Raw genomic sequence first — 461373 nt, 5'->3', positions numbered from 1 at the left:
GGTCCGTCGCAGCAGCGGGTGATCCGGGCGGCGCTGGCGGACGCCGGGCTGACGGCCGCCGATGTGGACGTGGTGGAGGCGCACGGTACGGGGACGCGTCTGGGCGATCCGATCGAGGCGCAGGCGCTGCTGGCCACCTACGGGCAGGACCGGCCCGCCGAACGGCCGGTGTGGATCGGCTCGTTGAAGTCCAACATCGGCCACTCCCAGGCCGCGGCGGGCGTCGGCGGGGTGATCAAGTCGGTGCTGGCGATGCGGCACGGCGTGATGCCCAGGACGCTGCACGTGGACGGCCCGACACCGGAGGTGGACTGGTCGGCGGGCGCCGGTCGGCTGCTGACCGAATCCCGCAGCTGGGACGAGACGGGCCGTCCGCGCCGGGCGGGCGTGTCCTCGTTCGGCATCAGCGGCACCAACGCCCACGTGATCCTCGAACAGGCCCCGGCCGAGGCGGTGCCGGACGCCCCGCGTCCCGCCACGGTGGTGTGGCCGCTGTCGGCCCGCACCCCGGCGGCGCTGCGCGCGCAGGCGGCGGCGCTGCACGGGCGGGTGGCGGCGGAGCCCGGCCTCGACCCGGCGGACGTGGGCTACTCGCTGGCGGTGGGGCGTGCCGCCTTCGGACACCGCGCGGTGCTGGTGGGCGACGACCGGAGCGACCTGCTCGACGGCCTGACCGCGCTGGCGCGGGGCAGCGCGGCGGCCGACGGCGAACCGGTCTCCGGCCGTTCGGTGCTGGTGTTCCCGGGCCAGGGGTCGCAGTGGGTGGGGATGGCCGTCGAGCTGCTGGCCGAGTCGGGGGTGTTCGCGGCGCGGATGGCGGAGTGCGAACGGGCACTGGCGCCTTACGTGGAGTGGTCGTTGGCCGAGGTGCTGGGCTCGGAGGAACTGCTCGCTCGGGTGGATGCGGTGCAGCCGGTGCTGTGGGCGGTGATGGTGTCGCTCGCGGAGGTCTGGCGCTCGTTCGGCGTCGCGGTCGACGCGGTGGTCGGCCACTCCCAGGGCGAAGTCGCGGCGGCGTGCGTGGCGGGTGGTCTGAGCCTGGACGATGGCGCGCGGGTGGTGGCGTTGCGTTCGCGGGCGGTGGGGGCGTTGGCGGGGCGCGGGGGGATGGCGTCGGTGCCGCTGCCGGTGGAGGTGGTGCGGGAGCGGATCGGGGAGCGGTTGTCGGTGGCGGCGGTGAACGGTCCGTCTTCGACGGTGGTGTCGGGTGATGCGGACGCGGTGGCCGGGTTGGTGGCGGAGTTGGTGGGGGAGGGCGTGCGGGCGCGGTTGATCGAGGTCGACTACGCGTCCCACTCCGCGCACGTGGAGGAGGTCCGGGAGCGGCTGCTCGCCGACCTGGAGGGCATCGTGCCGCTGTCGGGTGCGGTGCCGTTCTACTCCAGCGTGACCGGCGGCCTGCTGGACACGAAGGCGCTGGACGCCGCGTACTGGTACCGGAATCTGCGGCAGACCGTCGAGTTCGAGCGGGCGACCGGCGCGCTCCTCGCGGCCGGGCACCGCTTCTTCATCGAGTCCAGCCCGCACCCGGTGCTGGGCGTGGCGGTGGGGGAGTCGGTGGCGGCCGCGGGCGTGGACGCCGTGGTGCTGGGGACGCTGCGCCGGGGCGAGGGCGGCCCGGCCCAGGTGCTGCGTGCGGTCGGCCGCGGCTGGGAGCGCGGGCTCGGGGTGGACTGGTCGGTGGCGTTCCCCGGCGCGCGGCGGGTCGAGCTGCCGACGTACGCCTTCCAGCGCACCCGCTACTGGCTGACGGCCCCCGCCGCCGTCCCGGCCGCGCCCGCCGAGGACCGCTGGGACGACCCGGAGCTGGCGGACCCCGCCCGGCTCGCCGAGGTCCTCGGGGTCGGCCGGGCCGCCCTGGACGAGGTCCTGCCCGCGCTGGCGGCCTGGCGCTCCGTCCAGAACCGCGAGCGGAAGGCGGATTCCTGGCGCTACCAGGTCGCCTGGGCGCCCCTGTCGGTCGCGCCGAGGGACGGCCTCCCCGGCCGCTGGCTCGCCCTGCGTCCCGAGGGCGGCGAGGCGGCGGCCGTCCTGGACGCCCTCGCCGAGGCCGGGGCCGACCTCCTGCCGTGCGTCGTCGCCGATCCGGGCGCGACCCGCGAGCAGCTGGCCGCGCTGCTCACGGAGACCGCCGGGGAGCAGCCGATCGCCGGGGTGCTGTCCCTGCTGTCCTGGGAGGAGCGCCCCCACCCCGCGCACCCCGACCTGCCCGGTGGCCCGGCGCTGACCCTCGCGCTGGCCCAGGCGCTGGAGGACGCGGGCAGCGGGGCCCGGCTCTGGATCCTGACGAAGGGACTGGCGGTGCTGGGCGGCGCGGAGCGGCCCGGACCCGTCGGCCAGGCCGCCTCCGCCGCCCTGGGCCGGACCCTGGCGCTGGAGCACCCGCACCGCCGGGGCGGCCTGGTCGACCTGCCCGAGGTGCTGGACGCCCGGGCCGCCCGCCGGCTGTGCGCGGTCCTCACGGGGGCCGCGGCCGACGAGGAGCAGGTGGCGGTCCGCTCCACCGGGGTGCACGGGCGCCGCCTGCGGCCCGCGCCGCCGAAGGCCCGGACGTCCGCCCCGGACGTCCGGGCGCGCTGGCGGGGCACCGTCCTGGTCACCGGCGGCACCGGCGGCGTCGGCTCGCACACGGCGCGCTGGCTCGCGGGCCGGGGCGCGGAGCGGCTGCTGCTGGTCAGCCGGCGCGGTGCCGACGCCCCCGGGGCGGAGGCGCTGCGGGCGGAACTGGCGGAGCTGGGCACCGAGGCGGTCCTCGCGGCGTGCGACGTCGCCGACCCGGCGGCCCTGGCGGCGCTGCTCGCCGACGTCCCGGCGCGGCACCCGCTGTCCGCGGTCGTCCACGCGGCGGGCGTCCTGGACGACGGCGTGCTCGACGCGCTGGACCCCGGGCGGCTCGCCGGGGTGCTGCGCGCCAAGCTGACCGCCGCCCGGAACCTGCACGAGGCCACCGCGGGTCTCGACCTGTCGGCCTTCGTGGTGTTCTCCTCGCTGATGGGCGTGGTGGGCAACGCCGGGCAGGGCAACTACGCCGCCGCCAACGCGGCCGTCGACGCCCTCGTCGCCGAACGCCGGGCCGCCGGACTGCCCGGCACGTCCGTGGCCTGGGGCGCCTGGGCCGGTCCGGGCCTGCTGGCGGACGGCGTCGCCGACCGGCTGCGGGGCCTCGGCCTGCCGGTGATGGAGCCCGAGACGGCCGTCACCGCGATCGGCCGGGCCCTGGAGGCGGACGACGCGCTGGTCGTGGTCGCCGACGTCGACTGGAAGCGCTTCACCACGGGCATCGGCCTGCGGTCCGCCGCCCTGCTCGACGGGATGCCGGACCCGGCGGCGGCCGGGCCCGCCCCGGAGGGCGCCGCACCGCCGGCGGCCCCGGAGGGCGACGGCGGCGCCGACACCCTGCGGCAGCGGATCGCCGCGCTGCCGCGCCCCGAGGACCGGGTCAGGGCCCTCACCGAACTGGTCCGCGCCCACGCCGCGACGGTCCTGCGCCACCCCGGCGTCGACACGGTCCAGCCCGGGCGGGCGTTCTCCGCGCTCGGCTTCGACTCCCTGATGGCGGTGGAGCTGCGCAACCGGCTCGCCGCCGCCACCGGGCTGGCCCTGCCCGCCACCGTCCTCTTCGACCACCCCACCCCGTCGGCCCTGGCCGACCGGCTGCTCGCGGCCCTGGACCCGGGCGCCGCTCCGGATTCGGGCGCCGCTCCGGACCCGGCGGACGCCGCCGGCCCGGTCGGCCACGAGCCGATCGCGATCGTCGGCATGGGTTGCCGTTTCCCCGGCGGGGTCGCCCGGCCCGAGGACTTCTGGCAGCTGCTCTCCGCGGGCACCGACGCCGTCGGCGACTGGCCGTCGAACCGGGGCTGGGACACCGAGGGGCTGTACGACCCCGACCCCGACCGGGTCGGCACCACGTACAGCAGGCAGGGCGGCTTCCTGCACGACGCGGCCGAGTTCGACGCCGAGTTCTTCGGCATCTCGCCGCGCGAGGCGCTGGCCATGGACCCGCAGCAGCGGCTGCTGCTGGAGACCGCCTGGGAGGCGGTCGAGGGCGCCGGGCAGGACCCGACCGCGCTGAAGGACCGTCAGGTCGGCGTCTACATCGGGACCAACGGCCAGGACTACTCCGCGCTGCTGGAGGGCGCCGAAGGGGTGTCCGAGGGCCACCTGCTGACCGGGAACACGGCCAGCGTGCTGTCGGGGCGGCTGTCCTACGTCCTCGGCCTCCAGGGGCCCTCGCTCACCGTCGACACCGCGTGCTCCTCGTCGCTGGTGGCCCTGCACCTGGCCGTCCAGGCGCTGCGGCGCGGCGACTGCGAACAGGCCCTCGCGGGCGGGGTGACGGTGATGAGCACCCCGCGGCTCTTTGTGGAGTTCAGCCGTCAGCGCGGGCTCGCCGCCGACGGCCGGTGCAAGGCGTTCTCGGCGGACGCGGACGGCACCGGCTGGGGCGAGGGCGCCGGAGTGCTGCTGCTGGAGCGCCACAGTGACGCCCTGCGCCACGGCCACCCCGTGCTCGCGCTGGTCACCGGCACCGCCGTGAACCAGGACGGCGCCAGCAACGGGCTGACCGCCCCCAACGGCCCGTCCCAGCAGCAGGTCATCCGCGCCGCCCTGGCCGACGCCGCGCTGGACCCCGCCCAGATCGACGCGGTCGAGGCGCACGGCACCGGCACCAGGCTCGGCGACCCGATCGAGGCCCAGGCGCTCCAGGCCGTCCACGGACCGCAGCGCCCGGCCGACCGCCCGCTGTGGCTCGGCTCGGTGAAGTCGAACATCGGGCACACCCAGGCGGCGGCCGGAGTGGCCGGGGTGATGAAGATGGTGCTGGCCATCCGGCACGGCGAACTCCCCGGGACCCTGCACGCCGGGACGCCCAACCCGCACGTCGACTGGTCCGACGGCGGCGTCCGCCTGCTCACCGCGCACACCCCGTGGCCGGAGACCGGGGGCCCGCGCCGGGCGGGCGTGTCCTCGTTCGGCATCAGCGGCACCAACGCGCACGCGATCATCGAGCAGGCGCCCGCCCTCGCCGCCGTGCCCGCGCTGGACCGGACCGACACCCCGGCCGCCCCCGCCGGGGAGAGCGCCGCCGCCCCGGCCGCCGCCCCGATGGCCCTCGCGGCGGTCACCGCCACCCCCACCGCCCGCCGGACCGGCCCGCCCGTGCCGCTGCTGCTCTCGGCCCGGACCCCGGAGGCCCTGCGGGCCCAGGCTGACCGGCTGCGGGACCGGCTCGACGCCGACCCGGACGTCGAACTGGTGGACGTCGCCTACTCGCTCGCCGCGGGACGGGCCCCGCTCGAACACCGGGCCGCCGTCCTCGGCCGGGACCGGGCGTCCGTCCGGCGCTCGCTCACCGCGCTCGCCCGCGGCGCGACGGCGGGCCCGCTGCTCACCGGCGGCGGCGTGCGCCCCGGCCGGACCGCCTTCCTCTTCCCGGGGCAGGGCAGCCAGCGGGCCGGAGCCGGAGCCGAGCTCTACCGCGAGGACCCGGTGTTCGCCGACGCCCTCGACGAGGTGCTGACCGGCCTGGACCCGCACCTCGACCTCAACCTGCGCGACCTGCTGTTCGCCGAGCCCGGCACCCCCGGCGCGGAACTGCTCGACCGCACCCGGTACACCCAGCCCGCGCTGTTCGCCCTGGAGACGGCGCTGTTCCGGCTGGTGCGGCACTGGGGCGTGCGGCCCGACCTGCTGATGGGGCACTCCGTCGGCGAACTCGCCGCCGCCCACGCGGCGGGCGTGCTGGACCTGCCCGACGCCTGCGCGCTGGTCACCGCCCGGGGCCGGCTGATGGACGACCTGCCCGGCGGCGGGGCGATGGTGGCGGTGGAGGCCGGCGAGGAGGAGGTGCGCCGGGCCCTGGCGGACCAGGACCCGGGCGCGGTGGACGTCGCCGCCGTCAACGGGCCCGCCTCCGTGGTCCTCTCCGGCGACGAGGACGCGGTGCGGCGCCTGGCCGGGGCGTTCCGCGCCCGCGGCCGGCGCACCCGGCGGCTGAGCGTGAGCCACGCCTTCCACTCCGCCCGGATGGACGGCATGCTCGACGCCTTCCGGGAGGTGGCCGAGTCGCTGACCTACCGCGCGCCCGGCATCGAGATCGTCTCCAACCTGACCGGGTGCACGGCCACGGCCGCGGAACTCCGCTCCCCCGACCACTGGGTGCGCCACGCCCGGGGCACCGTGCGCTTCCTGGACGGGGCCCGCCGGCTGCGGGCCGAGGGCGCGACCACCTACCTCGAACTCGGACCGGGCGGCGTGCTGTCCGGCATGCTCCACGCCTGCCTCCCCGACCCCGAACCCGACACCACCGACACCACCGGCGGCCCCGGGGCGGTGCCGCTGCTGCGCGGTGACCGGGGCGAGTCGGACGCCGTCCGCACCGCGCTCGCCGCGCTGCACCTGCGCGGCGTGGCGGTGGACTGGTCGGCGGGCTGGAGCGGCGCCGACGTGCGGCGGGTCGACCTGCCCACCTACGCCTTCCAGCGCCGGCGCTTCTGGCCGGAGGCCGCGGCCGACCCGGCCCCCCCGCCTGGCGCGCCCGCCGAGGGGCCCCGCCGCCGCCGGACCGCACCGCTACCGGATCGGGTGGGAGCCGCTCGCCGTGCCCGCCGGGGCCCGGCTGGCCGGCCGCTGGCTGCTCGTCGTCCCGGACGGGCCCGGCGCCGAGGACACCGCGCTGGCCTGCGAGCAGGCCCTCGCCGGACACGGCGCCGACGTGGTCGTGATCCGGGTCGCCGCCGCCGTCGAGCGCGCCGAACTGGCCGCGCTGCTGCCCGAGTTCGGCACCCTGGCGGGCGTCCTGTCGCTGCTCGCGCTGGCCGGGGGCCCGCGGACGCCGGACGCCGGGCTGACCGGCACCCTGCTGCTGCTCCAGGCCCTGGGCGAGAGCGGCACCGACGCCCCCCTGTGGTGCGCCACCCGGGGCGCGGTCGCGGCCCACGGCACCGAGCGGGTCCGCCCCGAGCAGGCCCAGGTGTGGGGCCTGGGCCGGGTGGCGGCCCTGGAGCACCCGCAGCGCTGGGGCGGCCTGGTCGACCTGCCGGAGCTGCTGGACGGCCCCGCCGCGGACGGGCTGTGCGCGGTGCTGGCCGGACTGGACGGCGAGGACCAGGTGGCCGTCCGGGCGCCGCGCCCGCTGGGCCGCCGGCTCCTCCCCGCGCCCGAGCCCNCGACGCCCGCGCCCGCACCGTGGACGCCGCGCGGCACCGTCCTGGTCACCGGCGGTACCGGCGGTCTCGGCGCCCAGGTGGCGCGCTGGCTCGCCGAGCGCGGCGCGGACCACCTGGTCCTGCTCAGCCGCCGGGGCCCCGCGGCCCCGGGAGCCGGAGCGCTGGCCGACGCCCTGGCGGCGCTCGGCGCCCGGAGCACCCTGCTGGCCTGCGACGTCGCCGACCGCACCGCGCTGGAACGGGTCCTGGAGCGGCTGCACGAGCAGGGCGACACCGTCCGGGCCGTGGTGCACGCGGCGGGACTCACCTCGGACACCGCGCTGGCGCACTGCACACCGGAGGAACTGGCCCGGCGGACGGCGGCCAAGGCGCGCGGCGCGGCCCACCTCGACGCCCTGTTCGAAGGCCGCCCGCTGGACGCCTTCGTGCTGTTCTCCTCGATCTCGGCCACCTGGGGCAGCGGCGGCCAGGGCGCGTACGCGGCGGCCAACGCCTACCTGGACGGCCTCGCCGCGGCGCGGCGCGGCCGGGGCCGGCCGGCGACCTCGGTGGCCTGGGGCCCCTGGGCCGGTGCGGGCATGGCCGAGGGCGCCGTCGGCGACGGCCTGCGCCGCCACGGCCTGGTGCCGATGGACCCCGCGGTGGCGCTCGCCGCGCTCGGCCTGGCCCTGGCCCTGGACGAGGGCGAGACGGTCGTCGCCGAACTGGACTGGAGCCGCTTCGCGCCCACCTTCGGCTCGGTCCGGGACAGCGCGCTGCTGCGCGGCCTGCCCGCCGCCGAGGAGTCCCGGACGGCGGACGGCGGCCCCGCCGCCCCACCGGGCCCGGCGCGGGCGGCGGCCCGTCGTGGCCGGACCGGCTGCGCCGGCTCTCCGGGCCCGAGGGCCGCAAGCTGCTGACCGAGCTGGTCCGGAGCGAGGCGGCCGCCGTGCTGGGCCACGAGTCGGCCGTCGGCCTCGCGGCCGACCGCCCGTTCCGCGAGGCGGGCTTCGACTCGCTCACCGCCGTCGAGCTCCGCAACCGGCTGGTCGCGGCCACCGCCCTGCCGCTCGCGCTCACCTCCGTCTTCGACCACCCGACGGCGGACGCCCTCGCCGCGCACCTCTTCGCCGGGCTGGCCGGCCCGGCCCCGGACGACGACGGCGCGACCGCCACCGGCCCCGCGACCGCCGCCGACCGGGCGACCGCTTCCGGCCCCGCGGCGGCCGACGAACCGCTGGCGATCGTCTCGATGGCCTGCCGGTTCCCGGGCGGCGTCCGCTCGCCCGAGGACCTGTGGCGGCTGGTGGCCGACGGCGTGGACGCGGTCGCCGCGCTGCCCACCGACCGGGGCTGGCCGCTGGAGACCCTCTACGACCCGGACCCCCTGCACCCCGGCACCTTTTACACCACCGGCGGCGGGTTCCTGGACGGGGCGGCCGAGTTCGACGCCGAGTTCTTCGGCATCTCGCCGCGCGAGGCGCTGGCCATGGACCCGCAGCAGCGGCTGCTGCTGGAGACCAGCTGGGAGGCGCTGGAGCGGGCCGGACTCGACCCCGCGTCGGTCCGCGGCAGCGAGGGCGGCGTCTACGTCGGCGTCGCCGCCCAGGGCTACGGCACCGGCCCGCAGGACCCGTCCGACGAGGTCGAGGGCCACCTGCTCAGCGGCACGGTCACCAGCGTCGCCTCCGGCCGGATCGCCTACACCCTCGGTCTCGGCGGCCCCGCCGTGACGGTGGAGACGGCCTGCTCGTCCTCGCTGGTCGCCCTGCACCTGGCCGGCCAGGCGCTGCGGGCCGGCGACTGCTCGTTCGCCCTGGTCGGCGGCGCCGCGGTGATGGCCAGCCCGGACGTCTTCGTCGAGTTCAGCCGCCAGCAGGGGCTCTCGCCCGACGGCCGCTGCCGCTCCTTCGCCGAAGGGGCGAACGGCACCGGGTGGGGCGAAGGGGTGGGCGTCCTGCTGGTGGAGCGCCTCTCCGACGCCCGCCGCCTCGGGCACCCGGTGCTCGCCCTGGTCCGGGGCACCGCGGTGAACCAGGACGGTGCCAGCAACGGCCTCACCGCCCCGAGCGGCCCCGCCCAGCAGCGGGTGATCCGGGCCGCGCTGGCCACCGCCCGGCTCTCCGGCGCCGACGTCGACCTGGTCGAGGCGCACGGCACCGGCACCGTGCTCGGCGACCCGATCGAGGCACAGGCCCTGCTGGCCACCTACGGGCAGGACCGGCCCGCCGAACGGCCGCTCTGGCTGGGCTCGTTGAAGTCCAACATCGGCCACACCCAGGCCGCCGCCGGGGTCGCCGGGGTGATCAAGACGGTGCTGGCGCTGCGCCACGGCGTGCTCCCCGGCACCCTGCACGCGCAGCAGGCGTCCAGCCGGGTCGACTGGTCGGCCGGCGCCGTCCGGCTGCTCGCGCAGGCCCGCCCCTGGGACGCCCCGGACGGGGGACGGCCGCGCCGGGCCGGCGTCTCCGCGTTCGGCATGAGCGGCACCAACGCCCACGCCGTCCTGGAGGAGGCGCCCGCCGCCGACGTCCCGACGCCCGCCGCCGACGCCCCCCGCCCGCGGGCCGGACGGCGGACCGGCCGGGGACACCGGCACCACCGTCCCGTGGCTGCTCTCCGCGACGACCCCGCGGCCCTGCGCCGCCAGGCGCGCCGACTGGGCGAGCACCTGCGGGACGAGCCCGGCGCGGGCGCCGCCGCGACCGCCCGGGCGCTCGCCACCACCCGCCCGCCCTGCCCTTCCGGGCGGCCGCCACCGGCCGCGACCGCGCCGCGCTGCTCGACTGGCTGGACGCCCTCGCGGCCGGAGAGCCGCCCCGGCGCCGTGCAGGACCGGGCGCGCGGCGGCCGCACGGTCTTCGTCTTCCCCGGCCAGGGCTCGCAGTGGGCCGGCATGGCCGCCGCCGCGCTCGACGCCTCGGCGGCGTTCGCCGCCGCCGTCGCCGACTGCGAACGGGCGCTCGCCCCGCACACCGACTGGTCCCTGACCGAGGTGCTGCGCGGCGTGCCCGGAGCGCCGACGCTCGACCGGGTGGACGTCGTCCAGCCGGTGCTCTTCGCGGTGATGGTCGCGCTGGCCGCGCACTGGCGCGGCACCGGGGTCACCCCGGACGCGGTCGTCGGGCACAGCCAGGGCGAGATCGCCGCCGCCTGCGTCGCCGGAGCGCTGTCGCTGGACGACGCGGCCCGCGTGGTGGCGCTGCGCAGCCGGGCGCTGCTGAAGCTGGCGGGCCGCGGCGGCATGGTGTCGGTCGCCGCCTCCGCCGAGCGGGCGGCGGGCCTGCTGCCCGCCGGCGGGCGCGCCTGCGTGGCCGCGGTGAACGGCCCCGGCGCCGTGGTCGTCGCCGGGGAGCCCGCGGAGCTGGCCGCCCTGCTCGCGGCCTGCGAGCGGGAGGGCGTCCGGGCCAGGGCGATCCCGGTGGACTACGCGGCCCACTCGGCCCAGGTCGCCGAGGTCGAGGACGAACTGCGCGAAGCGCTCGGCGGGATCCGGCCCCGCGCCTCGGCCGTCCCGCTCTACTCGACGGTGACCGGCGAACCCGTCGCCGGGGAGTCGCTCGACGCCGCCTACTGGTACCGCAACCTGCGCGAGCCGGTCGACTTCGCCGGGGCGGTCCGCACCCTGCTGGACGCGGGCCACACCCTGCTGGTCGAGGTCAGCCCGCACCCGGTGCTGCTCGCCGGGATCGAGGAGGTGGCGGCGGAGGCCGGGCGGGAGGTGGCGGCGGTCGGCACGCTGCGGCGCGGCGACGGCGGCCGGGACCGGCTGCTGGCCTCGCTGACCGAGGCGTGGGCGGCCGGCGGCGGCCCGGTGGACTGGTCGCCCTGGACGGGAGACCCCGGGCCGGGCGGCCCGGCACCCGTCCCGCTGCCCACGTACCCCTTCCAGCGCGACCGGTACTGGCTGGCCACCCGGGCCGGACGGCCGCCGCCGCGGCGGTGCCGACCCCGGTGGCCCCGGAGCCCGCGGGCGACGAGGACGGGGGCGACGGGGAGGGGGGCACCCCCGCCGTCCGGCTGGCCGCCCGGCTGGCCCCGCTGGACCGGCGGGCCCGCCGCCAGGCGGTGCTCGACCTGGTCGTCCGGCACGCGGCCGCGGTCCTCGGCCACCCCGGGACCGGCCCGGTGCGCCCGGAGCGCTCCTTCGCCGACGTCGGTTTCGACTCGATGCTCGCGGTGCGGTTCCGCAACGCGCTGTGCGAGGCGACCGGCCTGGCCGTCCCGCCGACGGCGGTCTTCGACCACCCGACGCCCGAGGCGCTCGCCGCCCACCTGGACGCCGAGCTGTCCGCCGCGCCCGCACCGCCCTCGCCGCTGCTGGCCGAGCTGGACCGGCTGGCCGCGCTCCTCACGGCCGCCCCGCCCGCGGCGGCCGACGGCGACGGCGACGGGATCGGCGAACGGCTGGACGAGCTGCTGCGCGGCTGGCGCCGGCGCACCGGCGGGGCGGTGGGCGGCCGGGCGGCGGGCGGTCGGGCCGCACCGGCCGGGGCGGTGGACGACACCGCCGCGGTGACCGAAACGGCGACAGCGGACGAGCTGTTCGCCCTGATCGACAACGACTTCGGGAACGTCTGAGAGAGAGCTGGCACTGATGTCCGACGACAAGAAGCTGCTCGACTACCTCAGGCGCGCCACCGCCGATCTCGGCGACGCCCGGAGGCAGCTGCGCGAGGCCGAGCAGGCCCGCCAGGAACCGATCGCCGTCGTCTCGATGGCCTGCCGCTACCCCGGCGGTGCCGACACCCCCGAACGGCTGTGGGAGCTGGTCGCCCGGGGCACCGACGCGATCTCCGCCTGGCCGGTCAACCGGGGCTGGGACCTGGAGGGCCTCTACGACCCGGACCCCGAGCGGTCCGGCACCTCCTACACCCGGCACGGCGGCTTCCTGCACGACGCGGCCGAGTTCGACGCCGAGTTCTTCGGCATCTCGCCGCGCGAGGCGCTGTCGATGGACCCGCAGCAGCGGCTGGCCCTGGAGACCGCCTGGGAGGCGGTCGAGCGGGCCGCCATCGACCCCCGCACGCTGCGGCGCACCGGAACGGGCGTCTTCCTCGGCGCGATCGGCAACGGCTACGGCGCGGGCTCGCGCCACCTGCCCGAGGTCCAGGGCCTGCTGGACACCGGGACCGCGAGCAGCGTGGTCTCCGGCCGGATCGCCTACACCCTGGGCCTGGAGGGCCCCGCGGTGACCGTCGACACGGCCTGCTCGTCCTCGCTGGTCGCCCTGCACCTGGCGATCCGCGCCCTGCGGGCGGGCGACTGCACGCTGGCCCTGGCCGGCGGCGTGTCGGTGATGGCGACCCCCGACGCGTTCGTGGCGTTCAGCCGCCAGCGGGCGCTGTCGGCCGACGGCCGCTGCAAGGCGTTCTCGGCGGACGCGGACGGCACCGGCTGGTCCGAGGGCGCCGGCGTCCTGCTGCTGGAGCGGCTCTCGGACGCGCGGCGCCACGGGCACCCGGTGCTGGCCGTGGTGCGCGGCAGCGCGACCAACCAGGACGGCGCCTCGAACGGTCTGACGGCGCCGAACGGTCCGGCGCAGCAGCGGGTGATCCGGGCGGCGCTGGCGGACGCCGGGCTGACCGCCGCCGAGGTGGACGCGGTGGAGGCGCACGGCACCGGCACCACCCTCGGCGACCCGATCGAGGCGCAGGCGCTGCTGGCCACCTACGGCCAGGGGCGGCCCGCCGAACGGCCGCTCTGGCTGGGCTCGTTGAAGTCCAACATCGGCCACACCTCGGCGGCGGCCGGCGTGGGCGGCGTCATCAAGATGGTGCTGGCGATCGGGCACGGCGAACTGCCCGGGACGCTGCACGCGGACCGGCCGACCCCCATGGTGGACTGGTCCTCGGGCGCCGTCGAGATCCTCTCCGCGGCCCGCGACTGGCCCGCCGTCGACCGCCCGCGCCGGGCCGGTGTCTCCGCCTTCGGCGTCAGCGGCACCAACGCCCACCTGATCCTGGAACAGGCCCCGGCCGAGGACGCCGAACCGGTGGCCGACACCGCGCCCGCCGCCGCACCGCACCCGCTGCCCTGGGTGCTCTCGGCCCGCACCGACGAGGCGCTGCGCGCCCAGGCGGCCCGGCTGCTGGCCCACCTGGACGCCGCCCCCGGCCCGCTGCGGGCCGCCGACACCGGCCGCGCCCTCGCCCTCACCCGGACCGCCTTCGAGCGGCGGGCCGTCGTGGTGGGCACCGACCCGGACCGGCTGCTCGACGGCGTGCGGGCCCTGGCGGAGGGCCGCACGGTACCGGGCCTGGTGCGGGGCGACGGCGTGTCCTCCGGCCGTTCGGTGCTGGTGTTCCCGGGTCAGGGGTCGCAGTGGGTCGGGATGGCGGTGGAGCTGCTGGCCGAGTCGGAGGTGTTTGCGGGGCGGATGGCGGAGTGCGAACGGGCGCTGGCGCCGTACGTGGAGTGGTCGTTGGCCGAGGCGCTGGGTTCGGAGGCGCTGCTGGCGCGGGTGGATGTGGTGCAGCCGGTGTTGTGGGCGGTGATGGTGTCGCTCGCGGAGGTCTGGCGCTCGTTCGGCGTCGTTGCGGACGCAGTGGTGGGGCACTCTCAAGGTGAGATCGCGGCGGCGTGTGTGGCGGGTGGTCTGAGCCTGGACGACGGCGCGCGGGTGGTGGCGTTGCGCTCCCGCGCGGTGGGAGCCCTGGCCGGTCGGGGCGGCATGGCCTCGATACCCCTGCCGGTGGAGGCGGTCCGGGAGCGGATCAAACAGCGGCTGTCCGTCGCTGCGGTGAACGGCCCGTCCTCGACGGTGGTGTCGGGTGATGCGGACGCGGTGGCCGCGCTGGTGGCGGAGTTGGTGGGTGAGGGCGTGCGGGCCCGCCTGATCGAGGTGGACTACGCGTCCCACTCCGCGCACGTGGAGGAGGTCCGCGAACGCCTGCTCGCCGACCTGGACGGCATCGTGCCGGTCCCGAGCGCGGTGCCGTTCTTCTCGACGGTGACGGGCAGTTGGCTGGACACGAAGTCCCTGGACGCCGAGTACTGGTACCGCAATCTGCGGCAGACCGTCGAGTTCGGGGCGGCCACCGAAACGCTGCTCGGCGAGGGCTTCCGGTTCTTCGTCGAGTCCAGCCCGCACCCCGTGCTCACCTTCGGCGTCCAGCAGACCGCCGACGCGGCCGGCACCGCCGACTCCGCGCAGGGGCCCGCCGTGGTCGTGGGCACGCTGCGGCGCGGCGAGGGCGGCCCCGACCACCTCCTGGCCTCCCTGGCGGAGGCCCACGTGGGCGGCCTGCTGCCCGACTGGGAGCGGGTGTTCGCCGGAGCCGGGCACCGCCCGGGCGGCGTCGCCCTGCCCACCTACGCCTTCCAGCGCCGCCCGTACTGGCTGGAGGACACCGGCCCCGCCGCGGGCGGTCCGTCCGGGACGGCCGCGGACGGCGACGACTTCTGGGCGGCCCTGGGCGGGGGCGACCTGGACCGGTTCGCCACCGCCCTCGGGGTGGCCCCCGAGGACCCGCTGGAGGTGGTGCTCCCCGCGCTCGCCACCTGGCGCACCGCGCGCACCGAGCGTTCGGTGGTCGACTCCTGGCGCTACCGGGTGACCTGGCGGGCCCTGCCCGAGGCCGCCCCGGCCGCCCTGGACGGCAGCTGGCTGGTGCTGTCCCCGGACGGCCTGCCCGAGGACGCGGCGCGCCGGGCGGACGAGGTCGTCCACGCCGTGGAGCAGGCCGGGGCCTCGGTGGTCCGCGTCCGGGTCGACGAGGCGGCGGCCGACCGCGCCGTGCTGGCCGACCGGGTGCGCGCGGCCCTCGACGCGCTGCCCGGACCGGTGACGGGGGTGCTCTCGCTGCTGGGCCTCGACGAGCGCCCGCACCCCGCGCACCCCGCCCTCCCGCTGGGCACCGCGCTCAGCCTGGCCCTGGTGCAGGCGCTCGGCGACGCCGGGGTCGGCGCGCCCCTGTGGTGGGCGACCCGGGGCGCGGTCGCGGTCGGGGGCCCGGAGCGCGGCACCGGCGTCAGCGCCGCGCAGAGCCTGCTCTGGGGCCTGGGCCGGGTCGCCGCGCTGGAGTTCCCGCAGCGCTGGGGCGGCCTGGTCGACCTCCCGGAGGTCCTGGACCGGGACGCCGCCCGGCGGCTGTGCCGGGTGCTGGCCGGCCGGGCCGGGGACGAGGACCAGGTGGCCGTCCGGGCCGACGGCTGCCACGGCCGACGGCTGGTCCGGTCCGCCCTGGGCGATACCGCGCCGCGCCGGAGCTGGCGGCCCGGGGGCACCGTGCTGATCACCGGCGGCACCGGCGGGATCGGCGCGCAGATCGCGCGCTGGCTGGCCCGGCGGGGCGCCGGGCACCTGGTGCTGGTCGGCCGGCGCGGCGCGGAGGCGCCGGGGGCGCCGGAACTCGCCGAGGAACTGGCCGGGCTCGGCGCCCGGGTCACCCTGGCCGCGTGCGACGTCGCCGACCTGGAGGCCCTGCGCGCGCTGAAGGACGGCCTCGAACAGGACGGCCACCGGATCGGCACCGTCTTCCACGCCGCGGGCGCCGGGCTGCTGGTGCCGCTGCCCGACACCGACGCGGACGAGTTCGCCGACACCCTGCACGCCAAGGTCGGCGGGGCCCGGAACCTGGACCTGCTGTTCGACCGGGACGCGCTCGACGCGTTCGTGCTGTTCTCCTCGATCTCCGGGGTGTGGGGCAGCGCCGTCCACGGCGCCTACGCCGCCGCCAACGCCTACCTCGACGGCCTCGCCGAGGACCGCAGGAGCCGCGGCCTCGCCGCGACCTCCGTGGTGTGGGGCATCTGGAGCCCCGCGGACGGCGCCGGGGGGATGGCGGCCGAACTGGCCGAGGACACCCTGCGCGGCCACGGCGTGCTCTTCATGCCGCCCGCGGTCGCGATCACCGGGCTCCAGCAGGTCCTGGACCACGACGAGACGGTGGTCGTGGTCGCCGACATCGACTGGGACCGCTTCGCGACGGTCTTCACCGCGGCCCGCCCCAGCCCGCTGATCGGGGAACTCCCCGAGGTGCGCGCCGCGCTGGCCGCCGGACCGGAGACCGGCGGCGCCGGGGGCGGCACCCCCTCGGTGCTGCGCGAGCGGCTGGAGCCGCTCCCGGCCGCCGAGCGGACCCGGGTGCTGGTCGACCTGGTCCGGACCCACGCCGCCGCCGTCCTCGGCCACGACTCGCCGGACGCGATCGCCCCCGGCCGGGCCTTCCGCGAGCTGGGCTTCGACTCGCTGACCGCCGTGGACATGCGCAACCGGCTGAACGCCGCCACCGGCCTGCGGCTCCCGGTCACCGTCGTCTTCGACTACTCGTCCGCGACCGCGCTCGCCGGGCGCCTGGAGACCGGCCTGCTGGGCGCCGCCGGGGAGCCCGCCGCCGACCGGCGGCCCCCCGCCGCGCCGCCCGCCGCCGACGACGACCCCGTGGTGATCGTCGCGATGAGCTGCCGCTACCCCGGCGGCGTCCGCACCCCCGAGGACCTGTGGCGCCTGGTCGCGGACGGCCGCGACGCCGTCTCCGGGCTGCCCGCCGACCGGGGCTGGGACCTCGACGCGCTGTACGACGCCGACCCGGACCGGCCCGGCCGGAGCTACGCCGCCGCGGGCGGGTTCGTCCACGACGCGGACCGCTTCGACCCCGGGTTCTTCGGGATCTCCCCGCGCGAGGCGCTCGCCATGGACCCGCAGCAGCGGCTGCTGCTGGAGACCTCCTGGGAGGCGTTCGAACGGGCCGGCATCGACCCGTCCACCCTGCGCGGCACCCCGACCGGCGTCTTCGCCGGGGCCTCCTACCAGGGCTACGGCGGCACCCTGCGCGACGTCCCCGAGGAGTTGGAGGGACTGTTCATCGCGGGCATCTCCACCAGCGTCCTGTCCGGCCGGATCGCCTACACCCTGGGCCTGGAGGGGCCCGCCGTGACCGTGGACACGGCCTGCTCCTCGTCCCTGGTGGCGGTGCACCTCGCCGCGCAGTCGCTGCGCTCGGGCGAGTGCGCGCTGGCCCTGGCGGGCGGCGCGACCGTGATGGGCACCCCGCTGTCGTTCACCGGCTTCAGCCGTCAGCGCGGGCTCGCCGAGGACGGGCGCTGCAAGTCCTTCGCCGCCGCGGCGGACGGCTTCGGCATGGCCGAGGGCGTGGGCCTGCTCGTCCTGGAGCGCCTCTCGGACGCCCGCCGCAACGGCCACCCGGTGCTCGCGGTGCTGCGCGGCTCGGCGATCAACCAGGACGGCGCCAGCAACGGCCTCACCGCGCCCAGCGGCCTGGCCCAGCAGCGGGTGATCCGCGACGCGCTGGCGAACGCCCGGCTGACGGCCGCCGACGTGGACGCCGTCGAGGCGCACGGCACCGGCACCCGGCTGGGCGACCCGATCGAGGCCGACGCGCTGCTGGCCACCTACGGCCGGGGCCGGCCGGCCGACCGGCCGGTGTGGCTCGGGTCGCTGAAGTCGAACATCGGGCACACCCAGGCCGCCGCCGGGGTCGGCGGCATCATCAAGATGGTGCTGGCGATGGGGCACGGCGAACTGCCGCGCACCCTGCACGTCGACCGGCCGACCCCGAACGTGGACTGGACGGCGGGCGCCGTCGCCCTGCTGACCGAGGCCACCCCCTGGCCGGAGACCGGCCGCCCGCGCCGGGCCGGCGTGTCCTCGTTCGGCCTGAGCGGGACCAACGCCCACGTCGTCGTCGAACAGCCGCCCGCCGACCCCGCGCCCGCACCCGCACCCGCCGGTCCCGCGCCCGCGGCGTCCGTCGTGCCGTGGGTGCTGTCCGGGCGGACCGCCGAGGCGGTCGAGGACCAGGCCCGGCGGCTGCACGCGCACCTGGTGGAGCGGCCGGACCTGCGGGCCGCCGACGTCGGCTACGCGCTGGCCACCACCAGGACCGCCTTCGAGCACCGCGCGGCGGTCGTCGGCGGCGACCGGGAGGCCCTGCTCGGCGGCCTGGCCGCGCTGGCCGCGGGGGAGCACGCGCCCGGCCTGGTCCGGGGCACCGTCGCCCGGTCGGCCAGGACCGTCCTCGTCTTCCCCGGCCAGGGCTCCCAGTGGCCCGGCATGGCCCGCGAACTGCTCGACCGCGCCCCGGCGTTCGCCGACCGGATCGCGGCCTGCGAACGCGCCCTCGCCCCGCACCTGGACTGGTCGCTGCTCGCCGTCCTGCGCGAGGAGCCCGACGCGCCCCCGCTGGACCGGGTGGACGTGGTGCAGCCGGTGCTGTGGGCGGTGATGGTGTCGCTGGCCGAGCTGTGGCGCTCCCACGGGATCGTCCCCGACGCCGTGGTCGGCCACTCCCAGGGCGAGATCGCCGCCGCCTGCGTGGCGGGCGCGCTCTCCCTGGCCGACGCCGCCCGGATCGTCGCCCTGCGCAGCCGGGCCCTGCTGGCCCTGACCGGACGCGGCGGCATGCTGTTCGTGCCGCAGCCGGTCGAAGCCGTCCGCGAGGCCCTGGCCGCCCACGGCGGGGCGCTCGACGTCGCCGCCGTCAACGGGCCGACCTCGGTGACCGTCTCCGGCGACCCGGCGGCACTGGAACGGCTGCGCGAGCGGTACGCCGCGGCGGGCGTGCTGGCCTGGCCGGTCCCCGGCGTGGACTTCGCCGGGCACTCGCCCCAGGTGGAGGAACTGCGCGAGGAACTGCTCGCCCTGCTCCGCGACACCGCGCCGCGCACCTCCGCCGTCCCGTTCTACTCCACGGTCAGCGGCGGCCCCGTGGACACCCTGACCCTGGACGCCGCGTACTGGTACGAGAACCTGCGCCGCCCGGTGGAGTTCGGCCGGGCGCTCGACGCGCTCGTCGCCGACGGGCACCGCACCTTCGTCGAGTGCAGCACCCACCCCGCGCTGACCGTCTGGATCCAGGAGGCCGTCGAGGCGGCCGGGGACGGCGACGGGGCCGTCGTCGGCACCCTGCGCCGCACCGAGGGCGGCCCCGGCCGCTTCCTCACCGCGCTCGCCGAGGTCCAGGTCCGCGGCCTGCCGGTGGACTGGGACGCGGTGTTCGCCGGGACCGGCGCCCGGCCGGTGGACCTGCCCACCTACGCCTTCCAGCAGCAGCGCTACTGGCTGGACCCCGCCCCCGAGCGGCCCGCCGCCACCGCGACCGGCACCGGCCCGGCCGACTCCGGTTTCTGGACGGCGGTCGACCGCGGGGACCTGGACGCCCTCGCCACCACCCTGCGGGTCGAGGACGGGGAACTCCGGGCCTCGCTCGCCTCCCTGGTGCCCACCCTCGCCGCGTGGGCGCGCGACCGGGCCGACGACCGGACCGCCGACGGCTGGCGCTACCGGGTCACCTGGAAGCCGCTGCCCGCCCCCGAGCGGCCCCGGCTCACCGGCAGCTGGCTCCTCCTCGTCCCGGCCGGCGCCGCCGCCGACCCGGCCGTCGCGTTCGCCGCGGACGCCCTGCGCGGGCACGGCGCCACCCCCGTCCTGGTCGAGGCGGGCCACGACGCGACCGACCGGGCCCGGTTCGCCGCGCTGCTCCGCGCCGCGCACGAGCGCGCCGACGGGCCGCCCGCCGCGATCCTGTCGCTGCTCGCCCTGGACGAGGAACCGCACGGCGACGGATCGGCGCTGCCCCGCGGCCTCACCCTGACCGTCGCGCTGCTCCAGGCCCTGGGCGACCTCGGCACCGAGGCCCCGCTCTGGGGCGCCACCCGGGGCGCGGTGTCGGTCGGCCGCTCCGACCGGATCGGCAGCCCCCTCCAGGCCCTGGCCTGGGGCCTCGGCGGGGTCGCCGGGGTCGAGTACCCGCAGCGCTGGGCCGGCCTGGTCGACCTGCCGCACCGGCTCGACGACCGGGCCGCGACCCGGCTCGCCGAAGCCCTGGCCGCCCCCGGCGGCGAGGACCAGCTCGCGGTCCGCGCCACCGGCGTCTACGGCCGCCGGGTCGTCCACGCCGGGCTCGGCGACACCGCCCCCGTCCGGGACTGGACCCCCGAGGGCACCGTCCTGGTCACCGGCGGCACCGGCGGCCTCGGCGCCCAGATCGCCCGCTGGCTCGCCCGCACCGGCACCGCCCACCTGCTGCTCACCAGCCGGCGCGGCGCCCGGGCCCCCGGCGCCGACGCCCTGCTGGCCGAACTGCGCGCACTCGGCGCCGAGGCCACCGCGGCGGCCTGCGACGTCGCGGACCGCGACGCGCTGGCCGCCCTGCTCGCGGACATCCCGGCCGAGCGCCCGCTGCGCGCCGTCCTGCACACCGCGGGCGTCCTCGACGACAGCGTGATCGACGCGATCACCCCCGAACGCGCGGCCGGCGTCCTGCGCCCCAAGCTCGACGGCGCGCGCAACCTCGACGCGCTCACCCGCGACCTCGACCTGACCGCCTTCGTGCTGTTCTCTTCGCTGGCCGGCACGCTCGGCGGCACCGGCCAGGGCAGCTACGCCGCCGCCAACGCCTACCTCGACGCCCTGGCCCGGCAGCGCCGCGACCTCGGCCTGCCCGGCACCTCGGTGGCCTGGGGCCTGTGGGGCGGCGAGAGCCTCGCCTCCGGAGCGGTCGCCGAACGGCTGGTCCGCGACGGCCTGCCCGCCATGGACCCGGCCGCGGCCACCACCGCGCTGCACCGGGCCCTGGACCACGACGACACGGCCGTCCTGGTCGCCGACTTCGCCTGGGACCGCTTCACCCGGGCGTTCACCGCGCTGCGGCCCAGCGCCGCCCTCGGCGACCTGCCCGAGGTGCGGGAGGCGCTCGCCGCGGCCCGCGGCACGGCCGACGGCACCGAGCCGCCGGCCCGGCGCCTGGCCGCCCTGCCCCCGGCGGAACGCGACCGGGCCCTGCTGGACCTGGTCCGCCGCGAGGTCGCCGAGGTGCTCGGCCACCCCGGGCCCGAGGCGGTGGGACCGGACCGGGCGTTCAAGGACATCGGTTTCGACTCGCTGACCGCCGTCGAACTGCGCAACCGGCTCACCGCGGCCACCGGCCTGCGCCTGTCGGTGACCCTGGCCTTCGACTACCCCACCGCCGCCGCCCTGGCCGGGCACCTGCGCGCCGAACTGCCGGGGGCGGCCGCCGCCGAGGCGTCCGGCGCCCCCGGGCGGCCGACCGCGGCCGCCGCGGTGCCCGAGGACGAGGCGATCGCCGTGGTGGCCATGAGCTGCCGCTACCCCGGCGGCGTCAGCACCCCCGAGGAGCTGTGGGAGCTCGTCGCGGGCGGCCGGGACGCCATCACCGGCTTCCCCACCGGACGCGGCTGGGACCTGGACGGCCTCTACGACCCGGACCCGGACCGGGTCGGCAGCACCTACGCCCGGGAGGGCGGCTTCCTGCACGACGCCGACCGCTTCGACCCGGCCTTCTTCGGGATCTCCCCGCGCGAGGCGCTCACCATCGACCCCCAGCAGCGGCTGCTGCTCGAACTCTCCTGGGAGGCGTTCGAGCGGGCCGGCATCGACCCGCTCTCCCTCAAGGGCAGCGCGAGCGGCGTCTTCGTCGGGTGCAGCCACCACGACTACGGGTCGCGGGTCACCGAGCCCTCCGAGGAGTTCGAGGGCTACCTCGGCATCGGCAGCGCGGGCAGCGTGGCGTCCGGCCGGATCTCCTACAGCCTCGGCCTGGAGGGGCCCGCGGTGACCGTCGACACGGCGTGCTCCTCGTCGCTGGTCGCGGTCCACCTCGCGGCCCGCTCGCTGCGGGCCGGGGAGTGCTCGCTGGCGCTGGCCGGCGGCGTGACCGTGATGTCCACCCCGGGCGCGTTCGTGGAGTTCAGCCGACAGCGGGTGCTCGCCGAGGACGGCCGCTGCAAGCCGTTCGCCGCCGCCGCCGACGGCACCTCCTGGGCCGAGGGCGCCGGGCTGCTCGTCCTGGAGCGCCTCTCGGACGCCCGGCGCAACGGCCACCCGGTGCTCGCCCTGGTCCGCGGCTCCGCCGTCAACCAGGACGGCGCCAGCAACGGCCTCACCGCCCCCAACGGCCCCTCCCAGCAGCGGGTGATCCGGGCGGCCCTCGCCGACGCCGGACTCACCGCCGCCGAGGTCGACGCGGTGGAGGCGCACGGCACCGGCACCAAGCTGGGCGACCCGATCGAGGCCCAGGCCCTGCTGGCCACCTACGGGCGGGAGCGCGGCGGGCGCGAGCCGCTGTGGCTCGGCTCGCTGAAGTCGAACATCGGCCACAGCCAGGCCGCCGCCGGGGTCGCCGGCATCATCAAGATGATCCAGGCCATGCGGCACGGAACCCTCCCGCGCACCCTGCACGTCGACGCGCCGACCCCGCACGTGGACTGGTCGGCCGGCGCGGTCCGGCTGCTCACCGACGACACCCCGTGGCCGGAGACCGGCCACCCCCGGCGGGCCGCCGTGTCCTCGTTCGGGGTCAGCGGCACCAACGCCCACACCATCCTCGAACAGCCCGCCGAACCGGCCCCGGCGCCCGCCGCCGCCGACGTGCCTGCCGCCGCTGCGTCCGCGACCGACGCGCCCGCCCTGCCCTGGCTGCTCTCGGCCCGCAGCGCGGACGCGCTGCGCGCGCAGGCCGCCCGGCTGCTCGCGCACGTCGAACGGGACCGGGCCCCGCCGTCGCGGACCTGGGCCGCGCCCTGGCGCTGCACCGCAGCGCCTTCGAGCACCGGGCCGCGCTCACCGGCCCGGACCGGGAGTCCCTGCTCCGGGGGCTGGCCGCCCTCGCCGCCGACGAGCCGTCGGCGGACCTGGTGCGCGGCGTCACCGGCCCGGCCGCGCGGACCGCCTTCCTGTTCCCCGGCCAGGGCAGCCAGCGCACCGGCATGGGCGCCGGGCTGTACGCGCGCTTCCCGGTCTTCGCCGACGCCTACGACGCGGTCTGCGCGGAACTCGACCCGCTGCTCGACCGCCCGCTGCGGGAGGTGGTCGACGCCGCCCCCGGCGACCTTGGCCACGGCCTGCTGGAGCGCACCGAGTACGCCCAGCCCGCCCTGTTCGCCCTCGGCGTCGCGCTGTTCCGGCTGGTCGAGCACTGGGGCGTGCGCCCCGACCGGCTGCTCGGCCACTCGGTGGGCGAGCTGGCCGCCGCCCACGTCGCCGGGGTGTTCACCCTGCCCGACGCCGCGGCCCTGGTGGTCGCGCGCGGACGGCTGATGCAGGCCCTCCCGGCGGGCGGCGCGATGACCGCCCTCGGCGCCGGGGAGGAGGAGGTGCGGCCGCTGCTCGCCGGCCGCGAGGCCGAGGTCGCCCTCGCCGCGGTCAACGGCCCGGCCTCGACCGTGGTCTCCGGCGACGCGGCGGCGGTGGACGAGATCGCCGCCGTGCTCGCCGCGCGCGGCCGCAAGACCCGGAGGCTGCGGGTCTCGCACGCCTTCCACTCGCCGCTGATGGAACCGATGCTGGCCGCGTTCCGCGAGGTCGTGGCCCGGATCGTCCCGGGGGAGGCCGCCGTCCCGGTGATCTCCGACCTGACCGGCGAACCGGCCACCGCCGAGCAGCTCGGCTCGCCGGACTACTGGGTGGAGCACGTGCGCGGCACCGTCCGCTTCCAGGACGGCGTGCGCCGCCTGGAGCGCGACGGCGTCACCGCCTTCCTCGAACTCGGACCGGACGGCGCGCTCACCGCGATGGGCCAGGACTGCCTGACCGGCGCCACCGCCACCGCCACCGGCGGCCCGGTGCTGGTGCCGCTGCTGCGCAAGGACCGGCCGGAAGCCGCCGCGGCGACGGCCGCGCTGGCCCGGCTGCACGTCACCGGCGTCCCGGTGGACTGGGCCGCCGTGCACGGCGGCGCCCCGGCCGCCCCCGCCGCCGACCTGCCGACCTACGCCTTCCAGCGGTCCGGCTACTGGCTGCCGGCCGGTCCGGCCACGGCCGCGCTGCCCGCGGCCGGGCTGCGCGCGGTCGACCACCCGCTGCTCGGCGCCGGAACGGAACTCGCCGACTCCGACGGCTTCCTCTTCACCGGCAGGTTCTCGGTCCGCAGCCACCCCTGGCTGGCCGACCACGGCGTCTACGAGGGCGTGCTGTTCCCCGCCACCGCGTTCCTGGAACTCGCGGTCCGCGCGGGCGACCAGGTCGGCTGCGACCGGGTCGAGGAACTGACCCTGGAGGCACCGCTGCTGCTCCCGCCGGGCGGGGCCGTCGCGATCCAGCTCACCGTCGGCAGCCCGGACGCCGCCGGCACCCGCCTGCTGAGCGTCCACGCCCGGGCCGCCGACGACGGCCCCGACGCCCCCTGGACCCGGCACGCCAGCGGCCTGCTCGGCTCCGCCGGACCCGCCGAGCCGACCGACCCCGCCGACCCGACCGACCCGGCGGACGGCGCGGCCTGGCCGCCGCCCGGGGCCGTCCCGCTCGACACGGAGGGCCTGTACGACCGCTTCGCGGGCGGCGGCTTCGCCTACGGCCCCGCGTTCCAGGGCCTGCGCGCCGCCTGGCGGCTCGGCGACGAGGTGTACGCCCTCGCGAGCCTGCCGGAGGAGCAGCGGCCGGACGCCGCCGCGTTCGGCCTGCACCCGGCCCTGCTGGACGCCGCCCTGCACGCGCTGGTGTTCGACGTCCTGGAGGGGCCCGCGCAGGGCTGGCTGCCGTTCTCCTGGAGCGGGGTGCGCCTGCACGCCTCCGGGGCCGCCGAACTGCGGCTGCGGCTGACCCCCACCGGCCGCGACGCGGTCGCCGTGCGGGCGGCCGACACCACCGGGCGCCCGGTGCTCTCGGCCGGCTCCCTGGTCCTGCGGCCGGTCTCGCCGGACCGCTTCAAGGCCACCCGGGCCGGACACCACGAGGAACTGTTCCGGCCCGAGTGGCAGCCGCTGCCCGGGCGCGCCGCGACGGCCGCCGCCCCCGCCCGGAGTCCTGGGCCGTGCTCGGCGCCGCGCCGCTCCCCGGCCGCCCGGTCGCCGACCTCGCCGCGCTGTCCGCGCTGCTCGACACCGGCGCCCCGGCCCCCCGGCTGGTGCTGGCCGCCGGCCCGGCCGCCCCGGCCCCGCACGCGCCGACCGGTGCCCTCCGCGACGCGGTCCACGACGGCCTCGGCACGCTCCTCGCCCTGCTGCGCGGCTGGCTGGCCGAGGAGCGGCTGACCGGCGCCAAGCTGGTCCTGGTCACCGCGGGCGCCGTCCCGGTGAGCGGCGACGACGTCCCGGACCCGGCCCTCGCCGCCTTCTGGGGCCTGGTCCGCTCGGCGCAGACCGAGCACCCGGACCGCTTCGTCCTGCTGGACCTGGACGACCCGCGGACCCCGCCCGCCCTGCTCGCCGAAGCCCTCGCGTCCGGCGAACCCCAGCTCGCGATCCGGGCCGGAGCCGTCCACGCGGCCCGGCTGGCCCGGGTCCCGCTGGCCGCCACCGGGCGCACCCCCGGCTGGGGCGGCGACGGAACCGTCCTGATCACCGGCGGCACCGGCGCCATCGGCGCCCACGTCGCCCGCCACCTGGCCGCCGAGCACGGCGTCCGGCACCTGCTGCTGACCAGCCGCAGCGGCCCCGCCGCCGAGGGCGCGGCGGAACTCCTCGCCGAGCTCGCCGCCCTGGGCGCGCACGCCGAGATCGCCGCCTGCGACGCCGCCGACCGCGACGCGCTCGCGGCCCTGCTGGCCGCCCTGCCCCCCGCGCACCCGCTGACCGGGGTGGTGCACGCCGCGGGCGTCCTGGCCGACGGCGTCGTCGCCGCCATGACGCCCGAACAACTGGAGCGCGTCCTGCGCCCCAAGGTGGACGCGGCGCTCAACCTGCACGAACTCACCGCCGACCTGGAGCTGTCCGAGTTCGTCCTGTTCTCGTCCATCGCCGGGATCTTCGGCGGCATGGGCCAGGGCAACTACGCCGCCGCCAACGCCTTCCTGGACGCCCTGGCCCACCGGCGCCGCGCCGCCGGGCTGCCCGGCCGCTCGCTCGCCTGGGGCCTGTGGGCCAACAGCACCGGGATGACCGGCGGGCTCACCGAGGCCGACCTGCGCCGGATCGCCCGGGGCGGGATCGTCGCCTTCGACCCGGCCCGGGGGCTCGCGCTCTTCGACACCGCCGGCACCCTCGACGACCCGGTCCTGCTCCCGCTGCGGCTCGACACCGCCGCCGTCCGCGCCCAGGCCGGCCCCGGCGGCGTCCCCGCCCTGCTGCGCGGCCTGGTGCGCCCCGCCGCCCGGCGCGGCCCGGCCGGCCCCGCGGCCGGCACCGGCCCCGACGGGCCCGAGGCCCTGAAGCAGCGCCTCGGCACCCTCAACGAGACCCAGCGCGGCCGGGTCCTGCTCGACCTGGTCCGCTCGCACGCCGCCCTGGTGCTCGGCCACGGCGGCCCGGCCGCGGTCGAGCCCGGCCGCGGCCTGCTGGAGGTCGGCTTCGACTCGCTGACCGCGGTGGAACTGCGCAACCGGCTGCGGGCCGCCACCGGCCACCCGCTGCCGGCCACCCTGCTCTTCGACCACCCCACCCCCGCCGCGATCGCCGCGCACCTGGCCGCCGAACTGGCCGTCGACGCCGGGCCCGGCCCGCTCCCCGGCCCCGCCGGACCGGACCTCCTGGCGGGCGTCCCGGACGGCGTCCCCGACGACCCGGCGGACCGCGAACGGCTCGCCGACCGGCTCCGCGAGCTCCTGCGCCGCCTCGACCAGGCCGGACCCGCGGCCGACGGCGACGGCGCCACCGCCCCCACCGCCTCCATCGAGGACCGGATGGACGGCGCCAGCGACGACGAACTCTTCGACCTCATCGACAACGAACTCGGCCTGTGATGACAGCGACCCGACCCGCGAACCAGGACGGCGGCCCCCGATGGTGAACGACGACAGGCTCAGGGACTACCTCAAGCGCGTGACGGCGGACCTGCACCACACCCGCCGACGCCTGACCGAGGCCGAGGAGGCGGCCCGCGAACCGATCGCGGTCGTCGCGATGAGCTGCCGCTACCCCGGCGGCGTGCGCACCCCCGAGGACCTGTGGCGCCTGGTCACCGACGGCACCGACGCCATCACCGGCTTCCCCGCCGACCGGGGCTGGGACCTGGACCACCTGGACGACCCGGAACGGCTGCGCGAGGGCACCAGCCACACCGCCCTGGGCGGCTTCCTCGACGACGTCGGGCACTTCGACCCCGGGTTCTTCGGGATCTCCCCGCGCGAGGCGCTCGCCATGGACCCGCAGCAGCGGCTGCTGCTGGAGACCACCTGGGAGGCGTTCGAACGGGCCGGCATCGACCCCGCGACCCTGCGCGGCACCCCGACCGGCGTCTTCGCCGGCGTCATGTACCAGGACTACGCGGTACGGCTGCGCCGGGTCCCCGACGACGTGGCCGGCTACGTCGGCAGCGGCAGCTCCGACAGCGTCGCCTCCGGCCGGGTCGCCTACACCTTCGGCCTGGAGGGCCCGGCGGTCAGCGTCGACACCGCCTGCTCCTCCTCGCTGGTCGCCGTCCACCTCGCCGCCCAGGCCCTGCGGGGCGGCGACTGCACCCTGGCCCTGGCCGGGGGCGCGATGGTCATGTCGACACCCGTCCCGTTCGTCGAGATGAGCCGCCAGGGCGGCCTGGCCCGGGACGGCCGCTGCAAGTCCTTCTCCGCCGCCGCCGACGGCACCGGCTGGGGCGAGGGCGTCGGCATGCTGCTGCTGGAGCGCCTCTCGGACGCCCGCCGCAACGGGCACCCGGTGCTCGCCCTGATCCGCGGCACCGCCGTCAACCAGGACGGCGCCAGCAGCAGGCTCACCGCCCCCAACGGCCCCGCCCAGCAGCGCGTCATCCGGCACGCCCTGGCCAACGCCGGGCTCACCCCCGCCGACGTGGACGTGGTCGAGGCGCACGGCACCGGCACCCCGCTGGGCGACCCGATCGAGGCCCAGGCCCTGCTGGCCACCTACGGCCAGGGCCGCCCGGACGGGCAGCCGCTGCTGCTCGGCTCGCTGAAGTCGAACATCGGGCACACCCAGGCGGCGGCCGGCGTCGGCGGCGTCATCAAGACCGTCCTCGCCCTGCGGCACGGCACCGTCCCGCCCACCCTGCACGCGCAGGACCCGTCCCCGCAGATCGACTGGACCGCGGGCGCGGTGCGCCTGGTCACCGCGAACACCCCCTGGCCCGAGACCGGACGGCCGCGCCGGGCCGCGGTCTCCTCCTTCGGCGTCAGCGGCACCAACGGGCACGTCGTCCTGGAACAGGCCGACGAGCCCGCCCCGGAGCCCGTCCCGGAACCCGCCGCGCCCGCCGTCCTGCCCTGGGTGCTCTCCGGCCGCACCGCCCCGGCGCTGCGCGCCCAGGCCGCCCGGCTCCGCGACCACCTCGACGCCCACCCCGGGCCCGGCCCGGCCGAGGTCGGCCACGCCCTCGCCACCACCCGCGCCGCGCACGAGCACCGGGCCGTCCTGATCGGCAGCCGCCCCGAGGAGTTCCGGGCCGGGCTCGACGCCCTGGCGGCCGGCCTCGACGCCCCCGGCCTGGTCCTCGGCACCGCCGGAACCGGCGGCGAAGTCGCCCTGGTGTTCCCCGGGCAGGGCTCGCAGTGGGCCGGCATGGCCGTCGAACTCCTCGACTCCGCCCCCGCGTTCGCCGCCCGGATCGCGGACTGCGAACGCGCCCTGGCCCCCTTCGTCGACTGGTCGCTGGAGGCCGTCCTGCGCGGCGCCCCCGGCACCCCGCCGGCCGACCGGGTCGACGTGGTGCAGCCCGCACTGTGGGCCGTCATGGTCTCGCTGGCCGAACTGTGGCGCTCCCACGGCATCACCCCCGGCGCCGTGGTCGGCCACTCCCAGGGCGAGATCGCCGCCGCCTGCGTGGCGGGCGCGCTCTCCCTGGACGACGCCGCCCGGGTGGTCGCCCTGCGCAGCCGGGCGATCCGCGCGCTGTCCGGCCGCGGCGGCATGGCCTCGGTGGCCCTGCCCGCCGCGCAGGTCGCCGAACACCTCGCCGAACACCTCGCCCCCTGGGACGGCCGGCTCTCCGTCGCCGCCGTCAACGGGCCCCGGTCCACCGTGGTCTCCGGCGACACCGACGCGCTCGACGCGTTCCTCGACCGGGCGGCGGCCCTGGGCGTGCGCACCCGGCGCGTCCCCGTCGACTACGCCTCGCACAGCGCCCACGTCGAGGACATCCGGGCCGACCTGCTCGCCCGGCTCGACGGACTGGCCCCCCGCCCCTGCGCCGTCCCCTTCTACTCCACCCTCACCGGCGGCCCGCTGGCGGACACCACCGTCCTGGACGCCGACTACTGGTACCGCAACCTCCGCGGGACCGTCCGGTTCGAGGAGGCGACCCGCGCCCTGCTCGCCGACGGCTACCAGGTCCTCCTGGAGAGCAGCCCGCACCCCGTCCTCACCGTCGGCGTCCTGGAGACCGCCGAGGACGCGGGCGCCGACGCCACCGCCCTGGGCACCCTGCGCCGCGACGACGGCGGCCCGCGCCGGTTCACCGAGGCGCTGGCCGAACTCCACCTGCGCGGCGTCTCCCCGGACTGGAACGCCGTCTTCGCCGGCCGCCGCCCCGGCCGGGTGGACCTGCCCACCTACGCCTTCCAGCGCGACCCGTACTGGCTGGAGGACGGCGCCGCGCCCGCCGCCGACGTCGGCGCCGCCGGGCTGACCCCCGCGGACCACCCGCTGCTGGGCGCCGTCGTGGTCCTCGCCGACAGCGACGGCCTGATCCTCACCGGCCGCCTGTCGGCCCGCACCCACCCCTGGCTCGCCGACCACGCCGTCGGCGGCCGGGCCCTGCTCCCCGGCACCGCCTTCCTGGAACTCGCGCTCCAGGCCGGGGCCCGGACCGGCTGCCCCCGGGTCGAGGAACTCACCCTGCAGGCCCCCCTGGTGCTGCTCGAGCACGGCGGCACCGTGCTGCGCCTCACCGTGGGCGCCCCCGACGCCCGGGGCCACCGCCCGTTCAGCCTGCACTCCCGGCCGGACGCCCCCGCCGACGGCGACCTCGACGAGGAGTGGACCCGGCACGCCGAAGGCGTCCTGGCCGAGCACGGCGCGGACGGCGCGGACGGTGCGGGCGGTGCGGACGGCGCGGACGGTGCCGGGGCCGCCGAGTCGGTGCCCTGGCCGCCGCCCGGCGCCGAACCCCTCGCCCTCGACGGGCTGTACGACCGCTTCGCGGCGGGCGGGTTCGGCTACGGCCCCGCCTTCCAGGGCCTGCGCGCGGCCTGGCGGCGCGGCGACGAACTGTTCGCGGAGGCCGTCGTGCCCGCCGGGCCCGCACCCGAGGCGGCCCGCTTCGGCCTGCACCCGGCCCTGCTGGACGCCGCCCTGCACGCCACCGGCGTGCCCGGCGCCCCCGGCGCGGACGCCCACCCCGAGGGACGGCTGCCGTTCGCCTGGAACGGCGTGACCCTGCACGCCACCGGCGCCGGGACGATCCGGGTCCGGCTCACCCCGGCCGGACCCGACGCGCTGGCGCTCGCCGTCGCCGACCCGACCGGCGCCCCCGTGGCGACCGTGGACGCGCTGGTCCTGCGGCCCGCGGGCCCCGCCGTCCTCGGCGCCGACCCCGCCCCCCGCGGCCGCCACCACCGGGACCTCTACGCGACGGAGTGGGTCGTCGCACCCCCGCGCGGCAGCGCCCCGCCCGTCCACCGCACCGCGGACCTGGCCGCGCTGCTGGCCGCCGTCGACGCCGGAGCGCCGGTGCCCGGAACGGTCCTGCTGAGCTGCGCCGCGTCCGGGCCCGAGCCCGCGGCCGCCGCCGTCCGCACGGCCGTCCACCGGGCCCTCGCCGACGTCCGGACCTGGCTCGCCGACGACCGTTTCGCCGACTCGCGCCTGGTGTTCGCCACCCGGGGCGCGGTCGCCGCTCGGGACGGCGAGGACGTCCGCGACCCCGCGCACAGCGCGCTCTGGGGCCTGATCCGCTCGGCCGGCTCCGAACACCCCGGGCGCTTCGCCCTGCTCGACCTCGACGCCGCCGACGAGCACGGCACCTCCCCGGCCGTCGACGCGGCCGTCGGCGCGGCCCTCGCCTCGGGCGAACCGCAGTGCGCGGTCCGGGCCGGCGAGGTCCGCGTCCCCCGGCTGGTCCGGGCCCCCGGGCCGGACGGGGACCGGCCGGACGGCGCGGCCTTCGACCCGGACGGCACCGTCCTCGTCACCGGCGGCACCGGCCTGCTCGGCTCGCACGTCGCCCGCCGCCTGGTCACCGGGCACGGCGTCCGGCACCTGCTGCTGCTCTCCCGCAGCGGCCCGGCCGCCGCCGGGGCCGGGGAGCTGCGGGCCGAACTCGCCGCGCTGGGCGCCGAGACCACCGTCGTCGCCTGCGACGCCGCCGACCGGGACGCCCTGGCCGCCGTCCTCGCGGACCTGCCGCCCGCGCACCCGCTGACCGCCGTGGTCCACACCGCCGGCGCCCTCGACGACGGCGTGGTCACCGCGCTCACCCCCGAGCGGGTGGACGCCGTGCTGCGCCCCAAGGTCGACGCCGCCCTCCACCTGCACGAACTCACCCGGGGCCTCGACCTCACGCACTTCGTGCTCTTCTCCTCGGCCGCGGGCACCTTCGGCGGCCCCGGACAGGCCAACTACGCCGCCGCCAACGCCTTCCTCGACGCCCTGGCCGTCCGGCGCCGGGCGGCCGGGCTGGCCGGCCAGTCCCTGGCCTGGACCCTGTGGGAGCAGCCCAGCGCCCTCACCGGACACCTGGGCGCGGACGACGTACGGCGCCTCGCCCGGTCCGGGATGCCGCCGCTCCCCACCGAACGGGGACTCGAACTCTTCGACGCCGCCCTCACCGTGGACCGGGCCGCCCTGCTCCCGATCCGCCTCGACCTCCCGGCCCTGCGCGCGGCGGCGGCGGACGGCACCCTGCCGCCGCTGCTGCGCGGCCTGGTCCGCACACCGCCGCGCAAGGCCGCCGCGGCAGCGGCGGAGAGCGACGACAACGCCCTGCGCCTGCGCCTCGCGGCCCTCGACGGCCCCGGGCGGACCCGGCTGCTCGTCGAACTCGTCCGCACCCACGCGGCGGCCGTCCTCGGCCACGCCTCCCCGGACACCCTCGACCCCGGACGGGCCTTCCGCGAACTCGGCTTCGACTCGCTGGCCTCGGTGCAACTGCGCAACCGGCTGAACGCCGCCACCGGCCTGCGGCTCCCCGCCAGCCTGGTGTTCGACCACCCGACCCCGGCGGCGCTCGCCGCCTTCCTGGGCGCCGGACTCACGGACCGGGCCGCCGCCGCCACCCCCGCCGCCCCCGCCCGCCCGGCCGCCCGGGACGCCGACGACGACCTGATCGCGATCGTCTCCGCGGCCTGCCGCCTCCCCGGCGGCGTGCGCTCCCCCGAGGAGCTGTGGCGGATGCTGGACGAGGGCCGCGACGGCATCTCCGAGTTCCCCGACGACCGGGGCTGGAACCCGGACGCGCTCTACGACCCCGACCCCGACCGGGTCGGCACCTCCGTCACCCGGCACGGCGGCTTCCTGCACGACGCGGCCGACTTCGACGCCGAGTTCTTCGGCATCTCGCCGCGCGAGGCGCTCGCCATGGACCCGCAGCAGCGGCTGCTGCTGGAGACCACCTGGGAGCTCTTCGAGCGCGCCGCCATCGACCCGGCCGCCCTGCGCGGCGCCCCGGTCGGCACGTACGTCGGCCTGATGCAGCAGGACTACGCGGCCCGGCTGCTGCCCTACATCCCCGAGGACGTCGAGGGGTTCCTCGGCACCGGCAACTCGGGAAGCATCGTCTCCGGACGCCTGGCCTACTTCTTCGGGCTGGAAGGCCCCGCCGTCACCGTGGACACGGCCTGCTCGTCCTCGCTGGTGGCCCTGCACCTCGCGGTCCGGGCGCTGCGCTCCGGCGAGTGCTCGCTCGCGCTGGCCGGCGGCGTCAACGTGATGTGCAGCCCCGAACTGTTCGTCGAGTTCAGCCGGCAGGGCGGACTCGCCCCCGACGGCCGCTGCAAGTCCTTCGCCGCCGCCGCCGACGGCACCGCCTTCGGCGAGGGCACCGGCATGCTGCTGCTGGAACGGCTGTCGGACGCCCGGCGCCACGGGCACCCGGTGCTGGCGGTGGTGCGCGGTTCGGCGGTCAACCAGGACGGCGCCTCGAACGGTCTGACGGCGCCGAACGGTCCGTCGCAGCAGCGGGTGATCCGGGCGGCGCTGGCGGACGCGGGGCTGACGGCCGCCGATGTGGACGTGGTGGAGGCGCACGGTACGGGGACGCGTCTGGGGGACCCGATCGAGGCGCAGGCGCTGCTGGCCACCTACGGGCAGGACCGGCCTGCCGAACGGCCGGTGTGGATCGGCTCGTTGAAGTCCAACATCGGCCACACCTCCGCCGCCGCCGGGGTGGCGGCCGTCATCAAGTCGGTGCTCGCCCTGCGGCACGGCGTGATGCCCAGGACCCTGCACGTGGACGGTCCGACGCCGGAGGTGGACTGGTCGGCGGGCGCCGGACGCCTGCTGACGGAGGCCCGGCAGTGGGACGACACGGGCCGTCCGCGCCGGGCCGGGGTGTCCTCCTTCGGCGTCAGCGGCACCAACGCCCACGTGATCCTCGAACAGGCCCCCGCCGAGGCGGTGCCGGACGCCATCGACGCGCCGGTGCCCGCCGCCGTCCCCCTGCTCCTGTCGGCGCGCACCCCCGAGGCGTTGCACGCCCAGGCCGCCGCGCTGGCGGCCCGGCTCGGGGACGGTACGGGCGTCCGCGCCGCGGACGTGGCCTACTCCCTGGCCACCGGCCGCAGCGCGCTGGCCCACCGTGCGGTGCTGGTGGGCACGGAGGACGACCTCGCCGAGCACCTGACCGCGCTGGCGCGGGGCGCCACGGTGTCCGGGGGCGGGCTGGTGTCCGGCCGTTCGGTGCTGGTGTTCCCGGGTCAGGGGTCGCAGTGGGTGGGGATGGCGGCGGAGTTGCTGGCCGAGTCGGAGGTCTTTGCGGGGCGGATGGCGGAGTGTGAGCGGGCGTTGGCGCCTTATGTGGAGTGGTCGTTGGCGGAGGCGTTGGGTTCGGAGGCGCTGCTGGCGCGGGTGGATGTGGTGCAGCCGGTGCTGTGGGCGGTGATGGTGTCGCTCGCGGAGGTGTGGCGCTCGTTCGGGGTGGTGCCGGATGCGGTGGTGGGTCATTCGCAGGGGGAGATCGCGGCGGCCGTCGTGGCGGGGGGTTTGAGTCTGGACGACGGCGCGCGGGTGGTGGCGTTGCGCTCCCGTGCGGTGGGGGCGTTGGCGGGGCGCGGGGGGATGGCGTCGGTGCCGCTGCCGGTGGAGGTGGTGCGGGAGCGGATCAAACAGCGGCTGTCCGTCGCTGCGGTGAACGGTCCGTCCTCGACGGTGGTGTCGGGTGATGCGGATGCGGTGGCCGCACTGGTGGCGGAGTTGGTGGGGGAGGGGGTGCGGGCGCGTCTGATCGAGGTGGACTACGCGTCGCACTCCGCGCATGTGGAGGAGGTGCGTGAGCGGCTGCTTGCGGATCTGGAGGGGATCGTGCCGGTCTCGGGTGGGGTGCCGTTCTTCTCGACGGTGACGGGCGGTTGGCTGGACACGAAGTTCCTGGACGCCGAGTACTGGTACCGGAATCTGCGGCAGACGGTGGAGTTCGGGGCGGCCACGGCGGCGCTGCTGGGGGAGGGGTTCCGGTTCTTTGTGGAGTCCAGTCCGCATGCGGTGCTGGGTGTGGCGGTGGGGGAGTCGGTGGAGGCGGCGGGGGTGGACGCCGTGGTGCTGGGGACGCTACGCCGGGGTGAGGGCGGCCGGGTGCAGGTGTTGCGTGCGGTGGGCCGGGGTTGGGAGCGCGGGTTGGGGGTGGATTGGTCGGGGGCGTTCCCCGGTGCGCGGCGGGTCGAGCTGCCGACGTACGCCTTCCAGCGCACCCGCTACTGGCTCGACGTGCCGACCACCAGCCAGGACGTCGCCTCGGCGGGTCTCGCCACCACCGGGCACCCGTTGCTCGGTGCGGCGATGCAGGTTGCGGACTCCGGTGAGCTGCTGCTCAGCGGCCGGATCTCGCTGCGCACCCACCCCTGGCTCGCCGACCACGCCGTGTCGGGCGTCGTGCTCCTCCCGGGCACGGCCTTCCTCGAACTCGCGCTGCGCGCCGGGGCCGAGGCCGACTGCCCGGTGGTCGAGGAACTGACCCTCGGATCGGCGCTCGTGCTCCCGGCCGAGGACGCCGCCCACCTGCAACTCCGGGTCGCCGGGCCGGACGGTGACGGACGGCGGCGGCTCAGCGTGTTCGCCCGGACGACGGGGGACGCCGACGCGCCCTGGACCGAGCACGCCACCGGCACCCTGGCACCCCGGCCCGCCGGGGACCCGGCCGGAACCGGGGCCGCCCTGCTGAGCTGGCCGCCCTCCGGCGCCGAACCGGTGGACACCGGTGACCTCTACGAGCGGTTCGCCGCGGCCGGCTACCACTACGGCCCAGCCTTCCGCGGCATCCGGGCCGCGTGGCTCCGCGGCGGCGAGGTGTTCGCCGAGGTCGTGCTGCCCGAGCGGCAGCACGCCGACGCCGCCGGATGCGTGCTGCACCCCGCGCTGCTGGACGCGGCCCTGCAGACCGCCGCGCTGCTGCCCGAGCAGGACGGCGGGGCCCGGCTGCCGTTCAGCTGGAACGGGGTGACCGGCGGGATCACCGGGGCCACCACGCTGCGGGTGCGGCTCGCCGCCGACGCGCCGGACACCGTGAGCCTGCACGCCCACGACCTGTCCGGACGGCAGGTGATCGGCGTGCAGGGCCTGTCGCTGCGGCCGCCGGCCGCGGGCGGGCCGCTCGCCGCGGCCGCCCACGCCGACCTGCTGCACCGCCTCGACTGGACCCCGGCCGCCGACCCGGCCGACGCCGCCGTGCCGACCTGGGCCGCCCTCGGCGGTGCCGTCCCCGGCGCGGCGTCCTGGCCGGACCTGGACGCGCTGGGCGCGGCCCTCGACGCGGGCGCCGCCCTCCCCGAGGTGGTCGTGGCGGCCGTCGCCACCGCCGACCTGCCCGACCCCGCCGACCGGGTCCGCGCCACCGCGCACCGGGGCCTCGCGCTCGTCCAGCGGTGGCTGGCCGACGAGCGGTTCGCCGCGGCCAGGCTGGCCCTGCTCACCAGGGACGCGGTCCGCACCGGGCCGGTCGACCGTCCCGTCGATCCCGCCCAGGCCGCGCTGTGGGGCCTGGTGCGCAGCGCGGAGGCCGAGCACCCCGGGCGCTTCGTCCTGGTCGATGCGGCCGGGGGCGGCGAACCGGCGGACGCCCTGCCCGGGGCGCTCGCCGCCGGGGAACCCGAACTGGCGCTGCGCAGCGGCCCGCCGCTGCTGCCGCGACTGGTCCGCGGCAGCCGGCCGGACGGCACGCTGGCCCTGCCGGACGGCGCCGCCTGGCGGCTCGCCGGTGACGGCCGGGGCTCCCCGGAGGACGTCGTGGCGGAGCCCGCTCCGGCGGCCCTCGCCCCGCTGGGCCGGGGCGAGGTGCGGATCGCGGTGCGCGCCGCCGGGCTGAACTTCCACGACGTCATCGCCGCGCTCGGCCTGGACCCCGACCCCGCACAGCAGGGCCTGGGCAGCGAGGGCGCCGGAACCGTGGTCGAGGTGGGCCCGGACGTGGCCGACCTGGCGCCCGGGGACCGGGTGATGGGGATCTTCGGGGGCGCGTTCGGCCCGACCGCGGTCGCCGACCGCCGCACCGTCGCCCGGATACCGGCGGGCTGGTCCTTCGCCCGCGCGGCCTCCGTGCCGGTGGTGTTCCTCACCGCCTACTACGGCCTGTTCGACCTCGGCGGCCTGCGGCGCGGCGAGTCGGTCCTGGTCCACGCCGCGGCCGGCGGCGTCGGCACGGCGGCGGTGCAGCTCGCCCGGCACGCCGGGGCCGAGGTGTTCGCGACGGCCTCCCCCGCCAAGTGGGACGTCCTGCGGGCCGCCGGGCTGGACGACGGGCACATCGCCTCGTCCCGCAGCACCGACTTCGCCGAGGCGTTCCTGACGGCCACCGGCGGGCAGGGCGTCGACGTCGTGCTCGACAGCCTGGCGCGGGAGTTCGTCGACGCCGGTCTGCGGCTGCTGCCGAACGGCGGCCGGTTCGTGGAGATGGGCAAGACCGACGTCCGCGACCCCGAGGAGGTCGCCCGGCGGCACCCCGGGGTGCGCTACCGGGCGTTCGACCTGATGGAGGCCGGTCCGCAGCGGATCGGCGAGATGCTCGCCGAGATCCTCGACCTGTTCGCGCGCGGGGTGCTGCGCCCGCTGCCCGTCACCGGCTGGGACGTCCGGCAGGCCCCGGCCGCGCTGCGCTCGCTCAGCCGGGCCCGGGGCGTCGGCAAGAACGTCCTGCTGCTGCCCGCGGCGCCGGACCCCGAGGGGACCGTCCTGGTCACCGGGGCCACCGGCACGCTGGGACGGCTGCTGGCCCGGCACCTGGTCGTCGCGCACGGCACCCGGCACCTGCTGCTGGCGGGCCGCCGGGGCGCGGCCGCCGACGGCATGCCGGAGCTGGTGGGGGAGTTGAGCGCACTCGGCGCCTCGGTGACCGTCGCGGCCTGCGACGTCGCCGACCGGGACGCGCTCGCCGCGCTGCTCGGGTCGGTGCCCGCCGGGCACCCGCTGACCGCGGTCGTGCACGCGGCCGGCGTCCTGGACGACGCCACGGTCGCCGGGCTGACCCCGGAGCGGCTCGACCGCGTCCTGCGGCCCAAGGCGGACGCGGCGCTGGCCCTGCACGACCTCACCCGGGACCTCGACCTCACCCACTTCGTGCTCTTCTCCTCGGGCGCCGCCCAGTTCGGCGCGGCCGGGCAGGCGAACTACGCCGCCGCCAACGCCGTCCTGGACGCCCTCGCCGCCGAACGCCGGGCCGAGGGCCTGCCCGGCCTGTCCATCGGCTGGGGCCTGTGGGAGGAGCGCAGCGCGATGACCGCGGCGGTCGCCCCGGGCCGGGGCGCCGGGGCGGGCGCGCTGACCTCGGCGGAGGGCCTCGCCCTGTTCGACGCGGCCCTGGACTCCCCGTACGCCTACCGGCTCGCGGCCCGGATCGCCCCGGCCGTGCTGCGGGCGGACGACCGGCTGCCCGCCGTGCTCCGCGGCCTGGTCCGCCCCGCCCGGACCGGTGCCGCCCCGGCAGCGGCGCCGCCCCGCTCGATGGCGCGGCAGCTCGCCGAGCTGCCCGAGGCCGAGCTGCACCGGACCCTGCTGGACCTGGTGCGCGGCAGCGCCGCGGCGGTCCTCGGGCACAGTTCGCCGCACCTGGTCCGCCCGGCCCGCCCGTTCAAGGAGGTCGGCTTCGACTCCCTCACCGGTGTCGAACTGCGCAACCGGCTGGCGTCCTCGACCGGGCTGCGGCTGCCCGCCGCGCTGGTCTTCGACCACCCGACCCCGGAGGCACTGGCCCGCCACCTCGCCGAGCGGGTCGGCGCCGCCCGCCCGAGCGCCGACAGCGCGGTCCGGGCCGGGCTCGACGCCCTGGAGGCCCTGCTCGACGCCCTGCCGCCGGACGGCGTCAGCGACGAGCTCGCCGCCCGGATCCGGGACGTGCTGTCCCGCCCGCTGCCCGACGGGGCACCGGCCGCCGTCCGGCCCGCGGGCGACCCGGACGACCTGGCCCCCGACCTGATCGAGGCGGCCAGCGACGACGAGATGTTCGCGTACATCGACCGGCAGTTGGGGTCCGCATGACCGGCGCACCGGCCCGCGCCTCCCGCGCCCTCCGCGCCCTCCGTGTCCTCCGGGACGAGACCCGAGCAGCCCGAGACGAAAGCAGCGGTGTCCAGTGAGCGACCAGAGGATGCGCGACTACCTCAACCGGGTGACCATCGACCTGCGCGACACCCGGCAGCGGCTCCGGGAGGCCGAGGCCCGCACCCGCGAGCCGATCGCGGTCGTGGCGATGAGCTGCCGCTTCCCCGGCGGGGTCCGCACCCCGGAGGAGCTGTGGGAACTGCTCGTCGAGGGCCGCGACACCACCGCGCCCGTCCCCGGCGACCGGGGCTGGGAGCGCGCCTGGCCGTCCGGCGGCACCGTCCCCGGGCGGGGGGCGTTCCTGGACGGCGCGGCCGACTTCGACCCGGAGTTCTTCGGCATCTCGCCGCGCGAGGCGGTCGCGATGGACCCGCAGCAGCGGATGCTGCTGATGACGTCCTGGGAGGCGATCGAGCAGGCCGGCATCGACCCGCTCACCCTGCGCGGCAGCCGCACCGGGGTGTACGCCGCCGCCATCGACCAGGGGTACGCGACGCTCGGCTCCGGCGCGGCCGAAGCCGTCCAGGGGTTCCTGATGACCGGGAACTCGATGAGCGTGATGTCCGGGCGGGTCTCCTACGCGCTCGGGCTGGAGGGCCCCGCCGTCACCGTGGACACCGCCTGCTCGTCCTCGCTGGTGGCCCTGCACCTCGCGGCGCGGGCGCTGCGGGCCGGCGAGTGCTCGCTCGCCCTGGCCGGCGGGGTCAGCGTGATGGCGCTGCCCGCGGTGTTCGTCGAGTTCAGCCGCCAGGGCGCGATGTCCCCCGACGGCCGCTGCAAGCCGTTCGCGGCCGCGGCCGACGGCACCGGCTGGGGCGAGGGCGTGGGCATGCTGCTGCTGGAGCGGCTCTCGGACGCGCGGCGCCACGGGCACCCGGTGCTGGCCGTGCTGCGCGGCTCGGCGATCAACCAGGACGGCGCGAGCAACGGTCTGACCGCGCCGAACGGCCCGTCCCAGCAGCGGGTGATCCGGGCGGCGCTGGCGGACGCCGGGCTGACCGCCGCCGAGGTGGACGCGGTGGAGGCGCACGGCACCGGCACCACCCTCGGCGACCCGATCGAGGCCGACGCCCTGCTGGCCACCTACGGCCAGGACCGGCCCGCCGAACGGCCGCTCTGGCTGGGCTCGTTGAAGTCCAACATCGGGCACACCCAGGCCGCCGCCGGGGTCGCCGGGGTGATCAAGACGGTCCTCGCGCTGCGCCACGGCGTCCTGCCGCGCACCCTGCACGTGGACGCGCCCACCCCGCACGCCGACTGGTCCTCGGGCGCCGTCGAACTCCTCACCGAGACCCGCGACTGGCCCGCCGTCGACCGCCCGCGCCGGGCCGGGGTGTCCTCGTTCGGCATGAGCGGCACCAACGCGCACGTCGTCCTCGAACAGGCCCCCGAGGAGCCGCAGCCGGAGCCGGACCAGCAGCCGCAGCCGCAGCCGGCGGCGGCCGCCGCGCCGGGCGCGGCGCCCGGGCCCGTGCTGCCCTGGGTGCTCTCCGGCCGCACCGCGGCCGCGCTCGGCGACCAGGCGGCCCGGCTGCGCGCCCGGCTCGCCGCGGACGCCGCCGCCCGGCCGGTCGACACCGGGTTCGCGCTGGCGACCACCCGGTCCGCCTTCGAGCACCGGGCCGTGGTGATCGGCGACGGGCGGCAGGCCCTGCTGGACGGCCTCGCCGCCCTGTCCGGACCCGGCGCGGAACCCCCCGCCGACCTCGTCACGGGCACCGGCCGGGTCGTCGAGGGCCGGACCGCCCTGGTGTTCCCCGGCCAGGGCTCCCAGTGGGACGGCATGGCCCGGGACCTGCTCGCCGCCGCCCCCGCCTTCCGGGAACGCCTCGCCGCCTGCGACGCCGCGCTCTCCGCCCACGTCGACTGGCGCCTGCCCGAGGTCCTGGCGGGCGCGCCCGGCGCACCCCCGCTGGACCGGGTGGACGTGGTCCAGCCGGTGCTGTGGGCCGTGATGGTGTCGCTGGCCGCGCACTGGGAGTCCTGGGGCGTCCGGCCCGACGCCGTGGTCGGGCACAGCCAGGGCGAGATCGCCGCCGCCGTGGTGGCGGGCGCGCTGAGCCTGGAGGACGGGGCGAAGGTCGTCGCGCTGCGCAGCCGGGCCATCCGGGCGCTGGCCGGACTCGGCGGCATGGTCGCGGTGTCCCTGCCCGAGGACCGGGTCCGCGCCGAACTCGCCCCCTGGGCCGAGCGGTTGTCGGTGGCCGCCGTCAACGGGCCCGCCGCCGTGGTGGTCTCCGGGGAGACCGGGGCCCTGGCCGAACTGCTCGCCCACTGCGCGGCCCGGGGCGTCCGGGCCCGGTCCGTCCCCGTGGACTACGCCTCGCACTCGGCCCAGGTCGAACGGATCAGGTCCGAGGTGCTGGCCGTGCTGGCCGACGTGCGACCGCTCCCGGCCCGCGTCCCGCTGTTCTCCACCGTCACCGGGGACCGGCTCGACACCACGGTGATGGACGCCGACTACTGGTACCGCAACCTGCGCGGCACCGTCCGCTTCGACGCGGCCGTCCGGGCCCTGGTCGAGCAGGGCCACGAGGTCTTCGTCGAGGTGTCGCCGCACCCGGTGCTGACCATGGCCCTCCAGGACACCGTCGAGGCCACCGGCGCCGCCGAGCCGCCGGTCGTCGTCGGCACCCTGCGCCGCGACGACGGCGGACCGCGCCGGGCGCTGCGCTCGGCCGCCGAACTGTGGGTGGCGGGCGCGGCCGTCGACTGGTCCGCCGCGTACGCCGACACCGGCGCCCGCCCGACCGCCCTGCCCGGGTACCCCTTCCAGCTGCGCCGCTACTGGCTGGAGCCGGAGGCGGCGCCCGCCACCGCCCCGGCCGCCGACCCGCACGACACCGCTTTCTGGCAGCTGCTCGACCGCGACGCCCCGGCCGAGATCGCCGCCCGCCTCGCCGTCGACGAGGAGGCCCTCGCCCCCGTCCTGCCGGCCCTGCGCGGCTGGCACCGGCAGCGGCGCGACGAGGGCGTCGTCGACTCCTGGCGCTACCGCGTCGGCTGGCAGCCGCTGCCCGACCCGCCGGCCGCCACCGCCGCCGGGACCTGGCTGGTCGTGCTGCCCGCCGGACACGGCGAGGACGCCCGGGTGCGCGGTTCGCTGCTCGCCCTCGCCGAAGCGGGCGCCACCGTCGTCACGGCCGAGCTCACGGCCGCCGCCGTCCACCGCGCGGACCTCGCGGACACGCTCGCCACCGCCCTCGGCGACCGCGTCCCGACGGGCGTGCTGTCGCTGCTGGCCGCCGCCGACCGGCCCCACCCCGACCACCCGGCCCTGCCCACCGGGACGGCCCTCACCGTCGCCCTGGTGCAGGCCCTGGGCGACCTCGCCCTCACCGCACCCCTGTGGTGCGCCACCGGCGGGGCCGTGTCCACCGGCCCGGACGACCCGGTCACCCACCCCCGCCAGGCCCTGGTCTGGGGCACCGGGCTGGTCGCCGCGCTCGAACTCCCCGCCCGCTGGGGCGGACTCGTCGACCTGCCGCCGGACCTCGACGCCCGGGCCCGGACCCGGCTCGCCGCCGCGCTGACCGCCCCCGGCCCGGGCCGGGAGGACCAGCTCGCCCTGCGCCCCACCGGCCTGCTGGCCCGCCGCCTCCGGCGCGCGCCCCGCGACGGCGGCCGCGCGAAGCCCTGGAAGCCGCGCGGCACCGTCCTGCTGACCGGCGGCACCGGAGCCGTCGGCCCGCACCTCGCCCGCTGGCTGGCCCGCAGCGGCGCCACCCACCTCGTGCTGCCCGGCCGGCGCGGCCCCAGGCGCCCGGCGCGGCCGAACTCGCCGCGGAACTCGCCGCCCTCGGCGCACGGCTGACGCTGCCGGTCTGCGACCTGGCGGACCGCCGGGCCGTCGCGGACCTGCTCACCGGCCTGGAGGCGGCGGGCGACCCGGTCACCGCGGTCGTCCACGCGGCCGCCTTCGTCGCGCTCGCCCCGCTCGACGGCACGCCGATGTCCGCGTTCGAGCAGATCGTCGCCGCGAAGGCCGCCGGGGCCGAACACCTCGACGCCCTACTCGACCGCGAACTCGACGCCTTCGTGCTGTTCTCCTCGATCGCCGGGGTCTGGGGCAGCGGCGACCACGGCGCCTACGCCGCCGCCAACGCCTACCTCGACGCCCTGGCCGGGCACCGCCGGGCCCGCGGCCTCACCGCCACCAGCATCGACTGGGGCATCTGGCAGGCCGAGAACCCCCACCGGGACCGCGTCGCCGGAGCCGACGCCGACCTGTTCAAACTGGAGGAGCACGGGCTGCCCCGGATCGACCCCGACCTCGCGCTGCACGCCCTGCGCCAGGCGCTCGAGGACGACGAGACCGTCCTGGCCGTCGCCGACGTCGACTGGGAGCGGTTCGCCGCCGTCTTCACCTCCACCCGCCCCAGCCCACTGCTGACCGGCGTCCCCGAAGCCCGCCGCGCCCTGGAGGCCCCGACCGGCGCACCGGAGGCACCCGCCGCCGCACAGCTGCGCGAACGGCTCGCCGCCCTCGGCGAACCGGAACAGCACCGCCTGCTGCTCGACCTGGTCCGCACCCACGCGGCGGCCGTCCTCGGCCACGCCGGGCCGGACGCGATCCGGCCCGGCACGGCCTTCCAGGAGATCGGCTTCGCCTCGCTCACCGCGGTCGAACTCCGCAACCGGCTCAACGCCGCCACCGGGCTGCGGCTGCCGTCCACCCTGATCTTCGACCACCCCTCGTCCACCGCGCTCGCCCGGGAGATCCGCGCCGAACTGCTCGGCCGACCGGCCGCCGCCGGACCGGATGCCGCCGCGCACCCGGCCGACACCGCGCCCGCCCGCCCGGCCGCCCGGGACGCGGACGACGACCTGATCGCGATCGTCTCCATGGCCTGCCGCTTCCCCGGCGGCATCGGCACCCCCGAGGAGCTGTGGCGCCTGCTCGCCGACGGCGGCGACGCCGTCTCGGACTTCCCCACCGACCGCGGCTGGGACCTCGAAGCCCTCTACGACCCCGACCCCGACCGCCCCGGCACCTCGACCACCCGGCGGGGCGGCTTCCTGCACGACGCGGCCGAGTTCGACGCCGAGTTCTTCGGCATCTCGCCGCGCGAGGCGCTTGCCATGGACCCGCAGCAGCGGCTGCTGCTGGAGACCAGCTGGGAGGCGATCGAGCGCGCCGCCATCGACCCGGTCGCCCTGCGCGGCAGCCGCACCGGCGTGTTCACCGGCGTCAACTACGCCGACTACGCGGCCGTCGTCGCCCGCTCCGAGGAAGGGGAGGGCCACCTGCTCACCGGCAGCGCCCCGAGCGTGGTCTCCGGCCGGGTCGCCTACACCCTGGGCCTGGAGGGCCCCGCGGTGACCGTCGACACCGCCTGCTCCTCCTCCCTCGTCGCCCTGCACCTCGCGGGCCGGGCGCTGCGCGGCGGCGACTGCTCGCTCGCCCTGGTCGGCGGCGTCGCCGTGATGGCCACCCCCGGCGCCCTGATCAGCTTCTCCCGGCAGCGCGGACTCGCCGAGGACGGCCGCTGCAAGGCCTTCTCGGACGACGCGGACGGCATGGGCATGGGCGAGGGCGCCGGCGTCCTGCTGCTGGAGCGGCTCTCGGACGCCCGCCGCAACGGGCACCCGGTGCTGGCCGTGGTGCGCGGCTCCGCCGTCAACCAGGACGGCGCCAGCAACGGGCTCTCCGCCCCCAACGGCCCGTCCCAGCAGCGGGTGATCCGGGCGGCGCTGGCGGACGCCGGGCTGACCGCCGCCGACGTGGACGTGGTCGAGGCGCACGGCACCGGCACCACCCTCGGCGACCCGATCGAGGCGCAGGCCCTGCTGGCCACCTACGGCCAGGACCGGCCCGCCGAACGGCCGCTCTGGCTGGGCTCGTTGAAGTCCAACCTCGGCCACGCCCAGGCGGCATCGGGCGTCGCGGGAGTCATCAAGACGGTGCTGTCCATGCGGCACGGCCAGGTACCCCGCACCCTGCACGTCGGTACGCCCTCCGCCCACGTCGACTGGACGCGCGGAGCGCTGGCCCTCGCGACCGAGCAGCAGCCCTGGCCGCCGCACGGCCGCCCGCGTCGGGCCGGCGTCTCCTCCTTCGGCCTGAGCGGCACCAACGTCCACACCATCCTCGAACACGCCCCGGAGCAGGACGAGGGCCCGTCGACCGGGCGCACCCCCCTGCCGGAGGTGCCCTGGCTGCTGTCGGCGAAGAACCCGCGAGCCCTGCGCGCCCAGGCCGACCGGCTGCGCCGCCACCTCGACGGCACCCCCGACGCCGACCCGCGCGACATCGGCTCCGCCCTGCACGCGCGCACCGCCTTCGAGTACCGGAAGGCCCTGGTCGGCGACCGGGACCAACTCCACTCCCAGCTGGGCCGGATGGCCGAGGACGACGCGGGAGCGTGGGCCGGTGGCCGCCCGGTCGCCGGTCGCGTGGCGCTGGTGTTCCCGGGTCAGGGGTCGCAGTGGGTGGGGATGGCGGTGGAGTTGCTGGCCGAGTCGGGGGTGTTTGCGGGGCGGATGGCGGAGTGTGAGCGGGCGTTGGCGCCGTACACCGATTGGTCGTTGGTGGAGGCGTTGGGTTCGGAGGTGTTGTTGGCGCGGGTGGATGTGGTGCAGCCGGTGTTGTGGGCGGTGATGGTGTCGTTGGCGGAGGTGTGGGGTTCGTTCGGGGTGGTGCCGGATGCGGTGGTGGGTCATTCGCAGGGTGAGATCGCGGCGGCCGTCGTGGCGGGGGGTCTGAGTCTGGAGGACGGTGCGCGGGTGGTGGCGTTGCGCTCCCGTGCGGTGGGGGCGTTGGCGGGTCGGGGTGGGATGGCGTCGGTGCCGCTGCCGGTGGAGGTGGTGCGGGGGCGGATCGGGGAGCGGTTGTCGGTCGCGGCGGTGAACGGTCCGTCCTCGACGGTGGTGTCGGGTGATGCGGATGCGGTGGCCGCACTGGTGGCGGAGTTGGTGGGGGAGGGGGTGCGGGCCCGCCTGATCGAGGTGGATTACGCGTCGCACTCCGCGCATGTGGAGGAGGTCCGGGAGCGGCTGCTTGCGGATCTGGAGGGGATCGTGCCGGTCCCGGGTGGGGTGCCGTTCTTCTCGACGGTGACGGGGAGTTGGCTGGAGACGAAGTTCCTGGACGCCGAGTACTGGTACCGGAATCTGCGGCAGACCGTGGAGTTCGGGGCGGCCACTGCGGCGCTGTTGGGGGAGGGTTTCCGGTTCTTCGTGGAGTCCAGTCCGCATGCGGTGCTGGGTGTGGCGGTGGGGGAGTCGGTGGAGGCGGCGGGGGTGGACGCCGTGGTGCTGGGGACGCTACGTCGGGGTGAGGGCGGCCGGGCGCAGGTGTTGCGTGCGGTGGGTCGTGGTTGGGAGCGCGGGTTGGGGGTGGACTGGTCGGGGGCGTTCCCCGGTGCGCGGCGGGTCGAACTGCCGACGTACGCCTTCCAGCACACCCGCTACTGGCCCGAGCCGGCGCCCGCCACGGCGGCCGACGTGGGCGCGGCCGGACTCGACCCGGCCGACCACCCCGTCCTCGGCGCGGCCGTCGAACTGGCCGACACGGGCGAACTGCTGCTCAGCGGCCGGATCTCGCTGCGCACCCACCCCTGGCTGGCCGACCACGCCGTGGCCGGTGCGGTGCTGCTGCCCGGTGCGGCCTTCGCGGAACTCGCCGTCCGGGCCGCCGACGAGGCCGGATGCCACGCGGTCGAGGAACTGACGCTCCAGCAGCCGCTGTTGGTGCCCGCCGATACCGCCGTCCGCCTCCAGCTGCGGGTCGGTGCCGCGGACGCGCGCGGCGGCCGCTCGCTGGACCTGTTCTCCTGCCGGGAGGACGCGGCGACCCCGCACTGGACCGCGCACGCGACCGGTCGGCTCGGCGCCGACCCCGCGCCCCGCGAAACCCCGTCCGACCCCGGCTCCTGGCCCCCGCCCGGCGCCGTCCCGATCCCCGTCGACGACCTGTACGAGCGGTTCGACGCCTCCGGTTACGGCTACGGGCCCGCCTTCCGCGGGCTCACCACCGCCTGGCGCCGGGGCGAGGAGATCTTCACCGAGGTGCGCCTGCCCGAGGACCGGAACCGCTCCGCCGCCGCCTTCGGCGTGCACCCCGCGCTCCTGGACGCCGCCCTCCAGGGGCTGTTCCTGAACGCTCCGCCGGAGAACGGCCCCGGCCCGGACCGGGCGTCCGCCGGACTGCCGTTCTCCTGGAGCGGGATCAGGCTGCACGCCTCCGGAGCCACCGCGCTCAGGGTCAGGCTCGGCTTCCGGCCGGACGGATCGGTGTCGATCGACGCGGCCGACCCGCACGGGCTCCCGGTCGTGACGGTCGAGGCGCTCGCCGTCCGCCCGATCGACCTCGACGCCCTCCGCTCCGGCGGCGGCCCGGAATCCCTCTACCGGCTGCGCTGGTCGCCGGTGCCCGCCGCGTCGTCCGCCGCCCCGCTCGGGGCCTGCGCCGTGCTCGGCGGCCGGGAGCCCTTCCCGGACCCGGCCGCGGACGGCCACCCGGACCTGGCCGCGCTCGGCGCCGCGCTGGACGCGGGAGCACCGGCACCCGCCGCGGTGCTGGCCTGGTGCGACCACGCCCCGGCCCGCCCGTCGTCCCCGCCCGACGCCGCCGCCGTGCACACCGCGCTGGACGACGCCCTGCGGCTCGTCCAGGACTGGCTGGCCGACCCGCGCTGGGACGACGGCACCCGGCTCGTGCTCGTCACCCGGGGCGCGGTCGCCACGGAGGCCGGCGAGCAGGTCACCGACCTCACCGGCGCGGCGGTCCGCGGTCTCGTCCGCTCCGCCCAGTCCGAGCACCCGGACCGCTTCCTGCTGATCGACACCGACGACCCGGCCGCCGTGACCGGGCTGCTGCCGCAGGCCCTGGCCGGAACCGAACCCCAACTGGCGATCCGCGCCGGGCGGCTCCTCGCCGCCCGCCTCACCCGGGCGGCCGTCGACACCGAGCCGCACCCGGACACCGGCACCGCCACCGACGCCGACACGCCGTCCGGCACCGGCACGCCGTCCGGCATCGGCGCGGCCGGGGGAACCGTCCTGGTCACCGGGGCCGGCGGCGCGCTCGGCGGCCTGGTGGCCCGGCACCTGGTGACCGCGCACGGCGTGCGCGACCTGCTGCTCGTCGGCAGGCGCGGCGCGGACGCCCCGGGCCTGGCCGACCTCGCCGCCGAACTGCGCGGACACGGCGCCCGGGTGGACCTGGCGGCCTGCGACGTCGCCGACCGGGACGCGCTCGCCGCCCTGCTCGCCGCCATCCCCGCCGACCGCCCGCTGAGCGCGGTCGTCCACGCGGCGGGCGTCCTGGACGACGGGACGGTCGAGTCGCTGACCCCCGAGCGGATGCGCCGCGTCCTGCGGCCCAAGGTCGACGCGGCCCTCAACCTGCACGACCTCACCCGGGAGTTGCCGCTGTCGGCCTTCGTCCTGTTCTCCTCCGCGTCCGCCACCGTCGGCAACGCCGGGCAGGGCAACTACGCGGCCGCCAACGCCTTCCTCGACGCGCTCGCCCAGCACCGGCGCGCCCTGGGCCTGCCCGCCCAGTCGCTCGCCTGGGGCCTGTGGGCGCGCCGCAGCACCATGACCGGCACGCTCAGCGCCACCGACCTGCGGCGGATGTCCCGGGGCGGCACCGCGGCGATCGACAGCGAAGAGGGCCTGGCCCTGTTCGACGCGGCGCTCACCCTGGACGAGCCGCTGCTCGTCCCGGTCAAGATCGACCTCGGCCGGCTCCGGACGGCGGCCCGGACCGGGCCCGTCCCGGCCCTGCTCTCCGCGCTGGTCCCCGGGGCCGCCCGCCGCCCCGCCTCCGGGGCGGACGCCGCCGAGGCGGACTCGCTGCGCCGCCGACTGGCCGCCCTCACCCCGGAGGACCGCCTCGCCGCCCTGCTCGACCTGGTGCGCGGCCGGGTCGCCGACGTCCTCGGCCACGGCGGCGCCGGGGCCGTCGACCCGGACCAGGCGTTCAAGGACCTGGGCTTCGACTCGCTCACCTCGGTCGAGCTCCGCAACCGGCTCAGCGCCGCCACCGGCCGCCGGCTGCCCGCGACCCTGGTCTTCGACCACCCCACCCCGGCCGCCGTCGCCGCCCACCTCGCCGGGCGGCTGGCCCCCGACGGGCCCACCGGCCCGGCCACCGGGAGGGCGGGCCGGGCGGACCGCGCGGACCACGAGATCGGCCCGCTGCTCGCCGCGATCCCGCCCGCCGCCCTCCGCCGGGCGGGCCTGCTCGACGCGCTCCTGGCCCTCGCCGACCGGCCGGACGCACCGGACGCGGACGCCCCGGCTCCCGCCGCCGACATCCACGACATGGCCGTCGACGACCTCGTCCGGATGGCCCTGGGCGGCGAACGTGACTGACCGCCCGCCGCAGACCGACCGACCGCCGCAGAAGGAGAAGCCCGCCCCCATGACCACCGACCCGGACCAGGTGGTCGCCGCCCTGCGCGCCTCGCTGCTGGACAACCAGCGCCTGCGGCAGGAGAACCGGCGGCTGCGCGACGACTCCGCCGAGCCCATCGCCGTCGTGGCGATGAGCTGCCGCTACCCCGGTGGCGTGCGCACCCCCGAGGACCTGTGGGAACTGCTGGTCGAGGAGCGCGACGCGGTCTCGCCGTTCCCCGCCGACCGCGGCTGGGACGTCGAGGGCGGCTTCGACGCCGACCCCGACGCCCCCGGCACCTTCTACGTCCGCGAGGGCGGCTTCCTGCACGACGCGACCGGCTTCGACGCCGGGTTCTTCGGCATCTCGCCGCGCGAGGCGCTCGCCATGGACCCGCAGCAGCGGCTGCTGCTGGAAGCCTCCTGGGAGGCGGTGGAACGTGCGGGCATCGACCCGACCACCCTGCGCGGCAGCCGCACCGGCGTCTACACCGGAGTGATCTACAGCGAGTACGGCTCCCGCCTCGGCCGGGTGCCCGACGAGGTGGAGGGCTTCCTCGGCACCGGCACCATCCCCAGCGTCGCCTCCGGCCGGATCGCCTACACCCTCGGCCTGGAGGGCCCGGCGGTCACCCTGGACACCGCCTGCTCGTCCTCGCTGGTCGCCGTCCACCTCGCCTGCCAGGGGCTGCGCTCCGGCGACACGACGCTCGCGCTGGCCGGCGGGGTGACCGTGATGTCCACCCCCGGCCTGTACGTCGGGTTCAGCCGCCAGCGCGGCCTGGCCCCCGACGGGCGCAGCAAGTCCTTCTCGTCCGCCGCGGACGGCGCCGGGTTCGGCGAGGGCCTGGGCCTGCTGCTGCTGGAGCGGCTCTCGGACGCCCGCCGCAACGGGCACCCCGTGCTGGCCGTGGTCCGCGGCTCGGCCGTCAACCAGGACGGCGCCAGCAACGGGCTGACCGCCCCCAACGGGCCCGCGCAGCAGCGCGTCATCAACGGGGCGCTCGCCCACGCCGGACTCGCCCCGTCCGAGGTGGACATGGTGGAGGCGCACGGCACCGGCACCGTGCTCGGCGACCCGATCGAGGCGCAGGCGCTGCTGGCCACCTACGGGCAGGACCGGCCCGCCGAACGGCCGCTGCGGCTGGGCTCGTTGAAGTCCAACCTGTCCCACACCCAGGCCGCCGCGGGCGTCGGCGGGGTGATCAAGTCGGTGCTCGCGCTGCGGCACGGCCTGATGCCGCGCACCCTGCACGTCGACCGCCCCTCGTCCCGCGTCGACTGGACCGAGGGGGCCGTCTCGCTGCTCACCGAGGCCGCCCCCTGGCCGGAGACCGGCCGTCCGCGCCGGGCCGGGGTGTCCTCCTTCGGCGCCAGCGGCACCAACGCCCACGTGATCCTCGAACAGGCCCCCGCCGCCCCGGCCGACGCCCCGGCCGCCACCGACGCGCCGGTGCCCGCCGCCGTCCCCTGGATCCTGTCGGCGCGCACCCCGGAGGCGCTGCGCGCCCAGGCGGCGGCGCTGCACGGGCGGGTGACGGCGGAACCGGACCTGAGCGTGCTGGACGTGGGCCATTCGCTGCTGGCGGGCCGCGCACGGTTCGCGGAGCGCGCGGTGGTGGTGGGCGCGGACCGGGACGAGCTGCTGGCCGGACTCGCGGCCCTGTCCCGGGGCAAGGGCTCGGCGAACGTGCCGGTCGGCGCCGGGCCCCGCCCGGGCCGTTCGGTGCTGGTGTTCCCGGGTCAGGGGTCGCAGTGGGTGGGGATGGCGGTGGAGTTGCTGGCCGAGTCGGGGGTGTTTGCGGGGCGGATGGCGGAGTGTGAGCGGGCGTTGGCGCCTTATGTGGAGTGGTCGTTGGTGGAGGCGTTGGGTTCGGAGGTGTTGCTGGCGCGGGTGGATGTGGTGCAGCCGGTGTTGTGGGCGGTGATGGTGTCGCTTGCGGAGGTGTGGGGTTCGTTCGGGGTGGTGCCGGATGCGGTGGTGGGTCATTCGCAGGGCGAGATCGCGGCCGCCGTCGTGGCGGGGGGTCTGAGTCTGGAGGACGGGGCGCGGGTGGTGGCGTTGCGCTCCCGTGCGGTGGGGGCGTTGGCGGGGCGCGGGGGTATGGCCTCGGTGCCGCTGCCGGTGGAGACGGTACGGAAGCGGATCGGGGAGCGGCTCTCCGTCGCGGCGGTCAACGGCCCGTCCTCGACGGCGGTGTCCGGCGACGCGGACGCCGTCGCCGCGCTGGTGGAAGAACTCCTGGCGGAAGGAGTGTGGGCGACCTCCATCGAGGTGGACTACGCCTCGCACTCCGCGCACGTGGAGGAGGTCCGGGAGCGGCTGCTCGCCGACCTGGAGGGCATCGTGCCGCTGTCCGGCGCGGTGCCGTTCTACTCCAGCGTGACCGGTGGCCTGCTGGACACGAAGGCGCTGGACGCCGAGTACTGGTACCGGAACCTGCGGCAGACCGTCGAGTTCGAGCGGGCGACGCGCGCGCTCCTCGCGGCCGGGCACCGCGTCTTCATCGAGTCCAGCCCCCAGCCGGCCCTGATGTACGGGATCGAGGACACGGCCGCCGACGCGGACGCCCCGGAGACGGTCGTCCTCGACACCCTGCGGCGCGGCGCCGGCGGGCTCCGGCGGCTCCAACTCGCCCTCGCCGGGGCCCACGTCCGGGGCCTGCGCGTCGACTGGGAGCGGCTGTTCGCCGGCACCGGCGCCCGGCCGGTGGACCTGCCCACCTACGCCTTCCAGCGCCGCCGCTACTGGCTCGACGCCGGGCCGGCCGACCGGGACGGGGCGGCCGTCGGCCAGTCCGCCGCGGACCACCCGCTGCTCGGCGCCGCGATCGAGCTGCCCGACGACGCGGGCACCCTCTTCACCGGCCGGATCTCCCCGGCCACCCACCCCTGGCTCGTCGACCACGCCGTGGCCGGAGCCGTGCTGCTGCCCGGCGCGGCCCTGGTCGAGCTGGCCGCGCACGCGGGCCGCCGGCACGGCTGCGCCCTCGTCGAGGAACTCACCCTCGCCGCCCCGCTGTTGCTGCCCGATGAGCACGCCGTGCACCTGCGCGTCCGGGTGGGCGCCGCGGACGCCGCGGGCCACCGCCCGGTGGAGTTCCACTCCCGGCCCGAGGCCGCCCCCGGCACCGCCGACCGGCCCTGGACCCGGCACGCCACCGGCACGGTCGGCCCCCTGGACTCCGCGGCCGACCACGACGGCACGGCCGCACCGGTCGGCGCGTGGCCCCCGCCCGGCTCCGTCCCCCTCGACGTGGACGAGCTGTACGGGCTGCTCGAAGCCCGGGGCGTCGCCTACGGCCCGGCGTTCCGCGGCCTGCGCGCCGCCTGGCGCACCGCGGACGCGATCCACGCCGAAGTGGCCCGGCCCGACGCCCTCCCCGGCACCGGGGCGGACGGCTTCGGCCTGCACCCCGCCCTCCTGGACGCGGCCCTCCAGACGACCGGCCTGCGCGACGGCGCCGCGCAGGCCGGGCCCGCCGACGGCGTCCCGCTGCCGTTCTGCTGGCAGCGCGTCGCGATCGAGGGCTCGGACGCGCCGGTCCTGCGCGTCCGGCTGGCCCCGGACGGACCCGACGCCGTCACCGCCCGGATCACCGACACCGAGGGGCGCACCGTGGCGACGGTCGGCTCGCTCACCCTGCGCACGGCGTCCGCCGCCGCGCTGGGGGCGTCCGCCGGCTCCGTCTTCCACCTCGGCTGGACGCCGGTCACCGCCGGGCCCGGTCCGCGCCCGGTCACCCGCTGGGGCCTGCTCGGCCCGCGCGACGAGCGGCTGCTGCCGACCGGCTTCCCCGCCGAACCCCGGCCCACGGCCCCCGACGCGCTGCTGCTGACCTGCCCCCCGTCCGCCGACGGCGCCGACCCGGACCCCGCGGCGGTGCACGCGGTCACGGCCGGGGTGCTGGAGCGCGTCCAGGCCCACCTGGCCGACGACAGCGCCGCCCGGACGCCCCTGGTGGTGCTCACCCGGGGCGCGACCGGCCCGCTCGGCGCGCGGCCGCAGGCGGTGGACCCCGGCGCGGCGGCCGTCTGGGGCCTGCTCAGGGCCGCCCAGCTCGAACACCCCGACCGCTTCGTGCTGCTGGACACCGAAGGACCGGAGCAGGACGGTCTCGGCGACGCGCTCGCCGACGCGCTCGCCGACGCGCTCGCCGACCTCCTCGCCACGGGCGAACCGCAGGCCGCGCTGCGCGACGGCGTCCTGTACGCCCCCCGACTGGTCCGGCCAGCGGCCCCCGCCCGGCCCGTCCCGGCCCCCGGGGCCGCCCCCGGGTCCGCCGCCGTCCCCGCGTCCCGGCCGGCCGGCGCGTTCGGGCCGTCCGGGGGGACGGTCCTGCTGAGCGGCGGTGGCGCCCTCGCGGCCGTCCTGGCGCGTCACCTGGTCGCCGCGCACGGGGTGCGCCACCTCCTGGTGCTGAGCCGCCGCGGCGCCGACGCCCCCGGCCTGCCGGAGCTGACGGCGGAGCTGGCCGGGGCCGGAGCCGAGCTGACCGCCCTCGGCTGCGACGTGTCCGACCGCCGGGCCCTGGAAGCCGCCCTGGCCACGATCCCCGGACACCGCCCGCTGTGCGCCGTGGTGCACACCGCCGGAGTGCTCGACGACGGCCTGCTGGACGGCCTGACGCCGCAGCGGACGGCCGCCGTCCTGCGGCCCAAGTACGACGCCGCCCACCACCTCGACCGGCTGACGCGCGGGGCGGACCTCGCCGCGTTCGTCGTCTTCTCCTCCGCCGCGGGCGTGCTGGGCAGCCCCGGCCAGGCGTCCTACGCGGCCGCCAACGCCGCGCTCGACGCCCTCGTCGCGGAACGCCGACGGCTCGGACTGCCCGGCCTGTCCCTGGCCTGGGGGCCCTGGGAGCGGGCGAGCGGGATGACGGCCGAGCTCGACGACTCCGACCGGCGGCGGATCGACCGGCGCGGCGCCCGCGGCCTCTCCGACGGGGAGGCGATGGCCCTGCTGGACACGGTGTGCGCCCCGGACGCCGCCCCGCCGGGGGACGGGAGCCCCGTCGTGCTGGCCCACCTCGACCTCACCGGGCGCGGCGACGGCCCGGTGCACCCGGCGCTGCGCGCCCTGGTCCGGCGGAGCCCGGCCGGAGCGGCCGGGGCGAAGGCGGCGGCGACCGCCGCCGCGGCACTGCGGCACCGGCTCGCCGCCGCCGACGCGCGGGAACGCGAGTCGGTCCTGCGCGAGCTCGTGCTCGCCGAGGCCGCCGAGGTCCTCGGCCACACCGACTCCGGGGCGCTGTCCGCGACGGAGCCCTTCCTCTCGGTCGGGTTCGACTCGCTGACCGCGGTCGAGCTCCGCAACCGGCTGGCCGCCGTCACCGGCGTGCGGCTGCGGCCCTCCGCCGTCTTCGACAGCGGCACCCCCGCCGCGCTCGCGGCGCGCCTCGCCGCCGAGGCCGGGCCGGAGGACGACGCCCCCCGGCCCGGAACGGCGCCCGGGACGGCAGCCGGGGCCGACCCGGCTCCGGTCGACACCGACCCGGCGAGCGTGCTGTTCCGCCGGGCCTGCGCGCTCGGCCGGATCGACGAGGGCATCGCCCTGCTCAAGAACGCCGCCGCGCTGCGCCCGGCCTTCCAGCACGGCGGCGACCTGGCCGCCGTCGGCGCCGGCCCGCGCCTGCTGCGGCTGAACGAGCGCGCCGACGCCCCCGTTCTGGTCTGCTTCGGCTCGATCGTCGCCCTCGGCGGCGCCCACCAGTACGCCCGCTTCGCGGCCCGCTTCCGGGACCACTACGCGGTCGTCGCGCTGGACGCCCCCGGGTTCGCCCCCGAGGAGGAACTGCCCGCCGACATGGCGGCCCTGCTGGACTTCCAGGTGACGACCCTGCTGCGGGAACTGCCCGGCCGGACGCTCGTCCTGGCCGGCTCCTCCTCCGGCGGCACGCTCGCCCAGGCGGTGGCCGCCGAGCTGGAGCGGCGCGGTGCGGGCCCGGCGGCCGTGGTGCTGCTGGACACCTACCTCTCCGACAACCAGGGCATCACCCAGTTCAACGACGTCCTGCTGGGCGGCATGTTCGCCCGCGAGGACCGGGCGGCCCCGATGGACGGGACCCGGCTGACCGCGATGGGCGGCTACTTCCGGCTGCTGGACGACTGGAAGCCCCCGGCGGTCCGCGCCCCGCTGCTGCTGGTCCGCGCCTCCACCCCGCTCGGCCGCCCGTCCGCCGAAGCCGGCGACTGGCGCTCGTCCTGGGCCGGGGCCGACACCGTCGTCGACGTTCCCGGAGACCACTTCTCGATCATGGAGCAGCACGTCGGGACCACCGGCGACGCCGTCGCCGACTGGCTCGGCGCGGTCCTCCGCACCCCCGGCACCCTGCGCACCCCCGACGGCTCGTGAGAACGAAGGAGAACCCGTTGACCACCGCCCCGCACGACGACTCCCACCCGTCCCCCCAGCAGCGGCACGTCCTCACCGTGCTGGGCGCCGGGGTGATGGGCGTGGGAATCACCGTCCTCGCCCTCGGGCACGGCCTGCCGGTCCACCTGGTCGACGTCGACCGGGAGCGGCTCGACCGGGCCGCGGAGCTGATCGAGGGCGAACTCCGGCTGGCCGAGCTGATGGGCGCGCTGCCCGCCGGGACGGCCCCCGGCACCCTGGCCACCGGCACCTCGCTCAAGGCCGCCGCCGGAGCCACCGCCGTCGTCGAGGCGGTCACCGAGAACGCCGGGGTCAAGGCCGCCGTCCTGGCCGAGGTCTCCGGGCTGGTCCGGCCCGGGACCCTGCTGATCACCAACACCTCCTCCATCCCCGTCGACGAACTCGCCGGGGCCCTGGAGCGGCCGGAGGAACTGGTCGGCACCCACTTCATGAACCCGCCCTACCTGATCGGCACCGCGGAAGTGGTCCGCGGCGCCAGGACCGGGGAGCCCGCGATGGCCGCCGTGGCGGACCTGCTGACGGCCCTGCGGCGGCGGGCGGTGGTCGTCCGGGACGCGCCCGGCTTCGTCACCAGCCGCATCCTGCACCCGATGATCAACGACGCGGCCCGGGTGGTGGAGGAGGGCACGGCGAGCGTCGAGGACGTCGACACCCTGATGCAGGGCTGCCTGGGACACCCCACCGGCCCGCTGCGCACCGCGGACCTGATCGGCATCGACAACCTCGTCGACTCCCTCACCGTGCTGCACGAGCGCACCGGCGACGACGGCTGCCGCCCCGCCGGACTGCTGCTCCGGCTGGTCCGCGAGGGCCGGCTGGGCCGCAAGTCCGGGCGCGGCTTCTACGACTACACCTGACCGCCCCTGACCATCCCTGATCATCCATGACCGCTGCTGACCGTCCGGACGAGGAGACCGTCATGAGCACGCCCGACACGCCCGACACCCACACCCTGGAGAAGGAGCTGCTGGAGTTCCTGGAAGGACGCACCGGCACCGCCTGGGACGCCGACACCGACCTGTTCGAGGCCGGCGGGCTGTCGTCCCTCTTCGCCATGCAGTTGGTGGTGCACCTGGAGAAGAGCTACGCCGTCGCCGTCCGCGGCGCGGACCTGCGGCTGGACAACTTCCGCACCGTGCGGCGGATGGCCGCGCTGGTGACCCGGCTCCGGGAGCCCGCCGGAGGTCCGCGTGGGTGACGACCTGGGCGGCGCGATGACCGCCGTCACCCTGCGGGTCGGCGACCTGGCGGAGGAGTGGGACCGGACCGGCCTCATCCCGTCGGACCTGCTGCGCGGACTGGGCGCCGAGGGGCGGCTGTGCGCCGAAGTGCCGGAGCAGTACGGCGGTTGGGGGCTCAGCAGCACGCACAGCGGCGCGTACACCGCCCACGTGGGGAGCCTGTGCAGCTCGCTGCGCAGCGTGATGACCTCCCAGGGCATGGCGGCGTGGACCATCCAGCGCCTGGGCACCGCCGAGCAGGCGGCCCTCCACCTGCCCCGGCTGACCGGCGGCGCGCTGGCGGCGGTCGGCTTCAGCGAGCCCGGCGCCGGCAGCGACCTCGCCGCGATGACCACGACCGTCCGCCGGGTCGGCGACCAGGTCGTCGTCGACGGGCACAAGAAGTGGGTGACCGCCGCCCACTACGCCGACCTGCTGGTCGTCGTCGGCCGCCACGAGGACGGGGCGGTGGCCGTCGTGGTGCCCGCCGACGCGCCCGGCGTCCGGATCGAGCGGATCGCCGACCCGCTCGGCTGCCGCGCGGCCGGCCACGCCGACGTGCACCTCGACGGGGTGCGGCTGCCGGCCGACAGCGTCCTGGGCGGCCACGGGCTCCCGACCGCCCTGCTGGTGACGACCGCGCTGGCCTACGGGCGGATGTCCGTCGCCTGGGGGTGCGTGGGCATCCTGCGGGCCTGCCTGGCGGCGGCCACCGCGCACGCCGCCGGACGGGAGCAGTTCGGCCGGCCGCTCGCCGAGCACCAGCTCGTCGCCGGGCACCTCGCCGACCTCTACACGGCCGAGCAGGTGGCCGTGCGGGTCTGCGAGCACGCCAGCCGCTGCTGGGACGAGGGGTCGCCGGACCAGGTGGTGGCGACCGTGCTGGCCAAGCACGTCGGCGCGACCCAGGCCGCCCGGGGCGCGGCGACGGCCGTCCAGGTGCTGGCCTCGGCCGGCTCCCGGGACGGGAACGCGGTCGCCCGGGCGTACCGGGACGCCAAGCTGATGGAGATCATCGAGGGCAGCAACGAGCTGTGCCGGCTGATGCTGGCGCAGCACGCCCTCTCCTTGCCGGGGGCACCGTGAGCGGGCCCGCGGCCGACGGGACGAGGAGGGACGACATGGCCGGGAGCGTCACCGTCAAGTGCCTGGTCTGGGACCTGGACGGCACCCTCTGGCAGGGCACCCTGCTGGAGGACGGCGAGGTGCACCTGCCGGAGGAGGTGCGCAAGGTGGTGATCGAGCTCGACTCCCGCGGCATCCTGCAGTCCGTCGCCAGCCGCAACGACCACGAGCACGCCTGGGCCCGGCTGGAGGCGTTCGGCCTGGCCGAGTACTTCGTGCTGCCGGAGATCGGGTGGGGCGCCAAGTCCGAGTCGGTGCGCCGGATCGCCGACCGGCTGAACTTCGCGCTCGGCACCGTGGCCTTCGTCGACGACCGGCCCGCCGAACGCGCCGAGGTCGCCTTCCACCTGCCCGAGGTCCGCTGCTACCCGGCCGAGCAGGTCCTCGACCTGCCCGGGCTCGCCGAGTTCACCCCGGGGACCAGCACCGTCGACTCCCGGCGGCGGCGCAGCATGTACCAGGCGGGCTTCCGCCGCGACGCCGAGCGGGCGGCCGCCCCCGGCACCGACGAGGAGTTCCTGCGCTCCCTGGACCTGCGGATGCGGATCGCCCGGGCCACCGGCGAGGAACTGTCCCGGGTCGAGGAACTCACCCTGCGCACCAGCCAGATGAACGCGACCGGGGTCCACTACCCGGACGCGGTGCTGCGCGGCCTGATCGCCGACCCCCGGCACGAGGTCCTGGTGGTCACCCTCACCGACCGGTTCGGCCCGCACGGCGCGGTCGGCGTCCTGCTGCTGGAGCGGCACCCGGGCCTGTGGCACCTCAAGCTGCTCGCCACCTCCTGCCGGGTCGTCGCCTACGGCGCGGGCGCGACCCTGCTGAACTGGCTGGCCGACGCCGCCGCCCGCTCCGGGGCCCACCTGGTCGCGGACTTCCGGGCGACCGAACGCAACCGGATGATGGAGATCGCCTACCGGTTCGCGGGCTTCGAGGGCCTGGACGAGGCCCCGTGCCCGTGCGCCGCGGTCCTCGCACCGGCGCCGGGGGAGCCCGGGCTCCAGCGCCTGCACCTGGCCCCCGGCCCGCGGGTGGTGTCCACCGTCGTCAGCGTGGACGCCCCCGACCTGGACGCTCCAGAGCCGGACGGGCCATCGGCGGCGCCGTGAGCGCCGAAGGGCCCGGCGCCCCCGGAACCCCGGCGCCCCCGGAACCCCGGGGGCGCCGGGCCCTTCGGCCCGCCGTCCTCAGCGCTTGCGGACCAGGGTGATCCCGTCGGCCATCACCAGCAGCGACAGCTCCACCCGGGGGTCGCGGTGCAGCACCCGGTTCAGCTCCCGGACCCCGGCGGTCTCCGGGTCCGCGGCGGCCGGATCGGCGACCCGGCCGAAGAAGAGGGTGTTGTCGACCACGAGCAGACCGCCGGGGCGCAGCAGGGCCAGCGAAGTCTCGTAGTAGCGCAGGTAGTTGGCCTTGTCCGCGTCGATGAACACCAGGTCGAAGCCCTCCGGCCCGCGCTCCGCCAGCAGCGCGTCCAGCGTCGCGGCCGCGTCGCCGATCCGCAGGTCGATGCGCGCGTCGACCCCGTCCCGCTTCCAGAAGTCGGCGCCGATGGCCGGCCACCGCTCCTCGATGTCGCAGGACACCAGCACCCCGTCGGCCGGGAGCGCGCGGGCCATGCACAGGGTGCTGTAGCCGGTGAAGGTGCCGACCTCCAGCACCGTCCGCGCCCCCGTCAACCCGACCAGCAGGGCCAGCAGTTGGCCCTCCTCCGCCATCACCTGCATGGCGGTCCCGCCGGGCAGGCCCGCGGTGGTCTCCCGCAGCTCCCTGAGCAGGTCGTCGTCGCGGAGCGAGACCTCCCGGACGTAGGCGAGCAGGTCGGGGGTGACGGTCGTCTGGTCGGCCATGGCGAGGAGTCCTCTCGGAGCGGAGCACGAGGGCGGGCAACGGGCGGGGCGGGACGGGGCGGGACGGGGGAGTGCGGGGCGGAACGGGGGAGCGGCGCCGGCCGCCGGGGCGGTCACCCGGCGCGCATGAACGGGTGGTCGTGCCGCCGCCCGGCGTCCGCCTGCGCCCGCTCGTGGGCGTAGGCCCGCAGCAGCGCGTCCAGCTGGTAGCGGCCCCCGACCGGCGCGCCCAGCAGGTTCGCCTCCAGCAGGGCGTCCAGCGCCTCCTCGGCCTGCTCCTCGGAGCAGCCGCACATCACCGCGACCCGGCTCCCGGAGACCGAGGACGCCCCGACGGCCCCCAGCGCGGTGAACACCTCGGCCGGGTCGACCCCGGTCGGAGCGCCCCGCCGCAGCCCGGCGTGGTCCGCGTCGAGGCAGGGCCGGACGTCCAGGTCGCCCGCGCGCAGTTCGTCCAGCAGCCGCGGGGCCTCGGTGAGCCGCCGGGCGAAGTGCCCGATGCTCCAGCGCGGGCGTTCCAGCAGCCGGATGCCCGCGATCCGGATCGCCAGCGGCAGGCCCGCGCAGGCCGACAGCACCGCGCGGGCCGCCTGCGGTTCGGCGCCGATCCTGGCCGGGCCGACGATGCTGCCCAGCAGTTCCATCGACCCGGCCTCGTCCAGCGGGCCGAGTTGGAGGGTGCGCGCCCCCTCCAGCTCGGTCAGCCGCCGCCGACTGGTCACCAGCAGCCTGCTGCCCCCGCTGCCCGGTATCAGCGGCCGCACCTGCGCGGTGCTGGAGGCGTTGTCGAGCACCACCAGCACCTCGCGGCCCGCGGTGAGCGAGCGGTAGAGGCTCTCCCGCTCCGAGGTCTCCTCGGGTATCTCGTGCCGGGGCACCCCGAGGTCCGCCAGGAACCGCGGCAGGACCGCCCGGGCGGCCAGCGGCTGCGCCGCCCCGCCGAGGTCCGCGTAGAGCTGGCCGTCCACCGAGGAACCGCGCACGGCGTGCGCCGCGTGCAGGGCCAGCGCGCTCTTGCCGACCCCGCCCCGGCCGGTCACCACCGCCGTCGCCACCATGCCCGCGGGCATCGCGCCGGTGGTGAGGAAGTGCCGCAGCCGGGTCAGCGCGCCGGAGCGGGCCGACAGCGGCAGCGGCACCGAGGGCAGCTGCGCCGGAACCGGTCGGGACCTCTCCCGGGCGGCGGCCGCCGCCGGCCCGGGAGCCGCCTCGGCGGCCGGTGCGGGCTGCTCCAGCGGGCCGGGCGTGCGGGGCCGGTCGTGGGCCGAGAGGATCTGCCGGTGGACCTCGCGCAGGTCGGCGCTGGGTTCGGCGCCGAGCTGCTCGACGAGCAGGACCCGGGTGCGGCGGTAGAGGTCCAGGGCCTCCGACTGCCGTCCCGAGCGGAACAGCGCCAGCATCAACTTGCCCACCAGGGCCTCCCGCAGGGGGTGCTTGCGCACCAGCCGCACCAGCTGCGGCACCACCTCGGCGTGCCGCAGCAGCGCCAGCTCCGCGTCGAACCGCAGCTCCATCGTCTGCAGGCGCAGCTCCTGGAGGTAGCGGCCCTCCACGTCGCGCAGCGTCTGCGAGGGGATGTCCGCCAGCGGCTCCTCGCGCCACAGGGCGAGCGCCCCGGCCAGCTCGGCGGAGGAGCCCTCCAGGTCTCCGCGCTCGGCCAGCTCCGCCGCGCGCCGGCGGTGGGCGGTGAACTGCCCGAGATCGCTCTCGTGCTCGGCGAGTTCGAGGAGGTACCCGGGCGCCCGGGTGAGGATCCGGGCGGAGGCGATCTCGCCCAGCGACTGCCGCAGGCGCATCACGTAGGTGCGGACGGTCGCGGCGGCACTCGGCGGCGGCGCGCCGTCCCAGACGTACTCGGCGATCCGGTCGACCGAGATGACCCGGTTGGCGTTGAGGAGGAGCGCTGCCATGACCACGCGCTGCCTCGGCGCCGACACGTGCACCTCGCACGCGTTCAACCGGATGGAAAGCGGGCCCAGCAACAGGAAGTTCAAGGGGAGTCCTCTTCATCGCACGGCCGGTGGGCAGGGCTGCCTCCAGCCTGTTCGGGAACCCGTGTACGCGTCAACGCGGTCCTGTCGGGTCTAGGGGTATTCCTAGAGCGCGGGTCCTGCGTCCGCGCCGGATCTGCGCCGCGCGGAACCGCCGCGGCGGTGCGGACCGGTGCCGCCGGGTCGGAGCCAAGTAAATCCCACGGCTTTGCTCCGCACCGCAACGTTCTCCCCAATCACCGGAGAGATGGCCGGAATTGGCCACGGGCATGGGCGGATCGGTGCGCTCCGAGAGGTACTTGCTGTGATTCCGAACGGTATGGCAGTCTGTCATATGCGCTAACCGTGAGTCGCAGATCACCGTCGATCCGAGCTCCCCTTATCAGCGCGCATCAGACGGCCCGCCGGTGCGGCGGCTGTTCCATCCGATCGCCACACCCCGCCCGCCGGCACCGCGCGGATTTCGAGAAGAGAATGAAAGGCCGACATGACCTCCCTCTCTCCGGACAGCGACCTGTGGTGCCGTCGCTTCCACCCCTCACCGGCGGCCACCCGCCGACTGGTCTGCTTCCCGCACGCCGGCGGCTCGGCGAGTTTCTACTTCCCGGTGTCCGCCGCGCTGCACGGCCCGGTCGACCTGCTGGCCGTGCAGTACCCGGGCCGGCAGGACCGCCGGGGGGAGGCCGGCGTCCATGACCTGCACCGGGTGGCGGACGAGGTGGCCGAGGCGCTGCGCCCCCGGGACGACCTGCCGCTGACCCTCTTCGGGCACAGCATGGGCGCGCTCGTCGCCTTCGAGGTGGCCCGGCGGATCGAGCGCGCGGGCGGCCGGGTCGACCACCTCTTCGTCTCCGGCCGCAAGGGGCCGTCCGCGGCCCGGCCCGACCCGGCCCACCCGGTCGACGACGAGGGCATCGTGGCCGAGCTCAGGGAGATGAACGGCACCGAGTCCCGGCTCCTGGAGGACGAGGAACTGCTGGAGATGGTGCTGCCCGCGCTGCGCGCCGACTACCGGGCGGTGGGGGCCTACCGGCCCGACCGCGACGCCGCCGTCGGCTGCCCGGTCACCGCCCTGGTGGGCGACCGGGACCGCTGGGCGCCCGTCCCCGAGGTCGAGCGCTGGCGCGACCGTACGACGGCCGCGTTCGACCTCAGGGTCTTCCCCGGCGGTCACTTCTACCTCAGCAGCCGGGCGGACGAGGTGGCCGCCGTGCTGCGCGGGCACCTCACCGGCGCGCTGCGCGCCTGAGGGCACGGACCACGGGGCGGACGGACGACAGTGAAGGGGACCGAGCAGTGACACCGTCAGCGACCTCCACCCGGACCGAGCCCGCGCGCCCGCCGCACCCCGAGCCCGCCGGCGGCCCGGGCCTCCGGCGGCTGGCCGCCGTGGACGTGCGCATCCTGGAGGGCGTCGCGGTCGGCACCCCGACCGTCCGGCTGGCGGCGTCGCTCCATCTGAGCCGGCAGGGCGTCGAATACCGCATCGGGCTGATGATGCGCCGTTTCCAGGCGGCGAACCGGACCGCGCTGATCTCCCGGGCGCACTCCCTCGGAGTGCTCAGCGTCGGGGCGTGGCCACCCCGCGTTCTCCCGGAATTCCTCGAACCCTAGCGGCGGGCCGGGGAAATCCCCTCCCGAAGCAGGAAAAGCACTCCGCCGCCGCGGCGCCGGGAATTCTCCCAGACCTCGATATCGTCTCGATATCGCGCCGCGGGACGAGTTCCCGGCCGTCCGGTCGGACCGGTCATTCCGCGCCATTGTGCGGGCGTATTCACTCGTGCCGCACCACGTCCAAGCCGCACCACTGTTCCCTCCTTTCACGCCAATTCACAGGAGCTGTCATGAGTCTGGGGTATCTGTTCGGCGGCGGAGTCGGGACCGAGCCGCACGGTCTGGAGCTCTACCGCACCTACGAGGTCGTCCAGGCCTGGTACGAACAGGTCTCCGAATGGACCGGGCTGACGGTCGGACAGATCCTGGAGGAGGACCTGCCGACCGCCCAGGAGGAGCGGCAGAGCGTCGGCACCGTCCGCGAAGCCGCCCTCGCGATCGGCGTGCACGACGTGCTCGCCTCGTTCAACCTGCGCCCCGCGGCCATCGGCGGCCTCAGCCTCGGCGCGATGACCGCCAGCTGCCTGGCCGGGGCGCTGGGGCGGCGGGAGCTGTTCGAGATGCTGGCGGCCTCCCGCGACACCCCGGAACCGCCCGCCGAGGAGCCGCGGCAGGGCATAGCCATCGCCTTCGGCCCGCTCGCCGACGGCGCCCCCGCCCACCCCGGCGAGGGCGTCCCCGGCGTGTACCTGGCGGGCGACTTCGGCCCCACGGTCGACGGCACCCAGCGCATCATGATGCTGGCCGGCCACGCCGAGGCGCTCGGCGCGCTCGCCGCGGAGGTCCCGCCGGGAACGGTCGTCCCGCTGCCCGGCCGCACCATCGCCGTCCACACCCCGCTGCGGCGGCCCTACCGCGACTTCATGGCCCCGCGGATCGACGCCATCCCCTTCGAGGACCCCGGCCTCCCCCTGCTGTCCTGCCTGGAGCCCAAGGTCCTGCGCACCGCCGCCGACGTCAGGGACCTCTTCCAGCGCAACTCCACGGACCCGATCAGCCTGGTCGACGTCTACACCGGGATGAAGGAGCAGGGCGTGCGGCTCGGGCTGGTGATGGGCCCCTCGATCCCCGAGGGCATCCTCGCCTTCCCCTTCCCGGTGGTGCACGTCGAGCGGCCCGAGCACGTCGAGCAGGCCCTGACCACCGCGTACGAACTCGGCATCGACCTCTCCGGCACCCCGGCCCTGTCGTGACCGCGGCCGTCGGCACCGACCCGGACGCCCAGATCGCGCGCTGGCTGGACACCGACCTCGACGCGTGGACCCGCACCGTGGTCCGGCGGCACTTCGACCCGGTCTCCGGGAGCCCCTACTGGCTGGAGCAGGCCCCCCGGCTGGACTTCGACCCGCGCGACGTCACCCGCTACGACCAGCTCACGGCCTTCGGCCCGTTCCCGCTCGACCGGCTGCGCACCGCGGACCCCGCGGACCTCGTCCCGCTGTCGGTGCCCCGGCCGCTCGCCGGCCGGGTCTGGGACACCGGGGGCACCACCGGCACCCCCTGCCGGGCGTTCTACACCCCCGCCATGCTGCGGCACCGGGCGCTCTGGCGCCGCTGGTCCTTCGTCCGGGAGGGCTTCGCGCCGGGCCGCACCTGGCTGCAGGCCACCCCCACCGGGCCGCACCTGATCGGGAACGGCGTGCACGAGGTCTCCGAGCTGCACGCCGGCCAGGTGTACGCCGTGGACATGGACCCCCGGTGGGTGAAGCGGCTGATCCGGGCCGGACGGCTGGCCGAGGTCGGCGACTACACCACCCACCTGCTGGAGCAGATCGCCGACGTCCTCGGGCAGGGCCGGGTCCACTACCTCAACACCACCCCGGCCCTCTTCCAGGCCCTCGGCCGCCAGCGGCCCGACCTGGTCGCCGCCCTCGACGGCGTGCGCCTGAGCGGCACCCAGATCAGCGCCGACATGTACCGGAGCTTCACCGCCGCGCTGGAGGGCGGGATCTGCGGGCTGACCTACGGCAACACCTTCGGCAACGCGGCCTGCCTGGACGTCGAGCGGGACGGCGAACTGATCAGCTACGTGCCGAACTACCCGCAGGTCACCATGGGGGTGGTCGACCGGGGCGACCCCGCGGTCCAGGTCGCCCCCGGCGCGGTCGGCCGGGTGCGGCTCACCGTCCTGCACGAGGACCTCTTCCTCCCCAACATCCTGGAACGCGACCAGGCCCTGCGGCACCCGACCGACCACTGGCCCACCGACGGCGTCGCCAACGTCCGCCCGCTCCAGATCGCCAGCTCGTCCCCCGAGGGCCTCTACTGAACCCGCCGTCCGGGCCCGCCCGGCGGCGGTGGCGGCAGCGGGTCGCCGCCGCCGTCCGGGCGCGCTCCGGGGGTCAGTTCGGGCTGAACGGGGTGAGCAGGGCGCGGCTGACCATGCCGACCGAGCCGGAGAGGGCGTCGGCGACCACCGTCCGGGCGGGCGGGACGCGGCGCAGCTCCCACAGGGCGAGGACCGAGGCCCAGGCGGCGTCGCGGGCGCGGTCGATGCTCCAGACCGAGAGCACGTGCAGCAGCGGGCCGCCCGCCGGGACGGGCAGCAGGGACGCGCGGACCTGTGACTCGACCAGGGCGAGCAGGGCGTTGATGCGCAGGTAGTCGGCGTGCAGCCGGTCCGGGGTGCGGCCGGTGAGGCGGCAGGTGTCCAGGACGGCGAGCGGGAGGTCGTTCTCGATGTGGGCGTTCATGCCGGCCAGCGCGAACTGGAGCGGGTGGACGCCCGGGGCGGCGCGCAGTTCGAACAGCGGGCGCCAGCAGGCGGCGGGGCGGCGGCCGGCGCGGTCGTCGTCGACGGCGGTCAGGTAGCGGGCGGCGAACACCGAGTCGAGTTCGGCCATGGTGGCGGGGTCGTCGAAGTACGCGGCGGCGAGGTGGTCGCGGACCAGGCGGGTCACCGTCAGGTACATCGCGTTGAACACGGCGACGCCGTCACCGGGCGGGAGTTCGGCGGCCAGCTGCGTCATCCGGTCGACCACCTGGTCCACCGTCAGCACCGGTGCGGTCATGCGCATCCTCCAGGACGGGCGGTCCGACAAGCGGATGGTGGGCTGATACTCCGTCACCTTCGCAGGCCGGGCCGCCGCTGCCAAGGCGCACACGTGGTGCGGGCGGGTGGAAAACGGAGGCGGGGACCGCGGCGGACGGCCGGGGGAAAACCGGGTGCGCGGGGCGGGGCCGGTGGGGCAGCATGGGCGGCGACGGCGCTGCCGGGCGCATTTCGCGCTCCCGCCGTTCCCTGTCCCCGGAGGCTCGCGTGGTGAAGCGATATTAGCGGCGGTGCACACCGCCCTCCGGCCCGCCCCTCCCCGTGGGCGGCCGAGCCTCCCGGTCCTGCTCGGACGATCCCGCCGACGTGCTGACGCGCCGACGCGCCCCCGTACGGGTGCGCGGTCCGCCGCCGCGCGCCGGTGCGGGCGTCGACACCCGCCGCGAGCCGTGGGCGGCCGCCCCCCCAGCCGGCCGGCAGCCCTGTCCGTCCCCACCCCGAGCCCCCCACCCCGTTCGCGCCGCGCGGCCGCGCCCCGCCACTGTGCACCGTCGCCGTGCCCCGCTGCCGTGTGCCGCCGCCGTGCGCCGACGCATTCCGAGCATCCCGAGAGGACGGCCATGACCGCCACCGCATTCGACCGCAGCACCGCACGGGTCCGTGAACTGATCGAGGACGAGGGGGAGTTGCGGGAGGGCCCGGAGCTGGGCCGGCTGCTCGGGCTGCTGGCGGAGCGCCGCGGCGCCGACCTGTCGGGCCTGCCGCCGCGACGCCAGGCCGAACTGCTCGGCGCCCGGGCCGCGCAGGTGCTGCCCGGCGGCGACCGGCTCGCCGAACTGCTCGCCGAAGGACGGCCGCTGACCGTCAAGTTCGGCATCGACCCGACCGGCGCCGAGGTGCACCTCGGGCACGCCGTGCCGATGCTGCTGGCCAGCCGGCTGCAACGGATGGGCCACCGGGTGGTGTTCCTGGTCGGCGACATCACCGCCCGGATCGGCGACCCGTCCGGCCGCAGCGCCGAACGCCCGCCGCTCACCGAGGCGGACGTGCGGCGCAACGTCGCCACCTACCGGCAGCAGGTCGGACCGTTCTTCGACTTCGCCCGGGCGGACTTCCGGTTCAACAGCGAGTGGCTGGAGCCGATGACGCTGCCGCGCTTCCTGGCGGTGCTGGCGGAGCTGCCCGCCTCCGCCGCGCTCCAGCGCGAGGACTTCCGCACCCGGCTCGCCGAGGGCAGCGGGCTGACGCTCGCCGAACTGGTCTACTCCGTGGTCATGGCGATGGACTCGGTCGAGCTGGCCGCCGACGTCGAACTCGGCGGCCTCGACCAGCTGCTCAACCTGCAGATGTGCCGCCGGGTGATGGGCGCGGTCGGGCAGCGGCCCGAAGTGGTACTGGCCACCGGCCTGATCGAGGGCACCGACGGCACCGGCGCCAAGATGAGCAAGTCGAAGAACAACTACGTCGGGCTGGGCTTCCCCGCCGAGGAGATGTTCGGCCGGCTGATGTCCTGCGCGGACCGGCTGCTGCCCGCCTACCTCCGGGCGCTCACCGAACTCCTCGACCAGGAGATCGAGTTGCTGCTCGCCCAGGTCGACGACGGCCGCCGGCACCCGATGGCGGTCAAGACGCTGCTGGCCGCCGCCGTCACCGCCACCGTGCACGGGGAGGACGCCGCCCTCGCCGCGCGGGACGCCTTCCGGGCGCGGTACTCGGTGCGCCGCTACTCCCAGGCGGGGCCGCTGCCCGCCGTCGACCCGGCGGTGCACGGCGCGGCGACGATCGGCGAACTGCTGGTGCGGGTCAGCGGTGAGCTGCCCAGCCTCAACCAGGTCCGCCGGGTGGCCGAGGCGGGCGGCCTCAGGCTCGTCGTCGAACACACCGACGGCGCCCGGCGGACCGTCCCGCTCAGCCGGGGCGAGGCGGACGAGCGGCTGCTCGTCGTGCTCGGCGCGCACGAGCTGGCGCGGCCGGGGGCGAACCGGCGGGTGTTCCTGCGGTGCGGGCGGAAGGTGCTGGAGCTGACCTGACCTGACCCGATCCGGTCTGACCCGGCCTGACCCGGCCCGGGCCTGGTGCGGGCCGGGCCGGGGTCGGGTCAGGCCTCCCGGCGGGCGGGGAAGGCGTCCTCGCCGAAGGAGGCGGCCAGTGCCCGGGAGATCAGGTCGGGCAGGTCGCCGCGCCCGTCGTCCTCGGCCCAGCAGGTCAGCGCCGTGTGCATCGCGGCCAGGCAGGCACTGGTCGCCGCCCGGGCACGGAAGACGGCGTCGGGGTCGGGGGCGGGTGCGGGGGCGGTGCGGGGACCGGCGTCGGCGTCCGTGTCGGCGTCGGCGTCCGCGCGGGCCAGGGCGGCGAGGACGGCCTCCTGCAGGGCGTACTGGCTGTCCAGGTGCCGGGCCCGCAGGGCGGGCGTGGTGACCATCAGGCGCAGGCAGTCGAGCAGGAAGCCCCGGTCCACGGCCGGTCCGTCCCCGTCCGCGTCCCCGTTCTCGTTCCCGTCCGCGCCGTCCGCGCCGTCCGCGCCGTCCGGGTCGTCCGGGGCGCCGTCCCGGTGCTCGCGGGTCAGCGCGGCGGCCGCCTCCACCAGCGCGCCGCCGACCCGGCGGACCAGGGGCTGGGCGGCGGACGAGGCGGCGACGCGTTCGGCGATGAGCCGGGCGGGCCGGTCGACCAGGGCGAGGTCCTCCTTGGTGGGGAAGTGCCGGTAGACCGTCATCGGCGAGACTCCGGCGGCCTCGGCGACGTCGGCCACCGTCACCGCGTCGTAGCCGCGTTCGGTGAACAGCCGCACCGCGTGGGTCTGGAGCAGCTGCCGGGTGCGGGCGCGCTGGCGCTCCCGCAGGGTTGGGGTCCGTCCATTCATGTGGTAGACACTATCAAGTTGGTAGTGACTATCACATCGGGGGTGGGGAACATGGCGGAGCGGACGGGCCGGACGGTTCTGGTGACGGGCGCCTCGCGGGGCATCGGGCGGGCCGTCGCGACCAGGATCGCGGCCGAGGGGGCCACGGTCCTCGTGCACTTCGGCACGGACGGGCGCGGCGCGGAGCGGACCGTCGAGGAGGTGCGGCGGGCGGGCGGGACCGGCTTCGCGGTCCGGGCCGAGCTGGGCGTGGACGGCGACGTCGAGACGCTGCTGGCCGGGGTCGGGGCCGTGCTGGCCGGGCGGCCGCTCGACGTCCTGGTCAACAACGCGGCGGCGGCCCCGGCCGGTCCGCTCGGCGTGACGACCCGGGCGGAGTTCGACCGGCTGTTCGCGGTGAACGTGCGGGCGCCGTACTTCCTCATCGAGGGCGCGCTGCCGCTGCTGCGCGACGGCGGCCGGATCGTCACCGTCTCGTCGGTGGCGACCCGGATGGCCAACCCGGCGCAGACCTCCTTCGCGATGACCAAGGGCGCGGTCGAGACCATGACCAGGACGCTCGCCGCCCAGCTCGGCGCCCGGGGCATCACCGTGAACGCGGTGGCCCCCGGCGCGACCAGGACGGCGGACAACGGCGCGGCCTTCGAACTGCCGGGCCTGGTCGAGCGGATCGCCGCCCTGACCGCGCTCGACCGGCTGGGCACCGCCGAGGACGTGGCGGAGGTGGTCGCCTTCCTGGCCTCCGACGCCGCCCGCTGGATCACCGGCCAGGTCCTCGACGCCAGCGGCGGCCTGTTCCTCGGCCCGCGAGTCGCCTGACGCCGCGAAACGGGGTGGCTGCCGGCGCGCGGGCGCGGCTGCGGGCGGGGTGAGGGGCAGCGGGGGTGCGGAGGATCCGTGAAAGGGGCGTGCGGGAACGTCGGACTAGCACCATCGACCGGAAGGGGACGGAGGTTTGCGCGGACTGCCGCTCGTCCGGGTGAATCCGGCGCCCGGGGCTACTGCGACGGCGCTTGGTGCGACAAGCCTATGAGTCGGGCGCGGGGCGGTGCGAACCGCTCCGCCGGGCCTCGCGCGAGCCCCGACCAGCACAACTCTCCTGGGGGAAAAGAACTCTGACGGGCCGTCAGATGCATCGTGCACCGGCTATGCTGCTTCGCGCCCCGGGCCCCGCCGCACCGCCCGGCCCCGCCCGCCACCCCGTCCCCCCGAGCGTATGAGGATGCTGATGCTTCGAGCCGGATCGTCACCAGACGGATGGTCTTCAGGAGGGCGGTTGCCCGCGGCCGTCCTCGTCGGTCTGCTGCCCGCGGTGGTGATCGGCGCGGCCGTCGGCCTCGCCGCCGCCGCGGACCCGGGCGCGGCGACCTCGGGGATCATCTGGTGCGGCCTGGTGGGCGCCGCGGCCGTGGCGGCGGCGGGCTTCGAGGCGGTGCGCCGGGGCCGCGCACTGGAGCGGGCCCGCGAGGAGGCCGCCCGGCAGGACGCCGAGCAGCGCCACCGCTTGGCCCGGCAGCAGGCCGGCATGCTCGAACTCGCCCGGAACGACCTCCCGCAGGCCGTCGCCCGGATGCAGGGCGGCGAGTTCATCACCGACGTGCTCCGCTCCTACGAGCAGCAGCGGCCCGGCGACGCGGGCGACGAGTTCCACGGCTTCCGCCACGCCGTGCTGCGCGCCGTCCTGGACGCCGTCGACAACGAGGAGGCGATGCGCGAGTCCGCGCAGCGCGCCTTCGTCAACGTCGCCCGCCGGGTCCAGGCCATCGTCCACCGCCAGGCCATCGACCTGCGCAAGATGGAGGACCGGCACGGCGACGACCCCGCCGTCTTCGACGACCTGCTGATCATCGACCACGGCAACGCCCTGATCGGCCGCCTCGCCGACTCCATCGCCGTGCTCGGCGGCGCCCGCCCCGGCCGGCAGTGGAACAACCCCGTCCCGCTGTACAGCGTGCTGCGCGGCGGCATGTCCCGGATCCTCGACTTCCGCCGGGTCGAACTCCACCCGGTCTCCGAGGTCGCCGTCGTCGGCCCCGCCGTCGAACCGCTGATCCACGCGCTCGCCGAGCTCCTCGACAACGCCACCCGCTACTCGCCCCCGCAGACCAGCGTCCACCTCACCGCCGTCGAGGTGCAGACCGGCATCGCCATCGAGATCGAGGACGGCGGGCTCAGCCTCGGCGAGGAGGGCCGGGCCCGGGCCGAGCGGATGCTCGCCGAGGCCGAGTCCGGCATCGACCTCAACGGCCTCGGCGAGACCCCCCGGCTCGGCCTCGCCGTGGTCGGCCGGCTCGCCCGCGCCTACGGCTTCCAGGTCTCGCTGCGCCCGTCCGCGTACGGCGGCGTGCGCGCCGTGCTGATCGTCCCCGACGTGTACATCACCACCGCGCCCGCGCCCAGCCGCGCCCACGGCATCGGCCGGATCGCCACCACCACCCCGCTGGCCTTCCCCTCGCACCCCGGGCAGCCCGACAGCGAGGCGTACCCGAGCGACGCCGGCGGCGGCTTCGCGGACACCCCGCCGCGCCCCCACCCCGCCGCCGCGACCCACACCCCCGCCGGGGGCTTCGCGGCCGCCGCGGCCTTCCCGCGAGCCGTGCCCAACCCCGCCCCCGCCGGGCCCGGCTTCGCATCCGCCGGACCCGACTTCGCCCCTGCACCCGCCGCCGGGCCCGGGCTCGCCGCCGTCCCGTACCAGGACGACGTGCACCTGGTCCTGGAGCGCACCGCGAACGGCCTGCCCCAGCGCCGCCGGCACGCCGCCCCGTCCCGCTTCGGCGCGGCCGCCCCCCGCACCCCGCAGCCGGCTCCGGAGCCGGCCCCGGCCCCGGTGGCGCAGGTCGCGCCGGTGCCGCAGACACCTGCCCCCGGGCCGGTCCAACCCGGCCTGTGGCTGGCCGCCTTCACCAACGGCGTCAACGGCACCGCGCCGGCCGCCGGACCGGGCGGCCCCGGCCACGACAGTGACGAAGCAGCAGGGAAAGGCGACAAGTGATTCAGCAACGGACCAACATGGACTGGATGCTCAGGGACCTGGCCGAGACGGTCCCGTGCATCCGGCACGTCATCGTCCTGTCGGCCGACGGCCTGCGGCTGGCCCAGCACGGCACCGACCCCGACACCGCGGACCGGCTGGCCGCCGCCTGCGCCGGGCTGCAGAGCCTGGCCAACGCGGTCGGCCACGAGTTCCCGAACGGCGACGGGCGGATGCGGCTGGTGGTGATCGAGGTCGGCGGCGGGTTCTTCTACCTGATGGCGGCCGGTTCCCGCGCCTACCTGGCCGTCCTCGCCGACGAGGGCGTGGACGCCGGACTGGTCGGCCAGCGGATGCGCGACCTGGTCGCCCGGATCGGCGAGCACCTGACCACCCCCGTCCGCGGCAGCGAGCAGATCGCGTGACCCGCACCGCCGCCGACCGGACCGACCGGATCGACCGGATCGACCGGACCGACCGGACCGACCGTCGGGCTGCGGCGACCGGCCGGGCCCGGGCGGCAGCGAGCACGGGAACGACCGGCGCGGCCGGAACCACCGGAACGACCGGGAAGCCCCCGACGGCAGCGGCCGCCGGAACGACCGGAACACCGCCGACGCGCCGACCGGCCGCCGGCCACACCGAGGTGCGGGGATGAGCAACCAGGACTGGGCGGACGCCAACCCGGAGCGGCTGTACGTGATCAGCGGGGGGCGCGACCGCAAGTCCGCCACCGCCGGGTTCGACCTGGTCACGCTGGTCGTCGCCCGGACCCGGCCCGAACCCACCATGCAGCCCGAGCACGCCGCGATCCTGCGGATCTGCGGCTCCCCGCTGTCGGTCGCCGAGATCTCTGCCTACCTGCGGCTGCCGAACAGCCTGGTGACCGTCCTGCTGGCGGACCTGCTCGCCGAACGCCGGATCGAGGTCCGCGCCCCCGTCCCGCCGGCCGCCCTTCCCGACCTTTCCCTGCTGGAGGCAGTGATCCATGGACTTCAACGGCTCTGAGCCGCGCGGGCCGCGCGAGGCCGAGCTGCTCCCGGCGACCGTGGCCACCGCCGTCAAGGTCGTCATCGTCGGCGGCTTCGGGGTCGGCAAGACCACCCTGGTCGGCGCGGTCAGCGAGATCCGCCCGCTGACCACCGAGGAGACCATGACCGAGGCCGGCGTCGGCATCGACGACCTGGCCGGGGTGGAACGCAAGAGCTCCACCACGGTCGCGATGGACTTCGGCCGGATCACCATCAGCGACGAACTGGTGCTGTACGTCTTCGGCACGCCCGGCCAGGAGCGCTTCTGGTTCCTGTGGAACGGCCTGTTCGAGGGCGCGCTCGGCGCGGTCGTGCTGGTCGACACCCGCCGCCTGGAGGTCTCCTTCGACGTGCTGGGCCGGCTGGAGGACCGCGGCGTGCCGTTCGTGGTCGCGCTGAACGGCTTCCCCGAGTCGCCCCGCTACCCCGTCGAGGAGCTGCGCGCCGCGCTCGACCTGCCGCACCACGTGCCGATCGTCCACTGCGACGCCCGCTCCCGGGAGTCCAGCCGGGACGTGCTGATGGCCCTGATGCGCTACCTGTACGACCTCGCCGCCCAGCCCACCCACCCCGCCCGGACGGCCGCGCCCGCCCAGCCCGTTGGCTGACGACACGTCAATTCATCATTTTCGCAACGGAGTTGTCCCGTGACGTACGAAGAGCACCCGTACCAGGGCGGGCCCGTCCCGCCACCCGGCTGTCCCGCCCACCGGGCCGGCGGCGGGCCGCGCGGCGGCGAGCTGATGCGGCTGTTCGGCCCCGAGGCCGAGGCCGACCCGGCCGGCTTCTACGAGAAGCTGCGCGCCGAGCACGGCGAGGTGGCCCCCGTGCTGCTGCACGGCGACCTGCCCGCCTGGCTGGTGCTCGGCTACTCGGCGAACCTGACCGCGATGCGCACCCCGTCCAGGTTCTCCCGCGACTCCCGCCGCTGGACCGAGTTCCGGGAGGGCCGGGTCGCCCCCGACTCGCCGGTGCTGCCGGTGATCGCCTGGCAGCCGACCTGCTCCTTCGTCGACGGCGAGGAGCACCGCCGGCTGCGCACCGCCGTCACCGACGGCCTGAACCGCTTCGACCGGCGCGGCATGCGGCGCTTCGTCACCCGGTTCTCCGACCAGCTGATCGCCGAGTTCGGCGACAGCGGCCGGGCCGACCTGGTCTCCCAGTTCGCCGAGCACCTGCCGATGCTGGTGATGACCCAGCTCCTCGGCATGCCCGAGGAGTACGGCCCGCGACTGGTCGAGGCCGCCCGCGACCTGGTCAAGGGCACCGAGACGGCCGTCGCCAGCAACGAGTACGTGGTCGAGTCGCTGCGCCGCACCGTGGAGCGCAAGCGCAGCGAACCCGGGCAGGACCTGATCACCTGGTTGATCGAGCACCCCTCCGGGCTGAGCGAGGAGGAGGTGCTGGAGCACCTGCGCTCGGTGCTGCTCGCCGCCAACGAGACCACCATCAACCTGATCTCCGAGACGCTGAAGATGGTCCTCACCGACAGCCGTTTCCGCGCCCACCTGTCCGGCGGCCAGATGACGCTGCCGGACGCGCTCGACCAGGTCCTGTGGGACTCCCCGCCGTTCATGCTGGTGCCGGGCCGCTGGGCGACCGGCGACACCGAACTGGGCGGACGCGCGATCAAGGCCGGCGACATGCTGCTGCTCGGCGTCGCGGCGGGCAACGCCGACCCGGCGGTCCGGCCCGACCTGGATACCCCGCTGTTCGGCAACCGCTCGCACCTGGCGTTCGGCAGCGGCCCGCACGAGTGCCCCGGCCAGGAGATCGGCCGGGCGATCGCCGAGTCCGGCATCGACATCCTGCTGACCCGGCTCCCGGACCTGCAACTCTCGGTCGGCGAGGACGAGTTGGTGTGGCGCGGGAACTGGATGTCACGGCACCTGACCGGCCTGCCGGCCCGGTTCACCCCGCGCTCCGAACTCCACCCGCAGCAGTTGGCCGCGGCAGCGGCGGCGGCAGCAGCGGGCGGGGCGACGCCGTCCGTTCCCGCCACGCCGTCCGTGCCCGGCCCGCGGTCCGCGACGTCCGCCCCGGTGCGGACGGCCCCGGCGCCGGTCGCCCCACCGCACCCGCTGCCGGTCGCGCCCCGTCGGTGCCCGCGCAGCGGCGCGGGTGGTGGAGCACGCTGCTGGCCCGGCTGCGCGGCTGACGGCGGCACGGGCTCGCGCCCGCTTGCACCGCCGTTGCGGGCGGGCGGTGCGGGCGGCGCTCGGCCGGGTGGCACGGGTGTCGGCCCTGCGGGAACCCGGTCGGCCGCTGCTCGGCGAGGGCGCTGCCGTGCACCGTCAAGTCCCTTGCCGGGTAAGAGCGTTCGGCGGCAGAGCGGCAGAGCGGTACGGCTGCGCTGCTGACGGCGGCACCGGCTCGCACCCGTTTGCACCGGCGGTGCGGGCGGGCGGCGCTCGGTCGGTCCTCGGGGACGGTCGCCGGGGCGGCCGGGTGGTGCGGGTGCCGGTCCTTCGGGAACCCGGTCGGCCGCTGCCGTGCACCGCTAAGTCCCTTGCCGGGTCGGCGCGTTCGGCGGCATAACGGCGGCACGGCGGCGGGCGGGGCGGGTCCGGGCCTGGATCGAGCGACCCCGGCCCCGGCGTCCCCGCCGGAGGGCTACGCCCCGCGAGCCGCCGCGACCCGGGCGGCCGCCTCGGCGAAGGCCCGGACGAACGGGTGCGGGCCCTCGTGCTCCGGGGACAGCTCGGGCTGGAACAGCGTCGCCAACCAGAAGGGGTGGGACGGCAGTTCGGCGATCCGGACCTCGCCGTCCACGTCGTGCCCGGTGAACCGCATGCCGTGCGCCCGCAGGACGTCCAGGTACCCGGGGGCCAGGGTGTAGCCGCAGTTGTAGCGAGCGGTGGCCCGCTCCGCGCCCAGCAGTCGGTGCGCGGCCGACCCCGGCACCAGCCGGATGCCGCCCTCCTGCCGGTACAGCGAGCAGGACAGCGGCACGATCACCAACTCCTCGGCCTCCGGCTGCTGTTCGGCGTGCGCCGCGTCGGCGATCCCGCACGCGTGCCGGGCGAACTCCAGCACCGCGTGCTGGAACCCGCCGCACGTCCCCAGGAACGGCAGCCCCCGCTCCCGGGCGGTCCCGGCCGCCGCCACCGCCCCGGCCTCGCTGCGGTACGGGCTGCCCGGCACCAGCCACACCCCGTCGAACTCCGCCAGCTCCCGCGCGTCCACCTCCGCCGTCCCCACCCAGTACGGCTCGACGACCGGCCCGCCCGCGTCCGGCAGCGCGGCCAGCATCCGCGGCCCCTGCCGGTGCGCCGGGACGTGCGGGGAGCGGTCGCCGACCAGGGCGACGCGGGCGACGCGGGCGACGCGGGTGGTACGGGCGAGGTGGGCGGTGCGGGTGGCGTTCTCTCCGGTCTCCATGGTCGGCCATCCTGACCGCGCCCGGCGGCGGCGGTCCAACGCGCGTTCCTGCTGGCCCATCAGCGCGGCTGATCGGCCGGTCCGGGGATGCGCGCACACTGGTGGACGTGGACCTGCACCTGCTCAAGACGCTCGTCACGGTGGCCCGGCTCGGCTCGTTCTCGGCCGCCGCCCTGGAACTCGGCTACACCCAGTCCGCGGTCTCGCAGCAGATCGCCGCGCTGGAGGCCGAGTTGGGCGCCCCGCTGCTGCACCGCCGCCCGGTCGCCCCGACCGCCGCGGGGGAGCGGATGGTCGAGCACGCCCGGCTGCTGCTGGAGCGGATGGACGCCGCCCGGGCCGACGTGCGGCGGCTCTCACTGCCCGAACGCCCCGAACTCCTGCTCGCCGTCTCCCCGTTGGGGATGGGCCGGTCGGTGGCCCGGGCCCTCGCCCGGGTGCGCGAGACCGAGCCGCGGGTGCGGATCAGGGTCCGGGTGCTGCCCCGGCGGGCGGTGGCCGCCGAGGTCGCCGCGGGCGGCTGTGCGGTCGGCGTCACCGACGGCTACACCGCCCCCGGCGGGCCGCTGGCGCTGGGCGACCTCGGTGCGGTCCGGCAGGCCGGGCTGGGGGAGCGGCCCTGCGCGGTGCTCGCCCCGGCCGGACACCCGCTGCGCCGCCGCACCGCCGTCGACCTCGGCGAACTCTCCGACGCCCACTGGCTGGACGCGCCCGCCGTCGCCGCCCCGCTCGCCGACCTGCGGGCGGTGACCGGCGGGGCCTTCCCGGCCGCCGCGGAGTACGAGGGCCTCGACCCGGCCGCCCTGCTCACCCTCGGCGCGGCCGGTCACGGCCTGGCGGTGCTGCCCGGCCCGCTGGCCGAGAGCGCCGGTGCGACCGCCCTGCCGCTCCGCGCGCCCCGGCTGGCGCACCGCCGCGAGGTGCTCTTCACCCCGGCCCTGGACGGCCCGGCCCGGGCCTTCCTGGACGCGCTGCCGCGCGGGGCGTGACGGCCCGGGCCCTAGCCCTCCTGCGGGGCCATGTCGTAGGTCACCCACATGGTGCGGGTGGCGACCTGGTCGTACCTGGCGCGGGCCCGGTGGTTGTCGTCGGCGGTGATCCAGCGCACCACGCTCCAGCCGCGTTCGGCCGCGAGCTCGCGCAGCCGGGCGAGCAGGGCGTCCGCGGTGCCGGTGCCGCGGGCGTCCGGGGCGACGAAGAGGTCGTCGAGGTAGCAGCCGGTGCTCGCGGCCAGCGGGCGGGCGAACGGGCGGTAGTGGGCGAGGCCGGTCAGGCGGCCGTGCGGGTCCTCGGCGACCAGGGCGTCCACCTCGTGCGCCGGGTCCTGGATCCAGGACCAGGTCAGGGCGGCGGCCTCCTCGCTCTGGTCGACCCGGTAGAACTCGGCGTAGCCCCGGTACAGCGCCCGCCACTGGTCGAAGTCCTCGGGGCGGGCCGGGCGCACGGTGGGGCGGGGCAGGGCGGGGGCGGCGGACGTCATGGCGGCTCCTGGGGGCGCGGCGGGGCACGGGGCCGGGCGGCGCGGGCGTTCCCCCGCCGGACGTGCCCCCTGCGGACTGGAAGCGATCATGCTGGACGGGCCGCCGGGCCGTCGAAGCGGGGTCACCGCCGCCGTGCTGCGCCGCCGTGCCGTACTGCCGCCCTGCACCGCCGCGTTGCACCACCGACGAGTGCTCGGGGGCGGCGGCGCGGGCCCGGGCGTGCGGAAGCCCCCGACCGGGGCCGCCGGGCGGGGCCGGTGGCGGTGGTCGGGGGCCCGGTGCGTTTCGGTGGCCGGGCCGGACGGCCCTCCCCCACAGGGGGCCGTCGGCCGGTCAGCCGGGTCGCGCGGTGCCTGGTGGCTCGTCAGCAGGCGCCGAGGTCGTCCCAGACGCCCCACTGGCCGGTGGTGCCGGGCTGCTCGCCCTGGGTCCACCACTTGGAACGCCAGTTGTGGCCGCCGTAGGAGACGGTGGTGCCGCCGCTGTAGGCCGCGGTCGAGTTCCAGGCGGCGGCGGTGCAGGTGCCGGTGCCGCCGGTCCCGCCGGTGGTGCCACCCGTGGTGCCGCCGGTCGTGCCGCCGGTGGTCCCACCCGTGGTCCCGCCGGTCGTGCCACCGGTGGTCCCGCCCGTGGTGCCGCCGGTGGTCCCGCCGGTCGTACCACCGGTGCCGCCGATGTTGACGTCGATGCAGGAGTAGAACGCGTTCGCGGTGTCCGAGACGTTCCACACCGCGAGGACCTTCTGGCGGCCGGTGAAGCTGCCGAAGTTCACGGTCTGGCTCAGGTCGGCCGGCGGCTGGGCGTTGTTGCCCGGGAACGTGGCGATCAGCTTGTTGCCGATGTAGTACTGCCAGTTCGAGGTGGAGTGCCGGGCGGTGAAGTGCCAGGTGAAGGTCTGGGTGGAGGACACGTTGGTGACCTTCCAGCCCAGGTTGTCGTTGTCCAGCTCGGCGTACTCGGCGTGGCCGCCGGAGCAGCTGGTCAGGCCCTTCGGGCCCTCGACGCTCTGCGGCTCGTACTTGATCTGGCCGCAGCTGACCACGTTGTTCGCACACTGGTCCTGGCGGCTCGCCGGGTTGGTGATCCAGCCGTGGGCACTGGCGGTGCCCGCGGTCATGGTCATGCCGAGCAGCGGGGCGACCAGCGCGCCGACGACGGCGGTCACCTTTCTCTTGGTCTGCATGTGGGGTGCCTTCCTGATGTGGGGGTTCAGGTCCGCCCTGGGCCGCCGGGTGCGTCGGAACCCGTCGTGGCGCGGTGGGGCGGACACGAGCGGAACTCCTCCGTACGACCGGTTGGGACAGGTCGGGAGACGGCCATAGGTCTAGACCGGATACTGAGGGAGACGATAGCGACGTACAGGACGCGGTCAAGTGGTTGAGCGAAATGTCCGCCTCCGATGAGCGCAGTTCACCGAATATCTGACCGAACGTCACCGGACCTGCGCCGAAATGCGCGTGGGCGCGTCCGCACCCGCGCACCCGACACCAGGTGGACACGGTGACCAGCATGCGGACCGTCCCTGACCCCGACCGGCCGGAACGTGGTAGCTTCCGGCGCATGTCGCAGCGCGTATTCCTCACCACCCGGGGTCACATCGACCTCCTCCGGGTGTGTTCCGCTGCCTGTCGCCGCGCCTGAGCGCCCGCACCCCCCCGGCCCCGCCCGTAGGCCCGCGCACCCCCGCGTCCGCACGCCCGTACGTCCGCCTGCGGCGCCGCCGGTACGTCCCCGCCACCGCGCCCGCCACCGCACCGCCCGTACCCCGTCCGCGCTCCGGACCGGTGCGGCCGGGCGCGGGGCGGACGCGCCGCACCGCCCGCTGCCCCGGCCACCCCCGGAGAAGAGGACCCCCGTGCCTGCCAGCACCCCCGTGTTCCACTGGTTCCTGCCCACCGGCGGCGACGGCCGCGACCCCGGCGGCGTCACCGCCGTGCAGGGCCGCACCGGCGCCGCGACCCGCCGGCCCGCCGACGTCGGCTACCTGGCGCAGGTGGCCCGGGCCGCCGAGCAGGCCGGGTTCACCGCCCTGCTCGCGCCGGTCGGCCTCGGCTGCGTCGACCCGTGGATCCTGGCCACCGCGCTCACCCAGCACACCAGCCGGATCGGCTTCCTGGTCGCCTTCCGGGCCGGCTTCGCCAGCCCCACCCTGCTCGCCCAACAGGCCGACTCCTTCCGCCGGTTGGCCGGCGGCCGGCTCCGGCTGAACGTGGTCACCGGCGGCGACCCCGCCGAACAGCGCGCCTACGGCGACCACCTGGCCCACGACGAGCGCTACGCCCGCACCGACGAGGTGATGGCCGCGCTGCGCGACCTGCTGGACGGCAAGCGCGTCGACCACCGCGGCGAGCACCTGCACCTCGCCGACGCCGGGCTGGTCGACCCCGCGGTCGAGCACCCCGTCCCGCTGTACTTCGGCGGCGCCTCGCCCGCCGCCGAACAGGTCGCCGCCCGCCGCGCCGACGTCCAACTGCTGTGGGGCGAACCGCCGTCCGCGATCGGCGAGCGGATCACCCGGCTGCGCGCGATCGCCGCCGGGCAGGGCCGCGCGCTGCGCTACGGGCTGCGGCTGCACGTGATCAGCCGCGACACCGCCGAGCAGGCCTGGGCCGAGGCCGACCGGATCCTGTCCGGCATCGACCCGGCGGCCGTCCGGGCCAGCCAGGCCCGGTTCGCCGCCATGGACTCCACCGGCCAGGCCCGGATGACCGCCCTGCACGGCGGCGGCACCGCCACCGCCCGGGACCTGCTGGTCGCCCCCAACCTGTGGGCCGGGATCGGCCTGGTCCGGGAGGGTGCCGGCACCGCCCTGGTCGGCTCGCACGACGAGGTCGCCGCCCGGCTCGCCGAGTACCGGGCCCTGGGCGTCGGGGAGTTCATCCTCTCCGGCTACCCGCACCTGGAGGAGGCGTACCGGATCGGCGAGGAGGTCGTCCCCCGGGTGCGCGCGCTCGTCGCCGAGCAGGACGCCGAGCAGGACGCCGAGCGGAACGCCGAGCAGGACGCCGAGCGGGGTGCGGCGTGAGCGCGGCGGCGGCGGTCGTTCCCGGCGGCGCCCCGCGCACCCGCTTCGCCGAGGCGCTGCGCTGGACGGCCCTGCGCCTCCTCGCGCTCGCCGTGCTGCTGGCCGGCTGGCAGCTGGTCGTCCGGCTCCAGGTCTGGCCGCGGGCGCTGGTGCCCTCGCCGGGCGAGGTGTGGCACCAGCTCGTGCTGGCCTCCACCGTGCACGACGGCGTCCGCGGATACAGCGGCCACCTGCTCGGCGAGCACCTCGCCGCCAGCCTGCGCCGGATCGCCCAGGGCACCGGCTGGGCCGTCCTGTTCGGCACCGCGCTCGGCCTGGCGATCGGCACCCTGCGGCCCGTCGCCGTGGTGCTGGAGCCCGCCGTCACCTTCCTGCGCACCCTGCCGCCGCTGGCCTACCTGAGCCTGCTGGTCATCTGGTTCGGCATCGACGAGTCGCCCAAGGTCTGGCTGCTGCTGATCGCCGCGCTGCCGCCGGTCGCCGCCGCCACCGCCGCCGCCGTCCGCGGGGTGCCCCGCGACCTGCTGGAGGCCGCCCGGGCGCTCGGCGCGGGCCGCTGGTCGCTGCTCGGCGGCGTGGTGCTGCCCGCCGCGCTGCCGGAGATCCTCACCGGCGTGCGGATCGCCGTCGGCGTCGCCTACACCTCGGTGGTGGCCGCCGAGACCATCAACGGCGTGCCCGGCATCGGCGGCATGATCCGCGACGCCCAGCGCTACAACCAGACCGCCGTCGTGCTCGCCGGGATCATCACCATCGGCCTGTCCGGCATCGTCCTGGACGGCCTGCTCAAGGCCGTCGAACGGATCGCCGTGCCCTGGCGCGGACGATCCTGACGCACCGTCAATCCACCTCTGCACCAAGGGAGTCCACCGTGAACCGTCGCATCGCCCTGCGCGCCGCCGCCACCGCTGCCGCCGCCGTCCTGCTGACCGCCACCGCCGCCTGCTCCAGTTCCGGATCGGGCGGATCCGGCGGCAAGGGCAGAACCACCGTCCGGATCGCCTACCAGGAGATACCCAACGCCGACCTGGTGGTGAAGGACAAGCGGCTGCTGGAGCAGGCGCTGCCCGACGCCGACGTCAAGTGGGTGAAGTTCGACTCCGGCGGCGACGTCAACACCGCCGTGCTGGCCGGCTCGGTCGACCTCGGCCTGGCCGGCTCCAGTCCCGTCACCAAGGGCCTGTCCGCGCCGCTGAACATCCCGTACAAGGTGCTCTGGGTGCACGACCTGATCGGCGAGAACGAGGCCCTGGTCGCCCGCGGCGGCATCACCTCGGTCGAGCAGCTGGTCGGGAAGAAGGTCGCCACCCCGTTCGGCTCCACCTCGCACTACTCGCTGCTCGCCGCCCTCCAGGCGGCCGGTGTCGACCCGGCGAAGGTCAACGTCATCGACCTCCAGCCGCAGGACGCGCTGGCCGCCTGGAAGCGCGGCGACATCGACGCCGCCTACACCTGGACGCCCACCCTCACCGAGCTGGAGAAGGACGGCAAGGTGCTGGTGACCAGCCGCCAGCTCGCCGAGCAGGGCAAGCGCACCGCCGACCTCGGCGTGGTCACCGACGCCTTCGCCCAGGCCCACCCCGAGATCGTCACCGCCTGGCTGAAGGCCGAGGACCAGGCCGTCAAGCTCGCCAAGAACGACCCGGAGCAGGCCGCCGCCTCGATCGCCAAGGAGCTCAACCTCAGCCCCGCCGACGCGCTCGCCCAGCTCAAGCAGCTCGTCCTGCTCACCGCCGCCGAACAGGCCGGGCCCGACTACCTGGGCAAGCCCGGCGCGCCCGGCAGGCTCGCCGACAACCTGCACGACGCCGCGGTGTTCCTGAAGGGCCAGCAGAAGATCGACGCGGTGCCCGACGCCGCGGTGTTCGCCAAGGCGCTGGCCGTCGAGGAGCTGGCCCGTGCCGCCGGCTGAGGCCGCGCCGCCGACCGGAGACGCATCGCCGGCCGGGGGCGCACGGCCGGCCGGGGGCGCTCGGCCGGCCGGGGGCGCCGAACGGCCTTCCGTCGCCGAACGGCCTTCCGCCGATGAACGGCCTTCCGCCGCCGTCGAGTTGGTGGACGTCACGGTCCGCTACCAGGCGCGCGGGCGGCGCGCCGGGCGGGCGGTGACCGCCGTCTCGGACGTCTCGCTGACCATCGGGGAGGGCGAGTTCACCGTCCTGGTCGGCCCGTCCGGCTGCGGCAAGACCACCCTGCTGCGGGTGGTCGCCGGGTTCGAGACCGCCGCCGGGGGACGGGCGCTGGTGCACGGCGCGCCGCCCCGGCCCGGGCACGGCACCGGGCTGGTGTTCCAGCAGCCGCGGCTGTTCCCGTGGCGCACCGTCGGCGGCAACCTGGCCTTCGCGCTCGCCCGGCACGGCCTGCCGCGCGCCGAACGGGCCGCCCGCACCGCCGAGTTGCTCGACCTGGTCGGCCTGTCCGGCTACGCCGGGCGGCGCACCTGGGAGCTGTCCGGCGGCCAGCAGCAGCGGGTCGCCATCGCCCGGGCGCTGGCCGGGCGGCCCCGGCTGCTGCTGCTCGACGAGCCGTTCGCCGCCCTGGACGCGCTCACCCGCGAACGCCTCCAGGAGGAACTGCGCACCCTCACCGCCCGGTCCGGCACCGCCGTCCTGTTCGTCACCCACTCCGTGGACGAGGCGGTGCTGCTCGGCTCCCGCGTCCTGGTGATGGCCGCCGACCCCGGCCGGGTGGTCGCCGACCTGCCCGTCGACCTGCCCCGCGACGCCGCGACCGACCCGGCCGCGCTGCGCGGCACCCCCGAGTTCGCCCGGCTGCGCGGCGAGCTCTCCCGCACCCTGCGGGAGGCCGCCACGCCGCACTGACGGACCGTCGTGCCATGCTTCACCCGCGATGGCCGCCGCGCCCGCCCGCACGCTTGCCGGGCGGGCGCGACGGGAAGGACACGGCCGGGGCCTGCGGGGGCGGGCCGGGAACGGGGGAGCGCTCATGGTCCGTACGCTGGTCCGCAAACTGCTGCGGGACGCCCTGCTGGCCCTGGCCGCCTGGTGGCTGTGGCTGCCGCTGCTGGCCTTCCTGGTCTGGTGCGTCAAGCACCTCGTCTTCGGCGGGTTCGGCCAGCAGGACCAGAGCTACCGGCTGCTGATCGAGCGCCAGTTCTTCCCGCGCGGCGGCCTGCTGGACGCCGCGCCGCTGTTCTGGATCTGCGTGGCGATCGGCTTCGCCGGCAGCATCGTCGCGGTCTGGTACGTCGCGGACGAGTCCGGCGCGGGCCCCCGGGACTGGCGCGCCCGCCTGGTCACGGCCGGCGTGGTGCTCGCCGTGGCCGGTTCGCTGCTGCGGGCCGGCACCGGCCTGTGGGACGACGACAAGGACGCGGGCCGCTTCTACGCCCGTGCCACCGTGCTCGACGTTCCGGCGGGCGGCGCCGCCACCCCGCGCTCGGTGCTGCCGGTCACCGAGCACAGCCGCCCGGGCGACGGCACCCGCTGCGACCTGGTCGGCACCTCGGACGTCCCGGCCTGCGTCAAGACCGCCCCGATGCCGGACTTCGACTTCGAGGCCCGCACCGCCTCCTACGCGGCCGCCACCAAGGCGCTCACCGACAGCGCGGGCCTCACCTCCGGCATTCACCTGCTCGGCCACAGCCTGCACTACCTGCCCACCGCCGGGGCCGGCGGCGCCGGGGTGTGGACGGCGGTGCTCGACGGCTCCGGCGAGCAGCCGATGGAGGGCGTCGCGGTCTGGGACGGCGGCACCAACTCGGTGGCCACCTGCGGCTTCCGCGGCGAGCACGCCTTCGACCGGGCGTTCGGCGGCACCGGCGCGGTCAGCCTGCGCAACCTGCTCGCCGAGCGCCACCCCGACCTGGTCTACAGCGACCAGGACGTCTGGGGCTACTGCGACGGCCCCGACCCCCGCACCGCGCAGCCCGTCGTCGTCATCTCGGTGGCCCGGCAGACCGGTTGGAAGCAGCGCACCGTCCTCGCCCCGGCCGGCGTCCTGGTGCTCAAGGGCTCCGCCGACGGCCGCCCCGACATCGACTACCGGCCCGCCGCCGCCCCCGGCGACCTGCCCGGCGCGGTCTACCCGGCCTCGGTGGTCCGCTCCCAGATCCACGAGGTGCAGTGGCTCGGCGGCCGCGGCGCCAAGGACGACCGGAACTTCGGCTACGACCACACCTCGGCCGCCGCCAACGCCGCCAACCCCGGCGAGTTCCTGCTCCGCTCCAAGGCCGACGGGCACCTGTACTACGTGACGCCGCTGGTGCCCCGGGAGAGTTCCTCCCAGCTGGTCGTCGCCTTCGCCGTCCTCCAGGCCGACCGGGTCGGCGACGGCCTCAACGACCTGCACGTGTACGTCCGCGCCGACGACGCGCCCTCCGTCAACCTGGACGTGCTGGCCAGCCGGATGGTCTCCTACATGGCCCAGCAGACCTCGATCAGCATCAGCGTCGGCGAGAACGGCGCCCTCCAGGAGATCGTCCCGTTCGGGCACGACATGTGGCGCGGCTTCGTCGACTTCAACGGCCAGACCCAGGACTACATCGACCTCTCCGGGGACGCCACCGTCACCCCCAACCTGGTCTCCCTGCACGGCCGGATCACCCCGCCGGGCGGCCAGCCGCAGCCCGAACCCACCACGACGCCCACCCCGCAGCCCACCGACCCGGCGGCTCCGGCCACGGACTGCGGCGGCGACCCGGCGCGGCTCTCCGACCGCCAACTCGCGGACTGCATCGCCGAGTTGTCCCGCACCCTGCAAGGCCGCCTGCCGTCCTGACCGGCCTGACCGCCCCGGCCGCCCTCGCCGCCCCGGTTGTCCCGAGCGGCCGGTCAGGGCGGCCCCGCCGGGCCCCGGACCAGCCGGACCAGTTCCACCGGCGGCAGGACGGTCGGCATGTCGTCCGTCACCCAGGCGTACTCCAGCGCGCTCAGGCCGTCCTCGTCGGCCCACAGCAGGAACTCGCCGGTGTACCCGCCCGCGGCGTCGCGCACCTCGCCGCCCACCGGGAGCAGCCACGAGCGGGACCCGGTGGGGCGGTGGCCGGGCCGGGCCAGGTCGACGCTGAGCGAACCGGGGAACCACGCCCCGAGCACCTCGACCTCGTCCAGCCCGGCCCGCAGCCCGGCCGCGCCCGGGAAGTCCGCCGAGAGCAGGTGCTCCAGCACCGCGCGCTCGGCGGCGTCCAGCGGGCGCGGGCCGATCCTGCCACCCGCCCCCGGCCCTCAGGCGTCCCCGTCGTCGGCGGCGGCCCGCTCGGCGGCCGGGCGGCGGCGGGCGGCCGGGTCGAGGTGCGGGGAGCGCCAGGCGCCGTCCGGCCGGTAGAGGTCGGTGCCGGGCGGGACGATCCCGTCGATCCGGTCCAGGACGGCGTCGTCCAGGGTGAGCGCGGCGCCCTTCAGCAGGCCGGTCAGCTGGTCGACCGTCCGGGGCCCGAGGATCACCGAGGTGACGGCCGGGTGGGCGAGCGGGAAGGCGACGGCGAGTTCGGGCAGCGTGCAGCCGATCCCGTCGGCCAGCTCGACGAACCGCTCGACCGCCTCCAGCTTGCGGACGTTCTCCGGCAGCGCCGGGTCGAAGCGGTGCGGGGTCAGCGCGGCCCGTCCGCTGCTCAGGTCGACCGCGCCGCCCCGGCGGTAACGGCCGGTCAGGAAGCCCGAGGCGAGCGGCGCCCAGGTCAGCACGCCCATGCCGTGGCGGCGGGCCACCGGCAGCACCGAGGACTCCACGCCCCGGGCCAGCAGCGAGTACGGCGGCTGCTCGGTGCGGAACCGGGGCAGCGCCCGGCGCTCCGCGACCCCGTGCGCCTCGACGATCTCCTCGGCCGGGAAGGTCGAGCAGCCGAACGCCTGGATCTTGCCCGCCCGGACGAGGTCGCCCAGCACCGACAGGGTCTCCTCGACGTCGGTGCGGTGGTCGGGCCGGTGCACCTGGTAGAGGTCGATCCGGTCGGTGCGCAGCCGCCGCAGGCTGTCCTCCACCGCCCGCAGGATCCAGCGCCGCGAGTTGCCGCCCCGGTTGGGCCCCTCGCCCATCGGGAAGTGCACCTTGGTGGCCAGCACCACGTCGTCCCGCCGCCCCTGCAGGGCCTCGCCGACGATCTCCTCGGACTCGCCCGCCGAGTACATGTCGGCGGTGTCGACGAAGTTGATCCCGGCGTCCAGCGCGGTGTGCACGAGCCGCACGCCCTCGCGGTGGTCCGGGTTGCCGACCGCACCGAGCATCATCGTGCCCAGGCAGTACGCGCTCACCTCGATGCCGGTGCCGCCGAGAATCCGGTAACGCATGATCAGGCTCCTTTTGTCGGCCCGCCGCGGGGTGCGCCGTCGGACACCCTAGGAGTTGGAGTCCGCTCTATATCAACCCCTTTCGGGCCGGCCCCCGCTCCCGTGCTGATCCGACGTGCGCATCGAACGGGCCCGCCGGACGTCCCGCCGCCGGGGGCGGTGTTCAGCGTGCGGTGCCCGGGTGGGCGGTGGGAGGCGAAGAGGTCGAGGCCGAGGGCGCCGGAGAGGTGGTGGGTGACGCGCTGGCCGCGGACGCTGTTGCCCGCGTCGTCCAGTCGGGGGGAGAACACCGCGATGGAGCCCTTGCCCGGGGCGACGGTGACGATGCCGCCGGAGACGCCGCTCTTGCCGGGCATCCCGACCTCGTAGAGCCAGTCGCCGCTGCGCTCGTACAGGCCGGCGGCGACCAGGGCGGCGAGGGTGTCGCGGCAGACCCCGGCGCCGACCACCCGCTCGCCGGTGACCGGGTTGACGCCGCCGTTGGCCAGGGTCGCGCCCATCACCGCGAGGTCGCGGACGCAGACCGCCAACGAGCACTGGCGGGTGTAGAGGTCGGTGGTGGCGACCGGGTCGCGGGCGAGGGCGCCGTAGCTGTCCAGCAGTCGGGCGATCGACTCGTTGCGCTGGTTGGTGGCCGTCACCTACGACGCCAGCCAGGCCCCGTCCTTCCGCACCACCATCTCGCAGAGCGCGCAGATCTGGAACTCCTCGGTGAGCAACGTCCAGCTGCGCTCCGGCACCAACGCCGACTTCCGCTACTACGAGGGCAACGACTCCCGCGGCTCCTACGCCTCCACCGACGGCCACGGCCGCGGCTACATCTTCCTCGACTACGCGCAGAACCGGCAGTACAGCTCGCTGCGCGTCATCGCCCACGAGACCGGGCTGCCCGACCACTACTCCGGCCCGTGCAGCGAGCTGATGTCCGGCGGCGGCCCCGGCACCTCCTGCACCAACCCGTACCCGAACACCACCGAGCGCAGCCGGGTCAACAGCCTCTGGCTGTACGGCCTCGTCGCCGCCGGCTGACCCGCCCCGCCCAGGGCGCCTCCTCACGCTTCGGACGGGCGGCCGTCCTCGCACCGCAGGACCCCAGCCACCTCAGCAGGCAGGGGTCCTGCGGTGTCCGGGCCCGTGACCCCCGCCACTCGAAGCAACCCCTGGGACTGGTCCTCGACGACGTCCTGCTCCCACCCGCCGCCCCGAACGTTGTCCCGAGCGAGGTCGACACGGAGACCAGGACCTCCCCGGAACGGTCGCTCAACGTGCGGCCGGCCCCGACCGGGAGGGGCACCGCGGCCGAGGCGCGGACGGCGGTTGCGATGGCCGGGCAGGGCGGCATCGGGGTTGTTGCACCGGAACCTGTCGATCGACGCCCGGAGGAGCCGGACGGAGATCGTGAAGCGGTCCGAGGCCGGGACAGTCATCTGCCCGGTGACCCGTTCGGCGGAGGACGGGAACGCGGTGGTGGAGGGCCCGTGCATCGTCAAACCGCGCGAACCGGGTATGGGCCTCGGGGCACCGAAGGCCAACACCACGAACAACTGTCGGCCGCAGTCGACCTGGCAGCGCAGACCGGCACTGGTTGCCTGGTGCAGCCGTACCTCCCGAACGGGGGCGACCTCCGGGCGCACGTGGTGGCCGGAGAAGTGATCACCGGCCAGCACCGGATCCCGGCGGAGGGTAACCACCTGGTCGGCGCCAGCCAGGTCACATCCGGCCGGGCCGTCACGGAGGACACCCTCGTCGCCGCGGCCGACCGGAGGCGGGATGGTCAGGTCAAAGCGTCTCACCCTGTCGCCTCATTGGATCCACTGCTCCCGGGCTTTTGAGCGGGAGACGCGAAGGAATTTCGTCGGAATGCTAAATAGAAGCGCTGTTCGGCCCCATTACTTCTTCGCCGACTGTATATCGGTAGAGCCATTCCATAAATGTGAAGTCGTAGTCGTAGAACTCGCAGTCCGCCCCCACGAAAACCGAGATCCCCGTGGTGCTGCCCCCTGTGTCAGTGCGGAAGAAGACATGCTCTCCGCGATCGCTGGCAGCGATCGGGATCAGCCCTCCTGCTTTTCCGAAGGAGATTCGGGCGGCCTCGGTCGGATCGCTGAAGACATCAAGCCAGTCCACCTCCTGGTAGGACCGTACAGTCTCCTCCATCCACCTCCCCAGGTCCCAGGTCGGATCGCCGGGGCGGAAGAGGGTCAGGTGGTCGTTGATGTCGATCGGCGCGAAGACCGCAATGACCTCCTTGAAGTCGGGCGGGAGTTCTATACCGTACATGGCTTCGATCGGCATCCAGTCGGGGATCGGCCGAGGGTCGCCGGCTTGCCCCCTCAAGATCCTGAAAAGCTCTTCCCTGTAGTTCATGGCTACCTCTGTCAGGTCTTGGGGCACTTCGTGCCGGGCGGGCCACCTGTTGTGGATCCGGTTGTTATACCACCCTCTCCGGTCTGAGTGATGACACAGTGTTTTGACACGCCGGTCTCGATCACCGAGTAATCATAGATCAACTGTGTGGGGACTCCTGAGAACCTGTCCCCATATACGGCAACCACTGAGTACGGGATGTGTTGGTTTTCTTTCATTGCTTTGCGTAGATCGAGTTCCACCCCGGTTCTCAAGTAGGGGGTATTAGTCTTCTCGTACTCCGCCACCAGATTGCGCAAGTCATTCCCGGATCCTGATGCGACAGCAGGGGCCAGGTGGCCATTGGCTGCCGTGTATCCTCGCGCTTCGATCTCGCCCATCCCCGGGGGTAGGGTCGAGCTATTTGTATTGCTGCCGGGGAGTGCGCGGCCGGGGTTGTAATCACTGCCATCGAGCATTCCGTATACCCCGGTGGCCCTGCATTCGTACATCCCGACCGAAGTGTCGAAGTATCTTTCGCGCGGCAGGTAGATCGTGTGTCCTGTGGGGCTCATCCCCGGGCCGTCGTCGCATTTGTCGTCATCGCGTGTGCGCCACCAGTTCTTTCCTCCGATGTGCGGGAGAGGAATGGGGATTGGATCGGCGAGGGGGGTTACAGGAGAAGAAGGTCTGAAAAATATTCCTGGGGGTGTTGAAGGAGTTCCGGGAGAGGAAGACGAATTTGATTGGAACAAAAGATCGGTGATGCCGACTGCGAGGGTGCCGAACAGCAGGCTCGCGCCCCCTGCCGCCAGCGATGCCACGAAGGACGAGCCACTCGTGAGGGCCGTAGCGATCGGCGTGCCGATGGACGTCAGCGTATCGAACAGCCAGTCGATGGGGCCGCCGTGGGCGGTGGGGCGGTCGGCGTCGTTGGTCGGACGGATGTCCGGTGCCGGCTTGCGGATGGTGACGGGGGTGCGGGGCGCGGGGTGGGGCTTGGTCTTGGTGCCGCCACCGCCGCCGCTACCGCCGCCGCCACCGCCACCGCCGCCACCAGAGTAGCCATTTCCGCAAGCGGCCGGACGGTAGCTCGCACTGACATTGCAGTTCAGGCCTCCGCCCGAGGACTCATAGGTTGGTTCATCAGCGAAACCGCCGAAGTCCCCTGAATCGAACGGGCACTTTATCACGCCACGCGAGCAGAAGATTTCTACGAGCTTTTCTCTGTTGAAACTCTTGCAGATGTCCAGTGGCAGCTTCCTCTGCTTCACCGCTTTTACCATCCGTGCGGCATTGGCCGCGTTGCTGCAGTCGATGTGGCCGCTGGGATCGGTACGGTCGAGGGGGTCGCCGCTGGCGTAGGTGTAGCGGTTGCCCTGGATGGAGGGTTCGGGGTTGAGGGTCCAGGAGTCGCGGGAGGTGAAGGTGCCGGTGCCGGGCTGGTACCAGCGGGCGGCCATGTCGACGTCGCCGGTGGTGGGGTCGGTCCAGGCGCTCTGGTAGCCGAGGGTGCCGGTGGCGCCGGTCTTGGCGGTGGGTTTGCCGAAGGGGTCGTAGGCGGTGCTGCCGGTGAGGGTGTTGGTGGTGGGGTCGAGGGTGGCGACGACGTCGCTGTGGGCGTCGGTGATCTCCAGGCGGGCGCCGGTGGTGCCGGCGGTGGCGAGGAGGGTTCCGCCGGGGGTGCGGGTGTAGCGGGAGGTGCCGTCGGAGACCTGGTTGTTGGAACCGCCGTCGTAGGTGAAGGCGGTGGCACCGGACTGGGTGACGCGGTCGAGGGAGTCGTAGGCGTAGCTGACGGGGCCTCGGGTGGTCATCCGGTCGAAGCCGTCGAACTGGACGGTGGAGGGTTGGGCGCCGCGGGCGGTCTGGCTGCTGAGGGTGCCGCGGGCGGAGTAGGCGTAGCTGTTGGCGCCGTCGTCGAGGAGTTCGTTGCGCTCGTCGTAGGTGGCGGTGGTCCCGCCGGCGCTGGTGCGGTTGCCGGCCGCGTCCCAGGTGTAGGCGGTGGTGGTGCTTCCGCTGGTCCAGGAGGTGAGGCGGCCGGCGAGGTCGTAGGCGTAGGCGTTCTGGGCGGCGCCGGCGGTGCCGGTGGTGGTCTTGCCGGTGGTGCGGTCGTTGGAGTCGAAGGTGTAGGTAATGGAGGAGACGGCGGTGCCGGTGGGGTTCTTGAGGGTGTCGGTGGCGAGGCGTCCGGCCTGGTCGTAGCCGTAGGTGCGGACAGCTCCGCCGGTGTCGTAGCGGGTGGTCTTGAGGCGGCCGGCGCCGTCGTAGTCGTAGCCGACGGTGGTTCCGGTCAACGGGTCGGCGGCGCTGAGGAGTTGGTCGGCGGTGTTGTAGGTGTAGGTGCTGGTGCCGGCGGCGTCGGTGCGGCCGGTCATGTTGCCGTCGGCGTCGTAGCTGTAGGCGGAGGTGCCGCCGGGGCCGGTGGTGGTGAGCAGGGCGCCGCGGTCGTCGTAGGCGTAGGTGTTGGTGCCGGTGGGGGCGCCGACGCTGGTGAGGTGGCCTTCGAGGTCGTAGCCGAGGACGCGGTCGGGGGTGGCCACCTCCGCGCCGGTGGCGGTCTCCTTGGTGATCCGCCCGAGCGGGTCGTGGGTGCGCTGGCGCAGGACGCCGCCGGGTTCGGTGAGGGTGGTGGCGCGGGCGGCCGCGTCGTAGCTGGTGGTGAAGGTGCCGTCGGCGGCGCCGGGGGCGGCCGCGGTGGCGGGTTCGACGGTGGACTCGGGCAGGCCCAGCCGGTTGTAGGTGTAGTAGGTGGCGATGTTCTTGCCGTTGGTGAAGCGGGTGCGGTGGCCTGCGGCGTCGTAGCCGAAGGTGGTGGTGATGCCGGACTGCGCGGTGACGGGCTCCACCACGCGGATCAGGTTCCCGGCCGGGTCGTAGGCGCGGGTGGTGGTGTGGGTGGCGGTGTCGGCCGGGTTGGTGATCCGGTCGGTGCTGCCGGTGACCGCGCCTTCCAGGTCGTAACTGGCGTAGCTGGTGCCGACGACGGCGCCGGTGGTGTCGAGCCGGCTGCTGGAGGCGGTGTTGCCGAGGGCGTCGTAGCTGCTGGTGGTGGCGGTGCCGTCGGGGTGGGTGGTCCGGCTCGGGCGGCCGAGGGCGTCGTACTCGGTGCGGGTGGTCAGCCCGGCCGGGTCGGTGACGCTGACCGGCTCGCCGGCCGCGTTGTGGACGGCCTTGGTGGTTCCGCCCTTGGGCAGGGTGGAGGTGGTCTGGTTGCCCGCGTCGTCGTAGCCGAAGGTGCTGGTGAGGGCGGTGAGGACGGGTCGGCGTTCGACCTGGGTGGCGGTGATCCGGCGGCCGAGGTCGTCGTAGGTGGCCTCGGTGCGGCTGCCCAGCGGACTGACGGCGGCGAGTTGTTCGCCGTTCAGGTCGTAGGAGTACGTCCAGGTCGGGGTGGTGCCGGCGACGGCGGGCTGCTTCTGCTCGACGAGGTTGCCGAGCTGGTCGTAGCGGCTGGTGCTGGTCAGGTTCAGGCCGCCGGGGTCGACGGTGCTGGAGGTGACCCGGTCGAGGGCGTCGTAGCCGGTCACCACGGTGGGGGTGAAGCTGCTGCCGGTGCGCGGGTCGGTGTAGGCGGAGCCGGTGGTGGCGGTGCGGCGGCCGTCCAGGTCGTAGGTGTGGGTGGTGACGGCGCCCAGCGGGTCGCGGGTGGAGGTGACCTCGCCGAAGGTGTCGTAGCCGGTGGTGGTCAGCGCGCGGACGGCCGTGGGCGTGCTGGTGCGGGTGGCCGGGTCGTAGGTCTCGGCGGTCACCAGCGGTCCGGCGGTGACGGTGGGCCGGCCGAGCGCGTCGTAGGTCTGGGTGCTGGTGTAGGCGGCCGGGTCGGCGCCGGTGGCGCGGCCGTTGGGGGTGGTCGTGCCGGTCGGCAGGCCGAGCTGGTTGTAGGTGTGGCTGGTGGTGGCGTCGGTGCCGTTGCCCTTGAGCGTCTCGGTGAGCAGCAGGCCGGCGGGGCTGTAGGTGTTCTCGGCGCGCTGGCTGAGGCTGCCGCCGGTGGCGGTGGTGCTCAGGACGCGGTCGGCCGCGTCGTAGGTGTAGCTGAGGGTGCGGTTGAGGCCGCCGGGGTCGAGGGTGGTGGAGGTGGTGCGGCCCGCCGCGTCGTAGGCGGTGACCGTGGTGGTCCTGCCGCCGCCGCGGGTCTGCTGGATCAACTGGCCCGCGGCGTCGTAGGTGTTCTGCTGGAGGACGATCGTGCGCTGGGTGCCGTCGGTGTTGCGGTAGCCGTCCTGGTCGACCTCGGAGACGGTGTTGTCGTCGTTGTAGTAGGTGTGGGTGGTGCGGCCCATCGCGTCGGTGACGGTGGCGAGCCGCCCTGCGGGGTCGTAGGCGCGGGACTCCAGCGTCTGGAACCGGGAGGGGACGGGATCGGTCGGGCTGCCGGTGTAGTTGCTGATGTTGGTGCGCAGCAGGCGGTTGAGGGCGTCGTAGCTGTAGGTCCACTTGGTACCGATCGGATCGGTCCGGGTGGTGGTGTTGCCGTAGGCGTCGTAGAGGTAGCTGGTGGCGTGGCCGGCCGGGTCGGTGTCCTTGCTGAGGAGGTTGTTGGCGTTGTAGGCCCAGGTGGTGGTGCGGGGGGTGTCACCACCGGTGGTGTCGGAGACGGTCTGGGTGACGGGGTTGCCGTCGGTGTCGTAGTCGGTGGCGGTCCTGCGGGTGTGGACGGTGCCGGTGACGGCGTCGGTGCTGGCGGGGTCGGTCCGGGTGAGCTGGTTGCCGAGCCCGTCCCAGGTGTACGACGTGGTGGTGGAGGCGGCTGCGGGGCCGCAGTCGGTGCAGGTGGTGGTGTCGGCGGTGCGGCGACCGAGCTTGTCGTAGGTGAAGGTGGTGACGGCCCCGGTGGGCGCGGTGGTGCGGGTGAGGTTGCCCGCCTTGTCGTAGGCGTAGGTGGTGGTGGCGCCCGCGGTGTCGGTGGTGCTCGCGGGCAGGGCGGCGGGCTGGGTGCCGGTGGAGCCGACGGCTGCCTCGCTGCCGGTGGTGTAGGCAATGGTTCCGGTGCGGCCGCCCGGGAAGTCGGGGGTGGCGGGGGTGGTCGTGGTGGTGGGGTCGCCGAACGCGTTGTACGCGTACGTGGTGGCGTAGGTGAGGTCGCTCGCGTCGGCGGACCGGGCGTCGCTGCTGCGCAGAGGACGGTCGTTGACCGGGGAGAACGGGTTGGCCTCGTCCGAGAAGTAGCTGGCGTAGGAGGTGTGGCAGTGGGCGGCGTCGGTGCAGGTGGTGGTGGAGACGGCGTTGCCGCGCTCGTCGTGGCCGGTGGTGGTGGTGTGGCCGTTCGGGTCGGTGACGCCGTAGAGGAAGCCGTGGGTGTCGTAGGTGTAGCGGGTGGAACCGCCGGTGGTGTCGACGGTGTTGGTGAGCTGGCCGGTGCGGGTGTCCCAACGCCAGCTGAGCGTGCGTGAGAGCGGGTCGGTGACGGCCGCGTAGGTGATCTTGGTCGGCTTGGTGGCGTTGCCCATGGCCTGGTAGTGGGCGGTGACGGCGTCGGCGCTCAGCACGGAGGGGTAGTGGGCGACTTCGGCGATGGTGCCGTTGAAACGCCCGTCGGGGCTGGTGGGGTGGTTGGGCCAGCCGCCGTCGGCGGTGCCGGCGCCGACGTAGGCGTAGGCGGTGCCGTTGTAGTAGACGGTGCGCTTGGTGGTGGAGTTGGCGGCCTGGGCGCCGTCGAGGTAGAGGGTCTGGCCGTTGTCGTCGCCGGCGATGACGGCGTGGTGCCAGGCGTTGTTGTTGACGGTCTTGGCGGAGACGAGGGTGGTGGCGGCGTCGCCGGTCCACAGGCCGCCGTAGAGCTTGCCGTCGGTGCCGACGTACAGGGCGGGGTTCCAGGCGTTCGTACCCTCGGAGTGCGCGGCGCCGATCGGGAAGGACTGGTAGCCGTACAGGACGCCGGCGCTGCCGGTCTTGAACCACAGCTCGATGCTGTTGGCGCCTCGAACGGGGGCGGCAGAGCTGGGCAGTTGGAGCGAGGAGGTGGTGCCGTTGAAGGTGACGGCGGTGCCGTCCGAGCTGCCGGAGGGGCCGGCCGCGCCGTTGGTGGTGGCGGTGTAGGTGCCGTGCTCCTGGTTGGGCAGGGCGGTGCCTAGGGTGTCCTGCGCGACTGTCGTGCCGGTGCGGTCGTTCAGGCGCCAGTAGGCGGCGGGGGTGGCGTTGACGATGGCGGCCCGGTAGTTCGAGGACTGTGAACCGGCCTGGCCGGCCGGAGCGGTGGCGGCGCTGTAGTGGCTGCTGACGTTGAAGGCGATCAGCGCGTAGTCGTAGTAGGCGAAGTCGGCGATCTGGCCGTTGAAGTGGCCGAGGGAGTCGCTGGGCGCGGCGGGCCAGGAACCGCCGTCGTTCCCGGCGCCGAGGTAGGCGTACTGGTCGCCGTTGTACTTGGTGGCGCCGGTGACGGGGCTGCCGCTGGCGACGCCGTCGACGTACAACTGCTGGGTGGTGGTGGATCCGGAGCCCGAGACGGTCAGCACGGCGTAGTGCCAGGTGTTGTCGTTGACGGCGGTGGCGCTCACCGCGTTGGGGGCGTTGCCGATCCACAGGCCGCCGTGCAGTTTGCCGTCGGTCCCGACGTACAGGGTGGGGTTCCACAGCGGGTTGGGGTCGTTGCCGCCGAGCGGGAAGGACTGGGTGCCGTAGATGACGCCGGCGGAGGCGGTCTTGAACCAGACCTCGACGCTGGCGCTGCCGCCGGTGCGGGGTACGGCGTTGGCGGGCAGTTGCACGTAGGAGGTGGTGCCGTTGAAGGTGGCGGCGTTGGTGTTGCCGGTGCCGTACGGGCCGCCCGTGTTCAGCGCCACGTTGGAGTAGGTGCCCTGGTTCTGGGCCAGGGCCTGGGAGGTGAGGAGTTCGGTGGCCTGGTTGCCGGTGGTGTCGTTCAGGCGCCAGTAGCCGGAGGGGTGGGCGTCGACGACGGCGGCGTCGTAGGCGGCGGCGCCCTTGGGGGCCTGGGCGTAGAGGGTGGCGGGGTTGATGCCGTAGTCGAAGGCGGCGACGTCGGCGATCTGGCCGGTGAAGTGGCCCACCGGGTCGGTCGGGGCTGCGGGCCAGCCGTCCGTCGCGCTTCCGGCGCCGAGGTAGACGTGGGCGGCTTGGCCGTTGGGCGCGATCTGCCCCGCGAGGGTGCCGGCGCTCTGCCCGTCGAGGTAGAGGGTCTGGCTGGTGGGGCTGGTGGCGGAGAGCACGGCCTGGTGCCACTGGCCGTCGGTGACGGTGGCGGTGGTGGCGAGCGTCTTGGTGATGTCGTTGATCCAGTACTCGCCGTGCAGCTTGCCGTCGGTGCCGACGTACAGCGCCGGGTTCCACGCGTTCGCGCCGGAGGTGTGGGCGGCGCCGAGGGGGAAGGACTGGTAGCTGAGCAGGACGCCGGGCTTGGTGGTCTTGAACCACAGTGCGAGGGCGCCGGTGCCTGTGGTGGGCACGTAGGAGGGCGGCAGTTCGGCCCAGGAGGTGGTGCCGTCGAAGGTCGCCGAGCTGCTGCCGGCGATCGGGCCGGCGGCACCGAGCGCGACGTTGGAGTAGGTGCCGTTGTTCGGGGTGGCGCGGGGCGGGGCGACCATGTTGACGGCTTGGCTGGCCGCGCCTTCGGACAGGCGCCAGTACCCGGAGGGGCGGGAGGAGAGGACCGCGCTGCGGTACTCCTGTTCGGACCCGGACACGGTGGGTGCGCTCAGCTTCCACACCCCGCCGTTCGGGTCGGTGTACTGGGTGGCGCGGTCGTTGACGTTGTCGTAGGTGACGGCGAGCTTGGTCTTGCCGGAGGGCAGGGCGATGTTGGTGAGTTCGGCGGACGCCTGCTTGGCGGCGGCCCGCTGGGCGGCGACGGCGGGGGCGCCGAGGGTGTGGTTGTAGAAGGCGACGTCGCTGATCGAGCCGTTGAAGTAGGAGGGGTGGCCGGTGTTGTCGCTGCCGTTGTACAGCGGTTCGTCGGGCCAGCCGCCGCCGGTGAAGCCCGCGCCGACGGTGGCGACGCGCTGGCCGGGCGCGACGACCTGGCCGCTGCGGGTGCCCTGGGCGGCGCCGTCGAGGTAGAGGGTCTGGCTGTCTCCGGCGGCGGTCAGCAGGGCGTAGTGCCACTGGCCGTCGTTGACCGGAGCCGCGGAGGCGATCGGGTTGACCCCTCCGTTCCAGAGCTCGCCGTAGAGCTTGCCGGAGGTGCCGACGTACAGCGCGGGCGTGTAGTTGCCTGCGGTGGAGGCGGCGGGGAAGGCGTTCGCCTGGTAGCCGAACAGCACGCCCTGGCCGGTGGTCTTGAACCACAGGCCGATGGTGGCGTAGGCGGAGGAGTCGAGGAGGCTGGTGGGCAGGGTGACGACGCCGGAGGTGCCGTTGAAGGTCGCGGCGGTCGCGCCGCCGCCAGCACCGGGGCCGGCGGTACCGAGGGTGACGCCCTGCGCGGAGTAGGTGGCGTTGTCGGTGCCCTGGTTGGCGGTCACCTCGCTCTTGGCGGTGGTGCCGGAGGCTTCGTCCAGGCGCCAGTAGGAGACGGGTGCGGCGTCCAGGACGGCCGAGCGCAGGTGGGAGCCGGGCGTGTAGGTGTAGGTGGTGCAGGGTCGGGCGGTGTTGGTGCCGGCCGGCGGGGTGCAGACCTGGTTCAGCCGGTCGGGGTTCGCGCTGTCGTAGGTGTAGGTCCAGGTCAGCGCGGTGCTCTGGTCGGTGCCGCTGACCGGATCGGTGGCCACGGCGGCAATGTGCTTGCCGTCGCCCGTCCAGGTGAAGTGCAGGGCACGGCCGGAGGCCTGGTCGGTGGCGGTGTCGAGCTTGCCGCCGGTGTAGTGCAGCAGTTGGGTGTGCTGCTGGCGGTCGGTGATCTGCGACAGGAGGTAGCCGGCCCCTGCGGGCTGGGCGAAGGTGTAGACGGTGCCGGTCTTGTCGGCGAGGGTGAAGCCGCCGCCGGGGTTCGCGGCCAGCGTCTCGAACTCGCCGGCGGGCGAGGTGTAGACGGGCATGCCGGTGGTGGTGCGGGTGGCCGTCGACCAGGGCGTGGTGCCGCCGGAGTGGTAGAGGTACTGCATGCCGGTGGTCTTGTCGACGGCCAGCAGGTCGGTACCGGCGTCGCCGGCCTGGCCGTTGACGGGGGCGAGGTCGCGCAGGTTCTGCCAGCCGGTGCCGAACTGGACCGCGGCGCCGAAGGTGGAGCCGCCGAGGGTGGCGTTGCCGGTGCCGGGGTAGAGCAGCAGGTTGCCGGAGCTGTCGATGCCGGCGACGTCGCCGCGGCCGTCGTGGTTGAAGTCGCCCCCGGTCAGCTCCCGCAGGCCGACCAGGGACATCGCCCCGGTCAGGCGGACTGCGGAGCCGATGGTCCTGTTCGTGGCGATGGGGTAGGCGTAGAGCAGTCCGGTGGAGGCCTCGAACGCGACGAGGTCCTTCTTGCCGTCGGCGGCCAGCGGCGGGGTGACGGTGAGTCCGGTCATGCCGTTCCAGCCACTGCCGGCGAGGGTGACCGGCGCGTCGGGGCTGTTGCCCGCGCGGCCGGGGTACAGCTTGAGGGCGCCGCTCTTGTCGACCGCCAGGACGTCCCCGACGCCGTCACCGGTCACGTCGCCCCCGGCGATCTGCGACAGGTCGCCCCAACCGTCGCCCAGCAGGCGGCGCTTGGCTTGGGAGAAGTCCGGGCCCGGGTAGAGCCAGAGCTTGCCGGTGTCGGAGTCGACGGCCATCGCGTCGTCGATGCCGTCGCCGCTCTGGTCACCTGCCCCCGCGAGCTGGGTGAGCTGGAAGTCGTTGCGCCCGAACCGCTCGGTGCGGCCGTTTCCGGTGGTCAGCACCACGCCGCCGTCGCCGTCGCCGTCGGGGACGATGCCAAGGTCGTAGGAGGAGGACCAGCCCGCACCGAACAGCGAACCGGTGCGCGGGTCCAGCGAGTTGTAGGTGCGGGCCACCGCCAGGGCCGGGCCGATCGCGGTCACGGAGGCGTCGGTGGCGCTGGTGGTGTAGTTGCCGGCCTGCGGATCGAAGCTGCGGGTGGTGCCGTTGCCGACCTCACCGCCGATACGGGAGGTGATCAGCGGCTGCTGCACCGAGGTGCTGAAGCCGATGGGCTGGGATTCGGGGCTCTCGCTCTGGTGGTCGCTGGCCTTCACCGTCCACAGGTAGGACGAGTTCCAGGCCAGCAGTCCGCTGGGCACCTTCCACGAGTTGGAGGGCTGCCAGCCGGATTCGGCGAGCAGTTGCGGGTCGCCGAGCGAAGAAGTGCGGTAGAGCTTGAAGTCGTAGTCGACGCCGGTGCCCGGGGCGTTGTCGGGGTCGTGACCGGCGGCGTACAGCTGCGGTGCCAGGGTGCCGACGGCAGTCCCGCTGAGTGGTTCGACCTTGTCGATCTGCGGTGGGACGTTGCTGCTGGTGATCCACCGGCAGGTGGAGGGCGGCACTCCGTAGGAGTCCTTCAGCGAGGTGGTGCCGCCGACGTAGCCGTCCCAGCACAGGATGTACGAGCTGTTGGCGGGCAGCGAGGGTATGACACCGGTGACGGTGACGGACTCGCCGGTGCGCACCAGGCCGGGGACGCCGACCAGCGGCGCGTTGACGTTCTGTTCGACCCAGTTGCCGTCGAAGAGCCGGGCCTTGAGCTGCATGCTGGTGGAGTTCCACCAATTGGCGGCGAGGTTGGTCAGGGTGACCTGCTGCGAGCCGGCGGTGGTGGCGGTCGGCGGGACGTAGTTCGCGTCGGCGTTGTAGGACGCTGCCCAGTCGGCGTAGACGATGGACAGGTAGGGCGGGTAGGCGGTGTTGACGCTGGCGAACTTCTTCCAGCTGTTGGTGTCGGTGTTGCTGGTGGTGACGGCCAGGCCGTAGTTCGCGCCGCCGTGCGCCCAGCTCTCAACCAGTTGCACGCCCGCGTCCGCGTGGCTGCCGCCCAGGCTCACCCAGTCCCAGGCCGCGCCGCCGCAGCTGTCGCCGTGCGACCAGGAACGGGAGCCGAGCTGCTGGCCGATCGACAGTCCCGGATAGGTGTTGATGGTGTTCGGGTCCCAGGCTGTGGTGATCTGGCTGACGTTCACCGGGTGCGGGGAGCACTCGTAGGAGTGCGTGTTGTTGAGGTTGAGGGTGGCGGCCTCGATGTAGTTCCAGCCGATGTTGGAGACGGCGGGGAAGTACAGGTAGGTGTTGAACCGGTCGGTGCCGCCGTCGTAGGTGCCCATGCGCAGCACGGAGTCGGCGGAGTTGTTGGCCTTGGCGGTGTTCTGGACGAACGTCGACTTGCCGGCGTTGATGCCGCTGGTAGCGGTCGGGTCGACCTTGACGGGGTAGACACGCTCGGGGGCGTTGAGCCAGGCGGTGTCGAGGGTCATCCGCAGGGTCTGGGTGCCGCCCTCGGTGAGGATCGAGTACGTCACGCCGCCGGTGCGGGCGCCGTCGCCGGAGGCGGGGTCGATCCGGGAGTCCTCCATGAAGCCGGTGGGGATGGTGAGGCGGACATCGCCCTTCTCGTCGCGGAAGTCGACCTGGCCGCCGGTGCCGACGGAGGCGCTCAGACCGGTGAGGGTGAGGGGGAAGTCCCAGACGGTCGGGGCGGTGGCGTCGCGCAGGAGCAGGGACTCCTTGATTCCCTGGGCCATGCCGTTGTAGACGACGTCCGCACCGGGCCGGGCCCCGGGGTAGGTGAGCTGTTCGCCGGTGACCTTGCCGGTGCTGGCGCTGGCGTCCTTGAGCCGGTAGGAGACCCGGTGGGCGGCGTCCAGTTGCCAGTTCAGCAGCGTCTGGTCGGCACTGCCGGCCGCGAAGGTCACGTCCTGGTCGTTGGCGGCCTCCTTCCAGCGGCCGTCGCGGTTTTGGGCGAGGGTGGTGTCGATGTCGGCCCAGCTGCCGTCGGCGGCCTTGTAGTGCACGGGACTCGAGTAGACCCGGACGGTCTTGGTGCCGTCCGGGTTGGTGAACACCGAGGTGCTCTCGGTGCGCTTGGCCGTGTCCTCCACGCCCTCGGTACCTGCCGGGCCGGGGAGCGTCGAGCCCGGCTTGCCGCCCTCGTCCCGGGCGTCCTTGCCACCGCGGCCGGCGGAGCGGTCCTTGGACTTGGGACCATCGGGCTGCGCGGCCTCCCTGCCGGCCGCGACGGGCTTCTGCCCGGGCGAGGCCTGCGGGTCCGCCGCCGCGGGGCCGCCCGCCGGGGCCAGCTCGCCAGCGCCGGGCACGTGCTTGCCCGGGTCGCCCACCGCGGTGTTCCGCGAGGTCTGTGTGGAGCCCTTGCCGTCCGCCGACCCGACTGCCTGCTGGGGCGTGTGCACCCGCTGACGGTTCTGCGGGGACGGGGCGTGGTCAGCAGCGAACGCGAGCGCGTTCTCGGTGCCCAGCGTCAGCACCATGACCAGACCGAGCAGCAGTGACAGCCGCTGGAGGGCCGTTCTCACCGACCGCCGACCGACTCGGCCCCGGGGCGAGGCGCCGGGGACGGACCGCAGCAGGACAGCACGAAGCCACGGAAGGCGCACGGAAATCCCCACCTGACAAGCCACTCGTCCGTCGCCCGAATGGCGACGGTGACCTACTTGATAGCGGACGATCCCTCGGAGCGCACCAGTGCGAGTTATCCGCTATGCCCGAATATCGCCCCGGCCATCCGAAAGATCCGGCCGGATCTATTCTTTTTTTGTAAATACTTTGCTTTTCCCGAATCCAGGCAAGGCGCCCGCATTGCTTGCAAGGGGTCTCAATCTGGACAAAAGGCGCATGTAACTTGAAACCTCTTAGGATGCCGAGTGTTCGTGCCCTGTGCGGAAGGTGCAGGTATGGCGCCAGGATGTGCAGGAGGTCCGCAAGCGGGGGCTTGTGTTCCTCTGCGATTTGCGTCGATCCATTCCCCTGAGGGCGAGATGTCCGTGTCGTCCGTGCTCGATCCGTACGGGCCGGAAAGCTTCCGACGGTTGACACCGGACACGCCTTCCAAACCCGGGGGAAGTGCCGGATGATTGGCCCGGAATTCCGAGAAGCGAATCGGACGGCCGGATGTCCACTTCCGGTCGCGTGAATCCGCAGGCGGCCGGACCCCACGACCGGGGCCCCACCCCGGTCCTCCCGGCGCCGTGCCCCGACACACAGGAACCGGTGGTCCCGTGAAGATCCCTCACCGCCTTCGTCCTTCTCGCGGCCGCGTGCTGGTGGCCGTGGGCGCCGTCGTGCTGCTCGGGGCCGCCTCGGCGGTCTGGTTGTGGCCGCGGGGCGGTGACGACGCGCCGGCGAAGGTCGTGGCGAACGACTACTCGGGCCGCCCGTCGGTGTGCCTGGCGGCCGACGACTCCGCAGCCTCCGCAGGGACCGTCCAGCACACCTGGACGGTCCTCCAGCAGGCCGGCCGGGACAGCGGGGTCAACGTCCAACAGCTCGTGGTGCCCGCCGGGGACGCGGCCGCCGCCGCCCCCTACCTGTCCGGTCTGGTGGCCCAGCGCTGCACCCTGGTCGTCACTGCCGGAGCCTCCTTCGACGGCGCGCTGCCCGTCGTCGCCGGGGGCGCGCCGCAGGTCCGCTTCATCGCCGTCGACCCGCCGACCGGGACCGATCTCAAGGGGGCCGCCGCGCTGACCCTCGACCAGCTTTCGGACGGTCTCGGCCGGAGCGTCCGCGACCTCGCCGCCAGGCGTTGACCCCGGCCTTCCGCCGGAGTTCCTCCCGCCCGTTCCGCGCGTCCGGAGCTGACACGCCCGGCCTGTCATGGTGCCGCCCGGGCGGTGGGGGATCATGGCGCGACGTGTGTTCGGGCCGGTGAGAGAGATGGGACGCGGGATGAAGGTCGGGTTCGGGTGGAAGCTGCACGGGGACGGGCGGGCGCCGCGGCCCGGGGCGGTGGTGCGGCCGGACGAGCGGCTGTCGTGGGGGCGGACGGTCGGGCTCGGGGCGCAGCACGTGGTGGCGATGTTCGGGGCGACGTTCGTGGCGCCGGTGCTGATGGGGTTGGACCCGAACCTCGCGGTGATGGTGTCGGGCGTGGCGACGGTGTTCTTCCTGCTGGTGACGCGGGGGCGGATTCCGTCGTACCTGGGCTCCAGCCTGTCGTTCGTGGGCGTGGCGGCGGTGATCAGGACGCAGGGCGGGGACGCCGCGACGCTGACGGGTGCGCTGCTGGTGGTGGGTGCGGTGCTGGCGGCGTGCGGGGCGGTGGTGCAGGGGTTCGGGGCGAAGGTGATCCACGCGGTGCTGCCGCCGGTGGTGACGGGTGCGGTGGTGATGCTGATCGGCTTCAACCTGGCGCCGGTGACGGCGGGGACGTACTGGCCGCAGGACCAGTGGACGGCGCTGCTGGTGATGGCGTTCACGGCGCTGGCGCTGGTGGTGCTGCGGGGGTTCTGGTCGCGGATCGCGATCTTCCTGGGGCTGGTGTTCGGGTACGCGGTGTCGTGGCTGTTCGACCGGGTCTTCGGGAAGATCGACTCGCCGGTGGGCGGCGGGGCGGCGGGCGAGCACTGGCGGCTGGACCTGTCGGGGGTGGGGAAGGCGGACTGGATCGGCCTGCCCTCGCTGCACGCGCCGAGCTTCTCGGCGTCCGCGATCCTGGTGGCGCTGCCGGTGGTGGTGGCGCTGATCGCGGAGAACGCCGGGCACGTGAAGGCGGTCTCCGAGATGACGGGTGACCCGCTGGACGACCGGATGGGCACCGCGATCATGGCGGACGGCGCGGCGACGGTGCTCTCCACCGCGGTGGGCGGTCCGGCGACGACCACGTACGCGGAGAACATCGGCGTGATGGCGGCGACCCGGGTGTACTCGACGGCGGCGTACTGGTGCGCGGCGGGCTTCGCCGTCCTGTTCGGCCTGTGCCCGAAGTTCGGCGCGGTGGTCGCGGCGATCCCGGGCGGGGTGCTGGGCGGGATCACGGTGGTGCTGTACGGCATGATCGGCCTGCTGGGCGCGCAGATCTGGATCCACAACCGGGTGGACCTGACCAACCCGCTGCACCTGGTGCCGGTCGCGGCGGGCGTGATCATCGGCATCGGCAACGTGACGCTGAAGTTCACCGACGACTTCGAGCTGGGCGGCATCGCGCTGGGCACCCTGATCGTCGTGTTCGGCTACCACGGCCTGCGCGCGCTGGCCCCCGCCCACCTCAAGCACCCGCAGCCCGCCGCGGACGGCCCGCTGCTGGACGAGGGCACCAGCGCTTACGACGACGACCGCCGGAAGGGCTAGGTCGTTTCTTTCAGATCACCGGACGCTCCCGCGGCGGACCGACCACCAAGATCCACCTCGCCACCGACGGGCGCTGCCGCCCGCTCGCCTTCCACCTCACACCCGGCCAGGCTGGTGAGGCGCCCGCGTTCGAGGCCGTCATGGCCCGCAATTTGGGTGCCCCGGCCCGTTGGCGGCCCGCGCACGACGCCGGAGACGGTCCTGGCGGACAAGGCGTACTCCTCGCGCGCCGTCCGGCACCACCTGCGGCGGCGCGGCATCCGCGCGGTGATCCCGCAGCCCGCCGACCAGATCGCCGAGCGTAGGAACCGAGGCTCGCGGGGAGGTCGCCCACCGGGCTTCGACCGGAACGCCTACAAACGGCGCAACACCGTCGAACGCTGCATCAACAAGCTCAAGCAGTGGCGCGGCCTGGCCACCCGCTACGACAAGACCGCCACCATCTACCTCGCCGGACTCCACCTCGCCGCCATTTTCATCTGGTCGGCAAGATGATCCGAAGGAGCGTCGTGGAAGGATCGGTCGGAGATCCTCAGCCCTTGGGATTTCTGGTCCAGGGCATCTCCGTCGACCCGGATGCCATGAATCCGGTTGCGCCCCACTCGGCGTCCCAATTCCTGCCCGCCCAGTCACGGTGGGGCGACCAGAGCGGCCGGGGCTTCTCGGGGCCCCACACCGCAGGGTCGGCACGTACCAGGAGTTCGTCCTCCGCGGCGTATCCGCCCGTCAGGACGGTCACCAGGAAGTCCGCGAAACCTCCGTCGAAATGATCGAGCCGATCCTCGAAGAACACCGTCACCGGCCACTTGTCGGGGTCCGGTCCGATCGTCCGCCAGCAGCACTGGTGGTGGTTGCTGTTCCATCCCCAGGGCAGCAGGCCACCCGGGTCCGGGAAGATCGGAGTGGCGCCCGGTTGCTCCCAGTAACATTCCTCGCCTTCGACCTGGTCACGAAAGCTGATGTCGGTGTCGTAGCGCCACCAGGCCAGACCACTCGGCTCCACGCCGCGCGATTCCGATGTCGGGGTGTACACGCCCCACTCGCCATTCAGCACCACCCCGCCGTACAGGTCGATGAACGCCCGGTAATCCGAGGGGAGTTGGACACCCATTTCAACGGGCGCCAGCTCCCACGGGACCCGGGCCGGGACGTAGAGCGGCTCCCCCATGATCGCCCGAAGTCGATTCCACGCCTCAGTCATCTCCGTGCCTTCCTGCCGACCCATCGGACACACCGATGCGCACCCTAGGAGAAGACTCGGACAGGCATCTCATGAAGGCGACAGTCCCTGCCACCCGATGATCCAAAAGAGAGGCCCTGATACTCCAGCAGCGCTTCTGCTGGTCAAGGGCCTGGGAGCGGGGAGTGTAGTGGTGCGGAACCGGGTGTGGGCCGGTCCTGTGCAGACCGTCCCACCAACGGGTGGCCGTAGCGCATGTAGTGGCAGTGGCGTGCGTGTGCCTGGTGACGGCGTCGCCATCGTGACCATTTCACGGCATGGCCGCTGTCCGCAGGACGGTGGCCGGGTCCAGCTGCCGGCAGACGGCGAACTTCGCGCTCTGGAAACACTCCTCGATCTTCCAGCGACAGCCCGCGAAACGGACCAGATCCGCGACGGTGGCGTCCACGGGCGCGCAGGCCAGGTAGTAGGCGATCTCATCGGGCCCGGTGGTGCTGCGGCGGGCCGGCATCCAGCGCTGGCGGACGGGTTCGTCGCCGTCGAACTCCCGGACGGCGGGCAGTGGGGCGGCGGCCCAGTCGTAGCACCGCTCGCCCTCGGCCCCTCTGCCGGCGGACAGGCGCTGCCAGGCACCCGGCGGGGCCTGCTTGATGAGGTGGTCGATGCGCGGGCCGTGGACCTGCTGGGATTTGGGCACCGCCACGACGTAGGACGGGTCGGCTTCTTCGAGGAAACGTCTGAAGCGGGAGTCCTGTTCGTAGGCGGAATCGGCCGTGACCCAGGCGATCGGCGGTGGGGATGCGAGCGCCCGCGTGATCACGTTCCGGGCCGGTTCGCCTTTCGTGGCGAAGTCCCGCTCGTCGGGGATCCGGGCTGATCGGCAGCGATCCCGGTCCTCGGTCCAGGACTTGGGCAGGTAGAGCTCCCGGTCGACCAGAGCGTGGCCGCGACCGGCGGCGTAGGCGGCTAACACGCCGATCTGGCAGTTCTCGGTGCGGCCGGCCGTACCGGAATATTGGCGCTGGGACCGCAGTCACTGAAGGCCGTCCGGCCGCGCCGTCAACTCCGGAACCCCGGCGCCAGGACGGGGACGGAGCGACGTCACGTTCCTCGGAATCTCGCGGTCATCGTGTACCCGCGAGACTGGCGCACCGTCATGATCACCTGTAGCCGAACACCAAGATCCTCGGCAGAGTCAAGCTCAGGCAGTCTTGAGCTTGTAGTCGTAATAGCCTGTCGGGCCGGTCAGAACTGCCTGGAAGTAGAGCGGTTCACCGTCCGTGTCGAGAGGGACGTCGTGGCCGGCGGTACGGGTGAAGCCGAGGGACAGCCCGGGTACGTAGGCGTAGTCGGGCTCCCGGAGGACGGTAAGGCCCATCGCCTCCAGCTGGTTCAGGAGGTGGAGGGCGGGGGTGCGGAAGACGTCGACGCCGCGGAACCGGACCGTGATCCGCTCCGGGCCGGGTCGGGGGATCCACACCTCCGCGCTGGTGAGGCTCCTGCCGTCCTCGAGGTGGAAGACGATCTCGAACTGCGGGTGCAGGGCGAGCACCTTCATGTACCGGAACCGGTCCGCCGAACCCTCGTCCTGCACCTTGACGGTTCCCAGCCCGGCCGCCGCTTCCTTGAGCGCGGCGGCCGGCATGCCCAGGGGGAAACCGCTGATCCCGCGGGGCGGGTCGAGGCCGATGTCCATGCCGGTCATTGTAGGAGGCAGGTGCGGATCTTCCAGCCGTTGGCGCTGAGGCACTTCTGGAACTCCGCGTTGTGCGGCAGGGAGTCGGCCATCTCCTTGATCGCGGCGTCGTACTTCGTGCCGTGAACACGGCGGATCTCGTCGATGTCCATCTTCATCGCCTCGTCGAACTTGCCCTGCCGGATCAGGCTGCTCTGCGCGGCGCGCCAGGCGTCGGGGCCGGGCCCGCTACCGGTGCTGATGAAGTTGCGGTGATCGTCGTACTCCATCCGGATCGAGGGGCCGTAGCCGGGATCGAGGTCGCCGCCGTTCATGCCGGACGGCTGCTTCTTGGCCAGGCCGAGCGGGTCGATCCAGTACAGCGCCACAGGTCGGCCTCGGCGGACCAGACGACCTGGCCGTCCGTGGTGACCAATTCGACCGGTGCGCCGACCAGGTCGGCCACGATCGCGAGGAACCGCTCGTCGGTGGACCCGCCCTCCGCAGCCCGCTGCGTTCGCTCCGGGCTGCGGGCGCCCCGCTACCGGGGGCCCAGTCCCAGGTGAGGGTGCGCGTCGTGCCGTCGGCGAACCTGGTGCACTCCTCGGCCAACTGCGTGCCGTCCCAGGAGAACCGGGTCTCCCCCGAGGTGCCCGCGCCCTGCGGTGCCAGCTGCTGCTTGACGGTGCGGCGGCCGATCGGGTCGTACTGGTAGGCCCATGACGTGCCGTCCGGGGTGTCGACCCGGACCAGTTGGTCCTCCGCGTTCCACATGCGTCCCGGGCGGAGGTTGCCGGCCCACAGGGTGCGGCCTCTTCTATCGGCGGCGGCGGACCTGGACCTCGGTGGCGTCCAGGCGCAGGACCACGTCCTCGGCCTGCGCGTAGGCGAACACGTCTGCCGGAGTCCGCAGCCGCACGCCCGGGCAGTGCGGCACGGCGAAGCCCCGGTCGGTGAACACCGGTCGGTGCTTGGCGCCCCCACGGCAGCCGCTCGTCCTGCCGCACCACCGCCCCGGGCCGCGGCGCCCGCCCGTTGCCGTGCAGCTTCCACCCCGGGCCCGCGTCCCATCTTTCTCACCGGCCCGAACACACGTCGCGCCATGATCCCCCACCGCCCGGGCGGCACTGCTGCGGGCCACCCGTGTCACCGCCCGTCCACCCGCGCGGACCGCCGCGACGGACGGTCGTGACGGATCACGGCCGTCTCCGGGTGTCGATCCCGTCCGGAACGGGCAGATGCCCGGTGACCGAGAGAGGTGATGGAGATGGCCACCACAGTGACCAAGCAGTCCACCCGACCCCGCCCGCGCCCCCCGCTCGACCTGCGCACGCCCTCCGGCCGCCCGCTCCCGTACTGAGTCGTCCGCAACGGTCGCGGTGCCCGCCCGGGTGCCGCGACCGTCGGCTGTCCGCCGGTCCTCCGCTGCCTGGGCGGTGACGCCCGCCGGAGGCCCTCGCCGTCCGGGCTGTCTAGGGGCCGGGGCGGGTCAGGGGCGGGTGAGGGCGGCGGCGAGGAGGGTGATGTCGTCGCGGTTCCAGTCGGTGCCGTGCTGCTCGACGGCGCGGTGCAGGGAGCGGAGGGCGGCGTCGGGCTCGGCGGGGGCGCGGGTGAGGAGGGCGGTGACGGCGTCGCGGCCGAGCATGGTGCCGTCCGGGTCGCGGGCCTCGGTGAGGCCGTCGGTGGCGAGCAGCAGCAGGTCGCCGGGGGCGAAGGGGGCGGTGCGGGTGTGCCAGGCGCGTTCGGGGTCGGGGAGGAAGGAGCCGACCACCGGGCCGGTGGGTTCCAGGGCGTGCACGGTGTGGTCGGCGCGGCGCAGCAGGACGATCTCGTGGCCGGCGTTGAGCCAGGTCAGCCGGTGCGCGGCCGGGTCGAGGACGGCGACGGCCAGGGTGGTGAAGCGCTCGTCCTCGTGGGTGAGGACGGACCAGGCGGCCTCGGCGGCGGCGGTCGGCGGGCGGCCCAGCCGCAGGGCCGCGACGGCGGCGCTCTTGACCTGGGCGGCGAGCAGCCCGGCGTGGATGCCGTGGCCGGAGACGTCGCCCTGGAGGAGTGCGGTGCGGCCGTCGGGCAGCGGCAGGACCTCGACGAAGTCCCCCGCGACGACGCCCTCGGCGGCCAGCCCGGCGGTGCGGGCGGTGACGCCGGGGTTCGGCCGGTCCTGGACGGCGAGGATGCGCTGCAGGCCGTAGCTGGTGGCGGCGTCGGTGCGCAGCGCCTCGTCGGCCCTGGTGGCCCGGCGGGTGGAGTCCTTCAGCAGCAGCAGCGCGTGCTCGGCCTCGCCCCAGACGCCGCCGAGCCACCTGGCGTGCTGCGGCACGGTGGCGGCGGCGGTGGGATCGGCGGTGGTGCGGGCCAGGTGGCCCTCCAGCGCGGCGAGCGGGGTGACGATCCGGCGCCAGACCGTCCAGGTGACGGCGCCGAGCAGGCCGAGCAGGGCCAGCAGGCAGGCGCCGTGCAGCAGGAACAGGGTGTTCTGCGCGGCGAGGGCCTTCTCCTGCTGGGCGGCCTGCTTGAGGTCGAGGTCGGCGGAGAGGGCGTCGGCGGCGATGAGGACGGGGTGCATGCTGCTCGCCGGATCGGCCAGCCAGGTGTCGAGGGCGGCGGACAGCGCCGTCGCGTCGGCGCGCAGGCTGACTGCCTCGGCGTCGGCGGCGATCTCCTGCGCCAGGGTCCGCACCTGGTCGGCGCGGGCGGTGTTCACCACGTTCGCGGGCGTCTCGGCGGGGTCGGGGGCGTAGGCGCTCTCCTCGGCGGTGTGGACGACGGAGAACATCCGGCCCACGCTGTGCTCCGCCCTGGACACGTGGCCGTTCTCGCGGGCCGCGTCCTCCTGGAACCGCACCGCGATCAGCACGTCCACCACCGCCAGTGCCAGCGCGACCACCAGGGTGAGCACCAGGGCGCCGCGCGGGGTCCGCAACGAGGCCGGCCGAGGACGTGCCATGTGCACCGCGGTGATCCGATCCGTGGACGACGACCCCCTGACCCGGCCCCGCCCGCGGGGCGGCGCCGGCACCGCTGCCGCCGCTCCCCGGGCTGCCGTTCCCTCCAGTGTGCCTGCTCGCCCGTGCTGCGCTGGTCCGCCGACGGTACGTGAGGCCGGTGCGGGCCCGGCGCCGGGCTCAGGTTGAGGGGGTGGCGGGGGCGGGGGCGGTCAGTTCGGCGCGGAGGACGTGCTTGGTGACCTTTCCGGAGGGGGTGCGGGGCAGGGCGGGGCGGAGGACGAGTTCGCGGGGGATCTTGTAGCGGGCGATCCGGGGCTCCAGCCAGCTGCGCAGGGCGGCGGTGTCGAGCGCGGAGCCCTCGCGGGGGACCACGACGGCGACCACCGTCTCGCCCCACTGCGGGTGCGGGCGGCCGACCACGGCGACGTCCAGGACGTCCGGGTGGCCGCGCAGGGCGCCCTCGACCTCCTGGGAGGCGACGTTCTCGCCGCCGGTGACGATCACGTCCTTGATCCGGTCGACCACGGTGACGAAGCCGTCCGCGTCGATCCGGCCGAGGTCGCCGCTGCGGTACCAGTCGCCCGCGAACACCTCGGCGGTGGCCGCCGGGTCGTCCAGGTATCCGACCATCCGGGTGTCCGAGCGCAGCCAGATCTCGCCGCTCTCCCCGGCCCGCGCGTCGGTGCCGTCGGGCCGGACCACCCGCAGGTCCACGCCGGGCATGCCGCCGCGTCCGATCGCGCCCGCCTTGGTCAGCTGCTCGGCCGGCGACAGCGAGGCCCCGACCGGGCCGGTCTCGCTCATGCCGTACACCTGGTGGAAGTCCGCGGAGCCGTACGCGGCCATCAGCCGGCGCGCGGTGCCGGCGTCGAGCGGCCCGGCCCCGTAGATCCAGGCGCGGACCGAGGACAGGTCGTACGAGGCGAAGTCCGGGACGGCCTGCACGGGCGCGATGAGCGCGATCGGGGCGGCGAACAGGGCGGTGACGCGTTCGCACTGGATCGTCTCCAGCATGCCGCGCGGCTCGTACTCGCGCTGGAGCACCACGGTGGCGCCGAGCAGCAGGGTGCCCAGCGCCCAGTTGTTGAGCGGGGAGGCGTGCCAGATCGGCATGCAGACCAGGAAGCGCTCGTCGCGGTGCAGCGGGATGGCGGCGGCGGTGTAGGTGGCGGTCAGCGCGATGCCGCGGTGGGTGTGCACGCAGCCCCTGGGGGTGCCGGAGGTGCCCGAGGTGTAGAGGATCTGGGCGGTGTCGGTGTCCGGTCCCGCCTCGCCCGTCCAGGGTTCGGCGGCGGCCAGCAGGGACTCGAAGGAGTCGGCGGGGCGCCGGTCGGCGGCGGCGTCCGGGTGGCTGACCAGCCAGCGGACGCCCGGGTCGGCCGCGGTGGCGCGGGCGCCGATCGCGGCGTCGACGACGGCCAGCCGCGCCCCGCAGTGGGCGAGCTGGCGGGCCACCTCGGCGGTCTGCAGCTTGTGGTTGACCGGCACCAGCACCGCGCCCGCGTACCAGGCCCCGAACGCGGCGAACAGGAAGGCCGGGGTGTTGTGCGTCATCACCGCCACCCGGTCGCCGGGACGCACCCCGGCCGACCGCAGCACGCTCGCCGCGCGCCGGGCGGCCGCGCCGAACTCGCGGTACGTCCAACGCTGTTCGCGGTAGACGACGGCCTCCTTGTCGCCGGCCGAGCGGACCGCGCCGTCCAACAGGGTGCTGAGGTGCATCACGTTCTCCTGACGTGCCGGACCCGCGGGGGCCCTCGGCGGAGAGGTCCGCGGGGTCCTTGGCGGGAAGCTGTGAATGATGCTTCACTTCTTCCATGGCCTACCGCAAGACCCCCGCCGAAATCCACCGGCTCACCACCGCGAAGGAGCGCCTGGTGGCCTGCGCCACCGAGGTCGTCGCGGAAGTGGGCTGGTCACAGGCGTCCGTGACGGCCGTCGCCGACGCCGCCGGGATCGCCGCCGGCTCGGTGTACCAGCACTTCCCGTCCAAGGCGGCGCTCGCCGTCGAGGTGTTCCGGCGCGCGGCCGGACGCGAGGTGGAGGTGCTCGGCGAAGTGCTGCACGGCCCCGGCGACCCGGTCGAACGGCTCGCCCGCGGCGTCGAGGTGTTCGCCCGCCGCGCCCTGGAGAACCGCGGCCTCGCCCACGCCCTGCTGGCCGCCCCCGCCGAACCCGCCGTCGGCGCCGAACGGCTCGCCTTCCGCCGCCGCTACCGCGCCCTGTTCGCCGAGGTGGTGCGCGAGGGCGTCGCGGTCGGCGCCCTGCCCGCGCAGAACGGCGAGATCACCGCCGCCGCGCTCACCGGCGCGATCGGCGAGGTCCTGGTCGACCCGCTCGGCGGCCCCGAGGACGGCACCGCCGAGGCCCTGCTCGCCGACCTCACCGCGATGGCCCTGCGCTGCGCGGGCGCCGCCCCACCCGCCTGAGCCCGGCCCGTTCGGCCCCCGTCCGTCCGTCCGTCCGCCCGTCCGTCCGAGCGCCCGCCCCCACCCTCTGGAGCCTCCCGTGCCCGTCAGCCGCCCCACCGCCGCCACCCACCGGGTCACCAACCAGGCGCCGCCGTTGACCGGCCACGACGTCGCCGAGGACGCCGTCCTGCTGGAGGGCCTCGACCGCGAGGGCGCCGGCTGGCACCGCGAGGAACTGCACCGCCTCGGCCGGCTGGCCGGCAGCGAGCAGGCCCAGCACTGGGCCGACCAGGCCAACCGGCACGAACCCGAACTGCGCACCCACGACCGCTACGGCAACCGGATCGACGAGGTCGAGTTCCACCCCGCCTACCACCACCTGATGGACCTCTCGGTCGGCGCCGGACTGGCCGGTGCCGCCTGGGCCGACCCTCGGCCCGGCGCCCACGTCGCCCGCGCCGCCGGCTTCATGGTCGCCACCACCCTGGAACCCGGACACCTCTGCCCGGTCTCCATGACGTACGCCGTCGTCCCCGCGCTGCGCCACGCCCCCGACCTCGCCGCCGCGTACGAGCCCCTGCTCACCAGCCGCGCCTACGACCCCGGACTGCGCGCCCCGGTGGGCAAGCGCGGCCTGCTGGCCGGCATGGGGATGACCGAGAAGCAGGGCGGCAGCGACGTCCGCGCCAACACCACCACCGCGGCCGAACAGCCCGACGGCAGCTGGCGGTTGCGCGGCCACAAGTGGTTCACCAGCGCGCCGATGAACGACCTGTTCCTGGTCCTCGCCCAGGCGCCCGGCGGCCTGTCCTGCTTCCTCGTGCCGCGGGTGCTCCCCGACGGCAGCCGCAACGCCTTCCGGATCCAGCGCCTCAAGGACAAGCTCGGCAACCGCGCCAACGCCAGCAGCGAACCCGAGTTCGACGACACGGTGGCCTGGCTGGTCGGCCCCGAGGGCAAGGGCGTGCGCACCATCATCGAGATGGTCACCATGACCCGGCTGGACTGCGTCCTCGGCTCCGCCGCCGGCACCCGCGCCGCCCTCGCCCAGGCCGCCCACCACGCCCGCCACCGCACCGCCTTCGGCGCGCTGCTGATCGACCAGCCGCTGATGCGCAACGTGCTCGCCGACCTCGCGCTCGAGTCCGAGGCCGCCACCACCCTCGCCCTGCGGCTGGCCGGCGCCGCCGACCGCGCCCGGCACGGCGACACCGGCGAACGCGCCTTCCTGCGGATCGCCACCGCCGTCGCCAAGTACTGGGTCTGCAAGCGCCAACCCGCCGCCGTCGCCGAGGCGTTGGAGTGCCTCGGCGGCAACGGCTACGACGAGGCCTCCGGCCTGCCCCGGCTCTACCGCGAGGCCCCGCTCAACAGCATCTGGGAGGGCTCCGGCAACGTCACCGCCCTCGACCTCCAGCGCGCCCTGGCCCGCGAACCCGGGGCGCTGGACGCCTTCGCCGCCGAGATCGACCTCGCCGCGGGCGCCGACGCCCGGCTCGACGCCGCCTGGCGCGACCTGCGCGCGGAGCTGCGCCCCACCGCGGACGCCCAGCTGCGCGCCCGCCGGGTGATCGAACGCGCCGCGCTCGTCCTGCAGGGCGCGCTGCTGGTCCGGCACGCCCCCGCCGCCGTCGCCGACGCGTTCTGCGCCTCCCGGCTGGCCGCCGACCGAGGCCTGGCCTTCGGGACGCTGGCACCGGCCACCGACTTCACCGCGCTGCTCGACCGCCTGCCGGGGGCGTGAACCGGGGCGGTGGCGAGGCCGGTGGCGAGGTGGCGGCGCCCACCGGGTTGCTCGTGGGGCCCGCCGCCGTCCGGGAAGATCCTCGGCGGCTCGGCGGCTCAGGAATCCGGCTGGGTGACGGTCAGGCCCCAGTGCAGGCCGGGGTCCGAGGTGGTCACGCCGACCTCGAAGGAGCCGGCCTGCGCGGCGCGCACCGTGGTCGAGCCGGTGCCGGTGGCGCCGGGCGGGCAGGTGACGGTGAACTCGACCGGGTCGTCGGAGGCCGTGCTGAAGACGACCTTGGCCTTGGCCGGCAGGTCGCCGCGGCAGGCGAGCGTGACGGTGACCGGCTGCCCGGAGGGGCTCGCGCCGCCGCTGGCCGCACCGCCGTTGCCGATCCAGTCGCCGATCCAGAGCAGCCCGTCCGGGCCGGGGTGGGGCAGGATCTCGCCGGTGCCGGAGGTGCCGGAGGTGCCGGGGGAGGGGGTGGCGGGAGTGGTGCCCAGGGCGTCCGCGGGGTCGGACCCGTCGCCGTGGCGGGCGATCGCGGTGCCGGCCGCGACGGCGACGACCGCCGCGGCCGCGGCGGTCCAGGCGACGGCCCGGCGTTTCATGGGATCCCCCTCCGGCGCGGCCGGACCTCCCGGCCCGGCGTGCACGAACGTTCTCGTCGGGGGAGAGGCTACCGTCCGGCCGTGACGTGCGGGCACGGGGCCCGGCGAGGAGGGGGACGTCCTCCTCGCCGGACCCCGTACCGGTCCAGGGCGGGGCAGGGCGGGTCGGGGCGGGGCAGGTCGGGTCGGGTCAGCCGAGGGTGCGGCAGACCGTCCCGTTCAGGCGGAACACCGTGGGCGACGGGTTGGCGCCGTTGTTGTTGCCGACGAACCCGAAGTCGGCCGAGTTGCCGCCGTTCGGCGCCAGGTGGCCGTTGTACTCGCCGTTGGTGACCCGGACGTGCTGCCCGGTGGAGGTGACGTTCGCGTTCCACCACGAGCCGACGGACTGCCCGGTGGAGGGCCAGTCGAAGTCCAGCGTCCAGCCGTCGAGGTTCGCCGGGCCGGGGTTGCTCACCACCACGCTGGCGACGAAGCCGTTGCCCCAGCCCGCCGTGACCTGGTACGAGACGGTGCAGGTGCTGTCGCCGGGGGTGCCGGTGGTGAAGGTCAGCGGGGCGGACGGGCGGGAGAGGTGCCCGGCCCGGTCGCGGGCCAGCACGTTGACGGTGTGCCGGGAGCCGGGCGGCAGGTTGTAGAGGGTGGCCGAGGTGCCGGTGGACGAGCCGAGCAGCTGCACGGTGGTGCCGAGCTGCTCGTACACCTCGTAGCGGTCCACCGCGCCGGTCGCGGCGGGCCAGCTCAGCGCGACGGTGCCGGCGCCGACCGAGGTGGTGCGCGGCGTGCCGGGGGCGCCGACGGTCGCGGAGGACGGGCCGGTGCCGGGCTTCGGGTGCACGGTCAGCACGGTGATCGAGTACGGGGCCAGGGTCACCGAGGAGGAGGTGGCGGTGCCGGTCGCGTCGACCAGCCCGTCGTCGCCGGGCGCCCAGCGCCGGACGGCGGGGGCCGAGGCGTCGGCGGTGAAGCCCTGGTAGCGCAGGTCCACGGTGTGCGCCGTGCCGGAACTCTTGTTCAGCAGCAGCACGCTGAGGTCGCCGTCGGCGCGCAGCACCGCGTGCGAGGAGACCTCGGAGCCGGACGCGGCGGAGGCCAGCATGGTGTCGCCCGGGTCGCTGAGCGCGCCCAGCGACTCGATGCCGTAGTACGGCGCGAACGGGGTGTTCACGGCGGGTTCGCAGACGTTCCCGTTGCAGCCGCCGCTGGACAGCAGGCCCATGTCGCCGTAGTCGGTCTCGCCGCCCACGGTGGTGATCGGGCCGACGCCGTTGTGGGTGTCCCACCAGTCGACGCTGAAGACGCCGTTCTCCAGCGCGGTGCTCATCGCCTCGGCCGCGAACAGGCCGTTCGGGCGGCTGGTCAGCGCGCCGTTGCCGGACTCGGAGTTGACCTCGGTCATCGCGATGCCGATGTTCGGCGAGTCGGCGCCCGCGTACCGGTCCAGCAGGTTGCGCACCTCGCGCAGCTCGCCCGGCAGTTGGCGCACGGCGGCCAGCGCCTGGTCGCCGCCGCCCGCGTTCGGGTACCAGTGGACGCTGACGAAGTCGACGTCGTGCGCGACGGCGGCCAGCACGGTGTGGTTCCAGTCGCCGCTGTCGCCGGACGCCACGATGCCGTCCGGCCAGTTGCCCGGCATGGTCAGCACCGCGCCGATCCTGACGGTCGGGTCGACCGCCTTCATCGCCGCCGCGTACGCCTTGACCTCCCGGGCGTACTGGTCGGGCGACTTGTCGGCGTGGGCGTCGTTCTCCCAGCCGTTGCCGTAGACGCCGTTGCCGTAGATCTCGTTGCCGATCTCCCAGTACTTCGCCCCGTATCCCTTGGTGACGTTGGCGTACCGCACCCAGTCGGCGGCCTCCTGGGCGGTGCCGGAGCCGTAGTTGGCGATCAGGATCGGCTGCGCGCCGGACGCCTTCACCGTCCCCATGAAGGCGTCGAAGCCGGTGCCCGGGGCGACGTAGCCGCCCGGCGCGGTGTTGTCGACCCAGTGGTAGATGTCCGAGTACGAGCCGCCGGGGTAGCGCAGCGCGCCGACCCCGGCCTGCCGGTACAGCGACACCACCCGGGGGTCGTTCATGTGCGCGTCCCAGATGGCGGTGTTGACGCCGAGCGCGGCGGCGCCGACGGCGCCCAGGCCCGCGCTCGCGTTGACCGTCACCGCCGTGTCGCCGGCGGGGGCCGGGTCGGCGGCCGAGGCGACGGGGGCGGACAGCGGCAGGGCGGCGGCCGCCAGTGCGAGGGCGGCCGAGGCCGTCGCGGCGAGCGGGCGCCGCCGACGAGGTCCGGCTGATCTGCTGCGGAACAGCATGGGGTGGTTCCTCCCGGAGGGGGTGCGGGGGTGCGGGTGGAGTATGGGAGCGCTCCCATGGTGGAAAGGGGCCCCGGAGGTGTCAATCCTCCCGTCCGGCCCCGCCCCGATCCGCCCAGCTCCGGGCGCCCCGGCCCGCTGAAACGTTCGCGTCCGCCGCCCTCGCCGGGGCGGTTACGATGCTGGCGTACACGAACCACCCTCCCTCCCTGGAGGCGCGAGAACGGAACACGGCGACATGGCAGCCGGAGTGGTCATCCTGGTCGGCGCCGTCCTGCTGGCCGTCCTGCTGCTCTCGGCCGCCCTCGCCGTCCTCGCCTCCGGCTCCCACCTCAAGCGCGCGGGCAAGGGCTGCGCGGCCGGCTGCGGTCTCCTCCTCTTTCCGCTCGCCGTCCTCGCCCTGCCTCCGTTCCTCCCGCCCCTGCTGAGCTGGGCGCTCTCCGGCTGAGCGCGCGGAGGGCGCCTCGGGGAGATGTACACCTGTTGCATTCGTTGCATGAGCGAGCCGGTGATCGAGTCCATGGCCGAGGTCCGTAGTCACCTCGCCGATGTCATCGACCGGGCGCGCCGGGAGGAGACTCCGACGATCATCACCCGGCGCGGCAGGCAGGAGGCCGTGGTGATCGACATCGAGGAGTACCAGCGCCTTCGCCGGATAGCGGATGCCGCCGAGGAGGAGTGGCTGAACGGGCTGGCCGACGAGTCGGAGGCGGAGGGTCTGCAGGGTTCGGTCTCGCTGGAGGAGATGGCGGCTCTCCTCCGGAACCGGGAGGGCTGACCGCCGGTGGGCCGTGTCACGCGCTTCACGCCGCGCGCACAGCGGGACCTGCTGAAGATCGAGCGCTCCGACACCCTGCGCATCCTGCGCCGACTCGCCGAGCTGCAGCGGGCGATGGATGCCGGTGACACGACGGCGTTCGACGTCAAAGCGCTCCGGGGGCATGACGCCCGATGGCGCCTCGGGGTCGGCGACCACCGGGTGGTCTGCGCCGTCGAGAACGGCCAACTGATCGTCTGGGTCCTGGGTGTGGGCCACCGCAGCGAGGTCTACCGCCAGCTCCCCTGACGGGCGCTGCGGAACGCCGACGGCGAACGCCCCTGCCGGCCGCCCTCCTGCGGCTGGGCGGCCCTCGCTGTCACCCGGAATTCGCCGGGACGGCCAGTGGCCAGGACGCGAGGTCGCGGTAGCGCAGCGGTTCGGGGCCGCGGACGGGGGTGCTGCCGACCAGGTGGAGGCGGGGGGTCCACCAGGGGTGGCCGGTGAAGCCGGTCAGGGTGGTGGCGCCGGAGGGGACGCCGGTGGGGTCGTCGCGGCGGGCCCGGGCCAGGGTGAGGTGGGGGTGCAGCGGGCGGTCCCGGTAGTCGAGGCCGTGGGCCCGGACCAGGGCGCGGACTTCGGCGGCGAGCCGGTGCAGGCCGTCCAGGTCGCCGCTGACGCCGCTCCACAGCAGCCGTCCGTCGAAATGGCCGCCGCCGTGCAGGCCCAGCCGCAGGGCGGGCTGCCCGGCGGCCAGCGCGGCCAGCGCCGCGCGCAGCAACGGGAGTGCGGTGGAGGGGAGTTCGCCGAGGAAGGCCAGCGTGATGTGCCAGTCCTCGATCCGGTTCCAGCGCAGCCGGGGGTGCGCGGCGTACGCGGGCCGCAGGGCGCGGGCGAGTTCGTCCTTGGCGGCGTCGGGCGGCGCCAGCGCGACGAAGACGCGCAGGGTCGGGGGTGCGGGGGGTCCGTCCAGCGGCAGGTGCTCGTCCACCAGGGATTTCTAGCACCCGCCGGTGCGGACGTGCGGGCTTGTGGATGCGCGGGCGGGCGTGCGGACGTTCGGGCGGTCAGGCGCGGACGGCGGTGATGGTCTGGTCGCCGCCGTGCCCGGCGCGGACCAGGACGAGGGTCTTGTTCCCCGCGGTGTAGGTGGCCCGCATGCCGTCGGCCCGCTGGCCGAACGTCCAGGTGAACTGCGCGGACGCGTCGCCGCCGACCTGCTCCGGGACCTGGGACGCCTCCGCGGTGTGGTCGCCGTCCTCGAAGGTGACGTGCAGCGCCTGTCCGGCCAGGGACCAGGAGCCCGAGTCGGTGTGGACGGAGGTGCTGCCGGAGCCGTCGTCGGCCGGGTACTCGCCCTTCCAGGTGCCGTCCTCGGTGACGGTGATCGTCCACTCCGGGTAGTTGGCGTCGGGGGCGGAGACCTTCCAGGTGCCCGCCGCGAACTTGCCCAGGGCGACCGCGTTCAGCCCCGGGGCGCCCTTGCCGCTGCAGGCGGCGAGGGCGACGGTGAGGGCGGAGGCGCCGAGCAGGCGCAGCGCGGTGCGGCGGGGGAGGACGGACGTCGCTGTCCGCCAGGTGTCGAGTGGTCCCACGGATGAGGCTCCCGGTCTGTGCTGGGCTGTCGCTGCGGAGGGTGCTGCGGAGGGTGGTGCGGGCCGGCCGGCCCCGTTCCGGGCGGCGCTGTGGTGGGAAAAGGATGGTGCCCCGGCGGGTGCGGGCGGAACCCGGACGAATCCGGGGTCCGCGGCACCCGCCGCTGCGGCAGGATGGGCGGGTGCCACCGCCACCACCTCCCGCGCTCCCGCAGCCCCCGGACGACCGGACCGGGCGCGAGGCGTCGCACGCGCCGCACGGGCTGCGCGGGTGGCACGGGCTGCGCGGGTGGCGGCCCTGGCGGCCGTGGCCCGGTTCCGGGGGGCTGTCGACGACGGCCGCGGGCGCCGAACTCGCCGTGGTGATCGCGTTCGTGCTGATGCGGGCCGGCACGCTGCTGGAGATCCTGCCGGCCGCCCCGCACGGGATGTCCCGGGCCACCGACCCGGCGCTGGACGCGGCGCTGATGGCCGTCGCGCTCGCCCAGTCGCTGGCCATGTGCGCGGTCGCGGTGCGGCGGCGGCAGTACCCGGCGGGCGGATGGGCCCGGGCGGACGTGGCGGTGGCGATGGGCGTGCTGCTGTGCGAGCCCTGGTACCTGCGCCCCGAGGACTGGGTCGGCACCTGGACGGCGTGGGGCGGCGCGCTCAGCGTCAACGCGGTGTTCGGCGCGGCGATCGGCTTCCCGGCCCGTCGGCAGACCGTCGTCGCGACGGCCGCGATCGCCGCGGCGTACGCGCTGCCCAGCGTCGTCCTGTCGGACGCGCACGCCTCCACCGCGGCCAGCAACCTGATCGGCTACCTGGTGTTCGCGGTGGCCGCCCGCTCCTCCGCGACGTTCATCCGCCGCCTGGGCCGGGACGCCGACGAGGCCCGTCGGCAGGCCGCGGTCTCGGCGGCGGAGGCCGAGCGGGACCGGCACCGGCTGCTGCTGCACGACCAGATCACCATCATGCGGCTGCTGTCCGAACCCGGCCTGGAACCCGGCCTGGTGGAGGTGCTGCGCCGACAGGCCGCCGCCGGGGCGGCCCGGGTGCGGCACTTCCTGGAGCAGCCGGATGGCGGCGGTCCGGACGGTCCGGACGGCCCGGACGAGGGTCCGGGAATGCTGGCGGCCCTGGTGCGGCAGGCCGGGGAGGGCTTCACCGACCTGCCGATCGACTACGCCGTCGACCTGGCCGCCGACGTGCCCGTCCCGCGCGCCGCCGCCCGGCCGCTGCGGGAGGCGCTGGCGACGGTGCTGCACAACGTCCGGGCGCACGCCGCCGCCGGGCAGGTGGTGGTGCACGCCGACGCCCCGCCCGGGCTCGGCCACTGGGAGGTCAGCGTCCGCGACGACGGGCGCGGCTTCGACCAGGCTCGCCGCCCGCTCGGCTTCGGGCTGCGGGTGCAGGTGAGCCGGGCGCTGGCCGAGGTCGGCGTCGAGTCCGAGATCCGCTCCGCGCCCGGCGCGGGGACGGTGGTGCTGCTGCGCGGAAGACTGGAGGAGCGGTGAGGGAACGTCGGGGACGCAACTCCGGTGCGGAGCACGGGAGCAGGGTGGCCGTCGTGGACGACGACACGGTCATCCGGGAGGGGCTGGCGCACCTGCTCCCCGAGGTCCGGGTGGTGCTGGCGGTCAGCAGCGTCGAGGAACTGCTCGCCGCCCGGCCGGAGACGGACGCGGTCCTGCTGGACCTGGTGCTGACCGGCACCGGCCGGACGGGGGTGCGGCAGGGCGCCGCCGCCGTCGAGGCCGTCGCGCGGGCCGGGCACCGGACGCTGATCTACACCAACGAGCGCCGCCGCGAGGTGCTGGTCGGCTGCATGGCCGCCGGGGCCCGCGGGGTGGTGCACAAGGCGGAGCCGCTGGCGGCGCTGTCCGCGGCGGTCGCCGAGGTGGCGGCCGACCGGGTGGTGATCACCCAGGCCCTGGTCGGCCTGGCCGAACTGGTCGAACGCCGCGGCGGCCTGCCCAGCCTGACGCCCCGCCAGCGCGAGATCCTCTCCGCCCGGGCCCGCGGCGAGGCGTTCCGCAGCATCGCCGAGCGGCTGTTCATCGGGAAGAAGACCGCCGAGGAGCACATGGCGGTGGTCACCGCGAAGTTCGCGGACTTCCTGCGCGACCACTCCCCGGCCGACCTGGAACGCGAACTGGGCCTCGGCCCGGGCGACCTGCTGGACCACCGGCCGGTCCGCTGAGGTGCCGGCGACGGCGGCGCGAGGCACGTATTCATGGGGCCCGGGGAACGGCGGGTCGATGCTGCTGCGTGGGGTGACAGGAACCGGAAGCAGCTGCGCGCAACGGCAGTGCACCGCCAGCAGCCACGGCCTCGCCGTTCCCCGAGCCCCTGGAAAGCCGACCTCCGGGTCAGGTGACGGGGAGTCGGTCGACGCGGGCGAAGGCGTAGCCGCGGGCGGTGAGGCCCTCGATGACGGCGGGGAGGGCGGCGACGGTCTGGGAGCGGTCGCCGCCGCCGTCGTGGAGGAGGATGACCGCGCCGGGGCGGGCCTGGTCGAGGACGGCCCGGGTGATGGCCTCGGGGCCGGGCATCGACCAGTCGCAGGGCTCGACGTCCCACAGGACGACGGTGGCGCCGGACTCGTCGATCCAGCGCAGGACTTCGGGGGTGCGGCCGCCGTAGGGCGGGCGGAACATCCGGGGGCCGGGGTCGTCGCCGACGGCCTTGGCGATGGCCTCGTCGGTGCGGCCGAGCTGGTCGAGCAGCTCGGTGCGGGACAGGTCGGGCAGGTACGGGTGGGACCAGGTGTGGTTGGCGATCTGGTGGCCGGCGGCGGCCATCCGGTCGAGTTCGGCGCGGTGGGCGAGGGCGTGCAGGCCGACGCAGAAGAAGGTGGCGGGCACCGCGTAGCGGTCGAGGACGTCCAGGACGCGGTGGGTGTGGGGCGGGTTGGGGCCGTCGTCGAAGGTGAGCGCGACCACCGGGCGGTCGCCGGTGTTGCCCCACAGGCAGCGGCCGGAGCTGACCATCCGGGCCAGTGCGGTGGCGCTGGAGTCGATGTGGGCGATCATTTCGGCCGAGCGCCCGCCCATCGTCCCGGTGTCGGTGCCGAGCCGGACGACCGCGGCCGGGTCGCGGAGCGCCGCGCGGGCCAGTTCCGCGGCCGGGACGGAGCCGAACGCGGGGCGGGCGGGCAGCGTCCAGGGGTCGGCCCGGTACACGGCCAGTCCGGCGGCCGTCAGGCCGCCGTCCAGCATGCCGTTGGTGGAGTCGATGACGGTGGCGAGTTCCTCGCCCGCGGCCGCGGACTCCCGTTGCAGGGCGAGCAGGTGCGCGGTGACCGCGCCGACCTGTCCGGCCGCGAAGCGGGTCGCGGGGGAGCGGGGGCGGCCCGCCGCGTCCAGGACGGCGACCTCGAAGCCGGAATCCGTCCAGGCAACTCCCGAGAAACGCATCGCGTGGGTCCTCCGCGGCCGGTCGCGGCCCGGCCGCCGCGAGAACGGTCAGGAAGCCTTCCGAGCGGTCGATGATCCGTCAACCTTTGTGACGGAAAACCGAATTGATGTCGTATCAGCAAATTCGGTGACGCGTCAGTGTTCGAGGTCGGCGCGCATCAGGGCGAACTGCTTGGCGGCGTCCGCCGGGGCGGTGGCGGGGAACAGCGCGACGGCCGCGGTGGAGGAGTCGACCCAGCCGCACAGCGCGTCGGAGCCGAGCGGGAAGCACTCCAGGTTGCCGCCGAGCGGACCGGCCGGGTACGGGACGGAGGTGCCCGGGCTGCCGGTCGAACCCTCGCCGAGCGCGTAGTCGATCAGGCCGCGCCACAGGTGCTCGCGGCGCTTGCTCGGGTCCTCCGGCACGTCGTCGACCCCGGCGAACAGCACCGGACGGCCCGAACCGCCGCTCGCCCGCACGTAGTTGGCCTCCACCACGGTCATCCCGTCGCGCATGTCGCCCGGGTCCACCGGCACGTCGCTCAGCTGCGCCTCCCCCGTGCCCCGGGTCAGCCCGCCGGCCGTGCGCGCCTCGGTCAGGGTGCGCTTGCCGCCCGTGGCGGACGGCGTGGTGGCGGACGGCGGGGCGGGGGAGGACGTCGGGGCGGGGGAGGACGTCGGGGCGGCGGGCGAGGACTTCGGCGCGGCCGGGGCGGAGGAGGCCGCCGGGGCGGCCGCGTCGCCGTCCTCGGTCCCCTCCGGGTCGCAGGCGGTGAGGGCGAGGGTCGCGGCCAGCGCGGCGGCGGCGAACAGGGCGCGAGCGGCGAGCGGCTGACGTCCGGTCATGGCGGTGGTTCTCCCGAGTGCGTGGTGGGGCGGTGCGGGCGGGCTGCTGGACCCGTGCGGCGGTACGGGCCAGGACGCTACGGTCCGCGGCGGCGGGCCGGAGGCGAAGACGCCGATTCCGGACCGCATCGGGACCGGACGGTGACACGGCGACGATTCGGCCACGGGCACGGTCGGGGGGAGAGGCAGAGGGAAGGAAAGCAGGAGACGGCGGGCGGAAAACCGGTTGGCCGGGCGGCGCGGTGCGGCGATGATCGGGCGGTCGTGCGGCCCGGCGGACAGCCGGGGGCCGTACGGACCGGAACCCCGAACCCGCTCAGGAGGAGACTGCGTGCACCCCGACCTCGTCAAGGCCGGTGAACTGATCGACGCCGGCGACCCGCAGGGCGCCGCCCGGGAGCTGCGGGCCCGCGCCGACGACCTGACGGCCGGCGACCTCGCCCCGGCGGTCGGGCGGCTGGCCGAGCTGGTGGGGATCGACGAGCTGGCCGGCGCGGCCGCCGCACTGGCCGCCGACCCGTCCGCCCCCGGCGCGCTGTACGCGTACGGGTACGCCTGCATCGAGCACGGCCTGTCCGGGCTCGCCGTCCCCGCGCTGCGCCAGGCGCTGGCCGGGGCGCTGCGCGGCGACGGGGTGCCGGAGGCCAAGCGGCGGCTGTTCGGCCGGGCCCGCCCGGCCGCGGCGGCCGTCGACCCCCGGCAGGTGCTGCTGGAGCTGGCCGTCGCGCTGGAGGACGGCGAGCGGCACGACGAGGCGGTCGAGCTGCTCCGGGAGCACGAGGACGTCACCGGCGACTGGCCCGACCGCTACCTGCTGGTGCACAACGCGCTGATGGCCGGGCGCCTCGACCTCGCCCGGGAGGTCTTCGCGCGGCTCTCCGCGCCCGACGACACCTGGCGGCCCGCCGCCGACCGGATCCGCCGCACCCTGGCCCGGGCCGACGCCGTCCCGCCCGCCGGTCCGGCCGACCTGCGCGGCTGGCACCACGTGCTCACCGGCGGCCTGCTGGCCACCCTCTCGCCGTTCGGCTACGACGCCGGGATGACCGGCCGCTGGGCGTACCTCCAGGGCGGCTGGGGCGACTGCCGGCTCGGCCTGGAGCGGCTGCGCGCCGTCCTGGCGGCCACCGGCCGCCGCCCGCCGCCGTCGCGCTGCTGCCCGACCGGGGCAGCCGGGCGCTCGGCCTGGCCGCCGCCGAACTGCTCGGCCTGCCCGCGGCCCCGTACCGGCCCGGCACGCCCGACGCGCTGGTGGTCGCGTACGACCTGAACGAGGTGGACGGGGAGCTGCTCTCCGCGCTGCACGAGCGGGCCCCGGGCGAGGTGCTGTACGAGCACGCCACCTGCTGGACGGACACCCCCGGGGTGTCGGCGGACGTCTGCGGCCTGCTGGTGCAGCGGATCGTCGCGCCCTGGGAGCCCCGGATGGCCGTGGACGAGGACGGCGAGGTCACCCACGCCCCCGCGGACGGGCGCCCGGCCGAGGAGCTGGCTCGGGAGATCCTCGCCGCCTCCGCCGAGCCGGACGACGGTGACGGGGCGACGCCGCCCGACTCCGAGGAGGAGCTGGCCCGGTTCGCGGCCCGGGCCGCCGCCACCTGGGCGACCGGCACCCGGGACCGGATCCGCTCGTCCGGGCCGGTCCGCAGCTCGCGCTTCGCCTGATCCCGATCCCCGCTGATCCCGATCCCCGCCCGGGGCCGGGCACGCCGCCGCCCGCCCGGCCGGAAGGGGCCGGGCGGGCGGGCGGTGCGCGGTACGGACTACCTGGTGGTGCGGGACCTGCCCCAGGCCGGGGCGACGATGCCGATCAGCGCGATGGCGAAGGCCAACTGGAGGATGTGCCTGATCCAGTCGATGCCTCCGGTGTGCCGGACGCCGATCCAGCCGGAGACCAGGTTCCCCAGCAGGGCGCCGGCCGCGCCGAGCAGCATGGTCAGCCACCACGGGATGGACTGTGGTCCGCGCAGGATCAGCTTGGCGAGTAGGCCCAGCACGAAGCCGATCAGCAGAATCCAGATGATTTGGAACATCGAAACCCAGCCTTTCCGGTCGGCTCCGACCGGTCGACGGCGGTGCATCGTCCGCGGACCGGCCGAGACGGCGGTCCGTACCAGCCATGATCGCTCGCTTCGGGGCTCCGGGCATCTCGGCGATCCGCCGACCAGCAGGTTTGCAAAGTCTCGGCAAAGGGTAGGCAGCCGCCCCGAACCGGGACCCCCGGCGATTGCGCCGCAATGCGGTGTGGTGGGATAAACGACCTGAGCGAGCATCAAGTCCTACGGGGGGACACGGGATGGCAGCGGGCTTCGGCTACGAACCGGACGAGCTGGCGAAGATCCAGCGGGAATTCCGGTCGATCCAGCAGCGCATGGGGGAAATGTCCGAGCAGACCGGCCGGATCAAGGCGGTGATGACCAAGGCCGTCGCCACCGACCTCGCGGCGGGCGCCCTCGGCAACGTCATCGGCTTCGGCGTGGTGGTCGCCCAGGTGCGCGAGCGGGTCGACGCGATCCAGCAGCAGATGGCGGCCCTGGAGCGCACCAGGAACCAGCTCGCCAAGGACCTCGCCACCGACGTCGACCGGCTCGGCACCGTCGCCCGGCAGTACGCGGAGGCCGAGCGGCGCGCCCGCGAGGGCGTCGGCAAGCCCGGCCGGGGCGCCCACCCCGGGCAGCCGGCCGACCCGAAGAAGCCCGGCGGCGGCAAGCCCGCCCCGGCGCCCACCGGCCCGGGGAAGCACGCCCCGATGCCGTCCGGCCCGAAGCAGCCCACCGGCGGCGGCCACGGCGGCCACGGCGGTCACGGCGGTACCGGCGGCGACCCGAACCCGGCCGTGTCGCACGAGGGCGCGATCAAGGTCGCCGAGGTCACCTTCGACGGCAAGGGCAAGTACAAGAGCGGCGAGGCCGCCTGCCGGGAGTACATCGCCCAGGCCCTGGACGCGATGGGCGTCACCGACCCCGCGGCCCGCGCGGCCTGGACGAAGGGCATGCTGACCATCGTCGACCGCGAGTCCTCGTACAACTCGCCCGACTGGCAGGTCAACCGGGACCAGGCCCACGACGTCAACGTCAAGGGGCCGATCCAGTCGGACGGCGCCGAACGGGACTGCTCGCGCGGCGGTTGGCAGACCATCCCGGGGACGTTCGCGAAGTACCACGTCAAGGGCACCTCGACCGACATCTACGACCCGGTGGCCAACTGCGCCGCGTCCATGCAGTACGTCATGGCGAGGTACGGCGTCTCGGCGGACGGGCACGACCTGGCGGCCAAGGTGCAGCAGGCGGACCCGAGCCGCCCCCGGCACTGGTACTGATCCGCCACCGCTCCGGCATCCCGGCCCGGCCGAGGGTGCCCAGGCCCGGCCGAGGGCCCGGCCGAGGACGGCGCCCGAGCGGCGCCGTCCGCTGTCCACGTCTCGGAACTACCAAGGGAAACACGTGCGTTCGCTTCGTCTTGCCGCCGCCACGGTGGTCTGCCTCTCCGCCGTCGCCCTCCTGTCGGCGTGCGACCCGGAGGACACCGGCTCCGGCGACTCCGCCGCGGCCACTTCCGCGGCCGCTTCCGCCACCGCCTCCGCGCCCGCCGCCGGAGCGGAGTCACCCGCCGCCGCCAAGACCTCGGCCGCCAAGACCTCGGCCGCCGCCACCGGCGGGGCCGCGGCCGGGAAGGCCGGGCGGCTGCCCGCCGGGGTGTGGATCGACCCCAAGGCGGTGCCGCTGAACTCCGCGCTGCACTGGAAGGCGCCCGGCTCCGCCGCCAAGGCGCTCGGCGAGAGCGGCAAGCTCCGGATCGAGGAGCTGTGCCGCATCCCGCGCGACGACTCCTTCGCCACCGTGCCGATGGTGGAGACCGCCTCGCTGGGCGGCTCGGCCGGCGACTGGGCGGCGGACGAGACCATCGCGAGCTTCGGCTCGGCCAAGGACAGCAGCGGCCGGGCGCAGAGCGCGTTCGCCCTGCTGGGCAGCGTCACCGAGGGGCTGAAGGGGTGCGGTGGCACCGTGCCGGGCGCGAGCGTGAAGGTCACCGCCGAGGACAGCACGTTCGTCGCGGCCACCCTCACCGTCCCGCAGGCGGGCGGCGGCACCGTCGAGGTGCGCGAGTACCTGTCCGTGCAGGGCGGCTCGGTCGCCGAACTCACCCTGCACGCCGAGCTCCCCAAGGGCGGCCACCCGAAGACCGCCTGGGCCGGGTCCGCCGACGCCGGGGTGCTGGACGCCCTGGGCAAGACGGTCTGCACCGCCCTCGGCGACTGCTGACCCGATCCGTCCCGTTCCACCCCGCTCCCCACCTCCTGCTGCACCGGGCCGGTCCGCGCACCCGCGGACCGGCCCGCGGCCGTTCCCCCGCGGCCGTTCCCGGGCGCGTTCCCCGTCCGCCGGGCCGGAGTTGGGGAGTTCTTGACCCGCGGACTCTCGACAGGTAGCTCTCACTCAGAGCTAAAATCGGAGGTGTGGACAGGCAGACGGAACAGGACCGGCACCAGGGGCCGGACGTGGAGGAGTTCGCCGCCCTGCTGGTCGGCGTCCAACGGCTGACCCGCCGCCACCTGCGCGCCGGGCTGGACCGGCCGCGGCTGCGCGGGGCCCAGGCCGAACTGCTGCGCCTGGTCGCGGACGCGCCGGGGATGCGGGTCTCGGAGGCGGCCGAAGGGCTGTCGCTGGCCGGGAACTCGGTCTCCACCCTGGTCAACCAGCTGGTCGGGCAGGGGCTGCTGCGCCGCGAGCGCGATCCCGCGGACCGGCGGGCGGCGCTGCTGTACGCCACCGAGGAGGCCGTCGAGCGGATGGCCGCCTGGCGGCAGCGGCGCACCGAACTGCTCGGCGAGGTGCTGGCGGAGCTGGACGGGCCGGACCGGGCGGCGCTGGCGGCGGCGGTGCCCGCACTGCGGGCGGTCGCGGCCGGGCTGCGGGCCCGGGGGAGCGGCGAGGGGAAGGAGCAGGCGTGAGCGAGCAGGAACGACCGGCCGTCCGCTGTCGGGAGCTGGCATACAGCTTCCACCGCGGCCGGGGCAAGGGCCCGGTGGTCCGGGCGGTGGACGGGGTCGACCTGGAGGTGCGCCCCGGCGAGGTGTTCGGGCTGCTGGGGCCGAACGGCGCGGGCAAGACCACCACCATCCGGGCGATCACCACCCTGCTGCCGACGGCGCGCGGCATGGTCGAGGTGTTCGGCCACGACTGCGCCACCGAGCGCACCGGGGTGCGGCGGCTGCTCGGCTACGTCCCGCAGGCGCTGTCCGCGGACGCCGGGCTGACCGGGCGGGAGAACGTCGCGCTGTTCGCGCGGGTCTTCGACGTGTCCCGCGCCGAGCGCGCCGAACGGGTCGCCCAGGCCCTGGCCGCCGTCGACCTGACCGAGGCCGCCGACCGGATGGCCGGCACCTTCTCGGGCGGCATGGTGCGCCGACTGGAACTGGCCCAGGCACTGGTCAGCGCGCCCCGGCTGCTGGTGCTGGACGAGCCCACCATCGGCCTGGACCCGATCGCCCGGGCGGGCGTGTGGGAACGGGTGGACGCGGTGCGCCGGGCCACCGGCATGACGGTGCTGGTCACCACCCACTACATGGACGAGGCGGACCGGCACTGCGACCGGATCGCCCTGATGGACCGCGGCCGGATCAGGGCGCTCGGCACCCCCGAGGAGCTCAAGGACCGGGTCCGCGCCGAGGCCCCGGGCCGGGACGCGCCCACCCTGGACGACGTGTTCCGGCACTTCTCCGGCCGCGCACTGGCCGACGACGCCAAGGAAGGGGAGTTCTCGGATGTCCGCCGCACCCGCCGCACTGCCAGCCGAGTCGGCTGAACGCCCGGGCCCCGGGCCCGAGTTGGGGCTGCTGCTGATCCCGCCGAAGGCCCGCACGGGCTGGCGGGTGGTCCCGGCCCGGGTGGTCGCGATGTGCGCCGTCGAGCTGCAGAAGCTGCGCCACGACCGCACCGAGCTGTACACCCGGGCGGTCCAGCCCGCGCTGTGGCTGCTGATCTTCGGCGAGACCTTCACCCGGCTGAAGGCGATCCCGACCGGTGGCACCCCGTACCTGGACTACCTGGCGCCCGGCATCATCGCGCAGTCCGCGATGTTCATCGCGATCTTCTACGGCATCATGATCATCTGGGAGCGGGACTCCGGGGTGCTCACCAAGCTCCTGGTCACCCCGACCCCGCGGGCCGCGCTGGTCACCGGGAAGGCGTTCGCCGCGGGGGTGAAGGCGGTGATCCAGGCCGCCGTGGTGGTGGTGCTGGCCGCCGTGCTGGGCGTCGGGATGACCGCCAACCCGCTGAAGCTGCTGGGCGTGGCGGCGGCGGTGGTGCTCGGCTCGGCGTTCTTCTCCTGCCTGTCGATGACCATCGCGGGCATCGTGCTGACCCGGGACCGGCTGATGGGCATCGGGCAGGCCATCACCATGCCGCTGTTCTTCGGCTCCAACGCGCTCTACCCCGTCGACCTGATGCCGGGCTGGCTCCAGGCCGTCAGCCGGGCCAACCCGCTCAGCTACCAGGTCGACGCGCTGCGCGGCCTGCTCATCGGCACCCCGTCCCACCTGGCCCTGGACTTCGGCGTGCTCGCCCTGTCCACCGCCGTCGGCATCACCGCGGCCTCCGCCCTGCTGGGCCGGCTGGCCCGCTGAGCCGCCGGGGGCGGGGACGGCGGTGGGGCGGGGACGGGGTCGGTGGCGGGGCGTCCCCGCGGACGTCCGGTGCGGGATCACAGGTCGTCCGGTGCGGGATCACAGGTCGCCCGGAGTGGGGCGGAACTCCGGATCGGCCGCCCCGGCCGTTCCAGCGGCCCCGGCCGCTCCGGACGCCGCGAACAGCGCCTCCAGCGCCAGGTCCACCCGGGCCCGCTCGGCCTCCCCGCCGGGCGGCACCAGCCGCAGGGTCTGCCGCACCCAGGCCGCCACCCGGGCCGCCGGGGCCTGGAGGAAGGCGTCGCCCTCCGGCGAGCAGAGCATCAGCGTCACCGTCCGCCGCCCGTCCACCACCGCCGGCCAGACCCGCACGTCCCCCAGCCCGGTCGGCCGCAGCAGCCCCTGCACCAGCAGGTCCCGGGCGAAGAACCAGCCGATCGGCAGCGTCGAGTCGACGTGGAAGGCGACGTGCACCGCGTACGGGTCGTCGGGGGAGTAGGCCAGCCGCGCCGGGACCGGGAAGGCCTCCTCCGGCGACAGCAGCAGATCCATCACCAGGTCCAGGCGCAGCTCGGCGGGGCTCTCCATCACGGGTGTCTTCTCCACTCGGTCCGGCCCGGCGGGTCCGGGCTGGTCTGAGCAGGAGACTAGGGCCGCCCGGCGCACCCGCGGGCCCACGGGACACCAACGCTGTCCGAACGAACAGCGCCGCCCCGCCCCCGGCTGTGGGCCGCGACAAAACGATCCCTCCAACGGCCCGACGCACCGTCAACACCCGGGCCGGGCCTCACCCGTGGAACGCCCGTGCGGCCGCCGCCCGTCCCGAGCACCCCGCGGCGCGCCCGTCCCGCCCCGCGCCCCCGAGCCGCCCGGACGCGCCGCGCGGGCCGCACTAGGCTCGCCCCCATGGGCACCCGACTCCCCGCGGCGCCGGTCGACTCCGCCGCGCGCCTGGCCGGCCACCTGCTGGACCGGCTCGCCGGGCTCACCGAGGAGACGGTCCGCCGGATCCGCGACACCATGGCCGTCTACCGCAGCGCCGGACCGCTGCCCGCCGGGGACCTCGCCGAATCCGTCCGCAGCAACATCGAGTTCACCCTGCGCCGGCTCGCCCACGAGGACGGCCTCTGCCTGGAGGCCCCCCGCCGCACCGGACGGCTGCGCGCCGAACAGGGCGTCCCGCTCGCCACCGTGCAGTCCGCGTTCCGGATCGGCTTCGCCCACCTGTGGGAGACCATGGCCGCCGAGTCCCTGCGCCACGGCCTGGCCACCGAGGCGGAGTTGGTGCAGATGGCCACCGACGTCTGGCGGTTCAACGAGGAGTCGACCACCGCCATGATGAACTCCTTCAGCGAGACCGCCGCCCTGCTGATGGTCCGCCGCGACCAGGAGCGCTCCGCCCTGGTCGACGTGGTGCTGCGCGGCGGCATGGGCAACCCCGGCTCCGTCCTGGAGGCCGCCGACATGCTCACCCTCCCGTACGACGGCACCTTCGCCGTCGTCGTCGCGCACGCCCCCGGCCTCGCCCGGCAGGCCCTGCCGGACATCGAACCCACCCTGCGCGAGCACGACATGGGCTCCGCCTGGCGGCTCACCCCCGACGCCCACATCGGCATCGTCTCGATGCGGGCCGCCGCCGCGATCGACCTGCTGGTCGACACCCTGCGCAGCCAGACCGTCCGCCGGGCCGGCGTCAGCCCCTGCTACACCCGCCTCGACCAGACCCCGCAGGCCCTGCACCTCGCCCAGGTCGCCCTGGCCAGCTCCGCCCGCCCCGACGAGACGGTCACCCTGTTCGACGCCAACCCGCTACCGATGCTGGTGGCCTCCGCCCCCTCCACCGCCTCCCGGATCGGCAACCAGGTGCTCGGCCCCGTCATGGAACTCCCCGACGGCCAGCGCGAACAGCTGCTCACCACGCTGTCCACCTGGTTCGCCGTCGACGGCTCCGCCGACAAGGCCGCCAAACTGCTGTACTGCCACCCCAACACCATCCGCTACCGGCTGCGCCGGATCGAGCAGCTCTCCGGCCGCTCCTTCGAACGGCGCCTGGACTCCGCCGAGTTGTACATCGCCCTGCAGGCGGTACTGCACCTGCCCGGGGTGGTCCGCGACCCGCTGGAGTGACACCGGCCCGGCCCCGCCCGGGGTCGGTTCGGGTGCGGTCGGAGCCGGGTGGCAGGATTCCGTCCATGAGCACGAGCATCGAGCACTCGACGGGGGACTGGGCAGAGGTGCTCGCCCTCTTCGGCGCGGGCGACGACCTGACGGACTTCCAGCGCGCCTGCCTGGACGAGGCCCGGAGCAAGGCCCGGGACCACCACCCCGGGCGCGACGTCCCGCTGCCCGTCCCCGACGCGCTGGAGCACCTGGTCGCCGGGCGCGCCGACTCCACCGTCCCGTACGCGGGCAACTCCTACCAGCGGGCCCTGCACCTGCTGGTCTCCTCCTGCGGGTCGGACGTCCTCACGCTGGCGACCCACTCCAGCCCGGAGAGCGTCTACCGGGCGCTGGACGGACAGCTGGCCGCCGCCGGCGTCCCGGCCGAACTGCTGCCCTGCGCCTACCTGTACGGCGACCCGCCGAAGGAGTTCCCGGTCCTGCCGCACTCCACCGACTCCTACCCCGCGCTCGGCCACCTGCCGATCTCCCGGACCAAGCCCGCCGCGGACGCCTACCGCGCCGTGCTCGACCGGGTCGACCCGGGCCTGCGCCCCGAACTGGAGCGGCTGACCGAGCTGCTGGAGATCGAGCACTCCAGCTGGGGCCGCCAGCGGGACGAGGAGTGGTACCCCCGGCTCACCGTCTTCTTCTACCTCGGCTGAGGCGACGGCTCCGGCCTGCCTGCCTGCCCGCCCGCCCGCCGGCCGGGCCTCGGCCTCAACCGGCCCCGGCGGGCCGCCGGTCCGGGTGGGCCTTCTGCCAGGCCGCCATCGAGGCGTTCCAGTCGGCGGCGGTCAGCGCGATCAGTGAGGCCGGGAACAGGCCGTCCTCCTCCTTGGCGATGTGCTCGTGCAGCTCCCGGAACGCCGTCAGCAGCGCCGCCCGGTCGGTCGGCGAGGCGAGGTCGGTGGCGGCGAGCAGCTCCGCCAGCCCGCGGTGCTCGGCCTCCAGGGCGTCGATGTAGGCGCCGAACTCCGGGTCCCCGCGCATCACCCGGAACAGCCCGTCCTCCTCGCCCCGCCAGTGCGCGGCCAACTCGGCCACCAGCGGCGGCAGTAGCGCACCCGCCGCGGCGAGGTCGCCCGCCGCCAGCAGCCGGGCGATCTCGCCGGTCAGGTCGGTGGCCGCCTCGTGCTCCCGGATGAAGTCCTTGATCAGCGGGATCTCGCGGCACCCGCAGTAGTGGCACATCCGGCCAGTCTCTCCGCCCCCTCCCGCCCCGCCCCGGCGGCACGCCGAAGCGCCCGCTTGCCCTCGACCGGGTCGAGACTCCTACCGTCGGCCGCCATGGGAACCACCACCGCCACCCCCGTCGAGACCCCCGCCCCCCTGCCCCGGACGTACCTGTGGTGGCTGGCCGGCACCCGCGTCTCCACCGCCGGGGACGCCGCCCTCGCCACCGCCCTCGGCTGGACCGCCGCGGGCCACGGCGGGCCGACCGCCGGGCTGGTGCTGACCGCCGTCACGGTGCCGCGCACCCTCCTGCTGCTGCTCGGCGGCACCGTCGCCGACCGGTACGGCGCCCGGCGCACCGCGCTGCTCGCGGACGCCGCGATGCTCACCGTCGTGCTCGCCCTGGCCGCCGTCGACCGGACGGTCGGCAGCACCCCGTGGACGCTGCTCGGCTTCGCCCTGCTGATCGGCACCGTCGACGCCTTCCAACTCCCCGCGACCGGCGCCCTGCCCCGGCTCCTGGTCACCCCCGCCCAACTGCCCCGTGCCCTGGCCCTGCGCCAGGCCGGGGGCCAGAGCGCCGTCCTGCTCGGCGCCCCGCTGGGCGCACTGCTGGTCGCCACGGTCGGCCCGGCGGGCACCGCACTGGCCGACGCGGCGACCTTCGCCGCCGTGCTGGCCGTGACGCTCCGGATCCGCCCGGCCGGGGTCTCCGGGCCCGGCCGTCCCGCCGGGGGCTCCGGGCGCAGCGGGCTGTTCGCCGAGATGGCCGACGGGGTGCGGGTGGCCCGGCGGGACCGGGTGCTGCGTTCCGCCCTGCTGCTGGCCGGGGTCGCGGCGGCCGGGGTGCTGCCGGTGGTCGCGCTGCTCGGTCCGCTGCTGGCGCGCGAACGCGGGTGGTCGGCGGGTGCGGCCGGGCTGTCGGCCGCCGGGCAGGCGCTCGGCATGCTGGTCGCCGCCCTGGTCGCCGCTCGTCGCGGCACGCTGCGCCGTCCCGCCCGCGGTGCCGGGCTCGGCCTGCTCGCCGCAGCCCTCGGTACGGCCGCCCTCGCCGCCGCGCCCACCCCGGCCCTCGCGGCCGTGGCGGCCGTCCTGGTGGGGGCCGGTTCCAGCGTCTTCGCCGTCCACCTGGGCCCGGTCGTCCTGGCCGGTGCCCCGGCGTCCCACCCGGCCCGGGTCCAGGCGCTGTTGACGCTGGTGCAGAGCGCGGCCCTGGCCCTGGCGAACCCGGCCTGGGGCGCCCTCGCCGCCGCGTCCGGCACCCCGGCGGCCCTGCTGGCCTGCGCGCTGCTGACGGCGGGGGCGGGCGGGACGGCGGTGCTGGCCGGGTTCGCCCGGGCCGCCTGAGGGGGCGACAGCTTCCTTTCCCCGCCTGGTGGTTGCGGAAAGTTTTTTCTTCGAGTGGGGCGGATTCATGGCGCAATGTCCGTCCACGGGTGACGTTCAGGAGTCTTTACAGGCCGGTCATGCCTCAGTAACCTCCTGGAAGCTCTTGCAGGTTCTTGCGCAAGATCACCCCACCCACCCCCTGCCGCGAGGCAGTTCCCCACCGCCCGCGGCCCCGTACCGAGGGACACTCCCCTTGACCAGACGAGCACGGCACGGACGGCGCCCCATCGCCGTCGTGCTGACAGCGGCGGCGGCACTCACCGCCGGTCTGCTGTCCACCGCCCAACTCGGCGCCACCGCCAGCGCGGCGACCGACACCACGGCGAGCGGCAGCAACACGGCCACCGTCTTCTACTACACCAAGACCCGCAACTGGTCGGCCTATGACCTGCACTGGGCCCCGGACGGCGGCAGCTGGACCACCGTGCCCGGGGTCGCGATGGAGGCGGCCTGCACCGACTGGGTCAAGAAGACCGTCGACCTGGGCACCGCGACCGGTCTCCAGGCGACGTTCAACAACGGCTCCGGCACCTGGGACAACAACGGCGGCAAGAACTACGCCCTCGGCACCGGCACCGTGGTGGTCAAGGACGGCGTGATCGCCCACAGCGACCCGTGCGGCACCGACAACGGCGGTACCACCAGCCCGAGTTCGAGCCCGAGCCCGTCCGCGAACGGCGCGAGCACGACCGTCTACTACTACACCAAGACCCGCAACTGGTCGGCCTACGACCTGCACTACGCCCCCAACGGTGGCACCTGGACCACCGTGCCCGGGGTCGCGATGGAGGCGGCCTGCACCGACTGGGTCAAGAAGACCGTCGACCTGGGCACCGCGACCGGACTCGCCGCCACCTTCAACAACGGCTCCGGCACCTGGGACAACAACGGCGGCAAGAACTACGCCCTCGGCACGGGCGTGGTGACGGTCAAGGACGGCGTCATCGGCAGCACCGCGCCGTGCACCACCACCACGCCGAGTCCGAGTCCGAGCGCGTCGGCCAGCCCCAGCCCCAGCCCCAGCGCCAGCGCCAGTGCCTCCGCCAGTCCGTCGCCGTCCGCGAGCAGCAGCACCCCGGCCGGGAAGAGCGCCACCGTGTTCTACTCGACCGCGGTGGTCGGCTGGAGCATCGTCAACCTGCACTACGCCCCGGCGGGCGGGTCGTGGACGGCGGTGCCCGGCATCGGCATGGAGTCCGCCTGCCCCGGCTGGTACAAGCGCACCGTCGACCTGGGTTCCGCGGCCACCATGGCGGCGACGTTCAACAACGGCAACGGCACCTGGGACAACAACAACGGCGCCAACTACGTCGTCCCGGCGGGCGTCAGCACCGTGCAGAACGGCAAGGTCACCGGGGGCGCCGCCGACCCGTGCGCGGCCGTCGTCCCCGACACCACCGCGCCCAGCGCGCCGACCGCGGTGAACGCCTCCGCCACCGACACGTCCGTTGTGCTGACCTGGGAGCCGTCCACCGACGACACCGGGGTGACGGGTTACCAGGTCACCCGCAGCGGCGGCACCAAGGGCACCTCGGTGATCAACGTCGGCTCGACCGTGTACTCGGACAGCGGCCTGGAGGCGCGCACCGTCTACACCTACACCGTGAAGGCGCTGGACGCGGCCGGGAACGTCTCCGCCGCCTCCGCCGCCGCGGTCGCCACCACCGGTGACGCCCCGCCGGCCGCCAAGCCCGGCGAGATGATCGGCACCGACCCGCGCAAGGACCCGATCTACTTCGTCCTCACCGCCCGGTTCTACGACGGCGACACCTCCAACGACCGGGGCGGCAACCAGGACGTGAAGTCCGGCAACGCGGCCAACAACGACCCGATGTTCCGCGGCGACTTCAAGGGCCTGGTGCAGAAGCTCGACTACATCAAGGGCCTGGGCTTCTCGGCGGTCTGGATCACCCCGGTGGTCCTCAACCGCTCCGACTACGACTACCACGGCTACCACGGCTACGACTTCTACAAGGTCGACCCGCGGCTGGAGTCGGCCGGCGCCTCCTACCAGGACCTGATCAACGCCGCCCACGCCAAGGGCATCAAGATCTACCAGGACGTGGTCTACAACCACAGCTCCCGCTGGGGCGCCAAGGGCCTGTACGTGCCCACCGTGTACGGCGTCCGGGACTCCCAGTGGTCCTGGTACTACGACGAGAAGCAGCCCGGCTTCGAGTACGACGGCCTGACCGTCGAGCCGAAGAGCGGCAAGTCGTACTACAACGGCGACCTGTGGTCGACCACCCAGCCCGCCGGCCAGACCTGCGTCGGCTGGGGCAACCCGACCCAGTACAAGAGCCCCGAGGGCTACACCATCTACAACTGCCAGTGGCCCAGCCCGACGTCGGGCATGTTCCCGTCGAAGTACTACCACCAGTGCTGGATCGGGAACTGGGAGGGCGAGGACTCCCGCTCCTGCTGGCTGGCCGACGACCTGGCCGACTTCAACACCGAGAACGCCGAGGTGCAGAACTACCTGATCGGCGCGTACGACAAGTACATCGACATGGGCGTGGACGGCTTCCGGGTCGACACCGCCGTGCACGTCCCGCGCGTCACCTGGAACCGGCGCTTCCTGCCCGCCATCCAGCAGCGCGTCACCCAGGACTGGGGGCCGGCCAAGGCGCAGAACTTCTTCGTCTTCGGCGAGGTCGCCGCGTTCGTCAACGACAAGTGGAACCGCGGCTCGGTCAACCACTCCGCGCAGTTCTACACCTGGAAGGAGCGCAAGGACTACACCGCCGACGACGTGCAGGCCGCCCTCGACCAGTACAACTACGAGGAGCAGCTGGGCACCGGCAACCAGCCGACGTCCACCAACGCCTTCCTGGACGGCAACACCTACCACGCGCCCGACCACTCGAAGTTCTCCGGCATGAACATCATCGACATGCGGATGCACATGAACTTCGGTGACGCGCACAACGCCTTCGGCAACGGCAAGGACTCCGACGACTCCACCAACGACGCCACCTACAACGTGGTGTACGTGGACAGCCACGACTACGGGCCCAACAAGTCCAGCGTCCGCTACACCGGCGGCACCGACGCCTGGGCCGAGAACATGGCCCTGATGTGGACCTTCCGCGGCATCCCCACCCTGTACTACGGCTCCGAGATCGAGTTCCAGGCCGGGAAGCAGATCGACTGCGGCCCGTCCTGCCCGCTCGCCACCACCGGCCGCGCCTACTACGGCGACAAGATCGCCGGGAACGTGACGGCCAGTGACTTCTCGGTGGTCTCCTCGGCGGACGGCGCCGTCGCCACCACGCTCCAGCAGCCGCTGGTCAAGCAGGTGCAGCGGCTCAACCAGATCCGCCGGGCGATCCCCGCCCTGCAGATGGGCCAGTACTCCACCGAGGGCGTCAGCGGCGGCATGTCCTTCAAGCGCCGCTACACCGACGCCACCAGCGGCGTCGACTCCTTCGCCCTGGTCACCGTCACGGACGCCGCCACCTTCACCGGCGTTCCCAACGGCACCTACAAGGACGCCGTCTCCGGCGACGTCCGCACCGTCACCAACGGCACCCTGTCCGTCGCCGCCCCCGGCAAGGGCAACCTGCGGGTCTACGTCCTCGACCTGGGCGGCAAGAACGCCGCCCCGGGCAAGATCGGCACCGACGGCCCGTACCTGAAGTAACGCACCGTCAGCACGCGTCGACAGCGGTCGGCGGCCCCGGGCCGTCGGCCGCTGTTAGCGTGTGCGGCATGGACGAGACCCGGCACCTGACCGACGACGAGGGCAACGCCGTACGCCTGCCGCCCGCCGTGCGGCGGGTGGTCTCCCTGGTGCCCTCCCTCACCGAGGCCGTCGCCGTCACCGCCCCCGGCCTGCTGGTCGGCGCCACCGACTGGTGCACCCACCCCGCCGGGCTCGACGTCCTCCGGATCGGCGGCACCAAGAACCCTGCGGTGCAGGCGATCCGCGCCCTGCGACCCGACCTGGTCATCGCCAACGAGGAGGAGAACCGGGCCCCCGACCTGGCCGCGCTGCGCGCCGCGGGCGTCCCCGTCTGGACCACCCGGATCCGCGACCTCGACCAGGCCCTCCACTCCCTGCACCGCCTGCTCACCGAGGCCCTGCAACTCCCGTGCCCCGCCTGGCTGTCGGCCGCCCGCCGGGCCTGGGACTTCCCGCCGCCGACCCCCGCCGTCCGCGCGATCGCCCCGATCTGGCGCCGCCCCTGGATGGTCCTCGGCCAGGACACCTTCGCCGCCGACCTCCTGCGCCGCCTCGGAGTCACCCTCCTCCCGGCCGACCACCCCGACCGCTACCCCCGTCTCACCCTCCCCGAACTCCACGCCCTGGACGCCGAGTTGCTCCTCCTCCCGGACGAGCCCTACCGCTTCACCGCCACCGACGGCCCCGAAGCCTTCCCCACCCTCCCGCCCGCCCTCCTCTCCGGCCGCCACCTCACCTGGTACGGCCCGTCCCTGGCCGAGGCCCCGACCGTCCTCGGGGCGGGGTTGCCCACGCGATGAGACGGGCGGGGCCCGACACCGGACGTGGTGCCGGGCCCGATTGCGGCCGTGCGGAGGGGGTTTCGCCGCAGACCGCCACGAGGCGGCGGATCCGTTCGGCCGCCTGTGCGATGCCGGTCTGTGCCGCCGGTGGCGCCAAGTCGCCCCGGTGCCGGGCCTGTCGGCACGCGGCTTTCGCGGTGCTTACCGCCGTCAGTCCGCGCAGTGCGGGTTGATCGCCCAGAAGTAGAGGGTGCCCGTGCCGGGGTCCAGCAGGAAGTGCGGCTCGCTGGAGGAGGATTCGTCGTCCAGGGCCTCGGTGCGCAGCCAGCTGCCGACGGGGTGGTCGAGCAGGGCGGTCAGTTCGGCGGGCGGAAGGTGGGAGGCGTCGGCGGGCGTCCAGGTGCCGCTGCCGTGCAGGCGGGCCGCCTCGCCGTCGGCCAGGCGGGCGATGCCGTCCAGGGCGTGGTCGGTGGGGCCGGGCACGCGGGAGTCGGTGGCGCCGAGCGCGCGGTACGTCCAGTGGACGCTGTCGGCGCGGCCCGGCAGGGTGACGCACTTGGCCAACGAGGCGGTGTCGGTGCGGACTTCGACGGGCTGCTGCTTCGGCGGGTCCGCCGTGCAGGCCGTCGCGGCGAGGGCCAGGGCGAGGACGAGGACCGGGGCGAGGGCCGATCCGGCCAGGAGGGGTGCTCGGCCTGCGGTGCGCATGGGTCTCCTCGGGTGCCCGGCCCGGCGGGTGCGCCGGTGCTTCCCGTTGGGACGGCCGCGCGGTGCGGAGCGGTTCCGGGGCGGTCCGCCGGGGCCCACCGGCACGACGCGGACCGGCTGCTGCCGCTCGGCAAGCGGCTGATCGACCTCACCCCGGCCGCGATCGGCCCGTACGTCGTCCCCGCCGTCCTCCCCCGCCGTCGAGCACGGAGCCGTCCGGGCCGACACCTCGCCGCCCGCCCGCCGTCGATCACCGTCCGGGTCGCCGCCGATCACCGTCCCGGCGGCCGGGTGAACACGCAGTCGCCGCACAGGCCGCCGGAGGGCACCCGGTAGTACAGGCAGCACGACGCCCGGCGGAACGCCAACGGCCCGCCGGGCGCGGTCGCCGTGCCCGTGCCCGCCAGCGCCGGACGGGCCAGCAACTCCCTCGCCAGCGCCGCCGCCGCGCCCCGCAGTTGCGGGACCGACCCCAGCTGCCGGGCCGCCCCCACCAGCGCGGACGCCGCGTTGCCCGCCAGCAGCCCCGGCGCGAGCGGGACGACGGTGCGCACCGCCGCCGCCAGCGGCGCCAACTGCCCGTCCAGCACGGTTGCTTCCAGCACCTCGGCGGTGGCCGCCGGACCGGCCCCCGACGGCACCCACAGGTCGAACGGCCCCTGCGGCGGCAGCGCGAACCACGCCCCGCCCAGCTCCGGCACCCGCCCGGTCAGCACCGCCGTCCCCAGCGCCACCGACCACAGCCGCGCCGCCAGCCCCAGGTGCGCCGTCGACGCCGCCACCCGCGGCTCGTCCGTCCCCAGCACCCGCGCCACCTCGGCGACCCGCGCCGCCAACGGCCCCTCCGCCGCGTACAGTTCGCTCAGCGGACGGAAGCCCGGCGGCGGGGTCGGACCGGAGCGCACCGCGAAGTACGGGCCGAGCGCGGCCGGCGGATCGGCGGCCGTCATGAGCGGGCCGGGGCTTGCGAAGCGCGGGTGAGGGACACACCGCGGAGTGTAATCTGGCAGCCCGCCCGACCCGGGCGGCAGCCGGAGGGGAAGGGGCGGGCGATGGACCCGATTTCGCTGGCACTGCTGGCGGCACTGGCCGGAGGCGCGGGCGGGGAGGCCGGCAAGCAGTGCTGGAACGGACTGACCGCACTCGTCCGGCGTCCCTTCCGACACGCGGCGGCCGACACCGTCAGCAGCGGCGAAGCCGAACTGGTGGCGCTGGAACAGGACCCGCAGAACGCCGAACTCGCCGGACGCCTGAACACCGTGCTGGCCGTCCGGGCCGTGCTGGAACCGGAGTTCGGCCCCGAACTGGAGCAGTGGCACGGCCGCGCCCGGGCCGCGCTCGGCGGCGACACCATCCACAACGAGATCAGCGGCGGCACCTTCAACAGCGTGCTGACCATCCAGGGCAAGATCACCGGCGGCACGCACACCCACTACCACGGCACGCCGCCCCAGGGATGACCCGGCAGGCGACCCGCAACGAGATCAGCGGCGGCCACTTCCACGGGCCCGTCCACCAGGCCGACACCATCACCTTCGCCACCCCCCGCGCCCGGCGCCCCGCCCTCGCCGGGCTCCACGCGCCTGCCCGGTAACTCCCTGGCGTCCGTCCGTCCCGCCGCCTAGGGTCGCGTTCCGGAACGGTCGGCTCGGAGCAGGAGGAGCACGGATGCGGTACCGCAAGCTCGGGCGCAGCGGCGTCGAGGTGTCGGAGGTCGGCTACGGGGCGTGGGGGATCGGGGCGTCCAGCTGGGTGGGCGCGCGGGAGGAGGACTCGCTGGCGGCGCTGCACCGGGCCATCGACCTCGGGGTGAACTTCGTCGACACGGCCCGGGGCTACGGGGAGAGCGAGCGGCTGGTCGGCCGGGTGGTGCGGGAGCGGGCCGCCAACGGCGAGCGGGTGCTGGTGGCGACCAAGGTGCCGCCGCTGAACGGGCAGTGGCCGGCCCGGCGCGGGGTCGACCCGGCCGAGACCTTCCCCGGCGCGCACATCCGGGAGAGCCTGGAGGCCTCGCTGGCCGCCAGCGGGCTGGAGCGCTTCGACCTGGTGCAGTTCCACGTGTGGAGCGACGAGTGGCTGGGGCGCGGCGACTGGCTGGAGACCGTCCGGGAGCTCAAGCGGGAGGGCCTGATCGGCCTGTTCGGCGTCTCGGTCAACGACCACGAGCCGCACAGCGCCGTCGAGTTGGTGCGCAGCGGCGAGGTGGACGCGGTCCAGGTGATCTTCAACGTGTTCGACCAGTCGCCGCTGGACGAGCTGTTCCCGGCCTGCGAGGAGCACGGCGTCGGGGTGATCGTCCGGGTCGCGCTGGACGAGGGCGGCCTGACCGGCCGGATCACCGCCGACAGCACCTTCCCGGAGGGCGACTTCCGGCGCCGGTACTTCCGCGACGACCGGCCCGCCCAGGTGGCCCGCCGGGTCGCCGCGCTCACCGCCGACCTGGGCATCCCCGACGACGAACTCGCCGAGACCGCCCTGCGGTTCGTGCTCAGCGCGCCCGCCGTGTCGACCGTCATCCCGGGCATGCGCTCGGTGCGCAACGTGGAGCGCAACGCGGCGGTGGGCGACGGGGTGCCGCTGACCGGCGCGCAGCTGGAGGTGCTGGCCGGACACCGCTGGGAGCGCAACTTCTACGCCTGACCCCTCCGGTGCCGGGTGTCGGCGGGTGCGGTTGTCGGGGGCGGGTGGCAGGGTGGGACGCATGTGCGGCCGTTTCGTCTCCACCACCCCCTCCGCCGAGCTGGCCTCCCTGCTCGGCGCGACCAGCTGGGACCCGACCGAGGCCCTGGCGCCGAGCTGGAACGTCGCCCCGACCGACCCGGTCTCCGCGGTCCTGGAGCGGGTGGACGCCGACACCGGCGAGGTGGTGCGCCAGCTGCGGGTGCTGCGCTGGGGGCTGGTGCCGTCCTGGGCGAAGGACCGGTCGGCCGCGGCCCGGCTGATCAACGCCCGCTCGGAGACCGCCGACCAGAAGCCCTCCTTCCGCCGGGCCTTCGCGAAGCGCCGCTGCGTGATCCCCGCCGACGGCTACTACGAGTGGCGCCCGGTGCCCGCCGCCGACGGCCGCAAGGCGTACAAGCAGCCGTACTTCCTCTCCACCGGCGAACTGATGCTGATGGCCGGGCTGTACGAGTTCTGGCGGGACGCGAGCGTGCCGGAGGACGACCCGGCGGCCTGGCTGGCCACCACCACCATCCTCACCACCGACGCCACCGACCGGGCCGGACGGGTGCACGACCGGATGCCGATGCTCGTCCCCCGCGCGGAGCTGGACGACTGGCTCGACCCGGCCAACACCGACCGGGCCGACCTGCACGACCTGCTGCACCGCCCCGCCGACGGCGACCTGCTGGTCCGGGCCGTGCCGACGGCCGTCAACCGGGCCACCGCCGACGGCCCGGAACTGCTCACCGAGGCCCCCGACCCGCTCGGCCTGTCCGACTGACGGCCGAACGGTCCTGTCCGGCTGACGGCCGAACCGTCCTGTCCGGCCCGTCCGCTCGGTCCGGCTGAGCGGCCGTCAGGAATCCCCGCCGGTGCTGCCGGAATTCCCGGAGACCGGCCGCCGGTTCCGGTTCCGGTACGCCCAGCGGACCACCCGGCCCGCACCGAGGGTGACCCGGGCGACGCCCCGCACCCAGCCGGGGCCGCCGCGCTCGGCCCACACCACGCAGCCGCACCCGCCGAGCACCAGCAGCAGGACGACGACCAGCACCGCACCGACCATGGGGACCACCTCTCGCGCACGACGGCCGTACCGCCCGATCATCGCAGGTCGCCCGCCCGAAGCGGCCTGACCGGCCCGAGTGGCCCGAGCGGCGCGACCCGCCCGACCCGCCCGAGTGGCCCGAGCGGCGCGGGACTTGACACCTGACCCGCTCGCACGTTCCGATGGGGTACGTATGATCGACTCCTCCAGTGACCGTGTGATCGACTCCTCCAGCGACCCCGCGTCCGACGCCCTCCAGGGCCTGTCCGTCGGCGACGCGCTCGGCGCCCAGTTCTTCGTCCCCGCCACCGCCCGCGCCCACCTCGACGCCCGCACCGAACCGCCCGGCCCGTGGCCGTGGACCGACGACACCGAGATGGCCTGCTCGGTGCACGCCGCGCAGCGCGAGCGCGGCGCGATCGACACCTTCGACCTCACCCACGCCTTCGCCCGCCGGCACGACTTCGACCGCGGCTACGGCCCCGCCGCCAACCGGATGCTGCGGCTGATCCGGGAGGGCGGCGACGCCCGCCGCCTCGCCGCCGAACTCTTCGACGGCCAGGGCTCGTTCGGCAACGGCGCCGCGATGCGGGTGGCCCCGCTCGGCGCCGGGTACGCCGCCGACCCGGCCGCCGCCGTCCGCCCGGCCGCCGACACCGCCGTCACCACCCACACCCACCCGCAGGCCGTGGACGGGGCGATCGCGGTCGCCGTCGCCGCCGCCCTCGCCGTCCGGGCCCGCACCGAACCCACCACGCCCGCACGGTACTTGCGGGCCGTGGCCGCCCTGACCCCGCACGGCGCGGTCCGCCGGGGCGTGACCGAGGCGGCCGGGCTCACCGACCGCTCGGACCCGAACGCGGCGGCCGCCGTGCTCGGCAACGGCAGCCGCACCAGCGCCGCCGACACCGTCCCGTACGCGCTGTGGTGCGCCGCCCACTGGCTTACCGACTACCCGGCCGCCGTGTGGGCCGCGATCGGCGCGGGCGGCGACGTCGACACGGTCGCCGCGATCACCGGCGGCGTGGTCGCCGCCCGCACCGGCACCGCGGGCATCCCCGCCCACTGGCTGGCCGCCCGCGAACCGCTGCCCGGCTGGGCGTTCCCGCCGCCCCTGCGCCCGGCCCCCGACGGCCTCACCCCGATGAGCCTGCCGCGCCCCCACCCCGTCCCCGAGCTGCGCTGGTCCGACCACCAGTGGAACCGCTACCGGTCCGGCCTGCGCACCGGGCGGTGGCTCACCCGCACCGCCGAGGGCACCCTGCACCTGCACCGCACCGACACCGGCCGCGAACGCTGGGCGCTGGACTTCGCTCCCGCCCCCGGCGGCCACTGGCGCCCGGTCGCCGTCCGGACCGAGGCCCACCCCGCCCACCTGGCCGGGCCCGGTCACCTGCTCGACGTCCTGCTGGAGATCGAGCACGACGCCCCCGAATAGGCCGCGACGGCCCCGCATAGGGTGGGGCGATGGTGATCGAAACGGTGCTGTTCGACCTCGACGGCACGCTGATGGACCACGACGCGGCCGAGTCGGACGGGCGGGAGTACGACCGGGCCGAGGTGCTGGAGGTCTGGCACCGCCTGGAGCGCCGCGAGTACGACCGCTACCAGGCGGGCGAGTCGACCCTCCAGGAGCAGCGCCGACTCCGGGCCGCCGGCCTGGCCGCGCACCTCGGGCTCGGGCCGTGGCCCGACGGACGGGCCGACGCCTGGTTCGAGGGCTACCTGTGGCGCTACCGGAACGGCTGGCGAGCCTACCCCGAAGTGCCGCAGGTGGTAAGGGAGTTGGGCGCGACCCGACGGCTCGGCGTGATCACCAACGGCGAGGGCGGCATCCAGCGCGCCAAGCTGCACGCCATCGGCCTCGCCGCCCTGGCCCCGCACACCACCGCCTCCGGCGAGGCCGGCTGCGCCAAGCCCGCCCCCGAGATCTTCCACCTCGCCTGCCGCGCCCTCGGCACCGCCCCCGAACGCACCGCGTACGTCGGCGACCGCCTCGACCTGGACGCCCGCGCCGCCACCGCCGCCGGCCTGCTCGGCATCTGGCTCGACCGCACACCCCCCGCCCCCGGTACCTCCCCGCCCGCCGACGTCCCCCGGGTGCGCTCGCTGGCCGAACTCCCCGCCCTGCTCGGCTGAGCCGGGCACCGCCCCGGACGCGGGCGGCGAGGCCCGGCCCGGTCAGTAACGGCGCGGTGGTGGCACTGGTCCGCATCCGGGAGAGCCGGGAGAACGGGAAGGGCAGCCGGGGCGTCAGTCAGTCGGCGGGTCAGACCCCCGAGCGGTGCCATCTATATCCTCACGGTCAGCCGGTCAGCCGGTCAGCCGGTCAGCGAGGCGAGGGTCGCGCGCAGGCGGGCGGCCGCCTCGTCGGCGACCTCGGCGAGTTCGGGGCGCCCGGTGAACCGCACCATCAGCTGCGGGTCCACGGCCTCGACCAGGACGCCGTCGGGGACGGCGCGCAGCACCACGTTGCAGGGCAGCAGCAGGCCGATCCGGCGGTCCGCCTCCAGCGCGCGGTGGGCGATCGACGGGTTGCAGGTGCCGAGGACCAGGTAGTCCTCCAGCTCGACGCCGAGCTTGGCGCGCAGGGTGGCGGTCAGGTCGATCTCGGTCAGGACGCCGAAGCCCTGCTCGGCCAGGGCCGCACGGACCCGGTCGGCGGCCTCCGCGAAGGGGACGCCGGTCAGCGTGGCGGTGATGTCGTTCGCCATGTCGTCGAACCTCTCTCGTTGATACCCCCCGGATACCCCCATGGGTATTCAACCGTACGTCGGGTGCAACCCGGAGGCCCGCAGCCCCGTTCCCGGCGCGGCGCGGCGCGGACCGCCGGGAACCCGCGTCGCTCAGCCGCCGTAGCGGTGCCGCAGGTTCGGGTCGTCCAGCCACCACGGCCGGTCCGCAGCGGGCGCGCCCACCCCGGCCGGTGCGTCCACCCCGGCCTGCGCGCCCACCCCGGCCGACCCCGCTGCCGCCCGGGCCTCCTCCGCCGCGTCCAGGGCCGCGTCCACCGCCGCCGTCTCGGCCCGCCCGGTGACGATCAGCTGCCGCACCAGCGCGCACAGGAAGGGCAGGCCGACCAGGTCGCCGAGGATCCAGATCGCGTTGCCGCCGACGAACTGGTCCCGGGCGGGGGACGGCCCCCAGGTACGGCCCAGGCCCGCGTAGTACGGCTCGGCGACCACGTGGCCGCCGTACAGCAGGACGAGCGCCAGGGCCGCGTCGAAGACCACCTCGACGAAGGTGATCACCACGCCGATCAGCAGCGGGTACTCGTGCGCGACCGGGTCCAGCTGCAGGCGGGGCCAGAAGTAGAGCAGGCCCAGCAGCACCGGCACCAGGTGGAAGCCGGTGTTCCAGAGCGGGCTGGTCAGGGTGTGCGCGTACCAGGGCGTGAAGTACAGCAGCCAGGGCGGCGCGACCAGCAGCACGGTCGACACCAGCGGGAACATCAGCACCCGGGAGACCCGGCCCGACAGCGCGGCGCGCAGCCGCCCGCGGCCCGCCTCCGGCAGTACGGCGGCCAGCAGCGAGACCGGCGCGCCGAGCGCCAGCAGCATCGGGACCAGCATCAGCAGCAGCACCAGTTGCACCGCCCGGTCGGTGAACAGCACCCGCTCGTACACGCCCAGGCCCGAGCAGGTGGTCCAGACCCAGACCGCCAGCCCGTCGAGGAACGCCGCGGTGCGGTACCAGGGCCAGCGGCCGCCCCCGCCCGTGCGGTGGCGGCGCGCGCCCGCCAGGTAGCCGGCCGCGAGCGCGGCGGACAGCACGGCGACGGCCGGTTCGAGGGTCCAGGTGTCGGCCAGCGCCGACCAGTGCCAGGGCGCGACGGCCGCGGGGTGGGTGGTCATGCCGGTGGGTCTCCTTCGAACGGGCGCGGCGCCGAGCGGTTCGGTGGAACCCGGACGGGGTGCCCGGGCGTCGTCGCGGGAGCGGGCGCGAACCGCGGGACCGGTTCCGGCGTCTACACCGCTGTAGAATCTACCGAGTGGGGGAGCCCGGGTGAAAACCGCCCCGCGCAGCACCGGCCGGCGCCTCGCCGCCCGCCGCCGCAACCGCGAACTCCTCCTGCTGCTCCTCGCGGTGGCGGTCTGCCTGGCCGCCTGGACCAGTTCGGGCCTCGCCCTGCGCGGCACCCTCCCGCCCGGCCTGCTCCCGTACGGCACCGGCCTCGGCGCGCTCGCCCTGCTGCTGCACCTCGCCGTCCGCCGCGCCGCCCCGTACGCGGACCCGCTGATCCTGCCGCTCGCGGTCTTCTTCAGCGGCTTCGGACTCGCCCTGCTCGACCGCCTCGACCTCTCGTACGCCCTCTGGCACGCAGCCAAGGGCGACTGGCAGAAGCTCCCCGCCGCGCCCGCCCAGGTGCGGTGGACGGTGATCGCCGCACTGCTGGCCGTCGCCGTGCTGGTCGTGGTCCGGCACCACCGGCTGTTCCAGAAGTACGTCTACCTGACCATGACGGTCGCCATGGTCCTGCTCGCCGCGCCCGCGTTCTTCCCGGGCGACACCCTCGGCGCCAAGCGCTGGATCCGCCTCGGCGGGCTCTCCTTCGAACCGGACGAGTTCGTCAAGGTCGCCATCACGGTCTTCTTCGCGGGCTACCTCACCGCCAACCGGGACGCCCTCGCCCTCACCGGCCGCCGGGTCTGGGGCCTGCGCCTGCCGCGCGGCCGCAACCTCGGCCCGGTGCTGGCGATCTGGGTGGTCAGCCTGCTGGTCCTGGTCTTCGAACGGGACCTCGGCACCTCGCTGATCTTCTTCGGGGTCTTCGTGGTGATGCTCTACACCGCGACCGAGCGCACCGGCTGGGTGGTGATCGGCCTGCTGATGGCCGCCGTCGGCGCGGCCGTGGTCGGCGACCTCGAACCCCACGTGCACGGCCGGGTCGAAGCCTGGCTGCACCCCCTCGACATCTACGAACCCGTCCACGACCCGGCCCTGATCTCCCAACAGCCCGCGCAGGCCCTCTTCGGCCTCGGCTCCGGCGGCGTTCTCGGTACCGGCCTCGGCCAGGGCCGCCCCTTCCTGATCGGCTTCGCGGGACGCAGCGACTTCATCTTCACCACCGTCGGCGAGGAACTCGGCCTGGCCGGCTCGATGGCCGTCCTCCTGCTCTACGCCCTCCTGTGCGAACGCGCCCTGCGCACCGCCCTCTCGCTCACCGACCCCTTCGGCAAACTCCTCGCCACCGGCCTGGCCGCCGCCCTCGCCCTCCAGGTCTTCGTCGTCGTCGGCGGCGTCACCGGCCTGATCCCCCTCACCGGCAAGGCCCTCCCCTTCCTCGCCGCCGGCGGCTCCTCGCTCACCGCGAACTGGCTGCTCACCGCGATCCTGATCAAACTCTCGGACGCGGCGGGCCGGGCGGAGTCGGAACCGGTGCGGGCGTGAGGGCCGCCTGCGGGGAGCCGGGCCGGGCTCAGGCCAGGGCGCGCAGGCCCAGGGCGAGCAGTACGGCGGCGGTGGCGCGGGTGGCCCAGGGGCGGGGGCGGGGGGCGGTGCGGGCCAGCAGGGCGGTCCAGCCGAGCAGCCAGGCGGCGAGGAGGGCGGCGTGGGCGGCGGCGAGGACGAGGACCTGGGCGGGCAGCGGGCGGGCGGCGTCGAGGAACTGCGGGAGCAGCGTGAGGTAGATGGAGGCGGCCTTCGGGTTGAGGACGTTGGCCAGCAGGGCCTGGACGAAGGCGGGGCCGTCGTGGCGCGGGCGGCGGCCCGCGGCGCGGCCCGCAGAGCGCCAGGTCAGGACGGCGAGGCCGATCAGGTAGGCCCCGCCGGCGATCCGGACGGCGGTGAGCGCGCCGGGGTGGTGCGCGGTGAGGCCGGCCAGCCCGGCGAGGGCGAGGCCGGCGTGGACGGCCAGGCCGGTGACGGTGCCGAGCACGACGGGAACCGCGCGGCGGCGGCCGTGCTCGCCGATCTGCCGGACCAGCAGGGCCAGGCTCGCGCCGGGGGTGGCGATCAGCGGGAGCAGGGCGAGCAGGAACCCGGCGACCGTGCGGGCGGTGGGCATGGCGGGTGCCTCCGGGGGGGGTGGTCAGAGCACGACGCGGTAGTGCGTGGTGAGCCGCCGGTCGTCGCCCAGGACGTGGTAGGCGAGCGCGGGCGGCTGGTCGCGGCCGACGAAGTCCTCGGCCTCCCAGGGCAGTTGCAGCGTCCAGGTGACGGCGGGCCCGACGATCAGCGGCCGTCCGGCGAAGGTCGAGGCGGCGGCGGTGTGGGCGTGGCCGGTGAGGACGGCGACCACCTCGGGGTGGGCGTCGAGCAGCGCGGCGAGGTCCTCGGGCCGCTGGAGGGTGTACGCGTCGGGCATCGGGTGGTGCAGGAACACCGGCGGCTGGTGGAAGGCGAGCAACGCGGGCGTGCCGGGCGGGAGTTCGGTGAGCGTGCGGTCGATCCAGGCGAGCGTGGCGGGCTCCAGCAGGCCCTCGTCCCGGCCCGGAATGGTCGAGTCGATCATCAGGATCGCGGTGCCGCCGACCAGGTGCGCCCGGTTGACCGGGGCGGTGTCCGGCTCCTCGCCGAGCAGGGCCGCGCGGTAGGCGGGGCGGGCGTCGTGGTTGCCCGGGCAGAGCAGCACGGGGTAGGGGAGTTCGGCGAGCAGTCCGGCCGCCTCCCGGTACTCGTCCTCGGCGCCGTGGTCGGCGATGTCGCCGGTGACCAGCACGGCGTCCACCGGCCGGAGCAGCCCGCGCAGGTGGCGCACGGTGCGTTCGACGCGTTCGGTGGCGCGCTCGGTGCCGTCGAGGTGGAGGTCGCTGATCTGGGCCAGCAGCAGGGTCACGGGAGGCTCCTTCGCCGTCTTGCTAATGGTTAAATTCCGCTTTGGCGTTAGGGACTTTAGGGTAGGAGTGATCCGCTCGGCAAGGGAGAATGTCCACCGGCGGCGCAGACGAGGAGCATCCGCATGGCGAACGGCGACGGCACGCAACACCACTGGCCCGCACTGGACTTGGTGGGCACCATCCGGCACGACGGCAACGGCGGCGTGCTCGACGACCTCGCGGAGCCCGGCGCCGCGGCCGCCTGGCTGGCCGAACACGGCGAGCGCTTCACCGGGACGGCCGAACTCCCCGCCCCGGACGCGGAGTTGCACGCCGAGGTGGTCGCGCTGCGCCGCGCCGCCCGCGCCCTGTTCGCCCGCGCCGTCAGCCCCGGCCCGGCCAGCCGCGCCGACGCGCACCGGCTGATGCCCGCCGACGAGGCGCTGGCGCGGCTGAACGCCGCCGCCGCGCTCGACCCCGTCGCCCCGCAGCTGGACTGGTCCGCCGACGACGGCCCGACCCCGGCCCGCCCGCTCTCCTCGGCCGCCGACCCCCGGGCCCGACTGCTCGCCGCGCTGGCCCGCGCGGTGGTCGAGTTCCTGACCGGCCCCGACCGCGAACGGCTGAGGGCCTGTCAGGCGCCGCGCTGCGTGCGCTACTTCATCAAGACCCACGGCCGCCAGGAGTGGTGCAAGACCTCCTGCGGCAACCGCGCCCGGGTCGCCCGCCACTACGACCGCCAGCGCACCGGAGCGGACGCCTGACCCCGCCGCCCCCGCCCCACCCGCGGCGCACCGCCGCGAGCCCGGGCCGGACGCGCCCTACTCGCCCAGCGCCGCCAGCGAGGCCACCGCCAGGGCGGCGGCGCGTTCGGTGGTCGGGCGGTAGGGGGCGCCGGACTCCAGGGCGGTGACGGCGGCGTTCACCAGGCCCTGGAGCAGTTGCGCGGTGCGCAGCGGCGTCCGGTCGCCGAGTTCGGACAGCGCGCCGACCAGCGGTGACAGCAGCCGGCGGTGGGCCTCCCCGGCGGCCTCGCGCAGCGCCGCGGCGTCCCGGTCGCCGGCCAGCGCGCGGGCGATCCGGTGCTCGCCGTCGCGCACCAGCTCGCACTGGGCGCGCACGTACGCGGCGACCTGCTGCTCGGGGCCGTCGGCGGCGGCCATCGCGCCGGTGATCCGCTCCGTCCACACCGGGGTGGACTCGTGCACCACGGCGGCCAGCAGCGCCGACCGGTCCGGGAAGTACTTGTACACGCTGTTGCGGGCCAGGCCGGTGCGCCGGGCGACGGCGGCGAAGGTCACGGCGGCGGCGTCGCCCTCGGACTCCAGCAGTTCGCGGGCGGCCGAGACCAGCGCCCGGTGCTGCTGGGCGCGGTGGTCGGCGACGGTGGCGGCACTGATCTTCGGCACCCGCCCAGTCTAGGAGGCCCCGGTGCCGCTCCGGGCCCCCCGATTTGGGGACGCGGTGTCGCCATGCCCTATGTTGGGGACGCATCGTCCCCATCCTGGAAGGAGCGCGGTGTACCTCGCCCTGCTCGAACTCAAGGCCGCCCGCGGCCGCTTCCTGCTCATGGGCTGCGTCGTCCTCCTGGTCGCCGCCCTGGTCGGGATCGTCTCCGGGTTCACCACCGGCCTCGGCGACGACACGGTCTCCGCCTTGCGCCGCCTGCCCGCCACCCACCTGGCGTTCTCCCCGGACGCCGAGTCCGACCAGTTCGCCCGCAGCCTCGTCCCCGCCGGGACGCTCGACCGCTGGCGGCAGCAGCCCGGCGTCCGGGCCGCCCCGCTCGGCGTCGCCATCACCCGCGGCACCACCGACCGGCACACCGAGGTCGACCTCGCCGCGTTCGGCGTCGAACCCGGGTCCTTCCTCGACCCCGGCGCCGAGGAGGGCCGCCCCCTCGGCGGCGACGACCAGCTGGTGATCTCCCGCAGGCTCGCCGACGAGGGCGTCCGGATCGGCGACACCCTCACCGTCGACCGCCTCGGCATCACCCTGGAGGTCACCGGCATCGCCGCCCGCGCCTCCTACGGGCACGTCCCCGCCGGATACGTCACCACCGCCACCTGGCGGCGCATCCGCTTCACCACCCCGGGCGCGCGCACCCCCGCCGCCGAACTCCCGCAGCAGTACGGCGCGATCGCCCTGCGGGCCGACGACGGAGCCCGGCTCGCCGATGCCGACCGGGAGTCCGGCACCCGGACGGTCACCCTCGACCAGGCGTACGCGGCCGCCCCCGGCTACACCGGCGAACGCGTCACCATGACGTCCATCCAGTTCTTCCTGTACCTGATCGCCCCGCTGGTGGTCGGCGCGTTCTTCGGCGTCTGGACCGTCCAGCGCCAGCCCGAACTCGCCCTGCTGCGGGCGATGGGCGCCTCCCGCCGCCGCCTGCTCGGCCACACCCTGGCCCAGGCCGCCGCCGTCGTCCTCGGCGGCACCCTGGCCGGCGCCGCCCTCGCCTCCGCCGTCGGCCTGCTGGTCGGCACCGAAGTCCCGTTCAGCCTCCCCGGGTTCGCCCTCGCCGCCACCATGGGCACCGTCGCCCTCGCCGCCCTCGCCGGGGCCGCGCTCACCCTCCGCCGGGTCGCCGCGGCCGACCCGATGACCATGCTGGGAGCCGGACGATGACCGCACTGACCCTGTACGGCGTGAGCGTCTCGCTCGGCCGCGGCGACGCCCGCACCCCCGTCCTGCGCGCCGTCGACGCCACCTGCGAACCGGGCGTCCTGACCGCGCTGGTCGGCCCCTCCGGCTCCGGCAAGTCCACCCTGCTCGCCGTCGCGGGCGCCCTGCTGCGCCCCGACGAGGGCCGGGTGCTGCTCGGCGGCACCGACCTCGCCGCCCTCACCGACGCCGAACGGGCCCGCACCCGCCGCGAACGGATCGGCTACCTGTTCCAGAGCGGCAACCTGCTCGGCGGCCTCACCGCCGTCGAACAGCTCCTGGCCGCCGCCTCGGTGGCCGGCCGCCCCGCCCGGCGGCTGCGCGCCGCGGCGGAATCCGCCCTCGGCGAGGTCGGCCTCGCCCACCGCCTGCACCACCGCGCCGACCGGCTCTCCGGCGGCGAACGCCAGCGGGTGGCCCTCGCCCGGGCGCTGTTCCCGGAGCCCGACCTCCTGCTGATCGACGAACCCACCGCCGCGGTCGACCGCACCCGGGCCGCCGTCCTCACCGAGCTCATCGCCACCACCGCGCACCGGCGCCACTGCGCGGCCCTGGTCGCCACCCACGACCCGGTCGTGGCGGAGGCCGCCGGAGCGACCGTCGCGATGTGAGGCCGACGAACGGGAAACGCGCCATCAGGGGCGCGGGGAACCGCACGCGGCGGGAGGAGCGCGCCGGCAGGATCGCGAGACGGTGCAGGTGATGGCCCGCCTCGCGATCCCGCTGTGCGTCCACCCGCGCTACCGCAGGTTGTTGCGCTCCGCGGACCGCTCGCTGCGCGAGGCGTCCAGCATCCCGACCCGCTCGACGACCTTGACCCGCTCGCGGCCCTCGGCCGCGCCGAGGGCCTTCTCGTGGGCGTCCAGGTGGTGCCAGCCCTCCCAGGTGGTGAAGTCGACGCCGCGCGCGCGCAGGAAGTCGACGACCGCGTCCTCGGCGGGCTCGGCCGCCGCGCGGAGCAGGCCCGCGCCGTGGTCGGCGACCAGGCAGGCGACGGTCTCGTTGGCGTCGCCCTTGGTGTGGCCGATCAGGCCGACCGGACCGCGCTTGACCCAGCCGGTGACGTACACCGAGGGCAGGTGGGCGCCGTTCTCCTGGACGCGGCCGGCCTCGTGCGGGACGGTCGAGCTGAGGGCGTCGAAGGGCAGCTTGGCGAGCTCGTCGGAGCGGTAGCCGACCGCCCGGTAGACGGCCTGGACCGGCCACTCGCGGAAGGTGCCGGTGCCCACCGTGTTGCCGGTGCCGTCGAGCTCGGTGCGCTCGGTGCGCAGCGCGACCACCCTGCCGTCCGCGCCGAGCACCTCGACCGGGTTCTCGAAGAAGTGCAGGTGGATGCGGTGCGGCCGGTCGCCGACGTCGCGGATGGCCCAGTTCTCCAGCGTCGAGGCGACCATATCGGCCTGCTTGTTGGCGCGCCGGGTGGCGATCGAGGCCTCGTCGTAGTCGATGTCCTCGGGGTCGACGATCACCTCGATGGTGGGGGAGTGGTCGAGCTCGCGCAGCTCCATCGGGGAGAACTTGGCCTGCGCCGGGCCGCGCCGCCCGAACACGTGCACCTCGACGGCCCGGTTCGCGGCCAGGCCCGCGTACACGTTCGGCGGGATCTCGGTGGGCAGCAGCTCGTCCGCGGTCTTGGCGAGGACGCGGGCGACGTCGAGCGCGACGTTGCCGACACCGAGGACGGCGACCTGCTCGGCCTCCAGCGGCCAGTCGCGCGGCACCTCGGGGTGGCCGTCGTACCAGGAGACGAAGTCGGCGGCGCCGTACGAGCCGTCCAGCTCGATGCCCGGGATGTCCATGTCGCGGTCGGCCTCGGCGCCGGTGGCGAAGACCAGGGCGTCGTAGAAGCGGTGCAGCTCGTCGAGCGAGAGGTCGCCGGGGTAGTCGACGTTGCCGAGCAGGCGGACCTGGGGCTTGTCGAGGACCTGGTGCAGGGCGGTGATGATGCCCTTGATCCGGGGGTGGTCGGGGGCGACGCCGTAGCGGATCAGGCCGAAGGGGGCGGGCAGGCGCTCGATCAGGTCGATGGAGACGCCGGGGGCGGCGGCCAGCTCGGACTTCAGCAGCGCGTCGGCGGCGTAGATCCCGGCGGGGCCGGAACCGACGATGGCCACCCGGACGGGGCGGGGCATGGGCAGGTACTCCTGTTCGGCTCGGGGCGCGTGCCGCTCAGCCTCCCGGCCCGCGGGCGCATCCGGTACGGGGCTCCGGCTTATGCCCTCATAAGCCGGAGCTATGGCCCCCCAAAGTTCCGCCTATGCGGTAACCCCGTCCCCCCAGCATGCACCAGCCCGCACCGGAACCGGTCGGCGGTGCTGCCCGCCGCCCCGCGGCGGACGTCCGTGAACACCGCCGCGCCGGCTCAACTCCTCGACCGGTAACCCTCCGTGCGGAGAACTATTCCCTTCCGCCGTGCGCCGCGACGTGAACCAGGCCACAGGGCACGTCCTTGCGGCCGGACCACCCGCGCGTGCAAGAATGTGAGTGCAGTAGCAGTGACGTTCAGCGCACTCCGGGGTCGGTGAAAATCCGAACCGGCGGTTACAGTCCGCGACCCGTCCGCAGCCAGCGGCCGGTTGACCAGGTGAAATTCCTGGACCGACGGTTAAAGTCCGGATGGGAGGCGTGCGCGGCGGACGAAGCGTGTCAGCACCGCGGCCCCCGTGGCCGGGGTGCGCGAAGCAGGACGGCAGCGAGCCCGTGCCTCGGCGAGGAAGCCCAGGCGCCCCGGGTCCGCCCCGTCGGGCATGCGTCCGCAGTCAACTCCCACGAGCCGCCCCGGAGTCCGCGCCCCTAGCAGCGCGAGGAGAACCCGGGTGTTCACCGGCATCATCGAAGAGCTCGGCGAGGTCGTCTCCATCGAGGAGATCGGCGAATCCTCGCGCATCCGCCTGCGCGGACCGGTCGTGACGGCCGACGCCCGGCACGGCGACTCGATCGCGGTCAACGGCGTCTGTCTGACCGTCCTCGACGACAACGAGCAACTGGCCGACCGTGCGGGCGAGTTCAGCGCCGACGTGATGCGCGAGACGCTGCGGCGCTCCAGCCTCGGCGTGCTGCGCCCCGGCTCCCGGGTCAACCTGGAGAGGGCGATGGCGCTCGGCGCCCGGCTCGGCGGCCACCTGGTGCAGGGGCACGTCGACGCCACCGGCACGCTGCTGTCCCGCGCGCCCGGCGACCTCGACGCGGACGGCGCCCCGCGCTGGGAGGTGCTGCGCTTCAGCCTCCCGCAGCCGATCGCCCGCTACCTGGTGGAGAAGGGGTCGATCACCGTGGACGGAGTGAGCCTCACCGTCGTCGAGGCCGCCCTCGACTCGTTCACCGTCTCGCTGATCCCCGCCACCCTCGCCCTCACCACGCTGGGCGCCAAGCAGGTCGGCGAGCCCGTCAACCTCGAGGTGGACGTCCTCGCCAAGTACGTCGAGCGGCTGCTCGACACCCGCGCGCTGCCCGACACCCCGGGGGGTACCAAGTGAGTTCCTTCGCCCAACTGACCTTCACCGCCTTCGGCGAGCAGGTGAAGGTCGCCGACATGGTCGGCAACCTGATAGGCCTGACCGGCCTGGTCCTCGGCTGGCGCCGCTCGGTGCTGACCTGGCCGGTCCAGCTGCTGGCCGGGGCGGTGCTGATCACCGCCTTCTGGAACAGCCACCTGCCCGGCCTGATCGGCAAGCAGGCCATCGTCGTGGTCGCCTCGGTCTGGGGCTGGACGCAGTGGCAGCGCGGCCGCCGGGACACCGGCCGGGTCGAGGTGCGCTTCGCCACCTGGACCGAGCGGGCCCTCCTGGTCGCCGCCACCGCGGCCGGCACCGCCGCCGTCGCCGGGCTCTTCCACCTCAAGCCGGACCTCTCCTACGCCCCGCTGTTCGACGCCTACATCTTCGTCGGCACGCTGGCCGCGATGTACGCCCAGGCCCGCGGCTGGGTCGAGTTCTGGTTCGCCTGGCTGGCCGTCGACCTGATCGGCGTGCCCTACGCCTACCAGCACGGCTACTCCTTCACCGCCCTGACCTTCACCGTCTACTTCGTCCTGGTGGTGGCCGGCCTGGCCAGCTGGTGGACGAAGGCCCGCACCGCCCCGCTCGCCAAGGGAGCCGCCGCATGAGCACCGAGCCCGCCGCACAGCCGCTGGCCCTCGACCCGGTCGAACGGGCGATCGCCGACATCGCGCTCGGCCGCGCCGTCATCGTGGTCGACGACGAGAACCGCGAGAACGAGGGCGACATCGTCTTCGCCGCCTGCGCCGCCACCCCCGAACTGCTGGCCTTCACCGTCCGCTACTCCTCCGGCGTGATCTGCGTGCCGATGACCGGCGAGGAGCTCGACCGGCTGGAACTGCCGCCGATGACCCGGGTCAACGAGGACCGCAAGGGCACCGCCTACGCCGTCTCGGTGGACGCCCGCGACGGCGTCTCCACCGGCATCTCGGCCGCCGACCGGGCCCGCACCGTCAAGCTGCTCGCCACCGCCGGCACCGGGCCCGCCGACCTGACCCGCCCCGGGCACGTCTTCCCGCTGCGCGCCGTCGACGGCGGCGTGCTGGTCCGCCCCGGCCACACCGAGGCCGCCGTCGACCTGGCCCGCCTCGCCGGGCTCGCCCCGGCCGGCGGCATCGCCGAGGTGGTCAACGACGACGGCACCATGGCCCGGCTGCCCGAACTGCACGCCTTCGCCCGCGAACACGGCCTGGCGATCATCTCCATCGAGGACCTGATCGCCTACCGGCGCCGCACCGAACTGCACGTCGACCGCGCCGCCGTCACCCAACTGCCCACCGAGCACGGCACGTTCACCGCCGTCGGCTACCGCGGCACCATCGACGGCACCGAGCACCTGGCCCTGGTGGCCGGCGGCCTGGACGCCGACGGCAGGCTCCCCGACGGCGAGGACGTGCTCGTCCGGGTGCACTCCGAGTGCCTGACCGGCGACGTGTTCGGCTCGCTGCGCTGCGACTGCGGCCCCCAGCTCCAGGCCTCGCTGGCCGCCGTCGCCGAGGCCGGCCGCGGCGTGGTGCTCTACCTGCGCGGCCACGAGGGCCGCGGCATCGGCCTGGCCCACAAGCTGCGCGCCTACCAGCTGCAGGAACAGGGCCTGGACACCGTCGACGCCAACCTCGACCAGGGCCTGCCCGCCGACGCCCGCGACTACTCGATCGGCGCGCAGGTGCTCACCGACCTCGGCGTGCGCTCGCTGACCCTGCTCAGCAACAACCCGGCCAAGCAGACCGCGCTCACCGAGCACGGCCTCAAGGTCGCCGCCCGCCGCCCGCTGCCCACCACCGCGAGCGAGCACAACCTGCGCTACCTGCGCACCAAGCGCGACCGGATGGGCCACGACCTGCCGTGGCTCGACGACGACGGCAAGTAGCCGTCCCGGCGCGGCAAGCGACCAACCACCACCGAACGAACAGAGGAAGACGAACATGGCCGGCCACGGAGCCCCCGTCCTGTCCCCGCAGCACCTGGAGGACACCGCCGACCTGCGGGTCGCGGTGGTCGCCGCGCAGTGGCACGAGCAGGTGATGGACGGGCTGCTGGACGGCGCCCGCCGCGCCCTGGCGGAGCTCGGCGTGGACGCCGGCGCCACCGTGCTGCGCGTCCCCGGCACCTTCGAGCTGCCGGTCGCCGCCAAGCGGCTGGCCGACGCCGGCTACGACGCGGTGGTGGCGCTGGGCGTGGTGATCCGCGGCGGCACCCCGCACTTCGACTACGTCTGCCAGGGCGCCACCCTCGGCCTGACCAACGTCTCGGTGGACACCGGCGTCCCGGTCGGCTTCGGCGTGCTCACCTGCGACACCGAGCAGCAGGCGCTCGACCGGGCCGGGCTGCCCGGCTCCGCCGAGGACAAGGGCCACGAGGCGGTCACCGCCGCGGTCGCCACCGCCGCCGCCCTGCGCGCCCTCGCCAAGGCGTAGGACCGCCGGGACGTGGAACCGCCGGGCCGTTCGTCCGGAGATCCGCCCGGACGTCCACCCGACTGTCCACGGTGCGAAACCGTTTACCGTACGTCAGCCCGCACCCCGTAAGGTGAGCCCATCATGGCTTCCAAGACATTCGAGGAGCTCTTCGTCGAGCTCCAGCAGAAGGCCGCCACCGGCGACCCCGCGTCCTCCCGCACCGCCCAGCTCGTGCAGCAGGGCGTCCACGCGATCGGCAAGAAGGTCGTCGAGGAGGCCGCCGAGGTCTGGATGGCCGCCGAGTACCAGTCGCCCGAGGAGGCGGCGGAGGAGATCTCGCAGCTCCTCTACCACGTCCAGGTGATGATGCTCGCCCGCGGGCTGACGCTCGAAGACGTCTACAAGTACCTCTGAGTCCCACCACAGTGATCGCCAACGCGAAGGGTTCGCCACTCATGCTCCGCATCGCCGTCCCCAACAAGGGTTCGCTCTCGGGTCCCGCGGCGGAGATGCTCCATGAGGCCGGCTACCGGCAGCGCAAGGAGGCCAAGGAACTCGTCCTGGTCGACCCGGACAACCAGGTCGAGTTCTTCTTCCTGCGCCCGCGCGACATCGCCGTGTACGTCGGCTCCGGCCGCCTCGACGTCGGCATCACCGGCCGCGACCTGCTGCTGGACTCGGCCTCCGAGGCCGAGGAGGTGCTCGCGCTCGGCTTCGCCGGCTCGACCTTCCGGTTCGCCAAGCCGGTCGGCACCGGGATCTCGAACGTCCGGGACCTGGACGGCCTGCGGATCGCCACCTCGTACACCGGCCTGGTCGAGCAGCACCTCGCCGAGCACGGCGTGAAGGCCACCGTCACCAAGCTGGACGGCGCCGTCGAGACCGCCGTGCACCTGGGCGTCGCCGACGTGATCGCCGACGTGGTGGAGACCGGCACCAGCCTGCGCAACGCGGGCCTGGAGGTGTTCGGCGACCCGATCCTGGTCTCCGACGCCGTGGTGATCCGCTCCAAGGGCGCCGGCGAGGACGCCGCGGTCGAGCAGTTCCTGCGCCGCCTGCAGGGCGTGCTGGTGGCCCGCCGCTACGTGCTGATGGACTACGACATCCGCGCCGAGAAGGTCGGCGAGGCCGTCGCCCTCACCCCGGGCCTGGAGTCGCCGACCGTCTCGCCGCTGCACACCGAGGGCTGGGTGGCGGTCCGCTCGATGGTGCTCCGCAAGGAGGCCCAGCGGATCATGGACGACCTGTGGGCGATCGGCGCCCGCGCCATCCTGGTCACCAACATCCACGCCTGCCGCCTCTGACCCGCCGCCGGACGGGGGCCGCCGCCCGCGGCCCCCGCCCCACCCTGGAGCCACCCGTGTCCGTGCCCGCCCCCGCCGCCACCCTGCCCGTGACCTGGGCGCCCCGCCGCAACCGCGTCGTGCTCTACACGCTGTGCGCCGTGCTGGTGGTGCTGTTCTCGGTGCTGGCGGTCGCGCTCCCGGAGAGCTGGCAGTTCAACGACCGGGCCATGATGGTCGGCTCCGGCCTGCTGTTCGCCGCAGTCGGCCTGATGCTGGCCCGCCCCAAGGTGGTCGCCGACGACGCGGGCCTGACGGTGGTCAACTTCGTCCGCAGCCGCCGGCTGTCCTGGGCCGAGGTGGTCCGGGTCAACTTCCGGGCCGGCGACCCCTGGGTGATGCTCGACCTCGCCGACGGCACCGCGCTGGCCGCCGTCGGCATCCAGCCCGGCGGCGGGCGGGAGCAGGCCGTCGCCGCCGCCCGCACCCTGCGCGACCTGGTCGAACAGCGCGGCGGGGTACAGGCCTGACACGCCCCCGGACGGACGGGTCGAACAGGCCCCGAGAAGCGTTCGGGTATCGTCTACGCTGGTAAAACCGCGGCAAAGCCCCTGCAGTCCCGGGCTTCCCGCCTCCACCCGCGACCAGAGGAGTGACACCTCCCCTCGATGGACGATCCGTCCGGTAGTACCCGCGCCGCCGCGCACGTCTTCGACCGGGGAAGGCAGGCGGCCCGATGACCACCGCCTGGCTCCTGCTGCTCGCGGCATTCCTGCTCATCCTCGCCAACGGCCTGTTCGTGGCCGCCGAGTTCGCGTTCGTGACCGCCGACCGCGGCACCGTGGAACGCGCCGCGGCCGACGGCGACCGGCGGGCCAAGAGCCTCTCCAAGGCCCTGCACAAGCTGTCCTTCCAGCTCTCCGGCGCCCAACTCGGCATCACCATCACCTCGCTGGTGGTCGGCATGCTCGCCGAACCGGCGCTCTCCACCCTGCTCGGCCCGGTGTTCACCGCCGTCGGCCTGCCCGAGTCGGCGGCCCGCGGCACCGCGCTGATCGTCGGCCTGGTGCTGGCCACCGTGATCCAGATGGTGATCGGCGAACTCGTCCCGAAGAACTGGGCGATCTCCCGGCCGCTCCGGGTCGCCTACGCCGTGGTCGGCCCGCAGCGCGCGTTCTCCGCCGCCTGCCGGCCGCTGATCTCCTTCCTCAACGGCTCCGCCGACCGGATCGTCCGGGCCCTCGGCGTCGAACCGCAGGAGGAGCTCGGCCACGCCCGCACCGCCGACGAACTCGTCGCGCTGGCCCGGCACTCCTACCAGGCCGGCGTCATGGACGAGCAGTCCGCGACGCTGTTCGTCCGCACCCTGGGCCTGCGCGAGCTGACCGCCGAGTCCGTGATGACGCCGCGGATCGACGTCGCCGCCCTCCAGGAGGACGCCACCGCCACCGACGTGCTCAACCTGACCCGGGCCACCGGGCTGAGCCGCTTCCCGGTGTACGCCGAGAGCCTCGACGAGGTCACCGGCACCGTCACCCTCAAGGACGCCCTCGCCGTCCCCGCCGGGCGCCGCGACCACACCCGGGTCCGCCACCTCGCCGCCCCGCCGCTGCTGGTCCCCGAGACCATGCCCGCCGAGCGGCTGCTCGACCTGCTGCGCGGCCGCGAACCGATGGCCGTGGTGGTCGACGAGTACGGCGGCACCGCCGGCGTCGCCACCATCGAGGACATCGTCGAGGAGGTGGTCGGCGAGGTCCAGGACGAGCACGACCCCGCCGACACCCCCGACCTGCGCCCGCTCGCCCCGCGCGACGGACTGCCGGTCTGGGACGCCGACGGCCGGGCCCGGCTCGACCAGCTCGCCAAGATCGGCCTGAACGCCCCCGACGGCCCGTACGAGACGCTCGGCGGCCTGCTCGCCGACCTGCTCGGCAAGCTCCCCGCCGTCGGCGAGCGCGCCCACCTGCCCGGCTGGGAACTGACCGTGACCGCCGTCGACCGGCACCGCACCAGCCGGGTCGAGGTCCGCCGGGTGCGCGAGGACGCGGACCCCGCCGACCAGCACGAGGACCGGGACAACCACCGATGAGCGCCCTGCAACTCGCCTTCTCCCTGCTCCTGCTGCTCGGCAACGCGTTCTTCGTCGGCGCCGAGTTCGCCGTCATCTCGGTGCGCCGCAGCCAGGTCGAACCGCTCGCCGAGGCCGGCGACAAGCGCGCCCGCACCGTGCTGCACGCGCTGTCCAACGTCTCCGCGATGCTGGCCGCCGCCCAGCTCGGCATCACCGTCTGCTCGCTGCTGCTCGGCGCGCTCGCCGAGCCCACCATCGCGCACCTGCTGGAGCCCGCCTTCCACGCGCTCGGCGTGCCCGACTCGGCGATGCACCTGCTGAGCTACGCCATCGCGCTGAGCATCGTGGTCTTCCTGCACATGGTGATCGGCGAGATGGTGCCGAAGAACCTCGCCCTGGCCGGGCCGGAGAAGGCCGCGCTCTGGCTCGGCCCGCCGCTGGACCGGCTGGCCCGCTGGCTGGCCCCGTTCATCGCCTTCCTGAACGCCTTCGCCAACGGCGTGCTGCGGCTGTTCCGGGTCGAGCCCAAGGACGAGGTCGACTCGGTCGCCACCAGCGAGCAACTGCTGCTGATGCTCACCGACTCCGGCGAGGCCGGCCTGCTCGACGACAGCCGCCGCGAACGCCTGGAGGACGCCCTGGAGATGGGCAGCCGCCCGGTCACCGAGGTGCTGCTCGCCCCCGAGCAGCTGGTCACCGTCGGCCGCGAGGTCACCGGCGAGGAGATCCAGCGCCTCGCCGTGCGCACCGGCTTCTCCCGCTTCCCGGTCGCCGACGAGCACGGCACCGTCCTCGGCTACCTGCACCTCAAGGACTCGCTGGAGGCCGACGACCTGACCGCGCCGATCCCGGCCCGGCTGTGGCGGCCGATCACCGTGCTGCGCTCCGGCCTGCCGCTGGACGACGCGCTCGCCGCGATGCGCCGGGCCGCCGCCCACCTGGCCGCCGTGGTCGACCCGGACGGGCGCCAGCTCGGCCTGGTCGCCCTGGAGGACGTGCTGGAGGAACTGGTCGGCGAGGTGCACGACCCCGACCACCGGCCGCCCACCGCCGCCCAGCGCTGACCCGGACCGCACGACGGACGGCCGGCCCCCGCCGAGGGGGCCGGCCGTCCGTCGTCGCGGCGGGCGGGTCAGGCCACGGTCACCGTGACCTGGGTGAAGCCCAGCGAGCCCAGCAGGCCCGTCAGCATCGCCTTGGTGTTGTTCTCCGCCGTCCCGGTCAGCCCGGTCTCCTTCGCCGCCTTGTCGATCTTCTCCACGGCCAGCAGCTCCACCTTGTGCTGGTCCTCGGAGGTGCTCGACGAGAACAGGTCGCCGAGCCGGTCGAACAGGCCGCGCTCCTGCGAGTACATGTAGGAGCGCTTGACGTCGAGCGCCGCCCCGGCGAGCTGCGCGTGCGGAATGGTGATGGACGCCGTCCGCCGGTCCTCGGAGACCTTCACCGAGTCCGGCCCGAGCTTGCCGAGGTCCACGTACGCCTCGACGCTGCCCGCGCCCACGTACAGGCTGCGGGTGCCCAGGATCGCCGACGGCAGGAACTTCGCCTCGTTCGCGAGGTCCACGATGACCTGGAAGTCACCGGTGGCCGCGTTGTACCGGCTCATGTTCTGCACCGACTTGAGGACCGCGGGCTGGCTGCGGTCGACGCTCTTCTCGGCGAAGGGGTTCGGCAGGCCCGGCAGCCAGCCCAGGTTCCCCATCGCCAGGAACAGCGCCAGGATCACGGCCAGCGTGACGGGCAGCGAGACGTACCAGGGCACCCGCCGCCCCCCGGTGCTCCCGCCGGTGCGGCGCGGCGCGCGCCCCTGCCCGGACCGGGCCGGAGCGGGCACTCTCGGCGCCGGATCGTCCTCCGCGCGCTCCTCCGGCAGGTCCTCCCGCCGGGACTCCCGACGGCCCCTCACTGGTGGCCGTCGATCAGCTCGCCGTACGCCTGCAGCAGGTCCGGCAGGCGCAGCGTGGCCAGGTCCTCGCGGGAGGGCGCGCCGCGCTGGCCGGACAGCCGCAGGTCCCGGTAGGCGCAGGACTTCTCGTACAGGGTGCGGACGAAGCGGCCGTTGCCGAGCTGGTCGATCCAGCCCTCGGCCACCACGTGCCCACAGATCGAGGTGAGTTCCTCGGCCGCGTCCACGTCCCAGCCGTCACCGTCGGCCCGTGCCAACTGCAGGCCGATGTCGGCCAGTTCGGCCGGCCGGTAGGAAGGGAAGTCGACCCGGGTGGTGAATCGGGAGTTCAGACCCGGGTTCGTTGCCAGTAGTCGATTCATGCCGTCCGGGTACCCCGCAAGGATGACGACAAGCCTGTCCCGATTGTCCTCCGCCCGCTTCAGCAGGACCTGCAGCGCCTCGTCGCCGTACGCGTCGCCCTTGCTGTAGCCGGAGTTGGCCAGCGAGTAGGCCTCGTCTATGAACAGCACGCCGTCCAGCGCCGAGTCGATCAGCTCGTTCGCCTTCACCGCCGTCTGGCCCAGGAACTCGCCCACCAGGTCGGCCCGTTGGGCCTCCACCAGGTGGTCGCCGGAGAGCAGCCCGAGGGCGTGGAAGACCCGGCCGAGGATGCGCGCCACCGTGGTCTTGCCGGTGCCGGACGGGCCGGAGAACACGAAGTGCCGCTTGGGCGGCTGCACCGGCAGCCCGCGGTCCGCCCGCAGCCGGGCCATCCGCAACTGCGCCGACAGCGCCCGCACCTGACGCTTGACCGGGTCGAGGCCGACCATCGCCTCCAGCTCGGCCAGCGCCTGGTCCAGCTCCAGCCGGGCGGCCGGGGCCGGGTTCGGGCCCGAGGCCGGGACGGCCTGCGCGGCGGGCCAGCCGCCCGCGCGCGGCGACAGCGCCGAGGCGCCGCCCGCCCGTTCGGCCAACTGCGCCCGGCCCGGCTCGGCCGCGGCCGGCTCCTCCTCCTCGGCACAGGCCTCCTCGCTGACCCCGCCGGAGCCGCCGCGGAACTCCACCGGCTCCAGCTCCTCCAGGACCTCCAGCGCGGCCGCCGCGCCCCGGTACTCGCCGAACGCCTCGCCGTCCAGCAGCCCGTCCTCGGCGGCGATCGCCGCCAGCCGCTGCTCGGTGTCCATGAACGCCGGGTCCGCCCGGTGCACCGCCCGGTACAGCGGCAGCGCCGCCGCGCTGCGCCCCGCGCCCTCGTACGCCCGGGCCAGCCAGTAGCGCAGCTCCTTGCGCTGCGGCTGCTCGGAGCGGCAGCGCGTCAGCGAGGCGGCCAGCGGGCGCTGGGCCTGCGCGCACATGTCGAGGCGGACCCGGGCCATGCCGGCGAACAGACCGGCCTCGATGCCCAGCACCGGGTCGTCCAGCAGGCGGTCGGTGTCCCGGATCAGCTGCTCCCAGTCCTTCAACAGGTAGGAGCGACAGGCGTGCAGGAAGCGCACCGCGGGCTCCTGCTCGGGCGGCGGACAGGCCGTCAGGGCCTGCTCCAGCTCGGCCAGGTGGCGGCCGTCCAGCCAGTGCGAGGCGTGCGCCAGCGCCAGGTCCTGCGGGGTCTCCAGCACCGGCTGCACCCACCAGCCCAGCCAGTACCAGGAACTGAGCGGACGGCGGTGCCGCTCGCGCTGCTCGCCGAAGCGGTCCCGGTGCCGGTGCATCGCCAGCAGCGCGCCCGCGGTGTCGCTGCGCAGCGCGTGCAGCCCGAGCCAGGCGTCCGCCATGCCGGGGTCGACGTAGACCGCGGCGCGGAACTCCTCCTCCGCGCGGGCGTACGAACCGGCCGTGTAGGCGTCCATGGCACGCGACCAGGCGCGGTCGGCGTCCGGATCCGGACCCGCCGCGGCGGGACCCCTGCCGTCGGAACTCTCCACCGTCACTGACGCCCCCCGCCAGACCCTCGGGGCGCTCCTCTGCGCGCCTGCGTGGCATGGTACCGGCGCGGCGCTGATCCGTAAGGGTGCCGCGCGGCTCGAATGGCGCGAGACGATCGCATCCCGGCGGGCGCGGGGGAGGGCAGGACGGCGCCTCCGGCTCACGGGGGAACAAGCCGGAGACGCCGTGTCTGTGGTTGCGGATTCAACTGCTTTCCGCGACACGCAGAACTTAAATCCTGATGACGCCGCAGGTCAAGAGGGGTCTGGCCGGTTCACTCAGGGTGCTCCGGAGGATTCGCCCGGTGACCCCGTCGACCCGCAGGTCGGCGTGCGGACGGCTCGGGTCGGCCGCGAAGTGCGCCTGTTCCGCACACGACCAACCGGCCCAGAACTCGGCCAGTTCCGGACCGTCCCGCAGCTCCCCGCGGGCCCGCGCGGCCGCCTGGTCCAGCTCCATCCACAGCAGCGCCGCCAGCTGCGGGCGCACCGCCCGCCGACCCGCGCCCACCCCCTCCAGCAGCACCACCGGCGCCGCCGGCACCTCCCGCGCGGCGCCGAACTCCCGCGCCGTCCAGTCGTACACCCGGTACCGGCCCGCCGCGCCGCGCGCCAGCGGCTCCAGCACCTGCTCGCGCAGCCGCCCGGTCCAGCCGAACGGCTCCCGGTGCGTCGCCAGGTCGTCCAGGTGCACCACCGGCGCGCCGCCGAGCGCGGCGGACAGCCGTCCCGCGAAGGTGGTCTTGCCGGAACCCGCGTGCCCGTCCACCGCGACCAGCCGCACCGGCCCCAGCGAGGGCGGCAGCGCCAGCAGGCCCGCGGCCAGCGCGGACAGCTCGGACGGCGGGGGCGGTCCGGGCCGGGCGGGCGGTTCGGGGGAGGGGGTGGCGTCGGGGGCGGCGGCGTCCATCCGGCCAGGGTACGGGGGCCGGCCCGCCGTCACCGGGGGTGATCCCGGAGGGCACCGCGGGCGGCACCCTCGCCGGGACGTCGGACCGTCGGGGACGGTCCGGCTTCTCCGCGGGCCGTGCTCAGGCCCTGCTCCGGCCCTGCTCCGGCCCTGTGCGGACCGCGCTCAGGCCGCGCGGCGGTCGCGCTGCGAGGGCAGGAACGCGCGCACCGCGCGGTGGGCCCCGGCGTGCGAGAACGGCTGGGTGCGCCAGTCCAGCGCCGTCGGCAGCATGACCAGGTTGTCCAGGCCCTCGCGCTCCGGCTGCTCCTCGCACTCCGGCAGGTCGGCCGTCGGCGCGCCGGTGCCCCGGCAGATCGCGGGCTGGAAGGGGTTCCACGCGGAGGTGAGCACCGCGTGCTGCGGCAGGCGTTCTTCGTCGCCGATCAACGCGATCGGGCGGTCGCACTCCGGGCAGTGCACCCGGACGATCTCCCAGCTGTCGGCCGCGCCCGGGTCCGTCCCGAAGGACGCCTCGGGCGCGCCGGGTTCGTCCTCGACGTCGGAACGCTGGTCGGTGGAAGGCATCGTGATCCCCCTAGGATCGGGCCGGAGCCTCTCGTTGTCCGGGCCACCAGCAGCACTTCCCAGTGAGGGGGCGTCATAACCCTGCACTCCGGCGCACGGTGATGCATCGAATGTGTTCCTCGCCACATTCCCTTGGCATGTGCCCCCCACATGCGCCCCCCGGTGAGCTGTCTGCACGGCCCGGCCGCGATCGAGTAGGTTGACGCCTTGTGGAGGAACTCGACCAGCGCATCGTCCAGCTGCTGCTCCAGGACGGACGGATGAGCTACACCGACCTGGGCAAGGCCACCGGCCTGTCCACCTCGGCCGTGCACCAGCGGGTGCGCCGCCTGGAGCAGCGCGGCGTCATCCGCGGCTACACCGCGATCGTCGACCCCGAGGCGGTCGACCTGGCGCTCACCGCGTTCATCTCGGTCAAGCCCTTCGACCCCAGCGCCCCCGACGACACCCCCGAGCGCCTGGTCGGCCTGCCCGAGATCGAGGCCTGCCACAGCGTCGCCGGCGACGAGAACTACATCCTCAAGGTCCGCGTCCCCGGCCCCGGCGACCTGGAGGACCTGCTCGCCCGCATCCGCTCCGCGGCCGGCGTCTCCACCCGCACCACCGTCGTCCTCTCCACCCCGTACGAGGCCCGCCCGCCCAAGCTCTGACCTGCGGCCCCGCCCCGGTCCGGGCGCCGGTGTCCGCGGTGCGAGACTGGACGCCATGACCGAACGCACCGACCGGACCGTGCTGCTGCGCGGCGGCAACGTCTACAGCCCCGCCGACCCCTTCGCCACCGCCATGCTGGTCGAGGGGCAGCACGTCGCCTGGGTCGGCAGCGACGGAGCCGCCGAGGCGTACGCCGACACCGCCGACGAGATCGTCGAACTGGACGGCGCCCTGGTCACCCCCGCCTTCGTCGACGCCCACGTGCACGCCACCGCCACCGGCCTCGCCCTCACCGGCCTCGACCTCACCGACTGCGGCTCGCTCGCCGAAGCGCTCAACCGCACCGCCGCGTTCGGCGCCTCCTTCGCCGGCGGCGCCCTGATCGGCCACGGCTGGGACGAGACCCGCTGGCCCGAGCGCCGCGCCCCTGCGCTCGCCGAACTCGACGCCGCCGCCGGGCACGCACCGCTCTACCTCTCCCGCACCGACGTCCACTCCGGCCTCGCCACCAGCGCGCTGCGCGCCCTCGTCCCCGGCCTGGACGCGCTGCCCGGGTACGACGCCACCGGCCCGCTCACCCGGGACGCCCACCACGCCGTCCGGCAGGCCGCGCTCGCCCACCTCACCCCGCTCCAGCGCCGCGACGCCCAGTACGCCACCCTGCGCCGGGCCGCCGAACTCGGCATCGGCACCCTGCACGAGTGCGCCGGGCCGGAGATCTCCTCCGCCGAGGACCTCGCCGCGCTGCTCGCCCTCGCCGCCGAGGCCGACGGCCCCGAGGTGTACGGCTACTGGGGCGAACTCGGCCCCGAGGGCATCGCGACCGCCAAGCGCCTCGGCGCGGTCGGCGCCGGCGGCGACCTCTTCGTCGACGGCGCCCTCGGCTCGCACACCGCCTGCCTGCACGACCCGTACGCCGACGCCGCGCACACCGGCACCGCCTACCTCACCGCCGACCAGGTCGCCGACCACGTCACCGCCTGCACCGAGGCCGGCCTCCAGGCCGGCTTCCACGCCATCGGCGACGCCGCGATCGGCGCCGTGGTGGCGGGCGTCCGCGCCGCCGCCGACCGGCTCGGCCTGGACCGGGTCAAGGCCGCCCGCCACCGGGTCGAGCACGCCGAGGCCCTGACCTACGAGACCCTCGCCGCGTTCGCCGAACTCGGCCTCACCGCCTCCGTCCAGCCCGCCTTCGACGCCGCCTGGGGCGGCCCCGACGGCATGTACGCCGACCGCCTGGGCGCCGAGCGCGCCGCCGGGCTCAACCCCTTCGCGGCGATGCTGCGCACCGGCCTCCCGCTGGCCTTCGGCTCGGACGCGCCGGTCACCCCGCTCGACCCCTGGGGCACCGTCCGGGCCGCCGCCTTCCACCGCACCCCCGAGCACCGGATCTCGGTCCGCGCCGCCTTCACCGCCCACACCCGCGGCGGCCACCGCGCGCTGGGCCACGACGCCGACGGCGTCCTCGTCCCCGGCGCCGCCGCCTCCTACGCGATCTGGGCCACCGCCGACCTGGTCGTCCAGGCCCCCGACACCCGGATTGCCGGCTGGTCCACCGACCCCCGCTCCGGCACCCCCGGCCTGCCCGACCTCACCCCCGGCCACCCCCTCCCGGTCTGCCTGCGCACCGTCGTCCGCGGCCGCACCGTCCACCGGCGCACCGCCTGACGCCCGCGCCCCCGTCGGAGGGGCCGGACATTCGTCCAAGACCGGGGGCGGGCGGGGCGCGCAGGGTGGTGGGCACCACGTGAGAGAGGACCGCGCGATGCCCGCCGACCCGTTCGACCCGTTCACCCCCGCACTCGACCTCGCGGCGGCCGTCCGCCGCCGCGAGATCGGCCCGGTGGAGCTCGCCGAGACCTACCTGCGGCGCGCCGACCGCCTCGACCCGGTGCTCAACGCCTTCTGCCACCGCGACGACGAGGCCGTGCTGGCCGCCGCCCGGGCCGCCGAGCACCGGGTCCTGACGGCCGGCCGGGACGAGCGGCTGCCGCCCTTCCTGGGCGTGCCGCTGCCGGTGAAGGACCTGGCGGACGTCGCCGGCTGGCCGACCACGTACGGCTCGCGGGCCACCTCGCGGGAGCCCGCGAAGGCCACCGACCCGGTGGTGGCCCGGCTGGTGGCGGCCGGGTTCGTGCCGATGGGCAAGACCACCACCTCGGAGTTCGGGGCGCTGCCGTTCACCGAGAGCCCCGCGCTCGGCATCACCCGCAACCCGTGGGACACCGCCCGCACCCCCGGCGGCTCCTCCAGCGGCGCGGGCGCCGCCGTCGCCGCCGGGATGGCCCCGATCGCGCACGCCGAGGACGGCGGCGGGTCGATCCGGATCCCCGCCTCCTGCACCGGCCTGGTCGGCCTCAAACCGACCCGCGGCCGGGTCGCGCAGGCCACCGTCCTGGTCGAGGGCCTCGCCGCCGCCGGGGTCGTCACCCGCACCGTCGAGGACACCGCGGCCGTCCTGGACGTGCTGGCCCGGCACGACCCCGGCAGCTGGTGGTCCCCGCCCGCGCCCGCCCTGCGGTACGCCGCCGCCCTGGAGCAGGAACCGCCGGCCGGCCTGCGGATCGGGCGCCTCACCGACTCCCCGGTCGCCGGCGTCCCCGTCGACCCGGCCTGCCGCACGGCCGTCGAGCGGACGCTGCGCGCCCTGGAGCACGCCGGGCACCACGTCGTCGACACCCCGCTGCCGCTGCCGCCCGCCGAGGAGCTGGTCGGCGCGTTCACCGCGATCTGGAACACCGGCGCCGCCGCCGTCCCGCTCACCGACCCCGACCTGGTCGAACCGCACAACCGGGCGCTGCGCGAGGCCGCGCACGCCGCCGACTCCTGGGCCTACGCGCGGGCCGTGCAGAGCGCCCAGCGGCTCTCCCGCGCCCTGGTCGAGGGCTTCCTGGCCGGCTTCGACCTGCTGGTCACCCCCACCATGGCCTGCCTGCCGCCCCGGATCGGCGCCTGGCGCACCGGCACCGCCGCCGACCCGGCCGCCGCCGTCCGCAACTCCTACCCGATGGGCGTGTTCACCTCCGTGTTCAACGTCACCGGCCAGCCCGCCCTCTCGCTGCCGCTGCACCGGGACGGGGCCACCGGGCTGCCCGTCGGCGTCCAGCTGGTCGCCGCCCCCTGGCGCGAGGACCTGCTCCTCCAGGTCGCCCGCACCCTGGAGGAGGCGCTGCCCCAGGCCGGGCACCGCCCGCAGGTCGGCCGCTGACGGGCCGTCGGCCGCGCGGGGCGGGCGGGGGAGTGAGGTACCTTTCCTGGGACGTCGAACGAGGTGGAACAGCTGTGCCCCTCGCGCGCGGAGACGATCCCGAGGCAGAGAGGTGGTGCGCAGGTGGCACTGCCCGTTTCGCACGAGCAGCACGAGCAGCAGGAGCGGCCGGTGGCCGAGCAGGACGCGGAGCCGACGGCCCCCGGACGCGGCCGCCGCCGCACCTGGTGGGCCAGGACCGCGCTGGCCGCGCTCTCCGGCCTCGCCCTGGCCCTCGCCTTCCCGCCGTTCGACCTGTGGCCGCTGTCCGTCCTCGCGGTCGCCGCCCTCGCCCTGCTCACCCGCGGCCGCACCGCCCGGCACGGCGCCTGGATCGGCTTCGCGTTCGGCGTCCCGTTCTTCGTGGTGCTGCTGTCCTGGCTGCGCCCGGTCGGCTGGGACGCCACCGTCGGCCTGTCGCTGATCGAGGCGCTGTTCCTGGCGCTGATGGGCGCGGGCACGGCGCTGACCTCGAAGCTGCGCGGCTGGCCGCTGTGGGGCGCGGTGCTGTGGGTCACCCAGGAGTGGATGCGCGACCGGCTGCCGTTCGGCGGCTTCCCGTGGGGGCGGCTGGCGTTCGCCAACACCGCGAGCCCGTTCACGCCGCTGGCCGCGCTCGGCGGCGCCCCGCTGGTGACCTTCGCGGTCGCCGCCGCGGGCACCCTGCTGGCCTGGGCCGCGCTGAGCGCGGTGCGGGCCCGGCGCACCGACACCGAGATGCCCTGGCGCACCGGGGTCGGCGCGGTGGGCGCGCTCGCGCTGGTCGGGGTCGGGTACGCGGTGCCGGTGCCGACCTCGGCCGACGACACGGTGAAGGTCGCCCTCGTCCAGGGCAACGTGGACCGCCCCGGCATGGACTTCCTGGGCCGCCCGATGGAGGTGCTGGACAACCACGCCACCGCCACCGAGAAGCTCGCCGCCGACATCGCGGCCGGCAAGGCCGACAGGCCCGACGTGGTGATCTGGCCGGAGAACGCCTCCGACCTGGACCCGTTCACCGACCCGGCCGCGTACGCCCGGATCGACGAGGCGGTCAAGGCGGTCGGCGTGCCCACCCTGGTCGGCGCCCTGGTCGACGGCCCCGACGAGCAGCACGTCCAGAACGAGGGCATCGTCTGGGACCCGGTCACCGGCCCCGGCGCCTCCTACACCAAGCAGCACCCGGTGCCGTTCGGCGAGTACGTGCCGTTCCGCACCGAGCTGTCCAAGGTGATCAGCCGCCTGCAGCGGGTCGCCCGGGACTTCTACCCCGGCACCCACAACGGCGTGATGCAGCTCGGCCCGGCCCGGATCGGCGACGTGATCTGCTTCGAGGTCGCGTACGACGAGATCGTCCGGGACGCCGTCAACGAGGGCGGCCGGGTCATCGTCGTGCAGACCAACAACGCCACCTACAACCGCACCGGGCAGACCGAGCAGCAGCTCGCGATGTCCCGGCTGCGGGCCGTCGAGCACGGGCGGGCGGTGCTGATCGCGGCCACCAGCGGCGTCTCCGCGGTGATCACCCCCGACGGCACGGTCGAGCAGCGCACCGGCGAGATGGAGCAGGCCGTGCTGAACGCGCTGGTGCCGCTGCGCGACGGCAGGACCGTCGCGGACCGGGTCGGTGCCGCGCCGGAGTGGGTGCTGGCCGTGGGCGGCGTGCTGGCCTGCGCGTTCGCGGCGACCGGCGCGGTGCGCCGGCGCCGGGCGGAGGGCCGGGCCGCGGCCGAGCGGGAGGCCGACGCCGCGGCCTGAGCCGCGGACGGGCCCCGACGGCCCCGGGAGCGCGCCGAGCCCCCGTCGGAACACGGCGGGCCCCGGGGCCGTTGTGCTGGGTGGTGCCGTGGACGCGGCCGGAGAGGCCGGCCGCCGCGGAGAGCACCGCGATGGAGTGGATCCGTACCGTGTCCCAGCAAGCAACCCCGGCCCGCCCGGCCCGCCGAGGCAGGCTCGCCCGCACCGTGCCGCTGCTGGTCGCCGCCTGGCTGGTGCTGGAGGTCTGGCTGGTCACGGTGGTGGCCGGCTGGATCGGCTGGTTCCTGACCCTCCTGCTGCTGGTCGGCGGGGTGTTCCTCGGCGGCACGGTGATCAAGCGCGCCGGGGCGCGGGCGTTCCGGGCCGCCGTCGAGCTGTCCAAGGACCCGCAGTCCGCGCAGCCGCAGACCGGCACCTCGATGACGGTGCTGGCGGGCATCCTGCTGATGATCCCCGGCTTCCTGTCCGACCTGCTGGCCGTGACCTTCCTGCTGCCGCCGACCCGCGCCCTGTGGCGTGCCGTCGGTCGCCGGATCACCGGCTCGGCGCTGCGCTCCACCTCCCCGGTGGGCGCGGACCGGTTCGCCGACGCGATGCGGTTGCAGGAGCAGCTGCGCATCCACCGGCCCGACGGCAAGGTCGTCCAGGGCGAGGTCGTCGACCCGCCGCACGGCTCCGCCGGCCCGTCCGGCTCGGACACCGGCTACCGCCCGCCGATCACCCCCTGACCACCCCCTGACCGGCCGGTGAAGTGCTGAGGCCGTAGGGGAACGCCGAAGGGCCCCGGGGGGAACCGGGGCCCTTCGGCGTTGGTGCGGTGGTGCGGGGTGCGCGCGTCAGGCGGACTTGCGCGAGTCACGCGGGTGGATCGCCAGGTTCATCCCGCCGGAGCGCAGGACGGCCAGGCGCTCGGCCAGGACCTCCTCCAGCTCCTCGCGAGTCCGGCGCTCCATCAGCATGTCCCAGTGGGTGCGGGTGGGCTTGGTCTTCTTCTCCTCCGGCTCCTCGCCGTCCAGGAGGGCGGCCTCCTGACCGCAGAAGCGGCACTCCCACACCACGGGAATCTCCGCCTCGACCGAGAACGGGACCTCGAAGCGGTGTCCGTTCTGACATGCGTACTCGACGGTCTGGCGGGGTGCCAGGTCAATGCCGCGGTCGGTCTCGTAGCTGGTCGCCCCGAGTCGCGTGCCGCGGAGAGCTCGCTCGCTCATGAATCGTGCCTCCCGGGCTTCTTGCCCACAGGACTAGTGGTCGCTGTCTTCGTCGCTGGGTCCAACGCTCGACCTCCGACGAAGATTCCCGTCCGGGACATACGTCGCCTGTCGTGCCGCCCCTGTTTGTACCCATGGTCGCCCGTTTTGTCACATCTGAGCGGTGTTATCACCCGGCGTGTCACATTTTGTGCACTTCTGGTCCGCCGGAGAGCGCCGAACCCGACGGACTTCTTACCAGACCGGGCGCGGACTAACCTGCGCCGCGTCCTTCGTCAGATCGGCCGCCACCGGTTCGGCCGCGACCGGCTCGGCGGGCGCCACCGCCCCGGCGCGGAGCTGGACGGGCGCGGCCGCCTCGGTGCGGGTGTCGCGGTGCGGCAGCAGCGCGACCACCGCGTCCCGCAGCGCGGCCGGGGCGTCCTCGTCCAGCGGGTCGACGGTCACCGGGACCTGCAGCCGGACCGGGGCGGCGGTGCCGATCCGGGCGTAGCCGCGCCCGGGCGGGGTGTGCGCGGCGGGCGCGATGTCCAGCGGGCCGCCGAGCGCGGCCGGGCCGGACTCGGCGTTCACCGGGCCGAGCACCACCCGGGCCCGGGTGCAGGTGCGCACGGTGGCCGAGATCCGGTCCCGGGCGTCCAGCGCGTCCACGAACACCACCGTCACCCGGGCCGCCCGGCCGTGCCGCAGCGGCACCTCCAGCAGTTCCTGCGGGTCGGTGCGGCCCTCGGCGTGCGCCAGTTCCGACAGCTCGGTGAGGTGGTCGAGCAGGATCCACAGCGGACGGCTCACGTCGGCGGGCGCCGCCAGCCCGTGGTGCCGGGCCGCGTTCAGCGCCACCAGCCGCCGCTCGGTCTCCCGCGCGCACCACTCCAGCGCGGCCAGCGCCCCGTGCAGGCTGGTCTCCACCGTGTGCACGCCCGGCCGGTTCACCAGGCAGGCGTGCTCGCCGGTGCTCGCCCCGTCCACCACCACCAGGTCGCCGTACGGCAGCGCCTGCAGCGCGATCGAGCGCAGCAGCGTCGAGGTGCCGTGGCCGGGCGCGCCCAGCGCCAGCAGGTGCGGCTCGGCCGAGCGCGGACCGACCCGCCAGATCACCGGTGGCTGCTGCTCGGTGACGCCGCCCTGCTCGACCGGCATGGTGCGGTGGCTGCCCGCGTCGTCGGTGAAGCCGAGCACGATCTCGCCCGGCGCGGTCACGAAGCGCTGCGCGGCGATGTCGGCGGGCAGCGGGGACAGCGCCGCCACCCGCAGCCGGTTGGACTCCTCGTCCCAGTCGAAGCGGTACTCCCGGGAGCGGCCCGCCTTGCCCTGCACCACCTGCTCGATCCGGGCCCGGGCGGCCGGCTCGGTGTCGGTGAAGTACGCCGGATAGGCGATCTCCAGCGCGGCCAGCCGGCCGTCCGGGTCGAACTCCCAGCCGCCGAACGCCGACTGCCACTCGCCGTCCACCCGGTACAGCGCGCCCGGGTCGTCGTAGCCGCCGAAGTACGGGGTGAGCGCCGCGTACAGGGCGGGCAGCTTGACCTCCGCCGGGGCCGGCTCCGGCTCCGCCGGGGCCTTGGGGGAGCGGCCGACCCAGGCGGCCGAGGCGACCAGGGCGACGATCGCCAGCAGCGGGCCGTGCGGCAGCAGGAAGACGCCGAGCGCCACGGCCGCGCCGACCAGCAGCGTCGGGCCGCGCCGCTCCTTCGGGGTGGCCGCCCAGCGGGCCTTGGCCCAGTCGGCGTGGCGGCGCAGGCCGCGACCGATCAGCGCCAGCGGCGCGAACACGTCGGCGGCGTGGTCACCGGCGCTGCGGGCGAGGTCGCGGCCCCGGGTGAGGTGGCGGGTGAGGGACATGCGGGCTCCGGAGGGCGGGAGGGACGGGAGGGACGGGAGGGCGCGGGATGCGGGGTGCTGGGTGCTGCGGGGTGCGGTGGGGAACCGCGGGGGCCGGCCGGGTGCGGTCAGGGGAACCGCGGCCCGGCCGGCGGGGCACCGGCCGGGGGAGTCGGCAGAAGGCCCGGGGCGGTGGGATGTCCGCGCCCGGGCCGTGAGGAGCAGGGACCGCTCAGAACTTCAGGCCGCCGATCAGGCTGGCCAGGCTCGCGCCGCCCGCCTGGATGCTCGGCGCGATCGAGGAGCCCGCGACGTAGAAGCCGAACAGCGCGCACACCAGGGCATGCGAGATCTTCAACCCGTCCCGGCGGAAGAAGAGGAAGGCGATGACGCCGAACAGGACGATGCCGGAGATGGAGAGAATCACGGGATTGCTCCTCACGAGGGGCGGGGACGGTGTAACGGAAAGTGCCTCAATGGTGACAAGAAGTAATAGATGATGGGGTGCGGCAAACGGGTGGATCTCACCCGGGCACCCGGATCGGCGGTATACGTCCCGGGGTGCGGGTCGGCGCCCGCGGGTGCACGTGGCCAGTGGATCGCACCGGCGCAGTCAGGCGTCCCCGCGCGGGGCGCGCCCGCGCCCCGCACACCCGGAATTCGCCCGAACGGCGGTGTCGCACCACGCCGGGGCGGCTCCGCCCGGGTGTCCGCTAGCGTTCGCGGTGGCACGACCAGGACGAGACGCGCGGCCGCCCCGTACGGCCGCCCACCGGAAGGCGGAACACCCCCGATGACCGACCCCACCGTGCAGGCCGACCCCACCGTGCAGCCCGATGCCGCCGCGCAGCCCGACGAGGAGGTGATCGCCCTGGCCGGACGGCTCTTCGACGCCGCCCGCACCGGCGACGCCGGGCTGCTCGCCGGGTACCTCGACGCGGGCGCCCCCGCCGACCTGACCAACGACCGCGGCGACACCCTGCTGATGCTCGCCGCCTACCACGGCCACGCCGCCGCCGTCACTGCGCTGCTGGAGCGCGGCGCCACCGCCGACCGGGCCAACGACCGCGGCCAGACCCCGCTGGCCGGCGCCGTCTTCAAGGGCGCCACCGAGGTCGTCGACGCCCTGCTCGCCCACGGCGCCGACCCGCGCGCCGGGACGCCCTCCGCGCTGGACGCGGCCCGGATGTTCGGCAAGGACGACCTGGTCGCCCGCCTCACCGGGGCCTGAACCCCGCTCCGGCCCCGGGCCGCTCGGGCTTCGGGCCGCCTCGGCCCCGTCCCGGCCCCGCCTCGGCCCCGTCCCGGCCCCGTCCCGGCCCCGGGCCGCCCCCGGGGCCGGCGGGGAGGCCCGTACCCTGGCGCCATGGAGATCCGCACCACCGGCTTCGGACACCCCGACGCCCAGCAGCTCGCCGCCGACGTCCAGCAGGAGTACGTCCGCAGGTACGGCGACGGCGACCAGACCGCCGTCCACACCGACCACTTCGACCCGCCCGCCGGGCTGTTCGTGATCGGCTACCGGGACGGTCTGCCGGTGGCCTGCGGCGGCTGGCGCGCCAAGGAGCGGGACGCGGACGGCCTGCGCGACGGCGACGCCGAGCTCAAGCGGATGTACGTCGTTCCCGAGGCCCGCGGCAACGGCTACGCCCGCGCCGTGCTGCGCCATCTGGAGGACGCCGCCGTCGCGGCCGGCCGCACCCGGCTGGTGCTGGAGACCGGCACCCTGCAGCCCGAGGCGATCGCGCTCTACGCCTCCGAGGGCTACGCCGAGATCGGCAAGTTCGGCTACTACAAGGACCACGAGCTGAGCGTCTGCATGGGCAAGGAGCTCGTTCCCGCCGCCGCGGCGCAGGGCGCTGACGTGCGGCGGCTGTAACTTTCTCGCCCACGGGGCGGGTCGGGGCGGCCGCGGACCCGGGGTGCCGGGGCCGCGGCCGCCCGGTCGTTCCGGGGTCCCGCCGCAGGTCGGGGCGGTGGGCGTCGAACGTCGGTCGAACGACGGTCGAAAATTTCGCCCCCCGGCCGGGGCGGGGGGCGTCCGGCCGCCGTTGCCGGGGCCGCGCGGGCCGCCGTACGGTCCGTGCACCCCACCCACCCCCCGGAAGGACCCCCCATGGCTGCACAGTTGCGCGCAGCACGCCGGCCCGGGCGCGCCCTCGCGGCGCTCGCCCTCGCCGCAGCCGGCGGACTGCTGGCCGCCGCCACCGTCGGCAGCGGCCCGGCCGGCGCGGCCGGCACCACCCTGCGCGACCTCGCCGAGGCCAAGGGCAGCTACTTCGGCACCGCCCTGACCCAGTCGAACCTGAACAGCTCCACCATCACCGCCATCGCGGGCGCCCAGTTCGACATGGTCACCCCCGGCAACGAGATGAAGTGGGACACCACCGAGCCCTCCGCCGGGAACTTCAACTTCGGCCCCGGCGACCAGATCGTCTCCTTCGCCAAGGCCCACAGCATGCGGGTGCGCGGCCACACCCTGGTCTGGCACAGCCAACTGCCCAACTGGGTCAGCAGCCTGCCCACCGCCCAGGTGCAGGCCGCGATGGAGAACCACATCACCACCGAGGCCACCCACTACAAGGGCCAGGTCTACTCCTGGGACGTGGTCAACGAGCCGTTCAACGAGGACGGCACGCTGCGCACCGACGCCTTCACCAACGCCATGGGCTCCGGCTACATCGCCGACGCGCTGCGCACCGCGCACGCCGCCGACCCGAACGCCAAGCTCTACCTGAACGACTACAACATCGAGGGCCTGGGCGCGAAGAGCGACGCCATGTACCAGCTGGTGTCCTCGCTCAAGCAGCAGGGCGTGCCGATCGACGGCGTCGGCTTCGAGAGCCACTTCATCGTCGGCCAGGTGCCCGGCACCCTGAAGGCCAACATCCAGCGCTTCACCGCGCTCGGCGTGAACGTCGCCATCACCGAGCTGGACGACCGGATGCCCGTCCCGGCCAGTGCCGCCAACCTCGCCCAGCAGGCCACCGACTACGCCAACGTGGTCAACTCCTGCCTGGCGGTGTCCGGTTGCGTGGGCGTCTCGCAGTGGGGCGTCGGCGACCCGGACTCCTGGATCCCGGACTTCTTCTCCGGCTACGGCGCGGCCACCATGTACGACGCCAACTACCAGCCGAAGGCCGCGTACAACGCGGTGGTGACGGCGCTCGGCGGCAGCACCTCCTCGCCGTCCCCGTCCTCCTCGGCCTCGCCGTCCCCCTCGTCCTCCCCGTCGTCCTCTCCCTCGTCCTCTCCTTCGGGTTCCGCCTCGCCGTCGGTGCCGCCGACCGGGGCGGCCTGCAAGGTCAGCACCCAGGTCAGCGCCTGGAACACCGGGCTGACCGAGAACGTGACGATCACCAACACCGGCGGCAGCGCGGTGAACGGCTGGAAGCTGGCCTTCACGCTGCCCGGCGGGCAGAGCGTCACCAACGCCTGGAACGCGACCGTCAGCCCGGCCACCGGCCAGGTCGGCGCGAGCAACCTGTCGTACAACGCGGCGATCCCGGCCGGGGGCTCGACCAGCTTCGGCTTCCAGGCCAACCACACCGGCAACGCGGCCGCGGCGACCGGTTTCACCCTCAACGGGGTGGCCTGCGCGGCGGGTTGAGCCGGTCCGACGGAACCGGGGCGGGCGGCCCCGGTCGGTCGAGCCAGGGCCGGACGACAGCGGAGCCGTGTCACGGGGGCGGTTCCGGCGGTCCGGCCCCGTACCGGGCGCCTCGCGGGTGGCGGCCGGCGGTGCGGTGGGGGCGGTGCGGCGCCCCCACCGCACCTCTTCGCGTTCCCGCCGGGCCCGTCCGGGTGTGCTTCGAGCCTCCCCCGGCCGGGCGAAAAGGGCTGGCGGACGGGGGTGCGGTTGCGGCATCGTGGCGGGCGATGACTGATCACAGCAGCGGTGCGGCGGCGGAACCGGACGGGACCGGACCCGGCGGGGGTGAACTCGGCGTGGGTGAACTCGACCGGATCGCCGCCGAGTTGGCGCGGGTCGGCGGGATCGTCGGGGTCTGCCTGGGCGGCAGCCGGGCGAGCGGCACGCACGTTCCCGGCTCCGACTACGACCTCGGCCTCTACTACCGCCCCGGCGAACTGGACACCGGCGCCCTGCGCGCGCTGGCCGCCGACCTGTGCGGCCGCCCCGTCGAGGTCTCCGAACCCGGCGGCTGGGGCCCCTGGGTGGACGGCGGCGCCTGGCTGGACATCGGCCCCGTCCGGATCGACTGGCTGTACCGGGACGTCCGGCGGGTGCGCCGCTACGCCGCCGAGGCCCGCCACGGCCGGTACGAGAGCGGCCAGCAGCCCGGGCACCCGTACGGCGTGCCCTCCTACGCCTACCTCGGCGAACTGGCGCTCGCCCGGGTACTGGCCGACCCGACCGGCGAGTTGGCCGCGCTGCGGGCCGAAGTCGCTTGCTTCCCCGCCGAGTTGACCAGGGCGCTGGAGTCGGACGCCGCCTGGGAGGCGCCGTTCGCACTGGCCAACGCGCGCAAGGGTGCCAAGCGTGGGGACGCCGGGTACGTCGCCGGCTGCCTGTTCCGGGCCGTCGGCCTGCTGGTGCACGCGCTGCACGCGCGGGCCGGCCGGTGGGTGGTCAACGAGAAGGGCGCGATCGCCTCGGCCGGCCGACTGCCCTGCGCCCCACCGGAGTTCGAGCGGCGCGCCCAGGAGCTGTTCCGGTTCGCCGGCACCGACCCGGTGAGCCTGGCCGCCGTCCTGGACGCGGCGGACGCGCTGACCGCCGAGGTGCTGGCCGGGGCGGTGCGCGGCTGATGGGCATCGAGATCGAGCTGTACCCGGAGCGCCCGAACCGCCACTCCCGGCCGCTGCGCGGCTCGTACGAGCACGGGGATCCGCTGGCCGTCGTGCTGTCCCGACTGGGGCCTAAGGAAGGCCGGTTGGGGCGGATCGACCCCTGCCGGGACACCGCGCTGAACGAGCAGGACGCGGGCGCGGCGCTCGCCGAACTGCCCCGGCTGGAGGCGCTGGCCGACTCCCCGGGGCAGCGGGAAGCCGTCCGGGACCTGGGCCGGATGCTCGCCGACTGCTCGGCCACGCCCGGCAGTTGGCTGTTGTTCGTCGGAGACTGAACCGCGGGTTCGCGACCGGAAGGGAGAGTGCGGCCATGGCGGCTGTCGAACTGACCACGTCCAGGCTGCTGTTGCGCCAGTGGCGGGACGACGACCTGGAGCGGTGGGCGGAGCTCAACGCCGACCCGGAGGTGCGCCGGTACTTCGGGACGGTGCTCGACCGGGAGCAGTCCGCCGCCGCGCTGGAGCGCTTCCGGGCCGAGCTGGAGCTGCGCGGCTGGGGCTGGTGGGCGGTCGAACTCCGTTCGGAGCGGCGGTTCCTGGGCTTCGCCGGGCTCGACCCGGTGGACGAGGAGATGCCCTTCGACGGGGTTGAGGCCGGTTGGCGGCTGCACCGGGACGCCTGGGGCCACGGTTACGCCACCGAGGCGGGCCGGGCCGTACTCCGGTACGGCTTCGAGGAGTTGGGGCTGCCGGAGATCCTGGCGGTGATCGCCGAGGACAACGCGCCCTCGCGGGCCGTCGCCGGGCGCCTGGGCATGGCGCACGACCCGGCGGCGGACTTCCTCGACCCGAGCGTGCCGACCGGCCCGGGGCGGCACGCGGTGGTGTACCGGCTGCGGGGCTGAGCGCTCAGCCCGCCGCCGGGAGCAGTTCGCGGTGGGCGCGGCGCAGCAGGGCGGCGAAGCGGTCCGGGTCGGTGAGGCTGAGCAGGTGGCCGCCGGGGGTGTGGAAGAGCCGGGCCGGTGTCCCGGCGGCGCGGACGGCGGCCAGGAAGCGGCGCTCGTCGGCCCGGAACGGCAGGTCGGAGCCGCCGTTGAGGAACAGGGTGGGCGTGGTCAGCCGACCGGCCAGGGCCAGGAAGTCGTGGCGGCGCAGCTCGGCGACGCCCTCGGTGAGCGCGGGCAGGTGGAAGCCCCCGGCGAGGACCGCCTCGGCGGACTCAGGCGGCAGCATCCGGCGCATCGCCCAGGACTGGAAGCGGGCCGCACGCTCCGGCCCCAGCCGGTCGTTCAGCCGTCCGGCGGCGGCGTACGCGCGGCCCGAGCGGCCGGTGGTGCGGGCGGTGCAGCCGTGCAGCAGCAGCGCGGCGACGTCCTCGGGGTGGCGGGCGGCGTGGGCCAACGAGACGTACCCGCCGAGGGACAGCCCGGCCAGCAGCGGGCGCCGCCCGGTCGCGCCGTACGCCTCCCGGACGGCCCGGCGGACGGTGGCCACGGCCTCGTCCAGGGTGAACGGCCGGTCGGCGAGGGCGCCGTGGCAGGGCAGGTCGGGGGTGCTGACCCGGAAGTCCGGGGCGAGGCGGCGGGCGTGCGGGCGCCACATCGCGGCGGACAGCCGGATGCCGTGCACCAGCACCAGCGGGGGAGCGGTGTCCGGGCCGAACACCGTCAGCCCGGCGGCGATCTGACGCCCCGTCACTCCCCTTCCCCTGCCTCGTCCGGGCGCTCGACAGCGGGGGCCGACGCGAGCATGTGCTCCTGGACCAGGCCCAACACGTCGGCCGCGCGGCCGAGTTGGTCGGGCGGTGTGGCACCGAACGCCTCGGCGAGCAGGTCGCAGCGGGCGGCCCGGACCTTGGCCAGCGCCCGGCGGCCCTCCGCGGTGATCGCGATGACGCTGGAACGCCCGTCCGCCGGGTCGGTGCGGCGGACGACCAGCGCGTCGGCGCGCAGCCGGCGCAACTGCAGCGAGGCCGTCGAGATGTCGATGCGCAGGCACTCGGCGATGTCGGACACCCGCATCGGGCCCGCCACCTCGAAGTGCTCCAGCAGCCGCAGCGCGCTGGACGGCATGTCGTACCCGGCCAGGCGGGCCACCTCGGCGCGGATGTGCCTGCTCTCGCTCCACCGGACCAGCGCGGACAGCGCCAGCTCCAGCCGCGCCAGTTCCGGCGCGGGGGCGGACGTCGCGGCGGCGGACGGCGGGGTGGTGGACGGTGGCGTGGTGGACGGTGGGGTGGGGGTCACGGTCACCCGCCCAGCGTACCGGGCCGGTTCGGGCCCAACCGACGAGTCGGTAACCCGTCCCCGGAGCCCGGCAGCCGACCCCCACCGGGGCGGATTCCCCGTTGCACCGGGGCTCCCGGAACGCTCCCGCCGGGCCGCCCCGCCGACCGGCGTGACAACCTGACGGCGTGAACGACGCCCTCACCGCAGCCCTGCACCGCGCGGCCGACCACCAACGCCGTTTCGAGACCCGCTTCGCGGCCTACTTCGACACCCTCGCCGACCCGGCGGGCCCCCTGGAGCCGCCCCCGCACGGCAGGTTCCCCGCCCGCGCCCTCGACCTGGTCCGCGAACTGTCCCTGCGCGGCGGCAAGCGCCTGCGGGTCGCCCTGCTGCACGAGGCCGCCGCCCTGGTCACCGACCGTCCGGTGCCCGGCCTGGACGAGGCCGCGATCAGCATCGAACTGCTGCACACCCACGGCCTGATCCACGACGACCTCATCGACGACGCCCCCGTGCGCCGGGGCGGCCCCTCCACCTACTACGCCTACCGGGACGAGTTCCCCGACCGGCCCGACACCGCCCTCGCCCTCGCCGTCCTCGCCGGAGACCTGGCCGCCTTCCTCGCCGTCCGCGTCCTGCTCACCGGCGACCTGCCCGCCGACCGCGCCCTGGCCATGGCCGCCGTCCCCGCCGACGCCGGAGCCGCCGCCGTCAACGGCCAACTCCTGGACCTGGAACGCGACTTCCACCCCGCACCCGACACCGCGTTCCTGCACACCGTCACCGAGTACAAGTCCACCCGCTACTCGGTGCTCGCCCCGCTGCGCCTGGGCCTGCTCGCCGCCGGCGCCGACCCCGCCCCCCACGACGCCGAACTGCGCGCGTACGCCACCGCATTGGGCATCGCCAACCAGATCCACGACGACTGGCTCGACCTCTTCGGCGACCCGGCCGCCCTCGGCAAACCCCTCGGAACCGACATCCGCTCCGGCCGCCGCAGCTACCTCGTCCGCGCCCTGCTCGCCGCCACCGACGAGACCGGCCGCCGGACCCTGCACACCGCCCTGGGCAACCCCGACGCCGACGCCCTCGCCCCTGTCCGCGACCTCGCCCGCACCCACGGCATCGACCGCACCCTGCACGCCGAAGCCGTCCACCACGCCGACCGCGCCGCCGCCCTGGCCGCCACCTGGCACACCCGCTGGCGCCCCGAAGCCACCGCCTTCTTCACCCACCTACCGGCCTGGTCCGTCACCCGCGACCACTGACCGACCGCTCCGGCCCGGATCGAGCCGGGCGCCTCACGACACACGATCGTGGCCAGCGGGGTGTCCGCGCGGGTGCTGCGGACCGCTGTCGCACGGCGCGGTGTCCCTGCCGGGACCGTGGGTTGCTCCGGTTCGAAGAGCGGCCCCCGCCTGCGGGGGTGCAGGTGGGGGCCGTTGTGGGGGGTGGGTCAGAGGAGGGTGGACCAGTAGTACCAGAAGCGGTTGAGGATCAGCAGGAGGATCACCAGGTAGGCGGCGGTCGGGACGAGCCACTGGAAGGGGAGGGTGGCGAGGCGGCGGAGGGTGGGTGGGGCGGGGAGGGTGCCGGTGCGGAGGTTGTGGAGGGTGGTGTACCAGAAGGCGGTGATGACCACGGCCCAGACGACCATGCAGTAGGGGCAGAGGGCGCCGATCTGGTAGAGGGCCTGGTCGATCAGCCAGATGACGAAGCCGAGGCCGAGGAGGGTGCCGGCCTGGAGGGAGAGCCAGAACCAGCGGCGGTAGGCGGCTCCGGCCACCAGGCCGGCGCCGATGGCGGCGAGGGCGCCGAATGCGGCCAGGCCGATCAGGGGGTTGGGGAAGCCGAAGGCCTCGGCCTGGCTGGTGCGCATGACCGAGCCGCAGCTGATGATCGGGTTGATGTTGCAGCTGGGCTGGTAGGACGGGTTCTCGATCAGCTTGAGCTTGTCGAGGGTGAGGACGGCGGAGGCGGCCAGGCCGAGCAGGCCGGTGACCAGCAGGAGCCAGGAGTAGCCGCGGGAAGCGGCGACCGGGGTGCGGACGGCGGTCACCGGGTCACCCGCCGACGGTCTGCTGGACCAGCGCGGTGAACTGCTCGCCGGTGACCGGCTTGCCGTCCTGGCCGATGACGGCGAGGGTCTTGCCGTCCAGCTTGACGGTCGGGGTGCCGGAGACGCCGCTCTTGTTGAAGGCGGTGGAGACCTTCGCGGCCCAGCCCTTGTAGGTGCCGTCGGTGACGGCCTTGGTGAAGGCCTCGGTCTTCAGGCCGGGGACCTGGCCGGCCAGGTCGAGCAGGTGGTTGACGTCGCCGAAGCCGTCCTCGGACTCGGACGGCTGGTTGGCGTACAGCACGTCGTGGAAGGCCTTGAACTTGTCGACGCCCTCGTTGAGCGCCGCGCCCGCCGCGGCCAGCGCGGTCTTCGAGCCCGTGCCGCCCAGGTTGTTGTCCAGGAACGTGGCCAGGTGGTACTCGATCTTGTAGTCGCCCTGGTCGGCGAGCTGCTGGACGGTCTTGCCGGCCGAGGTCTCGAAGGCCCGGCAGACCGGGCAGCGGAAGTCCTCGTACACGGCCAGGGTGTGCGCGGCGTCGGCCTTGCCGTACACGACCACCGTGTCGTCGGTGCCCGCGGTGTTGGCGGGGGCGACCGCGGCGGCCGTCGAGGCGCCGTCGTCCTTCGAGGCGCTGGAGACGGCGATGGCGGTGCCGCCCGCGATCACGGCCACCGCGGCGGCGACCGAGACGGCGACGGTGAGGCCGCGGCGGCGCTTGGCGGCCCGGGCCTCGGCCTGCTGGGCCTGCTTGAGGCGCTCGCGGGCGGTGGTGCTCTGCCGGGACTTGTGCGGGTTCTTGTTGCTCATGGTGATCCGTCGTCTCCTCGGCACCCGGCGGCGGCCCGGCGCCGGTGGCCCGCAGCCCGTACGGGGCGTACGGGGGGCGGGGCAGGGCGCGGCACGGCCGGGGTGCTGGTTCAGGAAGGGAGGGGCGCGCGGTGGGCGCCCGGGACGGAACGCGTCCGGGTGACGGTCCGTCAGCTGGCGAGGGCCAGCTGCGGGGGACCGCGGCGCGGGGCCGGGGCGAGCAGGAGGACCTGCGGACGCCGGGGTGCCGGTTCGGCGCCGGGGGCGGGCAGCAGCGCGGCCGGGCAGCCCGGACGGGCGGCCAGCAGCAGGGCGCGCCACGGCGCGGGCAGCAGGCGGGCCAGCGCGTCCAGCGCCTCGGTGACGCCGCTGACCGCGGCGTCCGCCAGCCGCAGCCAGGCCGCGGCGGCCAGCGCCAGCGCCAGGTGCACGGCCAGCACCAGCAGGCGGGTCAGGCCCACCGAGCCGTGCGTCCATTGCGCGAACAGCTCCGAGCCGCTCACCGAGTCGCCGCCGCAGACCAGCAGGTCCACGCCCCGGGCGGGCCGCGCACAGGCGTCCTGGCCGAGGTTGAACGCGGTGTTCAGCAGCAGTTCCACCGGCACCAGCACGGAGGACAGCAGCAGGAAGCGGCGGCGCGCCCCGTCGAGGACCACCGCCAGCAGGAAGACCGCGACGCTCGCCGCCGCGACCAGGGTGAGCGGCAGGGCACGCCCGGTGATCGCCACCTGGCCGAACGCGGCCAGCGGCACGGCGAGCGCGGTGAACACCGCGCCCCGCAGGGCCTTGGTCGCGTGGATGCCGGTCATGGTGATGGAGTATGGCACGCCGAAGGCCCCGGGGACGAGGGGTCGAACGGCCCCGCCGCGCACGTCCGATCCGTGAATAAGCCCTGGATAAAGGGGGTGCGGGGCGGACGGGACACGGGCGGCGGGGGGTTCTGGGGAGGGACGGCGGCCGGCCCGGGGGTGGGGAGGGTCACCCGGCCCGGGTGGCGCTCACCACAGTTCGACGGTGTGCGCCCGGACGCGCTCGGCGACGCCCGACAGCACCTCGTCGACCGGGAGCGCACCGAGCCGCCGGCCGTCCCGCAGCCGCAGCGACAGGGTGCCGTCGGCGGCCTCGCGCGGGCCGACCACCGCCAGGTACGGGGCCGGCCGCGCCGCCCGCACCCGGGCCCCGGCGAACCGCGCTCCGCGCCCAGCACCTCGGCGCGCAGGTCCAGCTCCAGGCAGCGGGCCGCCAGCGCCGCCGCCGCGTCCGCCTGCTCCGGGCCCAGCGGCAGCACCGCCAGCTGCACCGGCGCCAGCCAGGCCGGGAACGCCCCGCCGTGCCGCTCGACCAGGTGCGCCACCGCCCGCTCCACGCTCCCCACCACCGACCGGTGCACCATCACCGGCCGGTGCCGCGCCCCGTCCGCCCCGACGTAGTGCAGGCCGAACCGCTCCGGCTGGTGGAAGTCGACCTGCACGGTGGACAGGGTCGACTCCCGCCCCGCCGGGTCCACCACCTGCACGTCGATCTTCGGCCCGTAGAACGCCGCCTCGCCGACCCCCTCCTCGTACGGCAGGCCCAGCTCCGTCAGCGCCCGCACCAGGATCGCGGTCGCCCGCTCCCACAGCTCCGGGCGCGCCGCGTACTTGCCGCCCGGGCCGGGCAGCGACAGCCGGTAGCGGGACGGGACCACGCCCATCGCCCGGTACGCCGCCGCGATCAGCTCCAGGGCACCGCGCACCTCGGCCGCCGCCTGCTCCGGGGTGCAGAACACGTGCGCGTCGTTCAGCCGGATCGCCCGCACCCGGCTCAGCCCGCCCAGCACGCCGGAGCGCTCCGAGCGGTACATGTCGCCCGGCTCGGCGATGCGCCCAGTGCCCCGAGAGCTCGTACAGCTCGCGCTTGCCCAGCGCGGGCGAGTACACGTGCCGGTAGCCCGCCCGCCGCTCCAGGGCGTGCACGAAGTCCTCCAGGCTGCGGCGCACCGCGGCGCCGTCCGGCAGCCAGTACGGCAGGCCGGAGCCGATCAGCGGATCGGTGTCGAACAGGTTCAGCTCACGGCCGAGCCGGCGGTGGTCGATGCGGTCGGCGTGGTCCGCGCGGTCGATGGGGGTGATGCGGTCGGGCACGGTGGTCTCCTCGGGAGGGTCGCTCGGGTGAGGGGACGAGTGCCGTCGGAGGGCGCGCACGCACGCGAGAGCCCCGGAGCACTCGGCCCCGGGGCTCGCACACAGCGGTCAGCGCGCCGGGACACTCTCCGGCGTCGTCGTCGACATCGCGGCACGCTGCACGCCCGCCACCGTAGCCGCCCCGACCCCCGGCCGCCCCCGAATATCCGCGGAGCCCGCGCCCGTTCGGGGAGCCCGCGTACGTCCGGGGAGTCCGACCCGGCCGGAAGTCGCGCGAATCGCCCCGAGCGGGGCGGGTGGCGCGGCTAGGGTGGTCGGTGTCCGTACGGTGCAGTTCAGCACGGCAGGAGACCGCCTTGGCCACGGCCGCCACCAGTGTTCTTCCCGAACTCGACGCCGAGGGGTTCGCCCGCTGGCGGGCCGGGGGCGGCCGGGTGGTCGACCTGCTGCGCGCGGTGGGCGAGTTGGGGCCGGTGGCGGGGTTCCGGCTGGGGGAGCGGCGGGTCGTCCTGGTGACCGGGGCCGCGGCGGTGCAGCAGGTGCTGGCCAAGCGCACCGAGGTGTACGTGAAGCGGGGGCACCGGGTCAAACCGCTGCTCGGGGGCGGGCTGCTGTGCGCCGCGGGGGAGCCCTGGCGGCGTCAACGCAAGCTGCTCCAGCCGCAGTTCACCGGTCGGGGGATCAAGGCGTACGAGCCGCAGATCCGGGCCGCGGTGGCGGCCACCGCCGCCCGGTGGCGGGCCGCCGCGGCGACCGGCGAGGTCCGGGAGATCGACGCCGACCTGCGGTACTTCTCCCTGGACGTGATCTGGCGCTCGCTCACCGCGCACCCGCTCGACCCGGAGACGCACCGGCGGCTGGTCGCGGCCGGGGAGGGCTTCGCCGCCATCCCGGCGTTCGCACCGGCGACGGGCGACACCGAGATCGACTTCCGGGAGGCCAACGAGCACGTCGACCGGGTCGCCGAGCACGCCATCGCCCTCGCCGGGGAGGCCCAGGAGCCCGGCCTGGTGCAGGTGTTGCTCCAGGCCGCGGCCGAACTCCCGGACTACACCGAGCGGTTGGTGCGGGACGAGCTGATGACGGTGGTGGTGGCCGGGTACGAGACCACCGCCACCGCGCTGAGCTGGCTGTTCCTGCTGCTGGACGCGCACCCCGAGCAGCGCGCGTGGGCGCTGGCCGCCGGTCCGGCCGGGTCCGCCGAGCGGGCGGCCGCGATCCGGGCCCTGGTGGACGAGACGCTGCGGCTGTACCCCGTGGCCTGGTTGATGCCCCGGTACGCGGCCGAGGACGACGTGCTGGAGGGGTGCCCGATCGCGGTCGGGACGACGGTGCTGGTCTCCCCCTACCTGACGCACCGGGACGGTGAGGTGTGGCCGGACCCGGAGGAGTTCCGCCCGCAGCGCTTCCTGGACGCCGCCCAACGGCCCTCCACCGGCGGGTACTTCCCGTTCGGCCTCGGGCCGCGGGCCTGCCTGGGGGCGCAGTTCGCGGTCCGCGAGATGGTGCTGCTGCTGGAGGAACTGCTGCCCGCCCACCGGGTGCGGGTCACGGAGGCGCCTGCGGACACCGGGTACCGGCTCACCGTGCACCCCGACGGGCCCGTCCGGGCCGTGCTGCACGCCGAGGGGGAGCAGGAGCGGCGGGCGGAAAACGGTTTGTCGGGCGACTGACGGGATGTCAGGGTCTGGTTCCGTGATGAGAACCGAGCAGACCCACTCCCACCGCCCCGTCGCCCTGGTCACCGGTGTGGGCCGGACGGTCGGCATCGGCGCGGGCATCGCCGAGCGGCTCGCCGCCTCCGGCTGGGACGTCGCGCACAGCCACTGGACGCCGTACGACACCCGGATGAGCTGGGGCGTCGAGGAGGGCGCGGTGGAGGCCGTCGGCGCGCTGCTCGCGGGCCACGGCGCCCGGCACCTGGCGGTGCCGGCCGACCTGACCGACCCGGCGGCGCCCGCGGAGCTGTTCGACCGGGTGGAGGCCGGGCTGGGGCCGGTCACCGCGCTGGTGATGAGCCACGCGGAGTCCGTCGACTCCGGGCTGCTGGACACCACGGTGGAGAGCTTCGACCGGCACTTCGCGGTCAACGCCCGGGCGAGCTGGCTGCTGATCCGCGAGTTCGGGCTGCGCTTCACCGGCGCGTTCGGCACCGGCCGGATCGTCGCCCTGACCAGCGACCACACCGTCGGCAACCTCCCGTACGGGGCCAGCAAGGGTGCGCTGGACCGGATCACCCGGGCCGCCGCCCGCGAACTCGCCCACCTCGGCGTCACCGCCAACGTGGTCGACCCCGGCCCGACCGACACCGGCTGGATGAACGAGGACCTCCGGGCCGACCTGGTCGCGCACACCCCGCTGGGCCGGCTCGGCACCCCGCGGGACGCCGCCCACCTGGTCGACTTCCTCTGCTCGCCGCAGGGCCAGTGGATCAACGGTCAACTGCTGCAGAGCAGCGGCGGCCTGAAGTCCTGAAGCGGCGCGGCGCGGCGCGGCGGGGTCGGGCGGGGCCGGGCGGGGCCGGGTCGGCGGCCCGGCTCGGCGGCCCGGGTCACTCGGGCAGTTCGGTCAGGGAGCGCAACGCGCGGGTGCGGTCGGCGAGTTCTTCGGGGGTCAGTTCGCCGGTCCGGTCCACCAGGGCGCCCAGCGTGCTGCCGTCCGCCCAGGCGCAGGCGGCGTACTCCTCGCCGGGCTCGCCGAGGGTCGCGCAGGCGAGCGCGCCGTTCAGCGGGCCCGGCGGGTAGGTGCGCATGCCGCCGACCGGGGTGCCGTCGCGCAGTGAGCCGCCGTCGGGGGAGTAGCCGCCGAGCATCTCGGTCGCGGCCCGCGCGGCGTCCGGGACCGAGCCCTGCATCGCCACGGCCACCAGCTCGCTCTCCCACAGGCCGGTGGCGCCCGGCTGCCCGTACCCCTGCACCTGGACGATCCGCGGGACGTAGCGCCTGGCGTTCCGGTTCTCGTAGGAGGCCCGGAGGGTGGCCAGGTCCTGGGCGTCGGCGACCCGGGTCAGGCCCGCGAAGTCGGTCGGCAGCGCGACCCGGTGCTGCACCACGCCCGAGTCCACCGAGCGGATCGCCAGGGCGGCGGCCAGCACCGTCACCAGGCAGGCCGCCGTGACGCCGACCTGCCTGCGCGTCACCTTCCGGTACCAGGGCAGGACCGGCTGCGGCTGCTCGCCCGCCGCCCAGATCGACCGCAGGCCGTCGATCGACTGCGCTCTCCGTGGGCCCTGCTCCTGCTCCTGCTGCGCGGTGTCCGGCACCGGCCCCCCTCGGGTAATGGAATGCGATCTTCCGATTGTCGGTGCGAGCACCCTACCGGCGGCCCGGCCGGGGCCCGCGCGCGGGTCGGCGGGGCGCGCGGGAAGGCGTCGAAGGCGGCCGGGTCGGCGTCCGTCCCGTCGTCCTCCCCCGGGAGTGTCCCGGACGGGGGCCGAGCGCCCCCTCGGACAACCTCGACCTGCCGCAGGAAGAGGGCGGACGCCCCCGGCACCGGGTGGACGCCCCGCAACGGTCAGCGCGCGGCGGCGAGTTCGCCGCTGAGGTCGATGACGACCAGGTCGGGACCGCCCGCGTGGTCGAAGCGGGTGGTGAGGTCGTTGGCGGAGGCGGAGAAGAGCGCGCCGGTGACGGTGCAGACGGTGCGGGCGCCGTCCGGGTCGGCGGTGGCGGTGGCGGTGACCTCGGCGTGGTGGGCGACGCGCTCGGCGAAGACGGCCATCGCGAGCAGCGAGCCGACGACCACGCCGATCGCCAGGTTGCGGAACGGGAACGGGAACGGGAACGCGGACGCGGACGGGCGGGCGCGGGGTAGCTCAGGGCTCCGGCCAGGAGAAGCCGAGCTGCGCCGCGCGGGCCCGGTGGCCGCCGACGAGCCGGGCGTACGAGGTCGGGTCCTCGGTGGCGAGCCGGCGCAGCGCCGCCGCGGCCTGCACCTCGGCGGGGCGGCCGTCGTCCGGGATTGACCAGCGGAACGTCAGCGGGTGCTCCGGCTGCTCCGGCGTGCCGGCGGACTGGCCCGGCACGTACCAGAAGACCACCTCCGCGGTGTCCGGGCGGTCGTCGGCCGGGGCGATCCGGCCGGCCCTGGCGTCCCAGCGGGCCAACAGCTCGGGGCGGGAGCGCAGTTCGCGCTCCAGCAGCAGGGCGACGGCCCGGGCCCGGGTGCGGCCCGGGTCGGACGTCTCGGCCCGGGCCACCTCCGCGTCGTAGGCGGCCGCGTCGAAGCGCAGCGCTCCGGCGCCGGGCAGCGGGCGGGCGTGCCGGCCGGGCCGGAAGCCGTCCCACACCACCACCGGCCCGTCCGGGCCCTCCGCGCGCCGGACGTCCACCCACAGGGCGCCGCAGCACCCCTCGGTGCAGGGCGCCTCCGCCAGCCGCACCGGGTGCGGCTCGGGCCCGGCCCGCAGCGCGCCCCCGTCGAGCAGCTGCTCCGGGCCGAACACCGCCCCGGCCGGGAACAGCCGGGGGACCAGCGGCAGGCCGTCGACCAGCACCCTGGCCTGCATCCAGCCGCGCGAACGCGGATCGGGATCCACCACCTCGATCCGGAACCGGCCCGCCCGCGCCGGGAGTTCGAACGGGCGGCGCCCGGTGCGGCGGATCCAGCCGACCCGCGCCGCCGCGCCCGGCCGACGGTCGGCCGCGGCGACCGCCGCCGCCCAGGCCGGTGCGGCCAGCACCCGGTCCAGCCCGTCGAGCAGCGCCGCGCGCCACCGGGGCGGCCGGTCGAGCAGCGCGGCGCTGCCACTGGCCAGGTCGAGCGCCAGCGAGAGCAGCAGCGCGTAGCGGTCGAAGCCCGGCGTCAACTGCCCGGCCCGGCCCACCACCCGCTCGTACAGGCCCGGCGCCTCGCGGCAGGCCAGCAGCTCGGCCGGATCGGAGGTGGAGTCCGCCAGCCGGAGCAGCAGCCGGCCGGTGACCTCGACCAGGCAGGTGTCGTGGGGGAAGGCGTCCAGCAACCCGGCGGGCCCGAAGGCCTCCACGACGCGGCGGGCGTCGGCGGGGCCCAGCGCCGACACGTCCGGGGGCAGCGCGATCAGGCCCTTGCGGCGCACCCGCCGGTCGTCGCTGCGCAGCGCCGCCAGCAGCGGCTCCACCAGCGGGCGGCGGCCGTGCACCGTCAGCGCGAGGACGGCGGCCGCCTGCCGGTCCAGCACGTCCAGCGCGGCGAGCGCCGAGTCGTGCAGCACCTCGGCCGTGCCGAGCACCGACAGCACCGGCACGTCCTCCGACGTGCCGAAGCGGCGCAGCAGCGCGATGCCCGTCAGGACGGCCGGCACCGACGTACCCTCGCGCACCAGCCGCCGGGCCGCCGCCAGGGCGCCCGCCGGATCGGCGACCGGCAGCTCGGCGACGCCGGAGCCGATCAGGCGGTGGCAGCCGTCCGGCAGGACGAGCCGCTCCAACCCGCCGACCAGCGCGCCGACATCACCGCACCACGACCCGAACACGGCGCGGACGGCCCGCTCGGCACCCGCCGCGAACTCCCGGCGCTCCTGGACCGTCTCCCCCCGGGGGAGCGGGCCCGCGGCGGCGTGCAGCCCCCGGAACCCGGAGCGCGGCGGCAGCCCGCCGGGCGAAGCGCCCGACAACTCCAGCACGGCCTCGTACAGCGCGGGACCACCGCGCCGCGACCCGGCGCTCACCGGAGGAAAGAAGACTCGATTCGAGAAGACATGGGCCCAGTCTGAGCCCCCGTCACCGCAGCTGTCGAACGGTTTTCCGGCGCGGCGGTCGGCTGTGGCGGGGCGAGGCGGGGCGAGGCGGGGCAGGGCGGTCGGCTGCGGCGGGGCGGGGCCGGGCGTTTCAGGAGCGGGTGTCGCGCCACTCGGCGACGACGCGCTCGACGTCCACCGGCGCCAGGCCCAGCGGCGGCCCCTCGACCGGGCGGCGCAGCGCGGCCTCGATCCGGGCGTTGGCCTCGGCGAGGCGGCTGCGCAGCAGCGGTTCGGTCGGTGCCAGCCGGGCGGTGTCCAGCGCCTCGCGGAGCTCGGCCCGCAGCGCCAGCGACGGCGGCAGGTGGGACAGGCCCTCGCGCTCCATCTTCTCCCGGATCCACCACATCTCGTGGTACGGCCGCCCCTCGCCGGGCAGCGGCTTCCCGGACCCCGGCAGGTCGTCGAACGCGCCCCGCTCGGCGGCCTCGCGGATCTGCCGGTCGACCCAGCTCTCGAAGGTCACACCGGGTGGCTTGCGTTCCGTCATGCGCTGAGGTCCTCCCGTGCAGAAGGGGCGTCCGGCAGAAGGGGCGTCCGGTAGAAGGGGCGTTCGTCCGCGCCCCGATCCTACGGGAGCGCCCGCGGGCGGCGGGGGCGCGGGTTCACAGCTCCACGCGCCGCTCCGGGGTGGCCGGGTCCAGCGCGGGCCCGTACCGCAGCAGCACGCTCGCCGGGCGGAACGGCAGCCCCCGCAGGGTGGGCTCGGCGACGGCGAACAGGGCGTCGGCGTCCGGGCCGTAGGCGAACAGCAGCACCTCGCCGCCCCCGAACTCGTGGCCATCCCACTCGCCGACCCCGGCCCGTTCGACCAGTTCGGCCACGAGCCGCTCGGCCGCGCGGACGGTCGCCCGGTCCGCCGGCTCGCCGAAGCCCTCGCCCGGGACCCGGAACCGGGCGATGACGGCCTGTTCGACGTCCGGCCGGACGCCGTCGTGCGCGCTGTCGTCAGCTGTTGCGGTCATCCGTGCACGCTCTCACCCGGCAACGACAACGCGGCCCCGCCGAGCGGCCCGGAGCCGCGGGGGCACGGGACGCGGGGCGCGGGGGCGCCGCGCACCGGACGCGGGGCGCGGGCGGCTCAGGCCCACAGGGCGTGGGCGAGCGCGTTGCCGGTGAAGGCCGCGCCCAGGCCGGCCGCCAGGCTGGCGGCGACGTTGGCCAGGGCGTAGAAGCGGGCGCCGCTCTCGGCGAGGCGGAGCGTCTCGTAGGAGAAGGTGGAGTAGGTGGTCAGGGCGCCGCAGAAGCCGGTGCCGATCAGCAGTTGGAGGTGCGAGGAGACCGCACCGGCGGCCACCGCGCCGGTGAGCAGGCCCAGCACCAGCGAGCCGGACACGTTGACGGTGAAGGTGCCCCAGGGGAAGACGGTGTCGTGCCGGGACTGCACGGCCCGGTCGGTCAGGTAGCGGAGCGGGGCGCCGACCGCCGCCCCGGCGATCACCAGCAGCCAGTTCACTTCCGGCCCTCCTCGCCGCGTCCGTCGCGGCCGTCACGCCTGTCGCGGCCGTCACGCCCGTCGCGGCCGTCATGCCCGTCGCGGCCGTCACGCCCGTCCCGTCCGACGTAGCGGATCACCTCGCAGTCGTCGAGGATCACCAGCCCTTCGGTGACCAACTCGTCCAACTGCGGCAGGAACGCCCGGACCTGCTCCTCGGCGTCCACGATCACGATCGCCACCGGCAGGTCGTCGCTGAGCGACAGCAGTCGGGCGGTGTGCACCCGGGAGGACGCGCCGAAGCCCTCGACGCCCCGGAAGACGCTCGCCCCGGCGAGGCCGGCCGCGTGCGCGCGGTGGACGATCTCGCTGTACAGCGGCCGGTGGTGCCACAGGTCGTCCTCCCCGACGAACACCGTCACCCGCAGCGCGCGGCCCGTGAGCCTGGTCATCGTGTCGCCCTCCAGCCGATCGCCCGACGGGTCGCCTCCGCGCCCGCCCACACCGCCAGCATGGCCGCGCCCAGCGTCGCGGCCAGGTAACCCAGTGCCGTCGCGGCGTGCCCGCCGTCGAGCAGCCGTTGGACGTCCACCGCGTAGGTGGAGAAGGTGGTGAACCCGCCCAGCACCCCCGTGCCGAGGAACGGCCGCACCAGCGGGTGCGCCGTCCACGCCTCGGTGATCGTCACCAGCAGGACGCCGATCACCGCGCAGCCGACCGCGTTCACCACCAGCGTGGTCCACGGGAAGGCCGCCGGTCCGACCGGCCACGCCAGCCCCGCGGCGTATCGGGCGCACGCGCCGAGCGCGCCGCCGGCGGCGATCACGGCGAGCGTCCACCGGGCCGGGCCCCGGGCGGGCCCGGGTGCCGGTGGGAGGTCCGGGTCGACGAGGGGTTGTTCGGCCTGTTCGGCCTGTTCGGCCGTCACTTCGGTCTGGGGGCGTTCCACGGGCACACCTCTCCTACTCGCGAGGCGCCCGGGCACGCGGGCGCGACAGTCACAAGTAGGGACCGTTGGCGGCGATCGCCGCGGTTCGGGTACGGCGGGCCCCACCGCCGTTCGACACCGCGAGGGTGTCGATCACCCCACCTTACCGCGTGCCCCGGCGGTGCCCGGCGCGGCGGGGTGGCTCGGGGCCCGCGACCGCACGGGCCGAGGGGTCAGGCCGAGGAGTCAGGCCGAGGGGTCAGGCCGAGGGGGCGGTCCCACCCGTCCGGGCCCGTCGGACGAGGTGGACCACGCCCGCCACCGCGACCGCGGTGCCCAGCGGGGCCAGGCAGATCCCGCCGAACTCGACCAGCGCGGTCCGCTGCCCGGGGCTGTCCACCAGCGCGAACGCCAGGTACGACAGCCAGGGCAGGGCCCCGAGGGCCACCCCGGCCGCCCGGAGCCGGTCCGGACGCCGGCCGGACAGGCGCAGCAGCAGTGCGACGGCCGTCACCGTGCACAGCCAGGCCGGGAGCAGGACGCCGACCGACAGGTCCACGTCGTCGAGGAACGTCAGCCCCTGCGGGCCCACGACGGTCATCGGCAGTCCGACGCCCAGCGCGAGGCCCGCCGCCTCCCAGCGCCCCCGGGCGGTGGCGTCCACCAGGTCGGCCGGTGCCAGCAGGCCCAGCACGCCGATCAGCAGCAGGCCCACCAGGAAGCCGACCTCCCACATCGCGTACACCCCCTCCCACCACTGGATACCGGCGCCGGTGAGCGCGGCGAGCACGCCGGTGATCCGGGCCGCCCGCCACCGGCCCAGGACGGTGAGCGCGAGGGCGAGCAGCCACGGCAGCGTGCCGGCCAGCAGCAGGGCCGCGCCCAGCACGGCGTAGCCCCGGCCGAGGTTGGGGTACGGGTGCAGGAGCCGGTAGGCCGTCTCGTGCAGCTGCGTCAGCAGGAAGAACAGGCAGCGGCCGGCGGCCAGGGCGAGGGCGACGGGCGCCGCGCCCGCCAGCACCCGGCCGACCGGGTCGGTGGGGCCGATCCGCAGCCGCAGCCGCAGGGCGTGCGCCGCGAGGTCGAACCGCTCCCGGAGCACCGCGCGTCGGGGCAGCCCCCCGGTGGTCTCGGCGAAGACGGCGGCGATGTCCGCGCCGTGGGCGGCCCGGTAGCGGGCCGGGTAGAGGCCCATCAGCAGGCGTCCGGCCTGCGGCGCGTGCTGGGGGACGGTCATGCGGGGGCTCCGTTCGGGCGCGGGCGGGCGGCGGCGAGTCGGCGTTCGGCCTCGGCGACGGCCAGCCGCAGCCGCCGGGCCTCCTCGCGGAGCAGGTCCTGCCCCTGCGGGGTGAGGGCGAAGGTGCGGCGCATCCGTCCGCCGACCACCTCCTCGCTCTCGATCCCCACCAGCCCTTCCTGGAGCAGCCGGTCGAGCGCCGTGTAGAGCGTGCCCGTGCTGAGCCGGGTGCGGCCCTCGGAGATGGCCAGCACCTCCTGGATGATCGCGTAGCCGTGCCGGGGGGCGTCGGCCAGCGCCGTGAGCACCAGCCGTGTCGGTTCGCGGAGTTGACGTTCTGTCATGGCAGTGAGCATAGGACTACTATCGCCATATGTCGATTGTTTACCTATCGGCCCGCCCGGGACCGCCCCACGGAGGGCCGCACACCGGCCCCGGTGCGGGCGGAGACGAATCCGGCGACGACGTTGGCCTGCATGGTGTTCTGCTTCTTCTCGTCGGACGCGAACGCCCGCGGCCCCACCGGCGCGAGTGCCCCGGCCCGGTGCGGAACGCGGGCCCCGCGCCCGGGGGTGAGGCGCCCGGTCAGCCCCAGTCCTGTAGCTGCTGGATCAGGTCGGCGTCGCCCTCCACCCGCAGCGAGTCGGCCGGGATGCGCATGTACATCAGCAGGGCCATCTCGCTCGCCGTGCCGTGGACGGCGGCGGTGGGCTTGCTCTCGGCGGCCTCCGCCGCGGTGAGGCGGGTGAAGCGGGAACCGGCGGCGTCCACCGTCTGGCGCCAGGAGCCGGCCTCGGCTGCGTGGTAGTCCATGGTGGCGGGCTCGCCCGGCCACGGGACCGTGCCGGTGCAGACGGTGGCGAGGAACTCCTCGATGGCGTCGGCCGCCTCGGTCGTCGGCAGTTCCTGCGGGGCGCCGGAGGCCAGTTGGGCGTCGTAGGTGTGGATCAGCGACTCCGGGACGCGGCGGCGGGCCACGGCGGCCACCGTGTGCGGCGAGGCCAGCGGCTCCCACCAGGCCCAGCAGCCCCGGTCCGGGCCGGCCTCGCGCAGTGCGGCGAGCAGCTGCTCCGTCGAGTCGGCCAGCCAGGCTGTGAGCGCCTCGCGCTCCCTGGGCGCCGCCCGCCCGTCCTTGCTCGGCCGCTCGTCGCCCGGTGCGGTGTTCAGCACGATGTGGGCCCAGAAGCGGTCCCCCTCGCTGAGGTGGTTCGCCAGGTCGTACAGCGTCCAGCCCGGGCAGGACGGGACGTCGGCGTCGAGGCTGGGGGCCGCGGCGACGGCGGCGCGGAACGCGGCGGACCGCTCGTCGATCATCCGCAGCAGGGTGGGGAAATGAAGGTGTTCAGTCACGCAGACCTTGTACCAGCCGGACCGGAACCCCCGCACTCGATTAACGAGCTGGTGCGTGATCGGGACGGGGATGCGCCGGCGGGACCGGGAGCGGACTCCGGCGGACGTGTTCGCCTACGCGCAGATCGCGTTGAAGACGGTATCCGCCACTGCACCGTGATCCACTATCCAAGATCACTTTGACGGCACCGCCCGGCTGCGGGCGAACCCGTGGTGCGGTGCCGGTGTCCGGGCCCGGACGCGTGGGGGGCCGGTGCGCGTAGCCGGTGGTGCGGTGTGCGGGGACGAGCTGTGGGCGGAGACGGCGTACGCGGGGGAGCCGGGGGACCTCGGACGGTGCGTGGTGGCTGTTCAACTGAACGGCGGCGGGGCGGAGTTGGTGTACGGCTGCGAACCGGGGGAGGAGGTGCTGGCCGTGGGGACGGGGGCCGGCTGCTGCGCCTGATGTCGCAGGTCATCGCTAGGGTGGTGTTCCTTTGCGGGCCCATTGGGCCGGTGGCCGGGCGCAGCTTGGGGGTCGGGACGGGTGGGGGAGCCGGAGGCCGTCCGGGCTGGGTGCTGGAGCCGCTGGTGGGGGTGGGGCCGCTGCGGTTCGGGATGACGCCGGAGCAGGTGAACGCGGCGCTGGGCGAGGATGCTCCGCACGGCGTCTTCAGCGGTGGTCTGCGGTCGTGGAGCCGGTACCACCAGGATGGAGTGAGTGCGATCTTCGGATCGCGGGAGCAGCTGGTGGCGGTGGGGGTCCATGCGAATCGCGGGCCGGTGGTGCTGCTGGAGGGCGTGGTGCTGGTCGGCCGGGCGCCTTCCGAGGTGCGTGCGGACATCAGCGGCCTGGCGCTGCGGTGCGGGGTGAAGGAGGTGCCGAACGCCGAAGGGGAGCAGGACGTGCCGGCGTGGGGTGTCTCGACGGGTGCGGTGCAGCAGTGGCTGCCGGATGCCGGGGGCTTCCTCCAGCGGGGGGACGCCATGGTCACCGACGTACTGGTGGCCGGGCCCGACCTGGCCGAGGACCGGCAGGGCGAGCGGAATGTGGCCAGTTGGCGCCGCAACTCCCGGCGCCGCGCCCCGGAACCGGGGCCGTGGACGGTGCGGCCCGAGCGGGAGCGGCCGCGGTGGGAGTGCGTGCCGCTGGAGCGGGTGGGGCCGCTGCGGTTCGGGATGACGCCGGAGCAGGTGTCGGCTGCTCTGGGCGGGGAGGCGGCGTCTTCGCGCCGCACCTACCACCCCTACCCGGCGGGGTCCCGCCGGGAGGACCAGGGCGACCCCGCGGAGGAGCGGTTGGTCGAGGAGCGGTTCGAGGCCGCCGGAGTCCGCGCGCACTACCCGTGGTGGGAGCAGGGCCGCGGGCCGTTCCTCGGCGCGGTCACCGCCCTCGGGCGTTCCGGCCCCCAGGCCCTCCTCGACGGCATCCCGCTCGTCGGCCGACCGGTCACCGCCGTCGAGGCCGACATCGTCAGGTACCTCACGGACAACGACCTCGGCCTGCGGTTTCTCGTCAGCGGGGACCAGGAGATCCACGGCCTCGGCGTGACGGTGCGCACCGCCCGTGTCGGTGACGGCGTCATCAGCGAGGCACGGCTCGGGGCGGAGCAGTGGTACGAGGAGTGATCTGCCCTTGCCGATCGCTTCAGAACGAGTCGAGCCGCACCCTTGCGCACGGCGGTCTTGGTCGGCAGGGCATCCGGCATGCGTGTTGATCTTGCCCCGGACGACCTGCGGGGAGGGGCTGCTCGGGTGCGCGGGAACGGCTTCGGCCCCGGCCCGCCGGTGGGGGCGGAGCGGGGCCGGGGCTGCTGACGGTCGGTCAGGCGGTGGGGAAGCGGCCGGTGGCGGTGGCGGTGACGAAGGAGGACCAGGCGGTGGGGCTGAACTCCAGGACGGGGCCGCTCGGGTCCTTGGAGTCGCGGACGTGGCCGGGGTGGGCGTCGTCCACCTCGATGCACTGGCCACCGTCGCCGTTGCTGTAGGAGCTCTTCCGCCAGGAGCGCGGTTCGGTGGAGGCGGGGAAAACCTTGGGCTGCATAGGAGTTGGTCCTTCCAGCGCGGATCTGATCTGGAGCTCGGTCTGTTCGAGCGACGGCGCCTGAGCCTGGAGCCGATTGTAGGGGCTCTGCCGTTCGCGACCTCCCGCGTTCTCTCGAAGATGGTTCCGGCGAAGCGTCACCCGGTTGGGGGGTGTGCGGGAACGGCTTCGGCCCCGGCCCGCCGGTGGGGGCGGAGCGGGGCCGAGGCTGCTGACGATTGGTCAGGCGGTGCGGAACTCGCCGTTGACGGTGGCGGTGACGAAGGAGGACCAGGCAGTGGGGCTGAACTCCAGGACGGGGCCGCTCGGGTCCTTGGAGTCGCGGACGTGGCCGGGGTTGCTGTCGTCCACCTCGATGCAGTCACCGCCGTCGCCGTTGCTGTAGGAGCTCTTCCGCCAGGAGCGCGGTTCGGTGGAGGCGAGGAAAACCTTGGGCTGCATCGGGGTTAGTCCTTCCAGCGCGGATCTGATCTGGAGCTCGGTCCGCTCGAACGACAGCGCCTGAGCCCGGAGCCGATTGTAGAGCCTCTGTCGTTCCGCAACCTCCTGCGTTTTCTCGAAGATGATTCCGGCGCGGCTGCTTTCCTCATAGGCGAGTTGTTCGCCGTCCTTCATCGTCAGCAGCGACAGCGAGGCGTACTCGGAGTGGGCGCCGGCCGAGAAGGGCAGCACCTGGAGTTCCACGTTGGGTTGCCGTGTGACCTCCAGGAGCACCTGCAACTGCTCCGCCATCTCCTCCCGAGTGCCGATCTGGCGGTGGAGGGCCGACTCGTCCAGGATGAACGAGTACAGGCACTCCTGGCTGCGCAGCCGCAACTGCCGCCCCAGACGGTCCTTCACCCGCTCCTCGATCTCCTCCTCCGGGAGGTAGGGGTGGCCCGCGCGGAGCACGTGCCATGCGTGCGGGGCGGTTTGGAGCAGGCCGTGCACGATCGGGCTGTAGCACTCGTACACCACGGCCTGGTCGACCATCGTCAGGATTTCTTGGTACTTCGCGGGATGGGCTTCCTGCCGGGCCAGCGGGAGGAGGCGGACGAAGAAGCCGTTCGACTCGAAGATCTCGTCCAGCTTCTCGGAGAGGCCGTTCGGCACCTTGATGTCGCCGTTCTCGACCCGAGAGAGCGTACTGGAGGAGAAGTGCACCAGGGACGCGAGCCGGTCCAGGCTCAGCCTCCGCCTCTCCCGGCTCAGCCGCATCTCGGACCCGTAGTAGTGCCGCATGCTTTGCATCGGATTGACCTTGCGTGACTTCCCGGCCACTTGCCGCTCCCTTCCCCGTGTTTCCCGCCGCCCGCGCATTCGCCCGCGACCCGCGCCATCCTTGCGACTTCCGGCGATCATGGGCTTTTCGCTTCTCAAGCGTAGCCTCGAACCGTGAGGATGAGGGCACGGAACGTGACATCCGTGAAGAGCGAACTTCAGTGCGGAGAAACAAACATGACGATCGGTCAATCGGAGGGTTCCGGCCAGTCGGGCGCCGCGCCGCCCGCCGGCCGCGAGCGGGAGCCACTGGGGCGGCGGCTCGGGATCACACCGTTGCGGACGGTGCAGGAGCGGGTGAGCCACATCGCCGCCGAGCTGGGCCGACTGACGGGGGACCGGCCCTCGGTGACGTGGGGGGACGGCGGGGTGCTGCGGGTGTCCGTGCGGGTGCTCGGGCTGCACGACGCCGAGTTGGCGACGGCGGTGCTGGAGGTGCTGGGGCAGGGGGACCGGTACGGGCACCGGCGGACGTCGCAGGGGGAGTACGTGTGGGCGGAGATCGGCGGGAAGCGCGTGGCGGGCTCGAACAGGAGGCTGAAGTGAGCGAGGTGGTCGAGTTCTACCCCCACGGCGTGTTCGGCCTGCACTGGGAGGCGACCGCGGAGGACGAGCGCGAGGAGATCCGGGGGATCGTGCTGGCGGAGGCGGAGGACGGCCGGGTCGCGCTCGCGCACATCGACGACCCGAGCCAGGTCCTGTTCCTCACCCGGGACGAACTCGCCTCGCTGCGCGACGCGTTGGCGAGCGGCGAACTCGACCACCTGCTGTCCGGCGGTCGACGGCGCCTGCACCCGCCGCTGGTCCGCCCGCCGCGGGACCTGTCGGACGGCACGGGGTACGAGGCGCTCGATGGCTAGCCCGGCCGGGCACCTCGTCACCTCGCGCGTCCTGTGCACCGACCCCGGCTCCCGGCTGCTGATCGTCCGGGCGGCAGTGGCAGCAGCGGTGACCGGGGCCGGGACCGGGGCCGGATTCGGCGGCTGGCAGCTGCCCGGGGGCGCGGTGGCGGAGGACGAGTCCCCGCTCGACGCGGTCCGCCGCGAGGTGCGGGAGGGGCTGGGCCTGGTGCTCGACCTGCTGCCGGACGACCTGCTCGGGGTGGAATGGACCCGGGCTGGTGCCGGTGGCCCGGGGGAGCGGGCCGGGCTGGTCTTCCTGTGGCGCGGGCCGGTGCTGAGCAGCGCCGAGACCGACCGGATCGTCCTGGCGGAGGGGGCGCGGGCCGCCTGGCGCTGGGCGGCTCCCGAGGAGGCCCGGCGGCTGCTGCCCGTCGGGGCCGGGGACCGGGCCCGCTCCCGGTTGCAGTGGCCGGGCACGGTCGGCTACCAGGAGGTCCGCCACCCGGTGGCGGTCGCGGGGGTCGCAGCGGGGTTGGGAAAGGCGGCGGGCCCGCCGGGGTGCCCCCGGGCGTAGCGGTCGCCGGGGCCGCCCTCACCGGCCCCGTCGTCACCGGACCCGTCGTCGTCGCAGGGGAGCGGGTCCGGCCGGGGCCGGGGCGTTCCGGGGGCCGGGCCCGTGGCAGGCTGCGGGGATGCCGACGGAGTTCAAGGAGCACGCGGGCCGCCACTACGCGGTGCTGTTCCACTACGCCCTGCCCGACGACTCGTGGGCGGTGGAGCTGAGCGAGGCGGTGCCCTGGCCGGACGGGAACCCCGGCGGGGCGGGTCACCGGGCGGGGCCGGCCTTCCTGGTGGCGTACGTCCCGGACGAGGACCCGGGGCTGGAGCCGACCGTCCACGTGCACGGCCACGACGAGCACGTGGTGCCCTACGAGGTCGTGCGCTGGTTCATGGAGCTGGTCGCCGACCAGGTGGAACGCTGTCGGGCCGCCCACGCGTCGGAGTGACCTCGTGCGCGCGGGCGGCCCGCGCGGGGCGCCGGAACAGCGGGCGCCGGACGGCGTGGTTCAGCGAGGGGCGGGGAGGCGGTGGCGGGCGAGGGCGGCGGCGCCGATCAGGCCGGCGTCGGTGCCGAGGTGGGCGGGGTGCAGGGTGAGGTGGCGGGTGAAGGAGAGGGTGGCGTAGTCGGCGAGGTGCCGGGCCAGGGGTTCGAACAGGACGCGGCCCGCCTTGGCGACGCCGCCGCCGATGACGGCCGCGTCGAGTTCGACCAGGGTGGCGGTGGCGGCGATGCCGGCGGCGAGGGCGCGGGCGGCGTGGTCGAAGGCGGCCAGGGCGAGCGGGTCGCCGACGTGGGCGGCGCGGGCGACGGCGGTGGCGGTGGGGTCGCCGTCGGGGCCGGGGCGCCAGCCGAGTTCGGCGGCGGTGCGGGCGATGGCGGTGCCGGAGGCGAGGCCTTCGAGGCAGCCGCGTGAGCCGCAGGGGCAGGGGCGGCCGTTGTAGTCGACGGTGATGTGGCCGAGGTGCCCGGCGTTGCCGGTGGTGCCGGGGTGCAGGGCGCCGTCGAGGACGAGTCCGGCGCCGACGCCGGTGGAGACGACCAGGCACAGGGCGTTGCGGTAGGGGCGGGCGGCGCCCTGCCAGTGCTCGGCGGCGGTCATCGCGACGGCGTCGCCGCCCAGGGTGATCGGCAGGTGGGCGGCGGCGGGGTGCCGGGCGGTCTCGTCGCGGAGCGGGAACTCGCGCCAGCCGGGGATGTTGACCGGGCTGACGGTGCCGCGCGCGGTGTCGACGGGCCCGGCGCTGCCGATGCCCAGGGCCCGGACGTGCGGCCAGTGGGGGTGGCGGGCGAGGTCGTCCAGGACGTGGTCGACGGCGGTCATCAGCTCGTGCCGGTCGCCGTCGGCGGGGGTGGGCACCTGGAGCCGGTGGTGCAGCGTGCCGTCGGTGCCGACCAGTCCACCGGCGATCTTGGTGCCGCCGATGTCCAGGGCCGCGATCAGCGGCCCGGGGGCGGCGGTGCCGTCCGGGACGGACCCGTGGGGCCCGGAGGCGACGGCGGTACCGGCCATGTCGTAACTCATTGTGACGTCTCCGCAGGTGTGGCAGGGGAGCGCCACGGTGCTGGGCAGGGCGCTGCCGGATCGTACCCGGTGATTCTGACTCGCTCTGACAACGTTGTCCAGCGATTCCCGGTCGCGGTCCGATAACGAACCTGATCGACCATCTCGTTAAGCAAAGTTTTAGTAAATTCAGCCTTGTTCAGCAACAAAACTCATGGATATCAATGTTGACCGCTCTATGGACATGGCTGGGATGTGACGTCTACGTTAAGCAGCCAAGCGGCCCGGGAGGTCGGTCACGCCCGGTCGACCGTCGCTTCCCCCGGGTCACACGAACGATCAGCGTGAAGGATGAGCGAGATGCGCAGAGGATGGCTGGCCGTCGGGGCCGCTTCCATGGTGGTGCTCACTGCCTGTAGCAGCAGTGGTGGCGGCGGGACGTCCGCTGCGCCGTCGGTGAACGCGGACCCGACGAAGGTCTCGGGCTCGATCACCGTGCTGACCAACCGCACCGACCAGCTCGGTGACGGGACGCTGGACAAGTACGCCGCCGAGTTCACCAAGGTCTACCCGAACGTCAAGGTGAAGTTCGAGGGGATGAAGGACTACGAGGGCGAAGTCAAGATCCGCATGAACACCGAGAACTACGGTGACGTGCTGCCGATCCCCTCGGACCTCTCGATCGCCCGGTTCCCCGACTTCTTCTCCTCCCTGGGCGACGCCTCCGAGCTGTCGAAGACCTACCAGTGGACCGACTACTCCACCGTGAGCGGCAAGGTCTACGGCATCGCCAACTACGGCACGGTGACCGGCTTCGTCTACAACAAGAAGGTCTGGGCGGACGCGGGCGTCACCGAGTGGCCGGGGACCCCGGAGGAGTTCCTCGCGGACCTGAAGGCGATCAAGGCCAAGGGCGCGGCCGTCCCGTACTACACGAACTACCACGACGGCTGGCCGCTGCGGCAGTGGACCGACGCGATCGGCTCGCCGTCCTGCGACTCCGGCGCCAAGGACAAGCTGGCCGACACCGCGCAGCCGTGGACCGCGGGCGGCGACCTGTACACCATCGACAGCCTGGTGTACTCGATCGTCGACCAGAAGCTCTCCGAGGACGACCCGACCACCACCAACTGGGACCAGTCGAAGGTGATGCTGGGCACCGGGAAGGTCGGGGCGATGTACCTGGGCTCCTGGTCGATCTCGCAGATGCGCGACGCGGCGGCCAAGGCCGGCGCGAACCCGGACGACATCGGCTACATGCCGTTCCCGTCCACCTCGGGCAAGGCGTGCACCGTCCTGCAGCCGGACTACAAGTACGCGATCAACAAGCACTCCAAGAACCAGGAGGCGGCCCGCGCCTGGATCGACTGGTTCGTCACCAAGTCCGGTGCGGCGCAGGCCGAGCAGGGCATCTCCTCGGTCAAGGGCACCGAACTGCCAGGCGCGCTGAAGCCGTTCGCGGACCAGGGCGTGCAGATGATCGGCCAGAACCAGGAGAAGTCGGCCACGGTCAAGAAGATCGACAAGGGCGCGGAGATCAACCTCGACGCCCCGGACTACCGGCAGAAGCTGGTCGACATCGCCCGCGGCGCCGCCTCCGGCGACCGGAACAGCTACTTCGCCGAGCTCAACAAGAAGTGGTCCCAGGCCCAGAAGACCGTCAACGGCTGACCCGATCGGCCCAGTTGACCGAGCGGCACGGCCGGGAGGACCACCCCGACCTCTCCCGGCCGCGCCCAGGCACACCAGGACCCTCACGAGGAACGGAAGATGACCGCACTGCAGAAGGACCGGGTTCCCCGGCGCAAGGCCCTGCGCCGCCACTGGTGGTTCACGCCGTGGCTGTACCTGCTGGTACCGCTGGCGTTCCTGGTGACGTTCACGTACCTGCCGATCGGGGACATGATCGGCTACAGCTTCACCGACTGGGACGGGATCAGCCCGGAGCGCACCAACGTCGGCCTGAAGAACTACACGGACCTGTTCACCCGGCCCGAGCTGTTCAAGGTGTTCCTGGTCTCCGGCGTCTACCTGATCGCCGCGGTGTTCCAGATCGCGCTGGCCCTGTACTTCGCCACCGTGCTGAGCTTCAACACCCGCTTCCGGAACCTGTTCAAGGGCATCCTGTTCTTCCCGTACCTGATCAACGGCGTCGCCATCGGCTTCGTCTTCCTGTTCTTCTTCCAGCCGCACGGCACCCTGGACTCGCTGCTGTCGATGATCGGCGTGCACGGCAAGCACCAGTGGCTCGGCGACCCGGACCTGGTCAACAAGTCGCTGGCGGGCGTGTCGGTCTGGCGCTACACCGGCCTGAACCTGGTGCTGTTCCTCGGCGCCATCCAGTCCATCCCGCCGCACCTGTACGAGGCCGCCGCGCTGGACGGCGCCAACCGCTGGCAGCAGTTCCGGCACATCATCGCGCCCGGCATCAAACCGGTGATCAGCCTCAGCGCGATCCTCGCGGTCTCCGGCTCGCTCGCCGTCTTCGAGATCCCGTACATCATGACCGGCGGCTCCAACGGCTCGCAGACCTTCGTCATCCAGAGCATCAACATGGCGTTCAAGTTCGACAAGTTCGGGCTCGCCTCGGCCAGCGCCGTCGTGCTGATCGTCCTGATCCTGATCGTCACCTGGATCCAGCGCCGCCTGGTGCCGGAGGAGAGGGTGGAACTGTCGTGACCACCAACGCCGTTACGAACAACCGTCGCCGCTTCCACGCCCGTTCCGCCGCCGCGTCCGGCGCCAAGTACCTCTCGCTGGTGCTGGCCAGCGCCGTGGTGCTCGTCCCGCTGCTGGTGATCCTGTTCACCTCGCTCAAGACCCGCAAGGAAGCGCTCGGCACCGGGCCGCTGGACCTGCCCTCGAACTGGTTCAACTTCGAGAACTTCCGGATCGCCTTCACCCAGGGCCACATGATGCCGGCGTTCCTGAACACCGGCGTCATCCTGCTGGTGTCCGTCACCGGCACCGTGGTGATCGGCTCGATGACCGCCTACGCCATCGACCGCTTCGAGTTCCGCCTCAAGGCCGTCGTGATGGGCGCCTTCCTGCTCGCCAGCCTGGTGCCCTCGGTCACCACCCAGGTCGCCACCTTCCAGATCGTCAACAACCTCGGCGCGTTCAACACCCGCTGGGCGCCGATCCTGCTGTACCTGGGCACCGACATCATCTCGATCTACATCTTCCTGCAGTTCATCCGCTCCATCCCGGTCTCCCTCGACGAGGCCGCCCGCCTCGACGGGGCGAACTCGTTCACCATCTACTGGCGGATCATCCTGCCGATGCTCAAGCCGGCCATCGCCACCGTGGTGATCGTCAAGGGCGTCACGGTCTACAACGACTTCTTCATCCCGTTCCTCTACATGCCCTCCACCGACCTGGGCACCATCTCCACCTCGCTGTTCCGCTTCCAGGGCCCGTTCGGCGTCAACTGGGAGATCATCTCGGCCGGCGCGATCCTGGTCATCCTCCCCACCCTGATCGTCTTCCTCGCCCTGCAACGCCTCATCTACGCCGGTTTCGCGGCCGGCTCCACCAAGTGAGCCGCCGTACCGGGGGGAACGGACGGCGGTACCGCACCTGCGCCGCGGTACCGCCGCACGGGGAACGCGCAGGGCGCGCACGGGAGGGGGCACGGTGAGCGGACGCGTCACCATCCGGGAGGTCGCCGCCCTCGCCGGGGTCTCCGCCGGAGCCGTCTCGCTGGCGCTGAACGACCGGCCCGGAGTCTCCGGCGCCACCCGGGAACGCATCCGGGCCGCCGCCCAGCAGCTCGGCTGGGTGCCCAGCCAGGCCGCCCGCAGCCTGGCCCGGCTCGCCCCCGGCAGCGACACCGTCGGGCTGGTCATCACCCGCCCGGCCCGCCAACTCGGCCTGGAACCCTTCTACATGGAGTTCATCTCCGGCATCCAGAGCGTGCTGGAGGAACGCTCGGCGACGCTGCTGCTGCGCCTGGTCCGCGACCGGGAACAGGAGACCGCCGTGCACCGCACCTGGTGGCGCACCCGGCGGGTCAGCGGCTCCGTCCTGGTCGACCTCACCGAGGCCGACCCGCGCATCCCCGCGCTCGCCGCCCTCGGCATGCCCGCCGTCGCCGCCGGCCACCCCGGCCTGACCGGCGGCGAACTGGCCGCCGTCTGGACCGACGACTCGGCCGCCGTCCAGGACGCCGTGCGCTACCTCGCGATGCTCGGCCACCGCCGGATCGCCCGGGTCGGCGGCGCCCCCGACCTCGGCCACACCGCGATCCGCACCAGGGCGCTGGCCGCCGTCGCCGAACAGCTCGGACTGGAGCCGCCCCGCAGCGTCCCCACCGACTTCTCCGGCCGGGCCGGCGCCCGGGCCACCCGGATGCTGCTGGCCTCCGCCCACCGCCCCACCGCGATCATCTACGACAACGACATCATGGCCGTCGCGGGCATCTCGGTCGCCGCCGAGTTCGGCCTGCACGTCCCCGCCGACCTGTCCCTGATCGCCTGGGACGACTCGCAGCTGTGCCGGCTCACCCACCCCGCGCTGTCCGCGATGAGCCACGACGTGCACGGGTACGGCGCGCTGGTCGCCCGCACCCTGTTCGACGTCATCGAGCACCGCGGCACGCCCGCCGGACCGGCCCCCACCCCCGTCCTGGTCCCGCGCGGCAGCAGCGCCCCGCCCGGCGCCGCCCACCGACCGCCCCCGCCCTCGTCCGCAGACTCCCGGCCCGTCCCCGACTCCTTCCGAGGGTAAGGAAGTCCGGGGACGGGCCGGGGCACCCCCCGTCCGGAGCGCACCCGAGGCCGAACTCCGGACGGGCGCCCACCCCGGCGCCCCCTCCCGGGTCGAACTCGGCGCCCCCGTCGTGCCCGACGACGGGGACGCGACGGTCTTCCGGGCGAGAGCGCCGCGGGGGCGGTGAACCCGGCGCGGGCGGGCAGAAGCAGTACTGTCCGTTCCGTCCTTTCTCCCCCGATCCGCCGCCCGCCGTCCGCCGTCCGCTGACCACCGCCTGCCGCCCGCCGCCCGGTGACCGTCATCCCGGGCGGCGGGCACCGTACGTCCCGCCACGCCCGAGGAGCCCGCATGCAGCCCGCCGCCACCGCCGCCACCGTCCTGTTCCAGGGCGACAGCATCACCGACGCCGGACGCGACCGCACCCGCCCCGACCACCTCGGACACGGCTACGCCGCCCTGATCGCCCCCGCCCTCCCCGGCACCCCCACCGTCCTCAACCGCGGCATCGCCGGAGACCGGATCACCGACCTGCGCGCCCGCTGGGACGAGGACACCCTCGCCCACCGCCCCCAGCTGCTCTCCCTGCTGATCGGCGTCAACGACACCTGGCGCCGCTACGACAGCGGCCGGCCCAGCCCCGCCGACGCCTGGGAGGCCGAGTACCGCACCCTGCTGGAACGCCTGCACGCCCACTGCGCGCCCCGCCTGGTCCTGATCGAGCCCTTCCTCGTCCCCGTCACCCCCGAACAGTGGACCTGGCGCGAGGACCTCGACCCGCGCATCCAGGCCGTCCGCCGCCTCGCCGCCGACCACGACGCCCTGCTGCTCGCCGCCGACGGCCTCCTCAACCAGGCCGCCCGCACCACCGGCGACCCCGCCCTGATCACCCTCGACGGCGTCCACCCCACCGACCTCGGCCACCGCCTGCTCGCCGACGCCTGGCTCAGCCTCGTCACCGGCGCGGCATGACCCCGGCCGGGGAGGGGGCGGGCCTGCCGGGCGGGGCGGTACGCGCACTATCCTCCCTGACATGACCAGCAGCCCTGCCAGCAGCCCGCGCGGTGCCCGCCCGACGATGAAGGACGTCGCGGCGGCGGCCGGGGTCGGGCTGAAGACGGTCTCCCGGGTGGTGAACGGCGAGAGCGGCGTGACGGCCGAGATGGCCGCCCGGGTGCAGACCGCGATCGAGGCGCTCGGCTTCCGGCGCAACGACAGCGCCCGGCTGCTGCGCACCGGCCGCACCGCCAGCGTCGCGCTGCTGCTGGAGGACATCAGCGACCCGTTCTCCTCCGCGCTCTCCCGCGCCGTCGAACAGGTCGCCGCCACCGAGGGCTGCCTGCTGTTCACCGGCTCCAGCGGCGAACAGCCGCACCGCGAGAAGGAGTTGGCCCTCGCGTTCTGCGCCCGCCGGGTCGACGGCCTGATCGTCGTCCCCGCCGGGGACGACCACCACTACCTGCTGCCCGAGGTCGAGTCCGGCACCCCCGTGGTCTTCCTGGACCGCCCCGGCAGCATCGCCGCCGACGCCGTCCTCAGCGACAACGCCGGCGGCGCGAAGGCCGGCACCGCCCACCTGATCGCGCACGGCCACCGCCGGATCGGCTTCATCGGCGACCAGCCCGTCATCCACACCGCCGCCGAGCGCGTCCGCGGCTACCGCGAGGCGATGGCCGAGGCCGGGCTGCCCGTCGACGAGCGCTGGATCGACTGCGGCCCCACCGACCGGGCCCGGGTCGCCGCCGCCGTCCACCGCCTCACCACCGGACCCGACGCCGTCACCGCGCTGTTCACCGCCAACAACCGGGTCACCCTCGCCGCCCTGCACCACCTCCCCGCCGAGGCCCGCCCCGCCCTGGTCGGCTTCGACGACCTCGAACTCGCCGACCTCCTCACCCCCGCCCTCACCGTCGTCGCCCAGGACCCGGTCGCCCTCGGCGCCCTCGCCGCCCGCCGCCTCTTCGACCGCCTCGGAGGGGAGGCCTCGCCCCCGGCCCGGCTGGAGATCCCGACGCTGCTCATCCCGCGCGGCTCGGGCGAGACGGCCCCCGGCGGGCGCTGAGAACCCTCGGCGGGCGGCGCGCATTCAGGGGCTCGAGGAACGGCGAGGTCGTGGCTGCTGGGGGTGCACTGCCGTTGCGCGCGTCTGCTTCCGGTTCCTGTTACGGCACGCAGCAGCACGGACTTTCGATGGGCTCCGGCCGTCAGCAGCACGGCCCCGCCGTTCCCCGGGCCCCTGGCGGGGCCGCTGCGCAGCATCGACCCGCCGTTCCCCGGGCCCCTGGTTGGACAGGTTCTTCAAGTCCGGTCGTAGACCAGGTCCAGCCAGGAGCGCTGCTCCTCGTCGAGGAGGTGCGGCGGCAGGGCGGCGATCCAGGCGGCGATCTCGGGGCCGACCGGGAGTTCGCGGTGGAAGCCGAGGCGGAGGTCGGGGAGGCGGTCGTAGTACAGCCAGTCGCCGACGGCGCGGGTGAGGTGCCGTTCGGCGGTCGGGGTGCGGGTCTCGCTCCAGGCCCGCAGCCAGGGGGTGGCGGTGCCGGTGGCGACCGACACGGTCTCCAGGACGTCGGCGGCGTTCGCGGCGGGGTCGGCCAGGGTGGCGCACCACCAGGCGTCCAGGACGTCCCGGACGAGTTCGGCGCGGTGCCAGGAGGTCCAGTCGGCGGCGACCAGCCGGGCGGCGACCAGCGGGCCGTCCACCGCCAGCGTGCCGGTGGTCAACTGCCGCAGCAGGCGCGGGGCGAGGCGGCGGTAGAGGGCGGGGAAGTCGACCCAGTGGCCGGGGGACTTCATCGCGACCGAGTGCAGCAGCCGGTCCGGGACCAGGTCGGGCGGGCCGGAGAGGGCCGCCAACTCCCGCGGGGTGTAGCAGTGTCCGCAGCCGTCCACCGCCGGTCCGGGGCGGGCGGTGCGGCCGAGGGCGTCCAGGGCGTGGTGCAGGCGCTGTTGCGCGGTCGTCATGCCGGGTCCCTGTCGGGGTACTCCGCCGGGCCCACCCGGCGAAGATTGCGACGCTACCAGGAGCCGAGGTGCCGTCCGGCGCCGGGGACCTGACAGGATGGGACCCGCAGGTGGCGGGTACGCGAGGGACGGGGTGAGCAGCGGGATGCAGCGCCGGGTGACGATCCGGGACGTGGCGGCGCGGGCCGGGGTGTCCGCGGGTGCGGTCTCGCTCGCCCTCAACGACCGGCCGGGCGTCTCCGACGCGACCCGGCGGCGGATCGTCGAGGCGGCCCGCGAACTCGGCTGGTCGCCGAACCTGGCGGCCCGCTCGCTGGCCCAGGGCGACCGGGTGCACACCGTCGGCATGGCGCTGACCCGCGGCGGGGCCGGGCTGGACCAGGTGCAGATGGCGCTGATCGGCGGCATCGAGCAGGTCCTCGCGGAGCGGCCGTGCGCGCTGCTGCTGCACACCGTCCCCGACCGGGAGGCGGAGATCGCGCTGTACCGGCAGTGGTGGCAGTCCGGGCGGGTGAACGGCTCGGTGCTGGTCGGGGTGGTCGCCGACGACCCCCGGCTGGAGCCCGTGCACAGGCTCGGGATGCCGGCCGTCGCGGTCAGCCAGCCCGCGCTGTCCGGCCCGTTCCCGGCGGTGTGGACCGACGACGCGGCGGCGATCTCCGAGGCCGTCCGCTACCTGGCGCTGCTCGGCCACCGCCGGATCGCGCACGTCACCGGCCCCGAGGCGCTCGGCCGCACCCTGCTGCGCGGCGGCGCGTTCGCCGAGACGGCCGCCGAACTGCCCGGCGTCAGCGCCCGCAGCCTGCCCACCGACCTGTCCGCGCACGCCGGCGCCCGGGCCACCCGCACCCTGCTGACGGCCGCCGAGCGCCCCACCGCGATCGTCTACGACAACGACCTCATGGCCGTCGCCGCGATCGCCGTCGCCGAGGAACTCGGCCTGCGCGTCCCGCAGGACGTCTCGCTGGTCGCCTGGGACGACTCCGACCTGTGCCGGATCACCCGCCCGCAGCTCTCCGCGCTCAGCCACGACCCGTTCGCGGTCGGCGAGGGGGTCGCCCGCTGCCTGCTGGAGCTCATCGACGAGGGCCGCGCCCCCTCCCGCCCGGCCGGCACCCCCGTCCTGGTGCCGCGCGGCAGCACCGGACCCGCCGCGCCCTGACCGGGCCGGTCGGGACACGGCGGCGCCGAGCAGTCCCGCCGGCGCGTCGGCCGAGTCCTCGACCACAAGGCGGCCCTCGCCGTGGGCGTCAGCGGCCTGCTCGCCAAGGTCACCCCGGCCGGCGGCGGCCACCGCGACGCCGACCAACTCTCCGGCAACGCACTGGAGTCCACCGCCTACACCTACGACGGCGGACCGGTCGACCACTCCAGCATCAACTCCTACTGGGTCTCCGCGCCCGTCGCGAGCCGCGCCCGCACCGGGCTGCCCCCGCTGACCGCCAACGCCACCGGCAAGGCCGAGACCTGGGCCCGCCAGGCCGTCAGCGGCGGTTGGTGCACTAACGAGAGCGACACCAGCTACGACACCGACTCCCAGCTCAACAAGCTGACCGCGCCGACCGGCCTCAACCGGGCCGCCGACGTCGCCATGGCGACCCGCACCTTCTACGACAACCCGACGATGGTGGCGACCTGGCCGCAGCCCGCCGCCCCCACCTGGCCGCAGGCCGCCCCCACCAAGGGCGACCAGTCCGTGCTCCAGGTCGCCGATGGCTACAGCGGCGGCGCGTTCACCCACCGGACCGAGGCCAGTACGCTCACCGACGGCTTCGGCAAGCCGAGCAGGATCTACGACGGCGCCGGACACGCGACCGCCACCAGCTACACCCGCACCTCCTACCTGACCGCCACCGGGCTGACCGTCACCAACACGCTCGGCCAGAACCAGGTCACCACGCTCGACCCGACGCGTGGCCTCACCCCCTCCGGAGAACGGATCCGGATGACCGCCGTGACCCCGCTGCAGGGCGAAGCGGACATGCACGACCTCACCGTCGCGGACCTGCACACGTATTACGTGGTCGCGGGCGGCACGCCCGTCCTCGTCCACAACATCTGTCCTCCCACGAAGATCGTGCTCGGAGTCGACGGCCCGGAGAACTCGGTGACTACACTGACTTCTTCAACCATTTCAGGCCGGCCCTGGAACCGAGCAGCACCACGAAGCTGATGTTCGACCTCACCGAGGTCCGGGGCGGAAGCTCAGACGCGAAAGCGTGGGCCGAGACCGTGAGCGAGAGCGACCTCGCGAGCAACCCGTCGCACGACTTCACGGCGTGGGAGTTGGCGCAGATCATGAAATCGCCGAAGTCGGTCCGGGACCGCGTCGAGTGGCGCGGCGGATCCGACCCGTTCGCCGGCCTGCCTAGTCCCGCGGAGCGCTGATGAACAACCATGGAATGATCCGCGGGATCGTCAAGAATCCCGCAGCCCCGGCGGACGTGCTGCTGCGGCTGCTCTCCGAGGAGGCGTCGGACGTCTGGCAGACCCTGGCCTGGCGTTCGCTGCCCGATCGGGTCGTCGACGCGATCGTGGCCTCTCCGCACGTGGTGCTGCGTGCGGCGTTCGCGGAGAACAAGGGCGCTTCCGGTGATTGCCGGGCGCGGCTGGCGGGCGATCCCGATCCGAAGGTGAGAGCTGCGGTGGCGGTCGGGCCGCAGTGGTTCAGGAGCCCGGTGGACCCCCTGCCGGAGTGGGCCCAGCGGGCCCTGCTCCGGGACGGGGACGCCGAGGTGCGCTCGCGCGCGGAGGAGAGTCTGCCGTCCTCCCCGGCCCTGGCCGAGCTGGCGTCGGACGCCGACCCGCGGCGGCGGCGTGCCGCGTGCCGGGCCTGGGAGCACCTGGATCCCGGGCAGCGCGGGCTGCTGCTGGCGGACGCCGAACCCTCCGTGCGGTGCGAGGCCGCGAAACGGGCGAGCGGCCACGACGCCGACGCCACCGACCGGTACCTGCTGCTCACGGACGACGTTCCGGTTCGGAGGGCCCAGGTGCTGGCGAGGGCCGCACTGCACCCGGCGACGGCGCGGCGGCTGGCCGAGACCGGTGACGCGCACGAGCGCGCCGCCGTCGCGGGCAATCCCGCGGTCGCGCTGGACACGGCGCGGCTCCTCGCCGACGATCCGGAGCACGCGGTCCGCCTGCAGTTCGCCGCCCGCCCGGATCTGACGGAGGCGCAGCGGGCGGAGATCGACTACCACGTGTCGGAGTCCGATCGGCTCGGGGCGGTGCCCTGGGTCCTCGACGCGACCGATGTCGAGGTGCTGCGGCGGTGCGCGGCGTCCGCGAACACGCTGCTCCGGCGCAGTGCCGCCTGCAACAGGCGTCTGCCCCAGGAGGTCATCGACCTCCTCGGCCGTGACGGCGACCTTCCGGTGCGCATCCTGCTCTGCGAGAACCAGCCCACCGCCGACGGCGAGGTCGTCCTCGACGCCTTCCGCCGTTGGACCAGTCCACTGAAAGGAATGCTCCTGGAACACCCGAACTTCCCGCGCGTCGGGCTCGCACGGCGATTCGCCGACTCCTCCGACCCGGCACAGCGGATTCTCGCCACCCACGACCCCGGGGCGCCGGCCGAACTGCTGCTGCGCCTCAGCCGCGATCCCGACGTCCGCTTCCGGCGCACCATCGCCTCGCACCCGAACCTGCCCCACGGGCGGGTGGAGGAACTGCTCGGGGACGGGGATCCGCAGACGTCGATCAGGGCAGCGGCCAATCCGGCGCTGCCGCCGTCCCTCATGCACCGGCTGCTCGATGCCGCGGGGATTCCCCGACCGGCCTCCTGAGGTCGGAGGGGTGACGGCCGCGGCCGGCGGCTGACACTCCTCGTACGACAGCAACAGATCAATGTGCGGCAGAGAACGATGCCCAGCCGAGCCCGCTCGGCGGGGCATCGTTCACGGAAGGAAAGACTGTGCGCTTCCCCATGCTCATGCAGGTCTGGTCCTACCAGATCTCGCACCGCCTGCTGGTGTTCCGGAGTTACGAGAAGGAGGGGGACACTACCGCCACCGAGATTGAGTTCGTCGGAGTAGTCGGGATGAAGACCAGGTCCTCGTACCGTTCCCTGACGCTCCAGGAAGTGGAGTCCGACCGGGAGATGCAGGACTTGGTGAACATCCCTGACCGCCTGAGCCACCGCTTCCGACGGATCCGCCTGCTGGACGGCGAGGAGCCTGCAGGCTTCGTCGTCTGCGGGAACGTTCGGGTCCGTGAGGTCCCCTTGGGTTACTGACTTCTGCCCGTCAGGGTGCATCTGTGTGGAGTGCCTGACGGGCCTGAAGCGGTGGCTGTACCGGTGGTGTGTGAGGTATGCGGATGGGGGCGGGCTGACCGCCGCGGGATGGCTGCGTCGGGAGTCGGTGCGGGTGTAGGCGGCCGAGTTGTTCGAGCAGGAGGTCAAGCCGGCGGAGGTGGCTCGGCGCCTGCGGGTGAGTTCGAAGTCGGCCTACCAGTGGCACCAGTTGTGGCGCGACGGTGGCGTGCAGGCGCTGGCATCGCGTGGCCCGGCTGGGTCGCGGTGCCGCCTGTCGCCGCGCTGTCTGGCCAAGCTCGCCGCGTATCTGGACGAGGGTCCGGCCGCGCACGGCTGGGTGGAGGCGCAGGTCTGGACGGCCTCGCGGGTGGTCACGCCGATCGGGCGGAAGTTCCACGTCACCTACAGCGTCTCGGGCGCCACCAGGCTGATGCACCGCCTCGGCTGCAGCCCGCGGGTTCCCGCGCGTCGAGTGGCCGAGCGCGACGAGCAGGCCGTCACCGCCTGGAAGGAGGTGACCTGGGCGGAGGTAAAAGCGCCCGGGCGGCCTGCGGGGGATACATCTGTTTCGAGGACGAGGCAGGCTTCACCCGCCGACCGCCCAGAAGCCGTATCTGGGGCCGGCGCGGCCGCACGCCGGTCGTGACCGTCAGCGGCCGAAGCGCGGGACGCCTGTCCGTGGCGGGACTGATTGCCGTGCGGCCGGGCTCGCGCACCAGGCTGTGCCACCGCCTGGTCACCCACCCCGCCGGCAGGGGCCGGTGCCGCAGCATGGGCGAGCGCGACTTCATCGCCCTGGTCGACGGCGTCCGCCACCTCGTCAAGGCGCCGATCGTGCCGGCCTGGGACCGCCTGAACACCCATGTCTCCCACGCCATGCGCGAGTTGATCTCCCAGCGCACCTGGCTGACGGTCTTCCTCCTTCCCGCCTACGCGCCCGACCTCAACCCCGTCGAACGGGTCCGGGCACACGTCAAGCACAGCCTCACCAACCTCGCCGTCATGGCCCTCGACCGACTCGAAGCCCTCGTCCGCAACCGGTTCAAGCGCCTGCAGTACCGCCCCGACACCCTCGACGGCTTCAGAGCCGGCACCGGCCTGACCCTCGACACCCCCACCTCACCCTGACAAGCCGAAGTCAGTAGGGCAGAAGGGGCCACTTTCCTCGTCGATCACGGCGGCGCTGTCGCGGTCGGCGGCGAGCAGGACGCGGCCGCGGTAGGCGGCGACGATCTCGGCGACAGCGACCAGGTCCACGACGGCGGGCACCTGGTCGAGCCGGTCGACGGGCACCTGGCGCAGCAGTTGCGCGGCGAGTTCGGCGTCCAGGCGTTCGGCGTCTCCGGGGTAGCCGTAGCCGGTGCGCAGTGCGGCGCGCAGTTCCTGCACCGTGTTCATCGGCGGCAGTCCGAGGCGTCCGCCGCCGGGCCCGTGTTCGGCGGGCTGGGCGCTCATCCCCACCAACCCCCTTCTTCGGTGTCGGCTGCCCGGCACCGGACCGGGCGGTACGCCTCTGACGGTATCCCTCCGGGGTGCCCGTACGGGCCCGGCCCTGCAACCCCGCGGCGAGGCGGTACTCGCCGTTTCGGTGCCCAGCAGGCGGGCCAGGGCGGGGCCGTAAGCGGCCGCCAGGGCGGCCGGGGTGGTGGCCGGGGGCGGCCGGCGAGTTTGGCGACGAGGCGGCCGCCCCGCGTTGTGCACGTCGAACGCGGTCAGCGCACCTTCGCCAGCGCGCGCTGGGTGAGCTGGAGGGCCAGGTCGACCGTCTCCTCGTCCCGCAAGGGGCAGTTGACCGCGTACTTGTGGCCGTCCTTGACGTCGCGCAACTCGATGCGCGGGTCGTCGTTGTCGGCGACGTCCTGCGGGGTGAGCCGGACAGTGAGTCCGGCGTTGATGGCGTTGACGTACGCGACGGCGCCGAAGCGACGCTTGCCGGCGTCCCGGACCATCACGTAGTTGGACAGGCCGTCGCGGGTCCGCTCCGAGGTGCCCGCCTCGATCTCTACGCCGCCGATCTCGAGCACGCCCTTCAGGTAGGCCAGCACTCGCTCGGCGATCTCCTCGCTGCGCGCCCGGCCGCGCACCAGCGCCTCGATCCCGACCCAGGTGGCGGGCTCCGCGGCCGTGTCGACGGCCGCGTCGTCGAAGGACTCCGCTCCCTCCTCCCCCATCAACTTCAGGAAGGACGCGATCTCCTCCGGGGTGCCCTGCAGCAGCCTCACTGCCGTCTCCTCTTCCACTGGGGCGCCGCACATACGACGTACCCGCTTACATGCGCCGAAGCAGCGCATGAACGAAGCATCTCACTCATGCACAAGCGTGCACATGGTTTTAAAGAGACTGCTGAAGGATGCACATGCTTCAGCATCGATGTGCTGGTGGATGGCGGGTCAGCACAGAAGGTGCCGACGGCGGGCAGGAGCACGCCGCCACGGCGGCCAGTGCGAGCGGTCGCCAGCACGGAGGGCTCCTTCGCCGGACAGGGCCTGCTCCCGGGCGGGAGCTGTAGTGGCAGGGAGGTTCCTAGGCTGCCGAGGCGTTCTGTCCGGGACGGAGCATGCAGATTTGGGGGTCAGGCGCCGGATGCTGACCGTGGCGATGGCGTTGCCGACGGTCAGTCCGCCGACAGTCTTGTGGCCGGCCCACGAGTTGCGGTCGGCGAGGCCGGTACGGCCCCACTGCAGGTGGCTGGTGCCGCCCGGGCCAGCCAGGTAGACCTTCCAGAAGTAGAAGATGGCCTTGTCCCCGGGCAGGAGGGTGAGGCCGGCGGAGATGTCGACGCTGAGGTTGCCCACCGCGTTGCCCGAGATCCAGGCGGTGCCGCAGGTCGGCGAGAAGATGTCGCCATAGTCGTTGGGGTGGACGACCCCGGGAGCCGTGGTGGGGACCGCCTTGCCCCAGCGGATGGCGGCCTTGGCCTGGACGGCCTGGTCCTGGGCGAGTGTGGCGTTGGGGAACGCCAGTGGCGATGTAGGCGACGGCGGTACCGATGGACCTCGGCATCCCGAGACTGCAGATCACTACCAGCAGCGGCTCCCGAACAGACCAGCAGCCCTGAAGGCATGACGTGATCTCAGTAGCGGAAGCGAGCCTTGTCACCATTGATACGAAGGAGAAACTCTGTGAGTGGCGCCCCGCCGGCAACCGGCACGAGAACGAGTCCTCGCGCATAGATCGCTTCGTCGGCTTCGACCGCAGCCTCTTCGTCGCCGCTTCGCCAGGCGTCGCGGGATGTCTCGAAGAGGGGTCGGAGATCGTCCCAACCGGGACCTGGCACGAAGTGACAGTCCGTCCAGAACATGTCGACTTCCTTCTCGACCAACATCCCGACCAGGCGGTCTTCCTGTATGAGCTGCCAGCTCGGCTCAGCCACGTCATCTCCTCGTTGAGTCGCGGAGCACATTACTGACTTCGGCTTGTCAGGGTGAGGTGGGGGTGTCGAGGGTCAGGCCGGTGCCGGCTCTGAAGCCGTCGAGGGTGTCGGGGCGGTACTGCAGGCGCTTGAACCGGTTGCGGACGAGGGCTTCGAGCCGGTCGAGGGCCATGACGGCGAGGTGGGCGAGGCTGTGCTTGACGTGTGCCCGGACCCGTTCGACGGGGTTGAGGTCGGGCGCGTAGGCGGGAAGGAGGAAGACCGTCAGCCAGGTGCGCTGGGAGATCAGCTCGCGCACGGCGTGGGAGACATGGGTGTTCAGGCGGTCCCAGGCCGGCACGATCGGCGCCTTGACGAGGTGGCGGACGCCGTCGGCCAGGGCGATGAAGTCGCGCTCGCCCATGCTGCGGCGCCGGCCCCTGCCCGCGGGGTGGGTGACCAGGCGGTGGCACAGCCGGGTGCGCGAGCCCGGCCGCACTTCGATCAGCCCGGCCACGGACAGGCGTCCCGCGCGGCGGCCGCTGACGGTCACGACCGGAGTGCGGCCTCGCCGGCCCCAGGTGCGTCCTCGGGGCGGTCGGCGGGTGAAGCCTGCCCCGCCCTCGAAGCAGATGTATCCCCCGCAGGCCGCCCGGGCGCTTTTACCTCCGCCCAGGTCAGCTCCTTCCAGGCGGTGACGGCCTGCTCGTCGCGCTCGGCGACCCGACGGGCGGGAACCTGTGGGCTGAAGCCGAGGCGGTGCATCAGCCTGGTGGCGCCCGAGACGCTGTAGGTGACGTGGAACTTCCGCCCGATCAGCGTGGCCACCCGCGAAGCGGTCCAGACCTGGTCCTCCACCCAGCCGTGCGCGGCCGGGCCCTGGTCCAGGTACGCGGCGAGCTTGGCCGGACAGCGCGGGGACAGGCGGCACCGCGACCCACCCGGTCCGCGAGAGGCCAGAGCCTGCACGCCACCGTCGCGCCACAGTTGGTGCCACTGGTAGGCCGACTTCGGACTCACCCGCAGGCGCCGGGCCACCTCCGTCGGCTTGGCCTCCTGCTCGAACAACTCGGCCGCCTACACCCGCACCGACTCCCGGCGCAGCCGTCCCGCGGCGGCCAGCCCGCCCCCATCCGCATACCTCACACACCACCGGTACAGCCACCGCTTCAGGCCCATCAGGCACTCCACACAGATTCACCCTGACGAGCCGAAGTCAGTAGAGGGACGGGAAGGACCGGCCGGGGGAGGGAACCCCGTGAGGCCCACCGTCAAGTTGGGCCCGGCCGCAGCGACCGTGGTGGCCGCGATCGCGGCCACCACCCCGACGCCGTCGGCCGTCGCACCCGCCCCCGCTCCGGTGCTGCGGGTGATGCCGCTCGGCGACTCGATCACCGCCGGCTACCGGAGCACCACCGATGCCGGGTACCGCGGGCCGCTCGCTGACCTGGCGGCCCAACCGGACGTCGTGCTGCTCCACATCGGCATCAACGACCTGGACCGGGGCACCGACAAGGCGCACGCCGCGGACCGGGCGTCGGCACTGATCGACCGGATCCTCGCCGACCGGCCCGGCGCGACCGTCCTGGTGATGGGCCTGATCCCGACGACGCCGAACCTGACCGCCCTGGTGGCCGACTACAACACCGCGCTGAGCCAGGCCGTCCAGGCGAAGCAGGCCCAGGGCCGCAAGGTCCGCTACACCGCCGCGCCCGCGCTGACCGCGGAGGAGACGGCGGACGGGCTGCACCCCGACGACCTGGGCTACCGGCGGATCGCGCAGACCTTCGACCAGGTCCTGGACCGGGCCTTCACGGACGGCCTGGCCGTCCCGGCGGCGGTCCACCACGCCGGTACGGAGTCCGGCGGCTCCAGCCGGGTGCGGTGGGCGGACTTCGACGGGGACGGCCGGTCGGACTACGTGGTCGTCGAGGACGGCGGGGCAGTGCGGGTGCGGCTGAACCGGGGCGGCGAGGGGCACGGCGGCTGGAGCATCAAGGGCCGGACGACGACCGGCCAGACCACCGCCTTCCTCAACAACGGCGGTCACGGCGCGAACGACCCCGGTTGGATCGACTACGGCCGGATCGCCAATGGCGTCTGAACGGGGGCCGGGTGACCGGCTGGTGAACGGCGGGTCACCACCCCCGTGCGCGTGCCCGGGGTCGTCAGCGGGTGGGCGGGGCGGCGGTGGAGCCGCGCGGGGTGAGCTGGGGGGCCTGGTCCTCGTAGCCGGTGACGGGGCGGCCGGCGATCAGGTCGAGGAGGGTGCGGGCGGCGTGCGAGCCGTAGGCGTGGATGTCGCGGGTGAGGGCGGTGAGCGGGGGGCGGACGACCTGGACCAGCGGGGAGTCGTCCCAGGCGACCAGGGAGAGGTCCCGGGGGACGGAGAGGCCGAGTTCCTGGGCGACGGACAGGCCCGCGACGGCGGTGATGTCGTTGTCGTAGAGGATCGCGGTGGGGCGGGCGGGGGAGAGCAGCAGGCGGCGGGTGGCGCGGGCGCCCTCCTCGCCGGTGTAGTCGGTGTGCACGGTGGGCAGCGCGTCCAGGCCGAGGTCGGCGCAGGCGGCGGTGAAGGCCTCGTCGCGGATGGCGGTGTGCACCAGGCCGGTGAGGCCGGCGACCCGGCCGACCCGGCGGTGGCCGAGCGCGGCGAGGTACTCCATGGTCTCGCGGACGGCGGCGGCGTCGTCGGACCAGACGGGGGTGAGCTTCCCGGAGCCGGAGGGGTGGCCGATGACGACGGTGGGCAGGCCCATCTCCTCCAGGGCGGGCACCCGGGCGTCGTCGCGGCGCAGGTCGACCAGGATCGCGCCGTCGATGTGCCGCTCGCCCCACCAGCGGCGGTACGCCTCCAGGCCGCGCTCGTGGTCGGAGACGACCTGGAGGGCGAGCGAGTAGGAGGCGTCGGAGAGCACCTTCTCGATGCCGCCGATCAGCTCCATGAAGAACGGTTCGGTGCCGAGCATCCGGGCGGGCCGGCAGAGCGCGAGGCCGACGGCGGCGGCCTTGGCGCCGCTGAGGGCGCGGGCGGCGCTGTTGCGGACGAAGCCGAGCTCCTCGGCGACGGCGGCGATCTTGGCGCGGGTGGCGTCCGAGACGCCCGGTTGACCGTTCAAGGCGTTGGAGACGGAGACCTTGGACACGCCCACGATCTTGGCGATGTCGGCGATGGTCGGCCGCTTCGCCGGCGGGCTCTGCTGCTGGGACACCTGCTCCACGGAACCTTTCAGGACTGCTCGTCGGCCGCCCGCCGCTCCTGCCGGTGCCGGACGCGGGCCTGTTGTGCCCCCTCAAGCTACTACGCGGGCCCCGCCCGGTGTAGTCCGGCACCCCCGCCGGGAGCGGCTGGGCAACAAACGGTTAACCACCTGTTGACGAAGATGTTGAACCGCCCGTACGGCCTTTAAGCCTTAATCGGTTAATAAACCGATCGGGCGGGCTGCTGGACGCCCGCCCCGGGCAAGAGGAGCACCTCCCCGCAAGACCCGGTGCGGACTCGTTCGCCACCCGCTGCGGCGTGCACTACGGCCTGTCCGACTGGGGGGCCAGCTTCAACGGCGACGTGACGGTGAAGAACACCGGCAGCGCGCCGGTCAACGGCTGGCAGTTGGCGTTCTCGTTCACTTCGGCTTCAGCGGCACCTCCGTGACCGGCACCAACGGCGTTCCGACCGCCTTCACGCTCAACGGGCAGACCTGCGGCCCCTACTGACGGAACGTCAACCACTCCGGTCGTCCGGCGACCGCCCCTGCGGCGGGTGCCGGACGACCGGGGCGCGAACACGAGCAACAGGAGGACGCGAAGCGCAACGGCGACGTGCTGCTGATCCCGGACAACATGCCGGCGGGCCAGTACCCCACCTGCTTCACGTCGTTGGGGAACTCGCGCGAGCTGTCGGACACTTTCGACGAGTGGGTGTACGGCATCGCCTCCGGGACGGTCTGCGCCGTGGACGCCCGGCAAGGACCTGTGCGAGATCGACAGCCTGCTGTGCCGGACCGCCCAGGAGACGCGCACCGAGTCCGAGCCGCAGGCCACCGACTGGGAGCGGTCCAAGAAGCTGCTGGCCACCGGCCGGGTGGCCACCATGGAGCTGGGCTCGTGGGCGATCTCGCAGATGCGCGGCGCGCAACTGCCCGTCCGTTCCATTGGTGAACCGGTAAACCTGCCGTCCCGTCGTGCCCGTCCGTGGCCGGTGGGACGGCAGTGCCATTGCGGGACTTCGGGCAGTTCGCGGCCGAGTTGGCGATCACTGAAACCCATCAAGGTATTTACATAACCGGTTTATAGACACGGCCGCCCGGGCGGGTTACGGTTCTGCTCGCGCCGCAAATCCGACCACCGGTCCGGCCGAACGACCAAGGAGCCGCACGCATGAAGGACACCACCCCGCTCGACCAGGGCTGGAGCCTGCACCACGAAGGGGACCGGCTGCCCGCGACCGTCCCGGGCTGCGTCCACACCGACCTGCTGGACGCCGGGCTGATCCCCGACCCCTTCCTGGACGCCAACGAACTGGAGGTGGCCTGGGTCGGCCGCCGCGACTGGACCTACACCCTGGAGCTGCCCGCCCACGGCAGCCGCCACGAGCGCACCGACCTGGTCTTCGACGGACTCGACACCGCCGCCACCGTCACCCTCGGCGGCACCGGGCTCGGCTCCACCCGCAACATGCACCGCCGCTACCGCTTCGACGCCACCGGCCTGACCGGCGAGCTGAAGGTCGAGTTCACCAGCGCCTACACCGAGGCCGAGCGGGTCCGCGGCCTGGTCGGCGACCGGCCCAACGTCTACCCCGAACCGTTCCAGTACATCCGCAAGATGGCCAGCAGCTTCGGCTGGGACTGGGGCCCGACCCTGCCCAGCGCCGGCATCTGGAAGCCCGCCCGCCTGGAGCACTGGTCCACCGCCCGGATCGCCGAGGTCCGCCCGCTGGTCACCGTCGACGGCAGCACCGGCCTGGTCGAGGTGCATGTCACCGTCGAGCGCACCGCCACCGGCGCCGGCCGCCCGCTCACCGTCCGCGCCTCGGTGGCCGGTGCCCACGCCGAGGCCGTCCTCGACGGCGACACCGGCGTCCTCACCCTGGAAGCCGCCGACGTGGCGCTCTGGTGGCCGCGCGGCCACGGCGAACAGCCCCGCTACGCACTCGACCTCACCCTCGCCGACGGCGACGACCCGCTCGACACCTGGCAGCGCCGGATCGGCTTCCGCACCGTCGAACTGCACCGCACCCCCGACGCCACCGGCACCCCCTTCACCCTCGCCGTCAACGGCGAGCCGCTGTTCGTCCGCGGCGCCAACTGGATCCCCGACGACACCCTGATCACCCGCGTCACCCCCGCCCGCTACCGCCACCGCCTCCAGCAGACCGCCGACGCCAACATCGACCTGGTCCGGGTCTGGGGCGGCGGCATCTACGAGCAGGAGGCCTTCTACGAGACCTGCGACGAACTCGGCCTGCTGGTCTGGCAGGACTTCCTGTTCGCCTGCTCCGCCTACCCCGAGGAGCAGCCGCTGCGCGGCGAGATCGAGGCCGAGGCCCGCGACAACGTCGTGCGCCTGATGCCGCACCCCTCGCTGGTGCTGTGGAACGGCAACAACGAGAACCTCTGGGGCTTCCGCGACTGGGGCTGGGAGGAGGAGCTCAAGGGCGACCGGGCCGGCGCCGACTCCTGGGGCGAGGGCTACTACCTCGGCGTGCTGCCCCGGATCGTCGCCGAACTCGACCCCACCCGCCCGTACGCGGCCGGCAGCCCCTGGTCCGGCAGTTGGGACCACCACCCCAACGACACCGACCACGGCACCCACCACTCCTGGGAGGTGTGGAACCGGCAGGACTTCGCCGAGTACCGCGACAGCGTCCCGCGCTTCGTCGCCGAGTTCGGCTGGCAGGCCCCGCCCGCGTACGCCACCCTGCGCCGCGCCCTGCCCACCGAGGCGCTCGCCGCCGACTCGCCCGGCATGCTGCACCACCAGAAGGCCGAGGACGGCAACGGCAAGCTCGACCGCGGCGTCGCCCGGCACTTCGAACTGCCCACCGGCCCCGGCGACTTCGACCGCTGGCACTACCTCACCCAGCTGATCCAGGCCCGCGCGGTCGCCACCGGCATCGAGCACTGGCGCTCGCACTGGCCGCACTGCGCCGGCACCGTCGTCTGGCAGATCAACGACTGCTGGCCGGTCTCCTCCTGGGCCGCCATCGACGGCGACGGCCGGCTCAAGCCGCTCCACCACGAACTGCGCCGCCTGTACGCCGACCGGCTGCTCACCCTGCAGCCCGCCGACCGCGACGGCGCCCCCCGGATCGCCCTGGTCAACCAGTCCGCCGAGCCCTGGACCACCACGCTGCGCCTGCGCCGGCTGGACACCGACGGCAACGTGCTCGCCGAGACCACCGCCGAACTCACCGCCGACGCCCGGGCCGTCCACCAACTTCCGGTCCCCGACGGGCTGCTGCCCGCCGCCGGCTCCGGCAAGGAGTACCTGGTCGCCGACGCGGACGGCCTGCGCGCCGTGCACTTCCCCGTCCCCGACAAGGAGTTCTCCTACCCGGCGCCGGAGTTCGAACTCGCCGTGGCGGAGCGCCCGGACGGCGCGGTCGACGTGGTCGTCACCGCCCGCACCCTGGTGCGCGACCTGCTCCTGCAGGCCGACCGGATCGACCCGGCGGCCGCCGCCGACCGCGGCCTGACCACCCTGCTGCCCGGCGAGCGCACCACCATCCGGGTGCACGGCGCGGCCGCCACCCCGAGCGCCGCGCAGGTCCGGGAGGCGCTGTTCTGCGTCGAACCGTCCTGAACGGCATTGCTGCGAGGGTGAGTTGACCGCCGCGCGCCCCAGGTCCGGCCCCGTCCTCCGGCGGGCCCGGCCCGGGGCGGGGCGGTGCCCGGGTGCGGGCCGGGGCGGGCTGTGCTTTGAATGGTCGAGGTGCCGCCGTCCCGCCACCAGGCCGCACGAGCGCACCGGCACCCACCCCTCCCCGCCGGACCGCCGCCGACCGCCGCGGCCCGGCCCCGGATCGGAGACACTCATGCCCCACTGCACGACCCGCGACGGTGTGGAGATCTTCTACAAGGACTGGGGACGCGGCCGCCCGGTCGTCTTCATCCACGGCTGGCCGCTGAACGGCGACGCCTGGCAGGACCAGCTGAAGGCCGTCGCCGACGCCGGCTTCCGCGGCATCGCCCACGACCGCCGCGGCCACGGCCGCTCCACCCCCGTGTACGACGGCTACGACTTCGACACCTTCGCCGACGACCTGAACGACCTGCTCACCGCCCTCGACCTGACCGACGTCACCCTGGTGGCGCACTCGATGGGCGGCGGCGAACTGGCCCGCTACATCGGCCGGCACGGCACCGACCGGATCCGCTCCGCGGTGCTGCTCTCCGCCATCCCGCCGCTGATGCTCCAGGGCCCGGACAACCCCGAGGGCGTCCCGCAGTCCGTCTTCGACGGCATCAAGGCGGGCATCCTCCAGGAGCGCTCGCAGTTCTGGAAGGACACGGCGGTCGGCTTCTTCTCCGCCGACCGGCCGGGGAGCAAGGCCACCGAGGGCAACAAGGACGCCTTCTGGTACATGGCCATGGCCGAGACCATCGAGGGCGGGGTCGCCTGCGTGGACGCCTTCGCGCACACCGACTTCCACGCGGACCTGAAGAAGTTCGACGTCCCGCTGCTGGTCGTCCACGGCGACGACGACCAGGTCGTGCCGATCGACGCCACCGGCCGCAAGACCGCCGCCCTGGTGCCCGGCGCGCAGCTCAAGGTCTACGAGGGCGGCTCGCACGGCATCGCGCTGGTGCCCGGCGACAAGGAGAAGTTCAACCGGGACCTGATCGAGTTCCTCACGTCCTGACGACCGGCCGGCGCGGAGTTCACCTCAGGGCCGCGGTGCGCTCCACGGCCTTCGCGGCCAGCCGGTGCAGCTCCTCCGGGGGCAGGTCGCGGTGCCGCACGACGGACAGCTGCACCAGCAGCTTTCCGCGCCTGAGGTAGAGGACGTTCGTGAACACCGGGCTCTTGCGGTCGGCGAACCAGCGCACCTCGTCCCCCAGGTCGCGGAACGGGGCCGCGTCCTGCTCCGCCGGTCGGCCGGCCAGCTCGTTCAGTTCGTCGACGAGTTCCGGCAGGTAGGCGGACGCCTCGTCCGGACCGGCCTTCCGGGCCAGCAGCTCGGTGGTCATCTCGATGCTGCCGGGCTCCCCGGGGAAGCCGACCGACCACGTCTCCGGGTCCCCGTCGCACGCCTGCGGCGACGGCGGTGCGGTGTAACCCGCGGGCAGGTCCTCGACGGTGATCGCGGCCCGGCAGAGCGTCCCGGCCGGGCCGCCCGCCGCCGTGCTCCCGGCTCCCGCCGTGCTCCCGGCCCCCGCCGCGCTCCCGGTCGAGCCGCCGCCCGAGGTGCAGGCCGTACCGAGCAGCAGCACCGCCCCCGCCAACGCCACCGCGCCGCCGCTGCGCTTCCCCGATCCGCCCACGCGTCCCCCCTCGGAACAGTCCGGACCGTTCGGACCGGGACGCGGATCGTAGCGCAGGGAGCGGACGCCCGTTCGCACCGGGACGGCCCGTCGGCGACCGGGCGGAGAGCGCCGGGGAAACCGGGCCGAAAAGCGCTGGGGCGGCCGGGCGCCGACTGGCAGGATCGCGCCCATGACGACCACCACCACCGCCCGGCAGGCCGCCCGCGACGCGATGGAGGGCCTGGCCCTCGGGGACGCCTTCGGGGAGCGCTGGTTCGAACCGTCCCGGGTGCCCGCCGAGGCCGTCGCGCGGATCCGGGCCCGGCACACCCCCGAGGAGTCGCCCTGGCACTGGACCGACGACACCGCGATGGCCCTGTGCGTGTACCGGGCGCTGCTCGACCAGGACGGGATCAACCGCACCCAGTTGGCCGCGATGTTCGGCGCCACCTACCTCGCCGACCCGGCCCGCCGCTACGGCTACGGGATGACGAAGCTGCTGCCCCGCCTCGCCGAGGCCCCCGAGCGGTGGGCCACCGAGACCAGGGCGCTGTTCGACGGGCAGGGCAGCCTCGGCAACGGCGCCGCGATGCGGGTCGCCCCGCTCGGCGCCTGGTTCGCCGAGGACCTGGACGAGGCCGTCGAACAGGCCGTGTACTCCGCCGAGGTCACCCACACCCACCCCGAGGGCGTCGCCGGGGCGGTCGCCGTCGCGGTGGCCGCCGCGCTGGCGGCCCGGAGCCGGATGCCGGGCGGCGGCCCGTACGGGGAGTCGCTGCTGTACGAGGTCGCGGACCGCACCCCCGAGGGCGCGGTCCGCGCGGGCATCCGGGTGGCCGCCGAACTGCCCCCGGAGACGGAGCCGGGGCGGGCCGCCGCACTGCTCGGCAACGGGAAGCGGATCAGTGCCGCCGACACCGTCCCGTTCGCGCTCTGGGCGGCCGCCTACCACCTGGACGACCTGGTCGGGGGGCTGTGGACCACCGCCGAGGGCCTCGGCGACGTGGACACCACCTGCGCGATCGCCGGCGGCGTGATCGCCGCCGGCACCGGCCTGGGCGGCGTCCCGGCCGCCTGGCGGGAGCGGTGCGAGGCGCTGCCGCAGTGGGTGGCGGGGGAGTAGCGGGCCGCACCCGGCGGGGGCCGCACCCGGCGGGGGCCGCACCCGGTGGGAGCCTCACCCGGTCGGTGCGTCCACCGGGGCGTTCGTCGGGGCTTCGGGCGGGACGTTGGTCGGGGCTTCGGCGCGGACCTCGGCCGGGGCTCCGGCGCGGGCGTCCAGCCGGGCGAGCTGGGCGTCGGTGAGGCGCAGCGCTCCGGCGTCGAGGTTCTCCGCCAGGTGGGCCGGGTCCGTGGTGCCGGGGATGGCCAGCACGTGCGGGCCGCGGTGCAGCGTCCAGGCGAGGCGGACCTGCGCGGGGGTGGCGCCCAGCTCGGCGGCGACGGCGGCGACCCGGCCGTCCCGCTCGGGGCCGGGCACGCCCTCCCGGGCCGGGCCGGAGACGGCGAAGAACGGGACGAAGGCGATGCCCAGTTCGCGGCAGAGCTCCAGCAGCCCGTTGTCGTCGGCGAGCCGCCGGTCCAGGCCGTAGGAGTTCTGCACGCACACCACGGGGGCGATCGCCCGGGCCTGGTGGACGTGCTCGGGACGGGCGTTGGACAGGCCCAGGTGCCGGATCAGCCCGGCCCGCCGGAGCTCGGCGAGGACGCCGAAGTGCTCGGCGACGGACTCCACGTCCGGTCCGTTGCGGCGCAGGTTCACCACGTCCAGGTGGTCGGTGCCCAGCTGGCGCAGGTTCTCCTCCACCTGGGCGCGCAGCTGATCGGGCCGGGCCATGGTGTACCACGCGCCGTCGGCGGTGCGGCCGGGCCCGACCTTGGTGGCGACGGTGACCCGGTGGCCGGGCCGCCCGGCCAGCGCCCGGCCGATCAGCTCGTTGGCGGAGTGCCGCGGCGAGAAGTAGAACGAGGCGGTGTCGACGTGGTCGACGCCGTGCTCGAACGCGGTGCGCAGCAGCCGGACGGCGGCCGCGCGGTCGGCCGGGGCGCGCTCGGAACTGCCGTGCATGCCGTTGCCGGTCAGGCGCATCGCGCCGTAGCCGAGCCGGTTGACGGTCAGGTCGCCGAGCTGCCAGGCCCCGGCGGCCGAGGCGTGTGCGGTCATGGTGGTCCTCCCCCTGCGGTGGATGCGCCGTCGTCACGTCGTCACGTCGTCACGTCGTCACGTCGGCATGTCGCTACGTCGCCGTGTCGGCACGTCGTGCCGTCGTGCCGTCGTGCCAGGGGACGGAGTATGGGCGGGCGGAGGGCGGTCGGAACAGGGCTCCGGGCGTTGAGTGATCTCACACCGGAACGGGGAACGACCCGCTCGGCGCGCCGCGTTGGACCCGGTGTACGAAGCGCTGCCCGTGGGGTCCTCCGGGAGGTTTCGGGATTCCCCTCCGGTGCTGCTCAGGGGCCGGTGGCCGGGGCGGACGGTGCGGCCCCGGCGGGGTGGCGGGAACCCCGGCGGTGGTGGCCGCCGTTGGCCCGGGGAAGGCGCTCGGCACCGTGGTCAGGAGAGGCTAGGCTGACCCGGCTGGTCCTTTACTGAAATTTTCCTGTGTGCCGTACGACGTGTCGACGGCCTTGTCCTGCCCAGACGGAGGTACTCCGCCTTGCACGTCGACCAATGGATCAATGACGTATCACCAACCCTGGTGTACGTGATCATCGGCCTGATCATCGGTCTGGAGAGCCTGGGCATCCCGCTGCCCGGCGAGATCGCCCTGGTCACCGCCGCGCTGCTGGCCGCCAAGGGCACGGTCAGCCCGTGGGGCGTGGCGCTCTGCGCGATCGCCGGTGCGATCATCGGCGACTCGATCGGCTACGCGATCGGCCACAAGGGCGGCAGGCCGCTGTTCGAGAAACTCGGCCGGAAGTTCCCCAAGCACTTCGGGCCCGACCACCTGGCCACCGCCGAGCGGCAGTTCCAGCGCTGGGGCATGTGGGCCGTCTTCTTCGGCCGCTTCGTCGCGCTGCTCCGGATCTTCGCGGGCCCGCTGGCCGGCACCCTGCGGATGCCGTACTGGAAGTTCCTGATCGCCAACGTGCTGGGCGGCGTGGTCTGGGCGGGCGGCACCACGCTGCTGGTCTACCAGGTCGGCAAGGTCGCCGAGAAGTACCTCCAGGGCGCCTCGTACATCGGCCTCGGCGCGGCCGTGCTGTTCGGTGCCGGTTCGGCGCTGTGGCTCAAGCGGAAGGCCAAGAAGTCCCGGGCCGAGCACCCCGAGCAGTCCGGCGGCAAGAGCGGCGAACCGCTCGCCGAGACCTTCGCCGAGACCGCCGACTGATCCGTCCGTCCGTCCGGCCGGCCCCACGTCGGCCCCGCGCCGGCCCCCGTCCGAGGCCGCCGCACCCGCACCGGGTGCGGCGGCCTCGGCGTGTCCCGGGCCGGGCGTGGGTAGGGTCGGCAGGTCCGGAGTGATCACGGAAGTGGGGAGAACGCTGTGCAGGACGAAGATCCGCAGGTGTGGACCGCGGTCGACGAGTACGCCGAGGCGCTGCTGATCGGCCCCGACGAGGCGCTGGACGCGGCCCTGGCGGCGGCCGACGGGGCCGGGCTCCCGCCGATCGCGGTGGCCGCCAACCAGGGCAAGCTGCTGCACCTGCTGGCCCGGATCCAGGGCGCCCGGCGCATCCTGGAGATCGGCACGCTGGCCGGCTACAGCACCATCTGGCTGGCCCGCGCGCTGCCCGACGGCGGCACCCTGACCACCCTGGAGATCGACCCGGCGCACGCCGCCGTGGCCACCGCCAACCTGGAGCGGGCCGGTCTCGGCGACCGCGTCGAGGTCCGCCTCGGCCCGGCCCTGGACACCCTGGCGCAGCTGACCGCGCAGGGCGGCGAACCGTACGACTTCTTCTTCGTCGACGCCGACAAGGCCAACATCCCGCACTACGTCGAGGCGGCGCTCGCGCTGGCCCGCCCCGGCGCGGTGATCGTGGTCGACAACGTGGTGCGCGGGGGCCGACTCGCCGACGCTGACAGCACGGACCCGGCGGTGCTCGGCGTGCGGCAGCTGCACCAGCTGATCGCGGACGAGAAGCGGCTGGACGCCACCACCGTGCAGACCGTCGGCAGCCGGGGCCACGACGGGTTCACCCTGATCAGGGTGCTCGGCGAGTAGTCCGCCGCCGCGCCGCCCGGGCTGCGCGGCCCGCCGTCCGGGCGGTCGGCGCCGGGGTGGGAGACTGGGCACCATGCGCATCGGACTCCTCGGCACCGGCCCCTGGGCGGGCTTCGTGCACGCCCCCGCCCTGGCCGCCCACCCCGACGTCACCTTCGCCGGTCTCTGGGGGCGCCGCCCCGAGGCCGCCGCCGAACTCGCCGCCGTCCACGGCGTGACCGCCCACCCGACGGTCGACGCCCTGCTGGCCGACGTCGACGCGGTCGCCATCGCCCTCCCGCCGGACGTGCAGGCCGAGTACGCGACCCGCGCGGCCCAGGCCGGCAAGCACCTGCTGCTGGACAAGCCGGTCGCCGCGACCGTCGACGCCGCCCGCGCCGTCGAGGACGCGGTGGCCGCCTCCGGGGTCGCCTCGGTGGTCTTCTTCACCACCCGCTTCGGCCCCACCCAGGAGGCCTGGATCACCGAACAGGCCGCCCAGGGCGGCTGGTTCACCGCCCACTGCCACTGGATCGGCTCGGTGTTCACCACCGACAGCCCGTTCGCCGCCTCCCCCTGGCGCCAGCAGAAGGGCGCCCTGTGGGACGTCGGCCCGCACGCCCTGTCCGTGCTGCTGCCCGTCCTCGGCGAGGTCGACCGGCTCACCGCCGCCCCCGGCCCCGCCGACACCACCCACCTCGTCCTGCGCCACCGCGGCGGCGCCTCCAGCACCGTCACCCTCAGCCTGACCGCCCCGCCCGCCGCCTCCGCGAACGGCGCGAGCGTCGAACTGCGCGGCACCGCGGGCGTCACCACGCTCCCCGACCGCGACACCGAGGCCACCGACGCCTTCGCCCGCGCCGTCGACGCCCTGCTGGCCGCCGCGAAGAGCGGCACCCCGCACGCCTGCGACGTCCGCTTCGGCCGCCAGGTGGTCGAGGTGCTGGCCGCCGCCGAGGAACAGCTGCTGCGCGGCGGCAAGTAGCCGCCTCAGGGGGCGGCGGGTCGTCGGTCGGCCGGGCGGCGCGGGGGGATCGGGGTGGCCGGGAAGTCGCGCGGGCCGGTCCACAGGGCCGGGACGGCGTCCGCCCGGCGGGCCAGCTCGTAGGCGATCGCCTCGTAGTTGACCCGCCAGCCCCGGAAGTGCGGCCAGGCCTCGGCGACCGTCCGCTCCGGGCGCATGCCCGCCGCCGTCACCAGGGCCGCCGCCGCGTCGAACTCCTCGAAGGTCAGCCGGATCGGCCCGTCCGGGTCCGGGTCGGGCTCGAACGGGATGCGCAGCGCCGTCGCGATGTCGCGCAGCGCGGTGAACCCGGCGCGCAGCAGCAGCCGGGCCTCCGGCGGGGCCGAGCGCGGGTTCAGCGCCGACTGCATCGCGGCCGCGTCCAGCACCGTGATCAGGCCCACCACCCAGCTGCGGTACGGCTGCGGCGAGCGGAACGAGATCAGCACCGGGTAGTTGGAGTGGCCCTCGCCGAGGTCCGCCGCCAGCCGCTCCCAGTCCCGGTACAGCTCCGGCAGCTCGCTCTCGGTGCGCACCAGCGCCTGCCGGGCCAGCAGTTCGGGCCCCCAGGCCGGCTCGCCCGCCCGCGACTGCAGCAGCGTCACCTCCAACTCCCGCCGGTTGTACGCCCCGTACAGCGTCGGCAGGTAGGCGATCAGCAGCGCGATGATCAGCGGGCCGTTCGCCGCAGCCAGGAAGTCGATCACCGACAGGTGCAGCCGGTCGCCGCTGGCGAAACCCAGGGTGAACAGGCTCGACCCGGCCTCCCGGAACGCCACCCGCCACGCCAGGTCGGACGTCCCGCGCAGCAGCAGTGTGTACGCGAACAGCGTCGACACCAGCCAGCAGCCCAGCATCCCGAGCAGGATCAGCGGCGCCAGCCAGGTCTGCGCCCGGTCGATCGCCCGGTACCCCCCGAACGGCGCCGCGACCGCCCGCACCACCCGGCGCAGCACCGACCAGAGCCGGATCACCAGTGCCGAGTACAGTCCGCGCGGCACCACCAGCGTCCGCAGGATGCTGGCCGCCGTCGCCAGCAGCAGGGCGGCCCCGGCCACCGTGGAGATCACTCGCATGCGGCCATTGTGACGTGCGGTCAGCGGCGGATGCCGGGTGGCGGGCGGTCCGGTGGCGGGCGGTCCGGTGGCCGGTGACCAGCGGCCGAGCCGTCGCGGGCGGGCGCGCACGGCGCGGCGGACCGCCCGCGGTGTTTCACGCGGTCAGGCGCTGCTCCGGGGCGGAACCGGTGGCGGCGCCGTGCTGCTCCTCCTCGGGGCGGCCGCTCGGGGGCAGGAGGAAGGTGATCGCGAGGAAGGCCGTCAGCAGGCACGCCTGGACGATCAGCGCGCGGTGGAAGCCGCCGGTGAAGTCGCCGGTGTCGGCCCGGGCGAAGAACACCGAGCCGAAGACCGCGACACCGGTGGAACCGCCGACCGCCTGGACCGCGGACAGCACCCCGGAGGCGGAGCCGATCTCGTCGTCGTCGACCGCGGCCAGGACGAAGCCGAACAGGGCGGCGATCACCAGGCCGGCGCCGACGCCCGCCACCGCCAGGCCGGGGGCGATGTCCCAGATCGAGAAGGAGGCAGCGTCGAGGCCGTCGAGCTCCCACCACAGCACGGCCGCGCCGGTCAGTTGGACGAGCGGCCCGATCTGCAGCACCTTGCGGCCGATCCGGTCGGCGAGGAACGCGCCGCTGACCGCACCGCCGATCGCGGTTCCCACCGCGAGGGGCAGGTTGCCCAGCCCCGCCTCACCGGCGGTGAAGTGCCGGCCGATCTGGAGGAACAGGGTCAGCACCAGTTGGGTGCCGACGAGCCCGCCGAAGAACAGGGCGATGCCGCCGAGGCCGACGGTGAAGGCGGGCTTGCGCAGCAGGCCCGGGGCCACCAGCGGCTCGCGGCCCGCGGCAGCCGCGCGGCGCTGCTGGAGGGCGAAGAGGGCGAAACCGACCGCCGAGCCGGCCATGCACAGCCACGTCCACAGCGGCCAGCCGTTCTCCTGCCCCTGGTTGAGCGGCAGCACCAGCAGGGCGCAGGACGCCACGACCAGGGCCGCGCCGGTCAGGTCGACCCGGACCGTGCGGTCGCCCGCCTTCTCGGGCACGAACTTCGCGGCGACGACCAGTGCGGCGAGGCCGACGGGCAGATTGACCAGGAAGACCGAGCGCCAGCCCAGGCCGAAGAAGTCGCCCTCGATGAGGAAGCCGCCCAGGACCGGGCCGATGATGCCGCCCAGGCCGAGGACGGGGCCGAAGACCGCGAAGACCTTGGTGAGTTCGGGGCCGGAGAAGTTCTCCCGCAGCAGCCCGAGGCCCTGGGGCAGGAGCATCGCTCCGGCGGCGCCCTGCAACAGGCGGAAGGCGATCAGCGTCCCGGTGTTCGGCGCGAGTGCGCACAGCAGCGAGGCGGTGGTGAAGGCGGCCAGGCCGATCAGGAACACCGTGCGCCGGCCGTGGCGGTCGCCGAGCCGCCCGCCGAGCACGAGTCCGGCGCCCAGGGTGAGGGCGTAGCCGCCGATCACCCACTGCAGTCCGACGGAACCGGCGCCGAGCGACCGTTCCAGGTCCGGTCCGGCGACGTTGACGATCGAGGCGTCCAGGAGGTCCATGACCTCGGCGACGATCATGGCCACCAGGATCAGCCACCGCCACCGGTAGGGCTCGGTCGTCTCGTCTGGGGTGGGGGACGGGGCGTGCATACCAGATTCCTCCATGGTGAAGTAATTCCATGATGAAGGTAAATTGGTGGGGGTAAGTTGTCAAAGCGGGCCGCCGACACGGACGCCCGGCAGGGGAGACGAGGTGGCGGGCCCGGTGGAGGAAGCGATGGACGACGGTGTCGCGGCGCGGCGCGAGCGGCTGATGGAAGGGCTGCGGACCTACGGCGGCCACTACGCCGAGCTCAGTCGGCGCTTCGCCGCCTGGCTGGGCCTGCACTCCACCGACGCGACCGCGGTGCTGGAGATCGCCGCCGCCGAAGAGCGGGGGGCCCCGCTGTCGCCGGCCCGGCTGAGCGAGCGCATCTCGCTGTCCACGGGGGCCACCACCGCGCTCCTGAACCGCCTGGAGGCGGCCGGGCACATCACCCGCACCCGCGAGCACTCCGACCGGCGCGTGGTCACCCTGCGCGGCGGCCCGCACATCCAGGAGCGGGCGGACGAGTTCTTCGGCCCGCTCGCCCGCCGCCTCGACGCCGCGATGTCCCCCTACCCGCCGCAACTCCTCGAACGGTTCGAGCAGTTCGTCACCGAGCTGAACGCCACCATGGACGCCCACCTCGCCGAACCGGGCCCCGCCGCACCGCGCACCCCGGACCCCGGCGGGGACCGGCCGCGCCGGGCGCACTGACCGCGGAGGCCGTGGAGCGCGCACCCGCTTGCGCCCGTCCGACCCGCCCGACCCGTCCGACCCGTCGAGCAGAGAGCCGAGCCGACACCCGTGCCGCACGCCCCCGAGATCCGCATCGACACCCCGGGCTCCTTCGCCCGGGCCGTCTTCCACGAGCGCCACCCCGTGCTGATCGGGCAGGTGCTGGACGCGCTGCCGTACGGCCCGGAGCAGCGGGTGGCGCTCGGCGAGCTGCTCGCGGGCAGCACCGGCGGCGGGGTGCTGGAGCCGCCGGACGCGGACGGCCCGGACGGGGAGCGGTGGCGGGAGTGGGGCGCGGGGCTGTGGGGGCGGCGTTGGGACGAGGCGCCGTTCCTGTGGGCGGAGAGCCGGTTCTACCGGCTGCTGCTGGAGGCCACCGGGTACTTCCGGCCCGGCGGCGCCTGGCGGGGCGTCGACCCGTTCGCGCCGTTCAAGGCCGCCGAGCTGGCCGGGGCGGCCGTCGACGGCGAACTGGCCGCACTGGACGCCGGGCCGGACCCGGACGCGCTGCTGGCCGCCGCGCTGTGGGGCAACCGGGCCGACCTGAGCTTCCGGCTCACCGCGCAGGAGGACGGCGGCGCGCCCGGTCTGGTCGCCGACGACAGCGCCCGGCTGTGGGCCGCGCTCGAACGGGGCCGGGGCGGCCGGGTCGGCCTGATCGCGGACAACGCGGGCCGCGAACTGCTGCCCGACCTGGTGCTGATCGACCACCTGCTGACCTCCGGCCTGGCCGGGCAGGCCGTGCTGTACGTCAAACCGCACCCGTACTTCGTCTCGGACGCCACCACCGCCGACACCCTCGCCGCGCTCACCCGCCTGCGCACCGCCCCCGGCCGGGCCGCCGCCGCGGTCGGCGAACGGCTCTGGCGGGCGATGGGCGACGGCACCCTGGCCGTGCGCACCCACCCGTTCTTCTGCGCCCCGCTGCCGTACGACGCGATGCCCGCCGACCTGCGCGCGGACCTGGCCGGGGCCACCCTGACCGTCCTCAAGGGCGACCTCAACTACCGCCGCCTGGTCGGCGACCGGCACTGGCCCCCGACCACCCCCTTCGCCGCGCTCACCGCGTCCTTCCCCACCCCCGTCGCCGCCCTGCGCACCCTGAAGTCCGACGTCGCCGTCGGCCTCGCCCCGGACACCGTGACCCGCCTCGACGCCACCGGCACCCCCTGGCGCACCAGCGGCCGACACGCCCTGATCCAGGTCCGCGCCCAGCGCCCGGCACCGCGGCCGGAGCGTGCCTAGCGCGCGGCTGGAGCGCGGCTAGAGCGCGGCGCCGTAGCCCGTCGAGTCCGCCAACAGGCGGCGGTGGCCGCCGAGTTCGGGGTGGTGCTCGGCGATCCGGCGGGCCTCGGCGAGCAGCGGGGCGGCGGCCGGCAGGTGGTCGGGGTGTGCCAGCGGGAAGGCGAGGGCGAGGCCGTCGCGGACCTCCCGGTCCGGGCAGGCGGTGAAGCAGGCGGCGGCGGCCAGCCAGAACCGCGGCCACAGGTCGGCGTACGGCTCGGCGGGGAGCAGGCTGCGCCGCAGTGTCTCCCGGTAGCGCTCCCGGAGTCGGCCGTCGTCGACCGGGCCGCCCCGGTCCTGCGCGCGCAGCGCGGCGAGCGGTGCCGGGTCGCGGTGGAAGCGCAGGTGGTAGGCGGCCGTGGCGGCGTTGCCCCGCTGCCGCCAACCGCCCTGCTCCAGCAGGGGGACGAGAACCGCCAGGGTGGCCCGGTGGCCGATCGCGCCGATGAGCGGGTCGGTCAGCTGGGAGGTCGTGGAGGGCTCCAGGGTGAGCAGCCGGAAGATCCGCCCGGCCAGCCGCCCGGCCAGCCGCCGGGTCGCGGCCGGGTCGGCGGTCAGTGCCGTGCCGAGCGACAGGCGGGTGCTCTCGATCGACTCGTAGCCGTCCTGATCGGGTGCGCGCCGCCCGGCCGCGGCCAGCAGGGCGCCGAACGCGTCCAGGCGGGCGGCCAGTTCGGTGTCGGGGTCGCTCAACTCGGCTCCCGGTGCAGGTGGTCGGCGGCGGGTCGAGAACGGCGGAACCAGCGGCGCTTCGGCTGCGGGGCGGTGGGCTCGGGCGCGGGCTCGGCGGGGGCGGGCCGGGGGGCGTGGCGGACCGGGGGCAGGTTGCGGCGCTCCAGGTCGGCGATGGTGTCCGCGTGCGCGACGGGGTGCAGCGGGACCACGGCGACCCGGGGGTAGGCCAGGTGGCGCAGGGGTTCCTCGCGCAGCAGCGCCTGCAGCAGGTGGTTCGCGACGGGGCCGGGCGGGTCCTCGTCCACGGCGACGTGCAGCAGCAGTTGGGGGTCGGGGGAGTCGGGCCAGCGGGCCCGGGACAGCCAGGCGGTGCGGACCGCCGGGAAGCCGCCCATCCGCCGGGCCAGCGCCTCGCGCAGGGCCCGGGCGTCCGGCCCGGTCGGCGGTTCGAGCAGCAGGCGCTCGCCGGGGAAGTCGCGGGCCCAGGCGTCCAGCAGCGCCCGGGGCAGCTTCCACTCGCCCTGCCGGGAGCGGAGCACCAGCCATACGGCCCCGGTGCCCTCCAGCAGGGCCGTCAGCTGCGCCGCGTCGTGGTGCGCGACGCCGACGGCCCCCGGCACGTCCCGGCCGGGCAGCGGGTCGGCGAAGCCGAGCACCACCCGTCCGCCCTCCGGGTCGCGGCCGGTGATCACCACCCCGGGGGCGGAGAGCGGCACGAACAGGCCGCCGTCGAACAGCGCGACGAACAGGTCCATCGGGTCGGGCTCCTGGCCGCCGAAGCGGTCGAGGAGCTGGGCGAGGTGCGGGTTCGAAGGCGCGGTCACGCCCGGAGCGTAGTGGCCCCGGCGGGCGGTGGGCCGCCGGGGTGCCCACGGGGCGTCACATGCCGGTGCGGCCGTCGAGGAGTTCGCGCAGGACGTCGAGGTGGCCGTTGTGCCGGGAGGTCTCCTCGATCAGGTGCAGCAGGATCCACCGCAGGTCGGGGTGGAGGCCGCCGCGGATCGACCGCTTGGCCGGGGTGGCCAGGTCGTGCTCGGCGACCAACTGCCGCAGCCGGACGCTCTGCTGCTCGTACTCGTCGAGCAGTTGCGGCAGCGGGACGTCGACCGCGGTGCGCATCTCCGGGTCCGGGTCGTCGTCGGTGGCGTCGGCCAGCGGCCCTTCGAGCGGGCCGTCGAGGAGGACCACGTCCAGCCAGTAGTGCTCGACCCAGCGCAGGTGGCTGATCAGCCCGCAGGCCGTCATCAGCGGGGAGCCGGGCAGCGGGGCGCGGCGGGCGTCCTCGGCGGAGAGGCCCTCGCACTTGGCCCGCGCGGTGGCCCGGGCGTAGTCGAGGAAGGTGGTCAGCTGGGTGCGCTCGTCCCAGGAGGGAGGCGTGTCGGTTCGCTCGGTCATCGCAGGCAGTCTGGGCCATGCCTGACCCGCTGTCGACAAGTTTTCGGTGCGGTGCGGTGCGGTGCGGTGCAGTGAGGTGGTGAGGTGGTGTGAGGTGGCGTGGTCAGTGGCGCGGGGCGGTCGGCAACCCGCGCGGCAGCGTCGCGCCGGCCAGCGGGGCGGCGAGCAGCAGGCAGGCGGCCGCCCACCAGGGCGGGGTGTCGGCGTTGCCGTACAGCACCGAGGCGCCGAGGCCCTGGCCCGCGAACTGGGCGGTGGCCAGGGCGCCCGCCGCCGCACCGGCCAGCCGGGGGACGATCGTCGTGGCCGCGCAGAAGAACACCGGTACCAGGGCCAGGCCGATGCCCAGCCCGGCGACGGTCGTGCCCGCCGACAGGAGCGGGCCCGCGTCCCCGCGGTCCAGGGCGAGGACGCCCCCGGCCACGCCCGCGACCGTGGCCAGCAGGCCGGTCACCGCCAGGACGCGGGGGGAGGCCCCCGGACGCGGCAGGCGGGCCCGGGCGACGGCGGCGCCCACGAGGGCCCCGGCCGCCAGCAGCACCAGCGGTCCCGTCGTCCCGACCACGGACTGGTCGTCGCCCCGGTACACCATCCAGGTCAGCATCGGCAGCAGGCAGAGGAAGCCGGCGCCGGTGAGCGCCGCTACCAGCAGAGCGCCGATGCGGTCCCGGCCGTGCCGGACGTCCGGCGGCAGGATCGGGTGGTGGCCCGCGCGCTGCTGCCACCAGAAGAGCGCGAGCAGGACCAGACCGGCGGCGGACGGCACCAGCATCGCCGGGCTCGCCCACCGCTGCCCGGCCCCGAAGACGAAGGCGGCCGGGCCGAGCGCGCCCAGCAGCGTGCCGAGCGGGGAGAAGCGGGCCCGGGCCCGCTCCCGGGAGTCCGGCGGCAGGGTGCGGACGCCGAGCAGCGCGGCCAGCGCCGCGACCGCGCCGACCAGCAGCACGTTCTTCGAGGAGAGCAGCTCGGCGTCGAGCAGCCCGGCCACCGTCCCCGCGACGGTGACCGCGGCGTACACCCCGAACGCCCCGGCCCGTTCCGCGTGGTCGCGCGGGGCGGTGGCCGTGACGACCAGCGAGGCGGTCAGTGCGAGCGCGCCGAAGCCGCCCTGCAGCAAGGCGGCGGCGAGCCGCAGCGGGCCGTCCTCGTCGAGCACGGGGCCGAACAGGTCGAGCAGGCCGACCGCGGCGAACCCGGTCAGCCCGACGGCCAGGGCGCGCCGACGCCCCACGAGGTCGGCCAGGTGGCCGCCGGGCAGCAGCAGGGCGGCGAAGGCCATCGCGAACCAGGGCGCGGTGACGTTCCAGTAGAGGCCGGACGTCCAGTTCCCGTGCACCAGGCCGAGCACCACGGCCAGTTGGGCCAGCGCCGGTACCACCCGGCCCCCGGCCCGACGGCGCGCGGCGGGCGGAGCGGTGGTGGAGAACGGGAGGCGGGCCTGCTCCGTCGGGGTGTAGCCGGAGCCCCCGGCCGACGGGTGCGGCGTCGTGGGCGTGAGTGTGGGCGCGGATGCGGATGCGGATGCGGATGCGGATGCGGGTGCCGGTGGTGCGGCCGGTGCGGTCCGCGGTTCGGGGACGAAGTCCAGCAACCGGGCGGTGTGGCGCCCGAGTTGGGCGAGGAGCTCGCCGGGCAGCCACACCCCGGCGTCCCCGGGGCCCCCGTCGGTGCGGGCGGCGATCTGCGCGGGGGTGGGCCGACGGGCCGGGTCCTTGTCCAGGCAGGCGCGCACCAGGCCGTCCAGCGCGGCCGGGAGACCGGTCAGGTCGGGTTCGTCCGCGGCGATCCGGACCAGGTGGCCGATCACGTCGGACCCGTCGGCGTCGAAGGGCGCGTGCCCGGTGGCGGCGTACACCAGGACGGAGCCGAGGGAGAAGACGTCGCTGGCGGGGGTGAGGTCCCGGCTCCTGGCCTGCTCGGGGGACATGAAGCCGGGCGAGCCGATCAGCACGCCGGTGCGGGTCTGCAGGCTGTCGCCGACCAGGCTGTCCATCGCCCGGACGATGCCGAAGTCGATGACCCGCGGACCGTCCACCGTCACCAGCACGTTGGACGGCTTGAGGTCGCGGTGGATCAGCCCCGCCCCGTGCACGGCCTCCAGCGCCAGGGCCAGCCGGTTGGCGAGGATGCGCACCGAGCGCTCGGGCAGCGGGCCGAAGTCCCGGGCGACGACCGCCGCCAGGTTCGGCCCGGGCACGTACCGGGTGGCCACCCACGGCACGTCGGCCCCGGTGTCGGCGTCCAGCACGTCCGCCGTCCAACTGCCGCCCACCTTCCGGGCCGCGGCCACCTCGCGGGCGAAACGCCGGCGGAACTCGCCCTGCGCGGCGAGCTCGGCCTGGACGACCTTGACCGCGACCGTGCGCCCGGCCTCGGACCGGCCCAGGTAGACCAGGCCCATGCCGCCCATGCCCAGGCGGGCGATGAGCCGGTAGGGGCCGATGTGCGAGGGGTCTTCGTCGGTCAACTCGTCCACGCCAGGAATGTAGCGGAGAAGCCGGGCGGAGGTGCCGGAACGCCGGGCCCGAATGATCGCCAAGTCGACTTGTGAGCGGCTGAGTTGATTGGTGGTGGTGCGATCGGGCACGGCGGCGTCCGGCCGTCGGAAGATCGAAAACCGCTTGGGGGAGCGGGCGTCGGACGGTAGAAAGGCCGCGGACGGGACGAGTGCGGGGACGACGGAGAGGGGAGCGGCGATGGCGCTGCCGGACGGGATGACGGTGCGGCCCGCGACGGGCGCGGACGCGGCGGCGGTCTGCGCGCTGCTGAACCGGGTGGACGAGATCGAGACCGGCCGACCGGGCACCGACCTGGACGAGGTCGAACAGGAACTCGCGCACCCCGAACTGGACTTGGCGCACGACAGCTGGCTGCTGCACGACCCCGACGGGCAGTTGGTCGGGTACGGGCTGGTCCGCGACCGCTCCGGCGGCGAGCGGATCGACCTCGACCAGTACCTGCTGCCCGGCCAACTCGCGGGCGGCCTGCACCTGTTCGACCTGATGGAGACCCGCGCCGCCGAACTCGCCCGCCGCAACGGCGCCGAGCGCGCCGTCCTGCACCTGCTGCTCAACGCCGAGCCCACCACCGACACCGGTTCGATGCGCGCCCGCGGCTGGCGGCACGTCCGCCGTCACCACGCCCTGCACCGCCGGGTCTCCCCGTCCACCGACCCGCTGCCCGAGCCGCCGACCGGCGTGCGGCTGCGCGCCTGCACGGCCGAGGCCGACCGGCGGGCCGCCCACCTGCTGATCCAGCGGACCTTCGCCGCGCACTACGACTTCAAGCCCCGCGACTACCCGCAGTGGCTCCAGGACATCGGCGCCGAGACGGTGGACTGGTCCCGGGTGTGGGTCGCCGAACTCGACGGCCGGGGGGACGTCGCGGTGCTGCGCACCGGCCTGCGACCCCCCGCCACCGCCTGGGCGTTCAACATCGGCGTGCTGCCCGCGGCCCGCGGCCGGGGCATCGGCGGCTACCTGCTGCGGCACTTCTTCGCGGACGCCGCCGCCCGGGGCCTGCCGACCGCCGCCCTGGGCGTCGACACCGAGAACGCCACCGGCGCGATGGCGCTCTACCTCGGGCACGGCATGGAGCTCCAGTTCGCCGTCGACACCTGGGCGCTGGAACTCCCCACCACCTGAGCCGAGTTCACCGCCGTCCCGCACCCGCACCCGCACCGTTCCACCCCCCACACACCACCGGAAGCGAGCACCACCCGTGGCCGACACCGTGTACGACGCCCGCACCGCCGCCGACTACCGGGCGGCCCGGGAGATCCCCCGCGAGGGCCTGGACGCCTGGCGGGAGGCGATCGCCGAGCACGCGGCCCCGCACCCCGGCGCGACCGTCCTCGACGTCGGCGCGGGCACCGGGGCCTTCGCCACCGCCTTCCGCGACTGGTACGGCGTGCGGGTGCTGGCCGTCGAACCGGCCCCCGCCATGCGGGAGTTGATCCCGGCGGGGGAGGGCGTCACAGTGCTCGACGGGCGGGCCGAGCAGCTGCCCGTCGCGGACGGCGCCGCGGACGCCGCCTGGCTCGGCTCCGTCGTCCACCACATCGGCGATCTCGACGCCGCCGCACGGGAGTTGCACCGGGTGCTGCGCCCCGGCGCGCCGGTGCTGATCCGCAACGCCTTCCCCGGCCGGTGCGAACGCGACCTGCGGGTGCGGTACTTCCCCGAGACCGCCGCCGGCATCGACGACTACCCGAGCGTGGAGCGGGTCACCGCCGCCTTCGCCGCGGCCGGCTTCACCCGGACCGCCCTGCGGTCGCTGCCGCAGCGCTCCGCACCGACCCTGGCCGCGTTCGCCGCCGGACTGCGCCGCGACGCGGACAGCAAACTGCGCGCGCTGAGCGACCGGGCGTGGGAGGCCGGGCTCGACCGGCTGCGCCGCGCCGCCGCCGAACGGCCGCAGGAGCCGGCCGTCAGCTGGATGGACCTGCTGGTGCTGCACCGGAGTTGACCCCGCGCCCGACGGCGGGGCGCCCACCCGCGGCCGGTGCGGGGCGTGTTCCGGCCGTGGGCGGGCGCCGAGCGGTGCGGCGCCGAGCGGTGCGGTGCAGCGTGGTGCGATGTGGTGCGGTGCGGTGTCAGCCGGTGGCGAGCGCCTTGACCCGGTCGAGGGCGCCGTTGAAGTAGTTCTGGTCGCCGGGCAGGGTGCCGGAGTCGGCGTACTGCCAGATGGTCTGGTACGACCAGCCGGCCGGGAGGGTGCCGACCGCGGTGGAGTACCGGGCTATCCAGAGCGGGTTGGTGGCGCCGAAGGAGGCGTTGTCGCCGGTGCAGGTGCTCCACCAGTTGGTGGTGGTGTAGATCACCGGGTAGCGGCCGGTCTTGGTGTGGACGGTGTTGGAGAAGTCCCGGATCCAGCTGACCATCCCGGCCTGGGTCAGGCCGTAGCAGGTCGCGCCGTACGGGTTGTACTCGATGTCGAGCGCGGGCGGCAGCGTCTTGCCGTCCTTGGACCAGCCGCCGCCGTGGGCGACGAAGTAGGCGGCCTGGGTGGCGCCGCTGGAGACGTTCGGCAGCGCGAAGTGGTAGGCGCCGCGGATCATTCCGACGCTGTAGGAGCCGTTGTACTGCTGGGCGAAGTACGGGTTGGTGTAGCTGGTGCCCTCGGTGGCCTTGACGTACGCGAAGCGGGCGCCGTTGGCGTAGGCGGTGCTCCAGGCGACGTTGCCCTGGTAGCTGGAGACGTCCATGCCCTTGGTCTGGGTGGCGGTCAGAGCTGCGAAGGTGCTCGCGGTGCCGGTTGGGTCGGTGAGGCCGCGGCCCTCGTGGGCGGCGACGGTCGATCCGGCGTGGTCCTGGTCGGGGTGGAAACCGGCCGGTGCGGTGGGCCCGGCGGCCTGGGCCGGGACGGCGGAGACCGCGACGACGCCGACCAGCAGGGCGGCGGTGGCGGCAGCGGTGGCGGTGCGGCGGAGCGTGCGGATGGTGCCGGAAGCGGTCATGACGACTCCTCAATCCGGTGGTGGCGGCCGGGTCGGCCGCATGCGGAGAAGATATAGTCATGGCCCCGTCAGTCAACAGAGTGTTGAAACCACATATCGAATGAACGTATGTAGAGAGAACATCCATAAGTGTGACAACTGAACACCCGGCATTCCGCCGGACGTTGACGCCGTGGCGGGAAAACGCCCGTGCTGGCGTGCCCGGCCGCCCCGGCGGTACCGTGTCAACGCGCGTCCCGCTACGGGGACGAACGGGTCTGGGACGAGGGACGGGGGAGCGGTGCCGCACGGACGCCTGCTCGCGGTGAGCGACCTGCACGTCGGCATCGCGGACAACCGCGCCACGCTGGACGCCCTGCGCCCCACCGGCCCGGGCGACTGGCTGATCGTCGCGGGCGACGTCGCCGAACGCGTCCGGGACGTCGAGGCGACCCTGCGCTTCCTCACCGACCGCTTCGCCAAGGTCCTCTGGACGCCCGGCAACCACGAACTGTGGACCACCGCCCACGAACAGCCCGCCCTCGCCGCCCCCGAGCGCTACGAACTGCTGGTCGAACGCTGCCGCGCCCTCGGCGTGGCCACCCCCGAGGACCCGTACCCCGTCTGGCAGGGCCCCGACGGCCCGTACGCCGTCGCCCCCGTCTTCGCCCTCTACGACTACAGCTGGCGGGTGCCCGGCGTCACCGACAAGCAGCAGTCGCTCGCCCGCGCCCACGAGAACGGCGTGGTCTGCACCGACGAGTACCGGATCGACCCCGCGCCCTACGCCGCCGTCGACGACTGGTGCCGCGAGCGCGTCGCCGTCACCGAGAAGGCGCTCGCCGCGCACGACCCCGACCTGCCGCTCGTCCTGGCGAGCCACTGGCCGCTCGACCGCCGCCCCACCGACGTCCTGCACCACCCCGACTTCGCCCAGTGGTGCGGCACCGAACTCACCGCCGACTGGCACCGCCGCTTCAACGTCGCCGCCGTGGTCTACGGCCACCTGCACATCCCGCGCACCACCTGGTACGACGGCGTCCGCTTCGAGGAGGTCTCGCTCGGCTACCCCCGCGAGTGGCGCCGCCGCGGCCACCCGCGCGGACTGCTCCGCCAGATCCTCCCCTACCCCGGCCCGGACGAGCAGCCCGTCCCGCCGCCCGCCGACGCCGACCGGACACCGGCCGGCTGAACGCCGACTGCTCCGAGGCCCGCCGCCCGGCCGCCCGACTGCTCCGAGGCCCGCTGCCCGGCCGTCCGCCGGTCGAAGGCCCGTCCGCCGAAGGTCCGTTGACAGTACCGGCGGCTAGGGTCGGAACCCTCGGACGGCGAGGGTACGGAGGGGCGCACGGTGGGCGGAACCGAACTGACGACGGCGCAGGTCCTGGAGTGGCGGCTGCGCAGGCAGCACCTGGACGCGGACCGGTCGGCGGACGGCCCGGTCGCCGTCGCCCGGCGGCTCGCCGGGGTGCAGGCCCAGGTCCCGTCCGCCGCCGAACTCGCCGTCGCGCTGCGCACCGGCCCCGACGCCGCCGGGGCGCTGCGCGCCGACCTCGCCGAGGGCCGCCTGCTGCGCACCTGGGCCCAGCGCGGCACCCTGCATCTGCTCGACCCGCGCACCGCCGCCGACGCGCTCGCCCTGATCGGTTCCGCCCGGACGTGGGAGAAGCCCGCCTGGACCAGGCAGTTCGGCGCCACGCCCGACCAGGTCGCCAGGCTCGTCGAAGCCGTCGGCGAACTGCTCCGCGGCGCGGTCCTCACCAGGGAGGAGCTGGCCGCGGCGCTCACCGCCGACCCCGGCTTCGCCCCGCTCGCCGAGCAGCTCGCCTCCGGCTGGGGCGCCCTGTTGAAACCGCTCGCCTGGCAGGGCGTGCTCTGCCACGCGCCCGCCCCCTCCGGCCGCGTCGCCTTCACCCACCCCGCCGACCACAGCCCGGACTGGCCCGGTCTCCCCCCGGTCGACGAGGCCGGGCCGCGCCTGCTCGCCGCCTACCTCGGCGCGTACGGCCCGGCCGGCCTGGACCGCTTCGACGCCTGGCTGTCCCGCAACAGCCTGCGCAAGGGCGTCCTGAAGGGTTTCGCCGCCGCCCTCGGCGACCGGCTCACCGACGTCACCGTCGACGGCGCGCCCGCCCTCGCGCTCACCGAACACCTGGACGAACTGGCCGCCACCACCCCCACCGCCTCCGTCCACCTGCTCGGCGCCTTCGACCAGTACGTGCTGGGCCCCGGCACCAAGGCCACCGAGGTCCTCCCCGCCGCCCACCGCGCCCGGGTCAGCCGCACCGCCGGCTGGATCGCCCCGCTGCTGCTGGTCGACGGCCGGATCGCCGGCACCTGGGAGCAGGACGGCCCGCTCCTCACCGTCACCCCGTTCGAGCAGGCCCCGCCCGCCGCCGCCCTGGCCGCCGCCGCGGAACGCCTGGCCGCGGCCACCGGCACGGCCGTCCCCGCGCTGCGGGTGGCCGGGCCGACGGCCTGACCGGTTCGCCGCCCGCCCGCGCCTGCCCGCCTGGCCGCCTGTTCGCGCCCGCCCGCCCGCCTGTCCGCCGCTGACGACGCGGGCCGTCCCGGAACGGGAAGCGGCGCGGTCGGCCCCCGGCCCGGGGCCGACCGCGCCGGTCGGTGGGGGGACGCGCGGTCCCGGTGGCGGCGGCCGCTGTGGCACCATGGCGGTTCCGGCGCCCCGCCGCGGGGCCCGTTCGCACCCGCCCGAGGAGAGCACCGATGACCGCCGCCGAGCCGACGTCCGCCCCGACGACGTCCGCCCCGACCGCCGGAGGGGCTCCCGCCCCGGCCTTCCGGACCGCCGAGGCCCGGGACGTGCCGGCCCTGGTGGCGCTGGTGGAGTCGGCGTACCGGGGCGAGTCCAGCCGGGCGGGCTGGACCACCGAGGCGCACCTGCTGGAGGGGCAGCGCACCGACGCGGCCGCGGTGGCCGAACTGCTCGGCCGCCCCGACTCGGTGGTGCTGCTGGTCGAGCGGGACGGCGCCCTCGCCGCCTGCTGCCACGTCGAGCGGCGCGGCGGCGCGGCGTACTTCGGGATGTTCTCGGTCTCCCCGGCGATCCAGGGCGGCGGCCTGGGACGGCAGGTGCTGGCCCGGGCCGAGGAGTGGGCCCGGGCCGAGTGGGGCGCGACCGCGATGGAGATGACGGTCATCGAGCAGCGCGCCGACCTGATCGCCTGGTACGAGCGGCGGGGATTCGCCCGTACCGGCGGCTTCGAGCCCTTCCCCTACGGGGACGAGCGCTTCGGCGTGCCGCTCCGCTCCGACCTGCGCTTCGTCAAGCTGGTCAAGCGGCTGACGCAGAGCGGGAGCGCTCAGAACGGGAGTTGAGCGTCCGTCACCACTTGGACGGGGCCGGCGGGGCGACCACCGGCGGGCGGTCGTCGCAGGTGATGGTGTTGGGCAGCTCCCAGGAGGCCAGCCAGTCGCCGGTGGTGCCGCCGCCGGAGTTGCCGCCCAGGTCGGTGACCGAGAACTCGGAGCCGGTCGGGGTGAAGTGGAAGGTGCCGCAGTTGTTGATGCCGACGGCGCCGACGTTGCGGGCGGTCACGTTCTGGAAGCTGGCCGAGCCGGCGACGCGGGCGCTGAGCACCGAGGTGCCGGTGCCGTCGATCTTGACGTCCTTGAACGCCAGGTTGGACAGCTTGTACTGGTCCTTCACGCCCCAGTCGGCGACCGCCATGATCGCGTTGTAGGTAGAGTCCAGGTAGTGGTCGCCGGTGACCTTGATGTCGGCGTCGATGTCCCGGTCCAGCACCTCGAACCAGATCGCGCCGAGGCCGATGTTCCAGTTCAGCTCGTAGGTGCCGGCCCGCACCGTGGTGTTGTCGGTGAAGTGCAGGTACCCGGCGAACGGCTCGGCGCCGAAGCGGGAGCCGGCGTGCAGGCCGGAGCCCTCGCGGACCGGGTCGGCGACCAGGTTGTTCGAGACGGTGGTGTCGGTGCCGCCGTACACCGCGATGGCGTTGGCCAGGGTCGGCGACTGCACGGTGTTGTGGTCGATGACGGTGCGGGCGTCCGCGGTCTTCTCCGACCAGAGCGCGATGCCGTCGTCGCCGGTGTTGCGCAGGAAGTTGTCCCGGATCACCGAGTCGGCCACGCCGGTGTGGAAGTTGATGCCGTCGGCGATCTGGTCGGCGATCTGGTTGCCGGTGATCTTCAGGTTCTTCATCGGGCCGTCCAGCCAGATGCCGACCTTGGTGTGGTGGATGTACAGGCCCTCGATGCTGGAGTCGCTGAACGCGCCGCCGACGCCGTTGACCTGGTCGGTGTCGATCCGTTCCCGGACGTCGCCCTCGATGGCGAACCCGGAGAGGTGGACGTTGCGGCTGCCGCCCTGCGCCGCGTCCTTGCCGTAGATGCCGACGCCGGTGTGCACGCTGCCGTCCGGGGCGGGGGCGGACAGGGTCTGCTGGGTGCCCTTGAGCACGGTGTACCAGCTGCCCGCGCCGATCACGGTCACGTCGTCGACCACGAGGTGGCGGTTGACCTGGAAGACGCCCGGCGGCAGGTAGACCGGCAGGCGCAGGGTCCTGGCGAGCTTGACCGCGCGGTCGATGGCGTCCGCGGAGTCCCGGTGCCCGGTCGGGTCGGCGCCCAGCGCCAGCACGTTGACGGCCTTCAGCTCGACGTGCGGGGCGGCGACCAACTGCGAGTCCAGCAGGTCGATCGCGGCCCACGGCGCCTTCGACCCGGCGGGCAGCGCGATGCGGACCTTGTCGCCCGCCTTGTAGGTGCGGCCCAGCAGCATGCGCTGCTCGTCGTACATGTGGCCGGGACGGAACGGGGTGGCGACGGTCGGCGCGGGGGTGGTCGCGGCGGGCACGCAGCCGCACTCGGTGATCCACCAGTCCGGGTGCAGCAGCCCGGCCTTCGGGTCGTTGGTGAACGGGTACTGGTTGTACAGCCAGGAGTACTGGCTGGTGGCCGAGAGCTGCCGGCGGTCCTTGCCGTTGACCGTGACGTCCAGCGGGGCGGTGATCCCGCCGCCGTTCGCCGCGTCCGGCAGGCTGTAGCGGACGGTGATCGCGTTGGCGTCCTTGGGGAGGGTGAACTCCACGTACTGGCCGGGGGTCAGCTTCACCGCGCTGCGGCCGGAGGCCTCCGCGGCCAGGGTGTACGCGGTGCGGTCGGCGGCGATCACGCTGCCGGTGGTGGCGGCGTTCTCCGCCTCCTGCTCCAGGAAGTCCACCCGGGCGCCGCGGCCCGCGGTCAGCGCCGGGTCGATCCCGGCCCGGGTCACCACGGCGGCGCCGCCGGAGGAGGGCGCGGCGTACGCGGCCGGGCCGCACAGTGCCACCCCCAGCCCGAGCACGGAGGCGACCACGACGGCCCCGGCGCGGGCCGAACGCGGGAGGACGGAACGGGAGGGGAAGGCGGGGGCAGCAGTCATCGGGGACCGGCTCTCTGAAAGGCGTGGTGGAGGTGAGCCGACAGTAGGGGCGCGTGCCGCACCACCACAAGAGAGTTGCGCGGAAATTTCTTCCCGGTGTCAGATTCTTGCGGATTGAGGATCAATCGTTGCGGTGCGATCAGCCTCCCAGGGTCTCCAGGGCCTCCAGGGCCTCCGGAGCCGATGCCGCCGGGGTCCCCGGTGCTCCCGGAGCCCGCGCCTCCCGCCCCCGCGCCGCCGACCACTCCACGTACCGGCCCGACTCCCGGGTCAGGCCCATCAGGAACCACAGCAGCAGCGCCGTGTCGTCACCCCAGCCCAGCAGCGGCAGGAAGTCCGGCACCGCGTCCAGGGGGCTCACCAGGTACACCCCCACCGCCAGCGTCAGCGCCGCCAGCTTCCCCGGCCCCACCCCCGGGTACCGCCCCGCCAGCGCGTCCCGCACCAGGCGCGGCAGCGCCCGTACCCGCGCCACCGGCCCCGGCGCGCCCGGCCGCCGGGTCTCCCGGTACAGCCCCCACGCCGAACGCGTCACCGCCAGCCCGTCCAGCCCCCGCACCCGGGCCGCAGCCCTGCCCTTGCCACTGCCCATGTGGTCCTCCCGGGACGAACGCGTCGACTCCCTCCACGGTACGGGACCGCGCCCACCGGCCCGGGGCCCGCGCGCAACCGTGCTGCCCGCGCGGCACGCCGCCCGACATGCCGCCCGACACGCCCTACGACACGCCGTACGACACGCCGCCCGGTGCGCCGTAGGCGTGCGGCCCGCCGGAGCCCGGCCGATGCTGGCCGCATGACGAGTACGAGCAGCAGCACCACCGAAGAGCCACTGGTCCGGGTCGCCGAGTTCCGCACCGACAGCCGCTACCGGCTGGTCCACTTCCGGGACGAGGGCTGGAAGCCGCTCGCCCCCGAGGAGTTCGAACCCGAGGTGCACCGCCACTTCCCCGACCTCGACCCGCGCGACCCGGCCCGGGTCCACTGGGACGACCGCCCCTGGGAGTGGCCCGCCTGGCACCCCGGCGAAGCCTGAACGCCGTGACGCCGTAACGCCGTCACGCCTGAACGCCGTCACGCCGGAGCCCGGCCCGCACGCGGGCCGGGCTCCGGCACGTCCCCGCCCCCGGCTCAGCGGGTCGCCGCCAGCAGCGCCAGCACCTCCTCGGTGGTGCCGGTCTCGCCCAGCCGCGGGAAGATCCGCCGCACGCTGTTGTGGTGCGCGTCCGCGTCCAGGTCGGACATCGCGTCCACCGCCAGCGTCACGTGGTAGCCGTGCTCGTGCGCGGCCCGGGCGGTGGACTCCACGCCGATGCTGGTCGCCACGCCGGCCAGCACGATCTGCGTCACGCCCCGGCGGCGCAGCTGCACGTCCAGGTCGGTGCCGTGGAAGGCGCCCCAGTTGTGCTTGGTCACCACCAGGTCGGACGGCGCGAGCAGCTCCTCGGAGATCCGGTCCCAGCCCTCGGGCCGGGTCGTCGCCCCGCCCCCGCCCCGGTTCTGCTCGGTGCGGCCGGGCGGCACGTCCCCGCCGTCCGCGGCGAAGGACACCCGCACCAGCACCACCGGCAGCTTCGCGGCGCGGAACGCCCCGGCGAGCGCGATGCCGCGCTCCAGCACCTCGCGCGCGGGGTACGGGGCGGTGGGGAGGGCGAGGATGCTCTGCTGGAGGTCGATGACGACCAGGGCGGTGGTCGGGTCGAGCGCGGTGACGGACACGGCGGGCCTTTCGTCGGGCGTGCGGACGGCCCGGGGCCCGGACTGTCCAGTTCCACTGCGCAGGTTACCTGCACAGTTCGGACGGTCCGGGCCCCGGGCCCGCCGCACCCCGGCTCAGCCCGCCAGCTGCGCCTCGATCGCGGCCACCAGCTCCGCCGACTCCGGCTCGGTCCGCGGCCGGAACCGCCCGACCACCTCGCCGTCCGCCGACACCAGGAACTTCTCGAAGTTCCACTGCACGTCCCCGGCCTCGCCGGTCGCGTCCGCGACCTCGGTCAGCCGCTCGTACACCGGGTGCCGCTCCGCCCCGTTCACGTCGATCTTCTCGAACAGCGGGAAGGACACCCCGTACGTGGTCGAGCAGAACTCCTGGATCTCCTCCGCCGACCCCGGCTCCTGCCCCATGAACTGGTTGCACGGGAACCCGAGCACCGTGAACCCGCGCTCCCCGTACTTCTCCTGCAGACGCTCCAGCCCCGCGTACTGCGGCGTCAGCCCGCACTTCGAGGCGACGTTCACCAGCAGCAGCACCTTCCCCCGGTACTCGCCCAACGAGGACGGCTCGCCCGCCAGCGTCCGGATCGGGAGCTCGAACAGCGAATCCACCATGATCTGCACCTGCCTTCTCTGAGTCGACATGCCGACGCCCCCGAACCTACAGCGCCCCGCCGCCCCGCCGACGGGCACCACGACGAGTGCGGACTCCTGCTGCCGTGCGGGTGAACGCCGACCGGCCCGGCCGCCGCTGGTGCGCCGTCCGCCCGTTCCACCCGGCGGGGCGGGACAGTGGACGGATTCCCCGCCCGCGGCCGGACCGCCCGACCGCCCACTCCGCCCCGAGGAACGCAACGATGACCGACACCGGCACGTCCTACCGCGATCTCCGCGCCCTGGTGATCAACTGCACGCTCAAGCGCTCGCCGGAGCGCAGCCACACCCAGGGCCTGATCGACATCAGCACCGGAATCATGGAACGCCAGGGCGTGTCGGTCGAAGTGCTCCGTGCCGTCGACCTCGACATCGCCACCGGCGTCTGGCCGGACATGACCGAGCACGGCTGGGAGACCGACGAGTGGCCCGTCATCTACTCGCAGGTGATGGCCGCCGACATCCTCACCCTGGCCGGACCGGTCTGGCTCGGCGACAACTCCTCCGTGATGAAGCGGGTGATCGAGCGGCTGTACTCCTGCTCGTCCGTCCTCAACCAGCACGGCCAGTACGCCTACTACGGCCGGGTCGGCGGCTGCCTGATCACCGGGAACGAGGACGGCGCCAAGCACTGCGCGATGAACGTCCTCTACAGCCTCCAGCACCTGGGGTACACGATCCCGCCGCAGGCCGACGCGGGCTGGGTCGGCGAGGCCGGGCCGGGGCCCTCCTACCTGGACGAGGGCTCCGGCGGCCCGGAGAACGACTTCACCAACCGGAACACCACCTTCATGACCTGGAACCAGCTGCACCTGGCCCGGATGCTGAAGGACGCGGGCGGCATCCCGGCCCACGGCAACCAGCGCTCCGAGTGGGACGCGGGCTGCCGCTTCGACTTCGAGAACCCCGAGCACCGCTGAGCTGCTCCGCCCGCCCGCCGCACCTGGGCCGTAGGCGCGTCACCGGGGTCCGTGGTCGGTGGTGGGTGGGCGGGTGCGGCGCAGGACGGCCGTCTTGTTCGGGCCGGTGGTGTCGTCGGGTTGGAGCTCGATGGCGCGGCGGAGGGGTTCCATCCGGCGGGGGAGGGGGTGCCAGCCGGGTTGTCCGGCCATGTCGGTGTTGAGGTCGTGGACGGCGCGGGCGTAGGCGCGGGCGAGGCCGCGGAAGTGGAGGGGGAGGCCGGGGCGGGGGTGGCCGCTGGGGGCGATGCTGACCCACAGGGCGGGGGTGGTCTGGTTGTCGGGGCCGGGGGGTCGGGCGGGGTCGCGGAGGGTGAGGTGTGCGCGGGCGGTGAGCCAGTGGCGCAGGGCGGCGCGGGTGGTGGCGGAGAGGGCGATGGTCTCGGTGGCGGGCGGGGCCTGCGGGTCGCGGTGCTGGGGGAGGCGGGTGAGGCGGATGGTGCCGCGGTGCAGGTCGACGTCGTCGGTGCGCAGGGCGCAGAGTTCGCCGGCCCGGCAGCCGGTGTCCAGGACGGTGGCGATGATCGCGAGGATGCGGGTGCGGGCGTCGCTCTGGCCGGGGCGGGTGGCGTGGTCGAGGTGGGCGAGCAGGATGCCGCGCGGGCGGGCGGTGACCACGGGGTGGAGCTCGACCGGGGGCGGGTCGCGGTCGGGGAGGGTGAGGGGGATGTCCGCGTGGGTGGCGAGGATGCGCAGGCAGTTCTCGCGCACCCGCATGGACGCGGGGGAGGGCCGGTCGGGTCGGGCGGCGGGTTTGCGGCGCAGCAGGCCCCGCTCGGCGGCGGTGAGGTAGGCGGCGAGGGCGTCCGGGGCGAGGAGCGCGGTCAGCGAGCGGGCGGCGGTCGGCGGGAGCGCGCCGCGTTCCAGGGCGGTGCGCAGCTCCCCGGCGACCCAGCGCAGCTGCTTGGCGCGGGAGGCGCCGGTGGGCGGCGCGCAGGCGCGGTCGACCAGCGCGTTCAGGACCTCGATGGCGGGGGCCGCACCGGGGTCCGCTGCTGTCGGGGTGTCCGCCATGGGGTCACCCTAGTGGGCGGGCCCGACGGGGCCGGGGCGGACGAGGCCCGGCGGCCCGTTCCGCATACGAGTGTGTATGTATGAATAACTGGCTTGGGGCGGGACCGGCCGGACCGGGCCGACGAGGTGGTGACCGCTCGCTCCGACCGCTCCCGCCCCGGTGGTGACCGTCCTCCGGCGACCGGCGCAGGGGGCCGGCCCCGGAGGACGACGGCCCCGGAGGACGACGGCCCCGGAGCACGACGGAGCCGGGGGCACCCGGTGGGTGCCCCCGGCGTCCGGTCGGCGGGCGGTCAGTCCATGGCGTTGGCGACGACGGTGGTGGGGTTGGTGAGGTTGGCGGTCAGCGGGAGGTTGCGCGAGCTGTCGCCGACCAGGATCCGGTAGGTGCCGGCGGTGGCGGTCCAGTTGCCGCCGCCGGTGTCCCAGTGGGCGAGGTCGTGGGCGGTGACGGTGAAGGTGGCGGTGCCGGAGGCGCCGGGGCTGAGGGTGATGCGCTGGAAGCCCTTGAGCTGGTGCGGGGGTTCGCCGGTGTCGGCGGGAGCGCCGACGTAGAGCTGGGCGACCTCGGTGCCGGGGCGGGTGCCGGTGTTGGTGACGGTGGCGGTGACGGTGGCCCGGCCGTCGGTGAGCGGGCCGACCCGCAGGTCGGAGAAGGCGAAGGTGGTGTAGGAGAGGCCGTAGCCGAACGGGAACAGCGGGGTGAGGTTGTTGGCGTCGTACCAGCGGTAGCCGATCTTGAGGCCCTCGGAGTACTGCACGGTGCCGCCGGTGCCCGGCCACTGGGCGGGGGTGTTCGCCGGGACCTGGGCGAGCGAGGCGGGGAAGGTGATCGGCAGGTGGCCGGAGGGGTTGACGTCGCCGAACAGCAGGGACGCGATGGCCTCGCCGAACTCCTGGCCCTGGTAGAAGCCCTCGAAGACGCCCGCGACCTGGTTCAGCCAGGGCATCGTGACCGCCGAGTTGTTGCTGAGCACCACGACGGTGTTGGGGTTGGCCGCGGCCACCGCGGAGATCAGCGCGTTCTGGTTGCCGGGCAGGTCGATCGTGGTGGTGTCGGCGGTCTCGTGGCCGTAGTCGTCGGCCGCGAAGACGATCGCCACGTTCGAGGACCTGGCGAGCGCGACCGCGGCGGCCTGGTCGGTGCCGTCGTTGTAGGCGACGGTGGTGTTGGTGCCCTCGGTGCGCTGCTGGATGCCGTACAGCGGGGTGTAGGTGCCGGAGCTGGTGGCGTTGCCGCTGCCGCCGCCGGAGGTGAGCGTGCCCGGGCCGGCCTGGGTGCCGATGACCGCGAGCGAGCGGCCGCCGTTCGGGTCGAGCGGCAGCACGCCGTTGTTCTTCAGCAGGACGGTGCCCTCCTGGGCGCCGCGCAGCGCGACCGCCCGGTGCGCCGGGGTGGCGACGATGGCGGTTTTGGAGCCGCTGGGCGCCTTGTCGAACAGGCCGAAGCGGAACATCTGGGTGAGCACCCGGGAGACCATGGTGTCGAAGGTCGCCTGGCTGACCTGGCCGTTGGCGACGGCCTGCAGCAGCGGGGCGGAGAAGAAGCCGTCGAAGGGCATCTCGACCGTCTCGCCCGCGTTGGCCGACGGCACGGTGGAGTGGATGCCGCCCCAGTCCGAGGTGATGAACCCCTGGAACCCGGCCTGCTGGTACATCGCGACGTTCTCCAGCGCCGGGTTCTGGCAGGAGTACTCGCCGTTGACCATGCTGTACCCGCACATCAGGGCCGCCGCGCCGCCCTTCTCGATCGCGGTCTGGAAGGCCGGCAGGTAGATCTCCTGCAGGGTGCGCGGGTCGACGATCTCGTTGCCGGGCGCGGAGGGCTGCTCCACGTTGTACGCGGCGACGTGCTTGACCTCGGCCATCACGCCCTGCGCCTGCATGCCCTGGACGTCGGCGCTGGCGATCTGCCCGCTCAGGTACGGGTCCTCGCCGAAGGTCTCGTACGCCCGGCCCCAGCGCGGGTCGCGCACCATGTTGACGGTCGGGCCGAGCGAGACGTGCACGCCCTTGCCGGCGAACTCCTGGCCGACGGCGGTGCCGAACGCGTGCACGTAGTCGGTGTCGAAGGTGGCCGCGGACACCTCGCCGTCGGGGAACTGGGTGACGCCGCCGAGCCCGTCGCCGACGCCGCTCGGGCCGTCCTCCAGGTTGACGTCCGGGATGCACAGGTCGGGCTGCCCGGCGATCTGCCCGATGTAGACGGTGGAGCCGTCGCCGTACAGCAGCCGGTCCTTCTGCTGCTGGGTCATCGCGCCCATCAGCTGGGCGACCCGGGTGGCGACCGGCACGTTCGGCTGGTTGAGCCACGGGCAGTTTCCGGGCGCGGGCTTGGGCGCGGGCGGCGGGATGGTGACGCTCCGGTCGCCGACGGTGCGCACCGCCAGCTCCCACAGCGAGACGCCGTACCCGGTGGCCCGGGCGGTGGTGTACACCCGCAGGTAGCGGCCGGTGCCGGTGGCGTTCACGGTCTGGGTGCCGCCGGTGCCGGTGGTGGTGGAGTAGGCACTCGTCCACTTGGCGTTGTCGTCGGACAGTTCGATCCGGAACCCGGTGGCGTAGGCGTTCTCCCAGCGCAGCACCACCTGGCAGACCGGCAGGCTGCCGCCCAGGTCCACCGAGATCCACTGCGGGTCGCCGACGGCGCTGGACCAGCGGGTCAGGGTGCTGCCGTCGGTGGCGTAGAAGGCGTCGTACGCCGGGTTGCCGTCCTCGGTGGAGGAGGCGGTGGCCGGGTGCCCGAGCGCCGCGTTGGCGGTGCCGCAGCCGGTGCCCGAACCGCTCGGCGAGGGGGACGGGGTGGGCGAGGGGGACGGGGTGCTGCCGCCCCCGCCGGTGAAGACCTGGAACTCCCAGAGCGAGTAGCCGTACGCGGTGCCCCGGGCGGTGCCGTACACCCGCACGTAGCGGCCGGTGCCGGTGACGTCCAGGGCCTGGGTGCCGCCGACGGCGTTGGTGGTGGAGTAGACGCTCGTCCAGGTGGTGCCGTCGCTGGAGACCTGCACCTGGAACGCGGTCGCGTACGCGGCCTCCCAGGCCAGCGAGACCCGGCACACCGGCAGCACGGCGCCCAGGTCGACCCGCAGCCACTGCGGGTCGGCGGCGGCGCTGGACCAGCGGGTGCCGCCGTCGCCGTCGACCGCGGCCGCGGCCGGGAAGGCGGCGTTCTGCTCGGAGGACGCGGTGACCGGCCGGTCCAGCGCGGCGTTCCGGGTGCCGCAGGCGGCGCCGCCCCCGCCGGTCCCGGCGGTGCCGTACACCTGGAACTCCCAGAGCGAGTAGCCGTACTGGGTGGTGCGGGCGGTGCCGTACATCCGGACGTAGCGGCCGGTGCCGGAGACGTTGAGCGTCTCGGTGCCGCCGGTGCCGGTGGTGGTCGAGTAGACGCTCGTCCAGGTCGCGCCGTCGTTCGAGGTCTGGAGCTGGTACGCCTTGGCGGCGGCGGTCTCCCAGCGCAGCACGACCTGGCTGATCGTGGCGGCCGCGCCGAGGTCGACCTGGATCCACTGCGGGTCGGCGGCGGCGCTGGACCAGCGGGTGCCGCCGTCGCCGTCGCCGTCGACGGCGGCGGAGGCGGGCGTCCCGGCGTTCTCCACCGAGGAGGCGGTGGCGGGCCGGCCCTGCGAGAGCAGCGCCGGGGCGGCCTGCGCGGCGGGCGCGCCCGCCACCAGCAGGGAGGTGAGCAGGGCCAGGGCGGCGAGCGCCGCCGTCCAGAGCGTTCCGACCGCTCCGGGCCGGCCGGGCCTGCCGGGCCTGCCGGGCCTGCGGGGTGTTCTGACGGTGCGTCGGGGCGCCGGGGCGGGCCCCGGCGGGCGTGCCGAACGTGCGTTCACGGTTCTCCTCGCGGACGGTGCGTGCGGTGTCGGGTGGGGGTGCACCGGGCTCAGTAGCCGACGGCCACTTCGAGCCACTGCGGGTTCGCGTGCGAGACGTACGAGGACTGGCCGGCGTAGTCGTCGTACGGGAAGCCGTACGCCAGGCCGTCGATCGCGCGGTCGTGCCAGAACTTGGCGTAGTAGTTGGCCGGGCCCGCCGCGTAGTACTTGCCCGGGTCGGACCACTGGCTCTGCGGCAGCGTGGCGACGTGCCGGTTGAGCGCCGAGCACATGCCCGGGTCGCCGGCCATGGTGCCCGCGCAGCCGAAGATGTTCGAGGTGCTCTCGTGGACGCCGACCGAACTCGCGTACGCCGTGAAGTAGTCGGCGTTCACGCCGCCGGTGCGGAAGCTCGGGTCGCTGCCCGGCGCGATGATCCGGTACGGGGCCTCGGTCTGCGCCAGCACCTTGAACTCCTGCGGCACGGCGTTCGCGAAGTCCTGGAACAGCTGGGTGCGGCTCTCGTTGAACACCGACTGCGCGTCGCCGACCTGCACGTCGTAGCCGTCGGCGGAGTGCAGCCGCATCGCCAGCGGCAGCGCCCAGGCGTCGACCCGGGTGGTGTTGCCGTTGAACACGTCCGGCCCGACGGTGAACTCGATGAAGTCGGCGTACTTGCTGGTCGGCGAGCCGAGGTAGAAGTACATCCGGCCGGAGGAGTTGGCGGGCATGTCGAGGTAGGGCTGCTCGGCGATCGAGTGGACCTGCCCGTTGAAGCTCCAGTACACCTGGCTGTCCGGGTAGGCGCCGTTGGTGCGGTTGAGCACCTTCACCGTCAGCACGTTCTTCGCGGCCGGGATGGTGCTGGTGTCGCCCCAGAACGCGTCCGCGGGCGGGGTCGAACTCGGCGACGGGGACGGGCTGGGCGAGGACGGGCCGGAGCCGCCCCCGGTGGTGAAGACCTGGAACTCCCAGAGCGAGTAGCCGTACGCGGTGGCGCGCTGGGTGCCGTACATCCGGACGTAGCGGCCGGTGCCGGTGACGTTGAGCGTCTCGGTGCCGCCGGCGGCGTTGGTGGTGGAGTAGACGCTCGTCCAGGTGGCGCCGTCGGTCGAGGTCTGGAGCTGGTACGCCTTCGCGGCGGCCGTCTCCCACTGGAGCTGCACCCGGCAGAGGGTCTGCACCGAGCCCAGGTCGACCTGGATCCACTGCGGGTCGGCGAAGGCGCTGGACCAGCGGGTGCCCGGGTTGCCGTCGACGGCGGCGGACGCGCCGGTCGCGGCGTTCTCGGCGGAGGACGCGGTGGCGGCCCGGCCCTGGGCGGCGTTCTGCGTCCCGCAGGTGCTCGGCGCGGACGTGCCGTACACCTGGAACTCCCAGAGCGAGTAGCCGTACGCGGTGGCGCGCTGGGTGCCGTACATCCGGACGTAGCGGCCGGTGCCGGAGACGTTCAGCGTCTCGGTGCCGCCGGTGCCGGTGGTGGTCGAGTAGACGCTCGTCCAGGTGCTGCCGTCGTTGGACGTCTGGATCTGGTACGCCTTCGCGTAGGCGGCCTCCCAGCGCAGCACGACCTGGCCCAGGGCCTGGCTGGAGCCGAGGTCGACCTGGATCCACTGCGGGTCGGCGAAGGCGCTGGACCAGCGGGTGCCGGTGTCGCCGTCGACGGCGGCGGACGCGCCGGTCGCGGCGTTCTCGGCGGACGAGGCGGTGGCCGGCCGCCCCTGGGAGAGCAGGGCGCCCGCCGCGCGGGCGGACGGTGCCGGGGCCAGCACGAGCAGCAGGCCCGCCAGCAGGGCGGTGACGGTCAGGAGGGCGCACAGCGGTGCGCCCCAGCGGGCGGGGGCGGTGCGGGGGAGGTGCGAGGTGCGGTGCGTTCGGTGCATGCGTGGCGCGAGCATCTGTCGGCTCCTCGGGTGCGCGTGCAGGGGGTGGGGGGATGTGCGTGCGCGCAGCGAGAGAGAGGGGGAGCGCTGAGAGCGCTCTCTCGCCCCAGCAGTGTGATGACCTGGGAGAATTCATGTCAAGCGGGAGAGCGCTCTCCCATTCGGGCGCTTCCGGACGGCCGGAAAACGGGCTGTCCAGAGGGGCGGCGGGCCGCGTCCGCGAAGTCGGCGGGCCGCGCTCGGGCGGGGCCGGGGACGGCGGGGCGACCCGGGCCGGGGTGCTCCCGGGCGGTTCTCCGGGTGGGCTCCGGACGGCCCTTGGGTGCTCTCCGGACGGTCTCCGGGTGGGCTTCCGGTGGGCTTCCGGCGAGTGCGTGGCGGGCCGGGCTGGCGGAATCGCGGTGCGCGGGCGGGGGAGTGGCCTAGGCTCGGAGCATGTCGAACCCTGACGGGCTGCTCGTCGACATCGCCGCGATGGTGGAGTCCGAGCACAGCAACCAGATGTCCGTGACAGTGGTGGTTCCCGGTGCGGTGATCACCGGCAGGCTCGCCCCGGTGGCCCTGTGGTGGGAGCGGGTGGCGGATGTCCTCCAGACTTCCGACCACCTCAAACCCTTCGCCGCCCTCTTCGCCACCCCACCCCCCGACGGTGCGCCGGAGCCGCCCACCCACCTCCACCTCCACCGGGCCCGCATCCTGCAGGGCGACTTCGGGCTGCCGCACACCGGCGGCATGTACCGGATCGCCATCGCCGACATCAGCGCCTGGTCGGTCGGCGACCTCAGCTACTCCGACGGCTGACCCGCCCCGCCCCCGCCCGGTCGGTGCCCGCTGCCGGTGCGGGTGCCGGCCGGGCGGGGGTGTTCAATGGGGCGCATGGACGAGAACGGGCGCACGGCGAGCCGGACGGCGGTCCTGGTCTGCCAGGGCCGGGCGGCCGCCGACGGGCGGGCCGCGGTCGGACGGTTCGCCGACCCGGTCGCGATACGCCTGCTGCGCCCCGAGGAGCGGACGGTGGTCGACCTGGTCCGCGCGGGCACCCCGCCCGAGGGCTGGCAGGCCCGCACCGGCTACGAGAGCGTCCGGGCCTGCGCCGAGATCGCCGTCCCGCGCACGGTCGCCATCGACGAGGCACTGCGGACCGGGCCGGGCGCCGGGCTTGTCGCCGGGGCGGACGTCGGGTCGGCCTCCGGCACGGGTGCCGGGTCGGCCTCCGGCACGGGTGTCGGGTCGGCCACCGGGACGGGCGTCGGGCCTGCCACCGGGACGGGCGTCGGGCCTGCCACCGGGGCGGACGCCGGGCCTGCCACCGGGGCGGACGCCGGAACGGAGGCGGGGGTGGACGCCGGGGTGGGCCGCCAACTCGTCATCCTCGGCGCCGGACTGGACACCCGCGCCTGGCGGCTGGCCGAACTCGCCCGCACCGACGTGTGGGAGGTCGACCACCCCGCCTCCCAGCAGGACAAGCGCGCCCGCCTCGCCGCCGCCGAGGCCCGACCCACCGCCCGCGCCGTCCACTTCACCGCGGTCGACTTCGCCGTCGACGACCTCTCCGCCGCCCTGGACGCCGCCGGACACGACCCCGCCGCCCCCACCACCTGGCTGTGGGAGGGCGTGATCCCCTACCTCACCCGCGCTCAGGTCGCCGTCACCCTGGCCGCGCTCGCCGCCCGCACCGCCCCCGGCAGCACGCTCGTCCTCAACTACCAGTCCCCCTCGGCGAAAGCGGCCGCCGGGCGGCTGCTCACCCGCCTGCTCGGCAACTCCGTCACCGCCGGCGAACCCTGGCGCTCGCTGTGGACCCCCGGGCGGATGGCCGCCCTGCTCGCCGACCACGGCCTGCACGTCACCTCCGACCACGACCTGCTCACCCTCGCCCGCGCCCTCGACACCCCCACCCGCAGCCGCTCCTCCCTGCGCACCGGCCGGGTCGCCGTCGCCGTCGCCACACCCCGCCGACCGGGCCCGCCCGCACACTGACGACGTGCGGCTGACCCGGATCGCCGAACTGGCGGACGAGCCGCTGGTGTTCGCCCCCGACGACCCGCCGGTGGAGCGGGAGACCAGCACCTGGTGGCTGACCACGGACGTCGAGGACCGGCGGCCCCGGTCCGTGGCCGAGGTGACCGCCGCCTTCGAGCGGACCGCCGAAACCGTCCGGCACCGCGTGCGCGCGAGGGGCTTCGACGGCGTGGCGACCTTCTGCGTCCGGCACGACGAGCGGGCCGGACACCTCCGCTGCTCGACCGCCTCGGCCCCCGCCGACCACCTGCCCTTCGGCGGCGCGTACCTGCCCTCCGACGACCTCGGGCCGATCGTCGCGGGCTTCCTGAACGACCCGCACCCGGGCGTGGTCGCCTTGGACGACCGACCGACCGACCGGACGCCGAGCCCGGGCCCGCGATCCCGCCGCTCCCCGCGCGGGCGCGCAGCGTCGGCGCGGCCGCCGACCGACCGGCCCGTCGTCGTCCCGCCCGGCCGCCGTCCCGGTCCTGCTCGGTCCTGCCCGGGTCGCCGCTCGGCCCGCGTACCGGTCAGCAGCCGGGGCCGACCGGTGCGGAGGCGACCAAGGCGCGTGCGGCGGTTCGCAGTTCGGCCTCCCACCGGCGCGGGGCGAGGGCGAAGGCGTACTCCAGGCAGCACGAGCACTGCGGGAGCAGCTGCACGAACGACCGCTCCTCGGCGGTTTCGACCTCGGTCTCCCACCAGTCGTCCGCCCCCAGCTCGGCGAGGGTGGCCTCCCCGCCGAGGAGCCGCGCCGCCAGCCGGCGCAGCCCGTGGCGCTGCGCCAGGAGCGGGTCGGGCAGGCCGACCCCGGCCTCGGCGAGCGCCTGCTCGAACGCGGTGCGGATGTCGTGGGCGTCCGCGCCGCGCGGCCAACCGGCCAGATCGCACAGCGTCGGGGTGTCCAGCCCGGCCGCGAGCGCCTCCGCCGCGATCATCGGCAGGTCCGCCGGGCTGACTTCGCCCGCCCGGTAGCGGCAGGCCACCTCGCCCAGCGCCGTGAGCCCGCGCCCCGCCCGGGCTTCCGGCGTCGGCTCCGGTGTCGGCTCAGGCATCGGCTCCGGTGTCGTTCCCGCTGCTCCCATGACCCTCACGATGCCAGCACCGTTCGCCGCGACCCGCCCCGGGGTACGACCCGCCCGGAGCTCGGCGCGGGTGGCCGGGAGGGCGGCCGGGGCCGTTGGCGGTCAACGGCCGTGCGGTACGGAATTCCGCCCCCGGGAGCCGCTGGTGCTGCGGCATACTCTGGGCCGTGACGAACGCCGATCATTCTGTCGGACCGGTGCCGACGGCGCCCGTTCCCGAGCCCCGGAGCGTCCAGGGGACGGTGTGGCGCACGCTGGTGGTGCTGCTGGTGTACTTCGGCGCGGGTGCCGCCGGTACCTGGGCCGGGGCGAAGGCGCTGGACCTGGACGTCGACTCGCGGATCGTGTCGTTGCTCTCCGTGGTGCCCGGGCTCGCCGTCATCGTCCTCGGGCTGCTCGTGCTCCGGGCCGGGCCCTGGTTCGCGGCCGTTCCCGGGATCGCGACGAGCGCCGCCATCTGCGCGGCCACGATGGGGGTCCACTACCGCCTGGTCGCCGACGGACGCATCCGCCTGGACACCTTCGGCATCCGGCTGCTGGCGGGCAGCCTCGCGCTCGGGTTCCTCGTCAGCTTCCTCGGCGTTCTGGCCGCCGCCGTCTCCGGCCACCTGCGCCCGTACGTGAGCGTTCCCAAGGAGCCGACCGGAACGGTGCCGCCCGCCGCCGGGTGAGAGCGGCCGGGCCCGGGGCCCGGCCGGGGCAACCGCCCTACCGGATCAGGGGATTCGGGACTCGATCCGGTCCAGGTGGGCGGCGAGCAGGTCCTCGAAGGCGGCGCGGCGGTCGGCGCCGAGGGGGCGGACGTCGCGGGCGAAGTGGGCGAGGGTGGGGAAGCGTTCGGGGTCGGCGCCCAGGACGGCGACCCGGAACTGCTCGGTGGCCTGCGCGTACTCCTCGGAGGTGATGCTGCCGAGGCCGGCCTCGGCGGAGATCAGCGAGGCGATCAGCACCACGGTGCGGTGGTAGCGGAGCGGCACCTCGGCGTCGGGCAGGCCGGCGGCGCGCAGCGCCTGCAGCAGCTCCTCCATGACGAGGCGCGAGCCGGTGCCCCCGGAGGCGTAGCGCCCCCACACGGCGGCGAGTTGGGGCTGTTCGCCGAAGGCCTCGCGCAGGCGCAGGGCCAGGGCGGTGACGCGCTGCCGCCAGTCGCCCTCGGGGCGGTGACCGTCCATGGCGGCGAGCAGGATCCGGTCGGCGACGGCGCGCAGCAGCTCGGTCTTGTTGCGGAAGTGCCGGTAGAGGCTGGAGGAGTCGGTGCCGAGCGCCGCGGCGAGCCTGCGCACGCTGAACGACTCGGCGTCGCCCGTGCGCAGCAGCTCCGCCGCGCCGTCCAGGATCTCTTCGGTCGACCATCGCCTGCGGCCAGTCATGTCCTCGCCCCTCTCGTCCGGTTCACCCTAGGGCCTGCCCGGCCGATCCTGCCGGGCAGGCCCCGGGCGGGGGCGGCGCGTCGTCCGGACGTTTCCCGAGGTGTCGTCAGAACCCTTTCCACGTCCTGCGATCGCCGTTGCACTTGTTGATGCACGCGGTGCGTGCATAATGAGGGACGGCGGGGCGGTCCGGCCCCGGACGAGGCGCCCGGCCGGGGTCGGGCGGAGGGGGGAGCGGCATGAGCGGGAACGGCGTGAGCGGCGTGAGCGGGGAGCGGGCGGTGCTCCGGCCGGCGGAACCGGACTACGAGACCGTCACGGCAGGGGAGTTGCGCGCCTACCAGGCGGCGGAGAACCGCTTCCGCTCCTCCGCCGCCGCGCGGGCGGTGCTCGGGGAGCCGGACGCGCGGGTCGCGGTCGACTGGCAGCAGCTCGCGCTGCCCGGCCGGGACCTCCCGGTCCGGGTGTACCGGCCGACGGCGGGCGGAGCCGCCCCGGCGGGCCTGCCGCTGGTGGTGCACGTGCACGGCGGCGGCTTCGTCGGGACGGCGGTGCAGTGCGACTGGGCCAACAGCCACCTCGCGGCCGAACTGCCCGCCCTGGTCGTCTCGGTGGAGCACCGCCTGCTCGCCCCCGGCACCCCGTTCGCGGACGCCGCCGAGGACGGCTGGGACGCGCTCGTCCACCTGCTGCGGCACGCCGAACGGTGGGGCGTCGACCCGGCGCGCACGGCCGTTTTCGGCGAGAGCTGCGGCGCACTGGTCAGCGCGCTGACCGCGCTGCGGGCCCGGGCGGCCGGACCGCGGCTGCGGGCGCAGGTGCTGGTCAACCCCGTGACGGACCTGACCGCGGCGATGTTCGACCACCCGTCGGTCGCCGAGCACGCGGCGGGCCCGGCCCTGACGCTGCCCCAACTCCGGTACGTCCGGCAGCTGGCCGTCCCGCCGGGCGCCGACGCCCGCGCCCTGTCCCCGCTGCACGCGGACGACCTCGGCGCCCTCGCCCCGGCCCTGGTGCTGGTGCCCACGCTGGACGCGGTCGCCGACCACGGCCGCCGCTACGCCGAGCGCCTGCACGCGGCCGGGACGCCCGTCCGCCTCACCGAGTACCCGGGCGCACGGCACGGGTTCCTCGCCCTGCCGGGAGTCGAGCCGCAGGCCGCAGCCGCCCGGGCGGAGATCCTGGCGTTCCTCCGGACGGCCCTGGCGCAGTGAGCCGGGCGCCCCGACGGAACAACGGCCGGGGCGCGCAGACCGGGGGGATCAGATGGGGGGGGGTGATCAGGCCGGGCCGCTCAAGGGCGCGGCCCCGCCGATCCTCCCGCGACGGCTGGAGACGGCCGGAGACGGCTGGAGACGCCGGGGGGAGGGCAGCGCGGGCGGGTTCAGCGTTCGGCGGGATCCGCCCGGAGGCCGTGGCTCGGCAGGCCGCGCGTGCCGAGCAGGCCGCCGAGCGCCGTCGCGGGGTCCGGGGCGGCGAGGACGGCGACGGCCTCCGCGTCGCTGACCCGGATCGTCGGCAGCCAGCCGTGCTCGGCCGGCAGCAGGTCCGCCAGCGCGTCCCGGAAGGCGCGTTGGCGGTGCCGGCCGCCGTCGCCCGGGAACAGCGGCGGCCGTGGCCTGGCGTACCCGCCGCCCGGCTCGCGTCCGGTCAGCGCCCGCGACCGGGCCAGCCAGTGGGCGGAGTCGAATCCGAGCACGGCGGTCGCCGGGTAGCGTTCCAGGGTCACAGCGCGGGCGGCGGTGAAGTGCTGCTTCTCGTCGACCTCCAGGATCTGCCCCCGCCCGTCCGGGTGGGTCAGCACGACGTCCAGGCGCCGCCACTCCCGTTCCGGGGCCAGTTCCGGCAGCACCAGGCCGGTCAGCGCGCGGTAGATCGCCGAGACCGTTTCCCACCGGCCCGCGCATTCGGTCCGGCCCGGCCGCCGCAGCCAGGCCGGGCAGCTCTCCGGCTCGATCCGCGCCGTCACCACGGCGGGCAGCAGCGCGGTGACGGCGTCCTGCAGTTTCCTCACGTCGACCCCTCCGGCCGTGCGCGGTGCGGACCTGCGCCGCCCCCGGCCCGCATCATGCCGGACCGCCCGCCGGCGTGAGGCCGACGGGCGGTCGGGGGAGGGGCGATCGGGGGAGGGGCGGTCGGAGGGGTGTCGGTCGAGGGCGGGGGAGGGGCCGGGCGGTCAGACGTGGACGCCGGGTTCTTCGGGGAGGGGCTGCGGTTCGGCCGGTGCGGCGCCGTCGCGGCGGACGAGGCGGGCGGCGATCGGCTCGGTCCAACGGGCGGCCAGCGGGCCGATGATGACGAGCAGCAGGACGTACGCGGTGGCGAGCGGGCCGAGGGAGGGCTCGATGCCCGCGGTCACGGCCAGACCGGCGATGACGATGGAGAACTCGCCGCGGGCGACCAGCGCGCCACCGGCCCGCCAGCGGCCCTTGGCGGCGATGCCGGCCCGGCGGGCGGCCCAGTAGCCGGTGGCGATCTTGGTGAGCGCGGTGACGATCGCCAGGGCCAGGGCGGGCAGCAGCACCGGCGGGATGCTGGCGGGGTTGGTGTTCAGGCCGAAGAAGACGAAGAAGACGGCGGCGAACAGGTCGCGCAGCGGGCTGAGCAGGGTGTGCGCGCCCTCCGCGGCCTCGCCGGACAGCGCGATGCCGACCAGGAACGCGCCGACGGCCGCCGAGACCTGGAGCTTCTGGGCGATGCCCGCGACCAGCAGGGTCAGGCCGAGCACCACCAGCAGCAGCTTCTCCGGGTCGTCGTGGGAGACGAAGCGCGAGATCAGCCGCCCGTACCGGAGCGCCACGAAGAGCACGACGCCCGCGGTGGCCAGGGCGACGGCGAGCGTGATGCTGCCGACCAGCAGCCCGGCCCCGGCCAGCAGGGCGGTCAGGATCGGCAGGTAGACGGCCATCGCCAGGTCTTCCAGCACCAGGATGCTCAGGATCACCGGGGTCTCCCGGTTGCCGAGCCGGCCCAAGTCGCCGAGGACCTTGGCGATCACGCCGGACGAGGAGATCCAGGTGACGCCGGCCAGCACCACGGCGGCGACCGGGCCCCAGCCGAGCAGCAGCGCCATCGCCGCACCGGGCAGCGCGTTGAAGACGAAGTCGACGATCCCGGCCGGGTACTGGCTCTTGAGGTTGGTGACCAGGTCGGCGGCGGTGTACTCGAGTCCGAGCATCAGCAGCAGCAGGATCACGCCGATCTCGGCGCCGGTGGCGACGAACTCCTCGCTGGCGCTGAGCGGCAGCAGGCCGCCCTGGCCGAACGCCAGGCCGCCGAGCAGGTAGAGCGGGATGGGCGAGAGGCCGTAGCGGGAGCCTATTCGGCCGAGCAGCCCCAGGGTGAGGATGATCGCGCCCAGTTCGATGAAGACGGTGGCGGTGTGCAAGCGTTCACCTTCGTTCTCTCGGGATGCTCCGGCCCTTGTGGCGAGGAGGAGTGGGTTGCTGGCTGGTGGCGGCGAGGCGGCCGAGCGGTTTTCGGCGGCTGCGGCGCGGGTCGTGGTCGGTGGCGCTCGGCGGGGTGGACGCGTGCATCTCCGCTGCTCCTTCCGTCCGGGTCCGTCGGGCCGCCCGGTGGGCCGGGCCGTACGGACGTGCGGGTGTACTGGGGGGTGCTGAAGGGGGTGTCGGGTGATCCGGCGCCGGGCACGACCCGTCCGACGAGGGACCTGCCGGAGCCCGCTCGGAACGGGACGCAGGCCCCGCGTCACGGGGGCGGCCGGGAGCCCCGCGCCGTGGCGCGGGGCGGACGTCACTCCCGGCCGAGGATCACGGCGGCGGCGTCCACGCCCTCGCGGGTGCCGATCAGGATGAGGGTGTCCCCGCCGGCCAGCCGGAAGTCCGGGGTGGGGGAGGGGACGGCGCCGGTGCGGCGCAGCACGGCGACGATGGACACGCCGGTGTCGGTGCGCATCCGGGTGTCGCCCAGGGCGCGCCCGTTCCAGTACGAGCCGCCGGACAGCTCGATCCGCTCGGCGACCAGGCCGAGGCCGGAGGTGTGCAGCACGTTCGGGCTGTGGTGCGACGGGGTCAGGGCGTCGACCAGCGCGGCCGACTCACTCTCCGTCAGGTGCAGCGAGTGCGCGCAGGCGTCCGGGTCCTCGCGGCGGTAGGTGTTCAGGGTGCGGGTGCCGTCCCGGTGGGCGATCACCGAGACGTGCTGGCGCTCCCGGGTGGTCAGGTCGTACTGCACGCCGATGCCGGGCAGCGGGGTCGATTGCATGCGTGGTACGGGCACGGGAGGGATCCCTTCGGGCGCGGCGGACGGCGTGGTTGGCTCGTACCACTTTTTCAGAGGTGGGGCCCGGAGCGTAAGGGTCAATCAAAGGTAAAGACCTCCCCAAGAGGGTGACATTTCCCACGTCCGGGCGGTCGCCCCGGGGTGCCCGGACGCGCCGAGGGCCCGCCGGGAGCCCGCCGGGACGGGCCGATCGGGTTGCACGCCAAGGGAGTTGAAACAGGGTCGGGGAGGGCGGTCGGGCGCCGGGCCGGCCGAGCGGCGATCGGACGGCGATCGGACGGCGGGCCGGTTCGCGGGTGCTCCGGGTGGAGGCGCGTGGCGGGTCGTCAGCCGGGTCGGTGTGGATGCTGGCGCGCCGCAACGGCGGGCCCTACCGTATCGGCCCCGGGCCCGGAGGCCGGAAGCCGCCGTTCCGTCGCAGGCTCCGTCCGGCCCGGAGGTGGGCGCCGGGCGCCCGCGCATCCCGGTCGACCGCGCTCCTGGGAGAGCGCTCTCCCGCCATGGTCCAACGAAATTGAGATGTCGTCGTCAGGGTCTCTACTTTTCTCTCGCCATGAACTAACCTGATGCGGCGGCGTTTCACCCAGGTGAAGCCGAGGTTTCAAGTCGTCCCCACGTACGCCTTGACGCCCGGTGGTTCCTGCCCCGACACTCCGCCCGGAGAGCGCTCTCCGCTGTTTTCCCACCCCACCCACCGCTCACAGCAGGAGGAGCCATGCGGCTCGCCCCTCCCCCTTCCGGTGCCCCCATGCGCCGGACGCCTGCCGTACTCGCCGCCGCGGCCCTGGTCGCGGGTGCTGTCATGACGATCCCGGGCACCGCGCAGGCCGCGGACTCGCTGATCTCCCAGGGCAAGACGGTCACCGCCTCGTCGACCGAGAACGGTGGCACCCCGGCCACCGCCGCCGTCGACGGCGACCTCGGCACCCGCTGGTCCTCGGCGGCCTCCGACCAGCAGTGGCTGCAGGTCGACCTGGGCTCCGTCTCCAGCATCAGCAAGGTCCAGCTGAGCTGGGAGACCGCCTACGGCAAGGCGTACCAGATCCAGACGTCCAACGACGGCACCACCTGGACGACGATCTACTCCACCACCACCGGCACCGGCGGCACCGAGGTCCTGAACGTCAACGGCTCCGGCCGCTACGTCCGGATGAACGGCATCACCCGCGCCACCGGCTACGGCTACTCCCTCTGGGAGTTCCAGGTCTACGGCACCCTGGGCGGCACCCCCACCGGGACGCCCTCGGGCGGCACCACCACCCCGCCGACCTCCGGCTGCTCCACCGACAACGCCGCGCAGGGCAAGACCGCCACCGCGTCCTCCACCGAGAACGGCGGCACCCCGGCGTCCTCCGCCGTCGACGGCAACACCGGCACCCGCTGGGCCTCGGCCGCTGCCGACCCGCAGTGGCTCCAGGTCGACCTCGGCTCCGTGCAGCAGCTGTGCAAGGTCGACCTCAAGTGGGAGACCGCCTACGGCAAGGCGTACCAGATCCAGACGTCCAACGACGGCACCACCTGGGCGACGATCTACTCCACCACCACCGGCGCGGGCGGCACCGAGGCGCTCAACGTCTCCGGCTCCGGCCGCTACGTCCGGATGTACGGCACCCAGCGCGGCACCGGCTACGGCTACTCCCTCTGGGAGATGGGCATCCACACCGGCACCGGCGGCTCCACCACCCCGCCGGTGCAGGGCGGCGGCGACCTCGGCCCGAACGTGCTGGTCTTCGACCCGTCCACGCCGAACATCCAGGCCAAGGTCGACGAGGTCTTCAAGAAGCAGGAGTCGAACCAGTTCGGCACCGACCGCTACGCGCTGCTGTTCAAGCCGGGCACGTACAACAACATCAACGCCCAGATCGGCTTCTACACCTCGATCGCGGGCCTCGGCCTGAACCCGGACGACACCACCTTCAACGGTGACGTCACCGTCGACGCGGGCTGGTTCAACGGCAACGCCACCCAGAACTTCTGGCGCTCCGCCGAGAACCTGCACCTCAAGCCGGTCAGCGGCACCGACCGCTGGGCCGTCTCGCAGGCCGCGCCGTTCCGCCGGATGCACGTCGAGGGCGGCCTCAACCTCGCCCCCGCCAGCTACGGCTGGGCCTCGGGCGGCTACATCGCCGACTCGAAGATCGACGGCCAGGTCGGCAACTACTCGCAGCAGCAGTGGTACACCCGCGACAGCTCCATCGGCGGGTTCTCCAACGGCGTGTGGAACCAGACCTTCTCCGGCGTCCAGGGCGCCCCCGCCCAGGGCTTCCCGAACCCGCCGTACACCACGCTCGACACCACGCCCGTCTCGCAGGAGAAGCCGTTCCTGTACCTGGACGGCAACGCCTACAAGGTGTTCGTGCCCGCCAAGCGCACCAACGCCCGCGGCGTCTCCTGGGGCAACGGCACCCCGCAGGGCACCTCGCTGCCGCTCAACCAGTTCTACGTGGTGAAGGACGGCGCCACCGCCGCCAACATCAACCAGGCGCTGGCGCAGGGCCTCAACCTGCTCTTCACCCCCGGCGTCTACCACGTCGACCAGTCCATCAACATCACCCGCCCGGACACCGTGGTGCTCGGCCTCGGCCTCGCCACCGTCATCCCGGACAACGGCGTGACCGCGATCAAGGTCGCCGACGTCGACGGCGTCAAGGTCTCCGGCCTGCTGCTGGACGCGGGCACCACCAACTCCCAGGCCCTGCTCCAGGTCGGCAACGACACCCCGGGCGCGGGCCACGCGGCCGACCCGATCGTCATCCAGGACGTCTTCGTCCGGGTCGGCGGCGTCACCGCCGGCAAGGCCACCAACGGCATGGTGATCAACAGCAACAACACCATCGTCGACCACACCTGGATCTGGCGCGCCGACCACGGCGCGGGCGTCGGCTGGGAGAGCAACCGCTCCGACTACGGCTTCGTCGTCAACGGCAACGACGTCCTGGCCACCGGCCTGTTCGTCGAGCACTTCAACAAGTACGACGTGTGGTGGAAGGGCAACGGCGGCAAGACGATCTTCTTCCAGAACGAGAAGGCCTACGACGCCCCCAACCAGGCCGCGATCCAGAACGGCAACACCAAGGGCTACGCCGCCTACAAGGTCGAGAACAGCGTCACCACCCACGAGGGCTGGGGCCTGGGCAGCTACTGCTACTTCAACGTCGACCCGACCATCGTGATGGACCACGGCTTCGAGGTCCCGGACACCGCGGGCGTCAAGCTGCACGACGTCCTGGTCAACTCCCTCGGCGGCAACGGCCAGTTCCTGCACGTGGTCAACAACACCGGCGCCGGCACCTCCGGCACCGGGACCGTCCCCTCCAACCTGGTCTCCTACCCGTAACGGCAGGTAGTCCCGGCAGGTCCTGACACACAGGCGGCCACCGTCCCCGGGCCGGGGGGCGGTGGCCGCTGCCGTTTCAGCCGCCCGCCGCCGGGTGCCGGGCGTCGGGTGTTGGGTGCCGGGCGCGAGGAGGGGCGGGGGAGGAAACCGGGAAAAGGGTCGGGCACCGCGCCCCGTGCAGGGGGGAAGGGCGCGGTGCCCGACGGGTACCCTGCCGGCCCGGGTGGGGGCGCCGGGGTGGAGCCCGGGCCGGCAGGGTCGGAGACGGACGGGTGGTGGGGGCCACCCGTCCGCCGGGTTCAGGCGGGGGTGCGGGCGCGGCGGCCGGAGGCCGACCCCGTACCGGGACGGCGGCGTCCCCGTGCCATGCTGTGCCTCCTCCCGCTCCCCTGGTCGTGCGTGCTGCGTGCGCACGTATCGGGGACCTCGCCGGGGCGCGCCCGATAACAGAAATCTTGCCGCGGGCCGGAAATTTCTGTTGGCGGCCGCACCCGCGGACGGTCTCCGTGGACGGAGAACGCCGCCGCACGCACCCACGTGGAGGAACGCACCCATGCCGCACACCAGACGCAGTGGACCCGACGCCGGAACGGTGACGGCGGCGCGCGCCGGCGACCGGCGGGCCCTGGAGGAACTGGTGGCCCAGAGCCTCCCGTTGGTCTACAACATCGTCGGCCGGGCGCTGAACGGCCACGCCGACACCGACGACGTCGTACAGGAGACGCTGTTGCGCATGGTCCGAGGGCTGTCCGACCTGCGGGACCCCACCGCCTTCCGGTCCTGGCTGGTGGCCATCGCCGTCCGGCAGGTGCGCAACCGCCAGCAGGACCGGGCCGTCGCCCTCGACCGCTCCGCCCGGCTGGAGGACGCCGAGGCGATACCCGACCCCGCCCTCGACTTCGCCGGGCTGACCATCCTGCGCCTGGGCCTCACCGAACAGCGCCGCGAGATCGCCGAGGCCACCCGCTGGCTCGACCCCGACGACCGCGAACTGCTCGCCCTGTGGTGGCTCAAGGAGACCGGCGAACTCGAACAGGCCGACCTGGTCTCCGCGCTCGGCCTCAGCTCCGGCCACGCCGCCGTCCGGATCGGCCGGATGAAGAAGCAGCTCGAACTCTCCCGCCTGCTGGTCCGCGCGCTGGCCGCCGACCCGCGCTGCCCCGGACTGGACGCGACCGCGGCCGGCTGGGACGGCGTCCCCGCCCCGCTGTGGCGCAAGCGCCTGGCCCGGCACGTGCGCGACTGCGAACGCTGCGCCGGAGCCCAGCAGGGGCTGCTCCCCGCCGAACGGCTGCTGTACGGCCTGCCGTTGCTGGCCGTCCCGCCGAACCTCGACCCGTCCCGGATCCTCGGCGCACTGACCGCGGACGCCCCGGGGCCGGACGCTCCGGCGTCGGACGCTCCGGGGGCTGACGTTCGGGGGCCGGACGGTTCGGGATCGGGGCCGTCGGGGCCGTCGGGGCCGGGCGGTTCGGGCCCGGCGGGCACCCCGTCCGCGTCCGGCGGGCGCCCGGGGCGGCGGCGGGCCGGTCACCGGCGGGGGCGCCCCGGCCTCCCCACGCCGGTGCTCGGCGGTGCGGCGGTGGCCCTGGCGGCGGTCGCCGTCCTGGTCGGGGCCGAACTGACGCCCGGACAGCACGACGCCCCGGTGGCCGTCGCCGCGCCGTCCGCGAGCGCCGCCGCGCTGCCCACCACCGCCGACGCGGCGGCCCCGGCGCTCCCCGACGAGCCCTCGCCCTCCCCGTCGGACTCGGCCGCTCCCTCGGCCTCGGCCTCGACGTCGGCGTCCGTCCCGGCCCCTCCCGCGCCGTCCGCCGCCGCCACCTCGCCCAAGCCCACCGCCGGGACCGCCGCCGCGCCGCCGGCCGGGATCGCCACGTCCGCGCGCAAGGGCGTCGGCGTGTGGTCCTTCGACGGGGTCAACCAGGCGCTGGCCGCCTCCGGAGCCGGCTGGTACTACACCTGGGCGCCCCAGCACCCCGGCATCACCACGCCCGCGTCGGCGTCCTTCGTCCCGATGATCTGGGGCGCGGCCTCCGTCACCGACACCGCCCTTGCCCAGGCCCGCGCCAACGGCCCCTACCTGCTCGGGTTCAACGAGCCCGACATGGCCGCCCAGTCGAACATGACGGTCGACCAGGCACTGGAGCTGTGGCCGAAGCTGATGCAGGCCGGGCAGACGCTGGGCAGCCCGGCGGTGGCGTACGGGGCCGACACGCCCGGCGGCTGGCTGGACCGCTTCATGTCCGGCGCCGCCGCCAAGGGCTACCGGGTCGACTTCATCACCCTGCACTGGTACGGCGGCGACTTCCGCACCCCGCAGGCCGTCCAGCAGCTGACCTCCTACCTGGAGGCGGTGCACCAGCGCTACCACAAGCCGATCTGGCTCACCGAGTACGCCCTGATCGACTTCTCCCAGGGCACCCGCTTCCCCACCGCCGACCAGCAGGCCGCCTTCGTCACCGCCTCCACCAAGGCCCTCGACGCACTGCCCTACCTCCAGCGCTACGCCTGGTTCGGCCTCGGCGCGGACCCGGCCAAGCCCAGCAGCGGCCTGTTCACCGACGGCACCAACGCCACCGCCGCCGGACGCGCTTACCAGGCCGCCCGCTGAGCCGCTGAGCCGCCGAGCCGTTGAAACGAAGCGGTTCAACGGTTCAACGGCTCAGCTCTTCAGCGGTTCAGTGGTTCAGCGCGGTCGGGACGCGGAAGCCGCCGAGCCGCTCCTCCAGCAGCTCGGCCAGGCGCAGCGGGGTGCGGTCCTCGTACATCGGGCCGATCAGCTGGACGCCGACCGGGAGGCCCTCGGCAGACAGGCCGGTGGGGACGGCGGTGGCGGGCAGGCCCGGCATGGTGGCCAGACCGGCCCAGACCAGCTGGTCGAAGTAGTGGAAGGTGGTGCCCTCGACGGTCATCCGGCGGTTCAGCAGGTCGGGGTCCTGCTGGTGCGGGAAGGCGGCGGTGGGGGTGATCGGGGCGACGACGGCGTCGAACTCGGCGAAGAACTCCCGCCAGCTGCGCCGGTGCAGTTCGCGGCGGTGGTCGGCGGCCAGCCAGCCGCGGTGGCTGAGCGTCATGCCGCGCAGCCGGGCGGCCCCCAGGCTGTGGTCGTCCTCGCTCAACTGCTCGGCGAGCTGCCGCACTTGCTCGTACTGCGCCGGGGGGAAGTTGGCGGCGAGGGCGGAGAACATCAGCAGCGGGTAGACCTGGGCGGCGTCGGCGAGGTCGGGCAGCAGCGGGCTGTGGCGCTCGACCCGGGCACCGCCGTCGGCGAGCGCGTCGGCGACCCGGGCGACGCCCGCGCGGACGTCGGCGCCGGTCGGGATCAGCGGGTGCTCGTCCAGCACCAGCACCCGGAAGCCTTCCAGCCGGTCGTGCCGGGCGGGCGGCAGCACGGTGGTGTGGGCCAGGCCGAGGGTCAGCGGGTCGGGGCCGGTCATCACGTCGAGCAGCAGCGCCAGGTCGCCGGCCGAGCGGGCCATCGGGCCGACCACGGCGAGGTCGATGTCGGCGGGCAGCGCGGGGGCGTTCGGCGGCACCATGCCGCGGGTGGGCAGCAGGTGCATGGTCGGCTTGTGCGCGTACACGCCGCAGAAGTGGGCGGGGGTGCGCAGCGAGCCGGCGATGTCGGTGCCCAGCGACAGCGGGCCGTACCCGGCGGCCAGCGCGGCCGCCGACCCGCCGGAGGACCCGCCGCTGGTGCGCTCGTGGTCCCACGGGTTGTTGGTGGTGCCGTGGATCTCGTTGTAGGTCTGGATGTCCCGCAGCCCCAGCGGCACGTTGGTCTTGCCGAGCACCACCGCACCGGCCGCCCGGACCCGGGCCACCTGTAGTGCGTCCTCGGCCGGAACGTGGTCCCGGAACTGCGGCATGCCCCAGGTGGTGGGCAGCCCGGCGACGTCGTACGACTCCTTGACCGTCAGCGGGATGCCCAGCAGCGGCCGCTCCTCCCCGTCCGCCAGCGCCCGGTCGGCCTCCCGCGCGGCCGCCCTGGCCCGCTCGAAGTCCGGCGCGCAGACCGCGTTGACCGCTCCGTCCTCCTGCTCGATCCGGGCGATCGCGCCCTCGGTCAGCTCCACCGAGGTGACGTCCCCGGCCCGCAGGGCCACCGTGAGTTCCCCGGCCGTCGCATAGGTCCATTTCTCCATGGACGGGACCGTACGCGCCTTCGAGAGGAGGCACGAAATGTGCTGTCGGGCAAGCGGATTGGCGGATCGTCAGCGCACTGACGGGATGTCGGTAGGGTGGGGGGCGGCGCACCGTTAGCACACCGGCAGGATGCCGACAGCGGTCGGTCAGCGGTCGGTCAGGCGTTCCAGGGGTGACTGACGGCGGGACGACGGCGCGGTGACAGCGGTCTGACGGTGCGTACCGGAATGGTGGTTCCCGAAGCCGGAACACGCCGACACGAGGGGCACGAACCATGAACGCCACGTCGAACACCGAACTGCACCGGACGACCGGCGGGACGACGGGCGGCCCGTCGGACGGGATCCCGGGCGAGGCCCTGGACGAGACGCTGATCGAGCGGATGCGCGAGTACCTGGCCGCCGGGCTGGCGATGGACCTGGCCGCGCTGGAGGAGTTCTACGACGACGAGTTCGAGAACCTCCGGATCGACGAGACCGGCCAGGTGGTGCGGCTGACCAAGGCGCACTTCATGGCGCGCTTCCGGGGCCTGGCCGCCCAGGGCCGGACGGTCGGCCGCAGCACCGACGACGTCCGTTTCCTCGCCACCACCCGGCACGGCGACCAGGGCACCGTCGTCATGTACCGCTGCGAGCAGGGCGTCCCGGCCCGCTACACCTTCGTCTGGCGCCGGACGGCGGACGGCCGCTGGTCCACCGTCCTGCGCGAGTTCAGCTTCGAGCGGGACGTCACCTACCTGCGGCAGATGATGGCGGCGGCCACCGCGTCGGCCTAGGCCCGGGCGGACGTCCGCCCCGAGGTCGGCGAGCTGCACCGACTCCCCGTCCGCGGAGGCGAGTTCGAGCTGCACGGCGGTCGCGGGCGCGGGCCCGCGGTTCCACACCACCAGGTGGTACCCGGCCTCCCGGACCGTCCCGTCCGGCAGCTTCACCCGGCCGAACTCCGCCGGTCGGGGGCGCCGCCCGGGACGCCACCGGGACGCGGCGTTGGGACGGTGCCGGGGCGCGGCGGTGGGGCGTCGCCCGGGTCAGCCGCTCCGGAGGCCCTCGGCGTCGATGTCGGGCAGCAGCCGGTCCATCCAGCGCGGGGTCCACCAGGCGGCCGGGCCGAGCAGGGTCATCGCGGCGGGCACCATCAGCAGCCGGACCACGGTGGCGTCGATCAGGACGCTGACGGCCAGGCCCAGTCCCATCATCTTGATCACCACGTTGTCGCTGACGATGAACGCCGCGAACACGCTCACCATGATCAGGGCCGCGCAGCCGATCACCCGGGCGGTGGTCTCCAGCGCGTGCGCGACCGCGCCGCGGCTGTCGCCGGTCAGCCGCCAGCGCTCGTGGACGCGGGAGAGCAGGAACACCTCGTAGTCCATGCTCAGGCCGAAGACGATCGCGAACATCATCATCGGGACGTAGCTCTCGATCGGCACCTTCCCCGACACGCCGAGCGCCGGCCCGCCCCAGCCCCACTGGAACACCGCGACCAGCACCCCGTATGAGGCGGCGATCGACACCAGGTTGAGCACGGCCGCCTTCAACGCGACCAGCGGCGCCCGGAACACCAGCAGGATGATCAGGAACGCCAGCGCGACCACCACCGCGATGATCAGCAGCAGCCGGCTGGCCACCAGGTCCAGGAAGTCGACCTGGGCGGCGGTCGTGCCCGTCACGTACGCGGTGGCGGAGGTGCCCGCCACCGCGCCCGGCAGCACCGTGTCCGAGAGGTGGCCGACCAGGTCGGTGGTCTTCCGGTCCTGCGGGGCCTGCGCGGGCGTGACGGTAGTGAACAGCACGTCGCCGTCCGAACTGGTCTGCAGCGGCGCGGTGCTCGCCGTGTTCGGCACGCCGGTCAGCGACTGCTGGACGGCGGAGGCCAGCGCCGGACGGTCGGACGCGGGCACCGAGGTCTGGTCGACCACCACCGTCAGCGGGCCGTTGGAACCCGGGCCGAACGCCTCCGACATCAGGTCGAACGCCCGCCGGTCGGTGAACGAGGTCGGGTCCGCGCCGTCCCCGATGTGCCCCAGCTGGATCGACAGCAGCGGCACCGCCAGCACCAGCACCGTCACCAGGCCCACCGACAGGTACCGCCACGGGTGGTGCTCGACCCGCCGCGCGTACCGGTGCCACATGCCGGTCGCCTCGGCGCCCTCGGCGGCATCGGCGTTTTCGGGGGCTTCGCCGCCCTCGGCGACGGGCGTGCGGACGGTGAAGCGGTCCATCCGGCGGCCGATCACGCCCATCAGGGCCGGCAGCAGCGTCAGCGCGCCGCACACCGCCGTCACCACCGTGACGCCCGCCGCCAGGCCCAGCTTCGCCATGAACGAGATGCCCGACACCGACAGGCCCGCCAGCGCGATCACCACCGTGGTGCCGGAGATCAGCACCGCCCGGCCGCTGGTCGCCACCGCGTGCCCGGCCGCCGTCCGCGGGGCCGAACCGTCCATCAGGTTCTGCCGGTGCCGGGTCAGCAGGAACAGCGCGTAGTCGATGCCGACGCCCAGCCCGATCATCGTCGCCAGCGTCGGCGCGACCGTCGCGAACGTCGTCAGCGCCGCCAGCAGGCCCAGCAGCCCGAGGCCCACCACCACCGCCAGCAGCGCGCTCACCAGCGGCAGTCCCGCCGCGATCACGCTGCCGAAACCGAGCAGCAGCACCACGATCGCGACCCCGAAGCCGATCAGCTCGCTCACCCGGTCGCTCGGCGCCGGCCGCGCCAACTCGCCCAGCGGACCGCCGTACTCGACCTGCACGCCCGCCTGCCGCAGCGGCTGCACCGCCGCGTCCACCTGGTCCAGGTAGCCGTCGCCGAACGTCGCCGGAGTGCTGTCGAAACGCATCGTGATGTACGCCGTCCGCCCGTCCGCGGACACCGGCCCGCCCGGCTGCGGGGCCTGGCCCGGCGGTGGCAGCGGGTCCTGCGCCGACAGCACGTGCGGGAGGTGCTGCAACGACGTCACCGCCTGGTCGACCTGCGACTGGAACTGCGTCAGCGACTGCCCGTCGTGCAGCACCACCTGCGCGCTCGTCCCGCCGAACGCGGGCTCGTGCGCGGCCAGCACGTCCGCACCGTCCTGCGCCTGCGAGCCGGGCACGGAGAAGTCGTCCGAGTACGCGCCGCCCACGGCGTGGTCCGCGACCTGCACCCCCACCAGCACCACCAGCCAGCAGACGATCACCACCACCGGGTGCCCGGCGCACCACGCGCCCAGCCGCCACAGCAGGCCGCGGCGCTGCGCCGTACCCGGCCCGGACGGCTCCGGTGCGGACGGCTCCGGTGCGGACGTGCTGTCGGACGAGGACATCGACCCTCCCGGGGGCGCGGTGTCACCCGTGCGCGGTGACCGGAATCCGACGGTAGCCACGGCCCCGCCACCCGCCTTCGCCCCGCACCCGCGACACGGCCGAACCCACCCGAACGCCGGGCACGTCCGGGGGCGGGCTCGGGGCGGCGGGGTGCGTTCGGGGTGGGCCGGCGGACGGCGGGGCGTGTTCCGGTGCGGCCGGGCGCTGCTAGCATCGGCGCCGTCGCGACTGGCGAGAGGTGGAGCACCACCGGGGAGCGGCACAGCACAGCACGGGACCGGCACCGTCCGCCTGGGTGTCCTCCGAAGCCGACACACCGACTTCACGGAGGGGCCGTCACCATGGACCTTCGGTACGGAATCAACCCGCAGAACACCCGCGCCCGGATCGAGCCGCTGCCCGGCACGGACCTGCCGCTGCGCCTGCTCCAGGGGCAGCCCTCGTACGTCAACCTGCTGGACGCGCTGAACGCCTGGCAACTCGTCAGCGAGGCCGCCGCCCTGCTCGGGCGCCCCGCCGCCGCGTCCTTCAAGCACGTCTCCCCGGCCGGCGCCGCCCTCGCCGGACCGGTCGACCCGGCCACCGCCGAACTCCACGCCCTCGACCCGGCCGCCGTCGGCCCACTCACCTCCGCCTACCTGCGGGCCCGCGACGCCGACCCGAAGTCCTCCTACGGCGACTTCGTCGCGGTCTCGCACGAGGTCGACCTCGAACTCGCCGACCTGCTCGCCCGGGTGGTCTCCGACGGCATCGTCGCCCCCGGCTACGCGCCCGGCGTGCTCGACGTCCTGGCCCGGAAGAAGAACGGCCGCTACCTCGTCCTGGAGGCCGACCCCCGCCACACCCCGCCCGCCGTCGAGACCCGCGAGGTGCACGGCCTGCGCCTGGTCCAGGACGTCGACACCACCCCGCTCACCGCCGCCCTGCTCACCGACGTCCGGGTCGGCACGCTCACCCCCGCCGCCGCGGACGACCTGCTGCTCGGGCTCGCCGTGCTGCGCCGCACCCAGTCCAACTCGGTCTGCTACCTGCGCGACGGCGCCGCCCTCGGCATCGGCGCGGGCCAGCAGTCCCGGGTCGACTGCACCCGGCTGGCCGGCGCCAAGACGGACACCTGGTGGCTGCGCCGCCACCCCGCCGTCCGGGCCCTCGACTTCCGTCCCGGGATCCGCCGCCAGGACCGGATCAACTGGCAGATCCGCTACCTGGAAGGCGACCTCACCCCCGACGAGCGCACCCGCTTCGCCGCCGCCCTGCACGGCGGCGGCGACGTCCCCGACGAACTCGGCCCCGAGGAGCGGACCCACTGGGCGGCCCGGCTGGACGGTGTCGCGTTCGTCTCCGACGGTTACCTGCCGTTCCGCGACAACGTCGACCACGCCCGCCGCCACGGCGTCACCGCGATCGCCGAGCCGGGCGGTTCGGTGCGGTCCGCCGAGGTCGAGGCGGCCTGTGCCGAGCACGGCATCACGCTGGTGCACACCGGGCTGCGGCTGTTCCATCACTGATGTCCTGTCACCGGTGTTCCGTCACCGATGCTTCATCACCGGTGTTCCGTCACCGATGCTTCATCACCGGTGTCGCGTCACCGGTGTCGCGTCACCGGTGTTCCGTCACTGATGCTCCGGCATCGATGTCGCGTTGTTGGTACCGCGTTGTTGGTGCCCCGTTGTCGGTGTCGGTGCATCGATGAGCTGTCACCCGTGTCTCGTCATTGGTGCGTCATCATCGATGTCTTGACGTTGATGTCCTGGCACGGATGATCTGCCATCGGTGTCCCGTCACCGATGCTTTGTCATCGATGGGGCGTCACCGATGCCTTCTCATCGGTGAGTTGTCATCGGTGTGCCCTCACCGATGCCTCATCACCGGTGTCCCGTCACCGGCAGCGCGGCGGGGCACCTGGTCGGTCCAGGCCCGCTGCGCGGCGGTGTCCGGCACCGCCAGACCGCGGGCCCGGGCGATGCGTTCCCACGCGTCGTCCGGGTCCGCGCCGGAGCGGACCAGCACCCCCGCCGCCAGCAGCGAGGAGCGGCCGATCCCGGCCCGGCAGTGCACCACCAGGTGCCCGCCGGCGGCCAGCCGTTGCGCCAACTCGTCCAGCAGTGGCAGGACTTCGGCGACGGTGGGGACGGTGCGGTCCGGGATCGGTACGGCGGTGAAGCGCAGTCCGGCGGCTCGGGCGAGGGATGCCTCCGCGTCCAGCCCGAGTTCGGCGCACTCCGCCGGGGTGAGCGCGCTGACCAGTTCGCTCACCCCGAGCGCGGCCAGCGCGGCCAGTTCCTCCGCCAGCCAGTCGCCGCCGCGCGGCCGGGCCATGGTGCTGATCCGGCCGGGGCCGGGGTGGTCGATCGTGAACAGGGTGGGACACATGACGGGGCCGACCTCCGTGCGGGGCAAGGGCGTTCGGCCGTCCGGGAGGGCATCGGCCGGTGCGCGGTGCGCGCGTTGTGGTGTGGTGCGGTATGCGTACCGGCCCGGCGGTCGGCAGGACAGCGGACCGGGGCGTCGGCAGCGGGGAACGACCGGCCGGGCGGGTGCGCGCGGACGAGCGGGCGCGGCGCGGCGGGCGGTGCAGTGAGGCTAGCACCACCCGCCGGGCGCGAGGAGTCGGGGGACACGTCCAGGCCGGTCCGTTCGGGTCGGTTCGTTCAGAGCCGGGATGTCCGTTCGCCCCGGGCCCGTTGCCCCCGTTCAGCCCCCCGTTCGCCCCGGGCCCGCCGCCTCCGTTCAGCCCCCCGTTCGCCCCGGGCCCGCCGTCCCCGTTCAGCCCCCGTTCGCCTCGGGTCCGTTGCCTCCGCTCAGCCCTCGCCGGGCCCGGCGGTGCGTTCGACCAGGCCCTGGAGGCCGTCCAGCACGCAGGTCAGGCCGAAGGCGAGCGGGTCGGCGGGGGCGGGGGCGAAGGCTCCGGCTGCGGCGGCGCGGGTGAGTGCGGGGAAGCGGTCGGCGTGCCGGGCCAGTTGGTCGGCGGTGAGCCGGTCCCACTCCCGGTCGCCCTCCTCGGTGCGGTCCAGGGACTCCTGGGTGAGGCTGCGCACCAGGCTCAGCACCAGGATCGCGGCGTCGTGCCGCTGCCGGGCGTCGAGCCCGGTGGGTTCGAGGGCGGCCAGCGCGCCGTCCAGCCAGGCGACTTGGCGCGGTCCCATGGCGTGTCGGCGCAGGCCGGTCGCGGTCAGGATCCAGGGGTGGGCGCGGTAGACGTCCCAGCAGGCGCGGGCCCAGGCCGCCAGGCGCGGCCGCCAGCCGCCCGGGACGAGGTCGAGGTCGGGCGGGTCGCCGAGCACGGTGTCGACCATCAGGTCGACCAGGTCGGGCTTGCCGGGGACGTAGCGGTACAGCGCCATCGTGGTGACCCCGAGCGCCTCGGCGACCCGCTGCATCGAGAGCGCCTCCAGCCCCTCGGCGTCGGCGACCGCGACGCCGTGCCGGGCCACCTCGGCGGGCGTGAACTTCGGCTTGGGCCCGCGCCGGGGCCGGTCGTCGGCTTCGCCCCACAGCAGCGCCAGGCTGACGTTCGGGTCCCGCTGGCTCTCCTTGTTCGCCGGCACGCGCCCGGTCTCCTCTCCGTCGGTCTCTGTCGGTCTCCGTCAGTGCCGTCGGCGGTCGTCCGGGCGGCGGGTGGCCGGGTGCCGGGTGGCGGCGACCGTTCGACGGCGGTGTTGCCAGCCGTCCAACAACTGCGTATAACTTACACAGTAATCAGCTGTGTATGACATACGCAGTTATCGGATTCGCGCCCCTGGAGACCCGCGTGCTCATCGCCGCCGCCCTCACCGCCACCGCCGCCGCGACCCCGGTCGCCGGACTCCTCGTCCACCGCGCCGCCGTCCGGTCCGGCCGCGCCCGCGCCCTGCGCATCGACACCGAACGGGGCGTCGACGAGAGCTACTTCACCCCGATCGGCGGCCTCGACCAGTGGATCTCCGTCCGGGGCGAGGACCGTGCCAACCCGGTCGTGCTGGAGCTGCACGGCGGCCCCGGCTCGTCCAACTCCGTCCTCGCGAACCTCTCCCGCGACTGGGAGCGCCACGTCACCCTGGTCCGCTGGGACATGCGCGGCACCGGCAAGACGCTGCGCCGCTCCGGCGCCCACGGCCAGGGCGAGCTGACCTTCGACCGGCTGCTGCGGGACGCCGTCGAGGTGGTCGAGCACGTCCGCGCCCGCCTCGGCGTCCACCGGGTCGTCCTGCTGGGCTGCTCCTTCGGCAGCGCCCTCGGCCTGCGCATCGCCCGCAGCCGCCCCGACCTGGTCTCCGCCTACGTCGGCACCGACCAGAAGATCTTCGACGGCGGACGCGACACCTCCGACCACGGCGCCGCACTGGAGCGCCTCGAACGCGCCGGCAAGAAGAAGGAGGCCGCCGCCGTACGGGAGATGGGCCCCGACCCGCGCGCCTGGAGCGCCGAGCAGTTCGCCCACTTCAACCGCTTCGCCGCCGCCACCGACCCGCACACCTTCGCCGCGATGAAGTCCGTGGTGACGAAGTCGCTCTGGTACTCCCCGCTGCACTCCCTGCCCGAACTCGCCACCTTCTTCCGGAGCTTCCTGGTCTCCGCCGCCGTCCTCCCCGACACCGCCGCCTTCGACGACCACGCGGACGGCACCCGCTTCGAGGTCCCCTTCTTCCTCGTCCAGGGCGCCCACGACCTGGTCAACACCCCCGCCCGGGCCCGCGCCTTCTTCGACCGGGTCCAGGCCCCCGTCAAACGCTTCACCCTGATCGAGGACGCCGGCCACTTCGCCGCCTACCGCCACCCGGCCCGCTTCCTCGACCTCCTCCGCACCGACGTCCTGCCCGCCCTCGCCACCGGCCCCCGCTGAACCGCACCCGCCGACGGCCCCCGCTGAACCGCGCCCGCCGACGGCCCCCGAAGCCCGGGCGAGGGGAGCGGCGGGCGGCGGATCAGCCCAGGTGGGGGTAGGTGCCGGCGAGGTAGTCGCCGATCTGGCGGCGCATGCTGGGGTGGATGTCGTACCGGTCGAGGTCGGCGGGCCGGACGAAGCGGACGCCGTCGGCCTCGTCGTTGACGGTGGGTTCGCCGCCGACGGGACGGCCGAGGTAGGTGTTCTCGTACTGCTGGCGGATCTCGCCGTCGGTGTAGGCGACGATGTGGTGCGGGTCGGTGTAGACGCCGAGGAAGCCGGTGATCTCGGCGACGATGCCGGTCTCCTCCAGGCACTCGCGCACGGCGCACTGGGCGGCGGTCTCGCCGATGTCCTGGGCCCCGCCGGGCAGTGCCCACTGGCCGGTGTCGCGGCGGCGCTGCAGCAGGACGGCACCGGTGTCGTCCACGACGAGCAGGTTGCTGGCCGGGATCAGGGTGTTGGCCTTGGGTGCGTCCGGGTCGTAGTAGTACTCGGTCCTGCCCATGGGCGGTTTCCCTCCTGGTCGCTCCCGGCCGTCGGGGCCGCGGTCGGGTCCGGACGGCTTCGAGGTTCCGAACGTAGCGGTCGAGCCGTCACCCCGGGGGGACATCTGCCGTACGTCCACCGAGAACGCCGGAGTGCGGGTGGAGGGGAGTGTGGCGCCGGGGTGCAGGGGTAGGGCGTTCCCGACCGTGGTGGTGGTGTGGTGGGAGGAGTCGGGCGATGGTGGCGGGGATCGACGTGGAGCGGGTGCGGCGGGAGACGGCGGGGGTCGGGCGGGTGGTGCACCTGAACAACGCGGGGGCGGCGTTGCAGCCGCGGGTGGTGGTGGAGGCGGTGGTGGCGCACCTGCGGCGGGAGGAGGGGACCGGGGGGTACGAGGCGGCACAGGAGGCGGCGGGGCGGATCGAGGGGGTGTACGACTCGCTGGCCCGGCTGGTGGGGGCCGGACGGGAGGACATCGCGCTGGTGGAGAGCGCCACCAGGGCCTGGGACATGGCGTTCTACGCGCTGCCCTGGGCGGCGGGCGACCGGATCCTGACCTCGCGGGCCGAGTACGCGAGCAACGCGCTGGCCTTCCTGCAGACGGCCCGCCGGCACGGGGTGCGGGTGGAGACCGTCCCCGACGACGCGGACGGGCAGTTGGACGTCGGGGCGCTGCGGGCGATGGTCGACGAGCGGGTCAGGCTGATCGCGGTCACCCACGTGCCGACCCAGGGCGGGCTGGTCAACCCGGCCGCCGAGATCGGCGCGGTGGCCCGGGCGGCCGGCGCCGTCTACCTGCTGGACGCCTGCCAGTCGGTCGGCCAACTGCCGCTGGACGTCGGCCGGATCGGCTGCGACCTGCTCACCGCGCCCGGCCGCAAGTTCCTGCGCGGTCCGCGCGGCACCGGCTTCCTGTACTGCTCGCCGCGGATCCGCGAGCAGTTGGACCCCCCGTTCATCGACCTGCACGCGGCGACCTGGACCTCGGCGGACGACTACCTGGTGCGGTCCGACGCCCGCCGGTTCGAGAGCTGGGAGGCGAGCTACGCGGCCCGGATCGGCCTGGGCGCCGCCGTCGACTACGCGCTCGGCATCGGCCTGGAGGCGATCGAGGAGCGGACGGCCCGGCTGGGCGCGGCCCTGCGCGCCCGGCTGCGGGCGCTGCCCGGGGTGCGGGTCCACGACCGGGGCGCCCGGCAGTGCGCCATCGTCACCTTCACCGTCGAGGGGCGCGACAGCCGGGACGTCGCCCGCGCCCTGCGGGACCGGGGGATCAACGTCTCGGTCTCCTTCGCCGAGTACGCCCGCTGGGACCTCGACGCCCGGGGCCTGGACGCGGTCGTCCGCGCCTCGCCGCACTACTACAACACGGAGGCCGAACTCGACCTGCTGGCCGAGGCCGTCCCCGCGCCCGCGGTGGGCCCCGCGGTGGGCCCCGCGGTGGTCAGGGAGAAGCAGGAGAAGAAGGAGGAGAAGGAGGAGGAGAGGGGGAAGGAGGAGTAAGAGGGGGAGCGGGGGCGCGCGGGGGCCGGCCGGCGAGGCCGTGCAGCAGGAGGTCGGTGAGGGTGTCGAGCACCTCGGCGTCCCCGTGCGCGGGCTGCTCGGTGGTGAGCAGGGCGTAGGAGAGCATGCCGAGCAGGGCGCCCATCGCGGGGGCGAGCAGGGCCGGGTCGCCGGGGAGCGGGTGGCCCCGTTCGGCGAGGTAGTCGAGGTGGTCGCGCAGGACGTCGGTGTCCGCGGTGAGGCGCTGCCAGGCCCGGCCGGAGCGGGGGCCCGCGGCGACGAGCGACTCGAACATGGCGATGGTGACCGGGAGGTGGTCGCGCATCGCCTGCCAGGACGCGCCCAGGTGGGCGTGGAGTTGGGCCCGGTCGCTGAGGTCGTGGTCGCGCGGGTGGACCTCGGCGACGACCTGGTCCCTGGCCTGGGCCCGGACGTCGTCGAGCAGGGCGCGCAGCAGTTCGTCCTTGTCCGCGAAGTGCGCGTAGAACGAGCCGGTGGCCCGGCCGGCGGCCGCGGTGATGTCGGTGATCTTCGTGTTGAGGTAGCCGCGTTCGACGAACTGCTGCCGGGCGGCCTCCAGCAGCGCCGCCCTGGTCTCCGCCGCCTGCGCCTTGCGTACGCCCATCGCGTCCGGCCTCCCTCGTCCCGTCCTGCCGCTTCGCCCGGCCGCCGCGCCCCGCCGCGGCCGGGCCTTGACCTGTCGCTCGTGCGGACATCATACTGACGGCCAGTTCAGTGAATAAGAATTCATTGAACCTGAATTCAGTAAGGGGTGGGACCATGGAAGCGGTGGTGATCGGCGGGGGCGTGGCCGGTGCGGCGAGTGCCGTCGCGCTGCGCCGGATCGGCCTGGACGTCACGGTGTACGAGGCGTACCCGGACCCGGCCGGCCCGGTCGGGGCGTTCCTCAGCCTGGCCGTCAACGGGCTGCGGGCGCTGGAGTCGCTGGGCTGCCTGGACGCCGTGCGGGCGGCGGGCTTCGAGGTCGACCGGCAGCGGATGTGGTCGGGGCGCGGCAAGCGGCTCGGCGACGTCCCGCGCGGCCGGACGGCGGACGACCCGCTGCGCAGCGTGACACTGATGCGGGCCGACCTGGTCGCGGCGCTGCGGGCGGAGGCGGTGCGGCTCGGCGCGCGCATCGTGGTCGGCGAGCGGCTGGCCGAGCCGGAGCCGGGGTCGGGGCAGGGGCCGACGGACGGGGTGGTGGCCGGGCCGGCGGACGAGGCGGTGGCCGGGGCCGACCTGGTGATCGGCGCCGACGGGCTGCGCTCGACCGTCCGCCGGATGCTCGACCCGGCCGGGCCGCGGCCCGCCTACGCCGGGCTGTACGGGGTCGCCGGCATCTCCCGCGCGGTGCCGGAGGCGGGCCCGGGGCGGACGTTCAACATGACCTTCGGGCGGCGCGGCGCGTTCGCGCACCTGCCCGCGCCGGACGGCACCGTCTGGTGGTCCGCGCAGCTCGCCGACCCCGTCGCACCGGCCGAGGTCAAGCTGGACGCCGAGGAGTTGGCCGAACTGTTCGCGACCGAGCCGGTGCCCCGGCGGATCCTCGGCGCGACCGAGCGGATCGACGCGGCGACGCTGTTCCACGTCCTGCCGCCGGTGCCGCGCCGCCAGGACGGCCGGTGCGTGCTGGTCGGCGACGCGGCGCACCCGGTGGGCGCGGGGCAGGGCGCGTCCATGGCGCTGGAGGACGCGGTCGCCCTGGCCCTGGCCCTGCGCGCCGCGCCGGACCTGCCCGCCGCGCTGGCCGCCTTCGACCGGGAGCGCTCCGGCCGGGCCGGGAAGCTCGCCCGTGCGGCGACCGCCAACCGGGACGCCAAGACGGCCGGTCCGCTGGCCTCCCTGGTCCGGAACGCGGTGATGCCGCTGGTGTTCACCCGGATGTACACCCGGTCCACGGACTGGCTGTACGAGTACCGGCCGGGCGCGCTCCCGTAGCGCGCTCCCGTAGCGGGGGGTCGGGGCGGGGGTCGGTGCGGAGGACGGCCCGGCAGTCGGGCCCGGGGGTCGGGCCGGACGAAGCCGATCTCCGCGGAGGGCTTCTGCATCCGCCGGGCGTGGATCAGCCCCGTGGTTCCCTCCCGCCCGGTCGGTCGCCTCTCACTGTCGCACTCGTTCGACGAACCGTCAGCAGAGCTGGTGTGGGAGGGAGTCGGGGAGGAAAAGGACGCCGGCCGGCCCCGGGGGGAGGGGGCCGGCCGGCGGACCGAGGGGCCGGAGTCGGCGGCGGGGGGGGGGGGGGGGGCCGGGGTCAGCGGGCGCCGAGCAGGTGCTCGATGGCCAGCTGGTCGAGGCGCTCGAAGGCCATGCCGCGCTCGGCGGCCGCGGTGACGTCGAACTCCTCGAACGCGGAGCGGTCGGCCAGCAGCGCGGCCAGGCCGTCGGCGGCGGTCGGCCGGGCGAGCTCGTCCAGGCGGGCGGCGCGCAGCGCGTCCTGCACCTCGGCGTCGGCGCGGAAGGCCAGCGCGCGCTCCTTCAGCAGCAGGTAGTTGCGCATGTTGCCGGCCGCGGACTCCCAGACGCCGTCGAAGTCCTCGGTGCGCGGCGGCTTGAAGTCGAAGTGCCGCGGGCCCCGGTAGTCGGAGGACTCCAGCAGGTCGACCAGCCAGAACGCCTGCCGCAGGTCGCCCGCGCCGAACCGGAAGTCCTGGTCGTACTTGATGCCGGACTGGCCGTTCAGGTCGATGTGGAACAGCTTGCCCGACCACAGCGCCTGGGCGATGCCGTGCGGGAAGTTCAGACCCGCCATCTGCTCGTGGCCGACCTCCGGGTTGAGGCCGACCAGCTCCGGGCGCTCCAGACGGTCGATGAAGGCCAGCGCGTGGCCGATGGTCGGCAGCAGGATGTCGCCGCGCGGCTCGTTCGGCTTCGGCTCGATCGCGAAGCGCAGGTCGTAGCCCTGCTCCGTGACGTAGTCGCCGAGCAGGTCGAACGCCTCCTTCAGGCGGTCCAGCGCCACCCGGACGTCCTTGGACGCGCCGTGCTCGGCACCCTCCCGGCCGCCCCAGGCCACGTACACGCTCGCGCCCAGCTCGACCGCGAGGTCGATGTTGCGGATGGTCTTGCGCAGCGCGTAGCGGCGCACGTCCCGGTCGTTGGCGGTGAACGCGCCGTCCTTGAAGACCGGGTGGGTGAACAGGTTGGTGGTGGCCATCGGCACCCGCAGGCCGGTGGACTCCAGGGCGGCCCGGAAGCGCTTGACGACGGCCTCGCGCTCGGCGTCCGAGGAGCCGAACGGGACGAGGTCGTCGTCGTGGAAGGTCACGCCGTACGCGCCGAGGGCGGCCAGCTTCTCGACCGCCTCGACCGGGTCCAGGGCCGGACGGGTGGCGTCGCCGAACGGGTCGCGGCCCTGCCAGCCGACCGTCCACAGACCGAAGGTGAACTTGTCGTCGGGGGTGGGGGTGAGCTGGCTCATCGCGTACTCCAAGCGCTGGTGATCGACCGGGTGGATCGACCGAGGGACCGACCGGCGGCCCGACGCGGATCGGGCCCGGCACCGACGGTAACCCGGACGGGGGGCTATTCGTAAGGTCGAAAGACAAATTAGTATGGCCGGGCCCGCGAGGGGAAGCCCCCGCGCGGAACCCACCGCACCCACCCCGCCGGAGAACGCTTCCCGCCGGGCCCGGACGACCGCAGACAGGAGCACGCCCATGGCGCACCCGCAGGTGGTGATCGGCGTCGACAGCTCGACCCAGTCCACCAAGGCACTGGCCGTCGACGCCGAGACCGGAGAGGTCCTCGGCGAGGGCCGCGCCCCCCACCGGGTCGACTCCCGGCACGGCCAGGAGAGCGACCCCGACCAGTGGTGGGACGCCCTCACCGCCGCCGTCGCCGCCACCGGCTGGGCCGACCGCGCCCGGGCCCTGGCCGTCGGCGGCCAGCAGCACGGCCTGGTCACCCTGGACGCCGCCGGACGCCCGGTCCGCCCCGCCCTGCTCTGGAACGACGTCCGCTCCGCACCCCAGGCCGCCGAACTGGTGAGGAAGTTCGGCGCCCACTGGTGGGCCGCCGAACTCGGCAGCGTCCCCGGCGCCTCCTTCACCGCCGCCAAGTGGGCCTGGCTGCGCGCCACCGAACCCGAGCACGCCGAGCGCACCGCCGCCGTCCGGCTCCCGCACGACCACCTCACCGAACGCCTCACCGGCACCGCCACCACCGACCGCGGCGACGCCTCCGGCACCGGCTGGTGGACCCCCGACGGCTACCACGCCGCCGTCCTCGACCACATCGGACTCGACCCCGCCCTGCTCCCCGCCGTCACCCCCGCCGGCACCGCCGCCGGACACGCCCTGCCCGGCGGGCCGCTGCGCCCCGGCACCCCGATCGCCACCGGCACCGGCGACAACATGGCCGCCGCCCTCGGCCTCGGCCTCACCGCCGGCACCCCCGTGCTCAGCCTCGGCACCTCCGGCACCGTCTACACCGTCGCCCGCAACCGCCCCGCCGACCCCACCGGCACCGTCGCCGGTTTCGCCGACGCCCTCGACGGCTGGCTCCCGCTCGCCTGCACCCTCAACTGCACCCTTGCCGTCGACCGCGTCGCCACCCTGCTCGGCCGCGACCGCCAGGACGTCGAACCCGGGGGCACCGCCGTCCTGCTGCCCTACCTCGACGGCGAACGCACCCCCGCCCTCCCGCACGCCAGCGGCCTGCTGCACGGCCTGCGCCACGACACCACCCCCGGCCAACTCCTCCAGGCCGCCTACGACGGCGCCGCGTACTCGCTGCTCGCCGCCCTCGACGACGTCCTCGCCGTCGACGGCCCCGGCGCCGCCGACCCCGAACAGCCGATCCTGCTGATCGGCGGCGGCGCCCGGGGCCGGGCCTGGCAGGACACCGTCCGCCGGCTCTCCGGCCGCCCCGTCCAACTGCCCGCCGCCCGCGAACTGGTCGCCCTCGGCGCCGCCGCCCAGGCCGCCGCGCTGCTCACCGGCGAGCGCGCCGACGCCGTCGCCCGCCGCTGGGGCACCGCCGACGGCCCCGTGCTGCCCGCCCTGGCCCGGGACGACGCCGCGCTCGAACGGATCGCGACTACCATTTCGCGGACGGCCGCCCTGCAGGGGAGCGGCACGCACTGACGGCGCACCGGACCGGGCCGCCCCCCCGCCGGGACCGGCGGCCCGGTGCGGCGTTCGGCCCGCTCCGGCCCGGCCCGGTGCGGTACGGCTCGGGCGGGTGGGGCGGGTGGGGCGGTCCTAGGGTCGTAGGGTCATAGGGTCATGCGGTCAGGTGGACGACGGCACGGAGGGACGGGGCAGACGTGGCAGAGGACGGGCAGCAGCAGTCCGACGGCGACCTGGCGACCAGACGCGGCCCCGCCTCGCAGCAGGACATGCGGCGGCAGAACCTCGCCCTGGTGATGCGCACCGTCGCCGCCGCGCACCCGCTCTCCCGGGCCGACGTGGCCGGCCGCACCGGGCTGACCCGCACCGCCGTCTCCAGCCTGGTCGACGAACTGATCGGCGGCGGGCTGCTGCTGGAGGGCGAACTCGAGCGCAGCGGCCGGGTCGGCCGCCCCGGCCGGGCCCTGGTCCTGAACGGCAACGGCCCGGCCGGGCTGGGCCTGGAGATCGGCGTCGAGCACCTCAGCGCCTGCGTCCTCGACCTGCGCGGCGAGGTCCGGGTCGAACTGCACCACCCCGCCCCCAACTCCGGCCGCCCCGCCGAGCAGACGCTCGCCGAACTCGCCGAACTCGCCGCCCGGGCCGAGGACGAGGCCGTCGCGCTCGGCCTGCGGGTGGTCGGCCGGGTGCTCGCCGTCCCCGGCAGCGTCCCGATGGGCAGCCCCGGCCGCCGGGTCGAGCACGCGCCCAACCTGGGCTGGCACCAGGTCGACGTCACCGAGCTGTGGCCCGGCCCCGGCACCGCCCCCGCCGTCGAGAACGAGGCCAACCTCGGCGCGCTGGCCGAACTCTGGCAGGGCACCGGCAGCGGCACCTTCGTGCACATCTCGGCCGGCGAGGGCATCGGCGGCGCGCTCGTCCTGGACGGGCGCCTGTTCCGCGGTGTCCAGGGCTTCGCGGGCGAACTCGGCCACCTCACCGTCCGCCCCGACGGCCGCTCCTGCTCCTGCGGCGCCCGCGGCTGCCTCGAACCGTACGCGGGCCTGGCCGCCGTGCTCCGCTCCGCCGGGCTGGTCGACGAACTGGACGAACAGGGCGGGACGACGATCCTGACGGACGGTCAGGAACCGGACCCGATCGCCGAGTTGGCCCGCCGCGCGGAGGAGGGGGACGCCGCCGTCCGGCGCGCCCTGCGGCACGCGGGCACCGCGCTCGGCACCGCACTGGCCGCCGCGGTCAACCTGATCGACCCCGCCACGCTCGTCCTCGGCGGCGGCTACGCCGACCTCGCGCAGTGGCTGCTGCCCGCGATGCGCGCCGAGCTGACCGAGCTGATCCGGGTCCGCCCCTGGCCCGAAGAGGCCCTGCGCGCCTCGCCGTTGGGCCGTCGCGGCCCCGTCCTGGGGGCGGCCCTGGTCACCGTCCGCAGCCTGCACTCCGACCCGGCCGCACTCTGGCTGCCCGAGGCCGTCTGACCCCGCCGCCGCTCACGCGGCCGTACGTCGCGGCGTGCGGCGGCGTGTGGTGGCGTGTGGCGGTGCCGGCGCCGGTTGGCGGCGGGGCCGTCTCCCGGCCGGGGGAGGGGCGGATCAACCGCCTGGCATGATCGCTGCGTGCCGATCCGCCCGTTCCGTCCGTTCCGCCCGCCCCGCCTCCCCGGATTCCCGCGCCGCCGCCCTCCGGAGCCTGCCCACCTCAGCCCGGTGGACTTCCCCTGCCTGCTGCTCGACGACGACGGCCAACTGATGTCCTGCGCGGACGACGCCGAACTCCAGCAGTTGACCGAACCCGACTTCACCGACGAGATCACGGCCGCCTACGACTCCGCCGCCCGGCCCTTGGAGCTCCACCTGATCGGCACCCGGCGGCCCGTCATCGCGCTGCGCCCGGCCGGGGAGCCGAGACCGGAGGAACTCGCCGCGCACGTGCGGGCCTACTTCCACCACTGGACCGACCGGGACGTCCCGCCGGACGTCCTGCACGACGTCGCGCTGATCGCCGCGGCCGTCGACGGCACGCCGGTGTGCCGCCGCAGACGGCGCTGACGGGCGGCTCGCCGCCTGCGGCGGGTGGTTTGCCGCGGTGGGTGGTTCCGCCGGTGGCCGGGCGCGTGGTGCTGGGCGGGTGCGTCCGGCCACCGGGGTCTGGAGGGGAGGCGGATCGTGCAGGGGCGTGCGGGGCCGTGCGGTCAGTGCCGGGGGAGGGCGGTCGAGCGCAGGCCGCGGCCGGTGAGCGCGGCGAGGACCGCGGGCAGCGCGGTGACGGTGTTGCGGTTGCCGTGGTCGTGCAGCAGGACGGTGTCGCCGGGCCGGGCCGCGGCCAGGACGGCGACGATCTCGGCGGGCTCGGTGCCGTCCCAGTCCCGGGGGTCGACGTCCCAGAGCGTCTCGGTCAGGCCCGCGTCGGCGGCGACCCGCCGCACCTCGGGGGAGGTGGCGCCGTACGGCGGGCGGAACAGGGTCGGCGGGCGGCCGGTGAGCTTCGCCAGGACGCGGTTGGTGCGGTGGATCTCGTCCCGGACGGCGGTCAGCGGCAGGTCCGGCAGGGCCGGGTGCGACCAGGTGTGGTTGGCGATCGCCATGCCGGCCCGGTCCAGGGCGCGGACCAGTTCGGGGTGCCGCTCGGCCTGCGCGCCGCACAGGAAGAAGGTGGCGCGGTGGCCGGCGGCGGTCAGGGCGTCGAGCAGTTCGGGCGTGGAGTCGGGGTGCGGACCGTCGTCGAAGGTCAGCGCGAGGGTGCCGGACGGCGCCGTCGACAGCGGGCGGCCGGTGGCGGCGGCGAATCCGGGATCGGCCACGGCGCTCCCTCCGATCGATTCGAAAGTTTCGCACACTTGTCGAATGTTCCGGTGTGACCCGGACGACGGTAGGCGAGCCCGGCGGGGGCGTCAACCACTCTGCGCGGCCCGGAACGTCCGGACCGCGCAGGAGAGTTGGTGGGCGTCGTTCAGTTCCCGGCCGGCGGCGGGGCGGTGCTGGCCCGGACGACCAGGCTGGTGGCCAGGTCGACCCGGGTGGCGGTGGGCTGCTCGCCCCGGCCGAGCCCGATGGCGAGCCGGGCCGCCGTCTCGGCCATCTCGACCAGCGGCTGGCGGACGGTGGTGAGCGGCGGACCGACCCAGCGGGCCAGCGGCAGGTCGTCGAAGCCGACCACCGAGAGGTCCTCCGGCACCCGCAGGCCGAGTTCGCGGGCGGCCTCGTACACGCCCAGGGCCTGGAGATCGTTGCCCGCGAAGATGGCGGTGGGCCGGTCCGGGCGGGTGAGCAGGGTGCGGGCGGCGGCGTACCCGGCCTCGTGGTGGAAGTTGCCCTCCAGGATCAGCTCCGGGTCGACCGGCAGCCGGGCGGTGCCCAGGGCGGTGCGGTAGCCGTCGATCCGGGCACGGCTGCACATCATGCCGGACGGGCCGGAGATCATCCCGATCCGGCGGTGGCCCAGGTCGAGCAGGTGCCGGGTGGCGGCCAGGCCGCCCTGCCAGTTGCCGGTGCCGACGGCCGGCACCCCCTCGGCCGGGTCGCCGGCCGGGTCCAGCACCACGAACGGGATGTCGCGGCTGGTGAGTTGGTCGCGCTGGGCGGCGTCCAGCTCGGACAGCACCAGCACCACGCCGGCCGGACGGCGGGCCAGCACCCCGTCCACCCAGGTCTGCCCCGGGGTGAGCCGCCCGGCCGACTCGGAGAGCACCACGCTCAGGCCCTCGTCCCGGGCGACGTTCTCCACCCCCCGGATCACCTCCATCGCCCAGGCGCTGTCCAGTTGGTGGAACACCAGGTCGAGCAGTCGGGACGGCGGCGCGGAGGTGCGGCGGCGCTGGTAGCCGGTGCGGCGCAGGATCTCCTCGACCTTGGCGCGGGTCGCGGGCGCGACGTCGGCCCGGCCGTTCAGCACCTTCGAAACTGTCGGCGCCGAGACGCCGGCCGCCCGGGCGATCTCCGACAGGGTCGGTGCGGGGTCGGGTTCGAGTTCTGCAGCGCTCATGGCTCGGATAGTAGCGCCCCGACGGGCGCGGATGGGGCGCCCCGGCGGCTCGGACCCGCACCCGCCGGGACGTGTAGCATCCTCGCAACATTCGTACCGGAAACGAAAACTTTGCGGCAATCGGGGTGAGCGGAGGTGCGTGGAGAGGTGCGGGCCGGGCGACGGGCCGGGGCGTCCGCCGTCGCCCGGTGGGCGCGCTGCCGCGGGGTCAGGACGGGAGCATGGCGCGGCGTCCGGGGGCGGCGGAGGACTGCATGGTCATCCCGCCGTCCACGACCAGGAGTTGGCCGGTGAGGTAGCGGGACTCGTCGGAGGCGAGGAACACCATGGTGTGGGCGATGTCCTCGGGCTCGCCGAGGTAGGGGAGGGCGTTGCCGGCCAGCAGTGCGTCGATCACCGACTGCGGGAGGTTGTCGCGCAGCGCGGGGGTGAGGACGGCGCCGGGGGCGATCGCGTTGCACCGCACGCCCTGCGGGCCGTACTGGACGGCGATGGACTTGGTGATGCTGACCACCGCGGCCTTGACCGCGCCGTACGCGGTCTGGGTGACGTCGCCGACCAGGGCGGCGACCGAGGCGGTGTTGATGATGGAGCCGCCGCCGGCCTTGATCAGGTGCGGCAGGGCGAGCCGGGAGCCGATCAGGGTGGAGCGGACGTTGCGGGCGACCGCGCGGTCGAACTCCTCGAAGTCCATCCGCAGCAGGTCGAGGTCGCGGCGCGGGTCGGTGCCGCCGACGTGGTTGCACAGCACGTCGAGGGTGCCGAACTCGCGGACGGCGGCGGCGAACAGCTCCTCCAGAGAGTGCTCGTCGGTGACATCGACGGTGAGCGGCAGGGCGTGCCGGCCCGCCGCCTCGACCAGGCGGGCGGTCTCCTCGGCGGCCGCGCCGTCGTAGTCGGCGGCGACCACCAGGGCGCCCTGGGCGGCCATCAGCTCGGCAGCGGACCGGCCGATGCCGCTGCCGGCTCCGGTGATCACCGCGACCTTGTCCTTGAGGCGTTCCATGACCTGCGTCCTTCCGTGGTTCCGGGTCCCGCTTCGTTCATATGCATAGTACACACGCTATGTATGATGCACATAATGTGCACGATGCACAGCGCGTTCGAGGGCTCCCCGGGCAAAGCGTCGGCAATGCCCGGGCGAACTCCCGGCTCCGTGGAATCGACGGCCGTCCCGCCCCGGGAAAGCGGCCCGCATTAACAAGGGAGAACTTCGCGGCGAACAGCGGCAGCGGGAGGGGGATTCCACTTCCGCGCTTCCTCCGTGCACACATAGCGTTCGCCGCGTGACGATGTGCGTCCGGTTCGCGGTTCGCGCGGGTCGGCAGGGTGTTCGGTGGCGCGGCCGGGGAACGGGCGCGCACCGGCGGACAATCCGGGGGTAGCGGCGGTGCGCGGGGAGGGCCTGTTCACGGAGCGGGCGCCGAACGGGCGGTTCCAGTGGCAGCTCAAGGCGATGAACGGGCGGGTGGTGGCGGTGTCCTCCTCCGTCCACGAGTCGTCCGGCGACGCCGAGCGGGCGTTCGCGGAGCTGGTCGCCCTGGGGCCGGCGCTGGTGGCGCGGATCACCCATGTCCGCGACGGCCTGGGCTGGACCTGGGTGGTCCCCGGGCCGCGCGGCAATCCACTGGTCAAGTCGAGTCGGGCGTACGAGCGTTACGCGACCTGCCAGAACGCGTTCCGGCGCTTCATGGCGCTGGTGGCCCGGATGTCCGAGGCGGCGGCGCGGCCGGGAGCGGTGCCGGGCGTGGCGGAGGGCGTGGTGCCGGGCGTGGCGTCGGACGTGGCGGAGGGCGTGGCGGAGGGCGTGGTGCCGGGCGGCCCATCGGGCTCGGCGGCGGCGGTGGAGCCGACCGTTCGATCGGGCGTTGGGGCGAGCGGCGGGGCAGGTGTCGGGCCGGGCGGTGGGCCAGGCGGTGGGCCGGGCGCCGTGCCGGGTGTCGGGCCGGTCGCTGCCCTGCTCGGGCCCGGTGGTTTCCGAGGTGGCGGCGGTGGCGGCGGGGCCGGGTTCGGGGGCGGGCCGTGAGCCTGCTGGCGGCCGGGCGCGGTCCCCGGCTGGTACCGGTGCGCGGGGCGGACGGCCGGGTCGGCTGGTCCCTGGTCGCGGCGAACGGCAGACGGCTCGCCTCGGCCGTCCGCGCCTACCGTGACGACCGTGAACTCGCGGCCGGAATAGGTGAGTTACTGGCCGAACGGGCCGCCCTGCGGTTCGTCCTTGGGCAGCGCGAGGACCGGCTCTGGATCTGGACGGCACACCTGCCGACCCGCACCACCCGGGCCGGCGCGGGCGGCGGCGAGGCGATCGCCCGCAGCGCCCGCGGTTACCTGCGCCGCGACCAGTGCCGCCAGAGTGTGACCGCCTTCCTGCAGGGCGCCGACCACGTCCAGCGGCTGCGTCGCCTGAGCGGTGGGCCGACCCCGCCGTCCGCCTGGTAGCCGGGTCGACCGCCCGCCATCAACTCCCGCTGCCGTGCGGCGTGCCGGTCCAGGCGCGCCCCACGGCGGCTTCGGCGTTCCCGGCCGCGCCCGTCCTCCGCCGTCCTCCGTCTTCCTCCGTCATCCTCCGCGGTCCTCCCGATCCGGAAGGGGCGGAGCAACTTGCGGGCGCGCGGTGGGAGTTGCGCGCGGGTGGTGCAGCGGGAGTGAAGCGGAGATGGCCGGGGCGACCCCGTGGGCACACCTGGAGAAGAACGCGTACGCCGGTCGAGGTGCGATCGATGAGCGGTCAACTGCGGTCTCCACCAGGTGTTTTGCGGGAGTGATCAAGGTGCGGACGGTGGGCCGGGAGTGGCGGTCGGTGCTTCCGGGCGGCGGGTGGTCCCGGCGAGGATCGCTCCGCCGGGAAGCCGCGGAGCTCTCCGGCACCGGGCCCCGCCAGGCCCGGTCCAGCTAGGACTTTCCTTTATGGAGGAACAGGACCATGCGTCACACCGCTGCCAAGGCGTTCGCGGCCGTCGCGATGACCACCGCCGCCCTCGCGACCGTCGCCGTCCCGGCGATGGCCGACCCGGCCACGGGCGTCACCCCGGCCGCCCAGGACATCGTCGGTGCCGGCTCGGACACCACGCAGGCTCTGCTCAACCAGTTCTCGGTCGACTACAACGCCTCCCTGGGCGCGGGCTCCACCCTGCCGCACCTGTACAGCTGGGACGCCACTGGTTCCGCCACCATCACCCCGAAGAGCGGCGCCACCACCATCACCCGCCCGAACGGCTCCGGCGCCGGCATCTCCGCGCTGAACGCCAACACCAGTGCCACCCTGGACTTCGCGCGCTCCTCCCGCACCCGGCAGGCCACCGACCCGGCCACCGACCTGTTCGTGGCGTTCGCCAAGGACGCGGTGACCTGGTCGGCGAAGTCCGGCGGCCATGCCCCGGCCAACCTGACCACCCAGGACCTGAACGACATCTACTCCTGCAAGGTCGGCAAGACCAACTGGTCCGCCTTCGGCGGCACCGCCGGCACCATCAAGCCCTACCTGCCGCAGCTCTCCTCCGGCACCCGCTCCTTCTTCCTGACCGCGATCGGCAACCCGACCCTGGGCGCCTGTGTCGTCAGCGGCCCGGAGGAGAACGAGGGCACCGACCTGGCGCTGAACGACCTCGACGTCATCTTCCCGTACTCGGTCGGCCACTGGGTGGGCCAGGCCAACGGCCACACCACCGCCACCGACGACAAGGGCAACCTGACCCTGCGCAGCATCAACGGCGTCGCCCCGCTGACCGGGACCGGCACCCTGAACCCCGCGTTCGCCAACCCGACCTACGGCCGGGTGCTCTACAACGTGGTCCGCGCCGGCGAGTGGAACGCCAGCCCGGCGACCACCCAGAGCACCGCGCTGCACGCGATCTTCGGCTCCGCGGGCTACATCTGCTCCACCGCCGGCAAGGCCAGCATCACCAGCTACGGCTACCTGAACCTGGCCGCCGGCTCCTGCGGTTCCGTCATCTGACGCTCCCGCCCCGGTTCGTCTCCTCCCGCACCACCCGCCGCCCGTCCCGCGCAGCAACTGCCGGGACGGGCGGCGGCCCGTGACACCACATGCGTGCGGCGACACGCATGACGCCACGCGCATGACGTGGCATGCATGTCACGGCACGTATGACGCGGCACGCGTGATGCGACATGGATGACGCCACACCAATGTCGCGACATGCGTGGCGTGACACGTGTGACGTCGCACGCATGGCGCGACATGGATGACGTCACACGCGTGATGCGGCATGCGTGACGCCGCACCGATGACGCGACATGCGTGGCACGACACGCGTGACGCGACATGCATGACGCAACACGAACCCCGCACCGGCGCCCCTGCACCCCGCCCCTGCGCCCTGCACCCCGCACCGAGTACGCCCCGCACCCGCCCGAAGGAGCCACGATGTCCCGTCTCACCGTCCGGATCGCTGCCGCTGCCGCTGGCCTCGCGCTCATCGCCACCGCCGCCACCGCCGCCACCGCGGCCTCCGCCTCCGCCGCCACCCCGGCGTCCGGCAGCGCGGTGATCAACGAGAGCAACGCCTTCTTCCAGCAGGCCGCCCAGGCCGGGATCGTGGCCGTGCCGCTGCCCACTGCCACGGCGGGCTACGACGTGAACACCGGTCTGTCGGCGAGCTTCCCGGTGACCGACGGCACCGGTGGGCTGCGGGACTTCTTCGGGGGCGTGCAGCTCGGCGGCGGCCTGCTGTTCGTCGACGCGAAGACCGGCAGTGCGGTCTCCTTCCACAAGCTGAGCTTCTCCTTCGAGGACTGGACGCTGAGCGCCGTTCCGGACGGTTCGGCCACCCCGGTCGCGCTGTTCGACCCGGCGGGGGAGAACGTCCTCAACTACACCGGCACCACGCAGCACCTGTCCGCCCAGTCGCTGGTGCTGGACGCCGCGGGGGCCCAGTACCTCGACAGCAAGCTGCACACCACCTTCTTCGCGGCAGGCCAGAGCGTCGGCTCCTTCACGGTGACCTACACCCCCGCCTCCTGACGCCCCCTCGGCACCACGTGCGGGCCCTCGTCGGTGAGCACGCCCCCGTACCGCCCGACCGGCCACCGGTCGGGCGGTACGCGTGTCCGTGCCCGCACCCGCACCCGCGCCCCACACCCCACACAGCCCGCGCAGCCGAGGCAGCCGAGGCAGCCCGAGCAGTCCCACCAGGCCCCGGCGCTCCGCCCCGGGAGGCGGGCGGATTTTCCTGACAGTACGTCAATGAGATTGATTCGAGCACCAATTGGGGCCTCGTACACCTGGTGGACAGCGGGCGGCCAGGCGGGACTGGCCGAATATCGTCGGAGCCGTCGCATGGCCGGCTCCGCTCCCTGTCATCCGTGCGTGCCCGATCTGGCGCGCCGTCGCCGGAGGTGCTGCGCCGATGAGAATCCGCCCGTGGGGGCCGAGAACCGGATCGCGTCCGTTGAGGGCCTACTTGGCGGCCGTGCTGGCCTGGACGCTGGCCGCCGCCGTCGTGTTCCTGCCGCTCGGCGGGCCGGGGGTCCAGCCCGCGCGGGCGGCCTCGGGGACGACGGTGGAGGGGCCGGCGCGGTTCGACCCGGGCACCGGGACGGACGGTCCGCGGGGGACGGTCACCGTCTCGCAGGTCAACGACCTCAGGAACCAGGTGGTGCACGTCAGTTGGACGGACCTCACGCCGACCGTCGACTTCATGAACCAGCCCGTCCCGATCATCGCCCCGCTGGCCCCGGGCGTCTACTACGCGGTCCGGATCTACCAGTGCCGGGGCGACAAGCCGCAGGTCACCGACTGCTACGGCTCCACGCTGTACGGCGGTGACCCGGCCAAGGGCTTCCTGCAGCAGCGGCCGGAGGCCGGTTCGGCGCCGGAGTTCGCGTCGAACATGGTGATCGCGGCGACCCGCCCGGACGGCACCGGCGAGGCGGACATCGAGCTCTGGACCTCGGCGCAGAGCCAGACCCTCGGCTGCGACGCCACCCACAAGTGCTCGCTGGTGATCGAGCCGAACTACGGCGGCGACTCGCTCGGGGCCAACGCCTACCCCGACGTGGTGATCAACTGCGACGACCACACGCGGGACATCGACTTCGACATCGACACCGCCTCGGACGCCTCCTTCCTGCAGACGACGCGGGGCAACCAGGCCGGTTTCCCCGCCGGCGAGTCCTGCGCCTGGCAGCGGCACGTCACCGTCCCGCTGGAGTTCGCGCCGACCCCCGACTCCTGCACGGCCGGCGACTCGGACTTCTCCGCGATCGGCCTGGAGATGGCCGACCGGGCGATGCAGCAGTGGCGCACCGGCAGCTGCCTGGAGAGCGACCCGCTGCGGGTGCAGTACTCCGTCGGCAACGGCGAGCCGCAGGCCCGGTCGGCGTTCCTGCGCAGGTCCGGCGCGGACGTCGCGCTGACCTCGATCCCGAGCAGCGACCCGCCGACCCGCCCGTACGTCTACGCGCCGCTCGCCAACACCGCGGTCTCGGTGGTCTTCGTCATCGACGACAGCTCCACCCACCGGCAGGTCCGCCGGGTGCGGCTCAACCAGCGGCTGCTGGCGAAGATGCTCACCCAGACCTACCGGCACTACAACGCGGACGACACCGACACCGTCCGGGGCAACCCGCTCTGCATGTTCGACGACGAGGAGTTCCGCAAGCTCAACGCCGACGTCGCGCCCGACGTGACCTGGCCCGCCTGCGGCAACGTCGCCAACACCGAGCCGGTGGTCGTCGGCGGCACCACCGACCTGGTGCACCGGCTGACCGAGTGGATCGTCGCGGACCCGGACGCCGCGCAGTTCCTCCAGGGCGCCGCCGACCCGTGGGGCACCCGGATCAACACGAAGTTCCTGCCGTCGAGCTTCCCCGGCTACCCGGTCGACTCGTTCCAGACGCTGGACTACTCGGGCCTCAACAACCACAAGCAGTACGAGTGGAACCCCGTGCTCGGCGGGCTCGGCCAGGTGCTGCGGATGGTGCTGGAGAACCGGCTGTCCTGCCAGCTGCCCTACGTCAACGCCGACGGTCAGCACGACAAGTGCTTCGCCATGGCGCCGGGCAGCCGGGCGCTGTTCGCGGTCATGGACAGCGGCGGCGCCCAGGCGATGAACCTGCCCGAGGCCGAACTCCCCAACGGGGCAGGCGCGTTCACCACACCGACGATCACCGCGATGCGGGCCGCCGCCCAGGACATGCCGTTCGACGAGGCCACCGGCACCCAGCGGCTCCCGTACGACGACGGGAACTCCGCCTACGCGAAGGACCCGAAGGCGTACCCGCTGACCATGGTGCAGTATGCGATGGTGCCCACCGAGGGCCTCGGCGGGGCCAAGGCCGCCGCGGTGAGCAGGTTCGTGAGCAGCGTCACCGACCCGGGCAAGGGGCAGGTCTACGGTCGCGGTCCGGGCCAACTCGCCGTCGGTTACGCCGATCTGACGAAGGCTCAGGTATCCCAGGCGAAGTCCGCCGCGGACCACGTCGCCGCCCAGGACAGCGCGCAGCCCGGCAAGGCGCCCGGCACCGAGGTCGACGGGGGCGGCAGCGGCGGCTCCACCGGTGGCGGCTCCGGCTCCACCGGCGGGACGGGCGGCTCCGGCGGCTCCGGCGGTACGGGCGGCACCGGCCCGTACGGTGACGGCGGCTCCGGCTCCACCGGCGGCGACACCGGTGGCGCGGGCGCCGCGGGCGCCACCGCGCAGAGCGCCGCCGCCTCCGGCCCGCCCGGCAGCAGCGCCTCGCCCGGCCTCGCCGCCGCCCGGTCGGCCGCGGCCGACCGGGCCGGGATGGCCAGGCTGCTGCTGCCCGTGATCCTCGCCACCGGCGCCGTCCTGCTGGTCGGCGGACCCGCGGCACTGTTCCTCGGCGGCACCACCGCCGGCGCGAACCTCCGCCGCGGTACCGGGCGGCTCTGGTCGCGGCTGACCCGCCGCGGCTGACCCGCCCGCCGGACGGGCGCCCCGCGCGCCCGTCCGGCCCACGCGAACCGACCCGGGCCCACTCGGAGAAGCCCGGCACTCGGAGCGCCCCCGGTACTGACCGACCCAGGCCCGCTCGGAGCGCCCCGGCGCTCGGAGCGACCCCGACCCACCCGGAGCGACCCCGGCCCGCTGAGGGCCGTCCGGTCGTGCACCCCAGGAACCCTCACCGCGCGGAGAGTTGACACCATGACAGCCGCCGTCCAGCCGACGGACACCCGCGTCCCGCCACCGACGCCCGACCCCGACCGGCCCCGCCGGATCAGCGCCCCCGCCTCGCCCGCCGACCGGACCTTCCGCGGCGTGCTGCGCGCCGCCGGGCTCTCGGTGTTCGTGCTGATGGGACTGATCGCCTTCTTCCTGCTGATGCGCGGCACCGAGGCGCTGCGCGCCGTCGGCTGGTCCTTCCTCACCGAGCAGAACTGGCGCACCGCCGCGCACACCTTCGGCATCGCCGCCGTGCTGCCCAACGGCATCCTGATCGCGCTCATCGCGCTGTGCATCGCCGTCCCGGTCTCGCTCACCGCGGCGCTGTTCATCTCCGAGTACGCGCCCGTCCGGCTGCGGCCCGCGCTGGTCTCGCTGGTCGACCTGATGGCCGCGATCCCCAGCATCGTCTACGGGCTGTGGGGCCTGTTCTTCCTCCAGCCGCGCATCGTCGGCCTGTGCCGCTGGCTGGCCAACCACCTCGGCGGGCCGCTGCCGTTCCTGCGGGTGCGCACCGGCGACACCCCGACCTCGTACACCTCCTCGACGTTCATCGCCGGGACAGTGGTCTCGCTGATGATCATCCCGATCATCACCTCGCTCAGCCGCGAAGTGTTCTCCCAGGCCCCGGCCGGCGAGCGGGAGGGCGCCTACGCGCTCGGCTCGACCCGCTGGGGGATGGTGCGCACCGTGGTGCTGCCGTTCGGGCGCGGCGGCGTGATCGGCGCGGTGATGCTCGGCTTCGGCCGCGCGATGGGCGAGACCATCGCCGTCGCGCTGATCATCTCCCCGGTGTTCCGGCTCTCCTGGCACGTCCTGGAGAACGGCAGCGGCTCGATCTCCGCGCTGATCGCCCTGCGCTTCAGCGAGTCCGACAGCCTCTCGCTGTCCGCGCTGATGGCCGCCGGACTGGTGCTGTTCACCCTCACCCTGCTGGTCAACGTGGCCGCCGGGTTCGTCATCAGCCGGTCCCGGTCCGGCGCCTCGACCTCGGACTGACCGGAGGAGACCGATGAATCCCGCACTCGCCAAGACCGTCCCCGAGGCCGTCCCCGAGGCCGTCCCCGAGACCGCGCCCGGCTCGACCCGGCAGCCGGTCCGGCCCGAGCAACCAGAGCAGCCCGAACCGCCCGAGCAGCGGAGGGTCAAGCTCGGCGGCACCACCCGCGAGGAGGTGCTCACCCTGCTCGGCTCGGCCACCGGCTCGCTCGCCCTGGACTGGCTGCTGTACGAGCGGGTCCTGCCGTTCAGCGGCGCGTTCGGCTTCCTGCTCTGCTGGTACCTGCTGTTCCTGGCCCTGTACACCCTGGTCGGGCGGCTCCAGTGGGACGCCCTGACCGTCCGCGAACGCCTGGCCACCGCGCTGGCCTGGAGCTCCGGCCTGCTGGTGGTCGCCGTCATCGTCGAGCAGATCGGCTACGTCGCCGTCCGCGGCCTGGACGCCGCCCGGCACTGGAACTTCTTTACCGAGACGATGCGCACCACCGCCCCGCTGTCGCCGATCACCTCCGGCGGCTGCCTGCACGCCGTGGTCGGCTCGCTCGAACAGCTCGGTCTGGCCACCCTGTTCTCCGTCCCGCTCGGCATCCTCACCGCGGTCTTCCTGGTCGAGGCCGGGAACACCCGGCGCGGCGCCCGCTTCGTCAAGCCCGTCCGGGCGCTGGTCGAGGCGATGACCGCGCTGCCGTCCGTGGTGGCCGGCCTGTTCGTGCTCGGCGTGGTCATCCTCACCCTGGGCGCCGAGAAGAGCGGACTGGCCGCCTCGCTCGCGCTGACCGTGATGATGACGCCGATCGTCACCCGCGCCGCCGAGGTGGTCGTCCGGCTCGTCCCCGGCACCCTCAAGGAGGCCTCCTACGCGCTCGGCGCCGGCCAGTGGCGCACCGTGTGGCACGTGGTGCTGCCCACCGCCCGGCCCGGCCTGACCACCGCCGTGGTGCTCGGCATGGCGCGCGGCGTCGGCGAGACCTCCCCGGTGCTGCTCACCGCCGGGTTCACCGCCCGGATGAACCTCGACCCGCTGCACGACAACCAGGCCAGCCTGCCGCTGTACATCTGGAACTACGTCAAGCAGCCCTACCCCGACATGGTGGCCCGGGCGTTCGCCGGCGCGCTGACCCTGATGGTCGTGGTGCTGGTGCTGTTCGTCACCGCCCGCGTCCTGGGCCGCCACCGCACCCCCGTCGACCGGCCCACCCGCCGCCCGCGGCGCCGGGCCCGCACCGCAGCCGCCCCGGACGCCGCCGTGTCCGGGCCCGCGCCCGCGCCGGCCATGACCGCGCCGGCCATGACCGCGCCGGCCATGACCGCGCCGGCCATGACCGCCCCGGCGAGGGAGAACCGATGACACGTCACAGAAGGAAGACCCGTCCCGTGCGCATCCGTCACCTGGCCACCGCGCTGCTCGCCGCCGCGCTGGCCCTGCCCACCGCGCTGCTCGGCGCGTCCCCGGCGTACGCCGCCTCCACCGCGCTGAAGGCCGACGGCTCCAGCTGGGCCGGCCCGGCGATCGACCAGTGGCGGCGCGACGTCGGCCCGATGGGCATCGAGATCGACTTCAACCCGAGCGGCTCGGCGGCCGGGCGCGTCCAGTGGACGATCAACCAGGACGACTTCACCGCCTCCGACGTGCCGTTCCGCAGCAAGCGGGACAACGGCGTCGACCCGAGCAAGGCGGGCAGCGGCCTCGGCGGCGCGGAGAACCCGGTGTACGGGTACTCGTACGTCCCGATCACGGCCGGCGGCACCGCGCTGATGTACCACCTGGAGCTCGGCGGCAAGAAGATCACCGACCTGCGGCTGTCGCCGGACACCATCGTCGGCATCTTCACCAACCGGATCACCTCCTGGGACGACCCGAAGATCACCGCCGACTACGGCAGGGCGCTGCCGAAGGTCCCGATCACCCCGGTGGTGCGCTCCGACGGCTCCGGTGCCACCGCCCAGTTCACCCGCTGGATGGAGCACACCCACCAGGCCGAGTGGGACGCCTACTGCGTCAAGGTCAACGGCGTCAGCTGCGGCGAGTACACCGAGTTCTACCCGCCGTCGGGCCGGATGACCTCGCAGAACGGCTCCGACGTGGTGGCCGGCTACATCCAGTCGTCGACCGGCATCGGCGCGATCGGCTACGACGAGTACGCGTTCGCCAAGCGCACCGGCTGGCCCGTCGTCAAGGTGCTCAACCCGGCCGGGTACTACACCCTGCCCACCGCGTCCAACGTCGCCGTGGCGCTGACCGCCGCGAAGATCCGCGGCGTCGACGACGACACGCCCACCAGCGACCCGGACTACCTGCAGCAGAACCTCGACGGCGTCTACGGCAACGGCGACGCCCGCTCCTACCCGATCTCCTCCTACAGCTACCTGATCGTGCCGCGGGCCAACGCCGCCCTCCCGGTGCCGCCGCGGTTCACCGACGCCAAGGGCAGCGCGCTCAGCCGCTACCTCGCCTACGTGCTGTGCGCCGGGCAGGGCGAGGCCGACGACCTCGGCTACTCGCCGATCCCGCGCAACCTGGTGCGCGGCGGGCTGTTGCAGACCCAGCACATCCCCGGCAACGCCAGCCCCGTCAACCCCGACACGCTCAACAACTGCCCCAACCCGACGTTCAATTCGGCCGGCGAGCTGACGGTGCTGAAGAACGCGCCGCAGCCCAGCCCGTGCGACCGGAAGGGCGCTCCGCTGGACTGCACCGTGCAGAACGGCCAGGCGGTCAAGACGGGCGCCAACTCCGGTTCCGGCAAGGGCGGTTCGGGCAGTGGCGGTGGTGGTGGGACGGGCGGCTCCGGGTCCGGTTCCGGCGCGGGCTCCGGCGGGGCCGGTGGCGGTGGCGGTGCGGGGGACGGCTCCGGCGGGGCCGGTGCCGGGGACGGGGGTGCGGCGGTCATCGACCCGCAGACCGGTGAGGTGCTCGACTCCAGCGCGGGCGGCGGGAGTTCGGGCGGCGGCGGTGCCGCACCCGCCCAGGTGGTCGCGCTCGGCGGCCGACCGCAGGACTGGCTGCTGTCCACGCTCACCGCGATCGAACTGCTCGGCGTGGTCACCGTCCCCCCGCTGCTGGCCGCCTGGTGGCGCCGCCGCGACCGGACGGCGGGCGGCCGGTGAACCGGCAGCCGACCGCCCTGACCGCCCTGACCGCCCCGACCGCCCCGACCGTCGACGCCGCGCCCGTCGCGTTCGCGAAGCCCGCTGCGTTCGCGAAGCCTGCCGCGTTCGCGAAGCCCGCCACGGGCGCAGCGCCCGCCGTACCCGAGGAGACCAGCAGATGACCGCGCCCACCCTCGAACGGTCGACAACCGCCGTGCCCGCCAAAGCCGTTGACACTGCGGGCGGCCCGCCCGTCCGGCCCCGGCGGCAGTGGCTGCCGGTCGCCGCCCGGGCGGTGACGCTGGCCGCCGTGCTGCTGCTCGGCTTCGTCGGCTACCTGCTCGCGCTGTCCGGCTTGCAGGAGGCGCGCCACCAGGCCACCGCCTACGCCACCCTGCGCGACCGGCTCGCCAACGCCACCGCGCCGACCGGCCCGGCCGAGGACGGCGCGCCGCTGGCCGTCCTCGACGTCCCCGCCCTGGGCCTGCACCAGACCGTGGTCTTCGAGGGCACCACCGGCCGCGACCTGATGCGCGGCCCCGGCCACCGGCGCGACACCGTGCTGCCCGGACAGCCCGGCGTGGCCGTCCTGTTCGGCCGCTCCACCGCGTTCGGCGCGCCGTTCGCCGACCTCGGCCGGCTCAAGGTCGGCGACCGGATCGACGTCACCACCGGCCAGGGCAGCTTCCACTACACCGTCAACGCCTACGGCGACGGCGACCACCCGATCCAGGACACCGCACCCAACCGGCTGGTCCTGGTCACCGGCGACTCCGACTGGATTCCGACCAGCACCGTGCTGGTCGGCGCCCGGCTCGACGGCGACCCCGAACCGGCCGGGGCCGGGCGGCCCGCCGCCACCGCCACCGACAAGGTGCTGGCCGCCGACAAGGGCGCCCTGCCCGCGCTCCAACTCTGGTCGCTGGCGCTGATGTTGACCGTCGTCGCCGCCGTCGTCACGGCCCGCCGCTGGCGCCGTTCCGCCGCCTACCTGTGCTTCGCGCCGGTGGCCGCCGCCCTGCTCTGGTCGGTGTACGAGAACGCCGCCGCCCTGCTCCCCAACGTCTACTGAGACCCTCCGGCTCCCCGGGAAAGGACCGCCCCCCGATGACCGAGACCGCCCAACCCCCCTTCCCCGTCCAGAAGTCCGGAGACCGGGACGACCCGCCCACGGTGCCGCTGCCGCCCGTTCCGGCCGATCCGTCGACGCCGGGCCCCTCCGCGCTGTCCGGCCTGGAGACCCGCGAGGTCAGCGCCTGGTTCGGCCAGCGCAAGGTGCTCGAACGCGTCTCCTTCACCATGCGGGCCGGCGAGATCACCGCACTGATCGGCCCGTCCGGCTGCGGCAAGTCCACCTACCTGCGCATCCTCAACCGGATGCACGAGATGGTGCGCGGCGCCGCCCTGGCCGGCGAGGTGCTGCTGGAGGGCGAGGACGTGTACGCGCCCGGCCGCCGCCCCGCCGAGGTGCGCCGCCGGATCGGCATGGTCTTCCAGCGCCCCAACCCGTTCCCCGCCATGTCGCTGTACGACAACGTGGTCAGCGGGCTCAAGCTGTCCGGCATCAGGGCGGGTCGCGAGGAGCGCGACCACCTGGTCGAGTCCAGCCTGCGCCGGGCCGGCCTGTGGAACGAGGTCAGCAACCGGCTCGGCACCCCCGGCGGCGCGCTCTCCGGCGGCCAGCAGCAGCGCCTGTGCATCGCCCGCTCGCTGGCGGTCTCCCCGGAGATCCTGCTGATGGACGAACCCTGCTCCGCGCTCGACCCGACCTCCACCCGCCGGATCGAGGAGACCATCGCCGAACTGCGCCACCGGGTCACCATCGTCATCGTCACCCACAACATGCAGCAGGCCCAACGCGTCTCGCAGTCCTGCGCGTTCTTCCTCGCCACCCACGACACCCCCGGCCGGATCGTCGAATCCGGCCCCACCGAGCGCCTCTTCACCGACCCGGCCGACCAGCGCACCGCCGACTACGTCAACGGCCGCTTCGGCTGACGCCCCTGACCGCGTGTCACGTCCGGTGCGCGGGGGAGCAGCGCCTAGCGTGTGCGGGGGACCGGCCACCGGACCCCGCACCCGCACCGCCACGAGGAGAGAGCGCCGCCCATGACCGTCAGCCTGCCCGAGCTCACCGGGGACTACGTCCTGGACCCGACCCACACCCGGATCGGGTTCGTCGCCCGCCACGCCATGGTCACCAAGGTGCGCGGCGCCTTCCACCAGTTCGAGGGCACCGCGCACCTGGACGGCGCCGACCCGACCAAGTCCACCGGCCAGGTCGTGATCAAGACCGAGAGCATCGACACCGGCGTCGAGCAGCGCGACCAGCACCTGCGCACCAACGACTTCCTGGACGCGCCGAACTTCCCCGACATCACCTTCCGCACCACCAAGGTCGAGCAGAAGTCCGACACCGACTACCGGGTCACCGGCGACCTCACCGTCAAGGACACCACCAAGTCGGTCACCATCGACTTCGAGTACACCGGCAACGCCGTCGACCCCTACGGCAACCTGCGGGTGGGCCTGGAGGGCTCGGTCACCATCAGCCGCAAGGAGTTCGGCGTCACCTGGAACGCGGCCCTGGAGGGCGGCGGCGTGCTGGTCGGCGACAAGGTGGTGCTGGAGTTCGACGTCTCGGCGATCAAGCAGAGCTGAGCGCGGCCGAGCACGGCGGAAGGCCGCTCCCCGGACGACGGTTCCCGGGGAGCGGCCTTCGCGCGGGCTCAGCCCCGGGCACCGCTCCCGGTGGGGGCGTCGGTCGGAAGGGCGTCGAGCTGCGGGAAGTCCACCTGCCCGGACTCGGCGACGAACTCGTCCTCCGTCACCACCGGCTCCGCCGCCTTGTCGCGGTAGGACTGGAACAACTCCACCTGGTGGCCGTTCGGAAAGACCCGGACGCCCTGCACCATGTATCCCTCGGCCGCCGCCTGCTTCTCCGGGTCGTACGGCAAACCCCGGCGCACGAGCACCACCGACCCGTCGGGCTGCACGGAGCGCTCGCAGGTCTCCTCGTACATCGTCCCCGGGTCGGGGCAGACCAGTTCCTCGAGCCCGTCGGTGGTGTACCCGTCCAGGAGCGAGATGCTGTACGACTCGCTCAGCCAGCTGCGGCGCAGCGGGTTCATCTGGCCCGACTCCGGCTGCGTCCCGTTGTACGGCAGTGAAACGTTGGCCCTGGTGAACTTCGGTTGGCCCGTGGGCGGGACGGAGTCCGCCGCTCGTACCGGCGTCGGGCCCGTGGAGTCGGACGGGAGGTTGCCGACGATCGTGCCGGTCGCGCCGAGGGCCAGGACGGCCGCGGCGCCGGTGAGGGCGTACTGGCGGTGGCGTCGGCGGCGGCCGGAGCGGCGGGCGGCGGCGGCCAGGCGGCCGTCGGTGGTGGTGGGGGCGAGTTCGGCCGCGTCGTCCAGGGCCAGGGCCAGGGCGGCGGTGAGTTCGTGGTCAGTGGGCATGGTGGAGTACCGCCTTGTCGTGGCCTGGGGTGGGAAGGGGCGCGTGGCGGCCCGTCAGGGTGTCGAGGTCGGTGCCGAGCACCGTCCGCAGTCGGCCCAGGGCGCGCTTGGTGCGGGTGCGCACCGCGCCGTCGCCGATCCGCAGGACGCCGGCGGTCTCCTCGACGCTGCGGTCCTCCCAGAACCGCAGCACGAGCACCGCCCGGTCCGCCGGGGCGAGGGCCGACAGCGCCCGCAGCAGGGTCAGCCGCAGGGCCGGGTCCGGGTCGTCGACCCCGGTCTCCGGCAGTACGTCGGTGACCCGCTCGGTGCTGGAGCGGCGGCGCCGGTGGGACAGGAAGGTGTTGACCAGGACGGTCTGCGCGTACCCGCTCGGGTTCTCCAGGCGGGATATCTTCCGCCACTTCACGAAGACCCGGCCCAGTGCCTCCTGCACCAGGTCCTCCGCGAGGTGGGCGTCGCCGCCGGTGAGCAGGAACGCCGTCCGCAGCAGGTGCCGTTCCCGGGCCGCGACGAATTCCTCGAACTCCGGTGCCCGGGCTGTTCCCGGGCCGTCGGCCGGCCCCGCCCGGTTCGATGAGTGATCCATGCCCTGCTAACGCGTCGGGCCCGGCGGTGCGTGACACCCCGGCGCCGGGCGGGTCACTGCGGGGGCTGGTCCGGGCCGCGGAAGCGGACGGTGACGAGCTTGCCCGAGTCGTCGGGGTGGACCTGCCAGTCGTCGGCGAGCAGTTCCACCAGGGCCATGCCGCGGCCGGAGACGGCGCCCAGGTCGGCCCGGCGCGGGCGCGGCGGGGTCGGGCAGTCGTCGTGCACGCTGACGTACAGGTAGGAGCCGTCCCAGGTGAGCAGCAGGTCGGCGTTGCTGTGGGCGTGGATGTGGGCGTTGGTGATCAGCTCGGAGACCACCAGCACCACGGCGTCGGCGGTCTCGGGGGCGTCGGTGCTCCAGCCGAGTCCGTCGAGGTGTTCGCGGGCCCAGCGGCGGCCGGCCCGCACGCCACCGGAGACCGGCATGCGGCGGGCCCAGCCGAGGGCCCTCACGGTGTTGCTGTCGGTGTGCGCCATCGCCCCTCCCCGGGTCGGTTCGCGCTTCGCCGAGCGGCTACCCCGTCCGTCCCGGGGCATGCCGGGGGACGGCCGGGGGACGGCCGGGGGACGGCCGGGACGCGGGCGCGACGCGGGCGGCCGCGCGAAGAGCGGGGCGGGCGCCCGGGGTTCAGGGCCAGCGGATCTGTAGCAGGGCCATGTCGTCGGAGTGCCGGCCCGCGTTGAGGGTGCGGGCGCGGTCCACCAGGTACGACAGCAGCCGGTCGCCGGTGGCGCCGCCAGCCGCGTCGATCAGGCCGATCAGGCCCGGGGTGCCGAGGCGTTGGGCGTCCGGCGTGCTGCCCGCGTGGCCCTCGATCAGACCGTCGGTGTAGAGCAGCAGGCCGGAGTCGGCGGGCACGGCGTGCCGGGTGGGCTGCCAGTCGCCGAGGCCGGGGGCGATGCCGAGGGCCAGGCCGTACGAGCCGGGCAGCTCCCGGGCGGTGCCGCCGGAGAGCAGCAGCGGCGGGTGGTGGCCGGCCAGGTGGACGGTCAACTCGCGCTGGTCGGGCCGCAGTTCGAGGATGGTGCAGGTGGCGAAGTTGTCGGCGGGGACGCGTTCGGCGATCAGCACCTCCTCCAGCAGGTGCAGCAGGTCGGAGCCGCGGTGGCCGCCCAGGGTGAGGGCGCGCCAGGTGATGCGCAGGCAGACGCCGAGCGCGGCCTCGTCGGGGCCGTGGCCGCTGACGTCGCCTATCACCGCGTGCACGGTGCCGTCGGGGGTGCGCACCACGTCGAGGAAGTCGCCGCCGAGCAGGGCGCGTTCGCGGCCGGGCAGGTAGCGGGTGGCGGCGGTGACGGGGGAGCCGTGCAGCAGCGGGGTGGGCAGCAGGCCGCGTTCCAGCCGGGTGTTCTCGTGCGCCCGCAGCCGGTTCTCGCGCAGTTCGGCGGCGGCCCGTTCGGCCTGCTTGCGGTGCACCGCGTAGCGGATCACCCGGGTCAGCAGGTCGGGGCTGACCTGGCCCTTGACCAGGTAGTCCTGGGCGCCGTTGGCGACCGCCAGGGCGCCGGCCCGGGACTCGTCCAGGCCGGTGAGCACGATGATCGCGGTCTCCGGGCGGACGGTCTGCAGGGCGCCCAGCGCGCTCATCCCGGTGGCGTCGGGCAGGTTGAGGTCGAGCAGGACGCAGTCGGCGCCGTTCGTGGACAGGTGCCGGACGGCGGTGGCGAGGGTCTGCTGCCAGGCCAGCGAGTGCTCCAGGCCGGTGTCCAGCAGGAGTTCCTCGACCAGCAGCGCGTCGCCCGGGTCGTCCTCCACCAGCAGCACCCGGTAGGCGGGGTCGAGGAGCGGCGCGTTCAGTTGCGGCCGGTCCCCGGTGGCGGTGGTGGGCGGGTTCACCGGGTGCTCCCGGCGGTCCCGGCGGCCGTGGCCGTTGCGGTGGCCGTGGCGGCGGCGGCCGTGGCGGTCGCGGCCGGGCGGGGGTCGGGGACCTCGGCGGAAGCCGGGTCCGCCTCGTCGGCGGGCTTCGGGGCGGCCTCGGCGGCGAGGGTCAGGACGATCCGGGTGCCGCCGGTGTACCGGGTGTCCACGGCGATGGCGCCGCCGTGGAACTCGACGATCTTCTTGCACATGGCGAGGCCGATGCCGTTGCCCGGGTACTCCTCGCGGGTGTGCAGCCGCTGGAAGATGACGAAGATCCGTTCGGCGAACTCCGGGTCGATGCCGATCCCGTTGTCGGCGAAGGCCAGTTCCCAGTGGTCGCCCTCGCGCCGGGAGGTGACGGCGATCCGCGGCGGCCGCTCGGGGGAGCGGAACTTGAGCGCGTTGCTGAGCAGGTTCTGCAGCAGCATGCCGAGCTGGGTGGCGTCGCCGGGCAGCGTCGGCAGCGGGTCGGCGGTGATCTCCGCCCCGGTCTCCTCCAGGGCGATGGCCAGCGCGTCGCGGGTCTCGGCGAGCACCTTGTCGAGGTCGACCGGCACGTACTGGCGGTGCAGCCGGCCGACCCGGGAGAACGCCAGCAGGTCGTTGATCAGGGTCTGCATCCGGTTGGCGCCGTCCACGGCGAAACCGATGTACTGGTTGGCCCGGTCGTCCAGCTGCGCGGCGTAGCGGCGCTGGAGCAGCTGGCAGAAGCTGGCGACCTTGCGCAGCGGTTCCTGGAGGTCGTGCGAGGCGACGTAGGCGAACTGCTCCAGCTCGGTGTTGGAGCGGCGCAGGTCGGCGGTCTGCTCGTCGAGCCGGCTGCGGATCCGGTCGGCGACGGTCAGCTGTTCGACCAGGCTGCGGCGCATCTGGTCGACGTCGGTGGCGAGCTGGGCCAGGTCGGCGGGCCCGGGCGGGACGTCGACGGGGTGGTCGAAGTCGCCCGCGGCGACCCGGCGGACGTCCCGGGAGAGGTCGTCCAGCGGCCGGGTGACGCCGCGCAGCCCGAGGAAGACGGCACCGGCCAGCAGCAGCAGGGTGGCGGCGATGGTGCCGAACACCCAGCGGCTGAAGGTCTGGGCGTCGGCGAGCTCGGCGGCCGAGTGGCGCCGGGACTCCTCCAGCCGGGTGCGCAGGCCGTCGCTCGCCTTCCGGACGGCGTCGAAGTCGGCCTTGCCGATCTCGGCGTTGACGGTGGCGAGCGGGACGGGCGCGCCGCCGGGCGAGCCCGCGACGGGTTCGGCGATGTCCCGCTGCCAGGTGGCGACCCGGGCGAGCAACGCGTCGAGGTCGGCCAGCGCGGCCCCGTCCCCGGCCAGCAGCGAGCGCAGCCGCGCGACGTTGGCGTCGGCGTCGGAGCGGCCCTGGGTGTACGGCTGGAGGAAGTCGGACGCGCCGGTCAGGCCGTAGCCGCGGATGCCGGTCTCCTGGCCGACCAGCGCGGCGTCCAGCCGGACGGCGGTGATCAGGGCGGGCGAGCTCTGTTGGGTGAGCCGGGCGGTCGCGTCGGAGGCGCGGTCCAGCGCCCAGCCGCCGAGGATCCCGAGGACCACCAGGACGGCCAGTGCGGCGAGCACGCTGGTGCCCACCCACCGCCGGGTGGTCCAGGCGGCCCAGGGCCGTCCGGTCCGCCCGGGCCGATTCGTCGCCGTGCCAGCCACCTGCACCCTCCGTCGCCGTCCGTCCGGCGATCGGGGGGGTCCCCGCCGGTCGAGCAGCCCGTACTGTACACCCAGCCCGACAACAGGTGTTGTCGAAGCCTCGGGAAGGCGCCTAGGATGCCCGCATGCCAGCGGACCCGACACGACACCGGATGCCCGATGACGAGCTGTCCATGCTCTGCGCATCGGCTGTTTCCGAACTCGCCGGGAAGATGGCCCACGGGCTGTTCGGCGCGGACCCGGAGACGGACCACCTCGCCCGACTGCGCGTCCTGGCCCACCTCCAGTGGGCCGTCGCCCAGCAGTGCGACCAGACGGCGCTGCGGGCCGCCAGTTCGGGTGCGGGCTACCCTCAACTCGGACAGGCCGTCGGCATCACCCGCCAGGGTGCCCGCCGCAGGTGGCCCGGGCTGATTGCGGCGAGGACCGACCGCAGCGGCCAGACAGCACGACCTTCCTCTTCTACGGACCGGAGCCGGTAATGGCCACCCCTCTCAGCAACCGCCTCTTCGACATCCTGCTGGTCGAGGACGACCCCGCCGACGCCCTGCTGATCGAGGAAGCACTGCTCGACCGGGGAACGACCCGCACCATCACCCAGGTCTCCGACGGCCTGGCCGCCCTGGAGCGCCTGCGCGACCCCGCGCTGGCCCGCCCGGACCTGATCGTGCTGGACCTCAACATGCCCAGGATGAACGGCCGCGAACTGCTCGGCGTGCTCAAGAGCGACGAGGAGTTGAAGGTCATCCCGACGGTGGTGCTGACCACCTCCGGCGCGCCCGACGACATCTCCTCCGCTTACCGCAACCACAGCAACGCCTACATCACCAAGCCGGTCAACCTGGACGACTTCGTCCGGGCCGTCCGGCAGATCGACACCTTCTTCCTCGACACCGCCACCCCGCCGGTCCGTTGAGCCGCGGTCCGCTGAGCCGCGGCCCGTTGAGCCGTTGAGCCGCTGAGCCGCCCGACTGGTGCACGATGGGTCCCGACGGGCCGTCAGCGGACGGCGGCCGCACGGAAGAGAGCGGGTGGGCGCGGATGGGCACCGAGGACGACGGCTACGACCTGGTGGTGGTCGGCGGCGGCCCCACCGGCGAGAACCTCGCCGACCGGGCGCACGCCGGCGGGCTGAGCGTGGCCCTGGTGGAGCGCGAACTCGTCGGCGGCGAGTGCTCGTACTGGGCGTGCATGCCCAGCAAGGCGCTGCTGCGCCCGGTCGCCGCGCTCGCCGACGCCCGCCGGGTGGCCGGCAGCCGGGAGGCCGCCACCGGGGCGCTGGACCCGGCCGCCGTGCTGGCCCGCCGGGACGCCTTCGCCGCGCACTGGCACGACGACGGGCAGGCCGAGTGGCTGGCCTCGGCCGGCATCGACCTGGTCCGCGGGCACGGCCGGCTGGACGGCGAGCGGCGGGTCACCGTCGAGACCCCCGACGGCGGGCGGCGCACCCTGACCGCCCGGCACGCCGTCGCCGTGTGCACCGGCACCCGGGCCGCCCTCCCCGACCTGCCCGGCCTGGCCGACGCCCGGGTGTGGACCAGCCGGGACGCCACCTCCGCGCAGGCCGTCCCCGGCCGGCTCGCCGTGGTCGGCGGCGGTGTCGTCGCGGTCGAGATGGCCACCGCCTGGCGGGCCCTGGGCAGCGAGGTCACCCTGCTGGTGCGCGGCGGGCGGCTGCTGGAGCGCACCGAGGAGTTCGCCGGACAGTTGGTCGCGGACGGCCTGCGCGCCGCCGGGGTCGACGTCCGGCTCGGCGTCTCGGTCACCGCCGTGCACCGCGAGCCCGGCGGCGGCGCGCTGACCCTCGACCTGTCCGACGGCACCCGGCTGCCCGCCGACGAGGCGCTGTTCGCCACCGGGCGCCGCCCCGCCACCGCCGACCTCGGCCTGGAGAGCGTCGGACTCGAACCCGGCGGCTGGATCGACACCGACGACACCGGCCGCGCCACCGCCGTCCCGGCCGGCTGGCTGTACGCCGCGGGCGACGTCAACCACCGCGCGCTCCTCACCCACCAGGGCAAGTACCAGGGCCGGGTCTTCGGCGCCGCCATCGCCGACCGCGCCGCGGGCCGCCCGCTCGACCTCGCCCCCTGGGGCCGCTCGGTGGCCACCGCCGACCACGCCGCCGTCCCGCAGGTGGTCTTCACCGACCCCGAGGTCGCCGCCGTCGGCCGCACCCTGCGCGAGGCCGAGGACGCCGGACTGCGGGTGCGCGCCGTCGACTACGACCTCGGCGGCGTCTCCGGCGCCGCCCTGTACGGCGACGACTACCGCGGCCGGGCCCGCGCCGTCGTCGACCTCGACCGCGAGGTGCTGGTCGGCGTCACCTTCACCGGCCCCGGCGTCGCCGAACTCCTGCACTCCGCCACCGTCGCCGTCGTCGGCGAGGTCCCGCTCTCCCGGCTCTGGCACGCCGTCCCCGCCTACCCCACCATCAGCGAGGTCTGGCTGCGCCTGCTGGAGACCTACCGCGGCTGACTGCGGGCCCGACCGGGGCCGATCGCGGCCGACCGCGGGCCCGACCGGGGCCGGCCGCGCGCCCAGCGCGTGTTGCGGGCGCATGACGCCGCGTCACGATCCCGGCCCGGCGGTTGATCACCGCCGGGCCGGTGTGTGAGCGTGGCGGCAGCACGGAGACCGAACGGACCGAGGAGGAAGCCGGTGCCCACCCCCGACCGGCCGCTGCGCTCGCTGGGATTCCTGACCATCGGGCTGTTCGACGAGCACGACCCGGCGGGCGGCCACGAAGCCACCCTGCAACTGATCGAACTCGGCGAACGGCTCGGCTACGACACCGCCTGGCTGCGCCACCGGCACCTGCAGTACGGCATCTCCTCCCCGCTGACGGTGCTCGCCGCCGCCAGCCAGCGCACCCGCCGGATCGGCCTGGGCACCGCCGTCACCCCGCTCGGCTGGGAGAACCCGCTGCGCCACGCGGAGGACCTGGCCACCGTCGACGTGCTCTCCGGCGGGCGGCTCAACCCCGGCGTCAGCGTCGGCGTGCCGGTCCACTTCGAGGACGTGAAGGGCGCGCTGTACCCGGACACCGCCGACCGGGAGGACTTCGGCCACGGGCGGGTCGAGCGCCTGCTCGGCCTGCTGCGCGGGCAGCGGGCCAGCGGCTTCCGGGGCACCGAGGGCATCGAGGCGTACTCCGAGCGCGTCCAGCCGCACGTGCCGGGCCTGGCCGACCGGGTCTGGTACGGCGCCGGGGGCCTGCGCTCGGCGCGCTGGGCCGGCGAGCACGGGCTCAACCTGCTCACCAGCAGCGTGGTGCGGGCCGAGCAGGACGGGGGCTTCGAGGCCAACCAGCTGGCCCTGATCCGGGAGTTCCGGGCCGCCCACCCCGCGGGCGAGCGGGCCCGGGTCTCGCACGGCCTGGTGGTCGTCCCCACCGACGGCGCCACCCCCGCGCAGCGCGCCAAGTACGAGGCGTACGCGGAGTCCCGGTACGCCCGCACGCTCGCCCCGCAGGGCCCCGGCCGGCTGCTGTTCGCCCCCGACCTGGTCGGCACCAGCGAGGAGCTGGCCGAACGGCTGTACGCGCACGCCGGGTTCCGGGAGGCCGACGAGGCGGTCTTCGCCCTGCCGTTCACCTTCGCGCCGGAGGACTACGCGCAGATCCTCACCGACCTGGCCACCCGGCTCGGCCCGCTGCTCGGCTGGCGCCCCGCCGGCTGACCCGGCGCCCCGCCTACCGACCCGAAAGCCCCGCCTATTGACCCGGAGCCCCGCCGGCCGACCCGGAGGCCGGCCGACGGGGCGCGGTGCCGCGGTGCGGACGGGTCAGTCCTGCGGGGCGTCCGGGTGGTGCAGCGAGTAGACGGTGTAGGCGTGCGCGTCCGGCTTGGCCAGCTCGGCCGCGCGGTCCCGGACCGCCTGGATGTCCGGGTCGCCCATGGCGGCCTTGATGCCGTCCTTGCTGGTCCACTGCGCGACGTACAGCAGCCGCTTGCCGTCCCGGCTGGTGAGGATGTTCACCGACAGGCAGCCCGGCCGGTTGCGGATGTGCTTGTCGGCGCCCTCGCTCATCACCCGGGCGAGCTCCTGCTGGTTCTCCGGCTCGACGTCGAAGACGTTGATCATGAAGATGTTGCCGTCGCCTTCGCGCAGAACGGTTTCGCTCATCGGGATCGTTCCCTCTCTCGGTTCGCTGGATCTCTGGTTCTCGTGCGGAAACACGGGTCTGAAGGGGCGCGGGTCAGCGCCGGGCGGGCCGGCCCGCCCAGGCCCGGGCCACCTCGACGGCCTGGGCCGGGTTGAGCCGGGGGTCGCAGTGCGAGGCGGTGCCCTCCGGCGCACCGGCGGCGGCCAGTTCGGCGGCGAGTTCGGCGGGGTCGTCCCACACGCACTCGGCGACCTCGTGCGGGGTGGCCTCCAGGTGCAGGCCGGCCGGGACGCCGCCCGCCGCGGTGACCGCCTCGCGGAAGCCCCGCACCTCGGCGACCAGCGTCCGCACCGAGCGGACCTTGGTGCCGCCGGGCGCCTTGACGGTGTTGCCGTGCATCGGGTCGCACAGCCACACCACCCGGTGGCCGGCCCGCTGGACGGCGGCGACCAGCGGCGGCAGCGCGTCGGCCACCGCGGCCGCGCCCATCCGGACCACCAGGGTGAGCCGGCCGGGCTCGCGGTGCGGGTCCAGCCGGGCGCACAGGGCCAGCAGGTCCTGCGGCCGGGTGGTCGGCCCGATCTTGCAGGCCACCGGGTTGGCGACCTGGGCCAGCATCACGGCGTGCGGGCCGTCCGGGTTCCTGGTGCGCTCGCCGATCCACGGCAGGTGGGTGGAGGTCAGCAGGATGTCGTCGGTCGCGGTCCGGCGCAGCAGCGGCAGCTCGTAGTCCAGCACGAGCGCCTCGTGGCTGGTCCACACCGGCGCCCCGACGGGCAGGCCCCAGGCGCCGGAGCGCTGGCGCAGGCAGGCCACGGCGGAGCGGGCCGCGTGGTAGCAGTCGAGCATCCGCTCCGGGTCGGCCCGCCGGGCGGCCGCGGTGGGCTCCGGCGCGTTCACCAGGTGGCCGCGGTAGACCGGGAGCTCGACGCCGTCCACGGTCTCGGTCGGGGAGCTGCGGGGCTTGGCGAACTGGCCGGCGATCCGGCCGATCCGCAGCACCGGGAGGCCGGTGCCGGCCGTCATGACGCCGGCCAGCGCGTCCAGCAGCGCGGCCTTGCGGACCACCACGGACGGCTCGCACTCCTGCGGGTCCTCCGCGCAGTCCCCGGCCTGGACGACCTGGTACTGGCCGACCGCGGCCTCGGCGAGCAGGGTCCGCAGGTGGCGGACCTCGGCCCAGGTGACCAGGCCGGGCAGCCGGGCCAGTTCGGCGCGGACCGCGGCCGCCCGGACCGGGTCGCCCCAGTCGGGCTGCTGCTCGGCGGTGCCGGCCTCCCGGTTCCACTCCTCGTCGAGGTCGGTGAAGGGCCGTTCGGCGGGCAGCAGGTGCGGCGGGTGGCCGGGGTGGGTCGCTCCGGTCACCGCTCCTCCCCGGCCGGGTCGGTCCACGCGGCCCGGGACGGGCTCTCGCCGGGGGCCAGCCGCCGGGCCGCGGTGAGGCCGTCGGCGAGCGGCAGCATGACCAGCTCGACCCGCTCGTCGCGGCGGGCGTGCTCGTTGAAGGCGCGGACGGCGGCGGGCTTGGGCGCCGGGTCCGGGTCGATCACCTGGCCGCTGAACAGGGTGTTGTCGACCAGCAGCAGCCCGCCGGGGCGCAGCCGGGGGACGAGCTCCTCCCAGTAGCCGATGTAGCCGGGCTTGTCCGCGTCGATGAAGGCCAGGTCCAGGTGCGGTTCGGCGGGCAGCGCGCGCAGCGTCTCCAGCGCGTCGCCGAGCCGCAGCTCGATCCGGTCGGCGACGCCGGCCCGGGTCCAGAACTCGCGGGCCAGGCCGGTCCACTCGGCCGAGACGTCGAAGGTGATCAGCGAGCCGTCGTCGGGCAGGCCGCGGGCCAGACAGAGCGAGGAGTAGCCGGTGAAGGTGCCGACCTCGACGATCCGGCGGGCGCCCAGCAGGCGGACCAGGAAGGTCAGCAGCGCGCCCTCCTCGGGGGCGACGCTCATGTGCGCCTGGTCGGGGATCGCCGAGTGGGTCCGCTCGATCAGCTCGGCCAGCAGCGGGTCCGGCGTCATCCGGCCCTGGGTGAGGAGGTAGTCGTGCAGCTCGGGCGTGAGGGCCACGCCTCGGGGGGTGAGTGTGTCGTTGCGCAGCACAGGATTCTCCCGAGTGAGGTGGTGCGGAGCGGGCGCGGTGCGGGTCCGGCGGGCGCAGGGGAAGGCGCTGCCCGGCCGGTGGTGCGGTGCGGTGCCGGGTGGTGCGGGTCCGGCGGGCGGTGCTCAGCCGGCGGTGCTCAGCGGGGCCGGGTCGATCGGGCGCCAGGCGGCGTAGGCGCGCCGGACCGCCGCGCCCTCCCGGGGCAGCCGGTCGATGAAGGGGGTCAGGTCGCCGGGGCAGTGCAGCTCGAACCGGCGCCGCGGGCCGGGGTGCGCGTGCTCGCGGACGAAGTACATGACGGTGGAGCCGTCCGGCCCGCCCTCGTGCGGGTTGTGGCCGCCGCCCTCGGTGAGCAGCCCGGCCTCGGTCCGCCAGGAGGCGACCAGCCGGGTCAGCAGCGCGGTGCTGGGGCGGGCCACCACGAACGCGGTGTGCTGCTCGTAGCCGGCGGCGACCTCGGCCTCCTCCAGCCGGGGGGAGTACGCCCGGCCGTCGCGCGGCAGCAGGAAGATCTCCACCGCGGTGTGCCGGCGCCCGGTCGGCAGCCCGAGCCGCAGCCGGGTGATGTGCACCTCGCAGTCGGCCGGGTCGAGGCCGTAGCGCTCGGCGAGCCGGCGGCGCACCACCGTGCTGGGCACGACGGGCATCGGCGACAGGCCGAGCTCCTCCAGCCGGCGCAGGCCCGACTCCAGGGTGCGGGGGAACAGCAGCAGGCCGCAGTGGTCGAAGGTGCAGTGCTGCGCGGTCAGCCGGGCGGCGTCGCCGCCCGCCGGGACGGGGGCGAGCAGGGTGGGGACGGCGGCCCCGGCGGCCAGCCGGGCGCTGCGGACGACCTCGTCCAGCTGGCGCAGGCCGGCGTCCGAGAAGACCTCGGACCCGGTGTGCGCACCGGGGCCGGAAAAGATTCCGGTGCCCGGAATTCTGTGGACCGACCCCGGTTCTGCATTCGTTTTACCGAAACTCCGTGCAATCGACATCGATGACCTCCTGCATCGGGGACGACCGGAATTCTGTAGCGACCGCCGACCGATCGGCAACCCGTTCCCGGGCCGGTGTGGCCGAATCATCGGCCGGATACGGCTTGATTTTCGACGGAGCCGCCGGTGACCTGCGCGAATGCTCGCATTCGGTCTTTCCGATGGCACCCATCGGCCAGGCCGAACGGCCTCCGGGGTGCGGTCGGGGCCGCACTCCGGGCCGGTTCCGGCGCCCGGAACGAGCCCTTCTCATTGATTTTCCTTACCTCCGGACGGCCCGGCCCGCCTGCTTCGGAGCCGGTTCCGGCGGTGGCCCCGGCGCTGCGCCCGCCGCCCGCGGCCCGCCCGGCGGGCGGCGGGAGGGGCGAACGCGCTGCCCCGGAAGCGCGTCGGCCGGCCGGCCCGCCCCCCGGTATAAGGGTTATTTATCGGGGCGGTCCGCCCCGGAACAATTGGGATTCCTTATAGGGGCGCCCTGGACGAACCGACGGCTTGCTGCGCAGAATCCGGAACGGAAAGCAGCGGATGTCCACCCGGACATCAGCGGCACTTCGGCGCAAAGGCCGGTGCACGAGGCTGCGCACGTAACACCGCCGAAACCCGAGCCGGTGCCGGCGCAGTCACCGATGCAGATGGAGGACCTTCGTGAAAGCTCCCCCCGAGAAATCGACAACCGTTCTTCCCACCTTCGGAGAGGCCCTGGAACGGGCCGCCGCGCTCCGCCCCGGACCGGCCGTCATGGACGGCAACCGGTGGTGGAGCTGGCACGACTGCCTGCTCCAGGCCGAGCGGACCGCCGGCGCGCTGCACCGGCGCGGACTGCGGGCCGGCGAGGTGCTGGCGGCCCAGCTCCCCAACAGCTGGGAACTGCTGGTGCTGCACGCGGCCACCGCCCGGCTCGGCGTGCTGCTGCTGCCGCTGCACTCCGCGTACGGCGCCCACGAGGTGCGCTCGCTGCTGGAGCAGTCCAGGGCGAGCGCCCTGGTGGCCCGGGACTCCTACCGGGGCCGGGACCGCGCCGCCGGCATCCGCGCCCTGCGCGAGCAGCTCCCGGCGCTGCGGCACGTCTGGCTCTCCGGCGCCGACCGCGCCGTCCGGCCCGCCGACGGGCCGGACGACCTGCCGAGCTCCGTCGAACTGCTGGACGGGGCCCCCTACTTCGAGGGCCGGCTGCCGGAGCGCCCGCGCGGCCACCAGACGCCGCTGATGCTGCTGGCCTCCTCCGGCACCACCTCCCGGCGGCCCAAGCTCTGCCTGCACAGCCACGGCGGACTGCTCGGCAACGCCGCCGCGGTGGCCGCGGACGGCGGGCTCGGGGCCGGCGACACCGTGGTGTCGGCCAGCCCGCTCAGCCACGCCTTCGGGATGCTCTCGGTGCACCTGGCGCTGGTCACCGGCGGCGCCGTCGGCCTCTTCGAGGGCTGGGACCCGGCCCGCTTCCTGGCCGGGCTGCGGGCCGCCGGGGCCACCGCCGCGTTCGCCGTCCCGGCCCAGCTGCGCGACCTGCTCGCCCTGGTCGAGCAGGAGGCCGGGCCGGGCGCGGAGCCGGGCCCGGTGCCCGTGCCGGGGCTGCGGGAGGTCCGCACCGGCGGCGCGCCGGTGCCCCGCGAACTGGCCGACGGGGTGCGCCGCCGACTCGGCGCCCGGCTGATCGTCCAGTGGGGGATGACCGAGGTCGGCGCCGGGACGTTCACCCGGCCCGCGGACCCGCCCGAGGCGGTGGCCACCGTCGGCCGGCCGGTCTCCGGCGCCGAGGCCCGGGTGGTGGACGCGGACGGCGCGCCCGTCCCGGCCGGCACCACCGGCGAGCTCCAGTACCGCAGCCCCTACCTGTTCAAGGGGTACCTGCACGCGCCGGAGCTGACCGCGGCCGCGTTCACCGCGGACGGCTGGCTGCGCTCCGGCGACCTGGCCGCGCTCCAGGAGGACGGCTCGGTCGGCTACCGGGGCCGCGGCGACGAGCTGATCAACCGGGGCGGGCTCAAGTTCAGCGCCCTGGAGGTGGAGGAACTGCTCAACGACCTGCCGCAGCTGGCCCAGCACGCGGTGGTGGCGCGGCCCGACCCGCGGCTGGGCCAGCGCTCCTGCCTGCTGGTCGCGCTGCGCGGGGACGCCCGGCTGACCCTCGACGAGGTGACCGGCCACCTGTCCCGCAAGGGCCTGGCCACCTACAAGCTGCCCGAGCAGCTGGTGGTGGTCGACCGGCTGCCGACCACCGTCACCGGCAAGATCGCCCGGGCCAGGCTGCGGGCCGTCCTGCTCGACCCCGAGCCCGGGACCGGGCCCGGTGCCGCGCCCACCCACCGGCCGTCGGCGCGGGTCGTGCCGGCCGACCTGGTCCCGTCGGTGCCCCGCCCCCGGGACGGGCACCTGCGGACCGCCCCCGACGACCCGGGCGCGGCCCGGTGAGCGGCGGGGCGCGGGGCTCAGGCCGCCAGCTGCTTGCGGATGGCGCTCTGGAAGCCGAGCAGGTTGGGGTTGGCCGAGTTGCGCTCCAGCCAGGTCATGGTGATCGCCGTCCGCAGGTCGGTGTCGCCGATCTCCACCAGGGCGACCTCGCCCCGGTCGGCCTGGCTGCGGACCGACACCAGCGGCAGCAGCGCGCAGCCCATCCCGGCCGCGACGCAGGCGCCCAGGGTGCCGATGCTGTCCACCTCGGCGACCGGCTCCTTGCCGGGCATCGCCCCGAAGGCGCCGTCGTACATCTCCCGGAACCCGCAGCCCCGCTGGGTGGCCAGGAACGGCTCGGCGGCCAGCTCCGCCAGGTCGGCCCGGCCGCGGGCGGCCAGCGGGTGGCCCGGCGGCGCGATGATGACCAGCGGCTCCTCGGCCAGCGTCTCCGCGCGCAGCCCGGCATCGGCCGGCGGCGCGCCGAAGGTCAGGCAGAGGTCGAGGTCGCCCCGGCGCACCGACTGGTACAGCTCGCCGCGGTTGTACTGGGAGACCCGGACCTTGGTCTGCGGATGCAGCTCCCGGTAGTACGAGAGCACCTCGGGCAGCAGGTAGCGGCCCAGCGTCTCCAGGGCGCCGAGGGCCAGCTCGGTGGCGGGCCGGGAGACCGCGAAGCGGGCCTCCTCCAGCAGGGTGAGGATCCGCTCGGTGTACGAGGACAGCACCTCGCCCTGGGCGGTCAGCCTGATCCGGCGCTGCGAGCGGTTGATCAGCTCGACGCCCAACTCGCGCTCCAGCGCCTGGATCTGGTCACTGACACTGGACTGCGCGTAGTGCAACTCCCGCGCGGCCTGTGTCACGCTGAGAGTCCGGGCGACCGCCTCGAACGTGCGAAGGTGTCGTAACTCCATGGCGGTGGCACCCCTCTGGCGATCTATCGGCTGGGCCGATTGTATCCATAGGCCATTCCCGTCGTCAGTAACGCCAACTGCCCTTCCCGGTCCGGGAGAATGGGATTTCCCGCCCCCCGACGCATCGATGGATCTTCCCATCGGCGGATCCGCGCGCCCGCGCATCCGCGGTCCGGGCGGTGCGGCATGCCATTTCTTGAACGAGGAGCACTCATGGCTACGCAGGCCGGCGTCCAGCCCGCCGTCACACCCGCCAAGTCCGAAGGCCCGCCCCGCGCCCTGCTGATCGGGCTCTCGCTCGGCTACTTCATGGTGCTGCTGGACATGACCATCGTCTCGGTCGCCCTCCCGGCGATGGCCGACTACCTCGACGTCGGCCTCAGCGGACTGCAGTGGGTCACCAACGGCTACACCATCACCTTCGCGGCCCTGCTGCTCACCGCGGGCTGGCTCTCGGACCGCTTCGGCGGCCGCCGGGTCTTCCTGTGGGGCCTGGTCGCGTTCGGGGTGCTGTCCGGCGTCTCCGCGCTGGCGACCACCCTGCCGGTGCTGGTCGCACTGCGGCTGGCGCTGGGCGCGGCGGGGGCGCTGCTGCTCCCGTCCTCGCTCGCGGTGATCACCAACGCCTACACCGACCCGGTGATGCGGGCCCGCGCGGTGGGCTCCTGGGCGGCGATCACCGGCGCCGCCCTGGCGGCCGGACCGGTGGTCGGCGGCGTGCTGACCGACACCGTCGGCTGGCGCGCGATCTTCCTGATCAACGTCCCGCTGGCGGTGGCCAGCCTGCTGATCACCGTCAAGATGGCCCCCGAGACCGCCATCAAGCAGCGCAGCGGACTCGACCTGACCGGCCAGATCAGTTCGGTCGTCGCGCTCGCCGCCCTGGTGTACGCGCTGATCGAGGGCCCCGACAAGGGCTGGGGCGCCACCGGCGTGCTGGTCGCCTTCGGGCTCACCGTGCTCGGCGCGGTCACCTTCCTGGTGGCCGAGGTGCGGGCCGGCGACGCGGCGATGGTCCCGCTGCGGATGTTCCGCAGCCCGGGCTTCTCCCCGGCGGTCGGGGCGGGCCTGCTCGCCAACTTCGGCCTCTCCGGCCTGCTGTTCGTCCTGTCGCTGTTCTTCCAGGAGGGCCGCCACTACTCGCCGGTCGTCACCGGCCTGGTCTTCCTGCCGCTGACCCTGCCCACCGCGTTCAACCCGATCTACACCGGCCGCCTGGTCGGCCGGATCGGGCCGCGCAAGCCCGCCACCCTCGGCTTCGTCCTGATGGGCGCCGGCGCGCTGCTCCAGGCGCCGTTCACCGACGACTCGGGGCTCGCCCTGGCCGCGACCGTGGTCGGCCTGCTGGCCTTCGGCTTCGGCGTCTCCTTCGCCCTGCCCTCGCTGGTCGCGGGCATGGCGAGCACCGTCCCCGCCGAGTTCGCCGGCATGGGCGCCGGCGTCCTCAACTCGGCCCGCCAGGTCGGCGCCTCGCTCGGCGTCGCCGTCCTCGGCGTCGTCCTCAACCTGTCCTCGTCCAGCGCCGACGGCACCCGTTGGGCGCTGGTCACGGGCGGACTGGTCCTGCTGCTCGGGGCCGTCGTCACCTCCACCGGACTGCGCGGAAAGGCACCCGCCGCCAAGTAGTCCCACCCCACCCGAGAGCGCGCCCGGTTCCGCCCCACCCGTCTCCAGGAGGAACATTGGCTACCGCACCACCGCCCGTCCCGCCGCAGGGCTCCCACCGGGCGCCCGGCCTCGACGGGGTCGACCACCTGGCCTACGTCACCTGGCGGCCGCGGGAGACGCACGAGTTCTACACCCGGGTCCTGGGCATGCCGCTGGTGCACGCCATCACGGCCACCGGATGGGTCACCGACGACTACCCGGACTTCGTGCACTTCTTCTTCGACATGGGCCGGGGCAACCGGATCGCGTTCTTCTACTACTTCGACCTGCCGGAGGAGGCGCCGCCGAGCGACCTGATGCACCGCTCGCGGCACCTCGCCTTCCACGTGGACACCGAGGAGGAACTCCTCGCCTGGCGCGACCGGCTGAAGTCCCACGGCGTGCGGGTCACCACGCCGCTCGCCCACGAACTCATCGAGTCGATCTACTTCGACGACCCCAACGGCCTCCAGCTGGAGATCACCCGGCCGCTGCGCGAGATGTCCGGCATCGACGCCCGCGACGCGGAGTTCACCCTGAAGGCCCTGATCGACGTCACCGAGTCGCCCCAACCCTCGGTGCAGGCCATGTGGCAGCGCAAGGCCGAACTCATCCGCAAGAGCATCGAGGTGCCGACCCCGTGACACTCGCCCTGTACGTACTCGACGTCCCCGAGTTCGAACCCGTGGTGCGCGCCGCCCGGGACGCCGGGATGGAAGCCCGGTCGGTCGGCGACTACCTGGAACTCAGCACCGACCGCAGCGAGGTGGTGCTGCGCCGCGAGAACACCGGCATCCGCACCGCGCTCTGGCACGCCGCGCTCACCGGCGGCGTCGCCGGACGCATCGTGATCTTCACCGCCGACACGATCCACCTGACCGAGGAGGACGGCCGATGAGCAGCCAGGCAGACCCCGGACGCACCACCCGCCACCCGGTCCTGGTCGTCGGCGCCGGACCCGCCGGGCTCAGCGCCGCGCTCGCCCTGCGCGCCGCCGGGATGCCCGCCGTCGTCCTGGAGCGCCGCACCGCCGAGACCGTCCGGCCCGGCAGCCGCGCCGCCTACATCCACGGCGCCTCGCTGCGCGAACTGGAGCGGCTCAGCCCCGGGCTCGGCCGGGGGATCGCCGACCGCGGCCTGATGTGGGCCACCAAGCGCTCCTTCTGGGCCGGCCACGAGGTCTACACCCGCACCTACCCCCGCTACGGCAAGGACGGCCTGCCGCCGTTCACCAGCCTCCCGCAGGTCGACACCGAGGACCTGATGGCCGCGGCCTGCCGCGAGGCCGGGGTCGAGTTCCACCACGGCGTCGAGGTGAAGTCCGCCGAGACCACCCCCGACGGCGTCCGGCTGACCGACGCCACCGGACGCACCTGGGAGGCCGAGTACGCCATCGCGGCCGACGGCTCCCGCTCGCCGCTGCGCGAGGCGGTCGGCATCCCGCTGGAGGGGCCGCGCTCGCGCAACACCTTCGTGGTGGTCGACCTCAAGGACGACCCGGACCACCCCGTCCCGCTGGAGCGGGTCTTCCACTACAAGCACCCGGCGGTCGGCGGCCGCAACGTGCTGATCGTGCCGTTCGCCGGCGGCTGGCGGGTCGACCTCAACCTCAACGTCGACGACGACCCGGCCCGCTTCACCTCCGCCGAGGGCCTGAACCGGTGGATCTCCCGGGTGATGCCCGCCGCGTACGGGGAGCGGGTCAGTTGGGTGTCCACCTACAAGTTCGCCCAGCAGGTGGCCGCCGACTTCACCGACGCCCACGGCCGGGTGCTGCTCACCGGCGAGGCCTCGCACCTGTTCGCCCCGTTCGGCGCCCGCGGCATGAACTCCAGCATCCCCGACGCGGTCCGGGCGGTGCAGGCCGTGCACGACGCGCTGTCGGCCGGCGGCGGCCGGGCCGGGGCGGCCGCCGAGATCGCCCGGTTCGCGGCCGAACGCCGGGAGGCGGCGCTGTACAACCGGGGCTGCGCCAGCACCGCGCTGGAGCACATGGTCGCGCAGCGGCCCGCGGTCCGGCTGCGGCGGCGGATGGCGGTGACCCTGGCGCTGGCCGGGCAGAAGGCGGGCGCCTGGCTGGATTCGGCGCCGTACGGGCCCAAGCTCGCGGCGAAGGGCGCGGCGCGCAAATCCTACTGACCGCCCGCCGGCCCGGTCGCAGGCCGAGCGTCCGGCCGACCGCCCGGCCCGGGCGGTCGGCCGGGGACCGCAGGCCCGCAGCCCGTTGCGGGTCGAGCGGTTCGGGGCGGCCCGGGGTGGCTCGGGGTGCTTCGGTACGGCTCGGGGTGGCGCGGGGTGGCTCAGGACGGCTCAGGACGGCTCGGGACGGTTCAGGGCGGCGCGGGGCGCGGCTCGGGACGGTTCAGGGCGGGCCGAGCGGGACGTCCCGGAGCGCCGCCCGGGCCGCCGCGCGGGCGGCGGTGACCACCTGCTCGCCGGCGGAGGGCGAGAAGGCGAGGTAGACCGGGACGGGCTCCGGCTCCGGGCACAGCACCCCCGGCGGGACCGGCAGCAGCGACAGGTCGCCGTGGTGCACGTTCGCGGCCAGCGCGGTGTACGCCAGCCCGGCCCGGACCGAGGCCCGCACCGCGAGCGGGTCCGAGCACCAGGGGGCCGACCGCCAGGGCACGTTGTGCTCGGCCAGGGTCTCGATGATCCGTCTGCTCAGCGCCGAGCGCTCGCTGACCAGCGCCACCGGCACCGGCTCCGCCGGCAGCAGCGGCGCCTGCCCGTACCAGGCCAGGCGCAGCCGCCCGAGCATCTCGCAGCGCGGCGTCTCGATCCCCAGCAGGATCGCCGCCTCCAGCTCGTCCCGTCCGACCTGGTCGGCCAGCGACGCGCTCGGGCCGGTGGCGATCGAGCACTTCAACTGGGGTCGCTCGGTGGCCAGTTCGCTGAGCATGGTGCGCAGCCCGTCGGCGAAGTGGACCGAGCAGCCCAGGCTGAGCGAGTCCTGCGAGGACAGCGCCGAGATCCGGCCGAGCACCTCGTTGTTCAGCAGGATCACCCGGCGGGCGTGCGCCAGCACCTCCCGCCCGACCGGGGTCAGCAGCAGCGGGCGTCTGGTCCGTTCGAACAGCGGGGCCTGGACGATCGACTCCAGCCGCTGGATCTGCTGGCTGATTGTCGGTTGCGTGACGTGCAGGGAGCGGGCGGCACAGGCGAATCCGCCCTCGTCGACGATCGCCACGAGGGCGCGCAGCAACTTGACCTCGATGTCACGTAAGGACACGTTCGGGTACCTGCTTCTCGGTGGGCACGGCCGTGTGGGGGCCGGAACATGGAAAAGACGTCGTACGGGCACCTGTTGTGGCAGGTGCGCTGGAAGCGGTGGCCACCGTTCCTGCATCCTCGCATGCCTGATCGAATCGTCAACGGCATGGCGGCGACGTGACCGGATCGCACGGTTCCTGTGAACGGTTGCGTCCGAATTCGGCCATAGGTCGTCCGGTGCGTGAGATGGGCTCCAGTGGGGCGCGAGGGGCGGCCGATCGGAACCCGGGGTTCCGGATATCCTGCCGCGATGGACCGCCCCCCGCACCGCACCGAGGCCCGGCCCCCGCGCTGGTACCGGCAGGTGGGCCGGCGCGGCTGGACGGCCTTCGCCGCCGCCTGGGGCGGCTACGTGCTGGACGGCTTCGACTTCGTCCTGATCACGCTCGTGCTCACAGGGCTGCGCGGTAGTGCTGCTCAGCGGCGGTGTGGTGGCCCCTCCCGGTGAGGGTGCGGCCGGTGTGGGAAAAGATGACGGCGTCGGTGGGGCCGGCTGCGGCTGCCTGCTCGGGCAGTGCCTCGGCGACGTGGGCGGGGGTGTCGCCCGCCGGAACGGCACCAGCGCTCACCCCGGCGTGGACGGCCGAGCGGGATGTGCCGAGCCGGACTCCGGATTCGGCCGCGACCGCCTTGGTGGCGCGGGCCAGTGCTTCGAGGGTGACGCCGACCGCTTCCATGACGCCGGCCAGCTGCTGGTCGGGTGTTCTGGATGCCGTCACTGTCGCCCCCTGCCGGTCGTACCACCGACGAATCCGGTCGGCGGCGACCACGCTAGCGGCGCGGTGCACCCGCGGTCCGTTACTGCAAGAAATCAGTGCATCACGTTCCGCGCATGGGCGTTGACGGTCCGTCGGCCACGGGGGTGGGAGCGGGACCGCGCCGATCCGTGGTCAGATCACCGGGGGGCGTCCGGCCCGAGTCAGGCGCCACGCAGTGGCCCAGGAGATCGGGCGGCGCTCGCCATGGCCGCCGCGCAGCCCCTCCCACAGGCCGGAGAACCACGGGGCCAGCGTCCGCGGGGCCCGCCGGGACCGCAGGACGGTGATGGCGACCCAGACGGTGATGTAGAGGGGAACCAGGGGGGCGGGCAGAAGCCGGTAGGCGACCCAGACCCGGTTGCGGGCGACCAAGCGCTGGTAGAGGGCGTGGCGGGCCGGATCGCTGGCGGGGTGGTGGACGACGACCTGCGGCGCGTAGTAGCCCGTCAGGCCCGCATCCCAGCAGCGCAGGGCCAGATCGAAGCCCTCGTGGTAGAGGAAGAAGTGCCCGGGCCACCCGCCGACCTGTTCGAAGGCTTGGCGGCGGACGAGGAGGATGCCTTCGGCCATCGCCGCGACGGTGCCGGGCCGGTCGGGGTCCGCGGTGCGCAGGCGGGGCACCCAGCGTCGGACGGTCTCCCCGGTGTCGGGGTCGGCGATCCGGGGCTGCACCCAGGCCGCCCGCGGGCGCCGGCGGGCCTGCTCGACGAGGCGGGCCAGGGTGTCGGGGGCGGGCAGGTGGGCGTCGTTGTCGAAGAAGAACACGAACTCGCCGCCGCCGTCGATCTCCGCGAGTGCCCGGGCGCCGATGTTGCGGCCCTCGGGGATGCCCACGTTCTCGGGCAGCGCCAGGGTGGTGATGCCGACGGGGATGTCCTCGGGCCGGACGCCGTTGCCAACCACGATCACGCGCAGGTCGACGCCCTTCTGACCGAGGAGGGACTGCAGTGCGGTGGCCTGCTCGGGGCGGTCGTTCATGGTCAGAACGACCGCATCGACCGTGGCGGGGGCGGTGTCGCTGGGGGGCATGCGTGCTCCGGAAGCAGAGAGGGACGGAGGGGCTGGGCGGTCCGGTGTGACCAGTCAAGTGCCGTCGGCCGGGCGGGGGCAGGGGTCCCGGGACGCGCATGGGTTCGTCTCGTTCATGATCGCCCCAGTCGGCGCCTGCGGGTGGGGACGGTGCGGGCGGTCAGCGTGCGGAGGCGGTCTCCGTGATCCGGGATTCGTCGGTGTGCTCGGTCACGTCGCGTGCTCCTGCCGATGCGTCAGATCGTCTGCTGTCTACGGTAGTGGACCGACTCCAGCGTGCGGGCCGATACCGGGGAGACGACGCGCAGTTCGAGGAGGTCCGCGGCCGGCTCGGGCCGGCCGAGGAAGGCGTTGTCGGCTTGATCGGTCGACATGGCATCCAGCCTGTGCGCCCAGTACCCGGGGCGCGCGAGTTCACCGGGCCGGTCCCCACTCGGCGCGGTGGCGACGAAATCGATCAGCGGTTCGGGGTCTCCCTGCCGGGCGGCGACCGTGACAGCGGTGCGAGCCTCGACCCGGACCGGTAGGGGACGAAGCACGACTCCCGATCGCTGCGCGCGGCCGAGTGCCGTCACCGCCAAGGAGCGGGGGTCACACCATGATCGTCCTGCTCTCGTCCTGCTCTCGCTGCTCGGCACCCCTCCTTACCGGCTGGGCCGCTGCTCAACTCGCCGGTGCCGGCCGCTGCGGGAGCACGATGACGGTGCGGCGTCGCCTTCCTCGTCGCGGCGCATCGTCTCGGCGGAGCGTTCCTCCGGTTCGGAGACCTTGCCGGTGTTCACCGAACCGGTGAAGACGTCCAGGGCGACGCTGGACATCGAAGGCACGCCGCCGAACCGGCCCGATCGTCGCCGACACCGGGCCGGGACCAGCCCCGAACCGGTCAGCCGCGACGGGCGGAGCCGGACTCGTCAACCGAGGCCGGTTCGGGTGTCGGACGCGGACTGCTGCGGCCGGCGGGAGTGGTGGAAGATCGGGTCGGCGGCGACCACGCACAGGGCGTGCATCGGGGCGTCGGTGTACTCCGGGGTGAAGAAGCCGACCCAGTCGTTCCGGTAGCTCTCGCCGCGGCGGTGGATCTCGCGGTCGGTGGCGACGGACTCCCCGGCCTCGGTCAGCGAGTCGCCCATCCAGAAGAGGAGTTCGGGGCGGGCGAGGATGAAGGACGTCCCGGCGTGTTCGGCGAAGCGGGCCGGGTGGCGGTCGGCCAGGCGGCGGACGTCGTCCGGGCGGTCGGCGGGGCGCGGCGCCGGGGCGGTGACCGTCAGCGGGGCGGCGGTGCGGCGCGGGGCGCGGCGCAGGGCGGGCCAGTCGGACGGGCGCAGGCCGGTGTCCGCGCGGGCCACCAGCAGGGAGGTCGTCCGGGCGTCCATCGGGCCCGGGCCCGGCGGGGTCGGGACGTGCAGCGCGCTGTGCGGGCTGGTCGCGGCGAGCCGGAACAGGGCGCCGAGGCGCAGCAGGTCGGCGCGGCTCGCGTACAGGAACGCGACGTGGTGGTCCGGCGGGTGGAAGAAAGTGCCGCTCAGCATCGGCCCGGTGTCCAGCACCCGGCCGAGGTGCGAGCCGGTGGCCACCGGTCGGCCGGTCACCGGCAGGCTGGTCACCCGCAGCCGCATCCGCCCGTCGCTGCCCGTGCCTTCGCCACCCGTGTTGCTGCCGCCCGTACTGCCACCGCCCGTGCTGCCGCTACCCGTGCCGTCGTCCTCCACGGGCCGAGTACAGCACGCGCGCCGCCGTCGTTCCACCGGTTTCCGGACGCGACGGAGCCCGGGCCGCCTCCCCACGAGAACATGGGCGACCCGGGCTCCGCCGTGGTGCCGCCGCCCCCGACCGGCCCCGGACGAATCCCGGGCGGGGGCGACGAGCCGGTCACCGCGTCAGCCGGTCTTCACCGTGCACGCGGTGCCGTTCAGGGTGAACGCCGTCGGGGCGGTGTTCGCGCCGCTCCAGCTGCCGTTGAAGCCGAAGGAGGTGGAACTCCCGGGCGCGATGGCCTTGTTGTAGCCCGCGTCGGTGACGGTCACCTGCGAGCCGCTCTGGGTGACGCTGCCGTTCCAGAGCGAGGTGACGGTCTGCCCGCTCGGGAAGGCCCACTTCACCGTCCAGCCGTTGACCGCCGCGGTGCCCTTGTTGGCCACCGTCACGTTGGCGCCGAATCCGCCGCCCCACTGGCTGGACACCGCGTAGGTGACCTCGCAGGAGGAGGACGGCGAGGCGGACGGGGACGGGGAGGAGGACGCCGACGGGGAGGCCGACGGGGACGGCGAGTTGGAGGCGGAGGCGGAGGCCGAGGCGCTCGGGGAGGGCGAGACGCCGCCCGCCGTGTCGCCGTACACGATGCCGCGGCCGTTGGTGCCGACGTAGACCCGGCCGTAGACCCGCGGGTCGCCGGTGATCGCGCCGCCGGTCCAACCCCACTGGTGGGCGTCGTCGTTGATCCGGACCCAGCTGGCGCCCGCGTCGTCGGAGCGGAACAGGCCGCGCACGCCGCCGATCTTCGCCGAGGTGTACATCGCCGGGTAGGTCTTGCCGGGGGCGGCCTTGCCGAAGCCGATGTTGTCGGCCTGGTCGACGCCCGCCTGCCGGGTGAAGGTCGCGCCGCCGTCGGTGGAGTGCCACAGGCCGTAGCCGGTGGTGGCGGTGCCGCCGGCCAGCCAGACGTCGCCCTTGGTGCCGGGGACGGCCTTGAAGCGCACCGACTCGGTGGGCAGGCCGCTCGCCCTGGCGGTGAAGGTGGCGCCCGCGTCGGTGGAGACGTAGAAGGTGCCGCCGGACCAGCCGTAGAAGGTCTTCGGGTCCACCCGGTCGGCCTGCACGCTCGCGCCCGCCGGGATGCCGGTGGACGCCGTCCAGGAGCTGCCCGTCCCCGAAGTGCGGTACACGCCGGTGCCCTTCGGGCTCCACACGGTGGCCGCGCCGTCCGCCGAGATCGCCACCTGCCCGCCGCCGGTCACCCCGGACGGCTCGGCGGAGGCCGCGAACCAGTTGGCGCCGCCGTCCGTCGAGAAGCCGATGTGCTTCTCGGTCGAGCCGGAGGCGGTCTCCCCGACCCGCACCATGGTGGCCGGAGAGGCCGCGGCGAAGTCCATCGAGGTGCCGGAGGTCAGGTTCGGCTGGGAGAAGATCTTCGCCGGGACCTTGGTCGGGTCGTCGTGCCGGAACCCGCCGAGGTCGCCCAGCGAGCTGAGCAGCGGCGCGCCGGTCGGCGGCGAGACCAGGTCGTTGACCGCGGTCTCCTCCAGGCCCTTGACCACCGGGGCGATGCCGACCTTGGCACCCTTGTCGAAATCGGTCAGGTTCGAGGAGCCGTACAGCGTCGCGCCGGTGCCGTACATCATCCGGTCCGAGTCGAACGGGTCGATCTCCAGCGACTCGGTCATCCAGCCGAGCTTCGGCGACTCCTCCGGCGCGGAGACGTTCGCGTTGAAGGTCAGCCACGGCACCGAGGAGATGTCGATGGAGTACTGGTCGACCCGGGTCGGGTAGCCGTTGTACGACCAGAACGGCTTCCAGGTCGCGCCCGAGTCGGTCGAGCGCCAGATCTGGGTGTCCGGCCACCACGAGCTGTAGCCCGTCACCATCAGCACGTTGGGGTGCCGGCGGTCGACGGTCAGGCCCGAGTAGCCGAAGAAGTTGTTGCTGCTGTCCGAGGACGGCACCGGGCTGACGTTCGTCCAGGCGCCGGTGCCGGTCGCGTACTTCCACACGTCGCCGTGCGCGCCGTCGTACGGGCCGCCGGTGTCCGAGTACGAGACGAACAGGTTGCCGGAGCCGTCCAGGACGGCCTTGTGCGGGACGAAGCCGGTCGGCTGGCCGCCGATCCTGGTCCAGGTGGTGCCGCCGTCGTCCGAGCGGTAGACGCTGTTCTGCTTGTCCGCGACGCCGACGTACACGGCCTTGGTGACGCCGTTGACGGTGCCGCTGCCCTGGTCGAACACCTCCCACAGCACGCCCAGCGGGTCGCTCTGGTAGCCCGAGGTGTCGGTCGGGTCCGGCGCGTAGGTGCCGGTCACCGGGAACGCCTTCACCTGCGACCAGGTCACGCCGTAGTCGGCGCTGCGCCACAGGCCCTTGCCGCTCGGGGCGCCGAACCACAGCACCGCGCTGTTGTTCGGGTCGATGGTCAGGCGCTCGCCCGCGCCGCGGCCCGGCATGTTGCCGCCGATCTTGAACGGCAGGGTGGTGCGCTGCCAGGTCTTTCCCTGGTCGGTCGAGCGCAGGATCGCGCCGTTCGCCGGGTCCCAGCTGTTGGTGTAGGTGCCCGCCGCGAGGTAGACCCGGTTCGGGTCCCTGGCGTCGGTGGCGAGGCTCGCCACGCCGGTCAGGCCCCAGTCGTCCCAGCCCAGCGAGTCCAGCAGCGGGATCCACTGCTTGGTGGCCGGGTCCTGCCGGTACGCGCCGCCGATGTCGGTGCGGGCGTACACCAGGCCCTGCTGCCCCTGGTTGAAGACGATGCCCGGGATGAACCCGCCACCGCCGATCTGCACGTTGTTCCAGCTGTACGGCTGGCTCGCCGCGGTGGCCGACTCGGCCGCGCTGGCGGCCGGTTGGGACAGCGCCGCGGTCGCCGCGCAGGCGGCGAGGGCGGCTGCGGCGGCCACCGTCGCCAGCACCGGCCGGCGTCCGCGCAGCGGGGGCCGCGAGGCGGCCCGGCGCTCCAGGGGCACAGGGGTCATGGGGGGATCTCCTAGCTCACGGGTGGGGGGACCAGAAAGCGGCCCGGTCCACCCGCCCGACAACGACCCCGTGGCGGGAGCGGGTAAAATCGCAGGTCAGTGGCGCGGCCGCGGTGAAAGTTACACGGCCCGGAGCCCCGGGAACCCCGCCGCACGGGGTGGTCGACGCCCCGTCGAAACCTTTCGCGGCCCCGCGTTCGACGGATATTCGACAGCTCTTTCGCCTGCGTGCGCCAGGCGCGGCGGCCCGGTCCGCCACCCCGCCGGGGGCGCGTTCGACAGTCGTTCGACAGTCCGCCGCCCGCTTGTACCAGTGCCCGCCGCCCGGTGCGAACGGGCCCGGCGCCGGGGCCCCGGCCGACGGGTGGTCCGGGTCGTGGCGCGCCCCGGGCCCGGGTCGTGGTGCAGCAGCTCGAACCAGAGCACCTTCTCGTACGCGGCCTCCTCGGTGGTCCGCCCCCGCGGCTCGCACCGCGGGGGCGGGCCGGCCGTCAGCAGGACTGGCGCACCACCAGGTGGGTGGGCAGCACCACCGAGCGGCCCGGCGCCGCGTCCTGGAGCAGCTCCACCGCCCGGGCGCCCAGGTCCTCGACCGGCTGGCGGACGGTGGTCAGGCCGGGCCGGGCCGTCGCGGCGGCCGGGGAGTCGTCGAAGCCGATCACCGCCACGTCGTCCGGCACCCGCCGCCCGAGCCGGTGCAGCGCCCGCAGCGCGCCCATCGCCATCGCGTCCGAGGCGGCGAACACCGCGTCCACGTCCGGGTACTGGTCGAGCAGCCGGAGCATCGCGTGCTCGCCGGAGCGCGACCCGAAGTCGCCGTACGCCACCGCGCAGCGGGCCGGGTCGCCCTGGTCGGCCAGCGCCCGCCGGTAGCCGGCCAGCCGGTCGGCGCCCGCGGCGGTGTCCGGCGGCCCGGCGATGGTGGCGATCCGCCGCCGCCCGGCCCGGTGCAGCAGGTTCACGGCGGCCCGGGCGCCGCTCAGGTTGTCGGCGTCCACGTGTGCCAGGCGCTGCGACTGCGGGGGCCGCCCCAGCGACACCACCGGCACGCCCGCGGCCTGCAACAGCCCCGGCAGCGCGGGGTCGCCCCACCGCCCGACCAGCAGCACGCCGTCCACGTGCCCGCCGCACAGGTAGCGCACCAGCGACGGCCGGGCCGGGCCCGGGCCCGCCGTCAGCACCACCAACTCCCGTTCCGGGACGACCCGTTGGGCGCCCGCGAGCAGCCGCACCGGGAACGGGTCGGCGTGGAAGCGCAGCACGTCCGCGAAGGCCACCACGGCGATCGCCCCGGTGTCGCGGGCCGTCGCGGCGGGCGCCCGGCGGCGGACGTAGCTCAACTCGCGGGCCGCGCGCTCGACGCGCGCCGCGATCTCGGCGGACACCGGCGCGGACCGGTTCAGCACCCGGGACGCGGTGGCGCTGGACACGCCCGCGCGGGCCGCGACCTGGGCCAGCGTCGGCCCGGGCGGTGCGCTCGGCACGCCGTCCGGCGGGCCCTCGGGGCAGGGGGTCGGGAAGGGGAGGGTGCCGTCCGGCTGACGGGTGGCACCGATCGGGTGGGGGAGCGGGTGCACGGGCAACGCGGTCGCCCTTCCTGGCGCGGGGTGGGGGAGCCGTGGCCACCCGCCCGGGGCCATCGGTGACCGCACCGTAGGTGCCTGGTCGGTGGACCGTCAAGGCTTGTGACAGGACCGGACCGCCCGTTCCGCCCGGGCTTCCGCCCCCGACCCCGTGCCCGACCCGCGGACCGTGATCGCCGGGCCGGTGCCGCCCCGGGGGAGTTGGCGGGTACGGAACATGACGCACCGTCGGGAGCGCGCCGCCACGTCCCGGCCGGACGGCCCGCGCCCGGCGGTCGGGACGGGCGTCTCGGCATCCGGACGGGCGGCTGCGGGGGCGAACGAGCCTGTCCCGGCCGGGACGTGACGGCCCGTCGCCCGGCGGCGGCGGCCGACGGCCCCGGGGCGCCGGTGGTGGAGTGTTAGGCTCCGGCTTTCGTCCAGGCAGGCGCGGGGCTCCGCAGGGGTCCGGCGCGTACGGGGAGAGCAGGAGCCGAAGTGTTCGCAACGCGCAGTGCCAAGATCGCGTCGATGGCCGCGGCCGCCGCCGCGGCAGCCGTCCTGGCGGGCTGTTCCGCCGAGGTGCACGTGGGCACCGTCCGGTCCTCCACGTCCGCCCCCGGGGCGACCGGGTCCAAGGCGGCGTCGGACGACGCGGCGCTGCCGAAGGTCTCCGCCGAGAAGCTCGGCCAGCAGACCGCCAAGACGCTCGCCGAGCAGTACAACCAGCCCGAGCCCACCGTCACCTGCCCCGAGGACCTGGTCGGCAAGGTCGGCACCACCATGCGCTGCCGGCTCACCGCCGAGGACGGCAGCTCGCTGGGCCTCACCGTCACCGTCACCTCGGTGACGGGCACGGACGTCAAGTACGACATCAAGGTCGACGACCTGCCCGGCGCGAGCGCCTCCGCCACCCCCTGACCCGCCCGCGCGTCCGGCCGGTGCGCTCCGGCCGGTGCGCTCCGACCGCGCCGTCCGGCACCGGGGTTCGGCCGTGCGGTTCAGCGCCGCGCCCCGGCCCCGACCGGTGCGGGCGTGCGCAGCGGGCGGCCGGGTCCTCCGGCGGCAGCCGGTGGAAGGGTCGCGCCCGGCCAGCGCGTCGACGGCGAAGCCGACGGCCGGGGCCCAGGCGTCCTCGGCCCGGGCGAGCAGGAAGTGTCCGGCCCCCGCCACCTCCAGGCGGCGCACCCCGGTGACCGCGCGGGCCCGCTCGGCGTACGCCAGCGACCGCGCGGCACCGGCCTCGCCCCGGTCGCGGTCGCCGTGCACGATCAGCGCGGGACGTCCGGCCAACTGCCCGACCGGGTCGCCCTCCGGCAGCCACGGCGCGACCCCGGCCACCGCGACCACCCCCGGCCCGTCCGCCGCGCGGAACGCGGCCCGCCCGCCGAGCGAGTTGCCCAGCAGCACCACCCGGACGTCGTTCCCGTGCGTGCGGCGCAGCGCGTCCAGCGCCCACCCGGTGTCGGCCAGGGTGCTCGCCTCCGGCCCGTTCCACCCCCGGTACCGGTAGCGCAGCCGCACCACCTCCACCCCGTCCGCCCGCCCGGCCGCGGCCAGCAGCCGGGTCGGCACGCCCATCCCCAGCTCGGCCAGCCGGGAGGGCCGCCCGTGCCCGTCCACCGCCCCGCCGGGCAGCAGCAGGACGACCCGCCGCGGCCCGGCCGCCCCCGGCTCCCCGCCGGTCCCCGTGACGAGCTCCGGCGTGCGCTGCTGGTTCCTGGTCAAGTCGGCCCCCTGGTCGTGGTGTTCCGCTCCGTGCGGTGGGAACGATCCTCCCGGAGGGCGGGAGAGGCCCGGCAGTGCCGACGGTCCGTGATCGCCCATGACGGATGTCACGCGCTCGCCGGGCCGCCGTTGTCACCGGGCCGCCGGGTCGCCCGTCGAGCGGGGCCTACGGCCGACGGGTGCGCGGGGCGCCGTACTGCCGGTCGGTGACGGGTTCGGCCCAACTGGTCTCGGGGGTGCCGTCGCCGGTGGCCTCCCACAGGGCGAGGTGCGCCATGAAGCGGTCGGGCGCGGCGCCGTGCCAGTGCTCCTCGCCGGGCGGGCAGGAGACCGTCTCGCCGGGGTGGGCCTCGAACACCGTGCCGTCCCGGGTGCCGACCAGCGCGGTGCCGGAGACGACGTGCAGCGTCTGCCCGAGCGCGTGGACGTGCCAGTGGGTGCGGGCTCCGGGTGAGAAGCGCACCAGGTTGGCCCGCAGCCGGGAGGGCTCCTGCCCGGCGGCGACGACGTCCCACCAGACGTCGCCGGTGAACCAGTCGGAAGGGGCCTTGCTGGTGGGACCGGGCTGGACGAACTCCATGGCGGTCGGTTCCTCTCTGCGGTGCGTGCGATCTGCGGTGCGTGCGGTCTGCGGTGCGTGCGGATTCTCGTGGCGCCCGAAGGGGCCGGGCGCCCGCACCGTCCAGCCAACCCCCTCCCGGCGCCCGCAGCGAGTCACCGACGAGGCGTGCACCCGCAGTACACCCTTCCGGGGCCGGGCCCGGCGGGCGGTCAGGCCCGGGGCGGGACGGAGGGGACGGCGGTGGCCGGGTCGTGGCCGGTGGAGACCAGGCGGCCTTGCCCGCCGGCCGCAGGCCGTTCGCGGTCTCCCGGAACCGGTGCAGCCGGCCGTCGGTGTCCTCGGCGGGCTCGTCCCAGTCGACGGCGGCGAGTTCGTCCCAGCCGGTCCAGGTGGTGCCGAAGTACGGCAGGACCCGCTCCCGTTCCGCCCGGGCCTCCGCCGTGGCGTCCTCCGGCAGGCCCCGATCGGCCGCCAGCGGGCGGAAGTTCGCGTAGTTGCGGACGCCGAAGAGGCAGCCGAACGCGTCGTGGTCCCGGGCGTCGTGGATCAGGCCCAGGTCGAGCGCGGCCCGCCACTTCCCGCCCCCGTACCTGGGCCGGCACTCCACGAACCCGCTGATGTCCGCTCCCACGCCGTCGATCCTGTCACCCGGGTCGACCGCTTTCCGGGCCCGCTCACCCGTCCGGTCCGCCGGGGTCGCCGGGGGGACGGGCGGCCGGAACAGTGGCGGAGAACGCCGAGCGGGCGGGTGCCGGGCGGGCGGCGCCCGGCGAGCGAGAGGGGCGGGCGTGGACGGGCGACCGGAGCAGGCCGACCAGGGCGAGTCCCTGCGCCGCACCGTCGAGCGGCTGCGCGCGGAGCACCGGCTGGCCCGGCCCGCCGGGTCGGACGTGCCGCCGCCGCTCGTCCCGGAGGCCGCGCTCGACCCGGACCTGGCCCGGCCGCCCGACCTCGACCTGCACCACCTGCTCGACGCCGTCCCGCAGGCCGCGGTGCTGGCCGAGCCGGTGCTCGACGAGTCCGGCGCCGTCCGCGACCTGGCCGCGGTGATCGTCAACGAGGCCGCGGTCCGCAACCCGTACCACCCCGGCCAGGTGCACCGGGACACCCCCGAGGGGCGCGGCGTCTCGCTGCGCGAGGCGTACCCGGGCCTGTGGACGGCGGCGTTCGCGGACACCGTCGGCGAGGTGCTGCGCACCGGGTACGCGGCCCGCGCGGTGCCGGTGCACTGGCGCCACACGATGTCCGACGGCAGCACCCGGGCCCGGCACGAGAGGGTCACCGCGCACCGGCTGGGCCGCCGGCTGCTGCTGGTGTGGCCGGACGACCGCACCGAGGAGATCGCCCGCGCCGCGCAGCGCATCGCCCGGGTCGGCTGGGCCGAGTGGAGCCTGCCCGACGGCCGGCTCGACATCTCGCCCGGCCTCGCCGTGCTGCTCGGCCTCGCCCCCGAGACGGACACCGTCCCGGCGGGCCAGGTGCTGCGCCGGGTCACCGAGACCGCCCGCCCCGCCCTGTACCGGGACCTCGACCGGCTGCTGTCCACCGGCGAGGACATCGACGTGCTGACCGAGCTGTACGGGGTCGGCCGGCCGCGCCGGGTCCGGCTGGTGGCGGAGGCGCTGCGCGAGGAGGGCGGCCCGGTCGAGGGCCTGCGGGCGGTGCTGCAGGACGTCACCGAGCTGGCCGAGAGCCGGCGGCTGCTGCGCCAGCAGGAGGAGGAGACCGAGCGGCAGGCCCGCCGGGCCGACGCCGAGCACCACGTCGTCCAGCGCCTCCAGGACGCCCTGCAACCGCACTCCGCCCTCCTGACCGGGCTCGGCGTCAGCACCGCGGCGGCCTACCGCCCGGCCGAGGGCGGGGTCGGCGGCGACTGGTTCAAGGTCCGCCAACTCCCGGACGGACAGGTGCTGCTGGCGGTCGGCGACGCGCGCGGGCACGGCCTGGACGCGGTCGCCCTGATGTCGATGCTGCGGCACGCGCTGGCGGGCCTGGCGTTCACCGGCGCGCTGGTGGAGTCGCTCGGCGGCTGGCTCAACCGGATCGCCTGCGACGAGGGCGAGGAGGCCACCGCCACCGCGGTGGTCTCCCGCTACTACCCCGACCGGCGGCTGCTGCGCTGGATCTGCGCCGGCCACCCGCCGCCGGTCCTGCTGCGCGAGGGCCGGGTCGCCCTGATGGAGCCGGAGACCGGCCCGCCGCTGGGCGTCCTGCCCGACGTCGCCTACCGGGCGGTGGAGACGCGCGTGCTCCCCGGCGACACCGTGCTGCTGTACACCGACGGCCTGATCGAGCGCCGCGACCAGGACATCGACGTCCGGCTGGAGGCCCTGTGCGAGGCCGTCCGGACGCACGCCGTCGCCGACTGCGCGACCGGCCCCGACCTCCAGGAACTGGTGGACGCGGTGGTGCGCGAGATGTCCGGCCCGCTGTCGGAGGACGACGCCACGCTGCTGGCCTGCCGCTTCGAGGCCGCGACCCGACCGGGCCCGGCGCCGTGACGACCGACCGCCCCGCTGCCGCCGAGGAGGCGGGGGCAGTGGGGCGGCCGGAACCGGGGGACGGGCTCAGTCGTGCGGGACGACCGCGACCGGCGCCTGCGCGTGGTGGATCACCGCGTGGGCGACCGAGCCGAGCTTGCCGCCCAGGCCCAGGGTGCGCCGGCGGCGGCCGACCACCACCAAGTCGGCCTGCTCGGACGCCTCGACCAGCGCGGCCGCGCCGCCGCCGGTGCGCACGTCCTCCAGGACCAGGGTGCGCGGGTACTTCTCCCGCCACGGGGCGACCGCCTCGGCGACCATGCCGGCCGCCAGCGCGCCCAGTTCCTGCTGCTCGGTCTCCACCGGGATCCACCCGGCGTACCCGTAGGCCGGCGGCAGCTCCCAGCCGTGCACCACCCGCACCCGGGCGTTGCGCAGCCGGGCCGCCTCGAAGGCGAACTCCAGCACCGCGCCGTCCGGCTCCAGCGCGTCCAGGCCGACCGCCACCTCGGGCTCGTGCGAGACCGGGTCGGGGCGGCCCTCGCGGACCAGTACCACCGGCGCCGCCGAGCGGCCCGCCACGCCGAGGCTGACCGAGCCGACCAGCAGCCCGCGGAAGCCGCCCAGGCCGCGGGTGCCGATCACCAGCAGCTCGCCCTGCCCGGCGGCCTCGGTCAGCCCGTCGATCGCCGCGTCCGGCACCAGCTCGCCGGTCACCTCCAGGCCCGGGTAGGCGGCCGTCAGCTCCTTGGCGACGTCGTCCAGCATGGTGCGCGCGCCGCTCTCCAGGTCGTCGGCCTTCACCAGGTCGTTCGCCTTGCGGCCCAGGTAGGGCCAGGCGTGCAGCAGCCGCAGCGGGGCTCCGCGCCGGCCGGCCTCCTGGGCGGCCCAGTGCGCGGCGGCCCGACTGCGGACGGACGCGTCGACAGCGGCGAGAACGGGACGAGTCATGGCAGTGCCTTCCCTGTGCGAATCCCCGCGGGCCTCCACCGCCCGGCATCGGGTTCGCGGCCCACTCTGCCCCCGCCCGGGCGGGACCGCCAGGGTCGGCGGGCCCGGCGGCCCAGGGCCATTGGTCCCGGTCCGGGCCGCCGGAGCGGAATCCGGTGCTCCGGTCAGGGTCCAAGGCCCCTGCCGCGCCGGGCCCCCGGTCACGCACCATGGAGGTGCCGACCGGACACATCGGGAGGAACCGCCCCCCGACCGGCCGGAGCGACGATCCCCGGGAGGTGACCGACGTGACCACCGAACACGCCCCCGCGGCCGCGCTCGCCCGCCGCTTCGCCGACCGCCTCGCCGACCTCGGGCTCACCGAGGCGCAGGCGGCGGCCAGGGCGGGCATGTCCACCGCCTACCTGCACCGCGTCCTGGAACTCGGCCCCGACTTCGACCCGCCCGCGCTGCTGCGGCTGTCCGCCGTCCTCGCCCTGGAGTACGAGGAACTGGTGGCCGGCCGGCCCGCCGAACGGGTCGACCGCACCGGCGGCCCCGCCCTGGCCGGACCGCCCGTCCTGCGCGAGCTCGGCGTCGCCGAGTGCTGGCAGCGCCTGGGCGTGGGCGGCCTCGGCCGGATCGCCCGCACCGGCCCCGAGGGCCCGGTGGTGCGCCCCGTCGGCTACCTGGTGCACGAGCACGCCGTCCTGTACCGCACCACCGAGGACGGGTCGCTGGCCCCCGGCCCGGGCGGCGACGCCGCGTTCGAGGTCGACCGCGCCGACCGGGACCTGCACGAGGGCTGGAGCGTGCTGATGGTCGGCCCGCTGGAGTACGTCACCGAACCGGCCCTGCTCGCCGAACTGCCCGAGCCGGCCGCGCACGGCCGCTGGGTCCGGCTGACCCCGACCACCGTCACCGGGCGCAGCATCCGGTCCGCCCGGCCGCACTGACCCGGGCCGGGCCCGGGAAGGCACGCGGGCGGCCGGGGACGGGAAGGCGTGCGGGCGGCCGGGGACGGGAAGGCGTGCGGGCGGCCGGGGACGGGAAGGCGTGCGGGCGGCCGGGCGCGGGCCCGCCGAAGCATGTGCCGCCGGTCCGGACAGCGGCGCTGGGGAAAGCACTGTCCGGACCGGCGACCTGCCCGTGCGGGCGGAGCGCAGTCCGCCGCGACACCCCCGCACCCCTGGCACCGGCACGCCCTCCCGCCACATCGGAAGGGTCCCTCCCGCCACATCGGGAGGGGGTCCGGCACCTCGCGGAGCGCGGTGTCTTCCCTGAACGACACCCACCGTAGCCGCGCCCCGGCCCGCCGGATTGGCACCAGGTCCACACCCGCTTGGCGCTCCGTCCACAGGAGGCGGAGGCTGGACGGGAGCGATCCGGCCCGGGGCGGGCACCGAAGACCGGGGCAGAAGACCGGAACGGGGAACCGGACCGGGAGACCCGGGGGGAGGACGGGAGACGGCGGCGTGCGATGTCTGGTGACCGGGGCGACCGGGTACCTCGGCGGGCGACTGGTGCCCGAACTACTGGCCGACGGCGCGCAGGTGCGCTGCCTGGTGCGCGATCCGGCCCGGCTGCGCGACCACCCCTGGCGGGCCGCCGTCGAGACCGCCACCGGCGACGTCACCCGGCCGCCCACCCTGGAGGGGGCCTTCGACGGCGTCGACGTCGCCTACTACCTGGTGCACTCGCTCGGCAGCGGCCCCGACTTCGAACGCACCGACCGGGAGGCCGCCCAGTCCTTCGGCCGGGCCGCCGCCCGGGCCGGCGTCCGGCGGATCGTCTACCTCGGCGGCCTCGTCCCGCCCGACCTGCCCGAGGGGCTGCTCTCCCCGCACCTGCGCTCCCGGGTCGCCACCGGGCGGGCCCTGCGCGAGGGCGGCACCCCCGTCACCGAACTGCGCGCCGCCGTGGTGATCGGCTCCGGCTCGGCCTCCTTCGAGATGCTGCGCCACCTCACCGAACGGCTCCCCGTGATGGTCACCCCGCGCTGGGTCGACACCCGCATCCAGCCGATCGCCGTCCGCGACGTGCTGCGCCTGCTGCTCGGCGCCGCCCACCTGCCCGACGACCCCGCCACCGACCGGGTCTTCGACGTCGGCGGCCCCGAGGTGCTCACCTACCGCGCCATGATGCAGCGCTACGCCCGCCTCGCGGGCCTGCGGCGCCGGCTGATCGTCTCGGTGCCCGTCCTCACCCCCAACCTGTCCTCGCACTGGGTCGGCCTGGTCACCCCCGTGCCCAGCGGCCTGGCCCGGCCGCTGGTCGAGTCGCTGCGCCACGAGGTGGTCCGCTCCGAACGGGACCTGGACCGCTGGATCCCCGACCCGCCCGGCGGCCCGATCGGCTTCGACCGCGCCGTCGCGCTGGCCCTGCGCCGGATCCGCGACGACGAGGTGGACACCCGCTGGTCCTCCGCCTCGCTGCCCGGCGTCCCCAGCGACCCGCTGCCCACCGACCCGGACTGGGCCGGCGGCAGCCTCTACCAGGACGTCCGCGAGCGCTCGGTGGCCGCCCCGCCCGAGGCGCTGTGGCGGGTGGTCGAGGGCATCGGCGGCGAGAACGGCTGGTACTCCCTCCCGCTCGCCTGGACGGTGCGCGGCCTGCTCGACCGGCTGGCCGGCGGCGTCGGCCTGCGCCGCGGCCGGCGTTCACCCGGACGGCTGAGGGTCGGCGACTCGCTCGACTTCTGGCGGGTCGAGGAGATCGAACCCGGCCGGCTGCTGCGCCTGCGCGCCGAGATGCGGCTGCCCGGACTGGCCTGGCTGGAACTCACCGTCACCCCCGACGGCACCGGCTCCCGCTACCGCCAGCGCGCCCTGTTCCACCCGCACGGCCTGGCCGGACAGGCCTACTGGTGGTCGGTGGCCCCGTTCCACGCGGCCGTCTTCGGCGGGATGGCCCGCAACATCGCCGCCCGCGCGGAGGCCGGATGACCGCCGCCCGGGGGGTTGGTTGCGGAGACACCCCCGGGACGAGATATCTTGACGTCAAGACGTTGCAGACGTGGAAGCTGGAGCTACGGTGACTGACTCGACCATCATCTACACCCACACGGACGAGGCCCCCGCCCTCGCCACGTACTCGTTCCTGCCGGTCGTCCAGGCGTACGCCGCCACCGCCGGTGTGAGCGTGGAGACCCGCGACATCTCGCTGGCCGGTCGGATCATCGCCGTCTTCCCGGAGTACCTCCAGGAGGACCAGCGCATCGCGGACGCCCTCGCCGAGCTGGGCGAGCTGGCCAAGACCCCCGGCGCCAACATCATCAAGCTGCCGAACATCTCGGCCTCCATCCCGCAGCTCAAGGCCGCCATCGCCGAGCTGCAGGCCCAGGGCTACGCCCTGCCCGAGTACCCGGACGAGCCGCAGACCGACGAGGAGCGCGACGTCCGCGCCCGCTACGACAAGGTCAAGGGCTCGGCCGTCAACCCGGTCCTGCGCGAGGGCAACTCCGACCGCCGCGCGCCGCTGTCGGTCAAGAACTACGCCAAGACCCACCCGCACCGGATGGGCGCCTGGACGGCCGACTCCAAGACCAACGTCGCCACCATGGGCGTCAACGACTTCCGCTCCACCGAGAAGTCCACTGTGATCGCCGAGGACGGCGCGCTGCGCATCGAGCTGGTCGCCGAGGACGGCACCGTCACCGTGCTGCGCGAGAAGGTCCCGGTGCTGGCCGGCGAGGTCGTCGACGCCTCCGTGATGCGCGCCGCCGCGCTGAACGAGTTCCTGGCCGCGCAGGTCGCCCGCGCCAAGGCCGAGGGCGTGCTGTTCTCGGTGCACCTGAAGGCCACCATGATGAAGGTCTCCGACCCCATCCTGTTCGGCCACGTGGTGCGCGCCTTCTTCCCGAAGACCTTCGCCGCGTTCGGCGCCGACCTGGCCGCCGCGGGCCTCAACCCGAACAACGGCCTCGGCGGCATCCTGGCCGGCCTGGACAAGCTCGCCAACGGCGCCGAGATCAAGGCCTCCTTCGACGCCGAGCTCGCCGACGGACCGGCCCTGGCCATGGTCGACTCCGACAAGGGCATCACCAACCTGCACGTCCCCAGCGACGTCATCGTCGACGCCTCGATGCCGGCCATGATCCGCACCTCCGGCCACATGTGGGGCCCGGACGGCAACGAGGCCGACACCCTCGCCGTCATCCCGGACAGCTCCTACGCGGGCGTCTACCAGGCCACCATCGACGACTGCCGCGCCAACGGCGCCCTCGACCCGGCCACCATCGGCTCCGTCCCGAACGTCGGCCTGATGGCCCAGGCCGCCGAGGAGTACGGCAGCCACGACAAGACCTTCGAGATCGCCGCCGCCGGCACCGTCCGCCTGGTCGACGCCCAGGGCGAGACCGTCCTGGAGCAGGCCGTCGCCCCCGGCGACATCTTCCGCGCCTGCCAGACCAAGGACCTGCCGATCCAGGACTGGGTCAAGCTGGCCGTCACCCGCGCCCGCGCCACCGGCGACCCGGCCGTGTTCTGGCTGGACGAGGGCCGCGCCCACGACGCCGTGCTGATCGAGAAGGTCAAGGCGTACCTGCCCGAGCACGACACCGAGGGCCTGGACATCCGGATCCTCACCCCGGTCGAGGCCACCAAGCTCTCGCTGGAGCGCATCCGCCGCGGCGAGAACACCATCTCGGTCACCGGCAACGTGCTGCGCGACTACCTGACCGACCTGTTCCCGATCCTGGAGCTGGGCACCAGCGCCAAGATGCTCTCGGTCGTCCCGCTGATGGCGGGCGGCGGCCTCTTCGAGACCGGCGCCGGCGGCTCCGCCCCCAAGCACGTCCAGCAGCTGGTCAAGGAGAACTACCTGCGCTGGGACTCGCTCGGCGAGTTCTTCGCGCTGGCCGCCTCCTTCGAGCACCTGGCCACCAGCACCGGCAACGCCGGCGCCCAGGTCCTCGCCGACACCCTGGACCGCGCCACCGGCACCTTCCTCAACGAGGACAAGTCGCCCTCGCGCCGCCTGGGCGGCATCGACAACCGCGGCAGCCACTTCTACCTGGCCCTGTACTGGGCCCAGGAGCTGGCCGCCCAGACCGAGGACGCCGCGCTCGCCGCCGCGTTCGCCCCGCTCGCCGCGACGCTGGCCGAGCAGGAGCAGGCCATCGTCGACGAGCTGATCGCCGTCCAGGGCCAGCCCGCCGAGCTCGGCGGCTACTACCAGCCCGACCCGGCCAAGGCCGCCGCCGTGATGCGCCCGTCGAAGACCCTCAACGACGCCATCGCCTCGCTGGCCTGACCCTCCGTCAGCCGGCCGACGCCGCCGCGGACCGCCCCCTCGGGGACGGTCCGCGGCGGCGTCCGCGTCCGCGGGCCCGCCGTCTCCTCCGGCCGCCCGCGCCGGGGCGGCCGCCCGCTCCGGGGTGATCCGGCCGCCCGCGCCGGGGCGGTCCGGTGCCTGCGCCGGGAACGGGCGGGTGCGCACTACAGTGCACGGTATGCCCACGCCGCAATTCATCCTGGACCTGCGCGAACACATCGGCCACGACCCGCTGTGGCTGTCCGGCATCACCGCCGTGGTGGTCGAGGACGGCCGGATCCTGCTCAACCGCCGCTCCGACACCGGCCGTTGGGCCCTGCTGCACGGCATCGTGGAGCCCGGCGAGCAGCCCGCCGACACCGTCGTGCGGGAGGTGCGGGAGGAGACCGGCGTCACCGTCCTGCCCGAGCGGATCACCAGCGTCCACACCCTGCCCGCCTTCGCCTGCGCCAACGGCGACCGGGTGCAGTACCTGGACATCGCCTTCCGCTGCCGCCCGCTGGCCGGCGAGGCCGTGGTCAACGACGACGAGTCGCTCGCCGTCGCCTGGTTCCCGCTGGACGACCTGCCGCCGCTGGCGCCCAACGACACCCTGCTGCTGGCGAAGGCGCTCGCCGACCACCCCTCGCCCTGGTTCGCCCTGGGCTGAAGCACCGCCGGAACTCCCCTGCACCGCAACGCCGTTGGGGATTCCAGGAGGCGATCATGGACTATCCGCCGACCCGGCTGCCCGGGCGCGGCCCCGGCTGGTACCGGGGCGACCTGCACGTGCACTCGGTGCACTCCGACGGCGAGCTCACCCCCGCCGAGCTGGCCGTCGCGGCCCGCGCCGTCGGGCTCGACTTCCTCGCCACCACCGAGCACAACGCGGCCGCCGCGCCCGGACGGTGGGGCGAGGTGGGCGGCGACGACCTGCTGGTGCTGCTCGGCGAGGAGGTCACCACCGGCACCGGCCACTGGCTGGCGCTCGGCCTGGAGCCGGGCCGACTCGCCGACTGGCGGCACCGGCTGGGCGAAGCGGCCTTCGACGAGGCGCTGCGCGCGGTGCGGGCCGCGGGCGGCCTGTGCGTCGCCGCCCACCCCCACGCGCCGTACCCGGGCGGGGAGTTGATGTACCCGCTGGAGTCCTTCGACGCCGTCGAGGTGTGGAACGGGCAGTGGTCCTCCGCGCTGCCGTGGAACGCCGACAACGAGGCCGCGCTCGCCGAGTGGGGCCGCCGCCTCGGCGCGGGCGTCCGCAGCGGCCGCCCGCAGCCCGCCGTCGGCAGCAGTGACACCCACCTGCCCGGCCAGCTCGGCGTCCCGCAGACCGTGGTGCACGCCGAGGAGCTGAGCGTCCCGGCGGTGCTCGCCGCCGTCCGGGCCGGGCGCAGCTGGATCGCCGGAACCGCCGCCGTGCAGCTGGAGTTCACCGCCGAGGCGGCCGGGCGCACCGCGGGCATCGGCGAACGCCTGGCCACCGGCGGCCGCCCGGTCGACCTGGCGGTGCGGCTGTCCGGCGTCCCCGACGGCAGCACGGTGCACTTCCGCACCGAAGCGGGCCGGGCGCACCGGGCCCCGGCCGACGAGCTGGTGCGCTGGAGCACGGACGCCGGGCGGACCGGGTTCGTCCGGGTCGAGGTGCGCGGCCCGGACGGGCGGGCGGTGGCGCTCACCAACCCCGTCCTGCTGGCCTGAGCGGGCCTCACCCCGGCAGGCGGACGCCGAGCCACTGCTCGGCGCCGTACTCCTCGAAGCGGGCGACCTCGGTGAAGCCGAGCCGCTCGGCGACCCGCCGCGAGGCGGCGTTGGCGGTCCGGGTGGTCAGCGCGACGGGCGTGCCGGGCGCCGCCGCGGCCAGCCAGTCGAGGGCGGCGGCGCACGCCTCGGTGGCGTGGCCGCGGCCCCAGGCGTGCGGCAGGAACAGGTAGCCGAGCTCGCGCGCCCCGCCGCCGGGGTGCAGGTGCTCCAGGCGGTCGGAGCCGTGCGGGTCGAGCGTGACGAGGCCGATCATCGCCCCGTCCAGCTCGACCACCAGCAGCCCGGGGCGGCCCGCGGGCACCGCGGGCAGCGTCCGCTCGAACTCCTCGCGCAGGCGGGCGCCGCCGATGTGCCGGCCGACCTCGGGGGAGGTGAACAGCTCGACGATCGCCGCCCGGTCCCGGGCCGCCGGTTCGCGCAGCACCAGGCGGGCGGTCCGGATCGGGGCGGGAGGCCAGGGCAGCGGCGCGGGGTCGACCATGACGGCCAACGTACCGTCCCCGCTCGACGCCCCGTCAAGAGGCGTCGGGTCGGCCGGCGTAGGGCCGGCCGGCGTCGGGTCAGCCGGCGTCGAGGTCCCGGCGCCAGGCGACCTCGACGGCCAGCGAACCGTCCGCGAGGTACTGGCGGACCTGCGGGGCGGCGGTCAGCGCGGCCGCGGCCTCCGGGACGGGCACCTGGCGGAAGCCCAGCCGCCGCCAGAACGCGCCCGCGTCGGTGGAGAACAGGTAGACGCTGCGGACGCCCCCGGCGGCGGCCTCGGCGAGGACGTCCTCCACCAGGCGGCGCGCCGTGCCGTGCCCGCGCCGGTCCGGGCGCACGGCGACACTGCGCAGCAGCGCGGCCGACCCCGCGGGCTCCAGCGCCGCGCTGGCCGTCGGCCCGGCGGCGTCCCGGACGGTCCACAGCAGCGTGCCGGGCTCCTCCAGGCCGTACGGATCGAGGCCCTGGGCGCGCAGGAAGGCGGCGAGGTCGGCGGTGGCGGCGGTCATCGGACGGGATCCTTCCGGGGAGAGGGACGGCGGTCGGACGCTACCCGGCCGCTGTTACGCGGGGTGGCGCGACACCGTGTCGCCCCGGTGAACCGGGCCCGGTTCCCCCGATCGGCGGGTCCTGAGGCCGGTCCTGAGGCCGGTCCTGAGTCCAGGTCAGGCCGGGTCAGGCCGGGTCAGGCCGGGTCAGGCCGGGTCAGGCCGGGCCCAGGACGATGCGCTCGGTGACCTGCGCGGGGTGGGCCGGCTCGCCGTGGAGCGTCGCGGGGCGCAGGTGCCCGGACCGGTCGAGGGTGAACAGCAGGTCGTGGCCGGGCGGGAGTTCGCCGTCGGCGGGGCGGCGCAGCAGCCGGGCCCCGGCGGCGTGCCGGCGGGCCAGCTCGGGGCCGGTCAGGGCGGCCGGGAGGACCATCGCCGCGGGGGTGTCGCCGACCGCGCCGGGCCCGGGCGCGGCGGCGGGCAGCCGGAACACCGGCAGCTCGGACTCCTCGCGCAGCACGGCCGCCGCGAGCGCGTTGAACTCGTCCTCGGCGGTCAGCAGGTACACCGCGGTGACGCCCTCCTGCTCGGCGCCCTCGCCGCTCGCGGTGGCCAGCAGCTCGCCGTCGGCGAGTTCCAGCCCGGCCGCGGAGATCCGCGCCCGCTGCTCGTCGCGCCCGGCCCACAGCAGCACGTCCAGGCCCGCCGAGCGCAGCACGGTGGCCAGTTCGACCGTCCAGGGCTCGCCGCCGACCAGCAGCGGGCGCGAGCGGGCCGGGCGGGCCACCCGCAGCAGCCGGGACACCGGGACGGCGGTCAGGCCGTACAGCGTGACGGTGGAGACGATCACCAGGAAGGTGGTCGGCAGGATCCGGTCCGCGCCGCCGATGCCCGCCGCGGCCAGGCCGGTGGAGAAGGTCGCGGCGGTGGACGCGGCGACGATGCCGCGCGGCGCCATCCAGCCCAGGAACGCCCGCTCGCCCTCGTCCAGGTCGGTGCGCACCGTGGACAGCGCCGCCACCACCGGCCGCACCACGAGCACCAGCACCGCGGCCAGCCCGAGCGCGGGCAGCAGCACCGGGCGCACCGACGCCCAGGTGACGGTCGAGGAGATCGACACGAACAGCACGCCGACGATCAGCGCCACCAGCGTCTCCAGGAAGGTCCGCCGGGCGGGCAGGTCGAAGACCGGGGCGGTGGCGACCACCACGCCCATCACCACCGCGGCGATCAGCCCGGTGTCGTCGCGCAGCGCGTCGCAGACCGCGGCGATGCCCACCACCACCGCCAACTGGGCGTTGGTGCCCAGCACTTCGTTCAGCCGGGCCCGGACCAGCAGCAGCCACAGCAGGGCCGCGCCGACCGCGCCGCCGAGCAGGCCCAGGCCCGTGCTGGAGGCGAACCGCAGCAGACCCCGGCCGAACTCCCGGTGCTGCTCGCTGACCAGGGCGTGGAAGACCAGCGCGCCGAGGATGCCGCCGATCGGGTCGATCAGCGAGCCCTCCCAGACCAGGATGCGCTGCACCCGCTCGTTCGGCCGGACGAAGTTCAGCAGCGGCCCCACCACGGTCGGCCCGGACACCACCAGGACCGCGCCGAGCATCGCCGCCGCCCGGCCCGAGACGCCGAGCAGCGGGGCGGCCGCGAACGCGGTGGCCGGGGCGGTCACCAGGACGCCGACCCACACCAGCCGCACCACCACCTGCCGGGCGTGGCCGGTCAGCTTGCGCAGGTCCAGGCCGAGCCCGGCGTCGTACAGGATGACCGCGACGGCGAGCGAGACCAGCGGGGAGAAGGCCGGGCCCAGCAGCCGGTCCGGGTGGACGTCGTCGGTGACCGCCCCGGCCGCGAAGCCCACCGGCAGCAGCACGATGATCGCCGGGACGCGCAGCCGGGAGGCCAGCAGCTGGGAGGCGACGGCCAGCACCAGGGTCAGGCCGGCCCCGATCAGGATCTGCTCAGAGGTCATCCGACCATCCCACGCCGCGCACCCGGCCCCCGGCGCGCCACGCGCCCGGCGGGTCCCCCGTCCGGCCCAGGCCCGCCCGGCGGAGGTCCTGCGGCGGTCCGGTGGCGACCCGGTGCCGACCGGGTGCCCGGCCGGTCCGCCGGCCCCCGGGGCGAATCGGACGGTACCGGGCGCAAGTGGGGAAAACCCCTACCGGCCAAGGGAGTTGCCAGGTGGAAGAAGGGCGGCCGATCCGTGGATGCCCGGTGACTGTCAGCGCCGCGTCCCTTACTGTACGGGCATGAGTCCTAGGGGGAGCGCGGCCGGCGACCGCGGCACGGCAGTGGTGATCGGTGGCGGACTGGCCGGATGCCTGGCCGCCTGGGCGCTGCACGAGGTCGCGGACCGGGTCGTGGTGGTCGAACGCGACCGCTACCCGGACGGGGCCGACTTCCGCCCCGGCGTCCCGCAGGCCAAGCACAGCCACCTGCTGCTGGAGGCCGGCCAGCGCACCATCGACGAACTGCTGCCCGGCGCCCTCGCCGAACTCCTCGCGGCCGGCGCCACCCGCGTCCCGCTCTCCGGCGGCCTGCGCTGGCTCACCGCCGCCGGCTGGCTCGCCCCGTACCCGAGCGACCTCGCGGTGCTCGGCTGCAGCCGTCCGCTGATCGACCGGGTGGTGCTGGACCGCGTCCGCGCCGCACCGAACATCGAGTTCCGCACCGGCACCGAGGTCACCGGCCTGATCGGCGACCGGCACCACGTCACCGGCGTCCGGGTGGCCGGCCGGGGCGGGCGCGGCGAACGCGAGGCCGAGGTCTCCGCCGAACTGGTCGTCGACGCCGCCGGACGCTCCACCCGGGCCGCCCAGTGGCTCTCGCTGATCGGCGCGTCCGTCGTCCCCCGGGAGCGCGTCGACGCCGGCGTCTCCTACGCCACCCGCTTCTACCACCGCCCCGCCGACGCCCCCGCCGACTCCGCCCTCTACCTGCAGAGCCACGCCCCCGACCAGGGCCGCTTCGGCGTCCTGCTGCCCGTCGAGGGCGAGCGCTGGATCGTCGGCATCGGCGGCATGCGCGGCTTCGAACCCTCCATCCAGCCCGAGGAGTTCGAGAAGCAGCTCGGCCTGCTGCGCGACCCCGGCATCGCCGAGGCGGTCACCGGTGCCAAGCCCGTGGGCCCCGCCCGCGGCTTCGTCCCCGGGCCCAGCGTGTGGCGGCACTACGAGCGCTCCGCCCCGCACGGCTTCCTCGCCCTCGGCGACGCCTCCTGCACCTTCAACCCGGTCTACGGCCAGGGCATGACGGTGGCCGCCCTCGGCGCCCGCGCGCTGCGCGGGGCCGTCCGCAAGCACGGCGACCTCGGCCACGCCGCCGTCCGGGAGACCCGCGAGGCCATCGCCTCGGTCACCAGGAACCCCTGGCAGATGGCGGCCGGCGAGGACGTCCGGTTCGCCGGCACCACCGGCGGCCCCTCCGGACTCCAGGTCAAGGTCCAGCAGCGGTTGCTGGACCGGGTGCTGACCCGCGCCGTCACCGACGCCCGGGTCGCCGCCGCGTTCCACCAGGTCGCCGCCATGGTGGAACCGCCCACCCTGCTGTTCCGTCCCTCCGTGCTGGGACCGGTGCTGTTCGGCGGCTGACCGCACGGCCGTCCGATCGCGCCCGATCCCGCCGGACCGTACCGGCGCGGCACCCCGGTGTGGCAGCCTGTGCGACGGACAGACCAGACGGCACCTGCAAAAAGGGTTGGGCAGCGGACGATGAGCGAGATCCACTTCAGCAACAACTACCGCGACCTGAGCGAGCAGCACGGCACCGGAGCGGGCTTCCAGTTCGAGTTCTCCTGCTCGCGCTGCTACGACACCTGGCGCTCCGAGTTCGAGCCCTTCCGCACCGGCCAGGCGGCCGGCTGGATCAACAAGGGCGTCAGCGCCGCCTGGAGCCTGCTCGGCGGCAGCGCCTCCAACGGCCTCAGCAACGCCGCCGACGGCCTGGCCGGCGCCAGCTGGGGCAGCGGCCGCGACACCGCCTTCCAGCGCGCCATCGGCAACGCCCAGCAGCACTTCAACCGCTGCGCCCGCTGCACCCACTACGTCTGCGGCCGCTGCTGGAACGCCGCCCAGGGCCTGTGCCTGGGCTGCGCCCCCGACACCGCCGCCGAGGCCGCCGCCGCCCGCCAGCGCGGCCTCAACGACGCCGTCACGCAGAACGCCTACACCCACGGCCAGTCCCGGGCCGGGCAGTTCGACGTCACCACCGACCGCCAGCTGGTCTGCCCGCAGTGCCGCGCCGAGACCCACGGCACCCCGTTCTGCCCCGGCTGCGGCTTCCGCCTGGCCCAGCCCGCCCAGTGCACCTCCTGCCACGCCGAGCTGCCCGACGGCTCCGCGTTCTGCCCCGGCTGCGGCACCCGGCGCTGAACCGGCCCGGCCCGGGCGGCGCGAACGGCGCCGCCGCCCGGGCCGGGCCTCAGCGCAGCCCCTCCGGGGACCCGCTCCACAGCACGTCCCGGCGGTCCGTCCCGGCGCTGTGCGCGTACGAGACGGTGAACGGGTCGTCGGTGGCCCGCGGCACGCCGTAGGACTCCACCAGGGTGCTCTTCGCGCCCGGACGCAGCGAGTCCGGCAGCGACTTGTACTCGCCCTCCCCGTTCGTGGGGTGGAGCAGGTTCCCGTCCGAGTCCTTCACGAACAGCATCCCCGACCCGTACAGCGAGATCTCCTCGGCGGAGGTGTTCTCCACCGCGATGCTGATCCGCACGAAGGTCGCGTCCTTCGGCAGGACCGTCCAGGAGTTGCGCTCCGGCGTGTACCCCTTCAGCGGGGCCATCGTCACCTTCAGGCCGTCGGGGAAGGTGTACGACCCGCCGAAGGGCATCCGGCGGGCCCGCTCGTCGGCGGCCCGCGCGGCCTCGTCGGCGCTCCGCGACAGCTGCTCCTGGGCCTGCGCGGCCTGCCGCTCGGAGTCCCGGCGCTGCTGCTCCTCCACCAGCTTCCGGTACTCCTCGGCGGCCGCCGACTGCTGCGCCGCGCTCTGCGCCTCCCGGACGCCGAGGCCGTCCGCCGCGACGACCGGCTCCCGGGGCGCCCGGCTCCCGGAGTAGGGGTGCGCCCGGCCGATCGAGAAACCCGCCACCAGGCACAGCACCGCGATCCCCACGCCCGCCCCGACCAGCACCGCCGGGCGGGTCAGCGGATCCCCGCCGGGCCCCGGCGGCAGCACCGGTTCCCCCGGCTGCGCCTGCGGCTGCGGCTCGGACCGGACGGGCGGGACCTGCGGAGCGGGGAAAGGCATGCGGCACCTTGGGATCGGGGAACTGCGGACGTGGGTCGGTGTCGTGACACCGACCGCGCAGTCTCTCGCAGTTCCCCGTCGTCCGCGAACCGTTTCGGGTACCGGTCGCCTATCGCTTGGGTAGCGTTTCGGTACCGCCCGGTACCGACCCGGCACCACGTGCTGCCGGGTGACGGCGGGTCGGGCTCCCGGGGCCGGGCGGAACGGCTAGATCCCGTGGGTGGGCAGCAGCAGGATCCGCTCGGGGTCGTAGCGCCGCCAGGCGGGGGCCGTGGCGGCGCCGATCAGGCGCAGGCGGCACCAGGGTTCGCCCTCGGGGGAGTGCCACCAGGCGTTGATCCGGCCCAGGGCCCACGTTCCGGAGCCGTCCAGCAGGACCTCCACGGGCTGGTAGGCGGGACGGACGTCCGGTTCCGGCGGGGACCAGGCGGGGTCGGTCTGCAGCTGCGGAGGGTGCACTGCGGGCCTCCTTCGAGTCCGGTCGGCGGGGGTGCCGGGTGCGGGGTGCCCGAACGGCCCGGCTGGTGGCGGTCGGGAACACTCTACAGAGGTGTAGAAACGAATGGCGGGCAATCCGGGCAGCACGGCGCGAAGGCGCCGCCCGGCGGCTCGTTCGCGCCGGGCCGGGCGGCGCCCGACCGCCCCCGGGGCGTGTTCCGGCCGCCCCCGGGCGTGTTCCGGCCGGTCATAGACTCGACGGATGACAGCTGAGGACTCCTCGATCGAGGCGCTGGGCGCCCTCGCCGACCCGGTGCGGCGCGCCCTCTACCGGCACGTGGCCGCCGCGCCGCAGGAGGTCGGCCGGGACGCGGCGGCCGAGGCGGCGGGCGTCTCCCGCTCCCTGGCCGCCTTCCACCTGGACAAGCTGGTCGACGCCGGCCTGCTGACGGCCTCCTACCGCCGCCCCGCCGGCCGCGGCGGCCCCGGCGCCGGACGCCCCGCCAAGCTCTACCGCCGGGCCGACGCCGAGATCGCGGTCGCCCTCCCGCCCCGGTCCTACGGCGCGGCCGGCCGACTGCTCGCCGAGGTGGTCGAACGGGCTGGCCTGGACCGGGAGTTGCAGGCCGCGGCCCGCGCGGCCGGCGCGGCGGAGCAGCCCCCGGCCGACCTGCCGGAGGCGCTGCGCGAGCGCGGCTACGCGCCGTTCCCGGACGGGGAGGTGCTGCGGCTGGGCAACTGCCCGTTCCACGCGCTGGCGGACGAGTTCCCGGCGCTGGTCTGCGGGATGAACCTGGCCCTGCTGGAGGGGCTGGCCGGGGACGACTGGACGCCCGCGATGGACCCGTGCGCGGGCGGGTGCTGCGTGTCGTTCTCCCGGCGGCCGGGCGGCGAATCTAAAAACAACAACCATTGACGATAGAAGCCGGGCCGGGCCATGCTTGCCGCATGACCACCCCTCAGCCCGCCGCGCCCCCCGCCGGCCACCACCTCGCCCAGGTCAACGTCGGCCGCACCGTCGCCCCGCTGGACAGCCCGCAACTCGCCGGATTCGTCGACCAGTTGGCCGAGATCAACGCACTCGCCGAACGCAGCCCCGGCTTCGTCTGGCGGATGGTCGACGAGACGGGCGCCGACGCGACCGGCCTGCGCCCCGACCTGGACGACGACCTGCTCCAGATCAACTGCTCGGTCTGGGAGTCGGTCGAGGCGCTCCGCGACTACGTCTACCGCAGCGACCACCTGCGGGTGCTGGCCCGCCGCCGCGACTGGTTCCAGCGCCCCGACGGGCCGCACCAGGCGATGTGGTGGGTGCCGATCGGCCACCGCCCCACCGTCGCCGAGGCGATGGCCCGGATCGCCGCCCTGCGCACCCGCGGCCCCGGCCCGGACGCCTTCACCTTCCGCGACCCGTACCCGGTGAACTCCTAGGCGGGTCGGGGGGAGCGGGCCGGGGCCCGCCGTTCTCCGACCCGGGGCTCCTCAGCCGATGGGCTTCAGGCGGGTGCCGGAGGCCGTGACCGCCTCGACCGCGGTGGGGCCGGTGCCCGGGTTGTCGAGGGCCAGGGTGCGGGTGGGCGGTGCGGGCTGGTCGAGGCGGCGGGCGGGGGTGGTGACGACCAGCCGGGTGACCCGGCGGCTGGCGGCGACCAGCAGGTAGGGGGTGCCGTTCGGGCCGCGCCAGCGGTACTGGGCGACGGTGTCCTGCTCGTAGCGGCTGCAGGCCCGCCCGTCCGCGTGCGCCAGCCGCTCCCCGCGGCCGCCGCCCGGCGGGAGCACCGCCGCCGCCGCGCTGCCCGAGCCGTCCCAGTGGTCGGCCCGCAGGCAGGCCCAGGCCAGCTCGCCGGCGTTCTGCGGGAGCTTCTGGTCGGCGAACTCCCACAGGTTCAACTGCCGCACCTCCGGCCCCGCTTCGGGCACCGCGCAGNCGCCCGCCGCCCACCGGCGCAGGGCCTGCGCCCCNACCGCCTCGCGCGGCGGCCGGGCCTGGGCGGAGCCGTCCGGCGGCGGGGTGTACGTCAGGTGCGCGGGGGCGAGCCCGCCCAGGTCGGCCAGTAGGAAGGCGTGCTGCTCGGCGACCACCGGGTCCGAGCGCAGTTGCAGCACCGGCCCCGGGCAGCCCGGCGCGGCCGTTCCCGGCACCGGGTCGGTGACCCCGCCGGTGAAGGCCAGCGGCCGTTCCGCCTCGTCCGGCCGGTCCAGCCGCCGGGTCGCCGCCGACGCCACCCAGGGCGCCAGCAGGTAGCGCGCGCCGCGCCCGTCGCGGTGCAGGACGACCGCCGCGCCCGCCGTCACGTCGCTGTCCCCGGCCGGTGCCAGCGCCAGGGCCGGGCCCGGCCCGGACGCCGGGTCGTCGGTGTACCTGGCCAGGCTCCGGCCGTCCGTCAGCAGCACCACCGCCGCGCCGTCCAGCCGCCCCGCGTACAGCAGTTGGGGCGCGGCGGCGGGCGGCCCGCCTGCTGCCAGGCGGCCGTCGCCCGGCCGAGCAGGGCGCCGTCGTCGCGCAGTTCGCCGCGGGCGGGCCAGACGGCGAGGCCCAGTTTCGCGGTGGTCCGCCACAGGTCGTCGGCCCGGCGCTCGGGCGCGGCCGCGGCCGGGGCGGAGGCCGCCGCGCCCGGCCCGCCGGTGCCCGGCCCGTCGGTGTTCGGACCGGGCGCGAGCAGGACCGGCAGGACGCCCGCGGTCAGCGCCACCGCCACCGCCGCGGCCAGCGCGGCCAGCCGACGGCGGCGCAGCAGGTCGCCCGGCCGCAGGTGCACCGTGCAGGCGTCGTAGCCGGGCGGCAGGTCGGACCAGCCGGGGCCGCCCAGCGAGCGCAGCAGTTCGGCGCCGGCCCGGGCGGAGTCGGCGGGCGTCTCCACCCCGGCCCAGGCCAGCACCTCGGCGGCCTCGGCCCGGGCCAGCCGTCCAGCGCCTGGAGCGCGAAACCGGCCCGGGCCGGGGCCGGCAACTCGGCCAGCCGGGCGTCGAGTTCGGCGTCCCCGTCGTCCGGCGGCGTGAACAGCCGCACCCCCCACACCCGGGGGAACGCCGACCGGGGCCACCGCCGCCGACGCAGCGCCCCGCGCAGCANCCGGACCCGCGCCGCCGGGTACCCGTCCTCCCGGCGGCCCGCCCGCCCAGCACCGGCAGCGCCCGCTGCACCACCCCGTGCGCCGCCACCACCCGGGCGTGCCGCCCCCGGTCGGCGGGCAGCGTCAGGTACGCCAGGCCCACCAGCCGCCGGTAGTGCCGCACCAGCACGGCCTCCGCCGAGCCCGGTCGCCCGCTCGCACCGACCGCCCCGGGCCGCGGCAACGTCTTGAGATCCATCGGCCCTCCAAGGCATCGGGACGGAACCCGGTTACGTCGGACGGACCAACGAGTGGATCATCGGATAGTTGCGCGGGCCCGTCCGAGGAGCCGGGCGCCGGAACACCGGTCGGCGGTGCGCGCCGGGGCTCCGGGCGGAACGGGACGTCGGGGCGAGTGCTCGGCCGGGGGAGCGTTCGCCGGCGGCCGGGAACGGGTCGGGGGCCGTGACCGCCGTCATGGCGGTCACGGCCCCCGACCCGGCCCGCCGCGATCAGGGAACGGCTCGCGGGTCCGGCGGGTTCAGCGGGTTCAGCGGGTTCAACTGGGCAGGTTCCAGCGCTGGTTCGGGTTCGCGGTGCAGTTCCAGACGATCAGCCCGGTACCGGCGGCCGAGCCGCCGCCGGCGGCGTCCAGGCACAGGTTGGACTTGGTGTTGCGCAGGGTGCCGTCGGGCCGGGGGAACCAGCTCTGGGCCGGGGTGCCGTTGCAGCTCCACAGCTGGACGACGGTGCCGGCCGCGGTGGCGCCGCCCCGGACGTCCATGCACTTGCCGTCGGCGCGTACGGTGCCGTCGCCGACCACCGTCCACTTCTGCGCGGCGGTGCCGTTGCAGGTCCACAGCTGGAGCGGGGTGCCGTCGGCGGAGTTGCCGTTGGTGACGTCGACGCACTTGCCGCCGATGCCGGTGACCGGGCCGGGGTTCGGGGCCGGCGGCAGGGCGGCGGCGATCGCGGTGGCCACGGTGACCGGGTCGCCGGTGGGGGTGGTCGGGTAGGAGTTGGTGGACTTCGCCCAGGCGTCGTCCATGGCGAAGAAGTCGATCGCCGCGGGCGCGGTGTTGGTCGTCAGCGCGGTGTCCAGGGAGGCGAAGTAGGCGGCCCAGCGCTTGGCGTAGAGGTCGTTGATCATTCCGGAGTACTCGCGGGCGGCGTAGTCGAACACGCCGGTGTTGGCCTGCGGGCGGTCGCCCCAGGCGGTGATCAGCGAGCGCGCGTCGAACTGCATCCCGGCGGGCACGTTCGCCAGCCAAGTACCGGTCAGGAAGCGGGAGTCGGTGGCGGTGATCCGGTCCAGCAGGGCCTCGTCGGCGTTCCACTCGGACACCAGTGAGCGGAAGGTGGTGAGGTCCTTGGCGGTGTAGGCGTTGTTGATCTGCGGGAGCAGCACCCGGCTGCGGTTGTCCAGCGCCTGGCGGGCGGTGTTGACCAGGTCGAACCGGTAGGCGTCGGTGGCCTGCTGGGCCGCTCCCACCTTGAGCAGGGAGGCCAGCGCCCGCTGCACGGTGGTGGGGTCGTACTGCATCGTGGACGGGCTCCAGGCGGCCGTGGTGGTCGCCGTCAGCGAGGGCTTGGCGGTGAAGAGGCTGTCCTGCGGCTCGCTCCAGCCGTTCGCGGGCATGCTGTACGGCCCCTGGCGCAGCTGGTCCCAGGCCGCGACCGCGTTGGCGTCCGGGGCGCCGTAGCGGGAGTCGGCGTAGTTCCTGAACCAGGCGGCCTGGTCGATGGCGGAGCCGGACCAGGCGAGGTCGGCGAAGAGGGCGAAGGCGGCCGGGTCGGTGCCGGTGCCCTCGGGCATGTAGGCGATGCCCCGCTCCGCGCTGTTGCTCTTGGTCAGCCACCGCTGGAAGGTGGCGGTCCAGGCGGCGGTGTTGGCGCCGAAGGTGGACTTCCCGCCGAAGTTCGGGATGGTGCCGAAGGCGTACGGGGTGCCGCCCCAGGAGGTTTCCCGGTCCAGGGTGCCGTACCGGTCGGAGTAGCCGTCGACGATCAGCATCTTCGACTTGTCGACGCCGGCCAGCAGGGTGGACGACGGGTTGCTCCCCCAGCCGAGGATGGCCCAGGTCGCGCCCGGGTGGGCGGTGAGCAGCGCCTGCTGGATGGCGGTCGCGGCGGAGGTGACGTTGACGTTGCCCGCGCTGCCGCCCTCGTGCAGCGGGTCCATCTTGTACATGGCGGAGTCGCCGAACGCGGTGCGCTGGGCCGCGTAGTAGGCGGCCGCGAGCTGGGTGAAGACCGGTCCGGTCGGGTCGAGCCAGGACTCCCGTTCGAACCCGAGCCAGGTGCCCTGGGGCACCACGTGGGCCGAGGGGTTGCGGGTGGCGAAGTCGGTCGGCACCGTGCCGTAGAAGCCCGGCAGCACCGGGGTCATGCCGAGCCCGCGCAGCTGGTCGCAGAGCTGCCTGCCCAGCGCCGCACGGGAGTTGATCAGCTGGTCGGTGACCGGTCCGGCGAAGCCGCTCATGTTCTGCAGCAGCCACCAGGGCTGGTGCGCGGGCCCGGGGATCCAGGACCGCAGGTCGGCCGCGGTGTAGCCGAACTGCTGCAGCGCCTGGTAGTAGGGCTGTTCGGCGCCGACGGTGACCAGGACCTCGTTGAAGCCGTGCAGCGCGAGGACGTCGATCTCGTGCTGGTAGTCGGCGAAGGTGCGGTAGGCGCCGGAGTAGCCGTTGTCGGTGTCGTTGAGCGCGTAGCGGTGGGGGACCACGGCTGCTTCGGTGAACGGTGTCGCGACGGCGGGCAGGGTCGCGGGGAGCCGCGAGGTGCTGTCGGCGGGGAAACCGATGTCGACGCCGGCGACGTGGCGCAGGTACCAGCCGACCCCGGTGAGCAGGGTGGCCGGGGAGGTGCCCTCGACCCGGATCGCGCCGGCGCCGCCGGAGACGGTGAAGGAGTCGGTGCCCGGGGTCTGCCGGGCGGCGGCCACCAGGGTGACCTGCCCGGCCTGGGCGGGCAGCAGGCGCTGGATGCTCGCGGCGGCCGGCGCGGTGTCGAACGCCCCGGCCGCGGCGGACGCGGCGGACGCGGTGGTCGTGCCGGTCGCAGCGGTCGCGGCGGGCGCGACCGCGACCACACCGGCGGTGACGGTGGCGGCGAGAAGTGCGAGCAGCGTACGGGTGGTTCCGGTGTGGGGGATCGTTAGCATGGCCTCTCCACGGAGGTCGGCGGTGCCTGGGGGTGGCGGTGGCCCGGAAACGGGCAGGGGGAGACTCTCACCGCGCCGGTGACGTACGGCGGCGGGCGTTCGCCGAAAGTAAAGCGTGGGCGGTGCGGCATTACAATAGGTTCTTTCGATATTAATACCCGGATGGGCCAGGACGGAGCCGACGCGCCCTCAGGCAGCTGACGCCCCCTCAGGGAGGAGGACGCGCATGGTCGTCGAGGAGGGGGCCGGCGGACCGGCACTGCTGCGGCGGCTGAACACGGCCGCGGTGCTCCGGGCGATCCGCGACGCCGGTGCGCCGGTGCGGATCGCCGAGCTGGTCGAGGCCGCCCGGCTCACCCGCCCCACCGTCAAGCAGGCGCTCGGCGACCTGCTGTCCACCGGCTGGATCGCCGAGGACCGGGACCCGTCCCGCGCGGGCCCCGGCCGACCGGCGGTCCGCTACGCGCTGGCCCCGCGAGCGATGCCGGTGCTGGGCGTCGACCTCGGACCGCACCGCCTGAGCGTGGCCGTCGGCGACCTGACCGGGGATCAACTCGCGCTGGTCCGGCGGAGGACCGACCCGGACGACGTGCTCGGCTGCCTGGACGAGGCGATCGACACCGCGCTCGCGCGGGCCGGGCTCTCGATCACCGACGTCTGCGAGATCGTGGCCGCTTGCCCGGGCATCGTGGACAGCGAACGCGGCAGCCTGCGCTTCGCCCCCAGCCTGCCGGGCCCGCCCGACCTGGTCGACCACCTGCGGGCCCGGGCCGGCTGCCCGGTCCGGCTGGAGAACGACGCCAACATGGCCGCCCTGGTCTGCGCCGCCGGCCACCCCGGGCAGACCCTGGTGGTGGTGCACTGGGGCGAGCGGCTGGGCGCGGGCATCGTGGTCGGCGGAAAACTGCTGCGCGGGGCGAACAGCGCGGCGGGCGAGATCGGGGTGGCACCCACCGGTGGCGACCGGATCACCTTCGACCGGCAGGGCCGGGGCCCGCTGGAACGCGAGATCGGAGCGCGCGGGATCGTCGCCCTGGCCCGGACGGCCGCGCTGGCCGACACCTCGTCACGGCTCGCGGCCGGACCGCTCACCCCGGAGGCGGTGTTCGAGGCCGCCGCCGCCGGGGACCGCGCGGCGGCGGCGGTGGTGGAGACCGTCGCCCGGACCTTCATGACGGTGCTCGCCCCCATCCTGCTCGCCCTCGACCCCGATCAACTGATCATCGGCGGCGGCCTGGCCCGGGCGGGCGAGGCGCTGCTCGAAGCGCTGCGCCCGCAGCTGGAGCTGATGACCCTCTCGCCCCCCGCCCTCCGGCTCTCCCCGCTGGCCGAACAGGGCACCCTGGCGGGAGCCGTCCAGCTGGCCCGGGACGAGGTCTGGCGGCGGTGCCTGGCGGAACCGACCCCGACCGAGAGCTGAACGGCCGAACCAGCTCCCCTCGCCGCGCGTCCCACCGGGTTGACCGGATCGTCGGGTCGTCGGGCCGTCGGGCCGTCGGGTCAGTCGCGCGGGGGCCGGGGCCGGGCCGCCCCCCCCTCGACGGCTGGCGGAACCCGGCGGAATCCGGCGGAACCCGCGCCGCCGGTGCCCGGGCCCCACGCGCCCGCGCCCGCAGGGCCGCCAGGTCGGTGTCGGCGCCGCACAGCACGCTGCAGGCACGTTCACCGGCAGCGACACGCCGGCCCGTGCGCCCCGCTGCCGGGCGGCCCACGCGCGGTCCGGGTCCGCGCCGCCGCCCGAGCCCCGTCCGGCGGGACGCCCGCCTCCGGCCGCGGACAGGAAGCCGACCGCGCCGCGGGCCTTGAACGAGCCGGTGCGCCGGACGTGCGCCAACGCCGGTGACACCCCGTCCGGCCCGCCCCGGGACCACCCGCCCGGGACGGGACGGCCCCGCGATCCGGTCGGCGGCGGCCCGGACGTCGGTGCGGCTGAGCCGGTGCGCGGTGCGGCTCCCGGTGGTGTGATCGACGAGAGGGGCGGGCCGGCAGTACCGCCGCGCCCGTCCTGGCCCCATCCGTTGCGGCCGGGGCTCCGAAGACGACACGGGGGCACCCGTCCCCGCCGCAGACCGCCCGGCGTCGGAACATTGACAGGTCGTCATGTCGACTCGTCAGGTCGACGCCGTGAACCAGCCCGCACCGAAAGCAGCACCATGACACTCGCCATCGTCCTGTTCACCCAGGATCTGCGCCTGCACGACAACCCCGCCCTGCACGCCGCCCGCGCCGGTGCCGACCAGGTGGTGCCGCTGTTCGTCACCGACCCGGCCGTCGACGCGGCCGGCTTCGCCGCGCCCAACCGGGCCGCCTTCCTGGCCGGCTGCCTCGCCGACCTCGACGCGGGCCTGCGCCGGGCCGGGGGGCGGCTGCTGGTGCGCGAGGGCGACACCGCCGAGCAGACCGCGAAGCTCGCCGCCGAGACCGGCGCGGCGAGCGTCCACGTCGCGGCCGGGGTCAGCGGGTACGCCCGGCGGCGCGAACAGCGGCTGCGCCGGGCCCTGGGCGAGCGGCTGCGGGTGCACGACGGCTCGGTCACGGCCGTCCCGCCCGGCGCGGTGCTGCCCGCCGGACGCGACCACTACGCCGTCTTCACCCCCTACCACCGGGCCTGGCAGCAGGCCGCCCGCCGCACCCCGCTGGCCCCGCCGCGCGCCCTGCACACCCCCGAGGGCCTGGCCGGGGCGCCGCTGCCCACCGCGAAGCCCACCGCCCGCAGCCTGCCCGACCCCGGTGAGAGCGCCGCCCGCCGCGCCTGGCAGCACTGGCACACCGAGCAGTACGCCGACCTGCACGACGCGCTCGCCGCCGACGGCACCTCGCACCTCTCCCCGTACCTGCACTTCGGCTGCCTGTCCGCCAACGAACTCGTCCACCTCGCCGAGCGGCGCGGCGGCCACGGCGCCGAAGCCTTCGTACGGCAGCTCGTCTGGCGCGACTTCCACCACCAGGTCCTGGCCGCCCGGCCCGACGCCGCGCACGCCGACTACCGCCCCCGCCACGACCGGTGGCGCGAGGACGCGGAGGAGTTCGCCGCCTGGCGCGAGGGCCGCACCGGCTTCCCGATCATCGACGCCGGGATGCGCCAGCTCGCCGAGACCGGCTGGATGCACAACCGGGCCCGGCTGCTCACCGCCAGCTTCCTCAGCAAGTCCCTCTACCAGGACTGGCGCCCGGGCGCCGCGCACTTCCTGCACCACCTGGTCGACGGCGACGTGGCCAACAACCAGCTCAACTGGCAGTGGGTCGCCGGGACCGGCACCGACACCCGCCCCAACCGCGTCCTCAACCCGCTCACCCAGGCCGACCGCTACGACCCCGACGGCGACTACGTCCGCCGCTGGATCCCCGAACTCGCCCACCTGCCCGGCCGCGCCGTCCACCGCCCCTGGCAGTCCACCCGCCGCCCCGCCGACTACCCGCCGCCGCTGATCTCCCCCGACACCACCGGCCACCGCCTGCGCGCCGCCCGGATCGACCAGGACCCGCTGCCGGGCGTCTGATCCGAACCCGCCCGCGCCGGGCCCGCGGGCGGGGCCCCAGGGCCGGGGCCTCAGGGGCCGGGCGTCATCAGGACGAAGTCCGCGCCGGACGGGTCGGTGCAGACCGCCATCCGGCCGATGCCCGGGGCGCTCTCCGGGCCCATGACGACCAGGCCGCCCCGGGCGCCGACGGTGGCGGCGGCCGTGTCGCAGTCGGTGACGGCGAAGACCGGGTGCCAGGCGGGGGTGCCGCGGGAGAGGGTGAGCTCGGCCGGGCCGACCTGGAGGACGCCGCCGTGCATCCGCTCGGGTGGCCGGCCGGCGGGGGTGACGATGGTGTAGGTGCCCGAGCCGCCCGGCATCGGGGTGTTCTCGTGCTGCCAGCCGAACACCGTCGCGTAGAAGGCGAGCGCACCGGCCGCGTCGGTGGTGTACAGCTCCGTCCAGCACAGGCCGCCCGGGCCGTCGACGACGGCCAGGCCGCCCGTCCGGCCCGGCGTCCGGACCGCGAACCGCCCGCCCTGCGGGTCGGTGAAGTGCGCCGTCGAGGCCCGGCCGGCCACGTCGCGGGGCTCGGCCCGGACGGTGCCGCCCGCGCGCAGCACGGAGGCGGCGGTCTCGTGGACGTCCGGGGTGAAGAAGTGGACCGTCCAGGCCGGGCGGGCACCGCGTTCGGTCAGCGGGCCGATGCCGCCCGCGGCCCGGCCGTCGGCGGTGGCGAGCAGGGGGCCGTCCGCGCCCTCCGGGTGCGCGAACTCCCACCCCAGCACCGGGCCGTAGAACGCGGCCGCGGCGGCCGGGTCGGGCGCCCCCAGGTCCAGCCAGCACGGCGAGCCGGGCACGAAATCGGTGGTGAGCACGGTGTTCTCCCTCCGCCAGGGCACTCCCGGACACTCCCTCCCAGCCTGGCACCGGCCCGGGCCGCCCGCGTTCCGGCGGCCCGGGCCCGCGTTCCGAACCGGAGGGCGCCGGTCCGCCCCGGCGGTACCGCCAACCGGAGTAAATCCTGTGCAGATCGTCGGGTCGAGCAGCGAATTCCGCCGTCGAACGGACCGCGACCATGACATTTCGCGGAAATTCCTCCGTCCGACCGCTAAATCATCACCAGGAACAGGGTTGCCGCCGGAGGAAACGGGCAGAGGCCGCATACCCCCAGCGATCCCGGAGAGAGGCAACAGAGTGGCACTGAGCGTGAGCTACGGGGAGCGATACGGCTGGACGGTGGTCCAGGTGGCCGGAGAGGTGGACATCAGCGGAGTCGCCGCCCTCCGGGAGCGGCTCCAGCGGCTGGTCACCGACGGCTGCCTGCGGATGGTGGTCGACATCAGCCGGGTCGACTTCTGCGACTCCACGGGCTTCGCCGTCCTGGTGGCCACCCGCCGGATGCTCTCCTCCCGGAACGGAAGACTGCGGCTGGTCCTCCCGGGCCCCGAGGTCCACACCCGCAAGATCCTCCAGCTCTTCGGGATCGAGCGGATCTTCGAGGTCCACGACTCGGTGGACGAGGCACTCGCCGACCTGCGCGAGCCCGCACTGACCGCGGACGCCGTCGAGGCCGTCCCCCGCCCGCGCGAAGGGACCCACGCGACCACCGACTGACCGCACGCCCGGCAGCGGCGGCGGGAGCCGCGCCGGGCGGGGCGCCAGCGAGGGCAAGGGCGCCAGCGGGGACGCCAGCGACGGCGAGGGCGTCAGCGCGGCGTGCCGAAGTCCTGCGTCCACCAAGGCCCGCCCGTGCCGGTGTGGACGCCCACCCCGAGCTGGGTGAACTTGCAGTTCAGGATGTTCGCCCGGTGGCCCGGGCTGTTCATCCAGCTGTCCATCACCGCGGCCGCGTCCTTCTGCCCGCGCGCGATGTTCTCGCCCCAGCCGCTCCACGCGTACCCGGCGGCGTCGATCCGCTGCTGCGGCCCGGCCCCGTCCGGGTTGGTGTGGTCGAAGAAGTCGCGCGCCGCCATGTCCTCGGAGTGCCGCAGCGCCGCCGTCGCCAGCTTCGCGTCCGCCGTCACCGGCCCGCACCCCGCCTTCGCGCGCTCCGTGTTCACCAGGTCCAGCACCTGCTGCGCCTGGTCCGCCGAACGCTTCGCCGCCGAGGAGGAGGCCGGGGCGGGCGGCGCCGCGGGCGAGCGGGGAGCGGAGGCGGACGGCGCGCCCGCGCCCTGCGCGGTCGGCGCCGGCGAGGCGGTGGCCGACGCCGACGGCGAGGCCGAGGCCGAGGCCGCGGGGACGGGGAGGCCGCGGGGAGGAGTCGGCGGCGGACGGGGCCGGGAGGGCGCGCCGCCCTCGGTCGGCTCCACCAGCGCCGCCACGGACGCCGGCGCCGGCTCGGCCGCACCCTGCGCGGGCGGCGCGTCCGACCCGCCGACCACCACCAGCAGCCCGGCCACCACCGCCACCGCGGCCACCACCCCGCCGCCCAGCAGCACCGGACCGGGCCCGCGCCGCCGCGCCCGCCGCCGCCCGTGCCGGGAGGCCGCTCGGTGCGAACCGCCCTCCCGGCGGCCGGTCCCCGCCGGTGCGCGGCCCGGCCGGGCCGGGCCGGCGGACGGCTGGTGCCCGGCGGCCTCGAACCGCAGGCCGTCCGGCACCGGCACCATCGCCATCCCCGCCAGCAGCCCCTCCGCCGGGACCAGGCCGCGGCGCTGCTGCTCGCACACCGCGCACTCCCGCACGTGCCGCCCGATCCGCTTGCGCCACAGCGGGCCCGGCACGCCGTTCCAACCGGCCGTCAGCTCCGCCAGCCACGGGCAGCCGGGCACCGCGGCCAGCGCCCGCACCACCACCCGGGCCGCCTGCAACTGCCCCTTCATCCGCTGCACCCGCACCGCCGCGTGCTGCGGCGACACCTCCAGCGCCGCCGCCAGCTCGGCCCGGGACAGCTCGCCCGCCGCCTCCAGCCACCACAGCGACAGCAGCTCGCGGTCCGCGCCGTCCAGCCACCGGGTCGCCTCCGCGACCTCGCGGCGCTGCTCCGACAGGCCCAGCCGGACGATCGTCAGACCCACGAAGTCCGCCGCCGGATCGGCCACCGCGGCCGGGTCGGGCAGCGCGTCCAGCGCGCCCGCGTCCGCGTCCCGGAAGCGCCGCCGCACCTGGTTCAGCGCGATCGCCACCAGCCAGCTGCGGAACCCCGCCGGGTCGCGCAGCGCGCCCAGGCCGTCCACGGCCCGCAGCATCGTCTCCTGCACCACGTCGTCGGTGTCCGGGTGGCCCGACAGCGCCCGGCCCACCACGTTGTACACCAGCGGCAGGTGCCCGCCGACCAGCTCCGCCACCGCCTGCCGGTCACCGCCCTGCGCCCGCCCGACCAGCGCCGTCGCCCGCCCACTGTCCACTGCCCGGTCCGTCCTCGTGTTCTCGCGTCCTGCCCTCACACCCTCGGAGATCCACCGGCCGTCCGCGGATAACGAGAACCGGACGACGAGAATGCGGACCACCGGGACGGGGGGTGGGACCACCCGGCAGGGGCGAAGCATAGTGAGCCCGCCCCGGTGACGACGAAGCCCGCGCGTCCGGATGCGGACGCGCGGGCCGAGAACGCCTTCCGGCGCTCGTCAGTACCAGTTGTGGGCCTGCCAGAACGACCAGGCGCCGCAGGGGCTGCCGTAGCGGCTGTTCATGTAGCTGAGGCCCCACTTGATCTGGGTGGCGGGGTTGGTCCGCCAGTCCGCGCCGGCCGAGGCCATCTTGGAGCCCGGCAGCGCCTGGACCAGGCCGTAGGCGCCGGAGGAGGCGTTGGTGGCGGTGTAGTTCCAGCCGCTCTCGCGCTTCACGATCTGGCTGAAGCACTGGAACTGGGTGTCGTCGCCGATGATCTGCCGGGCGATGTCCTGGACCGAACCGGCCGGGATCGAGGCCAGCGAGCTCTGCGCGGCGGCCGCGTTCTGCTGCTGCTTGGCGGCCTTGTCCTTGGCCGCCTTGTCGGCCGCGGCCTTGTCCGCCGCCGCCTTGTCCTCGGCGGCCTTGGTCTCGGCCTCCTTGGCCGCCTTGTCCGAGTCGGCCTTCGCCTGGGCGTCGGCCGCGGCCTTCAGCCGGGCGGCCTCCTCGGCGGCCTTCTTCGCGGCGGTGTCGGCGGAGACCTGCTGGGCGTCGGCCTGGCGGCCGATGCCGTCGCTGACGTTCTGGGCCTGCGCGCCGGTGGGGGCGTCGGCGAGCAGCGTGGCGCTCGCGACGTCGACCGTCTGGACGGCGGCACCGCCCTCGCTGCCGGCCGCCGCGCCCACGACGGCACCGACGGCGGTCACCGCGGTGGCGGAGACGACAGCGACGCCCCGGACCGAGATCCGAGTCACATGCTTTCCTTCCGGAGTCACCCGGCGCGTGACCGTCCGAGCGGATATCCGCCCCGGTCACTGGCCTCCGTCGAACACCGGTCACGGGGAGGCGCGGACTCGGCCGCCTCCCCGGAGGTCCGGGACGGCGGCGGTACCGAGCGGCGCACGGCTCTGCGGTGGTGCCGGTCGCCCACCCGGTCCCGACCGGGGCCGGTGGACGCGTGCAGGACCGTGCGCAGGGCCTGACGCCGATTCACACTGCCGCACCCGGGTGCGTCCACGCAATCGCCTGGGCCGTGGCGGATCTCACACCCGCCCGGCCGCCGGGACGCACGGTGGGCGTTTCGTGACGCCCCGTCAGATCGGACGCCGGATCGGGAGCTTCCGGCTCCGCGACCCGGCGTCCGCATGGACGTGACGTCCTCAGAACAGGCGCAGCGAGACCCACAGCGCGAGCACGGACGCGGCCAGCGTCGCCGGAACGGTCAGCGCCCCGAGCGCGGTGAAGGTGCGCACCCCGCCGTCGTCGACCGCCCGCTCCCGGGTGATCCGGCGCCACAGCAGGGTCGCCAGCGAACCCGCGTACGTCAGGTTCGGCCCGATGTTCACCCCCAACAGCACCGCCAGCACCGGCCCGGGCCCGGACGGCGCCGCCAGCGGCACCAGCAGCAGCGTCGCCGGCAGGTTGTTCACCAGGTTCGCCAGCACCGCCGCCAGCCCCGCCAGCGCGAACAGCACCGCCAGCCCGTCGCCCGCCGGGACCAGCGCCGCCAGGTGCCCGGCCAGGCCGTTGTCCACCACCGCCTTCACCACCACGCCCAGCGCCAGCACGAACGCCAGGAACGGCACGGCCGCCGCCGACCAGATCCGCCGCGGCGTGCTGCGCCCGCCCGCCAGCGCCCGCACCGCCAGCACCAGCGCGCCCGCCGCCGCGGCCCACGCCGGGGACAGCCCCAGCACCGAGGCCAGCGCGAAACCCGCCAGCGTCCCCGCCACCGTGAACAGCGCGAACCGCGGCAGCCGCACCCCGCCCGCCGGGGCCGGCCGCTCGGCCGGGACGGCCAACTCGTCCGCGAAGAAGCGCCGCAGCAGCAGGTACTCCACCCCCACCGCCGCCAGCCAGGGCAGCGCCATCAGCGCGGTGAACCGGCCGAAGCCCAGACCGCTGGCCGCGAACGCCAGCAGGTTCGTCAGGTTCGACACCGGCAGCAGCAGCGAGGCCGTGTTCGCCAGGTGCCCGCAGGCGTACACGTGCGGCCGGGGCCGCACCCCCAGCGTCCCCGCCGTGGCCAGCACCACCGGCGTCAGCAGCACCACCGTCGCGTCCAGGCTCAGCACCGCCGTCACCGCCGCCGCCACCGCGAACACCTGCCCCAGCAGCCGCACCGGCCGGCCGCCCGACGCCCCCGCCATCCAGCGGCCGCACGCCTCGAACAGCCCCTCGTCGTCGCACAGCTGAGCCAGCACCAGCACCGCGGCCAGGAACCCCACCACCGGCGCCAGCCGCCCGACCTCGGCCCACGCCGCGCCCGGCGACACCGCGCCCACCGCCACCAGCAGCCCGGCCGCCGGCACCGCCACCACCGCCTCCGGCCACCCGAACGGCCGCCGCACCGCACCCACCAGCACCGCCGCCAGCAGCACCAGCGACAGCACCTCCGCGGACACCCCACTCACCGCACCCGCTCCTTCCACCCCACCCCGACCGACCCGGGCGACGGTTGCCCGGCAAACGTCCCATCCAAGCAGCCCTGCCGTCCCCGGCCGCCGCCGGGCCCCGGCGATTCGCCCAGCGAACCGCCCGTGACCGGCGGCTTTGCGCGGGCGGCGGTGCGGCGGGAGGCTGGAGCAGACCCGGTATCCGACCCCCAGGAGTCCCCGTGAAGAAGTCCGACCGTCCCCGCGGCGCGGCCGCGAACGGGTTCTCGCTCGGTTCGATCGGCTCCTTCCTGTCCATCGGCTCGGTCGGGTCCGTCCTCTCGGTCGGCTCGGTCGGCTCGTTCCTGTCCGTCGGATCGATCGGCTCCGCGCTGTCGGTGCTCTCGGTCGGCTCCTGGCGCAGCACCGCCTCCGCGCTGTCGGCCGACTCCGTCCTCTCCCTCCTCTGCTACCGCTCCGTCCACGCCGTCCGCGCCGCCCACCGCCGCCGCGGCGCAACCGGCTGAACGCACCCCCGGCGCCTGCGGCCGACTGTCAGCGGCGGATGGGAACGTGGGCGGATGAACGAGCCGCTCGACGCCGTCGCCGCCTACTGGAACGACGCCGCCCCCGCGTTCGACCTGGAGCCCGACCACGGCCTGCGCGACCGCACCACCCGGCGGGCCTGGCGCAGCCGCCTCGCCGAGTGGCTGCCCGGCGAGGGGCTCGACGTCCTCGACGTCGGCTGCGGCACCGGCTCGCTCGCCCTGCTCCTCGCCGAAGCCGGCCACCGGGTGACGGGCGTGGACCTCGCCCCCGCGATGATCGACCGCGCCCGGGCCAAGTTCGCCGCCGCCGGGTTGGCGGGACGCTTCCTGGTCGGCGACGCGAGCCGCCCCCCGACCGGCGCCGACCGCTACGACGCGGTCCTCTCCCGCCACCTGGTCTGGACGCTGCCCGACCCGCCCGCCGCCCTCCGGGCCTGGACCGACCGGCTGCGCCCCGGCGGCCGCCTGCTCCTGATCGAGGGCCGCTGGGGCGAGGCCGACCGCCCGGTCGAGCCCTACGCCCCCGGCACCGAGAGCCTCCCCTGGGCCGGCGGCGTCCCCGCCACCACCCTCATCGCCGCCCTCCGCCCCCTCACCCGCGACCTCCACCTGCACCCCCTCGAACCCGACACCGCCCTCTGGGGCGGCCCGGTCCACGACGAGCGCTACGCGATCCTGGCCCGCGTCTAGGGCCCGGGCGGAGGGGCCTGGACGCGGGTGCCGGCTAGCGCAGCTCCGCCGTCTCGCCGAGCCAGACGTGGGCCGCGGTGTCGAGCGGGAGGTCGAGCGCGGCGCAGAGCCCGACGACGGTGCCGAAGCCGGGGCTGGGGAGGCGGCCCATCTCGATCTTGCGGAGCGTCTCGGGGGAGATCCCGGCCCGGTGCGCGACGGTGACGGGGTCGCGGCCGGCCCGGGTCTCGCGCAGCAGCGCACCCAGGCGGCGGCCGGCCTCGATCTGCTCGGGGGTCAGGGGGACTCGCACCATGCTGACACGCTACTGAACGGCCCCGCCCCCGCCCAAGCTCCCGGCTCAGCGCAGCGGCTGCTCCGGGCCGCCGCGCTCCGACTCCGGGCGGGGGCCGTGGATGCGGCGTTCGGCGGCGTCGATGCGGACGTCGTCGATGCTGGCCTCGCGGCGGCGCATCAGGCCGTGCGGGTCGAACTCCCACAGCTCGTTGCCGTGGCTGCGCCACCACCGGCCGTCCCCGTCGTGCCACTCGTACTGGAAGCGGACGGCGATCCGGTCGTCCTCGAAGGCCCAGAGGTCCTTGCGCAGGGCGTACTCGTGCTCGCGCTGCCACTTGGCGGTGAGGAACGCGGTGACCTCGGCGCGGCCGGTGAGGAAGACGTCCCGGTTCCGCCAGCGGGTGTCGGGCGTGTAGGCGAGGGCGACGCGCTCCGGGTCGCGGGTGTTCCAGGCGTCCTCGGCGGCCTGGACCTTGGCGAGCGCGGTGGCGCGGGTGAACGGGGGATAGGGCGGGCGATCCTCGGGCACGGCGGGCTCCATCGGCCGGACGGGATGGAGAACGTACGTTCTCCACGCTGGCGGGGCCTACGCTAGGGAACGACCGTTCTCCACGTCAAGGGCCGCCGCCGCGCGCCACCGGATCGGAGCCGCAGATGCCCGCCCCGCTCACCGACGAACAGACCCGCCAGGACGCCGAGGCGCTGCTCGACGCCGCCGAGGCGCTGTTCTACGAGAAGGGGGTGCGCGCCGTCGGCATGGACGAGGTGCGGGCCGCCTCCGGGCTGCCGCTGAAGCGGATCTACCGCCTGCACCCGGCCAAGGACGACCTGGTGGTGGCCGTGCTGCGCCGCCGCGACCGGCGCTGGCGGGCCCGGCTGACCGCCGCCGCCGAGGCCGAGACCGAGCCGCGGGCCCGGCTGCTGGCCGCCTTCGACTGGCTGGGCGACTGGTTCGCCGAACCCGGCTACCGGGGCTGCGCCTGGATCAACGCCTTCGCCGAACTGGGCCCCTCCTCCCCGGCCGTCCTCGCCGAGGTGCGCGCCCACAAGGCGGCCTTCCACGCCCAGCTCGCGGCCTGGTCCCGCGCGGCCGGCCTCGCCGAACCCGCCCCCGTGCTGCTCCTGGCCGAGGGCGCCATCGTGACCTCCGCCGTCACCGCCGACCCGGCCCCGGCCCGCCAGGCCCGCGCCGCGGTGGAGGCGCTGCTCGCCGCGGCCGCGACCGGTGGTGAGCGAGCCGCCACCGCGAAGCCGCAGGTCGGCCCGGTGGGCCCGGACGCGCCGGCCGGAACCGGCGGGGGTCGGTGAGCCGCGGCCCCCGGTCCGCGGGACGCGCTCGTTGACGTCGAGCGCTCGCGCTTCCCGCCGCCGACCGCGGGCCGTCAGCCTTCTTCGCGCCCGGCACCGCCGCACAGCCGGTGCAGGGCCGCGCGGCTCCCGTCGTCCGCCGCGCGGTAGACCAGCAGCCGCAGCTCCGGGTCCTCCAGCGGGAGCAGGACCTCGAAGTCGACGGTGATCGCCCCGACGGCCGGGTGCCGCAGCAGCTTGCGGCCGCGGCCGTTGACGCGGACCTCCCGCTCGGCCCAGAGCCGGGCGAAGTCCTCGTCCTGCGCGGTGAATTCGGCGATCAGCCCGGCCAGCGCCCGGTCCTCCGGGTGGGCGGCCCAGGCCGCGCGCAGATGGGCGACGCCGTCCCGCAGCACCCCCTCGCGGTCGGCGTAGAGGCCGCGCATCGGCGGGTGCCGCAGGCAGAGCCACATCGCGTTCCGCCGCTCCGGCGCAACGGTGTCGAACTCCGGTATCAGCCGGGCCATTTCGGGGTTCCAGGCCAGCAGGTCGTAGCGGTGGTCCAGCAGCGCGGCGGGCAGCGGGGAGAGTTCGTCGACCAGGTGGGCCAGCGACGGCGCCGGACCGGTGGCCGCCCCGCCGCGGGGGCCGCCGGGGCGGCGCCGTCCGGCCAGGTCGAAGAGGTAGTCGCGCTCGCCGGGTGCCAGCCGCAGGGCCCGGGCCAGCGCCGCCAGCACCTCCGCGGAGGGCCGGAGCCCCCGGCCCTGCTCCAGCCGGACCACGTAGTCGGTGCTGACCCCGGCCAGCTCGGCGACCTCCTCGCGGCGCAGTCCGGGCGTCCGCCGGGCCCGCCGGTGCGCGGGCAGGCCCAGCCGGTCCGGGTCCAGCCGTTCGCGCCTGCTGCGCAGGAAGGCGGCCAGTTCCCCGGTGGTGTCCACGGTCGTCGTCATGACCGGTCCAACCGCCGGGGTGGGACCGGCCTTCCCAGGAAAGCCCCTCCCTTATCCGGGGCCCGCCGCCGCCGCAGACTCGGTTCCGGCAACGGAACACGAACACGCGCGAGCACGGGAGAACCTGATGGCACTGGCCCTCGACGACTACCGGCTGCTGGGCCGCTCGGGACTGCGGGTCTCACCGCTGGCCCTGGGCACCGCGACCTTCGGCACCGAATGGGGGTGGGGCGCCGAGCGGGCCGAGGCCCGCGAGCTGTTCGACCGCTACGTCGGGCTCGGCGGCAACCTCCTCGACACCGCCGACACCTACACCGACGGCAGCTCCGAGCGCCTGCTGGGCGAGTTCGCCCGCGAGGAGCGCGAACGCCTGGTGCTGGCGACCAAGTACTCGACCCTGCGCCGCCCCGGCGACCCGAACTCCGGGGGTGGGCACCGCAAGGCGCTGTTCGGCTCGGTGGAGGGCAGCCTGCGGCGGCTCGGCACCGACTACCTCGACCTGCTGTACCTGCACGTCTGGGACTTCCGGACCTCGGTGGAGGAGGTGCTGCGCGGCCTGGACGACCTGGTCCGGCAGGGCAAGGTGCTGTACGTGGCGATCTCCAACACCCCGGCCTGGCAGGTGTCCCGGATGCAGGCGATCGCGGACCTGCGCGGCTGGTCGCCGCTGGTCGCGCTGCAACTCGAGTACAGCCTGATCGAGCGCACGGCGGAGCGCGACCTGATCCCGATGGCCCGGGAGCTGGGCCTGGGCGTGGTCCCGTACTCGCCGCTCGGCGGCGGGGTGCTCAGCGGCAAGTACGGCCGGGACGACCTGGGGGCGACGGGCGCCGGCCCCGACGGGAGCACCCGCCGGAGCCACAACCTGGCCCTGGGCACCCTCACCGAACGCAGCCTCGGCGTGGCCGGGGTGGTCCGGGAGGTGGCCGGCGAGCTGGGGTGCACCCCGGCCCAGGTGGCGCTGGCCTGGACGCTGCGGAAGCCGGGCGTGACGAGCACGCTGCTCGGCGCCCGCACCCCCGCCCAACTGGAGGACAACCTGGGCTCCCTGGCGGTCGAGCCGACGGACGCCCAGCTGGCCCGGCTCGACGCGGCGGGCGCCGTCGCCCTCGGCCAGCCGCACGAGCTGCTGGCGAGCGAGCCCATCCGCCGGGTGACCACGGGCGACCTGCGGATCGGGACCCGCCGCTGACCCGGCCCGGCCCGGCCCGTCCCGACCTGGTTCGTCGGTGGTGTGCCATAGGGTCCGCTCATGACCGCGCGTCCCACTGGGCGAGCGGACGGGACCTGGGACAGGGCCCACGACGCGCTGCGTGAGAAGGTGCACTCGGCCTCGGTGCAGGACCGGGCGGGCGCGAAGCTGGTCCTCGCCGACGTCCGGGAGGAGTTTTCGCAGCTCGGGCTGGTCTGGGTCGACGGCGGCTACGTGAGCACGGTCGACGCCGGCCTGATGGGCTGGGCAGCGGAGCGCGAGGGCGTCCAGATCGTCGCGGTGCCGCGCAACGCGGATGTGAAAGGGTTCCGGGTGCTGCCCCGCAGGTGGGTGGTGGAGCGGACATTTGCCTGGCTGGGACGGTGCAGACGGTTGGCGAGGGACTACGGGCGCAAGACCGCGCACGCCGAATCGATGATCAAGGTCGCCATGATCCGCCTCATGGCCGCCCGCCTCGCCGGCGAGAGGATCGAGCCACAGGGCCCCATCGAGACCGAAGCAGCCCGCCGCCTCGCCGACGACCTCAAGAACGAGTGATCACCCGATTACCCCACACTTTCTCAGTCCTGAGCGACCTCCTGATCAGCACACGTACCGCCACTGGGTGGTCCCAGGAGGCAGGGGGCATCCGTCCGGGCTATGCGGCAGAGGTCTCCCTCCGCGCCGCCAGGGCAGCGAGATCGTTCGGTGAAGGCGGGGGCAAGGCCAGCTCGGTACCCACCGGCATGAGCCGGTCCGCCGCCAAGGTCGCGTCGCCACCGAACCGGCGGTTTTCTGCCCGTGCCCTGTCGGGGGGCAGAAGTGCCGGAGCAGGTCAGGTGTGCACAGCAGCTTCCGCTGTGACGACATAGAGCGTCACCGAGGCGAAGAACGGACCGTGCGTGAAGTGCTCCAGCCACCTGTTGGCCTGCTGGCGGGTCAGGTAACCGGAGGAAACCGCGCGTTCGGTGTTGCGCTGAAGACCGAGGACCTGATCGGCGGCACGGACTTCGCGAAAGACGGAAGTGACCGGGACGACCGACGTGACAGCGAATCCCGCTTGCTCGGCCAGCCGAGGCAACTGCCGTCCGATAACGGCGTTGCGCACGATCCGGTCGGTGACGTGGCGGGTGTAGGAGCGGGCGATGTCCAGGTCGGGATGGTCGATGGCGAGCGAGTCCCAGTCGGGTTCGGCCATGACGAGTCGGCCGCCGGAACGCAGGACCCGCCCTACCTCGGCCAGGGCCCCGGAGACGTCGGCGACATGCTGAAGCAGCCGGTCGGTGCAAGCCCGATCGGCAGAGCGCGAGGGAAGCGGCAGCGCGTGGACATCGGCCGCCAGTACATCGGTATGCGGCAAGTCGGCTACACGGAGCAGGGCTTGGCGGGCCATTCGCTGATCGGAATCGATTCCCAAGACCTTCCCCGTCGGCCCGGTCAGGTGCGCCAGCGCACCGAGGTCGGTGCCCGGGCCACAACCGAGGTCCAGGACGATCTGGCCCGGCTCGACAGCCAACGCATCAAGTACCGCCTGCTTGTAGGAGCGGGCGAGGTCGGTGCTCGCGAGCCGGTCCTGGTAGGCGATCTTGTCGGGGACCACGGCCTCGAAGATGCGTCCCGCGACGTGGGCGAGGGCTTCGACCTCGCCTTCGAGTACCTTGCGGCCTGCGGAGGTCAGGCGCACCGGGCGCCGCCTGCCTTCGCCTTCCAGGTACTCGATCAAGCCCTTGTCGCGCAGTCGCACCAGCGCGCCGGACAGGCTGCCGCGGCCGAGCCTTTCGCCGGTCATCCGCTCGATGGCCGTGTTGACGGCGTAGCCGTGCAGCGGGCCCTCGGCCAGTGCGGACAGGACGAGCATCTGGGCATCGTTGGTACGCACTGGTACTCCCGGGCAGCGGACGGCGGATTCCCCAATGACACGCGGCGCGTGCTATCACTTCGTAGTATGCACGCCGCAGCTCTCCAACGGCTGCCGCACCCGACCCGGAAGGCTCCGACGTTGCGCGCCACCGCCCCCCTCTACGCCCTCTACGCCCGCCGACTCAGCCGACAACTCCAGGGCGAAGAGCTGCCGGAGCACATCGGAATGATCATGGACGGCAACCGCCGCTGGGCGCGTCGGCAAGGCATCGGGAACCCGAGCATGGGCCACAAGTACGGCGCCGAGCACGTGGAAAACGTGCTGTCCTGGTGCGAAGCCCTCCAGATCAAGCATGTGACCGTGTTCGTCTGCTCCGCCGAGAACCTCCAGCGACGCGGCGACGCCGAGGTCGCCTTCCTGATGCAGGTCATCGAGGAAGTCCTGACCCGGCACCTGGCCGGGCCGCAGCCGCGCTGGCAGGTGCACATCGCAGGAGCGCTCGACACCCTGCCCGACACCACTGCGCATGCCCTCAAGGAAGCGGTCGAGGCCACCCGGACATGCGCCACGGGGGCGCACGTCACCTTGGCCGTCGGCTACGGCGGACGCCAGGAACTCGTCGACGCCGTGCGGGACCTGCTGTACGAACAGGCAGCGCGCGAAAGGCCGGTGCGGGACATCGCCGACCACCTGACCGCGGACGACATCGCCCGCCACCTGTACACCGCCGGCCAGCCGGATCCCGACCTCGTCATCCGCACCAGCGGAGAGCAGCGCATGTCGAACTTCCTCCTGTGGCAGAGCGCCTACTCCGAGCTGTACTTCTGCGAGGCGCACTGGCCGGCGTTCCGCGAGGTCGACTTCCTGCGCGCCGTACGCGCGTACGCCGCCCGCCAGCGCCGCTACGGCGCCTGATCGACGCCCACCTTTCAATCGACTGCCAAGGGGCAGGAGTTGCCGTGTCGTCCCTCGTAGAACTCGCGCACGACGACCAGGTCGACGACCAGAGGCGCAGTAGCCGTTCCTGGATTCCTCCGGACGGTTCTTTCGTCCGGCTGCTTCAGCCCGGGTCGGTCAGTTGCGACCGAACCGCAGGTGTTCGGCCTGACGCTCGCCATCGGCTGGGTCGCCCTCGTCGGCATCCTCGCCGATCCTCACCGCATCGAGAGGAGGCGGCCTTCACCGACTGCGCCTCGACGATCCCGGTGGTCGACAGTGCTCGCAGGTTCACCACTGGAACTGCTTCGACCGGCCGCCCCCGAGGGCGATAGGCGCGGCCGTCGCCGATCGGCTTCATCCGTCGAACGGAAGCGGGTAGGGCCCAGTTCGGCGCTGTTCTGGGAACCCGGGGGTGCGGTATTTGAATACCGGGGGCCTGCTAGCGTGATCGCTGTCCGCTGCCGGTATTCAAATACCGGCGGTTCTTTCGACCGGGCGGCCCGGCGGCCGTCGTGCAAGGAGCTGTGCCGTGATCGAGCTGAAGACTCCGCAGGCGATCGAGAAGATGGCCGTCACCGGCCGCTTCGTCGCCGGGGTGCTGGCCGAGCTGTCCGGGCTCGCCGAGGTCGGGCGGGACGTGATGGACCTGGAGCTGCGGGCCAGGAAGCTGATCGAGGACCGGGGGGCCGAGTCCTGCTACTGGGACTACGCGCCGTCGTTCGGGCGCGGGCCGTTCCGCAACGTGATCTGCCTGTCGGTGAACGACGCGGTGCTGCACGGGCAGCCGCACCCCTACGTCCTGGCGGACGGGGACGTGCTGAGCCTGGACTTCGCGGTGTCGATCGACGGCTGGGTGGCCGACTCGGCGGTCACCGTCATCGTCGGCACCCCGGACGAGCAGGACGTCCGGCTGGCCGAGTCGACCCGCACCGCGCTGGACGCGGCGATCGCGGCCGCCGTGCCCGGCAACCGGATCGGGGACATCTCGGCGGCGATCGCCGCGGTCGGCCAGGGCGCCGGCTACCGGATCAACACCGACTTCGGCGGCCACGGCCTGGGCCGCACCATGCACGAGGACCCGCACGTCGCCAACGTCGGACGGCCCGGGCGGGGCCTGGAGCTGAAGCCCGGCCTGACCCTGGCGCTGGAGCCGTGGTGGTGCACCGGCTCGGCGAAGCTGCGGGTGGACGCGGACGGCTGGACGCTGCGCTCGGCGGACGGCTCGCGCGGCGCGCACTCCGAGCACACCGTGGCGATCACCGAGGACGGGCCGCGGGTGCTCACCGTGCTGTCCTGACGGCGCAGTTCGGCCACGGCGGGTGACCGCCGGGTGGACGGCGGGTGGCGGCTGTGGCCCGTCCCATAGGCGGATCGCTGGACAGTCGGCGCGCCGTCAGCGGGGGGCCACGGAGGGTGTGCGGTTCCCCGCTCGGAGCGGGTCGGAACCGGTGAGCCCGGTCACAGCCGCCGACGGCCGGGCCCGGAAAATCGCGGTCCGGTCGGCCGGCCGGGGGTGCTGTACTGGCGGTAACCAGGCTCTGACCTGCGTAAACCTACGAATGCTTGGAGTTCTGCCGAACCGCCCGTAGCTTCGTAACCAGTGCAGGGCGCACTACCCGGGATCACCCGAAACCAACGCCCCGGTGCGGCTGACCGGCCGCCCGACGGGCAGGGTGACCGCGACGGAGAGCAGGTCGGACCTCGACCGCACCGTCCGATCCACAAGCGCGAGAGACCGCAGGCCCTTCCGGGCCCCTGGTTCCGCCTTGCCTGCCCGGGGCATCCGAAAGGAATCGCATGATCTTCCGTAACGAGACTGCCGCCACCACGACCGCCACCACCGCCGAGAAGGGCAACCGGAAGCGCAACCGCGTCCGGGCCGCCGTCGTCGCCGGCAGCGCGGTGGCCGTCCTCCCGGTGGCCGGCCTCGTGACGGCGACCTCGGCCTCGGCCGCGGACGTGTCCACCTGGGACAAGGTCGCCCAGTGCGAGTCGACCGGCAACTGGTCGATCGACACCGGCAACGGCTTCTACGGTGGGCTGCAGTTCACCTCCTCCACCTGGGCCGCGTACGGCGGCACCGCCTACGCCCCGCAGGCCAACCTGGCCACCAAGGCGCAGCAGATCGCCGTCGCCGAGAAGGTGCTGGCCTCCCAGGGCCCCGGCGCCTGGCCGGTGTGCTCCGTGCAGGCGGGTCTGACCCAGGGCGGCGCCGCCGCCCAGGTCGACACCTCCGGCTCCGCGAGCACCAGCACCAGCACCACCAGCAGCAGCAAGGCCACCGGCTCGAACAGCTCCAGCAGCTCCAGCGCCGCGAGCACCGACGCCGGTACCACCGGCAAGTCCGCGAAGTCGGCCACCACCGACTCCGACTCGGCCTCCACCAACACCGCCGACAGCGGCCAGTCCTCCTACCAGGGCCACCAGTCCTGGAAGAAGGGCGCCCACACCGGTGGCGGCAGCACCTACACCGTCAAGTCCGGTGACACCCTGGGCGCCATCGCGGCCGCCAACGGCACCACCGTGGACGCGCTGTTCAGCGCCAACGCCCAGACCATCGGCGCCTCCGCCGACGTCATCTACCCGGGCCAGGTCCTGACCGTCTGATCCGTTCGCGGACCGGACACCCCGGTGGCCCGGAGCCACCCGCACGACGCCGACGGCCACCCCTCATGTCGGGAGGGGTGGCCGTCGGCGTTCGCGTGCGCCGGGGCGCGGCGAGACGCACCGGGGGATCAGTCGAACCAGTCGGGCTCGGCGGCGTCGATCAGCTCGCGCAGCGCCGGGCGGTCGTGGAACGCGCCGGAGAGCAGCGCGCCCAGCTCGCGCAGCGCCGCCGCGTCCTCCCCGTAGGCGACGAACATGCCGGCCTCCGGGTCGTACCGGAACCGGCCCTCCAGCTGCGGCGCCCGGGAGCGGACGGCGGAGCGGGCCACCGCCTCCCAGCCGTAGCCGCCGTTCTGCTGACCGGCGGCCTCGAACACCTCGTCCACCTCGACCATCCGGTCGTCCGTCAGCATCAGGCCGTACGACCCGGGCTTGTGGTCGTACTCGAGGAACACCAGCGGGGCGAAGGTCTCACGATCAGTCATGGCGCGGACGCTACCGGTGGCCACCGACAAGTGCGGCCCGCGCACCGGCGGGCCCGCGGTCAGTACGGCAGGACCTCCTCGACGGCGCTGGTGCCCGTGCCGGGGCGGGACTCCCACCGCCAGGTCTCGTCCAGGCGCAGCCGGCCGTCGGCCAGCCGGGTCAGCACGCTGGTGCAGTGGCCCGTGCCCGTCTCCCCGGCCCGGTTGAGCTGCACGTAGCGGAACTCGACGGTGTCGCCGGTCCGGGTGCCGACCAGGTGGCCGTGCACCACCTCGCCGCCCCGGTAGTCGGCCCACACCAGGCCGTCCTCCTCGTGGTAGGCGAACCGGGTGCCCGGGCCGACCTCGCCCTGTTCGGGGCGGGACACCGGTGCGAACTCCAGCCCGTCGAGCGAGGGCAGTGCGGGCAGCATGGCGGGCTCCTCGGGCGGTGGGCGGCTGTGCGGCCCAGTCGACCACGCCGGGCCCGGCGTCCACCGGGACATCCGCATCGTGGACACCGGCGCAACTGCGCTGCGGGCGGTGCGAGGTGACCCGACCTCACGCCCCGCTGTCGGACCTCACGCCCCGCTGTCGGACCTCACGCCCCGCTGTCGGGCCGCTGCTCCGGTCCCTCCGGCTGCTCGGTCTTCCCGGTCTTCTCGTCCTGCCCGGCCGCCGGGCCGTCGAAGTCGACGTCGACCCGCTGCTCGGGGCGGCGCGCCTCCTGCCGGGCGATGTCCTCCAGCACCTGCTCGTCCGGGCCGGTCAGCGGGGGCTGGAGCAGGGAGCGGGGCCACAGCCGACGGGCGAGGACGGTGTTCGTCTCGGCGGCGTACACGGTGACCTGCGCGGCCAGGTAGAGCCAGGAGAGCAGGCCGATCACGGTCGCGAAGAAGCCGTAGACGGCGGTGGCGTGCCGCAGTTGGTGGGCGACCAGCGCGGCGCCGAACGCCTGCAGGACGGTGAACAGCGGGCCCGCGAGCACGCTGCCGGGCAGCAGGGCGCGGGCCGGCACCTCCTTCGGGGTGAGGATCCGCAGACAGGCCAGGAACAGCAGGGTGTTGACCGCCGCCGACAGCAGCAGCCCGCCGATCCGGGCGGCCGGGCCGCCCAGCGCCGAGCCCACCAACGCCGCCGCGGCCGTGGTCAGCAGCAGCCCGGTGCCCAGCGTCGCGAACAGCGCCAGGCTGCGCCCCAGCCGGGGCCAGTAGCCCGGGCGCCGCACTCCGGGGACGTTCCACACCTCGGCCATCGCGTGTTGCAGCACCTGCGCGATGCCCAGCGCTCCGTACAGCAGGCCCGCCACGCCGATCACCAGCGCCAGCCCGCTGCCCTGCACCGAGTGCACGTTCTCGCGCAGCTGGTCGCCGATGATCGGGAAGTCCGCCAGCGCCGAGTCGACCACGGCCTGCTGCGCGTCCGGGTGCCCGTGCAGGACGAAGCCGAGCGCGGTGGAGAGCAGGAGCAGCAGCGGGATCAGCGAGACGAAGCCGTAGTAGGTGATCAGCGCGGCCAGCAGCCCGCCCCGGTCGTCCCCGTACTTCTTGACGACCCCGACCACCACGGCCAGGGGTCGGCGGCGCTGCTGGACGCGGTCGACGGCGCGCAGGGCTCGTTCGATGGGGTTCACGGCGCGGGCTCCTTCTGCGTGGCGTACCGCGTGACGCACGGCACCCGGGCGTATGCCCGCTCGGCGGGTGTGAACGCGCGGGCGGCGGAAAGGCGGCCGGGGATACCCGGAGCCGAATGCGTCAGGAGGCAGGGCAGGTGTGGTGGTGGAGCGCGGTACGGCTGGTGGTCGCAGGCGTGGCGGTGCTGGTGGTCCTGTACGGGGTCGACAAGGCCGTCGAGGTGTCGACGCGCAGACTGTCCGCCCGGGCCGGGCGGCCGGGCACGGTGCCCCAGGTGCTGCGCGGCTGCCGCAAGCCGATCCTCGCGGTGGCCGGCTGCGGGCTGCTGCTGGCCGCGATGCCGTGGGTGCGGGCGTCCGAGGCGATCAGGCACCTGCTGGTGCTGGCCACCATCGGCAGCTGCGCCTGGCTGGCCGCCCGGGCCGCCGCGCTGGTGCTGGACGGCGCGGTGCGGCTCGCGGTGCGCCGCCGGGACGCCGCCTGGGCCGGACGGGCCCGCACCCAGGTGGGGCTGCTCAGCCGCATCCTCCAGGCGGCGATCGCCCTGCTGGCGCTGGCCGGGATGCTGATGACCTTCCCCGCGGTGCGGGTGGTCGGCACCAGCCTGCTGGCCTCGGCCGGCCTGGTCGGCGTGGTCGCGGGCATCGCCGCGCAGAGCGCGCTGTCGAACCTGTTCGCGGGCATCCAGATGGCCTTCGGCGACCTGGCCCGGATCGGGGACGTGGTGGTGGTCGGCGGCGAGTGGGGCACCGTCGAGGAGATCACCCTGACCGCCGTGGTGATCGCCACCTGGGACCAGCGGCGGATCGTCATGCCGATGTCGTACTTCGCCGGCCGCCCGTTCGAGAACTGGTCGCGCCGCTCCGACCGGATCACCGGCACCGCGCTGCTGCACCTCGACCACAGCACGCCCGTCGACCTGCTGCGCGCGGAGTTCGAGGACTACCTGGCCAAGAACCCGCGCTGGGACGGCGAGGGCAGCGCCCTCCAGGTCGTCGACACCACCCCCACCACCCTGGTCGTGCGCGCCCTGGCCACCGCCGCCAACGCGGGCGACGCCTTCGAGCTGCGCTGCGACCTGCGCGAGCACCTGGTGGGGTTCCTGCGCGAACACCACCCGTACGCGCTGCCCCGGATCGCGGTGGCGACCGCCCCCGGCGAACGGGCCCGGCAGCCGCAGTGGCCGGAGCAGCGGTCGGAGGTCTGACGGGCGGGGCGCCGGGCGGTCAGAGGTAGTCCTCCAGGCGGGCGATGGCGAAGCCCTGCGCGGTGGCGGCGTCGACCACCCGGCGCAGCATGTCCGCCATGGTGCCCTTCCACCCGGCGGCGGGGGCGCGGAAGTGGGTGAGCACGATGTCGCCGGGGTGGAAGACCTGGTCGGCGTAGCGCCACTCCAGGTGGTCCGGGAAGGCCTCCTCGTTCCACAGCGGGAAGGCGGTCACCCCGCAGGACGCGGCGGTGCGCAGCGCGGCCTCGGTGTACTCGCCGTACGGGGGCCGGAACAGCCGGGGGCGGATGCCGGTCTCCTGCTGGAGGCGGTCCTGCTGGCCGCAGATCTCGCGCTGCAGGGCGTCGGCGTCCAGTCGGCGCAGGTCGGGGTGGGTGAGGGTGTGGTTGTCGATGCCCACGCCGTGCGACTGCAGGGCGCGGAAGTAGCCGTAGTCGGAGCGCGCCAGGTAGTCGGAGAGGAAGACCGTCATCGGGACGCCCAGTTCGGCGGCCATCGCGGCGAACTGCGGGTCCTTCTCGGCGCCGTCGTCGACGGTCAGGAACACCACCCGGTCGCTGGTCGGGACCCGCTGGACCACCGGCGGCAGCCCGGGCGTCGCCTTCACGCCGGGCCCGTCGACCAGCTCGGGCTTGACGGCGGGCGGGGCGGGCGCGCGCAGCGGGAGCGCGGCCAGGCCCCAGCGGCGGGCGGCGGTCAGCGCCTGCTCCAGCGCGAGCGCGTGCTCGGCGGCGGAGAGGCGGCCGTTCAGCTCCTGCCCGGTGGCGGCCTGCGGGCGGGCGGCGGGCATCGCGGCGAGCGCCTGCCGGGCGGCCTGGACGGCGGGGGCCGCCACGGCCGCTTGGTTGCCCGCTGCCGCCTGGTTGCCCGCGGCCTCGGCGTCGGCGGGCGGGGCCGCGGGGCGGAGGAGCGGGTGCCGGGGTCGGGGTCCTGGGCGTGCAGGGCGGAGCAGCCGACGGTGAGGGTGGCGAGCGCGGTGAGGGCGACCAGGCTCCGGCGGGGGCGGCGGCCGGGTCGGCGGCGGGCGGCGGAGCGGGTCGGGCGGGAACCGGATGCGGCGGAGGGGGTCGGCATACCGGCCGATGATCCCCTTGTCACACCTGTCGTACCGACGCGCCGGAGGCTGTCACCCGGGCGGACCCGCGCCGTCCCCCGTTTGACGCACCCCCACCGGCGGCGTACAGAGAAGAACATGCCCCCGGGTGTTCCGGCGGACCCCACCGGCCCGCCACCTCCCACCGACCCCGACCCGGCGGCGCGCACCGGCCACCCGCACGGCGACGCCCATCCGCACGGCGACGCCCGCCCGCGCTGGGACGCCGCCGTCGAGCCGCTGCTCGCCGACGGCCTGCTGCGCGCCGTCCGGGCCACCGACGCCTACGGGGGCGTGCTCTACCTGCACTCCGCCGACCGCCGCTCACTGGCCGTCGCCGCCGTCGTCGGCATCCCGCTCAGCCTGCTCGAACCGTTCCAGCGGATCGCCGTCGCCGCCCCCCTGCCCGTCGCCGACTCCTACCGCGGCGGACGCACCATCGTGCTCGCCGACGCCGACGACACCATGCGCCGCTACCCCCGCCTCGCCGTCGGACTCCCGTACGCGCACGCCTCCGCCACCACCCCCGTCACCGCCGGCGACCGCACCTTCGGCGTGATCGCCGTCTTCTGGCCCGCCGACGGCACCCGCCCGTCCGCCACCACCCGCCGCCAGCTGCGCACCGTCGGCAACCGGCTCGCCACCGGACTGCTCCCGTACGGCGACCGGGTCGGCGGCGAGGGGCCGCCCGTCGTGGTGCCGCTGCCGGTGCCCGGCGGGGACGGCATCCGGGTCGGCTTCTTCGACTGGGACTTCGCCGCGGGCCGGATCACCGTCGACGAACGGCTGCGCGAGATCCTCGGCACCGGCCCGTTCGACGGCCGCGGCGCCACCCTGCTCGAACGCATCGCCCCCGAGGACGTCACCCTGCTGCGCGAGGCCGCCCGCCGCGCCGCCCGGCACGGCCACCCGTTCACCCACCGGGTCCGGCTGCGCGACCCCGGCGGCGGCACCCGGCAGCTCGACCTGTACGGGCAGCCCGTCGCCGGACCGGCCCGGCTGGTCGTCGCCGTCCTCGACGCCACCGCCGCCGCGGCCGCCACCGCCGCCGTCGAGCGCCTGCGCGACGGGGTCTTCGCGCTCGACCCCGACGGCCGGGTCGGCTACGTCAACCGCAGCGCCGAGATGCTGCTGCACACCACCCGCGCCGACCTGCTCGGCCGCCGCCCCTGGGACGCCCTGCCCTGGCTCGGCGACCCCGCCTACGAGGACCGCTACCGCTCCGCGATGCTCTCCCAGCAGCCCACCGCCTTCCTCGCCCGCCGCCCGCCCCGGCACTGGCTGGCCTTCTCGCTCTACCCCGACGCGCACGGCCTCACCGGCCGGATCGTGCCCGCCGCCCCCAGCGAGGACACCACCCTCCCCGAAGCCCCGCCGCCCACTCCCGCCTCCCTCGGCGGCGTCTACCACCTGCTGCAACTCGCCTCCGCGCTCACCGAGGCGGTCACCGTCCGCGAAGTCGCCGACGCCGTCACCGACCAGATCCTGCCCGGCTTCGGCGGCCAGGAGCTCGCCCTCTACCTGGCCCGCTCCGGACGCATGCACCTGGTCACCGAGAGCGGCTACCCCGAGGGCTTCCTCGACCCCTTCGAAGGCACCCCGATCCGCGCCCGGCTCCCCGGCACCGAGGTGTTCACCAGCGGCGCGCCGGTCTTCTTCGAGACCGCCCACGAACTCTCCGCCGCCTACCCCGGCATCCCGCGCGACGAGATGAGCGCCTGGGCCTTCCTCCCGCTGATCGCCTCCGGCCACCCCGTCGGCAGCCTCATCCTCGGCTTCGACCGCCCCCGGGTCTTCACCGCCGAGGACCGCTCCGTCCTCACCGCCCTCGGCGGCCTGATCGCCCAGGCCCTCGAACGCGCCCGCCTCTACGACGCCGAGTCCGCCGTCGCCCGCGGCCTCCAGCAGGCCCTCCTCCCGCACCTGCTCCCCACCGTCCCCGGCCTCGAGACCACCGCCCGCTACCTGCCCGGCACCCGCGGCATGGAGATCGGCGGCGACTGGTACGACGTCCTGCCCACCCCCGACGGCGGCGTCGTCCTGATCATCGGCGACGTCGAGGGGCACAGCGTCAAGGCCGCCGCCCTCATGGGCCAACTCCGCAGCGCGGTACGGGCGTTCGCCAGCGGGGACGAACCCGTCGAGACCGTCGCCCGGCGCACCAACCACCTGCTGCTCGACCTCGACGCCGGACTGCTCGCCTCCTGCTGCCTGCTGCGCCTGCACCCCGCGACCCGCACCCTGCGCGCCGTCCGGGCCGGGCACCCCCCGCCGCTGCTGCGCGAACCCGGCGGACGCACCACCGCGCTCGACCTCGACGGCGGCCCGCTGCTCGGCATCGACCACGGCCTCGACTTCCCCGCCACCGAGATCCGGCTGCCGCCGGGGGCCACCCTCGTCCTCTACACCGACGGCCTGGTCGAGACCGCCACCGCGCCCCTCACCGAGGGCATCGACCGCCTCCGCACCACCCTCGCCCACGCCGCCACCCCGGACCTGGAGCCGCTCGCCGACCTCCTGCTCGGCCAGGCCCGCCACGACGACCACCGGGCCGACGACGTGGCGTTGTTGGTGGCGCGGCTGCGGGTGGGGGAGTAGGGGTTCCGGCGGCGGAGAGGGAAGTGAGGGGTGGGATGAGGCGACCACCGGGCCGACGACGTGGCGCTGCTGGTGGCGCGGCTGCGGGTGGGGGAGTAGGGGGTTCCGGCGGCGGAGAGGGGTGGGTGAGGGACCGGGGGCGGGGTGTTCCGGTGGGGTCACTCCGGGGGGACGAGGTGGCAGGTGTGGGCGAAGACCACGGCCTGGACGCGGTCGCGGAGGTCGAGTTTCGGGAGGATCCGGCCCAGGTGGGACTTGACGGTCGCCTCGGCCAGGTGCAGGGCGGCGGCGATCTCCGCGTTGGAGCGGCCGCGGCCCACCTCGACCAGGACCTCGCGCTCGCGGGCGCTGAGCCGGGCCAGCCGTTCGCGGCGGTCGGCGTCGCGGTGGTCGGGGAGCCGGGGGCGGAAGTCCTCCAGGAAGCGGCGGGTGATCCGCGGGGAGAGCACCGCGTCGCCCGCCGCCACGTCGCGGATCGCGGTGAGCAGCTCCGCGGGCCGGGTGTTCTTCAGCAGGAAGCCCGAGGCACCGGCGGCCAGCCCGGCGAAGGCGTACTCGTCCAGGTCGAAGGTGGTGAGGATCAGCACCCGGCTGCCCGGGCAGTGCCGGGTGATCTCCCGGGTCGCCTCGATCCCGTCCGTCCCGGGCATCCGGACGTCCATCAGGACCACGTCGGGCCGCAACTCCCGGGCCAGGCGCACCGCTTCGGCGCCGTCCGCGGCCTCGCCGACCGGGGCCAGGTCGGGCTGCGCCTCCAGGACGGTGCCGAAGGCCATCCGGAGCAGCGCCTCGTCGTCGGCGATCAGGACCCGGATCGTCACGCGGACACCCCCCGGCCGTCGCGGCCGTCGCGGCCGTCGAGCGGGAGCCGGGCGTGCACCGCCCAGCCGCCGCCCGGCCGCGGCCCGGCCCGCAGCGTTCCCCCGTGAGCGGCCGCGCGTTCGCGCATGCCGGGCAGCCCCGGCCGGTGCGGGCGGCGGGCGGGGCGGGCCGGGGCCGTCGTCGGTGGCGTCCACGGTGACGGCCGCGGCCGAGCAGCGGATCCGGACCTCGGCGCGGGTGCCGGCGGGGGCGTGCCGGAAGGTGTTGGTCAGGGCCTCCTGCACCAGGCGGTGGACGGTCAGCTGGACGGTCGCGGGCAGGTGGGCGTGGTCGCCCTCGACCTCGACCCGGGTCGGCAGCCCGGCGGCGCGCATCCGCTCGGCCAGCGCGGCCAGTTCGGCGATGCCGGGCAGCGGGTGGCGCGGCGCGTCCGGACCCCCGGGGCCGCCGTTCGCCGCGCCCGGGCCGTCGTCCGCCGGGCCGGGGTCCCCGGTGCGCAGCAGGCCCAGCGCGTGCCGCATGTCGGTCAGGGCCTGCCGACCGGTCTCGGCGGCCCGGAGCATCGCGGTGGTGGCCTTCTCCGGCGCCCGGTGCTGCGCGTGGACGGCGGCGTCGGTGAGCGCCACCATCACGGACAGGTTGTGGCTGACGATGTCGTGCACCTCCCGGGCGATCCTGGCCCGCTCCTCGGCGACGGCCAGCCGGGCCCGCTGCTCCTGTCGCTGCTCGGACAGCGCGAGGTGGGCCCGGGCGGTCCGGGCGTTCACCCCCAGGGTGGCGGCCGCGACGACGGTCGCGCTCAGCGCGACGAAGGGGGCGAGGAACGCGCCGGGCGCCGCCCAGCGCAGGCAGGCCAGCAGCACCCCGGCCTCGGCGACGGCGCAGGCGGCCGCCGCCGCCCGCCGCCCGGCGTACCCGGCCACCGCGTGCAGGGCCACCAACAGGGCGGCGTCCGCGGGCAGTTGGACGTCCGCCAGCCACTGGACCCCGGCCGCCGCCGCCACCGCGCCGAACACCGCGCGCGGGGCCCGGCGCCGCCACACCAGCGGCAGCACCAGCGCGGCGGTGAGCGCCGCGGCGACCGGGAGCCGCCCGGGCGGGCAGGTGGCCGCGGCGTGCGCCAGCAGCGGGAGCAGGAGCAGCACCGGCGGCAGCGACTCCCGCGCGGCGGGCGGCAGTCGGCGCCGAAGGCGGTGCGGCGAGCGGTCCGGCAGACGGTACGGAGGGTGGTGCGGCAGGCGGTACGGAGGGTGGTGCGGTGGGCGGGTGTCGGGCCGTGCGGCCGCCTCGGTCATCACGCGTTCCTGTCGGTCGTCACGGCGGTCCCCGCCCCGGTGCTGCCACGGTAGGCGGCGGGGGCGGCGCGGCGCATGCGCCCGTCGTCGGAGCGGGCCGGGCCGGGGTACGACCGCAGGAGGAGGCCGGGTACCTCCCGCAGTGGCAACGCGGCGGCCCGCCGGGCGGTCCGGCGTGCCACCGGGGGCGGTCCGGGGAGGCGACCGGGGGCCGATGCGGCGGCGGGGGGTGCGCTCCGACGATGGCGGGGTGACCGAGACCATCACGGGACCGTCGATGTCCCTTCCCGAACTCCTCGCCGTCCTGGCCGCCCTCGCGCTGGTGGCGGCGCGCTGGCTGCCCGCCGCCGCCCGCCCGCGGGTGGCCGTCGCCGCGGCGGCGCTGTCCGTGCTGTCCATCGCCGTGCTGGCGGTGGTGGGCCTCCGCTGGCAGCTGCTGCCGGTGCTGGCCGGCACCGCCCTGCTGCTGCCGTTCGCCCTCGCGCCGCTGCTGCGTTCGCGGCTGCGGCGGCGGAGCCCCGGCCGGGCGGCGCGGCGGGCGCCGTGGTGGCTGGCGCTGCCGGGGTCGGCGGCCTGCCTGGCGCTGATCGCGGCGGGCCCGCTGGCCGCCTGGGCGTTCCCGGCACCGGTGTTCCCCGCGCCGTCCGGCCCGTTCGCGGTCGGCACCCGGGTGGTGCAGTGGACCGACCCGGACCGGCCGGAGACCTTCACCGCCGACCCGGACGACCGGCGCACCGTCGTCGTCCAGCTCTGGTACCCGGCGGCGCCGGGCCCGGCGGGCGCGCCGCGCGCCCCGTACCTGGGCCGCACCGAGCAGGAGGCGCGCACCGTCGCCGGGGCGCTCGCGGGCGGGGCCGGCCTGCCCGGGTTCCTGTTCGACGACGCGGCGCGGGCCCGGAGCCGGGCGGTGGCCGGTGCGCCGGTGGCGGGCGGGGGCGGGCGGTTCCCGGTGGTGCTGTTCTCGCCCGGCTCGGGCGGGGCGCGCACCCAGAACACCGCCTGGGCCGAGGAGTTGGCGAGCCGCGGCTACCTGGTGGCCGCCCTGGACCACCCCTACGACAGCGCCGCCGTGCTCCTCGACGACGGGCGGACGGTCCGGTCCGCGACCTCCTCCACCGGCGACCGGGACCGGGACGAGGAGCTCGCGGCCGACTGGACGGCGGTCCGGGCCGCCGACCTGCGGTTCGTCCTCACCCGGCTGGAGGGCCTGGACCACGACGCCGCCGACCCGCTGGCCGGGCGCCTGGACACCGGCCGGACCGCGGCGGCCGGCCACTCGATGGGCGGCGCCGCCGCGCTCCAGGCGGCCCGGCAGGACGCCCGGATCGCCGCCGTGGTCGACCTGGACGGCTTCCCGCACGGCCCCGCGGCCCCCGCCCTGCACCAGCCGGTGCTGGCGCTCACCCAGGCCGTCACCCCCGACACCGACCCGCGCTACCTGCCCCGCCTCACCGAGGCGCTGGCGGCCGACACCGCGACGACCTACCGGCTGACCGTCCCCGGCACGGCCCACCTCAGCTTCACCGACGCGCCCCTGTACCTGCCGCCGGTGCCCTCGCTGGTCGGCTCGCTGGGCCGCACCGGCGCCCCGCGACTGGTCGCCGCGGCCACCCTCGCCTTCCTGGACGCCACCCTGCGGCGGGCCCCCGGCGACGCGGCGGGCGATCCGGCCGGTGATCCGGCCGACGCGCTGGCGGCCTACGGCAGCCTGACCGTGCACCGGCCGGACGGGGGCTGAACCGGCGGCGGCTGAGCGAAGGGGACTGAGCGAACGGGGGCTTGGTGGTTCAGCGCGTCGGGGCGAGCAGGCGGTCGAAGACCATGCTCCACCAGGACTCCTCGTCGCTCAGCGCCAGCGGGTCGCGGGCCGCCAGGGCGCCGCGCAACTCGGCGGTGTAGCGGTCGAGTTCGGGTTCGTCGGCTTCGGCGGTCTCCACCAGGCGGAGGGCGAAGCGGTACAGGAACTCGACGAAGTCGGCCAGCGTGGTGTTGACGATCTCGGCGCTCGGCTCGTCGCCGCCGAGGTCGAGCAGGATCACGTAGCCGTCCGCGAGGTCCAGGCAGAAGCGCATGCCGGTGCTGTCGGCCGGGCCGCCGAGGCACAGCACCTCGACCACCTCCTCGCCGGTGTCGACCGGCACCAGGGTGAACGCCTCCGGCTCGCCGGGGGCCGACATGCTGAAGACGACCGGGAGTTCGGCCGGGACGCCGACCTCGGACAGGGTGCGGGCGTCCGCTTCGGACAGGCCGCTGGCGAGCGCCTCGTCGAACGGGACGCGGGCGACCCCGTCCGCTCCGAAGAGCCCGGTCAGTTCGGTGTGCGTGGCCATGGTGCGTCCCCCGGGGCTGCGGCTGCGTGCGGTGCTGTTCGCCTTCGAAGGGAGGAGACTAGCAATCCGGGCGGGCGGTACGACCATCGTCGTCGCGCGGTGTCGACTTTCGGGGGCATCGGGACGGGGCCGCGGCTGGCTAGGGTCGGGGGCGTGATGCGGACGTGGTGGCGGCGGCTGTTCCCCGGGCCCTGGCGGTGGTGGAAGGTCGTCCGCGAGGTGCTGGGCGGCCTGCTGGTGTGCGCGCTGTCGGCGCTGTTGCAGGCCGGGGACGGCGGCGGGTGGCCCTCGGGGCTGGTGGTCGGCGCGAGCGCCGGGCTGTACGCGCTGCGGCGCGGGCTGCCCGGGCCGGTGCTCGTGGTGACGGCCGCCGGGGTGGGCGGGCCGACCGGGTTCCTGCCGGTGCTGGTCACCGCCGGGTACTCGGTGGGCTACCGGCTGAACCGGCCCTGGCGAGCCCCGGCGGTGCTGGCGCTCGGCTTCCTGGGCACCGTCGGCGTCGGCATCCTGCAGAACCGGCGCGACCACTTCCCGCTGCCCGTCCTGCTCGGCCTGTGCGTCGCCGGATACCTGCTGGTCGGCGTGCTGCCCGCCGTCATCGGCCGCTACCGGGCGCAGCGCGTCGCCCTGCTCGACAGCCTGCGCGAACGCAACGAGCAACTGCTTCGCGAACGCGTGATGATCGCCCGCCAGGCCCGGCTGCGCGAACGCCACCGGATCGCCCAGGACATGCACGACAGCCTGGGCCACCAACTCGCCCTGATCGCCGTGCACACCGGCGCCCTGGAAGTCGACCGCACCCTGAACGAACGGCAGCGCGAGGCCGTCGGCGTGCTGCGCCAGGCCGCCACCGGCGCCATGCGCGAACTGCGCGAGGTGGTCGGCCTGCTGCGCGAGGACACCGCCACCGCCCCCGGCGGCGTCGACGCCGTCGAGCGGCTGGTCGAGACCTCCGGCGCGGTCGGCGCCCGGATCGAACTGCGCCGGCAGGGCGACCCCCGTCCGCTGGCCGCCGCCACCGGCCACGCCGCGTACCGGATCGCCCAGGAGGGGCTGACCAACGCGCACAAGCACGCCCCCGGCGCGCCGATCACGCTGACCGTCCGGTACGAGCCCGACGCCCTGGTGGTGGAGGTGGCCAACGGCCCCGGCGGGGACGGCGCGGCGGCGGTCTCCGGCGGCCAGGGCCTGACCGGCCTGCGCGAACGGGCCAGGCTGCTGGGCGGGATGGTGCACAGCGGGCCGCTGCCCGGTGGCGGCTTCCGGCTGGCCGGGATGCTGCCCTACACCTCCGAGGGGGCCCGGGCCGCCGTCCCCGACGACGAGGAACTCGCCCTGCTCGCCGGTTCGTCGCCCGAACCGGAGCAGCGCCGCCGGAGCCCCGCGGCGGGCTGCGCGCTCGGTGCGCTCGGCGTGCTCGGCGTGGTGGCCGCGGTCGCCGTGGTCGGCGCCATCGTCTTCGTCAGCTCGCTGCGGGACGCCACCGTGTCGATGAAGCTGTACGACTCCATCGAGGTCGGCCAGAGCGAGGAGTCCGTCAACGAACGGCTACCGATCGGCAGCGACTTCCTGACCGGCGACTTCCGCAAGATCGGCCCGCCGGTGCCGGAGGGCGCGCACTGCCGCTGGTTCGCCAGCGACCGCGACACCGGCGTCGACGCCGACCAGGACGTGCTGCGGTTCTGCTTCGCGGACGGCCTGCTGGTGGAGAAGCAGCACTTCCATGGCAGGGTGTAGCCGTACCGAGGACGAGGGGACGTGCGGTGATCCGTGTGCTGGTGGCCGACGACGAGCCGCTGATCCGGGCGGGCATCCGGATGATCCTCACCTCGGCCGAGGACATCGAGGTGGTCGGCGAGGCCGCCGACGGCGCCCAGGCGCTCCGGCTGGCCGCCGAACTCGCCGCGGACGTCCTGCTGCTGGACATCCGGATGCCCGTCATGGACGGTCTGAGCGCGCTCGCCGAACTGCCCCGGGCCGCGCCCGGCACCCGGGCCATCGTGCTCACCACCTTCGGCGAACGCGAGAACGTCCTCCGGGCGGTCACCTCCGGCGGGGCCGGCTTCCTGCTCAAGGACACCGCCCCCGGCGAACTCATCCAGGCCGTCCGGGCCGCCGCCACCGGCCACGCCTTCCTCTCCCCGGCCGCCGCCCGGCACATCGTCGACAGCCTGGCCGACGGCCCGGCCGCCGCGCGCGGCGAACAGGCCAGACGGCGGCTGGCCGTGCTCACCGCCCGCGAACGCGCCGTGGTCGACCTGCTCGGCGAGGGACTGTCGAACGCCGACACCGGCACCCGGCTGCACATGAGCGAGGCGACGGTGAAGACCTACGTCAGCCGGATCCTCGCCAAGCTGGACTGCGAGAACCGGGTCCAGGCCGCCCTGCTGGCCCGCGATGCGGAACTCTGAGGCGCGCGTTCCCGACGGATCGTCAACTCTGCTGCGGCGCACGTCAGATGTCGGACGGGTGCTCAGGCGGTCGTGGTGGCGGTGAAGCTGGCGGTGGCGATGGTGTCGACGGCCGTGTCGGGGTTCGCGTCCGGTTCGGTGTCGGTGTCGGTGTCGGTGTCGATGTCCGGGCCGGGGGCCGCGTCGGTGTCGACGACGGCGGGGGCGGTCGCGGCGGCGGCCAGGTGCTCGCCGATCGCGTCGATCTCCGCCGAGAGCTGGGCGCGCAGCGCGGGCAGCAGGGCGAGGGCCGCGCGGGCGGCCTCCGGGTCGGGCTGCGGGTCCTGGTGGGCGGCGACGACGGCGGTCCGCACCGGCAGCAGGGCCAACGCGGTCTCCCACGCGGTGCGGTGCACGCCGGTGGCGTAACGGGCCGTCAGGTACTCCAGCGGGGAGAGCGCCGCCGCGTCCCGGTCGGCCGGCCCGGCGAGGCGGTGCTCGGGCAGCAGCCAGGCCACCCCGTCCCGCGCCACCAGGTCGAACGCCCGGGACAGGTCCGGGACGGGACCGGGGCCGCGCACCGACTCGCCCGTCGCCGCCGCCAACAGCCGCTCCAGCATGGCCGCTTCGCGCGGGCCGTCCGGCCGGTCCGGGTGCTCCTGCCCGGCCAGCAGCTGCTCCAGGTGGTAGCGCTGCCCCCAACTGCCCACCGAGCGGTGCATCGCCCCGGCCCTGGTCTCCCGGATCGCGGCCAGCACCAGCGCCCGGGTGGTCAGGTCCCGCCGCACCGCGATCCCGGCGGCCGCCCCGTCCGGGACCAGCCGCTCCAGCGCGCACCGCACCGCGTCCACCGTCGGCCCGTCGTACCAGCGCAGCGTCCACCGGTGCCCGACCGGCTCGTACTGCGGCTCGAACGGGACGCGGAACCGCACCGACAACCGGTCGGCGATCCGCCGGGCCTGCGGGCCGCGCATCGGCTGCGCCGACGGCGCGGCGGGGGACGGAGCGGACACGGGCGCGGGCGAGGCGGCGCGCTCCGGAGTGCGTTCGGGGGTGCCCATGGCGGGAGACTAGCCACGCCGCGCCGCACCGACGGGCGACGCGCGCGGCGGCTCAGCCGTTCGCCGCAACCCCCCGCCCGCCGAGGGCCCGGGGCGGGAGGGTCGGGGAGGGCGTGGCCGGGCGGGCCGGGTGGGGAGGCCGTCTGCCGGGGGCCGGTGTTCGGTGGTGAACTCCGGTGCGGCCGGGGCCTGGGGGGCGTGCTCCCGGGTGGTCAGTGGGCGGTGGCGGGCAGCGGCTCGCGGCGCGTGGTCGGGCGGGGCCGGGTGGGGAGGCCGTGTGCGGCTGTCTGCCGGGGGGCCGGTGTTCGGGCGCGTGCCCCCGGGTGGTCAGTGGGCGGTGGCGGGCAGCGGCTCGCGGCGGGTGGCCGGGAGGGGGTGGGGGACGGGGACGGGGGCGGGGGTCTCGGCGGGGGTGAACTCGATCGCGGTGAGGCGGGCGGCGGACTCCCGGGGGAGCAGGACGGCGGAGGCCAGGCCGGGGGGCAGGGGGCCGTCGGCGGTGGCCAGGGCGCGCAGGGCGGTCCAGGCGCGGCGGTGGCGGGCGAAGGCGTAGCGGGAGACCCGGCGGCCGCGGCGGAGCTGGCCGTCGGCGGCCTGGGCGGGGCTGGCGTCCAGCAGGAGCAGGTGCAGGCGGCGGCCCTGGCGGGCGGTGCTGCGGGCCAGGGCGCGGCGCACCCACGGCAGGGTGCCGCAGTCGTGGACGACCAGCGGGCCGCCGGCCCGTACCGCCGCGCGCAGCCGCAGGTAGTGGGCGAGCCGCACCAGCGGCCGGTAGAGCGCGTACGGCACGCCCGGCAGGGCGCGGGCGAAACGGGCCCGGGTGTGCTGGGAGTCGATCACCGCGGTGCGGGCGCAGCGCCGCATCAGGGTGCTCTTGCCGCTGCCGGGCAGGCCGGAGACCACCAGCACGTCGTTCGCCGGGTAGGCCAGTCGGGCCGGGGCGGGACGGTCGGTCAGGTCGTGCCGGGCGTGCGGGCGCAGCTGCGGGTGCACACGGTCCTCCTCAAAGAGTGTGCCAAGGGGGCGTCATGTGAACGTCATGCCCGGGGTCGGCGGTTCCAGCCGGACGGCAACCCACCTGTGACGCTGCTGTATCCGTTCCCGGACACCCTGGGTGAAATGCGGTGGATGATCCATGGCAGGGTGGTCGGATGCATTCGCCCCGGGGGAGTCCGACGGGGGTGGAGGGGAACAGTGGGAAAGTGGGGTGGGGGCACATGGGTCGCATGAGGTTCTGCTTCCTGGTCGAGGAGCACTACCGCAACGACGGGATGCCGCTGGCGGTGGTCGATCACCTGCGGGCCACCGGGCACCGGGTGGACGTGCTGCGGCCCGGCGCCGACCTGCTCGACCTCGCCAAACTGGTGCGCAGCGGCAAGCACGACGCGTGGGTGCTGAAGACCGTGTCCGGCGGCCCGGGCCTGGGCCTGCTGGAGGCCGCCGCCGCGGCGGGCCTGACCACCGTCAACGACGCCCGGGCGATCCGCCCGGTCCGCGACAAGGCGCAGGCCGCCGTGGTCGCGGCGCTGCACGGCCTGCCGATGCCGCGGACGTGGGCCGCCGCCGACCCGGCCGCGTTCGCCGCGATCGGGGCCCGCCACTACCCGCTGGTCGTCAAGCCCGCCGACGGCTCCTCGGGGCGCGCCGTCCACCTGGTCGAACGGCCCGGGCAGCTCGCCGAGTTGGCCGCTCCTGCGGACGGCGGCCTGCTGATCGCCCAGCCGTACGTGCCCAACGACGGCTGCGACCTGAAGGTGTACTGCGCGGGCGGCGAGTTCTTCGCCACCCGGCGCACCTCGCCGCTGCACCCGCACCACCCCGCCGTGGAGCGGCCCGTCCCGCTGCCGCGCGAGGTCGCCGCGCTGGCCGCGCAGGTCGGCGAGGTGTTCGGTCTCGACCTGTACGGCCTGGACGTGCTGCTCGGCCCGGACGGCCCGGTGGTCGTCGACGTCAACGACTTCCCGAGCTTCCGCCAAGTGCCGCGCGCCGTCGAGCGGGTGGCCGACGCGGTGGTCCGCCTCGCCCGCACCGGCTCCTCCTGGCCCACCCCCGGCGCGGCCCCGCTGCTCACCGACGCCGGCCTGCCCGACGCCCGGGCCGCCCGGTGACGGCCGCCCGGCGGCCGCTGCGGCTCGCCCTGGTCGCCCGCGAACCGGACCACCCGCTGCTCGCCGGGGCGCGCCGACTCCTGCAGCAGGAAGGGCACCTGACGGTCGGTCAGGACGAGCCGGCGGACGTGGTGCTGCTCAAGGCGCGCGACGCGCAATCGCTGCGCCGGGCCGAGCGGTACGAGCAGGCGGGCGTCCCCGTGCTCAACTCCGCCGCCGCCACCGCCCGTTGCCAGGACCGGGACTGGATGGAGCGCACCGCCCGGGCCGCCGGACTGCCCTTCGCCCCCACCACCGGCCGCGGCGTCCTCGGCGAACTCCGCTGGCCCGGACCGGTGGTGGTGAAGAGCCTGCGCAGCCGCAAGGCGGACCTGGTGGCCCGGGCCGACACCCCCGAGCACTGGCGGGAGCTCGCCGGGCGGTGGCCCGGCGAACCGGTGCTCACCCAGCGGCCGGTGGACGGCGACGGCTGGGACCGCAAGGTGTGGGTGGTCGGCGGCGAGGTCTTCGCCGAGCAGCGCCGCTCCGAACTGGCGCCGGGCGCCCCCGAACGCCGCCCCTGGACGCCCGACGGCCGGGAGCGCGCCCTCGTCCTCGCCGCCGGACCCGCCTTCGGCCTCCAGGTGTACGGCGTCGACCTGCTGCCCGGCCCGGACGGCCCGGTCGCCGTCGACGTCAACGCCTTCCCCGGCGTCCGCCACCAGCCGGGCGCCCCCGAGGCGCTCGCCGCGCTCGTACTGCGCACCGCCCGCCGCTGAGCGGCCCCGCCCCGTTCCGTCCGGTGTGACCTGCCGCTTCCCGGGGCGGGCCGCGCCTAGCGCATTCGCACCCCGTGGGTCCACCGGGGCCCGGACGTCTGCGAGAATCGGCGGCGGAGCCACGGACGAGGAGGAGCGCGGTGCGCGAGGAGGAACCGCGGTCGCGGATTCCGCAGCTGAGGCTGGACGAGCTGCTGTCCGAACTGCAGGCCCGGATCGACGTGGCCCGGGGCACCCGGGACCGGGTGCACAGCCTGCTGGAGGCCGTCCTGTCGGTCGGTCGCGAGCTGGAGCTGACCCAGGTGCTGCGCCGGATCGTGGAGGCCGCGGCCTTCCTCGCCGATGCCAAGTACGCGGCGCTCGGCATCATCGGCCCCGACGGCGACACGCTCTCCCAGTTCATCACCGTCGGCCTGAGCGAGGAGGAGATCGCCCTGATCGGCCCCTACCCGACCGGGAAGGGCCTGCTCGGCGAACTCATCCGGCACCCGCAGCCGCTGCGCCTGGAGGACCTCAAGCAGCACCCGGCGTCCACCGGCTGCCCCGCCCACCACCCCGAGATGCGGACCTTCCTGGGCCTGCCGGTGCGGGTGCGCGACGAGGTGTTCGGCAACATCTACCTGACCGACAAGCGCGGCGCCGCCGGGTTCGACGACGACGACGAGTCGGTGATCGCCACCCTCGCGGTCGCGGCCGGGGTGGCCATCGACAACGCCCGGCTGTACGAGGAGGCGCAGCGCCGGCAGCGCTGGCTGACCGCCACCGCCGAGATCAACCGCCGTCTGCTGTCCGGCAGTTCGCGCACCCAGGTGGTGGAGCTGATCGCCCAGCGGGCCTGCGACATCTCCGGCGCGAAGCTGGCCGACGTGCTGACCGCGCTGCCCGACGGGGCCGGGCTGCGGGTCGAGTTGGCGCTCGGCGGGGACGTCAACGGGCGGGTCGGGGTGGAGGTGGCGCTGGAGGGCACCCTCTCCGGCGCGGCCTGCGCGGCGGGCTTCCCGGTGACCTCGCACGACCTGGCGGACGATCCGCGCTTCCCCGGCCGGGTGTCGCGGTTCGAGGGGCTGGGCCCGGCCGTCGCGGTGCCGCTGGGGCGGGCCGAGGGCCACACCGAGGGCGTGCTGCTGCTGGTGCGCGGCAGCGGCGAGGCCGAGTTCACCGAGCGCGAGATCGACCCGCTGCTGGGCTTCGCCGACCAGGCCGCGCTGGCCCTGGAGCTGGCCGAACGGCGGCGCGACGCCGAGCAGTTGGCCGTCCTGGAGGACCGCGACCGGATCGCCCGGGACTTGCACGACCTGGCCATCCAGCGGCTGTTCGCGACCGGCATGACGCTGCAGAGCGCGTCCCGGTTCATCGACCACCCCGGGGCGTCCGACCGGGTGCTGCGGGCCGTCGGCGACCTGGACGAGACCATCAAGATCATCCGATCGACGATCTTCGGGCTGCGGGTCCGCGAGGCCGGGGCCGGACAGGGCCTGCGGGCCCGGGCGGTGCACGTGGTCGAGGAGGCGCAGGCCGCCCTCGGCTTCGCGCCCCGGCTGAGCATGGAGGGCCTGCTCGACACCGACGTGCCGCCCGCCGTCGCCGACCACCTGGTCGCCGTCCTCGGCGAGGCGCTCAGCAACGCCGCCCGGCACGCGAAGGCCGGCCGGGTCGAGGTCACCCTGCAGGCGACCGGCGGCCAGGTCGCGCTCACCGTCCAGGACGACGGCGTCGGCATCCCCGCCCAGGGCCGCCGCAGCGGCCTGCGCAACCTGGAGGAACGCGCCCGCGCGCTCGGCGGCAACCTCACCGTCGCCGCCCCGCCCGCCGGTGGCACCCTGCTCAACTGGACCGCCCCGCTCGGCCACTGACGGGGGAACGGGCCGGGCACGGCAGGGGCCGGGAGCGGCAGGGGGGCGGGCGCCGTCAACCCAGGGCGGCCGCCTTGCGGAGCAGGACGGCGCGTTCGCGGGCGTTGCGGCACAGGCGGGCGGCGAGTTCGAGCTCGGCGCGGGCCTCGGCGGTGCGGCCCAGCCGGGCGAGGAGCTCGCCGCGGACGCTCGGCAGCAGGTGGGAGCCGGGCAGCCGGTCGGCGGCCAGCAGTTCGTCCACCAGGGCCAGCGCCTCGTCCGGGGCGCCCGCCATCGCGACCGCCACCGCCCGGTTGAGCTCGACCACCGGGGACGGCGCCACCCGGCCCAGCGCCTCGTACAGCAGCACGACGCGCTCCCAGTCGGTCTCCGCCACCGAGGGCGCCACCGCGTGGCAGGCCGCGATCGCCGCCTGTAGCCCGTACGGGCCCAGGCCGCGCCCCGCCGCGGTGGCCCGGCCGAGCGCCGCCAGGCCGCGCCGGATCGCCGCGCGGTCCCAGCGGGTGCGGTCCTGGTCCTCCAGCAGCACCGCCTCCCCGTCCGGCCCGGTGCGGGCCGGGAAGCGCGCCGCCGTCAGCTCGCACAGCGCCAGCAGGCCGTGCGGCTCGGGCTCGCCGGGCAGCAGCGCGGCCAGCGTCCGGGCCAGCCGGAGCGCCTCGTAGGCGAGGTCCGGACGCAGCAGGTCCTCGCCCGCGGTCGCCGTCGACCCCTCCGTGAACACCACGTACAGCACGCTCAGCACCGCGCCCAGCCGGGCCCGCCGCTCCTCGGCGGGCGGCAGTTCGAACGGGACGCGGGCCGCGGCGATGGTCTTCTTCGCCCGGGTGATCCTGGCCTGCACGGTCGGCACCGGCACCAGGAACGCGCGGGCGATCTCCTCGCTGGACAGGCCGCTCACCACGCGCAGCGTCAGCGCCACCCGGGCCTCGGGCGAGAGCACCGGGTGGCAGGCGGTGAACACCAGCGCCAGCACGTCGTCGTCGATCCGGTCCGGGTCCCAGGGCGGTTCGTCCGGGGCGGCCCCGGTCACGTCCGCGGCGAGCAGGGCGTAGCGCTCGTCCAGCGCCGCGCGGCGGCGGAAGGCGTCGATCGCCCGCCGCCGCGCGGTCGTCAGCAGCCAGCCCACCGGGTTCGCGGGCGCGCCGTCGCGCGACCAGGCCACCAGTGCCTCGGCCAGCGCCTCCTGGGCGACGTCCTCGGCCAGCGCGAAGTCGCCCGTCCAGCGGGCCAGCGCCCCCACGATCCGGGCGGACTCGATCCGCCAGACCGCCGCGACGGCCCGCCGGGCCGGTTCGCCGACCGCCCCCGCGCCCGGCGGGCCGCCGTCGTCGGTCACCGGCATCAGAGCTGACCGGTCCGCTCGCGCCAGGCCCGCTCCAGGGCGACCCACTCGTTGTCCTGCGGGAACTCGTCGATCGACGGGACGCGGCGCACCTCGCACTTCGACCCCGGCAGTGCGGGCAGGCGCTTGGCCCACTCCACGGCCTCCTCCTTCGAGGCGACGTCGATCAGGTAGAACCCGCCGAACAGCTCCTTGGTCTCCCCGTACGGGCCGTCGGTGACCACCGGCACCTCGCCGTCGTAGTCGACCACCACGCCCTGCGACGCGTCGTCCAGGCCCTCGGCGGCGATCAGCACGCCCGCCCGGATCAGCTCCTCGTTGAACCGGCCCACCGTCTCCAGCATCTCCTCGAAGGGCGTCTCGACCATCTTCGCCAGGGTCTCGTCCGTCGCCCGCATGATCAGCATGTACTTCGCCATCGTCCTGCTCCTCGTTCGGGGGGCCTTCCTCCGACCCTCTCTATCCCAAGGTCGAACGGCGCGGGACCGGATCGACACGGACGCCGGAGTTTTTCCCGGCCGCTCGGCGGACGGCTCGGTGGGCGGCCCGCCGGGCGGGCGGGGTCAGTGCCTGGTGGTCTGCGGAGCGCCCGGGCGGCCGGTGGCCGGGTCGAGGACGAAGACGGCGGTCTCCTCGTCCGAGGTCACCGTGATCCGGTCCGGGCCGGACCACACCGCGTCCTCGTAGAAGCCGTGCCCGCTGTCCTCCCCCCAGGTGCCCAGCGTCCAGTGGCGGGCGGACCAGCCGGTGCCGGTCACCAGCTCCACCTGGTAGAGCGGGTCGACCGAGAACGCGACGTCGGTCACGGTCAGTGCCAGGTCCGGGCGGTCGGGGTGGGCCTTCCGGTGCGACCACCGGCCGGTGTCGTCGGCCGCGAGGGAGAAGAAGGCGAGCGGCGCCGTGACGGCGACCAGCGCCACCAGCGCGACGGCGCAGCCGATCTGGGAGAACGCGGTGCGGAACTCCAGCTCGACCACCAGCGAGACCACGACCAGCACCAGCGCGCCGCCGAGCAGGTACGCCGGGTGGTTGAACAGCCGCTCCGCCTCCACCAGCCCGCCCGACCGGGAGCCGAACCAGCCCGGCAGGTAGGCCAGGGCGGCGAGCAGCGCCAACCCCCGGAGCGTCCAGGCGGTCTGACGGCGGCGGCGCAGTGTCATCGGGTTCCCTCTCATGATCGTTCGGGCGGACTGTACTACGTACCCGTCCGGTGGGGGACGCCGGGGATCAGGGCCCGCTCTCCTCCTCCCGGTGCAGGTCGAGGGCGGTCAGCAGGTGGATCGCGGCGTCCGCCCAGCGGGCGGGCACCGGGTCGGCGGCCAGCGCGTCCAGCAGGGCGGCCGCGGTGCGCAGCCCGGCCCGGCGCAGGTGCGCGGCCGCCGGGGCGAGCGGGCGGGGCGGTGCGGTCTCCAGACCGGTGCGGGCCAGCTCGCCGAGCGCGGTGCGGGCGGTGGTCAGCGCCTCCGTCAGCGGATCGCCGCCGACCGGCGGCAGGGCGTCGAACGGGTGCGGGTCGCGCTCCGGGGCCAGGTCCGGGTGCACCAGCCCGGCGGCGGTGCGCACCGCCAGCGGGTCGAGCACCGGACGGCCCGCCGCCTGCCGCAGCAGACCGCTGACGTGCGTCACCGTGCCGGACTCCAGGGCCGCCGCCAGCGCGTCGATCCGGCCCGGGCAGAGCGCGTCGTGCTCGGCGGACACCACCACCGCCGTCCCCACCGCGTCCCGCACCGTGGCCTCCAGCCGCTGCCGGGCCGGGTCGTAGCCCAGCGGGCCGACCTCCGCGACGGCCAGCACGTGCGCGTTCTCCGCCTCGACCCGCGGCCGCACCAGCCGGGGCGGCCGCCCGCCCAGCGCGCGCAGCCGGGCCGCCGCGTCGTGCAGCAGCAGCGGCGCGGGCAGCGACGCCCAGGCGTCGCCCAGCGGCGTCACGCTGGTGGAGGCGATCCGGCCGCGCTCCACCGTGACGGTCCGCCCCGCGCTGCGCGAGATCGACTCGCTGACCAGGTTCGCCCCCGCCAGCGCCCGCACCGAGTGCCTGAGCAGCCGCCGGCCCGCCAGCTCGGCCCCCGTCGGCTCCTGGCCCGCCGCCGCCGTCCACTGCTTGCGCAGCACCAGGGCGATCCCGGCGTCCGGCTGGGCGAGGTAGACCTCCGTCCTGCGCTCCCGGCCGGAGACCCGGCAGCCCAGCGCGACCAGCCGGGTGCGGCGCAGCTGCGTGACGGCGCTCTCGCCGCTGCCCAGCGCCGTCGACCGGTCGGCCGCCCGCCCCCGGGCCAGCAGCTCGGCCAGCAACTCGGTCACCAGGTCCGGGTCGTAGCGGGTGTCCCGGGCCGCGTACGCCTCCACCTGGTCCCGCAGCTCGGCCGCCGCGGCGGCCGGCCAGTGCGCCGAGGCCGACGCCAACCCGGCCTCGGCGCGCGCCAGTTGTGCCAGCAGCACCGGGCCGGTGCGGGCCGTGCCGGTGCGCAGCAGCTCGTCCACCAGGGCGGCCACCGCCGCCACCGGGTCCGCGGCCCCGGCCTTCGCCTTCCCCGCCGCTCCGGCGCCGCCCACCGTGCGGGCCGCGCCGGACGGGGTGCCGTCCTCCTCGGCCGCCCGGAACGCCCAGGCCGCGAGCGTCACCAGTTCGCCGTGCCGGGCCGAAGTCGCCCCGCTCAGCGCGAAGTTCAGGCTGTGCGGGACGGGGAAGCGGACGGTGCAGCTCGGCAGCTCCACCGAGGGCGCCGGATGCTCCGGGTCCATCCGCTGCACCGTCGCCCGCACCCCCCGCTCCCACGCCCGCCGGGCCGCCGTCAGGGCCGGTCGGCCGAACGCGGCCAGCAGCGCCGCGTCATCGAACTCGGCCGGGGACCAGGGGGGTTGGGGCCCCCCGGGCCCGGTCGGCTCGGGCCCGGCCGGTTCCTGGTGGTCCCCGGGTGCGGACGGCGAGTCGGCGGGGGTCTCGGTGCGGGTCTCGGTGCGGGACTCGGCGGGGGACGGGGACGCGGCCTGGTAGGCGAGGACCAGGCCGACCAGGTGCCGGCACACCCCCGGCGCCGGGCAGCTGCACCGGCCCCCCTCCAGCGGGACCCCGGCGGGCAGCGCCGTCCGGCTGCCGTCCGGGAACGACCCCGACACCTCGCCGTCCGCGTCGAGCGCCACCGACGCACCGGCGCCCGACGCCAGTTCGCGGGCCGCCCGCTTCACCAGGCCGCGGTTGGTCAGCGCCGCCAGCGTGCCGGCGTCCAGCGCCAGCAGGTCCGCCCGGGGCGCGCTCACCGGCCCACCTTCTCGGCCACGAACGCCGCCAGCTCGCCCGGCGTCATCGCCCCCACGTGCGCCCCCGACCCGACCAGCCGGCCCGCCAGTTCGCGGTCGTACACCGGATCGGCCTCCTCGTCCAACGCCGCCAGCCCGAGCACCGTGGCGCCCTGCTCCACCAATCTCCGCACCCCGCGCAGCAGTCGGCCGGTGTCGCCGCCCTCGTAGAAGTCCGACACCAGCACCACGATGCTGCGCCGCGGGTTGTCCAGCAGGCCGGCCCCGTAGTCCACCGCCCGGGCGATGTCGGTGCCGCCGCCGAGCTGCACCCGCATCAGCAGCTCGACCGGGTCCGACACGTCCTCGGTCAGGTCCACCACCGAGGTGTCGAACGCCACCAGGTGGGTGCGCAGCCCCGGCAGGTTCCACAGGCAGGCCGCCGTCACCGCCGAGTGGATCACCGACCCGGCCATCGAGCCCGACTGGTCGACCAGCAGCACGAGTTGCCACTGCTGCAGGCTGCGCCGCGTCCGGGTGTGGAAGTACGGCCGCTCGATCAGCAGCCGCCGCCGCTCCGGCTGGTAGTGCGCCAGGTTGGCCCGCACGGTGGAGCGGAAGTCGAAGTTCCGGGCCAGCGCGAACCGGCTGCGGCCCGGCGCCCGCGCACCGGTGAACGCCCGGCGCACCTCGGGGCGCAGCCGGGACATCAGGTCGCGCACCACCGCCTCGACCAACTTCCGTGCGAGGGAGAGGAGTTCCGGGTTCATCAGGTGCTTGGTGCGCAGCACGGCGCGCAGCAGTGCCGGGCTCGGCTCCACCCGGGACAGCACCTCCGGATCGGTGACGATCTCGTCGATGCCGTACCGCTCCACCGCGTCCCGCTCCAGCCGCTCCACGGTCTCCTTCGGGAACAGCCGGTGCACGTCCTCCAGCCAGTCCACCGGCGTCACCCGGGACGCCTCGCTGCCGCCGCTGCGCGAGCCGCCGCCACTTCGGCGCACCCCGCGGCGGCCCGCGCCCGGGTCGCGCCCGTACAGCCACTCCAGGGCGGCGTCCCGCGCGGCCGCGAGCCGGTCGAGGCCGCCGGTGCAGCGCTCGGCGGGCGCGCCGAGGATCAGCCGCCAGCGCTCCAGGCCCTCGTCGGGGAGGGGGCCGGTGGAGGGTGTTTCGGCGGGGTCCGGGGCGGGGTGCGGCGCGGTGTCCGACGGGGCGGTGTCCGACGGGGCGGCGTCCGGTGCGGTGTCGGAGGCGTCGCCGGGGGCCAGGCCGTAGCGGTCCAGCAGGTCGGTGACGGCGAGTTCGAGGGCGGCGGCCCGGGCCAGCAGGGTCGGGTCGGCGGTGGTGCGCAGCAGGCCGCGGGCCGAACCGGTGCGGCCGCGCCGGGCCAGCAGGCGTTCGGCGATCCGCTCCCGCTCGCGCGGCGGGAAGTAGCCGAACGCCTGCCGCAGCGCGGGCAGTCCGCGCAGGAAGTCGGGCAGCGGCAGGCCGGTGACGATCGAGTCCAGCGCATCGAACAGTGACGTGTCACCGACCGTGTCGAGGGTCGGCCCGGTCAACTGCTCGCGGGCCAGCACGAACAGCCCCGCCAACCAGTCGCCCAGCCGTTCCGGCTCCCCGGCCAGCGCCCCCGCCTGCCGGGCGGCCGCCTCGGCCGGCCGCACCACCGGAGCCCCGGCGGCGTCGGCACCGGTGCCGCCCGCGCCCTCGGGCCGGGCGTTCTCGGGCCCGGCGCCTTCGGGCCTGGCGTCCTCGGGCTCGGCGCCTTCGGGCCGGGCGCCTTCGGTTCGGGCGTCCTCGGGGCCGGCGTTCTCGGGCTGGGCGCCTTCGGGCCCGGCGTCCTCGGGCCTGGCGTCCTCGGGCCCGGCGTCCTCGGTCAGCGACCAGTGCAGGCCGAGGGCGGCGCCGCGGAGGTCCGGGGCGCGGCCGGGTCGGCGGCGACCCGGGCGGCGGTGGCGAGGGCGGCGGGCCGGGGCAGGGTGAGGACGGGCGCGGCGTGCCGCAGGGCGTCGCGGGCCGCGGTGGCGGCGCGCAGCCGGGCGTGGTCGACCCCGCCCCCGCCGTGCAGGCCCTCGGCCAGCCACAGCACGCGGTGCAGGGCGGCGTCGACCAGGCGGGCCAGCCGCGGATCGGCCGCCACCCCGTACACCCGGTCGTGCCGCCACAGGTCCAGGGTGGTGGCCAGCACCTCGCCCACCGCGCCGAGTTCGGGGGCGCGGCCGACCCGTTCGGCGAGCGTGTCGAGGAGTTCGCCGGCCAGCGCGCCGACCCCGCACAGGACGGCGTCGAACAGCAGCCCGGCCAGCGCCGCCGGATCGGTGCCCGCGTCCCGGGCCCGCTCGGACAGGGCCGCCGCCGCCGCGTCGGACAGCCGCGCCCCGTACGCGCCGGCCTCGATCAGCGCGGCGTCGCGCCGGTGCGCCCAGCCGTGCGGGGACGGCACCCAGCGCTCGGCGAACACCGGGTCGCCGCCGCCGGTCGGCCCGCTCTCCCGGACGTGCCCGGGCACGTCCAGCACCCGCAACCGGTGCAGGAAGCGGCTGCGCCGCAGCCCCTCCGCGGTGGTCAGGTCCGCCGCCGCGGGGGAGCCCGTCCGGACGCCGCACGCCTCCTGCTCGCCCGCCACGTCGTGGACCAGCGGCGGCGCGGGCGTGTCCGGGTGCAGCCGGCCGACCCGGTCGCCGGTGCCTGCCTCGACCAGCGCCCGCACCAGCGGGTCGGTGCCGGTCGTCGGCCGCCCGCGCACCTGCCACGGCAGCGGTTGGTCCAGCGCCTCGCCGACCAGCCCCGAGACCAGGCCGTCCAGCACGTCGGCGCGCGAACGCGTCCGGTGCCCGCGCATCGCCGCCAGGCCCTCGGCCAGGGTGCGGGCCGCGATCAGGTCGGCCGTCGACACCCGCACCCCGGCCGCCCGCAGCCGCCGCACCACCTCCTCGGTCAGGCCGTCCGCCGCGCCCTGCGGGCCGCGCTCCCACAGCAGTTGGTAGTAGCCGGGGGAGGGCATGCCGGACTGGTAGCCGCCGAACGCGTCCAACTGCCGGAAGGAGTACGGCACCAGGTGGCTCCCGCCGGCCGCGCCGTCCGGCGGGAGCGGCACCTCCGGCCAGTCGTCCCCGGCGGCGGGCGCCGCGGCCAGGGCGCGCAGCGCGGGCGTGTGGAAGCCGCCGGTGACCACCAGCACCGGCCCGTCCCCGCGCCCCAGCGCGGCCCGCACCCAGCGCGCCATGTACGCCTCGCGGGCCGCGTCGCCCTCGTCCGCGGCCGCGTCGCCGCGCACCAACTCGAAGTAGGCGTCCAGCCGTTCGGCCAGACCCGTTGGGTCGGGCAGCTCGACCAGGCCGTCCCACAGGGTGTCCGGCGAGTCCGTCCCGAACGCCTGGCACAGCCGCTCGGTGGCCCGCGCGTACCGGGCCTCCGCGTCCGCGAACCGGTTCGCCAGCGGGCGCGCCCGGTCGGTGAACGCCGGGTGCCAGGCCGGCAGGTCGACGAAGCGCACCTGCGCGCCCGCCGCCCGGCCCTCGGCCAGCGCCACCCACTCCGGCGAGTACGCGCACAGCGGCGCCCAGGACGTCGCCGTCCGCTCCTCGTCCCGGTAGTGGCTGAACACCGCGACCGGCAGCCGGTGGCCGAGCAGCAGCTCGTCCAGCCGCGGGTTCAGGTCCGCCGGGCCCTCGACCAGCACGTGCGCGGGCCGCAGCTCCCCGATGGTGCGCGCCACCAGCGCCGCGCAGGCCGGCGAGTGGTGCCGCACGCCCAGGAACACCGCCTCCGGAGCCGCCATCAGTCGGCCAACAGGTGCCGGGCGTCGTACAGTTCGCGCCAGCGGCCGCCCTTGCGGCGGTCGGCCTGCTGCTCCAGGAAGCGCCGCAGCCGGGCCAGATCCTCCGGGTCGTCCTTGGCGGCGGTGCCGGCCAGGCAGGTCACCAGGTCGGCCGCGCTGCCCGGCTCCTGGCGCAGGAACCAGCCGCGCACCCCGACCGCGTGCGCCACCGACACCGCCTCGGCGGTGCTCAGCACCGCCGAGGACGCGCCCCGCCCGGCGCCGTCCGGCGAACGCAGCGCCCGGAAGGTCGCCACCAGCACCTCCAGCAGGTCCCGGTCCGGGGCCGGAGCGACGCCCGAGCGGCGCAGCAGGGCCGCCGACTCGGCCTCCACCAGGGCGACTTCGGTGTCGAAGTCGGCGATCGGGAAGACCGTCTCGAAGTTGAAGCGGCGCTTGAGCGCGGCGCTCATCTCGTTGACGCCGCGGTCCCTGGTGTTCGCGGTGGCGATCACGTTGAACCCGGCGCCCGCGAACACCATGCCCTCCGGGCCGTCCAACTCCGGCACCGCCAGCACCCGTTCGGACAGCAGCGAGAGCAGGCAGTCCTGCACCTCCAGCGGGCAGCGGGTGATCTCCTCGAACCGGACGACCTTCCCCTGCGCCATGCCCTTCAGCATCGGCGCGGGCACCAGCGAACGCGTCGACGGGCCCTCCGAGACCAGCAGCGCGTAGTTCCAGCCGTACTTGATCTGGTCCTCGGTGGTCGCCGCGCCGCCCTGCACCGTCAGCGTGGACGTGCCGCTGACCGCCGCCGCGATCAGCTCCGACAGTAGCGACTTCGCCGTCCCCGGCTCACCCACCAGCATCAGCCCGCGGTCCGTCGCCAGCGTCACCAGCGCCCGCTCCACCAGCGCCGCGTTCCCCACGAACTTCCGGCTGATCCCGGCCCGTTCGTCCCCCACCACGAACCGCCGCGCCGCCCGCAGGCTCAACTCCCACCCCGGCGGCCGCGGATCGGTGTCCTTCTCCCGCAGCGCCGCCAACTCCTGCGCGTGCCGCACCTCGGCGGGCGGCCGCTGCATGTCGGCACGGACGGGGCTCGAAACGGGCATCGCACAATCCTCGGGCAGACGGAACACGGTCACTGGCACGGCCAACGGGAGCGATCCTCTCAACCCCCCACGGGCCACCCGAGCCCGGGCTCCCCGCCCCGACCGGCCGTCCCACCGCCCCCAGACCGTAGCCCGCCCCACCGACACCTGGCCGAGCCCGGCCGCCCACCCGCACGCGGTCACCTCGCGCCGGTGGAGGGAGCGTGAAGACCGTCATGGTTCGGGAACAGGGGCCGGACGGGCCGTCGGGGACGGCTAGGTTGGCTGGATGAGCCTGTCGATCGAGGAGGTGGCCGCCGCCGGGGCGGCCTGGGTGTGGATGCCGGAGGACGCGGAGGTCGTCGCGGACGGGCTGTGCACGATCCTGCGGCTGCCCGCGTACTACCCCTTCCGGCTCTCGGTGGTGGCCTTCGCCCCCGGGGAGCCGCTGGCGGGGTCCGTGGACGCCGTGCTGGCACGGGCGCGGGGGCTCGGGTTGCCGGTGCTGGACTGGCAGGTGCTGATCGGGGACCCGGCCGGGCTGGAGGGCGAACTGGTGGCCCGGGGCGGGCGGCTCAAGATCGACCTGGAGATCCTGGCCGCGGATCTGTCCGGGGGCGCGCCGGTGCTGCGGCCGCCGGTGGTGGCGACGGAGCTGCGCTGGGCGGTGGACGGGGCGACGGCGCGGGACGGGGCGGCGGTCGAGGTCACCGGGTTCGGGGGCGGTCTTCCGCCCGCCGCGCGGATCGAGGAGACCGCGGCCCGGGGCGCGCGGGAGGTGCCGGCGGGCCGGGGCGGGAGGCTCGTCGCCTACCTGGACGGCGAGCCCGCCGGGGTGGGCGGCGTGCGGGTGGTGGACGGCGTCGCCCGGCTGACCGGCGGGGTGGTCGTTCCGGCCCGGCGGGGGTGCGGGGTGTACCGGGCGCTGCTGGCGGCGCGGTTGGAGTACGCGGTGGCGCACGGCGCGCGGATGGCCCTGGTGAAGGGCAACCCGCGCACCTCCGGGCCGATCCTGCGCCGGGCCGGGTTCACCGGGTACGGCCGGGAGCCGGTCTACGTGCTCCCGTTGGGCTGAGGGGCGGGTCAGCCCGGGTACAGGCCGTGGGCGGTGCTGTCGATCAGCGGGGTGAGGCGGGCCACCAGGTCGTTGAAGTTCCCGGTGTGGCCGTCGGCCCACTGGGCCATGCCGGCCAGCAGGTAGTTCCCCTGGGCGGCGTAGCTCTCCACCAGGCCGCTGTCGGCCGGTAGCTGCCGCAGGCCGGAGTCGTCGGGCGGGAGCTGGACGACGACCGGGTAGGTGCCGATGTGGTCGCCCAGCCACAGCAGCAGCTGCTTGGCGTCGTCGGCGTCCTTCATGGTGAAGAGCACCAGGTTGTACTCGTTGCCGGCGGCGTCCCGGTACATCGCCAGGTCGACGCCGAGGCAGCCCTTCCCCTGGGCGATCAGCCCGGCGAGCGTGGGCGCGACCGTGTCGGCCCCGGTGCAGACCGGGTTCGCGACCTTCTTCACCAGGGTGTAGCCCTGCACCCGCTCCGGGAAGACGGACAGCGGGGCCGCCGCGGTCGGCGCGGCGTCGGAGAGGCCGGCGGGATCGGCGGGCGCGGCGGAGGAGCCCGGGGAGGCGGAGGAGCCCGGGCGCGCGGGGGAGGCCGCCGCGGGCGGCGCCGTCGGCGGGGTCGACCGCACGGTGTCGTACGCGTAGGCGGCCGTGCCCGCGACGACCAGCAGGGCGACGGACAGCGGCAGCAGCAGGCGCCGCCGGGAGCGGCGCGGCCCCGGCCGCCGGGCTCCGGCCTGTTCGGCCCGTTCGGCGGCGCTCGGTTCCCGCACCGCGTTGTCCTTCTCGTACTCCTTGACGAACTCTTCCCACAGATCGTCACCGGATCTACCCGTGTTCACAGCTCCGAGACCTTAGCGATCACCCCCCGGACTTGGGAAGATCCGTCACCGTCCTGTTGTCAAGAGTGCGTTTCAAGCCGCGCCGGTCAGCTCCTCCAGGTCGGCGAGGAGTTCGGAGGCGCTGACGGCGTCCAGCTCGGCGAAGGGGCGGCGGTGCCCGGCGCGGTCCCGGTACCGGCCCGGCCGGGTGCCGAGCCAGACCTCCAGCAGCGTCTGGTCGGTCAGGGCCTGGTGCAGGCCGGGGTCGAGGGTGACGCTCAGGTGGTGGACGCCCGGCAGCTGCTTGTGGACGACCGTCCTGGCCTCGCCGACCTCGAACGTCGTCCAGCCCGCCCCGCGCCGCAGCAGCGCGCGCACCGCCTCGACCGGGACGGTGCGCCCCTCGAAGCGGGGCAGCCGGTGGCCGGCGGCCTCCTCGGCGGTCAACGACCTGACCGGGCGCCCGAGTTGCGGGAAGGGCTGGATGACCAGGTAGTCGGTGAACAGCTCCGCCCAGAGCGGCAGCGACCCGCCCAGCAGGGCCGGGTGGGCGAGCCGGACGGCGGCGTCCGCGGGCAGCTCGAACGGCTCGTCGTCCCGGTCGGCGAAGGTGCCGTCCTCGGCGATCCGGAACGCGGTGCCGTCGGCCGTCCACAGCAGCCGGTGGCCGAGGTGGCCGAGCAGCGGGTGGCCCAGGAACAGCGACCTGAACTCGTCCGCGCCCCAGGCCCGCTGGTCGAGCATGGCGCCCTCCAGCCGGAGCACCTGGCCGGCGCCGACGGTGCGCAGCTCCTTCTTCAGCGCGGCGTACCGCCGGCGGGCGGCGAGCGCCAGCTCCGGGTCGTCCTTGGCGGCGGGCGCGGGCAGGGCGGCCCGGCGCCTGCCCGCCCCGTCCAGCAGGTACGGCCCCAGGTGCGCGTCCAGGGCGACGGTGAACGCGCGCGGGCCGTAGTCCAGCCGCATCGTCCCGTCCGCCGCCAGGCCGAAGTCGGGCGTCAGCCGGTCGGCGAGCTGGTCGGGCGTCAGGCCGTTCGCCACGGCGATCTCGGCGATCTTCTCCCGGGCGCGCTCCCGGATCCCGGACAGGCGCACCCGCTGGGTGATGCCGTGCAGCTCCCGCAGCGCGGCGTCCGTGCCGATCGCCGCCAGCACCTCCAGGCCGTCCGTCGACCGCCGGGCGGCCTTCTGCCGCGGCCACCGGCACAGCACCGGGGCCAGCCGGCGCGCGGTGCCGTCGTCGCCGAAGTCGCCGAGCTGGGTCAGCGCCCAGCTCTCCTTGGCGGGCATCCCGGCCAGCCGCCACTCCTCGAACACCGCCCAGCAGAACTCCGCCCACGCGCCGGGCGCGCACGCCCGGGCCACCAGCGCCAGCCCCGGGTACGGGGTGCCGGCCTTCGACAGCGCCAGCATGGTCAGCACCCGGCGCACCGCCGCCACCGGCAGCACCGCCCCCGAACGCAGCGGCAGCGGTGGCAGCACCTCCGCCACCAGCCACGACGGCGGCTTCGGGAGCCGCCCGGGCAGCGCCTCCACCAGCGGATCGGCGGCCAGCACCGCCGCGACGGCCGCCGCCGCCCCGGCCCCGTACCGCTCGGCGGCCGCCGCCGTCACCGCCGCCGCCCCGTGCCGCTCGGCCACCAGCCGCAGCGCCGCCCGGCCGCCGTCCGGCCGCGCCCGGCTCGCCGACCGCGTCCGGGACGAGCAGCAGCGCGCCCGCCACGCCGTGCCGGGCGAACCACGAACGGGCGGCGCCGCGCACCGACTTGCGGGTGACCAGGCCCTCCGCCATCAGCCGGGCCGCCGCCACCTCCCGCACCGGCAGCAGCAGCGGCGCCATCTGCGCGGGCCGCGCCCGGACGGTGCGCAGCGCCAGCGGGACGGCCGCCGGGCCGTACTTGGCGACGATCGGGCGCAGCGTCTCCAGCCCGGAGTACAGCTCCTCCGGCTCCCACCGCTCCAGCAGCGGGGCCATCACCTCCGCCGGGGCCTGCCACAGCACCTGGCACCGGGGCCAGGTGCCGCGGGCCCCGGCGAACGCCCGCGGGCCGAACTCGGCCCAGTCGCTGTCCTCCGGATGGACCCGCCACTCGTGCGAGGCGAGGGCGCGCTCCATCCACAACTCCCGTTCGCCGTCCTGCCAGTGCAGCGCGGACGACCCGTCCACCGCCAGCCCCGCCACCACCGGCGGCCGCCCGGTCGGCCGGGGCCGCTCCCACGGCGGGGACGCCAGCACGGACGGCCACTGCGCCTCCCCGGCCTCCGGACCGGCCGGGCCCGCCGCGGGCAGCGCCCGCACGAAGGCCGCCGCCGCCGGGTCGAGCCACCCCAGCAGGGCGTCCGACTCCCCGGCCCGGGAGCGCAGGTGGCGCTCCAGCAGGTGCCGGGCCGTCGCCCCGCCGCCCTGCGCGGCCGCCGCCAGCAGGCGCAGCGCGCGCACCGGGTAGCGCTCCACCGCCCGCCACAGCACCGGCGCCACCGACCGGTCGTCGATCCGCTCCAGCAGCGCCGCGAACGCCTCGTCACTGGGGAACTCCAGCAGCATCTCGGCCACCCGGCCCGCCTCGTCCCCGCTGTCGATCCGGCGCAGCGACCCGGCCAGCAGCGGCACCGCGTCCGTCCCGAGGCCGTCCGCGACGGTCGCCGCGCTCTGCGCCCACCAGCGGTACCAGCTCAGCCGGGGGGCCACCCGCTCCGCCTGGGCCCGGCCGCCGAGCGCGGACAGCATCAGCACCCACACCGACTGGCTCTGCCAGTCCGGCAGTTCGTCGATCCAGGCGTCCGTCCACTCGGACACCTCGGGGAACAGGTACGCGGTGCCGAACCGCCGCGGCAGCCCGCCGGAGCGCTCCGCCCCGGCCGCCGCCCGGGCCGCCAGGTAGGCGGGCTCGTCGGCGAGCGAGAGCAGGTGGCGGGCCCGGCGCAGCGCCCGGCCCTGCTCGGTGGCGTAGCCGTGCGAACCGGAGTTGGCGCGCACCAGGCACGGGTTGGCGTAACCCGGCCGGGAGCGCCAGTAGTCGACCTCCAGGGTCGCGACGGCCGCCCGGACGGCGAACACCAGGCCGTGCCGCGCCGTCCAGGCGTCCACCAGCGCGGCCCCGCCCGCCTCGCCCGCCGCGCCGTCCTCGTACAGCGGGGGCAGCATCGCGCTGACGCAGGCCGCGCCCAGCGCGTCCGGCGCGCCGTCCAGGTACGCCGTCGCGGCCCGGACCAGCTCCCCGTCCGAGGCGTCGGCCGCGCCCACCCGCTCGATCCACTCCCGGTGCCCGGCGACCAGCGCGTCCTCGGCGGCCACCGCCGCCGGGCCCGGCCACGCCGAGGGCGGCGGCGCACCGCCACCGCGCCGCGGCACCACCAGCGCGTGCCACTCGGCCGGCAGGTCGAACGCGTCCTCCTCCGGCGGCCCGCCCCCGCCGACCAGCTCCCCCTGCCGCACCGCGCCTCCCGCACCCCGACGAACGATCACCGGCCACACTCTAGGGGCCCGCCCCGACACGGCCGGTTTCCAGCGGCCGGGCCGGGACGGGCCCCGCGGTGCGGTGGGTGCGGCGCGGTGCGCCGCCGTCAGAACGCCGAGGTGTACGCCAGCAGGAACGGCGCCGCCACCGGCGCGCCGCCGGGGTTGAAGCACAGCGGGGCGAGTTTCACCGCGCCCGAGCTGCGCGTCCACGGCAGCGCCAGCTGGCACCAGCCGGGGCCGCTGCCGTACGCGGTGACCTGCGCGTGGTCGGACGGGACGGCCACGCCGGACATCACCACCGCGGCCGGCACGCCGGCGCCGAAGGTGTTGGTGCCGCCGACCGAGTTGAAGTCCGTCCCGACCGGCACCGCGCCGTTGTACCAGAGGTACCCGAAGGACTTCGGCGGGTACGCGGGCCCGTGCACCGCCCGCTTCACCGAGTAGCTGAGCGTCCAGGCGGTGTCGTACGGGGCGTTGGTCGCGTCGAAGCAGGCCACCAGGAAGGTCTGCCCGGTGCTCGACGGGTACCAGCCGGCCACCTTGCAGCGCGCGCCCTGCGCCGCGTCGACCGCCGTGACCTGCACGTTCCCGACCTCGGTGGTGGAGCCCAGGCCGGGCAGCCAGGCCTTCCACAGGCCGGTCGAGCCGTGGCCGGACAGGTTGGCCCCGCCGGCCGAGTTGTACTGCGAGAGCAGCGCTCCGGAGGGCAGCGAGTACAGGTAGCCGTAGTCGCCGCCGGGCGGCGGGGGCGTGCCGGTGCTGCTGCTGAACAGCACCGTGAACGGCGAGGGCGCGGGCGCCCCGGCCGGGTTGTAGCAGGCCACCTTGACGTCCAGCCCGCTGCCCGCGGTGCCCCAGCCCTGCACCTGGCACCAGGTGCCGGTGCGGTTGACGGCGGTGACGTGCGCGACCCCGCCCACTCCGGCGATCAGCGGGAAGTGCACCGCGTACGTGCCGGTGCCGGTCTGGTCGACCTTCACCGGGTTGGCCGCCGGAGAGGGCCAACTGCCCCACTGGCGCGAGGGATCGGGGACGTAGCCGGGCGGCGGCGTCGGGTTGTCCAGGTAGGCGAAGCCCCACCGGTCGGGCACCGCGGCGTGCGCCGGGGCGGCCGCCGGGACGGCCACCGCCAGCAGGGCGGCCAGCAGGGCCAGGACGAGCGGGACGAGACGGAAGGAGCCGCGCGGGGGCGCGGCGGAGCGGACGGGCATGGACGTGACCCCCAGGGTGGTGAGGACGGGTACCGGCTGCGTGCTGGGCGTGCGCTGGGAACTCCCGCCCGGCCGCACCCGCACCCGGACCGCACCCGGGCGCGCGGGGCGGGGCGCTGCTGCGCCCGGCGGCGCGTGCCGTGGTGGTGCCGTACCGTGCCGGTGCGTGCTCTGCCGTGCCGGTGCGCGGGTGCGGGTGCGGGTGCGTGCGTGCCGTGCCCGGGGCCGGGCGGGTCGAACGGTGCGGAGCGGGGAGCCCGACGTCACCGCGGGGACGCCGCGGTGCGCGGTGGAACCCGGGCGCGGCCACTGGAACCCGAGGCGCCCGGTGCTGTCCGGTCGACGCCGGCTGCAACGGCGTCCGGCCGCAGGCGGCCGCTGCCGCGGGGCCGGGCCCGGCGGCGACTCACATGCTAGGAGCGCCGGACCCCGGCCGCCCAGTCCCCCGGCGGCCCCGGACGCGGCAGATCCCGGCCGATCCCGCACCCGCCCCACGGGACCCGCCGCCCCGCCCCGCCCCAGCACCCGTCACCGGCCGCCCCACCCGCCGCGTCCCGCCCCGGCAGACCGCCGGGACCGCGCGGCCGAGGTGGCCGGAACCGCCCGCCCGGCCTGCCGGAGAGCCGGTCGGGCAGAAGTCGACTCCGGTATTTCGGGCGGTAGTTCGGGGTTCGCCCGTAGAACCGGCGCTCCGCGCCGGCGTCCTGGGGAGCTGCGCCTAGCCGTCCCGATCGGCCGGTCGGATAGAGGTCAACTCCTTGATTCCGGACGGCAGTTCGGGGGTGGAGGCGGTGCCGTCCGTCCGGCAGCGACTCGTGGAACCGGCGCTCCGCGCCCGCGTCCCGGGGGCGGCCGCGCCCGGTCGCGCGGCCGTCCCGGGCGGCCGGTCAGTCGGCGGTCAACTCCGCCAGGTCGGCCAGCAGTTCGGAGGCGACGACGGGTGACAGCTCGCCGAGCCGGGCCCCGCCCCCGCCCCCATCCCCGTCCGTCGGCGGTTCCGGCGGGTAGTAGTCGGAGGAGGTGCCGAACCACACCGCGTCGATCCGCTGCTCGACCGCCTCGGCGGGGGAGTGCGCCCGGATGCCCGGGTCGAGCGCGAGCAGCAGGTGGCGGCCGTCCGGCAGCGGCTTGTGCAGCCGGTCCGCCACGCCGTCGCCGCCGTACCCGGGGTCGTCCTGCTGCCAGTCGCGCCGGGCCAGGGCGAGCAGCCGCCAGACCGGGACGGTGCGTCCCTCGAACCGGGGCAGCCGGTTCCCGGCCGCCTCCTCGGCCGTCAACGCGCCGATCGGAAGGGCGAGTTGCGGGAACGGCTGGACGATCTCGTAGTCGGTGAACAGCTCCGTCCAGGCCGCCAGGTCCGGGCCCAGGTGCAGCGGGTGGGCGATCCGCAGCACGGCGTCCGCGGGCAGCTCGAACGGTTCGTCGCGGACGTCGGCGAAGGTGCGGTCCTCGGCGATCCGGAACGCGGTGCCGTCGGCCGTCCAGACCAGCCGGTTCACCAGGTGGGCGAGCAGCGGGTGGGCCAGCAGCAGGTCGCGGAACTCGGCCGCGCTCCAGGAGCGTTCGGCCGCCATGGCGTCCCGCAGCCGGGCGGTCCGTTCGGTGACGAACGCCCGGACGTCCCGCTTCAGCGCGGTGAACCGCCGCCGCCCGGCCGCCGCCAGGCCCGGGTCGTCCTCGGCGGCGGGCGGGGGCAGCGCCTTGCGCCGTCTGCCCGCCGGGTCCAGGACGTACGGCCGGAGCTGCTCGTCGAAGCCGACGGTGAACGTCCGGGCGCCGTAGTCGACGGCGAAGGTGGCGTCCGGGCCCAGGCCCAGGTCGGGGGCCAGGCGGTCGGCGAGCTGCTCGGCCGTCAGGCCCAGCGACTCGGCGACCTCCGAAATCCGTTCCAGCGCACGTTCCTTGACCACCTCGGACTTCGCGCTCCGGGCGACGCCGTGCAACTGCGCCAGGGCGTCGGCGCTGCCGATCGACACCAGCGCGTCCAGGCCGTCCACCTGGCGGTGGTGGGACAGCCAGGGCGGCAGCGGCACCAGCCGGCGGGCGGTGTCGTCGTCGCCGAGCTCGCCGAGCGCGTGCAGCGCCCAACTGTCCTTGGACGGCGTGCCCGCGTGCCGCCACTCCTCGCACAGCGCCCAGGCGAACGCCGCCGCCGCATCGGCCCGCAGCGCCGGTAGCACCGCCGCCAGGCCCGGGTAGGGCTCGCGCGGCCGGCCCAGTTGCAGCATGCCCAGCAGGTTCCGCACCGCCGGGGGCGGCAGCGCGCCGCCGCCGTCCGCCAGCAGCAGCTGCGGGAGCACCTCCACGCGCAGCCACTCCGGCGGCTGCGGCATCCGGCCCGGCAGCGCCCGGGCCAGGCCGCCGGGGCCCAGCACGTCCGCGACCGCCGCCCGGGCCCGCTCGCCGTAGCGCTCCGCCACCGCCGCCAGCAGGGCGTCCGCCCCCTCGGCCGCCGCGACCCGCCGCAGCGCGTGCTCCCCGGCCCGCCGCTCCGCACCGGCCGGGCCGACCGCCGCCGGAACCAGCAGCAGCGCCCCCGCCACGCCGTGCCGGGCGAACCACGAACGGGCCGCCGACCGGGCCGATCCGCCCCGCACCAGCAGGTCCGCCATCAGGCCCGCCACGGTCGGGTCCAGCACCGGCCCCAGGGCCGGGGCGACCTCCTCCGGGCGGTGCCCGGCGGCGAAGCGCAGCAGCCGCAGCGCGGCCGTCCCGTACCTGCCCAGGACCTGCCGCAGGTGGACGCCCTGGCTCAGGTACTCCGCGGGCTGCCAGTCCTCCAGGTACGGCCGCACCAGCTCGGCCGGGCCCCAGGCCAGCAGCCGGGCCGCCCGCCAGTCGAAGGCGTCCGCGGACAGCTCCCCGACCACCTCCGTCCAGTCGGTGTCCGCCGGGTAGCGCCAGTACGGGTCGCCGCCGTTCGCGTACGCCGCCGCCTCGCCCGGCCGCCAGACCAGCCGGGGCTCCGGGTCGGCGGTGAGGCCGGTCAGCACCTCCGGCCTGCGGACGGTGCGCGGCCAGGCCCACGGCGGCTCGGCCAGCAGCGCGGGCACCCGCTCCGGCGGCGCCTCGGGCAGCGGCTCCCGGGCGCTCGCCAGCGAGCGGACGAACGACGCGGTCCCCTCGTCCAGCCGGGCCAGGACCTCCGGCAACCGCGGCCGCCACAGCGCCAGGTGCCGGTCGAGCAGCTCCCGGAACACCGGGCCGTTCACGCCGCCGCGCCGCGCGGCCGCCGACAGCACCCGTACCGCCCGCACCGGGAAGCGCTGCGCGGCCGCCAGCAGCAGGTCGCGGACGTGCGGCTGGGAGAGCCGCTCGGCCAGCGCGAGCATCGCCCCGTCGGTCGGGAACTCGGCCAGCATCGTCGCGAGTTCCCGCTCCTGCGGGTCGCACCGGTACCGGCTCAGCGCGGACGCCAGCAGGGGCGCCACCGCCGGGCCGACCCGGTCGGCCAGGGTGGCCACCAGCCCGGGCGTCCAATCCGGGCCCACCCCGTCGCCGGTCGGAGCGAACCGCTCCACCTGCTCGACGCTGCTCAGCGCGGGCAGCAGCAGCGTGCGCAGCACGGTGGCGGTCCGGCTGTGGCCCCGGGGCAGTTCGGCCAGGCACTCCTCCACCCACTCGGTCCGCTCCGGCACCAGCCGGGCGACGGCCGCCCGCCGCAGCGGCGTGGTCCGCAGCTGCGCCAACTCCTCGACGATGGCGGCGTGTTCGTCCTCGGGTGTCTCGGCCAGGGCCTGCCGGGCGAGTGCCAGCAGGCCGTACTGCGCGGCCAGGTCGATGTACTGCTCGCCCTCCAGGTCCAGGACGCCCACCCAGTGCCGGGCCGCGGAACCCGTCCACACCCGGACGAGGTCCGCGTCGAAGGAGGCCAGCACCGCCCGGACCGCGAACGACAGTCCGGCCCAGGCCACCCGGTCCTCGAACTCCCCGCGCAGGGCGTCGGGTTCGTCCGACCGGCGGATCATCCGGGCGGTGAGCGCCGCCCCGAGCGCGTCCCAGCCCTCCCCGTTCAGGTAGGTACAGACGGCGGCCACCGCCCCGGGGTCGGAGAACTCGTCGGCCAGCAGCCGGTCGATCCACTCGACCCGCTCGTCCACCGCGTCCACCTCGCGCCGATGGGCCTCCTCCGGGTCCACCACCGGCCGGTCCGCCGCCGGGACGGACGCCGGGACGGGCACCCCGTCCCGGCGGAGCGGCGCCACCAGCGGGCGCCAGGCCTCCGGCAGCACGAAGCCGTCCTCGTCCGGCAGTTCGGCCGGCCCGCCGGGCCCGGCCGGCTCGTCCGGCGCGCGCGTTCCGTCGTGTCGTCCCCCGTGCCGTGCCACTGCCCCTCCGAACCCTCCGACGACCGTTCGTCGGCACCCTAGCCGGGCGCGCGGACAGCCCGTCCGGCCCGCCCGTGCCGCACGCGCCGCACCTGCCCCTCCGCATCCTCCGACCGGCCGGGCCCGGGAACAGGGCCACCCGAAGAGGACGGCGCCACCCGGAGAGATATCGTGGCGCGGTGGACTACGCGGACTACTTGGTGGAACTGAGGCGCGAACTCGACGAGTTCGGCGCCCTGCTGGACGGCGACCTGACGGCCCCGGTCGAGCACTGCGGCGACTGGACGCTGGCCGACCTGGCCGCGCACATGGGTGCGGGCAATCTATGGGTCGTCGCGGCGGTCCGGGAGGGGCACGGCGACAGTTACGACGAGAACGCCGTCCCCGAGGACCCGGCCGCGGTCAGGGCCTGGTACGACGGGACGGCGGACGCGCTGGTGGAGGCGCTGTCGGTCGACCCCGCCACCGAGGCGTGGACGATCGCCCCGCCGCACACCGTCGGCTTCTGGCGCCGCCGCCGCACCCAGGAGACCATGGTGCACCGCTGGGACGCCGCCAACGCGCTCGGCGCGGCGAAGCCGCTCGACGTGGAACTCGCCGCCGACGGCGTCGCCGAGGTCTTCGACACCATGGCCGCGCGCATGATCGCCCGGGGCGCGGCCACCGTCCCCGAGCAGGCCGTACGGCTCACCGCCACCGACTGCGCCCGCTCCTGGACGTACGGCCCCGGCGAGCCGGTCGCGGAGGTCTCCGGCACCGCCGAGGACCTGCTGCTGGTGCTGTGGGGCCGCAAGCCGCGCGAGAGCGACGCACTGACCTGGACCGGCGACCGCGCCGCGGGCCTGGCCGCACTGGCCGGTCCCCTGGTCCCCTGAGCCGCATCCTCCACGAACCGGGGGCGGACACCGACCGGTGTCCGCCCCCACGCACGTGCCCCCCGGGCCTGCACGTGCTCCCCCGGCCTGCACGCTCAGCCCGAGGCCGACTCCGCCGGTTCGACGACGAACCGGCCCACCGCCCGGCGGCACCCCGGTCGGCGGCGGGGACGGCCGACCGGGTCGGAACCGCCGTCGGCGCCCGGTGCGGGGGCGTTCGGGAGGTGCGTCCGGACCGGGGGGCGACCGCCCCTGGGCTGGTAGGTTCTCGGGCGGACCGGTGCGCGGCGGGGCCTCGGAGCCGGTCGGGGAGAGCAGGGAGGCAGGCGTGGCCGAAGTGAGGGTGCTCGCCGGGCGGTACCGCCTGGACCGGCTGATCGGACGCGGCGGAATGGGCCAGGTCTGGCACGGCTGGGACGTGACGCTGCACCGCCGGATCGCCGTCAAACTGCTGCACGGGGACCAGCCGCACGACCTGGAGGCCGTCGAGCGCTTCCTCAACGAGGCCCGACTGTCCGCCGGCCTCACGCACCCCGGGATCGTCACCGTCCACGACCTGGACCAGGAGCCGGACGGGACGGTCTACCTGGTGATGGAGCTGCTCACCGGCACCGACCTCGCGGTCCGGCTGCGCCGCGACGGCCCGCCGCCGCTCGCCGACTCGGTGGACTGGATGCTGCAACTCTGCGACGCGCTCGACTTCGCGCACACCGCCGGGGTCATCCACCGGGACCTGAAGCCCGCCAACCTCTTCCTCACCGGGGACGGGAAGCTGAAGGTCCTCGACTTCGGCATCGCCAAGTCCGTCGAAGGCCTCACCGACTCGCACACCCGCGGGATGGGCACCGTGGCGTACATGCCGCCCGAGCGTTTCGGCGGCCGCTCCGGCGACCACCGCGGCGACCTGTACTCGCTCGGCTGCGTGCTCTTCGAATTCCTCACCGGGCGGCCGCCGTTCGGCACCGGCGACCCCGTCCGGCTGATGGTGCGGCACGTCACCGAACCCGCCCGCCCCGCCGGCCCCGAAGCCCCCGGGCCCGTCCCCCCGGAACTCGACCGCCTGGTCCTCGACCTGCTCGCCAAGGAGCCGGACGACCGCCCCCGGTCCGCCGCCGAGGTCACCGCGCGCCTCCGCCCGCTGCGCACCGTCCGGGCCGCACCGGCCCCCGCCCCCACCGAACGGGACGTGCCCCGACCGCACGCCCCCACCGCCCCCGTGACGGTCCTCGACGCCTCGGCGCACCGCTCCGCCCCGACCGAGGACGAGTACGCGGCCCGGATCAGCGCCTCGACCACCGAGGGCCGACTGCCGCTGATCCTGGGCGAGTTGGCCCGCGGCGAGGCGGAGTACCGGACCGAACCCTGGCTCGCCGCCGCCGCCCGGACCTGGCCCGCCACCGAACTCGCCACCCTGCTCGGCGCGTACGACGCCGCCGGGCGCGGCGACCTCGCCGACCGCCTGGCCGAACGCGCGGTGGCGCAGCGCGACCCGGCCGAACTCCCCGCCCTGTTCGCCGGAATGAGCGAAGCCGGGCAGCGCGACCGGCTCGACGCCCTGTCGGCCCGGTTCGGCGCCCGCCGCTCCGCGGAGGCCGCCCCGAGCCGACGCAGCGGGCTGTCGGCCCTGTTCGGAGCCTTCCGCACCAAGCAACCCGCCCCGCCCAAGCCCGCGCCCCGAGCCGCGCCCGTACCCGAGCCCGCCCTCGTACCCGAGCCTGCACCCGTACCCGAGCCTGCACCCGTACTTGAGCCCGCGCCCCGAGCCGAGCCCGCCCCCGTACCCGCCCCTGCACCCGAGCCCGCATCCCGGCCCGTACCCGGGCGCGCCCCCGTCCGGACGCCGGGTGCCGATGCGGGCGTGGCGGAGTACGCGGAGTGGATCCGCGCGTTGGACGCCGCCGGTCGACTCGCCCGGCCGAAAGCGGAGTTGGAGCGCCTGGTCGGCAGCCGCCGGTCCGACGCCTGGGTGGAGGCGGTGGCCCGGGTCTGGCCCGCGGCCCTGATCGGAGGGCTGCTCGACCTGTACCAGCGCGGTGGCCGGAATGACCTCGCCAGCCGGATCATCCGCAGCGTTCCGGAGCACCGGGAGGCTGCCGAGCTCCCCGAGGTGCTCTCCGGGCTGCGCACCGCCCGGCAGATCCAGCGGATCGTCATGCTGTTCGGCGCGGTCCGGCGGCGCGGCGCGTCCTACACCGAGGCGGCCCGGGCCGCCCTCGCCGCCGCCGGAGAGCACCCGCTCGCCGAAGCCCTGACCCAGCACCGGGACGTCGGCCGGATCGACCCGCTGGAGTCGGCGGTGTTCCCGGACCTGTACCCGGCGGCGGACAAGCGCCCCCCGCTCCCCGCCCCTGCCCCTACCCCTACCCCTACGCCGTCGCCGTCACCCGCCGCCCCCGTGGCGGAGCAGCCCCGTCCCGGGGGCCGGCTCGACCTCCCGGTGCCGGTCCGGCGGGCGCCCGGCGCGGTGCGGGAGGCCGAACAGGCCGAGCGGATGCGCTCCCTGGCGGGGCTGGGCAGGCTCCCGAGGCCCACGGAGATCGCGGAGGTCCTCGGCGGCGACAGCCCGGCCCCCCGGGCCTGGGTGAGCGCGGTGGCCCGGTCCTGGCCGGCGGAGCGGCTCGGGGAGCTGTTCGTCAAGTACGACCGGGCAGGGCAGAGCCGGACCGCCGAAGCGATCCTCCGGGAACTGCTGATGCGCCGGGAGCCCTCCGAGGTGCCCGCGCTGGTCGCCGGCCTGCGGACGACCCGCCAGTACGAGCGGCTGCTCGCGCTGCTGGTGGAGGTCCGCCAGCAGCTCCCGGCCGACCGCGACGCGGTGCTGACCGCGTTCGACCGGGCCGGGGAGCACGCGATCGCCGCCGCCCTGCGCCTGCGCGCCGGCTGGCGGGAGGAGTTGCGGGCGGTGATGAAGGTGCCCGTGGAACAGACCCGGCCGCCCGTGCGCACTCCCGACGCGGCCTCCGCGGCGCGCGCTCCCGGCTCGAACGCCACGGAGGTGCAGTACGTGCGGTGGATCCACGACCGGTCCGCCGCCGGTGAACTCCCGCCCGTCGAAAGGATGCTGGCCCGCCACGGCTACGGCTACCAGTCCGCCGCCTGGGCGGGTGCGGTGGCCCGGGCCTGGCCCGCGGAGCGACTCGCGGCGCTGCTCGTCGCCTACCGGAAGACGGACCGGAGCCGGCTCGCCAGTGAGATCGCCCGCCGCGTCCCGGTGCACCGGTCCCACGCCGAGTACGAGACCGTCGTCAGGATGCTGCGGGAAGCCGGACAGGACGCCCTGGTCGGCATGATGGACGCCGCGTACCGGGCCAGGTGGGGCACCCGGACCGCCCCGGGAACCGAGCCCGGTCCCGAGTCCGGCACCCCCTCCGCGCCGATCATCGTCAGGGGTGATGTGCTGTAGCCCCGCCGGGCTGGGCGGCCAGGGTCTGGGTGGCGATCACCGCGGCCTGCACCCGGCGCTCCACGCCGAGCTTGGCGAGCAGCCGGGAGATGTGGTTCTTCACCGTCTTCTCGGCCAGGAACACCCGCTCGCCGATCTGCCGGTTGGTGAGCCCCTGGCCGATCAGCGCCAGGATCTCCCGCTCCCGGTCGGTCAGCTGCGGGAACTCCGGCGCGGGGGCCGGGGTCTCGCCGCGCAGCCGGGCCATCAGCCTGGTCGCGGCGCCCGGGTCGAGCATCGACTGCCCGGAGGCGACCGTGCGGATCGCGGTGACCAGGTCGGTGCCGCTGATCTGCTTGAGCACGTAGCCCGCCGCGCCCGCCATGATCGAGTCGAGCAGCGCCTCCTCGTCGTCGAAGGAGGTGAGCATCAGGCAGGCCAGTTGCGGCATCCGCGAGCGCAGCTCCCGGCAGACCGTCACGCCGTCGCCGTCCGGCAGCCGCATGTCCAGCACCGCGACGTCCGGGCGCAGCGCGGGGACCCGGGCCAGGGCCTGCTCGACCGTCCCGGCCTCGCCGACGACCTGGAGGTCCGGTTCCGAATCCAGCAGGTCGTGCACCCCGCGGCGGACCACCTCGTGGTCGTCCAGCAGGAACACCCTGATCGGCGCCGAACCCTCGGACATGGCAGCAACTCCTCCTCGCAGACCCCTACACCCGGCAGTCTGCCAAACCCCACCCGCCCACCGACAGGGCCACCCGCCCCCGACCCGACCCCGGACGCGGTCCCGACCGGTCCTTGACGCGGTCCCGACCGGCCCTTGACACCTTCTGCCCGGACGTGCTCGAACCGCACCGCCGTCCGACCGCCCCCGTCCGGCCACCCGCCGTCCGGCCGGTCCCGCCGGCAGGGTCGAAGGTCCCGAACCGGACGAAACGCCGCGATTCGTGACGCGGGGGCAAACCGTACGCCAACCCCGTCCCAAGGAGTCGTCAACGCCCCGGGACCGGTGCGCCGTTGGGCCAAAGGGTGGGGCTACGCTCCAGCCTGCCCCGGACGGCGGCGGACGTGACCTACATTGACGTGGGAGTTCGCCCGGCGGGCCGGAGCGTCCGGCGGGCCCGGGGCACCCCACCCTGACAGGAGCCGGCACAGTGGTCGACCCCGCCCCCGCGGACGCAGGAACGGCCCGGCAGCGGCTGCGCGCCTGGCTGCTCGACGGTCTCGCCGACATGGCCAAGCAGTACCCGGGCCCGCACGCCCAGGCCACCGACCAGCAGCACGGCCAGCGCTGGTGGAAGGTGATGTGCCTGACCGGCCTGGACTACTTCTCCACCCTCGGCTACCAGCCCGGCATCGCCGCCCTCGCGGCCGGCCTGCTCTCCCCGGTCGCCACCATCGTGCTGGTGCTGGTCACCCTGTTCGGCGCGCTGCCGGTCTACCGCCGGGTCGCCCAGGAGAGCCCGCACGGCGAGGGCTCGATCGCCATGCTGGAACGCCTGCTGTCGTTCTGGAAGGGCAAGCTGTTCGTCCTCGCCCTGCTCGGCTTCGCCGCCACCGACTTCCTGATCACCATCACCCTCTCCTCCGCCGACGCCACCGCCCACCTGGTGGAGAACCCGCACCTGCGCAGCGTGCTCGGCGGCCACCAGGTGCTGATCACCCTGCTGCTGATCGCCGGCCTCGGCGCGGTCTTCCTCAAGGGCTTCGGCGAGGCCATCGGCGTGGCCGTCGTCCTGGTCGCCGTCTACCTGGTGCTGAACGTGGTGGTGGTCGCCGTCGGCCTGTGGCACGTGGTCACCGCGCCCTCCCTGATCACCGACTGGACGCACGCGCTCAGCCTGGAGCACGGCAACCCGGTCGCGATGATCGGCGTCGCCCTGGTGGTCTTCCCCAAGCTCGCCCTCGGCCTGTCCGGCTTCGAGACCGGCGTCGCCGTCATGCCGCACATCGAGGGCGACCCGGACGACACCGAGCAGCGCCCCACCGGACGCATCCGCGGCGCCCGCAAGCTGCTCACCACCGCCGCCGTCATCATGAGCTGCTTCCTGATCACCACCAGCTTCATCACCACCCTGCTCATCCCCGCCGACGACTTCCAGCCCGGCGGCCCCGCCAACGGCCGCGCCCTGGCCTACCTCGCCCACCACTACCTCGGCGGCGCCTTCGGCTCGGTCTACGACCTCTCCACCATCGCCATCCTGTGGTTCGCCGGGGCCTCCGCGATGGCCGGACTGCTCAACCTGATGCCCCGCTACCTGCCCCGCTACGGCATGGCCCCGCACTGGGCCCGCGCGGTGCGCCCGATGGTGCTGGTGCTCACCGGGATCGCCTTCCTCATCACCTGGCTGTTCGACGCCAACGTCGACAAGCAGGGCGGCGCGTACGCCACCGGCGTCCTGGTACTGATCACCTCCGCGGCGATCGCCGTCACCATCGCCGCCCGGGCCGCCCGCCAGCGCGGCTGGGCCGTCGGCTTCGCGGTCATCGCCGCGGTCTTCCTCTACACCACCGCGATCAACATCGCCGAACGCCCCGACGGCGTGAAGATCGGCGCCTGCTTCATCGCCGCGATCGTGCTGGTCTCGCTCGCCTCCCGGCTCGCCCGCGCCTTCGAACTACGGGTCACCGACGTGCGGTTGGACGAGGTCGCGGAACGCTTCGTGCGCGACACCGCGCACCGCACGATCCGCTTCATCGCCAACGAACCGGCCGGCCGCGACCTCGCCGAGTACCGCGACAAGGTGCACCAGATCCGCGCCGACAACGACATCCCCGCCGAGGACGACCTGGTCTTCGTCGAGGTCACCGTGCTCGACCCGTCCGACTTCGAGGCCGAACTGCGGGTGCGCGGCGAAGTCCTGCACGACCGCTACCGGGTCCTCACCCTGGAGCACTCCAGCATCCCCAACGCGCTCGCCGCGATACTGCTGCACGTGCGCGACACCACCGGCGAACTCCCGCACATCTACTTCGAGTGGACCGAGGGCAGCCCGTTCGCCCAGTTCCTGCGGTTCTTCCTGTTCGGGCAGGGCGAGGTCGCCCCGGTCACCCGCGAGGTGCTCCGCGAGGCCGAACCCGACCGGGGCCGCCGCCCCCGCGTCCACGTCGGCTGACCCGCCCCCGGGCCCCGGGCGTCAGCGCTCGACCGGCGCCCAGGCCCCGACGCCGAGCTTCCCCGTCGTCCCCAGGTCCAGCTCCGGCGTCACCATCACCGGCGCCGCGTCCGGCGTCGCCCGCACCCGCACGTACGGGGCGTTCACCGGGGCGGACGAGGCGTCGTCCGTGTTGCGCCACACCAGGCCCGCGCGGGCCTGCCCGCCCGGCGGGACGGTGAAGCGGGTCGGCGCCTGGTCCATGCCCGTCCCCGTCGTGATCGCCGAACCGCCCTCCAGCACCCGCACCCCCGTCACCGGGGCGTGCGCCGCGTCCAGCGGCTGCACCTGCGGGAACCCGTTCAGCACCACGTCCTTCGTCCCGCAGTTCTCCAGGTGCAGCCCCACCACCCGCAGCCCCATCGCCGCGTCCCCCCGGTCCGCGTACACCCGCACCCCCGAGGCCGGGCACGCCCCGCCCTCCGACGGCGCCTCGGCCGTCGGCACGCTGCGCACCTGCACCACCTTCACCCCCGGCGCCGGCCGGGGGGAGCCGGACGGGCCCGCGGTCCTCGGCGCCGAGCCGTCCGGCACGCCGGTGAAGGTCGGCTGCGCACCGACCGGCAGATCCGGCCGCACCGGGCCGCCCTTCAGCGCGACCTGCCCCCGCACCGACGCCCCCGGGGCCAGCCCCCGCTGCACCACCGACGGGTTGTCCGACAGCCGCCCCCCGCTGCCCGACCACCCGAGCAGCACCGACACGTCCTCGGCCTCCGCCCCCCGGTTGGTCACCTCGTACTCCACGCAGTCCGCGCTCACCGCCACGATCCGCACCCCGTCCCGCACCCAGCCCTCCGGCGCCGCGCTCGGCGCCACCCCGCAGGGCCCGGCGCTCCCCGCCGCCGACGGCGCCGCCGTGCTCCCCGGAGCCACCGCCGACCCGCAGCCCGCGACCGCCCCCGCCGCGACCGCGACGCCCACACCCACCCGAACCGCCCGCATCAGAACCATCCGGAGAGTCGACCACGAACCGACCCCGGCGACCGTGACCCGGATCACTCCGCACGCAACAGCCCTGCAACGGTTGCGTGCTGGCCCCCCGTCAGGACCGGGCCGCGTCCAGCGCCGCGCCGCTCGGCCCACGGCCGGGTCCGGGGGTCAGCAGTCGCAGCCGCAGCAGTCGCAGTTGCTGCAGCACCCGTCGTCGCCGCAGCAGTCACAGCAGCAGTCGCACCCGTCGCACCCGTCGCCGCAGTCGCAGTCGTGGCGCTGGCAGAAGCCCTCGCGCCGCTCGCGGCTGAACGGGTCGTCGTGGTCGCAGCACAGCAGCTGGCAGGTGCAGGCCATCGCCATCCACACCGCGCAGCCCGGGATCAGCGAACGGGGCTGCTTCGGCTTCGTGAACTCGTCCGGGCGGTTCGGTGCCGACGGGGCGTGGGGGTCGGTCCGGGGCGGCGAGTTGTGGGCGTGGGCGTGGGCGTGGGCGTGCGCGTTCGGGTTGGCGCAGGCGCCGTGGTGGCCGCGCCGTCCGAACACCCGGTCCACCGCCTCGCCGGTCTCGTGCGCGAGCAGCAGGTGCGCCAGCGCCCGGTCGGTGAACTCCACCTCCTTGAGCGCGAGTCGGATGCCGTGGACGGCGTCGCGGCAGAGCCGTTCGGCCTCGGCCCGGGAGGTGCCGGTGGTGGTGAGGGGGTTCCAGAGGCCGTGCGCCTCGTCCGCTTCGCGGTCCTCGGCGGCGTCCAGGAGGTGGGCGAGGCGGCCGAAGAGGCGTCCGGCTTCGGCGAGGGCGGGGGCGTTGCGGGGCCGTCCGGCGAGGGTGGCGGTGTGGGCGAAGGCGGCGGCGGTGGCTTCTTCGGTGGGCGCGGTGGCGAGCAGGAGGGGTGCCCCGGCGGTGACGGCGCTCTCGGCGGCCTGCTGGCGCTGGGCGGCGTCGAGGAGGACGGCGGTGTCGAAGCCGACGGCGGCGGCGCTCCGGGTGCTCTGGCGGTCCCAGCGCCGGGTGACGCGGCGGGCCCCGGCGGCGACGGTGCGGCGGGCGAAGAGGCCGTCGCCGTCCTCGACGTGGTCGCGGACCTTGACGGAGGCGAGCGCGAGGGAGACGGCTGCGGCCAGGCGGGCGCCTTCGCCCCGGGCGACGGGAGCGGTGCGCATGCCGCGCAGCGGGCAGGGCCCGGCGGTGCGGCGGTCGGCCTGCTTCGGCGACTGGGCTTCGACCAGGACGGAGATCACCAGGCCGTCGTAGTTGGTCGCGGTGCGCGCCAGCTGCCCGTGGTCGTCGCGCAGCGCGAGGCACAGGCCGCACAGGTGCGCCATCCAGGAGGCGTGCAGCCGCTCCGACAGCCGATGCCGACACGGCCTGATGATTCCGAACACGCCCCGCCCCTTTGTTTCCGCTCACCTGCCGAGATTTCCGGTCATCCTAGTGACGCGGGCACCGCCGACAGGGTTCCACCCCCAGCTCAGCGGTGGTTCGGCAGGTCCGGCGAGAAGTGGAAGGCCACGACCGGCATCCGCCGCGGCGGTGAACACCAGCCCCCGGATCAGCGGCTCAACGTCCCTGATCCCGGAGCAGTCCGTGCGCGAGGGCCGCCCGTGCGCGGGGCGCGGCTCAGGGGGCGGACGAGCCGTCCGGGCCGCCGGTGCACAGCAGGCCGTCGGGGGAGGAGAGCTGCCAGGGGTGGGCCGGGCCGCCGGGGGCCGGGTCGGGGGCGACGGCGAGGACGTGGCCGGTGTCGAAGGCGAGGTGCAGGCCGCCCGCCGGGGTGACCGCCGCCGCGGTGATGGCGGCGTCCGCGAGCCGGCCGAGCGCGCCGGTGGGGGAGAGGCCGAGCGCGGGGTAGAAGTGCTCGACCTCCGCACCGTGCCGCAGCCGGAAGTCGTTCTCGACGGTCAGCAGCAGCCCGTCGTCCAGGTGCAGCAGCAGCCGGTTGCCGCCGCCCAGCGAGCGCACCGTGCGGCCGTCAAGTTCGGACTCGAGCGACCGCGCCATCCCGTACCTCCCGATCTCCGCGCCGCACCGGCGGACACCGCTGCGACCTGCCTATTCATACCCGGCCGGGGCCCCGGTACCCGCCGCGAACCGCCGGACGGCACCGGCGGAACCGGAGCCGCCGGGGGCGGGGTGCGCGGGTCGCGGTCAGGGGACGGCGACCGGGGGCGCGCCGTCCACCAGCTCGGCCGGCCCGGCGGTCGGGGCAGCGCGCGCACCGCCAGGCAGGCCGCCAGCCGCCGGGCCGCGGGTGCGGGCAGCACCCGTGCGGCCTCCCGCGGGGTGAACAGCCGCCACTCGGCGAGCTCCTCCTCCTGGAAGCGGACCGTCGCCAGCAGCTCCGGCCCGACCGTCCCGCCGTCGTACACCAGGGCCAGGTGCGGCGGGTCCGGCGGGCGGACGGTCACCCAGTCGAGGGCCAGCAGCCGCCCGGGTCCGCGCCGCCAGCCCAGCTCCTCCAGGGCCTCCCGCCGGGCGGCCGCCCGGGGCAGCTCCCGGTCCGCCTCGACCGACCCGCCGGGCAGCACCCACGGCGCCTCTCCCCGCCACGGCCGCAGCCGCACCAGCAGCACCCGCCCGTCCGGGTCGGTGAACAGCATCCTGGCCTTGGCCCCGATCCGGGGGCGGCTGGCGTAGTACGTCTGCTTGTCCATCGGCGGCGCCGGGGCCTCCCGCCCGGCGCCGGGCGGCAGCAGGCCCGCCAGGGCGGCCGCGCCGAGGTACGCGGGGGCCGGGCGCGGCGGCAGGTGCAGGGCGGAGTGGCCGACGGGGAGGCCGTCCGCGAGCTCCAGCGGCGCGGCCGAGCGCGGCGCCCGCAGGCAGGCGCCCATCCGGCGCGCCAGCAGCGGCGGCACGGCCGACAGCAGCAGGTCGGCGGGCAGGTGGACCATCGCGTCCAGCTCGGCGGCCTCCAGCCGGACCGCCGCCCGCTGCTCGGCGGTCAGCGGCTCGGCCCAGTACAGGAAGGCCGCGACGGGGGGCCGGTCGTGGTCCACCGACCAGTCCAGGCAGGCGAGTTCGCGCAGCACGGGCGTGACGCCCAGCTCCTCGCGGATCTCCCGGACGGCGGTGTGCCGGGGCGAGGCGTCCGCCCGCTCCCAGCCGCCGCCGGGCACCGCGATCGGGTGCTTGGCCCGGTAGGAGTTGCGCACCACCAGCACCCGCCCGTCCTCGTCGGGGAACAGCACCCCCGCCGCCGCCAGGATCTCCCGACCGTCCACCGCAACCCCCTCGTCCGCGCCCCGCCGTCCCCACCAGCATGCCCGGCGCCCGCCCCGCCGCACCGCAACGCCGACGAGCCCGCACCGGACCGAACGGTCCGGCACGGGCTCGCACCCCCGGCCCGGCCGGCCCGTCGGGGCCCGGCGCGGCCGGTGCGGCGCCGCCGTCAGGCGTTGGCCGGAGCCTCCAGCAGCTGCGCGTACGGCGCGAGCTTGCGGATCGACTCGATGTTCTTCAGGCACTGCTCGCGGGACTCCTCCGGCTCGCCGGTCACCACGACCGACCCGTTGCTCGCCTTCAGGCGGAAGCGGTGGTTGCCCGACTCGTCCACGTACAGCTCGAACTTCCCAGCCATGGAAATGCACACCTCTCGCTCGGGTGACCCCCCGGACTCTGCCCCCCCGAACGGCACCGTACGGACTGCCCGTCCGCGCCGCCCGCCGGGGCGTCCATCCGGGGCCCGCCCCGGGCCGCGTCCTGACCTGCCGTCGGGCGGCCCGCGACGTACGCTCGGTCCCGGCCGCAGGGGGGACACCGACCGGAGGACACCCATGGACGCGACCGGCCTGTACGCCGAACTGGACCGCCGCAGTGCCGCTGTCGCCGCGCAGGTGGTCGCCTGGCGGCGGCACCTGCACCGCCACCCCGAGCTGTCCAACCGGGAGGGGGCCACCGCCGCGCTGATCGCCGAGCACCTGACCTCGCTCGGCCTGGACGAGGTCCGCACCGGCATCGCCGGGCACGGCGTGGTCGGGGTGCTGCGCGGCGGCCGGAGCGGTGAACGGGTGGTCGCGCTGCGGGCCGACACCGACGCGCTGCCGGTCGCCGACCTGTGCGGCACCGACTTCGCCTCCTCGGCCGTCGACCGGGACTACCCCGGCGGCCCGTTCCCGGTCTCGCACGCCTGCGGCCACGACGGCCACACCGCCATGCTGCTCGGCGCCGCCACCGTCCTCGCCGGGGTGCGCGAACACCTCCCCGGCACCGTGCTGTTCGTGTTCCAGCCCGCCGAGGAGGGCCCGCCGGTCAGCGAGACCGGCGGGGCCCGGCAGATGCTGGCCGAGCACGCGCTGGACGACCCCGCACCCACCATGGTCTTCGGCATGCACCTCACCCCCCACCCCAAGGGCCACGTCGGCTACCGGGCGGGCAGCCAGTACGCCGCCTCCTGCCTGGTCAAGATCACCGTGACCGGCCGCCAGGTGCACGGCTCCACCCCCTGGCAGGGCGTCGACCCGATGCCGCCCGCCGCCGCGATCGTCACCGGCATCGGCCAGCTCTACCGCCAGCTCGACGCCTACCACCCCGTCACCGTCACCATCGGCCACGTCGAGGACATCGGCCGCTTCAACATCATCGGTGAACACGTCACGCTCTGGGGCACCGTCCGCTGCGCCGTCGAGACCGACATGGACGACGTCCAGCAGCGCCTGACCCGCCTGGCCGAACGCACCGCCGAGGCGTACGGCTGCACCGCCGCCGTCGAGCACCTCCAGGACGTCCCCGCCGTCGACAACCGCCGGGAGTGGCTGGACGCGGCCCTTCCCACCCTGCGCCGGGTGGTCGGCGACGACCGCGTCCTGGAGACCTCGGCCACCCTCGGCTACGACGACGTCTCCGAGTTCGTCAACGCCTACGGCGGCCTCTACGTCATGCTCGGCGCCCAGGACACCGAACTCGACCCGGCCGGGAACCCCGTCCCCACCCCCGGCGGCCGCGGCATCGTCCCCAACCACAACCCGCACTTCTACCTCGACGACGACACCCTCCCCACCGGCGTCCGCCTGCACGCCCACCTCGCCGTCGACCACCTCACCGGGCGCCTGCTCCCCGCCGGCCGGAGCTGACGGCCCCGCGGCCGCGCCCCGACCGCCCGCCGGGTCCTCAGGCCCGCAACTCCCGTTCCAGCACCGGGCGGTGTTCGGACAGCCAGGACTGCAGCCGGTCCCAGCGGGCCCAGCCGCCGTACCCGGTGAAGTGGTCGACGAACGCCGCGTCCCCGGCGGCCACCCGGCGGGCGACGAAGCCGCGGCAGACGGCGGTGGCCTGCTCCAGGACGGACGGCAGGGCCGACCGGTCGGCGGGGGAGAGGCCGTACGCGTCGGCGAACAGGGCCAGCCGGCGCGGCACTTCGAGGTGCGCGCGGCCGGTCTCGGCGGCCGTCGCCGGGTCCAGCACCGGCACCCAGTAGCGGGCCGCCAGCGCGACGTCCCAGAGCGGGCGGCCCGGCGCGGCGAAGTCGAAGTCGATCAGCGCCGCCGCCCCGCCCGCCCGGAACACCACGTTCTCCGCGCACACGTCGTTGTGGCACAGCAGCGGCCCGCCCTCCGGATCGGCGAACTCGTCCGGCCAGTGCGCCGCCGCGTCGAACGGCGTGCGGGCGCTCGCCGCGTGCCAGCGCCGCAGCAGCCGGGCCACCGACACCAGCGCGCCGTCGCCCAGCGCCCAGGCCGGGTACGGCGGCACCGCGACGTCACCCGGCAGGAACTCCAACCGCTCCCGCCCGTCCACCACCGCCCCCACCGGCACCGGCGCCCCCGCGAACCCGCCGGCCCGCAACCCCGCCAGGAACCCGTGCAGCGCGGCGGCGTGCGGCGGCGCGGGCCGCTCCACCACCCCGCCGCGCCGCACCACGGCGCCCGCGTTCGCCAGCCCGCCGGTCAGCAACTCCTCGTCGTCCACCGGCCGATCATCCCCTTCCGGGGTCGGCCCGCACCAGTCGGGCCGTCACCGTCTTCGCCCGCTGGTACTCGCGCAGCGCCAGCACCGACAGGTCGGTGCCCGCGCCGGAGGAGCGGCGGCCGCTGTGCGGGAGTTCGGCGGACTGGGCGAGGTGGCAGTTCAGCCAGACCTCGCCGGCCGAGATCCGGTCGGTGAGGGCCAGCCCGGTCGACAGGTCGGCGGTCCACACCGAGGCGGCCAGCGCCTGCGGGACGGACTCGGCCAGCGCGACGGCCGCGTCCAGGCTCCCGGCGCGCTGGACGGTCAGCAGCGGGCCGAACACCTCCTGCCGGACGGCCGGGTCGTCGTCCGGCAGGTCGGCCAGCACCGTGGCCGGCCGCCACAGCCCGTCGCTCCGCCCGGGCGCGGTGTGCACCGCCTTCGCACCGGAGGACGCCACGATCCGGTCGTAACGGGCCGCCTGGTCGGGGTTGTTGAGCGGGCCGAAGTCCCGCCCGGCCTGCCGTTCGGCCATCGCCGCGGCCAGCCCGGCCACCGCCCGCTCGTACGCCGGCTCCAGCACGATCACCCGGGCGGGCGCCGCACAGCTCTGCCCGGCGTTGTAGGTGCACGCGGCGGCGAGCTGCCGCCAGGTGTCGGCGGGCGCGTCCGGCAGCACCAGCACCGGGCTGTTGCCGCCGAGTTCGAGACTGACCGGGGTCAGCCCGGCCCGGGCGGCCACGTCCGCGCCGCCCGCCGGGCTGCCGGTGAAGGCGACCAGGTCGCAGCCCGCGCCGACCAGCAGCCGGCCGGTCTCCCGGTCGCCCGGCAGCGCCGTCAACACGCCCGCCCCGAGGGCCTGTTCGGCGTGCTCGGCGAGCAGCAGGGCGCTGTCGGGGGTGGTCTCAGCGGGCTTGAGCACCACCGGGTTGCCCGCCGCCAGCGCGGGCGCGCAGCGCCAACCCGCCATCAGCAGCGGGTAGTTCCACGGCACCACGGCCGCCACCACCCCGACCGGCTCCCAGCGCACCCAACTCTGGTGCCCGGGCAGGTAGTCACCGGCGGCCGGCGCGATCGCGGCCCGCACCGCACCCCCGTAGAACCGGAACAGGTCGGCCACCTCGGCGACCTCGTTCGCCGCCTCCGCTACGGGCTTGCCCGTGCCCGCGCACTCGGCCGCCACGTACGCGTCCGCGTGCCGCTCGACCAGCTCCGCCAGCGCGGCCAGTCGCCGCTGCCGCTCGCGCGGCGCCAGCGCCGCCCACCCGGCCCGGGCGGCACGGGCGGCGGCCACGGCGGCCGCCACCTCGGCCGCCCGGCCGGGGAGCCGGGTGCCGCGCACGGCGCCGGTGCGGGGGTCGATCAGTTCCATCAGCGGTTCTCCGTCGATCGTCGCACTTCACAGCAGGTCACAGGTCGTAGGCGCGCAGCCACAGTTCGAGGGTGAGCAGCAGCCACAGTTTGCCGCCCTGGCGGGGCAGCAGCAGTCCGCCGCCGCGCATCCAGGTCTCCACCGTGTCGGCCCGGAACAGGCCCCGGGCCCGGGCGGTCGGGCCGAGCAGCAGGTCCGCCGCCAGCTCGCTGAGCGGGCCGCGCAGCCACTGCTGCACCGGCACCCGCATGCCGCTCTTGGGCCGGTAGGTGACGGTGTCCGGCAGCAGGTCGCGCACCGCCTCCTTGAGGATCCACTTCTCCTCCGTGCCGCGCAGCTTGAGCGCGGGCGGGGTGGCGAACGCGTGGTCCACCACCCGCCGGTCGAACAGCGGCGAGCGCCCCTGCACGCCCTGCGAGGCGGTCAGCCGCTCCACCTTGGTGAGGATGTGGTGCGCGCCCTTGGTCCGCAGGTTGCAGTGCAGCAACTGGTCGAGCAGGGACGGCATCCGGCCGTCGTCCAGGTACGGCTCGACGTGCCGGCGCGGGTGCGGGGCCGCCGCCAGCGCGGCCAGCGCCTCGCCGGTGAGCAGCACCGGCAGGTCCTCCCAGCACTTGCGGTACGTGTGCAGGTAGGCGTCGGCCCGGGCCCGCGCCGACGCGTCCTCCCGCATCAGCTCGAACACCAGCATCGGCAGGTTCTTCGGGCCGCCGAACACCGGGTCGCCGCCCTCGCCGTTCAGCGACACCGCGATCCCGTCGCCCGCCACCGCCTCCGCCAGCATCAGGTTCGGCACCGTCAGCGGGTCCCCGACCGGGCCGTCCAGCAGCGCCACGGTGTCCGCCAGCCGCGCCGCGACCTGCTCCCCGGGCACCGTCAGCACCCGGTGCGCCGTCCCGCAGTGCGCCGCCACCAGGCCCGAGTAGCCCAGCTCGTTGGGCAGTTCGGAGCCGAAGCTGATCGAGTAGGTGCGCACCGTCCGCCCGTGCAGCCGCGTCGCCAGCGCCGTCACCAGCGAGCTGTCCACCCCGCCGGACAGCAGCACCGCCACCTCCTGCCCGCCGCCGGGCAGCCGCCGCGCCACCGCCCGCTCCAGCAACTCCCGTAGTTCTTCGGCGTAGTGACGTGCCGTCAGGTCGGGAGCGACCGCCCCGGCCCGCGGCTCCCAGAACACCTCGACGTCCACCCGCCCGTCCGGCCGCAGCCTGGTCACCCGGCCGGGCAGCAGCTCGCGGACGCCGCGCAGCAGGGTCTCCTCGCCCGGCAGGTAGGCGAAGGTCAGGAAGGAGCGGACCGCCGCCAGGTTCAACCCGGTGTCCACGTCCGGGCGTTCGCGCAGCGCCCGCAGCGAGCTGGACGCCGCCCAGCCGCCGCCCGCCGTCCGGCAGTGGAAGGCGGTGCGGGCGCCCGCGTGGTCGCGCACCAGCACCAGGTCGGGGCCGTCCAGCACCGCCAGGGTGAACATCCCGTCCGCGGCCCGCAGTCCGTCCGCGCCCAGCGCCAGCCAGCAGCGCAGCAGCAACTCCCCGTCCGGGCAGGACGGTTCGGCCGGGCGCCCGGCCGTCGCCAGCGCGGCCAGCAGCTCGTCCCGGTTGTGCAGCGTCACCTCGCCGACCGCGGTGCGCCCGTCCACCGTGAACGGGCCGTCCGCGTAGCCGGGCAGGCCCGTCAGCAGCGCGGCCGAGAGCCGCCGCCCCGCCACTTCGAACGGGCCGGCCGCCGGTCCCGTCGCCGGGCCGGGCTCGGGTCGGGCCGAGGCGGGCAGCGAGCTGACCGTGTAGCGGGCCGGACGGTGCGGCGGTGCGGGGCGGACGGCGCGGTCCGCCGTGGCCCGGAGCGGCTCAGCCAAAGTCGTCCCCGTCCCAGCCGTCGTCGTTCTGCGGATCGCCGCCGTCGCCGCCGTCCCCGGCGCTGCCGAACCCGTCCGAGCCGAACCCGTCGTCGTCCCGGCGCCCGTCCGTCCCGTCGTCGAAGCCCCCGTCGTCGAAACCGTCGCCGCCCCCGCCGTCGCCCCCGCCGTCTCCGGCGGAGCGGGCCCGCTCGGCCTCCTGGCGGCGCAGCTCCTCCTCCTCGTCGTCGGAGAGCAGCTCGGGCGCGTAGTGCGCGGCGGCGATGCCCGCGCCCAGGCCGAGCGCGCCGATCAGCGCGCCGACCCGGCCCGGGAAGGAGCTGCGGTTGACCAGCACGTACCGGCCCTGCCCCCACACCGTGCGGCCGTAGCCGATGTCGCGCCCGTAGCCGACCCGGCCGTCCGCGTGGACGCGCTTGACCAGGTCGCGGCCCAGCCGCTCGTCGGTGCCCGAGTCGCCCCGGTCGTCCCGCCAGTGGATCCGGCCGTCGCCGCGGCTGCGCCATTCGCTGCGGCCGTCGGAGTACCTGCGGTGCACCGTGCCGTCGGCCAACAGCTCGTCGCTGTACGTGATTTCGGGTGGCTGGGTCATCGTCCTCGTCCTCGGGGGGTCAGGGCGTCGGCCAGGTCAGGAAGCCGGTGTCGCGGGCCCGGGTGGGCGCGGCCGGGCGGGCGGGCGGAGCGAAACCGCCGCCCCGGACGGTGCGCAGGACGGCCCGCAGCAGCCGGGCCGGGCGGACGGCGGCCAGCTCGGCGACCCGTCCGCCCGCCAGCCAGGCCCGCTCGGCGGCGGGCAGCTCGGCGGGCAACTCCTCGACGTGGCAACGGGGTTGCCCGCGCAGCGCGGCCAGGTGCAGGGCGGCGGCATGCCGGGGCAGCAGCCCCGCCGTGCGCACCCGCAGCCGGGAGCCCGCGTGCGCGCGCACCCGCAGGAAGAACTCCAGCCCGGCGGGGGAGGCGTCGTGCAGGACGTGCACCACCGCCCCCTCGGCCCGCTCCATCGCCGCCAGCAGCCGGTCGTCCAGCGGCAGCCGGTCGGGCGTGAGGACCGGGCAGGCCCCCTCCAGGTGCAGCCGGTTGGCGCGCAGCATCCCGGCGATCCCCGGGTCCTGGCACACCAGCAGCCGGGGGAAGGCGTAGTCGTACAGGTCGCCCTCCGGCCCCGGCCGGTGCGGGGCCGGGGGCAACGCGTCCGGCAGCACGTCGAGTTCGGGGCGCCGGGCGAGCGCGGCCGCGAACCGCTCCGCGGACAGCAGCGGCCGCGTGGTGTACCGCAGCCGGTGCGGCCCGCGGTGCAGCGGGAACAGCGTCCGGTCCGTCTCGTAGTACAACTGCCTCCCGGTGAAGGCGAGTTGCCCGGATTGAGCGCAGTTCTCGGCGGCCCGCCGCAGGGCGCGGTCGAGCAGTCGGTCGGGTACCGGGGTCATCCGTCCTCCCCGGGGCGGTGCGCGAACGGGCGGCGCGTGAACGGCTGCTGCCTGAAGGGCTGCTGCGTGAAGGGCTGCTGCGTGAAGTGCTGCTGCGTGAAGTGCTGTTGTGCGAACGGGCGGTGCCGGAAGCGGGGTTCGGTCACCGGTCGCTGCCGTCCGTCGGCCGGGACGCGGGTGCGGGTGCGGGCGCGGACGCGGGCGTCCCGGAGCCGGTCCGGGGCGTGGGGACGGTCTGCGGCCAGGTCAGGAAGCCGACCCGCTCGGCCCGCCGCCGGGTCTCGGCGGCGCTCTCCGGGGCGGGTGCGGGCGGTGCTGGCGGCGCGGGCGGCACGGCGAGGAGGCGCTCGACCGCCTTGTCCAGGGCGGACATCAGCTTCACCGGCGGCACCGAGACCAGCGGCGAGGACCACCTGTCGCACAGCCAGTCCCGGTCCTGCGCGGGGAGGCGCTGCCACCCGGGGGAGGCGGCCAGCGCCTCGGGGACCGGCTCCGGCTGACGGCCGAACGCGCGCAGCCGCACCGCCCGCGCGGGCGGCCGGACGGCGTGCGGCAGGAGCCCGCAGTCCACCACCCGGTGGCCGGCGAACCGGGCCCGCAGCTCCAACGTGCGGGCCAGCGCGGTCAGCGACAGGTCGCGCACCACCAGCACGGGCAGCCCGTCCGGGAGCCGCTCGGGTTTCGCCAGCAGCAGCACCCGGTGGCGTTCGGCGAAGCCGTTGACCCGCAGGAACGCCAGCACGCCGGCCGGTTCGCACAGCACCACGGCCCGGGGCCCGGTCGGCCGGGCGAAGGCGGTCGGGCCCGGGGCCTCCACCAGCCCGTCCGGCAGCGACCCGTACACCTGGCGCCAGCGGCCGACGACCCGCTGCTCGAACTCGTTCAGCAACGGCCAGGTGACGAACGGCTCGACCGGGCGGTAGTGGTTCGCGCCCCGGTACTGCCGGAAGGACAGCCAGGCCATCAGCAGCGCCGGCAGGCCGAGGAACAGGTGGCCCAGGCCGCCGATGCCGACGGCCAGTGCGGCGAAGGCCAGCGCGACGACGGCCAGCACCGTCCCGGCGCCCCTGCTGCCGCGCCGCTCCCGGCCGGTCGGGAAGCGGTGCCGACGGCGGGCGTTGAGCCAGTGCAGCTGTTCGACGGTGATCCGCAGCCCGTCGGGCGCGGACTTCGCCACCAGCTCGCGGAACTTGATGTCGTGCAGGTTCCCCGGATCGACCTTCGGGTCGAGCGCGAAGACCTTCCCGCAGCCCGAGCAGGTGTGGTTGGCGCGTTCCCGCTGTCGGCGGTTCAGACGGCAGTGCGGACAGATCATCGGGCGTCCTCCCAGGTCGACGTGCGGCCCGCGGCGGGGGCGTCCGTCCTCGGACACACTCTCGGACACTCTCTCGGACGCCACTGACGGGCGCCGGGTTGCGCCCCGACGGCCGTCCCCGTCACCGGCCGTCCTCCAGCGCGGCCGCCGCCAGCCGCAGCCGGTGCGCCAGCCGCTCCCGCAGCGAGAGCGTGCCCGCGCCCCGGGCCGCCGTCACCTCCCGCAGCGCGGCGGCCAGTTCCGGTTCGCCGCGCTGCTCGGCGGCCTCCGCGGTGATCGCGTAGTCCTCGTGGTCGATGCCGTAGCCGGTGTTGGCGGCCAGGATCGCCAGCCGGTCGCCGCCCCGGTTGCCGAACGAGTGCGGCATCAGCTCGGGGATCCGGATCAGCGTGCCCGGGGCCAGCCGCACCTCCACCACCCGCCGCCGGTGCGCGTCGTACAGGCCGCAGGAGGCCGGGCCGAGCGCCAGCACCAGGTGCTCGCCGCCGTGCGCGTGCGGGGTGAACGCGCTGTGCGGGGCGACCAGGCCCAGCTTGTAGGTGGCGTTCGACGGGCGCTCCGGGGAGGTCGCGGCGTCCCCGATGAAGTAGTGCGCCCACTGCCGGTCGTCGATGAAGCGCAGCAGCCCGCTGTCCGGGTCCTGCGGGCCGAGCTCCCGCGCGCCGGTGCGGTCCGCGCGCAGCACCCGACCGTCCGGGCGCAGCCGGTACAGCTCCGCGCCGTCCGGCAGCCCCGCGGCCGTCCGCTCCAGCGCCCGCAGCCCCCCGCGCATCGACACCAGCCCCCCTCCGTCGGTACCCGCGGCGATGCTACCCGGGCTGCCGGGGGCGCTGACCAGCGGGATACTCGAACAGACGTTGAACTCTGCGGAGGTGAGAGCGATGCCCGCGACCGCTACCGGAGGGTCGGGTCCCGGCCCGGTCCGTCGACTGACCGCCTGGCTGACCGCCAAGCACAACACCTCGCTGGTCTTCCTGCTCGCGCTGTCGCTCGGCCTCGGCCTGGTCGCGGCGCAGCTCACCCAGCTCTGGCTGCTGATCGTGTTCTCGGTGGTGTGGGCCGTCACGATCATCGCGTTCGCCGCCCAGTTCCTCGGCCGCCACGCCCGCGCCCACCCGCACACCGCCCGGCCCGCCTGAGGCCCGGCCTGCCCGTCCGTCCCGACCGGCCGGTCCGCCCGGCCCGCCTGACTCGCCCGGGTCCCGTGGGAGAACGCAAGCGGAGGGGCCCGCCCGGAGAGCACTCCCCGGACGGGCCCCGCCGCCGGGCCCCGCTGCTCGGCCCCGCCGTCCGCCGTCAGTTCGCGGACCACACCGTGGTGATGTTGCAGAACTCGCGGATGCCGTGACCGGACAGCTCCCGTCCGTAGCCGGAGCGCCGGACCCCGCCGAACGGGAACGCCGGGTGCGAGGCGGTCATCCCGTTGAAGAAGACGCCGCCCGCCCGCAGGTCGCGCACGCACCGCTCGCGGTCCGCGTCGTCCGTGGTCCAGACGTTCGAACTCAGGCCGAACGGCGAGTCGTTGGCGACCGCGACGGCCTCGTCCAGGTCGGCGACCCGGTACACGGTGGCGACCGGGCCGAACGCCTCCTCGCGGTGGATCCGCATCTTCGGGGTCACCCCGGTCAGCACCGTCGGCAGGTAGTACCAGCCGTCCGCCAGCGCCGGGTCGTCCGGCCGGGCGCCGCCGCAGGCGACCGACGCGCCGTGCCCGATCGCGTCCGCGACCAGCACCTCCAGGTCGGTGCGGCCCTGCTCGGTGGCCAGCGGGCCGATCTCGGTGCCGTCCTCCACCGGGTCGCCGACCGTCAGCGCCCGCATCCGCTCGGTGAACGCGGCCAGGAACTCCTCGTACACGTCCGTGTGCACGATGAAGCGCTTCGCGGCGATGCAGGACTGCCCGTTGTTCTGCACCCGCGCGGTCACCGCCCGCTCCGCCGCGGCCGGCACGTCCGCCGAGGGCAGCACCAGGAACGGGTCGCTGCCGCCCAGCTCCAGCACGGTCTTCTTGATCTCGTCGCCGGCCACCGCCGCCACCGAACGGCCCGCGCCCTCGCTGCCGGTCAGCGTCACCGCCACGACCCGCTCGTCCCGGATCACCGCCTCCACCTGGGACGAGGAGACCAGCAGGGTCTGGAAGCAGCCCTGCGGGAACCCGGCGCGGGCGAACAGCTCCTCCAGCGCGAGCGCCGTGCGCGGCACGTTCGAGGCGTGCTTCAGCAGGCCCACGTTGCCCGCCATCAGGGCCGGCGCGGCGAACCGCACGACCTGCCAGAACGGGAAGTTCCAGGGCATCACCGCCAGCACCGGGCCCAGCGGCCGGTACCGCACGTACGCCGACGCCCCGCCCGAGTCCTGCACGTCCTGCTGCGCGGGGTGCTCGTCGGCGAGCAGCGACTCGGCCCGGTCCGCGTACCAGCGCATCGCCTTCGCGCACTTGGCCGCCTCGGCCCGGGCCTGCGCCAGCGGCTTGCCCATCTCCAGCGTCATCGTCCGGGCCACCTGCTCGTTGGCCTGGTCGAGCAGGTCGGCCGCCCGGTGCATCAGTTCGGCGCGCTGCGCGAACGTGGTCAGCCGCCAGGACTCGAACGCGGACTGCGCACGGGCCAACCGGCGCTCCACGGCGGCCTCGTCCAGCGGATCGAAGACCTCGACCGTGCGGCCGTCGGCCGGATTGACGGTGGCGATGGCCATCGGACCATTCCTTCCTCGACTGCCGCCCGGCCAACCGGGCGGGGGCGGACATCGAGGGGAGCGAGGAGGTGGAGACAGGAATCGAACCCATGTACACGGCCCTGCAAGCCGTTGCCTCGCCTCTCGGCCACTCCACCAGGCTCCCTCGCGTGACTCAAAAGCTAGCAGCGGGGAAACCGCGAACGGGAATCCGAACCGCCCTGACATCACCCGAATGCCCCGTTCTGCCCGAAGTATGACGAACGGTCAGTGGATGATCGAATCATCCCCCCGTCGGTCCGCGCCTGCGACTACCCTGGCCCCGTGCAGATCGACGACCTCAAGCGCCTCCGCAAGGCCCGCGACACCATGGACCGCGACTACGCCGAACCACTGGACGTCGCCGCCCTCGCCAAGGTCGCCCTGATGTCCGTCGGCCACTTCCAGCGCAGTTTCCGCGCCGCGTACGGCGAGACCCCCTACAGCTACCTGATGACCCGCCGGATCGAACGCGCCAAGGCCCTGCTGCGCCGCGGCGACCTGTCCGTCACCGACGTCTGCATGGCCGTCGGCTGTACCTCGCTGGGCTCGTTCAGCACCCGCTTCACCGAACTCGTCGGCGAGAGCCCCAGCGCCTACCGGGCCCGCGACCACAGCGCCGCCGAACACATCACCGCCTGCGTGGCGATGTACCTGACCCGCCCGATCCGCGGCACCGACACCGGCCGCCCGGAGCGGGCCCCCGCGCAGGAGATCAGGAACGGAGAAGCGGAAGCCGCGGCCGATCAGTAGCGTCGGGGGCATGGACATCAAGCTCTCGCAGTGCTTCATCGCCGTCGACGACCACGACGCCGCCCTCGGTTTCTACCGCGACGCCCTTGGCCTGGAGGTGCGCAACGACGTCGGCTTCGAGGGGATGCGCTGGGTGACCCTCGGCTCCGCCTCCCAGCCCGAGGTCGAGGTCGTGCTCGAACCCCCGGTCGCCGACCCGGGCGCCACCGACGCCGACCGCCGGGCCGCCGCCGAACTGCTCGCCAAGGGCCTGCTGCGCGCCGTCAACTTCCGCACCCCCGACTGCGACGCCACCTTCGAGAAGATCCGGGCCACCGGCGCCGACGTCCTCCAGGAGCCGATGGACCAGCCCTACGGCGTCCGCGACTGCGCCTTCCGCGACCCGGCCGGCAACATGGTCCGCTTCGCCCAGCCCCGCCGGTAGTCCCCCCGCCCGTGCCGGTGCCCCCCACCCGTGCGGCGGGCACCGGGACGGGCGCCCGGCGGGGGGCGGCGCCGGCTCAGCCGGCCAGCAGCGGGTAGTGGTCGGACAGGTCGGTGTACGTGTACGAGGTGCCCCAACTGCTCACCGTCCACGGCGCGCTGTGGAACCGGTGCACCGTGTTGGTGTACTGCTGCGGGCGGGCGTGGTCCGCCCGGTACAGCACGTAGTCCAGGTCCTCCTTCGGCTCGCCCGGGTACCGGTAGGCCGCGATCGAGTTGTCGACGGTGTCGAAGGAGTCCGCCCAGCCGGTGCGCGCCGTCGCCGGGGCCAGGTTGCCGTTGGCCAGCAGCGCCGGATACTCGCCGCCGTGCGAGTCGATGTTCAGGTCGCCGGCCAGCACGACCGGCTCGCCCGCCGGAATCCGCTTGGCGTCCAGGAACTCCCGCATCGCCCGCAGCTGCTTCGCCCGGACGTCGGCGGCCTGCCCGCTCGCGCAGCCGGAGTCGGTGGACTGCAGGTGCGTGCCGACCACGTGGGTGAGCTGCCCGTTCACGTTGATCTGCGCGTAGACGAACCCCTTGTTGGACCACCAGTCCGAGCCGCACGCGTCCTTGAACACGTACTGCTCCTTGCGCAGGATCGGCCACCTGCTCAGCAGCAGCACCCCGCCGTCCTCCGGCGTCGTGGCGCTGTAGCTGCCGGACGTCGCGTCCCAGCCCGCGGTCGAGCGGCCCACCACCGGGGTGCGGTACGGGTACGCGGCGGCCGCCTTCGCCGCCAGCGCGTCCGAGGCCGCGTTGTCGAAGGCCTCCTGCAGCACCACCACGTCGTGGCCCCGGAAGAAGTCCGCGCCCGCGATGGCCTGGGCGCGCTGCGCCTGGCCCCAGTTCGGGTAGAGCGAGGTGCTCATCAGGAAGGTGTTGTAGCTGAGCACGTCCAGCGGGGCGACCGCGGCGGGCGCGCCCTCGGCGTGGGCGGCGCCCTGCGTGGTCGTCAACAGGCTTGCGGCGAGGGCGAGTACGGCAGCGGTGCGGGTGGCGCGGAGCGCGGTCATCAGGTCTCCGGTGGGTGAGGGCCGGTCGATGTTGTGCAGTCAACTCGGGCCCCCGTGACGCGGACAAGACAGCGAGCGACCGGTGGGTGAACTCGGCCGAAACACCCCCTACCGGTGAGTAGGAACCGGCCTCGCGGGCGACTGTCAACCGAAGGTTGACACCTCTCGACTGTCAACCTAGGGTTGCCTCATGGCTGACACCACTGGAGCGAAGCCCTCCATCCGGCTCGACGACCTGATCGAGGGCATCAAGAAGTCGTACCCCGAAGCGCTCGACCAGCTGTCCAACGCGGTGCTGGTCGCCGACCACCTCGGCGACGTCGCCGACCACCTGATCGGCCACTTCGTCGACCAGGCCCGCCGCTCCGGCGCGTCCTGGACCGACATCGGCCGCAGCATGGGCGTCACCCGCCAGGCCGCCCAGAAGCGCTTCGTCCCCAAGGACCCCGGCGAGGTCACCGAGATCGACACCGCACAGGGCTTCAACCGCTTCACCCCGCGGGCCCGCAACGTGGTGATGGCCGCCCACCAGGCCGCCAAGGACGCCCACAACGACGAGGTTCGCCCCGAGCACCTGGTGCTCGGCCTGCTCGCCGAACCCGAGGGCCTCGCCGCCGCCTACCTCGTCACCAGCGGCGTCACCCTCGACGCCGTCCGGGAGGCCGCCCGGGCCGCCCTCCCGCCCGCCGTCGCGGACGCCCCCGAGCTCGTCCCCTACGACGCCGGCGCCAAGAAGGTGCTGGAACTGACCATGCGCGAGGCCCTCCGCCTCGGCCACAACTACGTCGGCACCGAGCACCTGCTGCTCGCCCTGATCGAGCACGAGGCGGGCGACGGCGTCCTCAGCTCCCTCGGCCTCGACAAGACCGCCGCCGAGACCGAGTTCCTCGCCACCCTCGCCCAACTCCCCAACGGAGCCTGACGGTTCACACCCCCTCCACCCCGCGAGCGGCGGGGCCGCCCAGGGACGGGAGCGGCCCCGCCGCTCCCGGCTGCCCGGATGACCCGGGCGGCCCGGGCGGCCCGGGCGAAGAAGATCCCGCCCGCCCCCGGGGGTGAGCGCTGCGCCGCGCTGCGCTCAGCGGCTGAGCGCGGCCAGCAGTTGGGCGGCCAGCCGGGACGAGGAGGCCGGGTTCTGGCCGGTGTGCAGGTTGCGGTCGGCGGTGGTGAACGGCAGCAGGGGGAGGCGGCCCTTGACGTAGTGGGCGCCGTCGGCGCGCAGGCGGTCCTCCAGGAACCAGGGGGCCTTGCGGCCGAAGCCGTTCAGCTTCTCCTCGGTGGTGGACAGCCCGGTCATCCGGTACCCGGCGAACGGCCAGGAGCCGTCCGGGTCGCGGGCCGCCAGCAGCGCGGCCGGGGCGTGGCAGAGCAGGCCGAGCGGGCGGCCGGAGCGCAGCGCGCGGGTCAGCAGGGCGCCGGAGACCGGGTCGTGCGACAGGTCCTCCATCGGGCCGTGGCCGCCCGGGTAGAAGACGGTGTCGAAGTCGTCCAGGTCGACGCCGTCCAGCGCGGCCGGGCGGGCCAGCTCGTCCCGGATCGAGCCCAGGTACGCGGCGACCGCGCGCAGCGTGCGGGGGAGCCCGGCGGTGCGGGACATGCTGAGCCGGTCCAGCGTCGGCGGCCTCCCGCCGGGCGTGGCCAGGGTGATCCGCCAGCCCGCTGCGGTGAACGCCCGGTGCGGGACGGCGAGTTCCTCGCCCCAGTAGCCGGACGGGTGGCGGGTGCCGTCGCGCAGCGTCCAGTGGTCGGCGGCGGAGACGACGAAGAGGGCTCGGCCGGGTGCTGCCATGTCCTGGCTCCTGGGATGCGAGGGGCGTACCGGGTTCGAAGCTACGGCCGGGCGGGGCGGGCGCGGCCCGTGGCGCGCCGGGGCGGGCGGGCATGGGCGGGCGCGCGGTCGGGCAGGCGGGCGCGGTCGGGCGGGCCCGGGCTCAGGCCGGGTGGCGGGCGGCCAGCCAGGTGCGGTAGCGGCGCAGGGCCTTGCGTTGCTGGAGCTGTTCGGCCAGCAGCGCCACGGCGGGGCGGGTGCGCGGCGCGGGGGAGCGGCCGTCGGCGAGGCGGCGCAGCTGGTGGCGGACCAGCGCCATGCTCGCGGCCGAGGCCAGCGCCTTGTCCGACCAGGTGACCGGGCGCAGCGCGCGCACCGCCTCGGTGCGGGCGGCCCAGCGGCTGGGCAGGTCGGGCGTGACGGCGAGCGCGGTGCCCAGGCCGACCACGGCGACGCCGTCCGCGAGGACCTGCTCGGCGCCGGCCCGTCGGGTGATGCCGCCGGTGAGCATCAGCGGCAGCGGGCTGGTGCGCACCAGGTCGGCCGCCAGGTCGAGGAAGTACGCCTCCCGGGAGCGGGTGCGCGGGTCGGCGGGGCGGCCGGTCATCGCGGGGCTCTCGTAGCTGCCGCCGGAGAGCTCGACCAGGTCGACGCCGAGCGGGGCGAGCAGCGCGATCACCTCGCGGGCGTCCTCGGTGTCGAAGCCGCCGCGCTGGAAGTCCGCCGAGTTGAGCTTGACCGCGACGGCGAAACCGGTCGGGACGGCGGCCCGCACGGCGCGCACCACGTCCAGCAGCAGCCCGGCGCGGCGGGCGGGGGAGCCGCCCCAGGCGTCGGTGCGGGTGTTGACCAGCGGGGAGAGGAACTGCGAGAGCAGGTAGCCGTGCGCGGCGTGGACCTCCACCCCGTCGAACCCGGCCTCGGCGGCGCGCCGGGCGGTGGTGGCGAAGCGCTCGACGGTGGCGCCGATCTGCTCGGGCGTCATGGCGGTGGGGCGGCCGAAGCGCCCGCTGTGCCGGCCGAGGTCCACGCCCCGGTCGGTGGGGCCCCACACCACGCCCGGGAGCCCGGACGGAACCTGGCGTCCCGGGTGGTTGACCTGCATCCACACCGCGCTGCCGCCGGACTTGGCGGCCCGGGCCCACTCGGCGAACGGCTCCAGCGGCGCCGCGGCGTCCAGCACCACGCCGCCGGGGCCGGTGAGCGCCTCGGCGTGCACCATCACGTTGCCGGTGATCAGCAGCCCGCTGCCGCCGGACGACCAGGCGCGGTAGAGGTCGAACAGCCGCCGGTCGGGGAGCTGGCCGGGGCCGGCCAGGTTCTCCTCCATCGCGGCCTTGGCGATCCGGTTGGGCAGCACGGCGCCCGAGGCCAGGCGCAGCGGGGTGAACAGGCCGTCCGTCATCGGGGGCCCTCCTCGTCCTCGACTAGAATGTTTACAGCACTCACATCGCTCACCCTAGGCGGACGATGTGAGCGGTGCAAACATCAGGGAGCGTGACGCATGCCACCACAGACCGGCCCCTACCACCACGGCGACCTGCGCGCCGCTTGCCTGCGCGCCGCGCACGACCTCCTGGAGCAGGACGGCAGCGCCGCCCTCTCGCTGCGCGCCGTCGCCCGCCGGGCCGGGGTCTCGGCCACCGCGCCCTACCGCCACTTCGCCGACCGCGACGCGCTGCTCTCCGCCGTCGCCGCCCAGGGCTACCGCGCCCTCGCCGCCCAGCTCGCCGCCACCCACCCCGCCCCCCGGGACCCGGACGCCCTGGCCTCGGTCGCCGCCGCCTACGTCCGCTTCGCGGTCGACCGGCCCGCGCTGTTCCGGGTGATGTTCGCCGAGCCCTGCGACCCGGCCGACCCGGAGCGCGCCGCCGCGACCGCCGCGATGTGGGACTACGTGCACGCGATCGTCCGCGACGCCTTCCCCGGCGCCGACCCCGGGCCGATGTCCACCGCCGTCTGGGGCCTGGTCCACGGCCTGGCCTTCCTCCACCTGGACGGCAAGCTCGACACCGCCGACCAGGCCGCCACCGACACCCGCGTCCGCGCCGCCGTCCGCGCCCTGCTCGGCGCCACCGGCTGAGCGCCGGAGCCCGGCGTCCGCCGAGTGCCGGGCCCCGGCGTCCACGGGGAGGGCGCCACCCCGGCGTCCACGGGGAGAAACTCCGTGGGGCGAAACCCCTTGGGGTGAAACTCCGTGGGGCGAAACTCCGTTGACGCCGCATCGGCGCACCCGGTTCGCTGCTACCAGCGATCACCGCGGGCGCGCCCGGGCACGGACGGGGGCGGCCGCACGGCAGACGGGGTGGGACGGGCGTGGCGTACCGACTGGAGGGCCCGGCGCTGGAGGGCGGCCTGGTGCGGCTGGAGCCGCTGGAGCACCGGCACGCCGAGGAGCTGGCGCGGGCGGCGGGGGAGAGCCGGGACAGCTACGGCTTCACCTGGGTGCCGGAGCCGGACGCCGTCACCGACTACATCGACGCCCAGTACGTCCGGCTCGCCACCGGCCGGCTCGCCCCGTACGCGCAGATCTCGCTGGCCACCGGCCGGGCCGTCGGCGCGACCGCCTTCTGGGAACCGCGCACCCTGCCGGACAGCGACGTCCTGTACGCCGTCGAGATCGGCTTCAGCTGGCTGGCCGCGTCCGCCCAGGGCACCGGCATCAACGCGGAGTCCAAGCTGCTGCTGTTCCAGCACGCCTTCGAGCAGTGGAACGTCCGCCGGGTCGACCTCAAGACCGACGCCCGCAACGAGCGCTCCCGCGCCGCCATCGCCTCCGTCGGCGCCCGCTTCGAGGGCGTCCTGCGCAAGTGGTCGCGCTCCTGGGCCCCCGGCGAGGACGGCCTGCTGCGGGACGCCGCGATCTTCTCGATCACCGACGACGAGTGGCCGCAGGCCAAGGCCGCCCTCCGGGAGCGCGTGGCCCGCTACGGCCGGTGACCCGGCGGTCGGCTCACTTCCCGTGCGGGGGAGGCGGGTTGGCCGGCCCGGGTGGTGGCGGGGGCGCGCCGCCGATCCCGGTCGGCTTGCCGGACGGCGCTTTCTGCGGTGCCACGTGGCCCTCCTCGGTGCGGACGGCGGCGGAACGGGCCGCTGCCGGCGAGTGCGGTCAACGGCTGGATTCCCCGCGCACGCCCGGCTGATGCGACCGCGCGCCCGTGCGCCGGGCGCCTGCCCCGCGCACCGGCCGCGCCCGCTCCGCCGGAGCTGAGCACCGTCCGTCCTGTCGGAGCTCAGCCCCGTCCCCTACCGGGGCTGAGCGCCGCCCTCCGGAACGGCGGTGGCCCACTGGTGGACGGTGCCCTGGTGCAGGGCGGCGTAGACCCGGTCGCGCAGCGCGTTCGCGTCCGCGTCCGTGAGGGTGCGGTGCAGGTCCCGCAGGACCACCTTGACCAGCAGGTTCTGCTGGTCCGGGCGGGCGCCGAGCCGGGCCAGCGCCTGCGGGGGGAGCAGGTGGCAGGGGGTGGCGGAGAGGATCTCGACCGTCTCCACGCAGTCCGCGTCCGCGCCGAGGGCGTCCCGGACGCGGTCGCCGAGGTCCTCCGCCAGGTCGGCGCCGTCCACCGCGACGGACAGGTCCCGGCGGACCGCCGGAAGCGCCGAGACCGGCCGGTACGGGGCCAGGTCGGTGAGCTGGGCGGCGACGGCCGGGGCGGTGGAGCGCAGCAGCCGGATGTCCGGGACGCCCTTGAGCAGCATCAGCACCCGGTCCAGGCCCATGCCGAGCGCCAGCCCGCTCCACTCCGGCCCCAGCCCGGCCCCGGCCAGCACCTCGGGGTGCGCGAGCCCGCACTCGGCGATCTCCACCCACTCGCCGCCGCCCCCGTCGCCCCCGCTGTCCTCGCCGCTCCCGCCCGCCGCGACGTCCAGTTGACGCCCCGCCAGGGTGTACGGGTGGACGCGCTCCTCGGTGCGGTACCCGGCCCCCGGCAGCAGCGCCTCCGCGAGCGCGGCGATCATCCCCGTCAGGTCCTCCGGACCGGTCGGTGTCGGGCGCCGGGTCAGGTACCACAGGTCCAGCTGGTGCGGGGTGCCGCTGTGCAGCCGGTCGATGCTGTCGCGCCGGTACACCAGGCCGGGGCAGACCAGCAGCACGCTCTCCGGGGCCTCCCCGTCCGCGGCCCGCGCGGCGAGGCCCCGCAGCGCCCCCGGCACCAGCGCGCTGGAGTGGCTGCGCAGCATCCGCCGGCCGTCGACGTACCGGGTGTAGCGGGCGTCCCGAGTGACGTCGTCCGCACGGTAGTTGAGGTGGTCGTAGTTGTCGGCGACGGTCACCACCCGTTCGCCCCGGTGCACCCGCACCGGGCAGTCCCACCGCCCGGCCAGCGCCGCCACCGCCCGGTCGACGAGCAGTTGCAGGGCGTGCGGCCCGGCGGCCGGGTCGGTCAGGTCACGGACGGCGAGATCGCGGGCGAGCTGCTCGGGGGAGAGGGGACGGACGGCGGTGCGGGCAGGGGTGTCGGACATGGCGGCCTCCGGGCCAACGGCGGAAGAAACGGGACGGAGAGGGGGACACCACACCCCCCGGCCCCTGGGCACGACCCGCCGCCGGGGCCGACCCGTGCTGCCGAACTCGCTACCGGCGCGACGGAACCCGCCCCCTGCGGCACCCATCGGGAGCCGGGGGGCCGGTAAATCGGCGAGAGATCGCTACGACGGCCACGCCCCGAGTCTAGACACCCCGCCGCCCCCACCCGCAACAGGTTTCTCCCCGCCGCCCCGCCGCTAGGCTGGGCGCCCCCGGGAGCCCCCGTGCGACCGGAGCGCGGACCGGAGCGCGGACGGAACGAGCGGGTGGGAGAGGCGCGGCGGATGGCGGCGAACAGCGGGGTCGGGCAGGCGTACGACGGGGTGGCCGAGCTGTACGCCAACCTGTTCCGCGGTGAACTCGGCGGCCGGGAGGACGACTTGGCGGCCATCCGGCGGCTGGCCGGTACGCCCGCGGTGGCGGAGCGCGGGCTGCCGGTGGGCGACCTCGGCTGCGGGCCGGGGGAGGCGACCGAACTGCTCGCCGGGCTCGGCGTCCGCGCCCTGGGCCTCGACCTGTCGGCCGGCATGCTCGCGCAGGCCCGCCTCGCCCACCCCGAACGGCCGTTCGTGCAGGGCTCGTTGACGGCGCTCCCGCTCGCCGACGGCAGCCTCGGCGCGATCCTCGCCCGCTACTCGCTGATCCACTTCCCGCCTGCCGAACTCCCCGCCGCACTCGCCGAGTTGCACCGCGTCCTGGCCCCGGGCGGACAGCTCCACACCGGCTTCTTCGCCGCCGATCCCGAACTGGGCGACACCGACCGCCCGGTCCCCTTCGACCACAAGGTCACCACCGCCCACCGCTGGCCGGTCGACACCCTCGCCGCACTCTTCCGCGCGGCCGGTTTCACCGAGACCGCCCGCACCCTGCGCGCCCCCGCCCCGGGCGAACGCTTCCCGCAGGGGACGCTGACGCTCACCGCGTGAGAGCCGCCGCCCACCTCGGGCAACCCGCCCGCTCGGAGCGTCCCGGCGTCCAGGTCGTGCAGCAACTCGGCGATCAGGCAGTGCAGTTCGGCCGGGCGCTCCAGGTGCACGTCATGACCGGCACCCGGCAGGATGACCGCGCGGACCTCCGGGCGCAGCGCCGGCATCCGGTCCGTCCCGGCGGCCGGGACGATGCCGTTCCCGCCGAGCACCAGCAGGGTCGGGCAGGTCGGCGCGGCCCAGTCGTCCCAGCCGTCCCCGTGGTCGCGGGCGGCCGACGGAGCCAGCGAGCCGACCGTCACCTCGGTGTCGAAGCGCGGCCACCAGCCGTCCGGACGCTGTTCCAGCCCGTCCGCCCCGCCGACGCGGCCTGGGAGGAGACCCCGAGTACCGCGCGACATCGAACGCCGAGAGCTGCGCCGCCTGGTACGACCGGGCCTCCGACACCGTCTACGCGCGGGTGATCCGGTCGCGGGTGCCGATCGACTGACGGACCGCCACCCGCGGCGCGCTCACCCGTGCGGGTGGCGCACCACCAGCACCGCCTCGACGTCCCGCTCCAGCGCCTCGTAGCGGTGCGGGACGTCCGCCGCCCAGGTGTGGTGCCCGCCCGGGGCGACCGCGACGGGTGACTCCTCGGTGCCGACCAGCGCGGTGCCCGACAGGACGACCAGGTGCTCCACCGTCCCCGGCGGGTGCGCCGCCGAACGCCGCACCCCGCCCGGCCGGATCCGGATCCGGTAGGTCTCCGACACCGCCGCCGCGTCCTCGAACCGCTCCAGCAGCACCGCGTCCAGCACCCGCCCGGACACCTCCGGGCCGAGCGCCCGCCCCGTCGCGGCCTCCCGGACGGCCTGCTCGGGCGCCTGCAACGCGGCACTCAGCGGCAGGCCCAGCGCGGTGGTCAACGCGTACAGCGTCTCCAACGTCGGATTGCGCGAACCCGACTCCAGCCCCGACAGGGTGGCCTTGCCGACACCCGAACGCCGGGCCAGCTCCGAGAGCGAGAGCCCCCGCGCCGCACGCAACTCACGCAGCCGCAGCCCGATCCGCGCCGAGAGCTCGGCACTCGCCGAGACCACCACCGAAGCCGCGCTCACTGCCGCCGCACCCGTCGCCGCCGGGCTCGTCGCCACCGTGCCCGCCGCCGCTGCACCTGTCACTGCCTTGCTCGCCATCGCCGCATCCGCCATTGCTGCATTCACTGCCGCGCTCGCTGCCGCCGCATCCCTCGCCGTCGGCGCTGTGCCCGCCACCGCTGCACCCGTCGCCGCCGTGCTCGCTGCCGCTGCACCCGGCGAAGTCGGTTGATCCGCTGCTCTCATGGGGTCTATCGTTCCACATACGGAACGTTCTGTATGTGGAACGCCAGGCACTCCGAGGAGCCCCCGTGGACCCAGTGACCATCGCCACCCCCCTCCACGCCCGCAGCGCCCGGGTCGCCGCCGCGCTGGCGGCCGCCGGGATTCCGGGCGAGGTGCGCCAACTCGCCGACTCCACCCGCACCGCGGCCGAGGCCGCCGCCGCGCTCGGTTGCGAGATCGGCGCCATCGCCAACAGCCTGGTGTTCGTCTCCGACGGCGAGCCCGTGCTCGTCCTCACCAGCGGGCGCCACCGCGTCGACACCGCCGCCCTCGCCGCCCGCTGGGGGCGCGGTCCGCTGCGCCGGGCCACCCCCGAGCAGGTCCGGGAGGCCACCGGCCAGGTCATCGGCGGCGTCGCTCCCACCGGCCACCCCCGCTCGCTGCCCACCGTCGTCGACCAGGCCCTCGCCGACTACCCCCGGGTCTGGGCCGCCGCCGGGACTCCGCACACGGTCTTCCCCACCACCGCCGAGGAGTTGCTCCGCCTCACCGGCGGCACCGTCCTCCCGGTCGGCCCCTGACCCCGCCCCACCCCCACCCCCGGCCGGATCGGCTGCACGCATCACGCCCACGCACCGCCCCAACTCCCGCCCCAACTCCCGGCCCGAACTCCCCGCCCGGAGGGCCTAGTGCTCTGACCGACAACGTTCACGGTGTTGGGTGTTGTGGGATCGAGCGGGGTGAGCGGTCGTGGAGCTATGGCACTGATGGTGGCCTGGACGCCTGCGCGGGTGGCAGCATCGCCTCGTGATCACTCGCGTTGAAGAGGGCGAAGCTGTGGCTCAGGGAGACGAAGTAGTCAGGGCCCTTCTGGCGGCGATGGCGACCTTGGAGGACCTCGTCACAGGGGGGCATGACTCTCATGTGGCGCTGAGCACTCTGGAAGAGATGGCCTACGAGCTGGGCAGGATGGACGCGGGCGAGCACCAGCGGTTCATCGAGGGGCTGGAGCGCGTTGCCGCAGAAGAACCGAGCCGGGCCGCCTGGATCCGGGGCATCCCGGATGCACTGGGCCTTGATCATTGAGGCCCGAGATCACGCAGCCTCATTGACAGGCCGTCCACCCCGGCGGAGTCCCTTCTCACTGCGGATACGGGCGCGTTCGCGGCGTTGGGCGGTCAGGACGTCGGGGTGGCGGGCGTTGGCGTTGCGCCAGCGCAGGTATGCGTGCAGGGCGCGAGTCTGGACCGGGTGGTTCGGGTGGTTGGAGCCGGCAAGGGTGAACTGCCGCAGTGGGCCGAAGTGCGCCTCGATCGGGTTCGCCCAGGATGCGTTCGTCGGGGTGAAGCACAGGTGGGCGTTGTTGTTCTTCGCCCAGCGCAGGATCTTCTTTCCGTTGTGGGCGGAGAGGTTGTCCAGGATCACGTAGAGCGGGGTGCCGTCCGGGCGGGCAGCACGGATCGACTTGAGCGCGGCCAGGGTGTTCGTGGTGCCCTTGCGGCGCCGGTTGACGCCCCACAGGGTGTCGTCGCCGATGGAGTAGCAGCCGTGGAAGTAGGTCACGCCGTGAGTTCGTTTGTAGGTCGCC

The 461373-nt window shown here is 75.2% G+C and carries 369 protein-coding genes, 1 tRNA gene, 17 pseudogenes and 2 riboswitches (2 of these 389 only partly in view); of the genes and pseudogenes, 204 read left to right on the top strand and 183 right to left on the bottom strand.

The features are described from left to right. The 12 genes and pseudogenes from HUT16_RS37910 to HUT16_RS05325 all read left to right on the top strand — a co-directional run. Positions 1-6357 (top strand): annotated as a pseudogene (locus tag HUT16_RS37910) (type I polyketide synthase) (its annotated part extends 2598 nt beyond the left edge of the window); the annotation flags it as partial. Continuing rightward, a complete protein-coding gene (locus tag HUT16_RS39675; RefSeq protein ID WP_368662736.1) occupies positions 6353-8071 on the top strand; it encodes a beta-ketoacyl reductase in 1719 nt (572 codons plus the stop codon). The pseudogene HUT16_RS37910 and the gene HUT16_RS39675, both read left to right, overlap by 5 nt. 29 nt (positions 8072-8100) lie before the next feature. Continuing rightward, a pseudogene (locus HUT16_RS37900) lies at positions 8101-10884 on the top strand (beta-ketoacyl synthase N-terminal-like domain-containing protein); the annotation flags it as partial. Positions 10885-10943: 59 nt separating this feature from the next. Then, a complete protein-coding gene (locus tag HUT16_RS39670; RefSeq protein ID WP_368662735.1) occupies positions 10944-11732 on the top strand; it encodes an acyl carrier protein in 789 nt (262 codons plus the stop codon). A 16-nt stretch (positions 11733-11748) separates the two neighbouring features. Further along, positions 11749-26749, top strand: a pseudogene (locus HUT16_RS05360) (type I polyketide synthase). 40 nt (positions 26750-26789) lie between these two features. Next, complete coding sequence (locus HUT16_RS05355; RefSeq protein ID WP_176185946.1) at positions 26790-38573, top strand: type I polyketide synthase; 11784 nt, start codon at positions 26790-26792, stop codon at positions 38571-38573. A 109-nt stretch (positions 38574-38682) separates the two neighbouring features. After that, positions 38683-48959: pseudogene (locus HUT16_RS39665) on the top strand (type I polyketide synthase). Positions 48960-49008: 49 nt separating this feature from the next. After that, entirely contained in the window at positions 49009-55335 is a 6327-nt protein-coding gene (locus HUT16_RS05345; RefSeq protein ID WP_176185944.1) for a type I polyketide synthase, read from the top strand. A 17-nt stretch (positions 55336-55352) separates the two neighbouring features. Next, the gene (locus HUT16_RS05340; RefSeq protein ID WP_176185942.1) at positions 55353-56234 is read left to right on the top strand and encodes a 3-hydroxyacyl-CoA dehydrogenase family protein; all 882 of its coding nucleotides are present in this window, start codon (positions 55353-55355) and stop codon (positions 56232-56234) included. A 62-nt stretch (positions 56235-56296) separates the two neighbouring features. After that, complete coding sequence (locus HUT16_RS05335; RefSeq protein ID WP_176185940.1) at positions 56297-56575, top strand: acyl carrier protein; 279 nt, start codon at positions 56297-56299, stop codon at positions 56573-56575. After that, on the top strand, positions 56568-57683 hold the full coding sequence (locus HUT16_RS05330; RefSeq protein WP_176185938.1) for an acyl-CoA dehydrogenase family protein: 1116 nt from the start codon (positions 56568-56570) through the stop codon (positions 57681-57683). Before HUT16_RS05335 ends, HUT16_RS05330 begins: the two co-directional genes overlap by 8 nt. Positions 57684-57718: 35 nt before the next feature. Next, the gene (locus HUT16_RS05325) at positions 57719-58831 is read left to right on the top strand and encodes an HAD family hydrolase (RefSeq protein ID WP_176185936.1); all 1113 of its coding nucleotides are present in this window, start codon (positions 57719-57721) and stop codon (positions 58829-58831) included. Positions 58832-58909: 78 nt separating this feature from the next. On the opposite strand, the gene HUT16_RS05320 is transcribed toward HUT16_RS05325, so the two are convergent. Together HUT16_RS05320 and HUT16_RS05315 are read right to left on the bottom strand one after the other, a co-directional pair. Continuing rightward, positions 58910-59572, bottom strand: coding sequence for an O-methyltransferase (locus tag HUT16_RS05320; protein WP_176185934.1), 663 nt, complete (start codon positions 59570-59572; stop codon positions 58910-58912). Between the two features lie 113 nt (positions 59573-59685). After that, positions 59686-61509, bottom strand: coding sequence for an AfsR/SARP family transcriptional regulator (locus HUT16_RS05315; RefSeq protein ID WP_303392135.1), 1824 nt, complete (start codon positions 61507-61509; stop codon positions 59686-59688). Between the two features lie 541 nt (positions 61510-62050). Between HUT16_RS05315 and HUT16_RS05310 the strand changes: the two genes are divergently transcribed. The 4 genes from HUT16_RS05310 to HUT16_RS05295 all read left to right on the top strand — a co-directional run bounded on the left by HUT16_RS05310 (position 62051) and on the right by HUT16_RS05295 (position 65446). Continuing rightward, positions 62051-62812 carry a thioesterase II family protein gene (locus tag HUT16_RS05310; protein WP_176185930.1) on the top strand — a complete coding sequence of 254 codons (762 nt, stop codon included), beginning with the start codon at positions 62051-62053 and terminating at the stop codon, positions 62810-62812. Between the two features lie 140 nt (positions 62813-62952). Then, entirely contained in the window at positions 62953-63177 is a 225-nt protein-coding gene (locus tag HUT16_RS05305) for a LuxR C-terminal-related transcriptional regulator (protein ID WP_254897651.1), read from the top strand. Between the two features lie 230 nt (positions 63178-63407). After that, the gene (locus tag HUT16_RS05300; protein WP_176185926.1) at positions 63408-64370 is read left to right on the top strand and encodes an ACP S-malonyltransferase; all 963 of its coding nucleotides are present in this window, start codon (positions 63408-63410) and stop codon (positions 64368-64370) included. Next, positions 64367-65446, top strand: a complete 1080-nt coding sequence (locus HUT16_RS05295) for an arylcarboxylate reductase (protein WP_176185924.1) — start codon at positions 64367-64369, stop codon at positions 65444-65446. The genes HUT16_RS05300 and HUT16_RS05295 overlap by 4 nt, the downstream gene beginning before the upstream one ends. 73 nt (positions 65447-65519) lie before the next feature. Here the strand turns inward: HUT16_RS05295 and HUT16_RS05290 are convergent, their stop codons facing one another. Further along, entirely contained in the window at positions 65520-66188 is a 669-nt protein-coding gene (locus HUT16_RS05290) for a DUF5995 family protein (RefSeq protein WP_176185922.1), read from the bottom strand. Between the two features lie 601 nt (positions 66189-66789). On the opposite strand from HUT16_RS05290, the gene tyrS reads away from it, so the two are divergent. Next, positions 66790-68199 carry a tyrosine--tRNA ligase gene (gene tyrS, locus HUT16_RS05285; RefSeq protein ID WP_176185920.1) on the top strand — a complete coding sequence of 470 codons (1410 nt, stop codon included), beginning with the start codon at positions 66790-66792 and terminating at the stop codon, positions 68197-68199. Between the two features lie 68 nt (positions 68200-68267). On the opposite strand, the gene HUT16_RS05280 is transcribed toward tyrS, so the two are convergent. Then, on the bottom strand, positions 68268-69032 hold the full coding sequence (locus HUT16_RS05280; RefSeq protein WP_176185918.1) for a TetR/AcrR family transcriptional regulator: 765 nt from the start codon (positions 69030-69032) through the stop codon (positions 68268-68270). Positions 69033-69083: 51 nt separating this feature from the next. Here HUT16_RS05280 and HUT16_RS05275 point away from each other — a divergent pair, with 51 nt between their 5' ends. From HUT16_RS05275 to HUT16_RS05250, 6 genes are all read left to right on the top strand, one after another. Further along, complete coding sequence (locus HUT16_RS05275) at positions 69084-69851, top strand: SDR family NAD(P)-dependent oxidoreductase (protein ID WP_176185916.1); 768 nt, start codon at positions 69084-69086, stop codon at positions 69849-69851. A gap of 409 nt (positions 69852-70260) precedes the next feature. Continuing rightward, positions 70261-72027, top strand: coding sequence for an ATP-binding protein (locus HUT16_RS05270; RefSeq protein WP_368662734.1), 1767 nt, complete (start codon positions 70261-70263; stop codon positions 72025-72027). Continuing rightward, entirely contained in the window at positions 72024-72431 is a 408-nt protein-coding gene (locus tag HUT16_RS05265; protein WP_176185914.1) for a roadblock/LC7 domain-containing protein, read from the top strand. Before HUT16_RS05270 ends, HUT16_RS05265 begins: the two co-directional genes overlap by 4 nt. Positions 72432-72660: 229 nt before the next feature. Continuing rightward, positions 72661-73014, top strand: coding sequence for a DUF742 domain-containing protein (locus HUT16_RS05260; RefSeq protein WP_176185912.1), 354 nt, complete (start codon positions 72661-72663; stop codon positions 73012-73014). Next, positions 72995-73645: an ATP/GTP-binding protein gene (locus tag HUT16_RS05255; RefSeq protein ID WP_176185910.1), complete on the top strand. Its 651-nt coding sequence runs from the start codon at positions 72995-72997 to the stop codon at positions 73643-73645. Before HUT16_RS05260 ends, HUT16_RS05255 begins: the two co-directional genes overlap by 20 nt. A gap of 39 nt (positions 73646-73684) precedes the next feature. Next, entirely contained in the window at positions 73685-75397 is a 1713-nt protein-coding gene (locus tag HUT16_RS05250; RefSeq protein WP_254897650.1) for a cytochrome P450, read from the top strand. A 253-nt stretch (positions 75398-75650) separates the two neighbouring features. Here HUT16_RS05250 and HUT16_RS05245 read toward each other — a convergent pair whose 3' ends face one another. Then, complete coding sequence (locus HUT16_RS05245) at positions 75651-76418, bottom strand: hypothetical protein (RefSeq protein ID WP_176185908.1); 768 nt, start codon at positions 76416-76418, stop codon at positions 75651-75653. A gap of 107 nt (positions 76419-76525) precedes the next feature. Between HUT16_RS05245 and HUT16_RS05240 the strand changes: the two genes are divergently transcribed. Next, a complete protein-coding gene (locus tag HUT16_RS05240) occupies positions 76526-77407 on the top strand; it encodes a LysR family transcriptional regulator (protein WP_176185906.1) in 882 nt (293 codons plus the stop codon). Between the two features lie 11 nt (positions 77408-77418). On the opposite strand, the gene HUT16_RS05235 is transcribed toward HUT16_RS05240, so the two are convergent. Both HUT16_RS05235 and HUT16_RS05230 read right to left on the bottom strand, forming a co-directional pair. After that, positions 77419-77898, bottom strand: a complete 480-nt coding sequence (locus HUT16_RS05235; protein ID WP_176185904.1) for a GNAT family N-acetyltransferase — start codon at positions 77896-77898, stop codon at positions 77419-77421. 365 nt (positions 77899-78263) lie between these two features. Beyond that, complete coding sequence (locus HUT16_RS05230) at positions 78264-79082, bottom strand: lytic polysaccharide monooxygenase (RefSeq protein ID WP_176185902.1); 819 nt, start codon at positions 79080-79082, stop codon at positions 78264-78266. Positions 79083-79754: 672 nt separating this feature from the next. Here HUT16_RS05230 and HUT16_RS05225 point away from each other — a divergent pair. The 5 genes from HUT16_RS05225 (at position 79755) to HUT16_RS05205 (ending at position 85664) form a co-directional block, all read left to right on the top strand. Then, positions 79755-80924, top strand: a complete 1170-nt coding sequence (locus HUT16_RS05225; protein WP_176185900.1) for an LLM class flavin-dependent oxidoreductase — start codon at positions 79755-79757, stop codon at positions 80922-80924. A 92-nt stretch (positions 80925-81016) separates the two neighbouring features. After that, entirely contained in the window at positions 81017-81757 is a 741-nt protein-coding gene (locus HUT16_RS05220; RefSeq protein ID WP_254898245.1) for an ABC transporter permease, read from the top strand. A gap of 38 nt (positions 81758-81795) precedes the next feature. After that, positions 81796-82836: an ABC transporter substrate-binding protein gene (locus HUT16_RS05215; protein ID WP_176185898.1), complete on the top strand. Its 1041-nt coding sequence runs from the start codon at positions 81796-81798 to the stop codon at positions 82834-82836. Between the two features lie 142 nt (positions 82837-82978). Next, positions 82979-83746, top strand: a complete 768-nt coding sequence (locus HUT16_RS05210) for an ABC transporter ATP-binding protein (protein ID WP_368662672.1) — start codon at positions 82979-82981, stop codon at positions 83744-83746. A gap of 124 nt (positions 83747-83870) precedes the next feature. Then, the gene (locus HUT16_RS05205; protein ID WP_176185894.1) at positions 83871-85664 is read left to right on the top strand and encodes a hypothetical protein; all 1794 of its coding nucleotides are present in this window, start codon (positions 83871-83873) and stop codon (positions 85662-85664) included. A gap of 53 nt (positions 85665-85717) precedes the next feature. On the opposite strand, the gene HUT16_RS05200 is transcribed toward HUT16_RS05205, so the two are convergent. The 3 genes and pseudogenes from HUT16_RS05200 to HUT16_RS05190 form a co-directional block, all read right to left on the bottom strand. Next, positions 85718-86053 carry a hypothetical protein gene (locus HUT16_RS05200; RefSeq protein ID WP_176185892.1) on the bottom strand — a complete coding sequence of 112 codons (336 nt, stop codon included), beginning with the start codon at positions 86051-86053 and terminating at the stop codon, positions 85718-85720. Positions 86054-86110: 57 nt separating this feature from the next. Then, a complete protein-coding gene (locus HUT16_RS05195; RefSeq protein ID WP_176185890.1) occupies positions 86111-87172 on the bottom strand; it encodes an aldo/keto reductase in 1062 nt (353 codons plus the stop codon). 2 nt (positions 87173-87174) lie between these two features. Next, positions 87175-87747 (bottom strand): annotated as a pseudogene (locus tag HUT16_RS05190) (glutaminase); the annotation flags it as partial. On the opposite strand from HUT16_RS05190, the pseudogene HUT16_RS05185 reads away from it, so the two are divergent. After that, positions 87725-88201, top strand: a pseudogene (locus HUT16_RS05185) (snapalysin family zinc-dependent metalloprotease); the annotation flags it as partial. The pseudogenes HUT16_RS05190 and HUT16_RS05185 sit on opposite strands and share 23 nt — an antisense overlap. Further along, the gene (locus HUT16_RS39660; protein ID WP_368662733.1) at positions 88120-89004 is read left to right on the top strand and encodes an IMP dehydrogenase; all 885 of its coding nucleotides are present in this window, start codon (positions 88120-88122) and stop codon (positions 89002-89004) included. The pseudogene HUT16_RS05185 and the gene HUT16_RS39660, both read left to right, overlap by 82 nt. Before the next feature lie 31 nt (positions 89005-89035). Here the strand turns inward: HUT16_RS39660 and HUT16_RS05180 are convergent, their stop codons facing one another. Both HUT16_RS05180 and HUT16_RS39105 read right to left on the bottom strand, forming a co-directional pair. Next, positions 89036-89539 (bottom strand): SMI1/KNR4 family protein, encoded by a 504-nt coding sequence (locus HUT16_RS05180; RefSeq protein ID WP_176185886.1) that lies wholly within the window; start codon positions 89537-89539, stop codon positions 89036-89038. Between the two features lie 11 nt (positions 89540-89550). After that, positions 89551-101847, bottom strand: coding sequence for a LamG-like jellyroll fold domain-containing protein (locus HUT16_RS39105; protein ID WP_176185884.1), 12297 nt, complete (start codon positions 101845-101847; stop codon positions 89551-89553). A gap of 741 nt (positions 101848-102588) precedes the next feature. Here HUT16_RS39105 and HUT16_RS05170 point away from each other — a divergent pair. The 3 genes and pseudogenes from HUT16_RS05170 to HUT16_RS05160 form a co-directional block, all read left to right on the top strand. After that, positions 102589-103077 (top strand): hypothetical protein, encoded by a 489-nt coding sequence (locus tag HUT16_RS05170; protein ID WP_176185882.1) that lies wholly within the window; start codon positions 102589-102591, stop codon positions 103075-103077. Between the two features lie 139 nt (positions 103078-103216). Continuing rightward, positions 103217-104617: a uracil-xanthine permease family protein gene (locus tag HUT16_RS05165; RefSeq protein ID WP_176192500.1), complete on the top strand. Its 1401-nt coding sequence runs from the start codon at positions 103217-103219 to the stop codon at positions 104615-104617. A gap of 14 nt (positions 104618-104631) precedes the next feature. Continuing rightward, positions 104632-105112, top strand: a pseudogene (locus HUT16_RS05160) (IS5 family transposase); the annotation flags it as partial. A gap of 37 nt (positions 105113-105149) precedes the next feature. On the opposite strand, the gene HUT16_RS05155 reads toward HUT16_RS05160, so the two are convergent. The 5 genes from HUT16_RS05155 to HUT16_RS39655 all read right to left on the bottom strand — a co-directional run bounded on the left by HUT16_RS05155 (position 105150) and on the right by HUT16_RS39655 (position 107938). After that, positions 105150-105818 (bottom strand): hypothetical protein, encoded by a 669-nt coding sequence (locus HUT16_RS05155; RefSeq protein WP_176185880.1) that lies wholly within the window; start codon positions 105816-105818, stop codon positions 105150-105152. A gap of 289 nt (positions 105819-106107) precedes the next feature. Continuing rightward, complete coding sequence (locus HUT16_RS05150; RefSeq protein WP_176192499.1) at positions 106108-106830, bottom strand: IS701 family transposase; 723 nt, start codon at positions 106828-106830, stop codon at positions 106108-106110. 168 nt (positions 106831-106998) lie between these two features. After that, positions 106999-107493, bottom strand: a complete 495-nt coding sequence (locus HUT16_RS05145) for a hypothetical protein (RefSeq protein ID WP_176185878.1) — start codon at positions 107491-107493, stop codon at positions 106999-107001. Positions 107494-107498: 5 nt separating this feature from the next. Further along, positions 107499-107861 carry a hypothetical protein gene (locus HUT16_RS05140; RefSeq protein WP_176185876.1) on the bottom strand — a complete coding sequence of 121 codons (363 nt, stop codon included), beginning with the start codon at positions 107859-107861 and terminating at the stop codon, positions 107499-107501. Next, on the bottom strand, positions 107804-107938 hold the full coding sequence (locus tag HUT16_RS39655; RefSeq protein WP_176185874.1) for an RHS domain-containing protein: 135 nt from the start codon (positions 107936-107938) through the stop codon (positions 107804-107806). Before HUT16_RS39655 ends, HUT16_RS05140 begins: the two co-directional genes overlap by 58 nt. Before the next feature lie 111 nt (positions 107939-108049). On the opposite strand from HUT16_RS39655, the gene HUT16_RS05130 reads away from it, so the two are divergent. Then, a complete protein-coding gene (locus HUT16_RS05130; RefSeq protein WP_176185872.1) occupies positions 108050-108187 on the top strand; it encodes a hypothetical protein in 138 nt (45 codons plus the stop codon). 8 nt (positions 108188-108195) lie between these two features. On the opposite strand, the pseudogene HUT16_RS39650 reads toward HUT16_RS05130, so the two are convergent. From HUT16_RS39650 to HUT16_RS05115, 4 genes and pseudogenes are all read right to left on the bottom strand, one after another. Next, a pseudogene (locus tag HUT16_RS39650) lies at positions 108196-108246 on the bottom strand (hypothetical protein); the annotation flags it as partial. Further along, positions 108235-108424, bottom strand: a pseudogene (locus HUT16_RS37835) (IS5/IS1182 family transposase); the annotation flags it as partial. The pseudogenes HUT16_RS37835 and HUT16_RS39650, both read right to left, overlap by 12 nt. Positions 108425-108961: 537 nt before the next feature. After that, positions 108962-110419, bottom strand: coding sequence for a PP2C family protein-serine/threonine phosphatase (locus tag HUT16_RS05120; RefSeq protein WP_176185870.1), 1458 nt, complete (start codon positions 110417-110419; stop codon positions 108962-108964). A 178-nt stretch (positions 110420-110597) separates the two neighbouring features. Further along, positions 110598-112142 carry a class I adenylate-forming enzyme family protein gene (locus HUT16_RS05115; RefSeq protein ID WP_176185868.1) on the bottom strand — a complete coding sequence of 515 codons (1545 nt, stop codon included), beginning with the start codon at positions 112140-112142 and terminating at the stop codon, positions 110598-110600. Between the two features lie 95 nt (positions 112143-112237). On the opposite strand from HUT16_RS05115, the gene HUT16_RS05110 reads away from it, so the two are divergent. Together HUT16_RS05110 and HUT16_RS05105 are read left to right on the top strand one after the other, a co-directional pair. Beyond that, positions 112238-112849, top strand: a complete 612-nt coding sequence (locus HUT16_RS05110; protein ID WP_176185866.1) for a TetR/AcrR family transcriptional regulator — start codon at positions 112238-112240, stop codon at positions 112847-112849. 67 nt (positions 112850-112916) lie between these two features. Beyond that, positions 112917-114575 carry an acyl-CoA dehydrogenase family protein gene (locus HUT16_RS05105; RefSeq protein ID WP_176192498.1) on the top strand — a complete coding sequence of 553 codons (1659 nt, stop codon included), beginning with the start codon at positions 112917-112919 and terminating at the stop codon, positions 114573-114575. Positions 114576-114673: 98 nt separating this feature from the next. On the opposite strand, the gene HUT16_RS05100 is transcribed toward HUT16_RS05105, so the two are convergent. After that, positions 114674-115168 (bottom strand): hypothetical protein, encoded by a 495-nt coding sequence (locus HUT16_RS05100; RefSeq protein ID WP_176185864.1) that lies wholly within the window; start codon positions 115166-115168, stop codon positions 114674-114676. Between the two features lie 190 nt (positions 115169-115358). Further along, positions 115359-117476 (bottom strand): cellulose binding domain-containing protein, encoded by a 2118-nt coding sequence (locus HUT16_RS05095; protein ID WP_176185862.1) that lies wholly within the window; start codon positions 117474-117476, stop codon positions 115359-115361. Between the two features lie 238 nt (positions 117477-117714). Here HUT16_RS05095 and HUT16_RS05090 point away from each other — a divergent pair, with 238 nt between their 5' ends. Genes HUT16_RS05090 through HUT16_RS05080 form a run of 3 tightly spaced genes read left to right on the top strand, consistent with a single transcriptional unit; the run spans position 117715 to position 118542 of the window. Continuing rightward, positions 117715-117924 (top strand): hypothetical protein, encoded by a 210-nt coding sequence (locus tag HUT16_RS05090; RefSeq protein ID WP_176185860.1) that lies wholly within the window; start codon positions 117715-117717, stop codon positions 117922-117924. 48 nt (positions 117925-117972) lie between these two features. Beyond that, positions 117973-118254: a type II toxin-antitoxin system Phd/YefM family antitoxin gene (locus tag HUT16_RS05085; protein WP_254897648.1), complete on the top strand. Its 282-nt coding sequence runs from the start codon at positions 117973-117975 to the stop codon at positions 118252-118254. A 6-nt stretch (positions 118255-118260) separates the two neighbouring features. After that, positions 118261-118542 carry a type II toxin-antitoxin system RelE/ParE family toxin gene (locus tag HUT16_RS05080; RefSeq protein WP_176185858.1) on the top strand — a complete coding sequence of 94 codons (282 nt, stop codon included), beginning with the start codon at positions 118261-118263 and terminating at the stop codon, positions 118540-118542. A gap of 70 nt (positions 118543-118612) precedes the next feature. On the opposite strand, the gene thpR is transcribed toward HUT16_RS05080, so the two are convergent. Both thpR and HUT16_RS05070 read right to left on the bottom strand, forming a co-directional pair. Continuing rightward, positions 118613-119224 carry an RNA 2',3'-cyclic phosphodiesterase gene (thpR, locus tag HUT16_RS05075; RefSeq protein ID WP_254897647.1) on the bottom strand — a complete coding sequence of 204 codons (612 nt, stop codon included), beginning with the start codon at positions 119222-119224 and terminating at the stop codon, positions 118613-118615. Positions 119225-119300: 76 nt separating this feature from the next. Beyond that, positions 119301-119828 carry a lipocalin family protein gene (locus tag HUT16_RS05070; protein WP_176185856.1) on the bottom strand — a complete coding sequence of 176 codons (528 nt, stop codon included), beginning with the start codon at positions 119826-119828 and terminating at the stop codon, positions 119301-119303. Between the two features lie 182 nt (positions 119829-120010). On the opposite strand from HUT16_RS05070, the gene HUT16_RS37345 reads away from it, so the two are divergent. Then, positions 120011-121324, top strand: coding sequence for an ATP-binding protein (locus HUT16_RS37345; RefSeq protein ID WP_217712025.1), 1314 nt, complete (start codon positions 120011-120013; stop codon positions 121322-121324). 53 nt (positions 121325-121377) lie between these two features. Next, positions 121378-122010, top strand: coding sequence for a LuxR C-terminal-related transcriptional regulator (locus tag HUT16_RS37340; RefSeq protein WP_217712024.1), 633 nt, complete (start codon positions 121378-121380; stop codon positions 122008-122010). 169 nt (positions 122011-122179) lie between these two features. Here HUT16_RS37340 and HUT16_RS05060 read toward each other — a convergent pair whose 3' ends face one another. Further along, a complete protein-coding gene (locus HUT16_RS05060; RefSeq protein ID WP_176185854.1) occupies positions 122180-123226 on the bottom strand; it encodes a polysaccharide deacetylase family protein in 1047 nt (348 codons plus the stop codon). A gap of 135 nt (positions 123227-123361) precedes the next feature. Beyond that, entirely contained in the window at positions 123362-124051 is a 690-nt protein-coding gene (locus tag HUT16_RS05055; RefSeq protein WP_176185852.1) for a hypothetical protein, read from the bottom strand. Positions 124052-124382: 331 nt separating this feature from the next. Between HUT16_RS05055 and HUT16_RS05050 the strand changes: the two genes are divergently transcribed. Both HUT16_RS05050 and HUT16_RS37830 read left to right on the top strand, forming a co-directional pair. Next, positions 124383-125321, top strand: a complete 939-nt coding sequence (locus HUT16_RS05050) for a hypothetical protein (protein ID WP_254897646.1) — start codon at positions 124383-124385, stop codon at positions 125319-125321. Next, the gene (locus HUT16_RS37830) at positions 125303-125716 is read left to right on the top strand and encodes a hypothetical protein (RefSeq protein WP_254897645.1); all 414 of its coding nucleotides are present in this window, start codon (positions 125303-125305) and stop codon (positions 125714-125716) included. The genes HUT16_RS05050 and HUT16_RS37830 overlap by 19 nt, the downstream gene beginning before the upstream one ends. Positions 125717-125814: 98 nt before the next feature. On the opposite strand, the gene HUT16_RS05045 is transcribed toward HUT16_RS37830, so the two are convergent. Continuing rightward, entirely contained in the window at positions 125815-126084 is a 270-nt protein-coding gene (locus HUT16_RS05045; RefSeq protein WP_176185850.1) for a GlsB/YeaQ/YmgE family stress response membrane protein, read from the bottom strand. Positions 126085-126347: 263 nt separating this feature from the next. On the opposite strand from HUT16_RS05045, the gene HUT16_RS05040 reads away from it, so the two are divergent. The 5 genes from HUT16_RS05040 to HUT16_RS05020 all read left to right on the top strand — a co-directional run bounded on the left by HUT16_RS05040 (position 126348) and on the right by HUT16_RS05020 (position 130679). Then, positions 126348-127370 (top strand): hypothetical protein, encoded by a 1023-nt coding sequence (locus HUT16_RS05040; protein WP_176185848.1) that lies wholly within the window; start codon positions 126348-126350, stop codon positions 127368-127370. Between the two features lie 124 nt (positions 127371-127494). Further along, the gene (locus HUT16_RS05035) at positions 127495-128313 is read left to right on the top strand and encodes a hypothetical protein (RefSeq protein ID WP_176185846.1); all 819 of its coding nucleotides are present in this window, start codon (positions 127495-127497) and stop codon (positions 128311-128313) included. 194 nt (positions 128314-128507) lie between these two features. Next, positions 128508-129002, top strand: a complete 495-nt coding sequence (locus tag HUT16_RS05030; RefSeq protein ID WP_254897644.1) for a MarR family winged helix-turn-helix transcriptional regulator — start codon at positions 128508-128510, stop codon at positions 129000-129002. 35 nt (positions 129003-129037) lie between these two features. After that, positions 129038-129856, top strand: coding sequence for an ATP-binding cassette domain-containing protein (locus HUT16_RS05025; protein ID WP_254898244.1), 819 nt, complete (start codon positions 129038-129040; stop codon positions 129854-129856). Next, entirely contained in the window at positions 129816-130679 is an 864-nt protein-coding gene (locus HUT16_RS05020) for an ABC transporter permease (protein WP_176185842.1), read from the top strand. The genes HUT16_RS05025 and HUT16_RS05020 overlap by 41 nt, the downstream gene beginning before the upstream one ends. Positions 130680-130778: 99 nt before the next feature. Here HUT16_RS05020 and HUT16_RS05015 read toward each other — a convergent pair whose 3' ends face one another. Beyond that, positions 130779-131267, bottom strand: coding sequence for an SsgA family sporulation/cell division regulator (locus HUT16_RS05015; RefSeq protein ID WP_176185840.1), 489 nt, complete (start codon positions 131265-131267; stop codon positions 130779-130781). Positions 131268-131585: 318 nt separating this feature from the next. On the opposite strand from HUT16_RS05015, the gene HUT16_RS05010 reads away from it, so the two are divergent. Together HUT16_RS05010 and HUT16_RS05005 are read left to right on the top strand one after the other, a co-directional pair. Beyond that, positions 131586-132806, top strand: coding sequence for a CdaR family transcriptional regulator (locus HUT16_RS05010; protein WP_176185838.1), 1221 nt, complete (start codon positions 131586-131588; stop codon positions 132804-132806). Between the two features lie 65 nt (positions 132807-132871). Continuing rightward, positions 132872-133504: a hypothetical protein gene (locus HUT16_RS05005; RefSeq protein WP_176185836.1), complete on the top strand. Its 633-nt coding sequence runs from the start codon at positions 132872-132874 to the stop codon at positions 133502-133504. 55 nt (positions 133505-133559) lie between these two features. Here the strand turns inward: HUT16_RS05005 and HUT16_RS05000 are convergent, their stop codons facing one another. Next, positions 133560-134033 carry a hemerythrin domain-containing protein gene (locus HUT16_RS05000; protein WP_176185834.1) on the bottom strand — a complete coding sequence of 158 codons (474 nt, stop codon included), beginning with the start codon at positions 134031-134033 and terminating at the stop codon, positions 133560-133562. Between the two features lie 96 nt (positions 134034-134129). On the opposite strand from HUT16_RS05000, the gene HUT16_RS04995 reads away from it, so the two are divergent. The 3 genes from HUT16_RS04995 to HUT16_RS04985 all read left to right on the top strand — a co-directional run bounded on the left by HUT16_RS04995 (position 134130) and on the right by HUT16_RS04985 (position 139889). Further along, positions 134130-135362 (top strand): MFS transporter, encoded by a 1233-nt coding sequence (locus HUT16_RS04995; protein ID WP_176185832.1) that lies wholly within the window; start codon positions 134130-134132, stop codon positions 135360-135362. Positions 135363-135597: 235 nt separating this feature from the next. Beyond that, positions 135598-139047 carry a carbohydrate binding domain-containing protein gene (locus HUT16_RS04990; RefSeq protein ID WP_176185830.1) on the top strand — a complete coding sequence of 1150 codons (3450 nt, stop codon included), beginning with the start codon at positions 135598-135600 and terminating at the stop codon, positions 139045-139047. 68 nt (positions 139048-139115) lie between these two features. Beyond that, complete coding sequence (locus HUT16_RS04985) at positions 139116-139889, top strand: helical backbone metal receptor (RefSeq protein ID WP_176185828.1); 774 nt, start codon at positions 139116-139118, stop codon at positions 139887-139889. A 192-nt stretch (positions 139890-140081) separates the two neighbouring features. On the opposite strand, the gene HUT16_RS04980 is transcribed toward HUT16_RS04985, so the two are convergent. Beyond that, positions 140082-140579 (bottom strand): hypothetical protein, encoded by a 498-nt coding sequence (locus HUT16_RS04980; RefSeq protein WP_176185826.1) that lies wholly within the window; start codon positions 140577-140579, stop codon positions 140082-140084. Positions 140580-140663: 84 nt separating this feature from the next. Between HUT16_RS04980 and HUT16_RS37825 the strand changes: the two are divergent. After that, positions 140664-140768, top strand: a pseudogene (locus HUT16_RS37825) (acetaldehyde dehydrogenase); the annotation flags it as partial. 83 nt (positions 140769-140851) lie between these two features. Here HUT16_RS37825 and HUT16_RS04975 read toward each other — a convergent pair. After that, positions 140852-141529, bottom strand: coding sequence for a (2Fe-2S)-binding protein (locus HUT16_RS04975; protein WP_176185824.1), 678 nt, complete (start codon positions 141527-141529; stop codon positions 140852-140854). A 102-nt stretch (positions 141530-141631) separates the two neighbouring features. Between HUT16_RS04975 and HUT16_RS04970 the strand changes: the two genes are divergently transcribed. The 4 genes from HUT16_RS04970 to HUT16_RS04955 all read left to right on the top strand — a co-directional run bounded on the left by HUT16_RS04970 (position 141632) and on the right by HUT16_RS04955 (position 144024). Continuing rightward, positions 141632-142039 (top strand): hypothetical protein, encoded by a 408-nt coding sequence (locus HUT16_RS04970; RefSeq protein ID WP_176185822.1) that lies wholly within the window; start codon positions 141632-141634, stop codon positions 142037-142039. Next, a complete protein-coding gene (locus tag HUT16_RS04965; protein WP_176185820.1) occupies positions 142036-142173 on the top strand; it encodes a hypothetical protein in 138 nt (45 codons plus the stop codon). Before HUT16_RS04970 ends, HUT16_RS04965 begins: the two co-directional genes overlap by 4 nt. A 74-nt stretch (positions 142174-142247) precedes the next feature. Continuing rightward, positions 142248-143219 (top strand): aldo/keto reductase, encoded by a 972-nt coding sequence (locus HUT16_RS04960; RefSeq protein ID WP_176185818.1) that lies wholly within the window; start codon positions 142248-142250, stop codon positions 143217-143219. Between the two features lie 61 nt (positions 143220-143280). Next, on the top strand, positions 143281-144024 hold the full coding sequence (locus HUT16_RS04955; RefSeq protein ID WP_176185816.1) for an SOS response-associated peptidase: 744 nt from the start codon (positions 143281-143283) through the stop codon (positions 144022-144024). A 75-nt stretch (positions 144025-144099) separates the two neighbouring features. Here the strand turns inward: HUT16_RS04955 and HUT16_RS04950 are convergent, their stop codons facing one another. Beyond that, entirely contained in the window at positions 144100-144306 is a 207-nt protein-coding gene (locus HUT16_RS04950) for a hypothetical protein (protein WP_176185814.1), read from the bottom strand. Positions 144307-144481: 175 nt separating this feature from the next. Here HUT16_RS04950 and HUT16_RS04945 point away from each other — a divergent pair, with 175 nt between their 5' ends. Together HUT16_RS04945 and HUT16_RS04940 are read left to right on the top strand one after the other, a co-directional pair. Continuing rightward, positions 144482-145726, top strand: coding sequence for an ADP-ribosylglycohydrolase family protein (locus tag HUT16_RS04945; protein WP_176185812.1), 1245 nt, complete (start codon positions 144482-144484; stop codon positions 145724-145726). Between the two features lie 29 nt (positions 145727-145755). Beyond that, positions 145756-146427, top strand: coding sequence for an HAD family hydrolase (locus HUT16_RS04940; protein WP_254897643.1), 672 nt, complete (start codon positions 145756-145758; stop codon positions 146425-146427). Positions 146428-146609: 182 nt separating this feature from the next. Here the strand turns inward: HUT16_RS04940 and HUT16_RS04935 are convergent, their stop codons facing one another. Both HUT16_RS04935 and HUT16_RS04930 read right to left on the bottom strand, forming a co-directional pair. Then, entirely contained in the window at positions 146610-147002 is a 393-nt protein-coding gene (locus tag HUT16_RS04935; protein ID WP_176185810.1) for a DUF302 domain-containing protein, read from the bottom strand. A gap of 132 nt (positions 147003-147134) precedes the next feature. Then, positions 147135-148142, bottom strand: a complete 1008-nt coding sequence (locus tag HUT16_RS04930; RefSeq protein WP_176185808.1) for a cytochrome c oxidase assembly protein — start codon at positions 148140-148142, stop codon at positions 147135-147137. A 151-nt stretch (positions 148143-148293) separates the two neighbouring features. Between HUT16_RS04930 and HUT16_RS04925 the strand changes: the two genes are divergently transcribed. Beyond that, positions 148294-149679, top strand: coding sequence for an FtsW/RodA/SpoVE family cell cycle protein (locus HUT16_RS04925; protein WP_176185806.1), 1386 nt, complete (start codon positions 148294-148296; stop codon positions 149677-149679). 28 nt (positions 149680-149707) lie between these two features. Here HUT16_RS04925 and HUT16_RS04920 read toward each other — a convergent pair whose 3' ends face one another. Then, positions 149708-150295, bottom strand: coding sequence for a LysE family translocator (locus HUT16_RS04920; RefSeq protein ID WP_176185804.1), 588 nt, complete (start codon positions 150293-150295; stop codon positions 149708-149710). A gap of 24 nt (positions 150296-150319) precedes the next feature. After that, entirely contained in the window at positions 150320-151060 is a 741-nt protein-coding gene (locus HUT16_RS04915) for a metallophosphoesterase (RefSeq protein ID WP_176192492.1), read from the bottom strand. Positions 151061-151189: 129 nt separating this feature from the next. Here HUT16_RS04915 and HUT16_RS04910 point away from each other — a divergent pair, with 129 nt between their 5' ends. Next, positions 151190-151810 carry an ABATE domain-containing protein gene (locus HUT16_RS04910; RefSeq protein WP_176185802.1) on the top strand — a complete coding sequence of 207 codons (621 nt, stop codon included), beginning with the start codon at positions 151190-151192 and terminating at the stop codon, positions 151808-151810. Between the two features lie 57 nt (positions 151811-151867). Here HUT16_RS04910 and HUT16_RS04905 read toward each other — a convergent pair whose 3' ends face one another. After that, positions 151868-152455 (bottom strand): TetR/AcrR family transcriptional regulator, encoded by a 588-nt coding sequence (locus HUT16_RS04905; RefSeq protein ID WP_176185800.1) that lies wholly within the window; start codon positions 152453-152455, stop codon positions 151868-151870. A 109-nt stretch (positions 152456-152564) separates the two neighbouring features. Between HUT16_RS04905 and HUT16_RS04900 the strand changes: the two genes are divergently transcribed. Together HUT16_RS04900 and HUT16_RS04895 are read left to right on the top strand one after the other, a co-directional pair. Continuing rightward, complete coding sequence (locus tag HUT16_RS04900; protein ID WP_176185798.1) at positions 152565-153677, top strand: ABC transporter permease; 1113 nt, start codon at positions 152565-152567, stop codon at positions 153675-153677. After that, complete coding sequence (locus HUT16_RS04895; RefSeq protein WP_176185796.1) at positions 153674-154324, top strand: ABC transporter ATP-binding protein; 651 nt, start codon at positions 153674-153676, stop codon at positions 154322-154324. The genes HUT16_RS04900 and HUT16_RS04895 overlap by 4 nt, the downstream gene beginning before the upstream one ends. A 129-nt stretch (positions 154325-154453) precedes the next feature. Here HUT16_RS04895 and HUT16_RS04890 read toward each other — a convergent pair whose 3' ends face one another. Continuing rightward, positions 154454-155845 carry an FAD-dependent oxidoreductase gene (locus tag HUT16_RS04890; protein ID WP_176185794.1) on the bottom strand — a complete coding sequence of 464 codons (1392 nt, stop codon included), beginning with the start codon at positions 155843-155845 and terminating at the stop codon, positions 154454-154456. A 372-nt stretch (positions 155846-156217) separates the two neighbouring features. Then, positions 156218-156345, top strand: a riboswitch (FMN riboswitch). A 184-nt stretch (positions 156346-156529) separates the two neighbouring features. On the opposite strand from HUT16_RS04890, the gene HUT16_RS04885 reads away from it, so the two are divergent. The 9 genes from HUT16_RS04885 (at position 156530) to HUT16_RS04845 (ending at position 164027) form a co-directional block, all read left to right on the top strand. Beyond that, a complete protein-coding gene (locus tag HUT16_RS04885; RefSeq protein WP_176185792.1) occupies positions 156530-157189 on the top strand; it encodes a riboflavin synthase in 660 nt (219 codons plus the stop codon). Next, on the top strand, positions 157186-157818 hold the full coding sequence (locus HUT16_RS04880) for a nicotinamide mononucleotide transporter family protein (protein ID WP_254897642.1): 633 nt from the start codon (positions 157186-157188) through the stop codon (positions 157816-157818). Before HUT16_RS04885 ends, HUT16_RS04880 begins: the two co-directional genes overlap by 4 nt. Beyond that, entirely contained in the window at positions 157815-159080 is a 1266-nt protein-coding gene (locus HUT16_RS04875) for a bifunctional 3,4-dihydroxy-2-butanone-4-phosphate synthase/GTP cyclohydrolase II (protein ID WP_176185790.1), read from the top strand. Before HUT16_RS04880 ends, HUT16_RS04875 begins: the two co-directional genes overlap by 4 nt. 55 nt (positions 159081-159135) lie before the next feature. After that, a complete protein-coding gene (gene ribH / locus HUT16_RS04870; protein ID WP_176185788.1) occupies positions 159136-159627 on the top strand; it encodes a 6,7-dimethyl-8-ribityllumazine synthase in 492 nt (163 codons plus the stop codon). A 123-nt stretch (positions 159628-159750) separates the two neighbouring features. Beyond that, positions 159751-160023, top strand: a complete 273-nt coding sequence (locus HUT16_RS04865) for a phosphoribosyl-ATP diphosphatase (protein ID WP_176185786.1) — start codon at positions 159751-159753, stop codon at positions 160021-160023. Between the two features lie 41 nt (positions 160024-160064). Beyond that, the gene (hisG, locus tag HUT16_RS04860; protein ID WP_176185784.1) at positions 160065-160913 is read left to right on the top strand and encodes an ATP phosphoribosyltransferase; all 849 of its coding nucleotides are present in this window, start codon (positions 160065-160067) and stop codon (positions 160911-160913) included. 62 nt (positions 160914-160975) lie between these two features. Continuing rightward, positions 160976-161422 carry a PH domain-containing protein gene (locus tag HUT16_RS04855; RefSeq protein ID WP_176192490.1) on the top strand — a complete coding sequence of 149 codons (447 nt, stop codon included), beginning with the start codon at positions 160976-160978 and terminating at the stop codon, positions 161420-161422. Between the two features lie 206 nt (positions 161423-161628). Next, positions 161629-162981: a hemolysin family protein gene (locus HUT16_RS04850; RefSeq protein ID WP_176185782.1), complete on the top strand. Its 1353-nt coding sequence runs from the start codon at positions 161629-161631 to the stop codon at positions 162979-162981. After that, entirely contained in the window at positions 162978-164027 is a 1050-nt protein-coding gene (locus HUT16_RS04845) for a hemolysin family protein (protein WP_176185780.1), read from the top strand. Before HUT16_RS04850 ends, HUT16_RS04845 begins: the two co-directional genes overlap by 4 nt. A 68-nt stretch (positions 164028-164095) precedes the next feature. Here the strand turns inward: HUT16_RS04845 and HUT16_RS04840 are convergent, their stop codons facing one another. The 4 genes from HUT16_RS04840 to HUT16_RS04825 form a co-directional block, all read right to left on the bottom strand. Then, positions 164096-164725 carry a DUF4230 domain-containing protein gene (locus tag HUT16_RS04840; protein WP_176185778.1) on the bottom strand — a complete coding sequence of 210 codons (630 nt, stop codon included), beginning with the start codon at positions 164723-164725 and terminating at the stop codon, positions 164096-164098. 140 nt (positions 164726-164865) lie between these two features. Next, entirely contained in the window at positions 164866-166698 is a 1833-nt protein-coding gene (locus HUT16_RS04835; RefSeq protein ID WP_254897641.1) for an AAA family ATPase, read from the bottom strand. 307 nt (positions 166699-167005) lie between these two features. Further along, positions 167006-167683, bottom strand: coding sequence for a uridine kinase (locus HUT16_RS04830; RefSeq protein WP_254897640.1), 678 nt, complete (start codon positions 167681-167683; stop codon positions 167006-167008). Between the two features lie 165 nt (positions 167684-167848). Then, entirely contained in the window at positions 167849-168250 is a 402-nt protein-coding gene (locus tag HUT16_RS04825; protein ID WP_176185774.1) for a hypothetical protein, read from the bottom strand. A gap of 209 nt (positions 168251-168459) precedes the next feature. Between HUT16_RS04825 and HUT16_RS04820 the strand changes: the two genes are divergently transcribed. The 5 genes from HUT16_RS04820 to fxsA all read left to right on the top strand — a co-directional run bounded on the left by HUT16_RS04820 (position 168460) and on the right by fxsA (position 174613). Then, on the top strand, positions 168460-168900 hold the full coding sequence (locus HUT16_RS04820) for an Lrp/AsnC family transcriptional regulator (RefSeq protein WP_176185772.1): 441 nt from the start codon (positions 168460-168462) through the stop codon (positions 168898-168900). 55 nt (positions 168901-168955) lie between these two features. Then, positions 168956-170569, top strand: a complete 1614-nt coding sequence (locus tag HUT16_RS04815) for an amidohydrolase (RefSeq protein ID WP_176185770.1) — start codon at positions 168956-168958, stop codon at positions 170567-170569. Between the two features lie 79 nt (positions 170570-170648). Beyond that, positions 170649-172109, top strand: coding sequence for an amidase (locus tag HUT16_RS04810; RefSeq protein ID WP_176185768.1), 1461 nt, complete (start codon positions 170649-170651; stop codon positions 172107-172109). A 123-nt stretch (positions 172110-172232) separates the two neighbouring features. Then, on the top strand, positions 172233-173885 hold the full coding sequence (gene lnt, locus HUT16_RS04805) for an apolipoprotein N-acyltransferase (RefSeq protein ID WP_176185766.1): 1653 nt from the start codon (positions 172233-172235) through the stop codon (positions 173883-173885). A 149-nt stretch (positions 173886-174034) separates the two neighbouring features. Further along, on the top strand, positions 174035-174613 hold the full coding sequence (fxsA, locus tag HUT16_RS04800; RefSeq protein WP_254897639.1) for an FxsA family membrane protein: 579 nt from the start codon (positions 174035-174037) through the stop codon (positions 174611-174613). Between the two features lie 108 nt (positions 174614-174721). Here fxsA and HUT16_RS04795 read toward each other — a convergent pair whose 3' ends face one another. From HUT16_RS04795 to HUT16_RS04785, 3 genes are all read right to left on the bottom strand, one after another. Beyond that, entirely contained in the window at positions 174722-175096 is a 375-nt protein-coding gene (locus HUT16_RS04795; protein ID WP_014134296.1) for an RNA polymerase-binding protein RbpA, read from the bottom strand. A gap of 234 nt (positions 175097-175330) precedes the next feature. After that, entirely contained in the window at positions 175331-176938 is a 1608-nt protein-coding gene (locus tag HUT16_RS04790; RefSeq protein WP_176185763.1) for a hypothetical protein, read from the bottom strand. Positions 176939-177149: 211 nt separating this feature from the next. Further along, positions 177150-177344 carry a hypothetical protein gene (locus HUT16_RS04785; RefSeq protein WP_014134294.1) on the bottom strand — a complete coding sequence of 65 codons (195 nt, stop codon included), beginning with the start codon at positions 177342-177344 and terminating at the stop codon, positions 177150-177152. Between the two features lie 366 nt (positions 177345-177710). On the opposite strand from HUT16_RS04785, the gene HUT16_RS04780 reads away from it, so the two are divergent. The 6 genes from HUT16_RS04780 to HUT16_RS04755 all read left to right on the top strand — a co-directional run bounded on the left by HUT16_RS04780 (position 177711) and on the right by HUT16_RS04755 (position 182573). Then, complete coding sequence (locus HUT16_RS04780) at positions 177711-178148, top strand: ankyrin repeat domain-containing protein (protein ID WP_176185761.1); 438 nt, start codon at positions 177711-177713, stop codon at positions 178146-178148. A 135-nt stretch (positions 178149-178283) separates the two neighbouring features. After that, entirely contained in the window at positions 178284-178796 is a 513-nt protein-coding gene (locus HUT16_RS04775) for a GNAT family N-acetyltransferase (protein ID WP_176185759.1), read from the top strand. A 237-nt stretch (positions 178797-179033) separates the two neighbouring features. Continuing rightward, positions 179034-180527, top strand: a complete 1494-nt coding sequence (locus HUT16_RS04770) for an endo-1,4-beta-xylanase (RefSeq protein WP_176185757.1) — start codon at positions 179034-179036, stop codon at positions 180525-180527. Positions 180528-180796: 269 nt separating this feature from the next. Beyond that, positions 180797-181687, top strand: a complete 891-nt coding sequence (locus tag HUT16_RS04765; protein ID WP_176185755.1) for a nucleotidyltransferase domain-containing protein — start codon at positions 180797-180799, stop codon at positions 181685-181687. Continuing rightward, complete coding sequence (locus HUT16_RS04760) at positions 181687-182004, top strand: hypothetical protein (protein ID WP_176185753.1); 318 nt, start codon at positions 181687-181689, stop codon at positions 182002-182004. The genes HUT16_RS04765 and HUT16_RS04760 overlap by 1 nt, the downstream gene beginning before the upstream one ends. A gap of 35 nt (positions 182005-182039) precedes the next feature. Further along, positions 182040-182573, top strand: a complete 534-nt coding sequence (locus HUT16_RS04755; RefSeq protein ID WP_176185751.1) for a GNAT family N-acetyltransferase — start codon at positions 182040-182042, stop codon at positions 182571-182573. A gap of 4 nt (positions 182574-182577) precedes the next feature. Here HUT16_RS04755 and HUT16_RS04750 read toward each other — a convergent pair whose 3' ends face one another. Then, positions 182578-183366 (bottom strand): alpha/beta fold hydrolase, encoded by a 789-nt coding sequence (locus tag HUT16_RS04750; protein WP_176185749.1) that lies wholly within the window; start codon positions 183364-183366, stop codon positions 182578-182580. Further along, positions 183363-183920: a MarR family winged helix-turn-helix transcriptional regulator gene (locus HUT16_RS04745; RefSeq protein WP_254897638.1), complete on the bottom strand. Its 558-nt coding sequence runs from the start codon at positions 183918-183920 to the stop codon at positions 183363-183365. The genes HUT16_RS04750 and HUT16_RS04745 overlap by 4 nt, the downstream gene beginning before the upstream one ends. A 161-nt stretch (positions 183921-184081) precedes the next feature. Between HUT16_RS04745 and HUT16_RS04740 the strand changes: the two genes are divergently transcribed. After that, positions 184082-185164 carry a polyprenyl synthetase family protein gene (locus HUT16_RS04740; RefSeq protein ID WP_176185747.1) on the top strand — a complete coding sequence of 361 codons (1083 nt, stop codon included), beginning with the start codon at positions 184082-184084 and terminating at the stop codon, positions 185162-185164. Positions 185165-185352: 188 nt separating this feature from the next. Here the strand turns inward: HUT16_RS04740 and HUT16_RS04735 are convergent, their stop codons facing one another. The 4 genes and pseudogenes from HUT16_RS04735 to HUT16_RS04720 form a co-directional block, all read right to left on the bottom strand. Next, complete coding sequence (locus tag HUT16_RS04735) at positions 185353-185955, bottom strand: vitamin K epoxide reductase family protein (RefSeq protein ID WP_176185745.1); 603 nt, start codon at positions 185953-185955, stop codon at positions 185353-185355. A gap of 4 nt (positions 185956-185959) precedes the next feature. Beyond that, positions 185960-186763, bottom strand: a complete 804-nt coding sequence (locus tag HUT16_RS04730) for a thioredoxin domain-containing protein (RefSeq protein ID WP_176185743.1) — start codon at positions 186761-186763, stop codon at positions 185960-185962. Between the two features lie 170 nt (positions 186764-186933). Then, positions 186934-187572 carry a hypothetical protein gene (locus tag HUT16_RS04725; protein WP_176185741.1) on the bottom strand — a complete coding sequence of 213 codons (639 nt, stop codon included), beginning with the start codon at positions 187570-187572 and terminating at the stop codon, positions 186934-186936. Positions 187573-187761: 189 nt separating this feature from the next. After that, positions 187762-188838: pseudogene (locus HUT16_RS04720) on the bottom strand (aminoacyl--tRNA ligase-related protein). 404 nt (positions 188839-189242) lie between these two features. Here HUT16_RS04720 and HUT16_RS04715 point away from each other — a divergent pair. Then, positions 189243-190559: a cytochrome P450 gene (locus HUT16_RS04715; RefSeq protein ID WP_176185739.1), complete on the top strand. Its 1317-nt coding sequence runs from the start codon at positions 189243-189245 to the stop codon at positions 190557-190559. A gap of 25 nt (positions 190560-190584) precedes the next feature. Further along, complete coding sequence (locus HUT16_RS04710) at positions 190585-191361, top strand: SDR family oxidoreductase (RefSeq protein WP_176185737.1); 777 nt, start codon at positions 190585-190587, stop codon at positions 191359-191361. 76 nt (positions 191362-191437) lie between these two features. On the opposite strand, the gene HUT16_RS04705 is transcribed toward HUT16_RS04710, so the two are convergent. From HUT16_RS04705 to HUT16_RS04655, 11 genes and pseudogenes are all read right to left on the bottom strand, one after another. Further along, a complete protein-coding gene (locus HUT16_RS04705) occupies positions 191438-192148 on the bottom strand; it encodes a hypothetical protein (protein ID WP_176185735.1) in 711 nt (236 codons plus the stop codon). Between the two features lie 275 nt (positions 192149-192423). Further along, positions 192424-192645: pseudogene (locus HUT16_RS04700) on the bottom strand (sodium-independent anion transporter); the annotation flags it as partial. Positions 192646-192700: 55 nt separating this feature from the next. Next, a complete protein-coding gene (locus HUT16_RS04695; RefSeq protein ID WP_176185731.1) occupies positions 192701-194533 on the bottom strand; it encodes a hypothetical protein in 1833 nt (610 codons plus the stop codon). Between the two features lie 160 nt (positions 194534-194693). Then, on the bottom strand, positions 194694-195092 hold the full coding sequence (locus HUT16_RS04690) for a DUF1992 domain-containing protein (RefSeq protein WP_176185729.1): 399 nt from the start codon (positions 195090-195092) through the stop codon (positions 194694-194696). Positions 195093-195207: 115 nt separating this feature from the next. Continuing rightward, a complete protein-coding gene (locus tag HUT16_RS04685; RefSeq protein ID WP_176185727.1) occupies positions 195208-195567 on the bottom strand; it encodes a hypothetical protein in 360 nt (119 codons plus the stop codon). Between the two features lie 116 nt (positions 195568-195683). Next, positions 195684-196058, bottom strand: a complete 375-nt coding sequence (gene crcB / locus HUT16_RS04680; protein WP_176185725.1) for a fluoride efflux transporter CrcB — start codon at positions 196056-196058, stop codon at positions 195684-195686. Beyond that, positions 196055-196489, bottom strand: coding sequence for a DUF190 domain-containing protein (locus tag HUT16_RS04675; RefSeq protein ID WP_176185723.1), 435 nt, complete (start codon positions 196487-196489; stop codon positions 196055-196057). The genes crcB and HUT16_RS04675 overlap by 4 nt, the downstream gene beginning before the upstream one ends. After that, the gene (locus HUT16_RS04670) at positions 196486-196986 is read right to left on the bottom strand and encodes a CrcB family protein (RefSeq protein ID WP_254897637.1); all 501 of its coding nucleotides are present in this window, start codon (positions 196984-196986) and stop codon (positions 196486-196488) included. The genes HUT16_RS04675 and HUT16_RS04670 overlap by 4 nt, the downstream gene beginning before the upstream one ends. A 238-nt stretch (positions 196987-197224) precedes the next feature. After that, on the bottom strand, positions 197225-198202 hold the full coding sequence (locus HUT16_RS04665) for a hypothetical protein (protein ID WP_176185721.1): 978 nt from the start codon (positions 198200-198202) through the stop codon (positions 197225-197227). Then, positions 198199-198546 carry a PadR family transcriptional regulator gene (locus HUT16_RS04660; RefSeq protein WP_176185719.1) on the bottom strand — a complete coding sequence of 116 codons (348 nt, stop codon included), beginning with the start codon at positions 198544-198546 and terminating at the stop codon, positions 198199-198201. The genes HUT16_RS04665 and HUT16_RS04660 overlap by 4 nt, the downstream gene beginning before the upstream one ends. Positions 198547-198787: 241 nt before the next feature. Continuing rightward, positions 198788-199552 (bottom strand): maleylpyruvate isomerase family mycothiol-dependent enzyme, encoded by a 765-nt coding sequence (locus HUT16_RS04655; RefSeq protein WP_176185717.1) that lies wholly within the window; start codon positions 199550-199552, stop codon positions 198788-198790. A gap of 696 nt (positions 199553-200248) precedes the next feature. Between HUT16_RS04655 and HUT16_RS04650 the strand changes: the two genes are divergently transcribed. Next, positions 200249-201160 (top strand): hypothetical protein, encoded by a 912-nt coding sequence (locus HUT16_RS04650; protein WP_176185715.1) that lies wholly within the window; start codon positions 200249-200251, stop codon positions 201158-201160. A gap of 196 nt (positions 201161-201356) precedes the next feature. On the opposite strand, the gene HUT16_RS04645 is transcribed toward HUT16_RS04650, so the two are convergent. Together HUT16_RS04645 and HUT16_RS04640 are read right to left on the bottom strand one after the other, a co-directional pair. Then, the gene (locus HUT16_RS04645) at positions 201357-201575 is read right to left on the bottom strand and encodes a DUF397 domain-containing protein (protein WP_176185713.1); all 219 of its coding nucleotides are present in this window, start codon (positions 201573-201575) and stop codon (positions 201357-201359) included. Positions 201576-201797: 222 nt separating this feature from the next. After that, a complete protein-coding gene (locus HUT16_RS04640; protein WP_217712023.1) occupies positions 201798-202805 on the bottom strand; it encodes a DUF397 domain-containing protein in 1008 nt (335 codons plus the stop codon). A 207-nt stretch (positions 202806-203012) separates the two neighbouring features. Here HUT16_RS04640 and HUT16_RS04635 point away from each other — a divergent pair, with 207 nt between their 5' ends. From HUT16_RS04635 to HUT16_RS04620, 4 genes are all read left to right on the top strand, one after another. Continuing rightward, positions 203013-203381, top strand: coding sequence for a hypothetical protein (locus HUT16_RS04635; protein ID WP_254897636.1), 369 nt, complete (start codon positions 203013-203015; stop codon positions 203379-203381). Next, positions 203378-203695: a hypothetical protein gene (locus HUT16_RS04630; protein WP_176185709.1), complete on the top strand. Its 318-nt coding sequence runs from the start codon at positions 203378-203380 to the stop codon at positions 203693-203695. Before HUT16_RS04635 ends, HUT16_RS04630 begins: the two co-directional genes overlap by 4 nt. Beyond that, positions 203688-204251, top strand: coding sequence for an NUDIX domain-containing protein (locus tag HUT16_RS04625; protein ID WP_176185707.1), 564 nt, complete (start codon positions 203688-203690; stop codon positions 204249-204251). Before HUT16_RS04630 ends, HUT16_RS04625 begins: the two co-directional genes overlap by 8 nt. 118 nt (positions 204252-204369) lie before the next feature. Beyond that, entirely contained in the window at positions 204370-204684 is a 315-nt protein-coding gene (locus HUT16_RS04620) for a hypothetical protein (protein ID WP_176185705.1), read from the top strand. Between the two features lie 60 nt (positions 204685-204744). On the opposite strand, the gene HUT16_RS04615 is transcribed toward HUT16_RS04620, so the two are convergent. After that, positions 204745-205761, bottom strand: coding sequence for an ROK family protein (locus HUT16_RS04615; protein ID WP_254897635.1), 1017 nt, complete (start codon positions 205759-205761; stop codon positions 204745-204747). Positions 205762-206100: 339 nt separating this feature from the next. Between HUT16_RS04615 and HUT16_RS04610 the strand changes: the two genes are divergently transcribed. From HUT16_RS04610 to HUT16_RS04585, 6 genes are all read left to right on the top strand, one after another. Beyond that, positions 206101-207411 (top strand): ABC transporter substrate-binding protein, encoded by a 1311-nt coding sequence (locus HUT16_RS04610; protein WP_176185703.1) that lies wholly within the window; start codon positions 206101-206103, stop codon positions 207409-207411. A gap of 99 nt (positions 207412-207510) precedes the next feature. Beyond that, on the top strand, positions 207511-208419 hold the full coding sequence (locus HUT16_RS04605; RefSeq protein ID WP_176185701.1) for a carbohydrate ABC transporter permease: 909 nt from the start codon (positions 207511-207513) through the stop codon (positions 208417-208419). Between the two features lie 77 nt (positions 208420-208496). Beyond that, positions 208497-209282 (top strand): carbohydrate ABC transporter permease, encoded by a 786-nt coding sequence (locus tag HUT16_RS04600; protein ID WP_254898242.1) that lies wholly within the window; start codon positions 208497-208499, stop codon positions 209280-209282. Positions 209283-209376: 94 nt separating this feature from the next. After that, positions 209377-210468 carry a LacI family DNA-binding transcriptional regulator gene (locus HUT16_RS04595; RefSeq protein ID WP_176185697.1) on the top strand — a complete coding sequence of 364 codons (1092 nt, stop codon included), beginning with the start codon at positions 209377-209379 and terminating at the stop codon, positions 210466-210468. Between the two features lie 333 nt (positions 210469-210801). After that, complete coding sequence (locus tag HUT16_RS04590) at positions 210802-211422, top strand: SGNH/GDSL hydrolase family protein (RefSeq protein ID WP_176185695.1); 621 nt, start codon at positions 210802-210804, stop codon at positions 211420-211422. Between the two features lie 61 nt (positions 211423-211483). Next, positions 211484-212512: a LacI family DNA-binding transcriptional regulator gene (locus HUT16_RS04585; protein WP_176185693.1), complete on the top strand. Its 1029-nt coding sequence runs from the start codon at positions 211484-211486 to the stop codon at positions 212510-212512. A 236-nt stretch (positions 212513-212748) separates the two neighbouring features. Here the strand turns inward: HUT16_RS04585 and HUT16_RS04580 are convergent, their stop codons facing one another. Continuing rightward, a complete protein-coding gene (locus tag HUT16_RS04580; protein ID WP_176185691.1) occupies positions 212749-213411 on the bottom strand; it encodes a hypothetical protein in 663 nt (220 codons plus the stop codon). 145 nt (positions 213412-213556) lie between these two features. On the opposite strand from HUT16_RS04580, the gene HUT16_RS04575 reads away from it, so the two are divergent. The 7 genes from HUT16_RS04575 (at position 213557) to HUT16_RS04545 (ending at position 218794) form a co-directional block, all read left to right on the top strand. After that, positions 213557-214573 (top strand): LacI family DNA-binding transcriptional regulator, encoded by a 1017-nt coding sequence (locus HUT16_RS04575; protein WP_176192484.1) that lies wholly within the window; start codon positions 213557-213559, stop codon positions 214571-214573. Positions 214574-214654: 81 nt separating this feature from the next. Next, the gene (locus HUT16_RS04570; protein WP_176185689.1) at positions 214655-215584 is read left to right on the top strand and encodes a hypothetical protein; all 930 of its coding nucleotides are present in this window, start codon (positions 214655-214657) and stop codon (positions 215582-215584) included. After that, the gene (locus HUT16_RS04565; protein WP_176185687.1) at positions 215584-215799 is read left to right on the top strand and encodes a hypothetical protein; all 216 of its coding nucleotides are present in this window, start codon (positions 215584-215586) and stop codon (positions 215797-215799) included. Before HUT16_RS04570 ends, HUT16_RS04565 begins: the two co-directional genes overlap by 1 nt. A 56-nt stretch (positions 215800-215855) precedes the next feature. Continuing rightward, complete coding sequence (locus HUT16_RS04560; RefSeq protein ID WP_176185685.1) at positions 215856-217196, top strand: hypothetical protein; 1341 nt, start codon at positions 215856-215858, stop codon at positions 217194-217196. A gap of 128 nt (positions 217197-217324) precedes the next feature. Further along, positions 217325-217645: a hypothetical protein gene (locus tag HUT16_RS04555; RefSeq protein ID WP_176185683.1), complete on the top strand. Its 321-nt coding sequence runs from the start codon at positions 217325-217327 to the stop codon at positions 217643-217645. A 148-nt stretch (positions 217646-217793) separates the two neighbouring features. Then, on the top strand, positions 217794-218312 hold the full coding sequence (locus HUT16_RS04550; RefSeq protein WP_254897634.1) for a winged helix-turn-helix domain-containing protein: 519 nt from the start codon (positions 217794-217796) through the stop codon (positions 218310-218312). Beyond that, entirely contained in the window at positions 218228-218794 is a 567-nt protein-coding gene (locus HUT16_RS04545; protein WP_254898241.1) for a transposase, read from the top strand. Before HUT16_RS04550 ends, HUT16_RS04545 begins: the two co-directional genes overlap by 85 nt. On the opposite strand, the gene HUT16_RS04540 is transcribed toward HUT16_RS04545, so the two are convergent. From HUT16_RS04540 to HUT16_RS04520, 5 genes are all read right to left on the bottom strand, one after another. Further along, positions 218786-219121: a hypothetical protein gene (locus HUT16_RS04540; RefSeq protein ID WP_176185681.1), complete on the bottom strand. Its 336-nt coding sequence runs from the start codon at positions 219119-219121 to the stop codon at positions 218786-218788. The two genes, HUT16_RS04545 and HUT16_RS04540, sit on opposite strands and share 9 nt — an antisense overlap. A 257-nt stretch (positions 219122-219378) precedes the next feature. After that, positions 219379-219888 (bottom strand): hypothetical protein, encoded by a 510-nt coding sequence (locus tag HUT16_RS37820; RefSeq protein ID WP_254897633.1) that lies wholly within the window; start codon positions 219886-219888, stop codon positions 219379-219381. A gap of 851 nt (positions 219889-220739) precedes the next feature. Next, on the bottom strand, positions 220740-221039 hold the full coding sequence (locus tag HUT16_RS04530; protein WP_176185679.1) for a hypothetical protein: 300 nt from the start codon (positions 221037-221039) through the stop codon (positions 220740-220742). A 46-nt stretch (positions 221040-221085) separates the two neighbouring features. Continuing rightward, the gene (locus HUT16_RS04525) at positions 221086-221571 is read right to left on the bottom strand and encodes a transposase (protein WP_254897632.1); all 486 of its coding nucleotides are present in this window, start codon (positions 221569-221571) and stop codon (positions 221086-221088) included. After that, complete coding sequence (locus HUT16_RS04520) at positions 221568-222086, bottom strand: winged helix-turn-helix domain-containing protein (RefSeq protein ID WP_254897631.1); 519 nt, start codon at positions 222084-222086, stop codon at positions 221568-221570. The genes HUT16_RS04525 and HUT16_RS04520 overlap by 4 nt, the downstream gene beginning before the upstream one ends. 190 nt (positions 222087-222276) lie before the next feature. Here HUT16_RS04520 and HUT16_RS04515 point away from each other — a divergent pair, with 190 nt between their 5' ends. Next, positions 222277-223122 (top strand): SGNH/GDSL hydrolase family protein, encoded by an 846-nt coding sequence (locus HUT16_RS04515; protein WP_176185677.1) that lies wholly within the window; start codon positions 222277-222279, stop codon positions 223120-223122. Between the two features lie 64 nt (positions 223123-223186). Here the strand turns inward: HUT16_RS04515 and HUT16_RS04510 are convergent, their stop codons facing one another. After that, complete coding sequence (locus HUT16_RS04510; protein WP_254897630.1) at positions 223187-224239, bottom strand: LacI family DNA-binding transcriptional regulator; 1053 nt, start codon at positions 224237-224239, stop codon at positions 223187-223189. A gap of 299 nt (positions 224240-224538) precedes the next feature. On the opposite strand from HUT16_RS04510, the gene HUT16_RS37815 reads away from it, so the two are divergent. The 3 genes from HUT16_RS37815 to HUT16_RS04495 all read left to right on the top strand — a co-directional run bounded on the left by HUT16_RS37815 (position 224539) and on the right by HUT16_RS04495 (position 228882). Further along, the gene (locus HUT16_RS37815) at positions 224539-224670 is read left to right on the top strand and encodes a cellulose binding domain-containing protein (RefSeq protein ID WP_254897629.1); all 132 of its coding nucleotides are present in this window, start codon (positions 224539-224541) and stop codon (positions 224668-224670) included. 725 nt (positions 224671-225395) lie between these two features. Further along, a complete protein-coding gene (locus tag HUT16_RS04500; protein ID WP_176185675.1) occupies positions 225396-227822 on the top strand; it encodes a glycoside hydrolase family 2 protein in 2427 nt (808 codons plus the stop codon). 232 nt (positions 227823-228054) lie between these two features. Beyond that, positions 228055-228882, top strand: a complete 828-nt coding sequence (locus tag HUT16_RS04495) for an alpha/beta fold hydrolase (protein ID WP_176185673.1) — start codon at positions 228055-228057, stop codon at positions 228880-228882. A gap of 19 nt (positions 228883-228901) precedes the next feature. Here the strand turns inward: HUT16_RS04495 and HUT16_RS04490 are convergent, their stop codons facing one another. Beyond that, on the bottom strand, positions 228902-229504 hold the full coding sequence (locus HUT16_RS04490) for a hypothetical protein (protein ID WP_176185671.1): 603 nt from the start codon (positions 229502-229504) through the stop codon (positions 228902-228904). Between the two features lie 172 nt (positions 229505-229676). On the opposite strand from HUT16_RS04490, the gene HUT16_RS04485 reads away from it, so the two are divergent. Further along, positions 229677-230609, top strand: a complete 933-nt coding sequence (locus tag HUT16_RS04485; protein ID WP_176185669.1) for an ADP-ribosylglycohydrolase family protein — start codon at positions 229677-229679, stop codon at positions 230607-230609. Between the two features lie 54 nt (positions 230610-230663). Here HUT16_RS04485 and HUT16_RS04480 read toward each other — a convergent pair whose 3' ends face one another. After that, the gene (locus HUT16_RS04480) at positions 230664-231650 is read right to left on the bottom strand and encodes an aldo/keto reductase (protein ID WP_176185667.1); all 987 of its coding nucleotides are present in this window, start codon (positions 231648-231650) and stop codon (positions 230664-230666) included. Between the two features lie 493 nt (positions 231651-232143). Between HUT16_RS04480 and HUT16_RS04475 the strand changes: the two genes are divergently transcribed. The 3 genes from HUT16_RS04475 (at position 232144) to HUT16_RS04465 (ending at position 234619) form a co-directional block, all read left to right on the top strand. Then, positions 232144-232818, top strand: a complete 675-nt coding sequence (locus HUT16_RS04475; RefSeq protein WP_176185665.1) for a DedA family protein — start codon at positions 232144-232146, stop codon at positions 232816-232818. 156 nt (positions 232819-232974) lie between these two features. Beyond that, positions 232975-233655, top strand: a complete 681-nt coding sequence (locus tag HUT16_RS04470; protein WP_176185663.1) for an O-methyltransferase — start codon at positions 232975-232977, stop codon at positions 233653-233655. A 73-nt stretch (positions 233656-233728) separates the two neighbouring features. Beyond that, entirely contained in the window at positions 233729-234619 is an 891-nt protein-coding gene (locus HUT16_RS04465) for a Gfo/Idh/MocA family protein (protein ID WP_176185661.1), read from the top strand. Positions 234620-234624: 5 nt separating this feature from the next. Here HUT16_RS04465 and HUT16_RS04460 read toward each other — a convergent pair whose 3' ends face one another. Both HUT16_RS04460 and HUT16_RS04455 read right to left on the bottom strand, forming a co-directional pair. Continuing rightward, entirely contained in the window at positions 234625-235713 is a 1089-nt protein-coding gene (locus tag HUT16_RS04460; RefSeq protein WP_176185659.1) for a hypothetical protein, read from the bottom strand. A 136-nt stretch (positions 235714-235849) separates the two neighbouring features. Continuing rightward, positions 235850-237337, bottom strand: coding sequence for an MFS transporter (locus HUT16_RS04455; RefSeq protein ID WP_176185657.1), 1488 nt, complete (start codon positions 237335-237337; stop codon positions 235850-235852). 127 nt (positions 237338-237464) lie between these two features. On the opposite strand from HUT16_RS04455, the gene HUT16_RS04450 reads away from it, so the two are divergent. Together HUT16_RS04450 and HUT16_RS04445 are read left to right on the top strand one after the other, a co-directional pair. After that, complete coding sequence (locus HUT16_RS04450) at positions 237465-237986, top strand: MarR family winged helix-turn-helix transcriptional regulator (RefSeq protein WP_176185655.1); 522 nt, start codon at positions 237465-237467, stop codon at positions 237984-237986. A gap of 90 nt (positions 237987-238076) precedes the next feature. Further along, the gene (locus HUT16_RS04445; RefSeq protein ID WP_176185654.1) at positions 238077-239252 is read left to right on the top strand and encodes a damage-control phosphatase ARMT1 family protein; all 1176 of its coding nucleotides are present in this window, start codon (positions 238077-238079) and stop codon (positions 239250-239252) included. Between the two features lie 18 nt (positions 239253-239270). Here the strand turns inward: HUT16_RS04445 and HUT16_RS04440 are convergent, their stop codons facing one another. From HUT16_RS04440 to HUT16_RS37805, 5 genes and pseudogenes are all read right to left on the bottom strand, one after another. After that, a complete protein-coding gene (locus HUT16_RS04440) occupies positions 239271-239984 on the bottom strand; it encodes a hypothetical protein (protein ID WP_176185652.1) in 714 nt (237 codons plus the stop codon). Next, on the bottom strand, positions 239981-240790 hold the full coding sequence (locus HUT16_RS04435; RefSeq protein ID WP_176185650.1) for a hypothetical protein: 810 nt from the start codon (positions 240788-240790) through the stop codon (positions 239981-239983). Before HUT16_RS04435 ends, HUT16_RS04440 begins: the two co-directional genes overlap by 4 nt. A gap of 55 nt (positions 240791-240845) precedes the next feature. Next, positions 240846-241361: a DinB family protein gene (locus HUT16_RS04430; RefSeq protein WP_176185648.1), complete on the bottom strand. Its 516-nt coding sequence runs from the start codon at positions 241359-241361 to the stop codon at positions 240846-240848. A 103-nt stretch (positions 241362-241464) separates the two neighbouring features. Next, positions 241465-242658 (bottom strand): annotated as a pseudogene (locus HUT16_RS37810) (MFS transporter); the annotation flags it as partial. 285 nt (positions 242659-242943) lie between these two features. Beyond that, positions 242944-243837, bottom strand: a pseudogene (locus tag HUT16_RS37805) (serine/threonine-protein kinase); the annotation flags it as partial. Positions 243838-244057: 220 nt separating this feature from the next. Here HUT16_RS37805 and HUT16_RS04420 point away from each other — a divergent pair. After that, positions 244058-245005, top strand: a complete 948-nt coding sequence (locus HUT16_RS04420; protein WP_176185644.1) for a GNAT family N-acetyltransferase — start codon at positions 244058-244060, stop codon at positions 245003-245005. Positions 245006-245081: 76 nt separating this feature from the next. Next, positions 245082-245828, top strand: a complete 747-nt coding sequence (locus tag HUT16_RS04415; RefSeq protein ID WP_176185642.1) for a class I SAM-dependent methyltransferase — start codon at positions 245082-245084, stop codon at positions 245826-245828. Positions 245829-245955: 127 nt separating this feature from the next. On the opposite strand, the gene HUT16_RS04410 is transcribed toward HUT16_RS04415, so the two are convergent. Further along, a complete protein-coding gene (locus HUT16_RS04410; protein WP_176185640.1) occupies positions 245956-246819 on the bottom strand; it encodes a lysozyme in 864 nt (287 codons plus the stop codon). Positions 246820-247099: 280 nt separating this feature from the next. On the opposite strand from HUT16_RS04410, the gene HUT16_RS04405 reads away from it, so the two are divergent. The 3 genes from HUT16_RS04405 (at position 247100) to HUT16_RS04395 (ending at position 250137) form a co-directional block, all read left to right on the top strand. Further along, positions 247100-247990 (top strand): metallophosphoesterase, encoded by an 891-nt coding sequence (locus HUT16_RS04405; RefSeq protein ID WP_176185638.1) that lies wholly within the window; start codon positions 247100-247102, stop codon positions 247988-247990. Between the two features lie 159 nt (positions 247991-248149). Continuing rightward, positions 248150-249280: a crosslink repair DNA glycosylase YcaQ family protein gene (locus HUT16_RS04400; protein ID WP_176185636.1), complete on the top strand. Its 1131-nt coding sequence runs from the start codon at positions 248150-248152 to the stop codon at positions 249278-249280. 245 nt (positions 249281-249525) lie between these two features. Beyond that, positions 249526-250137, top strand: coding sequence for a GNAT family N-acetyltransferase (locus HUT16_RS04395; RefSeq protein WP_176185634.1), 612 nt, complete (start codon positions 249526-249528; stop codon positions 250135-250137). Positions 250138-250144: 7 nt separating this feature from the next. Here the strand turns inward: HUT16_RS04395 and HUT16_RS04390 are convergent, their stop codons facing one another. Next, positions 250145-252199, bottom strand: coding sequence for a glycosyl hydrolase family 28-related protein (locus HUT16_RS04390; protein ID WP_176185632.1), 2055 nt, complete (start codon positions 252197-252199; stop codon positions 250145-250147). A gap of 139 nt (positions 252200-252338) precedes the next feature. Continuing rightward, entirely contained in the window at positions 252339-252791 is a 453-nt protein-coding gene (locus HUT16_RS04385; protein WP_176185630.1) for a YkvA family protein, read from the bottom strand. A 201-nt stretch (positions 252792-252992) separates the two neighbouring features. Between HUT16_RS04385 and HUT16_RS04380 the strand changes: the two genes are divergently transcribed. Further along, the gene (locus tag HUT16_RS04380; protein WP_176185628.1) at positions 252993-253232 is read left to right on the top strand and encodes a hypothetical protein; all 240 of its coding nucleotides are present in this window, start codon (positions 252993-252995) and stop codon (positions 253230-253232) included. 95 nt (positions 253233-253327) lie between these two features. Here HUT16_RS04380 and HUT16_RS04375 read toward each other — a convergent pair whose 3' ends face one another. Then, positions 253328-253915, bottom strand: a complete 588-nt coding sequence (locus tag HUT16_RS04375; protein WP_176185626.1) for an isochorismatase family protein — start codon at positions 253913-253915, stop codon at positions 253328-253330. Between the two features lie 114 nt (positions 253916-254029). Then, positions 254030-254554: a glutathione peroxidase gene (locus tag HUT16_RS04370; protein ID WP_303392062.1), complete on the bottom strand. Its 525-nt coding sequence runs from the start codon at positions 254552-254554 to the stop codon at positions 254030-254032. A 212-nt stretch (positions 254555-254766) separates the two neighbouring features. Here HUT16_RS04370 and HUT16_RS04365 point away from each other — a divergent pair, with 212 nt between their 5' ends. Next, positions 254767-255483 carry a flavodoxin family protein gene (locus tag HUT16_RS04365; RefSeq protein ID WP_176185622.1) on the top strand — a complete coding sequence of 239 codons (717 nt, stop codon included), beginning with the start codon at positions 254767-254769 and terminating at the stop codon, positions 255481-255483. A 39-nt stretch (positions 255484-255522) separates the two neighbouring features. Here the strand turns inward: HUT16_RS04365 and HUT16_RS04360 are convergent, their stop codons facing one another. The 3 genes from HUT16_RS04360 to HUT16_RS39640 all read right to left on the bottom strand — a co-directional run bounded on the left by HUT16_RS04360 (position 255523) and on the right by HUT16_RS39640 (position 262252). Then, entirely contained in the window at positions 255523-256536 is a 1014-nt protein-coding gene (locus tag HUT16_RS04360; RefSeq protein WP_176185620.1) for a site-specific integrase, read from the bottom strand. 293 nt (positions 256537-256829) lie between these two features. Continuing rightward, positions 256830-260207, bottom strand: a complete 3378-nt coding sequence (locus HUT16_RS39645; protein ID WP_368662732.1) for a discoidin domain-containing protein — start codon at positions 260205-260207, stop codon at positions 256830-256832. A 215-nt stretch (positions 260208-260422) separates the two neighbouring features. Beyond that, positions 260423-262252, bottom strand: a complete 1830-nt coding sequence (locus HUT16_RS39640; RefSeq protein WP_368662671.1) for a discoidin domain-containing protein — start codon at positions 262250-262252, stop codon at positions 260423-260425. A gap of 420 nt (positions 262253-262672) precedes the next feature. Here HUT16_RS39640 and HUT16_RS04345 point away from each other — a divergent pair, with 420 nt between their 5' ends. Both HUT16_RS04345 and HUT16_RS37780 read left to right on the top strand, forming a co-directional pair. After that, the gene (locus tag HUT16_RS04345) at positions 262673-263038 is read left to right on the top strand and encodes a hypothetical protein (protein WP_176185616.1); all 366 of its coding nucleotides are present in this window, start codon (positions 262673-262675) and stop codon (positions 263036-263038) included. 75 nt (positions 263039-263113) lie between these two features. Further along, positions 263114-264217, top strand: coding sequence for a class I SAM-dependent methyltransferase (locus HUT16_RS37780; protein WP_176185614.1), 1104 nt, complete (start codon positions 263114-263116; stop codon positions 264215-264217). A gap of 554 nt (positions 264218-264771) precedes the next feature. Here HUT16_RS37780 and HUT16_RS04335 read toward each other — a convergent pair. Continuing rightward, entirely contained in the window at positions 264772-265296 is a 525-nt protein-coding gene (locus tag HUT16_RS04335; RefSeq protein WP_176185612.1) for a hypothetical protein, read from the bottom strand. A 197-nt stretch (positions 265297-265493) separates the two neighbouring features. Here HUT16_RS04335 and HUT16_RS04330 point away from each other — a divergent pair, with 197 nt between their 5' ends. Beyond that, a complete protein-coding gene (locus HUT16_RS04330; RefSeq protein WP_176185610.1) occupies positions 265494-265997 on the top strand; it encodes a hypothetical protein in 504 nt (167 codons plus the stop codon). A gap of 45 nt (positions 265998-266042) precedes the next feature. On the opposite strand, the gene HUT16_RS04325 is transcribed toward HUT16_RS04330, so the two are convergent. Beyond that, the gene (locus HUT16_RS04325) at positions 266043-266696 is read right to left on the bottom strand and encodes a TetR/AcrR family transcriptional regulator (protein ID WP_176185608.1); all 654 of its coding nucleotides are present in this window, start codon (positions 266694-266696) and stop codon (positions 266043-266045) included. Between the two features lie 239 nt (positions 266697-266935). Between HUT16_RS04325 and HUT16_RS04320 the strand changes: the two genes are divergently transcribed. After that, positions 266936-267910 (top strand): alpha/beta hydrolase, encoded by a 975-nt coding sequence (locus tag HUT16_RS04320; protein ID WP_176185606.1) that lies wholly within the window; start codon positions 266936-266938, stop codon positions 267908-267910. 170 nt (positions 267911-268080) lie between these two features. Here HUT16_RS04320 and HUT16_RS04315 read toward each other — a convergent pair whose 3' ends face one another. The 4 genes from HUT16_RS04315 to HUT16_RS04300 all read right to left on the bottom strand — a co-directional run bounded on the left by HUT16_RS04315 (position 268081) and on the right by HUT16_RS04300 (position 270920). Further along, positions 268081-268710, bottom strand: coding sequence for a hypothetical protein (locus HUT16_RS04315; RefSeq protein WP_176185604.1), 630 nt, complete (start codon positions 268708-268710; stop codon positions 268081-268083). 162 nt (positions 268711-268872) lie between these two features. Continuing rightward, on the bottom strand, positions 268873-270084 hold the full coding sequence (locus HUT16_RS04310) for a cation:proton antiporter (RefSeq protein ID WP_176185602.1): 1212 nt from the start codon (positions 270082-270084) through the stop codon (positions 268873-268875). A gap of 4 nt (positions 270085-270088) precedes the next feature. Next, positions 270089-270232 carry a hypothetical protein gene (locus HUT16_RS04305; RefSeq protein ID WP_176185600.1) on the bottom strand — a complete coding sequence of 48 codons (144 nt, stop codon included), beginning with the start codon at positions 270230-270232 and terminating at the stop codon, positions 270089-270091. Between the two features lie 217 nt (positions 270233-270449). Continuing rightward, entirely contained in the window at positions 270450-270920 is a 471-nt protein-coding gene (locus tag HUT16_RS04300; protein ID WP_176185598.1) for a cation:proton antiporter regulatory subunit, read from the bottom strand. 820 nt (positions 270921-271740) lie between these two features. Here HUT16_RS04300 and HUT16_RS04295 point away from each other — a divergent pair. Beyond that, positions 271741-274275: a discoidin domain-containing protein gene (locus HUT16_RS04295; RefSeq protein WP_254897628.1), complete on the top strand. Its 2535-nt coding sequence runs from the start codon at positions 271741-271743 to the stop codon at positions 274273-274275. A gap of 553 nt (positions 274276-274828) precedes the next feature. Next, on the top strand, positions 274829-276889 hold the full coding sequence (locus HUT16_RS04290) for a sigma-70 family RNA polymerase sigma factor (protein ID WP_176185594.1): 2061 nt from the start codon (positions 274829-274831) through the stop codon (positions 276887-276889). A 67-nt stretch (positions 276890-276956) separates the two neighbouring features. Here the strand turns inward: HUT16_RS04290 and HUT16_RS04285 are convergent, their stop codons facing one another. Next, complete coding sequence (locus HUT16_RS04285) at positions 276957-278423, bottom strand: amidase (RefSeq protein WP_176185592.1); 1467 nt, start codon at positions 278421-278423, stop codon at positions 276957-276959. Between the two features lie 275 nt (positions 278424-278698). On the opposite strand from HUT16_RS04285, the gene HUT16_RS04280 reads away from it, so the two are divergent. Then, positions 278699-279199, top strand: coding sequence for a nuclear transport factor 2 family protein (locus HUT16_RS04280; RefSeq protein ID WP_176185590.1), 501 nt, complete (start codon positions 278699-278701; stop codon positions 279197-279199). 252 nt (positions 279200-279451) lie between these two features. Here the strand turns inward: HUT16_RS04280 and HUT16_RS04275 are convergent, their stop codons facing one another. After that, the gene (locus HUT16_RS04275) at positions 279452-281728 is read right to left on the bottom strand and encodes an MMPL family transporter (RefSeq protein ID WP_176185588.1); all 2277 of its coding nucleotides are present in this window, start codon (positions 281726-281728) and stop codon (positions 279452-279454) included. 215 nt (positions 281729-281943) lie between these two features. After that, positions 281944-282033, top strand: a riboswitch (ZMP/ZTP riboswitch). A 37-nt stretch (positions 282034-282070) separates the two neighbouring features. Here HUT16_RS04275 and HUT16_RS04270 point away from each other — a divergent pair. After that, entirely contained in the window at positions 282071-283237 is a 1167-nt protein-coding gene (locus HUT16_RS04270; RefSeq protein WP_176185586.1) for a phosphoribosylaminoimidazolecarboxamide formyltransferase, read from the top strand. A 343-nt stretch (positions 283238-283580) separates the two neighbouring features. On the opposite strand, the gene HUT16_RS04265 is transcribed toward HUT16_RS04270, so the two are convergent. Together HUT16_RS04265 and HUT16_RS04260 are read right to left on the bottom strand one after the other, a co-directional pair. Then, a complete protein-coding gene (locus tag HUT16_RS04265; RefSeq protein WP_176185584.1) occupies positions 283581-284102 on the bottom strand; it encodes a tyrosine protein phosphatase in 522 nt (173 codons plus the stop codon). Positions 284103-284530: 428 nt separating this feature from the next. Next, positions 284531-285277, bottom strand: coding sequence for a TetR/AcrR family transcriptional regulator (locus HUT16_RS04260; protein WP_176185582.1), 747 nt, complete (start codon positions 285275-285277; stop codon positions 284531-284533). Positions 285278-285438: 161 nt separating this feature from the next. Here HUT16_RS04260 and HUT16_RS04255 point away from each other — a divergent pair, with 161 nt between their 5' ends. Then, entirely contained in the window at positions 285439-286551 is a 1113-nt protein-coding gene (locus HUT16_RS04255; protein ID WP_176185580.1) for an alpha/beta fold hydrolase, read from the top strand. Between the two features lie 82 nt (positions 286552-286633). On the opposite strand, the gene HUT16_RS04250 is transcribed toward HUT16_RS04255, so the two are convergent. Beyond that, positions 286634-287101, bottom strand: a complete 468-nt coding sequence (locus HUT16_RS04250) for an NUDIX hydrolase (protein WP_176185578.1) — start codon at positions 287099-287101, stop codon at positions 286634-286636. Positions 287102-287319: 218 nt separating this feature from the next. Here HUT16_RS04250 and HUT16_RS04245 point away from each other — a divergent pair, with 218 nt between their 5' ends. Further along, on the top strand, positions 287320-288585 hold the full coding sequence (locus HUT16_RS04245; RefSeq protein WP_176185576.1) for an aminotransferase class V-fold PLP-dependent enzyme: 1266 nt from the start codon (positions 287320-287322) through the stop codon (positions 288583-288585). On the opposite strand, the gene HUT16_RS04240 is transcribed toward HUT16_RS04245, so the two are convergent. Then, the gene (locus tag HUT16_RS04240; RefSeq protein WP_176185574.1) at positions 288527-289210 is read right to left on the bottom strand and encodes a TetR/AcrR family transcriptional regulator; all 684 of its coding nucleotides are present in this window, start codon (positions 289208-289210) and stop codon (positions 288527-288529) included. The two genes, HUT16_RS04245 and HUT16_RS04240, sit on opposite strands and share 59 nt — an antisense overlap. A 155-nt stretch (positions 289211-289365) precedes the next feature. Between HUT16_RS04240 and HUT16_RS04235 the strand changes: the two genes are divergently transcribed. After that, a complete protein-coding gene (locus tag HUT16_RS04235; protein ID WP_176185572.1) occupies positions 289366-290526 on the top strand; it encodes an NAD(P)/FAD-dependent oxidoreductase in 1161 nt (386 codons plus the stop codon). A 313-nt stretch (positions 290527-290839) separates the two neighbouring features. Here HUT16_RS04235 and xylA read toward each other — a convergent pair whose 3' ends face one another. After that, entirely contained in the window at positions 290840-292006 is a 1167-nt protein-coding gene (gene xylA, locus HUT16_RS04230) for a xylose isomerase (RefSeq protein WP_176185570.1), read from the bottom strand. Between the two features lie 238 nt (positions 292007-292244). On the opposite strand from xylA, the gene xylB reads away from it, so the two are divergent. The 3 genes from xylB (at position 292245) to HUT16_RS04215 (ending at position 295702) form a co-directional block, all read left to right on the top strand. Continuing rightward, entirely contained in the window at positions 292245-293672 is a 1428-nt protein-coding gene (gene xylB / locus HUT16_RS04225) for a xylulokinase (protein ID WP_176185568.1), read from the top strand. A 182-nt stretch (positions 293673-293854) separates the two neighbouring features. Further along, positions 293855-295132: an ROK family protein gene (locus HUT16_RS04220; protein WP_254897627.1), complete on the top strand. Its 1278-nt coding sequence runs from the start codon at positions 293855-293857 to the stop codon at positions 295130-295132. A 228-nt stretch (positions 295133-295360) separates the two neighbouring features. Beyond that, positions 295361-295702, top strand: coding sequence for a hypothetical protein (locus HUT16_RS04215; RefSeq protein ID WP_176185566.1), 342 nt, complete (start codon positions 295361-295363; stop codon positions 295700-295702). Positions 295703-295845: 143 nt separating this feature from the next. Here the strand turns inward: HUT16_RS04215 and HUT16_RS04210 are convergent, their stop codons facing one another. The 3 genes from HUT16_RS04210 to HUT16_RS04200 form a co-directional block, all read right to left on the bottom strand. Beyond that, complete coding sequence (locus HUT16_RS04210) at positions 295846-296454, bottom strand: polysaccharide deacetylase family protein (protein WP_217712022.1); 609 nt, start codon at positions 296452-296454, stop codon at positions 295846-295848. Between the two features lie 149 nt (positions 296455-296603). Next, a complete protein-coding gene (locus HUT16_RS04205) occupies positions 296604-297635 on the bottom strand; it encodes a LacI family DNA-binding transcriptional regulator (RefSeq protein WP_176185564.1) in 1032 nt (343 codons plus the stop codon). Between the two features lie 208 nt (positions 297636-297843). Further along, a complete protein-coding gene (locus HUT16_RS04200; RefSeq protein ID WP_176185562.1) occupies positions 297844-298641 on the bottom strand; it encodes an SDR family NAD(P)-dependent oxidoreductase in 798 nt (265 codons plus the stop codon). A gap of 384 nt (positions 298642-299025) precedes the next feature. On the opposite strand from HUT16_RS04200, the gene HUT16_RS04195 reads away from it, so the two are divergent. The 12 genes from HUT16_RS04195 (at position 299026) to HUT16_RS04140 (ending at position 312526) form a co-directional block, all read left to right on the top strand. Continuing rightward, positions 299026-299661 carry a hypothetical protein gene (locus tag HUT16_RS04195; RefSeq protein WP_176185560.1) on the top strand — a complete coding sequence of 212 codons (636 nt, stop codon included), beginning with the start codon at positions 299026-299028 and terminating at the stop codon, positions 299659-299661. Next, entirely contained in the window at positions 299658-300071 is a 414-nt protein-coding gene (locus HUT16_RS04190) for a hypothetical protein (protein WP_176185558.1), read from the top strand. Before HUT16_RS04195 ends, HUT16_RS04190 begins: the two co-directional genes overlap by 4 nt. Before the next feature lie 484 nt (positions 300072-300555). Continuing rightward, the gene (locus HUT16_RS04185) at positions 300556-301587 is read left to right on the top strand and encodes a substrate-binding domain-containing protein (protein WP_176185556.1); all 1032 of its coding nucleotides are present in this window, start codon (positions 300556-300558) and stop codon (positions 301585-301587) included. 429 nt (positions 301588-302016) lie between these two features. Beyond that, positions 302017-302613, top strand: a complete 597-nt coding sequence (locus HUT16_RS04180; RefSeq protein WP_176185554.1) for a hypothetical protein — start codon at positions 302017-302019, stop codon at positions 302611-302613. A gap of 427 nt (positions 302614-303040) precedes the next feature. Beyond that, positions 303041-305530: a hypothetical protein gene (locus HUT16_RS04175; protein ID WP_176185553.1), complete on the top strand. Its 2490-nt coding sequence runs from the start codon at positions 303041-303043 to the stop codon at positions 305528-305530. A 228-nt stretch (positions 305531-305758) separates the two neighbouring features. Further along, positions 305759-306775 (top strand): phosphate ABC transporter permease subunit PstC, encoded by a 1017-nt coding sequence (pstC, locus tag HUT16_RS04170; RefSeq protein ID WP_176185551.1) that lies wholly within the window; start codon positions 305759-305761, stop codon positions 306773-306775. A 13-nt stretch (positions 306776-306788) separates the two neighbouring features. Further along, entirely contained in the window at positions 306789-308123 is a 1335-nt protein-coding gene (pstA, locus tag HUT16_RS04165) for a phosphate ABC transporter permease PstA (protein WP_254897626.1), read from the top strand. A gap of 26 nt (positions 308124-308149) precedes the next feature. Continuing rightward, the gene (locus tag HUT16_RS39100) at positions 308150-309883 is read left to right on the top strand and encodes a substrate-binding domain-containing protein (RefSeq protein WP_176185549.1); all 1734 of its coding nucleotides are present in this window, start codon (positions 308150-308152) and stop codon (positions 309881-309883) included. Then, a complete protein-coding gene (locus HUT16_RS04155; RefSeq protein ID WP_176185547.1) occupies positions 309880-310047 on the top strand; it encodes a hypothetical protein in 168 nt (55 codons plus the stop codon). The genes HUT16_RS39100 and HUT16_RS04155 overlap by 4 nt, the downstream gene beginning before the upstream one ends. Beyond that, positions 310044-310937: a sortase gene (locus HUT16_RS04150; RefSeq protein ID WP_176185545.1), complete on the top strand. Its 894-nt coding sequence runs from the start codon at positions 310044-310046 to the stop codon at positions 310935-310937. The genes HUT16_RS04155 and HUT16_RS04150 overlap by 4 nt, the downstream gene beginning before the upstream one ends. A gap of 35 nt (positions 310938-310972) precedes the next feature. Continuing rightward, positions 310973-311863, top strand: a complete 891-nt coding sequence (locus HUT16_RS04145) for a phosphate ABC transporter ATP-binding protein (protein ID WP_176185543.1) — start codon at positions 310973-310975, stop codon at positions 311861-311863. 111 nt (positions 311864-311974) lie between these two features. Beyond that, positions 311975-312526 carry a YceI family protein gene (locus HUT16_RS04140; protein WP_176185541.1) on the top strand — a complete coding sequence of 184 codons (552 nt, stop codon included), beginning with the start codon at positions 311975-311977 and terminating at the stop codon, positions 312524-312526. A gap of 68 nt (positions 312527-312594) precedes the next feature. On the opposite strand, the gene HUT16_RS04135 is transcribed toward HUT16_RS04140, so the two are convergent. The 5 genes from HUT16_RS04135 to HUT16_RS04115 all read right to left on the bottom strand — a co-directional run bounded on the left by HUT16_RS04135 (position 312595) and on the right by HUT16_RS04115 (position 317364). Beyond that, a complete protein-coding gene (locus HUT16_RS04135; protein ID WP_176185539.1) occupies positions 312595-313323 on the bottom strand; it encodes a hypothetical protein in 729 nt (242 codons plus the stop codon). After that, complete coding sequence (locus HUT16_RS04130; RefSeq protein WP_176185537.1) at positions 313313-313912, bottom strand: SigE family RNA polymerase sigma factor; 600 nt, start codon at positions 313910-313912, stop codon at positions 313313-313315. The genes HUT16_RS04135 and HUT16_RS04130 overlap by 11 nt, the downstream gene beginning before the upstream one ends. Positions 313913-313965: 53 nt before the next feature. Next, entirely contained in the window at positions 313966-314391 is a 426-nt protein-coding gene (locus HUT16_RS04125; protein WP_176185535.1) for an ATP-binding protein, read from the bottom strand. Positions 314392-314542: 151 nt separating this feature from the next. Next, positions 314543-315712, bottom strand: coding sequence for a PP2C family protein-serine/threonine phosphatase (locus HUT16_RS04120; RefSeq protein WP_176192476.1), 1170 nt, complete (start codon positions 315710-315712; stop codon positions 314543-314545). Positions 315713-315747: 35 nt separating this feature from the next. Beyond that, the gene (locus HUT16_RS04115) at positions 315748-317364 is read right to left on the bottom strand and encodes an ATP-binding protein (RefSeq protein ID WP_254897625.1); all 1617 of its coding nucleotides are present in this window, start codon (positions 317362-317364) and stop codon (positions 315748-315750) included. A gap of 224 nt (positions 317365-317588) precedes the next feature. On the opposite strand from HUT16_RS04115, the gene HUT16_RS04110 reads away from it, so the two are divergent. From HUT16_RS04110 to HUT16_RS04095, 4 genes are all read left to right on the top strand, one after another. Further along, the gene (locus HUT16_RS04110; RefSeq protein ID WP_176185532.1) at positions 317589-317918 is read left to right on the top strand and encodes a hypothetical protein; all 330 of its coding nucleotides are present in this window, start codon (positions 317589-317591) and stop codon (positions 317916-317918) included. Next, positions 317918-318352, top strand: coding sequence for a response regulator (locus HUT16_RS04105; RefSeq protein ID WP_176185530.1), 435 nt, complete (start codon positions 317918-317920; stop codon positions 318350-318352). The genes HUT16_RS04110 and HUT16_RS04105 overlap by 1 nt, the downstream gene beginning before the upstream one ends. Before the next feature lie 125 nt (positions 318353-318477). Continuing rightward, positions 318478-319914, top strand: coding sequence for an NAD(P)/FAD-dependent oxidoreductase (locus tag HUT16_RS04100; RefSeq protein WP_176185528.1), 1437 nt, complete (start codon positions 318478-318480; stop codon positions 319912-319914). A 183-nt stretch (positions 319915-320097) separates the two neighbouring features. Beyond that, a complete protein-coding gene (locus HUT16_RS04095; protein WP_176185526.1) occupies positions 320098-321117 on the top strand; it encodes an LLM class flavin-dependent oxidoreductase in 1020 nt (339 codons plus the stop codon). 105 nt (positions 321118-321222) lie between these two features. Here the strand turns inward: HUT16_RS04095 and HUT16_RS04090 are convergent, their stop codons facing one another. The 4 genes from HUT16_RS04090 to HUT16_RS04075 form a co-directional block, all read right to left on the bottom strand. Then, on the bottom strand, positions 321223-321564 hold the full coding sequence (locus HUT16_RS04090; protein WP_176185524.1) for a putative quinol monooxygenase: 342 nt from the start codon (positions 321562-321564) through the stop codon (positions 321223-321225). 73 nt (positions 321565-321637) lie between these two features. Further along, positions 321638-322870: a 3-deoxy-7-phosphoheptulonate synthase gene (locus HUT16_RS04085; protein WP_176192475.1), complete on the bottom strand. Its 1233-nt coding sequence runs from the start codon at positions 322868-322870 to the stop codon at positions 321638-321640. 35 nt (positions 322871-322905) lie between these two features. Continuing rightward, entirely contained in the window at positions 322906-323559 is a 654-nt protein-coding gene (locus HUT16_RS04080) for an O-methyltransferase (RefSeq protein ID WP_176192474.1), read from the bottom strand. Between the two features lie 204 nt (positions 323560-323763). Continuing rightward, positions 323764-324618: a hypothetical protein gene (locus tag HUT16_RS04075; RefSeq protein WP_176185522.1), complete on the bottom strand. Its 855-nt coding sequence runs from the start codon at positions 324616-324618 to the stop codon at positions 323764-323766. Between the two features lie 645 nt (positions 324619-325263). Here HUT16_RS04075 and HUT16_RS04070 point away from each other — a divergent pair. Next, positions 325264-327027, top strand: coding sequence for a class I adenylate-forming enzyme family protein (locus HUT16_RS04070; RefSeq protein ID WP_303392061.1), 1764 nt, complete (start codon positions 325264-325266; stop codon positions 327025-327027). Between the two features lie 17 nt (positions 327028-327044). On the opposite strand, the gene HUT16_RS04065 is transcribed toward HUT16_RS04070, so the two are convergent. After that, on the bottom strand, positions 327045-327920 hold the full coding sequence (locus HUT16_RS04065) for a LysR family transcriptional regulator (protein ID WP_176185518.1): 876 nt from the start codon (positions 327918-327920) through the stop codon (positions 327045-327047). A 213-nt stretch (positions 327921-328133) separates the two neighbouring features. Between HUT16_RS04065 and HUT16_RS04060 the strand changes: the two genes are divergently transcribed. From HUT16_RS04060 to HUT16_RS04045, 4 genes are read left to right on the top strand one after another with little or no spacing between them, the layout of a single operon-like run. Continuing rightward, positions 328134-329546 (top strand): MFS transporter, encoded by a 1413-nt coding sequence (locus HUT16_RS04060; RefSeq protein ID WP_176185517.1) that lies wholly within the window; start codon positions 328134-328136, stop codon positions 329544-329546. 56 nt (positions 329547-329602) lie between these two features. Beyond that, positions 329603-330211: a VOC family protein gene (locus HUT16_RS04055; protein WP_176185516.1), complete on the top strand. Its 609-nt coding sequence runs from the start codon at positions 329603-329605 to the stop codon at positions 330209-330211. Beyond that, positions 330208-330465 (top strand): hypothetical protein, encoded by a 258-nt coding sequence (locus HUT16_RS04050; RefSeq protein WP_176185515.1) that lies wholly within the window; start codon positions 330208-330210, stop codon positions 330463-330465. The genes HUT16_RS04055 and HUT16_RS04050 overlap by 4 nt, the downstream gene beginning before the upstream one ends. Continuing rightward, on the top strand, positions 330462-331706 hold the full coding sequence (locus tag HUT16_RS04045) for an FAD-dependent monooxygenase (protein WP_176185514.1): 1245 nt from the start codon (positions 330462-330464) through the stop codon (positions 331704-331706). Before HUT16_RS04050 ends, HUT16_RS04045 begins: the two co-directional genes overlap by 4 nt. A gap of 223 nt (positions 331707-331929) precedes the next feature. Here HUT16_RS04045 and HUT16_RS04040 read toward each other — a convergent pair whose 3' ends face one another. After that, positions 331930-332799 (bottom strand): LysR family transcriptional regulator, encoded by an 870-nt coding sequence (locus HUT16_RS04040; protein WP_176185513.1) that lies wholly within the window; start codon positions 332797-332799, stop codon positions 331930-331932. Between the two features lie 291 nt (positions 332800-333090). Between HUT16_RS04040 and HUT16_RS04035 the strand changes: the two genes are divergently transcribed. Beyond that, positions 333091-333288 carry a hypothetical protein gene (locus tag HUT16_RS04035; protein ID WP_176184156.1) on the top strand — a complete coding sequence of 66 codons (198 nt, stop codon included), beginning with the start codon at positions 333091-333093 and terminating at the stop codon, positions 333286-333288. Here HUT16_RS04035 and HUT16_RS04030 read toward each other — a convergent pair. The 7 genes from HUT16_RS04030 to HUT16_RS04000 form a co-directional block, all read right to left on the bottom strand. Beyond that, positions 333233-333559 carry a hypothetical protein gene (locus tag HUT16_RS04030; protein ID WP_176185512.1) on the bottom strand — a complete coding sequence of 109 codons (327 nt, stop codon included), beginning with the start codon at positions 333557-333559 and terminating at the stop codon, positions 333233-333235. The two genes, HUT16_RS04035 and HUT16_RS04030, sit on opposite strands and share 56 nt — an antisense overlap. Before the next feature lie 171 nt (positions 333560-333730). After that, positions 333731-334627 carry a glycosyltransferase family 2 protein gene (locus tag HUT16_RS04025; RefSeq protein WP_176185511.1) on the bottom strand — a complete coding sequence of 299 codons (897 nt, stop codon included), beginning with the start codon at positions 334625-334627 and terminating at the stop codon, positions 333731-333733. A 236-nt stretch (positions 334628-334863) separates the two neighbouring features. Beyond that, the gene (locus HUT16_RS04020) at positions 334864-335001 is read right to left on the bottom strand and encodes a hypothetical protein (RefSeq protein ID WP_176185510.1); all 138 of its coding nucleotides are present in this window, start codon (positions 334999-335001) and stop codon (positions 334864-334866) included. A gap of 270 nt (positions 335002-335271) precedes the next feature. Continuing rightward, positions 335272-335445 (bottom strand): hypothetical protein, encoded by a 174-nt coding sequence (locus tag HUT16_RS04015; protein WP_176185509.1) that lies wholly within the window; start codon positions 335443-335445, stop codon positions 335272-335274. Positions 335446-335538: 93 nt separating this feature from the next. After that, complete coding sequence (locus tag HUT16_RS04010) at positions 335539-336336, bottom strand: hypothetical protein (RefSeq protein WP_254897623.1); 798 nt, start codon at positions 336334-336336, stop codon at positions 335539-335541. A 168-nt stretch (positions 336337-336504) separates the two neighbouring features. Continuing rightward, complete coding sequence (locus tag HUT16_RS04005) at positions 336505-339303, bottom strand: cellulose binding domain-containing protein (protein ID WP_176185508.1); 2799 nt, start codon at positions 339301-339303, stop codon at positions 336505-336507. Positions 339304-339794: 491 nt separating this feature from the next. Beyond that, positions 339795-340880, bottom strand: coding sequence for a LacI family DNA-binding transcriptional regulator (locus tag HUT16_RS04000; protein WP_217712021.1), 1086 nt, complete (start codon positions 340878-340880; stop codon positions 339795-339797). Positions 340881-341363: 483 nt separating this feature from the next. Between HUT16_RS04000 and HUT16_RS03995 the strand changes: the two genes are divergently transcribed. Continuing rightward, positions 341364-341786, top strand: coding sequence for a DUF4333 domain-containing protein (locus tag HUT16_RS03995; protein ID WP_254897622.1), 423 nt, complete (start codon positions 341364-341366; stop codon positions 341784-341786). A 973-nt stretch (positions 341787-342759) separates the two neighbouring features. Here the strand turns inward: HUT16_RS03995 and HUT16_RS03990 are convergent. Further along, positions 342760-343173, bottom strand: coding sequence for a cupin domain-containing protein (locus HUT16_RS03990; protein WP_176185505.1), 414 nt, complete (start codon positions 343171-343173; stop codon positions 342760-342762). Positions 343174-343943: 770 nt separating this feature from the next. Here HUT16_RS03990 and HUT16_RS03985 point away from each other — a divergent pair. Further along, on the top strand, positions 343944-345656 hold the full coding sequence (locus HUT16_RS03985) for a PP2C family protein-serine/threonine phosphatase (protein ID WP_176185503.1): 1713 nt from the start codon (positions 343944-343946) through the stop codon (positions 345654-345656). Positions 345657-345722: 66 nt separating this feature from the next. Here the strand turns inward: HUT16_RS03985 and HUT16_RS03980 are convergent, their stop codons facing one another. After that, on the bottom strand, positions 345723-346586 hold the full coding sequence (locus HUT16_RS03980) for a universal stress protein (protein WP_176185501.1): 864 nt from the start codon (positions 346584-346586) through the stop codon (positions 345723-345725). A 287-nt stretch (positions 346587-346873) separates the two neighbouring features. Between HUT16_RS03980 and HUT16_RS03975 the strand changes: the two genes are divergently transcribed. From HUT16_RS03975 to HUT16_RS03955, 5 genes are all read left to right on the top strand, one after another. Next, positions 346874-347521 carry a pyridoxamine 5'-phosphate oxidase family protein gene (locus HUT16_RS03975; protein ID WP_176185499.1) on the top strand — a complete coding sequence of 216 codons (648 nt, stop codon included), beginning with the start codon at positions 346874-346876 and terminating at the stop codon, positions 347519-347521. 519 nt (positions 347522-348040) lie between these two features. Beyond that, positions 348041-349510: an SDR family oxidoreductase gene (locus tag HUT16_RS03970; protein ID WP_176185497.1), complete on the top strand. Its 1470-nt coding sequence runs from the start codon at positions 348041-348043 to the stop codon at positions 349508-349510. Between the two features lie 88 nt (positions 349511-349598). Further along, the gene (locus tag HUT16_RS03965; protein WP_176185495.1) at positions 349599-351818 is read left to right on the top strand and encodes an NADP-dependent isocitrate dehydrogenase; all 2220 of its coding nucleotides are present in this window, start codon (positions 349599-349601) and stop codon (positions 351816-351818) included. A gap of 199 nt (positions 351819-352017) precedes the next feature. Then, the gene (locus HUT16_RS03960; RefSeq protein ID WP_176185493.1) at positions 352018-352488 is read left to right on the top strand and encodes an NUDIX domain-containing protein; all 471 of its coding nucleotides are present in this window, start codon (positions 352018-352020) and stop codon (positions 352486-352488) included. 56 nt (positions 352489-352544) lie between these two features. After that, complete coding sequence (locus HUT16_RS03955; protein ID WP_176185491.1) at positions 352545-353516, top strand: CehA/McbA family metallohydrolase; 972 nt, start codon at positions 352545-352547, stop codon at positions 353514-353516. Positions 353517-353523: 7 nt separating this feature from the next. Here the strand turns inward: HUT16_RS03955 and HUT16_RS03950 are convergent, their stop codons facing one another. The 3 genes from HUT16_RS03950 to HUT16_RS03940 all read right to left on the bottom strand — a co-directional run bounded on the left by HUT16_RS03950 (position 353524) and on the right by HUT16_RS03940 (position 356519). Then, the gene (locus tag HUT16_RS03950; RefSeq protein ID WP_176185489.1) at positions 353524-354060 is read right to left on the bottom strand and encodes a GNAT family N-acetyltransferase; all 537 of its coding nucleotides are present in this window, start codon (positions 354058-354060) and stop codon (positions 353524-353526) included. Between the two features lie 79 nt (positions 354061-354139). After that, positions 354140-354571, bottom strand: a complete 432-nt coding sequence (locus HUT16_RS03945; protein WP_176185487.1) for a GNAT family N-acetyltransferase — start codon at positions 354569-354571, stop codon at positions 354140-354142. 196 nt (positions 354572-354767) lie between these two features. Then, positions 354768-356519, bottom strand: coding sequence for a cation:proton antiporter (locus HUT16_RS03940; protein WP_176185485.1), 1752 nt, complete (start codon positions 356517-356519; stop codon positions 354768-354770). A 280-nt stretch (positions 356520-356799) separates the two neighbouring features. On the opposite strand from HUT16_RS03940, the gene HUT16_RS03935 reads away from it, so the two are divergent. Then, positions 356800-358140, top strand: a complete 1341-nt coding sequence (locus HUT16_RS03935; protein WP_176185483.1) for an NAD(P)/FAD-dependent oxidoreductase — start codon at positions 356800-356802, stop codon at positions 358138-358140. Between the two features lie 120 nt (positions 358141-358260). Beyond that, positions 358261-358920, top strand: coding sequence for a zinc-ribbon domain-containing protein (locus tag HUT16_RS39095; RefSeq protein ID WP_176185481.1), 660 nt, complete (start codon positions 358261-358263; stop codon positions 358918-358920). A gap of 49 nt (positions 358921-358969) precedes the next feature. On the opposite strand, the gene HUT16_RS03925 is transcribed toward HUT16_RS39095, so the two are convergent. Together HUT16_RS03925 and HUT16_RS03920 are read right to left on the bottom strand one after the other, a co-directional pair. Beyond that, positions 358970-359794: a DUF4352 domain-containing protein gene (locus HUT16_RS03925; protein ID WP_176185479.1), complete on the bottom strand. Its 825-nt coding sequence runs from the start codon at positions 359792-359794 to the stop codon at positions 358970-358972. A 207-nt stretch (positions 359795-360001) separates the two neighbouring features. Continuing rightward, the gene (locus tag HUT16_RS03920) at positions 360002-360253 is read right to left on the bottom strand and encodes a hypothetical protein (RefSeq protein ID WP_176184154.1); all 252 of its coding nucleotides are present in this window, start codon (positions 360251-360253) and stop codon (positions 360002-360004) included. Positions 360254-360494: 241 nt separating this feature from the next. Here HUT16_RS03920 and HUT16_RS03915 point away from each other — a divergent pair, with 241 nt between their 5' ends. Both HUT16_RS03915 and HUT16_RS03910 read left to right on the top strand, forming a co-directional pair. Continuing rightward, positions 360495-361148 (top strand): metalloregulator ArsR/SmtB family transcription factor, encoded by a 654-nt coding sequence (locus HUT16_RS03915; protein ID WP_176185477.1) that lies wholly within the window; start codon positions 360495-360497, stop codon positions 361146-361148. 32 nt (positions 361149-361180) lie between these two features. Next, entirely contained in the window at positions 361181-361663 is a 483-nt protein-coding gene (locus tag HUT16_RS03910) for a DUF3291 domain-containing protein (RefSeq protein WP_176185475.1), read from the top strand. Between the two features lie 953 nt (positions 361664-362616). On the opposite strand, the gene HUT16_RS03900 is transcribed toward HUT16_RS03910, so the two are convergent. Both HUT16_RS03900 and HUT16_RS03895 read right to left on the bottom strand, forming a co-directional pair. Beyond that, entirely contained in the window at positions 362617-363111 is a 495-nt protein-coding gene (locus HUT16_RS03900; protein ID WP_176185471.1) for a hypothetical protein, read from the bottom strand. Positions 363112-363844: 733 nt separating this feature from the next. After that, positions 363845-366448, bottom strand: coding sequence for an alpha-N-acetylglucosaminidase (locus HUT16_RS03895; RefSeq protein WP_176185469.1), 2604 nt, complete (start codon positions 366446-366448; stop codon positions 363845-363847). 226 nt (positions 366449-366674) lie between these two features. On the opposite strand from HUT16_RS03895, the gene HUT16_RS03890 reads away from it, so the two are divergent. Continuing rightward, a complete protein-coding gene (locus HUT16_RS03890; RefSeq protein WP_176185467.1) occupies positions 366675-367868 on the top strand; it encodes an ROK family transcriptional regulator in 1194 nt (397 codons plus the stop codon). 733 nt (positions 367869-368601) lie between these two features. After that, complete coding sequence (locus tag HUT16_RS03885) at positions 368602-369948, top strand: deoxyribodipyrimidine photo-lyase (protein WP_176185465.1); 1347 nt, start codon at positions 368602-368604, stop codon at positions 369946-369948. A 50-nt stretch (positions 369949-369998) separates the two neighbouring features. Here HUT16_RS03885 and HUT16_RS03880 read toward each other — a convergent pair whose 3' ends face one another. Beyond that, entirely contained in the window at positions 369999-370787 is a 789-nt protein-coding gene (locus HUT16_RS03880; protein ID WP_176185463.1) for a VOC family protein, read from the bottom strand. 319 nt (positions 370788-371106) lie between these two features. On the opposite strand from HUT16_RS03880, the gene HUT16_RS03875 reads away from it, so the two are divergent. Continuing rightward, positions 371107-371526 (top strand): STAS domain-containing protein, encoded by a 420-nt coding sequence (locus HUT16_RS03875; RefSeq protein ID WP_176185461.1) that lies wholly within the window; start codon positions 371107-371109, stop codon positions 371524-371526. A gap of 92 nt (positions 371527-371618) precedes the next feature. Here HUT16_RS03875 and HUT16_RS03870 read toward each other — a convergent pair whose 3' ends face one another. From HUT16_RS03870 to HUT16_RS03860, 3 genes are all read right to left on the bottom strand, one after another. Then, positions 371619-373262 carry a sigma-70 family RNA polymerase sigma factor gene (locus HUT16_RS03870; RefSeq protein WP_254897621.1) on the bottom strand — a complete coding sequence of 548 codons (1644 nt, stop codon included), beginning with the start codon at positions 373260-373262 and terminating at the stop codon, positions 371619-371621. A 219-nt stretch (positions 373263-373481) separates the two neighbouring features. Then, positions 373482-374219 carry a transglycosylase SLT domain-containing protein gene (locus tag HUT16_RS03865; protein WP_176185457.1) on the bottom strand — a complete coding sequence of 246 codons (738 nt, stop codon included), beginning with the start codon at positions 374217-374219 and terminating at the stop codon, positions 373482-373484. A gap of 405 nt (positions 374220-374624) precedes the next feature. Continuing rightward, positions 374625-375878 (bottom strand): SLC13 family permease, encoded by a 1254-nt coding sequence (locus HUT16_RS03860; RefSeq protein WP_176185455.1) that lies wholly within the window; start codon positions 375876-375878, stop codon positions 374625-374627. A 203-nt stretch (positions 375879-376081) separates the two neighbouring features. On the opposite strand from HUT16_RS03860, the gene HUT16_RS03855 reads away from it, so the two are divergent. Beyond that, entirely contained in the window at positions 376082-376366 is a 285-nt protein-coding gene (locus HUT16_RS03855) for a hypothetical protein (RefSeq protein WP_176185453.1), read from the top strand. 54 nt (positions 376367-376420) lie between these two features. Next, positions 376421-377077, top strand: a complete 657-nt coding sequence (locus HUT16_RS03850) for a class I SAM-dependent methyltransferase (protein ID WP_176185451.1) — start codon at positions 376421-376423, stop codon at positions 377075-377077. A 34-nt stretch (positions 377078-377111) separates the two neighbouring features. Here HUT16_RS03850 and HUT16_RS03845 read toward each other — a convergent pair whose 3' ends face one another. After that, positions 377112-377372 carry a helix-turn-helix transcriptional regulator gene (locus HUT16_RS03845; RefSeq protein WP_176185449.1) on the bottom strand — a complete coding sequence of 87 codons (261 nt, stop codon included), beginning with the start codon at positions 377370-377372 and terminating at the stop codon, positions 377112-377114. Between the two features lie 45 nt (positions 377373-377417). Beyond that, positions 377418-377894: a nuclear transport factor 2 family protein gene (locus tag HUT16_RS03840; protein WP_217712020.1), complete on the bottom strand. Its 477-nt coding sequence runs from the start codon at positions 377892-377894 to the stop codon at positions 377418-377420. A gap of 113 nt (positions 377895-378007) precedes the next feature. Between HUT16_RS03840 and HUT16_RS03835 the strand changes: the two genes are divergently transcribed. Further along, positions 378008-378661 carry a TetR/AcrR family transcriptional regulator gene (locus HUT16_RS03835; RefSeq protein WP_176185445.1) on the top strand — a complete coding sequence of 218 codons (654 nt, stop codon included), beginning with the start codon at positions 378008-378010 and terminating at the stop codon, positions 378659-378661. Between the two features lie 74 nt (positions 378662-378735). Here the strand turns inward: HUT16_RS03835 and HUT16_RS03830 are convergent, their stop codons facing one another. Further along, a complete protein-coding gene (locus tag HUT16_RS03830; protein ID WP_176185443.1) occupies positions 378736-379590 on the bottom strand; it encodes a helix-turn-helix domain-containing protein in 855 nt (284 codons plus the stop codon). 127 nt (positions 379591-379717) lie between these two features. Between HUT16_RS03830 and HUT16_RS03825 the strand changes: the two genes are divergently transcribed. Beyond that, positions 379718-380782, top strand: coding sequence for an aldo/keto reductase (locus HUT16_RS03825; protein ID WP_176185441.1), 1065 nt, complete (start codon positions 379718-379720; stop codon positions 380780-380782). Between the two features lie 117 nt (positions 380783-380899). Then, positions 380900-381340, top strand: a pseudogene (locus tag HUT16_RS03820) (transposase); the annotation flags it as partial. Between the two features lie 277 nt (positions 381341-381617). Here HUT16_RS03820 and HUT16_RS03815 read toward each other — a convergent pair. Next, entirely contained in the window at positions 381618-382640 is a 1023-nt protein-coding gene (locus HUT16_RS03815; RefSeq protein ID WP_368662670.1) for a methyltransferase domain-containing protein, read from the bottom strand. Positions 382641-382727: 87 nt separating this feature from the next. Between HUT16_RS03815 and uppS the strand changes: the two genes are divergently transcribed. From uppS to HUT16_RS03800, 3 genes are all read left to right on the top strand, one after another. Beyond that, positions 382728-383558: a polyprenyl diphosphate synthase gene (gene uppS, locus HUT16_RS03810; RefSeq protein ID WP_176185437.1), complete on the top strand. Its 831-nt coding sequence runs from the start codon at positions 382728-382730 to the stop codon at positions 383556-383558. A 553-nt stretch (positions 383559-384111) separates the two neighbouring features. Beyond that, positions 384112-384879, top strand: coding sequence for a type I methionyl aminopeptidase (gene map / locus HUT16_RS03805; protein WP_176185435.1), 768 nt, complete (start codon positions 384112-384114; stop codon positions 384877-384879). A gap of 500 nt (positions 384880-385379) precedes the next feature. After that, positions 385380-386189: a transglycosylase family protein gene (locus HUT16_RS03800; RefSeq protein WP_176185433.1), complete on the top strand. Its 810-nt coding sequence runs from the start codon at positions 385380-385382 to the stop codon at positions 386187-386189. Positions 386190-386317: 128 nt separating this feature from the next. Here the strand turns inward: HUT16_RS03800 and HUT16_RS03795 are convergent, their stop codons facing one another. From HUT16_RS03795 to HUT16_RS03785, 3 genes are all read right to left on the bottom strand, one after another. Next, a complete protein-coding gene (locus HUT16_RS03795; protein ID WP_176185432.1) occupies positions 386318-386674 on the bottom strand; it encodes an immunity 51 family protein in 357 nt (118 codons plus the stop codon). 59 nt (positions 386675-386733) lie between these two features. Next, positions 386734-387087, bottom strand: coding sequence for a hypothetical protein (locus HUT16_RS03790; protein ID WP_176185431.1), 354 nt, complete (start codon positions 387085-387087; stop codon positions 386734-386736). Between the two features lie 167 nt (positions 387088-387254). Continuing rightward, positions 387255-388286, bottom strand: a complete 1032-nt coding sequence (locus HUT16_RS03785; RefSeq protein WP_176185430.1) for a YihY/virulence factor BrkB family protein — start codon at positions 388284-388286, stop codon at positions 387255-387257. Positions 388287-388402: 116 nt separating this feature from the next. On the opposite strand from HUT16_RS03785, the gene HUT16_RS03780 reads away from it, so the two are divergent. Then, positions 388403-389494 carry a mechanosensitive ion channel family protein gene (locus HUT16_RS03780; RefSeq protein WP_254897620.1) on the top strand — a complete coding sequence of 364 codons (1092 nt, stop codon included), beginning with the start codon at positions 388403-388405 and terminating at the stop codon, positions 389492-389494. A 19-nt stretch (positions 389495-389513) separates the two neighbouring features. Here the strand turns inward: HUT16_RS03780 and HUT16_RS03775 are convergent, their stop codons facing one another. Further along, positions 389514-390350, bottom strand: a complete 837-nt coding sequence (locus HUT16_RS03775; protein WP_254897619.1) for a polysaccharide deacetylase family protein — start codon at positions 390348-390350, stop codon at positions 389514-389516. Between the two features lie 357 nt (positions 390351-390707). On the opposite strand from HUT16_RS03775, the gene HUT16_RS03770 reads away from it, so the two are divergent. Further along, positions 390708-393206 (top strand): SpoIIE family protein phosphatase, encoded by a 2499-nt coding sequence (locus HUT16_RS03770; protein WP_176185429.1) that lies wholly within the window; start codon positions 390708-390710, stop codon positions 393204-393206. Positions 393207-393364: 158 nt separating this feature from the next. Here HUT16_RS03770 and HUT16_RS03765 read toward each other — a convergent pair whose 3' ends face one another. Then, positions 393365-394027, bottom strand: a complete 663-nt coding sequence (locus tag HUT16_RS03765) for a response regulator transcription factor (RefSeq protein ID WP_176185428.1) — start codon at positions 394025-394027, stop codon at positions 393365-393367. Positions 394028-394207: 180 nt separating this feature from the next. Then, positions 394208-394657 (bottom strand): annotated as a pseudogene (locus HUT16_RS39635) (sensor histidine kinase); the annotation flags it as partial. A gap of 880 nt (positions 394658-395537) precedes the next feature. Between HUT16_RS39635 and HUT16_RS03755 the strand changes: the two are divergent. Further along, complete coding sequence (locus HUT16_RS03755) at positions 395538-397061, top strand: hypothetical protein (RefSeq protein ID WP_176185427.1); 1524 nt, start codon at positions 395538-395540, stop codon at positions 397059-397061. Between the two features lie 49 nt (positions 397062-397110). Here the strand turns inward: HUT16_RS03755 and HUT16_RS03750 are convergent, their stop codons facing one another. Further along, positions 397111-397653 (bottom strand): SUKH-4 family immunity protein, encoded by a 543-nt coding sequence (locus HUT16_RS03750; protein ID WP_176185426.1) that lies wholly within the window; start codon positions 397651-397653, stop codon positions 397111-397113. 156 nt (positions 397654-397809) lie between these two features. On the opposite strand from HUT16_RS03750, the gene HUT16_RS03745 reads away from it, so the two are divergent. Both HUT16_RS03745 and HUT16_RS03740 read left to right on the top strand, forming a co-directional pair. Continuing rightward, positions 397810-399390: a sensor histidine kinase gene (locus HUT16_RS03745; RefSeq protein ID WP_176192469.1), complete on the top strand. Its 1581-nt coding sequence runs from the start codon at positions 397810-397812 to the stop codon at positions 399388-399390. Positions 399391-399416: 26 nt separating this feature from the next. Then, positions 399417-400064, top strand: a complete 648-nt coding sequence (locus HUT16_RS03740) for a response regulator transcription factor (RefSeq protein WP_176185425.1) — start codon at positions 399417-399419, stop codon at positions 400062-400064. Positions 400065-400126: 62 nt separating this feature from the next. Here the strand turns inward: HUT16_RS03740 and HUT16_RS03735 are convergent, their stop codons facing one another. Both HUT16_RS03735 and HUT16_RS03730 read right to left on the bottom strand, forming a co-directional pair. Beyond that, positions 400127-401104: a hypothetical protein gene (locus HUT16_RS03735; protein ID WP_176185424.1), complete on the bottom strand. Its 978-nt coding sequence runs from the start codon at positions 401102-401104 to the stop codon at positions 400127-400129. A 327-nt stretch (positions 401105-401431) separates the two neighbouring features. Then, entirely contained in the window at positions 401432-402097 is a 666-nt protein-coding gene (locus tag HUT16_RS03730) for an AAA family ATPase (protein ID WP_176185423.1), read from the bottom strand. 233 nt (positions 402098-402330) lie between these two features. Here HUT16_RS03730 and HUT16_RS03725 point away from each other — a divergent pair, with 233 nt between their 5' ends. The 3 genes from HUT16_RS03725 (at position 402331) to HUT16_RS03715 (ending at position 405823) form a co-directional block, all read left to right on the top strand. Further along, positions 402331-403212: a RimK family alpha-L-glutamate ligase gene (locus tag HUT16_RS03725; protein WP_176192468.1), complete on the top strand. Its 882-nt coding sequence runs from the start codon at positions 402331-402333 to the stop codon at positions 403210-403212. Then, on the top strand, positions 403209-403970 hold the full coding sequence (locus HUT16_RS03720) for a RimK family alpha-L-glutamate ligase (protein ID WP_254897618.1): 762 nt from the start codon (positions 403209-403211) through the stop codon (positions 403968-403970). The genes HUT16_RS03725 and HUT16_RS03720 overlap by 4 nt, the downstream gene beginning before the upstream one ends. A 140-nt stretch (positions 403971-404110) precedes the next feature. Continuing rightward, positions 404111-405823 carry a GAF domain-containing sensor histidine kinase gene (locus HUT16_RS03715; protein WP_176185422.1) on the top strand — a complete coding sequence of 571 codons (1713 nt, stop codon included), beginning with the start codon at positions 404111-404113 and terminating at the stop codon, positions 405821-405823. Between the two features lie 55 nt (positions 405824-405878). Here the strand turns inward: HUT16_RS03715 and HUT16_RS03710 are convergent, their stop codons facing one another. The 7 genes from HUT16_RS03710 to HUT16_RS03680 all read right to left on the bottom strand — a co-directional run bounded on the left by HUT16_RS03710 (position 405879) and on the right by HUT16_RS03680 (position 415277). After that, positions 405879-407165 carry an RNA polymerase sigma factor gene (locus tag HUT16_RS03710; RefSeq protein WP_176185421.1) on the bottom strand — a complete coding sequence of 429 codons (1287 nt, stop codon included), beginning with the start codon at positions 407163-407165 and terminating at the stop codon, positions 405879-405881. Further along, entirely contained in the window at positions 407165-407584 is a 420-nt protein-coding gene (locus tag HUT16_RS03705; protein WP_176185420.1) for a YciI family protein, read from the bottom strand. The genes HUT16_RS03710 and HUT16_RS03705 overlap by 1 nt, the downstream gene beginning before the upstream one ends. Before the next feature lie 144 nt (positions 407585-407728). Next, the gene (locus HUT16_RS03700; protein ID WP_176185419.1) at positions 407729-408325 is read right to left on the bottom strand and encodes a hypothetical protein; all 597 of its coding nucleotides are present in this window, start codon (positions 408323-408325) and stop codon (positions 407729-407731) included. Positions 408326-408392: 67 nt separating this feature from the next. Further along, the gene (locus HUT16_RS03695) at positions 408393-410423 is read right to left on the bottom strand and encodes a hypothetical protein (RefSeq protein ID WP_176185418.1); all 2031 of its coding nucleotides are present in this window, start codon (positions 410421-410423) and stop codon (positions 408393-408395) included. After that, the gene (locus tag HUT16_RS03690; protein ID WP_254898236.1) at positions 410420-412066 is read right to left on the bottom strand and encodes a DUF5682 family protein; all 1647 of its coding nucleotides are present in this window, start codon (positions 412064-412066) and stop codon (positions 410420-410422) included. The genes HUT16_RS03695 and HUT16_RS03690 overlap by 4 nt, the downstream gene beginning before the upstream one ends. Positions 412067-412278: 212 nt before the next feature. Next, complete coding sequence (locus HUT16_RS03685; protein WP_176185417.1) at positions 412279-414183, bottom strand: DUF5682 family protein; 1905 nt, start codon at positions 414181-414183, stop codon at positions 412279-412281. Further along, positions 414183-415277, bottom strand: a complete 1095-nt coding sequence (locus tag HUT16_RS03680; protein WP_217712019.1) for an AAA family ATPase — start codon at positions 415275-415277, stop codon at positions 414183-414185. Before HUT16_RS03680 ends, HUT16_RS03685 begins: the two co-directional genes overlap by 1 nt. Before the next feature lie 268 nt (positions 415278-415545). Between HUT16_RS03680 and HUT16_RS03675 the strand changes: the two genes are divergently transcribed. After that, a complete protein-coding gene (locus HUT16_RS03675; RefSeq protein WP_176185416.1) occupies positions 415546-416331 on the top strand; it encodes a GNAT family N-acetyltransferase in 786 nt (261 codons plus the stop codon). A gap of 8 nt (positions 416332-416339) precedes the next feature. Here the strand turns inward: HUT16_RS03675 and HUT16_RS03670 are convergent, their stop codons facing one another. Both HUT16_RS03670 and HUT16_RS03665 read right to left on the bottom strand, forming a co-directional pair. Then, positions 416340-417155, bottom strand: a complete 816-nt coding sequence (locus tag HUT16_RS03670) for a hypothetical protein (protein ID WP_176185415.1) — start codon at positions 417153-417155, stop codon at positions 416340-416342. 72 nt (positions 417156-417227) lie between these two features. Then, a complete protein-coding gene (locus HUT16_RS03665; RefSeq protein ID WP_176185414.1) occupies positions 417228-418772 on the bottom strand; it encodes a DUF4132 domain-containing protein in 1545 nt (514 codons plus the stop codon). A gap of 131 nt (positions 418773-418903) precedes the next feature. Here HUT16_RS03665 and HUT16_RS03660 point away from each other — a divergent pair, with 131 nt between their 5' ends. After that, positions 418904-419578, top strand: a complete 675-nt coding sequence (locus HUT16_RS03660; protein WP_176185413.1) for a hypothetical protein — start codon at positions 418904-418906, stop codon at positions 419576-419578. A gap of 1117 nt (positions 419579-420695) precedes the next feature. Here the strand turns inward: HUT16_RS03660 and HUT16_RS03655 are convergent. Together HUT16_RS03655 and HUT16_RS03650 are read right to left on the bottom strand one after the other, a co-directional pair. Next, positions 420696-421802, bottom strand: a complete 1107-nt coding sequence (locus HUT16_RS03655) for a hypothetical protein (RefSeq protein ID WP_176185412.1) — start codon at positions 421800-421802, stop codon at positions 420696-420698. Between the two features lie 887 nt (positions 421803-422689). Then, entirely contained in the window at positions 422690-426130 is a 3441-nt protein-coding gene (locus HUT16_RS03650; protein WP_176185411.1) for a DUF4132 domain-containing protein, read from the bottom strand. A gap of 179 nt (positions 426131-426309) precedes the next feature. Here HUT16_RS03650 and HUT16_RS03645 point away from each other — a divergent pair, with 179 nt between their 5' ends. Next, positions 426310-427005 carry a maleylpyruvate isomerase family mycothiol-dependent enzyme gene (locus HUT16_RS03645; RefSeq protein ID WP_176185409.1) on the top strand — a complete coding sequence of 232 codons (696 nt, stop codon included), beginning with the start codon at positions 426310-426312 and terminating at the stop codon, positions 427003-427005. Between the two features lie 328 nt (positions 427006-427333). Continuing rightward, the gene (locus HUT16_RS03640) at positions 427334-430408 is read left to right on the top strand and encodes a serine/threonine-protein kinase (RefSeq protein WP_176185408.1); all 3075 of its coding nucleotides are present in this window, start codon (positions 427334-427336) and stop codon (positions 430406-430408) included. Here the strand turns inward: HUT16_RS03640 and HUT16_RS03635 are convergent. Beyond that, positions 430389-431072 (bottom strand): response regulator transcription factor, encoded by a 684-nt coding sequence (locus HUT16_RS03635; protein WP_176185406.1) that lies wholly within the window; start codon positions 431070-431072, stop codon positions 430389-430391. The genes HUT16_RS03640 and HUT16_RS03635 overlap by 20 nt on opposite strands. Before the next feature lie 469 nt (positions 431073-431541). Here HUT16_RS03635 and HUT16_RS03630 point away from each other — a divergent pair, with 469 nt between their 5' ends. Then, complete coding sequence (locus HUT16_RS03630; protein ID WP_176185404.1) at positions 431542-433503, top strand: APC family permease; 1962 nt, start codon at positions 431542-431544, stop codon at positions 433501-433503. Between the two features lie 21 nt (positions 433504-433524). On the opposite strand, the gene HUT16_RS03625 is transcribed toward HUT16_RS03630, so the two are convergent. The 5 genes from HUT16_RS03625 to HUT16_RS03605 form a co-directional block, all read right to left on the bottom strand. Beyond that, entirely contained in the window at positions 433525-434493 is a 969-nt protein-coding gene (locus HUT16_RS03625; RefSeq protein WP_254897617.1) for a DUF4232 domain-containing protein, read from the bottom strand. A 147-nt stretch (positions 434494-434640) separates the two neighbouring features. Beyond that, on the bottom strand, positions 434641-435855 hold the full coding sequence (locus HUT16_RS03620) for a DUF5685 family protein (protein WP_176185402.1): 1215 nt from the start codon (positions 435853-435855) through the stop codon (positions 434641-434643). Positions 435856-436090: 235 nt separating this feature from the next. Further along, a complete protein-coding gene (locus tag HUT16_RS03615) occupies positions 436091-436432 on the bottom strand; it encodes a DUF6188 family protein (RefSeq protein WP_176185400.1) in 342 nt (113 codons plus the stop codon). Beyond that, entirely contained in the window at positions 436372-437691 is a 1320-nt protein-coding gene (locus tag HUT16_RS03610) for an NUDIX hydrolase (RefSeq protein ID WP_176185398.1), read from the bottom strand. The genes HUT16_RS03615 and HUT16_RS03610 overlap by 61 nt, the downstream gene beginning before the upstream one ends. A gap of 167 nt (positions 437692-437858) precedes the next feature. After that, positions 437859-438047, bottom strand: coding sequence for a DUF1508 domain-containing protein (locus HUT16_RS03605; protein ID WP_033218853.1), 189 nt, complete (start codon positions 438045-438047; stop codon positions 437859-437861). Between the two features lie 196 nt (positions 438048-438243). Between HUT16_RS03605 and HUT16_RS03600 the strand changes: the two genes are divergently transcribed. Further along, a complete protein-coding gene (locus HUT16_RS03600) occupies positions 438244-439539 on the top strand; it encodes a M20 family metallopeptidase (protein ID WP_176185396.1) in 1296 nt (431 codons plus the stop codon). 37 nt (positions 439540-439576) lie between these two features. On the opposite strand, the gene HUT16_RS03595 is transcribed toward HUT16_RS03600, so the two are convergent. The 7 genes from HUT16_RS03595 to HUT16_RS03565 all read right to left on the bottom strand — a co-directional run bounded on the left by HUT16_RS03595 (position 439577) and on the right by HUT16_RS03565 (position 447088). After that, positions 439577-440374: a phosphotransferase gene (locus tag HUT16_RS03595; RefSeq protein WP_176185394.1), complete on the bottom strand. Its 798-nt coding sequence runs from the start codon at positions 440372-440374 to the stop codon at positions 439577-439579. A 7-nt stretch (positions 440375-440381) separates the two neighbouring features. Further along, complete coding sequence (locus HUT16_RS03590) at positions 440382-441725, bottom strand: aldehyde dehydrogenase (protein WP_176185392.1); 1344 nt, start codon at positions 441723-441725, stop codon at positions 440382-440384. A 37-nt stretch (positions 441726-441762) separates the two neighbouring features. Continuing rightward, positions 441763-443574 (bottom strand): asparagine synthetase B, encoded by a 1812-nt coding sequence (locus HUT16_RS03585; protein ID WP_176185390.1) that lies wholly within the window; start codon positions 443572-443574, stop codon positions 441763-441765. After that, on the bottom strand, positions 443567-444166 hold the full coding sequence (locus tag HUT16_RS03580) for a hypothetical protein (RefSeq protein ID WP_176185388.1): 600 nt from the start codon (positions 444164-444166) through the stop codon (positions 443567-443569). Before HUT16_RS03580 ends, HUT16_RS03585 begins: the two co-directional genes overlap by 8 nt. Before the next feature lie 19 nt (positions 444167-444185). Next, positions 444186-445001, bottom strand: a complete 816-nt coding sequence (locus tag HUT16_RS03575; RefSeq protein ID WP_176185386.1) for a hypothetical protein — start codon at positions 444999-445001, stop codon at positions 444186-444188. A gap of 142 nt (positions 445002-445143) precedes the next feature. Continuing rightward, positions 445144-446316 (bottom strand): hypothetical protein, encoded by a 1173-nt coding sequence (locus HUT16_RS03570; protein WP_176185384.1) that lies wholly within the window; start codon positions 446314-446316, stop codon positions 445144-445146. A gap of 121 nt (positions 446317-446437) precedes the next feature. Then, complete coding sequence (locus tag HUT16_RS03565) at positions 446438-447088, bottom strand: cupin domain-containing protein (protein ID WP_254898235.1); 651 nt, start codon at positions 447086-447088, stop codon at positions 446438-446440. A gap of 109 nt (positions 447089-447197) precedes the next feature. On the opposite strand from HUT16_RS03565, the gene HUT16_RS03560 reads away from it, so the two are divergent. After that, entirely contained in the window at positions 447198-447455 is a 258-nt protein-coding gene (locus tag HUT16_RS03560) for a hypothetical protein (protein ID WP_176185381.1), read from the top strand. A 157-nt stretch (positions 447456-447612) separates the two neighbouring features. Here HUT16_RS03560 and HUT16_RS03555 read toward each other — a convergent pair whose 3' ends face one another. After that, positions 447613-449010, bottom strand: coding sequence for an NADP-dependent succinic semialdehyde dehydrogenase (locus HUT16_RS03555; RefSeq protein WP_176185379.1), 1398 nt, complete (start codon positions 449008-449010; stop codon positions 447613-447615). A gap of 66 nt (positions 449011-449076) precedes the next feature. Further along, positions 449077-449147, bottom strand: a tRNA-Cys gene (locus HUT16_RS03550). 166 nt (positions 449148-449313) lie between these two features. On the opposite strand from HUT16_RS03550, the gene HUT16_RS03545 reads away from it, so the two are divergent. Beyond that, positions 449314-449781 carry a helix-turn-helix transcriptional regulator gene (locus HUT16_RS03545; RefSeq protein ID WP_176185377.1) on the top strand — a complete coding sequence of 156 codons (468 nt, stop codon included), beginning with the start codon at positions 449314-449316 and terminating at the stop codon, positions 449779-449781. A 10-nt stretch (positions 449782-449791) separates the two neighbouring features. Next, on the top strand, positions 449792-450205 hold the full coding sequence (locus HUT16_RS03540) for a VOC family protein (protein ID WP_176185375.1): 414 nt from the start codon (positions 449792-449794) through the stop codon (positions 450203-450205). Positions 450206-450281: 76 nt separating this feature from the next. Here HUT16_RS03540 and sph read toward each other — a convergent pair whose 3' ends face one another. Continuing rightward, a complete protein-coding gene (gene sph, locus HUT16_RS03535) occupies positions 450282-451259 on the bottom strand; it encodes a sphingomyelin phosphodiesterase (RefSeq protein WP_176185373.1) in 978 nt (325 codons plus the stop codon). Between the two features lie 190 nt (positions 451260-451449). On the opposite strand from sph, the gene HUT16_RS03530 reads away from it, so the two are divergent. Beyond that, on the top strand, positions 451450-452181 hold the full coding sequence (locus tag HUT16_RS03530; protein ID WP_176185371.1) for a Clp protease N-terminal domain-containing protein: 732 nt from the start codon (positions 451450-451452) through the stop codon (positions 452179-452181). A gap of 156 nt (positions 452182-452337) precedes the next feature. On the opposite strand, the gene HUT16_RS03525 is transcribed toward HUT16_RS03530, so the two are convergent. Both HUT16_RS03525 and HUT16_RS03520 read right to left on the bottom strand, forming a co-directional pair. Continuing rightward, positions 452338-453048 carry a type 1 glutamine amidotransferase domain-containing protein gene (locus tag HUT16_RS03525; RefSeq protein WP_176185369.1) on the bottom strand — a complete coding sequence of 237 codons (711 nt, stop codon included), beginning with the start codon at positions 453046-453048 and terminating at the stop codon, positions 452338-452340. A 142-nt stretch (positions 453049-453190) separates the two neighbouring features. Then, a complete protein-coding gene (locus tag HUT16_RS03520; protein WP_176185367.1) occupies positions 453191-454432 on the bottom strand; it encodes an NADH:flavin oxidoreductase/NADH oxidase family protein in 1242 nt (413 codons plus the stop codon). Positions 454433-454531: 99 nt separating this feature from the next. Here HUT16_RS03520 and HUT16_RS03515 point away from each other — a divergent pair, with 99 nt between their 5' ends. Further along, entirely contained in the window at positions 454532-455110 is a 579-nt protein-coding gene (locus HUT16_RS03515; RefSeq protein ID WP_176185365.1) for a TetR/AcrR family transcriptional regulator, read from the top strand. Positions 455111-455343: 233 nt separating this feature from the next. After that, the gene (locus HUT16_RS03510; protein ID WP_176185363.1) at positions 455344-455967 is read left to right on the top strand and encodes a GNAT family N-acetyltransferase; all 624 of its coding nucleotides are present in this window, start codon (positions 455344-455346) and stop codon (positions 455965-455967) included. Positions 455968-456273: 306 nt separating this feature from the next. Here the strand turns inward: HUT16_RS03510 and HUT16_RS03505 are convergent, their stop codons facing one another. Continuing rightward, positions 456274-457494 (bottom strand): hypothetical protein, encoded by a 1221-nt coding sequence (locus HUT16_RS03505; RefSeq protein ID WP_176185361.1) that lies wholly within the window; start codon positions 457492-457494, stop codon positions 456274-456276. Between the two features lie 345 nt (positions 457495-457839). On the opposite strand from HUT16_RS03505, the gene HUT16_RS03500 reads away from it, so the two are divergent. After that, positions 457840-458481 (top strand): class I SAM-dependent methyltransferase, encoded by a 642-nt coding sequence (locus HUT16_RS03500; protein ID WP_176192463.1) that lies wholly within the window; start codon positions 457840-457842, stop codon positions 458479-458481. 95 nt (positions 458482-458576) lie between these two features. Here the strand turns inward: HUT16_RS03500 and HUT16_RS03495 are convergent. Continuing rightward, a pseudogene (locus HUT16_RS03495) lies at positions 458577-458882 on the bottom strand (alpha/beta fold hydrolase); the annotation flags it as partial. 111 nt (positions 458883-458993) lie between these two features. Beyond that, positions 458994-459581: an XRE family transcriptional regulator gene (locus HUT16_RS03490; protein WP_254897616.1), complete on the bottom strand. Its 588-nt coding sequence runs from the start codon at positions 459579-459581 to the stop codon at positions 458994-458996. Between the two features lie 290 nt (positions 459582-459871). Between HUT16_RS03490 and HUT16_RS03485 the strand changes: the two genes are divergently transcribed. Together HUT16_RS03485 and HUT16_RS03480 are read left to right on the top strand one after the other, a co-directional pair. Further along, positions 459872-460366 carry a YbaK/EbsC family protein gene (locus tag HUT16_RS03485; protein ID WP_254897615.1) on the top strand — a complete coding sequence of 165 codons (495 nt, stop codon included), beginning with the start codon at positions 459872-459874 and terminating at the stop codon, positions 460364-460366. A 226-nt stretch (positions 460367-460592) separates the two neighbouring features. Next, on the top strand, positions 460593-460871 hold the full coding sequence (locus HUT16_RS03480) for a hypothetical protein (protein WP_176185359.1): 279 nt from the start codon (positions 460593-460595) through the stop codon (positions 460869-460871). Positions 460872-460880: 9 nt separating this feature from the next. Here the strand turns inward: HUT16_RS03480 and HUT16_RS03475 are convergent, their stop codons facing one another. After that, positions 460881-461373: the 3' portion of an IS630 family transposase gene (locus HUT16_RS03475; protein ID WP_176185357.1), read on the bottom strand. Its footprint extends 629 nt past the window's final position; the window shows 493 of its 1122 coding nt (coding positions 630-1122); the start codon falls outside the window, past its right edge; it ends in the stop codon at positions 460881-460883.

The organism is Kitasatospora sp. NA04385 (genome assembly GCF_013364235.1).
Classification (GTDB): Bacteria; Actinomycetota; Actinomycetes; order Streptomycetales; family Streptomycetaceae; genus Kitasatospora.
This window is presented reverse-complemented; position numbering and strand designations above follow the sequence as displayed.

Coding starts and splice junctions, on each gene's coding strand:
- HUT16_RS05110 (WP_176185866.1), top strand. CDS start 112,238: ATGGCCTACCGCAAGACCCCCGCCGAAATCCACCGGCTCACCACCGCG.
- HUT16_RS05245 (WP_176185908.1), bottom strand. CDS start 76,418: ATGGAGACCGGAGAGAACGCCACCCGCACCGCCCACCTCGCCCGTACC.
- HUT16_RS05095 (WP_176185862.1), bottom strand. CDS start 117,476: ATGCTGTTCCGCAGCAGATCAGCCGGACCTCGTCGGCGGCGCCCGCTC.
- HUT16_RS04250 (WP_176185578.1), bottom strand. CDS start 287,101: ATGGGCAGGACCGAGTACTACTACGACCCGGACGCACCCAAGGCCAAC.
- HUT16_RS05120 (WP_176185870.1), bottom strand. CDS start 110,419: ATGGCACGTCCTCGGCCGGCCTCGTTGCGGACCCCGCGCGGCGCCCTG.
- HUT16_RS04430 (WP_176185648.1), bottom strand. CDS start 241,361: ATGACCGAGCGAACCGACACGCCTCCCTCCTGGGACGAGCGCACCCAG.
- HUT16_RS05020 (WP_176185842.1), top strand. CDS start 129,816: ATGTCCGCCGCACCCGCCGCACTGCCAGCCGAGTCGGCTGAACGCCCG.
- HUT16_RS04815 (WP_176185770.1), top strand. CDS start 168,956: ATGACCGAACGCACCGACCGGACCGTGCTGCTGCGCGGCGGCAACGTC.
- HUT16_RS03590 (WP_176185392.1), bottom strand. CDS start 441,725: ATGGAACTGATCGACCCCCGCACCGGCGCCGTGCGCGGCACCCGGCTC.
- HUT16_RS03955 (WP_176185491.1), top strand. CDS start 352,545: ATGGACTATCCGCCGACCCGGCTGCCCGGGCGCGGCCCCGGCTGGTAC.
- HUT16_RS04590 (WP_176185695.1), top strand. CDS start 210,802: ATGCAGCCCGCCGCCACCGCCGCCACCGTCCTGTTCCAGGGCGACAGC.
- HUT16_RS04420 (WP_176185644.1), top strand. CDS start 244,058: ATGGCGCTGCCGGACGGGATGACGGTGCGGCCCGCGACGGGCGCGGAC.
- HUT16_RS03885 (WP_176185465.1), top strand. CDS start 368,602: ATGACACTCGCCATCGTCCTGTTCACCCAGGATCTGCGCCTGCACGAC.
- HUT16_RS04200 (WP_176185562.1), bottom strand. CDS start 298,641: ATGGAACGCCTCAAGGACAAGGTCGCGGTGATCACCGGAGCCGGCAGC.
- HUT16_RS04945 (WP_176185812.1), top strand. CDS start 144,482: ATGATCGACTCCTCCAGTGACCGTGTGATCGACTCCTCCAGCGACCCC.
- HUT16_RS05115 (WP_176185868.1), bottom strand. CDS start 112,142: ATGCACCTCAGCACCCTGTTGGACGGCGCGGTCCGCTCGGCCGGCGAC.
- HUT16_RS03800 (WP_176185433.1), top strand. CDS start 385,380: ATGATCTTCCGTAACGAGACTGCCGCCACCACGACCGCCACCACCGCC.
- HUT16_RS04360 (WP_176185620.1), bottom strand. CDS start 256,536: ATGGCGGACACCCCGACAGCAGCGGACCCCGGTGCGGCCCCCGCCATC.
- HUT16_RS04080 (WP_176192474.1), bottom strand. CDS start 323,559: ATGACGCCGGACCCGCTGCTGGCCGAGCTGATCGAGCGGACCCACTCG.
- HUT16_RS04930 (WP_176185808.1), bottom strand. CDS start 148,142: ATGACCACCCACCCCGCGGCCGTCGCGCCCTGGCACTGGTCGGCGCTG.
- HUT16_RS05100 (WP_176185864.1), bottom strand. CDS start 115,168: ATGAAACGCCGGGCCGTCGCCTGGACCGCCGCGGCCGCGGCGGTCGTC.
- HUT16_RS03795 (WP_176185432.1), bottom strand. CDS start 386,674: ATGACTGATCGTGAGACCTTCGCCCCGCTGGTGTTCCTCGAGTACGAC.
- HUT16_RS05275 (WP_176185916.1), top strand. CDS start 69,084: ATGGCGGAGCGGACGGGCCGGACGGTTCTGGTGACGGGCGCCTCGCGG.
- pstC (WP_176185551.1), top strand. CDS start 305,759: ATGACAGCCGCCGTCCAGCCGACGGACACCCGCGTCCCGCCACCGACG.
- HUT16_RS04665 (WP_176185721.1), bottom strand. CDS start 198,202: ATGACCGTCCCCCAGCACGCGCCGCAGGCCGGACGCCTGCTGATGGGC.
- HUT16_RS04100 (WP_176185528.1), top strand. CDS start 318,478: ATGGGCACCGAGGACGACGGCTACGACCTGGTGGTGGTCGGCGGCGGC.
- HUT16_RS03555 (WP_176185379.1), bottom strand. CDS start 449,010: ATGGCCATCGCCACCGTCAATCCGGCCGACGGCCGCACGGTCGAGGTC.
- pstA (WP_254897626.1), top strand. CDS start 306,789: ATGAATCCCGCACTCGCCAAGACCGTCCCCGAGGCCGTCCCCGAGGCC.
- HUT16_RS04635 (WP_254897636.1), top strand. CDS start 203,013: ATGACGATCGGTCAATCGGAGGGTTCCGGCCAGTCGGGCGCCGCGCCG.
- HUT16_RS03980 (WP_176185501.1), bottom strand. CDS start 346,586: ATGACTCGTCCCGTTCTCGCCGCTGTCGACGCGTCCGTCCGCAGTCGG.
- HUT16_RS04185 (WP_176185556.1), top strand. CDS start 300,556: ATGCGTCACACCGCTGCCAAGGCGTTCGCGGCCGTCGCGATGACCACC.
- HUT16_RS05260 (WP_176185912.1), top strand. CDS start 72,661: ATGAGCAACCAGGACTGGGCGGACGCCAACCCGGAGCGGCTGTACGTG.
- HUT16_RS04240 (WP_176185574.1), bottom strand. CDS start 289,210: ATGGGCGTACGCAAGGCGCAGGCGGCGGAGACCAGGGCGGCGCTGCTG.
- HUT16_RS04390 (WP_176185632.1), bottom strand. CDS start 252,199: ATGACTGCTGCCCCCGCCTTCCCCTCCCGTTCCGTCCTCCCGCGTTCG.
- HUT16_RS03845 (WP_176185449.1), bottom strand. CDS start 377,372: ATGGTGCGAGTCCCCCTGACCCCCGAGCAGATCGAGGCCGGCCGCCGC.
- HUT16_RS04255 (WP_176185580.1), top strand. CDS start 285,439: ATGACATACGCAGTTATCGGATTCGCGCCCCTGGAGACCCGCGTGCTC.
- HUT16_RS05045 (WP_176185850.1), bottom strand. CDS start 126,084: ATGTTCCAAATCATCTGGATTCTGCTGATCGGCTTCGTGCTGGGCCTA.
- hisG (WP_176185784.1), top strand. CDS start 160,065: ATGCTCCGCATCGCCGTCCCCAACAAGGGTTCGCTCTCGGGTCCCGCG.
- HUT16_RS04320 (WP_176185606.1), top strand. CDS start 266,936: ATGAGCGGGAACGGCGTGAGCGGCGTGAGCGGGGAGCGGGCGGTGCTC.
- HUT16_RS04615 (WP_254897635.1), bottom strand. CDS start 205,761: ATGAGTTACGACATGGCCGGTACCGCCGTCGCCTCCGGGCCCCACGGG.
- HUT16_RS03685 (WP_176185417.1), bottom strand. CDS start 414,183: ATGGCGGCTCCGGAGGCGGTGTTCCTGGGCGTGCGGCACCACTCGCCG.
- HUT16_RS04135 (WP_176185539.1), bottom strand. CDS start 313,323: ATGCCCACTGACCACGAACTCACCGCCGCCCTGGCCCTGGCCCTGGAC.
- HUT16_RS04245 (WP_176185576.1), top strand. CDS start 287,320: ATGGTGGCGGGGATCGACGTGGAGCGGGTGCGGCGGGAGACGGCGGGG.
- HUT16_RS03745 (WP_176192469.1), top strand. CDS start 397,810: ATGCGGACGTGGTGGCGGCGGCTGTTCCCCGGGCCCTGGCGGTGGTGG.
- HUT16_RS05290 (WP_176185922.1), bottom strand. CDS start 66,188: ATGACCGCACCGGTGCTGACGGTGGACCAGGTGGTCGACCGGATGACG.
- HUT16_RS04645 (WP_176185713.1), bottom strand. CDS start 201,575: ATGCAGCCCAAGGTTTTCCCCGCCTCCACCGAACCGCGCTCCTGGCGG.
- HUT16_RS04865 (WP_176185786.1), top strand. CDS start 159,751: ATGGCTTCCAAGACATTCGAGGAGCTCTTCGTCGAGCTCCAGCAGAAG.
- HUT16_RS04410 (WP_176185640.1), bottom strand. CDS start 246,819: ATGACCGCTTCCGGCACCATCCGCACGCTCCGCCGCACCGCCACCGCT.
- HUT16_RS03525 (WP_176185369.1), bottom strand. CDS start 453,048: ATGGCAGCACCCGGCCGAGCCCTCTTCGTCGTCTCCGCCGCCGACCAC.
- HUT16_RS04995 (WP_176185832.1), top strand. CDS start 134,130: ATGGGAACCACCACCGCCACCCCCGTCGAGACCCCCGCCCCCCTGCCC.
- HUT16_RS04770 (WP_176185757.1), top strand. CDS start 179,034: ATGGCTGCACAGTTGCGCGCAGCACGCCGGCCCGGGCGCGCCCTCGCG.
- HUT16_RS05055 (WP_176185852.1), bottom strand. CDS start 124,051: ATGACCGGACGTCAGCCGCTCGCCGCTCGCGCCCTGTTCGCCGCCGCC.
- xylA (WP_176185570.1), bottom strand. CDS start 292,006: ATGAGCCAGCTCACCCCCACCCCCGACGACAAGTTCACCTTCGGTCTG.
- HUT16_RS04265 (WP_176185584.1), bottom strand. CDS start 284,102: ATGTGTCCCACCCTGTTCACGATCGACCACCCCGGCCCCGGCCGGATC.
- HUT16_RS04845 (WP_176185780.1), top strand. CDS start 162,978: ATGAGCGCCCTGCAACTCGCCTTCTCCCTGCTCCTGCTGCTCGGCAAC.
- HUT16_RS03570 (WP_176185384.1), bottom strand. CDS start 446,316: ATGATCTGTCCGCACTGCCGTCTGAACCGCCGACAGCGGGAACGCGCC.
- HUT16_RS04495 (WP_176185673.1), top strand. CDS start 228,055: ATGCCCCACTGCACGACCCGCGACGGTGTGGAGATCTTCTACAAGGAC.
- HUT16_RS03605 (WP_033218853.1), bottom strand. CDS start 438,047: ATGGCTGGGAAGTTCGAGCTGTACGTGGACGAGTCGGGCAACCACCGC.
- HUT16_RS03940 (WP_176185485.1), bottom strand. CDS start 356,519: ATGACCTCTGAGCAGATCCTGATCGGGGCCGGCCTGACCCTGGTGCTG.
- HUT16_RS04565 (WP_176185687.1), top strand. CDS start 215,584: ATGTTCGACCTCACCGAGGTCCGGGGCGGAAGCTCAGACGCGAAAGCG.
- HUT16_RS04775 (WP_176185759.1), top strand. CDS start 178,284: ATGGAGATCCGCACCACCGGCTTCGGACACCCCGACGCCCAGCAGCTC.
- HUT16_RS04450 (WP_176185655.1), top strand. CDS start 237,465: ATGGACGACGGTGTCGCGGCGCGGCGCGAGCGGCTGATGGAAGGGCTG.
- HUT16_RS37780 (WP_176185614.1), top strand. CDS start 263,114: ATGGACGAGAACGGGCGCACGGCGAGCCGGACGGCGGTCCTGGTCTGC.
- HUT16_RS03655 (WP_176185412.1), bottom strand. CDS start 421,802: ATGCCCGTCCGCTCCGCCGCGCCCCCGCGCGGCTCCTTCCGTCTCGTC.
- HUT16_RS03710 (WP_176185421.1), bottom strand. CDS start 407,165: ATGCCGGTGACCGACGACGGCGGCCCGCCGGGCGCGGGGGCGGTCGGC.
- HUT16_RS05180 (WP_176185886.1), bottom strand. CDS start 89,539: ATGAACTACAGGGAAGAGCTTTTCAGGATCTTGAGGGGGCAAGCCGGC.
- HUT16_RS04035 (WP_176184156.1), top strand. CDS start 333,091: ATGGACCGCCCCCCGCACCGCACCGAGGCCCGGCCCCCGCGCTGGTAC.
- HUT16_RS03505 (WP_176185361.1), bottom strand. CDS start 457,494: ATGTCCGACACCCCTGCCCGCACCGCCGTCCGTCCCCTCTCCCCCGAG.
- HUT16_RS04480 (WP_176185667.1), bottom strand. CDS start 231,650: ATGACCGCACACGCCTCGGCCGCCGGGGCCTGGCAGCTCGGCGACCTG.
- HUT16_RS03960 (WP_176185493.1), top strand. CDS start 352,018: ATGCCCACGCCGCAATTCATCCTGGACCTGCGCGAACACATCGGCCAC.
- HUT16_RS04150 (WP_176185545.1), top strand. CDS start 310,044: ATGACCGCGCCCACCCTCGAACGGTCGACAACCGCCGTGCCCGCCAAA.
- sph (WP_176185373.1), bottom strand. CDS start 451,259: ATGACCGCGCTCCGCGCCACCCGCACCGCTGCCGTACTCGCCCTCGCC.
- HUT16_RS05205 (WP_176185894.1), top strand. CDS start 83,871: ATGGTCCGTACGCTGGTCCGCAAACTGCTGCGGGACGCCCTGCTGGCC.
- HUT16_RS04305 (WP_176185600.1), bottom strand. CDS start 270,232: ATGCACGCGTCCACCCCGCCGAGCGCCACCGACCACGACCCGCGCCGC.
- HUT16_RS04015 (WP_176185509.1), bottom strand. CDS start 335,445: ATGTCCAGCGTCGCCCTGGACGTCTTCACCGGTTCGGTGAACACCGGC.
- HUT16_RS03750 (WP_176185426.1), bottom strand. CDS start 397,653: ATGGCCACGCACACCGAACTGACCGGGCTCTTCGGAGCGGACGGGGTC.
- HUT16_RS04975 (WP_176185824.1), bottom strand. CDS start 141,529: ATGACGGCCGCCGATCCGCCGGCCGCGCTCGGCCCGTACTTCGCGGTG.
- HUT16_RS05165 (WP_176192500.1), top strand. CDS start 103,217: ATGAAGGTCGGGTTCGGGTGGAAGCTGCACGGGGACGGGCGGGCGCCG.
- HUT16_RS04020 (WP_176185510.1), bottom strand. CDS start 335,001: ATGTCGACCGATCAAGCCGACAACGCCTTCCTCGGCCGGCCCGAGCCG.
- HUT16_RS04075 (WP_176185522.1), bottom strand. CDS start 324,618: ATGTCGATTGCACGGAGTTTCGGTAAAACGAATGCAGAACCGGGGTCG.
- HUT16_RS04895 (WP_176185796.1), top strand. CDS start 153,674: ATGACCGCACTGACCCTGTACGGCGTGAGCGTCTCGCTCGGCCGCGGC.
- HUT16_RS04970 (WP_176185822.1), top strand. CDS start 141,632: ATGGACCCGATTTCGCTGGCACTGCTGGCGGCACTGGCCGGAGGCGCG.
- HUT16_RS04755 (WP_176185751.1), top strand. CDS start 182,040: ATGGCGGCTGTCGAACTGACCACGTCCAGGCTGCTGTTGCGCCAGTGG.
- HUT16_RS04850 (WP_176185782.1), top strand. CDS start 161,629: ATGACCACCGCCTGGCTCCTGCTGCTCGCGGCATTCCTGCTCATCCTC.
- HUT16_RS04935 (WP_176185810.1), bottom strand. CDS start 147,002: ATGGCGAACGACATCACCGCCACGCTGACCGGCGTCCCCTTCGCGGAG.
- HUT16_RS04395 (WP_176185634.1), top strand. CDS start 249,526: ATGACCGCCGCCGAGCCGACGTCCGCCCCGACGACGTCCGCCCCGACC.
- HUT16_RS03600 (WP_176185396.1), top strand. CDS start 438,244: ATGGACGCGACCGGCCTGTACGCCGAACTGGACCGCCGCAGTGCCGCT.
- HUT16_RS04790 (WP_176185763.1), bottom strand. CDS start 176,938: ATGTCCCTCACCCGCCACCTCACCCGGGGCCGCGACCTCGCCCGCAGC.
- HUT16_RS04465 (WP_176185661.1), top strand. CDS start 233,729: ATGCGCATCGGACTCCTCGGCACCGGCCCCTGGGCGGGCTTCGTGCAC.
- HUT16_RS04875 (WP_176185790.1), top strand. CDS start 157,815: ATGAGCACCGAGCCCGCCGCACAGCCGCTGGCCCTCGACCCGGTCGAA.
- HUT16_RS03850 (WP_176185451.1), top strand. CDS start 376,421: ATGAACGAGCCGCTCGACGCCGTCGCCGCCTACTGGAACGACGCCGCC.
- HUT16_RS04760 (WP_176185753.1), top strand. CDS start 181,687: ATGGGCATCGAGATCGAGCTGTACCCGGAGCGCCCGAACCGCCACTCC.
- HUT16_RS03735 (WP_176185424.1), bottom strand. CDS start 401,104: ATGGGCACCCCCGAACGCACTCCGGAGCGCGCCGCCTCGCCCGCGCCC.
- HUT16_RS04890 (WP_176185794.1), bottom strand. CDS start 155,845: ATGCCCCGCCCCGTCCGGGTGGCCATCGTCGGTTCCGGCCCCGCCGGG.
- HUT16_RS04345 (WP_176185616.1), top strand. CDS start 262,673: ATGTCGAACCCTGACGGGCTGCTCGTCGACATCGCCGCGATGGTGGAG.
- HUT16_RS04780 (WP_176185761.1), top strand. CDS start 177,711: ATGACCGACCCCACCGTGCAGGCCGACCCCACCGTGCAGCCCGATGCC.
- HUT16_RS04280 (WP_176185590.1), top strand. CDS start 278,699: ATGAACGCCACGTCGAACACCGAACTGCACCGGACGACCGGCGGGACG.
- HUT16_RS04235 (WP_176185572.1), top strand. CDS start 289,366: ATGGAAGCGGTGGTGATCGGCGGGGGCGTGGCCGGTGCGGCGAGTGCC.
- tyrS (WP_176185920.1), top strand. CDS start 66,790: ATGACCGCCACCGCATTCGACCGCAGCACCGCACGGGTCCGTGAACTG.
- HUT16_RS05195 (WP_176185890.1), bottom strand. CDS start 87,172: ATGCGTTACCGGATTCTCGGCGGCACCGGCATCGAGGTGAGCGCGTAC.
- HUT16_RS04105 (WP_176185530.1), top strand. CDS start 317,918: ATGGCCACCCCTCTCAGCAACCGCCTCTTCGACATCCTGCTGGTCGAG.
- HUT16_RS04835 (WP_254897641.1), bottom strand. CDS start 166,698: ATGGACGCCTACACGGCCGGTTCGTACGCCCGCGCGGAGGAGGAGTTC.
- HUT16_RS04610 (WP_176185703.1), top strand. CDS start 206,101: ATGCGCAGAGGATGGCTGGCCGTCGGGGCCGCTTCCATGGTGGTGCTC.
- HUT16_RS05355 (WP_176185946.1), top strand. CDS start 26,790: ATGGTGAACGACGACAGGCTCAGGGACTACCTCAAGCGCGTGACGGCG.
- HUT16_RS05270 (WP_368662734.1), top strand. CDS start 70,261: ATGCTTCGAGCCGGATCGTCACCAGACGGATGGTCTTCAGGAGGGCGG.
- HUT16_RS04540 (WP_176185681.1), bottom strand. CDS start 219,121: ATGAGCGCCCAGCCCGCCGAACACGGGCCCGGCGGCGGACGCCTCGGA.
- HUT16_RS03565 (WP_254898235.1), bottom strand. CDS start 447,088: ATGCGCGGGGGGCTGCGGGCGCTGGAGCGGACGGCCGCGGGGCTGCCG.
- HUT16_RS04295 (WP_254897628.1), top strand. CDS start 271,741: ATGACGATCCCGGGCACCGCGCAGGCCGCGGACTCGCTGATCTCCCAG.
- HUT16_RS04145 (WP_176185543.1), top strand. CDS start 310,973: ATGACCGAGACCGCCCAACCCCCCTTCCCCGTCCAGAAGTCCGGAGAC.
- HUT16_RS04180 (WP_176185554.1), top strand. CDS start 302,017: ATGTCCCGTCTCACCGTCCGGATCGCTGCCGCTGCCGCTGGCCTCGCG.
- HUT16_RS04455 (WP_176185657.1), bottom strand. CDS start 237,337: ATGCACGCCCCGTCCCCCACCCCAGACGAGACGACCGAGCCCTACCGG.
- HUT16_RS05145 (WP_176185878.1), bottom strand. CDS start 107,493: ATGGACATCGGCCTCGACCCGCCCCGCGGGATCAGCGGTTTCCCCCTG.
- HUT16_RS04130 (WP_176185537.1), bottom strand. CDS start 313,912: ATGGATCACTCATCGAACCGGGCGGGGCCGGCCGACGGCCCGGGAACA.
- HUT16_RS39640 (WP_368662671.1), bottom strand. CDS start 262,252: ATGCTCGCGCCACGCATGCACCGAACGCACCGCACCTCGCACCTCCCC.
- HUT16_RS04795 (WP_014134296.1), bottom strand. CDS start 175,096: ATGAGCGAGCGAGCTCTCCGCGGCACGCGACTCGGGGCGACCAGCTAC.
- HUT16_RS05345 (WP_176185944.1), top strand. CDS start 49,009: ATGACCACCGACCCGGACCAGGTGGTCGCCGCCCTGCGCGCCTCGCTG.
- HUT16_RS03700 (WP_176185419.1), bottom strand. CDS start 408,325: ATGACACTGCGCCGCCGCCGTCAGACCGCCTGGACGCTCCGGGGGTTG.
- HUT16_RS03790 (WP_176185431.1), bottom strand. CDS start 387,087: ATGCTGCCCGCACTGCCCTCGCTCGACGGGCTGGAGTTCGCACCGGTG.
- HUT16_RS03515 (WP_176185365.1), top strand. CDS start 454,532: ATGCCACCACAGACCGGCCCCTACCACCACGGCGACCTGCGCGCCGCT.
- HUT16_RS05300 (WP_176185926.1), top strand. CDS start 63,408: ATGAGTCTGGGGTATCTGTTCGGCGGCGGAGTCGGGACCGAGCCGCAC.
- HUT16_RS03540 (WP_176185375.1), top strand. CDS start 449,792: ATGGACATCAAGCTCTCGCAGTGCTTCATCGCCGTCGACGACCACGAC.
- HUT16_RS04500 (WP_176185675.1), top strand. CDS start 225,396: ATGAAGGACACCACCCCGCTCGACCAGGGCTGGAGCCTGCACCACGAA.
- HUT16_RS04640 (WP_217712023.1), bottom strand. CDS start 202,805: ATGCAAAGCATGCGGCACTACTACGGGTCCGAGATGCGGCTGAGCCGG.
- xylB (WP_176185568.1), top strand. CDS start 292,245: ATGGCGCACCCGCAGGTGGTGATCGGCGTCGACAGCTCGACCCAGTCC.
- HUT16_RS39095 (WP_176185481.1), top strand. CDS start 358,261: ATGAGCGAGATCCACTTCAGCAACAACTACCGCGACCTGAGCGAGCAG.
- HUT16_RS03580 (WP_176185388.1), bottom strand. CDS start 444,166: ATGACCCAGCCACCCGAAATCACGTACAGCGACGAGCTGTTGGCCGAC.
- HUT16_RS04920 (WP_176185804.1), bottom strand. CDS start 150,295: ATGCCCACCGCCCGCACGGTCGCCGGGTTCCTGCTCGCCCTGCTCCCG.
- uppS (WP_176185437.1), top strand. CDS start 382,728: ATGCACGCCGCAGCTCTCCAACGGCTGCCGCACCCGACCCGGAAGGCT.
- HUT16_RS03675 (WP_176185416.1), top strand. CDS start 415,546: ATGAGCCTGTCGATCGAGGAGGTGGCCGCCGCCGGGGCGGCCTGGGTG.
- HUT16_RS05325 (WP_176185936.1), top strand. CDS start 57,719: ATGGCCGGGAGCGTCACCGTCAAGTGCCTGGTCTGGGACCTGGACGGC.
- HUT16_RS05015 (WP_176185840.1), bottom strand. CDS start 131,267: ATGGAGAGCCCCGCCGAGCTGCGCCTGGACCTGGTGATGGATCTGCTG.
- HUT16_RS03895 (WP_176185469.1), bottom strand. CDS start 366,448: ATGCTAACGATCCCCCACACCGGAACCACCCGTACGCTGCTCGCACTT.
- HUT16_RS04605 (WP_176185701.1), top strand. CDS start 207,511: ATGACCGCACTGCAGAAGGACCGGGTTCCCCGGCGCAAGGCCCTGCGC.
- HUT16_RS05090 (WP_176185860.1), top strand. CDS start 117,715: ATGGCAGCCGGAGTGGTCATCCTGGTCGGCGCCGTCCTGCTGGCCGTC.
- HUT16_RS04140 (WP_176185541.1), top strand. CDS start 311,975: ATGACCGTCAGCCTGCCCGAGCTCACCGGGGACTACGTCCTGGACCCG.
- HUT16_RS04960 (WP_176185818.1), top strand. CDS start 142,248: ATGCGGTACCGCAAGCTCGGGCGCAGCGGCGTCGAGGTGTCGGAGGTC.
- HUT16_RS04965 (WP_176185820.1), top strand. CDS start 142,036: ATGACCCGGCAGGCGACCCGCAACGAGATCAGCGGCGGCCACTTCCAC.
- HUT16_RS04690 (WP_176185729.1), bottom strand. CDS start 195,092: ATGACGGAACGCAAGCCACCCGGTGTGACCTTCGAGAGCTGGGTCGAC.
- HUT16_RS04825 (WP_176185774.1), bottom strand. CDS start 168,250: ATGCCTTCCACCGACCAGCGTTCCGACGTCGAGGACGAACCCGGCGCG.
- HUT16_RS04910 (WP_176185802.1), top strand. CDS start 151,190: ATGGCGAACGGCGACGGCACGCAACACCACTGGCCCGCACTGGACTTG.
- HUT16_RS03625 (WP_254897617.1), bottom strand. CDS start 434,493: ATGGTTCTGATGCGGGCGGTTCGGGTGGGTGTGGGCGTCGCGGTCGCG.
- HUT16_RS04830 (WP_254897640.1), bottom strand. CDS start 167,683: ATGGACGCCGCCGCCCCCGACGCCACCCCCTCCCCCGAACCGCCCGCC.
- HUT16_RS04980 (WP_176185826.1), bottom strand. CDS start 140,579: ATGCGCACCGCAGGCCGAGCACCCCTCCTGGCCGGATCGGCCCTCGCC.
- HUT16_RS03560 (WP_176185381.1), top strand. CDS start 447,198: ATGCCCGCGACCGCTACCGGAGGGTCGGGTCCCGGCCCGGTCCGTCGA.
- HUT16_RS03705 (WP_176185420.1), bottom strand. CDS start 407,584: ATGGCGAAGTACATGCTGATCATGCGGGCGACGGACGAGACCCTGGCG.
- HUT16_RS03830 (WP_176185443.1), bottom strand. CDS start 379,590: ATGACGACGACCGTGGACACCACCGGGGAACTGGCCGCCTTCCTGCGC.
- HUT16_RS04285 (WP_176185592.1), bottom strand. CDS start 278,423: ATGGAGAAATGGACCTATGCGACGGCCGGGGAACTCACGGTGGCCCTG.
- HUT16_RS03755 (WP_176185427.1), top strand. CDS start 395,538: ATGCGGCGGCGGGGGGTGCGCTCCGACGATGGCGGGGTGACCGAGACC.
- HUT16_RS04660 (WP_176185719.1), bottom strand. CDS start 198,546: ATGACAGAACGTCAACTCCGCGAACCGACACGGCTGGTGCTCACGGCG.
- HUT16_RS03910 (WP_176185475.1), top strand. CDS start 361,181: ATGACCACCCCTCAGCCCGCCGCGCCCCCCGCCGGCCACCACCTCGCC.
- HUT16_RS05000 (WP_176185834.1), bottom strand. CDS start 134,033: ATGTGCCACTACTGCGGGTGCCGCGAGATCCCGCTGATCAAGGACTTC.
- HUT16_RS04380 (WP_176185628.1), top strand. CDS start 252,993: ATGACGAGTACGAGCAGCAGCACCACCGAAGAGCCACTGGTCCGGGTC.
- HUT16_RS03945 (WP_176185487.1), bottom strand. CDS start 354,571: ATGACCGCCGCCACCGCCGACCTCGCCGCCTTCCTGCGCGCCCAGGGC.
- HUT16_RS04090 (WP_176185524.1), bottom strand. CDS start 321,564: ATGAGCGAAACCGTTCTGCGCGAAGGCGACGGCAACATCTTCATGATC.
- HUT16_RS03815 (WP_368662670.1), bottom strand. CDS start 382,640: ATGCTCGTCCTGTCCGCACTGGCCGAGGGCCCGCTGCACGGCTACGCC.
- HUT16_RS03575 (WP_176185386.1), bottom strand. CDS start 445,001: ATGACCCCGGTACCCGACCGACTGCTCGACCGCGCCCTGCGGCGGGCC.
- HUT16_RS03825 (WP_176185441.1), top strand. CDS start 379,718: ATGGCACTGGCCCTCGACGACTACCGGCTGCTGGGCCGCTCGGGACTG.
- HUT16_RS04620 (WP_176185705.1), top strand. CDS start 204,370: ATGCCGACGGAGTTCAAGGAGCACGCGGGCCGCCACTACGCGGTGCTG.
- HUT16_RS03840 (WP_217712020.1), bottom strand. CDS start 377,894: ATGGAGCCCGCCGTGCCCGAGGATCGCCCGCCCTATCCCCCGTTCACC.
- HUT16_RS04005 (WP_176185508.1), bottom strand. CDS start 339,303: ATGACCCCTGTGCCCCTGGAGCGCCGGGCCGCCTCGCGGCCCCCGCTG.
- HUT16_RS04125 (WP_176185535.1), bottom strand. CDS start 314,391: ATGGCGCACACCGACAGCAACACCGTGAGGGCCCTCGGCTGGGCCCGC.
- HUT16_RS04045 (WP_176185514.1), top strand. CDS start 330,462: ATGAGCAGCCAGGCAGACCCCGGACGCACCACCCGCCACCCGGTCCTG.
- HUT16_RS05040 (WP_176185848.1), top strand. CDS start 126,348: ATGGCAGCGGGCTTCGGCTACGAACCGGACGAGCTGGCGAAGATCCAG.
- HUT16_RS05010 (WP_176185838.1), top strand. CDS start 131,586: ATGGGCACCCGACTCCCCGCGGCGCCGGTCGACTCCGCCGCGCGCCTG.
- ribH (WP_176185788.1), top strand. CDS start 159,136: ATGGCCGGCCACGGAGCCCCCGTCCTGTCCCCGCAGCACCTGGAGGAC.
- HUT16_RS03530 (WP_176185371.1), top strand. CDS start 451,450: ATGGCTGACACCACTGGAGCGAAGCCCTCCATCCGGCTCGACGACCTG.
- HUT16_RS03950 (WP_176185489.1), bottom strand. CDS start 354,060: ATGGTCGACCCCGCGCCGCTGCCCTGGCCTCCCGCCCCGATCCGGACC.
- HUT16_RS05235 (WP_176185904.1), bottom strand. CDS start 77,898: ATGACGTCCGCCGCCCCCGCCCTGCCCCGCCCCACCGTGCGCCCGGCC.
- HUT16_RS04275 (WP_176185588.1), bottom strand. CDS start 281,728: ATGTCCTCGTCCGACAGCACGTCCGCACCGGAGCCGTCCGCACCGGAG.
- HUT16_RS04675 (WP_176185723.1), bottom strand. CDS start 196,489: ATGACCAGGCTCACGGGCCGCGCGCTGCGGGTGACGGTGTTCGTCGGG.
- HUT16_RS03925 (WP_176185479.1), bottom strand. CDS start 359,794: ATGCCTTTCCCCGCTCCGCAGGTCCCGCCCGTCCGGTCCGAGCCGCAG.
- HUT16_RS05335 (WP_176185940.1), top strand. CDS start 56,297: ATGAGCACGCCCGACACGCCCGACACCCACACCCTGGAGAAGGAGCTG.
- HUT16_RS04205 (WP_176185564.1), bottom strand. CDS start 297,635: ATGAGCGCTGCAGAACTCGAACCCGACCCCGCACCGACCCTGTCGGAG.
- HUT16_RS04950 (WP_176185814.1), bottom strand. CDS start 144,306: ATGGTCGGTGCGGTGCTGGTCGTCGTCCTGCTGCTGGTGCTCGGCGGG.
- HUT16_RS04730 (WP_176185743.1), bottom strand. CDS start 186,763: ATGAGCAACAAGAACCCGCACAAGTCCCGGCAGAGCACCACCGCCCGC.
- HUT16_RS03835 (WP_176185445.1), top strand. CDS start 378,008: ATGCCCGCCCCGCTCACCGACGAACAGACCCGCCAGGACGCCGAGGCG.
- HUT16_RS05085 (WP_254897648.1), top strand. CDS start 117,973: ATGAGCGAGCCGGTGATCGAGTCCATGGCCGAGGTCCGTAGTCACCTC.
- HUT16_RS03915 (WP_176185477.1), top strand. CDS start 360,495: ATGACAGCTGAGGACTCCTCGATCGAGGCGCTGGGCGCCCTCGCCGAC.
- HUT16_RS04385 (WP_176185630.1), bottom strand. CDS start 252,791: ATGGGCAGTGGCAAGGGCAGGGCTGCGGCCCGGGTGCGGGGGCTGGAC.
- HUT16_RS04300 (WP_176185598.1), bottom strand. CDS start 270,920: ATGCAATCGACCCCGCTGCCCGGCATCGGCGTGCAGTACGACCTGACC.
- HUT16_RS05060 (WP_176185854.1), bottom strand. CDS start 123,226: ATGCGTTTCTCGGGAGTTGCCTGGACGGATTCCGGCTTCGAGGTCGCC.
- HUT16_RS03520 (WP_176185367.1), bottom strand. CDS start 454,432: ATGACGGACGGCCTGTTCACCCCGCTGCGCCTGGCCTCGGGCGCCGTG.
- HUT16_RS03890 (WP_176185467.1), top strand. CDS start 366,675: ATGGTCGTCGAGGAGGGGGCCGGCGGACCGGCACTGCTGCGGCGGCTG.
- HUT16_RS04065 (WP_176185518.1), bottom strand. CDS start 327,920: ATGGAGTTACGACACCTTCGCACGTTCGAGGCGGTCGCCCGGACTCTC.
- HUT16_RS03990 (WP_176185505.1), bottom strand. CDS start 343,173: ATGGAGTTCGTCCAGCCCGGTCCCACCAGCAAGGCCCCTTCCGACTGG.
- HUT16_RS04940 (WP_254897643.1), top strand. CDS start 145,756: ATGGTGATCGAAACGGTGCTGTTCGACCTCGACGGCACGCTGATGGAC.
- HUT16_RS04955 (WP_176185816.1), top strand. CDS start 143,281: ATGTGCGGCCGTTTCGTCTCCACCACCCCCTCCGCCGAGCTGGCCTCC.
- HUT16_RS04710 (WP_176185737.1), top strand. CDS start 190,585: ATGAGAACCGAGCAGACCCACTCCCACCGCCCCGTCGCCCTGGTCACC.
- HUT16_RS04585 (WP_176185693.1), top strand. CDS start 211,484: ATGACCAGCAGCCCTGCCAGCAGCCCGCGCGGTGCCCGCCCGACGATG.
- HUT16_RS04335 (WP_176185612.1), bottom strand. CDS start 265,296: ATGCCTGAGCCGACACCGGAGCCGACGCCGGAAGCCCGGGCGGGGCGC.
- HUT16_RS04625 (WP_176185707.1), top strand. CDS start 203,688: ATGGCTAGCCCGGCCGGGCACCTCGTCACCTCGCGCGTCCTGTGCACC.
- HUT16_RS04460 (WP_176185659.1), bottom strand. CDS start 235,713: ATGCGAGTGATCTCCACGGTGGCCGGGGCCGCCCTGCTGCTGGCGACG.
- HUT16_RS04485 (WP_176185669.1), top strand. CDS start 229,677: ATGACGACCACCACCACCGCCCGGCAGGCCGCCCGCGACGCGATGGAG.
- HUT16_RS04325 (WP_176185608.1), bottom strand. CDS start 266,696: ATGACTGGCCGCAGGCGATGGTCGACCGAAGAGATCCTGGACGGCGCG.
- HUT16_RS05310 (WP_176185930.1), top strand. CDS start 62,051: ATGACCTCCCTCTCTCCGGACAGCGACCTGTGGTGCCGTCGCTTCCAC.
- HUT16_RS03500 (WP_176192463.1), top strand. CDS start 457,840: ATGGCGGCGAACAGCGGGGTCGGGCAGGCGTACGACGGGGTGGCCGAG.
- HUT16_RS04270 (WP_176185586.1), top strand. CDS start 282,071: ATGGACCTTCGGTACGGAATCAACCCGCAGAACACCCGCGCCCGGATC.
- HUT16_RS04765 (WP_176185755.1), top strand. CDS start 180,797: ATGACTGATCACAGCAGCGGTGCGGCGGCGGAACCGGACGGGACCGGA.
- HUT16_RS05280 (WP_176185918.1), bottom strand. CDS start 69,032: ATGAATGGACGGACCCCAACCCTGCGGGAGCGCCAGCGCGCCCGCACC.
- HUT16_RS05320 (WP_176185934.1), bottom strand. CDS start 59,572: ATGGCCGACCAGACGACCGTCACCCCCGACCTGCTCGCCTACGTCCGG.
- HUT16_RS03935 (WP_176185483.1), top strand. CDS start 356,800: ATGAGTCCTAGGGGGAGCGCGGCCGGCGACCGCGGCACGGCAGTGGTG.
- HUT16_RS03635 (WP_176185406.1), bottom strand. CDS start 431,072: ATGTCCGAGGGTTCGGCGCCGATCAGGGTGTTCCTGCTGGACGACCAC.
- HUT16_RS03770 (WP_176185429.1), top strand. CDS start 390,708: ATGCCCCCGGGTGTTCCGGCGGACCCCACCGGCCCGCCACCTCCCACC.
- HUT16_RS05005 (WP_176185836.1), top strand. CDS start 132,872: ATGAGCACGAGCATCGAGCACTCGACGGGGGACTGGGCAGAGGTGCTC.
- HUT16_RS03725 (WP_176192468.1), top strand. CDS start 402,331: ATGAGGTTCTGCTTCCTGGTCGAGGAGCACTACCGCAACGACGGGATG.
- HUT16_RS04685 (WP_176185727.1), bottom strand. CDS start 195,567: ATGACCGCAACAGCTGACGACAGCGCGCACGACGGCGTCCGGCCGGAC.
- HUT16_RS04370 (WP_303392062.1), bottom strand. CDS start 254,554: ATGTCGACTCAGAGAAGGCAGGTGCAGATCATGGTGGATTCGCTGTTC.
- HUT16_RS03680 (WP_217712019.1), bottom strand. CDS start 415,277: ATGCCCGTTTCGAGCCCCGTCCGTGCCGACATGCAGCGGCCGCCCGCC.
- HUT16_RS05155 (WP_176185880.1), bottom strand. CDS start 105,818: ATGACTGAGGCGTGGAATCGACTTCGGGCGATCATGGGGGAGCCGCTC.
- HUT16_RS05230 (WP_176185902.1), bottom strand. CDS start 79,082: ATGCAGACCAAGAGAAAGGTGACCGCCGTCGTCGGCGCGCTGGTCGCC.
- HUT16_RS04575 (WP_176192484.1), top strand. CDS start 213,557: ATGCAGCGCCGGGTGACGATCCGGGACGTGGCGGCGCGGGCCGGGGTG.
- HUT16_RS04580 (WP_176185691.1), bottom strand. CDS start 213,411: ATGACGACCGCGCAACAGCGCCTGCACCACGCCCTGGACGCCCTCGGC.
- HUT16_RS04025 (WP_176185511.1), bottom strand. CDS start 334,627: ATGCCCCCCAGCGACACCGCCCCCGCCACGGTCGATGCGGTCGTTCTG.
- HUT16_RS04365 (WP_176185622.1), top strand. CDS start 254,767: ATGACCGACACCGGCACGTCCTACCGCGATCTCCGCGCCCTGGTGATC.
- HUT16_RS04060 (WP_176185517.1), top strand. CDS start 328,134: ATGGCTACGCAGGCCGGCGTCCAGCCCGCCGTCACACCCGCCAAGTCC.
- HUT16_RS04290 (WP_176185594.1), top strand. CDS start 274,829: ATGCCGCACACCAGACGCAGTGGACCCGACGCCGGAACGGTGACGGCG.
- HUT16_RS03780 (WP_254897620.1), top strand. CDS start 388,403: ATGCGTCAGGAGGCAGGGCAGGTGTGGTGGTGGAGCGCGGTACGGCTG.
- HUT16_RS05255 (WP_176185910.1), top strand. CDS start 72,995: ATGGACTTCAACGGCTCTGAGCCGCGCGGGCCGCGCGAGGCCGAGCTG.
- HUT16_RS04725 (WP_176185741.1), bottom strand. CDS start 187,572: ATGACCGGCATCCACGCGACCAAGGCCCTGCGGGGCGCGGTGTTCACC.
- HUT16_RS04110 (WP_176185532.1), top strand. CDS start 317,589: ATGCCCGATGACGAGCTGTCCATGCTCTGCGCATCGGCTGTTTCCGAA.
- HUT16_RS04985 (WP_176185828.1), top strand. CDS start 139,116: ATGGACGAGACCCGGCACCTGACCGACGACGAGGGCAACGCCGTACGC.